Here is a 461,373-nt window from a genome sequence, read left to right as displayed (position 1 = left end):
CAAATCAATGCGAGCATGACTTTGAAAAACAGATCGGAGGAAGAGTCTTTAATAGTCGTATTCATTTATGAGATTCTCCCTTCTACCAAAGACTGGTTTCACTAGTTTTTTTAGCAACTCTATTGACGATAAGAAGAATGGTGAAATTGATCATCGTATTAAATAACCCAATTGCAGTGGAATAACTGATTTGATTTGACATGATCCCGATTTTATATACATAGGTCTCCAGTACTTCAGAGACAGGTATGTTCATTGAATTTTGCATTAAAAAGATCTTTTCAAATCCTACTCCTAATAAACTCCCTGCATTTAAAATTAATAAAATGATAATAGTCGGGAGCAGGTGTGGGATATCAATATTTCTAATTTGTTGCATCCGACTTGCCCCATCAATCTTCGCAGCTTCATATAGCTGAGGACTAACACCTGCTAGTGCCGCAATATAGATGATGCTATTCCATCCCGCATGCTGCCATACGTCCGAAAGCACATAGATCGAGCGGAAATACTCCGGTTTCCCCATAAAATTGATAGGCTCTAGTCCAAATAAGCTAAATACATTACCGACAAGTCCAGATGATGGAGATAAGAAAATCATAATCATCCCTACGACAACAATGACCGAAATAAAGTGCGGCATATACGCTACCGTCTGGATAAATTTCTTTCTGCCCGCATGTCTAATTTGATTAAATACTAACGCGATCATGATAGGAATCGGAAACCCTACAATTAATGAATAAAAGCTAATCAGAAACGTATTCCTCATTAAATCCCAAAATTGATGAGAGTTGATAAACCTTTGGAAATACTCTAACCCTACAAAGGTGCCACCCGTGATTCCTTTAGATGGATCAAATTCGCGGAAGGCTAATTGCAACCCATACATGGGAACATAATTAAACAAGAGAATAATCAGAAAAGCCGGTAGGACCATTAGATAAAGTTGATAATATAATTTAATATGGCTAACTAACCTAGGAATAAAACTCTGTTTTTCTAAGGTCAAGCTCTTCTTATTGTTAATCGGTCGTTCTAACAAAAAGTATCCACTCCCTTCTATAAAAGACAGTTAATCCAAAAACCTTATTAAAAACCCCCCATCATCAAAATTATGATTACCTAGTTTGCAAACCGAGGCCACTGAAAAACGGTCTACTCGTTAAAATAGGGTTACATTACATCCATTAGAAACTAAAACCTACTTTTTCAGTGGCCTCCACAAAACAGGTCGTGGTGATGAGTAGAATATTATCTTTCAACCTCATTTATGTAAACGCTCACATTTTTAAAAACCATTCATTTATTGAATTATCAAATATTGAATAGTGTTCAAAAATTGAATATAGTGTCTGCAGTTCGACAAGTGCCTATCACCTGTCGAAGAAATCACTCGAATAACGTTGAAAAAGCATCTTCGCAACAAGGATGCTTTTTTGTTTATGTTTCAAGTACAGACATCTTGCTTTAATTTCCACTCAAACCAGTTCACTTCCCCATACCTCCAAATAGATTATCCCTTCTTGCATTTCCTTTCTTTTTCTCATTTGACGGAAGGAAAATAAATATTCTATGATCCTTTTATTCATTATAAAAGTGGGGAAATTTGATGTTCAAAAAAATAATCACCTTTTTACTTATTGCCTATGTTGCCTTTTTAGGAATGGTTATCTTTCCTAATTTCTATGCCTTTTTATTTTCACCAGCTTTTCTTATCATCCTTCAGTTCATTCAATTTATAATCATCATTATTATTCTTGTTAAAATAAATGAAATAATGAAGAAGTTGAAATAGAATGAGTTGCTTGGTTCTGTCCAATTAAAAAAGCATCCGCCAGGGATGCTTTTTTTAATTATAAGACGCGTCGTTCGACAGATGCCTGTCATCTGTCGAATTAAATCATCCAATCCAAATACTCTTCCTGTTTTTCCATCCTAATCCCTTTAGCTTTCAACAGTTGTTCTAATGGCAAGTGATTCCGCTGTTCTTTGTATTTCTGATCCCAATGTACCGTATTGACTGTATCACGGATCGAACCTTTCATACTGGCAAACAACGTGACAATCCCTTTACTCCGGTAAAAATTAATCATTTCCTCTAACGTATCCACCGAAACCGTATCAACATCATTAACTCCTGACATATCGATGATTAACCACTTCGCCTTTTTCCTTGTTTTGAGGACCTCTTTTACTTTTTCTTCTACAAAAGAGATATTGGCAAAATGGAGGTTGGCATCAATTCTGAGAATAACAGCTTCATCTGATGTGATAGCTTCTCGGTAGCGCTTAATATTTCGAAACGTTTTCTCCCTTTTAACATAGCCTAATTCGACAATCGCTGGTTTCGAACTGCGATTTAATAACAACACTAACGTAAAAATCGCCCCAATTAAAATGCCCCATTGAATGCCGACAAATAATGTCACGAGAAAGGTTGTGACCCAAATCCAGCCTTCAAACGGCTTCACCTGGAAAAGATGCTTCATCTCTTTGAAGTCAATTAATTTATAAACGGCAACTAATATAATCGAAGCTAACACAGCGTTCGGTAAATAATAAAAGAAGGAGGTAAAAAATAATAATGTCACCATAACCAAAACACCCGTTATAACGGAGGCCATTTGAGTGGCTCCGCCTGATTGGTGATTGACAGCCGTTCTCGAAAAACTACCATTGACCGGAAATGATTGAAAGAAAGCCCCAATCATATTAGACAAACCTAAAGCTTTTAATTCTTTATTTGGATGAATTTTGTATTTTTCTTTTTTCGCAATCGCTTTTCCAATCGCTAAAGATTCCATAAAACCAAGCAAAGCAATCGTCACGGCCATTGGGAAAAGAAGTTTGACTGCCTCCAACGTGAATTCAGGCACAACAAGTTGCGGGAAGCCTTGAGGAACATCCTCTATTATTTGCACACCACTTTTATCTAATTGAAAGAAAAAAACGAGCAATGTCGACAAAGCGACGACCATTAATGCTCCAGGTAGCTTCGGAGCTTTTTGTTTTAAGATAAGTAAAAAAAGGATACTAATCATTCCAATGAACAACGTCACAAAATTAAGCTTGAGTATCTTTTCAAAAATTTCGATAAGAATAGAATGAACTTGCAAATGATTTCCAACTTGAATTCCTAACAGATGATTCATCTGGCTTAATCCAATGACAATCGCGGCGGCAGAAGTATAGCCATTCATCACCGAATGAGGAATAAATTTGACGATAAAGCCGAGTTTACTAATACCGAGCAAAAACTGGACAACCCCGACCATAACAGCCAGCAATAAAACAAGTGAAATATATTGCCCCGAACCCGGTTCCGCCAAAGTCGAGACACCTGAAAAAACAAGCAACGATGTAATCGCTACGGGACCAACAGATAAATGTTTGGAAGAAGAAAATAAAGCATATATAAATAACGGAACTGTCGCGGCATACAACCCCATAACTGGCGGAAGCCCCGCTAGCATCGCATAAGCTAGCCCTTGAGGAATGAGCATTACAAACAACGTGAGGCCCGCGAGCAAATCTCTCCTAAATAACTTTTGATGATAGAAGGTGTTTAAACTCTCCATTTTATCTTTAAACACTAGACACCCCTCCCCCTCCAATTTTATAGGAGAGACAGGTACCTGTCACCTCTTGAAATTGGTATTTGGAAGTCCGATAAATTATGATGTTCTTTTTTACTATTTACATGTAAAAAGATTAAATCCTAAAAAAGGTTTGTATGTGGCACCCAGCACCTTGAGTGCTTCCCTATGCCAGTTTGAATCGCCTCGATCTCTTTATCACGGATGTACTGTTTGATTTTCTTTTATAACAGACTTTCCAATAGGATATCATAGATTTCAAATCCTTTAGAAATTCTCTCGATATGAGCAGTACCCTTTGATTGTTTTGAAAAATGGAATGTCGTGTTTCCCTATTTTGTTTTCTTACTATGTAAATAATAGGTTATGACTGTATGATCAAAGTAGGTGTTTATATAAGATTCATATTCCTTTGGGCAGAAGTTTGCCACCGACTTCATTCAGGTAGTTAGGTCGCCCTTACTACCTTTACTTTCGCTCTGTTACTACTGACTTTGACCCTAGATCCTTCATCTATGCCAAGTACAAAAACAACAAGGCTTCGACAAATATATGCCAAAGCCTTGTAAATTAATATATACATTAGAAGAAAATTTTAGAAGATCTCCCACTCGTCGGTCAAACACCCTTACATTTTGTTGAAATTTTATTGTTCACTATAACCTAATCTACTTCATTATAAACATTACACTTTAGAACCCTCCCCCCTTGAACTCGAAATATATAAGTATTTGGATTGTATATTAGTTTATGTGAGTAGAGAGGGCACAAATTTCTTTACCACTTACGAATGAGAATATCTGGTCGTAAAATAAAACTATCGTCTACGTTGATTTCAATTTCTGGAAAATCACCTGTTCGCGTTAATATTTCATTTTCATTCGCAGTCACCAAAATTGTATCCTCTGATTTCACTCCGCTTATAGACGGGTTCCATGCGAAAGCCTGATCAGCCTCTACTATTTGCTTTGTTTGGGTATCGGCACGATACTCTCTTGGCAAATAGCCTGTTAGTCCCCCTTGATGGTGCAATCTCCATTCATTGTCATAGCCGTGCTCTTTATATTTTTCACAAAGGCCCTTAAATAACTCAGCAACCCTACGTTCTGGACGCGTTTCTTGAATAATTGTTGCATCTATTTTCGTAACTGCCCGATGTCTTTGAAGAACATCCGCAGATGCTTTTCCGAAATGGACTAACCTTGTGGCAGAAGCAATTAAACCTTTTCTACGTCCCCCAACTACAACCATCGCATATTGATCCACTATATTGTTTGTAGGCAATGGGTGTCGGTACTGAAAAATACGATGATCAGCAGCAATTAAATTCGTAACTGGTTCTATATTCTTTTGAATACAACGAAAAGATAAGTCAGCTGCCACTTCTAGCTCGCTGTCTCCTCTTTTTAGGTTATAACAAGTTTGTTCAAGTGCAACAGCCACATCTTTGCCTAGTTGCCTATATGAATTTTTCTCAGTTTCAGTAAGTGGATACCTTAAGTGAGATAAGTCTGAAAGCACATCTTCTTCATATATGAGCTTCTTGTTAGCCGGAATATATAAATTGATAATTCGTTCTATTTGATTTGATTCAAACCAGTTAAATTCATGTACTTCACAAGGAATATCAACGAGCTCTTCCTGTAAAAGTCGTTTTTTTTCTATATTATCCGTCCACACTATAAATTGGTCATTGCTAATCAGAAATTGTGCACAAGCCCTCTGTGATGCGATTCCAATGTACCCTCTACCTCCAGTCAGCCATGAGAAACTTGCCTGACTAGAAAGAAGTACAGCATCACAACTCTTTTTTTTCAACCACGCTCGAATTCTTTTTAACTTCCCTTGCAAATCATCATTAGCCAATCTTCACACTCCCCGATTACAATATAAGCGTTCGTCACATCCAACAACATTATCCTCTAGGAATGGGTTCCTTTTATGTTTATTTCAGCTACAACTGTACATGGTGCGCTATCTATACCTTCAATTAAAAGTGGCAACGCAACAACCCGGTTCAACGTATTATTATTTAATCCTTCAAAGTTTAAATCTTCTATAATAAATAAAAACCTCGATTGAAACTCGCCTAGTAAATATTGATGCGCCAAAGCTCCCTCTTTTCGGTGTGGATAAGATGATAAAGAAATCCAATCCAAAGCTACAGCTTTTAAATTTACGAAGTGTTCAACCAAATATTTACATGCATCTGATGTGATTCCTGGTCCATTTTCAGAATATCCCTTTGGATCCTCCCTTCTAAACTGTGAAAATCCAGTCCGAATCATTAACAAGTCTGCTTGTTCAATTTCTTTCTCGTATTTCATTAAGTCAGTTGTATGGATTAATTCACCGTACGTTTTCTCAATATCTATTAATAAAGGGGCATCATAAAAAAACATATTAATATCAGTCTCATATAATCTAGGTCCATTATCGACAAAATGGTTAGAGCCGTCCATATGTGAACCAAAATGGTTAAAAAATTCAATAATATACTGATTAGTGGTATCTCCATTTGCAATTTGCGTAAAGGGAGATACCTTCATTTTGGGATTATTTGGCCACCCTGGGTCATTACTATTCATTGGGTAAGAAATTAATTTTCTCATCATTTTCTCCTATCCAAATATTCTATCGCTTCACAGATTGCACTATTAAACATTAAATTCAATAATATTCCCATCCCTATCAGTCACATATACTTGATGCCAACCTGTCTTACTATTAGGTACTTCTTCATAATCTATTGAAGCTTCACGTAATTTTCTTGTCATTTCCTTCATATCGGTCACTCGAACAGCAAAATGACCATCACTTTTATCGATTTCTGTCGTTCTTCTAAGTGTTTTACCCTCATATTCTATTAAATGAAGTTGAGTAGAACCTATTTGGTACCAAGCACCATTAGATTTTAACTTTGGACGTCTACATTCCTTAAATTCTAGAATGTCAGTATAAAAAGTTCTAGCCCTATCCAGGTCAGTTACACTTAGTGAGACATGATGAATTCCTTCGTACATAGGTGATTACTCCCTTCTGTGACTTTAACCATACCTCTTACTTTTTTTCCAAAACAGCTACCATATTATTTAAATTATCTAAACTAATTTGTAGACTATCCATGGGCTCCCCCGAACATTGATCTTGTTCTACGACTAACCACTCGACCCCCGACCTATCGCACCACTTTAATATCGGTTCAAAATCAATCGATCCCGATCCAACCTCAGCAAACGTTTGTTCAGCATCATCAGTCATATCCTTTAAGTGAATAATCGGCATGCGATTCGCGTATTTTTGAATAAATGTCAGGGGATCTTTCCCTGCTTTTTTTAACCAATAGACGTCTAATTCAGCTAGTATCTGATTCGTTTCACTTGGTTCTATTAAGTATTCAAGTGCATTCTTTCCATATATTTCTGTTTCAAACTCAAATGCATGGTTATGATAACTTACTCTATAGCCTTTTGGTGCTAATTTATTGGCCGCCTCAGTTAGGGTCTCTTTTACGACCTTATAGCCTTTTTCATTTCTCCATTCTTCCGTCAAATATGGACAAATAAGATCTTTTGTATTAAATAACTCCATTTCTTTTACGATATTATCGAGATCATTTTGAATACGCTCGATCGAAAAATGCATACCAGCGGTCTTTATACCTAGCTCATTTGTAAGTTCGGCAATTTCTTCAGCTTTATAGCCTTCTGGAATGGTCATTTGCACAGCTGACCAGCCCATCTTCTTTAAATCTTTCAAAACACTCGGAAAGTCTTCTTTAATTTCGTTACGCAGTGTATACAATTGAACAGCAAATTTTTCTCTCATAGATAATCATCCCTTTACTAGATTTTGTAAATATGTTTTAACGGATTATTTCGATGCTGAAATCACAATGCCACGAATAAAATACTTTTGACAGAAGAAAAAAAGTAATAGAGGTGGTATGACGGCCACTAAAGAAGCTGCCATTAAAAGATGCCATGGAGTTTGACCAAACGCAGCAGTAAAGTTAGCCAGCCCTAAAGAAAGAGGATACTTACTTTGACTGTTTATATAAATAAGTGGCCCCATCAGGTCATTCCATCTGTACATAAATTCTAATATAGCTGCTGTTGCCATAGCAGGAACTGATAGAGGAAGGATAATTTTGAAATAAAGGGTAAAATACCCTCCTCCATCAATCTTTAAGGCTTCATCTAGTTCACGAGGAATTCCCATATAAAACTGACGAAGCAAGAAGATTAAAAAAGCACTACCAGCAAATGATGGAACAACAAGTGGCAAGTACGAATCCACCCAACCTAATTGGTTAAAGATCAGGTATTGTGGAATCATTACTACTTGAGGAGGAATCATCATTGTACTTAACACAATGGCAAACAGCACTGTTTTCCCACGCGCTCTTAATCTTGCAAAGGCAAAGGCAACTAAAGAAGAAGTAAAAACCGTTGCAAATACAGTGACTACCGTGTACCAACTCGTATTCCATAAATATCTAAGAAATGGAGCATCACGGAAAATCTGAACAAAGTTCTCCCACTGCAGTGGCCAAGGAATCCAAACGTTAGGAATGCTATGGACTTGACCGATTGATTTCAATGAAGTAGAAAGCATCCAAATAAAAGGGAATGCAAAAATAATTAGACAAATGATTAATAAACAATAAGAAAACACTTTTTCAGCGGGACTAAGTTCATCCGTTTTGAGTGGTTTTTGAAACCATTTCTTCGGAAGTAATTTTCTCACAACCCTCTCCTCCTTACTTTATCGTTTACTGTCGTATTCATAATGTACTGTTCTTCTTGAAATCCACAGGGCAAGCATAGTAAATACAAATATTATGAAGAATAATATCCACGCTTGGGCAGAGGCATAACCCATCCTAAATTGTGCAAATGCTGTTTCAAATAAGTAAAGAACGTAGAAGTAAGAGCCCCACTCAGGTCCACCTTGTGTAATCACATAAGCTTCTGTGAAGATTTGAAAAGTGTTAATAATCGCAATGATTGTATTAAACAATATAACTGGTGAAATCAAAGGAATCGTAATCTTTATAAACCGTGTGATTTTACCCGCACCATCAATAGCAGCAGACTCATACAACTCTTTCGGTAAACTTTGTAAACTAGCTAAAAAGATTACCATCGTCGACCCTAGCATTGTTAACCTCATTAACATAAAAGAGGGGACTACCCAAGTTGAACTGTTAAACCAACCCGGACCTGATATTCCGAATATTTGATAAATGGTTGCGTTAATTACTCCAAAATCTGGGTTCAATAACCATGCCCATAAGAAAGCGATGGATACCCCCGATATGATCGTCGGTGCATAAAAAAAGGTTCGAAAAAAAGCTTGACCTTTTACCTTTATATTTAAAAGTACCGCCAATAATAGACTAACAATGATTGTGAACGGAACAGCTAGAAGGACATAATAACCAGTTACTTTTAACGACTGATAAAAAAGATTATCTTGAAATAGCCTTGAATAATTTTGAAACCCGATCCATTCAGGAGAAGTTATGACATTATATGATGTAAAACTAATAAATAAAGATGCTACCATTGGGCCCCCAATAAAACATATGAAGCCAATAACCCAAGGGGAAAGAAACAACCAGAAAGCCAGCTGTTCTTTACTGCGCTCTGAGCCCATCTTCCTTTTTTTCGGTTTCTTAGTTTTAAGACTTTGCACAGCTGCTTCATTAATCTCACGTTGCACTCCCACTTTTTATTCACCCCTTTTTCCGTTCTTTTTTATAAGATATATTCATTCAAACGGTGTTTGAATGAATATATCTATTTCAACATTGAGTCTTTAACATTTTTTAATACTTTGAAACTTACCTAGTAAGGCAATCCTCACCGTTAGCAGCGCTTTATAAGCAAGATCCTTTACGTATGATCAGAACTTACTTTATAATGACTTTGGAGGCATTGACTAATCTAGTGCCCTTAGATTTTGCTCAATTGTCTCTAACCCTTTGTCAATTTCAATATTCCCACTATATATTGAATCCATTGTTTGATTTATCGTATTTAAGATGACAGAAAACCCCTCTATCAAATGATTATCTGTCGGTCGGCCATACCTTACTGATCCTTCATATGCTTCACTTAACTCTTCTTTTGAAATCTCAGCAAGACTGGTTGTCGCATCATACCATACATCAGCTATATCTAGATTGGCAGGGTACGACATCGCAATTTCAGCGTAACGTTTGCCTCCATACTCTGGATTCGTTAAATACTTAATCAATTCCCAAGACTCTTCAGGGTGCTTAGAGTCTTTACTAATCGTCCACGGATCAGCATAGACCGGAATTTCTCTTGTTCCATCAGGTCCAAATGGAATCGCAGCAACTCCCCACCTGAAATCAGCCTCAATATAGTTCCTAAATCCCCAACCACCTCCAATATTCATCGCAACTCTTCCCGTCATAAATGGATTTCCAATTTGTGAAACCGCATCTAATTGAGATGGATTAGGAGATACTTTATGCTCATAAATTAAATCATAAATGGCCTGTATTGATTTCTTGTTATTAGGATCTGATAAGATCTTTAACTCATCGATTTTTCCCGTTTCATAAGATTCTTCCGAAAAGAAATCTCCACCAAAAACCCACGCTGAGCGAGTAGGCGGCTGTTCATTAATGACGCCAAATACTTGATTATTTGGATCTCCAATATCCTTTGTAAGTTGTTTTGCCTTCTCTACCATCGCATCCCAATCCCATGATGTATCATCCCAATCAATAGGTGGATATTCGACTCCTGCTTCATCAAAAAGATCCTTGTTGTAAAATAGCAATGATGTTGTATTCGACATAGGTATTCCATAAGTGCCACCATCAACATTATAAATATCTGCAATATTTTCCGGAATTCCTTCTAACACTTTCGGATCTCTCTCTAAAAATTCGGTTAAATCTAATAGTGCATCCATGTTGTTATAAGTGGCAAATCCAGAGTTAGACCAGTTTGGAGACCACACATCAGGTACATTACGCGACGCGATCATTGTCGTTAAGCGTTGGTCAATTTCATCTTGGGGAACTAATTGCAAATTGACCTTAATATGTGGATTTTCCGCTTCAAACCCTTCAACCATTTCGTCGTACCACTTGGAAACAGCCGGATCACTCCGAACGAGCCAAGTGAGTTCAATTTCCGATGAGTTAGCTGCATCTGAATTACAAGCAGCTAAAAGAAAGGTCATCGACAACAATAAAACTACAATCAATAGGAACCCCTTTTTAAACGCTTTCATTATTTACCCTCCTAAAATTAAATGGAATGACAATAGTTCAAGATTTGTTTCCCTTCTCACTACAGCTGAATCACCCCCTTATTCAATCTACCTTTATCTAAGAGGTCATTTCATTAGTTTCATAGAGATCATGGAGACCAAAATGGTTAAATTCATCTAGCTTCACAATCATTTCGTTTTTAGCTGAGTAACTAGCAGCTAATACAACTTTTAAAGTATGAAGACCATCCTCCACTGTCGTTAGTATTTTTCCTTTATTCCCTGATTGAACAGCTTCATGAAAATTCTTATCAATATTTTGGACTTTATCTTGTGAATAGAACATCTCTTCTTTTCCAGGGGTTTTGACCATCAATTTTCCTCTCGTAATATGAATTCTTAATAACCTATTTTTTTGAATAATATCCAAAAAGGGTTCTTCTTCAAGCTCTTGATACAACCCATAAGTAGAATAGAAGTTTGCTACTGTATGGTTTTTGAACTTAGCCGTGATACTATAACCGTCCCAATTTTCTATTTCTCCAATTGTTACTTTTTGAGTAAAAGCAGCATATAAATGATCAAATTCACCTGAGAAATAACTACTTAAATTAATTAAATGTATGCTTTGATCGAATACCTGCCCTCCTCCCATATGCCGATAATGAAGCCATTTTCTTAATGGGACAGTCCAATACCATCTGCCTGTGATTAAGGTGATCGGTTCATCACCTACTATTTCTTTTGCCATCTTCACGATATCCATATGCTTCCATTGAAATCCGACCGAACATATAATACCAGCCTCATTAACAATGCGAGCAATCTCTTCGCCTTCTTCTACACTCGAAGCTAATGGCTTCTCAATATACAAATTAATTTTCTTTTCAGCAATTATCTTCACTTGTTGAACACGGTCTTTTACTGGTGTACAAAGATATATTGCATCTAACTTTTCTTTTTCAATCATTTCCTTGTAATCTGTATAAGCAATAGCCCCTGTCAAACGCACTAACTCATCGGTATTTTGTTCTATTTCATCGCAAACAGCTATTATCGATGCACCTTCAATTTGCTTTAACTGATTTACATGATGTAAACCCATTCTTCCAGTTCCTATAATTCCATATCTGACCCCCATGCCAGCACCCCCCGTATTTTTTCTCCGAATATCCTTCCACTTACCCATAGGTTCAAAACGTTTATAGCTTTCCAAACAATGAAGAAATCAGAATCGTTGATACTATTGCTTAACGGGTTCGATTGATTGCACATGACCGAATACCAATGGCTTTATCTCGGATGGCGCTGACCAATGAATACTGTTTTTTATCACTTTCAAAATATCTTGGTTATAATAGGTAGGATAAGTTTCATGTCCAGGTCTAAAGTAAAAGACTTTCCCTTTACCACGTGTGTATGTGCAACCGCTTCTAAATACTTCTCCACCCGTAAACCAACTAATAAAAATCAGCTCATCTGGTTCAGGAATGTCAAAATATTCTCCATACATTTCCTCATTTTCTAATTCAATATAATTGCCAATTCCCTCTACAATCGGGTGATTGGGTTTAACCACCCATAGTCGTTCTTTGTCCCCTTCTTCTCGCCATTTCAACCGACAATCTGACCCCATTAATTTTTTGAAAATTTTAGAGTTGTGACCAGAATGCAAAACAATTAATCCCATTCCATCGAGAACTCGACGGTGTACTTTTTCAACAACTGCATCATCTACCTCGTGATGATGCATATGCCCCCACCAAAGCAGAACATCGGTATCACGGAGAACTTCATCAGTTAAGCCATGATCGGGTTGCTCTAAAGTCGCCGTTTTTACGTCAAGCCCTTCACCAAGTAAATAATTCCCAATTGCATTGTGAATCCCGTCCGGATAAACTTTTCTAACCTCATCGAACTTCTTTTCATGAACATATTCATTCCAGATCGTTACTCTAACCATTTTCTTTGCACTCCTTTTTTAATCGTCCTAAATTAAAGTTTAATTTCACAGCCTTTTTCAGCAGATTCATAAATAGCAGACAAAATTTTAATCATGTGTACCCCATCCTCTGGTGTATATAAAGGTTGAGTACGTTTTTGAACACAATCAACAAAATGATGAATATTTTCCGTATGTCCTCCCCCTGTACCTGAGTCCAATCGCGGATAAATGTCACAATCCTGTCCCTCAATCACAGTAAACAGTTTTAACGTTGAATTAGAGAAGTCAATCCCCGCTTTTGTGCCCCTTAACTCGAGGAAGTTCTTTTGCTCTTCTACATGTGAAGCCCAACTAAATTCAATTTGTAGCGTCGCGCCATTATCAAAGCGGATAAATCCAGTTGCTAAATCTTCTACGTCAAAGCTCGTATTGTTAAAATCTTTATTAGTTGCAAACTTATTGTACGTTGCTCCAACAACAGAAACAGGTCTTGGATTCCCCATTAACCAAATGGCCAAGTCGATAAAATGAACACCTAAATCGATAAGTGGACCTCCTCCTGATAGTGCTTTTGTTGTAAAGCCTGCCTTCTGTGGAATTCCCCTTCTCCTTACCCATCCACATCTACCTGTATAGATTTCTCCCGCATTTCCATTCTCAATATACTGTTTCAAAAATTGAGAAACAGGTCTAAAACGATTGTTACGGAAGGTCATGAGTACTTTTTCACTCTCTTGTGCAGCTGCAACCATCTTATCCGCTTCCTCTGGATTTATAGCATCCGGCTTTTCTACCAGTACATGTTTCCCTGCCTGAAGGGCCAAAATAGCGATCTCCGAATGAAAGACATTAGGTGTACAAATATCAACGATATCAATCTCATCATTTTTTAGTAGTTCTTTGTAATCGTCATACACTAGATCGACACCTAATTGTTCGGACAAACTTTGAGCTTGCTCTTTATTGGGGTCACAAACCGCATAAAATTCAACATCTTCATTTTCCTCCCACGCTTGTAGATGGGCATGCTTGAAAATGCCACCAGCTCCGATAATCCCCAATTTCAAACGTCTATTCACTTTAACCCTCTCCTCTTTTTACTGTTTTTTTCTAATAAATCTGATATTTTAACCCAAGTTCCTTCTTTAGTTGACCGTTCTACAGCTTCCAATACAGCCTGGTTTTTTACACCATCTTCAAAATTTGGTTTTGGGTTCGCACCATCAGCTATCCCACATAGTAAATCATGAACCAAATTAATGAAGGTATGTTCATATCCGATAATGTGACCTGCTGGCCAATAGTTTTTAGCATATGGGTGCATTGCATCCGTACAGTTGATCGTTCTAAAACCTTTCAACCCAGCTGGATCGTCATTCAAGTAGATTTGAAGATTATTCATATTTTCTAAGTCCCAACGTATGGAACCCTTTTCTCCATTAATTTCAAAACGATTGCCATTTTTATTCCCAGAAGCCATTCTACTTGTTTCAAAGACACCTACTGCTCCATTTTCAAATCTTGCTAAAAATGCCGTCATATCATCAACATCAACGATTCCCATTTGTTTCTCTGAAGGGGATGTACCTTCAAGTGGGCGTTCTTCAATAAACGTTTCCATCATCCCTGTTACTTGCGAGAATTCCCCTACTAGAAAACGCGATAAATCGATAATATGGCTCCCTATGTCCCCGAGAGCTCCAGATCCAGAAACAGCTTTATTTAACCGCCATCTAAATTCTCGATTTGGATCTATTAAACTTTCATTTAAATATGTGGCGCGGATATGGCGTATTTTCCCTAACTTCCCATTTGTAATAAGTTCTTTAGCATACTGTACTGCTGGAGCAAAACGATAGTTATGCATGATCATGTTAACCTTGCCCGCTTTGTCCGCAGCCTCTTTCATTCGAATTGCCTCTTCTAGATTCAGAGCCAATGGCTTTTCACAAATGACGTGTTTGCCCGCCTCAAGTGCAGCAATGGCCATTTCAGCATGAGTGTTATTAGGAGAGGCAATATCAATTAGATCAATCTCATCATCCTCAATTAAACGTCTCCAGTCTGTCTGAAACGCTGACCAACCTAATTCTCTAGCAGCTACCTTCACATCCTCTTCTCGTCTTCCTGAGATAGTATGTAATATCGGATGAGCATTCAGCTTAAAGAAAAATGGAGCTTGACGATAAGCGTTACTATGAGCCTTCCCCATAAATTTATACCCTATCATTCCAATTGAAATTGTCTTACGTTTATTCATTGCTTACCGCCTCCTCTTTTTCCTTTGCTTTAGGAAGTAAGAAGTCAAAATCACAGCCTTCCTCTGCTTGTAGAACATGTTGCTGGTACAAGCGTGTATAGCCTCTTTCTGATATTGTTATTGGCTTCCACATCTTTTTTCGTTGCTCCAAGATATCGTCGGTAACATGCAAGTGAAGTCCCCTTGTTGAAACATCTATTTCGATTACGTCGCCAGTTTGGACCAAAGCTATCGGACCACATACTCCTGCCTCAGGTGCCACATGTAGAATGATTGTCCCAAATGCCGTTCCACTCATTCGAGCATCAGATATTCTAACCATATCCCTTACACCTTGCTCTAAAAGTTTTTTGGGAATTGGAAGCATACCAGCTTCTGGCATACCTGGTGCGGCTATCGGACCGGCATTTTGTAATACAAGAATATCTTCTTTGTTGACCTCTAAATCGGGAGCGTTGATTCTTTCTTCCATATCTTGAATGGAAGTAAAAACAATCGCTCTTCCTTTATGTTTTAATAAATGAGGTGAAGCCGCTTTCGTTTTTATGACTGCTCCATTCGGGGCTAAGTTTCCTGTCAGAACAGCAATTCCCCCATCATCGTGAAGCGGCTCATGAAGAGGTCGGATGATATCACGATAGGCTTCAGGAACGTTAGCATCTTTTATTTCCTCTCCTAGCGTTCTTCCTGTTACGGTCCTTTCTTCTAAATGAAGCAAAGGTGAAAGTTCTCTAAGAAGAGCTGATGCTCCACCTGCCCGATAAAAATCCTCCATCTGATACGCCCCTGATGGCCTAAGATTGCCTAATAGTGGCGTTGTTTTACTGATTTCATCGAATAAAGCAAGAGGTAATTTAATTCCAAGGCGTCCAGCTACTGCAATTAAATGAATCACTGCATTCGTTGACCCTCCCACGGCCATTAGCAATCTGATAGCGTTTACAAAACTATTTTTAGTCATAATATCTGATGGCTTTAACCCAAGTTTTACTGTTTCTACAATTTGTTTGCCTGTCTCTAGAGCAAGTTGCAACCTTTTATTATGGGTCGCTGGAATAGCTGCCGCTCCAGGTAACATCATCCCCAAGGCCTCTGTGCAGACAGCCATCGTACTCGCACTTCCCATGACCATACAATGTCCGGCAGTAGGAGCTAAAGCCTCATTGATCTCCATTAATTTCGGTTCATCTATTTTTCCCGCTCGAAATTCTTGCCAGTAAAATCTGCAATCAGAACAAGCACCTAAAGTCTTGCCCTCATACTCTCCATTCATCATTGGACCACCCGTCAAAAAAATTGATGGGATATTAGCACTTGCAGCCCCCATTAATTGTGCGGGAGTTACTTTGTCACAACCACCAAGCAAAACAACACCATCCATCGGTTGAGCACGTATCATTTCTTCCGTATCTATTGAAGCTAAATTTCGGTAAAGCATTGAGGTTGGACTAATATTTATTTCGCCTAACGAAATCGTCGGAAACTCTAACGGGGTCCCACCCGCCATAATAACTCCTCGCTTCACCGCTTCTACGATTGGTTTTAAATGAGAATGGCAACGGTTAATTTCACTATACGTATTACAGATTCCAATAATCGGTTTATCAAAATCACTTTCACTGTAACCCAAATGTCTATTAAAAGCGGACCGGAGAAATTTACTAAACCCTTTATCTCCATAAGATGTATACGATTTACTCATGAACTCAACTCCTTCTTCACTACAAATAGTCACCATTCTTTTGACACATATTTTATGAGACATTTTAGGCTAGTCATTGGGGTTAATGATCGCCTTTATTATTGACGGATCTCGATTTTCAATTTGTAGGAGAGCTTCTTCAAACTGATAAAGAGTATAATGATGAGTCACAATTTTATTAACAGGTATTCTCCCTCCTTCAACCAAAGGAATAACCTTCTCCCATACATTAGGACAACCAACTGAACCATAAACTTCTACATCTTTTCGGATAATAGAATTCATATCTATGTTAGCTTTTTCACTTAATATCCCCAGTAAACAGACTCTCGCACCAGGTGCCGTGAATTCAAATAGATCTTCTACTGCATTGACACTGCCGGAAGCCTCAATAATTACATCAAACAAATCTCCATTTGTAATTTCATTAGCTCTTTTACTGTAATCCTCAGTAGAGATATTAATGGTATCCGTTGCGCCAAGTTCTTTCCCGATTTCCAGTCGATTGCTTTGTAAATCCACAAGGACAACCGTAGAAGCTCCAAACACTTTGGCAATTGCTACTGTTAGTAAACCGATTGGACCTGCACCTACGACTAGCACTTTATCTCCTGGTGTTAAACCGACTTTTTCAATCCCTCGATAGACAATCGCAGAGGGTTCTATTAAGCAAGCATCATCAAAGGAAAGCGTTGGAGGAATTTTATGCAAAGACGTCACTGGAACACAGATGTATTGAGCTGCTGCACCATTTTTGCCGAAAACTCCACACTCTACTCTACTAGGACAAATATTGTAATTTCCTTTTTTACAATGCTTACACACCCCACACGGAACCGTTACTTCACCAACAACCCTATCTCCTACCTCGAACGTTTTCACCTCAGCTCCTACACTTACAACTTCCCCTGACCATTCATGGCCTGGGATAATTGGGAATCGGATTCTATGATTTTGCATCCCTTGGTATACATGTAAATCAGTTGCACATACACCCACACTATAAACTTTGATGACTGCTTCATTCGGCCTGCATACCGGAACTGGTGTTGCGCTTATTCTAAGAACTCGTTCTTTGTCTATCATGACCGCTTCCATCATTTGCGACATCCCCATCTTCCTTTCAGCATTAATAAGATAACTTTTTAAAGTTTATATTCATGTGTATAAAACAAACGTTGGATGATTTCGCAGGCAGCACCAACGGCAGCTGCATCTTGCCCCCAAAAACTAGGGATTATTTCCACTTTTGTTGAAGAATAAAAGAAGCAACGTTCTTGTAAGTTACGTTGAATAGGATTTAATAACCATCTTTCCCCTTGTGACATTGCTCCTCGAATAATAATGGCTTCTGTATCAAATGTATTGACCACATTTGAGAGCCCGACTCCTAAATATTCTCCTACTTGTGTTAATGCAGAGATCGCTTCCTTGTCATTTTGATTAGCCATTTCAATAATTTCCTCAACCGTAGGGGCATCCACCAACCCCTTCTTTTCCATATAATCTTGAATGAGCGCCCTTGGTGAAGCGTATAGCTCCCAACACCCTCTGTTTCCACAATTGCACAAAGGTCCTACCATATTTATTGTCATATGCCCCATTTCTCCGGCAAAGCCATTACGTCCTCGAAAAACCTCACCATTAACGAAAATTCCTGTCCCAATCCCATGTGCACTCAGACTTAATAAAATTAATTGGTCTCTTCCTTTTCCAGAACCAAAATAATACTCACCAATAGCCGACGCATTACAATCATTGTCAACAATTGTCCGAATACCCGAGTAACTTTCAACAAGATGTTTTAATGGAATATTGTGAAGGCCTGCATTTGGTGCTGATACCAACGTCCCAGTTTCGTAATTGACGATCCCTGCAACACTAATCCCGATCCCAACGACACCTAATGAACATTCTGGGACTAAACCTTTCATCTCATCGATTACATCATATAAACTTTTCATGACTTCTTTTTCATTTGTTGACGTCGGAATCTTTCTTTTTGCTATTACTTCTGCACTTAGATTAATGACGACAGCCTTTATAAACCCAACATTCACCTCAATACCAATTACATAACCAGAGCTATCATTAAAATTTAAGAGGATAGGTTTTCGTCCTACACTTGATCGACCTGCTCCAATTTCAACCACATAATCTTTTTCTAATAATTCATCCACTAAACTAGAAACTGTTGCTTTATTTAATTTGCTAAGTTTAGCGATCTCCACTCTAGATATTGGTCCCTTCTCTCTTATTGTGTTAATCACGATTGAAAGATTTATTCTTTTTATTAACTCAGAATCACCTGTAACTGATTGTTGCAACACTTGTCTCATGCTTCCATATCCCCTTGCTTTTATATACTGCAGATATTGTTCCCTAGATATTCTTATGAATCCATTAGTTTAACAGAACAACTTATTAAGTTTATCAATTAAACTAATGGAACAAAAAAACACAATTTTCCACTCCAATATTTTTTGTGTTAAAGCCATTATTACATGATTATTTTGTAGAGGTCAATAAAAAAACTGTATTTTTCGCAATTTTTATTAAATTCTAATTTTTATAGACAACTTTTAGTCCATTTGTTAACATATGCATAATACCACTATTAGTTTAACTGATAAACAAATAGTGGTGCTTTTAAAAAACTCAATCGAAGAAAGGTGTTTTTACTATGAAAGAAAACATTGTCAGAAAACGACTTTCTCAAGGGATGCCCAGTATCGGAACATGGCTTTCTATTCCAAGTCCCTTTTCATCAGAAGTAATGGCACAGATTGGACTCGATTGGTTAGTGATTGATATGGAACATAATCCAATGTCAATTGAGACTGCGGCACTTATGACGTCCTCTATGTTTCATTCAAACACAGTACCACTCGTTAGAATCCCATGGAATTCAGGTGAAAATATTAAACGTGTGCTAGACATGGGGGCATGGGGCATCGTCGTACCCATGGTTAAAAATCGGCAAGAAGCCGAGCAAATCGTCCAAGAAGCTAGATACTACCCTAAAGGCGGACGAAGCATTGGCGGACGTAGACACGCAATGGGATTTCAAACGAGTGAGTCGAACTATTTTTCAACGGCTAACGATGAAATCTTACTTGTTGTTCAAATTGAACATATCGAATCAGTGAATAATATCGATGACATTTTAAGTGTCCCTGGAATTGATGCATGTTTTATTGGACCGAATGACTTAATGTCATCAATGGGGCTTACTCCTCAACTTGAGAGTGATATTCCTGAAGTGGTAGAAGCCATTAACAGAGTCAAAGAAGCGGCCAAACGTCACGGAGTGCCCTCGGGTATCCATGTTGGAAGTGCCGATTCCGCTAACAAACGGATTAATGAGGGGTTTCAGTTTATCGCAATCGGTAGTGAAATTAGTTTTATGGTAACAAATGCATTGAGTGAAATTGCCAAACTAGACGCATCTGCTTTACAGCAAAACCATTCACCAAAAGAAGTAAGATACTAAATTGGAGGTAAATAAAATGCCGTCAAAAGTCCTTATTACACCGGACATGTTTCATAAAGATGGAGAAATATTGCTCAAAGAAGCAGGATATGACGTCCAGTACACCTCACCTACACGAACGATCACCATTGATGAGCTACGTACTTCTATCATGGATGCTGATGCCTATATAGCTGGTTCAAATAGAGTAGATGCCGACACAATTGACTTAGCAAAAAGACTAAGACTAATCGCACGATTCGGTGTTGGCTATGATTCGATTGATTGGAAATACTCCTTAGACAACAAAATTCCTGTCACCATTACACCGGGTACAAATGAACAATCGGTTGCCGATATGGTCTTTGCTCTATTATTAGGCATTTCTCGAAAAATCCCGTACTTCGACCGTTCCATAAGGGAAGCTAATTGGACGCCACAAGTGCTCGGACATGAAATTTGGTCAAAAACAATTGGCATTATCGGTACTGGTCGAATCGGCAAAGCTGTCGCAAAAAGAGCAAAGGGCTTTGATATGACTACCCTTGCCTTTGATGCCTACCCAGACTCCGCATGGGCAAATGAGCTCGGAGTTCAGTATGTTGACTTAGAACAGTTACTATCACAATCTGATTATCTTTCACTTCATCTCCCTCTGACTAAGCAAACACATCGATTAGTAAATAACACATTCTTACAGCAAATGAAGTCTAGTGCCTTTTTGATTAATACAGCAAGAGGTCAATTGGTAGATGAAGAAGCGTTACATCACGCTCTTTTGAATCGAACGATCGCCGGTGCTGCTCTAGATGTCTTCACAAAAGAACCACTCGCTAAAAATCATCAGTTATTAGAGGTTGATAATTGTCTATTAACCTGCCATATATCTTCGCATACAGAGGAAGCCATGAGAAGAATGAGTGTGCTATGTGCGGAGGAAATCATTCGTACAGGCAAAGGACAACAACCAAAGCACCCTATCCCAGAGTGGAACAATTAAAAGAACAATACATTTATCATCGTTTACTAAATTTATATAAAAGGTGGTTTTCACATGAAAGGACAACTCTATATTGATGGAAGTTGGATGGATTCAAGCAATCATACCTATTTCACCTCAACAAACCCCGCCACGGGTGAACTCCTCGGGGAAGTCGCTGATGGTACACAGGAAGATGCAAAAAAAGCAATCGCCGCCGCCCATAAGGCGTTTCCAAAATGGGCGAAAAAAACAGCATTGGAGCGTGCTGACCTATTAATGAAATGCTATGACTTGATCAATCAACAAACTGACCAGTTAGCTGAAATTTTAACAAAAGAACAAGGTAAGCCCTTACATGAAGCGAAAGGAGAAATCGATTATGCCAATAGTTTCTTCCGATGGTTTGCTGAAGAGGCTCGCCGGATTTATGGGGAGACAATCCCTTCTAATAGTGAAGATAAACGATTAATGGTCATTAAACAACCTGTTGGAGTAGTTGCTGCGATTTCAACTTGGAACTTCCCATTAGGTATGATCGCCCGTAAGATTGCTCCAGCGCTAGCAGCTGGATGTACGGTCGTTGTGAAACCAGCAAAAAATACACCCTTAAATGCCGTTGCCCTCTTTCAGATTTTAGAGAAGGTAGGCTTCCCCCCAGGAGTAGTTAATCTAGTAAGCACATCAACATCAAAAGAGGTAGGGGAGGAATTTTTAACAAATCGCAAAGTGAGAAAATTAACATTCACCGGTTCCACCGAAGTAGGAAAATATTTAATTAAGCGATCAGCCGATCAAGTGAAAAAAGTTTCAATGGAATTAGGAGGCCATGCTCCTTTTATTGTGTTTGCTGATGCAAACTTAGAACAAGCAGCCGAAGATATCATCGCCAGTAAATTCCGTAACGCTGGTCAAACATGCATTTGCGCTAACCGCATCTACGTAGAGCGCTCAATTCAAGAACGTTTCGAGCAACTATTTTTAGAAAATGTCAGGAAATTGAAGGTAGGTAACGGTTTAGATAGCGAGACAACAATCGGCCCATTAATTGATGAAAAAGCTTTAATTAAGGCGAAGCAACATGTAGATGATGCTATATCAAAAGGAGCAAAACTATTGATCGGTGGAAAACAAGCCGCAGGTAATGGCTCTTTCCTCGAGCCCACTGTCCTCTCGAATGTGTCAGAAGAAATGATTATCTGCAGCGAAGAGACTTTTGCTCCAGTAGCACCCATTATCGCTTTTGACACGGAAGAAGAAGTCATTGAAAAAGCAAATAACGTACCTTATGGGCTAGCTTCTTATTTCTATACGAATGATTTAAGTAGAGCTTATCGAGTATCCGAAAAATTAGATTATGGCATTATCGGACTAAATGATCCTCTTCCATCTGTCGCTCAAGCACCATTTGGCGGTGTGAAAGAATCAGGTTTAGGACGTGAAGGTGGAAAAGAAGGCATACAAGATTTCCTAGATACGAAATACATTTCAATGAAACTCAATATGTAAGTTCTTATAATTGTCGTGAAAGGAAGAAAGCCAAAATGAAACCAAAGATATTACTGACAAGATTAATACCAGACAGTGCTCTCCGTGCTTTACAAGAAGAATGTGAAGTAATTGTCTGGAACCATGAGGAGAAACCCGTTTCCAAGGATTTTTTAGAGGAGAATATTAAAGATGTTGACGGATTGTATTGCCTTTTAACCGATCAAATTGATAAAAATCTGCTTTCTAAAGCTGCAAAGTTAAAAATCATTAGCACGATGGCCGTAGGATATAACCATATTGATGTAGAGGAAGCAACAGCCCGAGGAATTTGGGTGACAAATACACCAGAAGTATTAACCGAAACAACTGCTGATTTAACATTTGCATTATTACTAGCCACTGCTAGACGCTTAGTGGAAGGCTCTACCTATTTGCGAGAAGGAAAGTGGGACACATGGTCTCCGATGTTATTAGCTGGTCGAGATGTCTTTGGTTCAACTCTAGGAGTCATTGGGATGGGGCGGATTGGGGAATCGGTCGTCCGCCGTGCAAAAGGGTTTGAGATGAATATCCTCTATCATAATCGTTCACGAAAACATGAGATAGAGGAAAAATATAACGTTGAGTACACAAGTTTAAATGAATTATTAAAAAGGTCTGATTTTATTGTCATCATGACCCCATATACAAACGAAACTGCCAATCTAATTTCTATGGAGCAATTGAAGAGAATGAAAAAAACGTCGATTCTTATTAATACCGCTAGAGGAGGTATTGTAAACGAGCATGATTTATACGAAGCACTAAAACAAGAAATCATTTGGGCTGCTGGATTAGATACCTTTGAACAAGAGCCAATGCCAACCGACCACCCTCTTTTAACATTACCTAATGTAGTAACACTTCCTCACATTGGAAGCGCAACCATTGAAACGAGGACTAAAATGGCTCATTTAGCAGCTGACAACCTACTACACGGATTACAGGGAAGGAAGCCCCCCTGCCTTATTAATCCCGAAGCATTAATAAAAAACTAGCAGAAAAACTGGCTTTAGCGATAGAAATGGATAATTAGAAAGCCAAATAGATTTCGCAATATTTTCACTAACCGAGTTTAAGATATAGAAAGTCATATACCGTTTTGCCAAACCTCTCTCCTCATGACACAGGTTTGGCTTCTTCTTTTCACAATCAATATAGCCGTCACCTTCTTTTAAACTAGAAAAGTGTCCTCATTCTTTGATTGCATTGAACTTGCATGCCTTGCACAAAAAGCACACTACGTTATTTTGAATATACGCTTCTTCTGAGAGACACTGTCACTCCTCGAAATTTGTCAAAAAAGAGGCCAGGACAAAAACCACCTCTGAAATGAAAAAGTTGGTGAATTTTTACTCACTATTTTTATTGAAAAGAGAATGGATATTCATGTGTAGAGCTTTATTCACCGCTCCCGAAAATCACACTCCGCTAGGATACAGGGTAACCTCCGCTTTATTTTCGGGTGGTGACAGCCCCCAACCAACCGAATTAGGATTCCTGTGCACTCTTGTATTCTTCTTGAACGAACCTTTTTCGCTCTCTTCTTTGCTGTTTAAGTAAATAAAGTCCAACAGGTATGGTGAACACGACGAGTACTGTATTGACTATAAAAGCGAGCGATAATGATTCGGTAAAGGCGGCTAAATTAGTCAGGCCATTCGCTTCATAAAAAAGAATTAAGGAAGCAACGGCAACAGTCATGATTGAAATAATAAAAGCACTACTACTTTGTCTCAACCAATTAATACTAGCTGAGGCATGACCAACAAGATGCTTTTCGGTACTTGCCATTCCCTTGTTCGTTAAAACAATTAAGGCTAATGATATGCCAATGTTTCGAAAGACCATCCACATTAGAACCGTCACATAACTACTTGTTACAGTTAAAAAGCTAAGGCCAACCGAACTCGCTAATAATAAAGCAATTCCCAAAAAGAAAAGAACACTGACACGGTCATCACGATAAATTTTTCCAGCAATAATGGTGGTCATTCCCATCGCCAAGGCTGAAGGCATGAGAGTTAATCCCGCCTCTAAGGAAGATTGATTTAAAACATCCTGCAAATATACGGGCATAAAAAAGGTCCCAATATATAAATTAGCTAACAAAACACAAGAAGTTACAGTTGTAATCGAGAACATCTTAGAATGAAACACTTTCAAATTCAATAAAGGCTGTTTTTTTCGAAAACTAATTTTTATAAAGATGGATAGTAACATAATCCCGAACAATAAAATGATGAGAGCTTGGAATGGCCAATTGATTAAATTCACCGAATATAAGATAAATCCACTACCTCCAAAAATCGTCAAAAACTCAGTCCAACTGAAATTCCCCTCTTTTATCGCTTTTTCACTCTTAGGGATATAAAGAAAAATAAAGACCATCGTGATGACACCTATTGGCACATTTAATAAAAAGATGCTTTTCCACCCAAAATGGCTCGCTAAAAAGCCAGCTAAAGTCGGACCAATAGCTGGTCCAAAAATAGCCCCAACACTCCAAAAACTTAAAGCCAGTGGCCGTTTTTTCTTTTCCACTAATATATAAATTAACGTCATACTCGCTGGGACAATTAACCCACAAGCAAACCCTTGGAAGACTCGAAATGTATTTAACGATTCAATCGACCAAGCTAATGTACATAGTACGGATGTGAACATAAAAAGACAAAGACTTATTTGATATAACTTGCGGTAAGTCAATCGATCACCTAACCAGCCAGATAGTGGTGATATGACGCCACTCGCTAATAAAAACCCACTCATCACCCACTGAACTTGACTTAAATCAGCTTGAAAATAAATTGTAAATTCTGGGACAACAATATTAATCGAAGACATACTCGACACAGCTAAAAAATTCCCTAACATTAAGGTAATCACAATCGTCATAAAGGGTTGCTTTGAGGGAACCGTCATTATGAAAAGACCCCTTTCTATTCATAAAGCCATGACTAGCAACTAGTCACGGCTCAAATCAAAACAAACAAATTTGCTTATTCCTTTACATCCCATTCATGAACATTGACAAAAGCTCCAACATCTGTAGGTTGGCCAACTAGAACACGGTCAGAAACAGCTTGTAAACGGGTATCATAGTATAAAACAATCGAAGGTAGTTCTTCATGAATAATCTCTTGTACCTCATTATAAATAACTTTACGTTTATCAGGATCTACCTCTGCAACTCCTTCTTCTAACAGTTCATCTACTTTTGGATTCGAGTAAAAGCTAGTATTAGAAGCTCCACTTGTATGATAGAAAGATGTTGTATCAGGATCTAACCCAAACGGGTAACCTAATACAAATAAATCATATTCACCAGAGCGTGATTTAGCAATGGCTGTTGCGATATCAAATTTCTCTATTTCTACTTTCATCCCAATTTCTTGAAGGTTTTGAACGACAATATCAGCCATTTGTTCGCGAGTTGCATTTCCAGAAGGAACCACAAAGTTGATCGTTTGAGAAGAATCCCAATCCGCTTCTTCTAACAAGGCCTTTGCCTTTTCTGGGTCGTATTCATAATTGATTATTCCTTCATAAAAATAAGGGCTCTCACTTGAATAAACCATATCGTTAATCTCACCATTACCCTTTAATAAGCTGTCGACAATCATCTGGCGATTAATCCCCTGAATAATGGCTTGGCGAACTCTTACATCTGGAATCGTCTCGTGATTAAAACCAAAGATTTGATAACTTAATGGTGGTCCAAAGGTGGTATTCACATTACTCAAATTTTCGACCCGCTCATAGTCAGAGCTAGCAATGGTACCAATCCCAGGAAAGTTCATATCCACTTCACCATTTTGAAGTTGAGCAACGATATTAGCTGCTGGCATGATCTTGAAGAAGAGCTTATCTAACTTTGGTTCTCCTAAAAAGGAATCAGGATTCGCCTCTAACTCGACGTATTGATTAGACGCATGCTCAACAAATTTAAACGGTCCATTTGTGACTTCAGGCTTTTGCATGGCTGGATGCTGAGCTAATTCTGCCGGAGGAACATCCCCAAAGATATGTTTAGGAATCGTTTTAAATTGAGTGGCGAGTTGTTGATTAAATAAATTTAAATCGACTGGAGCTTTCGTTTTAAAGGCAACTGTATGGTCATCAATCAACTTAACACCATCAATCTCTTCAATAGGAGCTTCTAAATTTCCAGCTTGATCATACCCACTTAGTAAAGTGATACCAGCAAAAATGGAGCCCGTTTCCTCCGTTCCGACCATTTCTGCTGTAAAGAGGACATCCTCTGCCGTTACAGGCTCTCCATCTGTCCAGACAGCCTCCTGATTTAGGTGGACATAAAATGTTTGATTATCCTCTGTTTCTATCGAACTAGCCAACGTTGGAACATACTCTAGATCAGAGTTTAGTTGCATCAATGGTGAATATAATATGGAACTAATATACCAAGCTGTTTCATCACCACGTATAATCGGATTAAAGGCTCCAGGTGGATTGGTAATTCCAATCGTGATATGTTTTCCACTTCCCGTATCTAAGGCATCAGCCCCTTCATCACCTGTACCTGTTTCCACATTCCCACCACCACTACATCCAATCAGAATAACCATTAAGAGAAAAAATACACCGATGCTTCCAAAAAAACGCTTCATATAATATAGCCTCCATCCACCATTTATTTTAAACTTTTCGGATCAAACGCATCGCGTAATCCATCTCCAACAAAATTGACAGCTAAAACAGTCAGTACAATCATCACACCAGCAGGAATCCATAACCAAGGTTGTGAGGTTAGAACGGTCAAGGATTGAGCTTCGGTTAACATATTACCCCAGCTAGCATTTGGTGGTTGTACCCCTAATCCTAAAAAGCTTAAGGAGGCTTCCATAATAATCGCAGCGGCAATTCCAAAAGTAGCATGAACTAATATAGGAGCCATTGCATTAGGAAGGATATGCTTAAATAAAATGCGGGGCATATTAAACCCTAACGCAACACTCGCTTTGACATAGTCGTATTGTTTTAACGATAAGACACTTCCTCTCACAAGTCGAGCAACACTTGTCCATCCTAATAGACCAAGAATTAAAATGAGATTGCTTAAACTAGGACCAACCATACTCACAATGACAAGGATTAACATTAAATGTGGGAATGACATAAAGACATCTGTACAACGCATAATGAATGTATCGACCCATCCACCAACATAGCCTGATATGAGACCTAATATGGTACCAATAATAACACTAATAAGAATAGAGCCAACCCCAACTAATAAAGAGACCCTCGCCGCATAAATTAATCGACTTAACACATCACGTCCAATTTGGTCCGTTCCTAATAAATATTGCAGAGATGGACTTTCGGCAAAAGCACCTGTGACCGCATTTGGATTATAAGGTGCAAGCCAAGGGGCAAAAAGAGCAACAATGGTTAATAAGATTAATCCGACTGCACCTGTAACGGCTAGTTTATGCTTCATAAACCGCCTTAACACCATCTGAAAATAGCTTTCTTCTTTTTCACTCGATAACTTCTCAGCTTTTAATGGATAGGAGACCGTATGATTTGTTTGTAATTGTGGGGAACCCATTTTACTCCTCCCTTCTATTGATATTTAATCCTTGGATCGACAATGGAATACATGATATCCGTTAGTAGATTTGCGACTACGACAATAACAGCAGCAATTAAGTTTAATCCCATTAAGGTCGTATAATCCCTTGACATTATGGAGCCGATCGTCAATTGACCAATTCCAGGCCAAGAGAAAATTTGCTCTGTAACGACGGCACCCGCAAACAATAATGGAATTTCCAAACCGACGACTGTAATAACTGGAATAAGAGCATTTCGTAAGGCATGTTTATTAATGACAATCGTCTCTTTTAACCCTTTCGCTCGAGCTGTTCTTAAATAATCTTGACCTAATGTTTCAATGACACTTGAACGAACATATCGAATCTTTTTACCAGCTATTCCAGTTGCCAACACAATCACTGGTAAAACATAATGAAACATCGTATCAAAGAAACCTCCATTGCCTCCAAGCGTCCCCATCCCCCCTGTAGGTAACCAGCCTAATTGAATAGAGAAGATGTAGATTAAGCCAAGCCCGAGAAAGAAATTTGGGACCGAAATCCCTAGAAAAGAGCCACCTGTCGCTAAATAGTCTAAAATCGAATACTGTTTAACCGCACTAATAATCCCAAGAGGAATCGCAACAAGTAAACCAACAAGTAAGGCTAAAAACATTAAAAGCAATGTAGGACCTAGTCTTTCCATAATCACTTCTGTCACAGGTTGATACGTTGTCAGTGAAAATCCTAAATTTCCTTGTAATAAATTTAAAAGCCAGTTCCAGTACTGAATATATAAAGGATCATTTAAGCCTAATGCTTCTTTTTGGGCATGCAACGCTTCAGGGCTTAAGTTAGGATCCACCATCATATCAACCGGATTACCAGGTGCTAGATTAATAATGATAAAGTTCAAGATCGTCACTCCTAATAAAATAGGAATCGCGATTAAGAGCCTACGCATAATATAGCTCAACATCGTCTTCACTCCTTTCTATTCAATCATTTTCTAAAGCAAAACAGGCCGCTTGATGCTCTACCCCTTTTAAACTAGGTTTCCCTTCACGACATGTGACAGTAGCTATTGGACAACGAGTGTGAAAACGACAACCAGAAGGGGGATTAGCAGGGCTTGGCACATCCCCTTGAATGAATATTCTATCTTTATTTCGTAAGTGTGGATTAGGAATTGGATATGAACTTAATAATGCTTTTGTATAAGGATGCTTCGGATTTCGAATCACCTCATCCGTTTTGCCAATTTCCACGATTTCGCCTAGATACATCACAGCAATTCGATCGCTAATATAACGAACAGCCCCTAAGCCATGAGCAATAAATAAATACGTTAACCCTAATTCCTTTTGCAAATCTTTTAATAAATTTAGAATCTGAGCCTGTATTGATACATCTAGAGCTGAAACAGGTTCATCACACACGATAAATTTAGGGTTTAGAGATAATGCACGTGCGATACCAATTCTCTGTCTTTGTCCACCTGAAAATTCATGTGCGTATCTATTTTTTGCTTGTGTCGGCAATCCGACCATTTCCAACAATTCATTCACTCGCTGACTGACTTTTTCCTTTTCTACTATACGGTGTACAAGAAGGGGTTCTGCGAGAATATCTTGCACTCTTTTTTTAGGATTCAAGGAGGAATAGGGATCCTGAAAGATGATTTGGAAGTCTTGTCTCGTTTCTCGCAATTCTTTATTTGATTGTGCTAATAGATTATGATTTTCAAATAGAATTTCACCTTCATTGGGCTGTTCAAGCCGGATAAGAGAGCGTCCCAACGTTGACTTTCCACAACCAGATTCTCCTACTAAACCTAATGTTTCTCCTTCAAAAATATTGAAGCTCACATTATCAACAGCCTTCACATAACCAACCGTCTTAGAAAATATCCCCTTATTAATAGGATAATAGGTTTTTAAATTGTTGATTTGTACTAGCGGCTTTATTTCCGATTTCACCATTACAGTCATTAGGGCATCCTCCTTACGATTGAACAGCTTCCTTCTCCATTTCGTTTTGTTTCTTTGCATAAGTTAACCAACATCTTGCCATATGATTATCACTGACATTAAATAAGTCGGGCTTTTCTGAGATACACTTCTCATGAACATATGGACAACGTTCTTGGAAACGACAACCACTTGGCATCGCTTGAAGAGTTGGTACGGTTCCTGGAATAGAAGCCAACCTTTCCTCATGCTCAGCATCCATATGAGGAACTGAAGCGAGTAACCCTTGTGTATAAGGATGCTCGGGGTGATCAAACAACGTATACACATCGGTTTCCTCAATGACCTGACCAGCATACATAACGACGACACGATCGGCCATCTCCGCGATGACACCTAAATCATGAGTAATAAGCATGACCGATGCTCCTGTATCCTGGCCAAGGGTACGAATCAATTCCAATATTTGTGCTTGAATCGTCACATCTAAAGCCGTTGTTGGTTCATCTGCAATTAAAAGCGTAGGTTCGCAAACTAAAGCCATCGCAATCATGACTCTTTGCCGCATTCCACCTGATAGAGCATGAGGGTATTCATTCATCATTTCTTCCGCTCGTGGAATGCCGACTTTTATCAAAATTTCTACCGCTTTTTCTTTGGCGACTTTTTTTGAAACCTTAAAATGAAGAGAAATGGCTTCACAAAGCTGATTACCAATCGTAAATACCGGATTTAAAGACGTCATTGGCTCTTGAAAGATCATTGAAATGTCATTGCCGCGAATCTTTCTCATTTCATATTCAGTTAAAGTGAGCAATTCTTTTTCTTTAAAGGTAATATTTCCGTTGGAGATCCTCCCCTTTTGACCTAATAGGCGCATGATTGCTAAAGAGGTGACACTTTTTCCACAACCTGATTCACCGACAACGCCTAAGACCTCTCCCTTTTTAATTTGGAAAGAGACACGATCTAATGCCTTCACATCTCCATCATCACCGGAGAAGCTAACGTCTATCTCATTTAATTGTAAAATCACTTCATCTTTAGCCATTTCTCATTCCTCCTTACTTCGTTGAAATTAATTTCTTTTCTTTCGCATAGTCAGGCAAACCAATACCATCAGGAATCGGACAAATATAGACTTTATCTTTTAATTCTTCGTGATGGGCAACTTTGGCTGCCGCAATGACATCCGGCTCTTGATATAACCTTGCAGCAGTTAAAGCCATGACTTTCCCCGCTTGAAGCATTCCTTTATGAGCTACGGATGTTCTTCCTTGGCTAACGACCTGCCACGTGTGTAAAGTCGTATCCATTGCCAGACACGCCGTTGTACATTGAGCCGTTGGAACTGTCCAACTTACATCACCTACATCGCTTGAACCGTGCATGTATCCCGCGTCATATTCATAAGGTAAAAGATCTTCAAATAAATCAAAAGAACTTACCTTTTCTTCTGGTGATAACGTCGAACGAATTTGTTTGGCAAAGGCCCTTTCCTCTTCTGTATAACTTGGTGTTCCTAATTCCTGAAAGCATTTATGCATTAACTCTTCTAACGGTTTGTTCGGAATGAGATCAGAGGTACCTGAGTCGATATACCTTTCTACACTAGTTTCTGTCATCATTGCTGCCCCTTCAGCAATCTTGGTGACTCGATCGACCATATCATGAACGATGCCAATATTCGGTCCTCGTAAAACGTATTGGACTTGGGCCTCATGTTGAACGACATTCGGTGAATTACCCCCAGCATTCGTAATAGCGTAATGTAATCTCGTATCATCAATTAGATGCTCCCTTAAATAATTAGCCCCAATATTCATTAGTTCAACAGCATCTAAGGCACTCCGACCTAAATGAGGGCTTGCCCCTGCATGGGAAGCTCTGCCTTTAAACGTGTAATAAATTCGATTAGTCGCAATCATTCTTCTTGAAATAATGCTATTTACTGTAGCAGGGTGCCAACTAATCGCTAAATCGACGTCTTTAAACAATCCTGCATTCACCATATGAACCTTTCCAGCTCCTCCTTCTTCTGCTGGACAGCCATAATAACGAATCGTTCCGGAAATTCCTTCTTCTTGTAACCATTTCTTAATCGCCAATACGGATGTGACACCAGCTGTCCCTAGAAGATTATGTCCACAGCCATGGCCATTCCCTCCTTTTTCAACTGGCTTATAATAAGCAAGTCCTGGCTCCTGACTTAAATAAAATAACGCATCGTATTCACCTAAGATAGCGATAACGGGCGATCCTTGACCATATTCAGCAACAAATGCGGTCGGTATATCTCCAGCCCCTCTTGTCACTCGAAAATGATTTTTTTCAAGTGTTGAAGCTAATAACTCAGCTGATTTATATTCCAAATAATTCGTTTCCGCATAATCCCAAATTTGATCACTAATCTCTGTATATAAATCCTTATTCTCTTCAATGAACTGCTCGATTTTTTTAGCTAATTCCACTATTATTCCTCCTTAATTTTTCAGTAATATTTTAGGCAAAGCCATTTCTTTTGGGATTGGACTAATATATGGGTTATGTTCTCGTCTCTCTTGGTGCTCTTGCTTCGCTTTTTCTAACGTATCAGTATCTAGAAAGAGCTTCACTGCTGTTAAAGCCATCACTTTCCCCGCATGAAGCATTCCTTTATGACCAATGGATGTTGCTCCTTGACTGACGACTTGCCACGTATGAAAAGGAGTCCCATTCGCAAAGCAGACCGTCGTACATTGGACAGTTGGTACGACCCAGCTGACATCGCCAACATCGGTTGAACCATGAGACTTCATAAAATTATGTTGATAAGGAACGAGAAAAGAATTTAAAGGCTCTTGTTTTGCTTCTTCGGTTGTTAATGGAAACGTTTCGCGAATGTTTGAAGCAAAAACTTTCTCTTCTTCTGTAAAGGTAGGTGGTCCTAATTCAGTAAAAGCCGCACTCATCGTTTGCTCTAAGGTCTCATTTAAAAATAAGTCAGATGAACCCGCATCAAAGGAATGCGTCACTTCAGTCCCCGTCATTAGGGCCGCACCATCCGCTATATCTTTGACTCTGTCAAAAATACCTTGAACGGACTTCATATTCGGACCTCTTAATTTATAAAGAACCTGCGCTTCATGTTGGACGACATTCGCTGAGTCACCTCCAGTATTCGTTATCGCATAATGAATACGTGTATCTTGTTCTAAATGCTCTCTTAAAAAATTCGCTCCTGCATTCATTAAACTAACAGCATCTAAAGCACTTCTTCCTAAATGAGGAGTTGCCCCTGCATGGGAGGCTCTGCCTTTAAACGTAAAATAATGTTGGGTCGTTGCGAGCATTTGTCCCGACATAATGGCATTAATTGTTGCTGGGTGCCATGTAATAGCAGCATCTACATCCGCAAATAAACCGGCTTTCACCATAAATCCTTTCCCTCCACCGCCTTCTTCTGCCGGACAGCCAAAGAATTTAATCGTACCGGAAAAACTTCCAGTCAGAATCTCTTCTTTCACTGCAATGGCTGCGGCTAAAGCTGCCGTCCCAAGGAGATTGTGGCCACATCCATGTCCCTTTCCACCTTCTTCAATTGGTTCAGGCGATGTGATTCCTTTCTTTTGACTCAAATAAAAGAGTGCATCATATTCTCCTAAAATGCCTATCGTTGGTGAGCCCGTACCATATGTTGCGACGATTGCGGTTGGGATTCCCCCTGCCCCTTCCGTAACCGTAAACCCTTCCTTTCTTAAAACTTCAGCCAATAATTTTGCTGACTGATACTCCTCATATTTTGTTTCCGCAAAAGACCAAATCGCATCACTCACTTCAATCAATTGACTTCTTTTCTCTTCAATGGTCCCGCTTATCTTCTCTGACCAACTCATTTTTTAACCTCCTTCTGTTATAAGGTAAGAATCTTAATCTCAATTTACCCGATGAAAATCACATCGCACAGGGGTGAAAATTCGCTAAGAAGTATCAATTATTCTGAAAAGAACTCATTTTTTTGGAAAAGGTATCAATTGTCCTGAAAATAAGTTAGAATTATCAGATAATTAATGACAGGTTATCTTACTAGTTCTATCATTTTTCGAAAAAGATACTTAGAAGGAGTGATAGCGATGTTCCAATTATTAATTGCAGACGATGAATATGACATCCGAATGGGTTTAAGTACGTATTTCCCATGGGAGAATATTGGATTTGAAGTGGCAGGGGCCGCAGCAAATGGAAAAGAAGCCTTGAGTATTTTATCCGAAAAGAAAGTGGATGTTCTTCTTTGTGATATTCGAATGCCCGAGATTTCTGGACTTGATCTCGCCAAAGAACTTCGAAAAAATAAACCAGAGTTGATTATCATTTTTCTAAGTGGCTATAAAGAATTCGAATATGCACAAAAAGCGATGGAATACGGGGTAAGAAGGTTTTTATTAAAACCAACGAAACAAGCAGAGCTTCTTGAAACCTTCAAAGAGGTAAAAAAAGATTTAGATAAAAACAATCAATTTGCGATAATCGAGTCCCTTCTCCCTGAAGATTTATTGCCATATATTAAACAAACACCAAATAAAACGATTCAACTTATTAATGAGTATGTTCATCAGTCCTTTGGAGAAGCGTCCCTTGATGCTGCTGCTGAGCAAGCAGGAATGAGCGCTACGTATCTCAGTACATTTTTCAAAGAAAAAACAGGCATCAACTTCTCTGACTACCTGACCCATATTCGGATGAAAAAGGCCTTAGAGCTTTTACAAGATCCTACATTTAAAATGTATGAAATTAGCCATCTCGTCGGATACAGTAATCCTAAAAATTTCACCCGTAAATTCAATCAATATTTTGGAAAATCTCCTCGAGAAATAAAGGAACTATTATAAATGGAAAGAGAGCTTGAAAAGCTATACAGACAGTTCTTTCTGCGTAATTTAAGCGTTTATTTAATTCCTATGATCATTCCCATTCTCATCCTTGGCTCTGTTTCCTACTTAATCATCCAAAATATTATTGTAACGGGTATTGAAGATCAAAACCGACGAGCCATTGAACAAACAAAGACGAATTTAGATATGATTACTCAAGAGCTAGATACCCTAAGCCTGACCGTTGTCGCCAGTGCCTTTCAATTTACGCAACTTCAGGAAATTTTAAATAATCCCTACCCCAATCAAGCAGAGTTAGTTGAACTTGCTCATTTAAAAAACTTCATTGATTCTCCTAGTATTGGCAAAGAATATATTGATTCGATTTATATTTATGCCCCCAATTCACTCGATCAATTTCTATCGACTGAGCAAGGTGGGATATCAAATCCGAATAATCATGCGGATAATCAGTGGGTGAAATACTTAGGGGAGCTAGAGAAGATGGAGGTCGACAGTTGGACAGAAAAAAGAACGATTTTCAAAACCGGCATTGCCTATAAGCAATATCAAAAAAATGTTCTCAGCTTTTTTCAGAAGGTTCCAATCGGTTCAGATGATACCGGCTTACTTATTTTAAATGTCGATGAAGCTTTTATTTCAAACCAATTAAAAAAATTTACAATGCACCCTGATCAGCAGGTTTTTTTATTAAATGAAAGAGACGAAATTTTAGCAAGCAATCGAGTCAATCTAGAATCGATTTATCCGCTTTTATCGCAAATCGATTTTCAAGTAAACGGTTCCGCCCTGATTGAAAGTGCGAATGGAAACATGATTAGTACGACTCTATCCTCAGAGCAAAGCCAATTAAAATTTGTCTCTTTGATTCCAGAGAAATCTCTCTATCGTTTACCAAATCAATTATTAACCTTAATTATTACTACTTTACTTATATCATTCGTGATAGGAGTATTTTATGCCCTTTATCATACAAGACAAGCTGGCACGCATTTACGGACCATTATTGATTTATTAAATCATGCCAAAACCCATACGCAAATCCCGCTTCATACGAGACAAAAAAATAATAATTTATATTCTTATATTACAGAAAAGGTATTAAAAAATTTTATTAAACATGATTATTTACAAATGCAAATTTCAAATCATGAATACAAAAATCAAGCGGCTCAATTTAACGCCTTACAATCTCAGCTAAATCCTCATTTTCTGTATAATACACTTGAAACGATTAATTGGCGGGCCACAGCTTTAACTGGTGGGCATAACTCTTTGAACGAAATGGTCGAATTATTATCAGATGTTTTGAGATACTCATTAGATGAACCAGGAAATCTCGTTTCCATAAAAAAAGAGAGAAGATATACAGAAAGTTATATTCGGATTCAACAAATTCGTTATCAAGATAAATTTGAAGTGGAATGGTCGATTGACGAGGCTGCCCACCAATATTTAATCCCGAAAATGATTCTTCAACCACTTATTGAAAACAGTCTGTCCCACGGCTTTAAAGAAGGACACGAACAAGGGCAAATTAAAATTAAAATCCATGTCCGCTCCTCCCTTCTCCTCTTAGATATCATCGATAACGGGATTGGAATGAGTCAAGAACGACTAAACACAGTTCGCCAACAACTCGTGACGGAATCTACTGTCGGTCGTCATATCGGCCTTTCCAACACACATAAAAGATTACAGATCATCTATGGAGTCGAGCATGGACTAGAAGTCGATAGTAAACAAAATTGGGGGACAAGAATAAGAATTCGGATTCCGATTTAGACAGGTGCCTGCTTTTCGACAAGATCCTGTCACCGCTCGATTTATGAGGATGCTTTTCGTAAAGTCGCTTTTTTCGACAAGCGACAGACACCTGTAGAAATTTCACGGCTTTGATTAGCTGACTTTTGGCTTCATTGCGGCTCTTTGATTCCCTTTACGGCTTTTATTTGATGACTTCGGGATTCATTGCGGCTCTTTGATTCCCTTTGCGGCTTTTATTCATGGGCTTTGGGACTCTTTGCGGCTCTTTGATTCCCTTTGCAGCTTTTATATGATGGCTTCAGGACTCATTGCGGCTCTTTGATTCCCTTTGCGGCTTTTATTCATGGGCTTTGGGACTCATTGCGGCTCTTTGATTCCCTTTACGGCTTTTATTTGATGGCTTCGGGATTCATTGCGGCTCTTTGATTCCCTTTGCAGCTTTTATATGATGGCTTCAGGACTCATTGCGGCTCTTTGATTCCCTTTGTGGCTTTGATTCGATGGCTTCAGGACTCTTTGCGGCTCTTTGATTCCCTTTGCAGCTTTTATATGATGGCTTCAGGACTCATTGCGGCTCTTAGTTCGACAGGCACTGTCACTTCCCGATTTATGTCGAATTATTGAATGAACATTTTTCGCTCTTTTCTTTGCTGTTTAAGTAAATAAAACCTACAGGTATAGTGAATACGACGAGAATAGTATTGACTAAAAGCGAGCGATAATGATTTGGTAAAGGCGGCTAAATGAGCGACAGGTGCCTGTCACCTCCCGAGTATATTTGGTTATGGTAATTAGAAGCCAATTTTCGACAAGTGACAGACACCACATCCTATTCCAAAATTATATCCATCTTCGCTATAATGCTTTCAATCACCGAATCTATCTCTGCATATCCATAGTAACGAACATAAAAGACAGCTTTTCCTTTAGAAGCAAACACTTCTTTAAATTCCTTTTCCTCAAGGACAATCAAACGATCAAGGTTTGGATGCGTTGATTCAACAAAATCATCATCACTATATTTATAGTTATACCTTTTAATTAAATCAGCGATTAAATTATCTGCCAAAGCGGGTACACTTAACCGATAAACCTTTGTATGAATACTAGGGGAATATTCACCACTTCCGTCCGCCCACATTTGTCCGGGAACAACACCGTTTTCATCTGATTCATATTGGATCGGTGCTAGCGGACTCCAATTATACGTATACCGATTTTCCCAATCAACATCGTCACTCATATAAGATTCTCCCCGAATCAAGGCAGGATTCTGCTCTACATCTGCTAATCTCACAATCGGTAAATCAAGACTCGCTTCTGGTAATGTTGCCGTTTCTCCTTTTACAAGCTGCATAAACGGAAGAGTAGCACTCAATCCAGCAACGATGATAAAAAGAACAGTGATCATCGAATTTAATCGGTAGCGCTTCTTCCAAGGAGCATGATGATCAATCGGTTTTCCTTCGATCAGATGTTTTCGCAAAGCACGAATAGATAGGGCTGCTTGAAGGGAAATATAAGCTAAATATCCAATAACAAAGGTTAAAATCGTTTGTTGAATCGCAATCCCCTCGACCAATGCGAAGGTAGGTGTACCACCGCGGAACCATATGCTGGATACCATCCCAATCATTAAGATTACGCCAACAGCCACTAACCAAGCATTAAGAGCTAATTTCATGTCCAGTTCTCTTAATGTAAAAGATTGCTCGGCAGGGTCTGTATGTAATTCCGGTGCGTCAAGCTCAATAGGAGATGAATACACTCGGAAATGTGAATAGCTCGTCACATACTCCCATCCACTATCCGCATACATCTCGAGCTGTTCTGCAGTCATTTTACTTTTTAGAGATACATCTACCCGATACCTTATTTTTTTCGGCTCACCTTTAACAAAATGAACAAAAATGAACCCGAACTTTTTCAAATGGAATCCTTTTGCCGCCATGTCTTGAAACCAGCTTTCATGCTCACCGATTCTCCAATAATCACTCGGACGAATTTTTCTAACGATCTTATTCATCGTTATCACCTATTTCTAAAATCATTCCATCTTGGATCAAGGATTTTAAGCGACTATACTCCGCTCTTAATGCCTGTTCTCCTTCTGATGTAATGTGATAGGTCTTTCTTCTGCCGTCATCTTCTGCTAATGAAATAAGGTTGTCTTTTTGCATACGTGAAAGTACCCCATAAAGTGTTCCAGGCCCCATCTTTACTCGGCCGTTCGAAACCTCAGTAATCGCATGCATAAGCTGATACCCATGATTCGGGTGCATTAACGCTAGTAAAACATAATACATAGCTTCGGTCATTGGTCCCCCATTATAGGCCATTTCGGACATTCCTTCTTTCGCTCTTAAATTATTATGTGTCGCGATATATCGTTATGCATAATATTACTTTGTAAAACACCTTTTGTAAATATTATTTTAATACTTGTCCCTTTTCCCCTCCTCCCTTTCAAAATTTCACTATGAGATTAATAGGACAAATTACTCACATCATATGCTGTTCTAAGGGGGGCAGTCATGACAATAAGAATTGAGAACATACACCTTTCAAAAATAAAAACTATCAATCATCCGCATATTTCCAAGGAATATATTAAACGAATGCAAAAAACTTTTACAGAGTTGAGCGAATATGATCTACTTCTAGCTGTTGAAAAAGAGCAAAAAGGAGACTTATTCCTCCTTGTAGGTGGGGTTGACCGGCATTTCTTCATGAAGCATTACACAGATATGACCGAAGCTCCCTGCATAATTGAAGAACGCAGCCGTAGTGTCGGTAAACGTCACTTAAAATTGTTACGACGACTTTTCAATCGTGGCGATATTGGAAAGGAGAATAAACAAACTTTATTAGAGCTATTACAAGAAGCGAATGTACGAATAACAGAAATTGTAAAAATAACAGGATTCACTGCTAGCAAGATTCGAAATGAGTATAAGATCCACGAAAACGTAGATTCAAATTTAATTACTCAGTATACCTCAATAAAAGCTGCCAATTGGATTAGTCATTTAAATTTAGAAAAGGAAGTAGAGGTATTTCTATTTGAACGAGCTGGACTACCATCTGGAAACCGATACCGCCTTACCTATGAAAGTATGAAACTCATTAATCTATATTTTAAAGCAGATCGAGAGCGATTCGACTACTTAACTAAAAGCGAACAAAAGAAGGTGCTTAATCAAGCAATTAATTTTAAAGGGCTAGTTGTTAGTGGGTTAAAAACCATTGTAGATGATATGTATAAGGAGTATTAAATTTTCTTACCCTACTTCTATTAGGAAATCTTCATCTTTTTAAGGTTTCACAACTAATTAGTCGCATCCTCTCTCCTGATGGGGAATATCGCCATTTCTTTATCCTTCCTACCTATATCACCCACAACAACATGAAGAGTGGCGATTCCATTTTTAAGTTTCACCAAAAAGGGAGTAACCACCCAACAGCTTAGGTAATTACGGTCATAAGACTATGCATATTAACCTCTTTACTCATAAAATTATAAACTTTTATATCGTTCTTAAAAATCTAGCAAACTTCAGGATAAAACAGGCACCACCCTCAATAACTCGTTTCAATTTCTTCTATTATTTTTCTATCAGAAGAAAAGCCTAGAACAGTAGCATCCAAAAGTTCTTCTCCATCCGTGATCAAAAACCAAAATCTTTTATTATTATTATAATTGATAACTGTGGGTTGATGTTCTTTTCCAAACTTCGTAATAACTTGTAATTCCTCTATTTTAGGGTCTGTTATTTGCCCTCTAAGTAAATCTGTATAATTTGATAGATGATCACTTAAATCTAAATGCCCCCAATTTAAGTTAGTATCATCTAACACGTACAAACTACCTCCCAGAACCATTTCCCATCCTAAAAATTTTTTCTCTAAGAGGACATTTCCAAACGATAATTCTTCACCATGACCCCATTCATAAAATGCGAGGGCTTTATTTTCTTCGAGCCATTCAATATGAGCTACCTCTAACATAGGATGCTCTAATCCCATAACAACCATTTGAATTTCTTCCATCTCGTCTTTTGGAACACCACTATAAAAATAAAGAGCCATGACAATGAAACCAATAGTAAATAAAAGCAATCCTTTTTTCACCAAGTTAATCCCCTTTTCGACAAGTAGACGCCAAGCCCTTGCCACTACTCCCTAACGATTTCTTTTAATTCACCTTATAATATTTTTTACATAAGAGAAGGTGATGGTTCTCATGAATGCCAATTAAATCGATACTTTGAATGAAATTGGGGTTATTTGCAAGTGGATCTGGGAAACGGATGTGACCAGCTATATCATCATCAACCTTAGATACAATGTATTCTAAGTTTTTGGTTTCTTTATCCATTAGAAACATGAGATCTTGAAAAGCAACTCTACTTTTTATGTCTTTTGGTGGTATTAAAATAGAGGGGGCTTTCATTGGTTTTTTATGCTTCTTTTTATATTCGGTTTAGACATCTGAACTACTCGTTAAATAAGGTTTATGTTTTTTTACTGCTGCGATTTTTTGTGACATAGGTAACAATGGATTACCTTCTATGGTTCTTAGGGTTTTTTATCGAAAGAAAATTCCTCTCAACAGTTTGGGTGACAGCCACCATAACTCAAAACAAATCATAAAAAGATTCCTTCCCCAGGTGCTGTACATATTTTTGAACTAATTCTTCTAAGTTTGTTGCTTCAGCTAGAAAAATCCAGTCATCCACACTACCACTATAACAGAATCTCTCTACCTCGAATCGTCGCTCTTCCTCGTCCGTTAAAATAAATCGTAATGATGTATCATACTGTTTATGCTTTTCAAGGAGGTGATTGGGCATCGCTCCAGCTACCAATGGTTGATGAGCTATATAAACATAAATAGTCTTCTTTTTAATGTCTAACTTAAAGTCGTCTATACCCGAGTGCTTCTCTATTCCCGTTTGAATCACCTTGAGCTCTTGCTCATGGATGTATGGTTTCGATTTCTTCCGTAAATACACTTTTCCATTAGGTTCTTCATAGATTTCAAATTCCTTAGGAACTTCAGCGATAGGAGCAGCATCCGTTGATTGTTTTGAAAAATAGAAGGTGGTGTTTCCCTTTTTTGTTTTCTTACTATATAAATAATAGGTTTCTCCTCTGAAGTTCTGATAAGATACCATCGATTTTCCACCTACCTCCTTTTTCGACAAGTGACTGTCACTTGTCGATTTATACCGAAAAACATCCTCGCTGTGAGAATGCTTTTCGTTGTTCTTGGTTTTAGTACTCATTTACGTTCGACATATTCTAACAATTTCCGAGTCGTGACACGCACCAGCTTCACGTTACCAAAGGTTTTAGTTTATTTAATACTTCCTGTACTACTTCATTAGGAGCTTCATCTACCACACGTACATTCCTTTTTCTTGACATAAGATCGAGACTTTTTACGTGATGAACGAGGACAACACCTTGGACTTTATGTTCATCATCACTTTCTGGTAATAATACTTCAAAGATATTCCCTTTTTTCTTGGACGTAATCGGACAAACAATTGTAAATGGCGTTTTTTGATTAAAAAGCTCCGGCGAGATAACTAGTGCCGGTCTGTATCCCTTTTGTTCATAACCGCTAGCCGGATCAAAATCTAACATAATAATATCGCCACGCTTAAAAGCCATTAAATAAGTTCCTCACCTTCAATACCAAAGTCGACTTCTTTATGCTCGGTCGAAGCATCATATTTATCCATTAGTTCTTCAAGTGTCCATTCTTTTGATTTCATTTTTTCAATAATTAAGGCATTATTTTCTATACGCATTTCTACTTCTTCACCATTTTCTATAGCGAGAATCTTTTTGAAGGTGGCTGGAATACGAACACCACTAGAGTTCCCCCATGCTTGAACAGTTGTTTTCATTTTCAAAACCTCCTGTCTCTTCCTTTGCTCCATTTTATCAACTCTCCCTTTTAATGTATATACAAAAGTATATCCATTATAGAAGCGAAGTATGCTTATCTAGTGCCTAACTGAAATAATGTGGTTGCTATATACCTTTCAGGAATAACCTCATTACTATTGTAATTCAAACTTCGAATAGTGGCTGGCACCATCCTCCTCCGTTTTCACCATATATTAGTTCCTCCTCACTTTCATCTGTTCCTTTGAAAAGTGGCTCCTTCTTAATGCCATCGCTTTCCAAAGGCTTTCATCTGATATGGATTCTTCTCCAACTAAATCAGAAAGCGTTCTCGCAAGGCGAATCATTTTTATTTGGACACGATTGCTCCATTGCTGCTTTGATGATATCTGAGTGAGCATTTTTTGCTGACTGCTTGGTAGCGGGCTTGTTTCCATGAGCTGTTTAAACGGAACTCGGGCATTCGTGACCTCTGCTTGATAACGAACATATTGTCTTTCTCTTGCTTGCTCTACCCTTTTTTGAATTTCCACAGAGGATTCTCTCGCTTCTTGAGTTTGTTCTAAATCAACCGGATGCAATGAAAGCAAAATATCAATCCGGTCATAAATTGGTCCGGACACACGGTTGTGGTACGCTCTAATTTGCTTTGCTGTACAAGAACAATAGTGCGTGTTAGAACCTAGATAACCACAAGGACAAGGGTTCATCGCACCGATGAGGAGAAAAGAGGAGGGATAAGTCACCGTAGAATGAGCACGGCTAATCGTAACTTTTCCCGTCTCAAGAGGCTGTCGCAGCATATCTAGCGTTTTTTTCGTAAACTCTCCCATCTCATCCAAAAACAATATTCCATGATGTGCTAAGGAAATTTCACCTGGTTTTGGGTTCTGTCCTCCACCGATGATGGCGACTGAGGAAGCGGAATGATGAGGGTGACGATAAGGAGGCAGCTGAGAGGATTTCAGTTTCTCTTTGGCAAGCTGATACAAACTAATCTTTTCTAATTGGGCTTGTTTTGATAATCGAGGAAAAATAGAGGGGAACGCTTCAGCAAGCATGCTCTTGCCACAGCCTGGAGGACCGCTTATCAACATATTATGCCCACCCGCGGCTGCAACCTCGAGTGCTTGCTTTGCTTTTTCCTGACCGATAATATCGGAAAAGTCTCTTTCAAACTCGACAGGCGATGTCGATTCTTCTAACGAGACTGATTGAGTAGATATAGGTATAGAAACTTGTCCACTAAGATGGAGCAGCACATCGTTTATATGTTGCACAATGAAACATTCAATCCCTTCTAACATTTCAATCGGAATCAGGGGATCATAAGGGAGGAACACACTTTTAAATCCCAATGATTTCGCCGCAATCACAGCTGGCAGCATCCCTTCTACTTTTACAACGGAGCCATCTAAAGACAGAGTTCCTATAAAAGCTGTTTCTTGTGGAATTTCATTCTGAATTTGTTTCTTCTCCTTTAGAACGGCAATGGCCATTGCGAGATCGAACAAAGGTCCGTTCTTCTTTTGCTCAGAAGGCGATAAATTAACGACAATTTTCTCAGTGCTTACATTACACTCAAGCGTTCGGATAGCCGATAACACTCGCTCCTTCGACTCCTTCACCGAGGCATCTGGCAACCCGACAATCACCATCGACTCTGTTCCTCTAAACACCTGGACTTCAACTTGCACACGGTACCCTTCCAAGCCTTTTAAACCAATGCTAAAGACATTAGCTGTCACATAGACGTCCTCCTTTTGTTTGTAGATTGAAGTGGTTCATAGGAAAGAAATAAGCAATGAAAAATGGGAGCTTTCTTAAATAAGGGAATAAAGCGAATGGCGGATAAATGGGGTATTTGTTCTATTCGATAAAGGGATTGGAATTCCTTTGAGTTTTAGAAAAATTTAGGGCTAGCAATCTTCAGGGAGTTACTTGCCACTCGAATGCTAGCCATGCGTAACTCGACAAGGTGATTGAGCCCTTTACGAATGGTTGATGGTGCTAGGTCCGGTTGCTTGTTCAATTTGATGAACTGTCGTAATAGGACAAGTAAAAAGAGCTCTCCAAATCTTATGATGTGATGGTTGCTCTAGGCTTTTAATGCCTTCTTGATACAAGGCTTCAGCTCGATCTAGCTTTTCATATTGTTGTTTGGCCATTCTTATCGCTGTATCTAAAAAGAATAGAATATAGTTCTAATATATGTTTATTAATCTAGTTTAACGGTTATTAACAGTAAATGTAATATAATAACTAGGAAGAAAAAATATGAAAAAGACATTATCTTTGTTTCTCGTATTTGTACTGCTGTTCCCAGCAATATCCTTTGCAAACCAAAATGACGGTGTTGACGTTTACACTGAAGTAGAAGAGTTGTGAGTGTCCCTATGAGTCCTAATGAGAGTTATTGGAGACCTCTAGGAACTGCATGGGATGGTGCTAATCCAAACCCTTAATTTAAATAGTTATCCTTAACTGAAAAAGGTGATAATATTATATGAACTTAACACTACTAATTCTAACTTTAGTTCTTATTCTGATTTCTAATTTTGTCGTTATCTCTATTTTAAAAGAAAGAGTGGATAAAAATATTACTAACTTTCTTAGTGTAATGATGGTATTACCAGGAATTCCTCTTTTTTGGTTAATGACAAATATCACTAATTTATCCTCAGATAATTTTTTTGCTTTATATTTCCCATGGTTTATTACCATTTTTTTAATTGTAATATTTATATTTAGGTTAATCAATTTGATTAAGAATGTTAAATTTTAGATTTTCATCGGTGTCTGTTACCGCCCAAAAGCGATGACACACCTGTAGAAGAGATAACTCAAATTAAATATAAAGAAATAAAGTCCCTCTATCACAAGCGGGGCTTTGTTTATATTTGATCGAGAACAAGGAAACAGGGATGACATTCTCGAAAAAATGACGTCAAGATCCACATCTCCATGACTAATTGATTATATTATAAAAGTCCTCTTCTATTATGTGATTCGTCTCTATTTGCTTTCTCAACATTGATGAATAAGCAGGAACAACTTAATATAATCAAAGAGGGTTTTATAAATTCTCAAAAAGTACTATTGGCGATTGGGGATGAAATATATGCACGTCCACGTAAGAGTAACATCGGTACATTTGCGGAATATATCTCCGTTCATGAAGACGATTTCGCCTTAAAGCCTAAAAATTTGAGCTTTGAGGAAGCCGCATCGATTCCACTTGTTGGGTTAACGACCTATCAAGAACGCTGTTCCGTATCAGGATGAATCAACCAATATTTTCTCTCTCGTTCCTGAAACTTGTTTGTTTTCATCAACCTTCCAACTTGATACATCCATTAAGCACATTATGACACCCTTTTTAGGTTTCTTTACTTTAATTATAAATTAACAATATACAGCTGTCGCCAATAGTGTTCCATTTGTATTAGTAATTTTTCGACAAATGCCTGTGTCACCTGTCTGTTTATAGCATTATTGGCAGGCGTTGATTCGCTGACTTGGGGACTCATTGGGGGCCTGTGATTGCCTTTCGTGCTTTTATTCGCAGGCTTCGGGACTCATTGACTCTCTTTGATTCCCTTTGCGGCCTTTATTCGCTGGCTTCGGGACTCATTGACGCCCTTTGATTCCCTTTGCGGCCTTTATTCGCTGGCTTCGGGACTCATTGACACCCTTTGATTCCCTTTGCGGCCTTTATTCGCTGGCTTCGGGACTCATTGACTCTCTTTGATTCCCTTTGCGGCCTTTATTCGCTGGCTTCGGGACTCATTGACACCCTTTGATTCCCTTTGCGGCCTTTATTCGCTGGCTTCGGGACTCATTGACTCTCTTTGATTCCCTTTCACGCTTTTTTTGATGGCTTCGGGACTCATTGACTCTCTTTGATTCCCTTTGCGGCCTTTATTCGCTGGCTTCGGGACTCATTGACTCTCTTTGATTCCCTTTCACGCTTTTTTTGATGGCTTCGGGACTCATTGACTCTCTTTGATTCCCTTTGCGGCCTTTATTCGCTGGCTTCGGGACTCATTGACTCTCTTTGATTCCCTTTCACGCTTTTTTTGATGGCTTCGGGACTCATTGACACCCTTTGATTCCCTTTGCGGCCTTTATTCGCTGGCTTCGGGACTCATTGACACCCTTTGATTCCCTTTCACGCTTTATTCGATGGCTTCGGGACTCATTGACTCTCTTTGATTCCCTTTGCGGCCTTTATTCGCAGGCTTCGGGACTCATTGACTCTCTTTGATTCCCTTTGCGGCCTTTATTCGCTGGCTTCGGGACTCATTGACTCTCTTTGATTCCCTTTCACGCTTTTTTTGATGGCTTCGGGACTCATTGACTCTCTTTGATTCCCTTTCACGCTTTTTTTGATGGCTTCGGGACTCATTGACACCCTTTGATTCCCTTTGCGGCCTTTATTCGCTGGCTTCGGGACTCATTGACTCTCTTTGATTCCCTTTCACTTTAATTCAGGACCTCTAGTGGCATCATTGCTTCTCTTTGATTCCCTTCCCCATGAATTCCTCGCCTCTAACGGAATCATTGCCTCTCTTTGTGCTTCCCTCCCTGCAAAACATGTCGAAATTGGAAGTGCTAGAACCGTCCACACGCTTCAAAAAAGCATCCTCACGCTGAGGATGCTTTTCTTTGAGCGAACTATACCAACCGTGCCTTCACCGCAACTCGTTGTTCTCCTGATAGTGTACATGTAATTAATGTCATTTCTGGGTAATCATTATTGTCTAGCACTTCTACTTGGTTGGCCTCAATAATCGTGATGCTTTCGACGATATACGTATATGTCTTATCATTTGTGTGAAGAAGGAGCTCTTCTCCTACTTTCACTTCTGGTAATTGCCTAAAATGTCGGTCACCACGATAGCCTCGATGGCCTGCAATCGTAAAGTTATCTGTTTCCGGATTTTGGTTCGGTTTGATTTGGGTAAGGCTTAAGGCTAAATTCTCCTCATTTGTCTCTGGTAAAACATATTGCTTTAAATCAATCGAGGGAATTTCAAGTTCCATAATCCCTTCCAACTCTTCTACCGACCAACTAGATTCTGTCAGTTGATCTAAATCTGCCCCATCTCCTGTTTGCACAATCGCAAGGGCACTTTCTAAATGATCAAGCTCCTTACTTTGCTTCCATTCAGAAAAGAAAGGGATGGCGACTAGCACCAGCCCTATAAGCATAAATGTTAAACCAATGAGTAAACGTCCTTTTTTCAAAAGCGCTCCCTCTTTCTATTCTTTCAATTTTACGAAACGTGCATTCCAAACAGTTAATGCTCCTAATAATAAGAAGAACATTCCGGCAAACAACATCATTCTAAAATAATGCTCACCAGTCTGCGGTAATTGTCCAGATGGTGTATCACTTGTAACTGGTTTAGAACTACCTAAATTCGGTTTCGATTCTTTATCAGAATCTCCGCCAGGAACTCCCGGTTCTTCTGGAATTAATTGATTGTAAATAACTAATTCAATTGCTTCAACTTGACCACGTTCAACGACAACGAAGTGAGGGGTTTCGTCTAGCTCATACCCTGTTGGAGCTTCTGTTTCAATGATGACATAGTCACCTGGAGACACATTCGCAAAAGTAAGAATTCCTTCTTCATTTGTCACGCCTGAGTCTACAACTTTTCCTGACTCGTCACGTAATTCAAATGTTGCTCCTTCTAAAGTAGTCTTTTCACTTTCTTTATCGACTTTCACAATCTCAATTTGACCTTTTTCTAACTCATTTGTTGCCGTAACGACAAGCTGCTCTGCTTGGCTTCGATCGATTTCAAATAAAATCGGGGTTGCATCTAAGACAAAATGAGCCGGTGCTTTAATCTCGACAAATTGATAAACACCCGGCGCAAGTCCATCAACTTCTAAAACACCTTCTTCATTTGTTACAAGCCCTGTTTCAACATCATTTCCACTTTCATCTAGAAGCACAAATTCCGCTCCTTCAAGTCGCTCCGATTGATCGTCCCCATTTAGTTTCACTAATTGGACCGCTCCAGTAATTAACGTATTCTCAACGGTTACAACTAATGCTTCTTCTTGGCTTCGCTCAATTTCAAACTCAATCGCTTCTTCCAATAACTGATAATCGGTTGGGGCTTCGATTTCGATAAATTGATAGTTGCCTGGTTTTAGATTTTCTACGACAATTCGACCGTTTCCATCTGTAACCAAGCTTTCTTCAATGATATCGCCTGCTTCATCAAGAAGCTGGAAGACCGCTCCTTCTAAAAGAATCGTTTCATCGACACTATCCGTTTTTTCTAAAACAACCACTCCTGGAATCAGCTTGTTTGTCATCGTAATGATCGCTGCTTCTTCCTGACTCCGTTCCACGATTACCTTTTGTGGGGTTGCATCCAATTGATAATGTTCTGGTGCTTTTGTTTCGATAAAGTAATACGTTTCGGGTGCTAAGTCTTGCACAATGATGCGACCATCTTCATCTGTGACTAGATTTTCGGCGATGATTGTTCCGTCCTCTGCCTCAAGCTTAAATTCCGCTCCGATAAGACGGACATTTTCATTATCTTCATCCACTTTTTTAATAACAACAGAGCCAGGGATTAACGTATTTTCCTTCGTTAAGACAGGAATCACGGTTTGCCCTTTTTCAATTGTAAAAATGACGGGAGTTTCATCTAGTACATAATGTTCAGGGGCTTTTGTTTCCACTAATTGATAATCGCCTGGTGGTAATTGATCAATTTCAATGAACCCTTCCTCATCTGTGACTAGACCTTCAAGAATTAATTCTCCAAATTCATCTAATAAGTTAAATTCTGCTCCAGCCAATGTAATACGGTTATCAACATTATCTACTTTTATTAGCTGAACAGATCCTGGTGTTAATGTGTTCTCTTTTTCAATCAAAACAAACGCTTCTTGACTACGTTCAATCGTGACATTGATTGGCGTTGAGTCTAGAATATATCCAAATGGGGCTTCTACCTCAACAAGCTGGTAGTCACCTGGTAAAACATTCGTAAAGACGACTTTTCCTTCTTCATCAGTTACTAAACTTTCGACAACCGTTCCCTCTAACGTTCTTAGCTCAAACGTTGCTCCTCTCAATACGAGCGAGGTATCGACATCATCCACTTTCAGCAACTCGACTCCACCACGAATTAATTCATTGGTCGCTGTAATGACAAGTGTTTCTGTTTGGCTTCGTTCAATTTCAAAAGGAATTGGGGTCGCATCCAAGACGAAATCCGCTGGTGCTTTTGTTTCCACAAATTGATACATACCTGGTGGTAAGTCTTGAACAACGATTTTTCCTTCTTCATTCGTTGTTAAACCAGATTCAATCACCGTTCCATCAAGAAGCTGAAGCTCAAATTCTGCTCCTTCTAATTTTTCCGAAGAATCATGGAGATTTACTTTTTGTAATTCGACCGCTCCTGGAATTAATGTATTCTCAACGGAAATCACCAATGCTTCTTCTTGGCTTCGTACAATTTCAAATTCAATCGCTTCTTCCAATAACTGATAATCGGTTGGGGCTTCGATTTCGACAAATTGATAGTTGCCTGGTTTTAGATTTTCAACGACAATGCGGCCGTTTTCATCTGTCACTAGGTGCTCTTCAATGACAGCACCTGCTTCATCGAGAAGCTGGAATACCGCCCCTTCTAACAGAATCGTTCCATCGACACTATCGACTTTTTCTAAGACAACCGCTCCTAGAACTAACGCATTTGTCATCGTAATGCTTGCAGCTGTTTCCTGGCTTCGTTCCACGATTACCTCTTGCGGGGTTGCATCCAATTGGTAATGTTCTGGTGCTTTTGTTTCAATAAAATAATACGTTCCTGGTGCTAAGTCTTGAACAATGATTCGACCGTTCTCATCTGTGACAAGACCTTCTTCTACCGTATTATTTTCCGCATCAACTAATTTAAACTCCGCTCCTTCTAAAGCAACTTCCTCCTGGTCCTCATCAACTTTAACGAGAGAAACCGCTCCTGGAATTAGCGTATTTGTGACAATGACTTCCTCTGTCACGAGTTGACTACGAACAATCTCAAACTCGTATTTTACATCAGGATTATTTAAATAATGCTCAGGTGCACTTGTTTCGACAAAATAATAGTGACCTGGTTTTAAGTTTTCGACTTCAATTTTTCCTTCTGCATTCGTTGTTAACCCTTCTTCACTCAAGACATCTTCACTTGAATATAGGTCAAAAACAGCTCCTTCTAATGGTGTCTGATCGCTGTCATCCTGTTTGACTAGTTCAACAGAACCTGTCTTCAAAGCATTCGTCATTTCTTCATACGCTTGTATTGTACTTGTGTCACTTTTTTCAATCGTAAATTCGATTGGGGTTGGATCCAGTTCATAATCTTGTGGTGCTTGTGTTTCAACTAATTTGTAAGAGCCAGGGGCAAGGTTTTCAACGACTAACACACCTGCTTCATTTGTTGCTAGACCCTCTCTCACAATCTCATCGTCTGCTGTTAAAAGGGTAAAAATCGCTCCTTCTAAACGGATGGACGAATCATCTTCATCCACTTTTGTTAATTGAACTCCACCTGTAACAAGCTTATTTTCTTTATCCCCTAGAGAAATCGTCGCATCATTACCTGGTTCAATTTCAAAGTTAATCGGCGTTGGATCTAATTGATAGAATTCTAATGCCTTTGTTTCTATTAATTGATAAGAGCCCGGTCGTAAATCATTTAATTCAACAAGCCCCTCTTCATTTGATAAAATATTTTCACGCACAATCTCATTTGTATCACGATCTCTTAATTCAAATTCAACACCTTCAAGTGGTGAATTGTCAGCTGAATCGATTTTCAATAACTGAGCGTGACCTTTAATAATCGTATTATTTTTTTCAACGATTGTGATTTCCGTTTGCAATTCTTCAATTTCAAAATAAATCGGTGTAGAATCTAGTAGATAATGCTCCGGTGCTTTCGTTTCAATAAAACGATACTCACCCGCCTCAAGATCTTCTACTAGTAATCGACCATCTTCCTCTACTACTAAATCCGTCTCGACTACTTCCCAATCGTTTCCTACTTTTCTTTCTAAAGTAAAGACAGCTCCACTTAATGTCTCTCTTGTTTCTCCATCATATTTTGTTAATTCTACGTGACGGAGGATTTTTTTATTCTCTATCGTAACCGTTGAAGCCCCGTCTACAGTTACTGTTTGCGTATCTTGAATTCCCACAACGTATCCTTCAGGAGCCTGATCTTCTTTTAATAAATAATCATCAAAAAGAAGATTTTCAAAAACGACTTTCCCATCTTCCCCTGTCACAAGGCTGCGAATCGCAATTTGGCCGTCACTATCATATAGAGTGAAACGAGCTCCTTCTAATGGTTCACCCGTGTCATGGTCAACTTTTGTCACTTCTAAGCTGCCTCGCTCACCCGTTCCTGTTCCGCCGCCGCTAGTGAAACGAACAACAACTGTTGCATTGTCATTCGTACCCTCGCTAATTTCCTCATCACCTGTGAACGTAGCGTTATTTTGAATGGTTGCTCCATCTACATCATTAATATACGATTGATACTCTAAAATATAAGGTCGCTCAATCGGGTCTTCTAAGAAAATCAATTCAAACGTTTGTGAGCCATCTTCGTTTGTTTCAATGAATAACTCATAATCTTCCCCTTCAACGAGAAGGTCGGCTTTACTTGGCTGGCCATTCGTAGAAACTGTTGTCGAATAGAGTTCAAACGAATCTTCAAGCAAAATTTGATTGGCTTGTTGTTCATCTTTCACTTTCGCATTCGATACAGTCGATTGACCAAAGTTAATGTTAATTCTCCAATCAATCACTCTACCATTTTGTTGACCGGATTTATTAACATACTGACCACCATGATTGACATTTACGTGTGCATCTAAATCAATTGGATCCCTACCTACACTTTCTAAAGTCGCCTTATTATCGTAACGATTTACAATTAACTCGCCTTCTAAGCTTGTTTTAAATTCGATTAAATAAGGCTTATCTGTTTCATAAGGGAATTCGACAATAAACCCCTCTTCATTGTCGGAATTTTCCGTCATTTGTAGATGGAACTGATCTTCGGGCAATTCCTCCCCTTTTACCATATGATTACTCGACTGAATAATCGCTTCATAGACACGAATCGACTCCGGTATTAAATTCTGATCGCCCTGAATATAATCCGTCACCGTCATGTTTTCAAGGGTTTTCAGGTCATAGTTCACACCGATTGTCCAAGTGATTTCCTTTGTCACGGCATTATACGATCCGCCTTTAAAACCATTGTTTTGTGTATACTGATCAGGGTAAAATTCAGACGCCGCTTCTTTCTTTTGTGTGTCTCCATTGGCATCATTCCAAGATAATGTCACCCCATTCTTAAATGGAGCTGCTACTAAATCATCATAGTCAAATTCCGTTACATATGTTAGGACATGTGGATCTGTAATCATATTCGTAAAATTAATCTCAAACCCATTCCCATCTGCTGCAGGAATTAATTGATAATCAGCTGGCTGTGACAACACTACACCCGTTTTTGTGTTGGTAATTGTTAAAGTCTCTTCTAGGAAATGTAACCCTTTATTCGGGAAGGTATCAACCACTTTGACTTCACGCATTTCATGTGAATCTTTATTGAATTCAATCGTCCAACGCACGGTCTTATTGGCATAATTAACCTCTGAATGCCATTTGTTGAGGATTTGTTGTTGAACATTTCGTCCGGCATTTGCTGTATCTGTTGCAGATTCTACCTTGTTATTAACTACTCCATTTTCATAAACACGTTCATTTGCTTTTGTTTGATACGTAATTTTATAAGCTGAATCGATCGCCTCATCAAATTGTAATTCAAATCCATTTCGGGTAGCATCTGACACTTCGGTTACTTGGTAATAGTTAACCTCTTCCCAACCACTTTCTTGCCCATTCTCATTAATTGTCACTCTCTCTACTTTAATCGAATCAATGATTAAATCATGAGTATTTGTAAAATAATCGGTTAGTTTCGCATCTTCTTGTGAAATGACTTTCTCGTTGTAGTTATACTTAATTTCCCATGTAATCGTTTGATTGATCGGGTCATAATGACTGCTTCTTTTCTCCAGTGGCTCCCCACGACCTGTTGTGACTGTTGCCCCTGCTGAGATGTCTTCCTTGTTAGCACCCGTTATCGTCGCTTCATTATAATACTGTGTCTGTTCATCATCTGTAATTTCTGTCGTAAACTCGACTCGGTAAGCTTCATTGATATTACCAAATGAAATTTCAAACGGATCCTCTTGCACGCTGTAATCATCTGGTGATACTTCCTCCCCTTGAATCACCGTTCCATCTAGTTGAACATCAAGCTTATATACCTTGATCGAGTCCGGCTTCAATTGTTGATTCGCTTGAATGGGATCTTTTAAAACCGCTTGTTCAATGAGTTCTCGGTTTTTGTTAAAATCAACTGTCCATGTAATTTCTGTCGCATTATAGCTCCGATCAACGATTCCACGTTTTTCAATCGCTTCATTAAAATCGGTTTCAAAAACAACCGGAATCTTCGCTACGTCTTCATCTTTAATATTAAAAATAATCTCTTGTTCCACACTACCTTGATGCTCTTCTCTCATTTCCGTTTCAAACCATAGCGTTCCTGTGATGTTAGATAGTTGCTCAATTTGTTCATTAAACGTTACCGTAACCGTTCCATCCATTTCTAAAACAAAGGAACCAACCGTTTCACTGCCAAAATCAAGCGTACCTTCTACATCATTATATACTTCAAATAATTGAGGTAATGAAAAGGTAAAGGTTGAACCGGCTCCATACCCGTGTCCATTTGGCAAAGCCCAGTCCATATAAATGTTAGCAATATCACCTAATTCCGGACGATTGTCTGGATTATCAATTCCATGAATAAGCTCTCCATCTTCATCCTTTAAAACAACATTTGTAATAATATTAATCGGAATTTCTACGGCTTCAGCAAGAACTTCGATTAAACCGGAATCCGTTGCCACAGATTCTCTCTCTTCTTCTACGGCTTCAGAACTGTCTTCTCCTTCTACAAATTCATCGGATTCGACAGCTTCTTCCTCTACCATCTCTTCTTCAACAGTCTCTTCAGCTTCCTCTTCCACTACTTCTTCTTCCACTAATGCCTCTTCAAAAGTAAGGGGAATCACTTGCTCTCCTTGTTCATGGACAAATACCAAATCAAGTTGATCCACTTCCTCCACTGCCTCTTCATTCCAATTTGCTACTAGTCGCAATTGACCTGTTTGTTCAGAAACGGTTTCTTCCATCTCATTAGGGACTAGCTCAATTTGATTCCCTTCTACATGGTATGTACCAATTTCTTCTCCCCCTTCTAATAACAGGGCTTGCTCACTAACACCTTCTACAACTAACTCCCCTGGCAAACCAACGACAACCGTCCCTTTTGACTCGGTCCATCTAAAGTTGAGTTCCAGGATAAATGACTCTTCTTTATTGATGTTTTCATTGTTAGCTAGATTTTCATTATTCTCTGCTAACAATTGCACAGATGTCTCGACTAAAGGATCATTTGTTTCAGCCGTTGCTGTTGCCGCACCAAAGCTAACAAAAGAAGGCTGCAAAACAAATAAAAGAATCATAAAGCAAATAAAGCTCCTCTTGATCAATCTAATTCCCCCTCCTTAAAGAATGGCAAAAAAAAGCACATCTTCTCCTCTAAATAAATAGTAGGATTTGATGTGTTTTCTCGATGCATTATTCAGTATATTTCATTTAATCGGAGTTGAGAAGTTCGATTCTAAAAAATTACCTACTTTTCTTCCTTTTTATGAAAAATGAACATTTTTTACCATGTCATTAGATTTAGATCGGTGCACTGTCCCCCCTCGAAATATGCCGAAAAAGCATCCTCGCTGTGAGGATGCTTTTTCGTGTGTTTATCATTTTAATACTTATTAACAGTCTACAAATTTTTCGGGTGGTAACAGACACCAGATTCTCACATCAACTATTCCAAATCGTTAATTGCTCTTCATGTTTATCGTTGCTTTTCTGCTTATTTTCCTTCTCAAAATGTTGCTCTAACATGGATAAAAAAGTTTGTTCAATTGTTTTCCTATCTAGCTCATTTTTCTCAGCTAATGTAATCAACGCTTTAATTTTCTCTTCAAAATGAACTTTCTGAAGTGGAAAATTATGATTATTTATATAAAAGTCCTTAATGGAAGAAAAAGGCTTAGCATGACCTTCTTCTAATAATCTTAAGACTCCTTCACTTTTACCAAGCACAAAAATCGGTGACCAACGATTTTTAATATTTTCTTGAACACCTTCCCATGTGCCACTTGATTTTGCTCCAGATATCTTTGAAGAAGCGACAAGCACCGCATTAGATGGAGCATGAATAAACTTATTTCTTTGCATCGCATAAGCACCTGAGAAAGGAGCTTCAAGCCTTTGGGTCGACATTATTAATAATTGATTATTCATAATGTATGAACGAATTTCCCGTTTCTTAACCCATCTAGCCAAACCATCAGCAGGAAATATAATCGCTTTACCACCTTGCTTTAAAGCGGTCTCTACTGCAACTGTATCTACTCCTTTAGCTCCTCCTGAAATGATTGCCATGCCTTTTGGGACAGTCTCTTCTACAATAACAGCGGTTTGACTTAATTCCTCATCCGTTGCATTTCTTGCCCCTACAACTCCTAATAATGGCTGAGAAAGAATATTGGGATCTCCAGCGAAATAGAAAAAAGCAGGGAGATAATGTTGCGTTAACTTTTTAATTTTAGCTGGCATTTCCGTTCTAAACATGATTCCATAACCTTTATGGGTCATTTCCTCTAATTCAAGGGTTGAAATGCCAAGCTTTTTCCTCGCATCAATCTTCCTCGCAATTCTTGGTTTCTGTTGTTCAGAAGCATAAGTGAGAATACTTAACAATTCACTTGGAGTTAACTTCAATAACTCTTTTGGTTGAAGGTTATGATTGGCCAAAGATTTCACAACAGCATTCCATTCTAAAATGGTTAATGGGGTTGTTCCCGTTCGATACAGTTGTGCACAAAATAAATAAATGGCAATTTCATTATCATTATATGTCATATAATCCTCCCTTCTTTAATCACTTCCACTCGTATCAGCTAACGCGAATGGGATTACTCTTATGTTACTATATAACTCGCCAAGAAGTTCCGACGCAACTGTAAAAGTCCATTTTGAATCAACAAAATCATCGACCAATAAGAGCTGTCTATTATCTAGGTTCACTTTACTTTCGATATATAAGTAATCTCTTATTGCTTGTTCTTGTAATTGACTATTAAGGAACGACTTTTGTTCAGGTTCATTTTCATACTTTTTAAATATGTTTTCATAAGTACATTTTAATGCATCGGCTACCTTGTTTGCAAAGTCTGGGACGAGGTTCCGTCTTCGATTTGAGGGAATTGGTATAACAACTAGGTCAGATAAATCTACGTTTCTTTCTTGCAGGAATGGTTTTAATTTGAACACCGATGCTTGAACAAGTTCATTAGAAAAGCTACCCACCTTATATTTTTCCTCGCTCGCTTTCTGCCCTAAATATTCGTGGTAAGAACTAAGTGCCAATCCCTCTTCATGTGTAAATGTTAGTAGTTTATATGTAAGCTCCGATCTTTTTCTAGGAGTGATGTGAATATAATTTTTTGAAAAGAAAGAAGAAGCACTATTCAAATTCTGTTCAGTAATCGTGTCGATCGTTAAACCCCATTTATCTCCCCTACAAATACTGCAATTCCCACATTTTTCTGAACCTGGGCTATCTAATGCTTTTATTAAAAATTGCATTAAACACTCTTCTGTTTTTTGATACTCAAGCATTTGTTGATATTCTTGTTCTTTCATTACGATGACTTCCACATAATATTGTTGTTGTGATTGATATTTTTTTACTGTTCGAGAATAATTACTCCTCGAATCTTTTTCGATGAATCCGTCGAGTAACAGTTGCGTTAAAATTTGGTTCAGTGTATTTGATTTTATATTGATACTCTTTTCAAAAGTAGATTTTTTTACTACATCATGACTCTCTAAAAAATTTAATACTTCCAACACATGCTTTTCTTTCGGAAAGGAATTCCTCATAAAAAATTGATTAATTCGATTTTCTTCTTCCCCTCCATAAAGAAGAACACACACGGCCTGTTTTATTGCACGTCCCGCTCGCCCTACTTGCTGGTAATATTCTATGACAGACTTTGGAGTGTAATAATGAATGACGAAACCGATATCTTCTTTGTCATATCCCATTCCTAATGCTATTGTGGAAACTAACACTTTCACTTCATTATTTGCTAATTTCTTTTCAAGTTCAATTTGTCTTTCGTGAGGCAATTGTGCGTGATAGGCTTCTGCATTTATTCCATTATGTTGTAACCATAAAGCGACTCTTTTACATTCATTAATAGTCGTTGCATAAATAATTCCAGATCCATTGAGCTTATTAACATTATTCAAAATCCAAGCATATTTTTCTTCAGCCGTTTGTAAATGCAATTTATGTAAGTATAAACTCTCACGTTGTAAATTCCCTCTAACAACTTCACAATCTCCAAGCTGATTGGAAATATCCGTAATAACACGTTCATTAGCGGTCGCTGTTGTTGCTAACACAGCAATATTTCCAGGTAAAATTTGTAATAATTGTTTTATTCGCTGATAATCGGGTCGAAAGTCATGTCCCCAGTCTGAGATACAATGAGCTTCATCCACTACAAATAAACCAACTTCTAGTTGTGAAAGTAATTGAACAAAATTTTTATTTTTTAACTGTTCTGGTGTAATAAATAATACATCACACTCTCCCTTATTACAGCGACTAATTACACGTTTTTTATCTTCAACTGTTTTATTTATTTGACTATTTATACAATCAGCTACAACCCCATATTGATGTGTACTATCCATTTGGTTTCTAGTTAATGATAAAAGAGGACTGATGATCAAAGTCACCCCTTCTCCCCTTTGACGTAAAATTCTTGTCGCCAAAAAATAGACTAAACTTTTCCCCCATCCCGTTTTTTGAACAACAAGAACTCTATTTTTTTGAAGAACTAAGTTTATGGCATGTTCCTGTCCAACACGAAAATTAGCATTTGAGCCAAATACCTCACAGAGATTTTGAATTATCATTTTCCATCATTCCTTTTTTCATGTTTTTTCTACACATGATAACCACTTAGCATAGTTCTTCAATATTTTTCTAAATCCTGCACACAATAAAAAAAGAACTAAAACTAAAGATACATTCAAAACACTTAGGTTGGAGTCTATCACTCCTCGACATATATCAAAAAAGCATCCTCATAGCGAGAATGCTTTTCATTGTTTAAGATTTTAATAGTTAACTATAGTCAGGTTTTTCAAGTGGTGACTAGCACCATTAACTGATATACTCTAATAGAAATTTAAGGAGGTAACAAATGAAACGAATACTTGTAACCCTTTTATTATCTTTCTTTATCTTCCATATTACTGGATGTAGCAACGATGCTCCCCCCAAAAGTGATGACACACCTGCAGAAGAGATAAATCAAATTAAATATGAAGAAATAAGCTTGCCCTATACAGAAGACTTTATTAACAAAGAGTTCAAACTAAACCCTGTTAATCTTTTAATCAATTATATCACTTTCTTAGAAGTTGATATCCATGAAAGCGAAGTTAACGAATTTGGTCAAACTATAGTTGATACCATTTTGGTAGATGTAACCCTTACTACGGAAAATAAAGATATTCATTTTAGTAATGATTACTTTCGAGTTGAAACCAGCACAGGCGAAATAATTGATTCTCCTCATGATACCTTAAGTAATCATATTTCCATGGATAATTTCCATAACCTTACTGCTCAAGAGGAGCAACGCGTGACCTTACTCTTTCCACTAGAATCTGATATTACTACTATTGAATGGTTTAATGTTTATATAACTTCTCCAAAAGACAAGGAAACGAATGAACCACATGATACCTCCATAAAATTGCACATTAAAGTTGAATAACTCTCATAAAGTCCCTCTATTCGTTAGTGGGGCTTTCTTTATATTTGCTCGCGAACAGGGATAACTTTCTTAAAAAAAAAATTAATTATATTGTAAAAGTCCTCTTCTATTATGTGATTCGTCTCGATTTGCTTTCTCAATATTGCACCGAATACAGCAATCGTATATTGTTGTATTCATCAATATCGTTCATCAACTTAAACAGTTAGACTAATCTTTTCGACAAGTCACTGTCACCTGTCGAATAATTGGAGGTATTAATAAAATGAATAAACAGGATCAGTTAGATAGGATCAAAGAGGATTTTATAAATTCACAAAAGGTACTATTGGCGATTGGTGATGAAACACGTCAATCGATCTTGTTAGTGTTAATGGGAACGGATTGTCAATCAGGATTACGGGTTGGGGAAATCACTGAACAAACACACCTTTCTCGGCCTGCTGTATCCCACCATCTCAAGATTTTGCGAGAGGCTGGTATTATTTTAATGCGTAAAGAAGGGACAAAAAATTTTTATTCTATTAATGTACGGACAAAATTAGGGTTATTAAAAACGCTTGTGCTGGATATTGAAACTTTGATGACGAACTTTTACGAAAATGAAGAAATATAAACAAACATTATTAGGAGGAATTAATATGAGAGCAATGGTTATTGATCGATATGGGAAAGTCCCCGTGCGGATGGCAGAAATGCCCACACCTGAAATGAAGGAATATGAGGTGCTCGCAGAAATTCATGCAGCTAGCATTAATCCTGTTGATTTTAAGATACGTGATGGGAAAGTGAAATTGTTAGTTAATTATAAAATGCCTCTTATCTTAGGAAATGACTTTTCCGGTGTTGTGGTCAAGGTTGGAGCGAAAGTGACTCGTTTTAAAGTGGGTGATGAAATATATGCACGCCCACGTAAGAGTAATATCGGCACTTTTGCCGAATATATCTCCGTTCATGAAGACGACATCGCCTTAAAACCTAAAAATTTGAGCTTTGAGGAAGCCGCATCAATCCCCCTTGTTGGGTTAACGACCTATCAAGCCTTACATGACATAATGCACTTACAAAAAGGACAAAAGATTTTAATTCATGCTGGATCTGGTGGTGTCGGAACCTTTGCGATTCAACTAGCTAAATTAATGGGTGCCACGGTGGCAACAACGGCCAGTGAAGCTGGTGAGAATTTAGTAAAATCCCTCGGTGCAGATGAAATGATTAATTACAAAACAGAGAAATTTGAGGAGATCCTAAAAAATTATGATGCCGTATTCGATACACTTGGAGGCCAAATACTCGAAAAATCATTCGATGTCGTAAAAGACGGTGGAAAAATTGTCTCCGTTTCGGGACTACCGAATGCTCGTTTTGGCAAAGAATACGGTTCCGGATTTTTTAAAACGATGTTGTTTTCACTAGCCAGTCATAAACTTACGGCCCTTGAAAAAAAGCATAATGTTCAATATACGTTCTTGTTTATGAAGCCAAGCGGAGAGCAATTACGTACTATAGCAACCTATATTGAGTCTGGTAAAATCAAACCTATCATTGATAGAGTTTTACCATTTGAAGAAGCTCAAAAAGCGATGGAATATGCGGAGTCTGGAAGGGCGAAAGGGAAAATCATTTTGAAAGTTAGATAGTGAATTCGACAGGTGCCACCCGATTTATGTCGAAAAAGCATCCTCGCTGTGAGGATGCTTTTTCGTTTGTTTCTAGTAAATTAACATCCGACAGCGCATCTGCCACATCTCTTTAAAAGAACAACATACCTATTGAAATTGGAATAACAGCCCAGAAGAGAATAATAATACAAAAGCCCATTATATCTCGAACTTTTAAACCAGCAATTGCTAATAAGGGCAGAGCCCAAAACGGTTGTATAACTGTTGTCCATGCATCACCCCAAGCAACAGCCATTGCTATTTTTGCAGGTTCTACGCCTAATTCTACAGCTGTTTGAATAACGATTGGCCCCTGAATTGCCCACTGACCTCCCCCGGATGGAACGAATACATTAATAAGACCAGCACTTAAGAATGTGAATAATGGAAATGTAAAATCAGTAGATATAGAGATAAACCATACAGCGAGTTTATCAGAGAGGCCGGAGCCAACAATCATAGCCATAATTCCAGCATAAAAAGGAAACTGTATAATGATCCCACCAGCATTTTTAGTTGCATCGCTCAAAACAGACAGATATCTTCTTGGTGTTTTGTGTAAAAGAATACCTAGAAATAAGAAGGAAAAATTCACTATGTTTATATTTAAATCAAGTCCATTTTGAAAGAAATAATAAATAACAAATACTAAACCTACGCCCCCAATTAACAAAGGAAGGAGCTTACTATTTTCAATCCATTCGGAAGGTGTTCTTTCTAAAACAGAAGTCGTAGCCGCTTCTTCATTATGGTTATGAAAACTTTTTAATATAGTGGGGTCAATTGTATGGTTGATATCGGTAGATTTCAGGATTAAATAATTTACAATTGGTAAAGTGATAACTAAGCAGAGCATAATGAAAATATTATAAGGTGATAACAGAGTTTCGCTAATTGGGATAACACCCATTTGTTCTTCTAAGAAATGTCCTGGAGTGGCAATCGTAAGAGGAATCGATCCAGATAAGCCACCATGCCAAACAAGAATTCCACTATAAGCAGAGGCGATTAGTATTCGATAATCTACTTTCGGCACTACTTTCACCACGTGCTGAGCAATCAATCCTCCAATGACTAAACCAAATCCATAATTAATCATACATGCAAACATAGCAACAAGAGTTACAAGTATAATAGCTTGTCCGGGCGTGTGTGCAAATAATGCTAAACGAGTTAATACACTTTTGATTATCGGTGTATTAGCCAAGATATACCCTGTTATTACAATAAGTGCCATCTGCATCGTGAAAGCTAATAAATTCCAGAAACCATCCCCCCAATAAACCATAATATCTACTGGAGTCGATTCTGTTAGTGTTACACTAAGAACAAAAACGAATATAGTAAAAATAAAAGCAATCACTAGTGAATCTGGCAGGTAGCGTTGAATCGTTCAATCAAAGAAACGGATTATTGCAGAAAACATAATTAAAACCCCTCTCATTTGATTATCATTTGTCGTCATTTCGTAAACTTCTAGAACTTAACTTGTTAACGTTTTCAAAAAATATTAGTATTTCGATCTTTCATTCATATAAATATTTCTTTAATATCAACTTCGCCACCAACATGACAAATGGTTGCTCTACTAACCTTTTAATGATTAGCCAAAAGATAGGTTAGTAGAGGTATATACAATTAGCTTATTGTTTGATTCCAAACGACTAATTTTAACTCTGTCATCTCTTCAAGTGTATATTTTATCCCTTCTCTCACATTCCCACTTTCTTTAATACCGCCATATGGCATTTGATCGACCCGATAAGTAGGGATATCATTAATCATGACTCCGCCAACCTCAAGTTGTTTAGAAGAACGAAAAGCTGTATGAATATCATTTGTGAAAATTCCTGCTTGCAATCCAAATCTTGAATTGTTAATAAATTCAATACCTTCATCTACTGATTTAATCGGTTGAACAATCACAACTGGTGCAAACACTTCTTGACATGACACTTTAGAACTTTCATCTACATCAACTAAAATGGTCGGTAACAAAATGTTATTGACCACTTCGCCTCCGGTAATTACTCTAGCTCCTTCCTTAATAGCTTCATCTATCCAGCCTTTTGCTCTTTCTGTTTCCCCTTTAGAAATCAATGTTGAAAGATCCGTTCCTACATTTAAAGGATCACCTAATACTAAATTCTCTGCTTCACTTTTAAATTTCTCCATAAATTCATTTAGCAGATTCTCCATAATATAAATTCTTTGAAGAGATATACACACTTGACCTTGATTAGAAAACGCACCAGTCACACATCTTGGTACAATTTGCTCTAAATCAACATTTTCGTCGATTATGAGGCCCGCATTTGATCCTAATTCCAAGGCGACTTTTTTTAAGCCAGCCTTCTTGCGGATCCCAATACCTACTTCTGGGCTTCCTGTAAAAGTAATCATTTTAACCTTGTCGTTATTAACTAATCGCTCTCCGACTCTTTTTCCACTTCCTGTTATTAGATTAAATGCACCCTTTGGAACTCCAGCTTCCTCTAACATTTCTGCTAGTATATAAGCTGATAACGGCGTTTGAGAGGCTGGTTTTAACACAATTGTATTTCCAGCTGCAATCGCTGGACCCACTTTATGAGCAACCAAATTCATCGGAAAATTAAATGGCGTAATCGCAGCTACTACACCTATTGGCTCTTTTACTGTATACCCTAGTCGATTTTCTCCATTTTTTGCTGCATCTAAAGGGACCATTTCTCCGTGTAATCTTTTCGCTTCTTCTGCAGAAAATTGATAGGTTTCAATCGTTCTTTCTACTTCATCTAATGAGAACTTTAACGGTTTGGCGGATTCTAATGAAATAAGTTTTGCTACTTCCAGTTTATTTTCCACTAGTAACCGGACTAAATTATTTAATATTTCTGATTTTTCATGAGATGTAAGTCCTTCCATTACTTCCTTTGTATTATAAGCTGCATCTATAGCAGCATCTACTTGTGCTTCAGACGCTTGAGGAACCTCTGCAATTTTCTCTCCTGAATATGGAGAAAATAAATCAGCATATTCTTCTGACTCTATCCACTCACCATTAATGTATAGTTTCTTTTTCATTTATTTCATCTCCTATAACCTAATTCATTTATGATTTGTAGGCCTTCACTTCTTCTTTTTCTTCTTTTTGAACAATTTGACCATTAAATGAAGCTTTATAAATTGTATAAATGTCCTCTTCTAATAAAGGAATTGGACTTCGAGCTAATAAACGTTGTTGCTTCAATGCCTCACTCGTTAAACGATCGAGCCCCTCCTCAGGAATATTAAAATCTTTTAATGTAGAAGGAATGTTGACATCTCTCACTAATTTCCTTAATTCCTCCACACATTTATACGATGCTTCACCTATTGTTAGGTTAACAGAGCTAAAACCAAGTGCATCGTAAATTTCTTTCATCTCTTTTTCACAACTCTCACGAATATAACCCATAACATAAGGGAGTAATACTGCATTCGAGTCCCCATGTGCTATATGATACTGACCACCAATAGGATAGGCTAATGCATGTACACCAGCTACACCTGCATTAAAAAAGGCAAGACCAGCTAAGTAGCTTCCATAACTCATATCGATCCGCGCTTGCTTGTTTTCTCCATTTGAAACTGCCTTTCGGATAGACTGACCAATCAAACGAATCGCTTGTAGAGCTAATGCGTCCGTGACCACATTTCTATTCTTTGATACATAGGCTTCAATCGCATGTGTTAATGCATCAATACCCGTTGACGCTGTAATATTAGGTGGTAATGAGGTCGTTAAAGCTGGATCAATAATGGCAACGTCTGCTAACAAATAATCATGAGTTACGACATCTTTAGTTGACTCAAGCGATAAAACAGAAATATTTGTCACCTCTGAACCAGTTCCAGAGGTGGTTGGAATTAAGATAGTCGGAATTCCTTTTTTGGAAATTTTCTTTGTCCCCGTTAAATTTAGATAATCTTCTACATTCCCTTCATGAGAAACTAGCACTCCTGCAAGTTTTGTTAAATCAAGGGCACTTCCTCCTCCAACTCCAATAACCATTTCAAACTGATTGTTACGAGTATACTTCACTAATTTTTCTCCAATCGCTAAAGGAGGTTCAGGAAGCGTATCTATATAAATATCAATTAAATAACCTGCTTCTTTTAAAGGTTCTGCAACTTGATTTGTTAAGCCAATTTTATTTAAGAACGGATCTGTTACAATAAGTATTTTCTTCACATCAAAACGCTCTACTTCACCCAATAGATGAGTCAAAGCCCCCCACCCTGTATAACTAATTGGTGCAAATGTGATCTTTTCAGACATTTCCTTCACCTCTCCATTCAAATATAAACACATTCTCCATTTGATTAACTTTCAATTTTATTGGTAATCTGAGTATTTCAATATGATGGTTGTTTAGATACTTGTTGGTGTATTCATAACTGTCTTAGAAAAACCTTCATATTCTTTTTCAGCAATCTTATTACATATTTCTCGATAGTTCTTAAGTCCACCAAGATAAATTAAGAAGTTTCTTGGTTTTCCTACCACATTTGAACCGGTGTACCATGAATCGGTTTGGACATAGAGTGTCTTTGATGCAACGTCTGCACAGTGTGAACTCCATCCTTCTTCTGCTTCTTTCTTTGCTTCCAATAAGTCAATTTCATTACGACGTGCATATTGAAGTGCACCTGAAATCCATTCTACATGTTGTTGAATCGATACAAGCATATTAGTCAGTACAGAAGGACTTTCCGGACCAGTTATCATAAACATATTAGGAAATTCGGCATTGGCAATACCAAGATAGGTTTGAACCTTTTCACCGTTTTTCCACTTCTGTTTTAGAGAAATTCCGTCTCTACCTCGAATGTCCATTTTAAATAAAGCACCTGTCATCGCATCGTAACCAGTGGCAAAAATAATACTATCTAGCTCATATTCTTGCTTTTCTGTTTGAATGCCTTTTGGAGTAATTTCAATGATGGGTTTACTTTTCACATCGACTAATTCTACATTTTCCTTGTTGTAAGTTTCATAATAGCCAGAATCTTTGATCGGTCTTTTTGTAGCGTAATAATATTGCGGAAGTAACGTTTCAGCGACCCCTTGTTCATCTATAATTCCTTTAATTTTTGAGTGGATAAACTCAACTGCCGTTCTATTTGAATGAGGATTTGTCGTAAAATCCTTATACGAAAATTGAAAATCCACGCCCCCTTTTTCCCATGCTTCTTCAAAGACTCTATCTCGATTTTCTGGTGTATCTTCAATAGCAGAAGGCAATCCCTCTTTTACAATAAAACCGGCTGGAGAATCAATTAGAGCCTGCTTTATTTCTCTAAAGTTACTTTTTGTTTTTTGAATAAACTCCGCACTATACGGATAATTATTTGCTGGAACACTGTATTGTGGTGTTCTTTGGAAAACAGTAAGCTTTTTAACTTCATCTGCAATGGTTGGAATGATTTGAACACCAGTTGAACCAGTTCCAATTACACCGACCCGCTTCCCAGTAAAATCAACTTCTTCATGTGGCCAATTCCCTGTATGATACCACTCTCCTCCAAAGCTATCTAAACCTTCAAAAGTAGGAATATTAGAAGTAGAGAGACAACCAACTCCCGTTATAAAATACTTAGCTGATATGATTTCTCCATCATTTGTATAGATCATCCATCGATTCAACTCTTCATCATAATGTGCTTTTGTCACTCGAGTATTTAGTTGAATATCCGAACGTAATTGGAATTTATCTGCAACATAGTTTAAATAACTTAATAGCTCTTCTTGCTCAGGGTAACGAGAAGACCAGGTCCATTCTTTATAAAGCTCTTCTGAAAATGTATAGCAGTAATGAATACTCTCTGTATCACAACGAGCACCTGGATAACGATTCCAATACCAAACTCCTCCCACACCGTCACCAGCTTCATATACACGAGTCGTAAAGCCAGCTTCTCTTAATCGATAAAGCATATATAATCCAGAAAAACCAGCACCTACAACGACAGCGTCTAACTGTTTCACTTTATCCATTTCTTAGTCCTCCAATTAAAATTGATTTTTTATATTTTCTAATAGAAATTGCTTGATATGAGTCACCGTATTTTTAATTCGTTCTTGAAAAATCACCATATTTGTAAAGTAAGCATGTATTAAACCTCTTTCACTAATCACCCTTACCTTAACCCCAGCCTTGTTTAATCGTTCTGCATACATAAAACCATCGTCACGAAGAACATCATTTTCTACTAAAATAATCAAAGTAGGTGGAAGATTCGATAGAGCATCCGCCAGTAAAGGGGACACAAATCTATTGGTTTTATCAGACTCATTTTTAATATAATGTTCGCTATACCAAATCATTTTCTCTCTATCCAGTCCAAACCCGTATTGGTATTTTAAATAGGAAGTGCTATCAAAAGTCATATTCGTTACGGGGTAAAGAAGAATTTGAGAAAGAATCTTAGGACCTTTCCTTTCTTTAGATAACATCGATACAGCATTCGCCAGATTCCCTCCAGCACTATCTCCGCCAACTATTATTTTGAATGCGTCACCATTTATTGAGTTTGCGTTTTTATCGACCCATTTCAGTGCTTCATAAGAATCTTGTAAAGGAATAGGAAATTTATGTTCAGGTGCCAACCTATAATCCACTGAAATTACTATACATCCAGTCTGATTTGCTAGCATCCTACAACTTAAATCAACCATTTCAATATCCCCTACAACCCAACCACCCCCGTGGTAATAAAGAAAAAGTGGAAAAGGACCGTCACCAAGAGGTGTATATATTCTCAACTTCATCTTTGAACTTTCACCGACTGGAATTTGAGTATCTTCAATCTTATTTAAAGGCACCTCTTCTACTTCAACCGCTAAAGATAAAACAGCAGGTGGAGCTTGTGTAAACATTTCTCTCGCTACCTTTGGGTCTATTGGTTGAAATGCTGATGATTGGTTTAATAATGCTAAATATTTCTTTGCCATCGGATCTAAGGTGCTCAAAAAATACCCTCCTTTCTCATTTTGATGATTTATAATTAAATTAATTGCAAGAAGTGTGCCAACTTGAAATTAGCGTACTTAATAACTTTTAATGTATGACAAAAAAAGTAGCGATGAAATTTATCATCACTACTTTTTTATAATATCTACTTGTTTATTGAAGATAACGCTTTCAGAGACAGATGAAAAAAATCATCTGTCTCTGATGATATTAATCATCACTTAGCTTAATACCTAACCTTTTTGCCTTTTTTACAACGGTTGATTGATTGATTTTTAATGCCGCAGCAACTTTTCTAGTACTACCATGCTTTTTTAAGGCTCTCTCAATCGTTAGTTTCTCCACCTTTTGTACAATTTCTTTAAGACTACTCCCTACTTCCAAATCCTTCACATTTATTGGATTAATATTCAATGATTTTCTAATAAAGTCATTATCAACAATTGTATTTGTCTCCGAAATAATAACCAGCCTTTCAATAATGTTTTGCAGTTCTCTAACATTTCCTGGCCAGGAATATTGATTTAACAATTCAATCCCTTCATAATCGACAACGACATGTTTATTATACTTTTTATTATAAGTATCTAAAAAATAATTACTTAACACTTCAATATCCCCCTCTCGTTCCCTTAGAGAGGGAATATAAATCGGAAACACATTTAATCGATAATATAAATCTTCTCTGAATTCACCTTTTTTTACACGTTCGTATAAATCACGGTTTGTCGCAGCCAAAATTCTTACATCTAATTTAATCGGTTTATTACCACCTACACGCGTTACTTCTTTTTCTTGAATAACTCTTAATAATTTTGATTGTAATTCTATCGGCATTTCTCCAATTTCATCCAACAAAAGAGTTCCCTTATCTGCTAATTCAAACATACCAATCTTCCCTTTTGTCCCTGCACCAGTAAATGAGCCCTTTTCATAACCAAAAAGCTCAGATTCTAATAAATTTGCAGGAATAGCTGCACAGTTCACCTTAATAAAAGGTCTCCCGTTTCGTTCACTATGCGAATATATTTCATTAGCAACAACTTCCTTTCCTGTTCCCGTTTCACCTGTTATAAGGACCGTTACATCAAGGTCCGCTACTTTTTGAATCATTGTACGTACACTAGATAATTTATAACTCTCTCCCAGAAAATTTGTTTCAAAATTCAGTTTTCTCAAATGTTCAATTTCCTGTTTATTTTTTATTTTATCTTTTTCAACAGCCAACATGCGTTCCTTTGTCATAGCCAATTCATTTTGCATTCTCAACAAATCCGTCATCTCTCTAACAATAACAACAACACTTCTAAGGTTACCTTCCTCATCCAATACAGGGTTCCCAGTCGTTAATACATTCACACCATTATGTATAGTAGCCATTGCGTTGACTTGTTTCTTTTCTTTAATCACTTCTGGTGTAACAGCATTTGTAAAATATCCAGAATTCATAAGATCGCTTACATATTTATCCTTAAAAATACTAGCATCAATTCCTGTAATTCTACTATAAGCTGTATTTGTATATAGAGTCTTTCCCTCACTATCTGAGATATAAATGCCATCATAAATTTGGTCCACAATATATCTAAAATCAAAATAAACCAATTCATCTATTTGTTTATACATCTCTTGTAACTCATTTATTAAACTACTATTATCAGCATTAGCTGAACTAAGTCCCATGTCAGCTATTAATTTTTCTAAACGCTCTAAAATAATCTTCCCTTCACTTTGCTTCATTCATGCACCCCACCATCTTAGCTTTTTTGTATAAATTAATTATAATCAAATCTTTATACGTATGTAAGCTACGCTTTTAAAATCTATCATAGCTAAGAGGGAACAAAAATGTTAATTAAAAAATGCTGTTTTTACAAATCATTCCCCTCTGTGAAAACTACTCTTTATAAAAAAACATTATGAATTCAACTTCAGTTAGAGATTAATTATTTTTGCTCCAACCTACCCACATTTTAAATAATCTAAAAATTCTAACTTTTATGTTGACGAATGTCATTATTTTTATTATCCTTAACTTAACAAAAAATGATAATTGATTATCAATTATTAAAATTGTTTATTCTCCTTATCCAAACTAGAGAAACTACATAGCTAAAGGTGGTAAATATATGAGTGCAGAGAGAACATTAGAGATATTAGAGTTATTTACAATTAATCAAAGAGAATTATCGGTGCCACAAATGGCAGAATTACTTGATAAGCCGACAAGTTCAGTATATCGGCACCTTCGAGTTTTAAAAGAAAAGGGTTTTGTTACTGAACAAAGTAATGGATTTTATCGGTTGGGCTATCGATTTTTAGAATTAGCTACAATTGTTAAATCTTATAGCTCAATCTCAGAAATTTCTTTACCCTATATGCGGGAACTAACTCGAGAAACAGGTGAAACATCCATTTTAACGGTCAGATCCGACTTAAATGTGGTCAGTCTCGAAGTTGTTTCATCTCATGAACCAGTAAATGTATCTTCTGAGCAAGGAAAAATTATTCCTCTCTACGGCGGGGCTTCTTCAAAACCATTATTGGCTTACGCTGATGAATCTGTATTAGATGAATTATTCGACAAGGATATCGTTCAAAAGCATACGGATAAAACGATTACGAATAAAGGAGAGCTGAAGCGAGAACTTGCAGATATTAGAGAAAATGGGTACTCAACATCAGACGAAGAATTAGATATTGGTGTTTATGCCATTGGAGTTCCCATTCAAGATGCAAATAACTACACAGTAGCTACATTAAGTATTGCAGGCCCGAGAGAGCGCATGCTCCAAAAGAACCAAACAGAATTAATCAATAAATTATTAGATAGCGTTAAACAAATTCAAAAATACTTATAAAGAAGGAGCTCAAACAATGGAACCTTTTGATTTAGTCATAAAAGGAAATGTTGTCTTAGAAGATAGGATGGAACATTCTTATATCGGAGTTCAATCAGGAAAGATCAAAAAAATCTCCCCTATACATCTTCCTTTACATGGAAAAAGAGAAATTGACTATGGCAACCACTACGTATTTCCGGGAGCCATTGATGTTCATGTCCACTGTTTTAGTAACCCAAAAGAAGGTTTTATCAAAACAAGTGCTTCAGCAGCTGTTGGTGGAGTGACAACCTTCTTAGATATGCCATATGATTTACCGAATCCAATAAATAACGTAAAAGAGTTTAATCGAAAAGTAGAACTCCTCGAAAAAGAAGCAATCGTCGATATTGGTTTATGGGGAACGATTTCGAAATGGAATGGCTCCGATGAAATTGTTAATTTAGCAAAAGCTGGTGCCATGTCATTTAAGATGTCAACATTTGAAACCGATCCGTACAGATTTCCAAAAATACCTGATTACGAGATATTAAAAGCTATGAAAAAATTAAATGAAGTCGACTTAGTTGTCGCTTTCCATTCAGAGAATGATGAGATCATTAAGCAACTTATTCAAGAATACCAAGAAAGTAATAAGGTATATCCAAAAGCTCATACCGAGACTAGACCTCCTGTTACCGAAACAAGTAGTGTCCTTCAACTAATGGAATTTGCCTATTGGACAAATGCCAAACTTCATATCGCTCATGTTAGTCACCCAAGAACAATCGATCTGATTCAACAATTTAGAGAGCAAGGTGTTCAAGTTACCTGCGAAACTTGTTACCCTTATTTACTACTTGATATTGACGATTTAGAACAACAAGGCCCTAAGGCTAAAATGAACCCACCTCTTAGAGAAACAGAAGATGTAAATCGTATGTGGCAACACCTTCAAGCAGGAAAAATCGACTTAATTTCATCTGATCATGCCCCTTGGGAAAAAGAAAAGAAAGTAATTGGAAACGAGAATATTTTCCGTTCAGCTTCTGGTCTTTCCGGATTAGAAATTATTGTCCCTCTCATGTATGACAGTATAGTCTCTGAAGGAAAGCTTAGTCCTGTTCAATTTGCAAAAGTCATGGCTCAACACCCCGCAGAAGTTTTCAGCATTCCTAATAAAGGGAAAATTTCAGAAGGGTATGATGCAGACTTTTTCGTAATAAACCCAAATGAATATTGGGAAGTTGATGAAACTAAGTTCCAATCCAACTCAAAGATGACACCTTTTCATGGAAAAAAACTTAAAGGTAAAATCGTAGAAACAATAGTTCGAGGGACAACAGTTTATGATGGAAATAAGGTTGTCGTGAATCCAGGATTCGGAAACTTCATTAAAGGCTCAGCAGCCCAACAAGCACCACACCTACACACCTACTAAGACTAACCTCACTAGAAACTGTATAAACACAGTACCTGAAACACTTTTTCATATAAATACGAATTTTAACGTCCATTCTAAAGCTACCAATATCTCATATTTTCTTTTTCCAAAAATCTCCTCATCATTATTATACAAGGAGGATTCAGATGCCAAAATCGCTCACCGACATGTTAAGAAATGTTCTAGATTACGATGATTTCACTTCAAACACAATAGAACGTACTAAATGGGTTATTCTCGATTCTTTAGCAGCAGTCTTACAAAGTGTGTCAAGTGAGTCACCTATAATCAACTTTATAAAAGATGTAAGCAAAGAGACACCTAGCACTGAAAGTTGTATCCCTATCTTAGGAACCAATACTTTTACAACCAAAATAAATAGTGCCATTATCCACGGTACAGCGATGGTTAGTAATGAATTAGACGAAGGAAATCAATTTGCTAAAGGTCACCCCGCCGCACATATTCTACCTGCTGCCTACTTAAGCGCTATCGTCAATCGTTCGTCCGGTGAAGATTTTATTAAAGCTTTTATATTAGGCTATGAAACAAGTTCTAGATTAGCATATGCAACTAATATGAAAGATTACATGCATCCACATGGAACATGGGGCAATGTTGGAGGGGCCGTGGCTGCAAGTATACTAGCTAATAAAAGCAAGGAAGATATCATTGAAACCGCACTGCTTGCAGCTACACTACCAATCGCAACAACTTGGCAAGCTGCTGAAAAAGGGGTCTCTGCAAGAAATTTATATACTGGAATAGGCTCATACTTAGCCTATGAAGCTCTAGATTTACAGTCTTATGGATTTCGTAGTTCTTTATCTGTAGTTGAAGATTTATGGAGTCATATTATGTCTAATGGATTTCAACATTCAAGACTATTCGACGAACTATTAACACCACCTTTAATAGAAAAGAACTACTTTAAGTTATATCCATCCTGCCGCTTTACGCACTCAGCACTTGATGCCCTTCAGGCCATTTTACAAGAGTCTGATCTAGAACCAACCGACATAGAAAAAATTGAAGTCTATACGTATAGCCTAGCAAGTCGGTGCAAAACACAACAACCTAAGACCCCACTTGAAGCTAAATTTTCAATACCTTTTATGCTAGCGACCATGTTAAAAGGAATAGATTTATACCAAATAAATAATGAATCGGTGTTATTCGATCCATCCCTCTTGGTGCTAGCTTCAAAAATTTGTGTTTATGAGGATAAAAATCTAACGAGCCTGCTGCCTGAGCAAAGGCCTGCACGAGTGGTAATTAACTTGCATAATGGAAAGGAGCATAGTGCTACTGTCTTTTCAGCCATAGGTGAACACGACCAACCTTTTAATGAAAATGAATTATTGGAAAAGTACAACAAAATGCTCAACCCTTTTTATAGTAAACAACAAATTAGTCAACTCGTTACTTTCACATTTGCCTTAGAAACGTATGCTGACTTTAATTATTGGTTGAAGGACCTTACAAGTGGATTAGGAGGGAAATAACTAAATATGAAAGTGAATATTGAAAGAATTAAAGAAAACTTACTAGAAATGAGTGAGGTAGCAAATGCCGAAAATAACGGATATACTCGCTTAGCCTTTTCAAAGGAAGAAAAAGCTGCCCTAGAATGGTTAAAAGGAAAACTAGACGACTTAGAAGTCTCTGTAAGCGAGGATGCAGTTGGCAATGTTTTTGGTAGGATAGGCGCTCTCAATCAGCCAGCTATTGCGTTCGGTTCTCATTTGGATACTGTTCGTGAGGGAGGGCTTTATGATGGAGCCATTGGCGTTATTGTTGGTTTAGAATGTTTGCAAGTATTAAAAGAACACGGATACCCTCTTGATATTCCTTTAGAATTAATTTGTTTTGTTGGAGAAGAAGCAAACCCACTTGGTGGTACTTTTGGTAGTCGTGCAATAGCTGGATTAATAGATGAAGAACAATTGCCAAAATCATTCACCTCCTTCCCTTTTACACGAGAAGACGTATTTAAAGTAAAAGTGCCAAAAGAAGCGTATCGTCATTTTCTAGAATTGCATATAGAACAAGGAAGTGTTTTAGAAGAAAATCAAAATCAGATTGGCATAGTCCATTCAATCGCAGGAATTAAAAGGCTAAATATTCATATCAAAGGAAAAGCGAGTCATTCAGGAACTACTCCAATGAATCTACGAGAGGATGCATTGGTGAGGGCATCTTCATTAATTTTACAAGTGAATAAACTTGCCAGAGAGAGTACGGATGATATTGTAGCTACCATTGGAAAAGTAACTGTTCTTCCCAATTCAGAAAATGTCGTCCCTGGAGAGGTCCAACTCACTCTTGAAATGCGTGGGAGCAACATAAGAGAAATTGAAAACTTTGAAACTAATATTAGGAATTGGATTAGCGACAATTGTATAGCCCATATTTATAATGGAGTTCAAAAAAAACCTCAAACCTTATCTAAAGAGGTCCAACAGTCAATTGAAAAGAGTTGTACGAGACAGAATCTATCCTATCAGTCGATCATAAGTGGTGCCAACCATGATGCCAACTCTATGACAAATATATCGGACGTAGGAATGATTTTTATTCCAAGTAAAGACGGTTTAAGCCATCACCCAGAGGAATTTTCAAGTTGGGAAGATATTGAAGCAGGTGCAAATACCATGCTTTACACCTTATTAGACCTTTCAAAACTAGATTAATCGAGACCGAAAACTCATACGAATAATTTACAGAATTTTCAAAAATAAAAGGAGTGATTTATAACATGTCAATCAAACACAAATTATTCTCTTTGATAGCAGGTATATCGGCTCTAGCCTTAGTCGGATGTGGAAGCACAGAAACAAATAGTCATGAAGCAAACGGAAACTCAGTTCAAGCAGAAGATAGCAGTCTACAACGTATTCAAGACAGCGGAAAGATCGTTATTGGTACAACAGGAAACTACCGGCCCTACACTTACATGGATGAGAGTAACCAACTTGTCGGTTATGACATTGAATGGGGGCACCTTATTGCAGAAGGATTAGGGGTTGAGCCTGAATTTGTTACTGGACAGTTTTCAGGGTTGCTACCAGGCTTAACAGCTGATCGCTTTGATATTATTCTTTCTGGAGTAAACATTACAGATGAACGAAAAGAATCGATTGATTTTTCTATTCCCTATTCAATGGATGGAGCTGTAGCTGTTATCAAAAAGGGTACTAATGCTGTAGCAGATATAACAGAAATTGACGACAAGGTAGTTGGTGTTAATGCCGGTTCTGCTTTTGATGCAGCTGTTAGGGAAATCGGAGGTTATAAAGAACTAAGGGAGTACCCAGGAGCAGCTGAGAGTTTCGCTGATTTAATTGCGGAACGCCTCGATGTAGTTGCAATTGGAATGGTATCTGCTGGTGAATATATGACAAATTCTTCAAGCGGTGAACATATTGAAATCGTCGGTGAGCCATTTGATATTAAGAATGTTGGAGTTGCCTTAAAAAAGAACAGCCCTGAATTACAGGAAGCAATTAACGAAATCATTGAAGAAAATAAAGAAAATGGCACTTATGATCAATTGACAGAGGAATACTTCGGTATAACCTTCGATAACTAAAAAACGAACATTACCATTAGGGAGGGTTACGCTTGAATACAGACATTATTGTAAATGGGTTTCCATTTCTATTGGAAGGTGCAATTGTCACCTTCCAAATTACAATCTTAGCTTTGATAATTGGAACAATATGGGGTTTTATTCTTTGTTTATTAAGGATGTCCCATAATCCCCTCTTTAAAGGATTTGCCTTTATATATATTTGGATTTTCCGTGGTGTCCCTTTACTCATTCTTTTGTTTTTATTTTATTATGCCACACCATTCGGCATCACCCTTACAGCATTCCAAGCTGCACTAGCTGCGATGGCTTTAAATGTGGGAGCATATAAAGCAGAATATATCCGTTCCGGCATGTATGCGGTAAAAAAAGGACAAATTGAGAGTGCTGAAGCCATTGGTTTAACACCATTTCAAGTTATGTTTAGAATTCGCCTCCCACAAGTTGTGCGAATTATTATTCCACCTTACATTAGTAACTCTACAAGTTTATTAAAACAATCAGCACAAGTATCTGTCATTACTGTACCAGACTTGATGCTCAATGCTCAAAATTTATATGCGAGTACCTATTCACCATTAGAAACATTAGGAGTAGCTGCAGTCCTCTATTTAGTCCTAACTAGTATACTAATGCTATTACAAACATTCGCTGAGAAAAAATTAAACATTGCCGCTACAAGTAAATAATACGAACGGAGGATATGCAGGTGTCCAAAATATTAGAATTAAAAAACATACAAAAAAAATTTGGCGAGCAAATTGTACTCAACGACGTTAACCTTAGTATTAACAAAGGAGAAGTTGTCTCTATTATTGGCCCAAGTGGTTCAGGAAAAAGCACATTATTACGTTGTATCAATTTTTTAGAAGTTCCTACTAAAGGAAAAGTAATACTAGATGGTCTTAAGGTAGAATATAAAACAAATCGCGTTGGAGAATTAACTGTGTTATCAAGAAGACAATTAAGTAAACATCGCAGTAAAGTGGGAATGGTCTTTCAGCATTTCAATTTATGGACACATAAAACAGTTCTAGAAAATATCATCGAAGGACCAATCGTTGTAAAAAAACAACCTAAACAAGTGGCAATTAAAAAGGCAGAAGAATTATTAAAACGAGTCGGGTTATATGAAAAAAAAGACCAGCATCCAAGCGATCTTTCAGGTGGACAACAACAGAGAGTTGCGATTGCAAGATCTCTCGCAATGGAACCAAGTGTAATGTTGTTTGATGAAGCTACCTCTGCCCTAGACCCCGAGTTAGTAGGCGATGTTCTGAAATTAATGGCTGAACTTGCTGAGGGAGGAATGACGATGATCATTGTCACTCATGAAATGCATTTTGCTGAGCGGGTTTCTGATCGTGTCATATTTATGGAATCTGGAAATATTGTCATAGAGGGAAGCCCTAAGCAAATCTTTCATAATAGAGAAAATCCACGTTTAGCTAGCTTCTTAAGTAATAGCAAATAAATATCATAAAAAAGAAAATAGGGCATGCAATGGGATAGTGGAGGGATACATTTGATTAATGGTGAACGACTTTGGAATACAATCATAACTTTAGGAGAAATAGGAATAGATAATCAAGGTGGGAATAGTCGTACATCGTTATCCCCTGCTGATTTACAAGCTAGAACATACATTATAGAACTAATGAAAGATGCAGGACTGTTGGTACGAGTCGATCCTATTGGGAATATTATAGGAAAGCTCGAGGGAAGAAAAACAGACACCTTAATGACAGGCTCTCATATAGATACGGTTACACAAGGTGGAAGGTTTGATGGGGCACTTGGCGTATTAGCTGGTATAGAAGCCTTACGCTCCTTAAAAGAAAACTCAGTAAAGTTAGATTATTCAATCGAAGTCATTTCTTTTTTAGATGAAGAAGGTACTCGTTTTGGAACAGGGTTTATCGGTAGCAACGCAATGGTTGGTACCCTGTCACCTGACTTTTTAAATTTAACTGATCAGAATGGAATGACTTATCAGGAAGCATTAATAAAAGCAGGTATTAATCCAGAAAATCACCAGAAAGCCAGCAGAAGGTTTGAAAATATACTCGGCTTTATTGAGGTTCATATCGAACAAGGAAAAGTACTAGAAATGCAAAACCTCCCACTTGGAATAGTTAATGGAATTCAAGGTGGTGTATGGGTTGAAGTAACTTTAACATCTGAATCTGACCATGCAGGTGCTACTCCTATGCATATTCGCAAAGATCCTTCTATTGCATTGGCACAGATCATATTAGAAACAGAACAAATCGCTCTTAAATATGGTGGTGTTGCGACGATTGGAAAAGTGCATTTTCATCCAAACGAGAGTAACATTATCCCAGGAAAAATATTTTTCACTATCGACTTTCGGCATATCAAAAAAAACTTAAGAGATAACATGAAACAAGCCATTATAAAAGCTATTCATTGTGTTTCTGAGAAAAAAGGGATATCTGTAAATATTGATATATCTGAAGAAGAAGAACCCGCTCAATGCTCTAAGAAAATTGTTAATATATTGAAAGAAACATGTATAGACTTAAACTTATCACATTTTATGATGAATTGCGGGGCAGGACATGATGCCATGATCTTATCCAAAAGGACTGATATAGGCCTTCTCTTAGTTCGCTCGAAAGCTGGTATCAGCCATAACCCCGAGGAGTGGAGTAGTAAAGAGGATTGCATCATCGCAACACAAGTATTATATGAAGCATTGCAGAGGTTTTAAAGGTCGGTGCCTGTGCCTGTCACTGCCCTAAAATTGTTAAAAAAAGAGCATCCTCGCTGTGAGGATGCTTTTCTCTGTTCATGATAATAGTACTTATTAACAATCGACATATTATAACAATCTTCGGGTGGTGATAGGCACCAAATCACCTTTGGCTTCTGGCTCCCTTCAGAACATCATAATATTCATTTATTCCATCGACAATTGAATACGAAGGGACGAAATTTAGTACTTCTTTTGCTTTCGTACAGTCAAGTGGAGAAATTTCATCATACCCAAAACCACCTGGACCTAAATCAAAGACAGTATCAGGAAATAGCTTTTCCATTACAGTTATTATTTCTCTTGTACTCGTTAAGTTCCCAGTCCCAATATTCAACGTTAAACCATTTGCATTTTCATTTTTTATCGTTAATCCAATAGCATTAACGACATCCTTAACATAAATATATTCTATCTTTTGATCAATTCCTGTATCTTCAATTACATTTTCATTCTTTAAAGCTTTTTCAAGAATGTACTTAATTGGCTCATGAAATACCCGACCTTGCCCATATACAAATGGAACCCTTAATGATGTTGTATTTATCCCATATTTTTCATTATAAACTTTCGCTAAATATTCACCTGTTACTTTAGTTACTCCATATATAGAGGTTGGGCTAGGGACATTCTTTTCACTTAGATTAGTTGTTTTGCTATTTCCATAAACAGCCGCTGAGCTTAAATATACAATTTGGTTTACTTGAAAAAGCCTTCCTGCCTCAAACACATTTGAAGTTCCAAGTATATTAGTATTTATAATCTTATTAGGAGAATTTTCAGAGCTTTTTGGATGTGACACCCCACCCCCATGAATAATTTTATCAATTTTATATTTTTTTAGAACTGATGCTAAGAGAGGAAAATCATCAACATTTCCTTGCTCAAAAACAAAGTTAGGGAATTTAGCTAATTCCTTTTCAGTCGGGTTAATATCAAAACCAATAACACGTATGTTTCTTTGTAGTAAAAATTCTACTAAATGGTGGCCAATTAAACCATTACTACCAGTTACTAAAATATTCAAATTTTCCCCCACCTTTTTAAGTCCACCTACTAAATTTGTTTCGATATAGGTATTCCCCTCGACCGCTCTTACCAACAACCTCTTTATTTCTAACAATAATTTCCCCTCTGGACAAAACATAATCGATATTACCCTGTACCTCCATCCCTTCGTATATACTATATTCTGTACCCTGTTTCTGTGATTCTTTCGTGATGACACTAGTTTTATTGGGGTCAAAAATTACTATGTCCCCATCACTCCCAATATTGAGACTACCTTTCTTTGGATACAAGCCAAAAATCTTAGCGGGATTTTGGCTTGTTATCTCAACAAGCTTAGGGAAAGTAATCTTCCTTTTATAAACTCCATGATGATAAAGTAGTAGAAGCGTACTTTCTATACCTGGTAAGCCATTAGATGCCTTAGTAAAGTTATTTACACCGTTCTCTTTACCGTTTACATATGGATGTGATGCATGGTCGGAACCTATTGTAGAAATAGCTCCAAGCTTAATTTTATTCCACAATACTTCTTGATCTTTTTTTGTTCTCAATGGTGGAGAACAAATATATTTAACTGCCTCTCTGTTTTCTTTTTTCAAATACTCCTCATCCAGCACTAAATATTGAGGACAGGTTTCTCCAAAGGCATTGACCCCTCTTTCCTTTGCTCTAATAAATTCTATCAATGCCTCTTCACAAGAAATATGAACAATATAAGTTGGGGCTTCCGTAATTTCAGCAATTCGTAAGGCTCTTGCTGTCGCCTCTGCTTCCATCGAAGGAGGTCTAGTATACGCGTGATAAATTGGTTTAGTATTATTTTTATTTAATGCCTCTTCAATAAGGCGATCTATTACCCTACCATTTTCAGCATGGATATTGGTTACTACCCCCGCTTCTTTCGCCGCTTTCATTAGAAGATACAATTCATCATCATTTACCATGTTTTCTTTATATGCCATAAACAACTTAATTGATGTTACCCCTTCATCTGGTAATCTAGATATTTGCTCTAATACATCTGGATTACACTTATTGATGATTGAGTGAAAGCCATAATCTATTAAAGAATTTTTAGCTTTTTCCCTCCACTCCTTCAAATCTTCTATAAATGTTTGTGAATTATCCGGATCAGTAAAGTTTATGATAGTCGTTACTCCCCCAGATGCTGCTGTTTTAGTTCCAGTATTAAAATCATCTAGTGTTCCTTCAATTGCAAGATGTGTATGCGGGTCAATTAAACCAGGAAGTACATATTTATTCATTGCATCAATGACCGTATCTTCATTTCCACCCAAAATCTCATTAGATATCATACTTATTTTTCCATTATCTATTTTTAAGTCTGCTTGAAAGATTTCAGATGCCGTAACTAGTATCCCATTTTGTATAATTGTAGCCACCATTCTCCCCCCAGTGTTTAATTATTAATATAATGAATGGCCGTATTCATCAATAAATCTGCTCCTAACTTAATATCTTCTGCTGTTGCAATTTCATTAGGATTATGACTTCCATTTTCAGACCTAACAAAAATCATAGCCATATCAGTAATTTCTGCCATTAGTTGTGCATCATGTCCTCCACCACTTGGCATTTCAATAGTATTAAGACTAAGAGCGTCACTTTTCTTTCTCATAGTTTCCAATATATGAGATGCGGATTTTGCCGGTTTTGCTTTTAATTTACTAGTCATTTTATACTTTAAATTTCTACGTTCGCTGATTGTTTTAACTTTCTTTTCGAGTTCAGAGAGAATAGCTTCCCTACTATCCAAATCTGTATCACGAATATCAATAATAGTGGATACTTTACCCGGAATAATATTTACCTGGCTTGGTTCAACATCCATTGTAGCTGCTGTTCCTACAGCATTCCCTCCATATCTATTAACAATTTCCTCTACTGCTAAAGCCGTTTCACTAGCACCTAATAAAGCATCATAACGTAAATCCATTGGAGTAGCACCCACATGATTGGATTCACCTTCAAATATTACTTCTGTTAAAGACAAACCGGTAATAGCCGTTACAATACCGACCGGTGTATTCTCTTGGAGCAGTATAGGTCCTTGCTCAACATGCATTTCTAAATAGACCTCAAAGTCTTCCTTACTTCTTATTGCCATTTCAATATTGTCTGGGTCTAACCCAAAGTTTTTCAGCACTTCATACCTAGTAGCCCCACTACTATCAGTTACTTTAAGATCTTCTGTTGTTAATTTGCCAGTCATCGCTCTACTACCAAATACTCCACCAGATTGAAATCTTGAACCTTCTTCTTCACAGAAAGCTATTACCTCTATAGGACGCTTATTAGGGATACCTTCTTCTTTTAAATGTTGGACAACTTCAATTCCTACAATTACACCAACGGTACCATCATACTTTCCTCCGTTTCCAACAGAGTCAACATGGGAACCTAATGCAACAGCCTTTAAACTAGGAACCACTCCTTCTTTCCTACCAATTAAATTTCCAGCTTGATCCAATCGAACCGTCATTCCTGCTTCTTGCATCCACTCACTAATTAAGTCTAGACCCTGTCTATATTCTTTAGTTAAGGCAATTCTACTAACTCCACCATCGTTTGTTTTTCCAATTTGAGCTAACAATTCTATTCTTCGTTCTAATCTTTCACTACTAATCACGATGCAGGCCTCCATTTGTTCTAATCTTTTTGACTACCCTAATTTAAATGGCTTTATCACTCGTATCCTCCGTTTCAGAACCAACCATATTTGATCGCTTTGACCACATTAAAATAAGATAAGTAACCGCAGCTACTCCAACGCCAATAAACCAGTTGTAATTATATAAATAGCTAATGGCTGGAATTATTAATCCACTATACGCAGCTAAGGCACCAACCCCAAACGCTATTAAACCATTTTTATTCCACCCACCATAGATTCCATCATGTCTGAATAAGCTTCCAAGGTCATAGTTCATTTTACGAATAATAAAGAAATCTATTAACATGACCCCTAAAACAGGACCCATGGTAGCTCCGATTCCTCCTAATACAACATCTAGTGAACCACCTTCTTCGTACCAAAGCCATGGTGCAGAAAAGGCACCGATAATTAAAGCAATCGCTCCTGATTTACGAAAATTTAATTTGGATGGCGCTAAATTAGTTAAGTCATATCCAACTGCAACTCCATTAGTTGCCACGTTAACTGATAATGTTGATATTAAAATAGAAACAGCACCAACTATTACAATAAAAGGATTATCAAACTGAGCTAAAACATAAATTGGATTTGTAACAGGAACATCAAATGCATACATAGTTCCCGCAGTCGTTAATAGAGCCATTAATGAAAACAAGATAAACATTGTTGGCATTCCAATTCCTTGCCCTATCAGTTGATCCTTTTGAGACCTTGAAAATCTAGTTAGATCCGAAATATTTAAAATAAGAGTCGCTACTGTGCCTAATAAAGCTGTCATTCCAAGTACAAAGGTTGGCCAAAAATCACCATTAGAAATGGTAGAAGGTATCGAAACTAAATTCCCAAACCCACCAGCTACATTTGCAGCCCAAATCACTAATCCTACTGCAATGACCATAATTACCGGTCCTGCCCATGATTCAAATTTTCTAACACGTTCCATTCCGTGGGTAATCACATAAGCATGTAATGTGAACGTAATAACAAATGCGATAAATTCATTTAATCCAAGTCCTAAAATATTTATATCCCCTAGGCTATCCCATGCTGAAAAGGATGATGCTAAAATTACATTTACTGCGATACTCCCAATATACATGTGCACTCCAAACCAAAATATCCCTAGACAAGCTCGAATAAATACTGGTATTTGAGCACCTTTAGTTCCAAAGCTAGAACGGATTAAGACCGGAAAAGGTACACCATACTTCGAACCAGAATAGCTATTAAATGCAATGGCAATAAACGCAATTAAATAAGCACAAGATACACAAGCAAATGCTTGCCAAAAACTCATCCCCGCTACCATTAGATTGGCTGCAACTTCCCACGCAACAATATTGTGTACGATCCCCATCCAAATCGCTGCATAGGCCCACCAAGTCCAATTTTTCTTTTTACCGCTTAATGGAGCAAGATCAGAGTTATATAAATTTACATCTGGCTCTTTACCGTTAACCAAAACCTTCTCATTTTCCATCGCTATCCCCCCAATATAAAATCTAAATATTCAGAAAAAATATGACAAAAAAATTAAAGCATTACATCTCCACAATTCGGACCAAGTGTTTGTCCTGTAAAAAGGTTACCATCTGGTTCAGACGCTAGAAAAACCGCAGTAGGAGCCACTTCTTCCACTTTACCAAATCGAGGAATAACCAATTCCTTCTTCTTATTTTCTTTCCATGTTTGACTTACTTCGTTCATTAGTTGAGTTTCTATAGGTCCTGGAGCTATACAATTTGCCGTTATCCCATATTCCCCAAGCTCTAATGCCACTGACTTAGTAAACCCAATCACCCCAGCTTTAGCAGCAGCATAATGGCTATGTTCAACACTGCCTTTTTGAGCAACTTGTGAGGATATGTTAATGATTCTTCCAAATCTACTTTCTATCATATATGGAACCGTTAATCGCGTTGTCAGAAAAGTACTTGTTAAATTAACTTCTATCATTCTTTTCCAGGTTGATAAATCCATTTCATGAACAAGGGTAGGGGTAGAAATCCCTGCACTATTGACCAAAATATCAATTTTCCCATACTTTTCTATTGTCTTTAAAATCAATAAATCCGCTGTTTCCTCTTTAGAAATGTCCCCTTCCGTTATGCTCACTTTATCTCCATACCGAGTCATTTCCTCTTGAAACTCTTTCTTTTCCTCAGTATTTCTAGCTAAGTAGTTTAATGATACATTAGCCCCTTCTTGAAGAAATGCTGTTGCTATAGTAAACCCTATACCTCCACCAGGTCCTGCACCAGTTATAACAGCCACTTTATTTTCTAATTTCAACCCTACCCCTCCTTTAAATTTTCATATTACAATTCAGCAATCGCATCGATTTCTAAAGGTATCCCTTTTAAATCACAGCCAATTGTAGTTCTTACTGGTAAGTTCTCAGTAAAAAATTCTTGGTAGACTTTGTCATAGGTCTCAAAATCATCTAAATTAGTTAAATATGCATTAACTTTAACAACATCCTCTAAGTTAGCACCTCCTGCTTCCAAAACATTCTTGATATTCGTTAGCGCTAACCTCACCTGCCCTTCTACAGTCGAAGGAATATCCCCTGTTTTTGGATCTACTGGTGTTTGTCCTGCTACATATACGGTATTATTTACTTTAATTCCTTGTGAAAAATGTCCACCTGGTTTTGGTGCAAAATTTGTACTAATAATTTCTTTCACAAAAATCACCCTTCTTCCTTCTAGTATCTTTTAAATAGTAAGGCTTACTTAGCTTTATATCCCTTGTTCACTACGCACTACATCAAGATGATTATAAAGTGTGTACTTTGATATACTAAAGTATTCGCAAATTTTATCACCTGATTTTTGAATTAAAAAAGCTCCCTTTTCATCAAGGTACTTTATCCCTTTCATCTTATCTTCTTTACTCATATGTGCTACTGGTTTACCTACATGGTTTTGAGCTTCTTGTATTAAGACTGCTAAGACATCATTTACATTATTAACGAATACTTCTTTTACATCCGTGTTTATCTTATTTAAATCTGTAAATTCTTTAATAGCTCTTTCTGCCATCATGAGACCTGTAATATCGAAATTAATACAGATACATCCTATAGGCTTTCCACTGCTATTTCGGATGTACATTGTAGTCGATCTTAACATTCTTCCGTCTTTCGTCTTTGTTAGATAATTGTGCTTATCCCCTTCTCGATCAGTTCCTCTCAAGACTTCTAAACCTAAATTAGTTCCTGTATCCCCAACTTTCCTCCCAGTTATTTGGCCATTCTCAATTAAAACTATTAACCCACTTCCATATTTCTCATGCTGCGTTAAATCTAAAAGTACTACCTCACAGTGATCTCCGAACTGTTTAGCAATACCTTTTACCATTGAAGTAAGAAATTCAATTTCATCATTAATATGTTCCAATTTAATAGGCTCCTATCTATAATGTAATTACAAATTTATAATAATTAATTTTTTTTAGTTTGTCAATATTTTTTTTAGTTTGTTTTTTGATTTTTTCGATTGTTCTAACTTTTATCAGGTCAAATAAAATCAATTAGGTATAGAAGCCATTCTATATATTTTTGATTCATTATGTAGGCCCATCACTTTTTAAATTTTTCATACCTATCCATACTTCATACCTGGATTTCATGATAATATTCCCATATAAGGGAGGTAATATTAATGACAAAAATTAAACTATTTTCAGTCGTACCTGATTCAACAAAAGAAGAGATTTTTAATCCAACATCAAATTTAATAGGACAAGCGTTTAAAGGCATAGCCCACAAAGTCTTAGATCCTCTTGTTAGATATAACATTGTTAAAGATGAAGAGATGAAACAATTTGCACAAAAAATAAAAGATAAAACTGATAAAGTACCTCTAGAAAACAGAGACTCTTCCAAACTAGGATTAACCTATAAAGCTGTAGAGGACTCCACTTATCAATTGAATTCTGAGATACTAAGAGATATGTTTTCAAACTTAATTGCGTCTACAGTCGATAGTAGAAAAAACTCTATAATTCTCCCTTCATTTTCTTCTATTCTGAAAGATCTATCGCCTAATGACGCATATTTATTTAAAAATCTATTTCGTGAAAATGTAGTGCCCATTGTAACGATAAGAATTGAAAGTAATAAAAATGGTTCTGGTGTAGATTTAGTAAGAAACGTAATCTTAATGATGGATGAGCATTACCAAGATCAAACTTCATTAGATACTTTACTAAGATTCGGTTTAATTGAACTCAATCCGGAGAAAAACCTAGTAGCAAAACAATATGTTGAGCGATACCAATTATTTAAAGAGTCAAAACTTTATAAAGAAGCTGAAGCATATGTACCACATAAAACAGATACTGATTTAGTTTTAGATTCAATTAGGCTCTTAGAAGGTAATCTTAAAATTACTTCATTAGGAAAAGAATTAGGTAGCATTGTTATCACTAATTAGTACTAACTAAATTTTTAAAAACCAGTTTCTTTTTTTACTTCTAGTTGACTGTGTCACTCCCTGAAAATCGAGTAGGAGGCGCGTCACCGCGCCGACCTCTCACACCACCGTACGTACGGATCCGTATACGGCGGTTCAACCTTTTGAGTATTTCTTCTCGTAAAGTTGGACCATATCCTTTAGTCCCCACTTGTTGAGTCTATTTACAGTTAAAGCTTGGTGGAGAGTTTCACTACGCGATATGCGCCAGTATCCCTTTCGGGAATTGGCTGTTTTCATGGCATCCTCATGACCGATACCATACTGGCGTAACTTCTTATATCTAGTTCTGACTCTTTTCCACCTCTTCCATATGAGCTGTCTTATTCTGTGGTTTAACCACTGGTTCGTCTTTTCGATGAACGTCTTCATCCGAGATATTCCATAGTAGTTAATCCACCCAATTGTGGTTTTATTAATTTCCGTTATAATTTCGTGAAATGTACCTGGACGTTTACGGGAAGTAAGTTTCTTCAGTTTCGTTGTCAATCGTTGTTTAGCCGACTTGCTAGGTCGGCACCCTACTTTCCCATTAGATTCTGTAAATGAAACCCTAAGAAAGTTGCGGTTGTCGCTCCGCTTACTTTTTACGTAAATGACAAAATCATCTGCGTATCGAATAAAGCGGTGGCCTCTCTTTTCTAACTCTCTGTCTAATTTGTTTAGATAGACATTCGCTAGTAAGGGGGATAGCGGACCGCCTTGCGGTGCCCCTTCTGTAGTTTCTATATAGATATCTTTATCCAGAATTCCCGAGCGAAGAAATTTCCATATGAGCCTTAATAGGATTTTATCTGATATAAATTCCTCTAAATAGGCATGAACTCTTTGGTGATGTATCGTATCAAAATAGCTTTTTAAATCACAATCTACCACAACTCGATATCCTTCTTCGTAAAACTGCGAAGCGAGTTCCATTGCTTGATGGGCATTTCTCTTCTTACGGAAACCAAAACTATTTGGAGAGAAATGGGGGTCGATTATAGGTTCAATCACTTGTAAAATCGCCTGTTGAACGACCCTATCTAACACACATGGAATACCCAAGTACCGTTTCGATCCGTCGGGTTTAGGAATGCCAACCCTCTTTACTGGTTGGGGGTGGTAGGTTCCTTCCTTTAGTTTTCTTCGAAGCTCTTTATAGTATTTGTCCATATGTGCTTGTAATTGGTATACAGTGATTCCATCGACACCTGGTGCTCCTTTGTTCTTTCTTACTTTCTCATAGGCTATCCATAGATTCTTATGGTCAATTACCTTATCCATAAGATGAATACCACCTTGTTCTGTCATATCCATGTCGGCATCCCTACGCACTCCTATGTACCCTTTCGTTTCCAACTTATCTCTCCATAGGTAGTCATCTATTCGGTCTTTACCACGATGTTTTCTGCGTTTAGGCGGGAATTGCCTACACCTCCTTGTTTCCCAAGATTGAAGATTGTTCAGCCCTTCGTTTCTGTTAAGAAACTACTATGGCTTCTGCTGACTTCTCATGATTCATTTCCCTATCTCTAGGTTCATTGTTCCCTTAGGAAACCTTCATGAGATCTCCCCGAGTAAGAGTGATACCTTTCCTCCCATGTAGCCGCTGCATTTACCGTAAGAGATTCGGGTAGTATTGGACTTCGTTTTGTATAGCAAACTTATCCGTCTCCAATCGGCCTTTTATGCAGTTTCTGTTCGTCGGCTCAGGATTTTGCCTCCAGCTTCCTTCAGATTCTGGGTCACCCCAGACACCCTTGCCTTAAGCTAACAGTTCCTACTACCAAGCCTGTAGCGGACTTTCACCACCTATCTATCACTCATGCCGGGCACACTATATGTCGAAAAGCATCCTCACTGCGAGGATGCTTTTCGTTTGTTCATGATGGTAGCAACTATAACAGTCGACATATTACAACAATTTTCGAGTGGTGACGGTGCCCCTATTAATGAGCTCTTTTTCTTCTAAGGAAGAAAAGCATTGCTCCTGCCATTGAAAGTATAAAGCCAACTAACAGAAAGTTAAAGATTGATGTAGCTGTCTTTGGCAATAAACTATCGTTAACTTCGTCCTTTTCTGAGGCATTATTGTCATGAGCTTTTATTACATTTTGCTCAACAATGGTTTTTGTCTTCAGATTTTCTATCGCTAACTGTAATTCGGCTAATGCTTTGTCAATTTCCTCTTGGCTTGCCTTTTCTGAGGCTAATACCTGTCCCGCTTTGCTTAACGCTGCTTCTAATGCTTCCCAACTTGATGCGCTGTATTTTTCTGCCTCTAGCTCTTTTGCTTCTTTTATTGCTTTTTCTAATTTCGTTTTATCTACGGTCCCTTCTTCTTTTACTTCTAGATTTTCAATTGCTAACTGTAATTCAGCTAACGCTTTGTCAATTTCCTCTTGGCTTGCCTTTTCTGAGGCTAATACCTGTTCGGCTTTGCTCAACGCTGCTTCTAATGCTTCCCAACTTGATGTGCTGTATTTTTCTGCCTCTAGCTCTTTTGCTTCTTTTACTGCTTCTTCTAATTTCGTTTTATCTACGGTCCCTTCTTCTTTTACTTCTAGATTTTCTATCGCTAACTGTAATTCGGCTAATGCTTTGTCAATTTCCTCTTGGCTTGCCTTTTCTGAGGCTAATACCTGTTCGGCTTTGCTCAACGCTGCTTCTAATGCTGCCCAACTTGATGCGCTGTATTTTTCTGCCTCTAGCTCTTTTGCTTCTTTTACTGCTTTTTCTAATTGCGTTTTATCTACGGTCCCTTCTTCTTTTACTTCTAGATTTTCTATCGCTAACTGTAATTCGGCTAATGCTTTGTCAATTTCCTCTTGGCTTGCCTTTTCTGAGGCTAATACCTGTTCGGCTTTGCTCAACGCTGCTTCTAATGCTTCCCAACTTGATGTGCTGTATTTTTCTGCCTCTAGCTCTTTTGCTTCTTTTACTGCTTCTTCTAATTTCGTTTTATCTACGGTCCCTTCTTCTTTTACTTCTAGATTTTCTATCGCTAACTGTAATTCGGCTAATGCTTTGTCAATTTCCTCTTGACTTGCCTTTTCTGAGGCTAGTACCTGTTCGGCTCTGGTTAATGCTTCCTCTAATGCTTCCCAACTTGATGCGCTGTATTTTTCTGCCTCTAGCTCTTTTGCTTCCTTTACTGCTTCTTCTAATTTCGTTTTATCTACTGTCCCTTCTTCATCTGAAATGATAAAACTTATCGTATAAGTTCTTGTATCTTTTTCATCTTCTGAAGTTACTTTAATATATGCTTCTCCTGGAAGCGACGATGGGAGACTGATCTCATAATTGGCAAACAGATCAGAAGTTGTTACCGAGATATTCAAGACCTCTGATTCGTCTGCATCGAGTATTACTTCATATGATAAATCATCTGAGTGAAACCCTTCCAACTCATTTCCATTTACTGAAATGCTTTTAAGTGTAGCATCACTTCCTAACACCGGAATAGAACTAATGCCCATAACTTCCATTTCCACTATGGCGATACACGCATCATGCATAGCTGTAAGCATTGCCCTGATTTTAGATGTTTCTAACTCCGTAAATTTAAGAGTTGCTTCAGTGTTTTCCATTACATCTAAATGTGTATCAGGGATTTCAATCCAATCACTTCCATCCCAATATTCAAGATATAACGATTCTGGTGGTCTAGTTCCAGTCTCATCATCATAGAAAGTAAATTTCACCTCAGAAATAATTTCTTCCTTGCCAAAGTCTATTTCTACCCAATCATTCTCTCTCCATTCATTTGGATCCCAATTGGTCCAACGATCCGAAGAGTAGTCTCCATCATTAACATAATTTACATTGTCCCAATTTCCTGTAAATGACGCACTTGCTTTTGGATATTCAGAACCCGTATTAAGTGCTAGATTAGCAATCTCTCGTTCTGCTACTTTGACATAAGCAATTGCTTCTAAATTTGTCCCCTCGGCTAAACCTGAGACAGAAAATTCACCTATCTCTTTATAAAGAGACGGATCTATGTTATCCCATTTTACAGGTAACATTACTTTAACACCTATATTCAGCTCAGCTGCAACCTCTTCGGGAAGTTCTGGGTGTATACCCGCTACTGTTTTCACCTTTTCATCGACAATATTTGCAACTTCACTTACGTAAATTGTTGCTTTAGCTTTCACAGAAGTACCATCAACACTACCTTCCACAACAAATTGATTCTCCGTTTCATATTGTTCGGCATCAATTTCTTCCCAATCTACGGCTTTATCAACGGTTTTTCCATTACTATAACTTACTGTTACTTCATCCGGTAAAGTTGGTGCAATACCTGGAGTTGTCCAAATATTTTGATTTTCTATGCTAGTGATACCAGCTTCAGATATTCCCCATACTTGGTTACTACCTGCATTCGGCCTCCAAAGACCAACCGAAGCTCCTTCCTCCTTCGATTGTCCGCCAACTTCTAGTAAATCTTTACTTCCTTCATTAATAAAAGTAAATTCACCAGATCCATTGGTCGAAATAATCCATCGTTGAGTAGGTAAGTTTTCATCTTCACCTAATACAGCTGTTCCCCCAACATTTGTAAGTACTTCTTTATTTTCAGCACTTATTATCTTGTATTTTTCCGTGTTCGTATAGCCATCAGTGACCTTTTCAATGAACCATTCTTGGTTGACATTATTGTGATCATCTGAGTATTGAACGACCGATGCTTTTTCATTCTCATCCTTATCAAGGACTAAGCCACTATTTTTGTTAACAATCTTATATTCAACATCGGATTTTAGGAAACTAGCATTCTCGTTAACCCCTGACACATCAGAGATAACAAAAGTTGTCACTGATTTTGCCTCAACGGTTGTCGACAGTTTTCCATCTGAAACGGTAACATCTTCTTTTTGAATAAGGTTATCTTCTGATGAAGTTACATAAGGAGTTGCCGTTGCAGAATTACTAATCGTTTCAAATCCTGACAGATCAAAGTCAATCGTTTGCTCATCATTAGCATGGTTAGTATATACGACCACCACTTTTTTGTTTTCTTGATCAATTGCTGCTAGTGTATTCTGATCATCTGAGTTAATAAATTGTTGTCCTGGGCGAATAAATTTCGTATAATTGCCCATCGTGTAATACTTTTTATTTTTATGCCATTCTAGTGTACTAAAATCATCTGGATCAAAATCTACATGAATTAGACCCCAGTTCATATTCTCATAATCAGCATTCATATTTACTTGGTCTTCGATTGCTTGCCAGAGTACCCAGGCTTTCGGCTCAAGATTAGTAATGTCTGTCATAATATGGTTTGATAATGCAAGACCTGGTTCAATATTATCAAAATCTTGAGGCATACCGCTTGGACCTAAGTCCACTTCAGACATCCACAAACGTTTCTCTTCGCCCTTAGCAATATCCCTTATGGCGGTATGTTCTGCAGGCCAATATGTATGAACATTCATTTGTCCTACATTAGCTTTAGTCGCTTCATCGTATTTTTCCCAGTTTTCTCTAAATCGCTGTGGATGCGTTTCGTCCATTGCTGAAATGACTGTATCTAAATTCAACTCCTCCAATTGTTTACCGACCTCGTTAATGATTCTAGCTTGAGATTCAGGTGTCCAGTTAGAGCCTTCCTGCCTTCCCTTTGCTCCCCAATAACCCGTATTCGGTTCATTCACAGGAGAAAGTGTCTGAATATCTATCCCTAAATCATTTTGTAAATATTCTACTACTCTAGTTAAATAGATGGCGAAATTTTCATATTGATCCGTTCGAAGGTTATCCTGCCAAGAATCAAAGTGTCCAGAAGTATACCCACTATTGGTCATAAAATAAGGAGGTGAGTTTGAAAACGCCTCAAAAAGATTCACTCCTCTATTTTTGGCAGCTTTTAACCACCATTGTTGGTTCTTGTCTTTGTTCCAATCCCAATGTTGTGTGTTTTCTGAATCCCACCAATTATCCACTTCTTCCCAATCAGGGCTTGCGTTATCTGGAGGGCCAAATTCATCTGGACGATCCCAATAGCCTGGAACAGCACCTCCAAGACGCATATATGGTTCAGTTTCAGGCGCATCTTGCCCGCCTATATTATATCGAGCGATATTGAAATCCAAACCATCTTCACCAAATAAAGCATCTGCCAATTCCATTTTAATGTCATCTGGCCAACCGCCTGTTACGTTAGCAAACCAGACTAATGCCGTTCCCCACCCATCAAATGGTTCATGTTGATAGCTTGGATCTAATTTTACTACCTTATCAACTTCACTAGAATTATCTGCAATGCTCTGAGAAAATGCGGTTATAGGCATAAGAAGCCCAAATAAAAGAAGAGCAATGAACCCTAAGGTTATCGTTTTTTTCATCTTATTTCTGATTCGGCTTTTCATTTTAATATCCTTTCCTCCTTTTAATTTTCACCATATTCTTTAGGGAATTTCGACATTATCTTTTTATAGAGAAGTAATCACCTCCTAAAGTCTCTCCTTGGACCATTGGGAGTTTATCTTCAAAATTTGTAGACTTCTTCATGCCGCAACGAGTATTAAAATTAAAGACAAAAACTTTTTTCATTTAAATCCCTCCAACTTTACTAAAGTCACACACAAGAAAGTCCGTATATTCAGTAAATCCCCACATTAGTCCCTTTTATTGGAATTGGAGAAGATTATCGCCTGACCTAGCCATTATAAAGGACTTCTTACTTGCACAATATAAATGATCGAAAATTCAGATTATTTTAAACGAACAAATCCGTTCATCGACCGCTACACTTGCACTCCTAATTATCTGTTTTAAAATCAGAATCCAAAGAACTACACTTGTTTACGCTTTCAATATAAACACTTCAAAATGACATTATCACCTCGCTTTCTAAAGTAATAGACTCATAACCTACTTGCTTTGATATCATTTTAAATCCAACTTAATTAACTTAATTAATTTAATTAATTAATTAATTACCTAATATGTTAATCTCAACTATTTTAAATGTCAAGTGTTCCTGGGGAAGCGGGGGGACGGTTCGTATTCCGACAATCTTTAGGTAGTGACAGGTACCGCTACTAAATGATAAAATGTTATTAATCGATAACAAAAAGTGTTATCCTTGAATAAAATATCATATGACTGAGAACACTAATCTTAATAATGGATGTGGTTTTATTGGAGGCATTCAACGGAGCTACACAGGCCCAAGTTGAAGACATTTTAAAGAAGATTGTTGATTGTATTCATCGGGGAAATGACCATTTTATCCTATTAGTACAAAGAGATAAAAACGAAGCTACTTTGTTGGAATTAGGATTTAGACCCGCAGATGTAAGGCGAATTGTTGAAGAAGAACTAACTTATGAAGATTATTACAGAGGCCCCAATCCAAATGGGAGCAGCAATGTGCCTCCACGATTGAGAAATAGTGATATGTGGGAATTTGGAAAGGTCGTTACTGGAAATGAAACGATGGAAGTTTATATGAAGTTCAGTTTTATTGAAGACAATGATGGCCCTTTTACCTGTTGTGTTTCTTTTCATAAACCAGATCGTACAATCACATACCCCCTCCTAACATCATGAGGGGGGGTATGAAAAACAGGAGGAAAAAAATATGACGTTACAATTAAAATTCTGTGTTCATTGTTTTGAACGAACTCCGGTTGAACATAAATTTGTTACAGATAAAGTTGAATTGCATGGCGAAACTATCACATATAAAGCTGAACGTTATGAGTGTACAAAATGTGGAAAGTACACAGATAACGATGAATTAACAGATCGAAACTATAATACGATTTATCGTAAATATCAGGAAAAGAAAGAGATGTTAAAAGCAGAAGATTTTCGTTATGTTCGTAACGAACTTTATCAGGTTAGTACGCGCGTAATGGCTAAATTAATTGGATGGAGCCCTGCTACTATCTCTCGGTATGAAAATGGAAGTTTACAGACGAAGAAACATGATACTCATTTTAAAACATATTTAGATCCACGCGCGATGAAACGAGCATTTGATAATTATCGTGATGAACTTGAAGAGAAGCCTAGAAGAGCACTTGAAGAAAGGTTATCTTTTTTATTAGATACAGTAAAATCGAGTGAGTTATTAAAGGGGTTAGATGACAGGCTTACTTTGTTAAATATAAAAGGTATAGATGATAGATGGCACATGACTTCTACAGAAACAGTAGAGAAGTTTTTTATTATAAAAGGGCAAGAATTTAATAAGGAGGCTGAAGACGATTTAAGAGTTTCCCCTTTAAAACTTCAGAAATTAATGTATTTTGCTCAGGGATGGAGCCACGCTTTCACTGGACACGATTTATTTGAAGATAATTTCCAGGCATGGCAACATGGTCCCGTCATTCCTGATTTGTATCATCGATATAAGTCGTATGGTTCGAAGAGAATTGATAAAGATTTTAGTATATCGATTCATGATTTAGACTTAACATCTGATCAGTTGAGTATATTGCATTGGATATGGGATAAATATAGTAAATTTGAAGCGAAATTTTTAGAGGACTTAACACATATGGAGTATCCTTGGCGAAAAACGCGCGCAGATTTGCCTGATGATGCGAGTTGCGATTGGGTAATTAAAAAAGACGATATTCATCATTTTTTTGATTCAATGTATCGAACATTAATATTGCTACAGAGAAATTAGTTTATGTGTCGCTCCACGAAATATGTCGAAAAGCATCCTCACTGCGAGGAAGCTTTTCGTTATTTATCAGGAGGTGACGGGACCGGGACCTATCCCTTACCTCGTCAGCACGTATATTCAACGACTTGGTTTCTTTAAGGTCAGATTCAATATCTTTTCTTTCTATCCAATTATATCTGTTAATATGCTTGAGTACATTCCACCAATCAGGAAGTGCGAGAACCGTCCCCGCTCTTCCCAAACATTATCGTTGTGCAGCAGATAACTTTGATTCGTTAATTATTTTTCTTCATCCAAAAACCGATTAATCGAAAACGGAGATAGATCGATGTCATTCTCACCTGACATAATTAAATGACTTAGGGCTTGTCCAACTGCACTACTGAATTTGAATCCGTGTCCGGAGAAGCCTGCTGCTATTGCAACATTGGAATATTTCGGATGTAAATCTATGATAAATTTTTCATCTGGGGTAAGAGTGTACATACATGTTTTTCCGTATTTCAATTGATCAATCTCAGGGATATGTTGTTTCAAAAATTGGACCAAATCCCCTTTATCCTCTGAGGCTTCACCAAATTCTTTCATTGAAATATCTGGATTTATCTTCTCTCCGCCATCATGACGACCTACTTTGATCCCTGCCCCATCAATACTCGGAAAACCGTAATAGATTCCTTGAGATGTCTCAAATGTAAAAGCAGGAAAGCTCTGATGATTATAGATTTTTTCATTCGCATCAAACCAAGCAAACGTCTTTCTTACTGGTGTAAGCGGAAGATCTAAATCGAGCATAGCTAGTAGATTCCTAGACCCTGCTCCTGCAGAAACGACTAACGATTCCGAATAAAAGGTCTGTTCGTCCGTCTTGATTGTCACACGATCGCTTTCAACAGACATGTCTCTTACTTTACTATTTGTAAGGATAGTAGCACCGTGTAATTCGGCAAGCTCTTGATAGGCTTTAATACTTTCCTCACATTTTAAGACACCTGATGTCGGTTCAAAGCAACCAACAAAATCGTTAGGTAACGAAATTCCAGACCACCGACGCTGAACTTCACTTGAATCCATAACCTCCAGTGGTAACGAATACTTGTTAGCACTCGTGATAATATTTTGGATAAAATCGGATTGTTCATTTCCACCCCCTAACACTCCTGTTTGAATCAATAATTTCTTTTCACTAGCCCTTTCTAAATCTCTCCATAATTCCTGAGCTTTTAGAATAAGGGGTACATATTCCTCCCCCTCCGCATAAGCATATCGAATAATTCTTGTCTCCCCATGATGGCTCCCTTTGTTATGTGGTGGGTTAAAGGAGTCTAGTAATAAAGTTTTCTTTCCACTCTTAGATAAATAATAACCTGCTGCCATGCCCATTGAACCAGCACCAATGATGATTACATCATAGTTCATATTCTTAAACCTCCATAAATATTCTAATTATTCAAGTTTTCATAAATGATAATAGGCATTATAACATTTTGATGCTTAAAAGTATGGTTTTCTATCATTGATCACCAGATGATTTACGGTGGTAAACAGTCTATCATTCGGTGGTAAAAACTATGTCAGAGGTTTTACATTTCATTGGCCGTAATGAGATGAGTACGGCAACTTGATTTTACGACCATTGCCAAGTCATTTACCACTAAACGGAAATCCATTTACCATCCTTCGCCAAAAGGTTTACTAACAAATCACAAAAACCCTCCTAATTAACTGTTTAACTCATCTGTTGTGTCTTCAAGTGACAGACACATATCACAAATACACCTCATAGGACCTAAAAATAAATCCATTTCAACATCCATTAAATGTAATTATATGAATTATCGTTCATTCCTCATTCTTTTTCATTGGCTGATGATAGTTTTAAAAAGGAGATATTCTCATTGAAAAACTATGAAACGCCTGAAGAAGAAGATGCGAAAAAGATGAAACTATTAAAAGAGCAGCTCAACAAAGAAGTCGGAAACATCATTCGAGCACTTCGAAAAGTAGACGATATCAGCCAAGATGAACTAGCTTATCAACTTAAAATCTCCGAACGCTACTTGGTTAAAATTGAAAATGGGGATGCGACGATGAATTTCCAAACATACTTACTAATTCGTAACTACTTTGGCAAAGAAAGCTTCGAAAAGGAAATGAGCCATATCGATCAAGAACTAGTTAAATTAATCAAACAACAAAATGAAGACCTCTAGCTAAAGCCTAATCCACGACATTACCCTCGAATCACTTCCATTCCAATACTAAAGGAGCTTTGCCAATGTCCAAAACACTTTTCCCTACTTACGAACCAACAAACGAAACGCTCTACATCCGTCCCTCCTTCGCCATCGATCATGAAGCCTACGTCAAAGAGATAAACCAAATCTATAAAGTCAAACAACCCCCAAACCAAATCATCCATACGGCTTGCTTAGACGGAGGGGCCTCCTATGATGGCAGAAAAAGTGCCGTCATCCACAACACCGGAATCCAGAGTAAAATTCCAATTCCGATTAACCCAAGTCAAAATCTATACGCCTTTCCTACCCACTCACCACAATCAATCGATAACATCTGGATCTTCTTTCATAATGTCTACATATACAAAAAACACCCAACTGATTCAACTCAATCGATTATACAGTTTGTTAACCGAGAAACTTTAACCGCCCCTATTTCATTTGCCACTTTAGAAAGACAAATGCACCGAACAGCCTATTGTGTCTTTCGGTTTGGGAATGGTAACTTCTATGCTTATAGAGAGAACAGAAGCGATAATTAAATGTTTGTTTAAGAGAATAGCGAGGTAAATAAACTAATTATTCAGACTTCAAATCTTAATAAAACGCCTCTTTATAAAAGAGAAACATCCTTCTTTCTACTTTGTATAGAGGTTGTTATAGTTTTTTTGTTGCAATTCCTTCCGACGTGTATTAATAAAGTCGAGGAATGTACGCTCAATCTTATCCAAGTCTTCTAACTTTGCGTCTTGCCTAATATAACGAAGGGCTTTTTTGAGTGATTTTGGATATTCATCAAACTTTTTATCTTTAGAGGGATTCTCCACATTGCCTTCTTTACACATAAATTTTTAACCTTTCCACAATCGCCTCTATCACTTCTGATACTTGAAGATTTTCGTTTGCTTCCGCTCTTGAATTGATATCAATAAGTAGTTTTAGCAGTTCTTGCTGAGTGAGCTTTTCTGAAATAATCATGGGAAACCTCCTATTATATGATTTAGGCGTTCTTGTTCTATCTTTTACACTCGTATACTTTCCACTCTCTCTGACAAAACTATTAATAACGAAAGGAAGTGTATGTAAATGAGAGTGGTTCTATTATTAAGTTGGATGCTCTTTATATTAGCCTTATCACTTACTAATAATTTCAAAGAACTCATTCATCATGGAGAGATTTACTTTTCATTCACAATTAATCCTTATTTCACCAGTTTCTTTACAATCTATCAAATGAATAGTTCAACGCTGATTGCACAAAAGGTTGGGCTTTTTTTCTTTTTTATAATTTTAACAGCTATTCTCGTCTTATGCTTAAAAAGCTTCAAAATGAGTTGGTTCATTGGATTCAGTTATGGATTAGCTACTGAAGTCATTCAACCATTTTTCTTCAGAAGTGGACGTATACTGGATGTCCTGATTAACTGGTCTGGTGTGTTGGTTTGTCTTTTTATCCTTTTAGTAATCAATCAGTTCCTAATCACACTTTATCCTATCTGGTCTTCAAAAGTTACCGAAGAAGTGTAAAAAAATTAGGTATATTGCGAATATATAATCGCAAATCCTCCCATTAACGCAAAAAAATACTGCACCTCTACTAAAGTTCCTAATAGAGGCACAGTTTCTTTTTCCTTACTCACATAAGCAACTACCACTAGAAGCGTCCAATCACATGAACATCTCTTGCGCTATCTATTCATTCATTAAACTTGTACATTTTCTAGATTCAAAGATTTCGAACCTTTCACACCTTGTTCGCGTCCAATTGAGTGATACTCAACTCCAGCTTCTTTCATGTCTTCAATACTATAAATATTTCTGCCATCATAGACTAAAGGAGTTCTCATCATCTTCTGATAAGCTTCAGGTTTCACTGCTTTTACTTCTCCCCACTCAGTAAAGATAAAGCATACATTTGCATCTTCTAAAGCTTCTTCTACATTTGTTACATAAGTGATATGGCCTTTTGCATTCTGTCCTTCTGGATACACTTTAGCGAAATTCTCTGCACCAACAGGATCAAAAGCATAAATATTTGCCCCTTGTTCCAATAACAATGGAATATTCACAAGCGAAGCCGCTTCTCTTAAATCGTCTGTTCCAGGCTTAAATGTCAACCCTAACACAGCAACCTTAAGACCGCTAAACGTAATTAATCGATTTCTAGCTTTTTTATACAACATGGTCTTTTGTTCTTCGTTCACATCAATAGCCGCTTTAACTGTCTTCAACTCATAGCCGTTTTGTCTTGCTAAATTCTCCAACGCTTTTGTATCTTTAGGGAAGCATGAACCGCCATAACCAATCCCAGCATTTAAAAACTTGCTGCCAATACGTTCGTCAAAACTCATCCCTTTGGCTACATCTTGAATATCGGCACCAACTAATTCACAAAGATTAGCAATGTCATTCATATAAGAGATTTTTAATGCTAGGAAATCATTTGAGGCATACTTAATCATTTCAGCTGACCTTCTATTAACCGAAACAATAGGTAAGTGAAATGGCTCATATAAACACTTAAGAAGACCTTCTGCCCATTTGCTCTCCGTTCCAATAACGACCCTTTCCGCATAAAGTGTATCGTGCACCGCTGAGCCTTGTGCTAAAAACTCCGGATTTGAAGCCACTTCTATTTTTACATCATTAACTAAGAAATCTTGAATAAATTGCTCAACTTTGTCGTTTGTACCAACTGGAACAGTCGATTTTACAACAACTAGACAATCCTTCTCAACGGACTCAGCAATTTGTCTTGCGACGGTTGCGATATATGAAAGATTCGCAGAACCATCTGCCTGTTCTGGCGTACCAACACCAATAAAGATCGCATCTGCATCCTTATAAGCAGATCGGTAGTCCGTTGTATAATCAATTCTCCCAGCTGCAAAATTTTTCTGCATTAACTCTTGTAAATTCGCTTCATATATTGGGGAAACCCCAGACTTCATTAGATTAACCTTATCTTCATCAATATCTACACAAGTGACTTGATGACCAACTTCCGCAAAGCATACACCTGCTACTAAACCAACATAACCTGTTCCTGCCACTGCTATTTTGTACATTCATTTCCCCTACCTTTATTCTTTATTTTATATCCATAAAATTAACACCTTACTAATTTATTTTCTTGCATTTCATAGAAAAAATCCCTACTATTACAGCATTACTTATACCATTAATAAAAGAGTCCTAAGTTCTGATCTTAGGACTCTTTTATATTTAACTTTTACACAATAAGTCTTTTAACTAAGACTTATTTATTGTTGGTAATAGTCTTTATACCACTTCACAAAATGTCCCAATCCCACTTCAATAGGTGTAGATGGATTAAATCCAACATCTCGTTTCAAATCATCAATATCAGCAAACGTAGCCTTTACATCTCCGGCTTGCATTGGTAAGAATTCTATATTCGCCTTCTTGTCTAACAATCGCTCTAATGTAGTAATAAAGTCCATTAATTTAACAGGCTCATTGTTCCCAATATTGTAAATCTTATATGGTGCATAACTTGTACTTGGATCAGGATTCATACGATCAAAGTCTTCATTAGGTTGAGGAGCTTTATCTAGTAAACGAACGATACCCTCGACAATATCATCAATATAAGTAAAATCACGCATCATCTCACCATTATTAAAGACCTTAATCGTTTTACCCTCTAAGATATTCTTTGTAAATGAGAAATAAGCCATATCAGGTCTCCCCCAAGGTCCATAAACCGTAAAGAAGCGAAGCCCAGTGGTAGGTATGCCATATAAATCACTATAAGAATGTGCTAAGAGCTCATTTGCTTTTTTTGTAGCTGCATATAAGCTGACTGGATGGTTGACACCGTCTGTCGTAGCAAATGGCATCTTTTGATTTGCACCGTATACTGAGCTTGAAGAAGCATAGATTAAATGCTCGATGTTATTGTGACGACATGCCTCAAGAATATTGGTAAACCCAACTAAGTTTGAGTCAATATATGCATGTGGGTTTTCTAGGCTATAGCGTACACCTGCTTGAGCTGCTAGATTGATTACATGGGTAAAGCCATGTTTTGCAAATAAGGATTGAATTTGTTTACGATCAGCTAAATCCATTTGAACAAAAGAAAAATTACGATATGAACCTAATTCTTTTAATCGGTCTTCTTTTAATTTTTGATCGTAATAATCATTTAAGTTATCTATTCCGACTACTTCATATCCTTCGTTTAGTAAGCGTTTTGTAACGTGCATGCCGACAAATCCAGCTACACCTGTGACTAGTATATTCATTGATTCACCTCTATATAATTATGTGTTAAATAGTACAGGCTCGGAAATAGATACGAAAGTTTATTAATCGTCAAAATTCTGATAGTGACAGGCACCACTCCCAATTAGCGATCACACGCTCACTTCTTTGCGTTATAAATCAGGTGAACCTAATCAAAATAAACATTTGCATGTTTCTCTGTACGATCTCGAACATTGTTGAGCTGAAAAAAATCTTTAAGATAATCTTTTATTCACTCAAATACGTTTCTTTACTTATAGATTTCTTTCCTTACTCTCGAACTAGCACTGTGGATCGTCATAATTCCTTTGTAACTTTGACCATATACAACTTTTGACATAGAGAATCTTGAGTTAACTATCAATCCGTGGATCCTTTCAGACACATATTCTTTAATGTCCCATACTTCCTTCGGATTGTATAATATTCATTGTGAAAACCCTCCTCCAGTCTGAAAGTTTGTTTGGCCACTTACTCTTTCGTCTTTTAGAGGTATACTATTTTTTATATTTTGAAAAGCTTATAAGACACAGATTTAAAATTATGAAACTAACTCATTTAATAATTCTAATTCAGTTTTCTTTTTTAATTTTTAATATTCCATAAAAATTATCTAATAATTGTTCTGCAACTCTATCCCAAGTATATTTTTCCTTTATTAATCTTTTAGCACGAGTTCCATATGATGCTACATTTTCTTTTGAATTTATTATTTCAGTTAAAACCTGAGCAATATTATCTGAGTCAAAACTCGTTCCCCAACCAACTTTCTTTTCTACCACTTCATCCAAAATATTTGTACCTGGAGTGACTAAACAAGGGATACCATATGACATTGCTTCCAACACTGACATGGGATGCCCTTCAAACCTTGATGTATGAACAAAAATATCTGCGTCCTGTAAAATCAGCTCTTTATCACTTCCTACAACTGGTCCATGAACATTTATTATTTCTGTTAGACTGTTCAACTCAATTAACCGCTCAAGCTCTTTCTTGCTGTTATTAATATCTGGTCCGTACAAATTGACTTTTACATTCATAAGTTTTAATTGTTTTTTTATTTTACTACATCCCTCAATTAACAGATCCAAACCCTTATGATAAATATCTAGCCTGCCAATAAAAACAAAATTCATTTCATTCTTACTTTCTTTTTTCGACTTTGTATCAGATAAAACCTTAGCTTCAACAAGTTCCGTACCATTACCTACTACAAAAGTCTCAGTCCTCCATTTACTTACATCCTTTGATTCTGCTTCATTTAAACAGTGAATTGCAACTGCATTTTTCACCATACGATTAAAAAATAAAAAATTCCCTATTTTTTTCTTTACCTTTTTTTGACTTTGTGCTCCTATGGTCATCCCACCTCTTGGTGTAATTACATAAGGTATACCTCTTTTATTAGCTTCTTTAGCTAAGCTAAAATGTATAGGTATATAAGTACTTTGAAATATAATTATATCCGGCTTCGAAAATGGCAGCGGCAATTGACAAAGCTTTTTTAATTTACCATTGTCATTTCTGATATAGAAAACAGGAAATGGCATATCTTTTTTATAAGGCCCTTTATTTGATGTAGTCAATAAGGCTACCTTTATCCCACGATTATGTAACGCTCTAACCGTATTAGGTATAGATACCGTTAATCCAGAGATTTTTTCATCTGTAATAGGAGCTACGTACAATATTGTTGGAGTCTTCATATTAACCATCCTTTATTAAAATTACATCATATACCTAATTACCATAGAATATAAAAATTAAATAACCTATATAATTAACCTTATAAACCTTTATCTATAGTGTTTAATTTACTTGCTTTATTTAACTCATTATTAAATCCATAATATAACAATAAAATAGACCAAAAGAAAAAATACCTAAAATCATAAAAACCACCTGAGAACATTTGGACTATAACCATATATAATGGTAAACCAGATAAAATCAATAGTTTTGTATTTCTTAATTTTAAAATAAGGTATAGCGAATAGAACATTATAATTAAAAAGAAGATTAATCCAAGAACTCCAATTTCAATCATCAATTCTAAAACTAAATTATGAGGATAAGATCTTCCCCAATCAACTGCAAACCCATTTAAACCATAACCCATAATAGGCTTTTCTTTTATCATATTTATTGAATGTTCATAGAGTGAATCTCTTCCTGCAGTGTGTATACCTTTATCGCCTCTATTGAACATTAAATTAATTACTCTGGATTGAAATACTCTTTGTAAAGGTTCATAGAGACTCCAAATAAAGAAAGACCCTAAAATCAAATAAAAAGATAGTTTATATCTAACGCGAAATAAACTTTCAAGTGAGATCTTTTGTGAAAATAATTTAATTATACACAGTAGACTTAAAGTCAAGCCTGCTCCAATTAATCCTCCTCTTGAACCTACAAATACTATTCCAATTATGAATAATACACCCAAAATAAAATATACTATCTTTCTACTAATAGAAAAGCGATATATAGAGCAGCATGCTGAAAAAAATAAAATTCTTGTCGTAACATTATGACCACCTAAAAGAAAACGTCCTCTAGAGTCCCCGCTAAGTATAGAAATATAGACAGGCAATAAATAAAAAAGACCTAAAATAATTATAAAACCCGTCAAAAGTTTAAAAAAATCATCACTTTTGTAATTTGATATTACAAAGGTTAAACCTATTAATAAAACACTTAGGAAAATAATATCCACAAACTTTTCAATAGAGACTACTAAATTATCACTAAAAAAAATGGATATAGATAATATAAAGATTAAAAGTTTTGTTATCAATAAAAACATAATAAGTAGTTTATTATCTCTAACCTTGTGCGAAATTCCATAATTATGAACTATAAATAGTGAGAAAATAAACATTAAAGCAAATAAATATTTGATTTCAATATCAAAATCAATCCCTACTATCCTGCCTATAGAAAACGCACCCGAAAAAAATGAAAAAAATAACATTACAAGAATGAATTTCGATTTTGACATAAGTTCCATATCCTTTTTACTTGTAGTTCATTTCAATATCATGTCACTAATACTATATAATAAAAATCATTTAATTTATAGCATAGGTTCAATGATAAATTGAATCCAAGAAGTTAAATAATATTTCCTTATTTCTTTTAGATTTTTGGATTATATTATTAGGTATGATTTGTGTATTCACTTTTTTAAAGCTATAATAACTAAGCTTTTCATAAACAAATCCTTCTCTTAGATCATCTAGCTGTATACACCTATCACTAGCATTTATTTGCTTATAAAACCTTGGCGTTTTAGAATGTGCCGCAATAGAAATTGCATGTTTATTTAGTGCTGATGAGACAATTCCAACATGAAGCTTAGTGGTAAGAACTAAATCTAACTGACCTATAAGTGCAGTGAAAGTCCAATGATCCTTATAAGGCACTAACACAGCTCTTGATATTCTCTCACTTAATTCTAAAGTTACATCTGAATATTTTCCCTTCCAATCACATATTAAAAATATAGATACATTTAAATTCTCATTACTGAATTTTGTAATTTCATCTATAATTACTTTCCTTACTTCTTTATTATCAAAATTCCCTAAATGAATACCTACTTTAATTTGTCCTTCACTACTTTTAACTATTTCTTCAGCTTCTTTACTCGCACTTGCAGGTATATCATCTTTTGATAATTGATTAACAATATCACTCGTTTCTATAAGAGAGGCTTTATCCACATTATTATCAATTAAAAACTTTTTAGACTCTTCATCCCTTACAGCCACAAATTTAGCTTTCCTTACAGTTTTTACTATGCTATTACGTGTTAAAGGGTTCGATATTGGACCGGCTCCAACACCAATAATGGCATAAGGTTTATTATTTTTTGTCAGTTTTTTCCTCGGTAAAGAATACCTTTGGATATTTCTTAATCCCCACAGATATTTCTTTTGGGGAGGTTCACCAAAGTAACCTCCACCACCAAATATAAATGCATCTGCTTCATTCAAATATTTTTCTCCGTACCTTTCAGCTCCAATGTCTTTAGCAATATAACTTTGAGCATATGGTAAAAGCACCTCTATTTTCTCATCATATTCTTTTATCCACTTTCTCATTATGTCCATTAATAAAATATCACCATAATTGTGATGATAGTAAGATCCATGTAATGCTATCAACTTATTTTTTTCCATTTCATCTTCCCCCTACATAAACTTTCAATATTTTTCAACAACCAATTTTCTGTTTCCCCCAAAACTATACCCTTATAAAACTTAAATAAAATAGCTAGCACCACTATTGAACTAACCAAATTTAATAAAAAGATAAATAATGGATCAAAATCGAAAATTAATTCAATTATTAGATACAAAAAAAGAATAATAAAACTAATTAAAGCTCCTGTCTTATGAACTTTAATAAAAGAACTCCAATCTGCACCAATAAGTTTCAAACTTAGTTGTGCCATTAAAACATAATTAATTATTAATGCAATAACTATACCTACAGCAATCCCTTCTAATCCCCAATAGTGGCCAATAAAACATCCTAAAAATATAGAACAAGCATATACAAACTGTCTCCAGGCTCTTTTGTAAACTGCTCCTAACGCTCTTGTCAATGATTCACTCATTTTATAACTTGTTCTAAAAATCATACCAGAGCTTAATATCAGAAAAGCACTTGTTGCCGATATCCAGTTCTCACCAATAGTAATTAATATAAATTCTTCTGCATATATCATACAAGTTATACTTAAAGGTAATACTAACGTCGCAGTTAAACCGACACCTCTTAAATAAATTTGTTTTAACCTTGTTAAATCAGATTGTATTCGAGACATTGCCGAAAATAAAACCTTGTCTAGGACTTGACCAATTACATTTGCAGGCATAACCATAAGTTGATATATTCTACCATAGAGACCTAGTACAGTGGGCCCTAACAATCTGCCTATCACTATATTATCTCCTTGCGTAGCAGCATAATTAAAAACTCTTGCTAGAGTAAAGCCGCCTCCAAAATACATTAACTCCTTTACTGACTTTATATTAAATAAAGGAACAATATTATGTCTAACAACTGTCATTGTCATAATAGTGGCTAATAAAGTTTGTGATAATTGAGCTATTACTAAAGCCCATATCCCATAGTCTAGTAATGCGAAAAAAATTGCCATAAATCCATAGCCAATGGTATATGAAAATGTTTCGATTAGTGCTAAAGATTTAAATTTAAGATCTCTTTGTAAAAGTCCAGTAGCAACAATACTAAAGCTTTGAATAAAAAAGCTTATTGATAAAACCTTCAACACAATCTCTAATTGACTCATTTTAAAAAATATAGATATACCACTTGATAAACAATATATTAGGACACTAAATATAATGCCCATCGCAATAGAAAGTGTAAAACCAGTTCTAATTAGATTCTTATTAATTTTTGGTCTTTGTACAATTGCTTGACCTACTCCTAAAGTAGTAAAAATCACAGAAAAAGAAATTACTACCATCGAAGCTGTTATTACCCCAAATTCTTCAGGTGTAATTAATCTAGCTAACACAACTAATGTTAAGAACTTAGTGATATTCTGAACTAGCGTTCCTACAAAAGACCAACCAAACCCGTTTATAATTTTTCGTTTCAACATCCCTAAAATGCCCCAATCTAAAGGTTTAAACTTCAATATAAACTAAATAAACAAGTTTTGTAATTATCTAAAATTGCAATTATATATAATAGGAGCAATACAAAATCCTTTTTATTAATTATCTAGTACTCTCTGCCTTCTCCCAAAATGGTTTCGCTTTTCCAGTTATTATATTATAGACTCCTACCCATTGTGCAAAGACTGTAACACAATAGTAATAGACTAATGTTAAATACTTATTATTTGATTTTGTGAAAAATTTCAACAATGCTAATAAATAAAAAAGAAATTGACAAAAAAACATGATTGAGTAGAATAAATAATCAATTGCAAGTAATAAACTTGTTACAAAAATAGTTATATGTGATATCCACAATAGATATCTACACGTCCTGTGACCAAAATAAAAATAAGAATACCATCTATATTTAAAAATGTTTAATATTCTTATATCTGGAATTATATATTTAAGTATAATTCTATTCATCCTTACTTTCCTACCAAATTCATCCTCAACTATTTCACCTGCTTTTTCATAAGCCACTGCATCATGATTACATATTGCTCTTTTTCCATTCAATGTATAATGGGTAGGCATTGCACTATCATGACATAATATAGGATCAAAATCATAGTAATCGTTAGTTCTGCATGCATATAATGCACCATTTCCCGCAGTTATAGATTGCATTCTTCCTTCTATTTCACGGATAGCAAGGTCACTATCCCAGTAATTCGCTTCGGCGTTACTTACATCACTAGAATTCTGATTAATAATTGATAATCTTCCTGTCACATAAGCTATGTCATCAGAAGTAAATACTGCCATAAGTTCCTTTATAGAAGCTTTATCCAATATGGAATTTGCATCAGTCATAACAAGATACTCCGTTACAACCGTTTTTTGTGCTTCGTTTTGTGCATTGGTCTTTCCTTTTCTCTCCTTAACCTCATAAAGCCTTAAATTTTGATCTTTATGTTCTTCTATGAACTGTCGTACAATCTCATTAGTTCTATCTGTACTATTATCAGAAGCGATCAAAAACTCTATTTTGTCCTTCGGATATCTTAACTCAATAATGTTATTAAGTTTTTCCAATATGACCTTTTCTTCATTGTGAGCAACTACCATTACTGTAACTGTAGGTTGATGAGAATAATCCTTTTTTATTCTTCTATTCTTATATACCTTTCCAATGAACTTTAATGAAATTGGGTAACCAATCATAGCCCATATTATAATAAACCCACTTAAATAAAATAGAAATTTTAAGATTAAGTCCATGAGATTTCTCCCTTAATATACGATTTATTTTATTTTTCTAACAGGAACCCCAACATAAGTTCCCGTTTCAGATATATCCTTAACCACTACCGCACCAGCACCAACCTTACAACATTTAGCAATAGAAATATTATTACTTACCACACTACCAATACCTAACCACGAACCTTGTCCAACTGTAACCGTCCCGGCCAAGTGAACACCAGGAGAAATGTGCACAAATTCCTCGATCAAATTGTCATGATCTATGGTAGCACCAGTATTAATTATGCACCCTTTACCAATCGTAGTGTAGCTATTTATTACCACTCCAGCCATGATTACTGTTCCTATTGCTAACTTAACAGAATTCCCAATTATTGCCTTTGGGTGGATTAACGTAGGAATACTCGCACCTTTCGCTTCTAATTTATTTTGAATTGCTTTACGGATATCATTATTTCCAACTGCAATAAAAATATCGTGATCACTTAAATAATGAGAAACTTCACTAGATTTCCCAACAACTTTTAACCCCATACTGTTAGATATACTTTTATCATCATCTAAAAAAGCAATCTTATCCCATTTGTTCATACGTAAAGCAATATCAGCCACTACTTTACCATGACCACTCGCACCAATAATTAAAAGTTTTTTTTTCAACATTTTAACTTTCCTCTTTCGTTCCTTTAAAAGGTTCCATTGTTGTAGCCGTCTCAGAATTAATTCCTTCTCTTAGAAATACTTTTTTAAGAGTTAAAAATATAATTTTCAAATCTCCTAAAAAGGTTAGATGGTTAACATATTCTACATCTAATCTAAATTTATTCTCCCAACTGATAGCATTCCTACCATTTACCTGTGCTAACCCTGATAAACCTGGTCTAACCTCATGACGACGTTTTTGTTCATTATTATATAAAGGTAGATACTGAACTAATAAAGGCCTTGGTCCAATAATTGACATATCACCTCTTAAAATATTAAATAGTTCGGGTAACTCGTCTAGCGAAGTTGAACGTAAGAATTTACCGAATTTTGTTAATCTAACACTATCAGGAAGAGGCTCACCGTATTTATCTTTTGCATCTGTCATTGTTCTAAATTTATACATCTTAAAAACCTTTTCGTTCATTCCCGGTCTTTTCTGTTTAAATAAAACTGGGCTACCTAACTTAATTTTCACTAAAATAGCCACCACCATTAGAATTGGGCTCAAAAGCAAAATAGTTAATAATGCTAATGTGAAATCCATCGGACGCTTTACAATATTTCTATAAATACCATTATTTGAACGTTCCATTATACACTCCATAATTCCTTTATAATTTTTACAACTCTCTCTATATCCTCATCTGTCATCTTCGTATCAGACGGTAAACAAACTCCATTCTCAAACAACTTCTCTGCCACATCCGTACCAACAAAATCATACTTCTCAAAAAACGGTTGTTTATGCATCGGCTTCCAAACCGGCCTCGACTCGATATTCTCAGCTTCCATAGCTTCAAAAACATCAATTGGCCTAACCTTCCCACTCAATGTCATCGAACTTAACCAATAGTTCGGGTAATCCCATTCATTACTAGGCATGAACTGAACACCCTCAAGACCACCTAACTCTCTTATATAAAACTCATAAATATATCTCTTTTTCTCAACCCTCTGCTCCAAAACCTTAAGCTGACCTCTCCCAATACCAGCCACCACATTACTCATACGGTAATTAAACCCTAGTTCACTGTGCTGGTAATGTCTTGCTTGGTCTCTAGATTGAGTTGCCCAAAATCTTGCTTTCGCCATTTTCTCTTCATTATTAGAAACAAGCATCCCACCACCAGAAGTAGTAATAATTTTGTTTCCATTAAAAGAGAAGATGCCGTAATCGCCGAATGTTCCCGTATGTTTACCTTTATAGTAAGTTCCAAGAGACTCAGCAGCATCTTCTATTAATACAACATTATGTTTCTTACACAACTCTACAATTCTATCCATATCTGCAGACAAGCCATAAAGATGTACAACGATAATCGCCTTCACTTCAGGATACTTTTGAAAGGCTTCTTCTAATGCTTTTGGACACATATTCCATGTTTCATAATCACTGTCTATAAAAACCGGAATGGCATTTTGATAAATTATCGGATTAGCGGTTGCTGAAAACGTAAGTGTTGGACAGAAGACGATATCTCCTTCGCCAACTTCTGCCGCTCTTAACGCTAAGTGGATAGCTGCTGTTCCAGAAGATAGAGCAGCTGCTGCTTTTGAACCGACCTTTGCAGCCAATTCATTTTCAAATTCATTTACATTTTCACCAAGAGGAGCAATCCAATTCGTATCAAATGCTTCTTTTACATATTGCATTTCGTAACCTTCATCACTCATATGAGGTGAAGAGAGAAATATCCGTTCTGTCATAAAACAATACTTCCTTCCATTATTAAGTTCATCATTTGATATGTTAGTTTGTTAGCACTTAGTTGGAAAATTAGCTCCAATTAACTATTAACCTACTAACTTATAAAAGAAGTGAGCGCTAACAATCGTTTAAGTTTAAGCCTCGTCCGACTGTTAGCATCACAGTTTATTTTATTATTTAGTTGTTGTAGTTAACTCCCTCAACTCTCCTACCCTAAAATTCGCAATATCCAATAACTCTTGTCTTAATAATTCCCGATCACTATCCATAAAACGCCCGACTAAATCATACGTCACATTAATATTAACCGGCGGTGTCTTCCCACGATAAATCATTGGATACACTTGTTCTTTATGAACCTCATCTTCACTAAGTAACTCCTCAAACATCTTTTCACCAGGGCGCATGCCTGTGAATTTAATTGGAATTTCCTCTTCTGTATATCCCGATAATTTGATTAAGTTCTTCGCTAAATCGACAATCTTAACGGGCTCTCCCATATCAAGTACAAACACTTCCCCACCTTGTGCAAGTGAACCAGCCTGTAGGACAAGTCGAGATGCTTCAGGAATCGTCATAAAATAACGAACCATATCTGGATGGGTCACTGTTACAGGACCACCGTTTTTAATTTGCTCTTTAAATAGTGGGATTACACTTCCACGACTGCCGAGCACATTCCCGAAGCGTACCGCCACAAATCGTGTATCACTAATCATGTCCATATGTTGAACAATCATTTCCGCAATTCGTTTCGTCGCTCCCATTACACTCGTTGGATTAACTGCTTTATCAGTTGAAACCATCACAAATGTATTAACATTCGCTGCACTCGAAGCTTCGGCTACATTTTTTGTTCCAATTACATTGTTTTTGACCGCTTCTTCTGGGTTTCTTTCCATTAAAGGTACATGCTTATGAGCAGCGGCATGGAAAACTACATGTGGTTTTCTTTGTTGCATAATCGCAAAGATTTTTTCTCTGTCTTGAACATCAGCAATTTCGGTGTCGATGTTTAAATCAGGAAGATTTCTTCTTAATTCCATTTCAATGGAATAAATGCTATTTTCACCATGCCCTAAAAGTACGAGCTCTTTTGGTGAAAAGCGCGAAAGCTGTCGACAAATTTCGGAGCCAATCGAACCACCTGCACCAGTTACGAGAATGGTTTTATCGGTTATATAATCCGCGATACCATCAATATCTAACTTCACAGGGTCACGCCCGAGTAAATCCTCAACTTCGACATCTTTGAATTGATTGACTGAGACATTTCCGAGCATTAAATCTTCTATTTTCGGAAGGATTTGTGTTTTCGCTTCTGTTTTGGAGCACTCTTGGAAAATCTGATGTAATTCCTGTCTATTTAATGAAGGAATCGCGATGACAATATGCTCGATTTTATATTCGTCAGCTAACCTTGTGATATCTTGAACATTCCCAAGCACTGGGACATCCAAAATCTCTAAATGCATTTTATTGATATCATCATCAATAAAACCAACCGGATCAAGCTCAGGTTTATCATTATGCTTGAGCTGTCTGACGATCATTGTTCCTGCGTTTCCAGCTCCAATGATTAATGTTCGTTTCCCTTTAAATTTCGGCTTTATATATGTATCCCTATATAGCCTCCAAGCAAATCTTGATCCACCAATCAAAATAATATGCATCATCCATGTGATAAATAAGGTTCTGAGGAATAATTCTCCAAAGAAAGTAACCTGTGTAAAGGCACTTAAAATCACTGAACAAGTGACCGCATAAAAGATACTCGTTAACTCATTCACACTCGCATACTGCCAAGCCCGTTTGTATAATTTAAATAAGGACGCAAACAAATGATGCCCTGCTAATAAAATAATCGAACTTGTTAATAATATTGGGGATAATAGATTACCTCCAGGACTTAATAAAAAGAAACTCACAAATATTGAAGTCAATACAATCAAGGAGTCTATTAAAATTAAATATAACAGTCTTTTTTTATAAGACATTTTTAAACATATCCCCTTTCACTCATTTAGTCACTCATGTTAACTACAAAAAAGAGGGAATTAAAGCTTCATTCCCTCTTCTAGTTTTACGTATTGTTTCATCGCTGCTAATAAATCTTCTTTTAGTTCTGGGCGCTGCATCGCAAATTCTAAAGTTGTCATTACAAAACCGAGCTTTTCCCCAACATCATAACGACGACCTTCAAAATCATAAGCTGATATCCCTTGGTCTTCATTTAATCTTTGTAGAGCATCCGTCAACTGAATTTCTCCACCAGCACCGGTTTCTTGGTTTTCAAGATAGGAAAAGATATCTGGAGTTAAAAGATAACGTCCCATAATCGCTAAATTAGAAGGAGCTGTTCCTTGTTGCGGTTTCTCTACTAAATTACCGACTTGATAAGTACGTCCATTTTGCGAAAGTGGTGCGACAATCCCATAACGATGAGTCTCCTCATTAGGTACGGTTTGAACACCAATTACAGATGAACCCGTTTCTTCATATACATTCATGAGTTGTTTTGTGCACGGTGTATCTGCTTGCACGATATCATCACCTAAAAGAACCGCAAATGGCTCGTCGCCGATAAATTTACGGGCGCACCAAACGGCATGTCCTAATCCTTTTGGTTCTTTTTGACGGATATAATGAATGTCAACTTTGGATGTTTCGATTACTTTATCAAGCAATTCCATTTTTTCTTTTTCACGAAGGTTTTGTTCCAATTCAAAAGCGTGATCAAAATGGTCTTCAATCGCTCGTTTCCCTTTACCCGTTACAATAATAATATCTTCAATACCTGCTTCGACGGCTTCTTCAATTATGTACTGAATCGTTGGTTTATCAACAATTGGTAACATTTCTTTCGGCATTGCTTTTGTTGCTGGGAGGAATCTTGTTCCAAGTCCCGCTGCTGGTATAATCGCTTTTTTCACTTTCTTTATCAATTGGATCACTTCCCTCATCAATTTTTCTATTTAACTAGTCTATTAGATTAAACACTTAAGAAGGCGTTCTAGTTGTTTTAGAACTTCCTTATTAAATGTTTAATCAAAATAAAAAAAGGGCATTTAACCCCTCCTCACACTATACCTTTGGCAACAGTTCTTGCGCCTAAGGTAATGAAAGCATTACCCACAGCATAGTCGAGTATCTCCGTCGATAAAGGATAGGAGACATTACCTTCTAACATTTGAATCGCTTAAAAAATTCCTAATATTTTCTTACGACGTATTGGTTGTGGTTCATCGCTGATTATCGCTTTGTTATCAAGAATTCGCTCGGCATTCTGTTGGAACATCTCGACATAGTCTTGTCCGAACTCTTTTTCTACTTGTTCGTAAGCCTCTCTTAACCGGAATGGTCGATTATGCGTATTATGAGCATCTGAGGCGATGATATGGGTTAGATTAGATTCGACTAATTGTGCTGTGAATTTTTTTATATTTTTTCCGTTATGTCCAGTTAAGCTTGAAGCTGTAATTTGCGTATAAATGCCGCTTTTAACAAAGTCATAAAGGAGTTCCGGATTTTGTATGAGTTCACTATTTCGCTCAGGGTGAACGATGACGGGTTGATAGCCACCCGTTAACATTTGATAAAACAAGGAGGTTGCATATCTTGGCACATGATTGGATGGAAATTCGATAAAGGCATATGTATCTAATCCAGCCATTGTTAGGGCTTCTTTTTGCTCTAATTCAGACACTAAATCGCCATGGATTCTTAGTTCATGTCCTTCATAAATTTTTAATGGGAGATTACGGCTTTTTAACTCCTCATTTAACCTTTGCACCGCCTCACGAACGATTGGTGCTTCATTTTTGCGAAAGGAGGGATGAGCATAGTGCGGTGTTGCAACGATTGCTGTAATCCCTTCTTTTATCGCAATATTCGACATTTTCAGACTTTCCTCAACAGAACCAGAACCGTCATCAAGCCCAGGTAATATATGACAATGCAAATCAATCATATCTCCAGCCCCTAACCATTGCTTCGTATTCTCTAACAGAAATTCAATCTAAAGTCCTGTATAATAGTAAGTAACTTAAACTTTAACATAAATATACCTATTCTACCATTACTTTTACATAGTATTTCACTGGTAAAAATTCATTGATTGGACCGAATGATAAAAAAGTCCTATCAAGTATTATAAAAGGGAATCCCCTAAAAGTATACATTTTTCTATAAATTTACTTATAAATCCTGACAGTTTCTTTTGGATTTAGTGATATTTGTATAACTTACTACAGAATAACAGGAATTTCTACAACGTAACTGACATTTAATACTTTATTAATCAAATCACAACTTTTGACATAATTCGTACTATTTTCAGATAATTTTGTAAGCGTTTTTCTCTAACCTAAACTCCTACTACTTAAGACTAATTAAAAAAACCCCTCTCAATCTTTATTGAGAAGAGGCTGTTTCGTTTGTTTCTAATTCTAAATGAATACGTAGTTCTTGACTAACTCTGTTAATTTCTTCATCTGGAACTTGCAAGTAGTAAATGCCATCAATATGCGTTCCGTTTCCTGTTATCTCCATTTGCTCGATATTATGGCGAGCTTCTTTATAATTTGATTGAATCGTCCATATTCCATCTAAATCTAAATCGGTTCGCACCGATTCCCCAACAGCACCGAGAATTTGACCGGCTTTTGTAATCGAGGAGAATTGGGCTCCTTCTTGAATCACTGCTTCAACTACTTGGCGTTGCCTATCATTACGACCAAAGTCTCCACGTGGATCTTGTTTCCTCATTCTTGAATAAGCGAGCGCTTCATCACCGTTTAAGAAAATTTCACCTTCTTGAAAGTTAAAACCACTTGAACTAAAAGCAAAGTCATTCTCGACCGTTACCCCGCCAATTGCATCGACTAAGCCTTTAAATCCTTCCATATTAATACTCGCATAATGATCGATAGGAATATTTAATAAATTCTCAACTGTATTGATCGTCATTTGGACACCACCAAATGCATAGGCATGATTGATTTTATCTTGAAAACCACGGCCGATAATTTCGGTTCGTGTATCACGAGGGATACTTAACATTTTCACCGATTTTTCCTTCGGGTTCACGGTCATGACAATAATCGTATCCGAGCGACCAGAATGATTATCACCACGCGAATCAACACCCGCTATTAAAAACGACATCGGATCTTGTTCTTCCATATTCACTTCTTTTTCTCGTTTATCGGAAACATCTCTCTCAAGTGGCTCATGCATGCGATCGACCGTATTCGTCACAGAGTTATACAAATAAAATCCATAACCGACAACACCTAGAAACATGATACCTAATACAATGCCTGCAATTGTAAAGAACTTTTTCATCGATTGATTTCTCCTTATTCCTTCTATTATTTATTTTTTATTTTATATATCGTCCATTTCTATCTTTATTATTATAGATGATTCAGTCACTTAACAGCAAATCGATTTTTTTCTTTCCCTCCTGACAAATTGTGATATAATTCTAGAAGATTATACACCTTACAACTTTTGGGAAGGAGTTTTATTTAGTTTATGGAAGAAACAATTAGCTTACAAGATATATTTTCTACCTTAAAAAGGAGGATCAAACTCCTTCTTATTTTGCCAATTATCGCTCTAGTTATAAGCGGGGTAGTCAGTTATTTCGTTCTAACTCCGATTTATAGTACGTCTACGGAAATATTAGTCAATCAAACGAGCAATGAAGCATATACACATAATGATATTCGGACAAACTTAGAATTAATTAATACGTATAGCGATATTATTAAAAGCCCTGTTATCTTAGACGATGTCATTGCCGAATTAGGATTGAACCAATCAGCAGGCAGCTTAAAAAGCCTCATCTCTGTCTCAAGTCAAAATAATTCCCAAGTCGTAACGTTAACTGTTCAACATGAGAACCCAGCGACAGCTGTTAATATTGCGAATACAACAGCACTTGTCTTCCAAGATAAAATCGTGCCCTTAATGAATGTCGATAATGTCAACATTTTGTCACCCGCTGTTTTGAGTGAATCCCCTTCACCCATTAAACCGAATCCGACTTTAAATATGGCGATTGCTTTTGTAGTCGGTCTTATGGCTGCTGTTGGACTAGCTTTCTTATTAGAGTATTTAGACCCAACGATTAAATCAGAAGATGAATTAGAGCGTTTGCTAGAATTACCTCTCCTTGGGGTTGTACCGAATATGGACGCTGAATTACAAAAGAGCAAAAAATAACAAGGAGGGATAAAATTGGCTAGATTAGAATCCAAAAAGAGTAGCGGAAAAAAGCGTGGCCTCATCGCACACGAAAGAAAAAAATCACCTATATCTGAACAATATCGGACAATTCGAACGAACATTGAGTTTTCTTCGATTGACAAAGAATTAAAAACGATTCTCGTTACATCAGCAGGTCCTGGTGAAGGAAAATCAACAACCGCAGCAAACCTTGCCATCGTTCATGCCCAGAACGGACATAAAGTCTTAATTGTTGATGCCGACCTACGTAAACCAACCGTACACCATACGTTTGGCGTCTTAAATACAAGAGGATTAACGAGTTTATTAACGAAAAAATCCGAGTTTGCGGCTTGTATCCAAGAGAGCGAAATAGAAGGTTTATCGATTTTACCAAGTGGTCCCATCCCTCCGAACCCAGCTGAGTTATTAAATTCAAAAATGATGGATTTACTCTTAGGTTCATTAAAGGAGAAGTTCGACACGATTATTCTCGACACACCACCAGTGATGGCGGTCACAGATGCCCAAGTTTTATCGAATAAAGCAGACGGCACGATTTTAGTCGTTTCAAACGGAAAAACCGACCGAGCACAAGCGGTTAAAACGAAGGAATTATTATCACAGTCGAAATCAAAACTGCTCGGCGTTGTCTTTAATAATAAAGAATTGAAACAAGGGAATTATTATTACTACTACGGGCAATAACAAAAAAGAAGCTGTTCACAATGAACAACTCCAGCTTATCGACAAAGTCTTATTTTACGAGACAGTTGATAAGCTTTTTTTATTGGAGGGGGTAGCTAAAAACCACTGAAAAACGAGTTGCATTAGTTAGCTTACTCCGCGAGCTGCATACCCTACGCGTTCCGCGGGTGAACCGGGAGCCTCCTCGCTCACCGCTGCGGGGTCTCCCGTGTTTCACTTTTCCCGCAGGAGTCTCCGGGTATTCCGCTCGCTCCGTTTTGGATTAGGAAAAAAACAGTTTATATTCATGAGGACCATCTACATCTACTCTGAAAATTAATTTCTAATAGAAAACTGGTGTTGTCCATTAACTAGAGTAAGCCACGAAAGAACTCTCTAATTCCAAGTGAAGCAAACACAAAAAAACATCGATTAGAATTTCAAAAAGGCTCTGAAGGGAACCATTCCTCAGAGCCTTTGTGTCTATATTGTTAGAGAGACCGTCCGATATGAACAACCTCTCGCTTTGTATAGCATTACTCGCCTAAGCCAAATCAGTTAGCTTCCTCTTCCTCTACGTCAGACTCCTCTTCGCTTGTTTCGTTTTCGTTTTGAGCGGTTGGATTTTCTGATGTTTTTTGCTCTATATTGTCACTCTTTTCGTCCACGTTCGGATCAGTTTCTAAAGTAGTTTCGTCACCACTCACTTCTGAGTCCAATTTCTCAGCTGCGTTCTCGTCTGTCTCATCAGAGTTTTCAACGGCTTTATTCGTATCGTTACTTTCACTCTTCTTGACAGCACCGCTATTTGAATGGGACTCAGCTTCAACTTCTTCACTCTCTACATTGCTTTCATTTAGTTCCTCAGATTCATCCTCATTGCTCACTTCGGTTTCTTCCTCTTTATTCGGATCACCTGTTCCCTGCCCATCACTTTCAATCACAACGGCCTCATCTTCACCATAAAGGACAAGTAAATCACTTTGACTAAGCGGTGACTTTACCCAATCTTGGATGATCGAATCAACCGTAAACAATGGGATCGAATAACTAATGCTGTCACGGTGTTTATCCATAGCTGAATTAATACCGACAATTTTCCCTGAATTTAAAGAGATGAGCGGACCGCCACTACTACCAGGCTTCGTTCTTGCCGATGATTCATACAGATCTAAATAATAGAAGCTCCCAATTGAAAAGTTCAGACCGATTTCAGTAATCTTCCCACTCGTCATCGTAAAGCCAGCCCCTTTTGGCGTTCCGAGCGTGATCACTTCATCACCAACCGTGATTGAGTTCCCTTTTTCAAGTGGAGCGGGGTTTTGACCAACTAAATCATTCACGAGTAAAACAGCGACATCGGTTTCGTTAGAATATCCGATGACTTCAGCAACATGCGTCACACCACTTTGCGTTTCGACATTGACGAATAAATCGCCTTTGACGACATGGGCATTCGTAATGACAATGCCTTGATCGTTATAAAGAAAAGCAGAACCTTGATGAGTACTAGAATAAACCGTAAACACTTGGTTTTTTAGTTGCTGGAAAAGCTCATTTCGACGCTTTTCATTCGTTTCCTTATCAGAATCCGGTTCAGGTTCGTCTTCATCTACCTCATCTGTAGATTCTTTCTCTTCCTTCTCCACTTCATCTTCTTTAGATTCTTCCTCTTTTTCCTCAACTTCGCTTTCTTCTGGTTCACGAGTTTTTTCTTCTTTCTCTTCGTTTACCTTTTGCTCGGAATCAACTTCGACCACGACCAAGTCTTCTTCGTCTTTCTTTTCTTCAACTTGTTCAGATGGTTCCTCTTTTTCCTCAACTGGTTCGACGATAATTATCTCTTCGGGCTCTTCATTTTGTTCAAGGAAAGCCGGTCTCTGATTGTCCTTATCTTGTTGGTCAATAATCGCTGTCGCATGATCACCAACTTGTTTTGCTAACGAATTGGCACTTGTATAATATGTACTTGCTCCGATGCCAACTCCAAAGAAAAGAACAGCGGCAAATAAAATGAAGATTACTTTATTTTGTTTGATTTTCGAAAAAAGAGAAGGATTTTTGCTATCGACTTCATTCATACGATCGCTCATTGTACATCCTCCTTCTAATCTTGTATTAGAATCATTCAACATAATGACGGCAATCAATTAATCTGCCAAAAAGGCATTCTATTAAATAGTATACCCACATTATAACAAGAGCTATCATTTTATAGGTAGAAAATTGAAATAAATTGTAAAAAAATATAAGGAAAGATATAAATTTCGAGGGAGGAATAGAAGAACTTTTCATTTCCATAAAAAAATGAACGTTAACCGTGCATTCACAAAGTTAATTTCTATTCCTATAATATTAGACGTTAAATAAGCGGATTAGGTTTCAGGTTAAGCGCAACTTTTCACTCTCATCATAAAAAATACCTAGTTAAAGCCGAGTGAATGGAACATATGTAGAGTTTAGGGCGAAAAAAACCTTAAAAAAACAAAAAAAAAGCGAAGACAGAGCTCCACTCGAGTTAACCATTCTTTTATTAACCAATCTTCCGACGACGGCGCTTGCCTATTTTTATGTAAAGACCACCATCATCCGAGCGAAAAAAACGAATACGAAAAAGGGCTAACGGAGTCCAAATCGTCTTCATTTGATACATTGGCAATAGAAGCACCCCCCATAGGTCAGTTCTATATACCAAACAATATTACCATAATTATTGGAAGATTAATAGGTATTATTAATATGGATTAGGTCTTTTTCGACACATATAAACCCAAATTATAAAAAATGAACTATAAAAGAACCTTTATAAAGAATGATCATTGTCGAATAAACGGAGATAATGTCACTTGTTAACGATTTTTTTGAGAATCTTGTCTAAAACTATTTGTGAATTCCTCTTCCCTTCATACGAAAATAAAATCGTTTTTATCCCCTTACAAACAAGCCTCATTTCCTACTAGTTAGGCTTATACCCACTAATAAATCACCCCAAATAGATCAAACGACTCTGGAAATAATAGGATCAAAAGTCCCTTCCAAAAGAGGTTTAAAGCGTATACAAAAGGGGTATAGCTCGTTTTTTAATCTGAATTGTATGATAATTAGTAATTCATAGGTCTTTTAAAGGTTATATTGTGTAAAATTAACTAGGTACTTTGATCCTTTAATATTACAGTTATGTTACAAAGATAGAATAATGTCGTTAATTAAAGTAAAATATTCATATAATTGTAGTCTATAAGTCGTAATAAATAGAAAAATATAAAAACATTAATAGAAATAGAATTTGAACTATGAAAATAGTATGTATTTTTCAAATAATTCAAACATGAGAGTAGGAGGATTTTAAGGATGGTAAAAGCTAGACAATCAACGATGAAGAAAGTAGTCATGACCTCTACGGTCGCAACAGGACTTGCCCTTGCAACTCCAATGGTGGCCGAAGCAGCGTTAGGAGATCAAACACTCCGTTTCGGAATGAACCATCCAGATGTAGTCGAGTTACAGGATGTTTTAGCGAATAAAGGGTTCTTTACATACGACAAATCCACTGGTTATTTTGGAACAATCACAATTGATGCCGTGAAGGATTTCCAACGTGCACATAATCTTACAGCTGACGGGATTGCTGGACCGAAGACGTTTGCTGCATTAGGAAAAGCCCCATCCTCTAATGGACAAACGAATACAGCTCCACCGGCTAATAATAACTCGAACAATACGGCAACAACAGCACCAGCACAAGTTGCATCAAGTAGCACTTTACGTAATGGTAGCCGTGGTTCTGCCGTGACGACATTACAACAACAGTTAGCCTCACTCGGTTACTACAAAATCAAAGTTGATGGTATTTATGGAAATGGCACAAGACAAGCAGTCCTTAACTTCCAAAGAGATCATAAATTATTAGTTGATGGCATTGCAGGTCCACAAACATTACAAGCATTAGCGAATAAAGCCGGCGGACAAGCACCACCACAAAATTCAAATTCCGGTTCTAACGAAAAACCGAAAGAAGAAACTGCAACACCAGCTCCAGCTCCTAGTGCACCAAGTGGCATTTATCGAGTTGGAAGCAGCGGGAATGCCGTGACAGAATTACAAGCACAATTACGTTCTGTTGGTGTATTCAACCAAAACCCAACCGGCTATTTCGGAAAAGACACAGAAGCATCAGTCCGCGCCTTCCAAAGAACTCATAATTTAACAGTTGACGGAATTGCCGGTCCGCAAACATTAGCGAAATTAAAAGAAGTGTCGACGAACCAAGGCGGTCAACAGCAAACAGGTAATGGCAATTCAGGCAACAGTGGTGGCTCAAGCACAACATCACCAGCAGCTTTTGTTACAAACTTAATTGCCGAAGCTTCTTTACATATCGGAGTCCCTTATGTATGGGGCGGTACGGCGACATCAGGATTTGATTGTAGCGGATACATTCAATACGTCTTTAAACAGCAAGGCGTTAATTTAACAAGAACAGTCGCAACACAATGGAATGCAGGAACTTCCGTTTCTCAACCAAGTGTTGGAGATGTCGTTTTCTTTGAAACCTACACAAGCGGACCATCCCATAACGGAATTTACATTGGAAATAACCAATTCATTCACAGTGGTTCTTCCACAGGTGTAACCATTACGAGCATGGACAACCCTTATTGGAAAGCTAGGTACCTTGGAGCTAAGCGCCTCCACTAGAATAGTAGAAAACTCGACTACAGTTATTGCTGTGGTCGAGTTTTTTTGGGTGGGAATAATTAGCGATGAGCGAAATCGCTACATGCCCTTAAGTTCGTGTGAATTGCCGTCTTTTTGGACACGGACACGCCCTTAAGGAGCTTCATACCTACAAGCAAGAGTGCTTATTCTCACAAAAATAAGAGAAGCAGGATCGACAAAAGTCATGTCAAATCACCGCACTGCACTTTTTAATCAAACGTTCAATTAACTGAATGAAAGCCACCTATTCTAAATAGAGGCATCTCATTCTCCGCTATGAAAAATCAATCCAAAGGAAACAGGCTTTATACAGTAGGACTGATTTCAAAATCAACATTTGCTCGTTTCGTCAGTCTCCACAAACTATCTACAGCAACAGAGAGAACTTCCTCATCGTAATCGAACAAAGGATGATGGTGTTTTTCTACTAGGTTTCCTCCATACAACATATAAGTAGCCGAGCCCCCATTTTCTTGAACGCGCTCCATCATAAACGTAGCATCCTCAGATCCTGTAATCGGTTCATAATGGTCTGTTACCGTACCGACTCGTTCACTATCTGCAAGCACTACCTCAGCAAACGGTTGCCACTCTTTATTCGAGGCAGCCGATATCCCTTCACCCACGATATCAATTGTACAATCTACCTCCTGTGCGCTAGCCGTATGCTCTAGGATCCGCTTCGCCTTTTCTGCTACATAAGCATTGATTTCATTCGTTTCTCCACGCGTTTCCAACTGTAACTTTGCGTAATCTGCGACAATGTTTCTCCCGCTACCTGCTGTAAACGTTCCAACATTTACACGAGTGGCTCCTCTAGAGTGCGGTGGAATGGCATGGAGTTGAACAGTCGCCTGTGCGGCTGCTAACAATGCATTTCTCCCCTCTTCAGGGTTCCCACCAGCATGAGCAGACCTGCCAGAAAAGACGACATCCAATTTTGTTGTTGCAAGAGCAGATGTTATCCCAGGTACAAGCGTGCCTAGAGGTTGGTTCATAATATGACCTGTCATAAAGAGATCCACATGATCAAGCCACCCTTTCTCAACAATAGACTTCGCACCTCTCACGCCTTCTTCTGCCGGCTGGAAAATAAGGGTAAAAGAACCCGTCAATTCATCCTTGTATCGATCGATTAAATAAGCTAATCCAAGACCTATAGCCGTGTGACCATCATGCCCACACGCGTGCATCTGCCCCTCATACATCGAGCGAAATTTTTCTCTCGTCGGCAAATGCTCCTCGCGTTCACTTTCCCGAATTGGCAAAGCATCAATGTCAAATCGATAAGCAAGATGTTTCCCTGCTTTCCCAGTATCAAAGGTCGCAATAACACCTGTCCGATTTCCAGCTATTCTCTCAAGGAGATCCGAATCGGTTCCAGCTTCTTTTGCCCTCTTCATATGAAGGGTATCAATCTCTTCTTCTGGAACACCCATCTTTTTCGTCTCATCACTCACATCATCACCAATAAATAACGTAAAACTAAGCGGTTTTAAAACGCGATAAATATAAGCGGTCGTTTGATATTCACACCATCCAAGCTCAGGGATTTGATGCAAATCCCTACGCCATTCTTTCAGTTTCTTGGTTAATTCAGCCATCCTTTTAACCTCCTCACTTTATAAATCCATTCCAATACTCGGTCCAATTGGAAGTCCGATTAAATTCCAAATAAGGAAAAAGACAATCCATATCCCTAAAATAAAGAACGTATAAGGAAGCATCGTCGACATTAACGTCCCTAATCCGGCTCGGTTATCATAACGCCTCATGAAACCGAGAATCACGATCATATAAGGATTCATCGGTGTAATAAGAGTCGTTGCAGAATCCCCAATTCGGTAGGCAAGTTGTGTAAAAGCCGGATGATAATCAAGCAGCATAAATAACGGAACGAAAACAGGAGCCATCAACGCCCATTGCGCTGATCCGCTCGCTATAAATAAATTCAAAATGGCAACCACTATAATAAATCCAATAAAAAGACCTAACCCTGTAACCTCTACCTGTTGGAGGTAACCAGAGACGGATACAGCTAGATAAATACCTATGTTCGTCCAATTAAAATAAGCAATAAATTGAGCCATCGCAAATACAAGAACGATGTAAGCAGCCATGTCTCTCATCGCTTCAGCCATATAAATCGGAATATCCGCTGTTTTTTTAATCGTTCCCGCTGTAACCCCGTAAGCCACTGATACAATAATAAACATAAGTAAAATAATCGGAATGATATTGCTCAAAAAAGGTGACGGAACAATTGTCCCTCCTTCACCACGAAGGAGTCCATTCGTCGGAACGACAAGTAGTGCAATAACCCCAGCATAAAGGATAAAACTAATCACTGCATTACGTAATGCTTTTAATTCTTGTTTTGTCGGGTAAGCAATTTTCTCGTTCATCATTCCTTTATCGGCAAAAGAAGGATCAAATGTCCCAAGGCGTTTCTCAGTAATTTTCTCTGTCACAAACACAACAACAATTACGACCATGATAACCGAAGCGGACATGAAAAACCAATTATCGACTGGCGTTACTACAAATTCTGGATCTATGACCCTCGCTGCTTCTGTTGTAAGCCCCGCTAATAGTGCATCTGTTCCAGCGATCATAATATTGGCAGTGAATCCACCAACTACACCCGCATACGCTGCTGCTAGCCCTGCAAGTGGGTGACGACCTATCGCATGGAATACCATAGCGGCTAAAGGAGGAATTATAATAACAGCTGCATCAGAAGCGATATTCCCAAGAACACCAGCTAACACGACCGCATAAACAACTAAAGACTTAGGTGCCTTTAAAATCACGGCCTTCATAAATGTATCAAAAAATCCAACTTTTTGGGCTAGTCCAATCCCAAGCATCATCACAATCACAAGCCCAAAAGGAGCAAAGCCCGTAAAGTTGGTTAATAGGGAAGAAAGGATATAGAGCAAACCCTCTTGTGAGAATAAACTCTGCACATTAACATCCTCTCCCGTCCCTGGATGTGTTACAGATAACCCAAGGGCATTTAACCCCCAAGATATAAAAATGATAAAAAATGATAAATAAACAAAGAGCATAAATGGATGCGGCATTTTATTTCCGATTCTTTCAATCACATCTAACATCTTTGTAAAAAATGAACGTTTTTGAGCAGTTTCTGCCATCACGTATCCTCCTCATTGTCTTTAATATGTCTTTAAATAGGTAAAATTACCACCATTTGTAGCGAAGACTTTTCTAGTTACTATTTACTGATTAATTTTAGTCGGCTGAACTCCAGCAGGAATAGGAGACTGATACACTTCTCCACTTAGCCTTTCACGCCACTCTTCCTTTGCTTCATCAACTAACTCCGGATTTTGCAAAAGCCTCAAGCCAGTCGCAGCCATTAACAGTCCAGCCTGCATCATCCCTTTTACGGCCACGCTATTTAACCCTTGTGAAACCATTTGCCAAGTATGGAAAGCTGTCCCCGCCGTGTAACACGTCGTAAAACACTGGACCGTCGGCGCAATCCAACTAACATCTCCTACGTCCGTTGAGCCAGCAAGTCGAGTTTCTTTCCTAGAGGTCGGAATGCGATCATCGATTAACGCCTTTTGACTAATGCTTTCGATCAATTTTCGATTTGGTCGATCAAGCAATGCCTGAATTTCATGAATCGTTTGTTTTCGTTCATCCTCAGTAAGCGTTTCTTGAATTTGAGCTGCAAATTGTTGCTCTTCTTCCGTGTAGGTTGGTGTACCAATCACATCAAGCTCTTCACTCATCACATCCTCTAGTACATTGTTTCTCACAAAGTTTGAGCAAGCTTTATCAAACCTCACCGACCACTCCGTTCCAGTCATCAACGCAGCCCCTTCGGCTATTTTCTTCACTCGTTCATAAATTTCCTTCACTTCATCTATCTTTGGTGCACGCATTAAATAAAGCACTTCAGCCTCTGGTTGTACAACATTTGGAGAGATTCCCCCTGTATTGGTAATCGCGTAATGCACACGCGCTTCATCCCGCAGATGTTCCCGTAAATAATTCACCCCAACATTCATCAACTCAACTGCATCAAGCCCACTTCTGCCAAGGTGAGGTGCCGATGCCGCATGAGAAGCTTTTCCTTTAAATGTAAATGACGCTTGAATGTTAGCGAGCGTTTCCATTGTCCACACGGCATTATAGGTACCAGGATGCCATGTAATTGCACTATCTATATCTGCAAAAACCCCTTCCTTAGCCATAAACGTTTTACCAGAACCACCTTCTTCTCCTGGGCACCCATAAAAACGAACCGTCCCCCCTAGACCATGGTCTTTCATATACGCCTTGAGGGCAAGAGCCGCCGCAAGAGAAGCCGTCCCAAGAAGATGGTGACCACAACCATGACCAGTCCCACCAGCCACGATTGGCTTCTCCTCTGTAATACCCGCCTGCTGACTCAAATCCGAAAGTGCATCAAATTCTCCTAAAAATGAAATAACTGGCTTTTCACTGCCAAAACTTGCAACGAAGGCCGTTTCAATCCCTGCTATCCCTTTCTCAACAGCAAAACCCTCTCGTTCGAGTATTCCACTCAACAGTTTCGAAGATTCTGTCTCTTCAAAGCGAAGTTCTGCATATCCCCATATTCGCTCTGCGGCCTGTTCGAATAATTCTTGATTTTCCTGAAAGAAATCAGCTAAATATTCTTGCTGTTTCATAAAAACGAATCCCTCCATTATTTAAAGATATATTAAGGACATATTTTTTTCTAACTTTATTACATGCTGAGCGAAAATACAACATTTTTCTTAAGATTAGAAATATTATCTATTTTTCGAGTGTGAATAATATGAAAATTCATCTTATCCTATTCTAGAAAACGATAAAATCACCGCTATACACAAAGGCTTATTAACCAACAATTATGCTATTGTTATCTTTGAGATTCTGGTAAACTAATACAAAGATAGATTAAATGGAGGAAGAAAGATAATGAAGATTGGAATCCTTACAGCGATACATACGAAACCTTATATTGAAAAAGCGCTGTTAGATCTCGACACAAATGCAACCTTTCATTATTACACCTATAACAAACTCAATGAATCGAAAGAGCTTTACCTGACCAATCAACATCAAGTTGATGGATGGGTATTCGGAGGTCATATTCCACAACTTTATTTACAAAGAACCGTCGAAACACTAACTCAACCGACTGTTCATGTAGATTTAACAGAAGTTGATTTCTATAAAGAGTTGCTTTCTTGTTCACTCAAGCCCAACTTTGACATGAGTCGCACAGTTATTGACTTTTTAAGTGGCTTCAACAACTATATGTCGCTACGATCAGTCGTGCCAGAAAATCAATTTCCCATTTATTACAGTGATGCAATTTTCGATAGTCTGCTTGACAACTTTTATGAAACGTTAATCGATTTCCATATAAAAGCACACCAAAATGGAGCCAATTTATCGATCACCAGAATGAGCAATGTTGTGGACACTTTAAGAGCTCTCGGGATCCCAACGATTTTCTTTGGTCCATCCAAAAGCTCCATTCATGAACAAGTATTAGATTTAATTCAACAACTTGAAACACAAAACTTAATGGATAAACAAATTGCCATTGGCCACTTAACTTTTAAAGCTCACAGCCATCAAGCAAAATTTGAGATCGCAAAACTGACACTTCATCATGCTCTTCTTTCCTACACAGAGAAAGAAGGGGAAGCGATCCTGATCCATGATAACCAGACCAATTTTGAACTTATTACATCTTATGGAGATCTGGAACGAATTACGAATCAATTTCAAATTTGCGCTTTGTCTTCTTATTTACAACAGCAAGCTCCTACGATTTCTTTTCAGCTTGGTTGGGGGGCAGGTAAAACGCTTCACGAAGCCAGAACCAATGCAGAAACAGCCAATCGGCAACAAAAGCAGCAAGGGAGTCCTTATGTCTTAACGGAACATGAATTGATTGGACCGCTAGACAAGCACGAGGAAGTCCAGCACATTCCACTTTCACTCCAAGGTTTGGAAGCGTGGAGTGAAAAAACAGGGGTTTCCATTTTGCATTTACAAAAAATCTCGACTATTCCAGCAAAAACAAAAAGGCATGAACTTACTTCCGATGATCTCTCCCTTCATCTCGGCATCACAACGCGAAGTGCCAATCGTATATTAAAAAAACTAGAAGCCGGTGCCGCCGTTAAAGTGGCATCTAACAAGCAAGAAAAACTTAGAGGGCGACCACGAAAAGTGTATCATTTAACTTTTATCTAGCGAAAAGAACCTTGCCTCTTTAAAATAGGGCAAGGTTCTTTGGCGCTAAATGATGAAGGAAATAGGCTATTTTTTCTCTACAATGACATTGCCGTTATCTGTTTCGATCTTGATTAAATGCACACATCGCCATTTGTCGATTGACCAATGACATCAATGCGACCGTTATCTACCTTTACATCAATTGTCGCATTTGTTGGTTCTTTTTCTGTCTTAATATGAATTCGACCATTATTTGTTTCCAATTCACGAGGTTGATAATGGTTCTACTTAATTTCTGAAATACGATTTGTTAAATAAGACACTTTTTGAACACACTCTAGTAATAAAAAAGCTGAATTTTTGAAATTACGGTGCGGATTACTGGTAATTAGTAAGGTAAATCTCATTTTGCCGTAATTACAGTGCGAATTCAGGCGGATATGTAATGAAAATCTGTGCTGTGGCAAATTACGGTGTGTATTACTAGTCTCATATTGTCGAAATTTCGGTGCGAATAAAAACTATACGTAATGAAGCTCACAAATTGCCAATATTCCATTACGAATAACAGAAAATGTCTAACAAACGCCACAAAAAAGACCACTTCAGCTTGGATTATATATTGTCTGGTCACGGTTGTTTGGAGAGGTGGAGCGAATTGGGGAATTTCTGATGTGACTTGCGTGGGCGGAGCTTATTTTTTTATGGTTCTCCCCTTTTCATTAGGAAAGTCAATGTTTTTTGTAAAAGGGAAGATTGTGTCCAATCAGACTAATAAAAACTTGTATAACATAACATTCTTCGACTAAAATTCGCGATGTTTCTTATTTTGTAGATTGATTTTCTAGCAAGCGAAATGAAAATTAGTCACATTCCCTTGTCATTTGAAGAAATAAATGATTTCATCCTGTCATAAATCAAAATTATTTCCCGAAAAATAGTGTTATTTCACCGATTATATTCCCGACCTATTCGACATATAACGATTTTCAGTGGAGGGGCTAATCACTATGGATATGAACCTTTCTCCACATAAAATAAAGACCCTACATTTCGCAGGGTCTTTATCAAACTATCTATTATTCTACATCTTCAGTTTCAGTCTCGTCTTCAAAGCCTTCGCCAAATTCGCCTTCTTCACCTAGGTCATCATCACCTAAGCCACCCTCTTCAAAGTCGTCCTCTCCAAATCCATCTTCTTCGATACCATCTTCACCTAGGCCATCTTCTTCTACGCCGCCTTCTACACCATCATCTTCTAATGCTGGATCTTCAACTGAAGGATCTTCCATCCCCGGATCGTTGATTGGATCTTCTGTTCCATCTCCACAAGCTGCTAAAAGACCTAAAGACACTACCGCTGCTGCTGATGTTAATAAATATTTTTTCATTTTATTTACCTCCAATAGTAAGTGAAACTAATTTTTAAGATTGACTAACCTAATAATTGTTGCCTCTCTGTTAGCCTGACTGTATCTTAACAAGGATAATTCTCAGCGTCTATGAGTTGCGTATTTTTTTGGCAATGTAATACCAACTCCACATCTTGTCACAAACTCTCACATAAAAACTTGAAAGAAGTTATAGAATTGAGAGGTTTAAACTATGGCCTTATTGGGTTCAAGGCAGTAATTGTCGTTAATTGATATAAAACAAAAAAACGAGAAACCCAAGGTCAACACCTGGGAATTCTCGTTTCTATTACATCACTTACTTAAGTTTAACTGAACGGAAAAACGTGTTAAAACACTTTGCTTATGTATAGAACAAGAAAATGAGTTTATTTTAACGCAAACGTCATCTCTGCTTCTGCAGCAACTTCCCCATCTACTGTAGCAACGCCTTTAGCTTTTGCAACTGGCCCCTTCATTCTCGTGATTTCTACTTCCAAACGAAGCTGATCACCAGGTCGCACTGGGCTTTTAAATCGGCAATTTTCAATTTTAGCAAATAATCCAAGCTTTCCTTGGTTCTCTTCTTTTTGAAGCATCGCAACCGCACATGTTTGAGCTAGTGCTTCCACAATTAAAACACCAGGCATCACAGGATATTCAGGAAAATGTCCGTTAAAAAATTCCTCATTTGCTGTTACATTTTTAATTCCAACCGCACTTTTACCCACTTCACACTCAATCACTTTATCAATAAGTAAAAATGGATAGCGGTGTGGGATAATTGATTTAATTTCATCAATTCCAATCATGTTCTTCATCCTTCCCTTTTTCTTTTTTAATATTATATCATATATTTGGAACGGGGGAATTTGTGGGGAGGTAAGTGAGGATTGGAAGTTTGGCGGAGGATTTATAGGGGCGGCGGTTTTGATTTCCTTACTGGATTTTATTCGCTGGCTTGGGCTTCATTGATGGCCTTTGATTCCCTTTGTGGCTTTTATTTACTGGCTTTGGGATTCATTGCGGCTCTTTGATTCCTTTTGTGGCTTTTATTCAGTGGCTTTGGGCTTCATTGACGGCCTTTGATTCCCTTTGTGGCTCTTGTTCAGTGGCTTTCGGCTTCATTGATGGCCTTTGATTCCCTTACTGGATTTTATTCGCTCGCTTTCGGCTTCATTGACGGCCTTTGATTCCCTTTGTGGCTTTTGGCAACTCGCTTTTGGACTCATTGAGGCTCTTTGATTCCTTTTGCGGCTTTTATTCAGTGGCTTTGGGCTTCATTGATGGCCTTTGATTCCCTTTGTGGCTCTTGGCAACTCGCTTTTGGACTCATTGAGGCTCTTTGATTCCTTTTGTGGCTCTTATTCAGTGGCTTTGGGCTTCATTGATGGCCTTTGATTCCCTTTGTGGCTTTTGGCAACTCGCTTTTGGACTCATTGAGGCTCTTTGATTCCTTTTGTGGCTCTTATTCAGTGGCTTTCGACTTCATTGACCTCCTTTGATTCCCTTTGACGCTTTTATTCGCTCGCTTTGGGCTTCATTGATGGCCTTTGATTCCCTTTGCAGCTCTTATTCAATCGCTTTCGACTTCATTGACCTCCTATGATTCCTTTTGCGGCTTTTATTCAACGGCTTTCAGATTCATTGACGCTCTTTGATTCCCTTTCCGGCTCTTGGCAACTAGCTTTCGGATTCATTGACGCTCTTTGATTCCCTTTCCGGCTTTTGGCAACTCGCTTTCGGCTTCATTCACGCTCTTTGATTCCCTTTGACCCTTTTATTCATCGGCTTTCGGCTTCATTGCCCCCTCCCCTCCTCTCCACAGCAAAAAACCGCGTGGCTTCTATTGGCTACGTGGTTCTCATTTATTATTATACAGCTATCAAATGCGAAATTTTAACTACTATCGCACTATTGAGCTTGGTTCACTCGTTTGCTTTTATTCGTTTCCTCTGATTAGGTCTAGGATATGGTACCATGTTTCGGGTTTGAGGGCGTCGGTTGGTTCTTGACCGCCGATTGTACCGTAACCGAACATTAAGCCGAGTATTAAGCAGCCTCCGATAAGGGCAAGCACGATAGGTATCCTTAGCCAAATCGGGATTAGACGAATTCTTCCCTTTTTGACTTTCGGACGGCCAAAACGCGTCTCTCTCGCTTGTTTCTCATCATTTGTTGATTCTGCTTTTGCCGCTGGAGTCCCTTCCGTTAGCTCTTCTTGTTTGGAATCAACTTGTTCGATTGATTCTTCCTTTGAAGTTGTGTCGGTTTCCATCGGTTTATGGTCTTTTTCACTCATTGGCTTCTCCTCGATAACTAATCAGATTCTAAATGGACTATCCTCGAATGCCGTTCACTAAACCAGCCATTTGGTCTGCCATTGAAATGGCTGTGGAATTAAATTGGTAATGTCTTTGAGCAATCATTAAGTCGCTCATTTCCTTTGCCATATCCACATTAGAGCCTTCTAGTGCCTTTTGCATAAGGGCGATTTCATTTGCGTTTACATCTTCAATTACATCTGCTTCAGCATAACCTAATGTTGCCAAATCGGCAAGTTCAAATTGATTTTCACCAACCGGCACTAGTACTTGAGCATTATGGACTTGACGAATCCCGAGGTTCGCCACTTCTTCGACACTCCCGTCTGCTAATGTAACAAGTAATTGTCCATTATTATGCAATTGAAAGGAAGCAAAATCTTCAGGAATGATGATTCGCTCTCCTTGATTATCAAGTAAAAAATCACCGCTCGCGCTCACCAAAGTTAGCTGTTCCGGATTTGCGGCATTTGCTGTTAAATAGAAATTCCCCGCCCGCGTTAAACGTTCAACTGTCCCATCAGCCGCTTCCACTCGGAAAAAGTGATTCGGTTTAGTTAAAGCAAAGTCGAGCTCACGATCCGTCGTTTGAATTGCCCCTTGCTCTAGTCGTAACGCCGTTTGTCCAATTTTTGCTCCTGCTCCAATTGTTAAACCCATCGGCGTCAAACGACCCACCTCAAGATTTCCTCGAGACTGGTTTGTCAGCTGTTGAGATAATAAATCATGAAAGCTTGCTTCAGAACGTTTAAAGCCAACTGTTTGGCTGTTTGTTAGATTATGAGAAATCGTATCTAGCTGACTTTGAATTTGGCCCATCGTCACACTAGCCGTTATCATCGATCGATTCATTTTCCACCCCACCTTTTTTAGAAAAGATAAATGCTTTTAATTTAGTTAAAAATTATCCGAGCCTTCCTATTTCGTTTACAGCTTTTTGTAAGCTTTGATCATACGCTTGTAACACACGCTGATTTGCTTCAAAAGCTCGGTAAGCACTCATCATTTCTGCCATGGTTTGAGTAGGATCGACATTTGATTTTTCCACAAAACCTTGTTGAATTTGATATGTGATGCCATCAACCCCAATTGCTTGTGGAAAGTCAGCTGCCTCTTCACCTGAAAAGTTAAGTAAACCGTTTCCTTCCCGAGTCAAGTCGAGCGGATTTTCGACGTAGACGATACCAAGTTGTCCGATAATATCTCCCTCATTTGAAAGAATGACTCCGTTCTCATTCACCGAAAAAGAAGTGTTTCCAACATCAAGGGCTTGTCCCTCTGTACCGAGAACACGGTGCCCACTAGATGTCGTCAACATTCCTTCACCATCAACTGTAAATTGCCCGTTTCTTGTATAACGAAGCGCACCATCATCACCTGTTACCGAAAAAAATAACCCACCTTGTGTGCCATTTTCCCCTTCAGGTAGCACCCCTTGTAACAGAGCAAGGTCAGTTGTGTTTCCGGTTTGATTTAAGTCACCTTGTTTAAAATTAGGAATATGCTCTTGTACATAAACGCCAGTGGCTAATTCACCGATCACTTTATTTTGATTAATCGGACCCGAGCTTGTATTCATCGCTGCTAGCATCATGGATGGAAACGCTCGGATCGTCGCTTGATCGGCTTTATATCCTGGTGTTTGTACATTTGCCAGATTATTCGTTAACATTTCTTGGCGCTGTTGTTGGGCAAGCATTCCAGCCGCTGCCCCGTACATTCCTCTTAGCATCGTCTACCTCCGTTTATCCTACTATTTAAAAGTCATTGTTACTTATATCGGTAGAAATGCGGATTATATTTGCACTTTTTTACTGGACATTTTATCTAGGTTTTCTAAAATTAAGCCCGTTCCTTTTGCCACACAATGCATTGGCTCTTCTGCTACAAGTACAGGTACTTTTAACTGGTCAGCAAGAAGCAAGTCAATTCCGTGTAATAATGCTCCACCACCAGTTAAAATAACGCCACGATCGATAATATCTGCTGATAGCTCTGGAGGAGTTTGCTCTAGAACTTGTTTGGAAGCTTGTACAATATAAGAAACAGATTCTTGTAAGGCCTCTTGAATTTCCTCTGAATTCACCGTAATCGTTCTCGGAAGTCCACTAACCATGTCACGTCCGCGAATATCGATTTCTTCATTACGTGCACCAGGAAATACTGTCGCTACTTCTTTTTTAATATTTTCAGCGGTTCTTTCACCGATTAATAACTTATATGTTTTCTTCACATAGTTCAAGATGTCTAAGTCAAAGCGATCGCCAGCTACTTTAATAGAAGAGGCGGTGACGATATCACCCATGGAAAGAACAGCAACATCCGTTGTTCCACCGCCTATATCTACAACCATATTACCGCTTGGTTGGAAAATATCCATGCCTGCACCGATTGCGGCTACTTTTGGTTCTTCTTCTAGGTAGACATTTTTTCCACCGCTTTTTTCTGCTGCTTCACGAATGGCCTTTTGCTCAACGGATGTAATGTTTGTTGGGCAACAAATCAGAATTCTTGGTTTAGAGAAAATACTTTTCATATTAATTTTGCTTAAAAAGTGCTTTAGCATTGATTCTGTTAATTCAAAGTTGGCAATCACTCCGTCTCTCATTGGACGAACAGCAACAATATTTCCTGGTGTACGGCCGACCATACGGAATGCTTCTTCTCCTACAGCAAGTACGCGCTTGGTGTTTGTTTCGACTGCTACAACTGATGGTTCATTTAATACAATTCCATTTCCTTTTACATAAATAAGTACATTGGCGGTTCCTAAATCAATCCCAATATCTCGACCAAACATGATTCTTTTTCCTCCCTGTTTTCCGAACATCGTATTTGAAATAAATACGAATTACCTAGTAATAAATTTTATCATAAAAGGCTTGGGCAGGGATAGCTTTTTCAAGAATTATTGTCTAGTTTTGACGACTTTTTCCTGTGAATCGTTTTGCGTTTTCTTATATTTAACTTTTGTCGCCTCACCACCTCTTAAATGGCGAATAGACTTGTGGTACTCAAGGATTTCCTTCACTTCGTTTGCTAAGTCAGGATTGATTTCTGGCAAACGCTCCGTCAAATCCTTGTGTACGGTACTTTTCGAGACCCCGAATTCTTTGGCTATCGTTCGAACCGTTTTTCGTGACTCGACTATATACCTGCCAATCTTGATAGTACGCTCTTTGATGTAATCGTGCACACGACTCGCCTCCCTAAATCTGTGTTAGTGATTGGTACAGTTTATTAAGCAGGCTAAAGAGATATACCACATTCTTCACAGGACAAGGTCTGTTTTTCATAATTTGCGTGATTTTTTTGCTTTAGGAGGTTGCTGGTAGTGAAGCCACATAGAAAACAGTTTGCTCTTTTAAATATGGTTACATTAATTAGCTTACTCCGCGGCTGAATCGGAGTCTCTGTTTACGGCTCTTATTTGTATTTGCTGGGTTTGGGATTTATTGCGGCTCTTTGATTTCTTTTCTGGCTTTTATTCGATGGCTTTGGGATTCATTGGGGCTCTTTAATTCCCTTTGCTGCTTTGATTTGATGGCTTCGGGATTCATTGCGGCTCTTTGATTCCCTTTGACGCTTTTATTTGCTGGCTTTGGGATTCATTGACGCTCTTTGATTCCCTTTCCGGCTTCTATTCGCTGGCTTTGGGATTCATTGCGGCTCTTTGATTCCCTTTCTGGCTTTGATTCGATGGCTTTCGGATTCATTGGGGCTCTTTGATTCCCTTTCTGGCTTTTATTCGCTGGCTTCGGGTTTCATTGACTCTCTTTGATTCCCTTTAACACTTTTATTCGCTGGCTTCGAGATTCATTGGCTCTCTTTGATTCCCTTTCCGGCTTTTATTCGCTGGCTTCGGGATTCATTGACTCTCTTTGATTCCCTTTAACACTTTTATTCGCTGGCTTCGGGCTTCATTGGCTCTCTTTGATTCCCTTTGACACTTCGATTCGATGGCTTCCGGCTTCATAGACGTCCTTTGATTCGCTGGCTTTGGGAAAACTAATGGTCTTTGGTTTTTCTAATAGAAAGCTGATGTTGATATTTTTTCAGTAGCCTCTCAACTACCACAAAACCCATTAAGAATAACGATTTCCACTCTTTCTAAAAATAAAAATATATTTCTTTGTTAGATAATCGCTCAAAACCACTAAACAAGCTTATTTTTTCACGGTAAAATAGTCTTACTTTTCAGATTAATAAATTGGTAAATTCATACTAAAGGAGGTGAAAATTTGATATAAAAGGAAAGGAAGGAATCGAAGCACTTGATTATTATGAGAAGTTTAAACAGTCGATTACCCAATTTATCTGAAAAGAATCGTCATCATTATCTTAGTATAAAAAAAGGTCATGAAGGCGAGCAACAATTTGACAAATGGAAGGCAAGGTGACTCCCAGATGATTGGCTTTATTTACATGATATTTCTTTAGAAGTAGGTCAGAGGTATTTTCAAAATGATTCTATTATTATCACTCCGTACTGTATTTACCTTTTTGAAGTGAAAAATTATAAAGGTGAATTCACAATCAATAATAATCGTTGGTACTCGTCGTCTAATGAAGAAATTAAAAGTCCAATTGCCCACCTTCAACGAAACGAATGCCTCATACGTCAATTTTTACAAAAACATCGATTAACTCCTCAGATACAATCATTTGTTGTTTTTATCCACCCAGAAACCTATTTATTTCAAGTCCCCCGAGATACACCAATCATCATTCATCCACAATTAACTCAACTGAAGAGCATACTTTTGAATGAAGAAAGAAAACAATTAAATATCACTCCTCAGAAACTTACCAAACATTACTTATAGAATCATTTAAGTAAAAAACCCTTATAGTCGTGTGCCTGAATATCAATTGCAACGGCTTAAAAAAGGTATCTTATGTAAAACATGCCATTCATTGAAGACGGTTTTAGTGAATAATTGTCAGGAAAAAGACGGGTCGCGATGCTGTATTAAGAAGTATTCTGGAATATCGAGAACTTTTTCCGAAGCTGAAAATTACAGACCTTCCGAACGAAAAAGCTGTACGCTATGGTAAAAGTAGCGTAGCCATATTTGCTAAATGCACTGGATATGGAGTGGTGATGGCACACCGCAATCTTGAAGGTTGGTCAAAACAGAAATGGACTGAGAACGTTTAGCCATTCAAGAATCCCACAGGCGATAGCCTGCTTGCCCATTTATGGATGGGAGTGTCAAATGAACATTATCATTTAATTCAGTTTGGATAGGTGCCTATTAGATGCCCAAAGGTCACACGAACTAATAGTTACACTTTTGATAAACCCCCTTCGTTATCTATGGCCTCCCTCACAATATTTTAAGAGTATAACACTTCCTCTTAACTTATTGCCTTCATGATCTCAATTAGGTGGGAGCCCTCCTCCTCCTTTTGATTGAGCCTTTCTTGTCTTACTACTCTTAGCCAAAGAGGGGCATGCTCTTTGGTTAAGCCTCTCTGTCAGACATGCTGTTGCGACTCTATTAAAACGTAGAAAGATGACGATTAGACATTCGTTTCCCGTTCAGCTATAACCTATTTTAATGTCTAAAACCTTCCATGCGCTCTCACCGTTATCATTATCTACCGACCCCATATTTATTATATAAATATAAAAAACCGCCCCGACATAATGATCGGAACGGCTTTGGTTGATATTATAAACTTTTTCCATAGGTTAACTTGGTTTAAGCCTTTTGATGGTCTCTAACAGCCACTTGAACTTAGCTGTTATGAAGATACGGGTCCTACTTAAATTTAAATGACCTTCCATCCTTGACTTCAATCCAGTGGTATCAAAACCACATTCATGCCGTGAACTTGCTTTTAACTCTGATGTTTTTTTGTTTCAAAATTACATAAGTAGAGTTACGTTTCCAATAGACTCAACGGCTTCTTCACCATCAGCTTCTTCGCCATCAGTGTCTTCTGCACCGTCTTCTTCTTTATCACTGTCTTCGTCTTCTTTGTCGGCAGGATCTTCTGTGTCATTTGGTGTATTTTCTGTTGGTTGTTCTGAACCTTCTGCAGGCTCTTCTTCTTTTCCATCCTTATCATCAGCTTCTTTTCCGTCCTCATCTGATTGGACTACTTCAAAGATTGCATCGATTGGTTGTTGGAAAAGCTCTGTTGGATTGACTTGGACACCATCATATCTAAGCTCAAAGTGAACGTGTACGCCTGCATCCTTATTGTATTCATTTCTTCCAGCTTGTCCTAAGATATCACCTTGATTAACTGTATCACCAACAGTGACGTCTAAATTTGCTAAACTATGGTAGTACGTCACAAGGCCATCCTTATGATTTAATTCAACGACATAACCAAAAATAGGTTGTTTTTCAGCTTTAATTACGGTTCCTGTTAAGGCTGCTGTTACATCAAATGAATCTTCTGCACCAGGCATTGCATAATCCAATCCGAAGTTTTGGTGGAATGAACTATTATAGCTTACTAGTGCGGCTTGCTTTTCTTCTGATGTTCCATTGTGGTCATAAAAGAATCCTACTAGCTCAACTTCTGACTCATCTGCTGGCATCTTTAACACTTCGTTTGATACAGCGGCTTCAACAGCTTCTTCATCATAGACAAAACTAGGGTCGTTAATTTCTACTTCTCCATCTGGATTAGTAGATTCCTCTTGACCATTTAGAATAAAGACTGCACTTAGAATACCGGCTGCTACAACTAGATAAAGAGCAGGAGCGACCCAACGTTTACGCATTAGACGCTTTACTTGTACACTTAATGTTTTTTCTTCTGAAGAACGTTTATTTTCGTCTTCTCTCATTGTTTCATCACCTCAGCAATCAGTCTGATCAGATTAAGAGGTTTGTATACATCTTTCAAAAAATTTTTTCGATTATTTTTCGACAAAAGGAAGATTTTTATGCATTTTTAATAAAAAAAGGCCTTCAAGCCCGCTACAAAAAGGATTTACTCAGGCCCATAAAGAATAATAAATGGATAACTTTTATAAAAAGGAGCGGTGCATATGAGGAAAATACTCGCTCAAGTAATGGTCAGTCTAGATGGCTATATAGAAGATTCTAAGAATAAGATAGATTGGCATGTGGTCGATTCGGAATATCATTCATACAGTCTAGAGCTTTTAAAATCAGCTGATTATCTTGTCTTCGGTCGGAAAACATATGAACATATGGCTGCCTTTTGGCCAACACCCATGACAGAAAATCTATTCCCAGAAACGGCAAAACAAATGAACGAGACACAAAAGATAGTCATCTCTTCCACATTAAAGGAGGCCAATTGGAAATCTACTGAACTGATTAATCAAGATGTCGCCTCTTATTTTCAAGAGCTAAAGAAAGAATCAAACAACAAAAATATCGTCATTTTATCCAGTTCCGTTCTTTCTGATTATCTATTAAAACAAAAGCTGATTGATGAATTTCATATTATCGTCAATCCTGTTTTACTCGGAGGAGGCACACCCTATTTTAAAAAATCTACTGCTAAATTACGTTTAGTGGAAACCCACTCGTTTTTATCAGGAAATGTGCGGCTTCGTTATGCACCTATTTACAAATAAATAGTAGGCACCGATATTTTCCTGTCGCTCTTACCCTTCTTCAGCTGTAAAAAAAGCTCCACCGTCAGAGTTAACTAACGGTGAAGCTGCTGCTCTTTTTATTATGAATTTTTCGCGACGTATTGTTCTACAAAAGGTTTTGTCGATTGAATCGTGACATCCTTATAATAGTAATGGACGATTTCTTCATATGTTTTTCCTTCTAGCGCCATTCCATTAGCACCATATTGACTCATGCCAACGCCATGACCCCAGCCACGTGTTTGAATAATAATTTCATCGCCTTGCCTTTGCCATTGGAAATCAGATGAATCCAGTCCTAATTCATCGCGAATGACTCGACCACTAATCTCTTTTCCATTAATTTGAGCCTTCGCAACTCGACCTCCATCAGTTCTCGAAACAATCGTGCCAACGGTTCCATCCGCTGGTAAACTCACTTTTAATTTGCTTTCAAATTCCGTAGCATTCATTGTTTTTACTCCACTAAACCTTGGTGATTCTTGGTCCCATGGACTCGTTACACTTTTTAAATATGGCGTTTCATTTCCCCAATAATCCTCTGAATTTTCAGTGTATCCATTACTTGTGGAAAAAAATTGGGCATCAATTGGTTGGTCATCATACGTTAAAATCTCTCCCTTTGTTGCTAAGACTGCTTCTCGTACTTTTGCATAGTTCTGTTCAAAATCGGCTCCCCATTTTTCTTTTAGCTGTTCGTTATCTTGATATACTTGATGGTTCGTCGTGTCCGTCACCACTGCCCCTTCAGGAAAGTCAAAGTGCTCCTCATTCATCATATACTGAAGGACATAGGTTCTCGCTGCCAATGACTGAGCTTTTAATGCCTCGACTTCAAAGGACGCATGCATTTCTGAGCCAACCACTCCAATGACGTACTCTTCAAGCGGAATTTGTTCAACGGTTGTCGTCTGATTTCGATAAACAGCTACGGTGACATCATCTTCTGTTCGATATTCTTCGTTTGACTCTGTTGAGGGAGCTGGATTTGCTGCTACTTCTGTTGATTGAACTTGTTCACTGGTTGACGATGACCCTAGTAAAACAAGCATCGTCGGAATAAATAAGACTACAGTACATAGAATAATCCCCGTTATCAATAACCGTCTCATATCTAAACTCCTTCATTAAGTATCTCTCTACATGTACTATATGATGCTCTCTCAAAAGATAGAACATGATTTACTAGAGTTAAAAGATCACTTTTTAGAACAAAAAAATAAAGATAAAAAGTGTAAATTTGCAGAAAAAATACGAATTAAGTCGATAGCTTGACTCATACACAGCCTATCCAAGACAAGCCGAAAATAAAAGTGAAATTTTGATTGATTTTAGAGCTGGAAAGGCAATCATAAGAGAGCAATGATGTCAAAAGCAATTCAATCAGGGCCGCTATGGCAATCATTGACCCTCTATGATGTCATATGCACTCGATTCAGGGCGGCTACGGCAATCATTCAGCCCCTATGATTCCAATTGCATTCGATTCAGAGACGCTTTGGCAATCATTGAGCCCCTATGATGTCATATGCACTTGATTCAGAGTCGCTTTGGCAATCATTCAGCCCCTATGATTCCAATTGCATTCGATTCAGAGACGCTTTGGCAATCATTGACCTTCTATGATGTCATATGCGCTTGATTCAGAGCGGCTACGGCAATCATTGACCTTCTATGATGTCATATGCACTCGATTCAGAGACGCTTTGGCAATCAGTGAGCCCCTATGATGTCATATGCACTTGATTCAGAGTCGCTTTGGCAATCATTGACCTTCTATGATGTCATATGCACTCGATTCAGAGACGCTTTGGCAATCATTGACCTTCTATGATGTCATATGCATTCGATTCAGGGCGGCTATGGCAATCATTGATCCCCTATGATTCCTAATGCACTCGAATCAAGGCCGCTATGGCAATCATTGACCTTCTATGATTCCTAATGCATTCGATTCAGAGACGCTATGGCAATCAGTGACCTTCTATGATTCCTAATGCACTCGATTCAGAGACGCTTTGGCAATCAGTGACCTTCTATGATTCCTAATGCACTTGATTCAGAGACGCTATGGCAATCATTGAGCCCCTATGGCTTCAGTTACTCCTCTTGCTTATAACTTTATCCCCTAACCAAAAAAACACGATAGGAATCACCTTATCGTGTTTTAAATAAATGCTTATTTAATTTTTTTCACTTAGGTTAGACTAAGTTTGTTTTGGCTTCAACGGCCGTATTGGTTTCTGGTGTTGTTGTTTCGGCTTCGTCGTTGTAGCGTTCGACATTGGCTCCTAAGCCTTGAAGTTTGCCTGTTAAGTCGACATATCCGCGGTCGATGTGTTTTAGTTCTGTGACGCGTGTAACTCCGTCTGCAACGAGTCCAGCGATAACTAAAGCAGCACCGGCACGTAAGTCTGTTGCGGCAACTTCTGCTCCTTGTAAAGAGTTTGGCCCTGTGATGATCGCCGCACGGCCTTCGATTTTGATGTTGCCGTTCATACGACGGAATTCTTCTACGTGCATGAAGCGATTTTCAAAAACCGTTTCTGTGATCACGCCTGTTCCTTCCGCTTTTAAAAATAAAGCCATCATTTGTGCTTGCATATCTGTTGGGAAACCTGGATGTGGCATTGTTTTTAAGTCCACAGCCTTTAATTTTTCAGGCCCGATGATACGAAGTCCTGTTGGTTCCTCAATGATTTGAACATCCATTTCTTGCATTTTTGCAATAAGTGGACGTAAATGCTCGCTTACGGCTCCTTCGACAAGAACATTTCCACCAGTAATCGCAGCTGCCACCATAAATGTTCCAGCTTCAATACGGTCAGGGATCACTGTGTGCTTGGCACCATCTAAAGAATCAACACCTTCAATGCGGATGACACCTGTTCCTGCACCACGTACTTTAGCTCCCATCGAATTTAAATAGTTCGCTAAACAAACGATTTCTGGCTCTTCTGCAGCATTTTCTAGAATTGTTGTTCCTTCTGCTAAGGCAGCGGCCATCATAATGTTTTCAGTTGCTCCCACACTTGGGAAGTCTAAATAAATTTTTGTACCTTGAAGACGGCCGTCAATGCGAGCTTCGATAAAGCCGTTTCCAATTTCAACGACTGCTCCCATCGCTTCGAACCCTTTTAAATGTTGATCAATTGGTCTTGATCCAATCGCACAGCCACCTGGTAAAGCGATACGAGCTTTTCCAACGCGAGCTAAAAGTGGACCCATTACTAAGAATGAAGCACGCATTTTTCGAACGTATTCAAAAGGTGCCTCTGTCTTTAATGTTTTTTCGGCATTTACTTTAAAAATGCCATCCGTGTAATCAACGTCAATGTTTAAATTACGTAAAACCTCTTGCATTGTGTATACATCAGCCAATGAAGGCACATCATAAATATGGCTCGTGCCGCGGCCAGCTAAAATCGATGCAGCAATCACAGGTAACACAGCGTTTTTGGCACCAGATACTTTTACTGTACCATTTAGCTTGTTGCCACCGTGGACAATAATTTTTTCCAACGTATTCCCCTCCGCGTCTAGAAATTATGGTCTCTTCTATATTATCAATATTCAGTCGTAATAATAGGCGTTCCTATTGTCACAGTCGTCCTAGAGCCCAATCCTTGTTCTTGTCTAATCGCGAGCTGAAGATTCATCTCCTCACCGTTGGTTAAAATGGCTTGTTCCCAGTCCTCTAAATAGGCAGAAAAAGAAACAAATGATTCTTCTTCTAATGCTTCAACCTGTTTAGCATCAAGGGATTCAAGCAATTCCGTCGCAAAGTGAGACAAGCTCTGATGATTATCAAGATACGATTGGTCCTCTGAAGTTTTAAGTTGTGTATAAATTGCAGATTGATCAAGTGAGAAAGAATCAATTCTTTTGTTAACTAACGGTTCCAGCTGTTGTGATGCGAGAGTGTGTAGAGAGGAGCCCTGAAGTTTATATGTGTGCGATAGACGATACTGCCCATTTTCTGGATATGCAAAGACGGTTAAAGATTCTTGAACATCCATTTCTGGGTTTTGATTCGTAAGGGTTGCTTTCCATTCTTGTGCAGAATCGTCAACATCCGTTACTTGCCAATCATCTAAATCACTGCTCATCATATGTACATGTTGTCTGAATGATTCTTGATTTGTAATCAAACCTTGCTCTTCCCTTGCTAAGATTTGCCACTCATGAATGTCCCATTTTTTGTCTTCAGCTAAAGATACAAGTTCATTAGCTGCTGCCACAAATGAATGACCCCCTAAAGAATTCGCAAAAAAATGTACGATAACGAGCCCGAACACAATTATAACTAAAAAGAAACTTTTCCCCAATTTCATGTATAATTCCCCTCTCGTAAAAACTCTTTACTAACATTTTTACCAGAGAAAAGGTGAGCATACATGGAAGTTGTAGTCACTTTTCGACATGTTCAGTTGCTATAGCGAGTTACCATAGGTAGCGTAACATTTGAGATGAGTTTAAGTAATCCAGGAAAAAATTTGTTAATAAATGGGCGAGGGCAAACGTTAATAACACTTGTAATACCTTTGCTCTTGTCCCTTTTGGGTCTCGAAGAAAGACATCAAATCGAACGGCCTGCAATGCCCACCATGTTAATGCCAGGAAAAAGACATTCACCATGATATGTATGAGTGCCAGTTGTCCAAAATCATCAAACATGGATTATAACTCCTTTTCTACTTATTCATCCAAAAATCGACAAAATGCAACCAGTCGATTACTCAATAAATGTTTCCATTAACTAAAAACAATCCAATTCTCATCATATCTTATCTTGAAAAAAAAATCTACAGAGTAAATATGGAATTATATAGTTGTACAGACCTATTTTTTTAGGAAGTTGTGACAAAAATGAAAACATTTCATCTTAGCAACATTTTTAGGAGCATTTCACTTATAATCTGTACCCGCAAATATTCATCTTTAATCATCTAATTAAAAATCCACCTAATTATAAGACGTTCAATATCAAAAAAAGTTTCGTTTTTTATTAAAAATTTTTGTTTTGCTGTTTCAAAGCTGGGTATTGGTAAAGAACAAATCGGTTGCTGAAAATGGAGTTTTAGTGTTAGGTTGGGTGAGGCAATTTCTTGAGGGCTCTTGATTTCCTTTGTGGCTTTGATTTGCTGGCTTTGGGCTTCATTGACGAGCTTTGATTCCCTTTGCGGCTCTGATTTGCTGGCTTCGGGCTTCATTGACGGCCTTTGATTCCCTTTGTGGCTCTGGTTTGCTGGCTTCGGGCTTCATTGCGGCTCTTTGATTCCCTTTGCGGCTCTGATTTGCTGGCTTCGGGCTTCATTGACGGCCTTTGATTCCCTTTGTGGCTTTTATTTGCTGGCTTTGGGCTTCATTGGCGGTCTTTGATTCCCTTGCGGCTTTGATTCGATTGCTTTCGGCTTCATTGGCAGCCTTTGATTCCTTTTGCTCTCTGATTCACTGGCTTTGGGATTCATTGCGGCTCTTTGATTCCCTTTGCGGCTCTTATTTGCTGGCTTCGGGCTTCATTGACGGCCTTTGATTCCCTTTGTGGCTCTGGTTTGCTGGCTTTTGGATTCATTGGCGGTCTTTGATTCCCTTTGTGACTTTGATTTGCTGGCTTTTGGATTCATTGCGGCTCTTTGATTCCCTTGCGGCTCTGATTCAATCGCTTCGGGCTTCATTGACATCCTTTGATTCCCTTTGCGGCTCTGATTCAATCGCTTCGGGATTCATTGACGGCCTTTGATTCCCTTTGTGGCTTTTATTTGCTGGCTTCGGGCTTCATTGGCGGCCTTTGATTCCCTTTGCGGCTCTGATTCAATCGCTTCGGGCTTCATTGGCGGCCTTTGATTCCCTTTGTGGCTCTGATTCAATCGCTTCGGGCTTCATTGGCGGCCTTTGATTCCCTTTGTGGCTTTTATTTGCTGGCTTCGGGCTTCATTGACGGCTTTTGATTCCCTTTGCGGCTCTGATTCACTTGCTTTGGGATTCATTGCGGCTCTTTGATTCCCTTTGCGGCTCTTATTCAATCACTTCTGACATCATTGACGACCTATGATTCCCTTCCTGGCTTTTATTCAACTGCTTCGGGCTTCATTAGAGGCGTTTCGACAAATGACAGGCACCTGTCGAACAACGCTCACATACGAAAAAAAGAGAATAGGATGTCTTGGCATCCTACTCCCTTTTTGATTTGATTATTTACCTGATACATCCAAGCGGTTCATGGCACGTTTTAAGGCAAGTTGAGCGCGTTTTGAATCGGTTTGTTCTTGTCTAACCTCTTCTAGACGCTTCTCTGCACGTTCCTTCGCTTGTGTTGCACGGTCTACATCGATATCTGAAGGCAATTCCGCAGCCTCTGCTAAAATCGTTACTTGGTCAGGACGAACTTCGACGAAGCCACCACTTACTGCAACTTTTTCAACAGTTGAGCCGTTTTTTAAGCGTACTGCTCCGATTGTTAATGGAGCAACTAATGGGATATGTTTAGGTAAAATACCGAGCTCGCCGTCAACCGTACGAACACTTACCATATCGACATCGCCATCATACACTTTGCCATCAGGAGTTACGACATTCACATTAATAGTTGGCATGTAAAAACCCTCCTTAATAGCAATACGGGTTTTGAAATTTGTCTCCTCAAAAATTTATGAGGAGAGCTAGCGGGGACTAGCCACCACTAGCTTATTAATCAACGGATATTAAGCCATTTCCTTTGCTTTTTCCACAACTTCTTCAATACGTCCAACTAGACGGAACGCATCTTCTGGAAGGTTATCGTACTTACCTTCAAGAATTTCTTTGAAGCCTTTAACCGTTTCTTTAACCGGTACATAAGATCCTTTTTGGCCAGTAAATTGCTCAGCCACGTGGAAGTTTTGCGATAAGAAGAATTGAATACGACGTGCACGGGCAACGATTTGTTTCTCTTCTTCTGAAAGCTCATCCATACCAAGGATTGCGATAATATCTTGAAGCTCATTGTACTTTTGTAGTGTTTGCTGTACTTGACGAGCAATTGCATAATGCTCTTCTCCGACAACTTCTGGAGAAAGGGCACGAGATGTAGAAGCTAATGGATCCACGGCTGGGTAAATACCCATCTCAGATAACTTACGCTCTAAGTTTGTTGTTGCATCTAAGTGAGCGAAAGTTGTTGCTGGAGCCGGATCCGTATAGTCATCGGCTGGTACATAAATCGCTTGGATTGATGTAACAGAACCGACTTTAGTAGATGTGATACGCTCTTGTAATTGACCCATTTCCGTTGCAAGTGTTGGTTGGTAACCAACGGCAGATGGCATACGACCAAGTAGGGCCGAAACCTCTGAACCAGCTTGTGTAAAGCGGAAGATGTTATCGATGAATAAAAGAACGTCTTGTCCATCTTTATCACGGAAATGCTCAGCCATTGTTAAGCCAGAAAGGGCAACACGCATACGCGCACCAGGTGGCTCGTTCATTTGACCGAATACCATTGCCGTTTTCTTAATAACGCCTGAATCTGTCATTTCATGGAAAAGGTCATTTCCTTCACGAGTACGCTCTCCTACACCGGCGAATACAGAGATACCACCGTGCTCTTGAGCGATGTTGTTAATAAGTTCTTGGATAAGAACGGTTTTACCTACTCCCGCTCCTCCAAATAGTCCGATTTTACCACCTTTGATATAAGGAGCTAGTAAGTCTACAACTTTAATTCCTGTCTCAAGGATTTCTTTACCTGTAGAAAGCTCATCAAACTTAGGTGCTTCACGGTGAATTGGAGCACGCGTAGCATCAGCTGGAATTGGGTCTGCTAAGTCGATTGCTTCACCTAATACGTTAAATACGCGACCTAATGTCACGTCTCCAACTGGCACAGTAATCGCGTCGCCTGTATCAACCGCTTCTGTTCCACGAACAAGTCCGTCTGTAGAAGACATCGCAACTGTACGAACAGTGTCGTCACCTAGGTGCAAGGCTACTTCTAATGTTACATTAACATCAACTGCATTTATGCTCGCGCCACGTTGTTCAACGCGTAATGCATTATTGAGTTCAGGTAACTGTCCACTGTTAAACTTTACGTCAACAACTGGACCCATTACTTGAGTAATGCGACCTGTATTCATTTATTTCCCTCCTATTGGCTATCAACTACTTTGATAAACACTTATAAAGTAGTCTATTGACCGTATCATCAATTGATTTGCGTTCCGATATTATTCTAATGCAGCTGCTCCGCCGACGATTTCCGTAATCTCTTGCGTAATCGCTGCTTGTCTTAAACGGTTATATGTTAATGTCAACTCATCAATTAAGCTTGAAGCGTTATCCGTTGCCGCACTCATTGCTGTCATACGAGCACCGAATTCACTAGCTTTGGCATCAAGTAATGCACCGTAAATTAAGCTTTCCGCATATTGTGGAAGAAGCACTTCTAAAATAGCTGCCTCAGATGGCTCATACACGTATTCACTACTTGCACCTTTAGCTCCATCTGTCCCGATATCCGATAATGGTAAAAGCTTTTTCTCCGTTACATCTTGTTTGATTGGATTGACAAAGTGGTTGTACCATACATATAACTCATCAAAAATGCCGTCTGCAAACATTTCAACTGTTGTACGAGCCACATTTTTAATATCATTAAATTCAGGTTGATCGGGTAGACCGGTTAACTCCTGAACGATTGGAAGATTACGTTTTTTAAACAAGTCACGACCGATACGACCTAAGACAATGATTGCATACTCATCTGGTGATGTGTGACGCTCTTCAATTGTTTTAAGCAAATCACGAACGAGGTTACTATTATAACCACCCGCAAGACCTGTATCAGAAGTCATTACGACATAACCAGTCTTCTTAACGGGGCGAGTTTGAAGCATTGGGTGTGATACTTCTGTATTAGAAGCAGCAATACCAGATACAATCTCGTGAATTTTATCCGTATAAGGTTGGAAGGCTTGTGCTTTATTTTGAGCACGGTTTAGCTTTGCAGCTGAAACCATTTGCATCGCCTTCGTAATTTGTTTTGTCTTTTGAGTAGACGTCTTGCGTGCTTTTATATCACGTAATGAAGCCACTTGTTTCACCACCTTTTTTGCAAAACTATTCCATCCATTTCACAATGAATGCCGAACAATTTATATAGAAGTTAGGTCCCGATCACTCGGGAACCTTAAACTTCAATTATTTACTTACAGTGAAGCCTTTTTTGAATTCATTGATCGCTGCCACTAAGTCAGCATCCTCAGGTAATCCACCTGTTGTACGGATGTGATCAAATAATTCTTTTTTGTTATGGTCGATGAAAGTGAACAACTCTGATTCAAAGCGTAAAACATCAGCCACTGGGATATCATCCAAGAAACCTTTTGTTAAGGCATAAAGAATCACAACTTGTTTTTCAACTGAAAGTGGCTTGTGTAAGTCTTGTTTTAAAATCTCAACTGTACGTTGACCACGATTTAATTTTGCTTGTGTCGCTTTATCAAGGTCTGAACCAAATTGAGAGAACGCTTCTAGTTCACGGTAAGCAGCTAAGTCAAGACGTAGTGTACCGGCAACCTTCTTCATCGCTTTAATTTGGGCAGAACCCCCAACACGTGATACCGATAAACCGGCATTAACGGCTGGACGTACACCTGAGTAGAATAAATCAGATTGTAAGAAAATTTGTCCATCAGTGATGGAAATAACGTTTGTTGGAATGTAAGCAGATACGTCACCAGCTTGTGTTTCAATGAAAGGTAAAGCTGTGATCGAACCACCACCTAAATCATCGTTTAATTTCGCTGCACGCTCAAGTAAACGTGAATGTAAGTAGAATACATCCCCTGGGAACGCCTCACGACCTGGAGGACGACGAAGTAATAATGAAAGCTCACGATAAGCAGATGCTTGTTTAGTTAAATCATCATAGATAACTAAAACATGCTTTCCGTTATACATGAACTCCTCACCCATTGTTACCCCTGCATACGGTGCTAAGAATAACATTGGAGCTGGATCTGATGCACTCGCTGATACAACGATTGTGTAATCTAGAGCACCTTTTTGACGAAGTGTCTCTACAACACCTGCAACTGTTGATTCTTTTTGACCAATAGCGACATAAATACAAATCATATTTTGGTCGGCTTGGTTTAAGATTGTATCAATTGCAATCGCTGTTTTACCCGTTTGACGGTCCCCGATGATTAACTCACGTTGACCACGGCCAATTGGTACCATTGCATCAATAGACTTAATTCCTGTTTGTAATGGTTCGTGAACGGATTTACGAGCCATTACACCAGGTGCTTGTGCTTCGATTGGACGTGTTTTTGTCGTATTTACTGGACCTAAACCATCGATAGGTTGTCCTAGTGAGTTTACGACACGACCTAATAATTCTTCCCCTACTGGCACTTCCATGATACGACCTGTACGTTTTACTTCGTCACCTTCACGAATGCCACGGTAAGGTCCTAAAATGATAATCCCGATATTGTTTTCCTCAAGGTTCTGAGCCATTCCCATTACACCAGTTGAGAATTCGAGTAATTCACCCGCCATAACATTCTCAAGGCCATGAGCAAGTGCGATACCGTCACCGACACGGATAACTGTACCTACATCTTGTACTTGAACATCAGATTCAAAATTCTCAATCTGCTGTTTAATTAGAGAGCTAATTTCCTCTGGTTTGATGCTCATATCATTCACCCCTATCTTCTACTAACGTGTTCCCGTAACCAATTGACGCTCTAAGCGATCAAGTTGAGACTTAACGCTTCCATCAAAAATACGGTCACCAATACGAATTTTCAAACCGCCTAAAAGGTCGGCGTTTACTACATTATTAATTAATAGCTGAGATTTTCCGACTTTCATCGCAAACACTTGAGCTATTTGAGTTTTTTCTTCTTCAGTTAGTGCTTTTGCTGAAAACACAGTGGCTTCAGCAATATTTTGTGCTTCATAAGATAAAGCGACAAACTTCTCAATCATTGGCACAAGAATATCGGTACGCTTTCGATCCACTAAGATTTGCAACGTCGTAACGACTGCATCACTTAATGTACCTTGAAAGCTTGATTGAATAAACGTGCGCTTTTGCTCTTTTGTAAATTTCGGATTTTCAAGGAATTTTGAGAAAGAAGGAGTTGATTGAACAACGCCCTTGATTGCTTGAAGCTCTTCAATTGCTTGATTGAGGATTCCTTTTTCGCGTGCAACTTGAAAAAGGGCATTTGCATAACGATTGGCTACGGCAACGTTACTCATAGCTTACCGCCTACCTCTTTAATGTACTCTTGTACAAGTTTGTCTTGTTCTTCTGTATTAAGTTCTTTTTCAATCACTTTAGTAGCAATGAGAACAGATAGACTTGCGACTTGTTCACGAAGTTCGCTAACCGCATGCTCTTTTTCGCGTTGAATTTCTGCAAGAGCTGCATCTTTAATTCTTTCTGCGTTAACACGAGCTTGCTCTAAGATCTCTTGACCTTGTTGCTCACTTAGTTTTTTCGCATTTTGTACGATTTCATGTGCTTCCGTACGAGCTTCTTCTAAAGCAATACGTTGATCTTTAATATATGCTTCAGCCTCTTTGCTTCTCGCTTCAGCGTTCTCAATTTGGTCATTAACCATTTGCTCACGCTTTTCCATAATGCCAAGTAAAGGCTTAAGTGCGAATTTGCTTAAAAGGGCTAATAATACAAGAAATGCAATTAATTGATAAGCAATAGAGCCCCATGGTATTTCAAAACCCATTTCGTTCACTCCTTTCATGGATGTGAGAATTTCTCAGTAAAACCTTTTATATTCAAGCTTTTTTATCAAGTTACATAATGAATCATTTAAGTTGTTAAACCTTACACAAGCAATGGCGCAGCCTCGTTGTGGATGCTGTCGCCATTTTTATGTGCAAAAGGTGGTCGCATTCCTGCGACAAAATCGTATTAAGCGTTACCTAAGATTAGGAAGCCCATAACGATCGCGATGATTGGTACGGCTTCTGCAAGAGGTACCCCAATGAACATAAGTGTTTGTAATGTACCTTTAAGTTCTGGTTGACGAGTTACTCCCTCGATAGTTGATTTTACAATGATAGCTACGGCGATTGCTCCTCCGACAGCTGCTAAACCTGCAACAATTGCTGCTCCTAATAAACCCATGATAAAATTTCCTCCCTATGATGAAATCATTTTTATTATTTTTTTGCTCAATAGAGCGTTATTACCTAAATTAATGTGCCTCAACTTTGTGAGCCATATAAACCATTGCGAGCATTGCAAAGATAAATGCTTGCAGCGAACCAATGAACATACCAAAGGCTTGCCAAACGATTAATGGTAGGAATGCACCAAATGCCCCAAGGAAACCTGATGTCCCTAAACCAACTAATAGTATCATTAACATTTCCTTGGCATATACGTTACCAAATAAACGCATTCCAAGTGTTAAAGTGTTGGCAAATTCCTCAATAATTTTAAATGGAAGCAAGAACCATACTGGTCGAACATAGTCTTTTAAATATTCTCCCATTCCACGGATTTTAATCCCATAGTAATGTGTGAGGAGAATGACTAATGCTGCCATTGATATAGTAACAGCCGGGTCAGAGGTTGGTGATTTCCACCAAACTTCATGTGTAGCTTCATTATATATTTCAAATGGAAGACCCAACATATTTGCTACAAACACATAAAATAGTAATGTAAAAGCTAAGGCGATAAATTGTCCACCGACTTTCCATCCCATGTTCGCCTTAATAATCCCACGAACAAAATCGACAACCCATTCTAAGAAGTTTTGCATTCCAGATGGTTTCATGGACAATTTTCTCGTTCCGATAAAACAGATTAAGAAAACGATCACACACGCTATAGTCGTCATAAGAACGGAAGACATATTAAAATCAAGACCCATATAGGTTCTTATTGGGGACACATGTGCCATAATTGCCATATTTTATTTCACCTCTTTCTGCCACTTTGAGTTATAGTATCCACAAATATAATGACATAAACCAGGGAAATCCCTGCAATGACCGAAATTAAGTTCACTTCATCAGGAAATTGCATTGCAACAAACAGTGCAAGAATGACAAGTGAGATGCGTATAGCATAGCTAAACCCAGCAAAGAGCACTGGAATCATCGAATGCTTTTGTAAGTTGCTTGCGATACGACCAATGAGAGAAGTTTTCTGGTAGATCGTCAAAAGATTAAGATAACTAACCAAAAAACCAAGAGTTAAACCGAGGAATACATCGGGATAAGGTGTTACAAAAAAACAAATAATTGTTACCACCAAGGCAATTAGAAAAATAATCGTATATTGTTTCATTTTGTTGCCAATGGAAGTCATAATTATTCATCTTCTCCTAAGTAAGGTTGAATCGTTTTAAACACAGCATAAAACGCAACACCTAGCCAAGTAAATATAGAGACAATCAAAAAGAGCGGAGTAGTATCAAAGCGTTCATCTAACCACAAACCACTATAAACACCTGCTAATGTACAAACGACAATATATGACGAGATAACAGAAACAAGCGCCATCGCTCGATAAGGACTCTTTTCAGGTTTCGACATAAAAGTCTCCTTCCCATCCTCTAAATGGCATGTCCAATATCAAAAAAATCGCTGGATATGTAACCCTTATCATCTTCATATCCTTTGTAATCGTACAATAGGGAAAACCAAGTGTCAATTGGTTTTCCCATGAAAAAATTGGAGAAATGTCATCTATTTTGATTGTTCACATTTCCGACAAACAATAATAGACAAAATCCGGTCTATTCCTATTTATTATTTCTATTATTTTCTATTAATATAAGTCGAATTTCTGTTAGTTATGCGATTTATGCCGAATCCATACACCCGGCAACGTTTCCTTCGCTTTCCTGATGAAAATGTGAACAAAATTTGACAGATGCAGGTGGGCGGCATTCATCCTCTCTTTTTACACATCATCCTCGGTCACTCAAAAATCAATTGACTAAACTAATCGACGGGCGTCCTTGCCATGATGACAAACACGCCCGTCTGCTAATTTTTTTCTCTTAATCCACGTCCGCTCCTTGACTTTTTGGTGGGATTTCGGCTCCGATTGTGATCCATGCCTCTAACGTGTCTTCGCGACCTTCTTGTTTGGCATAGACAAGGGCTTTGTAAACTCCATCCTCTAATCCAATATCATGAATCTCACCACCGACCATGCCGCGACCTAAGTCGTATTGGACATCAAGATACGTAATAAATTGGAAGGTATCTGGGTTATAGACGGCAATTCCGACTTCCTCTGCTCCACCCGGCAAATACAATTCATAACGATAACTTTCTTCTTTGTCCCCATGCCCAAAATGGAATGACATTAATCTAGGGTAATCTGGCTCTTCAATAAAAAATACAAATGGAACCGCAACTTTTTCCTTGCCACCTTCTATAAAAATGTCTCCGTGATGAAGACCTTCTGCTAAAACACTCGGCATTAGATCGATCGATAAATCAATATCCTTCTTTTCACCAGGGGCAATCGTTACCGCATAGGGCACTTTCCATTGCACGCCATCTGGCACATCAAAGGGTGGAACCACATGATAAGTTCTTGTCACATCGTCTTGATTATCAATCGTAAATGAAATCGTGCGCGTTTCTCTTAAATCATCCTTTGACCACTTTCCAAAAGTCATCGCCCCCGGATACACAAGTGTTTTCGCTGAAACAGCCTTGTCGACTTGAATTCTCCCGGCTCCCTGTTCATGAGGAAAATAAGGAGCGTTTTCATTGTTGTAAAGCTTTTTTGACGTATTCATTAAGGCTGCTTTCACCTGCTCCGGTGTCCAATCAGGATGAGCTTCTAGAATGAGGGCCGCTGCTCCAGCTACGTGCGGAGAGGACATGCTCGTTCCATTTAAACTAAGATATCCTTTTGGGATTGTACTATTAATCGAAACCCCTGGTGCAACTAAATCAGGTTTTACTTCCCATGAATGTGTCACCGGACCGCGCGAACTAAAAGGAGCAATAAAATCCTGCTCTTTGCGATAGATTGTTCGAATGTTCAGATCCTTTTTATTCTTTTTCATTTTTTGTAAGAGCCATTCGCCATCCTCTTTTGAGACGCTGACAGCTGGTAACTTTACTCCACCTTCAATCGCACCGACAAAGCTACCTGAAAAATTGTTGTAAATAATGACGGCTTCTGCTCCGGCATTGTAAGCGGCGATTACTTTTTCATTAAACGGGACAAGACCTCGCTTAATAATGGCGATTTTCCCTCTCGCTTCGATTTCTTCAAATTCTTCTTTTGTTCCATACCCAGCATCTATTACTGAGAAGTCTCGTTTCAAATTCCAAGGTAATGTCCCACCCATAGGAAGCAATGTTAGCTCTTTATCTTCACCAAAAATCGTAACATACGGTGTCTGAATAGGTGGTGCGGATGCCCCAACTGAAATGGCTTTTGAAGATGTTCCAGGTGAACCGACTGTCCACATTTTCGGACCGCTGTTTCCATTTGATGTTACGGCAACGACTCCGACCTCAACCGCTTTATCAAGGGCAATACTCGTCGGCCAATCTGGTCCGTTTACCGTATTTCCTAACGAAAGATTAATAATATCGACCCCGTCATCGACCGCTTTTTCAATCGCTTCTATCACCTGTTCGGTTGTGCCTTGGCCTCCCGGACCTAATGCCCGATAAACATAAAGCTCTGCTTCAGGGGCAACACCTTTTAACGTTCCATTTGCCGCAATAATTCCAGCTACATGCGTGCCGTGTAAAGTTGGAATCCCTTGACTCGCTATCGTTTCCATCGGATCTTCATCATCGTCAACGACATCATAGCCTCCTTGATAATTGACCTGCAAATCGGGATGACGATAATCGATTCCTGTATCAATTACGGCTACCTTAACCCCTTTTCCAGTTAATTGAGTACCATTTCGACTCATCAAATCCTTCGTCCGACCTGCCCCAATAAACGGAACACTACTCTCTATATTCGCTTCAAAATAAGCTAAGCGATCAATCCGTTCAATATCTTCCATTTTTTCGAGCTTTGTCAGCTCCCGTTTAGGAAGTTCCATTGTGAAGCCATTATAAAGTCGCGTAAAAATTTTTCGTATTGTCGCTTCCGGTACTTCCGCTTTTATTTGTTCGATTAACTCATTCATATCCCCCTTTGCCGTCACAATCACAATCTCTTTTCGATCCAAATCCTCTTCATCATCAGAAAAAGTTGGCCGTTCTAGCTCTTTTGGACTTTGAGTTGAACTGACTTTGATATCGACTTGTGGTATATCGACTAAACTTGTGATGCGCTCTATGATAGCTCCAGTTGCTAGGTTTGATTTTGTGGTTTCATGAGCGGTTGCTGCTGAATGATTGGCTTTACCAGAAACTTCTGTTAGAGCTCCAGTCTGTTGACTCTGAACCACAGCCTCATGTGCATATGTATGCCCTTGAGAACACAACGGCATTATAACCATCAACATAAATAAACAAATTGCTACTACCCTTTTCAAAAAAATCATCCCTTCTCCCGCACATTCTGTTAATTACATTATTGACAGAATGAGATTCTTTTTAGTATGGAATGGAATGCATAGAATCATGTATGGGAAAATGTTGGTTAGAAGCGAATGACGATTGAATGGCGGTGCGGTTGTGACTGTAGTCGTGACTGTAGTCGAATGATTCCCTTTGGAGCTTGGGTTCGGTGGCTTCGGGGTTCATTGGCTGGCTTTGATTCCCTTTGCGGCTCGGGTTCGATGGCTTTGGGATTCATTGACACTCTTTGATTCCCTTTGCGGCTTGGGTTCGGTGGCTTTTGGATTCATTGACGGCCTTTGATTCCCTTTGCGGCTTTTATTTGATAGCTTTTGGATTCATTGACGGCCTTTGATTCCCTTTGCGGCTTTTTTTCGATGGCTTTGGGGTTCATTGACGGCCTTTGATTCCCTTTGCGGCTTTTATTTCATAGCTTCGGGCTTCACTGGCTCCCTTTGATTCCCTTTGCGGCTTGGATTCGGTGGCTTTGGGATTCATTGACGGCCTTTGATTCCCTTTGTGGCTTGGATTCGGTGGCTTTGGGGTTCATTGACGGCCTTTGATTCCCTTAGAAGCTTGGGTTCGGTGGCTTTGGGATTCATTGACGGCCTTTGATTCCCTTAGAAGCTTGGGTTCGATGGCTTTTGGATTCATTGACGGCCTTTGATTCCCTTTGCGGCTTTTATTCGATGGCTCTCGGCTTCATTGACGTCCTATGATTCCCTTTGCGGCTTTTTTTCGATGGCTTTGGGTTCATTGACTCGCTTTGATTCCCTTTACCGCTCTTATTCACTCACTTTCGACTTCAATACACAGTCACATGATTTTTCACCTCTTATTTTCCCTAACAACAAAAATTAATTTACAAACTATTCAGTTTTTTATAAAATGAAGCTAATAATATTTTGGAGGTGTTTAGTTGATTATTAAACATAGGAAAAAGCCAAAGGAATTACTGATACTAGAGTCACTAGTTAATCGCACTAAAGATATACCTAAAAAATATTACTTAAGATATTCAAACTTAAAAAAAGGTTTTGAGGGAGAGCTGAAGTTTGACCAATGGTTCGATCAAGACTCTTCAGAAAATTGGATACAGTTAAATGACTTATTGTTCGAAGTAAATCACTCTACTTTCCAAATCGACTCATTAATTATTACCTCAGATCAACTCTTCCTTTTTGAAGTCAAAAATTTTGAAGGAGATTTTAAAATCGAATCTAATCGGTGGTTCACGTTAAGTGGAAAGGAAATCCAAAACCCCTTAATACAACTTCAAAAATGTGAGACACTTCTACGACAACTCCTCCAGCAACATAATATACATTTAAATATTAGTTCCTACTTAGTATTTATCAATCCAGAGTTCCACTTATTTAACACTCCAACTCATGCTCCCTTTATTTTTGCTAGCCAATTAAATAGATTTATGAAAAACTTTCAGCAACAACACACCCAAAAAGTAGCATCCAACTCTTCGATCATCCAAAAACTCCTAGCCTTACATTCAGAAAACAGACGCCAATATCGAGAGCTTGAATATCATTACGACGATTTAAATAAAGGGATTTTATGCAAGAAATGCCACTCATTAAACACACAAATCAAAGGCCGAACCCTCTCCTGTTTTGATTGCCACTTTAAAGAACCTAACGACCCTGCCATTCAACGTACGATCATCGAATACCAATTACTCTTTCCAGATAAACCGTTATTCACTAATACTTTATTAGACTGGTGCAAATGTATTCGTTCAAGAAAAACGCTCCTTCGCTTATTGAAAATGGATTATAAACTTACCGGTCATGGGAAATCCTCTAAATTTATTTTAAACCCCCTCAAATAAGTGACGAACAAAAAAAGCCATCGAGCTTCCACCCAACGACTTTTTCATTTATTATTTTGTTCCAAACAAACGGTCACCAGCGTCACCTAGACCTGGTACGATGTAGCCGTGATCATTTAGTTTTTCATCTAATGCAGCTAAATAAATATCTACATCTGGATGTTCTTTTTGTGTCGCCGCTACACCTTCTGGAGCTGCAACTAAACACATTAATTTGATTTGTTTAGCGCCACGCTTTTTCAAGCTGTTAATCGCTTCAATCGCGGAACCGCCTGTTGCAAGCATTGGGTCGATTACAATGAACTCACGCTCTTCAACATCAGTTGGTAATTTCACGTAGTACTCGACTGGCATTAATGTTTCAGGATCACGATATAAACCAACATGTCCAACTTTTGCTGCTGGAATCATGCGTAAAATTCCGTCCGTCATACCAAGACCTGCACGAAGAATCGGTACTAAACCTAACTTTTTCCCTGCAATTTTTTTTGCATTCGCTGTCGAAACAGGTGTTTCAACGGTTACATCTTGTAGTGGTAAATCACGAGTAATTTCAAAAGCCATAAGTCCTGCCACTTCGTCTACAAGCTCACGGAATTCCTTTGTCCCTGTTTCTTTATCACGGATATACGTTAATTTATGTTGAATAAGCGGGTGGTCGAACACATATACTTTACTCATTTTATTTACTCCTTTTTTCTTCGTCTACTTACGAAGCTCATTCGGCAAATCTCCTTGAAGAATTTTACCGAAAAAACACGTCCGATACAAGTCTCTATGTCAGATTTGGCCGATTTTTTTTGTGAGCGTTTTGTTAATTGCATCATTGAAGGGCTTAAACGTTGAATTAAAATAGAATTCGGAATTATTTTGTTTTGGTGGAAGTGGTTTAATCATCGTCATTTTTCGGAGTGATTATCCGCTAGCTTCCGGCTTCATTGACGGCCTTTGATTCCCTTTCTGGCTTTTATTCGCTAGCTTCCGGCTTCATTGACTCCCTTTGATTCCCTTTGTGACTTTTATTCGCTGGCTTCCGGCTTCATTGGCGGTCTTTGATTCCCTCTCCGGCTTTTATTCGCTGGCTTCCGGCTTCATTGACGGCCTTTGATTCCCTTTGTGACTTTTATTCGCTTGCTTCCGGCTTCATTGACGGTCTTTGATTCCCTTTTCGGCTTTTATTCGCTAGCTTCCGGCTTCATTGACGGCCTTTGATTCCCTTTCTGGCTTTTATTCGCTAGCTTCCGGCTTCATTGACGGCCTTTGATTCCCTTTGCGGCTTTTATTCGCTAGCTTCCGGCTTCATTGACTCCCTTTGATTCCCTTTTCGGCTTTTATCCGCTAGCTTCCGGCTTCATTGACCTCCTTTGATTCCCTTTCTGGCTTTTATTCGCTTGCTTCCGGCTTCATTGACGGCCTTTGATTCCCTTTGTGACTTTCATTCGCTAGCTTCCGGCTTCTTTGGCGGCCTTTGCTTCCCTCTCCGGCTTTTATTCGCTCGCTTCGTCCTTCATTGACGGCCTTTGATTCCCTCTCCGGCTTTTATTCGCTGGCTTCCGGCTTCATTGACTCCCTTTGATTCCCTTTCTGGCTTTTATTCGCTCGCTTCAGACTTCATTGACTCCCTTTGATTCCCTTTCCAGCTCTTCTCCAACGGCTTCCGGCTTCTTTGGCTCCCTTTTCGACACGTGCCTGTCATTTATCGAAGTTTGTCGAAACTACTGTCTTCACAGCTTTCGACTTCCCCTCTAGAGCCTGCACTCATGCCGGTCACACAACGAAAAACCAGACAAGTTAGCTCGCCTGGCCTTTCATTTCATATTTATAATCAGTACTCTCGTTTTTATAAACTTGGGTACATTGGGAATTTAGCTGTTAGTGTTGCGACACGTGTACGAACTTCTTCTAGTGCTTCTTCGTTTTCTGTGTTCTTTAATGTAAGAGCGATTAGTTCGCCGATTTCGTCCATTGCTTCTTCATCAAGGCCACGAGATGTAACGGCTGCTGTTCCGATACGAATTCCGCTTGTGACAAATGGGCTTTGTGGATCGAATGGAATTGTGTTTTTGTTTGTCGTAATTCCGACACTATCAAGAGCATGCTCGGCTACTTTTCCTGTCAACCCTAATGATTGAAGGTCTAGTAATAAAAGGTGATTATCTGTTCCGCCTGAAACAAGGTTAATGCCTTCGCTTTGAAGTTTTTCACCTAGACGCTTGGCGTTGGTAATAATTTGACCTGCGTATGTTTTGAACTCGTCCGTTAAGACTTCGCCAAATGAAACGGCTTTAGCAGAAATAACGTGCATTAATGGTCCACCTTGGATTCCAGGGAAGATTGATTTGTCAATTTTCTTGCCGAACTCCTCTAGACAAAGAATCATTCCGCCGCGTGGTCCGCGTAATGTTTTATGAGTTGTCGTTGTGACAAAATGAGCGTGTGGTACTGGATTTTGGTGAAGACCTGCTGCCACTAGACCAGCGATGTGAGCCATATCGACCATTAAGTATGCTCCGACTTCATCAGCGATTTCGCGGAATTTAGCAAAATCAATTGCACGTGGGAATGCACTTGCCCCAGCTACAATTAACTTTGGTTTATGTTCTAACGCCAATTCACGGACAACGTCATAATTAATTAAATGTGTTTCTTTATCAACGCCGTACTCGACAAAGTTGTACTGAACACCGCTGAAGTTAACTGGACTTCCGTGAGTTAAATGTCCACCATGAGAAAGGTTCATTCCAAGTACGGTATCGCCTTGCTCTAGGATTGTAAAATAAACCGCCATATTCGCTTGGGCACCAGAGTGTGGTTGAACATTTACATATTCAGCCCCAAAAATTTCTTTTGCACGATCGCGAGCAATATCCTCAACAATATCAACATATTCACAACCGCCATAATAACGACGACCAGGATAGCCCTCTGCATATTTATTTGTTAAAACAGACCCCTGCGCTTCCATAATCGCTTCACTAACAAAGTTCTCTGATGCGATTAATTCAATTTTGTCTCTTTGTCGACCTAGCTCTAATTCAATTGCTTCAAATACTTTTTGATCTTGCTTTTTTAAATTTTCCATACTCTTTCCCCTTTCGCTCCCATATGATTCGGATTTGTGACATCATTCTAGTTATTTCGATTTCATTTTATCATAAAATCTAGTATTTTTCCGTATTATTTCTGCTTTTAGATCAAAAATCATTCAGTTTCTACAGTCTGTTCGTAAACGGCCCTTATTCCCCCAATTAACTTAGGTCTTGTGACTGCCATCGTTAAATGGGCGGCACCGATTGATTTCACTTCACTTCGAACTGGAACCGCAACTTTTTTCAAATGCATCCCAATAAAAGTATCGCCAATATCTATCCCTGCATCCGCTTGTACCTCTTCCACTAAAACAGGATCCTTCATTTGACTGAATGCATACGTCGCCATCGCTCCACCCGCTTTTCGAATCGGAATCGCTGATACAGATTCATAAAACTTCCGCTCCGCTACTTCACGTTCTACCACTAATGCTCGGTTTAAATGCTCGCAACATTGAAAAGCTAGAGCGACTTTTTCAGCTTGAAGCACATCAAAAATAGCCTCCGCCACATCATTTGAACCGCTTGTCCCAATGGTTGCCCCGATGACTTCACTAGTCGAACAGCCGATCACCAATATCGAATATTCCGTTAATGGTTTCGCTTTTTTCAAATCCGTTAGTGCCTTTTTTAACGAATCCTTCAATTGTTCGATGTTTAGCTCCATACCAATCACTCCTTATGCAAAATTTGAGAAGGGTTCTACCTCTTTATGTAAGGTTCTTTAAAATTAAAAAGGCTGATCGCATGTAATTATTTAAGCTGCAATAAAAATACACTACGCTTTCCGCAAAAGAACAGCTGAGCATCCCACTGAAAAATCGGTCTATTTGTTAAGATGTGGATAAGTCAGTTAGCATACTCCAAGAGCTGCATTCACTACGCGTTCGGCGGGTGAGTCGGTAGCCTTATTCACGCTTCATAATCTGAAATTTTCCCTACTCGATTGGCATGTCTACCGCCTTGAAATTCCGTTTCTAACCAAATTTTTGCGATGTCGCGGGCAAGACCGGCACCAATGACACGTTCTCCCATGGAAAGCATATTTGTATCATTATGCTCACGAGTCGCTCTGGCACTAAATGTATCATGAACGAGGGCACAACGAATTCCTTTCACTTTGTTGGCCGCAATCGACATGCCAATCCCTGTTCCACAAATTAAAATGCCACGCTCAAATTCTCCAGCTGCTACTTTTTTAGCCACTGGTAACGCATAGTCAGGATAATCAACTGATGTTTCACAATCACAGCCAAAATCCTCATATTCATAACCTAGCTCTTCTAAAAGTGAAACAATTTCCTTTTTAATATTCATACCACCGTGATCGGATGCAATCGCGATTTTCATTGTTTTTACCCTCCAACATGTGTTTTTTTTCATGGTTAATAATCAAAAAGAACCAATAAAATTAGTTTCACCTAACTTTAATGATTCTTTCCTATAGTTTCTAATTATATTGTAAACTTTTCTATCGTCGCCTTCAATCTCTTTGCCTGTTCTGAAAGGTTTTGAGCACTATTATTAATCCCCGTTAAGGCGTTTGCTTGGTGCTCTGTCATCGAACTTACTTCTGTAGAACCTGCTGAAGTTTCTTCTGCAATAGCCGCAACCTCTTGAGATTCAGCATTTGTCTTCTTAATCGATTCCATTTGTTCATCGATCATAATCGTAATTTCTTCAATGACTTTTTCCACCTCTTGAACAGATTGCTCAACTTCCATGATGGATTTTGTCGTTTCTTTTCCTTTTTGGGATTGGTCATTAGCCCTTTTTACTTGACTGCTTATTTTTTCTACAACATTTTTTACTTCAAATTGAATATTATGTACAAGCTTTGTAATTCCTTGAACGGCTTGTGCACTTTCATCAGCCAATTTTCGTACCTCATCGGCAACAACAGCAAAGCCACGTCCATGCTCACCCGCTCTTGCTGCTTCAATCGAGGCATTCAAGGCAAGTAGATTCGTTTGCTCGGCAATGTCACCGACTAATGAAATGATTTCCCCAACTTCTTTTGCCTGCTTTTCTAAAATCCCAACACCTTTTAAAGAATCTTGATTGTCACTGGCTAGCTGAGTAATTCCATCCACAAGCTCACTAATGACCTCTAAACTATTTGAAAGAGAGCCAACCATTTTTTTCGATGACTTTTGCGAATTGCTAGCCAACCCTTGGACTTGCTCAGCAATCGTTGTAATATGTTCAATTGATGAAACGGTATTTTGAATAGCGTAAGCAGAGTTTTCCGCTCCTTGCGAAATTTCATCCATCGTATGACCAATTTGTTCGCCTCTCGTTGCTGCCACTTCTGCTGAACTCGTTAATTCTTTCACGTTTTCATTTGTCTTTTCAAAATTATCTTCAATATCTTTTACCATTAATCGTAAACTTGTTAACATTTCATTATAAGCAAGACCTAACGCCCGTACCTCATCATCTGATTTCGATACTTTAACATCTTGGGAGAGATCTCCAGATGCTGCAAGTCTCGCTCCTTTTTCGACCTCACCAATCGGCTTTGTAATATAACCAGCGGCAAAATAAGCTAAGACTGAACTCCAAAACACCCCACTAATTAATGTAAAAGCAAATACCCCTTTTTCTGTCCAGCCTAACAAGTCTATTAAATAAGTATTTAAAACAAAAATAAAAATGGCGCTAAACCCAAACGTGATAACCGCTAATAAACTTGCCCCAATGACAAGCTTTCTCCGTAAACTCCCGCGATATTTCGTCTTGTTTTCCATAAACTCATCCCCACCCTTTCGACAATGGCCCATAGCCTACCTAACCTTTTATGTGTAATTCCTGATTGCACAAAATTTATGTTAATTTTTTTAATAACTTCTGGAGCAAATGCTCTAATTGCTGGGCTGTTTGTTCATACACTTCGACAGGGCCACCAAATGGATCCGAAATCTCTCCCTCTTCTTCTACAAAGGAAGTCAAAGAATACGTTTTTATTGCATGTTCCAGGTACTGACTAACCAATTGTTGACGGTGGCTTTCAGTCATCGTTAACACAACGTCGGCCCAGTCTAATAAGTCCAATGTAACCGCTTGTGAAAGATGTTCGTCAGCCGTCAAATTCCGATTTTCCAAAACCTCCGTTGTCCCGGCTGAAGCTGGACTGCCAGGAAATGCATAGATTCCAGCAGATTGAACCTCAAAACGTGAGCCTGCCTTATCCTTTAATAAAACTTCTGCAAGTGGACTACGACAAGTATTACCTGTACAAATAAATAAAATTTGTTTTTTACTCATACTCGTGACACCTTCCTTTATATAGGTCAAACGACGCAATCATCCGATTCGTTTTTATAGGTAGTCTGCCCTACTCATCTCTTCTTCATAATCTTATCATATAAATGTCAGAATAACAGTGAGGATCAAAGTAAAGTTTGACATATTTATGCTGATTTATGCAGCTGAATAAGGGAATGACTGTCGGCCGGTGAGGGAGTTTCATTACACGAAAAAGCTGTACGCTATGGTAAAAGCAACTTCATACCGAATGTGATTAAAATACAGCCTCCTAGAAAAACCCCATATGCCCCAACGAAGTTTTGTAACCGTGCCCCTAAGATTAAACCAATCCACGAAAGAACCATACTGAATACCCCTATAATCGTGACCGTTAAAATTGTTTTAGCTCCTAACATTCCAAAACTAAGGCCTGCAGAAAAACTATCGATGCTTACACTCAATGCAAATACAAATAACCCCCACCCAACTGGTCTAATATACGGCTCCTCTTCCGATTTAAAACAGGAATAGACCATCTGCAAGCCAATGATCAATAATAATGCACCGCCAATATATATTGTGATGACTCCTAAAAACGACGACATCCAAATGCCCGTTGCCATCCCGATCAATGGCATGATGACATGAAAAATCCCAATAACTAGTCCAATTATAAAAATCCGTTTCATTCTGAGTCCGAGCATCCCCATCCCTAAGGCAACGGAGAATGCGTCCATCCCAAGGGCTCCAGCCATAAGTATAATCGTAACAAGCTCATTCATCCACACCGCTCCTTGTCCATCCTCATGTTGATATGTATGCATGTCTTACTTCGATTAGAAGAAGAAGTATGGAAATTGGCTAGAGTGAATGGGGGCTTGGGGCAGGCCAATGAAAGTCGGTCTACTCGTTAATATAGTTACATTAGTTTGCCTACTCCGCGAGCTGCATGCCCTACGCGTTCCGTGGATGAGTCGGGAGTCTCCGGGCATTTCGTTCGCTCCGTTTTGATCATCAAAAATGATTTGGGCCAACTATTAGCCAATATTTTGGATGAGGTTACTTTTCCTTTAGTGATAGTTGTCTCAAATGAGAATGGTGGGCGACGTCGCAACGGGGCTGGTTTTATGGCCTAAAACCTAAAGGTAGCTCTTCGGCCGCTATGATGATGACTTTCTCCTCCAAAGTCTGAACGTAACTAACAATCCGGCTCTCCTGCTTATGACTTATCGACCCACCCCTAAATCTGATTGGATTTTTCATCACTTTCTTTCCTATAACTAGGAGCCTTAATTTACCCAGCAAAAAAACACCCGACTTCTCTTAAAAGTAAGGTGCTTGAGTGCCTATGAATTAGTTTTTTACGAATTCAATATTCTTCGTTAGAGGTATCTTCCCGAGGCGGCTTTTTCGAGGCGGTTCATGATCGCCATTCCGATGCCTTCTTCTGGGAAGACTTCGGCGAAGATGATCTCGGCTTTTTCTTTGTCAAACTGACGTAAGCTATCATAGAGATGGGTGGCGACTGTGGGTAAGTTTTCGCGACTGCCACTGCTAACGATCACATCTGCCGTATACCTTTGCACATTTTCTTCGGTTGTCAAAACCCCGACTCGTTTTCCTTTTGCCTGCCATTTATCAACATGCTTTTGAATATCTGTGCTCGCTCGAACTAGATAAACCTCTCCATTCGGCGAGTAATGAGTATACTTCATCCCCGGAGAGCGCGGAGCTTCTTCCGCTTTTTTTAAGGCAGGATCGACTGCGATTGGCCCAATAACTTCTTCAATTTGTTCCTTTGTTACACCACCAGGACGGTATAAAATTGGTTGTTCTGTGGAAACATCTAATACCGTCGACTCCAAACCGACGCCTGTCGAACCCCCGTCGACAACACCTGCAATTCGGTTGTTTAAATCAAGCATGACATGAGCTGCTGTTGTCGGACTCGGTCTCCCCGAAAGATTGGCACTTGGGGCTGCTAGCGGTAAGTCACTCGTTACAAGTAGAGCCGCCGCGACTGGATGATCAGGCATTCGAACCGCAATCGTGTCCAATCCAGCTGTCACATTGCACGCAATCTTTCCTTTTTGTTTAAAAATTAAGGTAAGTGGACCTGGCCAAAAAGCAGCGATTAGTTGCTCCGCTTTTTCAGAAATCCCCTCAATAAAGGGCAGCATTTGCTCGCGATTGGCGATATGGACAATGAGTGGGTTGTCACTCGGTCTCCCTTTGGCTGCAAAGATTTTCGCAATTGCCGTTTCATCATAGGCGTTTGCTCCTAAGCCATACACCGTTTCAGTCGGAAACGCGATCACTTCTCCCTTTTTTAAAATTTGGGCAGCTTCTTTTATCGCTCGATTATTTATTAAGTTTTCCTCTAATTTATCCACAGTCCATTGTCTTGTTTGTTGATTATTCATTTCTAACCTCTCCTATCATCATTATTGTTAACCTAGATAGGAAAATTGTCAAATGTCGACAAAATAAAAGAACTTTACTCAGTAAATGTTACATTATGTTGAATCGCCTCAATCGTTTATAATTTTTAGATAACCACAATATCCACAGAAAACGAAAAAAGTTACCCACAGTTGTGTATAACCTGTAGATAACTTTTAGATATTAGCTTACTTCGCTTTTTAAATCGTACGACCAAACAGCGACATTTTGCCCAATGGTCCGTTGATAATGAGGTAAAGAACTTATATCAATTGGTACTTCTTCTTTGTCAATTTGTCTAAACCCGAGCTGCCAAAACAGAGGTGTTTTTCCTTTTGTACAAGCATAAATTCTTTCAATTTTTCTTTCCTTTGCATACGCGAGGACGATGTCCATAAATTCAATACTCATTTCGGCCGTCCACGTTGGTGAATCTAAAATAAAGGAACGAATTAATCCATTTTTTTTACCTTTTTCAATCCCCGCAATCCCTATAATCACCTTATCATCATTCTCGACAACTAGGAACTTCGTGACTTGTTCATCTATAGCTGTATCCTGTGCCCCCGCTCTTGCCATCAATCGTTGAATTTTTAATAAATCATGCTTTTCTGCTTTTCGAACGACTAAACTCAAGTCCATTCCCCTCCTTTTTCTTACCGTAAATCTACTATATATCTATGACACGCTCGTACAAAATATGAATATAACCAGATATTTATAGCAATCTTTTTTATAATCGATAGATTCCTAAAGATTTTGTGGCGAAATAATTGAGCTCGTTTTAATATGTGGATATGTGTGTGGATAGACAAAGGTTTGGTTCATTGAATGTGCCCGAAAACAAACGCATCTAAAAAAACGCTCCTGAAATCATCAGGACCGTTCTCTTTTTTACTTATATAATCAACCCGTTGACAACGTACGTTCGACAACGGTTACTTCTACTTGGCGAATTCTTCTTTCCTCTGCCTCTGTCACTTTAAGAAGCAAATTTTCATAGGGATATTCTTCCCCTACATTTGGAACTCTTGTGAATACTTCGGTCAACCAACCACCAATCGTATTTTGGCTCGTTTCTGGGATTCCAACTTGTAAAAAGTTAGCAAACTCATCGACGGAATAATCGCCAAAGAAGATATAGTTACTCGCATCAAGTTGCTTAACCATCCGAATGCTTTCATCGTGTTCATCCCAAATTTCACCGACGATTTCTTCTAGCAAATCTTCTAATGTAATTAATCCAGAAGTACCACCAAATTCATCAATGACAATCGCCATATGAACTTTTTGTTTCTGTAATTCCGGTAATAAAGTAGACACCTTCATTGATTGAACGACAAATAATGGATTTCTGAGTAACGTACGAATCTTTACCTGATGTTCCCCTTGTTGAATCAAAGCCGTTAAAAAGTCTCGCTCTGATAAAATCCCAATAATATTATCAATTGAGCCCTCATATACTGGAATTCGGGAGTAACGTTCCTCAAAGAAAATATCCTTTATTTCATGGATTGGTTGATTAATTTCAATCGCAACCATGTCAGGTCGAGGCCTTAAAATCTCACTCACAACAATATCATTAAAATCGAGGGAACGGTTCACAAGCTCTTTTTCACGCTTGTCAATCACTCCTTCTTCTTCACTGATATCAATGATCGCTTTAATTTCCTCTTCCGTTACAGATGGACTAACTTCCTTAACCTTCATAAACTTGGAAAACCCTTTTTGAATTTTCATAAAAACCCAAGTGACAGGTGTTAGAACCATCATAAACAGATGCAATAAAAAAGAAAACTTCATAGCTAAAGTTTCTGCATATTGTTTGGCAATCGTTTTTGGAATCACACCTGCAAATAATAAAACAAGAATCGTCACAGCAAATGCACTAATAAAAACTCCTGTACCTTGGTCATAAATTTGAATGGCTATTTGTGCTGCGATAGCCGCAGCGGCGATGTTGACTAAGTTAAATCCTATAAAGCTAGTTGAAAGTGCCTTTTCAATATGATCAGCTATATAGACCGCTCTTTTTGCTCCTAGTCTCCCTTCTTCCTCGTACTGCTTTAATCGAATTCGGTTCGCATTGGCATAAGCCGTCTCCACAAACGAAAAGAAAGTAGACAACACTAACAGCAGACTAAAAATCAAAATCATACTTAACGGGACATCGTCCAAAAAAAATCACTCTCCATTTCTTAAATTACCTTATATTATATATGAAGGTTCTGAAAAATGTACAGTGTTTTTCTCCCCATATCCAATATAAGGAAGTCAGTCCATTTCAGGACCACATTTCACATGCGACAAATCAATGGTTACGATTAATTATGCAGACAAATAAAAAAACATGCATGATTTTTACAAAAATCCGCATGTTTTTCTTTTTATCCAAATAGACGGTCAAACAAGTTGCCAAAGAAATCAAAGATAAAAAAGGAGATTTTCACGTCATCGATGTCCTCTGGCTCTTCTTCCTCTTCTACTTCACTTGTCTCAGTACTTGCTACTTCATCCGTTAGTTCCTGCTCAACCGCTTCCCCATTTTCAAAATCTAAAAAGCATAAAGGCGGAAATAGCACGCACCACCAATTTTCTCCATTGCCTTCCCCTAATGTAATCAAGACCGCATTATACCAACCGGCTGGATAAACGATATTCCCATAAATTTTCGTCGGAAATTGCACTTCATCAAACTCGACTGTGTAATCTTGATTTAACCTAAGCTTCTGTAACTCTTCCTCTACAATGCTTTCAATCTCTGATAAATTATCTTTAATCAGCTGTCCAGCCTCGTCTAAGTCATCTATTCCAACAACCCATTCGGTAATTTGCTCATTCACTTTATCACGAATCGAACGCTTTACCATTTGGTCTTGAATCCCATCACTATTCGCTAAGATCCGAAGACGAATCGCTTCCTCTTCATTAATTTCTTGATGAAAATCAGCTACCGCCTGTGAGTGCTGGAACTCCCAGCTTACAATTAATACAAAAAAAGAGAATAATAGATAAATAATAACATTTGGTTTCATAATAGATTCGCACCGCCCCTTCACCAAACAGTCTAGTCAGATTACTAGATTCCTAAACTAGGATCTTTTCGACAAGTTTTTAGGTGATGGGGGGTGCGGGGGTGAGCTCTCTTGGACAATTGTGGAGAGGTTGGGGTGCTTTTTGTCCTTTAAACTGGGGTTATTGGACACTTGGACACTTCGGCTCCCTTTTTTGTCCTTTAAACTCTCGTTATTGGACACTTTCCAGCTTCGGCTCCCTTTTTTGTCCTTTAAACTCTTGTTATTGGACTTTCAGCCTCTTCGGCTCCCTCTTTTGTCCTTTAAACTCTTGTTATTGGACACTTGCCAGCTTCAGGCTCCCTCTTTTGTCCTTTAAACTCTTGTTATTGGACTTTCAGCCTCTTCGGCTCCCTCTTTTGTCCTTTAAAACCCTCTTCCTTTGTCACATTCCAGCTCACTCTCTTTTTTTCCCATAAGCCCAGATTATTAATCAACCCTCGACACAGGTAGTGTTTTTAATTAAACGTTTATTTAATCAACTACTTTTACTCAAAAAGCTCTGGATAAGCTTCTTTTGCTAATAATTCTACTGCTTCGCCAATTCTTGGGCCTGGTCGTGACAGGATATCACCATCAACGAGGAAGACTTGGTCATTTTGAATCGCTGAGATTACATCCCATCCATCACGGGCTTTAATTTCAGCAATCGGGTCGTCAACATAATGAACGGTTGTAAAAATAGCTTCTGGATTACGGCTGACAACTTCTTCTTCACTTAATTTAATCCAACCCTCTTGGTCACCAAAAACATTTATAACACTAGCTTTGTTCATAATTTCTTGTTGAAAAGTGGCGTCCCCTGTTGTATAAATTTCTGGAGCAGGGCTGATTTCAAAATAAATTTGCTTCTCATCTTCTAAGTTTTGAAGATTTTCCTCAACCGCAGCAACTTGGGCTTGGATTTCCGCATTCAGTTGCTCACCCTTTTCACTTACACCCATGATAGCCGCAATTTGTTCGATGTCACCATAGACATCTTCAAAAGAGGTAGCTGATTCAATTACAAAAATAGGAATTCCTGCATCAATAAGTGGCTCAATCATTTCTCTTTGTCCAATTGTATACGCAATAATGACATCTGGATTCAAAGCAATAATCGCCTCGGCATCAATATTCATCGAATCAGATACACGTTGAATTTCAAGGGCTTCTTCAGGATAATTATCAAAATCTGTCGCCCCAACGACCTTATCTCCTACTCCTAAAGCGAATAAAATTTCTGTATTACTTGGTTGCAACGAGACAACTGTCTCAGGAGCTTGCTCAAAGGTGATTTCTGTCCCCTCATCATCTGTCACCGTATAAGAACTCTCGGCATCGTCACCAATTCCTTGAGCTCCGTCTCCTGGCTCATTTGTGTCTGTTTGACACGCTGTTAAAAATAAAATTGTAATAAAAATGCTTAACCACTTTGTCCATTGTTTTGTATTCATTTTTTCTCCTCCTCGTTTTTCGGTTTTCTCATTGGATAGGACTTGCTTTGAAATGGAACCTCCTGGACTTCCTCAAGGTGATTAACAAAAACCGCCATCACAAAAAAGACATTCGCGAGCAAATGAGTGTAGTCAAATAAAAGCTTCGGTACATCTCTCTCTAAACTAACTTTATGTAGAGCTCGGACTGATTTTTTCGCTTCGCTTCGGCACACATGAAGAGCACATGCCACATCGGAGCCTTGTGGCAATAAAAATTGCGTTATTTGCTCCTGAACAACCTCCAAATAAAAGTCGTAAATGTCACTTAACCGAGCTAAATCTTGCTCTTCAATCGCCAGTTTCCCTCTGACTGAACCATTCAGATGATAAGCCATCGGCAAAAGTTCCATTAAGTGATCATACACCGTTATCAACTTTGAATTCTTTTTTACTAAACTCGCCGCTTGTCCTATTCGGGTCGTCATCGAATCGGTTCTGATTTCAAAATCAACGGTTGAGGCCGATTCACGCATATACGGATAACATAAATACCTCATATCTTTTTTCACATCATCACCTCGTTCCTTGGACGATTCCTTATGAATGTTCTGTGGTTTGCTCTTTTAATGGAAGTCGGCTTTTTTAAAAGGGATTAAAAAGGACATGTTGCCTATAGGAGAGTCGTTTGACGCGGATTCATCATCTATATGAGCTCATATGGGAAGGCCGGTTTGTTTAACAATATAAAACCATAAAAAAACGCCCGAAAAAATCGGACGGTATCCCTAATATCCATATAATAAATAGACTGATAGAAACATAACCGTACAATCCTCTTAATTTCCGAAGAGCAAATACGTTCAAGATTAGGCAGGTATCCTGGCTTATGCTTCCTTTTACTCTAAGAACCTTCCCATCACTCTTTCGTGGACAGTGGTCATCTCTTATTTCATCAGCATTTACAGTTGCGGAAACAGCTTCGGTATCGCACCGAATTCCCTTTTCACTCTAAATGAGCACCTAAACTCTACAACATATATTCATTTAAACGTAGTGTATCATATTTTGGTAAATATTTTGATAAAATTTCCTGAGTGTTTATCAAAAAGAGCGAAAAAGCTTGCTCAAAAGACGCAAAATTCTGTAAAATATAATAGATACTTTATTAAAAGGAGGCAGAAATGATTGAAAAAACTCGACAAAAACCAATTGAATTATCAATTTGGCATAGTTTAAAAGCACGAGGTCAGCTTTTAACAGAAGAAGACGCTCAGCATATTCTCCATTTAGAAAAAGGATTGAAAGGTGAACGCCAATTTGACGAATGGACTGCCGATTTACCCGAAGATTGGATTCAACTCCATGACCTCCTCCTCGAGAAAAACAAAACCATATTCCAGTTGGATTCCCTTATCATTACACCAAGCTCCGTCCTTTTATTTGAGGTAAAAAACTACGAAGGTGCCTTTATTTATGAAGAAAACCGGTTTTATACCCAATCCAAGCTCGAAATAAAAAACCCCCTAGAGCAACTAAATCGGAGTGAATCCCTACTCAGACAGCTTTTTCAGGAATATCATTTACAACCGCCACCGATTACTTCCTATGTGATTTTCATCAATCCTGAATTTCATTTATTTCAAGCTGATCCACATAACCCTCATTTTATCTTTCCACCTTTAATGACCCGATTTAAAAAGAAATTATTACAGCAACCATACAGAAAAATGAAAGCTTCTCACAAAAAGTTAGCTGAATTTTTATTAACTTCTCATCTCAAGCAAAGCCCTCATTCTCGAATCCCCGTCTATGAATATTCCCAATTGAACAAAGGCATTTTTTGTAGCAAGTGCAATAGTTTGGAGACTTATTTCAGTGGCCATTATTTATTATGTAGAAACTGCCATTATAGCGAAAAATTTTACGAAGCTGCTAATCGGAGCATCAAGGAATTTCGCTTATTATTTCCAAAAAGAAAATTAACCACAAGTGCCATTAGCGAATGGTGTAAATTAGATAGCCAAAAGCGACGCACTCTTCAAAGACTGCTAACGAAAAAATACAAACTTATCGGTGGTCGGAAAAGCTCCTACTATGTAGACAAGTAAATGGTGACAGTCATTAAACAGGGTAAGCAAATTTGGATAAAACTTTGAACCGCCATAAATGCTAATGGGACAATTAAGGCGGTTTCTTTTTTATTTTGTCCTATAACCCTCTTTTATTGGACATTCGCTACGTTCCACCTCTCCTTTTTGTCCTATAACCCTCTTTTATTGGACATTCGTTACACTCCACCTCTCCTTTTTGTCCTATAACCCTCTTTTATTGGACATTCGTTACGCTCCACCTCTCCTTTTTGTCCTTTCAACCAGCTATACACCACAAAAAAACAGCACCAACTCCTAGTCGGCACTGCTTTCCACATTCATTTAATTTAAATCGCCATAACAAAGGACGATTCGGTCTTTTCCGTTAATGTCGTTCAACCTTTCCACTGTCGCGTGTCGGAAAGCTTCCCGCAGCATGCTTGCTACTTCCCTTGTTTGACCGGCACCGACTTCGAATGCAATGAGGCCTCGATCATTCATAACTAATGGTAGCTCTCGCACAAGGCGTCGATATAAATCGTAGCCGTCTTCGCCCCCAAATAAGGCGAGGTGTGGCTCGTGTTCTCTCACATTAGCAGCAAGGGTCGCCTTTTCACCAATCGGTATGTATGGAGGATTAGAGACGATGATATCAAATTTGCACTCGCTCTTTATCGGGGTTTGCAGCAAATCACTTATCTCAAAATTCACTTGTGCCCCTAAATGAACAGCGTTTTCTTTTGCTACTTGTAACGCGGCTTCTGACAAATCAACGGCCGCGACATTCAATTGGGCGTCTTCCAATGCCAACGAAATCGCAATTGCCCCACTACCAGTTCCAACATCAAGCACGGAGACAGCACGGCTCTCCCTAAATAGTTCTTGTTTTTTTTGCAAAACAGCGACGACTAGCTCTTCCGTTTCTGGCCTTGGGATGAGTACATTACGATTCACTTTAAACGGACGGCCATAAAATTCTTCATAACCGATCAGGTGCTGAACCGGCATGCCCTCGCTATATTTTTTAACATCGGCACAAAATATCGCGAACACCTCAGGCTCGACCTCATCATGCATCATCATAAACATTTGTGAACGCGATATTTGAAGATGGTGACGTAATAACCATTCAATCGCCGGCTTTTCCCACTCAGCCTTTTGTGCCTCTAAAAAAGAAGAAGCCCAATTGAGGGCTCCATTCACAGTCATTTGTTTCATCTTAGTCTTCCGCTCGTCTCATTTGCTCGGCCTGCTCTTCTACAATTAAAGCATCGATGATTTCATCAATCTTCCCTTGTAAAATTTGGTCAAGCTTTTGCAATGTTAAGCCGATGCGGTGGTCGGTTACACGACTTTGTGGGAAATTGTACGTGCGGATACGCTCTGAACGATCTCCTGTACCGACAGCTGATTTTCTTGTTTCATCGTATTCAGCTTGAACTTCTCGTTGGATTTTATCATAAACACGGGCACGAAGAACTTTCATCGCTTTTTCCTTGTTTTTGATTTGTGATTTCTCATCCTGACAAGAAACAACTGTTGCAGTCGGTAAATGCGTTAAACGAACAGCAGACATTGTCGTGTTAACACTTTGCCCACCTGGTCCACTTGATGCAAATGTATCGACACGAATATCTTTATCGTGGATTTCTACTTCCACTTCCTCTGCTTCAGGTAAAACTGCGACCGTTGCTGTAGAAGTGTGAATTCGTCCGCCCGATTCCGTTTGTGGAACACGTTGAACACGATGAGCTCCATTTTCATACTTTAATTTAGAATAAGCTCCAGCCCCGTTGACCATAAAGATAATCTCTTTATAACCGCCGAGCTCTGTTGAAGTAGCCTCAATTACTTCCGTACGCCAGCCTTGTGCTTCTGCAAAGCGAGAGTACATTTTGTAAAGGTCACCAGCAAAAAGTTGAGCTTCATCTCCACCAGCCGCTCCACGAATTTCGACGATTACGTTTTTATCATCATTCGGGTCCTTTGGTAATAAAAGAATTCTTAAGCTCTCTTCTAATTCTTTTTGGCGTGGGTTTAATTCATTAATTTCTTCCTTTACCATTTCGTACATTTCATTATCAAGCTTCTCTTCAAGCATTTGTTTCGCGTCTTTTAATTGCTCTGCCACTTCTTTATACTCGCGATAAACTTGAACGGTTTCTTCTATATTTGATTGCTCTTTAGAATATTCTCTTAATTTTTTTGAATCACTAATGACATCAGGATCACTTAACAACTCATTTAACCGATTATAGCGGTCTTCTACTGATTGCAAACGTTCTAACACGTCTCTTCACCTCATTAAAATTTCCAGTCCATAACAGTCTAATTATAGTATATCGTTCTAGCTAGGTCAATGCGATTCGATTTACGCGATTGCTTTGATTTTTGGAGCTTTTATGTGACTGGATTTCGGGTTAATTGAGGGGCTTCGATTCGATGGCTTTGGGATTCATTGACGGTCTTTGATTCCCTTTGCAGCTTCGATTCGATGGCTTCGGGACTCATTGACGGCCTTTGATTCCCTTTCTGGCTTTGATTCATGTGCTTTGGGATTCATTGCGGCTCTTTGATTCCCTTTGCAGCTTCGATTCGATGGCTTCGGGACTCATTGACGGTCTTTGATTCCCTTTGCAGCTTTGATTCATGTGCTTTGGGATTCATTGACGGCCTTTGATTCCCTTTGTGGCTTCGATTCGATGGCTTTGGGATTCATTGCGGCTCTTTGATTCCCTTTCTGGCTTTGATTCGATGGCTTCGGGATTCATTGACAGCCTTTGATTCCCTTTGCAGCTTTGATTCATGTGCTTCGGGATTCATTGACGGCCTTTGATTCCCTTTGCGGCTTTTATTCATGTGCTTCGGGATTCATTGCGGCTCTTTGATTCTCTTTGCGGCTTTTAGCAACTGGCTTTTGGATTCATTGACGGCCTTTGATTCCCTTTGAGACTTTTATTCAATAGCTTTCAGCCTCATTCCCGCCCTTTAATTCCTTTTCCCACTTTCTAACAACCCTCTTCCGGCTTCATTCTCAATTCAAGTTCGCTTTTACCCTATTCATTCAAACATTTTGACATAAAAATGCCCCACAAATGATTAATAAATCACTTTTGTGGGGAAAAGAACCAAATTTAAATTTAACGACCCTTTCATTCAAACTAAACTTCCAATCAACTTAAATCGTCAATTCGATCTTCTAGTCCTTCGATGAGTTCATCTTTTTCATCATCGTCTAAGTCATCATCTTTTTTAACTAAATCGATTTCTTTTTCGAGGATACGAATTTGCAGACCTTTATCTTCACGTTCTAGGGCTATTTCACGAGCTTTGTCTAAATCGTCCTGCCGCAAATAACTGTTTCCGGCCAATTGTTTGGCTCGTGCATGTTCATTTAACTCTTCTTCATAAATAGCGATAATTTGCTCGTCGTCGCCATTTAATCTGGCTTGTTCTATCCGTACGGTTGCATTCTCAGACTCCAAAGATTGTAAGGCTTCATTAGCTTCATCATTGTTTAATTGATACAAGCCGGTAACCGCTCCATCTTCAAATTGAGGAGCTAAGGCAAAGGCCTTCAACAAACTTTCCACCGTATTATGCTCCCTATATAACTGGGCTAACACTTCCATATCTTCGCTCGTTGAATCTGGGAGGGCTTCAAAAGCAGTAATAGCGGCTTCAACGTCATCATTTGTTAGAGCTTGATAAGCAGCCAGTTGCTGTTCCTTTGATGCTAGTTCGCCTTCGAGCTCTTCATTTGCCGTGCGTAATTCGGTATTTGTCTCTTCATTATTAGCCATTTCAGTAGATAGTGCGTTTGCAGTTGGTCTCACAGATGAAAAATAAAGAATCGTTCCACCAACAATCAGTCCAATTACTAATACACCAACCATCATAAAAATTGTCGAACGATTAAGTGCGGCCATAAAAGAAGATGCCGCCTGTGTACTCTTTGTTTCTAGAGTTTCATCCTTAATTGGTGGTGACGGATATCCTTGAGGTGTGCCTTGGAACCCTTGGTTGGCTTGGTTTGGTGCATGATTATAAGATGGAAATGGACTTTGATTCGGATTTGTTTTTGGCGGCTGATGAAAACTTCCCCCTTGATCGATTCCTTCATTTGGTCCTAAAAGCGGTGGCTCTTGCTTGTTTACTTGCTTAAGCTTTGCACTTTGCTTCGCTTTTCGAGTTGCCGCTTTCTTTTCGGATGATGGGCCACTCGTTTCCGGCACGACTTTGTTGGAACTCTGCCCTAGCCCAGCTCCACTCTTTTTTTGATGCTGCTTTTCGGTGCCCTTCTTCCCTTTCTTAGCTGCAGAACTACCTGATTTTTCCTTAATAGGTGGTACGGCTGGCTCTGGATACTCCCCTTTTAACACTTGAACTAATTGATCGAGCGACTTTGCTTGAATCAAGTCATCGACAAGTGGAGAAGCGGTTGTTCCTTTTACAAAACCTTTTTCGACAAGCTGATGGAAATCAACTCCTGAAAATAAGGAAACAATTAAACATTTTAAATGGTATAGAAAGGTTTTCCGTTCCAAATTTTCAGGTGGAAGAACCGAACGAATCCCTCGATGTAACAATTTCACCTTCCCATCTTGACGGAAAAAAACATTGTTTGGCTCAATTGAAGTCGTAAATTGAGTTCCCTCGATTTGTTGAATATCGAGTAGGGCCAACGCTAACTTTTGCTTTTCCTTTTGATTAATTTGTAAAAAATCTACAAACGGAAAATATCCCGGTGACTTTTTATATGTAAGACGGATTTTCTCTTCGTCCATTTCATATTCGATAAGTGGGAAAAATAGAGAGTTTGGTTTTTTTAACTCATCAAGCTGTTCGATCTCTTGCACATTTGTCCCGTGTTTATTTAATTCAACTAAAAATGAATCTTCTAATAAAACGATCGTTCCATTGGAAAATTGTATTTCTTTCGCCAATGCTCTCCCCTCCTTTTCTGATTAAAAAGCGAAGCCTGTTCGTTCAGAAGCGAGAAAAAATTAGGGGCGACTACTGAAGACGCTCTTTGTCTTCATTAGACGAACCGATTTTTCTCGAGCTTCTAACAGGCGTAGCTAGACTGATTAAAAAGCGAAGCCTGTTCGTTCAGAAGCGAGAATATTAAGGATCAACGCTAAGTTCGCGCCATCCTGCCGCAACGCCTTGTACCCACGTCCTGTGGGCAAGAACAGCTGATGAAGACGCTTTTTGTCTTCACTCAGATGGGCGATTTTTCTCGAGCTTCTAACGGACGTAGCTAGATTGATTAAACTAAGGCCTCTGAAAACGTCATGTCAGTTAGTAGGTTTGCATGAATTTCTCTTACTCCGCCAGCTCCATACCCTACGCGTTCCGCGGGTGAACCGGGAGTCTCCGGGTATTACGCTGGCTCCGTTTTGGTCAAAGAAAAAACAACTGAAAAACAACTAAAATATCTTCTTTGGACTCGTTTTCTACTTTCTATAGCTAGTTATGTCTAGTCGCTTCCGTTTATTCGATTATTAAAAAATGGCTCTCATTAAACCAGATAAAATAAAATCTGCTGTTAATGCTAAAATGACTGCTACTCCTGCAAAGACGATTAAAAGTCCATAAATCGGGTCAATGCCTTTTGACATCTGCTGACGGTAATAAAAGAAAGTAAGAGCAACTACCGCGACAAGTAAGCTTAATAGAAGAACAACGATTAATGACGTTAAGACATTCAATCCAATCGCGGATGAAAGGAAATAAGCGGCGGCAATATAGACCGGGATGCTTAACCACGTTCCGTATTGACTGACGATGTCATGAAATTTTAAGTCAATCTTGTAGACAAACTTTAACACTGCAAAAAGAAGGGCCGCCGTCGCAACAAGAATCACAGCGATAGAAAAGAACGCTTGAAAAAACAGTTCAAAAAAGTCGCCTGCACTCAAAAAACCTCTCGCTAAACTTGAAAATTGAAAATAAGATGCTAAGGCAAAAAATAACGAAATGAGAGCAAAGTTAATGTACCCGAAAATGAAATTGCTTTTCTCATATTTAATCGCGGTTTCTGTCGGTGCTTTCAGTTGCTTTGTAATAAATTGAAAATAATCCGATGCGGTCTTTTTCGCTTGTTCGACCTTTTCATTTTGGCCCTTATTGGCCTCAGTCGTTCCCCCACTTGTTGGAGCTTGAGTCGGATGAACAGCTTCTATCGCTGCAGCCGTTTCTTTTTTAGTCGGTTCTGTCTCCACTTTTGCCGCCGAATCACTGATTAGACTCTCTCCAACCTTTTCGCCACAATGAATACAAAACTTATCGGCATTTGTTAACTCTTTTCCACACGCTTGACAATTCATATTAATCACCTCTCCTAATTATAATTGGTCAAAATATATATAAAGGCACACTGCAATGAGACTTAAAATCGATACAGAGTATTTTGTGATAAGCCACCAATTCAGTTGAGGATGCCAAGAAGACTTACGCAATTGAGCAATCCCTTGCTGTAAATACTCCTTCACCTCAATAATTGATTGCGGACGGTTATCTGGTTCCAGCTGTACTAAAGCCTCCAAGCATGTTCTTGTCGCTTTTGTTAAACCTGTGCGAAAGTGCTGGATCGGCTTTTGGGTAATATAGACAAACTTCCCGCCACTTAACAGATAATACATTAAGGCACCGAGTGTAAATAAATCGGTTCTCGTATCGGATTGTTGCTTTTCAAATTGCTCAGGAGCGGCAAAGCCAACCGTCCCAATTTGTAATGTGTCTTTTAACTTGCTTTCATCGAACTTTCGGGCAATCCCAAAGTCAATCAGTTTCACTTGCCCATTTGTTGTAATCATAATATTACCTGGCTTCAAATCACGGTAAATAATGGCTGGTTGTTGACTGTGTAAATAATCAAGAATTTCGGCTAAAGCTAAGCTAATGTTCAAAACCTCTTCTTCTGAAAATGGCTCGTCTTGATTTTCATACACTTCAAGCAATGACCTGCCATCGACATATTCCTGGACGAGGAAAAAGTAACGTTCGTCTTCAGAAGCAAAAAAGTCTGCAATTTGAGGAAGGCCTGGATGGTTAAGCTCACTAAGCAGTTTTGCTTCAGAAAATAGGCGACGTGAAATTTTCTGTTTCATATCCGCTACTTTTACAGCCCATAATTGATTATGATCGTGGCTGTCTTCTGCTAAATAAACGGCTGACATTCCACCTGCTCCAATTTGACGAATGATTTCATAACGTCCCTTTAAGACATCACCGGCTTGGAAATGAATATCATGTTTCGCCATTTTACTGTGTTCCTCGCTTAGTCCGACTGAATAAGGATTGTAAAAAACTCTTCTGTTCTGATTCTGTCACTTGATCTTTGGCAAATATATTACGTACTAATAAAACGGTAATGTTATCTCTTGTGCCAGAAAAATTAGCGAGCTTCACTAAATAATCAGCGATAAGCTGCAAATCGGTGTATTCTTTCTCTAACCCTTGTAAGGTCGTTATGATTTCCTCATCGGAGAACATCGAATAAAACCCGTCACTACAAAGTAAAAATAAATCGCTAGAATGATAGAATCCAACTTGCTCAAAAGGGTCAACATGTTCTTCAATTCCGAGGCATTGGGTGAGCATGTTTCGTTTGCGATGGTTTCTCGCTTGCTCTCTTGTTAACTTGCCCTTTTTAACTTGCTGCTCGACCCAGGAATGATCTTCGGTTAACAGAGCCATTTCAATTTCGACTTCTAATTCCTCAGTCAGCTGCTTCGCTAAGCTGATATCGTGTTGCTGCTGTTGATGAATAAAACGCTGAAATCCTTGGCTCCCCTTAATTTGATAAATACGACTATCACCAACATGATAGAGCTGATAATGTCCACCATACATGACAATTAATGACAAGGTCGTTCCAAGCTTAGAGCCAATTTGTAAAAGCTCTTGATTCATTTGCACAAAAAGCTTCTCAAATTCACTAGACAAATGCTGTTGTAAGTTTTTTTTCTTCAATAATTTTGGGACACGTTTTAGCCACCAACTATCTAATTTTTTGACGACTAGTTTGCTCGCTTCAGCCCCGTCTTGATACCCACCCATGCCATCTGCAATTGCCAATACTCCAAATTCTTGGCCTTTTGGATCAAACGTCATTCGTAAAAAATAATTATCTTCATTTCGCTCTTTTACTGGTCCTGTATGTGTAGCAAGACCGATTTGCCAATTTTCATTAAAAGTCATAAAGGCTTACTCCCATTTAAAGGTATAATCAACTTTTCCGACTGAGATGATATCATCAACTTGGAGAGCATAGATTTTGTATGGCACAAGTGCTTCCCCATTTAATTTTGTACCATTTTTTGATCCTAAGTCTTTCACACCAAAGCTATCTTCAATGCGAACGAATTCAACATGGACACGCGAAACCCCAACGCTATCTTCTACATAGATGACCGCTGAGTCATTTCGTCCAATCGTAAAATGAGACTGATTGAGTTCAATTTGTTCAAGTTCTCCATCACGTTCGACCTCTAAATGAGGATTCGTTATTTCAAACCCAACTTCCTCATCAAAATCATCGTCGCCTAATAGAACCGTATCATCACTTTCTGATAATAAACCTGTATCCATCATTAACGAATGATCTTCTTCCATAAAAGCAACCGGCTCAGGTTTTGGCTTTCGTTTTGACTTTGGTGCCGCTAAACTTAATTCCTCATTAAAAGATGGCATCACTTGAGGTTTCGTTGCGACCGCTGTGGCTGTGGCCGTTGCCGTCGGTTGAACTTGTGTCGCGGCTGGTTGTTGATAGCCTTGTGATTGCGGGCTCACTCCTTGGTTAAAGGAAACATAATTTGACGGTGAACCATTTACATTTGCATATCCATTACTATTTACCCCTTGAGGCACTTGTTGATAATAACCATTGATTGGCTGATTCTGTTCATTTGAGGCAGCCACTTCTGCTCTCGTTTGACCTTTTTTCTTCGTTTTGTTTTCTTTAGATACGCCTGTTTTAAAGAAGAAAATAAAGTAAACGGCCGCAGCCAACAACAAGACACTTAAAGTAACGGCTGTATAAAATATCCCTTGTGACGGAACCATTTCAAATAGTTTCCAAACTAACGCGATGGCCAAAGCCGCTCCAACCCCGATATAGAGCTTAATTCGTTGGGTTAATGGCTCACCTTGTGGCTTCTGTTCCTTATTTTTAGGTTTTTTCTTCTTTTCTTTTACGTTCGTTTTATTTGATTTGGCCGGGTCCTGTCTAAACGGATCAAATGGTTCATTTTGCTCCTGACCTTGCTCATAAGTTGAACTATTTTCATGCCCCTGTGGAGACGGTTGTGGCTGATTAAATGAACCGTTAGCTTGAGCCGGATGGGGTTGCTGCGGATTCATCGATTGGTAACCTTGATAAGGATTAGGTCTTAATTGTTGAAGCTCCAATAATAATTCCTTCAAACCAGCTAAATTAAAAGAAGGATTCTCAATATATTGGTTAATCGTATTTAGCTCACTCCCTTGTAAACTATCGACTTTCTTTGCAAGAGAACCTAATAATTCCTTTAAGTCTTCCATTGTCGTCGTTTGTTTTTCTAAACTTTCCACCGGTACATAGGTTAAATACAATTGCTGCGACGTTTTGCCGAGATAAATAAACTCTTCCTTTAATATGTACTGATGTTCATTCAGCATATAGAGTTTACTTTGCTCAAGCGTCGTCAGGATGTTCATAAACAACTGATAAAACTCGTGTGAGGATAATGGATGTTGGGTTAAATAAACGTTTAATTGACGTTTCGACGTAATGTCATAATAGAGCTTTAAGTGAAAATCAATTTCCTCTACAGATAATGGTAGAAGGTTCGGAATTTGGTTCGATTGCATCATCCGTAGCTGTAGATGAATGATGTTCTCCTCGGTTAGCTCTTGTTGATTCTTTTTTGTAAAAAGTAAATATTGTCCATTTTTCTCGTGGTAATCATAACTCAAACCAAAGATTGTCTTGCTTTCTCCCATGGTTTTTCCTCCTATCTCATTTTCCAATTAAAACTTTCCTAAATAATAATAAGCAGTGACAACAGCAGGTACGACGGCATACATAAATGGAAAACGAGTCGCCTTTGTTGCTTTAAATGTTTCTAGATGTGATAAATCCTTTGACGTCAAGCTACTTATCATCGCAAACAAACCTGTCACTAAACGTCGTAAAAAAGTTCTTGTAAAGACTAACAAGACGATGGCAATTAATCCGGCATAAATAATCGAGTACATCATGACATTGAGTACATTGACAACCCCAATTAATGCTCCGATTCCGGCAAAGAGTTTCACATCTCCTGCCCCTAAGGCTTTAAATACGTATAAAAGTAAGAAAATAAGACCAGCAACAAGTAAGCCTAAAACAGAAAAAATGAGACCATCAATTCCATTCACGATTAAATGGAACACAAGACCAACCGCCATCGCCCCCGCCGTAAGCCAGTTCGGCAGCTTCTGATAACGAACATCCATATATAAAGCAACTAACAAATAAAGAAATAAAAGATAATCATAAATCTCCAAATACAAACACATACACCTCCTTAAAGCAGCTGGTTTTATGATCCGGTCCAGATTTTTTCGTATGCACTTTGTTCGAGTGTGATGGTGCGATTGACGAAGGGGGCAATGATTGGGACTTCGTAGGTGGCGGTTATGCCGAAGTAGCCTTTTAAACCATAACCGGACACGTCCAGATCAACATTTGTTACGTTCACCCTACTAGGATCAAATAAACCGTCCGAGTTTGCTCTACCAAAATTCGTTTCTACAAACGGCTGAGTAGCACCGACTGCTGCGTCTCCAAAGACATCCATAATTTCAATCCCAAAGACACCTAGTACTTCCTGCACTAAATTTTCGACGGAAGTTAAGCTAAATTCTTCTTCTGTAAAATTTTTAATCCAATTATCTGCTGCATTAGCACCACCCTCTACAATTAAAGCGGCTGGATAGGCATGTGTTGCTACGATTTGAGTCGTCTCACTTACGGCTTGTTTTAATGCCATATCTGCCACAGATATTCGAATCATCATGGCTAAAAAGACCGTAAAAAGTAAAAATACCGGCATCACCATCGCAGCCTCGAGCGTTAAGCTTCCATCCTCTCTTCGCATAAACCTTTTTAACATTCTTGTTCCCACCTCCTCATTCCACCGCTTTAAATAAAAGGAATTCAATGAAGGCAAACAAAACAGAGAGATATTTCTATTTGCCCTTCTTTTATCCATTTAAAACCAAATTAATCCACATTTTTTCAAAATCAGACTATAGCCCACGGTTTTTAACTAAGATACATGACGTTTTAATAAATAATGTTACTAAGGTTTTACAAAAGTCATATGGATTGTCATAACTTTACTTATTTTCTAACTGAGTGATTATTGCCACTCATCTTTATCAATTGTGATAACCGCCTCTGTTTTAATACCTCCCGCAGCTAGTAAGCCTGGTTTGATCACTAAATGATGTTGTTCATAATCATAGGTAGGGTATAGAATGGCTCCTGACGTTTCTTCTCCTGGCTTCAATATGCCCGTAATTGGTTCAACATCAAGCCCATCCTCAGGTTTTATGGCATAGCCTCCACGGCCACCTGACTCCACATCGTCTGTTAATTCAAAAGCACCAACCATATCTTTTGCATCATAATCTGTGTCCCCAATATTTTTGACCGTAAAATCACCAATAGCAAAATAATCAAAGTTAGCTGAACCACGAACCTCAAATTCTTCTATTCTTGTTAATGAATTTAAGGTAATTTCAAATGAACCAATCGTACTGTCAATTTGCACGGGTTCTCCCATTCTGATATTAATCTGTTCTCCCGTCCCCTCTTGTTCTGCTCCATCTACAAAATCACTAGATTGTGAAGTATTACCCGAGGATTCTTCTGCTTCTGAATTACACGCGACTAGTGCTCCAAAAGCTAATACACTAATGCCTACTGCCTTGATCATCTTGTTCATACTCCTTGCCCTCCAATCTCTTATCACTCTATTTCAGTTAAACCCTCCCACTTGTCTGCTTAACTCAAATAGGATGGAGAAAAGTCTTATTTATAATTAGACCTTTCTCATTTACAAAATGTATTACTCCATTTCTTCCTCTGTAAATGTCCAGACAACCTCGTTATAAACACCATCTGCTGCTATTAAGCCAGGCTTGATACGAATAAATTGTTCCCCATTTTGTTTCGTAGCAAAAAGTGCTTGCCCTTTGATTTCTTCTCCAGGTTCTAAATCACCAGAAATTGCATCAATGCTAGGAAAATCCTTAGAAAAATCACCTGATCCGGAACCTTCTAACCTTGCTGTTTGATCTAAAACTCCTATCGGGTTGTATGCATCTAAAACTTCATCACCTATATTTTTTACAGTTAAATCAACTACAATAATGTAGTCGAACATAGAGGTCTCTCCATCGACTTCTTCTTCTCTTTTAACTGAATGAATCGTAATTTCATAGGCCCCTTGATTACTTGAGATTTGAGCGGTATCTCCAATTCCTAAATCTAACTGGTCATTAAAGTCTTGGTCTGAGGACATTCCTCCACCTGAAGCCTCTGAATCAGTTTCGTTATCTTCTTCATTTTCACCCTCATCTACCAGTTCGTTAGAAGTCCCCTCATCCGTTGTCTCTTCTCTTGTATCTGTTCCTTCATCACTGTTACAAGCCGCTAATAAACTTCCCGCTAAAAATATGACTCCTACTGCTGTCATCATTTTCTTCATAATAGCCTCCTACATTTAATATCTCTTTTACTTACTCTTTTGCTTCACTTGTCTCAAATGTCCAAATCGCATTATTCTTGACTCCACCTGCAGCCATTAATCCACTGTTGACTCTAATGTATTGTTCTTCCCGATCTCTAATTACAAAAAGCGCCTGACCACTAACTGTTTCACCTGGTTGAAGTTCTCCTTCCAATCCATCAACGCTATCGAATTGTGATGAATAGTCTGGTGCACCAGACCCATCTAAGTTACTTGTTATTTCAAGAACTCCTATAGTGTTATCTGGTGCTAAAACTGTTTCTCCAATATTTGTTACGGTAATGTCTGCAATAATCCATGCATCAAATAATGAGCCTTCACCATCAATTTGTTCTTCTGTATATTCAACTGAGTCAATGGAGATTTCAAACTCTCCTATCGTGCTTGCAATTTGTGCTGTATCCCCGATTTGAAGATCAGCTTGGTCTTCATACTCACCTGTAGAAGCAATCCTATTCGAATCACTAGTCTCTGAATCTTCTTTACTTAAAGAATCCTCTTGTTCATCTCCTGACGTTTCACTTCCAGGATTATCATTATCAATTGACCCATTTTCAGCTTCTACTGAACCCTCATCTGAATTACAAGCTACTAATAAACTCCCCGCTAGTATTGTAATTCCGATTGCTGTCATCATTTTTTTCATAGACATTTCCTCCACTCTTTAACTCGCTCACTCTATTTCAATTAAACACTCCCACTGCTTAACTCAAATAGGGTGGAGAAAGGTCATTCAGGACCTTTCTCATTACCGATTACTCCATCTCATCCTCTGTAAATGTCCAAACGGTATCGTTATGAACAGCATCTGAAGCTATTAAACCACCATTTATTTTTAAATACTGCTCTCCTTCACCCTGTACATCAAATACTAGCTTTCCACTTATTTCTTCTCCTGGTTCTAGGTCACCTGTTAGTTTATCTATTGAATCAAGATTGTTTGTAATATCACTTTGTCCAGAACCATCTGGAACATTGGTTATTCTATATGAGCCAGCTATATCTTCAGCATTATATGTTTTATCACCAATATTTTTTAATGTAACATCAACTACAAGGTAAAAATCTAATGGAGAACTTTTTCCATCTAGTTCTACCTCTTTACTGATAGAATCTACTGTCATTTCAAAAGCACCTAGTGTACTTGATACTTGGCCTGTATCGCCTATCGATAAATCCAATTGATCTTCAAATTCCTCACTAGAAACTGGACCTTCCGACTCTCCTGAATCACCATCATTATTTTCCTCAACCTCATCATCAATCCCATTATTTGTGGTCGAGTCATTTTCGCTACTATCACCATCAGCGACATCATTTACCCTTTCATCGCTGCCTGTATCTTCCGGTGCACCTGCTCCATCATCATTATTACAAGCAACTAACAAACTCCCTGCTAATAATGTGATTCCTACTGCTGTCATCATTTTTTTCATGATACTTCCTCCATTGCCTGTTTAATAAGAATAATAAATCTCTTTTTCTATAATAAATTCCCTATCCTTTACTTCTCCACTCAGAATACCTGCATTACTCAATAAAGATGTTACGCCAGGTAAAAACCAAAGTTGTAGCGAAGAAGAAGCATTGCCCTCAATATAAGTTGGTAGCTGAGTTAAATCAGAGCCAGATTGTTGCTCAATTCTTGCCATTGTTCGAGAGATTTTGTTTCCTTCAGGATGAATAAATAAGAACAATCTTAAGTGATCCCTATAGGACATATAGAAACTGGTGCCTTCAAAAAATTCAATCCTATTCCCCGATTTTAGTTCATTTAAATTTTCAATAGTTTTACCGATTGCATACGCAATCGCCGCTATCCACATAAACTTTCCAAATGCTCTTACTTCGTTTTGTGTAAATGCCTCGACTAAATTAACGGCAAACCTGAAGGCGAATATTTCGGTCATGGCTAATGCGAAATTATCGGCGGAATTTGCTTGGCCGTATAAGATGAATTCAATTTCATTTTGATCAATACTGTAATCTTGTTTGGAGAAGTCATGCGATTTGAATTTAGTCATGATGTATTCGTTGACATATAGCTCATCTCTCGCATTTAGTAGAATATTCCCCATATTTTTAAACAGCATATCAATTAAGTTAAAGGTAGAGTCTGATAAATCGTCTGTATTGTCTCGATCAATTGGAATTTCACTATCAGCAGCCTCGATATATTTAGATAGAATCTCTAATAGTTCACCATAACCTTCATTTGAATCGGCAATCCCATTTAAAAATTCATCTAAATCTTCATTCGCATCTTCTAAATTTTCTTCTGCCTCATCTTCTTTGTCTTCCACTTCTTCAGATGATTTTTCATCGGTGCTTTTCATTTCTTCAATGCCATCTTTTAAATGGTTGTAGGCCGAAACGACATTACTATTTCCGGTTGTATGGGCTGTGCCGATTTGATTAACTCCATTTTGAAACCAACTTTTTTGATTCCTTATTAAACCATTGTCAATCATCGAGCCAATGCCATTAATTTTAGAGCGCATCGCATCGGTGTCCTGAATCGCTCCATCATCAACTGCTTCTTTACCATCTTCGATATACTCAAGCAATTGTTCAAAAAAGGAATCTTCAAAAACGAGTTTATCTAACTCTCCTCTTGCCTCCTCAATACCACCTTCAGCACCGCTGTAACCACTGCTATTATCCGTATCACTCATATTGCCAGCATCAACCGCGTCAGAAAAATCAACTTCTTCATCAACGCTTGCTAATTCATCGGCAACATTTTGATTATTTACTCTCGCTTCTTCAATGAGCGTTTTGGCTTCGTCTAACAATTCACCAACTCTAATCACTTTATTGTAAATATCATCAGCAAGGGTCTCTGCGTTCTCAATAAAGCTATCCGCATCTTCACTATTTTCCTCACGTTCTTCTATCTCATCATCAGATAAGTCTTCTTCACTTTCATTTTCTTCCGAGCGTATTTCATTGTATCGATCATAATGTCTTAAAATATCATTGAGGTTGTTCACATCTGGGAAGCTTGAGCTACCTGGGTTTTTCACTTTCCCCTCTAACTCCTCCATAATATCTTTGGCTGCTTTTAATTTTTCTAATGCTTCATCTAATTTTTCCTCACGCTCTTCCAAGTCTTTTCGAATTTTCTTATGAACTTTGCTTAGCTTTGAAGCTTCTTCCATCGCACTTGAGATACCGAGTATGCCTTCAATCAATGCCTGCCCAACTTCAATTGGGGCTGAGTATTTCATTTCTTCAAGAACTTGATGTTTAAAAATTTCCGAATGGGCCAGCATTCGCCCTTCATCAACGACGACATTCACTTCTCCTGATACTGGTTGTGGAGTAGAGAAGTGAAAAATATCGCCACTGCTTCCATCGACCGCTAAATGGTTTTCAAATACTTTTTGAAAGATTTCATTGGCTTCTTCCTGACCACCATCAGCCCCGAATAAACCGTAGCTTTTAACTCCTTGGTCAAAGTTGGCCATTACCGAGCGGGCTGCAGCTCTTGCCGCTTGTTCTGTTTCCCTTTCAGCGACCATAATCCTCATATAATCAATTAGTACCGCGTTAAAAAGAAACAGGAGTAGAGTGATCATGATGGCGTAAATCGAAACGGCCCCATGTTCATCAAAAACGAGCTTATGGTACGCTTTTTTTAACCATTTTTTCATTCCTCTACTCCTTCCTGATTTTCATCAATAATTTCATCACTAATTCTTATTGCTTCCTATTTTTTCAATATAAGAGCCAAACTCTCCAATTTTCCCGTAGAAATAGACGGCAAAATCAACATTTCTGATCCATTCCACTGGTTCTGTAATTGGCCTTTGGGACTGAGCTTTAATTTCTGTCACTCCAAAAAGGTCAGTCACATAACTTGGGAATGATAAAGGTTGCTCAACGGTGACGACAATCGCATTAAAACCAAAAAATTGCGATTTCATCTCCACCGTCACATTCCCTAAAGCAGCATCCTGTAGTTCGGGACGCAATTTTGCTGCTGCTCGGTTCGTGCCCACTGACGGTATGTTAAGAAAATCGAGAAAGCTTGCTTCGGCTGTTCTCCAATACAATCCATCCCCACCATCAAAGGTAGTATACGTACTGAATTCACCTGTTTTTGGATCCATCTGACTATTCGTCCACGAGGAGGCCACTTGGTCGGCAATTTTATTCGCTTGATATTGCACGACCGATTTTTGGTAAATAAATAGACTAAAAAAAATTAAGCACATCGTGATGATGAGAATAATAGGGAATAACATCGATGCTTCAATCGTAAAGACCCCTGACTGATCGTTTTTAAACCTTTTTAAACGTTTGAGAATCAGCTCAGCCATGTGTCAAACAACCTTTCTTAATTAGTAAAGTTATCAATTTGATCATCACCAAATTCTAGTAAACCATCAATCCACTCCATAATTTGATTTCTAAACAACAACGCAATGACAACAATAACGGCAATAATGAGCATGATTTCTAATGTTTGTAAGCCTTCCTCGTCGTTCCAAAAGTTTGTGAAAAAAGTTTTCATTGTTTCCATATGTGATTCCTCCTGTTTTTTGGGTGATTGAATTTATTTACAAAATGGTTATTGCTGGATAGCCAACAATAATCATTACTGCAACGAAAATTAACATAAGTGGGAAGACGAGCTTAGATGACGCTTCTTCTCCTTTTGTGCGGGAGATGTTTTTTCTTTTCTCCCATAAGTCATGTGATAGTTCACGTAACGATAAGATTAAATCCTGACCGCCTTTGCGATAATTAAGTAGAACAGTGGTTGTAAAAATCGATACGTCTTGCATCGCACATTTTTTACTAAAGTCATTCATGACATCGGCAAATGGTTCATTACTTGTCAATTTGTTCACGACAACTCGTAGTTCTTCATATAATGGAGAATCATCGTTTCCATTTAACTCGACGCAACGGATAAGTGCTTGTTGGACCGTTTCACCGGCATTGACAAGTAAAATGATTTTATTAACGACCTCTGGAAGCTCGATTAAAATCTTTTGCTTTCTTATTTTTTCTTTATTCGAAAGCTGGTTCACTAAAAGGGCAGGAATTAAGATGGCAAAAAAGAGTCCCGCTCCAAACATAAAGTGGTCGCCTTCTGATAAGAGCCCAAGCAGTCCAGCAGTGAGCAAACAAAGGAGAACAACCGAAACGAGTTGGGTCATAAACATTCTTGTATGCTTATACGCCTCACGCGTTCCATAAAGGCTAATCATTTTTCCTTGAATCGACGACACTTGCGTATGCATCCGCTCTAGTAATCTAGTCTTATAGATGAGATGCAACGATATTGGTGCCATAAATTTTAATGGATATTGATCGCCAAATTCCTCAATGACTTCATCATATTGATTACGTGAGAGCACCGATAAGACAAAATAAATGACGACGATAATTCCAACGAGTATTCCATAAATGATCATGTCTATGCTCACACCTCAATTTTCATAATTCGTTGACTGAGCCAGTACGAGAATAGCAACAAGCCTAAACAAATCGTCATAATAATCGGTCCAAGATTTTCCCACTGATACAGCGGGTCCATATACTCGCCCGATGAGTATCGCAAAAAGGCAACTAAGGCGATCGGCATCACCGATAAAATTCTTGATTCGAATTTTTTCTGAGCCATCATGACCTGGACTTCTTGTTGAATATCGACCTTTTCACTAATGACATCCGATGTTCGCCGAATGACTTCAACCAAGTTCCCACCTGTTCGTTTACACGTAATAAAAACATCGGCAAAATTTAAAATATCCTCTGAATCAGAACGGTTCGCCAAATCCTGAATCGCTCGCTCAATCGTTTCCCCATTTTCAATACGGCGATTAATAATTTCAAATTCGCGGATGATATGCGTGTTAGGGTCTGGGTAAAGCAGCCTTAAGTCACCGACCACTTCACGAAAGCTATTTTCAATCGACCTCCCTGCAGCAAGTGATGAAGATAAGGAGGCAATTGCCTCTTTAAACTGGAGATTCAGCTTTTCTTTCCGATTAATTTGTAATGTTTTTCTACGCATTTTTGGAAAGAAGAAGGCAAGAGAGCCGATGATCGCAACCGCAATCCAACTTTCATAAAATAAATAACCAAGTAATCCTAAAACGGTAAAGGCAACAAAGAAATAATAGAGCCATTCTTTTTTTGATAAATGGTATTTTGAATAATCAATCAAATGACCTTCTACTTGTTTTGGTGTTTTTCGTTTATTGGCTTCCTCTCGAATTTCTCTAGCTCGTTTCGCAAAGCTGCTCTCCGCTTTTAATTCCTTGCCGTCAAATCCGTCTTTCTCTCGTTTTTTCCGCTTGCGGACGGCATTAATATAAACGACAACTAATCCGACTAAAAATAATATCAGAAATAGATCAAACATTTCTTCATCTCACCTCCATTCTTACGAAACGACGATTCCGGCTTGGCGCAATTTCGAATCAGAATGAAGCTTATTCCCTGTTGGCTTTAATGTTCCGATAATCTTGCCTTCTTCGTCTTCTCCCTCTTCTACAAATTCAAAAAGAGGATTTAATTGAATGTCACCATTTTCAATTCCAACTAATTCGGAAATGGAGACGACCTTACGTGAATGATCGCGTAGCCTTGATAAATGAACCATAATATCAATCGCTGAATTAATTTGCTGACGAATGACTTGAACAGGTAAACTCGCTCCGCTTAAGACCATCGTCTCTAAACGGCTTAACATATCATTTGTTGAGTTGGCGTGACCGGTTGATAATGAACCATCATGTCCGGTATTCATCGCCTGTAGCATATCAAGAGCCTCGGCTCCACGAACCTCTCCAACAATTACACGGTTCGGACGCATTCGGAGGGAAGCACGGATTAAATCTCGGATATTAATTTCGCCTCGCCCTTCTGTATTGGCATTTCTTGTTTCCAAACTAACAAGGTTCGGGACTTGCTTAATTTGTAACTCAGCGGAATCCTCGATCGTGATGATTCGCTCGTCTTTTGGAATAAAATTAGATAAGACATTTAGGAAAGTCGTTTTACCTGAACCTGTTCCTCCCCCAATAAAAATGTTGTATTTAGCTCGGACAAGTTTCTCTAAAAAATCAGCGACCTCATTAGAAAGAGCACCTTTTTCAATTAAGTCCTCAATCATTAATGGCTTTTCAGGGAACTTCCGAATCGTGATAACTGGCCCTTTTAAAGCAATCGGTGGCAGTACCACATTGACACGAGAACCATCTTGAAGCCTTGCATCGACAATTGGCGAAGATTCATTCACGACTCGGTCGACTTTTGAGACAATCGCCTGAATGATATCCTCAAGTTTTTGTTTGCTCTCAAACTTCATATCAACCTGACTAACTTCCCCATTGCGCTCGATAAAAATCTCTTCATGGTTGTTGACCATAATTTCGGTAATCGATTTATCATCAATTAACGGCTGCAGGACGTCATAACCACGAAAAGAATGGTAAATACGCTCAACAATCCATTTCATCTCGGCTGACTTTAAGCGATGCTCCTCGGCATAATCAAATACCGCCGCCTCGATGTAATCAACCAACTCATCATTTGGAATCGAATGCATGAGATCCAATGATTCACGCAACTTGGTAACGAGTTCTTTAATCACTTTATCTTCAACCAATCGAGACACCATCCCGTTCTTGCTCAATTAATCCTTTAGTAATCGTGATCAGCTCTTGATTGTAATGAGGATCATAGAAAATTTGCTGTGTATCGGCTATTTGTGACCAAGATGGGACATTCGGTAAATACCCTCGCACAGGGAGATTATACGTTTGAAAGGATGATTGCAATTGCCCATTAAAACGATTCATGATAATCGTCGTTTGCTCTTCAATCCCATTTCCAGGACCAAACAAATCCTCAAAGTGTTCAAACAGCACTTTCGTTTTGTGAAAGCTTTGTAAATCATTGTTCATCATCCAAATGATTTGGTCAGCACTTTCGATTGCCGCTTTTGTTAATGACGTAATCGAGCTATCTAAGTCAATTACGATGTAATCATACTGTTCGGTTTCAACTAAAGCCTTAATCAGTACTTTTGTTTCATCTTCTGTTATTTCTTGTAATTCAATTGGACTAGGGAGTAAATCAAAATAGTCGACCTTTGTATGTTGATCGTACTTTTTTAATTTTTCGATCTTCGCCAGCAATTCATTTGGTTTTGCTTTTAGGTAATAAAAAATTTGTAAAGATGGTTTATCCTCACTCGATGAAAAATAAAGGCTTGTTGAATTGAGCAATTCTAAATTCAAATAAAAGACATTTTTATTCGTTAAAGCCAGCTGTCGACTCACATTGACGGCAAAAGTTGTTTTCCCAGAACCACCTACTGGAGAATAAACCGCTAATACCTTTGTTTTAATAGAACCTGAACCTGTTTTGGTTGGTGATTGATGCTGTTCGTAATAGAGGGATAAAATATCTGAGATGACTTGATTTAAAGGTTGGTATTTAAAAACACGTGCCTCTTCGTCATTTACCTGCTTTTTGTCCTCCACTAACGAAACAAGTAAACCATCAAAATGGAAAGAGTCAAACTGGCTACGGATCTGTTCATTAACCACGAGTAAGTCAACATGGGCACCACTGTTTAAATATTTAAGAACACTGTCGTTTGAAGAAAAGAACTTCACATCAAAATTGGACTTCATATTCGATGAAATGACATATTCTCCAAAAGAAGATAAATAGATGGAATCTTGATCTGCCACTACAAGCTTTAATTTCTTCATTATGAATCACCTGCTTCATTTACTTTTATATTTGATTTGTCCTGTACCAAAAGACATGCTTGTTTTTTTCATTTGTCATTTTATACAAATCTTATAATCTAAATGGTATTGTACTAAATTCACCATCAAAATTGCGTAAAAACCCCAAAAACAGGGTATTTCTCCTATTCTTACAACCGCTAGCTCTCCTTCGCCCTTCTTTCAAATTCATCATTTACTCAATTGCCTCAACCATTGGTACGACAACCCGGAAACCGCTTCGACACATATTAATTCATACATATAAGAGAACATATAAATACACATTTTCACATTTTTAACTTTTAAAAATATAGTAACTTCTGGGACATTTACCCTAATTTCGTCATATAAATCCATACAATAAATGGTTGTTTACCGCATCATTTTTTTAAAGACACTTAAAAAGAATGATTAAATTGGAAGTTATTTCAATAATAAGACCGAAATTTTTTCACTATGAACATACAGAACGACATAATTTGACAGATATCTACACGCCCTCCTCTCCCCTTTCTCCATCTTTAACAGCCTCCATCGTGCTTTTTGTCTAGAGTCGTTTCCTCATTTAACTTTTTAATTGAAAATTCTAAAAAAACACTCTAGACTTTTTTTGAAGATTACTAGTCTTTATGGTATGATTCATTGTGCGTTTAACAAAAACATTCCATTAACTTAAATATGCCTATGCAGTATTTACCCCTATTTCAAAAAATCAATCCATTTTTTTTGATATTTTTTGAAGTTTGTTTTCATTATTAGGATTCAATTCCTTTTTCAATAGATAAACGCTTTAGAATGGAGGAAGATCATTGAAATGTAAAAAATGTCAAACACCTTTAAAAGAAGGTGCTGCCTTTTGTCCTGAGTGCGGAGCAAAGGTCGAACAGAATGAGACGAGTAAAGAAATGGAACAGAAACAATCTGAGGAAAAAAAGCCATTTTGGACAATGAAAGTGATTACAATTGTCACAATTCTTGTATTACTATTGGCGACGGCGATAACCTTTTATATTCTAGGTTCCCAATCGATTGACCCTGAGCAAACGGTCGCTGATTTTCAAAATGCGGTTCTGAACGAAGATGATGAGTTAGTTGCCCAATTATTAGATCCAACGATATCTGATTGGAATTATTCACGAGCCGATGCCGATGCCTTAATTAAATACTTAAATAAAAATGAAAATGACCGTGAATATTTGTTTGAAGCATTAGAAACCCAAGCCGCTGCTTTTGCGAATGGCGATCGGAATACCGCTCTCTCAGCCTCACTCCTTAACAATGGGCAAGGCTCATTAGGAATGACTCAAGAAGGGAAAAAGTGGTTCATTTTTGATGATTATCGAATTAAAATCAGCCCACTTTATTTAACCATTTATGTCAATGAAGATGAGGCCACCTTAACCATTAATGGTCGTGAACAAATAGCTTCGACAACCGCTGATGAAGAAATTCCCTTCGGACCCGTAAGTCCAGGGACCTATGAAATGGAAGCGATTATCGAAGGTCGTTACGTCGATGCCATAGAAACCGAGACTTTAGACCTTTTTCAAGTGGGAAGCTTCGAACAAACCGTTAACATTGATTTTGACATTGCCAATGTAAAAGTAACGACAAACTATGATGACACTGCCGTCTATATTAACGGACAAGAAACGGATTATGTCGCAGGAACAACCGAAACAGACATCGGAAGGCTGCCACTTGATGGAACAGCAAAATTAACCTTTGAACGAACATTCCCGTGGATTACGATGACATCAGATGAAGTTGATGTGGATGATGAATTTATTAACTACAACGAATTTGTCGCCATGCCTGATGAAGAAATGGAAAAAGTCATGGAGATGCTCAATGAAAATTGGGAGCAAATGCTCGAATCGTTAGTAGATGGCAATGTCGATCAAATGGCCTTTGCCTCTGAAGACTACAAGGATAGAACTCAAGGTGAATATGAAAAGATCGCCACTTCAAGAAACAATTATGAATACACTTTTTTAACAGCAAAATACATTAAAGAAACACTCGAACAACCTGAATTTAACCCACAATCAGACCGTTATGAATTAACCGTTCGAGTCGAATACGCCTACGAAGAACCAGATGCTAAAACATATGCGATTTTACGAGAAGGCCAAATTAATCGAACCGGTTATGAAATGCTTGTTTTTTACGATGAAGAAGCCGAACAATGGTTAGTTGAAAATTATAGTGTCGGTCATTTCTTCATTCAAAGTTCAACCCATACCATTGAATTTGAATTTAATGAAAGTTCCTCTTCAAGTGAGGAAGAAGAAGAAGAAGAGGAAGCGAGCACGGATGCTGAGTCTGAGGAAAATGAAGACGAGGCCGAAGAAGAATAAAGGCATTATTATATGTTAGAAAAGATGAGAGCCTTAATTGGCTCTCATCTTTTTTGTTATTGTAGGATGGAGATTCGTCAAGTGCCTGACTTGTCAAAAAGGAAGGCCCCTATGAAGCTCGAAACCGTTGAATTAGAGGCACAAAGGCAATCATTGAGCTCCTTTGATTCCTAATGACATCCCATCTGGGCCGCTATCGCATTCATTGAGTGCCTATGATTCCTAATGACATTCAATCTGAGCCACTATGGCATTCATTGGGCTTCATTGATTCCAAAAGACATCCCATCTGAGCCTCTATGGCATTCATTGGGCTTCAATGATTCCTAATGACATCCCATCTGAGCCACTATGGCATTCATTGGGCTTCAATGATTCCTAATGACATCCCATCTGAGCCGCTATCGCATTCATTGAGTGCCTATGATTCCTAATGACATTCAATCTGAGCCTCTATGGCATTCATTGAGCTCCTTTGATTCCTAATGACATCCCATCTGAGCCACTACGGCAATCATCGGGCCCTTATGATTCCTAATGACATCGAATCAGGGCCGCTATGGCATTCATTGAGCTCCTTTGATTCCTAATGACATCGAATCAGGGCCGCCATGGCATTCATTGAGCTCCTTTGATTCCTAATGACATCCCATCTGAGCCTCTATGGCATTCATTGAGCTTCAATGATTCCTAATGACATCCCATCTGAGCCTCTACGGCATTCATTGAGCTCCTTTGATTCCAAAAGACATCGAATCTGAGCCACTACGGCATTCATTGGACATCAATTCGACAAGCGCCTGTCACTTTTCGAATTGAACTTGTCAACCTGCCGAAACTGTATTCGCTCTCCAATCTTAACTGCCTGGCTTTTCATTACTCATCCGCTGCTATTCGCTCCTTACCTAATAACTCCGCCACTTTTTAATCCCAATCTTCTCTTTTCCGCAATCGGGCCGGCTGTTTTCACCAAACAACATACAAAAAAACACCTAGTCCTTCATTGGACTAAGTGTCTTTCTCGTTAACATGATATTGGTAACGTGGCATTTGGCGTCTTAAGGCTGATTTTAATTCTTTGATTTGTTTATCTTTTTCATCACCATTTAGACTTTGTGGGATATCAACATGTACATAGACATGGCTTCCGACAATAAAGGCAAGACCTGGAGTAAATTCTGTATGGTTTTCGATGATTTCTATTATTTCCTCTTTATCATCACCTAAAGTCCGCTGTGATTGGGTCGAACTTTGGTAACTTAAACCTATTTGTCCATAAGGTGCTTGTTTGTTCATTCTGCTATATTTCATCGGCCCGGGCCCAAATAATGTATGAGTAATATCTTGAACTGTGACTGTTTTTTCTTCCGCTCCTGTTGATTGCACCTGTGGAGATTGTGGGTTCGTACAGCCAACGAGTCCGAATATGACGCCTAAAATGAGTATCGATAATATGTGCCTTTTCACTTTATTGCACCTCCAATGGTAAACACTAACGTGTACTATTAGAGTGCCCGATTCCCAAAAGAGCTTTCATGTCAAAAATGACCAACCTTGATTTCTTACCTCAGCCAAACAATATTCCCAGCTGCTCCTTAAATGAATCAGCTAATGAACATCAATACTGCTCTTGCTCTACATATAGCATAGCTGAGTTCGGCTTGTTTGGTACGTCGTGGCAATGGCGGCAGCGTGGCTCATAAGCTTCTGATGCTCCAACGAGAACGACTGGGTCATGATAAGAAGCCGGATTACCATTTAATAAACGCTGCGTTCGGCTTGCTGGAGATCCACAAGAAGCACAAACAGCTTGAAGCTTTGTCACTTCTTCAGCTAAAGCTAATAGTGGTTGAATCGGTCCAAATGGTTCCCCTCGAAAATCTTGATCCAAACCAGCACAGATGACACGAATGCCTTGATTGGCTAACTGCTGACAAACTTGAATGATTTGCTCGTCAAAAAATTGAATTTCATCAATCGCGACGACTTTTACATCGGCTTCGATCTCATGTAAAATGTCGATTGATTTTGAAATAGGCATGGCAATCACTCTTGTTCCATTATGTGAAACAACTTCATCATCACTGTATCGATTATCAATTTTTGGTTTAAAAACTTGGACTTTCATTTTACCGAAAGTTACTAAACGGACACGACGGATTAATTCCTCGGATTTCCCCGAAAACATACTGCCACAAATAACCTCGATCCAACCTTCTCGCTTTAACATGTTAAACTCCCACCTTACCGTACATTCTATTTACTGCTTGTCCTTCTATTATGAACAGAACCACTTAGACATCCTCTAAATGGAACGTATGTATATGAGTTCATTCTCAATTAAATGTGTGATTGAGCTTAAAATATCAACCTTAAAAGTGAAAAAAACAGGCAAGGAATTAACGCTTGCCTGTTCTTCTTAAAATTACTTAAGGTTATATCTTTTCTTAAAGCGGTCAACACGGCCACCAACATCAGTAAGTTTTTGCTTACCAGTGTAGAATGGGTGTGAATCTGCACTAATCTCAACCTTTAATAATGGGTATGTGTTTCCATCTTCCCATTCGATTGTTTCTGCAGATCCTTTTGTAGAACCACTTAGAAATTTGAAACCTGTGCTTGTATCCATGAATACTACTTTTTGGTAGTTAGGATGAATGCCTTGTTTCATATCTTTCATCTCCTTTTGCCCTGAATCTCTTCGAAACAGAGTTAATCACACATGACGAAATTATATCAATGTGACACGCTTTTTGCAACATAGTTTCGTCGAAAAAAACCAAATGACCAAGATTATTTTTTCAAGCTGATTAAATCCGAATCAAAAATACCGCTATATATAAGGTTTGATGAGCTATTAGTCGTATCAGGATAAATTAAATTTCCACTATTTTCTACGACTTTGACCGCTCATATCCTTTTCCATTTCGTCAAAAAATTCTTCATTCGTTTTTGTATCACGTAAACGACGGATAAATTTATCAACAAAATCAGGAGTATCATTCATTGTTTTGCGAATAGCCCATAGCTTATCAAGCTGATCTTTTGGCATAAGCATTTCTTCTTTTCTTGTGCTGGAACGACGAATATCGATCGCTGGGAAAATACGACGCTCCGCAATTTTGCGGTCAAGATGTAATTCCATATTTCCTGTTCCTTTAAATTCCTCAAAAATCACATCATCCATCCGTGAACCTGTTTCTACTAAAGCGGTTGCTAAAATCGTTAAGCTCCCACCTTCTTCAATGTTTCTTGCAGCCCCAAAAAATCGTTTAGGACGATGGAACGCTGCTGGGTCAATCCCGCCTGATAATGTTCTTCCACTCGGTGGAATAACTAAATTATAGGCTCTTGCTAAACGTGTAATACTATCCATTAAGATGACGACATCTTTACGGTGTTCGACTAAACGCATCGCACGCTCTAAGACAAGCTCTGCCACTTTAATATGATTTTCTGGCACTTCATCAAACGTTGAACTCACAACTTCTGCTTTTACTGAGCGTTCAATGTCCGTTACTTCCTCTGGACGCTCATCAATGAGAAGAACGATCAACTCAACATCAGGATGATTATCAGCAATACTATTCGCCACTTCCTTCATTAAAGAAGTTTTCCCTGCTTTTGGAGGAGCGACGATTAAACCACGTTGTCCAAATCCAACTGGAGAAATCATGTCAATAATCCGAGAAGATACCCGACCTGGCTTTGATTCAAGATTGACTTTCTTCTCTGGATAAAGGGCCGTCAGTGCAGGAAAATGTGGGCGCTCTTTAGACGTTTCTGGAGCTTCGCCATTTACAGCTTCTACATGGAGCAATCCATGATAGCGTTCATTTTCTTTTGGTGGACGAACCTTCCCAGATACTTTATCACCATTTCTCAAATCAAAACGGCGGATTTGTGATGCAGAAATATAAATGTCTTCTGAACTCGGACGATAATTAATCGGTCTTAAGAACCCAAACCCTTCCGATTGAATAATCTCTAAAACACCTTCCATAAACATTAGGCCGTCTTGTTCTGCTTGTCCTTTTAAAATGGAAAAAATTAATTCTTTTTTTGTTAATTTACTGTAATACGAAACCTTAAATTCTCTAGCAAGCTCATAGAGTTCTTTCAGTTTCATACTTTCTAATTCTGTGATATGGACTCCCATAGTTACACCACGTTTCTATAATAATAAAGATACAAAAATGATCAGAAAAAAATAAATAATAATAAATATATCTTATGTTTTTCTAAAGGAAATTGGTTGATTATACTTGAGTAATAACCCTTCAGTAGTAATGGAGGTTTTTGAGAAGATTATTTGGGTGAGATTCGTCTTCTATTTATTCAAAAAACAATCTCGCTCTTTTGCGAAGGTCTGCCGTTGTATTTGGTTTGTTGCTCGTCCTAATATCGATAACATTATCTTATTTTAACCATACTTAAGCAAAATATTCAATATATCTTTTGTGGTAATTTCGCGAACAACGCTCACTTTGTTTTAAAAAAGACCGACAAAGTACTAATAGACTTTGTCGATCTTCTCACACGACCGGTTCTCTAATCCTCTTAACGAATCACTAGATCTGGTTTCTTTTTCATACTATGAGTACCATCAATAAAACGAACGGTTCCTGATTTCGCTCGCATAACTAAAGAGGATGTTGTTGCAGAACTCCCTTTGTACATAACACCTTTTAGAAGTTCCCCATCTGTTACACCTGTAGCAGCAAAAATACAATCGTCGCCACGGACAAGATCATTTAATTGAAGGACACGGTTGACATCTTCAATGCCCATCTTTTTACATCTTGTTAGTTCTTCATCCGTTTGTGGCAATAAACGTCCTTGGAAGTCCCCTCCCAAACATTTTAAAGCAACAGCAGCAATAACGCCCTCTGGTGCACCGCCAGAACCTAACATAATGTCCACACCCGTATCATCAAAAGCTGTATTAATGGCCGCTGCCACATCGCCGTCAGATAAAAGTTTGATTCGCGCACCGGCATCCCGAACCTCTTGAATAATCTTTGCATGACGCTCACGATTTAGAATCGTCACGACTAAATCTTGAATATCTTTATTTTTAGCTTCAGCCACCGCTTTAAGGTTGTCAATAACAGGAGCATCCAGACTGACCTTTCCAACAGACTCAGGTCCGACTGCAATCTTTTCCATATACATATCTGGTGCATGCAAAAGGTTCCCGTGATCAGCCACGGCAAGAACCGCTAAAGCATTCCACTGGCCAGCTGCTACGATGTTCGTTCCTTCTAACGGATCAACAGCTACGTCCACACGTGGGCCATAGCCATTTCCTAATTTTTCACCGATATAAAGCATCGGAGCCTCGTCCATTTCCCCTTCACCGATGACGACTGTTCCTTTCATTGGAATCGTATCAAACACATCACGCATCGCCTCTGTGGCGGCTCCGTCTGCAGATTCTTTCTCGCCACGTCCCATCCACCTTGCTGACGCTAAAGCAGCTGCTTCTGTTACTCGAACTAGTTCCATCGAAAGGCTTCTTTCCATTGTTGTTTCTCCCCTTTTTCTTTATTATTTAATATTGATGGCCTTCTCATAGTTAGTATTTCTAATTAAACCCTAGTTTTTTACTTGATCCAATTCTTCACTTGTCATCTTTTCGCGCCAAATTTTAGCTCCAAGGCCTAAAAGTTTCGCTTCTAAATCTTCATATCCACGGTCAACATGCTCTAAACCTGTTAATTCGGTAATTCCATCTGCCATTAAACCAGCGACAACTAAAGCCGCCCCTGCTCGGAGGTCGCTTGCTTTCACCTTCGCACCTTGAAGCTCTGTTCTACCATTTATAATCGCAGAACGTCCCTCTACCTTGACATTTGCACCCATTCTTCGCAATTCATCAATATGTTTAAAACGGGCATTATAAATCGTATCTGTAACAAGGCTTGTCCCCGCGGCTTGTGTTAAAAGACTTGTAAACGGCTGTTGCAGATCAGTTGGAAATCCTGGATAAACAAGCGTCTTGATGTCGACACCTACTTTATCGCCAATCCCGGAAATTTCGACTTGATCATCACGAACATCAACACTTACATTCATTTCTCTTAATTTCGCAATTAAAGATTCGACATGATAAGGAATAATATTATCTACAATCACACGTTGCCCCATTGCTGCCGCTAAAATCATATAAGTTCCTGCTTCAATTCGATCTGGGATAATAGAATGACGGCAGCCTTTTAAAGAATCCACACCATCGATACGAATGACATTTGTTCCGGCTCCTTTAATTCTTGCCCCCATATTTGTTAACAATGTCGCAACATCGATAATCTCGGGCTCTTTTGCTGCATTTTCAATAATCGTTTGCCCTTTAGCTCGAACCGCTGCAAGCATAATATTAATCGTCGCACCGACACTGACAACATCTAAATAGATTTTGGCTCCAATAAGCTCATCGGCACGCAAATAAATCGCACCTTGTTCATTGGTCACTTTTGCCCCAAGTGCTTCAAAACCTTTTATATGCTGATCAATTGGTCTTGGTCCTAAATTACAACCACCCGGTAAACCAATAACAGCCTTTTTAAACTTACCGAGCATTGCCCCCATTAAGTAATAAGAGGCTCGAAGTTTTTTAACTCGCCCATTTGGTAAAGGCATCGCAAACATTTTTTCTGGGTTAATCTTAATTTCACGCTCCGACAATTCCACTTCTCCACCAATTTCTCGCAACAATTCTGCTAGGAGATCAACGTCTGAAATCGCTGGAACGTTATCAATTGTCACAGTCGAATCGGCTAAAATCGCGGCTGGAATTAACGCTACCGCACTATTTTTTGCCCCACTTATTTGAACGGTTCCTTCTAACGGAAGGCCACCTTGAATCATCAATTTATCCATAATCGCATCCCTTCTATGCCTGCTAACGGAATATGTACGACATTCTTTTCATACTTATTTCCATTATAACCATTTGCATGAAAAAGTAACGAATGACATATGTCTTCTTTTATTTTTTTCATAAAATAAGCTTATCATGTTTTTGAGAAGTGAGGATGTAAAATTTTATGAGTCCTTCGTCATCTTTTTTAATAAAACAAAGCAAACTAATTAAAGTGTGAGTCAAAATTTGTTTTTGTTTTGTCTGAGGTGAAATGTAGGAAAAGAGGCTGGGACAAAAGAGTTTTTCCTACTAAGAAATCCGAACTTAATAATAGTTTAGCCTAAAGCACTGCGGGGCTCCCGTACTTCACTTCTCCCGCAGGAGTCTACGTATATTCCCCTCTGCTAAGGTTGTATCATGTTCGCATTCTCGGTTAATCACTTTAGTTTTGTCCTAGCCTCTTCAGTTACTTGATATATATAGAAAAGTCGACAAAGATGTATGACACGCTTTGTCGACAACCTCATTATGCTTGAATTGGATTCGGGCTGCTATTAAAAGCCATTATGACCTTCGGAGGTATTATTCTCTTATTTATTCCAATCTGCTAAAAACTTCTCAATCCCTTGATCTGTTAATGGATGTTTCGTTAATTGCTTAATAACGTTAAATGGAATAGTTGCAATATGAGCACCTTTAATAGCTGCTTCTGTCACATGAACAGGGTGTCTAACAGAGGCGGCAATGATTTCAGTATCAATTCCGTGCACATTAAAAATGCTTGAGATTTGCTCAATTAAAGTAAGACCATCTGCTCCAATATCATCTAAACGTCCTAAAAAAGGTGACACATAAGTAGCTCCAGCTCTAGCAGCTATTAATGCTTGAACCGCAGAGAATACAAGTGTTACATTTGTTTTAATACCTAATTCAGAAAAAGCATGAACCGCCTTAAGTCCTTCAACAGTCATTGGAACTTTAACAGTTACATTAGGAGCAATCGCGGCAAGTTCTTTTCCTTCCTCAATCATTCCTTCTGCATCTAGTGCGATAACTTCAGCACTAACAGAACCCGGAACAAGGGACGTGATTTCACGAATTCGATCATGAAAATTAACCCCTTCTTCTTTTGCTACTAATGAAGGGTTTGTTGTAACACCCGCCAAAATACCTAATGCATTTGCTTCTTTAATTTCTTCTAAATTCGCTGTATCAATAAAAAATTTCACTTCTCTTCACCTCTACCCATTTTATTTAAGCGTTTTCTTTCAGTCTCTAATTATCTAGAAAAACCAATAACCTTATTGCGTTGTCTTTTTACTTTAAAAGATTTAAAAAAGGGAAGGAAAAAGCTCACCTATATAGGCACCCTTTCCCTTCTCCACTTCAAAAATATTTACGCACGATTAGAAGAACCGAATTCTTGCATTTTACCTTTAACCGTTTCTTTAATCGCTTCACGTGCTGGCCCTAAATATTTACGTGGATCATATACATCTGTGTCTGCAGCTAGAACTTCACGAACTGCTTTAGCTGAAGAAATTTGACTTTCTGTGTTCACGTTAATTTTTGCATGACCAAACTCAATTGCTTTTTTAATATCTGCAGTAGGGATACCTGTACCACCGTGTAATACTAGTGGAATACCTACTAAAGAATCAATTTCTTTCATATGATCAAAGCCTAGATTTGGCTCACCTTTATAAGGACCGTGTACAGAACCTAAAGCTGGAGCAAAACAATCAACTCCTGTTGCTTCTACTAATTCTTTACACTCTGCAGGAATCGCATAAGCTGCTTCTGCATCATCTACAATTAAGTCATCCTCTTGTCCGCCAATACGTCCAAGTTCTGCTTCTACAGAAACACCTACAGAGTGAGCAATTTCAACTACTCGTTTTGTAATCGCAATGTTTTCTGCTAGCGGATGATGAGAACCGTCAATCATGACAGATGTGAATCCAGCGTGAATCGCTTGAACACATTTCTCTAAGCTTGAGCCATGGTCAAGGTGAATCGCTACTGGAACCGTAACTTTGTACTCTTCCATTAACGCTTTAACCATAGTTACAACGGTTTTAAATCCACCCATATAACGTGCAGCACCTTCAGAAACCCCAAGAATAACCGGTGACTTTTCTTCCTCTGCTGCTTGTAAAATCGCTTGTGTAAATTCTAGGTTGTTCAGGTTAAACTGACCTACCGCATAACCTTCCGCCTTTGCTTTGTTAAGCATTTCTGTCATTGAAACTAAAGGCATCTTAATTCCTCCTTCAAATTGTGCATTTCTAATATGCTCGTCCTACCTTGCAATCGAGTTTGCCTTATTTAACAAGTTACCCGAATCCAGGGGCAAATATCCATTCAAACGAATATATGTATATCAAGCTTTTTAAATAAGGTTTTCATTTTTTTCTGGTAAGGTTGAACGTGTTCATTATAGCATATATCTATTCATAAAAAACGGGAATACTCTTGATAATTCAACACTTTTTTCATTTTTCAAAAGAAAGCGTTTACTATTTTTTTATTTCCTAACCTCTTTCATTTCCTTACTTGAAAAGAGTTTTTTTAATGACATTCCGGACGTCATCAATATCAAATGGCTTTGAAAAATGGGCAACGGCCCCTGCATCCAAAGCTTGATTAATAAGATTTAATTCTCCATAAGCCGTCATCATAATAACCTCAATATGGGCATGCGTTTCTTTAATTCGTTTTAAAATCTCAATTCCATCCATCCCCGGAATTTTCATATCTAATAAAACGAGATCAGGGTTTTCATCGTTCACATACTTTAAAGCTTGTACCCCATTTGGTGCTTGAAACACTTGATAGCCATCTTTTTTTAATATTTCACTTAAAAGGACACGAATTCCATACTGATCATCGACAATTAAGATTTTTTTCTCGGCACTCATTTTCGATCCTCCCTTTCTTCTTTTCCAAATGAAAAGTTTTTTAAATTTTTCCGCACAAACTTATTTTTCCAGACTCTCTTATATTCGATCCAAAAATGAAGAATCCTCCTTTTTTACGTAACAAAGATAACAAAAGTTTTTAAGTCTTTGACAATAAAAATGTAACATATTGAAACAGCTAGACAAGAAGATTTTTTCATTTTTACTGAATTTAAGCTATAATTCAATAGCAAAATCAATTGAATTACAGAAAGTGAGTGACTATAGATGATCCAAATCTTCACAACACAAATTCAAGGGTTAATGAAGCAAATAAAAGATAAACAAGAAGAAGCCATTGAGGATGGAGCCCGCTTATTAGCACAAGCTCGAGTTGGCAGTAGCTCGATTTATGTCCACGGAATAAAAGAAATGGGTGTCATTGAACATGAAGCATTATTTGGTGTAGACCACCTCTCTCATATCAAACCATTGCTATGTGATGATGAGAAAATCGTTTCACTTGACGTTAACGACCGTGTCCTATTAGCAAGCCGTTACACGAACGAGCCAGAAGCCCTCAAAATAGCCAAAAAGTTAAAAGAAGAAGGCATTCCCTTTGTCACCATAAGTACGTTAGAAGAGAAAGATGCAACTAGTGAAGGCCTCGACACATTAGCTGATGTTTTTATTCATTTAAATGTAAAAAAACCTGTCGTTCCTTTGGATGATGGCACGCGTACAGGTTACCCAGCCTCTCTCATTGCCTTATATACCTACTTTTGTTTAGCGTTAACTTTAAAAGAGATTTTGAGTGAAGTAGAGGAAGAAATTTAAAGCGAATAAATGCTGAAGCTTATATAAGTTTTTATGTTATAGGGGTTTTGGCTTGATTCAACTGCTTTTGATTCCCTTTGTGGCTCTGATTCTATCGCTTCGGGCTTCATTGTCGGGCTTTGATTCCCTTTGCGGCTCTGATTCGATCGCTTCGGGCTTCATTGACGCTCTTTGATTCCCTTTGCGGCTCTGATTCGATCGCTTCGGGCTTCATTGACGCTCTTTGATTCCCTTTGTGGCTCTGATTCTATCGCTTCGGGCTTCATTGCGGCTCTTTGATTCCCTTTACGGCTCTGATTCGATGGCTTCGGGTTTCATTGTCGGGCTTTGATTCCCTTTGCGGCTCTGATTCGATGGCTTCGGGTTTCATTGTCGGGCTTTGATTCCCTTTACGGCTCTGATTCGATGGCTTTCGGCTTCATTGCGGGCCTTTGATTCCCTTTGTGGCTCTTATTCGATGGCTTCGGGTTTCATTGTCGGGCTTTGATTCCCTTTACGGCTCTGATTCGATGGCTTCGGGCTTCATTGTCGGGCTTTGATTCCCTTTACTCCTCTGATTCAATAGCTTCGGGCTTCATTGACGCTCTTTGATTCCCTTTGCTCCTCTGATTCGATGGCTTCGGGTTTCATTGTCGTGCTTTGATTCCCTTTGCCGCTTTTATTCAATGGCTTCGGGCTTCATTGCGGCTCTTTGATTCCCTTTGCGGCTCTGATTCGATGGCTTCGGGCTTCATTGCGGCTCTTTGATTCCCTTTGCGACTCTGATTCAATAGCTTCAGGCTTCATTGACGCTCTTTGATTCCCTTTGCTCCTCTGATTCAATAGCTTCGGGCTTCATTGACGCTCTTTGATTCCCTTTGTGGCTCTGATTCGATCGCTTCGGGTTTCATTGACGCTCTTTGATTCCCTTTACTCCTCTGATTCATTCGCTTTCGGCTTCAATGAGCAAAACAAAAAGTCCCTCCTTTCCGCTCAACAAGCAAAAAGAAGGAACTTTTATTATGATTTATTATTTATTAATCGACGCGCCAATGAAATCACGGAATAGTGGTTGTGGGCGTGTTGGTCTTGAGACGAACTCTGGGTGGAATTGTGAAGCGATAAAATAAGGGTGATCACTAACTTCAACAATTTCCACTAGTCTTCCATCAGGACTTGTCCCTGAGAAAATAAAACCAGCTTTCTCCATTTGTTCACGGTATTCATTATTAAATTCATAACGGTGACGGTGACGCTCATAGACCACTTGCTCGTCATATGCTTTATTAGCAACAGAACCATTAACTAATTTACATGGGTATAAGCCGAGACGAAGCGTGCCTCCCATATCTTCCACATCTTTTTGTTCTGGTAATAAGTCAATGATTGGATATGGTGTTTCTGGGTTTAATTCAGCCGAGTTTGCTCCTTTTAATCCAAGTACATTACGAGCGAATTCAACCGATGCTAATTGCATACCTAGACAAATCCCTAAGAAAGGAACCTTTTGTTCACGAGCATAACGAATCGCTGAAATTTTACCTTCAATACCTCGGTCTCCAAAACCACCAGGCACAAGAATCCCATCTGCTTCTTTTAATAAATCAGCCACATTTTCATCTGTAACTTGTTCCGCATCGACCCAATCAATTTCAATATCGGCATCAAAAGCATAACCAGCATGACGAAGTGCTTCTGCTACGGAAAGATACGCATCTTGTAGGGCAACATATTTACCAACAAGGGCAATACGAACTTTTTTAGATAAGTTTTGCACCTTCTCAACAAGGCCCGTCCATTCCGTCATATCTGCTTCTTGGCAGTTCAGTTTTAAGTGATTACATACGATGTCATCTAAGTGCTGTGCTTGAAGATCAAGGGGCACTTGGTAAAGGGTATCTGCATCTCTCGCTTCAATAACTGCATTTTTATCGATGTCACAGAATAACGCAATTTTTTCCTTCATATCTTGAGGAACTGGTTTTTCAGTACGAACGACAATAACATTTGGCTGAATACCTAAACTTCTTAATTCTTTCACACTGTGTTGAGTAGGTTTTGATTTCATTTCGCCAGCTGCTTTTAAGTAAGGAATTAATGTACAATGCACATACATGACATTGTCCGACCCAACATCGCTTTTAATTTGGCGAATCGCTTCTAAGAAAGGTAAACTTTCGATATCTCCAACGGTTCCGCCAATCTCTGTAATCACTACATCTGCACTTGTTTCGCGACCAGCACGGTAAACACGTTCTTTAATTTCATTCGTTACGTGCGGAATAACTTGAACCGTTCCTCCAAGATAATCTCCACGACGCTCCTTTTTTAAAACAGTTGAATAAATTCTACCTGTTGTCACATTGCTATTTTGACTTAGATTAATATCAATAAAGCGCTCATAGTGACCTAAATCTAAATCTGTTTCCGCTCCATCATCTGTTACAAACACTTCACCATGCTGATATGGGCTCATTGTTCCTGGGTCCACATTAATATACGGATCAAATTTTTGAATCGTTACTTTCACACCACGATTTTTTAATAAACGTCCTAAAGATGCAGCAGTAATTCCTTTACCTAATGAAGATACAACCCCACCCGTTACAAATATATACTTAGCTGTCATACTATCGACTCCTTCTTACTTAAAATAAATAACTGTTTTCCACTACTTTCCCCAAGATCGATGAGGGATTTACGAAATTAATAAAAAATAACCTTTATCTACTCAATTTTTCCATATATGTGAAAATAAAAAAACAAAAGTGACACGTATCCCATAAATTGGGGGCGCACACTTTTGTTTATATATCTAAAACAACTATTACTTTTTCTAAAGCCCAAAAATGATTCTACCTAGAACCGAAAAAGAAGTCAAGTGAATCGGATGATAAAATTATTCCTCTTCTTCCGTTTCTTCCTCATCGTCCGCTTCGGCAAAGTCATCTAAATCTGAATCTTGCTCTTTAAAGCTAGCTTCTTCCTCTTCGTCATCTTCATCTTCTTCTTGAGAAAGCTCATCCAACTCATCTTCTAAGTCTTCAAACTCATCTTCCTCAAAATCCTCATCAAGAAGATCGTCATCTTCATCTAGAGCTAATGCTTTTGCCTTCTTCTTCGGTTTAGCAACAGAAGAAGTAATTTCCTCTTCTACTTGCTCCAGAGGATACCAGCTTCTTAAACCCCAACGGTTATCGCCAAGTGTTAAGAAACGGCCATCAATATTTAGGTCTGTATATAAGAAGCTCATACGTTCCTTTACTTCTGCTTTCGACATTCCTTTTAAAGACGCCACTTCATTGAGTAACTCATAATATTCATAAGCTGCATTTTTCTCGTGCATTAATAAATAAGCTAGCTCGACCATAGCGTACTCCGCAAGATCTTCTTTTCTCATATCCGCGATTTTCAATAAGGACACTTCCTTTCCTACCTTCAATCTATCTTCTTATTCCTGAATATCTAAAATCATACTTCCCATTATAAACATATTTCCACGAATTATGCTAGATTGATGAGGAAAAAACTAGAGCAATTTAAGCCGTGCCTATAAACGACTGAATCTCTCGGCTAGTAGTGAGTTTATTTACCCCTTACCTTTTAAAAGAAGGTCGGTTTGCCAGTCAATATATTGCTCTAACGTATATTGTTTTCGCAAAGCCCATCTTCTAAATGTCCACATTTGACCTTGTACTAAAATATTATGAGCAAGCAGATTCACTTCATCCCCTTTAACACTTAATTCATTAGCCTCGACACACTCACGAATGATTTCTTCTAAAATCCCAGCCATTTCTTTTTCTTTTTGGAGCACATATTGAAGCGATTCTTTAGGTAAGGCCTTCACTTCTTGATACATGACGAGAACTTCATCTGACATATCATCGACAATTTGAAAATAAGAATAAATCGCCAATTTAAGACGCTCTAATGCCGAACCCTCTTTACTTAATTGCTTTTTCAAACGCTTTGATACTTCAAGATAAATGTCGTCACACACAAGATAAAGGATATCTTCCTTTGCTCCAATATACTCGTACAAAGTTCCAATGCTAAAACCCGCTTCTTTAGCAATTTCCCTTGTTGTTGTACGGTGGAAGCCTTTGTCAATAAAAAGACGGACAGCTCCTTTGACCATTTGAGCACGACGAACTTTAATTAATTGTGGATCCTTTACCATTGAAGGGACCTTTTTATTACTTAACATCGTACAACCCACACCCCATCCTTATGATTATTTCCTTCATCATACTAAAAAAGAGTAAATTTTCAAACTTTTAATAGGAAGTGACAATGAATAGACAAAATTTACGCGTTTCCTTCAAGCTTTCTTTATAGATTATATCGTCACACTTATTTCATGAAATAACTTTTTAAGGGCATACTAATCGTTATTGGGTAAAGAAACTAATTCATTTATCAAGCCCTCAAATGACCTTTATTTTATAATGACAAGGAGTCGGAGAATGTATGGGGTATGCACTTATAATAATTGCTTTTATATTAATCTTATTAGGTCTAGTCTGGTTGGATTTCCGTCTTGGTAGGAAGTCTTTAATCATAAACGAAGAACCAATAGAACTCGTCATACGCGAAAGCCGCATGCAACTCTTAACAACAGGGGATCAGTTTGTTGAATGTTTAACCCAAGATCTTTTTCATGCCAAAAAACACATTCATATGCTTTTTTATATCTTTCGTGACGACCATATCGGTCAAAAGATGATTGATCTATTAGAATTAAAAGCGAAACAAGGAGTAAAAGTACGATTAATGGTCGATATGTTTGGTTGTAAAATTTCTTTTCGTAATAAAAGAAAATTAAAAAAAGCGGGGGTCAAACTTCATCTCACCCCTCCGCTTACTTTTCCTTATTTTTTCTTTAAGTTAAATCAACGGAACCATCGGAAAATCGTCATTTGTGATAGTAATATTGCTTATTTTGGTGGTTACAATATTGGGGACGAATATTTAGGTCGCGATCCGAAATTTGGACGATGGCGTGACCTCCATATCCGCATGCAAGGTAGCGGTGTTCAGGATTTACAAAAAAGCTTTTTAAATGATTGGGAAGATGTTTGCCATAAAAGCTTTGAGGACGCCTCCTTTTACCCAGTCCTCCAACCTGGGACACAAAAGCTCATCATGTTTCCGACAAATGGTCTTTTTTTAGAAGAACAGCACCTGAAGCATATCGAAGCTGCTAAACATTCCATTACGATTGCCACTGCCTATTTTATCCCAAGTGAAAGGTTAATGAAGGCATTAATCCAAGCAACGAAGCGTGGGGTGCAGATTAAGATTATCCTCCCTAAAAAAAGCGATCATCCACTTGTACGTGAAGCCGCTTTCCCTTTTTTTGATTCGTTGCTGCGTTCAGGCGTGCAGATTTACCAATATTATCGTGGCTTTTTTCACACAAAAGCGATTTTGTTTGATAATGATTCCGCTTATCTTGGAACCGCAAACTTTGATAAACGTAGCATTTTTATAAACTTAGAACAAAATAGTTATATCTATGACAAAGATTTTATTAAACTAATGGCAGCTGAAATTGATTATGATATTTCGATATCGCATCAACTAACGATAGAAGAGTATCAAAATCGTGGAATTTATTTTCGCCTGAAAGAAAAGGTCGCAAGTGCGGTCTCTGACTTCTTGTAGATATAGGGGGCATTGGGCGGGTTTTTGATTAACTTTCTGGCTTTTATTCGATGGCTTTTGGCTTCATTGACTGCTTTTGATTCCCTTTGCGGCTTTTATTCGATGGCTTTTGGCTTCATTGCGGTTCTTTGATTCCCTTTGCGGCTTTTGATTCGATGGCTTTTGGCTTCATTGACTGCTTTTGATTCCCTTTGCGGCTTTTATTCGATGGCTTTTGACTTCATTGATGGCCTTTGATTCCCTTTCCCGCTTTTATTCGATGGCTTTTGGCTTCATTGACTGCTTTTGATTCCCTTTGCGGCTCTCATTCGATGGCTTTTGGCTTCATTGACGGCCTTTGATTCCCTTTGCGGCTCTCATTCGATCGCTTCCGGCTTCATCGGTGCTCTTTGATTCCCTTTGCGGCTTTGATTCGAGCGCTTTCGGCTTCTTTGGCGGCCTTTGATTCCCTTTACGGCTTTTTTTCGGTGGCTTCGGGACTCATTGACGGCCTTTGATTCCTTTTACGGCTTTTTTTCGGTGGCTTCGGGACTCATTGATGGCCTTTGATTCCCTTTGCGGCTTTGATTCGAGCACTTCCGGCTTCATTCGCGGCCTTTGATTCCTTTTACGGCTTTTTTTCGGTGGCTTCGGGACTCATTGACGGCCTTTGATTCCCTTTGCGGCTTTGATTCGAGCACTTCCGACTTCATTCGCGGCCTTTGATTCCTTTTGCGGCTTTGATTCGAGCACTTCCGGCTTCATTCGCGGCCTTTGATTCCCTTTGTGACTTTGATTCGAGCGCTTTCGGCTTCATTCGCGGCCTTTGATTCCCTTTGCGGCTTTGATTCGAGCGCTTTCGGCTTCATTGATGGCCTTTGATTCCTTTTACGGCTTTTTTTCGGTGGCTTCGGGACTCATTGATGGCCTTTGATTCCCTTTGCGACTTTGATTCGATGGCTTTTGGCTTCATTGGCGGCCTTTGATTCCTTTTACGGCTTTTTTCGCTGGCTTCCGGTTTCATTGGTGGCCTTTGATTCCTTTTACGGCTTTTTTTCGGTGCTTCGGGACTCATTGACGGCCTTTGATTCCTTTTACGACTTTTTTTCGGTGGCTTCGGGACTCATTGATGGCCTTTGATTCCCTTTGCGGCTTTGATTCGAGCGCTTCCGGTTTCATTCGCGGCCTTTGATTCCCTTTGCAGCTTTGATTCGAGCACTTTTGGCTTCATCGGTACTCTTTGATTCCCTTTGCGGCTTTGATTCCATCGCTTCCGACTTCATTCACGACCTCTGACTTCTGTGTGATCTATTTTTCCCGATCCAAAAACACCTCCAAGTAGTCATTAGATTATCCCTAAACTGACTTCACTTAAAGGTGCTTTCATTCGACTTATCACATGAGGGGAATCCCACTTGTTTGCAGTCCATTTGTTATCCCCAAAGATAAGTAAACCCTTGATAGCCTAAATAAATACCAACAATTCCAATGATCCCCGAAAAGACTGGTGGTGCTGGGATCGGGAGTTTTAAAAAAGCGAATAGTAAACCAACAATCAATCCAGCCAACAAGGCGAGCATGACTTCTTGCATAAGGACACTCCTTCTTTCTAAAAACATTGTCCTTACTACTATTTGTCTTTTTGAATGACTTATTCACTTAGACTGAATGGTTAAGCTAAAAATACTTCAACAATAAACCAAACAATCATAATAAATTGCACCAACCCTTTGGCAACCGTACTGCTCAAAAAAGCAATTAATGATGCTATGGCCACCTTAAATGCATGTCCTGGCTGCTGAATACTAATTAGTTCTGTCACAAAAACAAGAATAAATGGGACAAAAATGATTCCAAATGGAGGCATGATAAAAGAACCGACAATGACTCCGATCGCCGCCATTCTTTCTCCCCATTTGGAGCCACCGTATCGTTTAACAAAGTATTGGCTCGCAATAATATCAGCAAGAATAAGAAACAATGTAAAAATGACCATCCCGGACCAAAACCAGACCGACAAATCACTAAATGCCCCAATCCCAAAGCCATAAACAAGAAACCCGACCCAAATAACGAGCACAGAAGGAACTAGCGGAAAAATAAGTCCAATAAAACTTAAGAAAAAGCAGATGGCGACCACTATCCACCATAACATCTCGAGCATCAAACCTAACCTCCTTTTTTAATAGCCAAAAACCCCTCTCTAATTTTTTAGAGAGGGAGTAAAACAATCAAGACGATTACATTTTTTCAGGTGCTTTTACTCCTACTAATGATAGAGCGTTTTTAATCGTGATTTGTGTTGCTCTCATTAGGGCTAGGCGCGCTTTTGTTTTCGCTTCATTCGTCTCATCAAAAACTCGTTCAGCGTTATAAAAGCTGTGTAAAGTAGCTGCTAATTCATGGACATAATTTGTAATACGGTGTGGAATTTGTTTTTTCGCAGCTTCTACTACAATCGCTGGGAAATCACCAATCACTTTCAATAATTCAAATTCCTTTTCTGTACTGATTGGAGATAAGTCAATATTTTCATCAAAAGTTAATCCCTTTTCTTCTCCTTGGCGAAGCATCGTACAAACGCGAGCATGTGCGTATTGAACGTAATAGACAGGGTTTTCATTTGAATTAGATACCGCTAAGTCCATATCGAAATCTAAGTGTGAGTCAGCGCTACGCATCGCAAAGAAATAACGGGTCGCATCAATTCCGACCTCTTCCATTAAATCTCGAAGCGTGACAGCTTTCCCAGTCCGCTTGCTCATTTTCACTTTTTCTCCACCTTGATACAAACTAACCATTTGAATGATTTCGACATCTAATTGGTCAGCCTCATAACCTAGCGCTTGAATCGCCGCACGCATACGTGGAATATATCCATGGTGATCCGCTCCCCACACATTAATTAATTTATCAAAACCACGATTCATTTTATCTTGATGGTAAGCAATATCTGGAGTTAAGTATGTGTAACTTCCATCATTTTTAATTAAAACACGGTCCTTATCGTCGCCATATGTTGTTGATCGGAACCATGTTGCCCCATCTTCTTCAAATGTCTCCTCTTTTTCCTTCAACACGTGTAATGTCTCTTCCACTTTTTTCGTCTCGTATAAAGAAGTTTCAGAGAACCAATTATCAAACTCGACACGGAATTCTTTTAAATCGATTTTAATTTTTTCTAATTCTTTTTTAAGTCCGTATTGACGGAAAAAGCTTAAACGTTCTTCTTCTGGAAGTTTTGTTAACTCATCGCCCTTTTCTTCTGCAAGTTGACGTCCAAAATCAATAATATCTTGACCGTGGTACCCATCCTCAGGCATGTCTTTTTCTAACCCCAATGCTTGATAATAACGAGCTTCTAAAGAAAAAGTTAAGTTATTAATCTGATTCCCTGCATCATTAATATAATATTCGCGTTCTACATCAAAACCAGCTTTCGCTAAAATATGGCTTAAAGAATCACCAACGGCCGCTCCACGTGCATGGCCTAAATGAAGCGTTCCGGTTGGATTAGCGGAAACAAACTCAACTTGGATACGCTTATTTCCACCAAAGTCAGACTCTCCATAAGCGTCTTTACTCGTTAAGACCGTTTTCACGACGTCACGTAAATAAGAATTGTCCATAAAGAAATTAATAAATCCAGGACCTGCAATTTCGATTTTTTCAATCATCGCCTCTTCTTGATTTAAACTAGCGGTTAGCTCTTCGGCAATTTGACGGGGTGCTTTTTTCGCAACGCGTGCTAACTGCATCGCCATATTTGTTGCATAATCACCATGAGCTTTATCCTTTGGCGTTTCAAGAACCACTTCTGGCATCGTTTCATCTGTTGCGAGATTGGCCGCTTTAACGGCCGAAATAATCTCTTGTTTTAATTTTTCTTTCATTTGTTCTACACTGTTCATTTTGATTTGTCCTCCTCAAGTGTTAAGCGAACTTCATGTGTTCCTGTATCTTGTCCTTGCATTAAAAAGTGATAACGTAAATGAATTTTGCCGCGTTTTTTCCCATTTGGCCAAGCCACGACGACTTTTTCCGTTTTCGCGGTTGTTTCCCATGAAATTTCAGAAGTCACATAACGACCAACTGTTGTTTCTCCCGCGATAAAAGCTTGTCTCATCAAAATAGAGCCTTGGCGAATCAGCATCAGTTCATGACCGTTCCACTTCATCGTCGTTTGAACGGTTTGATCCTCGCCGAACTTTTCCTCAAATCGCAAATACTCCGACTGCCCTTTTTTAAACAAGTCTCCTCTAGTTGTAAATTCATACGCTTCTTTATGTTCGCCTTGTTGAATCAAGGTTTTAAAAACCATTTTGATCGATTTTTTCACTATCTTCTCCATTGTTCGCACATCCTTCTCACTAAACAGTTTAGCGAGTTTGTACAAGGCTTGCAAGATTTCTCTCGTCTGCTTCTTCTACTGTTCACATTTCCTTTTCATCATCGACAAAAAATCAGATTAATATGATGGACTCTAAAAAAACGTTGTTTGACGTGTCAAAGCAATGACAAAAGAAAAAGTTGAAGGTGTCGGATACTATGTATGTTTAATCAAGTTAAAATTATTCGCATCTTAATTTGGTCAACTTGGCTTTTTCATTACTTATTAACCTTTTTTCGCAACCTAATCTCGTCAAGTCCGCTTTTTCATTACCTATCACCTTTTATTCGCACCTTAATCCAGCCGTCATGACTTTTTCATTACTAATCTCCGCGTCTGTGCTGTCTTTTAGCTTTTCTGACCTAAAAAAGGTGAGTGAAATATCGTCACTCACCTTCCTTTTATTCGGAAATTTTATTTAACAAAACCAAGGAGCATTTCACGAATCATTTTGCTTGCGGTAATTTGTGTTTGTTCAGATGGGTCGTAGTTTGGAGCTACTTCCACTAAATCGGAACCGACAACATTTACATCAGATTTGGCAATGGCCATAATTGCTTCTAATAATTCCTTAGAGGTGATGCCTCCTGCTTCCGCTGTCCCTGTACCAGGAGCATGGGCTGGATCTAATACATCAATATCAATCGTGACATAAACCGGACGGCCAGCAAGTGTTGGTAAAACTTTTTTCAATGGCTCGACAACTTCAAATTTAAACATATTCATGCCAGACTCTTTGGCAAACTGAAATTCCTCACGCATGCCAGAGCGAATTCCGAATGAATAGACATTTTCCGCTCCAATTAAAGAACAAGCTTTACGAATCGGTGTCGAGTGAGACAACGGTTCTCCTTCGTATTCTTCACGTAAATCTGCATGGGCATCAAAATGGAGAATCGCAACATCCGGATGTTTTTTGTGAATCGCTTTAAAAATCGGCCAAGATAATAAATGCTCTCCACCTAAACCAAGTGGATATTTGCCATCAGCTAAAAGTTTATCAACAAATTCCTCCACCATATCAAGGCTGCGGGCTGCGTTTCCAAACGGAAGTGGAATGTCACCCGCGTCAAAATAGTTCACATCTTCTAAATGCTTGTCCATATAAGGGCTATATTCCTCAAGGCCTAAAGACGCTTCCCGAATTTTCGCCGGTCCAAAACGAGAGCCTGGGCGAAAAGAGACCGTCCAATCCATCGGCATACCGTAGATGACCGCATCACTTTCCTCATACGTAGCACGGCTCATTATAAATACTTTTCCAGAGTAAGATTCATCAAAACGCATATGAAGCCCCTCCTATTTCAATAAATCAGCAACAAATTTTGGCAAAGCAAACGCCGCTTGATGAAGCTCTTTAGTATAATATTTCGTCTCAATCTCATGGAATCTTTCCTCAGAGACTTGTAGGGGATCATGCTTTTTCGAACCGATCGTAAACGTCCAAAGACCACTTGGGTATGTTGGAATATTCGCTGTATACAGGTTTGTAATTGGGAAAATTTCTTTAACATCGTTATATACTTGTTTGATTAAATGTTGATGGAACCATGGATTGTCTGTTTGAGCAACAAAAATACCATCTTCTTTTAGAGCTTTCGCAATTCCTACATAGAAACCTTTCTCAAAAAGTTTTACTGCAGGCCCAACTGGCTCTGTCGAATCAACCATAATGACATCATAGGCATTTTCTGCTTCCGCAATGTGCATAAATCCGTCACCTACTTGTACATCCACACGGCTATCGTCTAAAGCTCCCGCAATAGATGGTAAGTATTTTTTCGAATACTCGATTACTTTCCCATCGATTTCAACGAGAGTTGCTTTCTCAACAGATGGGTGCTTTAACACTTCGCGAATGACGCCACCATCTCCACCGCCAACAACAAGAACATGTTTAGGGTTTGGGTGTGTAAATAAAGGAACGTGAGCGACCATCTCATGGTAAACGAACTCATCCTTCTCCGTTGTCATGACCATCCCATCAAGGACTAGCATATTTCCAAACTCTTCCGTTTCGACTACATCTAATTGTTGAAAGTCGGTTTTCTCTGTATGTAGAGTACGTTTAATTTTTGCTGTAATCCCAAAGTTTTCTGTTTGTTTTTCTGTGAACCATAACTCCATTATCAATCACCTCTATATTTATTTTCTTCTTTATTGTTTTAAATAAACGTTTAATTAAACCGTTTTTTCTTCCAGTGACAAATAAAGCTGCCGCAAAATAATGGGGCAACAAGTGAAAGTATATAACAAAAGCGTAAAAAAGCAAACGAAATCTTCTTAATAAATGTCCTGTCATGTTTAAAATAATCGACTTCTACCAATCCTATTAAAAAGTCTAGCTTTTGCTGATCCATCCTTTGAAAAGTGGAGCGGTTCATCATCAAAGTTTCATATCTTTTTTTCAAGCTTTTAAATTAATGCCCAATAGAAACCGTACAAAAAACAACGATAAAAGAGGTGACAAAACATGCAAGTAGTGATAAATCGTAAACGTAGGCGGAGAAAAAGCTTCCTTCGCAGGAGTTTTCGTCTTTTCTTAGTGATGCTTCTACTTGTATCTGGTAGTGCTGTCGCTTTGCTTTCTTATACTAGAATGCTCGGTCCGCCTAATCTTGAAGTTTCACAAACAACGATCATTTATGGAGATAACGGCGAAATTATCGGTGAAAGCCATAGTGGCCAAAATCGCTTTCCAGTCGAACTTGATTCTATTTCTCCTTATGTGATTGATGCAACGATATCAGTGGAGGATCGCCGCTTTTATGAACACTTAGGCTTTGATCCGAAACGAATTGGTGGAGCCATTGTCGCCAATTTAAAATCTGGGGCCAAGTCCCAAGGAGCGAGTACGATTACGCAACAATATGCCCGAAATCTCTATTTAACTCACGAGAAAACATGGACACGTAAATGGAATGAACTTCTTTATTCCCTGCAGCTTGAAATGAACTTAGAAAAGGATGAGATTTTAGAAGGATATTTAAATACGGTCTATTATGGACATGGAGCTTATGGAGTTCAAGCAGCAGCTGAGCTTTATTTTGACAAGCCAGCAAGTGAGCTAAACTTAGCCGAGGCTAGTATGGTTGCAGGAATCCCAAAAGGACCGACCTATTACTCCCCTATTTTAAATGAGGAGCTTGCCAAAAACCGACAATGGGTTGTGTTGCAGTCAATGGTCGCCAACGGAGCCATTACAGAAACAGAAGCTGAAGAAGCATTTGAAGTTGAGCTTGTCCCGACAAATACAAGACGAGAAATCGGAGAGAAAGTCGGACCCTTTTTCCATGATATCGTCGAGAAGCAATTAATCGAAGAAAATATATTGAAGCCAGAAGAATGGCAAGCTGGTGGTTATAAAGTGTTTACAACGCTCGATCCACATATGCAAGAAATCGCGGAGAAACATATTGCCAATGAGTTAACCGACCCCGATTTGCAAATTGGATTTGTAGCAATGGATCCTAAATCAGGGGATGTTAAGGCTCTTGTTGGCGGTCGAGAATACGGGGGGAAAGGCTTTGACCGAGCAGTTGAAGCGAAAAGACAACCTGGTTCCACTTTAAAGCCCCTCCTTTATTACGCCGCTTTGGAAAATGGGTATACAGCGACAACGACCCTTAAAAGTGAAAAAACCGCCTTTCTGTTTCCAGGTGGCGATTCAGAAAAGGAAGAAGACTACTATTGGCCCAATAACTTCAACGGAAATTTTGCCGATGATTATATTACTTTAATTCAAGCACTCGCTTATTCCGATAATATTTATGCCGTTAAAACCCATTATTCATTAGGATTTCATAAGTTAGCGGAAATTGCTCAAAAAATTGGCATGAAGTCCACGATTAGTACGACCAACCCATCAGCACCACTCGGAACATCAGAAGTGACTTTACTTGATTTAACGACTGGGTATAGTGCTTTTGCTAATGGCGGTCATACGGTAGAGCCACGTTTTATTAAGCGTGTCGAAACGATGAGCGGAAAAGTCATTCACGAAAACCCTGTTTATCAAGAAGAGGCACTCGATGAAAATCTCACGTTTATTTTGACGGATATGATGACAGCCATGTTTGATCGTCGTCTTAATGATTATACGTCCGTCACTGGTGGTTCTGTCGCTCCTTTATTAGACCGCCCTGTTGCAGGTAAATCGGGGTCAACCGAATTCGATAGTTGGATGATTGGATATACACCGCAAATCGTCACAGGGGTATGGTCAGGCTTTGACCGCGACACAAGAATTGATACACGAAATGCTCAAGTTCCGAAACAAGTTTTTGCCAAATTTATGAATGAAGCGTTAAAAGATGAACTCATTTTACCTTTCCATCAACCCGATGGAGTTGTTGCCGTGGATATTGACCCGAAAACAGGCTATCTCGCCTCAGATTCCTGCCCAGGGCCTGCTAGAGTTGCTTATTTTATTCCGGGAACAGAACCACAGGAAACATGCCCTAAGGATGTTGAAGATTTAGAAGAAGCGATTGAAGAAGATTCTACAGCAGAACGAGGATTTTTAAAACGCTTTATGGATTGGATCCATTAAACACAACTTCCCCGACCAAACGCACTTGGACGAAGGTTTATAAGCTTATATAAAAAAATGAAGGCGTAAGGAGAGTTCCTTACGCCTTCGTGTCCTAGTATAACGTGATATTATACGATCCAAGTGTACCCCCTCTACCGAAAAAGCTCAAGTAGGGGAAGCAATTTTCAAAAAGCGTTCATAATTAACGAAAATAACCACTTGACAGATAGGATTTATCTTCTTTATTTCAATAAACTCTCTTTCAACTCATCTGTTGAATGATTCCACATATCCTCATTGTGATTTTTCAAAAAGTCCGCTAATAAATGACGCGATTTTTCATCCATTTGATCAACAATGATTTTTCCCTTTAAAGACTTATCCATATTGTTAACATGTTCCGGTAAACTCTTATAACCGCGGCGAATTTCTGTATCGACAGTCATTTCACAACCTGTTACCCCACCATAATACGGTTTTTTATCCTTAAATAAAATCGTCACCCAAACTAACCAATATAACTTCCCGTTTGGCACTTTATCCTTCTCTTTTAAAAACTTAATTCTTCTTTCAACTTGTGACCTGGCATGAAGCGCACCCATATCAATAAAAACGTCATCGTCTGTTGGGCTTACAAAAATAGGCGTGACATTATCTAAATTTAATGTCCCGGCTCCATAACCACCATGACCATCTAAGGAATCATTACTTAAAATATTAAAAGCCGCTTTTTTCTTTTTTAAATTATCGTTATTTAATAAATCCATCATTCTCAACCTCTCTATAAAGAATTTCGAATTCGCTTCTTTTCTAACAGTTTATCACAGTCTATTTATGTATACACGTCAAGCGTTATTTAAGTACTTTTTACCGCAATTCGCAATGAGTATATTAGCGTAATATATAGTTATACGGAGAATAGTTAATTATATAGAAGTTAATCAACCCCAATCACAAATAATCATTAATTTTGAAATAATATATAGTATTTTGATAATAAATCAGATATAATCAATCCAGATTTAAACAATTAAGGGGGAAATAAGTTGAAATACGTATCCATTCTTTTGACATTGATTGTGTCTTTATTTCTTGTGTTTCCTGTACATACGGATGCAAAAGTAAACCAAAGTGAATTAAACGATTTTTTAAAAGACATTGGCTGGACCGAACAAGAGCTAACTGAATACCTTTCGGAACATTGGCATACTGATTTAAGTGAATTTGACTCTGTCGAAGAATTAATCATGTGGTTAAGTCCTGTGTTAGATGAAGAGCTAACCTTTTCCATTCTTGATGAATTTTTTATGGAAGAAGACGAGCTTCAAACTTTATTATCTTCCCATAATCGAACCATCGATGAGTTTAAGTTTTATGATGACCTTTATTTTTTTATGACGGACCATGTCGTGTTTGATGAAGTACATTTAGAACGATACTTAGCAACACTCGAATGGACAAGCTCACAATTAAAGTCTTATTTACGTACTCATTACGGAATGAAATATTCAGATTTTCAAAATGTTCATGAGATTCACCTCACCTTAGGACCTGTCTTAACAGAGGAGAACCTTGCTGAATTGTTAAGTTTTTATCGCTGGACCGAAGCGGAATTAGAGGAACAATTGTTGGAGGATGGATTATCTTTAAACGACTTTAAATTCTACGAAAATCTCGAAAACTATCTTTATGATTATACAACCATTGATGAAGCTGAACTTGAGGTTTATTTAGAAAAAATCGGCTGGACTAAGGAAGAGCTTGAAGCTTACTTAGAAGAGCAATATGGGATGAGTTTAGATGACCTTGCTTTTGTGGACGAACTTGACTGGTTGCTCGGAGAACCTCTTAATGAAGAAAATCTAAGCTTCTTATTAGAAGAATACGAACTAACGAAGAAAGAGCTCCTCTCTTTATTAGCTGAATTCGGTTTAACGTTAGATGATTTTAAGTTTTATAACGAATTAGATTGGTTTTTATTCGAATATTTCTACTATAACGACTGGCTTATTTCAGATTTATTTGATGAAGAAACGTTAGAGCTCTTTGCTTTAATCGGCTTAGAGGATTATGAACTCGAGCAATTATTTTACCATATTATTTACAAAATGGAAGAAAATCCAGACCTCTTTATGAAGTTACTTGAGTTAGACGAGTATTTAAATAGTTTAGGAGAATTCCATTCAGCTGATGATCTTTCCATCGTACAATTAACCGAGTTTGCATTAAAACTAAAAGGATTTCTCGATGCTTTTGAATTAAATATAGACTTCTTCCTTGTTGAAGACGGAAAGGAAACCCCTCTTTCTTATCAAAACTTACTAAAGCTAACATCATTAAAAAATCAAGATTTGCTTATTAAAATATTTGATTTTGATGGTTATTTACTAGCTGATCTCTTTATGAATGACGAGTTAATCAATAGCGAGCTCTTCCAAAAGCTATTGGCTGGTTTAATTGATGGACCTGAGGATAACCCAAAGCCTGAGCTCCCTGAAAAACCAGAAAAAGATTCAGATGAGACGAAAAAGCCCGCTCCCCCTACATCCGGTTCAACAAGTGATGATAACACTTCTAGCCCTGATAAGGAAAAGGAGAAGAAGGATTCGACTCCTCTAGCGAAAAAGCCGTCTGATAATGAGAAACAAACATTACCAAACACGGCTACTAATTCGTTTAATTATTTATTAATTGGAGCGATTTTCGTTTTGATTGGACTAACGGTCTTTATGACCCGTAAATTCCGCGCTGTCAAACCGTAAAGAGCGTTTCTTCCCTAAGACAACTAGGAACATTTCTTGGTATACTAAAAGAAACAACCAGCCACCGAACTATATTTAGCTCATGAACAATACAAGTTCACGTGGAAAAAGGTTTGTCATTTGGAAAAGGAGGAGAATAAAAATGCCAATCGTTACCGTTCAAATGCTTGAAGGTCGTACAGACGAACAAAAGCAAGTGTTAGTTGAAAAAGTAACAGCCGCTGTTTCAGAGTCCATTGGAGCTCCAGCAGAAAGAGTTTCCATCGTTATTGAGGAAATGAAGAAGACGAACTTTGCTGTAGCAGGCAAACGAGCAAGTGAACTTTAAGCCAAAACCCTTTGTCTCTATGATTTGAAATTGAATAAAATGAGTTAAAGCAGTCTGTAAGGTTATTGGTGAGCCTTACGGACTTTTTTTCTAGGGAAAGGCTACGATCTGCTCTCTTATTCGTACCTTAATTTCAACTGCTCGGCTTTTTCATTACCTATTCCCGATTATTCGCACCTTAATCGTCATCTACACAAAATTTCATTACCTATCTCAATTCTACTCACTCCTAAACCACCTAATCCACGTCCTCACAACCTACATCCATCATCAAATTCAGTCTATATTCAATGCCCCGTTCTCTTCTTCCTCAACCAACGGCTTCACTTCGCGGAAAAATAATGGCAATTCCTCAAGCGGCTTGCGGAAGGTTAATAAAATTTGATCAACGCCTATAGCTTCTAGCTCTTTTATTTTTTCGGCAACGGTTAAATAGCTGCCAATTAAACCGGTGCGGAAGCCTTCGTTATTGGCGACAAAATCACTGATATTCTTGGCGTTTTTCCACATTCCTTTTGTTTCCGTCCTTGCTTTGACTTGAGCAATTGCTCGATCATCGGCATGTGCGACAATGTACTCGTGTTCTTTTATCGCTTCTTCATCCGTATCACGGGCAATCACAAAGGCGTTTACAGCAAATTGCAGCTTTCTTCCGTACTTCTTTGCCTCTGCACTCACTTTTTGCATTTGCTCCTTTAATTCTTCAGCTGGAGCTCCATTCATAAAATAAACATCCGAAAGTTTAGCCGCCATTTCTTGAGAATCTTTCGAATTACCCCCTTGATAAATGCTCGGATACGGCTTTTGAATGGGTTTTGGGGTTAAGACCGCTTCTTTTAATTGATAAAAATCACCCTCATATGAAAATGACTCCTCTGTCCATAACCCTTTCAACACCTCTAAATATTCAGTTGAACGCTTATAGCGATCTTCATGTTTAATCCATTCAATCCCAAACATTTCTTGCTCTTCTTTAAACCAACCACTCACTAAGTTAATGTGAAATCGCCCATTCGAAATAATATCAATGGTAGTGCCTATTTTAGCCAAGGTCGCCGGATGAAGAAAGCCTGGCAAAACAGCTGCGATGAAGCGAATTTTTTTTGTTTCATGTGCTATAGCACTTATTAATGTTAATGGGTCTAGTTGACCACTATCGGTCGCACTACCTCCAATCGCCCCAACATATCGTGTCGCAAAAAGAACAGAATCGACACCGTATTGTTCTGCCAATTGCACGAGTTTCCGATTATAAGCTACACTTCCCTCTTTCGTTTGTTCGACGTTGGCCCGCAGGAAACCGCCAGATAAATTCGCTCCCCAGATGACATATTTCATTTTAACCTCTCTCTTCTTTGGCCCATTCAGAATTGGGCTGGCTAAAAAGGGGCAATACTTCATCGCCAAATCTCTTTGCTTCTTCTAAATGAGGAAATCCAGATAAAATAAAATGAGTGACCCCGATATTGGCATGGTCTTGGATCGCTTCTTTTACTTGCTCGGCTGTCCCCACAAGTGCGGTACCCGCTCCTTTTCTGATTTTGCCGATGCCGGACCAGCCGTACTTTCCAAATTTTTCATTTTTTTGAGTCATTTCATTCATTCTTTTTTGGGCAACAGAATCGGTCGTTTCATAATAATGATTGATCTTTTTTTGTTTATTCGTCTCTATTTTGCTTATGATTCGCTTAGCTGCTTGCCAAGCTTCTTCTTCTGTTTCGCGGACGACAACATGGATGCGGATTCCATATTGAAGCTCTCTTCCTAAAATAGAAGCTTTCTGTTTAACTTCGTCTATTTGTTGCTTAATTTGTTCGACTGGCTCTCCCCATTGCAAATAAACATCGGCATACTTAGCAGCAATAGCTTTTGCCGCTTCTGAAGCCCCACCAAAATAAATCGGAACATGTCGGTCTTGATGATTTTTTGGAATTAAATGTCCTTCTTTTATTTGAAAAAATCCACCCTCATGGTCAAATGTATCTTCTTGCCACGCTTTTTGAATCACTTCTAAAAATTCGCCTGTCCGCACGTAGCGTTTATCATGCTCCAAAAAGTCGCCATCTTGACCAAGCTCCTTTAAAGAGCCTCCTGTGACGATGTTAACTAATAGTCGCCCATTTGAGAACTTATCAAAGGTTGACGCCATTTTTGCTGCGACTGTCGGTGAAACAAATCCAGGTCGAAAAGCGACGAGTGGCTTAATTTTTTCCGTATGATGAATAATGGCTGAACCAACAAGCCATGAATCCAAATAAGGCGTTCCAGTTGGTATTAAAATCCCTTCAAAACCAGCCTTTTCCGCTGCTTGAGCTACTTGTGTGATATAGGATAATGTCGGTTTTCGTTCTGGTTCTTTTAAGCCTAAAAACTCCCCATCACCATTCGTCGGTACAAACCAATGAAAATGTAAACTCATTTCTTTTCTCCTCCTAATTGGATCGCATCATAAGCAAAATCAATCAACTTTTGTTTGTTTTCAGACATTTTATATTGAGCCGCAAATGTTCGAACAGGGTCTCCTGAATAAAATCGTTCATATAATTCGTGTCTAGCAGCAAGCGGACTACCAATGAGATCCCATGCAAGTTTGATTAATTTTGTTCTCTCTTTAGCAGTCGTAGTACTACCTCGAAAAGGTTCCTGCAATAATTCAGCTATTGCTCCGTCAAACTCAGCCAAAGTTGATGGCGTTTGCAATAAGCCTCCAGCTCCAATTTGTTGCAAGATTTCTAGAGCTCTTGGATAATACTTCGTGCCTAAATTTCGAGCCGTCGCAAGGAATTCCTTATTTGGTAGCAAAATTCCTTTATATAATTGTGATTTCGTTTCAGAGGCAACAAGTAACGCTTTAATCGTCTCTACTTGAATCAATAATTCGGCAAGCTTTTCTTTCACATGTAGAAACTGTGTCGCACCTGCTGTTTCCGCTAATTCATTCCCAATCGCGGCTACACTTTCTAACTTGCTAATTAAACGAACGACGGTTTGGTGCTGACTTAATAAAGCAGAGGCTATATCATTTCGTAGCTCCCAAGAAAAATCAGCATCCTCACAAACTAACACTCTCTCCCACGGTATAAAAACATTATCAAAAATTAAGACGGCATCCATTTCATCAAAACGGGCACTTAAAGGATGATCATCGAGACGTTTATCCGCAAATGATTCCCTGCAAATAATATGCAAACCTTTCGCGGTTACCGGAACAAAAAAGACATTCGCATATTCCCTTTCGTGTTCTGGAATTTTGTGATACGAATTAATTAAAATTTCATCCACATATGGAGCTGCGGTCGCAATCATTTTGGCTCCCTTTACAAAAATGCCTTCGTGATTCTTTTTTACAATATGCAATAGATTCGACTGTGTATTGGCGTTTTTTTCAAAACGATCCTTTTGCGGATCATGACCCGCAACCGTTGATAACCAATCATTGTCACGTGATTGTTTGTAATAACGAGCAATCTTCCCTGCAAAACCAGGATGTTTTTTTTCATAAGCGAAACGATTCGCATACCAGCCCGTAATTAACGACCGCGTATATTCCGATAGTCGACTCATCACTCCAAATGTTTCATCGGCCCAATATTGATAGGCTTTTCTTTTTAGTGCTAAATCCTCTGAATCTTTAGGAACTAAAAAAGATAAATGGGCTGCTTCTCCAGTTTCCGTTTGATACGTAAGGATTTCTTTTGTCTGTGGATTCGTTTGTTTTTCTAATAAAGTTACAATCGTCTGTACCGTTCCTTTAAAATCGGGATGCTCGCTTAAATCATCGACAAGCTCTCCGTTTAGCCATACATTACGCGGCTTTTTTACTCTTTCAATATAAGAATGTTTACTCATCAATTAATCCTCCTTTTCGGCAATTTCATTCCAAAAATAGGCGAGCTTCTGTTTGAATGGTCCTTTTTCATACGTATCGTATAAGAGAGCAAATGTACGAATCGGATCGCCTGTATAAAAGCGTTCATATAAGTCATGCCTTGAACCGAGAGTACTACCGATTAATTCCCATCCTAATTGAAATAAGGCCGTTTTCGTTTCAGCATCAACTTTTGCCCCGCGGTAGTATTTTTCAAATAAAGGATAAAGCTCATCATTTGGTTTAATCGTTGCAGACGGTAGCTGAATAAAACCACCTGCCCCTATTTCCTTTAATACTTCAATCGCTCGCGGATAATATTTGGTTCCAAGGTTTCTCGCTACTTGCAACGAAACGGACTCTGGCATATAGACACCTTTTTCATTAAGCGCTCCTTCTGTTTCTGAACGAATCAACAGCGCTTCAATACTTGCGACTTGTATATACAGCTCTCCTAACTTTTCTTGGACATGAAGGAAATGCTCGGCCCCAATCGATTGGGCTATAGCTGTTGCCACACCTGTGACAAATTGCAGCTTCGTTAATAAACGAACGACAGTCTGGTGATGGGCAAGGCGATTGAGCTGCTGATGTTTCTGGGCTTGAAAAGCACCTTCTACCGAACCTCGAATCAAAACCCGCTCCCAAGGAATACACACATCATCAAAAATGAGGACAGAATCCATTTCATCAAACTGGGCACTTAGTCTATGTTTTTCTTGGTCCAAGGACGAAAAAGATTCACGGCAAACCATTTGTAAACCAGGTAAATTCAATGGAATGATAAACATATTGGCATAATCGGATTTTTCCTCAGGTAGCTTTTGGTGAGGCATCACTAGGACATCATGGGCATAAGGGGCCGCAGTGGCAATCATTTTGGCCCCACGGACAATCACCCCTTTTTCGGTTTCACCAATTACTCGTAACAATCCGTCTTCGCCTAATGCTTCTGAAGACTTTGAACGATCGATTTGCGGGTCTAATATCGCGGTTGTGACAATTCTCCGTTCATCTCTTGCTTGCTCGTAAAAGCTCGTGATTTTCTCTTCAAAAGTAGGGTCATATTCAGTAAATTCTTTTCGGTCAATAAAATACCCCGTTATTAAACTGTTGGCATAATCTGATAATCGGCTCATGACTCCAAACGTCTTTTGTGACCAATGGGCAAAAGCATTCCGCCGTTCTAATAAATCTTCATAACTACTTGGAATCAAAAAGGCTTTATGCACATACTCATTCGTTTTTGGACTTTTAAATCCAAGAAATTTTTGCTCATTCGGTTTATCCAACATTTCAGTCAACTTAGCAATTGTAGTCAACACACCTTTAAAATCTTGATGCTCTGTTATATCCGGAATGCGTTCGCCATTTAACCAAACATTCCGTCCATCTTTTAATGACTTTAAATAACGATTTTTCTCCTTTACATCCAACCCTAACCCCTCCTAATAAACAGAAAGGCCCTTGATAAGTAAAGAAATACATTACTTGAATCAAGGGCTCTCGGTCGTCCGATAAGCTATTTAATTTTCGAAACATCTGACACAGAAAATAATTTAAGAACATCTTAATCTGATAATTCCGAACGGTCAAGTATGAATTTATTTTAGTATATGTACCAATGATGACTGCGGTGACTATTATGGTCATAGTTAAACTAATGCTATGAAAGACTAATTTACTAAGGGAACGGGACTCTTTTGTTGCTTACATTACCGAAGACTATGCCCTCTCACTAAGTGTAAAAACGTCATTCTTTTTCGTCAAAGATCGTTTCCAAACCGATGTAATGATATTTACCGTCTTACTTTTAATTATTCTCGTACAGAGCGTACAGTTTTTGGGCAACACCATTTCAGCGAAGCTTGATAAGCGTTAAAAGCTGAAATCGAGAAAAAGCCAATTCCCGATGCTCAAACAGGAATTGGCTTTTATCTTTAATTCTATTCAGCAAACTTTTCTACTTAATTTAACATTGTTTTCTTAAGCTGCTCGATATATTCAAACCCAGCTTCAATATCGGCTTCGCTATAATTTTGTTTCCTTTTTAAAGTAAAGACTTTCTCTTTTACTTCTTCAACTGATAAATCGGCAAAGTACAGCAGCGTTGAGACGAGCTCTAAAAATCGTGAGCTTTGTTCATTTAAAGATGTAAATAATGGCTGGCAATCTGGCCATTCTAATCGATTTAAAGCTAAAAAACTTTCACCTTGCTCTGATAAAGAGTAACGATATTGCTGGTAATGACCTTTATCTTCCATGATTTCGTGGACAAATCCGAGGTTGCTCAATTCTTCCATTCGTAACGAGAGCTCCTCTGAATAGGGCCCAAACATATGGAATTTGTATCTCTCAGAAAAAGGGATGTCCATTTTTTTGGCAATATAAATGATTTTCTGAAGTTTTTTTCGACCGACAACCTCTCCTGTTTGCGAAAAAAACTTCAGAACCTTCGCATGATCATCTAACAAAAAATTAACCTCCTTAACTATAAAGCGGAGCCTGTTCGCTCAGAAGCGAGAAAAAATTAGGGGCGGCTTTTGAAGACGCTCTTTGTCTTCATAAAGACGAACCGATTTTTCTCGAGCTTCTAACAGGCGCAGCTAGATTGATTAAAAAGCGAAGTCCGTTTGCTCAGAAGCGAGAAAAAATACAGGGTTGACTAAAAAGTCGATTTTTGACTTTATAGGCAGACCGATTTTTCTCGAGCTTCTAACGGACGCAGCTACATTTGAATGTTTAATATTTCTAAAATCTCTTTTTTCGTTTCTGTATGTTCCTTCATGTTCATTAGAAGGTCAAGTGGGTAATATAATTTATGGTCTGTTCTCTTTTTACCCGAAATTGCTTCAACTACATCCGATTCTCGTGAAAGTTCACGGATTTTTCCGTTTGGCATAACTAAATGAATCGGCAGACGTTCCCCTTCTTCACCTGGTCGGTAAAAATCATACGGCAAATCAGAGGATGAATCGACAACAAGATAGTACTCTGGGTCGATACCAGCTTGTTGAAACAGCTGCTGCAATTTCGGCCAATCATTCATCCATTGATTTGGATTAAACTCAACATATTTAAACAGTTTTCTATTTAAAAATCTTACACAAAGGTCGCTTAAAATGCGATCATCCTCATCCTGCCATACTTCAAAATAATAGAGGGTTATCGCCTCATCTAACCGTAAATAATCCTCTAAGCTCACTTTTTCATGAAAAAAAGAATAAAAATGATTCGGCTTCTGTTTAAACGAATATCCACGTTTATAAAGGTCCTTCACCCGTTTAAAAATTTTATTAATAATAACTTCCGCACTTCTAGATACAGGGTGAAAATAAACTTGCCAATACATTTGATAGCGACTCATAATATAATCCTCAACCGCATGCATTCCACTTTGTTTAATGACGACTTGATCTTCCATCGGACGCATCACTCGTAAAATTCGTTCCATGTCAAAATGTCCATAACTAACACCCGTATAATAAGCATCTCGTAATAAATAGTCCATCCGATCGGCATCGATCTGACTGGAAATAATACTCGTCACCAATTTGTTTTGATACGTTTTTTCAATCACTTCACTGACAGCTTGCGGAAAAGAATCGTCCACTTTTCTTAACGTACGATTAACCTCGGAATCTCCTAAAATAATCCGACGTGTCCACTCCTCATGATCGGTACCAAATATTTTTTCAAAGGCATGCGAAAATGGCCCATGCCCAATGTCATGTAATAAAGCAGCGGCTAGTGTTAACAGACGTTCCTTTTCATCCCAATGCGGGCGTCCTTCAAACACATCAAGAATGCGACGCGTTATTTCATAAACACCTAAAGAATGATTAAATCGTGTATGTTCGGCTCCATGAAACGTAATATAGGTAGTTCCTAGCTGCTTAACCCTCCGTAATCGTTGAAATTCTCTCGTTCCGATTAATTCCCAGATTAGCTCGTCCCTAACATGAATATAACGGTGGACGGGATCTTTAAACACTTTCTCTTCATCTAATTTTTTGTAATAAGCGTCTGTCACAATTGTCCCCTCCTTTTTTAGCAAATTCTTTTTTCTTTGCAATACATAGTTAATTGTCGATTTATATCCAATTTTATTATAAAGGAAGGCTCAAAAAATGTCGTTATTCACTTGCCTTTAAGCGCTCGGCCATCCATTTATCAGAAGGTAAAAAGAAAGTTAAACAGCCAACGATCGGTAAAGTTACAGCTAATAAAATCGTATTATATAAACCGATAACATCGGCCAACATTCCAAAAATGACAGCTCCAATCGCCCCCATTCCGAAGGCTAAGCCGACAATAAGTCCTGACACGACCCCAATTTTCCCTGGGATCAGTTCCTGTCCGTAAACAACGGAAACGGAAAAGCTTGATAAAATAATAAATCCGATAATCCCGATTAATGGATAAGCCAACACTGGTCCGACATGAGGTAAAAGTAAAGCAAATGGGGCTGAACCGAGCATAGAGAGCATTAAAATATTCCGCTTTCCAAATCGATCGGCAAGGGGCCCACCAGCAAAAGTTCCGATCGCACCTGCCGCAAGAAAAATAAATAAATAAACTTGGGCTTGGGAAATCGTCATCCCATACTCATTAATCGCAAAAAATTGATAATAATTAGCTAAACCCGCATGGAACCATGAACGAATAAAAATGAGAAATAATAAAAGACCAAAACCGACTAAAATTTTCCGTCGATACTTTGTTGGAATCGCCGGTCCAACTTTTTTATGTTTTTGTTTCTGTTTTATTAATTGAATTTGTTTTTGGTACCATTTCGCTATATAAAGTAAAAGAATTATCGCCAAACCAGCAACAAGTGTAAACCAAATCGAACCAAACTGGCCAAGCGGTACAAGAATAAGTAATGTAATCAATGGAGCTAACGCTTGTCCAGCATTCCCCCCCACCTGGTAAATAGATTGGGCTAGACCCTTTTTATTACCTGCTGCCATATGAGCCACTCTTGACCCTTCCGGATGAAAGGTAGCTGATCCTATTCCGATAAAAGTTACTGCTATGACAACCATTATAAATCCAGGTGCAAATGCTAATAGGACGACCCCAATAAAAGTAAAACACAACCCTATCGGCAGTGCATAAGGGGAAGGTTTTTTGTCTGTATATAAACCAACTACAGGCTGAATAACCGATGCAGTCATATTTAAAGCAAAGGCAATGATTCCAATTTGAGTGTATGATAAGCCCATTGCCGCTTCCAAAATCGGAAACATCGCTGGGACAAGAGCTTGAATGGAATCATTTAATAAATGAACAAAACCGATAATAAATAAAATATTGTACATGGTTTTCGGTTGTTTGTTTTCTTGACTATGTTCAATATGTGCACGCTGTTTCGCTTCCATTATCTCGTCTCCTTTTCTCCACATCCCCTATTATAACTTACTTCCATTTCCAGAGAGAGAGCCTTTTTTTAGAACTTTTCTCTAAAAGAAGGAGATGTCTTCTATTTTTTATATGCCTTTATACCGGCATTTGATTAGCGATCCCGTTTACATTATTAAAACTGAAAATTAATTCCGTTGTAAAGCCGTTATGATACGGAGCCTATTATTCGTACTGTAATTTTGCTTACTCCTGATTTTCATTACTTATCCGCTGTTTTTCGTACCCTAATTCTGCTCACTCCAATTTTTCATTACTTATCCGTGGCTTTTCGTATCCTATTTCATTAGCACTTCCCTCAATACAAAAAGACCGCCCAAAAGATCGAATAATCTTTGAGACAGTCCCTTTTCATTTGTCTTTACTTTTCTGTAACCACTTCAGGCGTTGGATAAAAATCTTCGGCTTTTTCGAGCTTTTTATAAGGAGTCATCGTTTTTTCAACGTAAATAGCATGCCAAATCATAAAGCATAAAACCACCCAGAGCTTTCGGCTGTTATCTTTTTTACCTGCCGCATGATCATCTAATAAAGCAATGATTTTATCTTTATAAAGTAAATCATCGGTTTGACTTTGGTGAATCGTTTCTTTCGCCCAATCATACCATTCATTACGTAACCAAACGCGGATAGGTACTGGAAACCCTAATTTCTTGCGGTCAAGTACAGATGCCGGCACCCATTCCGAAATCGCTTGACGAAGAATATACTTGGTCGTCTTTTGGTCTAACTTATACTTTGTTGGAATTTGACTTGCCACTTCTAGCACTTCATTATCTAAAAACGGTACACGCAACTCAAGAGAATGAGCCATCGTCATTCGATCAGCTTTGGTTAAAATATCACCAGGTAACCAAGTGTGCAAATCGATAAATTGCATCTTAGTTGCTGTATCATAACTTTGAGCCCTCTCATAATAAGGAGCGACGATGTTTTTAAAATGGTTACCATTCTGATATGCGGTCAAAATTTTTGACTTTTCTTCTTCATTAAAGATTTTGGCATTTCCAATATAACGTTCCGCTAAAGGTGTCGTTCCGCGAAGTAAATAACTTTTCCCTTTGACTCCCTCAGGTAAAACAAGCGCAACAGAATTTAACATTTTTGTAATCGGACTAGGTAAATAATCAAATCCTTTTAAGGCTAATGATTCGCGGTAAATATTATATCCACCAAATAATTCATCTGCCCCTTCACCTGATAAGACCACTTTTACGTGCTTACTTGCTTCTTTTGCAACAAAATATAATGGAATCGCCGCTGGATCCGCAACCGGCTCGTCCATATGCCAAATAATATTAGGTAATTCTCGTAAAAACTCTTCCGCTGTAATATACTTATGAATATTTTCGACTTCAAGCTGACGTGCCGACTCTTTTGCTACTTCAATCTCACTATAACCATGTTGTTCAAAACCGACTGTAAATGTTTTGAGGTTTTCGTTATGGCGTTTCGCTAAAGCGACCGTTGTCGTTGAATCAATCCCACCAGATAAAAAAGCACCAACAGGCACATCACTACGCATATGCTTGGCAACAGAATCTTCTAATACTTTTTGGATATTTGTAATATGATCGTTAAGTGACAAGGAGCTATTTTTAAAACCAATCTCATAATAAGGCTTGATTTCCATTCCCTTGTTCTCTTTTTTCACAAAATAATGACCTGGTTTCAACTTCTGTACTTCTTCAAAAACCGTTGCTGGTTCAGGGACAAATTGAAAGCTCATATAATTTTGTAAAGACGTTTTATTTACTTGTAATGGTTGGACACAATGATGAATGCTCTTTAATTCGGAAGCAAACAAAACAGTTGAATCAGATTCATAATAATAAAATGGCTTAATCCCAAAACGATCTCGTGCCCCAATTATTTCCTGCTTCTCTTTATCCCAAATGACAAACCCAAACATCCCTCTTAATTGTTGAATTGCAGCTACGCCTTTTTGGGCATATAACGCAACGATTACTTCTGTATCTGAATGTGTTTGGAATGAATATCCGTCTTTAATTAAACGATCTCTTAATTCTATATAATTGTATATTTCTCCATTAAATATAATATGGTAGCGGCCATCTTGATAAGCGAGAGGTTGACTGCCGTGCTCTAAATCAATAATGCTTAACCTTTTAAAACCTAAACGAACATTTTTGTCTTCATAAATCCCTGTTGAATCGGGTCCACGATGATTGATCTGTTCTAGAGCTAACTCAAACTGCTCTCGCTCGATTAATTTGTTTTGTAAACTTATTTCTCCTAAAAAGCCACACATAACTTCACCTACTAATTTCATTGTTTTATGAGATACATTTCTACTTCTTCCTTATTCTAGTTTCCAAATTAATAGATAGCAACTAAAATTATAAGGAAACTAATCTTCTCTCATAAAATTAGACGTACCATTTAGCATTTAGGATTCTCAAAAGAAAACAATGATAAACTAAATTTTTAAAATTGATGTGTTCCAAATAAGGATTTATTTAAATGATGGGTGGTATCCTTTATTCTGCTTGCTTAGTTCGTTTAAAAATATTTAATAATTTTATTCAAACAAAAAAGCTACCCCAAAAAGTATTAATCACCTTTTAGGGAAGCTCAAAGATTTGTGTATGAATTTTTTATTTGGGAAACGTTAAGGAATTTAGGAGTGTTTCGCTTCTAACTTTTCCTTTTCAATTCGCTCTTGTTCAAATCTATCGACGATAACGGCACATGTTGCGTCACCTGTAACGTTAACAGCCGTACGCATCATATCAAGAATACGGTCAACTGCAAGAACTAAAGTAATCCCTTCAACTGGAAGACCAACTGAAGTTAAGACCATGGCTAGCATAATCATTCCAACACCTGGTACTCCTGCTGTTCCGATACTTGCTAATGTTGCTGTTAAAATGATTATTATTAAATCTGTAAATGATAAAGATACAGCAAAAACTTGAGATATAAAGACGGTCGCAACAGCTTGCATAATCGCTGTTCCATCCATATTAATTGTTGCTCCTAATGGAACTATAAACGACGTGACCGGTTTAGATACTTTCAAATCCTCTTCAACGACTTTCATCGACGTTGGTAAGGTCGCATTACTACTCGAAGTACTAAAAGCAACTGTCATAACAGGAACGAAAGCTTTAAAGAATTCAATCGGATTTCTTTTACCAATCAGCCAAATGCCCCCACCATACGTAATCACTGTGTGCAAAATAAGGGCGATAATAATGGTTAACATATAAGCAATCATGGACTGAATTACACTTAGTCCTAGCTTTCCAATAGCGGACGCAATTAAACCAAAAGCACCATATGGAGCTAGTTTCATCGCTAATCCTACAAGGAACATCATAATTTCATTCCCTTGTTCAACAAGCTTAACGATCCCTTTTGTTTTCTCCCCTAAACGAGCTAAAGCAAATCCGACTAAAATAGCAAAAGCGATAATTTGAAGCATTTCACCAGTTGCCATGGCTTGTATTGGATTTTGCGGAATAATGTTTAACAATGTATCCATAACAGGAGGGGCTTCTTGCGCTTCATAATCTTCTTCTAAATTCCCCATTAAACCTGGTTCCCCTGGTTGAATTAAATAAGCCAGTGAAATCGCCAGTGATAAGGCAATAACGGATGTCACCATGAAAAACAAAAGGGTTTTTCCCCCAATTCGACCAAGTGCTTTCGGATCACCGAGCCCTGCCGCCCCTAAAATGAGCGAAAAGAATACTAGTGGAACAACAACCATCATGATTAAATTTAAGAATATTTGACCAAGTGGTGTTAGTAAATATGTATCGACTGGATCAAATAAATTTGGTGCAAATAAGTTAAACCCTAAACCAACAACTACCCCGACTACGAGGGCTATTAATATTTTCTTTGTCAAGCTCATAAAATTTCTCCTCTCTCGCTCTGAACACCTCGTTCATGATTTACAAATTCTAACTACTTTTTACCCATCCTTACTAACGTTCAAACTGTAAATTATCAGATAAATATAAATTTTTAAGAAATTGAGTAAAATAATGGAATACAATACCAGAATAAGAGCTATCTGCAAAGGGACTCCACTTAATCACTTATTAAATGCGAGCTTTTCACATATAATATCTCCAACTTCACAAAAGTATAAGCATTATAATTTCCCTAGTTTTTGACAGACTTTCTGGATTACTTGTTCTTCATCTGGTGCAGCTACCGGACGGTTGTTAACAAATACAAATGATTTCTTACGGCCTGGTCCACAATAGGATTGACAGCGAATATCAATCTTCGCCTCTGAATCGACTTCTTTCAAGCGAGGAACTAACGTCTTAATATTCGTTGCTTGGCATTCATCGCAAATTCGAAACTCGTTTGCCATGGTGATTCTACCTTTCTTTTTAAGCTTAAGAAAATAAACGGCAAGTTCGATTCTAACATAAATGACCACAAATGAAAACATCTATACTTGAACACTGATCTCATTATGTTCATGCTATAATACAGGGGAAGAAATAAGACTTTATATTTTTTACAATAGTTTATTTTGTTAGGGAGTATATACATAACATGGACCAATCTAATCATTTTTTTAAGCAAACTTGGCGCTTTATCGATCATTCGACTCTCGGCTTAACCTTCTCAGCACTGGATTCCTTCGCTTACGATGATTCAATTTGCACATCAATTGGCAATAACGAATCACCCGCAACTATTCGGACTTGGGTTCATGCCAGCACGGTTGTTTTAGGTACACAGGATAGTCGCTTACCGACGATTGCCGATGGAATCCATTACTTAACTTCAAATCAATATAGCAGCATCGTTCGAAATTCAGGCGGGTTAGCAGTTGTTCTCGATGAAGAAGTACTTAACCTCTCATTAATTATAAAAGAAGAAAAAGGGTTATCGATTAATATGGGCTATGATCTAATGTTGGAACTCATTCAAAAAATGTTTCCAGAGTCAAGTATCATTGCCGGAGAGGTCGTTGGTTCTTATTGTCCTGGTAGCTACGATTTAAGTATAGACGGGAAAAAGTTCGCCGGAATTTCACAACGACGTATTCGAAATGGTGTCGCCGTCCAAATTTATTTATGTGTGCGTGGAAGTGGCTCCAAAAGAGCAGAATTGATACGTGAATTTTATGAGCGAGCTGTTCAAGGAAAAGAAGCCAACTTTGACTACCCTCATGTTGTTCCAGAAACAATGGCGTCCTTAGCTGAGTTGACAGGCAAAGACTTATCAATCCAAGATGTCACATTACGTTGCCTCAAAGCCATGCAACAATTAAATGCTAAGCTTGAGATGGGGTCATTAACTGAATTAGAGAAAGAGCTTTTTATCAAAAATGTAGCGCGTGTTTATGCTCGAAATGAAAAATGTTTGTCTTAAAAAGGTGACAAACGAGGCTCCCTCAAAGGTTCTTAATAGGACTTGGGGTGGCCTTTTTGTATGCCAACATTTACACCGTAATTAGATAATTAGCGCTCGAATTTCATCATCAATTCCCATTTATTCGTACCCTAATTCGGTCAACCCACAAATTTCATTACCAATTAAATAAAACATCTGTTATCAACAAAAAAAGACCACTCAAATGGTCGAATGACCTTTTGAGATAGTCCCTAAAATCTTGCCCTTATTTCGTTACTTTTAGTGTGATGGCTTGCATCGCAGTAATTAATGATAATTTATAGACATCTTGAACATTACATCCACGTGATAAATCATTCACTGGTTTGTTTAGACCTTGCAAAATAGGTCCAATTGCATCATAACCACCTAGACGTTGAGCAATTTTGTAGCCTAAATTACCTGACTCTAAGCTTGGGAAAATAAAGACATTAGCTTGTCCTTGTAGCGGTGAATCTGGTGCTTTTTTTCTAGCTACGGCCGGTACAAATGCGGCATCAAATTGGAACTCACCATCGATGACTAAGTCTGGACGTGTTGCTTGAGCTAATTTAGTCGCTTCGGAAACTTTTTGTGTTTCCATTGATGAGGCAGAACCCTTTGTAGAGAAGCTAAGCATCGCTACTTTTGGATCGATATTAAATACTTTCGCTGTCTCAGCCGTTGCAATCGCAATTTCTGCTAATTCTTCGCTATTTGGAGCAATATTAATCGCACAATCTCCAAATACAAATTTTTGGTCCTCTTTAACCATAATGAAGACACCAGATGTTCTTTTAATTCCAGGTTGTGTTTTAATAATTTGCAACGCTGGGCGAACGGTATCTCCTGTTGAATGAGCCGCACCACTTACTAATCCATCAGCTAAACCCATATGAATCAACATGGTTCCGAAGTAGTTTACATCCTTTAACTTCTTAAGGGCAGATTCTTCTGTTTCTTTCCCTTTACGACGCTCAACAAATGAAGCAACCATTTCGTCCATCTTGTCATATGTGTACGGATCTAATTGAGTGATTCCAGTTAAGTCCAATTGAAGTTCAGCTGCTTTTGCTTCGACTTCTTCCTTTTTTCCGATTAAGATTGGTTTAACAACTTTATCTTGCTCTAATAAAACGGCCGCTTCCATCACACGCTCATCTGTCGCTTCTGGAAGAACAATCGTTGGTTGATGTTCTTTCACTTGCTCTTTAATTGTTTTAAATAGGTCGCTCATGACCAAACCTCCTATACATTCATATACGACTGTATATGATCCTATTTACAGCATAACTTGCTTTATTTAAAAATGAAACAGTCTAGCCCCATCTTGCCTTAAAGTAAAAATTTTTCAAAAATAGAAAGCGTTTTATTTATCTGAGTTCGCTAATTTTCCGTCAAATTAGACTTTTTCTCTTGTTTAGATTGAGTTAAATCATTTCATTTCATTCTTTCTCTCACCTCCATTTTACCTTTAAAATATGGTAATCACGTCGTTAGTTTTAAACATTTTGTGAAATAATGAACAATATTAAGATCTACACACTCTCTCGTTTTATTCTATTCCACACTTTGTGGTATGATACAAATGAAAATGTTCAATATTTTTATGTGATTAAATCTAGCTACATCCGCTAAAATCGCTTTCTCAGCAAAGGATGTAGCCTATATTAAAAGGAGTGTTACATAATTATGATAGAAGCAGCAAAAACACTTGATGGTTGGTATTGTTTACATGATTTCCGGACGATCAATTGGCCTGCCTGGAAAACATTAAACACCGAAGAACAACAACAAATCATTCGTGAATTTGAAGAGACGATTTCCAAGTGGGAAGATGTTGAAGCGAATGGAGCCGGTAGCCACGCACTCTACTCAATCCTCGGTCAAAAGGCAGATATTATGCTTGTCTTATTACGACCAACAATGAAAGAGTTAAATGAAATTGAACGTACTTTTAACAAAACACGTTTAGCTGAATTTACGATTCCAACCTACTCTTATGTGTCTGTTGTTGAATTAAGTAATTATATGGCTGGAGATAGTGATGAAGATCCTTATCAAAATCCACATGTTCGTTCTAGACTATACCCGCAATTACCGAAAACGGAACATGTATGCTTCTACCCAATGGACAAGCGTCGTGAATATGATGCAAACTGGTATTTACTACCGATGGACGAGCGTCGTGAACTAATGAGAAGCCATGGCTTAATCGGTCGAAGCTATGCTGGAAAAGTAAAACAAATGATCACAGGCTCTGTCGGTTTTGACGATTGGGAGTGGGGCGTTACCCTATTCGCTGAAGATGTTCTTCAATTCAAAAAGCTCATTTATGAAATGCGTTTTGATGAAGTTTCAGCCCGTTATGCCGAATTCGGTTCCTTTTATGTGGGGAATATTTTACCCAAAGAAGGGTTACAACAATATTTCTATCACGCGTAAAGCAATCTCTCTCTAGGAAAGCCCAGTTCTACAAGCTCTGTGGAACTGGGCTTTTATCTATAGATCATTCTTATCTTTCATCATTTCTCCCCTTTTTTCTTGTCCATTCTTGTCCAACAAACAAGCCTCGTCATTTTTTTTGTAAAAGCTACCTGAAATTAATCATAGTTGGTCACCTTTAGACATATAGTGAAGTAACTTGCTTGTGGTTGGTGAGCGTCAACCACTTTTTTGAAATGGAAAGACCTCATCTATCATAAATAACATTAATATTTGGGAGGTGATAAATAGTGGCTGTTATTAAAGCTTCATCTAGTGATATTGACATGCTTGCAAGGCTGATGCGTGCGGAAGCAGAAGGAGAAGGAGAACTCGGAATGCTTAATGCTGGAAACGTAATGGTGAATCGGGTCCGTGCAAATTGTATGGATTTTGAAAACATCCGTTCCATTCCTGATATGACCTTCCAATCTCCAGGCGGATTTGAAGCTGTTCAAAAAAGTTATTTTTATCAACAGGCGAGGGATCGGGATCGGAGGCTTGCAAAAAGAATGATCGGAGGCGAAAGAGTCCACCCAGGCGAGTTTGCCCTTTGGTTCTTTCGGCCAGATGGCCCATGCCCTGCCCAGTGGTGGGGTCAATGGAATTCCGGCAGATTTAAAGCCCATTGTTTTTATACGCCTCTTCCATCAGACTGTGAAGAAGTTTTCAACACTTTTTAAACTAACATAGAGCAGATTAGCATGATGATTTTTATTAAAAGGAGCGATGACTGTGTATCAACAACAGTGGCCAGGAACGTATTCTCAGGCAACGGAAGGTTATAGTTATAGCCCACAGCAAGTTCAAACACAGCAGCAACCTCAGCCGCAACCAGCTCAAAATCAAGTTTTTTCATCCGCCAATTATCAAGTTCCAGGATTTGCTATGCAACAGCAAGCTGGGGCTCAGCCTAGCATGTTACCACTTGAACAGTCGTTTATTGAAAACATCCTTCGTCTGAATCGAGGAAAAACGGCATCCTTTTATATGACATACGAAAACAATAGTGAATGGAATGCCAAAATTTTTAGAGGCAGAATTGAAGAAGCCGGACGTGATCACATCGTCGTAAGTAATCCCGAAAGCGGTGAATATTATTTGCTACTCATGGTTACACTCGACTATGTCACATTTGATGAACCAATCGAGTACGCCTACCCTTACGGAGCAGCAGGAGGCCCAGCATTATCCCAATATAGTCCAAGATGAAGAAATAACTTAAAATAAATCAGCCCTTGAGCAATTTGGTTCAGGGGTTGTTTTATTTGGGGATTCGCTTTAAATTGCTGGCTTTTGGTTTCATTGAAGGGCTTTGATTCCCTTTCCGCATCTAAATTGCTGGCTTCTGGTTTCATTGAAGGGCTTTGATTCCCTTCCGCATCTAAATTGTTGGCTTTTGGTTTCATTGAAGGGCTTTGATTCCCTTTCCGCATCTAAATTGCTGGCTTTTGGTTTCATTGGAGCTCTTTGATTCCCTTCCGCATCTAAATTGTTGGCTTTTGGTTTCATTGAAGGGCTTTGATTCCCTTTCCGTATCTAAATTGTTGGCTTTTGGTTTCATTGGAGGGCTTTGATTCCCTTTCTACATCTAAATTGCTGGCTTCTGGTTTCATTGGAGGGCTTTGATTCCCTTTGTAACTTTAAATTGCTGGCTTCTGGTTTCATTGGAGGGCTTTGATTCCCTTTCGCATCTAAATGGCCGGCTTTTGGTTTCATTGAAGGGCTATGATTCCCTTTGTGACTTTAAATTGCCGGCTTACGCATTCATTTACGCTCTTTGATTCCCTTTCGCATCTAAATTGCTGGCTTCTGGATTCATTGAAGGGCTTTGATTCCCTTTGTGACTTTAAATTGCCGGCTTACGCATTCATTTACGCTCTTTGATTCCCTTTCGCATCTAAATTGCTGACTTACCATATTTTCGCGGCTCACGCTTTTTCATTACCTATTCCTCTTTATTCGCACCAAAACTGCGACTTCCCACTTTTTCATTATCTATTACCAATTCACACCTCCTCCATCTCTCTACTTCTCCCTGATCAAAAAAAGAGGAGCAGCCAAAATGCTGCTCGTCCCCAATTTCTTAGATATTTTTCACCACTGCCACTCCGACTAGAATCCAGCCTAATATAAAAGCTAATCCTCCAAGAGGTGTAATGGCTCCAAGCTTTGTAATACCTGTAAGCGCCATCGCATATAAACTACCTGAAAATAAAATAATCCCCACTAAAAAACTCCAGCCTGCTACCGTTAATAATTGATTTGAAGCAAACTTTAACGCTAAAAGACCAACAAGTAAAACGCCTATCCCGTGAATCATATGGTACTGAACACCTGTTTGATAATTTTTTAGCATCCGTTCTGAAATTTTCCCTTCTAAACCGTGAGCACCAAAAGCTCCTATCGCTACTACTAGTGCCATAAGAATGCTTCCCACTAACAAGAACACTTTAGCCATTTTTTCTTTAACTCCTTAAGAGATATTTTTTTCTATCATAAAAGGTTCAGGAAAGAAAATCCACTTTTGTTTCTTATATAATAAAGTTAATTCCAAAAATGAGGAGGTTTTATGTATGTCTGAGGTCGTTATTCGTCCCTATACTCTCGAAGACTTTCCCGCTTTATTAGATGTTCAAAAGGAAGCTTTCCCACCACCTTTTCCAGAGGATTTATGGTGGAACAAAGAGCAAATTAAAGCACATATTGACACTTTTCCAGAAGGATTTTTACTAGCAGAAATCGACGGTGTTGTTGTCGGATCAGCTACCTCTCTACTTAAAAAGTTTGATGGCAAACCACACACTTGGGAAGAAGTCGCAGATGGTGGCTATATCCGATCGAGCCATCATGCAGACGGCGATAGCCTATACGGCATTGATGTTTGTGTTCGACCAAGCTATCGGGGAAAAGGGGTTGCACGTGCTCTTTATCAAGCCCGAAAAGAAACGGTTCAACAATTAGGGTTAAAACGATTTCTGGCTGGCTGCCGTATCCCTAATTATCATGAATACGCTAAGGAAATGGACGTCAAAACATATGTAGACAAAGTGAAAAAAGGAGATATCGAGGATTTGGTCCTAACCTTTATGCTCAAACAAGGGCTACGACCATTACAAATCCTCCCCAATTATTTGGATGATGAGGAGTCATGTCATTATGGTGTGCTTGTGGAATGGCAACCTTCTTTCCTATAAAAAAACCGACCGAACAACATGTTAGTTTACTTGGCCAGCTGCATACCCCCTCACTTTCTGCGAGTATGCAGCTAGAGAAAAAGGTCTTAAAAATCTAATAAATTATCCTCTTTAGGTTTTGTTTCATTTCCTTCGTTATAAGAAGGTGTAACCGTTGGATACGGCTGAACGACTTGATGATAGGTTGGCAGTGGTGTTTCAACTGGTCGCTTCAAAGACAGATTCACTTCTGTCGTCTTACCGTCTGTTCCTTTAAAAAGTTGACAATAGGCTTCAATAGAAGAGACCGCCTCTTTCATTTGTTCGGTATTTTCGTTCATATGTGCTTGCTCTAAACGTCGCACTTGTTCTTTCATATGGTCAATGACTGATTTAGTCGAGATATTCATTTTACCTTCCTCCTTACCCAAACATCTTACCACAGGTTAGCTCCTAACGAAATTTCACGTTTTTATCTGATAAATTTTTCGTCAAAAAAAGACCAAAAAGAATATCTATTTAAGATTCTCCTTTTTGGTCTTTTCCTTCATCATTTTTAGTAGCTAAAATCGCTTTTATACCGGCAATATTAACACCCTGTTCAATATATTTTTTGATTTGATGAAAATCGTCCACATCTTTTAACGAAAACATCCGTTGGTTTCCATCATTTCTTTTTGGTTTAACCAACCCCTGTTCTTCGTAATAGCGAATTTGCCTGGCCGATAAATTCGTTATTTCCATCACAACACGGATTGGGAAACATGCTTGATCACGTGGGACGTCCTGTGTCATGCTACCCCTCCTATCTCGTTCACAAGCGAAAATTCTTGTTATTTAGCGTTATTTCCCTTAGCTAAATACATATACACATCACGTAAAGAATAAAAACCTAATCGCTCTGCTAAAAAAAGATTTTCTCTCCATAATTTTGCCGTCATGATCGCATCTTCTAATGCATGGTGTCGATTGGCAACTGGAATACAATAATACTCACAACACTGATCAAGGGTTATGAGGTTTTCATATGGTGCTACAACCTTTGTTAAAAATGAGGTGTCTACAAGTCGATGGGCAAAAGTCGTTCGAAGGGTTTGCCAAGTAGCATGAGACATGAATTTTTTCTCATGACTGGCATGATGGGCAACTAAGGTTGTTCCCCCAGTAAACTTATAAAATTGAGTCAGTACATCAATTAATGGTGGTGATTGCTGTAATTCTTCATTCGTCAACCCCGTTAACTTTAGCACGTCAGCAGAAACAGCTTTTTTAGTATGAACCGTCGAATAAAAAGTTTCCTCCTCTAAAATATTTGTCCCTTTCATTCTAATCGCACCAATTGATAAAATACTGTCCCCACGATCTGGATTAAAGCCGCTTGTTTCTAAATCGAATATAATAAAGGGTAAATCTTTAAATGGTTTATCAAGAACGTCTTCTTGTTTTAGCTCTCTTTGGATTTGGCGTAAATGAGACATTCGTTCTGCTGCCGATTGTTGTTGAGACGATGTATACACGCTCGGACTCAGTTTTGATGAAAGTTGCTTCATCATCTGAATCATATGGTTCATCATGATTGCCTAGCCCTCCTCCAAAAGAGTCCTAATTTTCCCATAAATTTTATGTCCTCGACGAATCCACTTTTTTAAATCTTTCTTTTCCTTGTAAGATAAGTGCTCTAAGTTTAGATAATGAATAGAACTATAACTCTTGATACCTTTTTGCCACTTTAATTGATGATTTAATAATTGATAAAAATCAGCTTCAAATTCTTTCACTTCTTTATAAAAAGGGGAAAGCTTTTGAAATCTCTCTAGGGTCGAAGCTGCTTGGATTTCTTCTTTTAAAGCTAACAACCTTAAACCATTAACATACGGAAACGAAGCAATTTGTTTTAAATCTAATTTTCCTTGATTTTTTCCCTTTGTCTCTACAAGGAATTGGCCGAAAAACCCGATCCCCTTTTTTACTCGACCAGTATTATCAATAAAACGTTGCACCAAATTGGGATTGTGGTCCATTTCTCGAAAAATGACTTCTTTTAAATCCTGTAATAGTACTTCCTCACCAATAAATGTGGTCGCATCACAAAGAGTAAGGGTGTGGCGGATATTTTCCCACTTATCATCCTGCATCCAATGCAACAGCTGCGCTTGCCAATCATCTGATGATTTACACCACCGCTTATAAGAGGACATCACTTTTCCATCACACATCTGATAACCGACTTTCTCTAAAGCGGTCACTATTTCTTGACCTAATCCCAAAAAGTACTGCTCATGCTCGTCGTTTCTTCCACCAGCATAAACAATACCATGATCTTGATCACTCCAATAAAGCTGTTCACCTCTTCCACCACTACCTAAAAGAAAGAAAGCAAAGTGAGTAGGAGGAGACCCCGACTCACTTTCCACTTTCTCTAGGACTAACTTAACAGCTTCACTCATGATTTGCTGATGAGCTTCTAAAACCATCTCAACTGTTGGCTCAACGGAGTTCATCATGTCGAGACGATTTTGATAAATTGCTTCTAGCTTATCAAGGTAAGAGCCCTCATTTAAGTCAGCTAATCGTCCGCTTTTGCCGGACATCATTATGCTCCTTTTGTACCTTCTTTTCCAGGCATATTTTCTGGATAACCATAGCTTCCATGCTCACTCATATCAAGACCAAGAATTTCTTCTTCTTCAGATACGCGAAGGCTTCCACCTACAACCGCTTTGATGATTGTTAATAAAAGGTAAGAAGCTACGAATGCGAACAACCCACAAACGACAACGGATAAAACTTGAACCCCTAATTGACCAAAGCCACCGCCGTAGAATAGACCAGCTGAACCACCGTTTAATGCAGCAAGTTCTGGTGTAGCAAAGAAACCAGTCGAAATCGTTCCCCAAATACCAGCAATACCGTGAACAGAGATAGCAAAGATAGGGTCATCAATTCTGGCACGATCAAGAGCTTTCATACTAAAGACAACGATAAGCCCTCCAATAATTCCGATAATGACAGCTGCCCAAGGTGCAACGAATGCACAAGAGGCGGTGATAGCCACAAGACCAGCCAATGCACCATTTAACATCGTTGGAATATCCGACTTTCCATTTAAAGCCCAAATCATAAACAGAGCAGCGACCGCACCAGCTGCTGCAGCGAGTTGCGTGTTAAGAGCGACAAATCCGAAGAATCCATCTTCAAGAGCGACCGTACTACCTGCGTTAAATCCGAACCAACCGACCCAAAGAATTAAAACCCCAAGAGCTGTGTACACTTGGTTATGTCCTGCAATTTCATTCATAGAACCATCTTTGTTGTATTTTCCTAAACGAGGTTTTAAGATGATTGTTGCGGCTAAGGCTGCCATTGCACCTGTTAAGTGAACAACCGTTGAACCAGCAAAATCTTGTTTACCCATCGTTGCAATCCAACCAGCATCATTCCAAACCCAGTGAGAGACAATCGGGTAAACGAATAAAGAGAATAAGACTGCGAAAAGAATATAAACAGATAATTTCGCACGCTCAGCAAATCCTCCAAAAGCAATCGTTAAAGCAATCGCTGCGAACATCACTTGGAAATAAAAATCAACGGAAGGAGAAAGTCCTCCTTCTGGAGCAGATGCATCTCCGTAGAAGAATTGAGATGAACCAAAGAATCCACCTACACTATCACCATACGCGATGGCCCAACCAGCTGCCCAGTAGACAAGTGTGGCGATACCAACCGTAAAGATTGTTTTCCCCGCAATATGTCCCGCATTTTTCATTCTTGTTGAACCTGCTTCTAAAAGAATAAATCCACCTTGCATTAATAATACTAAGATACCAGCAATTACGACCCAGAGATTATCGACTAAAACCATTTCCATTTGCTTATTACCCCCTTGTGAGAATTAAAATAATTATTGCGTGAATAAAGTTAACATCGTTTGTTAAGCCTTATTATACGTTCTAAATTTTCTGAATCTAGTGTTATGTTAGATAACTTAACACCCTTTTTCATTGGCATTTTTATTGAAAACGCTTTATTTATAGTGCTTTTACAGTACTCTTGTTGAATGACCTTTCTTTCCTCCCACAAAAAAGTCCAACACAAATGGACAAAACGCCTTATCGTTGTTAGATATGCTAACAAGTCGAATTAGTCATTTACTTATAGATGAAAACGTCCTCACAATAACTGTCAATAGATTTTAGACATCTCTAGTCACCTTTTTTATGATTAAAGAATAAACTTAATACTCTTTTGACTATAGGTGGTGGTTGGACACTTCAACTTCACTTCCATGTTCTAACTCGAGAATTCGTTTTCACCTCTAAAATGTAATCCCTTCTCATCCAGTGCTTTACAAGCTTCTGACTATCTATCGCTATATACAACACAAAAAAAGAACCTTCGAGCAAGACAAATGAAGTCTCACTGAAAGGTTCCTCTACTTATTTTCTTTATTCAATTTCCCAATCAATCGGTTCCATCCCATTCTCCTTTAAATACTCATTAATTCTAGAGAAAGGTCTACTCCCGAAAAAGCCTCTATTCGCTGAAAAAGGACTTGGGTGAGGAGAAATAAATACGGCATGCCCCTTATTGGTTATAAGGCTTTTTTTCGATTCTGCATGCTTCCCCCATAAAAGAAAGACAACTGGCTTCTCACGTTCGTTTAATTGTTGCATAATCCGATCTGTGAATACCTCCCAACCTTTCCCTTTATGTGAAGCTGGTTGACCTTCTTCCACAGTTAAGACCGTATTCATCAATAAGACTCCTTGTTTCGCCCATGATTCTAACAAACCATGTTCAGGTGGTTGTATATTCAAATCAACTTGTAACTCTTTGAAAATATTCCTTAAAGACGGAGGTAGCTTGACCCCTTTTTGCACCGAAAAACTTAATCCGTGTGCTTGTCTTGGTCCATGATACGGATCCTGACCTAAAATCACGACCTTCACCTCATCAAAATCAGTCAGATCAAAAGCCCGAAATAAGTTTTCCTTAGCAGGATAAATCATTTTATGCTTATACTCTTTATCTATATATGATAATAAATCTTGAAAGTACCTTTTTTGACTTTCTTCTTCAAAGATGGCCTTCCACCCATTATCCACAAGCATGACTTTCACTCCCAATCAAAAGAACCTCTCCTTAGAATATCATATGGGCAATCAAAACAATGATCGGTAATGTAATAAGCGTTCTTAATAAGAAAATAGCGACTAAATCCAAAAAGCGTACGGGAATTTTTGACCCTAATAAAAGTCCACCAATTTCAGACATATAAATTAATTGGGTAACTGATACACAAGCAATAATAAAACGTGTCATATCACTTTCAATTCCCACTCCTAATAATGCTGGTAAGAACATATCCGCAAATCCAACGACCATCGTCTGCCCTGCCGCCTGCGCTTCCGGAACTTGCATCCAAGAAAGAACATATTCAAACGGTGTCCCTAGAATAGAAAATAACGGCGTGTATTCCGCAATAACTAACGAGACAGTTCCAATAACAACAACAACAGGAATAACAACTAGCCACATATCCAAAACATTTTTAATTCCTGATAAAACAAATCCTTTAAAACCTTGCCCTTGATATGCTTTTGATAAAGCGACATTTAGAGCTCCTTTAAAGTCCACTCTTTCATACCCTGAATCAAGTGATGGTTTTTCTCCATTTATAAATGTATCTGATTTTCTTGATAATGGTGGAATTCTTGGCATAATCAGTGCCGCTGCAAAGCCTGAGATTATAAGTACCATATAAAACTCAAAAAACATATGACCAAGATTTAAGTATTGTAAGATAACAATACTAAAAGTAATCGAAACAACGGAAAAAGTCGTCCCAATAACAGCCGCTTCACGTTTTGTATAAAATCCTTTTTCATATTGTTGATTTGTAATCAGAACTCCGACAGTCCCATCACCTACCCATGAAGCCATACAATCAATGGCTGAACGTCCTGGTAACTTGAATAAAGGGCGCATCACCCGGTTCATCCAACCTCCAACAAATTCAAGCAAACCATAATCCATTAATAATGGTAGAAATAACCCTGCAAATAAAAAGACTGTAAACAAAATAGGGATTAACTCAAAAATCAAGGTGCCCCCTGTCTCTTCTGACCAAATAAAAGCTGGACCAATTTCCCATAAAGTCATCCCAACAAGGACGACTCCAATCAATCGAATTAATAAAGATAATGGCGACACAACAAAAACCGTTCGGATCATCTGAGGATACGTATAATTGTCCTTCATTAATGTCAAAATGAAAGACAGTATAAAACCCAATGCTAAAATACTAAAAACTAACATTGGCAATGATCCTTCTAATAACTCCTGTAACAAACCAGCTAAATAAGCGACTGGAATGGTAAAATTTTCACCTAATGTAATTGGTGTAATAAATAAAAAGATCCCAATAATTGAGGGGATGATAAATTTTATAAATGCCACTTTTCGTTCAGAACCTCTTAATTGTTGAGGTTGATTATCCATTCATTCTTCCTCCCTAAAAATACCCGTTATTAACTTTATTTTCTGTATAATTATACTCACATATTAATAAACACAATGTTTCTATCCTATCTTATCTTTTAAAATTTCGCAATCAAACTTAATGATTTTTTTATTCCCTTTTATTGTTAACCAATACCTCTTAATAGCCTAAACTTTTGGTATCCTTTATACTAACAAGGAATACATCGATAAGAGGAGGTACAACAATGAATGAAAAAATATACATTATCCATGAAAATGACGAATGGACAAAACCTTTATGCGATGCCTTAGAAGAATTAAATCAACCATATGAACTTTGGCATCTAGACGCGGGACAATTTGATTTAACAAAAGAACCTCCAACAGGTATCTTTTATAATCGAATGAGTGCTTCATCCCATACTCGTTCACATCGTTATGCACCTGAATATACGAGCGCTGTGCTTGCCTGGTTAGAAGCCCACGATCGCAAAGTCTATAACTCCAGCCGTGCTTTACAATTAGAGCTTAGTAAAGTAGCCCAATATTTGTCACTAGAAGCCTTTGGGATCCAAACCCCAAAAACACTTGCTGCAACTGGAGCTGAGCATATCATTCAAGCGGCAAAGAATAGTGGTTTATCTCGTTTTATCACTAAACATAACCGCGCTGGAAAAGGTTTAGGTGTTCAATTATTCCAAAACATAACAGAGCTTGAAGCTTATGTAAAAAGTTCAACATTTGAACCTTCTATAGATGGAGTCACTTTAATTCAGCAATACATCGAATCACCAAGCTCATCTATATTAAGATATGAGTTTGTTAATGGAAAGTTTATGTATGTAGTCAAAGTCGATACTTCCGACGGTTTTGAATTATGTCCTGCTGATAGTTGCCAAATCGGCGACCAATTTTGTCCGACTACACAGAAACCGACTTCTAAATTTGAAATTGTCGACGAGGGCAATCCAGAACTCATTGAAAAATATACATCTTTTTTAAAAGCAAACGGAATTCAAATGGCGGGGATTGAATGTATTCAAAACAAAGACGGATCGTGGTATACATATGATGTCAATACAAATACGAACTATAACCCAGATGCCGAAGCAAAAGCTGGCCTTTACGGAATGAAAGAAATTGCTAAAACGTTAACTGAGGCTCTTTCTTCTATTAAATAAACGTTTAATTAAACGTAAACCATACATCAGTTAGCCACATTTTTCTTTTTAAACCATTTTCCTTACTCATCCGATATTATGGTTCCTTTTTGTATAAACTAATCGTTGTTGTAAGATTTATTTATTGTCTCTACGGTTCATTTTAGTATAATAGATTAAAGCAAGCTTGATAAGGAGTGAAAATCAACATGACAATGTCAAAAGCATTAACTATTGCTGGTTCAGATACGAGCGGTGGAGCAGGATTACAAGCCGATATCAAAACATTTCAGGAACTTGGCGTATACGGCATGAACGCCCTTACCGTTATCGTCGCTCAAGACCCAGCCCGTAATTGGTTTCACGAGGTGATTCCACAATCAGTTGAAACATTAGAAAAACAAATTGAAACAGTTTTAGCCGGAATCGGTGTCAACGCTGTTAAAACAGGAATGCTTGGCTCAATCGATATTATAAATCTCGTCGCCAAAAAAGTGGATGAATATAAAATTAATCAACTTGTTGTTGACCCTGTCATGGTTTGTAAAGGAGCCGACGAAGCATTAAACCCGGAAACAGATGCATGTTTACGTGATGTATTAATTCCAAGAGCATTTGTTGTCACACCCAATCTATTCGAAGCTTCTCAATTAAGCGGTGTTGGCCCAGTCGACTCTGTTGAAAAAATGAAAGAAGCCGCTGAAAAAATACATCAACTTGGAGCGAAACACGTTATCGTTAAAGGCGGAAGTAAATTAGGTCTTAACGAAGCTGTCGATATTTGGTATGATGGTTCAACATTCCACGAATTAAAATCTGAATTAATTGAAACGACCTTTACACACGGTGCCGGTTGCACATACTCTGCTGCGATTGCTGCTGAATTAGCAAAAGGCCGTAGCGTTGAAGAGGCCATATACACAGCAAAAGACTTTATTACAGCCGCGATTCGTCACTCTTTCCGACTAAATGAATATGTCGGCCCGACAAATCACGCTGCTTATAAACACACACTTGTTTAACCAGATTTCAGAACACGTATGACCGAATCATGCGTGTTTTGTCTTTTTTTTATATTAATCCAGCTACGCCTGTTAGAAGCTCGAGAAAAATCGCCCATCTGAATGAAGACAAAAAGCGTCTTCATCAGCTGTTCTTGCCCACAGGATGTGGGTACAAGGCGTTGCGGCAGGATGGCGCGAACTTAGCGTTGTTCCTTAATAATCTCGCTTCTGACCAAACAGACTTCGCTTTTTTTTATTAATCCAGCTACGCCTGTTAGAAGCTCGAGAAAAATCGCCCATCTGAATGAAGACAAAAAGCGTCTTCATCAGCTGTTCTTATTTTTTCTCGCTTCTGACCAAACAGGCTTCGCTTTTTATTTAATCTAGCTGCGTCCGTTAGAAGCTCGAGAAAAATCGGTCGTCTTTATGAAGACAAAGAGCGCCTTCAAAAGCCGCCCTGTATTTTTTCTCGCTTCTGGGCAAACGGACTTCGCTTTTTATTTAATCTAGCTGCGTCCGTTAGAAGCTCGAGAAAAATCGGTCGTCTTTATGAAGACAAAGAGCGCCTTCAAAAGCCGCCCTGTATTTTTTCTCGCTTCTGGGCAAACGGACTTCGCTTTTTATTTAATCTAGCTGCGTCCGTTAGAAGCTCGAGAAAAATCGGTCGTCTTTATGAAGACAAAGAGCGCCTTCAAAAGCCGCCCTGTATTTTTTCTCGCTTCTGGGCAAACGGACTTCGCTTTTTAAGGGGGATTGTTGTCCAATGACTGAAGAACAAAATCAACACCGATTAGGCGTCATGGCTGGTTTAGGGGCCTATTTATTATGGGGGATATTCCCTATTTATTGGAAATTCATTGACCATATCGATCCGTTGGTCGTTTTAGCCCATCGAGTCGTCTGGTCCCTCATTTTTGTTTTACTCATTATCATCGTCAGTAATCAATTTAAACGTACAAATAAAGAGATAAAAGCCGTATTTACCGACTGGAGATCCGGGCTCGGTATTACATTAGCCTCCTTATTAATCTCTATAAATTGGTATGTTTTTATTTGGGCTGTCGCCAATGAATATGTGCTTCAAGCAAGCTTAGGTTATTACATAAACCCTTTGCTTAATGTTTTACTTGCCTTTTTATTTTTAAAAGAACGATTTAACCGTAAACAAATTACCGCTTTTTTGTTAGCTTTTATTGGAGTGCTTTGTATGACGTTCGATTACGGTTCTTTCCCATGGGTATCACTCATTTTGGCCACTTCATTCGGTCTTTACGGATTAATAAAAAAGCTCGTAAAAGTCTCTTCTTTAGTTGGATTATTTATTGAGACATTAATTGTCAGTCCTATCGCGATTATCTTTTTAGTCCAAACACCGATTGGTCCAGCCTTACAACTAACCGACAGTACAACATGGTTATTAATTGGTGGTGGAGTCGCAACGGCGATCCCATTATTGCTTTTTGCAACAGGAGCTAAACGGATTAGTTTATCTTTAATCGGTTTCTTACAGTATATCGCTCCAACCATTATGTTTATTTTAGGTGTGTTTGTTTATAAAGAGCCTTTTAACTTGGTACAGCTACTAGCTTTTGGTTTTATTTGGTCTGGTTTGATCGTTTTTACAAGTGCAAGCCGAAAACGAGAAATCGCTCACAAAGTTGCTTCATGATAGGAAAAAGAGCCCTGTACGAAGGTATTCCTTCACACGGGGCTCTAGCTTTATAAAAAGATTAGAATTTTGATTGGTAGGCGTCAACTTCCCAGCCTGTTACAGCGATACGGAAGTCATCCCACTCACTACGTTTTAGGGCTACATACTCAGAGAATGCATGCTCACCAAAAGTTTTTAAACCAATTTCACCTGTTTCAAAACGATCAATTGCACTTTCAAGGCTTGTAGGTAAATTTTCAATACCACGAGCTTTGATTTCATCTAATGACATGTTGAAAATATCTGCGTCAACAGAAGGTGGTGCTGTTAATTCACGCTCTACCCCATCAAGGCCAGCAGCAGCTACAACTGCAAATGCTAAGTACGGATTTGCCGCTGGATCTGGACAACGAATTTCAACACGAGTCCCCGCCCCACGAGTAGCCGGAATACGGATTAATGCTGAACGGTTTGAAGCTGACCAAGCAATGTAACAAGGAGCTTCATAACCAGGCACTAAACGCTTGTATGAGTTTACAAGTGGGTTTGTTACCGCTACAAAATCTTTAACATTGTCAATGAGACCAGCGATAAATTGGTAAGCTGTCTCAGATAAACCTAATTGATTTGTTTCATCATAGAAGGCATTTTCTTGTTTCTCTTCATCAAATAATGAGATGTTTGTATGCATTCCACTTCCATTTGCACCAGCAAGTGGTTTTGGCATAAATGTCGCATGTAAACCAAATTGTTTGGCTACTGTTTTTACAACCCATTTATATGTTGTCGCTGCATCAGCGGAAGCTAACGCATCTGCGTATTTAAAGTTAATTTCGTGCTGCCCAACCGCCACTTCATGGTGAGAAGCTTCGATGGTAAAGCCCATCATTTTCAATGCTTTATAGATTGCAAGACGAACTTTTTCCCCTTCATCTTTTGGAGAGGGTTCAAAATACCCACCAACATCTTGTGTACGTATTGTTGGTTGACCATACTCGTCTGTTTCAAATAAGAAAAATTCCAACTCAGGACCAACACTAATGGAATAACCTTTATCTTTAGCTCGTTTTACTGTCTTCTTTAAAACGTTACGAGGGTCCCCTTCAAAGTCATCCCCTGCTGGCGTTGTTACACTACATAGGAAACGAGCTTCTGAATAACCGTCCTCTTCCGTCCAAGGTAACACAGCAAAAGTCGATAAATCCGGATTTAAATATAAATCAGATTGGTTAATTGGTGTAAAACCAGTAATAGAAGAACCATCAAACATCACTTTTCCATCAACAGCTTGCTCTAATTGTTCTGCTGTGATTGTCACATGCTTAAGCGTTCCCTCAATATCAACAAACTGCATATGAAGTAATTCTACACTTTTCTTTTCGATCGTTTCTTTAATTTCTTGAATTAAACTCTCTCTCGCTGGCGTATTTACCGTCATCCCCACACACTTCCTTTTCATGTAAACTTTTATTACATCCTTTTATTAATTACTACTTTATGACGTTTAAGTCCATTCCGCAATTGATATGTGAGATAATCTAACATACAAATATTTAGATAATTTTTGATATTTAGCTTATTTAATATACCAGTAAAGTACACTCAACCGAACGCAGAACTGAGCTAAGCGTGATCGATCTTTATCTTTATTTATCTAGGTTTTTTTGACCAATCTTGTTCTTGTCTTCTCTAACGATTAAAGGATAGATTGGGGCCTTTTATATGTATACGCTTCCGTTTATACTCATTAACTCTTGTAAATCGCGTCAGAAAACTTTACCAGAATGATAATATTTTTTAGCAAAAAAGAAGGTCATTTTTCGTGATTTCAGTTTTTTTTAAAATTTTGACCGAGGGATGGTGGAGTTACTCTCCCTTTTTCTCACATCTTCCACGGCCATAGTACTTTCGACGGCATTGCTCAGCTCTTTTCTCACATCGTCGCCAGCCAAATGAAAAATCCCCTCAAAACACGGCACCATACACAAAAAAGCCCGATGAGAGGCGTTCACTTCTCATCGAGCTTTATCTCGAAGGTTTCCACTAGTTAGCATAAACCTTCTCTAATATATTAAATTTACGCTTGCTTAGAACGACGTTGCTGTGAACTCGCACTTCTTTGTCCACCACTTGCACTGCGTTGGCCACCGCCACTGCGGCTACCACTTCTACGGTTACGATCACGATCACCGTCTTTACGGTTATAACTGCGACGGTTATCACTACGGCCACCGCCACCACCACCGCTACGGCGGTAAGGTCTACCTCCACCGTCAGAACGGCGTTTTTTCGAGCGTAATGGTGCCTCACCTGTTAATTTTACATCTGTTGTATCTGGTTCTTTTGTCAATAATTTCAATGCAGCCGCTAAAGCTGTTGTTGCATCTGTTTCTTGTAATAAGTCTTTTGCAATGGCACGATAAAAGTTCGTGTCTTCTTGATCTAATTTTTCACGAAGTTGTGCTAACACAAGCTTTTGTTGACCTTCCATTGCTTCTTCAAACGTCGGCATTGGTTGTTTCGTCATTTTTTTCTTAGAGGTTTTCTCAATCGCAATCACATGCTCTTTCTCAGATGGCGTTGCAAATGTAATAGCCATACCCGATTTCCCAGCACGACCAGTACGTCCAATACGGTGAACATAGCTTTCAGGGTCTTGTGGTAAATCAAAGTTATAAACATGTGTCACACCACTAATGTCTAATCCACGAGCAGCGACATCCGTTGCGACTAAAATTTCAATTAAACCATTTTTGAACTTACGTAACACGCTGTCACGCTTCGCTTGGTTTAAGTCACCGTGAATTCCTTCTGCACGATAGCCACGTTTAATTAAAGCTTCAGATAACTCATCTACACGACGTTTTGTACGTCCGAACACAATAGCAAGCTCAGGCGTATGAATATCCACTAGACGGCAAAGAGCATCGAATTTTTGTTTTTCATGCAATTCAATATAGAATTGTTCGATATTCTCCATTGTTACTTCTTTTGCTTTAACAGCAATCGTTTGTGGCTCTGTCATAAATTGCTGAGCGAGCTTTTCGATACGTTTTGGCATTGTCGCTGAGAATAATAATGTTTGACGTTCGTTAGGAATTTCTTTTAGAATCGTTTCGATATCTTCAATGAAACCCATGTTTAACATTTCATCTGCTTCATCCAAAATAACCGTTTCTACTTGGTTTAATCTAATCGTTTTGCGATTCATATGATCCATTAAACGACCTGGAGTAGCTACAACGACGTGTGGTTTCCGTTTTAAATCACGGATCTGTTTTCTCATATCTTGACCGCCATATACAACAACCGTACGGACACCTTTGTATTTCCCGAATTTCACTAATGATTCCGATACTTGGTTCGCTAACTCACGAGTTGGTGCCAAAATAAGCCCTTGAACGTGATCGTTTTCCACATTGATCTTTTCAATTAACGGCACTCCAAAAGCACCTGTTTTCCCCGTACCTGTTTGTGCTTGACCAATAACATCTTTACCTGCTAATGTCGTTGGAATGGTTGCGTTTTGAATAGGTGTTGCTTCTGCAAACCCCATCTCCTCTAACGCTCTTACTACTTGATGATTCAAATTAAATTCATGAAATGTTGGCAAATTAAATATCTCCTTTTATTTCTTATATTTTTACGCCTTTATGTTTTTGCGACACATAAAGTTAGGAGCGTTCTTTAGCCATGATTGTTCGTACAATCTTAAAGCTCTTCATCTATATAGGGCAGTATTTAAGTTACTGGCCTTATCCCAAAGGGTTTTTAGCTACTTTATCTTTTTGTTAAGAATACTCCACATTTAAAGGTTTTCCCTATAAGTTAGAATGACTTTACGTAGCCCCACTTAAGACCATTTTTTGTCTAAGCGAGCACTTATATTCTCTTTCTTTCCTAGCTAATTCCGTTAACCGTTGGAAATATTGCTATAAAAGCAAAGAAAAACCACATCCCACAACGATCTGGAACATGGTCGTCATCCTGATACCAATGTGTCACCCAATCAAAAGGGTGCGCAAATTTATTACCGTCATTCATCTTACCATGCCCATCTAAAAAATGCAATGAACCCTTTCATCTTTTTGCTACATTATTCCAACCAAAAACTTTAGGATAATCTATAAAGACGAGCCTCATAAGGTTTTAATACATGGACATTTTTTGAATCGCTATAATTTGCCAAAAGCAATTCATTTTGATCCGCTTTTAATAGTTCCGTTTCAAATGGAGCTTCCTTCTCAAATAAATTTACTAAAATAAGAAATGTTTCCCCTTCCCATGTTCTTGTATAAGCATAAATTTGCTCATGCGTAGGGAGCACTAACTCGTATTCCCCATAAACAAGTCCGAGGTGCCTTTTACGAAGTTCGATCATTTTTTTATAATAGTTGAGAACCGAATTGTCCTCTTTTTCTTGAGCTTTCACATTAATTTTTTTGTGATTTGGATTCACACCGAACCATGATGACTCTGAAATGGTAAACCCAGCTTGATGCCCATCAGACCATTGCATCGGGGTTCTTGAGTTATCGCGACCTTGTTCCCAAATAACTTTCATAATCTCTTCATGTGCAGTCCCTTTTTCTCGTTCAATGCGATACAAGTTTAACATCCCAACATCATTGTAATCTTCAATATGAGGGAACTGTACATTTGTCATCCCAATTTCTTGACCTTGATAAATAAAAGGGGTTCCTTGCATAAAGAAAAATAAAGTTCCTAACGCTTTGGCACTTTCTAACCAGTACTCATCGTCATTCCCCCACGTTGAAACACTGCGTGGTTGGTCATGGTTTTCTAAAAATAATGCATTCCAGCCGTGACCGTTCAATCCATTTTGCCATTTCGTTAATGTTTTCTTTAATGAAAGGATATCTATTGTATCGTCTCCCGTTTCCTTGCGCCACAACCCTAAATGTTCAAATTGAAAAATCATATCGAAGGCACCTTTTTCCTCACCAACCCACATATCGGATTGGTCTACGGATACACCATTCGCTTCTCCAACAGTCATTATGTCATACTTATCAAAGGTTTCTTTTTTTAATTCTTGTAAAAACTCATGAATTCCTTCACGGTTCATATGACCTTCATAGGAAGGCACATAATCAAGCTTTTTAGGGTTTGGCAAATCAGGGAATCCCTTGATTTTTTTTATATGTGATATGGCGTCTACTCTAAAACCATCAATCCCCTTATCCATCCACCAATTCATCATCTTATAAAGAGCCGCTCTGATATCGGCATTCTCCCAATTTAAATCCGGTTGTTTACGGGAAAAAATATGCATATAATACTGTTCGGTCTTTTTATCATATTCCCATGCAGACCCATTAAAAATCGATTCCCAGTTGTTTGGCTCAGAACCATTCTTAGCTGGATCCGCCCAAATATACCAATCCCTTTTTTCATTAACTTTAGAAGACTTTGATTCAATAAACCAAGGATGTTCGTCAGATGTATGATTAATGACGAGATCAATAATTAATTTCATTCCTCGATTATGCACTTCTTTTAAAAGAGCATCAAAATCAGCCATTTCTCCAAATTCATCCATAATATCTTGATAATCACTTATATCATATCCATTATCATCATTTGGTGATTTGTACATAGGACAAATCCAAATGACGTCAATCCCTAAATCCTTTATATAATCCAGCTTTTCAATAATCCCTTGTAAATCACCTATTCCATCACCATTCGAATCATTGAAACTTCGCGGGTAAATTTGATAAGCAACGGCTTCTTTCCACCATTTTTTCATCATATTAAACACTCCTAAATTAGACTTATACATCGAACTATTTTATTAAATAAAACCGTTTACATTTCCATCGGACAGAAAAGACAAACGTTTGCACTTTGAGACTAATTTTATTATAAAAGAAGTTTTATAAAGTTACAAGACCATCCCCTTAAATATTAATTGGTTTTTACCTGACCGGATACTTATCCTTACTTAAAATTGTTCCCAGCTTTTATTCATTATATAATGAACTTTTTACATCCATATAACTTTCTCATTTATTTTCCTGCAAACGTTTGTCCAAAAAGCCCCAAGTTCCCCTCTATTCCTCATAACCTCTGTTCACATCTTAATTCTGAATTCTAGAGTATTAATTACTTATCCCCACTATCCACATCCTTACTCACCCCCAATCTCACTTAGTGAGACGTCATGAGTCATTTTTGTTTATAACTCAACTTTCGCAGCGTATGATTGACCCTTAATCGTTGATAGGGATTGACTTTAGGGCGATACAATACTCAAATTGACTTTACATGAACGGTTCAATCGTTGACAGTCTGAACACATCTCTTAATAGGCTGTTGAAGGAATCTGTTCACTAAAATTAAGCGCTTCGGCTGTCGCTACCAAAACCATACTCCGCGTCCTGCGGGAACCTGGCGAGCCTCCTCGGCAAGCCTTGCGGGGTCTCGCTCCACGGTTTATTCCCGCGGGAGTCTCCGTATGGTTTTGTCCACTAAGTGTAGGGGAGTGCTTGATGATAGGGCCATTCTCAATCAGCTATTTTTAACGCAGAAGGACCTTCTTCTTCACTTTGTTGGTTATGGAACTAAATAGGTAGTTTCCACCTATTTTTTCCTAAGTCTGTAGTCATCAAAAGACAGGATAAACAAGCTCGATCATCTAGCTAATGTACAGAGCATCAACACAGATATGTTTACAACTGTAACGGAATGAGTCATGGAAGGAGAAAAAATCATTCTCAAGCTCATGTACGTTGAAGTCATGACTGTTTTTTTATTCAATGAGAAAACCCAACCTAGATTCGATTCCATGATCTAGCGGACAAACAGACACGGAGACTCCCGCAGGAATAAACCGTCCAATGAGACCCCGCAAGCGTGCTGAGGAGGCTCATGAGGTTCCTGCAGGACGCGGAGTGTCTGTTTGGGAGCGACCGCCGAAGAAGAGCATTGTCTATTTTTTCTTAATGCACAGTTTATCCGTTTTGTGTGATAGTGCGTTCTCGCTTTTCAAACGTGTCAAGGGCATTTGTTTAAGAGCTTCCCTTTCGCTCTGCCAACTAGTTGAACGGATTTTCTCGATGCGAAAGTTGCGTTTATAAAAAAAGACTTCTTAAAAGGCTAAGTAACCTTTTAAGATAGTCCTGTTAATAATTCATAATCAACACTTCTTGAATTTTCCCCCGTTTTGAACCGACTGAATTGATATTCCTTGTCGCTCCAACAATTTCTGTCCGGTAGCCTGAATAGATGTCTTTAATAAAGTCAGTAGCTGAGTTACTTAATAACACATAACAGCCTCGATTGTCTAATTCAATATAAAGGTCCCTTAAGCGTAATTGTTCTTCTTTTCCAAAGCCTTGTAGTGCATAATTCGTAAAAGATGATGTGGTACTAACAGGATCATACGGAGGATCAAAATAAACAAAGTCACCTTGTTTGGCTTGATTGACCACTTCTTGAAAATCCTGATTAAAAATTCCAACATCCGCTTGGTTCAAAAAGTGATGAACCGAACGAATAACATCTTCATTGATGAAATTAGGATTTTTGTACTTTCCATACGGAACATTAAATTGCCCTTTTTGATTCACACGATACAATCCATTAAAACAAGTTTTATTTAAATAAATTAACCTAGAAGCCTTCTGGATAGCTGATAATTGTTGATAGTTATCGGCGTCACGATCAAGATTTCTTAGTTCATAAAAATAGTCAGAGGAATTATTATGCTTTCTTAAGTCTATTAACAACTCTTCTACATGATCACGAATCACCTTATATGTATTCACTAATTCCTTATTAACATCATTAATAATGGCTTTTTCTGGCTGTAAATGAAAAAGCACCGCTCCCGCCCCAATGAACGGTTCAAAATAGGTATGATAAGAACTTGGAATATACTTGGAAATTTCAGGTATCAACTGCCTTTTCCCACCAGCCCATTTTAAAAAAGGTTGTGCCTGTACCATTGACTTACCCAACTTTCTTTCTCTTAATTCGAACATCTCTTATGCTAACTTGAAACAACGACAAAGGCAATGATTGTAAAGGAATAATAAACTTTCGTAATATAAAAGGAATCTTCAGTGGCTAATCCGAATTTATAGTAAGGAAGAGAGCCATTTATTATCATTTTTATATAAAAACAATAAGGGGGAGTAACATGTCCGATTCATTTCGTTATAGAAAAATATTTGTTATTGGTAGTGGATTTTTTGCGTTAACGCTCGTTTGGACTTTCTACAATGCTTTTATGCCGATTATTTTAGCTGAGCACATTGAAAAACAAAGTATCATTGGATTTATTATGGGGTTAGATAATTTATTAGCAATTCTACTGATCCCACTAATTGGCTCTTGGTCCGACCGGGTTCAAACTCGATTCGGTAACCGCCTCCCCTTTTTAATCGTCGGGATGCCACTGGCTGCTCTCTTTTTTATTCTCTTGCCTTTTGTCGCTGATACTTTATGGATTTTAATCTCAATCGACATTTTATTTCTACTAGCCATGACGTTGTACCGGGCCCCTGTCATCTCCTTAATGCCCGATCATACTCCTCCTAAAAAGCGTTCTTTTGCGAACGGAATCATTAACTTATTAGGCGGAATTGGTGCGATTATTGCCTTATTCGGTTTGTCTCAATTATTTGATATCAATCCCATTTACCCGTTTACAATAGCTAGTATTATCCTCATGGCTTCTTTTTTCTTTTTATTTTTTGTTGTCGACCGAAAGCCTGCTTATAGTAGTAACACTTTAGATGACCAGGAAGAAACCATTGCAACTCGCTCGCTTCGTAAACGATTTATTATGCTTTTTGAAAAGAAAAACCGTTCTTCCCTTTTTATCTTACTCGCGATTTTTATTTATTTTATTGGTTATGCCTCAGTTGAAGCCTTGTTTACTTTATATGCTCGACAAACACTAGGTTTTAGTCCAGGACTTGCTGGGACAACGCTTGGGTTCTTCAGCCTGTCGTTTGTTCTTTTTGCTCTTCCAGCTGGGTGGATTGGGCAAAAGTTTGGCAAAATCAAAACGATGATGATTGGTCTTTCAATTTTACCACTTATCTTTTTAACCATTCCTTTTTATACAGAGCCACTGCCCTTACAAATAACTTTATTTGCGGCAGGTTGTGCTTGGGCACTCGTTAATGTTCAAGCTTATCCTTTAGTCGCCGATTTAGGAGGGCTAACGAGTATTGGTTTATTTACAGGTTTTTATTATTTATTTTCCATGTCGGCTAATATTATCGGCCCCTTTTTCTTAGGAAGCATGGTCGATTTGTTCGGGGGACCGACTCTCTTTTACGTCAGCTCCTTCACATTTGTTCTCGCCCTTTTTGTTTTACATTTAGGAAAAAAACAATTAGCTCTTAAAAATGAAAAAGCAGCTTAACGCGGGAAAGTATTTGGTCAAGTACATGATTTTCCTCTGATTGGACATCGTATGGGTAAACAGACAAGTAATGGAGGAAACCAATGACTCAGAATACTAATCAATTACCCGAACACCCCGAATCATATTGGCGCTCTTCAACTGAATTACCTAGTTTCCCAACACTAGAGGAGGATTTAGTTGTAGATGTGGCCATTGTAGGCGGTGGAATTACCGGGATTACGACTGCCTATCTCCTAACAGAGGCTGGATTAAAAGTAGCACTTATTGAAGCAGGAAAACTATTAAATGGGACTACAGGTCATACCACTGCTAAAATCACCTCTCAGCATGACTTAATTTATAATGAACTTTTGCATCATCTCGGTCAAGAAAAAGCCAAACAATATTATGATGTCAATGAAGAAGCCATCGCCTTTATCAAAAAAACAATTGAGGATCATTCAATCTCATGTGATTTTACAGAACAGGATGCCTACCTTTACGCAACGACCAATCGTGGAGAAGGAAACCTGGAAAAGGAGTTTGAAGCGTATCAAAAGATCGGTATCCATGGTCAATTTGTCGATAAAATCCCTTTAAATATCGAGACAAAGGCAGCCCTAAAAATTGGCAAACAAGCTCAATTTCACCCATTAGAATATGTATCACATTTTATTAAGTATGTGGCAGAGAATGGAGGGAAATTATTTGAAAATACCGTAGCTGTTGACATTGAACAGGATAGCAAAACGACTGTTATGACAAAAAACAAGCACCGAGTTTACGCTGATAAAGTTGTCGTCGCCACTCATTTTCCATTTTTTGATGGTGGGGGCTTGTATTTTTCAAAGTTGCACGCAGAACGTTCTTACGTTATTGCTGGGTTTATTGATGAAGCTTTTCCTGAAGGCATGTATTTAAGTGCCGATGAACCAAAACGGTCTTTACGATATACAAAAATGAATGATAAACAATTGATCCTTTTAGGTGGGGAAAAACATAAAGCGGGTCAAGGTATGGATACCCTTTATCACTATGAAGCTCTCCTAGACTTTGGAAAAGATATCTTCGGTGGGTTTGATACACAATTTCGCTGGTCAGCTCAAGATTTAATTACACTTGATAAACTTCCTTACATCGGACACCTTACAAAAAACAAGCCGTCTGTTTTTATTGCGACAGGATATCGAAAATGGGGAATGACAAATGGAACTGCTGCCGCCCAAATCATCGCTAAACAAATTACCGAACAATACCATCCAGCCGAATTATTGTTTACACCTTCGAGATTTATCGCGGATCCGAGCATCAAACATTTCCTCTCTGAAAACATTGATGTGGCCAAACATCTCATCCAAGGGAAAATTGAAAATGACTTTAAAAAGATCGATGAATTAGGAAAAGATGAAGGTGCCGTTGTTGAAGTAAAAGGCCAACGAACGGGAGCGTACAAGGATCATGACGGACAACTTCATTTAGTTGATACAACCTGTACCCATATGGGCTGTGAGTTGAACTGGAATCACGGGGATCGAACATGGGATTGCCCATGTCACGGCTCGAGATTTTCATATCGCGGCGATGTAATGGAAGGTCCAGCAAAACAACCTTTAAAACAAGTAGAACGTTCTTAATTAAATTAAATCGGTTAATGTGTGGGGCGTTTGCCGGTATGGGTGTCCATTAACCAAAACGGAGCCAGTGCAATACCTGGAGACTCCTGCGGGAGAAGTGAAACACGGGAGACCCCTCATTAAGCTTTGCGTGGGAGCTCCCGGTTCACCCGCGGAACGCGTAAGGTATGAGGCGGAGTATAGCTAACTAATGGAACCCTACCCTTCACTTTCGGCGGGCTTCTTCCCGTAGGAGTTTCGCCAACCAACACAAGCCAAGGAATTTAACCGACATTTTTTCAAAATAGCCAACTTACTCACAATAATGTGGATAAGCTGTGGATATCACAATAGTTACCCACAGACAAATGTGAATAAAAGAAAAAAACCTTGATAATTAATTAAATAAACCTTTTTATAAGATTTGATTTATCCACAGTTTTTCTCCATATACTTCGGATAACTGAAAGAGGCTGGGGCAAAACCACTAAAAAAAGAGTTAGATGACTAGAAATGACGGTCATCTAACTTTTTTAATGGAAATTACTTATTTTATATTACAAAAAGAATAAGAAGATTTATCCTCTATCTTAGTGGGCGAGTCATGCGGAGACTCTCTCCCGTGGGATCTAGTGGCAGATCCGAAATCCACTAGTGAAACTAGTTAGTTCGGCACCACCCCACAGGACACGGAGGCCACTGAAAAAATTTCATTCTCACCTTTAACTAGGAAGAATCTCAAACCATTAGTTGATTCATTAGATGATCCATTATGGCTTTAGCTGGTTTTTGTTTGACCAAAACGGAGCCAGCGGAATACCCGGAGACTCCTGCGGGAGAAGTGAACTACGGGAGACCCCGCAGCGACTTGTCGTGAGGAGGCTCCCGGTTCACCCGCGGAACGCGTAGGGTATTCCGCTGGCGGAGTAAACCAAATCATCCAATCCTATTCGAACTAACACGACTTTTTCAGTGGCCTCCAGGACGCGGAGCATGATTTTCGGGAACGGTGAGTAGAACGCTTTTCAGATCAGAACAGAGTTTTGTCCCAGCCTCTTTCCTACGTTTAGTCAAGGGGTTTCTGATCCATGTAGGTTAAGGTAATTAATTTCTGCAGGGCCCGGAGGGCCCTGCAGAAATTAAAAAGCACTTGCTGATCAACTGAATAAAATTAGACTTTTTGTTGGGTAATCTAACGTAGGAGGATACTACTTATTTTATTTTCTAGTACGACTACGTATGATTAGGCATAAGAAATAAACCTCAAGTCTAGTTCATTTAAAATGAGGTTCATGTGATATAATACTTTTATTGGTCCGTTGAGACCGCGTGCGAGTAATCGTACTTTGTATCATTTCTAACCATGGAATGAATACACTTTATAAGCTTGTTCATACAAGCGACAATGGCAACCTTGTCCTTCTTGGGGGTAGGTTGCTTTTTTAATTTGTAATAGTAATCGACAATGTGATTGGGAGCTGCCTTTTGTTGGCGAATCATGTTTCGGATAATTATATATAAAATCTTTCTCCCTTTGGGATTTCCGCGTTTATTGATATGGTCCTGTCCATGATATTTACCTGATTGATATCTTCGAATATCAATTCCAACAAAGGCATTCACTTGTTTATGGGTGGAGAAGCGGGATACATCACCTAGTTCCCCCATGAGCAGGGCAGCACTTATCTCACCGATACCAGGAAAGCTGATGAGCCGTTCGAATTCAGGAAGGGTTTTAGCTTCTGCAATCATCGCTCGGGACGCGTGTTCTTTTTCTTCTAATAGGTGAAGTAGCTGACGTGCATAGTACTGTACTTTTTGAGTTTGAACACTGTTGGACGGCACAGCTGGATACGATGATTGTGCGTACTCCATAATGGTTATGGCTTTTTGTTTCGCTCGTTCCTGTGATATTTTTTTCTTCGTGTGATTCACTAAAAGATCCTTAATCTTTGTAATACTGGAACCTAAAACAAGATCAGGGTGAGGGAACAGTTCAATCAGTGTTAACGCGTATGGGGTGAGTCTATTTGAGAAGAACTGTTCAAGCTCTGGAAAACTCATATGCAGGGCATTGTGTAAGTACATACGCATACGTTTAATTTGTTCCTCTATTTCTTGATAAAAGCGAGAGAAATCACGCAGATTTTGATAGACATCCGATGGATGGATCTTTTCTTCTCTTCTGTGATGGGTGTGAGATTGAGCTAACATATGTGCATCGTGCTTGTCCGTCTTCCAACTTCTGAGTGTATTTTGTTCGAGTTGCTTTTTAGCTGCCAAGGGGTTTAAGAGACAATAAGGCAGTGCATTCTTTTGGCAAAATGTTTCAACCGGCTTTGAGTAAATACCTGTGGATTCGAAAACCACTGTCACCTTCCCAGGGAGGCTTTGAATTTGATGGAGCAGCTGTTGAAACCCTTTAAGATTATGGGCAATCTCTTGTTCATAAATGCATGTTTGATTTTGATAGATGACGACATAACTTCTCCCCATTGAAACATCTAAAGCAGTTACAAATTCCATGTTTTCTCCTCTTTTCATACGAAAGTTGAAAGTTCTTCACTTATTCATTCCGATTCCCATTTCCTATACACGAGCTCAATGGCCCCAACATACTTAAAACTGATTCAGTAATGAAAGTGAAGAAGCTCGGTTTGATTTCCGGATTCTGAATCCCTGAGGCTTTGGTCGAGCTTTCTTTCACCTCTCACTATACTCCTAAAAGAAAAATAGTGGGTAAAATCATCCGTCGATGATCTTACCCACTAATCTTAGTATGTTTCTTTTTAATCTTTATCTAATTTTAACTTGGCAAGGGCATCAGCTAGTGCCGAATTGGAAAAGTCGTCCTCTTTATTTTGTGTTTTCATGTATTGAGAGACTTCTTTTTTCGAAACCTTTTGATGTTGTGTCGCCTTTTTACGTTTCTCAAACGCCGATTTTTTCTCACGATGACCACAAACACATGCAAATACTTGTCCTTCCCCTTCTCCACGTAGTTCAAGTTTCTTTTTACATTTTGGACAACGGGCATTGGTCACCATAGCCAGTCGTTTTTTATATCCACATTCACGATCTTGGCAAACGCGCATTTTACCTTTTTTACCGTTCACCTCAAGCAATAACTTTCCACATTCTGGACATTTACTACCCGTCAGATTATCATGTTTGAATTTTTGTTCACTGTTTTTAATTTCTTTGACAATGCTTGAAGCATATTCCTTCATTTCGGTAATAAACGTTCTTTGATCAAGTTCCCCTTTTGTAATCGCATCTAGTTTTTTCTCCCATTCAGCTGTTAATGCAGGCGATTTTAGTCCTGAAGGAACAAGGTCTAAGAGCTGTTTCCCTTTTGAGGTTAATGATAGATCTTGGCCTCTTTTTTCCATTAAAAATGTCTGAAAAAGCTTTTCGATAATGTCCGCTCTTGTGGCAACCGTTCCTATCCCACCAGCTTTTCCTAATGTTTCGACTAAATCTGGATCTTTATTTTCAAGAAAAGATGCCGGTTTTTCCATAGCCGATAAGAGCGTTGCCTCCGTAAATCTTGCGGGAGGTTTTGTTAGCTCTTGCTTTTTGTCGAACTTCGCTACCGTTAATAAATCACCTGTTTGAATCGAAGGAATAGTCGTTTCGTTCTTGGTTGAAGAATCGGCATAAATCGTCTTCCACCCTAACTCAAGTTCCTTTTGCCCACTCGCTTTAAAGCTTTGGTTATTCGCCTTTGCGATAATCGTCGTTTGCTCAAATTCATAGACCGGAAATAACACGGCTAAAAATCTCCGTACGATTAAATCATAAATTTTTCTTTCCTTATCTGAAAGCGAGGCTGGTGCGACTTGTTCAGTTGGAATAATCGCATGGTGATCTGTCACGAGCTTATCATTTACGGTATGAGGCTGGATTATTAAATTCCCGCGGCGGATTTGGGCAACATGCTTACGATAAGGCTGGACATCAACGGCTTTAACTCGTTCAGACAACGTATCAACTAAATCACTTGAAAGCACATTGGAATCTGTCCGCGGATAAGTGACCGCTTTATGCTGTTCGTACAGGCGTTGCAATGTACTTAACGTCTCTTTTGGAGAGTAGCCAAAACGTTTATTTGCCTCTCTTTGTAACTCGGTTAGATCATAGAGTTTTGGCGCTGGTGTTTTTTTCTTCGTTTTTTTGACATCGCTCACTTGTAGCTTTTGACGATCAATTGATTTTATAATTTCTTTTGCCTGCTCGTCTGAAAAAATTCGTTGCTCTCCTGATCGTTCATCATACCAATGCAACTTCAATTGTTCCTTTGTTTCTGCTTGCAGGAGCCAATAGGGTTTTGGTTTAAACTGACGAATATCCTCTTCTCTTTTAGCAATCATCGCCAGTGTCGGAGTCTGCACTCTGCCACAAGAAAGCTGGGCATTAAATTTTGTCGTTAATGCACGTGTTCCGTTCATCCCTACATACCAATCAGCTTCAGCCCGGGCAACTGCCGAGGCATATAATCCTTCATAATTTTTTCCGCTCTTTAACTTGTTAAAGCCATCTTTAATCGCTTTATCTGTAACCGATGAAATCCATAAACGTTTGATTGGTTTTTGTACAGCCGCTTTTTCTAAAATCCAACGAGCAACAAGCTCTCCTTCACGGCCAGCATCTGTCGCGATAATAACCTCATCAACGTCGTTTCTTCTTAATTGTGTTTTAACGATTTGATATTGTTTTTGAGTTTGTTTGATCACAATTAAATTAAGCTTCTTCGGCAACAAAGGAAGGTCTTCTAACTTCCACGTTTGATAGGATTCCCCATAACTTTCTGGAGCAGCTAATGTGACTAAATGTCCTAAAGCCCAGGTCACTATATAATTTTTCCCTTCAAAAAAACCATTTCTCTTTTCTGTACATTGTAAAACTCTCGCTAAATCACGACCAACAGATGGCTTTTCCGCCAATACGACTTTTTTTCCCATAGATTTATTAAAATCTCCTTTATATGAGCGCTGCTTTTTTAGGAACGAAAGCTGAACGAGCTTCATTCCCTTACCCCTCTAGCTCCTGCCTACTAACTGGTCGCTTTTAAACCAACGGCTGCTGCTAAAATGAGGGCAATAAAAAAGATACGCCATTTATCTTTAGGCTCATTATAAAATAAGATTCCCACAAGCGCACCACCAGAAGCTCCAATTCCTGTCCAAATGGCATAAGCGGTTCCCATCGGCAACACTTCCATTGCCAAAGATAAAAAGAGAAAACTAAGACCAAATGTAGCAATAAGAAAGAACATTGCGAGCCACTTTTTTGTATGGTGCCATTGGTTGATCATAGCAACTCCAACCATTTCAAAAATACCTGCTAATACTAAATAAATCCATTCCATCTTAAACTTCACCTACTTCTTTGTCTTCTTCTTTATCAAAAGTTCTCATTTTCAAACCTAATACACCTACAAGTAATAAAACAATAAGCATGACAACCGACCAACGAAAAGGCTCTCCAAATACAGCCATATCAAAAATAACCGTCCCTGCTGTCCCTAATCCAACAAAAACAGCATAGGCCGTTCCCACCGGCAAACGACTTCCTGAACGAATGAGTAAAGAAAAACTAATCATAATCGCCAAAATCGTGGCTCCCCACTCAAGTATATTTGTGGAATACTTTAACCCAATTACCCAACCGACTTCAAAACACGCGGCAACCATTAATAATATCCATTCTTTATTCATTTTGACCCCACTCCTCTTTTATGATTATTGACTGTTTCTATTTTGAACATGCACTAAAAAAACCCGAGAGATTGCTGTCATTGACAGCATCTCCCGGGCTTTTATCCCTCCGTGTCACACCTTTTTATAAAGATGTGTGTCTTGTCTTGGACCAGACCAAACGAACCGATTTGCGGAACCCTACAAGACCATTTTGGCTATTGCGCTTATTATTTCAAACTGAATGACCTCTGTCAAGTTCCATTGAAATCACTGATAAGCACTTGTTTTTAAGATGAGCCAACTTATACTCCAAGCTGCATGCCCGCTGCAATCTCAGGTGAGTCGGGAACATCCTCGCGACAGACAAAGTCGGAGGTTACTAAAAAACGGGCAGTTCGTTAAAATGTCGTTACATTAGTTAGCATACTCCGCTGGTGGGTCCGAAGTCTCCAGGGCATTGTGCTAGCTCCGTTTTGGTTCATGAAAAATAACTGAAGCCATCATTGATAGATCACTAATTTAAAAATGTCATAAACTCTCCATTAGGTTCCTATTTCAAGAGTATGCTAGAATGTTAGGCATGACCAATCTAGCTACGTCCGTTAGAACCTCGAGAAAATCGCTCTGCCTATAAAGTCAAAAAGCGACTTTTTAGGCAGCCCTGTATTTTTTCTCACTTCTACCCAAACGGACTCCGCTTTTTATTTAATCTAGCTGCGCCTGTTAGAAGCTCGAGAAAAATCGGTCTGCCTATAAAGTCAAAAAGCGACTTTTTAGTCAGCCCTGTATTTTTTCTCGCTTCTGAGCGAACAGGCTCCGCTTTTTATTTAATCTAGCTGCGTCCGTTAGAACTTCGAGAAAAGCCTAGCAAAATGTTTTCTACTAGGTTGAAACGGATTGTTTTTAGTTAACCAAAACGGAGTCAGCGGAATGCCCGGAGACTCCTGCGGGATTAGTGAAGGACGGGAGACCCCGCAGCGAAGCGAGGAGGCTCCCGACTCACCCGCGGAACGCGTAGGGCATGCAGCTGACGCAGTAAACCAACTGCTCTTTTCTCGCTTCTGCCCAAACGGACTCCGCTTTTTATTTAAGGAGGGTTTTATATGAATATGTCGACTCGTACTTTCCGCGTCATTAGTTATTTAGAAGGCATTTCTTTAATTCTTTTATTATTTTTAGCGATGCCACTAAAGTATTTATTTGATTTACCAAGTTTTGTTACTGTTATCGGTATGGCCCACGGATGGCTATTTATCATTTATATTATCACTGTTATTGTGATGATGTTTATTGCTCGTTGGTCATTCGCAAAAGGTGGACTAGCTATGCTTGCTTCCATCATTCCATTTGGTCCATTTATTTTTGATAGAAAATTACTACATTCTAAACAACCCGTTTCATAAAATTTAGTCGTCTGTCTACTTAGACAAACGACCTTTTTTTATTCATCACTCCTTTAATTTATCTTAAAATTCAATTAAATCACTAAAAAATTAGCTTGATTAGTGATAAACTTATACTATTATTTTCTCAACGTTAAGGTAAAGGTGGTTTCTATGAAAAAATGGGTTTCAAATGAACAGAAAAGAGGTTTCTTACAATGGTTTATCAAAAATAATCAATTAAAAAACAAAGAAGCTAAGCTGATTCTTGATCAATTCATAAGAAATCATCATCTTCTTGATCAATTAAAATTTACTGATTCAATTAATAAAAATAAAAAAACAATGATCATATCATCGTATCAATCAGATGAACCAGGTTTTATGTATTATAACAAGAAAACAAAAACAGACAATTTATCAAGTTTACTAGACGATTTGGTTACAAATCCAACGGAATCGTTTTACCTAATCTTAAACTTTAACGGCAAGTCCTTAAATCATCGTTACTTACAACTTCTCGAAAATGAGAAAAGTGATAACTTCCAACGTTTCAAACGCTTCAAAAAATATGAAGAAGAAACCAATCAAGTGATCGAACAACTCATAAAAAACAAAGACAAAGAAGCCTTAATGAAAGCAATTGATGAAGCATTAGATAACCGTGACAAAGTTTTATTTAATAAACTTGTTGAAAAGCTACAGGAGTTATAATGGCTCGTTTCTATAGGGTATTCCTTGTGTATCCTATAAAAGCCTAGTTTGAAAAATTCTATATAATGAACTTTTCTAATTGATTTCTTATTTTCCCTTAAATATCGACATATACAACCATCAGATAAAATGACTATTCTTATACTTTTAAAACCGCTTATATACTTCATTTCTCTACTTATATTCACCCTTTATTTTTCCACTTTTGTTCTTTATAATGAACAAAAGCAACCTGACATCATCAGAAAACAAGTTTCAAGTTTCCGTTTTAATTACTGATAATTCAGAATAAGTTGAAGGGATGTTGAAGAGTGAGTCATAAGAAGGTTGATTTAGAGTGGGTGCAACTAATGAAAACAGCTAAACAATTAGGTCTGTCCATTGAAGACATACAACGTTTTTTTAAGACTTCGAAAAAAAAGAAAAACATGTATTAGTTCTCTTTACAGAACAGTTCAGACACTGATATAATCATTAAGATATTACTCATAAATATAGAGAGGTACGAACTATGATAGGTGATCAAGTAAAAAAATATAGGCTAGAAAAAGGTTATTCTTTAACCGAATTAGCTGATAAAGCTGGTGTAGCTAAATCATACTTGAGTTCGATTGAGCGAAACATTCAATCAAACCCATCCATTCAATTTCTTGAAAAAGTGGCTGCTATGTTGAATGTGTCTGTTGAAGATTTACTTTATGACGAAAAAAGTCAACCAGAAAAAGAAACTGATTTAGATCCGAATTGGATTGAGTTAGTTCAAGACGCAATGAATTCTGGAATTAGTAAAGAACAGTTCCGTGAGTATTTAGATTTTATCAAATGGAAAAATAAACAAGACAATGGTTAAAGAGCCAAAAAATGAACTGATGTCACTTATTCAGCTCATTTTTTATGTTCTTCTTTTCTAAATCTGCCCCTTGTATTTCATGCCCTTTAATGATTTCAATTAATTCGACATACTCTATTTCAAGCACCTTAGCAATCTTTATAAGAACAGCAATACTTGGGTTCTTTTGAACACCCCTTTCAATATAACTTATATATGACTTGGATACCCCTGATGCAATCGATAAACGTTCCAATGTCATTCCTTTACTTTTTCTTAAACTTCTAATATTATTTACAACCATTCAAATTTTCCCCTTTATTATAAAATTCATTTACAACTAATGTGTCCATCTCATACTTCTTCAATTGACTTTGCTTTAATTTAATCTCATGTAAATGGAGGTTCTCATGTTTAGAAAGGGAAATATAATATAATTGATAATAAAGAAGGGACGAGTCCAACCGTTGTCTTTTTTCACAAATAATGCCGAATAATTCTAGTTCTTTTTTAAAAATCTCTGTTTTAATTTTATAAATGACCCCTTTTATGAGTGGTAACTCTAACGAACTATAAAATTCAATTGCCTCATTTGTTAATTCAACCACATTGACTTCAGAACACTTTTTGTTAAGTAGCTTACGGTTTAATTCATAAATATACAAATCTGCCTTTATTCCTTTATCGAATTGAATAGTTTGATTCATACCTTCACTCCTTACCTTTAGCATACGCACCCTTTTAATTCTTTATTAAGAACGATCGGACCAAAAAAAAAAATTCCTACCTTTCTAGATTCACTTATATAAAACTCTATATCTTTTTAGTTCTTTAAAAAGAACGAAAAGACGAAAAAAATTAGCTCCTTTTATTAAAAGAACTTCAAAACTACGATTGAATTAATTTTAGTTCTTTATTAAGAATTTGTCAATATCTTCTTCCTAGATTTATGTAAACAAAAAAGCGTAAAATAGGTTTGGATGATTTGGCTTACTACGTCAGTGCATACCCTGTGCGTTCCGGGGGTGAACCGGGAGCCTCCGAAGCTGCTAGTCTCTGTGGGGTCTCCCGTGTTTCACTTTTCCCGCAGGAGTCTCTGGGCATTCCGTTTTTAGATCATAAAAAACAGTTTGAGCCTATGAACGACTGTTTACATAGAAACCTAATAGCCTTTGATTAATTTAGCTCCCTTTAAGATAAATAATGTTTTAAAAAGGAAATAGCTCGTCCTCTTTCTTTAATTCCAATTTTGCTATAAATATCACTAATATAGTTTTTCGTTGTTCCTTCACTTATAAAAAGTAATTGGGCAATCGTTTTATTCGAATGACCTTCTGATAAAAGCTGAGCTACATCTTTTTCTCTGTTTGAAAATTTAATTCCCGACTCTTGTTTAGGCTCATTCTGTTCCTTTATATTTGAGACATTCGAATAATTATGTAATAACGATTTGGCAAAGATATGAGGGATTATTAATTCCCCTTTCGTAACATTTCTAATAGCTTGAACGAGCATATCATTGGTCATATTTTTTAGCAATAAACCATCACAATGAGAAATAACTTCGCTAATTATATCGTCTTCTTCCTCTTTATTCGTTAAAATCAATATTTTTCCCTTTTGTACACTTTGTTTTAGTTCTTTTAAAAGGTTATGCTCGCTTAACTTAATCATTTGAATATCAATGACAATAAGTTCTGGCTGCTTTTCTTTGGCAATCATTAAAGCCTCTTCTTCACTTTTTACTGCAGCCACAACTCTCATATCTTCATTCATTTCAATAATAGACCGGAGCCCTTCCCTCATTAAGGTTTGAGAATCAATCAATAAAATTTCTAATGGTTTTTTCAAAACTTCCATCCCCCCTACTTCCCAATCCTGGCACCACTTAAAATCAGTTATTTTTTATTTTCTTATTTTGTACTAATCTCGGAAAAAACGAATATAATTCTTTAGACACATTAATTGTATATTAATAGAGAGAAAAAGGAATTATACTATGTTTAATTTACTATATAATGTAAGACAATTCAAATTAAATTGCCATTTTATAGATCTTAAGACTCATGTCTATTCGCGGACAAAACACACTTTCATCGTATTTAACTTTTAAAATTTCCCTATTTTCCACTCATTCATTTTCATTTTGTAGGTATTTTATCATTATAAAGTTCGGTATTTTCTTACTATTATTAATATTCAAATTAAGATACTCTTCATGAATATGTGACTAAACATATGACTGTAGTAACTATCCATTTTTTTCAATATAGTTAAAATTAAACTATACCACTCACCATAGTGCTCTATTAACTATTCAATTTTAAAGTTTATTTTTTGTGCATAGATAAAAGCTTTTAATGAAGTTAATTTCTGAGGGGGAGTTACGAGCATGGAAAGGGAACCAATTGATCTTGACTGGGTCTCACTAATAAAAGAGGCCAAACAACTTGGGTTATCAATCGAAGAAATCAAAACTTTCTTATCAAATTCAGAAGTGTATACGAGCAAACAACAACCAGACACTAAACTATCCAAAATTATTTAATTACTACTCAAACTCATCCTTTTTCCAATGATGATTGATTAATACATCTACTTTTCATCAAAAGAAAGCTACTCAAAAGACCGGCTGACCTTTTGAGTAGCTCTTAATTGAGAAGGATATAAAGCGAATTCTTCTTTTTATACTTCTATTCTTTCCATGTTATTTACCCTAATCTCAATCGAAGTTCCAATACCAGCTGTTGATGCAACAACCATTTCCCCCTCAAGTTTCCTTACCCTTTCCCTCATTGAATGTAAGCCAAAACCGAATTCTACTTGTTCCGCCCCTTTTCCATTATCTACTATTTTTAAATAAAGTTGTTTTCCAGTTTGTTGGAGTAGAACATACAATCTTGTGCAATTACCATGTTTAAGCCCATTGGTAAAAGCTTCTTTTAGAGCGAGAACTATCATTTTTTTCATTTCGACTGAGGGAATAGGTTCGTTAATATCTATTTGTGAGTCAATGATTACTCCCGTACTTAACTCTGTCTCTTGAATAATTTTATTTATTTCATTTGCAAAATCGATTTCTTCTTCTGTATCAAATTGATTTAAAAGTTTAACGGACCGCCTAATTTCATTTAGCCCTTTTCGAATTAATTGTTGTGATAGCTCTAATTTTTCGATCGACAGTTTTTCATTTTTGTGATAAAGACGTCGACTAGCTTCGGCTTGAACGATAGCTGTTGTTAACGTATGACCAACAACGTCATGAATGTCTCGGGCAATTCGGTTTCGCTCCTCTAGAACCGATTTTGTTGCCAAAGTTTGAGCCATTTCTTTTTGTGTTTTCTCCAAATAATAAGTTCGACTTTTCACTTTTTCTTCTAATGATTCATTTAATACTTGCATTTCTTTATAGAGGTGGGCATTCTCAATCGAAATAGCCGCTTGATTCATTAAAAGGCTTAAGACCGATATATCTTGTTTTGTAAAAGCATGTGTCGATAAATTGTTTTCTAAATAGAGAACTCCCATTAATTTCTTATGGTGAGTAATTGGACTAATTAACACGGACTTCGGTTTTTGTTCTTCAATATATTTGTCGTTATTAAATCGGGTATCTTTTGTTAAATTTTCAAAGATTATAGCCTTTCGTAGCTTAACTACATAATCAATTAGGGTTGTCGGGACTTTCCCATATGAATAGACAGGAATAGATTGTACAACTTCAATTGTCGTGATATCCTGCTTCATTTCCCCTCTTACTTCAATATATAATTGGTTGTCTTTTGATAGAATTAAGACACCCGTTACTGCTCCTGCATATTCTAAAACAATTTTCATCAGCTGTTGCAAGACCTTTTCTAAAACAATTTCTTGTGATAGAACTTGAGAGGCCTTCATTAAACTAATCGTATCTATGGAGCCTACCATAAAGCTGTTCTCTGTTATCGTTTCCGGCTTTTTAATATGAAAAGACTGCCTATTTAATTCGACAACGAATTCAGCTCCCCAGAATTGAAAATTGTTATTCGCTTGTTGCAAATACTTATGTCCTAATGCTTGTTTGCCTTTCTCTAGATAGATCATACTCAACACTTGTTTGATTAAAGCTTCTTGATGAATACAGTTTTGTTCTTTTGTTAATTTTGCAGACTGTTTAAAAGAGTGGATCGCTTTTTCATGTGATTGTTTCAATAAATGATAACAGCCTTCAATGATGAAATAACGGCTAGCAAAATTAGCTGCATTTTGTTTTTTCCACTTTTTTATTTTTTTTAAATAAGAACGAATAGTCGCAACATACGCTTTCCTTTCCGCTTTAGTCAATTCCTCAGATAAACAAATAGAAAGACTATGATAAACCCAGTATTCACATTGAGCTGATCCTAATACACTATTTCGATCTACAAATAGGAATTGACTTTCTTTGACTTCCTTTAAACAATTCTCATATTCTTTCGTAACCGTCCAATAAAAGGTCATTAGTAAAGAGAAATAGGAAAGTGTTGTTTCTCTAGATTTAAACTGCATTTTTAATCGTTTATAAACAGCCTCTATTTCTTTGCGTCGTTCTCTTGCCACTTGAAGATCAGCTAATGTCTCCATAATCTTTTCAACCAGGTCAAAATATTCAATAAATTCTTCTAACCTTAAAAGCTGAGCTTTATGACGAAAATCCTCGACATATTTTAATAATGTCTGCACAGGTAATCCGATCATTAAAAGAGTATTAAAAGACAGGATTAAACATCCACCTGCAACGACTAGATTCCCTGCCTTTTTATTCATCTCAAAACTACTTTGTAAACTTGCAATCTTATTTTGAAGTGGTTCATCCCAGTGCTGAATAAAACCTGAAAAAATAAAGTGTGTGACTCCTTTTGTAAACGAGTCTGCCTTATGCCCCACTCGTTCGTTCGCCCATTTTGATACTTTGTAAGCCTCTGAAAAATCATTCAACCCCTCACTTAAAACCATCGCATATTGAGAGAGAATTAACGATGAATTAGCATGATTAAAACTTGGATACTGGCTCTTCATCAGCTTTAATATATGCAATGCATACAACTCACGTTTATATCCATATACAGCAATCCCCATTGCTTCAAGCATGGAGAAAGTCATTTTTTCACGCTCACTATATTCAGTTGGAAGTTCTTCTTTCTGTTTCTCGATTCGTCTCATCTTTAAACGTACCGTAACAAGCTCTTTTAGAACATGAAAGCCAATCATTTTTTTAGGGAATGAATAACCTAAGAGAGATAATCCTTCTAGTGCCAAGTTAATCACTTTTTCTGGATCTACTAAATGATTAGTCATTTTAATTTCTATAGTCAGAACATCAATCTTTTCTTTTATGCTTGTCGCTTTTTCATAAAGCTCTTTTGTGAGGTCCTGTGCTTTAGTATTTTGAGCTACGGCATATAGACACCTTGCTTTACCGAGAAGTAATTGAAAAGATAAATGTGAAGACTCATCTCCTTCTAACCACTTTAATCCGTAAGCAAAGTAAGCATTAGCTGAATAATGGGCATCTGATTCCATATACCGCACACCTAAAATAAGATTGTACTCAGCCATTTCTTTTTTTGTCTTTTCAGATAAAGATAAACTAAAACATTTATTAAAATGATCAATAATAGTAGAGTGCACTTGTCGCTGTGTACGATTATTAAGTAACGTTTGCCCGATACGAAAGTGATTTTGCGCTTTTATATGAGCAGACAAATGATCGTAGAAAGTTTGCCATGTATCTTCTTCCACAAATCTTATCACTTGATAAAAATCAAACTCCATCTCTACCATTTTTATAATTCCAGCCGCTTGTAATTGTTGAATACTATAATCAATAATCGATTTTGGGATAGAAAGAGCCTCGTATAATATATCGCTCTTAAATTGATAACCTATACATGCACAATAATTTAAAATGTCCTCTACTTGAGTGGACAGTCTACTAAGTTTCTTATAAATAAACTTATCGTTTCCTTTCCTTTTGATCGGTTCAATAATAGGATTGACAAAAGTCCAATGTCCACTAAGCTGATTAAAAACAAATTGCTCCTTTTTATATAAATTTTTTATTGTTTGTTGAAGAAAGAGCTGATTCCCTTTTGTTGCTTCAAAAAGCTCATTTACAACTTCAGTGCTCATTTTTTCTTCTAAATGAAAGGATTGACCAATCCAAGGTTCAATTTGTTTTTTTGAAAAAGAGCTTAAATTCACGATTAAATCAACTGTACGATTCATAAATAGACCTTGACGAACATCTTCTTTTACTACCGTTTCAGTGTTGTGATCGGTTTGATAAGCATAAATAAATAAAATATTAGCCTGATGATAAAATGATTGTTCATCCTTAAATAGCTGATAGGAGGCTTGATCCATCCACTGGATATCATCAATTGAAAAGACAACTGGCTTCCCTTGCCCAGCTAAGCAAGTTAAAAGCGAATGAACAGCTTGTTTGAACGTTATTCTTGATTCTGTTTCTTCCGTAATCTTTATACGCTGCTCGGTCTCATCGACAATTAAATAGATATCTGAGAAAATTCTTCCTATCGTATGTAAGGAATCGCCTAATTCCTCGATAAAAATACGAGTCCATTTGTTAACCTCTTCTGTACCAGATGCTAAAATTCCGTCAACAAAACGAGCAAATCCATTTATTAAACCATGATATGGCTGATGGGCATTTCTCTTTTCGTAAACGCCTTGAATGAAGTAAGCTTCTTTTATAAACGGCTGAAAAGCTCTTTCAAGCAAAGCTGTCTTTCCGGTTCCAGACTCTCCTTCAATTAAGACGACCTCTGTTTCCCCATCTTTTACTCTCCTAAAGCAATTTTGTAATCTAATCACTTTCTCTTCATATCCATAAAGATGATTTGAAAAGATTAAATTAGTCGGTTGATCTTCACTCCCTAAAATAAAGGGTTGATTGTTTAGTAAAATAGCTTGTTCCTTTTCTAACCTTTCACAATCTCGTATTAATCCAAATGCACTTTGATAACGATTATCGGGATTCTTTTCTAAAAGCTTCATCACCATCATCGAGAATACTTTTGGAACTTCTTTGTTCAATTCATGTGGTGGCAATGGCTTTTTGCTAATATGGGCATGAATCCATTCCATGTCATCCTCTGTAATAAAAGGTAATCTCCCTGTCAACCATTGGTATAATAGGATACCTAATGAGTAAAAGTCACTCCTTGTATCAACTAGTCGCCCAACTCTCCCTGTCTGCTCAGGTGATAAATACGGAGCCATCCTTTTTATAATCGGTTGTATGGACTGTTCTACAACCAAAGTTGATTCTTTTATTGAGAAGCAAAAATTTGTAAAAATCATTTTTTTTGACTGTGGGAATATCATGATGGAGGAAGGTGTAATTGACTGATAAACATACCGGTGCTGGTGTAACTGAGCGAGAATCCCCGCTATTTCTTTCGTGATGGTTAAAAAATCAATATTAAGTAATAACCCTCTTTTTATGTAGAAATCTAGCGGAATCGCTCGAACATCTGGTGCCATTAAGTAAGGTTTTCTTCTAGCCGATTTTTCATAGTATAGTTTAAAATTTAATGTCGACTCATCGGGTAATAACTTACTAATGTAAACCGTTTGTTCTAACATCTCTTGCTGGGCTTTTGAAGTTTGATATAGGGTAGACATTTTAATTAAAACCGAGTGACTTGTCTGTTCATCTACCGCTCGATAAATCATAAAATCTTCTTCATGTACAAGCGTTTCAATAAAATGATAACCCTCAATCATATCTAAACGCCCTTTCTATTATTTAAAATTAATAAGACATAAATTGATTTAAATAAACAATGGCTTGAGCACGATCATTAATCTCAATTTTGCTATACACTTCACTGATATAATTCTTTACGGTTCCTTCACTAATAAATAAAGATTCCGCTATTTTTTTATTACTAAAACCTTGAACGAGCAATTCAATTACTTCTTTTTCTCTTTTCGAAAATCGAATTCCTTTAATATTAATAGAATCTTGTTTAAAAACTCTTGGTTTTTCAGGTTCATGACAGGCGATTCTCTTTGCTAATTTTTTAGCAATTAAATTTGGCAAAATAATTTCCCCTTGATAAGCATTTCTAATGGAACTAATCAACTGATCATAATTCATGTCTTTTAACAAAAAACCTTCTGACCCATTAAGTAATCCGGAAATAATATATTCATCATTTGCAAACGTTGTCAAAATTAATATTTTCACATCCTTTAATTTTGACTTAATCTCTTTTAAACTATCAATCCCATTCATAATTGGCATTTGAATATCCATTAAAATTAAATCTGGTTGGGATTGCTCGGCTTTTATGATGGCTTCTTCCCCATTTTCAGCTGTTGCAACTACCTCCATGTCTTCTTCAAGTTCAATTATCGTTTTAAGCCCTTCTCTCATTAATGTTTGATCATCAACGATCATAATGTTAATTCGTTTCATATCACTACTCCATTCACTAAAAAAATTCAGAAAAAAAATCTTAAGAGAACTTAAGAAACTAATTCAGTCTAAACTGTTTACCTAACTAATTTTTAGAATGTTCACAATGAAAGAATTATCATATTAGTAAATTAAATGTACTACATGTTAAGTAAGTAATCAATTTGAAATAGGCATTTTTTAGTAATTACTTATAGTACCGAAAAAAACTCAGCTAATAGAAAATATTCATCTATTGCTGAGTTTATCCATTTATTTATTTAATTGGTTGCCTAATTTCTCTAAATAAGTGGAAATCGTCCGCAATCCTTTATCGAAGTTTTCTAAATGAAAATGTTCATTTGGAGCATGGAAATTTTCCGATGGTAATCCAAATCCCATAAGCACAATCGGTACTTGGAAAATACGGTCAAACGTTTCAACAACGGGAATGGAACCACCCATTCTAGTAAAGGTAACAGGTACCGAATATACCTCTTCATAAGCTTTTGCCGCAATTTGGAATGCTTGATGATCAACTGGTGCTGCAAAAGGTTTTCCTGCATCAAAACGTTTCGTTGTGACCGTCACTCCTTTTGGGGTATTAGCTGCAATATGCTTCTCAATTAAGGTCGTAATTTCATCTGGGTCTTGGGTTGGTACTAAGCGACATGTAATTTTGGCATGAGCTTCTGATGGAATCACTGTCTTAACTCCTTCTCCTTGAAACCCTCCGTAAATCCCATTGATTTCAAGGGTTGGACGAACCCACGTTTGCTCAATCATAGAATATCCCTTTTCTCCGAATAACTCTGGAACTTCGAGCTCTTTTTGTAAATTCACTTCATCAAAATTCAACTCTGCCATTGCGGCACGCTCATCCTTATTTAACTCTTCTACTTTGTCATAAAACCCAGCAACAGTCACACGTCCTTCTTGATCTCTCATCGAGTCAAGAATTTGGACAAGAGCATGAATCGAATTTTGGACTCCACCACCATACAATCCAGAATGTAAGTCTCCTTTCGCCCCTTTTACATCGATTTGTAAGGAACTTAACCCTCTTAAACCAGAGCAAATAGCTGGACGACCTTTTTCAAGCATTGGGGTATCAGAAATAATAAGAACATCCGAAGCTAATAACTCACGATGCTCTTCCACAAATGGATCAAGATGCACACTTCCGATCTCCTCTTCCCCTTCAATTAAGAACTTAACATTTACTGGTAGCTCACCATTCACTTTCAATAATGCCTCAATCGCTTTGACATGCATAAACGTTTGACCTTTGTCGTCACTAGCACCACGAGCATAAATTTTTTCGTCTCGAATATGGGCTTCAAATGGTGGCGTCTCCCATAATTCAACCGGATCAACAGGTTGTACATCATAATGACCGTAAATTAAAACAGTCGGTTTTCCTGGTGCATGTAACCAATCGCCATACACAACCGGATGCCCCCCGGTTTCCATTAAACTTACATTCTCCACACCTGCTTCTTTTAAAGAGTTTGCCATCCACTCTGCCGCATGACGAACATCCTCTTTATGTTCAGATAACGCACTAATAGAAGGAATTCCCAAAAATTTTCCTAGTTCACTTAAATGCTCCTCCCTATTTTGTTGAAAATATGTTTTCACTGCTTCATTCATATGGATCATCCCTTTTTGAATAGTCTTTTGTTCATTTTACCATAATGGCGTATTATCTTTAGTGATTACGCTTACAAAAATGATTTGACAAGTGACTAGCACTTGTCGAAACTGCTTTTGGCTTCATTGGGGGGCTTTGATTCCTTTTGTGGCTCTTATTCGATCGCTTTTGGCTTCATTGGGGGGTTTTGATCCCCTTTGCGGCTCTTTTTCGATCGCTTTTGGCTTCATTGATGCTCTTTGATTCCCTTTGTGGCTCTTATTCGATCGCTTTTGGAATCATTGATGCTCTTTGATTCCCTTTATGGCTCTTTTTCGATCGCTTTTGGAATCATTGATGCTCTTTGATCCCCTTTGCGGCTCTTATTCGATCGCTTTTGGCTTCATTGATGCTCTTTGATTCCCTTTGCGGCTCTTATTCAATGGCTTTTGGAATCATTGATGCTCTTTGATTCCCTTTGCGGCTCTTATTCAATGTCTTTTGGAATCATTGATGCTCTTTGATTCCCTTTGTGGCTCTTTTTCGATCGCTTTTGGAATCATTGATGCTCTTTGATTCCCTTTGTGGCTCTTTTTCGATCGCTTTTGGAATCATTGATGCTCTTTGATTCCCTTTGCGGCTCTTTTTCGATCGCTTTTGGAATCATTGATGCTCTTTGATTCCCTTTGCGGCTTTGATTCAATCGCTTTTAACTTCATTGGAGCCCATGATCTCAACATCCACTCTTTCCTCACCACAAAAAGGCAACTAGCTTCCACACAAATCCATGTGAAGCAAGTTCCCCTTTTAAATGTGTGCTTATTAGGTTCTTAAGCAGCTAATGAAACTAAAAAACGTCAACTATTAAATCAGGTTATCTTCAATCACCCCTTCATCACTGAAAATGTTTATTCACTCCCTGTTAAATATAGATTCGTATGATCAATCATTTCTTCAACCGTACTACCAGAAATTGATGGATGTTCTGCTTCGGCAAATGGGACGACTTGATAATCATATTCTTGACGAAGGACAAGCGTTGGCTCGATATGATAATGGCTAAGTTCAAACGTTGTCTCTTCTCCAAATGTTGTCTTTGTCACTTCAACGGAGGCGAGTCCGCCAATATCTGTATAATCGAATTCTTGACCACTATAAAAGTTTCCTAATGAATAAAAGACAATTGTTTCATGTCCGTCCTCTTGCTCAATTTTATCGATCGGTTGCAGTACATGGGGGTGATGGCCAAAGATAAGATCGACTCCCATTTCTGATAATTCATTGGCTAAACGGCGTTGTTCATCATTAGGCTCTTGGGCATACTCATCTCCCCAATGCATATGCACAATTAAAATATCGACCTTTTCACGTAGGGCTTTAACATCTTGTTCGATTCTTTCTTCATCAATTAAAGCAACAACATCTTCATGACCTTCCGGAACTGGGATTCCATTCGTTCCGTACGTGTAAGCTAACACACCGATTTCAATTCCCTCTACATCGACGATTCGATCAGTTTCTCGATCTTCTGTATCTCGATACTTGCCAACATAGTCGATACCAATCTCGTCATAATAATCTATCGCTAACTCAATCGCTCTGACGCCACGATCTAACGTATGATTATTCGCCCCTATTAACATATCCACTCCATAAAATTGGAGTTCGCGCACAATTTCCTGTGGGCTATTAAAGGCTGGGTAAGTGGACAATCCGATCTCTATCCCACCTGGAATCGATTCTTGGTTCGCCATTAAAAAATCAGGTTTTGCCAACAATGGTGCGACATTTTCCAACATTGGATTAAAGTCATATCCGCCTTCCACTTCGGCTCTTTCATAAGCCCGTTCATGTAATAAGATGTCACCAATAGCTCCAATCACAATCGTCTTTTCTTCCTTTTGGATGCTTTCTTCCTCCTCATCCATTTCGATGATGCTTGATTCGGTTTGCTCATTAGAAGGAACCGTCACTCGTTCATCTTCACTCAAACTAATCGTTTCTTGACATCCTAAAAGAAGGACAGAAATGAGAGAAAGTAAAAAGACTATTTTTTTCCGCATTTAGAACACACCTTCCGATTCTTTTCATACTCCATTATTCGACTTCTTTATTCAAAATCCCTGTTGTTTAGATAATTTTGTAAAAGAATCCCGAGCTATCGACACTCTCAGAGGCTTAGCTGATCCTATAAAAAAACTCCTATGCATGCTTAAAAACACACAAAATAAAAAAACTCTATTGCCTTAATAGAGTTTTCTTTATTATGCTTTTTTCCCTTTTTATCTTTAGCTCATACCGTTTCACTTATAAAATTTTTGTGCCATTCTCCACCTGATGTTCTGGTTTTAATAAAACGACGTCCCCTTCATTAGGAACAGCACCTAAGACTAATACTTCCGATTTAAATCCGGCGATTCGACGTGGTGGAAAATTTACAATCGCAATAACCTGTTGACCAACTATTTGCTCAGCTTTATATCGTTTTGTAATTTGAGCACTTGAAGATTTAACCCCTAATTCATCGCCAAAGTTAATTTTCAATTTAATTGCGGGGATTTTCGCCTCGTCAAAAAAATCGGCTTCTACTATCGTTCCAGTTCGTATATCAAGCTCTAAAAAGTCTTCAATCGTTGCCATTTGTGCCCCTCCTTTTTTTTAAGTGTACTGAAAGGAAGGACACATGTTCAAGTACTTGTCATTAATCTATTGTTATTCTCTACTTTTTAACAATCGGCATCCAGATTTCCGTCCGATAATCATCGGCCGCAGCATCGCCAGCGGGGTAAACTTCCAACTCTGGTTTGTTTGCAAGTTCGTATCCAGTTGCCGGCAGCCACTCAGAGAAAATTCTCCCTGTTACTTCCGGAACCGCTTTAGCTGCTGGTCCGACCGCCTCAAAGACTGCCCAAGTAGCAGCTGGAATCGTTTCCTTCACATAACCATTAGGCACCTTTTTTCCTTCACGTATTTCAACAGCTATCATATAATCAAATGCTTTTTGCTCTTCATCAAAGTTTTAAACAAACCCCTAAATAACCCAACTCAGTACGAACTTTTTCTAACTCTTCACTAAATCCATCCGAATTAAATTCATTCCAAAACAACGGAATTTTTTGGTGGTTTTCTCCATTTTCGGTGCCCATTCGAATGCTCTTTCCTACAACCTCCATCTTACCTTTTTCTAAAATTTGATAATTCATATCAATCGCTCCTTTAATTTGAAGTTGAAAGGAAATTTTCGGATAAGCGGACAACTTAATCCCATTTTTTCTCACCTGACTTGGGGAAACACCATGTAGCTTTCGAAAGGCTCTCGTAAAAGCTTCAGGCGAGTCATAACGATACTTTATCGCGACATCAATCACCTTTTCTTTAGAAGAGAGTAGTTCTTGTGCCGCTAATGTTAATCTTCTCCTCCGAATATATTCGGCAACCGTTACCCCTGTGAGCATATAAAACATTCGTTGATAATGAAACTTTGTAAAATGAGTGATTTTCGCCACTTCTTCTATTTCAATTTTCTCCTGAAGTCGACTTTCTATATACTCAATACTGTTTGAAAAATTGGTGAAAGCTTCCAAAATATCCTCCCCTTCGCTTTTCATCTTAAACGATTCACTTGTTTCATATCCTGACTGTATGTGCTCTCTCTTATCAGTTTCATTCTCTCTTCAATCATAATTGAATAAAAACTCATATACTATCCCACTTATAGATAAATTGTCGCATTAATTAGAAAAAAATTCATATATTGTTCTTGACACTAAGAATGATATTCATTATCATTTAATCTAAAGCTGATATTGATATTCATTATCATTTAAAAATTCATAAGGAGGAGTTTCTCTGGTTAAGAAATCTATTTTTCTTTTTTTGCTTGCCTGTTTATACCTTACAGGCTGCTCCTCTGCCCCCGATCATAATGTTCATTCAAATCCAGACACCTCTTCAGAGTCTGGGTTTACGATTACCGATTTTGCTAATCAATCTCATTCATTTAATGAAGTACCCGAACGAATCGCGGCTTTAAGTAATGGTGAGATGGATATTATTTATGCACTTGGAGCAGAGTTAGTGGGACGACCAAACTCAAGTGGTCCCCCATCAATAGAAGAAGCAACGGAAGTAACTCAGGTCGGTTCAACACATGAAGTAGATCTCGAAAAAATTACTTATGTTCAACCTGATGTCGTCCTTGGTCATTCGCAAATGAATTTAAAAGACGTTCCAACGATTGAAAGTCTTGGAGCTAAAATGGTACTGACGCAAGCTCAATCAATTGAAGACATTAAGCAGCAAATACATTTATTTGGTGACATGTTACAAAAAGAGGAGCAAGCTGAGCAATTAATTACAAGTATGGAAGAGCATATTTCAAACTTATCTGACACACTTCCAGAACAAAAGACACGCGTTCTCCTAATTTACGGGGCACCGGGTACGTATATGGCCGCTTTGCCGAATTCTTTAAGCGGAAATTTACTTGAAGTAGCTGGTGGTGAAAATATAGCCAGTGATTTTCAACAATTAGAGGCTTATCCACAATATGCTCAATTAAATACAGAAAGAATTATTGAAGCTGATCCCGAATACATTCTTTTGATGAGTCACGGAAATTCTGATGAAGTGAAAGCAGGCTTTTTAAAAGAAATGGAACAAAATGCAGCATGGAATAATTTAGATGCTGTAACAGAAGGAAGAATTGATGTTTTGCCTTCAGATTTATTCGGATCAAATCCTGGCACTAGGGTCACAGAGGCCTTGGATATTCTTGTTGAAATATTTCGTTCGATAGAAAGCGATGAATCACCATGAAAAACCGTTCACGAAGACGGAAGGGCTTAGTTATCTTTGCCCCGGTTCTTCTAATAATCGTCTCTTTATTTGGATTAACCTATGGTTCTGTCTCGGTACCGTTTACCGAAATATGGCGTGTCCTTACTAGTAATGAGCCATCTATTTACCAAACGATCTTAGTCGATTTACGCCTTCCTAGAATTCTGATTGGGCTGTTAGTTGGGGCTTGTTTAGCCGTTGCTGGTTGTATATTACAAGGTGTGATGAGAAACCCACTTGCTGACCCTGGAATTATCGGGGTTACGGCTGGTGGTGGGTTAATGGCTAGTTTGACAATGCTCGTTTTTCCACACTTAAGTTATATGTTGCCTATATCAGCCTTTGCTGGAGCTTTTGTCACAGCGATGATTATTTACTTTCTCGCTTGGGATAAAGGAGCATCCCCTCTTAAAATCATTTTAGCAGGGGTCGCCATTAACGCCCTTGTAGGAGCTGTTCAAAATGGAATGATGGTTATTTTTAGTGACCGTATTCAATCAGTCATTCCTTGGCTTGCAGGTGGGTTGAATGGGCGGAGCTGGTATCACCTTGAGTTTATGGCACCATACGCGATTGTTGGACTCCTGTTGTCTCTTCTAGCAGTCAAACCAGCTAATCTCTTATTATTAGGAGATGATTCTGCTAAACTATTAGGCCAAAAAGTAGAATTACAACGGTTTTTACTTATCACGTTAGCCGCTTTTTTAGCAGGAGCTGCCGTAAGTGTCGCTGGACTAATTGGCTTTGTTGGGCTCGTTGTTCCTCATGCAATTAGGCTGTTAATCGGCGAAGATTATCGTTATCTTTTACCATTATCCGCTGTTTACGGAGCGATTTTAGTTGTGTTAGCTGATACGATTGCACGCTCTTGGTTTGACCCAATTGAATTACCTGTTGGTGTGTTGCTGGCAGCTTTAGGAGCACCATTCTTTCTTTATCTATTAAAGAAAAGGGGGTTAATGTAATGGAAAAAGCAATTTGTGCAAAACAAATGAACGTACATATTGGCTCCTTTACTTTAAATAATATTAATGTTGAGATTCCTAAAGGAAAAATGACCGCCATTGTTGGTCCAAACGGATCAGGTAAATCAACTTTTCTTAAAGTCATCTCCCGATTAGTCAAACCAGAATTTGGTGAAGTAATGATTGAGCAAAAGGAACTAGATGCATATAAAGCAAGAGAGTTTGCCCAAACCTTAGCAATGATGCCTCAATCAAAACAAACATTACCTAATTTAACGGTCAAAGAACTGATCCAATATGGTCGCTCCCCTTATAAACGTTTTTTTGAACATCAAGCAAATATAGAAGATCAAGAGATTGTTGAATGGGCGATGGCGATAACTGGTACAGCCAAACACAAAGAGCGGTTCTTTCACACTCTTTCGGGAGGTGAACAACAAAAGGTCCGAATTGCGTTAGCTCTCGCCCAGAAAACGAATATTCTTTTACTTGATGAACCTACAACGTTTTTGGACATTACTCATCAATTAGAAGTAATGGAATTGCTTGAAGAAGTTAATGTCAACCATGGGATGACGATTGTGATGGTTTTACATGAATTACAACAGGCTGCAGCCTATTGCCACCATTTAATAGCGATGCAAAAAGGAAGGGTCGTCTCCACTGGCCCACCTATAGAGATGTTAACGCCTTTATTTTTAAAGGAAATTTATCAAATAGAAGCCAAGATTATTTATGAGGATAACTACCCTCTCATTGTCCCTTTAAAAGGGCAATATAATCTTTCTCAGCAAAAACAAGCACTGTAGCTACTTGATTTTTAAAAATAAATATATCCTTTAGGAGGAATGTAAAAATGGTTATTGTAACTAACAAATCAAAAATTACAAAAGGTAATGGTGACAAGTTAATTGAACGTTTTAAGAAAGTTGGGCAAGTTGAATTTATGGAAGGTTTTCTCGGTTTAGAAGTTTTATTTACACAAAATACTCGTGATTATGATGAAGTATCCGTTGTAACTCGTTGGAATTCAAAAGACGATTTCAAAAACTGGACGAAAAGTGATGCTTTTAAAGCCTCACATACAAAGAGAGAAATTCCAGATTATATTATCGAAAATAACATCGACTTTTATGATGTTAAAGTGGTAAGAAACCCATTAACTTCAGACGATACTGATTTAGAAGCTGCACAATAAAAATAAGAATCATATCCTTACTAGGACTGTCTCAAAAGGTCGAATGACCTTTTGAGTAGTCTTTTTTTGTGTGATGGAGATCGTGGTAGTTTAATTGGTAATGAAATTAGAGAAGTGACTGAGTTTCGATGCTTATAACATAGGATTAGTAATGGAACCAGGCCCGCTCCACAGCTTCACCTTCCTAACCATATAACCATATAAAAAAGACGATTTCAAAGGGGCTATTCCCCTCCTAAACCGTCTTCCTTCTACCACCCGCTATTAACTTCTTGGTATAAGCTTGCCGTGCACGACTAAACGTCCTTCATGTCGGTCTAACTGATAATCACAGGTTGAGAGTGTAATGATTTGATCGCCTGCTTCAATATCAAATGAGGGTTGAATAACAGACCTTGCTTGGATTTCATTAAGAAATTCTTGATAATGCTCTTCGTCTCGAAAGTCTGTCTCAATATAATAAAAGTCAGTTGTGGTCACATAAGCGGAAAAAACTTCAACCTCATAACTTTCATATAAAGTATCATAGGCAAATACTCGGTTACCATCGTAAAAATCTTGCTCTAAATAATTATTTAAAGCAGCAAACATTGAACCATCCTTCATACGATGTCCATATAAAATAGTGTTTTTATCCTCGACATCAGCATCAACCTGGTTGCGGTAATCCATAAAAATAGAGCCCGCTCTCGTTTCTTCTAATAAATAATTCCTATATAAATAATAATCATTGTCTTGGGCTTGTAAAACAGGATAATCAATTTTAGTATCATTAATCGTAATCCAAGCGACAATGTCATCATTTAATTCCAATAATGGTTCAAAAGAGGAGCGTTTTTTGCTAGAATCTTCCCAAACCTCCGCACTTGGCGTATACACATCTTGAATATCGGCAAGCACCCTTTGATTTTGGTAATAGTCTAAACCGATAGACAATAATTGATAGCAGGAAAAAAGAAATACACCTAAACAAACTAGCGTTACCATTCTATTGAGGAAACGCCTCTTTTTCTTTTGAGTCTTCTCCAACACACTCACCTACTTAAATACCGATTGGGACAATATATAATCCACTTTCCTCATCATTTTTTACATCAGCATTTACACCATAAATGTCTTTTACACTCTTTGAATTAATGATTTCGGCTGGTCGGCCTTCCATCATCTTTCCTCCATCTTTTAAAACAATTAAATGGTCACTATAACGAATTGCTTGATTTAAGTCATGTAACACCATCACGATGGTCATACCGTGTTCTTTATTCAAACGTTTGATTAATTCTAAAATTTCCATTTGATGATACATGTCTAAATAAGTAGTCGGTTCATCTAAAAATAAACTCGGTGTTTTTTGAGCAAGAGACATCGCAATCCAAACCCGTTGCCTTTCTCCACCTGAAAGTTGATTTAATGTCCTTTTTCTTTTTGAATCAAGGTTTGTACATGTAATCGCCCAATCAATCGCCTCTTCATCCTCTATACGATGAGACTGAAACATTCGTTTATGTGGAACTCTCCCAAACCCTATTAATTTCTCGACCGTCATATCAAGTGGTGCTTCATTTTGCTGATGAACAACCGCTAATTTACGAGCAAACTCACGAGCGGAATACGTTTGGAGCTCCTTTCCATCCAAAAGAATATTTCCATCTACCGGATTTAAATGACGAGACATTATATTAATGAGCGTGGACTTTCCAGAGCCGTTTGGTCCGATAATCGTCGTAATCTTTCCTTTCTCTACTTTGGTGCTTATCTTGTTAATTTGCAGCTTTTCTTTTACATAAGCAAATGTGACATCATTAATTTCCATTGAGTTTATCACTCCTTCTAAGTAAAAAGATTAGAAAAGGTCCCCCTATAATTGACATAATAATCGAGGCCGGAATTTCATTCGGAGCAATAATCGTTCTTCCTAATGTATCTGCTAAAAGTAGCAATAAAGCTCCAGCTAACGCGGTAAATGGTAAGAGCACTTTATGATCTGATCCGACCAATTGTCTTGAGATATGTGGGATAAGTAAACCAATAAAAGCAATTAAACCCGCAACAGCTGTTGAAACCGCCGCTAATAATACCGCCACACTTGAAACAATTAACCGTGAACTCAAAACTGATACCCCTAAATTTCTAGTAGTCTTATCTTGTAGGACAAGCAGATTACAAACAGCAAACAGGCATAGCGCCAAAATTAAACCGATCGAACCAAACGTTACCATAATCTCGACATCACGCCATGTTTTCATCGCAAGTGTAGAAGTAGTTGTTGGACTAATACTCGTTACCGTATAGCTCCCACGGTAATTAAACGTATCACTTAACCCGCTAAAGACAGCGTTAATGGCAACCCCTACTAAAATCAACCGAATCGGACTTAGTCCCGATTTCCAAGATAAGCTATAGACGAGAAAACAAGCAATCGCTCCACCGATAAAAGCAAATAATGGCGACCAAAAATATAAAGTTGGAAAAAAGCTAACCGCTAAAATTGAAACAAAGCCAGCACCAGAAGAAATACCAATGATCCCGGCATCAGCTAATGGATTTCTCATAACAGCTTGCAAAAGGGCTCCAGAGACGGCTAAGGCTGCCCCAGCAAATATGGCAATGATAATTCTTGGCAAACGTAAATCACGTATGACCGCAACCTCATCGTTTGTACCAGACAGCAATCCCGAAATGAGTTCCCCTAAGCTCACTTGGATACTTCCTGTCAAGGCTGAGTAAACGGTCACAACAAGTAATAATAAACTTACAATTGAAAAGCTCAGCACTTTCTTTTTCATTTTTTCGACCCTTCTATCTGTTTGAGTTCTTATTCATAAAGCATTTCAACTAATTGCTCCATTGCCTCGACAACCGCTAAATTACCTGTTGTTGGGAACAGTTCCTCTTCCAAATCAAATACTCTTCCATTCTGAACTGCACTAAAATGTTTCCAAATATCATCGGTAGCAAATTTTTCATCAAACATCTGAACGACCTCATCTGGCATACCATGAGCCGCTCTTAGAATAATATCTGGATTCGCTTGCTGTAAATATTCTGTATTAGAAGCTAAATACTCAACAGACTCTCCTTGAACGATATTTTCACCACCAGCCCGTTTTACGAGATCACCAATATAGGAATGCTCCGTTGCTACTAAATAACTGCCTGGAACTCCAAGCAAAATTAAAACAGAAGGGGCTTCTTTATCCTTCACTTTGCTTTCAACAGCTTCTAATTGAGCTTCAATGGTCGAAACTAGCTCATCTGCTTGTTCTTTCCGATCAAACTTTTCTCCAATTAGCGATATTTCTAGAAGCATACTTTCCAAACTTTGAAAATCTAAAAAGGTCGCCTCTAAGTTGACTCTTTTAAATACCTCTTCTAAATCAGTCTGTAAAGTCGTAACGGAATACACTTCTGTTGGTGTAAGGGACTTTACAAGCTCCATATCAGGACTCATCGGATTTCCAACTTGCTGAACATTTTCATATCGTTTTGGCAACGTTTTATAACTCGTTGGAATACCGACTAAATCGATTTCCAATTCCGCAAAAATCTCCGTAGCTGCTACGGTTGTCGAAACAACTTTATGCTCTTGCTCCATGTCTTCAACCACTTGTTCATTCTCTGTTTCCAAAACTTCATTAGAACAGGCAAAAAGAACGAAGGAAAGCAACGCCATCCAAATCATGAATATCAAACTCTGCTTAAATCTCATCGACTTCACCTTTTTCTACTAAATTTAACGCTTATCTGTTCAATTTCGAAAAGTAAGGAAGTCTTGAACCTCAATAAATGAAGTTCAAGACTATTACCAATTCGTACTTTATAAAGTTCCTAATCTATACTTTCTTACTAACCAAAAGGCTGATGAAATAAGGGTTACTACAAGTAAAGCAATCATGAGATAGCTTGTTGTATCCGCTGTTTTGGCGTTTTCTGTTTGATTACTTGTTTGAGTAGGGTTTTTTTCTTCATCATTACGATCATAATTTAAACCATTTTCCTCTTCGGACTCTTGGTTCCCACCATTACCTTCATTTGTTCCACCATTTGTATCATCATCTGAATCAACTTCTGCTTCCTCTGGTACAAAATCTGCTCCAACGGCTTTAACGCTCGCAACATCAAAAGCAAACTGAACTTCATATTTTCCATCGTAGAAAATTGGCTCTTCAAAATAAACTTCCGTATAAGCATTTAGAATTTGAGTTAAGTCTGCTACTTCAAAACGAACGGCTCTTGTATCAGCGTCCTTATTCTCTGAAACAACCTCTGCATCCACGTATGAGCCATCTACTTCAGTTTGGAACACTTTAATCCAATCACTATTTTTTAGAGTCATCGTAATAAAGTTTTGTTCATTTTCAACCGTTAATAAAGCTGGTTTTAACGTATATTCATCCATAACCGAAATATCTGTCGTATCTTTTTTATAGACAGAGAAATCGATAGAATAAGTACCGTCCTCTAATTCTTCCCCATCTTCATTACCTGGGTTTGGAGTAGGCCCCGGGTTTGGATTTGGATTTGGATTCGGATTCGGATTTGGGTTTGGATTTGGATTCGGGTTTGGTTCTGGTGTAACGACCGGATTCCCCTCTTCATCTACAAGACTTTCTCTATCAAATTTGAATTGTACTTCATAACTACTGTTATAATTTAGTTCTGGAATAACTACCGTCGTATAGGCATTTAACTTCTCATCGAGATCGACTAGATTAAAACGAACCGTTCGAGTATCTTGATCTAGATCTTCTTCTACGACCTCACTATCTACTAAAACTCCATCTTGTTCCGTTTGGAAAACCGTAATCCAATCACTATTCTTTAAAGTTAAATCTACGAATTGATTTCCACCTTCTACCGTTAGAGTAGCAGGTTTTACAGTATATTGATCCATAATCGAAATCTCATCGGTTCCGTCTTTTAATACAGAAAAATCAATTTGATAATTTCCATCTGCTAATAGTTCTGGCTCTTCTGGAGTAGGTACAATTGGCTCTTCGATTTCTTCTAAACTCTCTAAGTCAAACGCTAAACGAAACTTCTGAGTGTTTTCATAAATCGCACCACTACCTAAAACTACTCTCATATCAACTTCTGCCGCAACAGGATTGTTTAGTTGATCTAACTCAAATTTTTCAACTCGAACTTGGTTAGGCTCTCCTTCTACAAGCTGTCCGCTTTTAAATTCGCCATCATATTCAAGACGTAAATCCGTAATCTGTCCTTGCTCATCTAAAACCTCTAATAAAGCATAGATTTTATTGTTTTCAACGATTAAAGTAGTTGGATTCGCAATATATCAATCCATTGTAGAGGGACGGTCCTCTGTTGCATGTAAGGCAGAAAACGCCACAGCATACGTACCATCTTCTAAATCTGGTGTCTCTACTTCTTCCCCAGGTTCTTCTGTTCCTTCTTCAGGAGTTTCCACTTCTTCTCCTGGTTCTTCTGTTCCTTCTTCAGGAGTTTCTACTTCTTCTCCTGGTTCTTCTGTTCCTTCTTCTGGAATTTCTACTTCTTCTCCTGGCTCTTCTGTTTCTTCTTCAGGAGTCTCTACTTCCTCCGGTTGTTCAACATTGATTTCTTTAAGACTAGCTGAATCAAATTGAATTTGAACAGTATATTTATTGTCGTAATCGAAGTTAGGCATACCCGGAAGACCTTTTATCACCACATGTGTATACGCATCTAAACTTTGATTTAAATCTTCAATCGGAAAACGAACAATTCTTGTATCATTGTCTAGATCTTCTGATACAACTGTAGCATCAACTAACTGTCCACTTTGGTCCGTTTGGAATAGTTTAATCCAATCGCTATTTAATAATGTTAGGTGAACAAATAGCCCTCCATCTTCTACAAATAAAGAAGCTGTGTTATTGACATAACCATCCATAACCGATGTCTCAGTTGTACCATCCTTATAGACGACAAGGTCAATCTCGTATTCTCCATTTAATAGTTGCTCATTCGTACCCGTTTCGGCAAAAGCGGTTGATAGAGTACTAGAAAAGACAATTAAAAAGACTGAAAAAAGAATCATTAATTTCTTCAACTGCTGTTTCAAATGAAGCTACCCCCTTTTTATATTTTTTGTGCTTTAAAATTTCGCATTAATACAAACCCTGTTAATACAATTAAAATGATAAAAATCACGATTTGTGTAGTATCGCTTGTTTGAGGATTAGAAACGTTTTCTGAAGTGACATTGTTTGCACTTGATGATGATTGCGACCCACTCGCCACCTCTTCTGTTTCTGACTCACTATTGCTAGAATTTGTGTTTGTGTTTGTGTTGTTACTCTGAGGAACACTTAAAGCTTGTATACTATTTTGCTCAAAAGAAAAACGAATAGTATAACCATGATCATAATTGATATCTTTCACTACTACATGGATGTTAGCAGCTAACGGGTTAGATAAATCATTTACTGGAAATTGAACTGTACGTTTATCATTACTTTGATCAGTACTTAAAACTTTTACGTCCTGATTATGGACTTTAAATTCCGTTACCCACGAACTATGGTTAATCGTCATCTGAACGACCATCTTGCCATCCTCAACGATTATTTTAGCTGGTTTTTCCCAGTAGTCATTGGCAATCGATGCGGAATCATTGTCCGAATGGAGCACCGTATAGGAAATTGAATATTCACCATCAGCTAAATCAGTTGCAGCATTTGTTGTCATTGGCATGATTGTTGTCGCAACTAAAGCGATTAGTAATAAAAAAGAATAAAAACTTTTAACTTTCACTACCTTTCCCTCCCGATTAATTAATATTGATTATTATTCTCAATTAAAAATAGACAAAAAAATAAGCACTTACTCCTGAATTTGATTATCATTCTCAATTGATCGATAAAAAAAATGAATTCACCTAAGCAACCTTACTTACTCATAGCCCCTCCTCTCACTATGATTAAGCCTTTCCCTTTTATCTTACTTAGAATGATAATCATTGTCAATTGAAAAATAGGATATTTGTTCCTTTTCTATTTACAGTGACGTAGCAGTGCAAATAAACCATGATGAAATAAATTAAATTGAATAAAAAAAGACTCTCAAAAGCTATTAATAACTCAACTTTCGCATCGAGAAAATCCGTTCAACTAGTTGGTAGAGCGAAAGGGAAGCTCTTAAACAAATGCCTTTGACATGTTTGAAAAGCGAGAACGTACTATCACACCAAACTGATAAACTACGCAGTAAGAAAAAAAATATGCCCTCCGGCGGTCGCTCCCAAACAGACATGGTTTTGGTCGCGACAGCCGAAGCGCTTCATTTTAGTGAACAGATTCCTTCAACAGCCTACGAAGAGATGTGTTCAGACTGTCAACGATTGAACCGTTCATGTAAAGTCAATTTGAGTCTTGTATCGCCCTAAAGTCAAACTCTATCAACGGTTAAGAGTCAATCATATTGTGCGAAAGTTGAGTTAATAACTTTTGGGACACGCCTTTAGTTTCCATCTGGAATCACTTCGACTGAGCTACCATCTGAACGAATGTAAATATGTCCATCCTTTTCAGTCACATAGACCTCAATCCCTTGTCCAACTAGCCTTTTATATACTTTTTTCCACTTAGATGTATTAGAGCTTATTATCGCATATTTTGGGTTAGCCGTTTCAATAAAATCTTTAGATGAAGAGGTTCGGTGCCCATGATGAGGAATATGAAGGACATCGGCTTGTAAATTTACACCATATTCTTTAACCAATTTAGCTTCAGTCGGTTTATAAATATCGCTTGCTAAAAGAAAGGTATTATTTTGATACGTTACTTTTAAAACAAGAGCTAATTGATTTATCTGTTTCGTTGACCATTTTTTCTTATTCGGTATCTCTCCTGGGTTCAGCACTTCAATTTCGACCTGAGAACCAAGATTGAATTTATCTCCCTTTTTTAAATAATCGACATGAATTTGTCTTTTCGCTAAAAGTTGGTGGAATGCTTGATTCACTTTTGAAGCAACAGGAATTTCTGGCATATAAAAATGGTCAATTCCTCGACTGCTAATCAGTGAAAAGAAGCCCCCTATATGATCATGATGGGGATGAGTAGCAACGGCATAATCTAATGACTCGACACCTAGCCTACCTAATAACTCATTTAATTGATCACCCATGTTTACATTACCTGAGTCTATCAAGAGTGTTTTCCCTTCCGGACTTTTTATCAGGATGGAATCACCGGATTTTTCCTTATCCTTTAAATTGAAATAACGAACCGTCAAAAACTCATTATCGGCATCTGCTTGAAAAAACGCCCCCACATCATCTTCTGCACTCGCCTCTGGAACAATAGTCCCTTCATCTCCTTGTGTCGAGACGATAAAACCTACGAGTAAAATCGAAGCAAAAACACAAAGTTTTAGCAGATGAGTTCTTGTTACTGACTCCATTTCATCCCTCCCAACAGTTATTATTATTTTTATTATTTGAAGCGTTTAATAATTTATTCATATGACTCTTTATCCTATATACAAAAAAGAGCCTAAATCACCATCATTTATTGATTAGATTTAGGCTCCTTTTATTTAGTTTGGCCGTTTCAAGGTAAATGAATTATCAACTTCCATGTAGTCGTTACCCGCTAATCTACCTACTGCCTTTAACAATTCCTGACTCACTCTTCCTTTTTCATAAATGTTCTCATCAATATGGAACTGAACAATTTTTCCAATAAAAAAGTCGACACCAGGTTCTCCGTTACTTTTATTTAACGGTAAATAGGTTTCTAATTCACATTCAAACCGAACTTTTGCTTCCGCAATACCAGGCACACTAATTTTATCGCTTTTAATCGGGGTTAATCCGAACTTTTTGACCTCGCTTTGATTACGTGGTAATCCTTCTGCTGTTAAATTTACTTTTTCAACATTATCACTGTCCACAATATGAACAACAAATTGCTTTTTCATTAAAATATGTTCCGCTGTATCCTTTCGTTCCCCTGCTTTTCTCCCGACTGAAATCGAGATCCTTGGAGGGTCAGATGAGACAACATTAAAATAACTGAACGGTGCGGCGTTTAATGTACCATCACCAGCTTCAGTCGTAACAAACGCAATTGGTCGTGGAATGATACTGCCAATTAAAAACTTATACTTTTCTCGTTCAGACAGTGAGTTTGGATCGATTGATAACATAAGCTCGCTCCTTTTTTGTTTAATCTATCTCCCTCACATCAAAAGGAAGGAGTTCACGTTCAATTTTAGCACGATGTGGTTCATATTGGACCGGCAACATCAATTGCGCTCCCATCGTTTCTTGTGATTCATCATGAGCAAACCCTGGAGGATCTGTTGCAATTTCAAATAAAATTTCGCCATGCTCGCGAAAATAAATGGCATTAAAATAGTTCCTGTCTTGTACAGGAGTAACACCATATCCATTGCTCCGAACATAGTCCTGCCATTCTAATTGGTCCGCGTCATCATGAGCACGCCAGGCAATATGATGAACCGTTCCAACACCCATTTGCCCTCGACCGACAGCCGTTATGTTCAAATCAATTATATTCCCGATCTCACCAATCGACTTAAACCTCATCCATCCTCCCTCTTCCCCGACTTTTTCTAATCCCATCACTTCCGTTAACAAATTTGCCGTTTCATGTGGGCGAGCAGATAATAACGTAGCCCCACCAAAACCTTTTATCGCAACGTCTAGGCTCACTTCTCCAAATGGCCATTTACTTGCATTTCCAGATCCTCTCTCAACTAGTTCTAGTCTTAAACCATGAGGGTCAGAAAACTGTAAATAAGATTCACCAAAACGGACTTTTTTCTTAACAGGGATATCAAATTTTTCTAATCGTTTTTCCCAAAATGAGAGGGCATCTGTTGGTACAACAAATTGTGTGACGCCGACTTGGCCACCCCCAACCTCACCCTGATAAGCACCAACCCAGTTAAAAAAGGTCATAATTGTACCAGGATGACCATCCTCATTGCCAAAATAAAGATGATATGTTCCAGGATCATCAAAGTTTACTGTCTTTTTTACTAATCTAAGTCCTAATACCCCCGCATAAAAATCGACATTTTCCTGTGGATCCCCTACGATCGCTGTAATATGATGAATCCCCTTTGTTTTTTTCAATTTAAAAACTCCTTTCTCATTCGCTCATCTTATAAATAGTATGCTCTAATCATTTATGCTTAAATGTCTTCATTAAACTTATCTTAAATTCGAGATATTAATCAAAAAAGAAAGGAATATTACATTCCTTATTCTTTTATAATTCCTCTGCATGATGACCGACTTTTTTCAGTTGCTCAATCAACATTCCTTTTTGCTCGTCATCTATAATCGAAAATAACTCTTGAATCGCTTGCTGATTTTTCGGGAAAACCTCTTCCATAAATTCTTTCCCTTTTTTGGTAATAACCGCATAAGTGACACGACGATCCTTTTCAGAGAACCTTCTTTTAATATAGTCCTTTTGTTCGAGCTTATCGACTACGTATGTGATCGATCCACTAGAAAGAAGGACTTTTTTTCCAATTTGTTGAATAGGTTGCTCACCCTTATGGTATAATAATTCCAAAACAGCAAATTCCGTTTTATTAATTCCATAAGTTTTGATTTCTTTTTCGTTACAATCAGCAACTGCTCGGCTCGCTCTTAATAAAACGATAAAAAGCTTTAATGCTAAGTCTTGTTCTTGTTTTTGATGGCTCATGTGCGTCACCTTTCATTATCTCTAAAAAAAATATCTTAAAATCGAGATAATTATATACCGCTACTCTATTCACTGTCAACCATTTATCAAATGGCTTTTATTTTATAGAAACAGGTGGGAATTATGAAAAAATCGCTCCTACTTCTTACTCTTATATACAGTATTATAATCCATGGTTTTATAGCGCCTTCTCCAGCAACAACCTTTATGAATGTGGATGTTGCTTATAGTGAAACTCTCTGGTTGCCGTCACAAGACACGACTAGTTCAAACGATTCCAGCTCTGAGCTGAAATGGAAACCCCTTTCATCTGCTACGCTCAGCGGATCAGGTCAAGTTGCGTCAATTCATGACCAATTTATTGATTCCTACATAGCACAGTTAATCTTAAATGATTTATTAATGACGATAAAGCTCCAAAGTACACAATTTCCTTTCTTATGAAGAGCATAATTTCATAAGAAAGGAGAAGACTCATGGCCAAAACAAAAAAGAATCTCGATATTAGTGATGCCCTTTTTGGTTTACTATTCGGGTTAATTTTAATGATTGTTGTCTTTTTATTTGCTCACCATGTCCTCGGATTAGAATATTTTCCTGCATAATTATAGAAGGGCTGTCCAAAAGGTGATGAAATTGACCTTTGAGGGTCAGCCCCTTTATCTTTTTATAAAGTGAAAAGTCCGTCCCATCTCACCTTCTGAGGTTATCAAAAATGCTCATAACCTCTATCTTCCTATGATTATTCAAAGATTACACATACGAGACGCATTTATATTTAAATAATTCATAACTTTCACTTTCATTTTCGTATCCAAGAGGTAAAATGAAAGGTGGAACACTTAACGCATCATTTCATAAGAGGATCAACTAAATAAAAGAAATTCAAGTAACATTTATATATCCAAAAATAATCTAGCTACGTCCGTTAGAAGCTCGAGAAAAATCGCCCATCTGAGTGAAAACAAAAAGCGTCTTCATCACCTGTTCTTGCCCACAGGACGTGGGTACAAGGCGTTGCGGCAGGATGGTGCGAACTTAGCGTTGTTCCTTGACTTTCTCGCTTCTGAACAAACGGACTTCGCTTTTTATAAAAGGAGGGTTAAAATGTATATAGCCAATTCAAACAGATATGAGAAGATGATTTATAATCGTGTCGGGAAAAGTGGATTAAAACTTCCTGCAATTTCACTAGGACTATGGCATAATTTTGGAGGAGTTGATGTCTATGAAAATAGTCGACAAATGGTTCGTGCCGCGTTTGATTTAGGCATTACTCACTTTGATTTAGCCAATAATTATGGGCCACCACCTGGTAGTGCAGAAGAGAATTTTGGACAAATTTTAAAACAAGACTTTCAATCATATCGTGATGAAATGATTATCTCTTCAAAGGCAGGCTACTATATGTGGGCAGGCCCTTATGGAGATGGTGGTTCCAAAAAGTATCTAGTCGCAAGTCTTGAGCAAAGTTTAAAGCGAATGAACCTTGATTATGTCGATATTTTTTACTCACATCGTCCAGATGAAGAAACACCTATAGAGGAAACAGTAGAAGCACTCGATTTGATTGTTAGACAAGGAAAAGCATTGTATATAGGGATTTCCAATTACTCTGCGGAACAAACGCTTGAGATGACAAAGCTGTTTAAACAATTAAGGACACCTTTTATCATCCATCAGCCTTCTTATAATATATTTAATCGCTGGATTGAAGATGGACTAAAGGATGTGCTTGTTGATCAAGGCTTAGGGGCGATTGCATTTAGTCCGTTAGCACAAGGTTTATTAACGGATCGCTACTTAAATGGCATTCCTAATGACTCTAGAGCAAGTCGTTCAACAAGCCCATTTTTACAAAAAGAAAATGTCAATGCCACCATTCAGAAGGTACAAAAATTAAATGAACTAGCCAAACGACGCGGCCAATCTTTAGCAGAAATGGCAGTTTCATGGATATTACGAGATGGTATTGTAACAAGTGTGTTAGTTGGAGCAAGCAAAGTGAGTCAAATCGAGGCAAATGTGCGCGCACTTGATAACTTATCATTTAACCAGAAAGAACTTACAGAAATTGAGAACATCGTCAATAATCATTCTTAGACAATTCACTCTAGTGTACACTCAATCACAAGAAGAAGCATGTTTTTAATAAACACATTCTTATACGAGAGGCACCTCTTCTGAAGGAGGCGCCTCTCTTTTATGATTAGTAAAGGAAAAAATCATTCAAGCCTTAATGGCCTGAATGATCCATTTCTTCCTCATCTTCTGTTGCTTCTTCGTGTTCGGCCTCAAATATCTCTGCCAATTCTTCATCCGTAAAATCACCGACGATAACCTCTTGTTGTGGCATGACATGCATATTGCGAGCCGTGACATGAGCTTGTACATAATAAATGTCTTTCTCTAAGAAACGATATTCCATTTTATACATCCCGTTTTCGCTATGAGTACCTTCGATCATCTCACTCGCTTCTTTGCTACCTAAAGTCCACACTTCAAACACAACTTCATCCGCATCCTCAACAACTTGTTCCCCTTGTGTCACTTCTGCGGTGATGACAGTCGCTTCGTTTACGGCTATATCCTCTTCTAAAAATATCTCAACATCAAGCATCGTTAATGTATCTGGTTCATTTACCTGATCCTGTCCATCCTGATTACACGCACTTAAAATCACAACCAACGTTAAAAATAGTAAAACTTGTCTTACCTTCATTCTCATTACAAATTCTCCTTTCATCCTTACCCACTCTATCTATTTGCTTTTTTAATATAGCTCATAAATGTGAAACCTAAGTGAAGTATGACTATTTAATTCTCTTCACTAATTTAGCATAAGTAATCAAAAAATGACATTTGAGCGTAAGAAATTTAAGGAGACGAGGATGTGAATTAGCTCCCAACAGGTTGCTTTTGCAAGTTTAGAAAGAACGGGTTTAAATTAAAAGGCGATTCGTAATGGGAATCTTGATTCCGCTCAATTACAGTGCGTATTAACCTTTATTCGTAATGAAAATCTTAGTTTCGCTCATTTACAGTGCGTATTAACCTTTATTCGTAATGAAAATCTTAGTTTCGCTCATTTACGGTGCGAAACAACTATAATTCCTAAGCAAAATCGCGAATCCTCTCCATTACATTTTTAGAGCCACCTCTTCATCCTTTACAAAAGCTGCATGAGCTCAGTGTTTACTTTCTCTAAATTTTGCAGAAGCTTCGTTGTGCTATAGTAATCAATTTTAGCATGATAAATATTTGCATAATCCATTTGCTCTTTGTAAGATAAGGCTTCAAAATCATCAATACTGTTATTAGTGTAGCTCTGATAATCTTGAAAGACAGATTCCTGTAATACTTCTAAGTTGTAACTTAATTCATTAACCGAATGCTGTAGCTGTTTATAGGTGCTTGGATCATTTCCCTGATATTGAAATTGTTCATTGCTACTCCTTAATTGTTGTTTAATTTTTTCTAATAACATATTTTGAGATTCATTCACTTCCATATGATTCAATATTTGATCACAAGCATTTAGTAGCTCCTGAATACGTTCAGTTGATTGATACATGATCGACACCTCATTATCAGATAGTTTTTCCTATTATTTGTCTTATTGGAAAAACTATACGACAATTACATATCCCTATCTTCCCTATTCGCCAGCACAAACTAGACATGATATGATTAGAACAAAAAGTTTTCCGATCATAACATTTACTGATTATCATTTACTTAGCAAAGGAGCACATCTTATGAATAAAACTGATTTAATCAAACGTTTAATTAACTATGCAAAAATCGATACCCAATCTAATGAAGAAAATGAAGCCTGTCCATCGACAGCTGGACAATTAGAATTAGCCCAGCTATTAGTAGAGGAATTAAAAGAGATCGGCATGTCTGATGTGACCATCGATGAGAATGGCTATGTGATGGCGACCCTACCTGCCAACACGGACAAGGAAGTTCCAACGATTGGATTTTTAGCCCATATTGATACGGCTACAGACTTTACCGGCAAAAACGTCAATCCACAAGTTATTGATAAATATGATGGGAATCCGATCATTTTAAATGAAGAGAAAAAAGTGATTTTATCACCGAGGGATTTCCCACAAATGAGTAACTACATAGGACATACTTTAGTGACGACCGATGGCACCACTCTACTCGGAGCTGATGATAAAGCGGGAATTGCTGAAATTATGACAGCAATGGATTATTTAATAAAACACCCTGAAATCAAACATGGACGTATTCGTGTTGCTTTTACACCTGATGAAGAGATCGGTCGTGGACCGCATAAATTTGATGTAAAAGCTTTTGATGCTGATTATGCTTACACTTTAGACGGTGGACCTTTAGGGGAGTTACAATATGAAAGTTTTAATGCTGCCGGGGCGAAAATTACCATTAAAGGTTCAAACATTCATCCTGGTACTGCAAAAGGAAAAATGGTCAATTCTACTAAGATTGCGATGGAATTACAGCGCCGCCTTCCTGCTGCCCAAGCTCCTGAATTTACGGAAGGATATGAAGGTTTTTATCATCTCTTATCTTTAGAAGGAGATGTTGAAGAAACAAAAATGTACTATATTATTCGCGATTTTGATCGTGCTGAATTTGAGAACAAAAAAGTACAACTCCATTCAATCGTACGTGATATGAATGCAATATATGAAGAAGACCGTGTATTTATGGAGATGAATGATCAGTATTACAATATGAAGGAAAAAATCGAGCCGGTAAAAGAAATCGTCGATATTGCCTCTACCGCTATGAAAAATGTAAACATCGAACCAATTATCCAACCAATCCGTGGTGGTACTGATGGTTCACAAATTTCTTATATGGGATTGCCTACTCCTAACCTCTTTACGGGCGGGGAAAATTACCATGGTAAATTTGAATTTATTTCTGCCGACAATATGGTCAAAGCAACCGAAGTGATCGTTGAAATTGTTCAGCTTTTTGAATCAAAGGAATAAAAACAACATGAGACTGCTATCGGTGTGAATATCCTAAACCATAGTAGTCTCCTTCTTATACTTCCCACCCAAATAAACTTATTATTCTGAACTAATCTAGTTTATGATGATTATAAGGAAAAAGGAGGTCGCCTTGAAAGTCAAATCAACATTCGCGAGTCATCCGAGGTATTCTCTTATGACATTTATTTTATTTTGGTGTGGTTTAATCATTCTCTCAAGCATGTATATTACGATACCATTATTATCGATGTTTTCTAGTTTATTTTCGATCCCGTTGAAACAAGCAGCTTGGCTTGGTAGTGCCTTTGCTTTTTGTTATGCACTCGGTTGTTTAATTTATGGACCATTTTCCGACCGATTTGGGCGTAAAATTTTTCTCGTTGTGAGCCTTTCCCTCTTAGCACTCGTTACCTTTATAACCGGGTTTGTTGACCATTTCTATACATTGGTTGCCTTAAGGGCGTTACAAGGACTCATTGCCGCGGCCTTTGCCCCCATTTCACTCGTATATGCAGGTGAGATGTTCCCACGCGAAAAAAGAGTGATGGTTATCGGTTATATTAGTTTAGGTTTTTTTATGGCTGCCATTATAGGCCAAGTTTTTAGCGGTCTCATCGACCAGCTCTTTAACTGGAACACCCTCTTCTTTATCCTTGGCATCCTATATTTCTTAACAACTCTTATGGTCATCCGATTTTTACCTCAAGAGCCACCACCAGAACAAAAGGAAAACATTTTACTCAAATTCAAAAAGATGTTTGCCCTTTTAAAAAAGAAACAACTTCTTTTAGCCTTTCCGATCACGTTTATGGTGCTCTTTTCTTTAGTTGGACTTTATACTATTCTTGGCCATTATGTATCTGATATTTATGGACTTAATACCGATGATATCTTAATGATAAGAGGAATAGGAATTGTTGGGATGCTCATCTCTCCTTTTGCTGGGCAACTAGCGAAGCGCTTTGGGATGCTTACTGTTTTAAGAACGGGTTTGATATGTGCCATTGTTGGTATTGTGTGCGTCGGTTTTAGTCCAAGTTTGTCCTTTATGGTATTAATGACCATCTTATTTGTTTTTGGTCTATCATTGGTGAATCCTATTAACATTTCTTTAATCAGCGAATTATCTGGTGCCGCACGAGGAGGGGCCTTATCCTTTAATGCCTTTATTTTATTTCTCGGAGCTAGTTCTGCCCCCTTTGTAGCTATTCGTATTTTAGAAGTTGGTCAGTATCAGATCGCTTTTCTGTTGTTAGCTCTATTATTAAGTTTAAGTCTTCTCTCTTCCTTGTTTATCCAAAATAAGGAACAAGAGTCTAGCCTTTCAGAGATGAAAATAGACGCATAGTTGCCGGTAAATATATAAAAAGCTGTGTCCATAAAGTCATTTTGTTGACCTTATGGGCACAGCCCCTTCTTCCCTTACCCTAATTCTCCCTATTCCTTGGTCGCTGTTCAGACTCTAAATGATAGGTACCCGAGGAAAGTTGCTTTCTTTCTTCATGATCCAACTTTTTCATTTCTAATTCCAACTCTAATTCTCTGACTTCAAGTCTTCTCTCTTTTAATTCATAATCCTTCTTAACCGAATAAGCGCCAATACCCATCGCAGGGAGCACTACCATTGCAATCACTAAAATCACGCCAAAGCTCATTGTTAAACCACCTTTAATTTTTGTTCTAATTCGTATCACCTAAATAAATTTTATTTCCTTCATTATGTATCAAATATTGAATCATTTGATAAGGATAAAACCTGTGCTGGTGTAATTCGTTTAAATTCACCCATACGACAGCGACTTGATGTTCATCTGGATTTTGAGGACGACACTCTTCTACCGGTGACGTCAACTGACAAGAAAAATAATACTCAACTTGATGAAGGTCATAATCAAATTCAGCATGTTGATGATTTTTTCCAATATATTCTCTTATATGAGCAATTTCATTAATCGTAACCTTTTGTCCAATCTCCTCTAAACATTCTCTTTGTAATGCTTGATGAAAAGTTTCCCCATGCTCCTGCCCGCCCCCAGGACACATATAAAAGAAGCCTTCCCGATCCTCATTTTTAGTTAATAAAATGTGATTGTTTTGAATGATTAGAGCCTTAATAGAATTTCGAACGGCCAACCGGAATCACCTCTTCATTTATATTCGCTTTATCCTCAATAATCCCTTTATATCGCGTTAAAAAAGAGCAACTACTAAACTTGTAGCTGCTCCTTAACTTTACTTTATCTTCCATTAGATTTCAATGAAACATTTCCTACTTCTGTCGTTAGTTCAACTAAAGGAGCTGTCTCATCATTTACATTAACAGACGCGGGAAGATCAACAGACTGTCCTCCTAGCTGACTACGCAGTTCATGCCTTAACGCTGCTGGGGTCTCAATTAATGTGACTTGAACATCGCCAACAGAAGAATGAGCTTTAATATTCGCCACTAGTTCAGCAACCTTAAGATCAATCACCCCAACCTCACTTCTTGCTGTAATTTCACCTTTCACTTCGTCTGCTTGTATCAGTCCGACCGATGCATATAATTCAAAATTCTCTGCTGTTACCCCAAACACTCTTATACTCCCAACATTATTACTTACTTTAAGTTTTGAAAGCTCTTTTTCCGGTATTTGAATGGTCAAATTGCCGTAGTCAGGAAAAACCGAAAAAAGTTTAACTGTCGGTTTTTTTACTAATTCAATAAAAAGATTTGATTGCGATTGCTGAACAACTAGCTCATAATTATCTAAAAGCTTTTGCTCTGTTTCTCCTTCTAATGAGACGATGATCTCATCGCCCTCATAGGTTCTTAATTGAACATCGCCTACACTTGTGACCACTTCAATCGATTCCACTGAGTTCGCTTCCACTTGTTTTGTTACATCTAATGTAGCAAGATTAAAAGGAGAGTGACCATATTGGTACAGAACGACATTGCCGATAATCGATAGCCCAATGAGAAACAACGCAATTCCGACTATTTTTTTGATAGGTAAATTCCAATTCAACTTTATGACCCCCTAATCACTTTTAAGTTAAATGATAAATAGCGAAGGGTTCCCTTATAAATAAGACGAAGAGTATAGTAGGCACCAACTAGTGCCAACAACCCGACCCCTACCAACCCAAGCATATAAAAGGTTTCTTTTAAAAAGGTTAAGGTAAATCCACTTTCAATTAATAATAAAACCGGTGAAAATACAAGAACCGCTCCCACTGTAAGGAGGACAAACGGTACCGTTAAAACCAGCACATATGGAACAAGCACTATGATTAAATTAAAGAACCCTAACCCTAAGGTAGCAACCACAGCCCTCGAAACATTTTTAAAGGATGGATTTTCTTTGGCACTCGAAACTCTCAGATTGTACATAATCTCTTTAGCTACTTTTTTCGGCGACCCTAGCCCCTTAATAATATCTTCTTCACTCCGACCTTTTTCACGACCAATATAAAAATGCTCTTCATAATCAACAAGAATCTCTTCTCGTTCTTTTTCTGGTACACTTATTAATTCCTGTTCAAGCCGCTCCATATAACGCTCTTGTAGCATTACATTCCCTCCCCATCTATCATCGATTGTACTCCTTTTGAGAAATGACTCCATTCCTCAACCAATTCATTTTTATAAAACCTTCCACTCTCTGTTAAACAATAATATTTTCGTGGCGGACCTTCCTTTGATTCACGTAAATAAGTAGAAAAATAGCCATCCTTTGTTAATCTTCTTAACAAGGGATATATCGTCCCCTCTGAAATCTCAATCTGTTTGGAGATTTCCTCCACTAACTCATACCCATACCTATCCTTCTGAGCTGTTAAGACGAGGACACATAATTCCAAAACACCTTTTTTAAATTGAATATTCACCGTACAACACCTCTTTAACAGGTACTATATATTACAAGGTACCTTATAAACCTTAATTTATCATGATTTTTTATGAAGAGCAAGTAATTTTTGGAAAATAGACTCCATTTATGGATTGTGTTGTTGTTAAACTGTCTTTTGATTTTGACTATTTGGACAAAAGTCTGAAGCTGGAGGTCATCCTTTTGACTTTCACTCCCCAAAAAAGACTGCTCAAAGTTTCATTCAGCTTTGAGTCAGTCCCTTCTCCTTAATTCTTTTCATTCACATTACATCGGTTCCAACACGAGCGAAGATACACCCGTCAATCGAACCACTTGACCTTCTTCAAGCGTTATCTTAGGGTTCGTTTCGTTAAAACCTGAGCCAATTAGTTCGTATAAACGAGGTTCTTCATTTAATTCCCATACTTCAAAGTATCCGAGTCCACCATATTCTGTCACTTGATATGTACCTGGAGCAACATCAAGACCTACTTTCCAAATTCCTGCCGACAACTCATTGGTTACTTCGGTTTCAACGGGGTAAATATACACCCAAGTTAATCCACCGTCAGCCTCAATTGTAAACGTTTCTTTTAAGTCAATGGTTATCGCCCCCACCCCATAACGACTTCCGAGAATATTATGATAGATCAACTCACCATCTTGATCACGTATATAGACATTTCCCGAATACTCCGGATGCAGTTGATATCTGCCCTCAGGTAATGAGTGGAGCTGACCCACCTCTCTTGATGGCCTAATGACGAACTCTTCTAATGCTTCTTCATTACTGCGGTCGATTTCATCAAAAATATGGGAGCTAATACCTACTACCATCTGCTCCTTCTCCTCACCCACCAATTCATAATTATTTTGAAATGCCTTTATTTTCTCCGAATCACTTAGTTGAGATTGCATACATCCACCGCTCACGATAAGAGCTACTACCATTAGAAGAGGCAACAAACTCCTTCTCTTAATCATTTTCAAGATAGTACCTTTCATAGAACTCCATTGTTCCTAATGGGCCCACCTCTAGTTGCTGATCAGATAGTTCAAGAAAATGTTCGAGCCATTTCGTTTGTTCCTTCATGTTCAATCCTTTTAAAGGAAAACATAATAAGTGATTGGCGATGTATAAATGTTCCTCAGGTAACTCATGTTTTTGTTTTAAAAAATGATATTGCTGCCTATCCATTTCGACCTTAATAAACGAATCCTGATCTTCTTCATATATTTGTTCGTGGACAAAGGTACCATTTTTTAAATACCAGACACGATCTGCATATAGATCTAAGTTTTCTAACAAATGGGAGGCAACAAAAATCAATTTATTTTCTTGTTTCATTTCGCTCAGTTTTTTTGAGATTAAAGCGACATTTGTAATATCTAAACCATTCATGACTTCATCCATAATCATTACAGATGTATCCGCTGCGACCATCATCGCAAAGCAAAGTCGCTGTCTCATCCCTAAAGAATAGGTACGAACCTTCCTTTTCACATAATGCCCCATATTCAAATATTCGATCACTTCGGGGATTTGCTTTCTTGACCCCTTCCACATATCCGCAAATAAGCGCAAATGTTCAAGTCCAGTTAAATCTTCAAATAAATCTTTTTGTTCTGGGAAAGTAGACATATGTTTATGAATATATACTTCCGATTGCTCTGATTCATATTTATGTTTACTATCAAAAATGACTTCCCCTTTAACAGGTCGTAAATAATTTGACATTACATTAAACAATGTCGTTTTCCCAGTGCCATTCGGGGCAACGAGACCTATAATCTCTCCCTGGTTGGCTGTAAAAGACAAATTATCAATTACTTTTCTCTCTCCAAAAGCGACGGTTACATTTTTAAACTCAAGCATAATCAATGCCTCATTTCTAACTTAAGATTGTGAGCTTGGCTCTTTTCTTTTAAATTTCTCTAAATAATTCTTTTTATTGATTCCGTAAATAACGGAGATAATGATTAACGTTGCAACGAATATCGCAATCAATGCATACGTATAATCGATTTGACTAAAAGAATATTGTACAGTTGAATTTCCAAGTAAGATCGCATGAATATCAATTAACTTGATCGTATGTAACCAAGATACATGTAAGCCAACTGAGCTAAGGATATCAGGGATAAAAAATACTCCAAGCCCAAACATAATCGTGGCATACGCATTTTTAAAAACAATATTAAGTAAAACCGTTAAATACAATAGAAAAAACGTGACAAGCAGGAGCCCTATCATGACTAATAAATAAAATTGTAAGGTTGATATCGCGATAAATTCGCCCCCTTGATAAATAACAACTGGAGCAGCAAAGTCACCAGGGCTCGATTGCCAAGCGGCAAATAACCCTCCAAGCCCAAACCCGACCAATAGAAAGAGAGCGATACAAATGAAAGAAACCATTACTTTGGAATGTACCTTACTTATAAACGAGATAGGAACTCCTTTTAAAACGCTCTTATGTCTTCCTTCAAAGGTAAGTATTTCACTGGCAAACATTAAAATAAATAGTAAAAATACAAATCCACTAATCGTTTCTAGTGCGTTCACTAAATACTGACTAGCGGTTACCGCATCCATTTGAAACTCTAAATGATGTTCATCAATATACGTTAAAAAAGCTTCTTCTTTAAGGATTTCATTTACAGGAATAATCATATTAGGTGGTAATCCTAAATTGCCTAATTCATGAACACGGAGACGTAATTGTGATAATTCTAGACCATTTTCCAAATATCCGTCTCTATCTTTATCTCGCAAATACCACACTTGAAAGTTTACGAGACTGGATTGTTCCCTTAAATTCAAGCCAATTTCATATTCGATATCTGATACCCCATCTAGAGATTGCATTTGGTTAAATATAGAGTTATACATATTAGGCTCTTGACGCTTTTCTTCATACACTGTTATTGGCCTTGAAGAACTATAAAGGAAAAAAAAGAGGATAAAAAACAAAATTAACAAAAGACCTAGACACTGATTTTTTTTGTTGTGCCTTTGTAAATTCAATTCAAATCTTGAATACTTCCAATACATATATTTGGTTATCCTTTCTAGCTATGACCTTACTGATAGAAGCGACGTTTATTTACATATTTCGCGGTAAGAAAAAGAAGCATTTCCACAATAAGAATAGTTATGAGCAAAACAACGATACCTCTTGAGTAAGTAATCGTTTCAAGATTGATTAAAAAACTTTTTTCGCCCGTAATCGCTTTCCCAAAGTCAAAATAAGTTTGCGGAAAGAAGCTTACTTCATACCCAAATAACTCCCTCGTAGTCCGACTAAAATAAAAATTCTCAGAAAACAATAGTAAACTACTAATCACTAATACAACCCACTGATTTTTCAAAAGTAAATTCAACCAAACGTTCAACCGAATCAATAAGAACACACAAATTGGAATAAAACTCATCGTTTTAAGCAAAAATGTCGCAATTGTCATCGTATCGTAATCTTGTAAAGTAAAGGTTTGTTGCAGTGGCATAATCGGTAGTTCTATTGCTAAAGACCCCCACCCATACTGAATGAAAATAAAGAAAGCTCCCAAAACAAATAATACGGATATAACCATTAATGTATAGAAAAAAGCGATAGCTGATTTTAAGTTAAGAAGACGATACCATGGAATTGGCAACCCTTGTATAATCGTTTTATTGTGCTTATCACGAATAAGTAAATCACTACTAAAAAAAATAGCCGTAAATAGGAGAATGAAAGGTAAGTATCCAAGCAATAAGTTTGATAGAGCTTGAAAAGTTGTTTTCTCCTCAATTAACGCAGGCGTCACTTCCTTACCACTAGCTAATAAACTTTCATGTTTTAATAAAGTTTGGTAATAAGCATGCTTTCGATCCTTGATAGGAAAAGGGGAATCAAAAAAACGAGGATCTTCTACTAGAAAGTTAGATTGATTCGAACTTATATATAAGGTTTGTAAATGAAGAAATCGATAATAGTCTCCTTCCTCTAAAGCCGTTAACATTTTTGTATGTATATCAATATAAAATTGATCGATGGCATAAACCGGTGCCATTGTATAACGAATATAACCGGTCGATCCTCTTCTTTCCCTGTCTTCTTGCATCGCCATCTTTTCCCCAATCGTATATTCAACTTGTACACGATCAAAATGACTATCCGTTTGATTATTTGGTAATAGAATAAAACAGTAGACCAGCAGAGCAATCACTAAAAAAAGTAAAAACAATAAGTTTTTTTTACTTTTTAGCATTAGATTGAACTCATGCTTCATAAAGGCAACCTTCATTATTTTCTCCTTTTCCGTCATAAAGTTTCAATAATTGAGTTAATTTGATAAATTTTGGAATGATTTTTTACTATACTACAAAAATCTAAATTAGTAAAATATTCTTTCTATTCAATGAAATAGTGTGGTAATATTTTACTATACATAACTGCTAGGGGGATTTTAGTGAAAAGATATAGTAATAGAGTAGCGAAGTTTTTATTTATTATTGGGGTTTTAATAGTACTTTCTGGAGCGTTATTGATTGGTTTGCTTATCTATGGCGAATTCAGTAGTGCAAATGAATACCATTATTATTCTAGTGATTCGGAAAAATGGAGAATGATTTTGACTAGTGTTCTTTATCCATTAAATACTATCGGCTTTTCTGGTTTTTTTCTTATTGCTGCAGCTGAGTTAATCCAAGTTCTACATAATAAAAATAATACACCAGTTCTTACATATACGGACCATCCCCTTGTAGATAAAACAGAGGATGGCGAGGCAATTACGGAAAAAGAAGAACCGCTACATCAGTTAAAGGCAGCGGAACAATTTAAAGTTCATCATTTCTTTGATCAACTCGGTTTAAAAGTGGATGATATTATTGTTCCACCTTATGAAGGCTACTGCATTGTCCTCATTAATGACGATGAACAACTAATTGAAATTGGTGAATTCCAGCCCAAGATTTTAAAATTTCACGATTACCCTGAGATAATGGAATGGTATAAAAATAAAGAGGACTAAGCTATTAGATTGGAGGTAGCGATGAATCCAATTATACATTTGGTCGTAAAATGGCTTTTTTATGGAGGAATCATCTTATTTATTGTTAACCTTATCGCATTTGTATGTTTAATTTATCTAGAAATCATTCAACCACTTAATACCTATTATTATGTTGATTTTAGTGATTTTCTAAGTACTCTCATTACGAGGTTGAATTATTTTTTTATGTTCCCTCATAATAACTTGCCTTTGTCTGGTCTTTACCTAATTACCCTCTCAGAAGTAATTAAAATTCTCTTAAGAAATTCAAACCGTACTTTTATAAACAGCAAACAAAAAGCTGCCTCCTAATATGACAAAATCGGAGGCTATTAAAAAGCGGTCTACACAGTAAAAATAGTTACATTAGTTAGCATACACCAACTCACTGCATGCCCTACGCATTCCGCGGGTGAGTCGGGAGCCTCCGGGCATTCCGCTCGCTCCGCTTTGGTCAAAGAAAAACCAGTTGAAACCATAATGACCATCTAATGAATCATCAAATTGCTTGAGAGTCTTCCCTGTTTAGGTTGAGCATGAGACTTTTTCAATTACTCTTTAGTTTAGGATGGCAGCTCTTTTTCATAACATAACGGTTGCTACTTTATTAATCTGTTTCTTAACTGCTCAACATTTTCACAAATCGCAGTTGGATTTTGTTTTTGTAATTCCTGGTATGATCCATAGCCATAAAGAACACCGATCGATTGAATACCTACTTCGTTTGCTCCAATTAGATCATGTTTCCGATCGCCGACCATCACAAATTCTGATTTCTTTTTCATAGGGTACTTTTGTAAAATAAAATCAATAATTTCGGCTTTTGCTGAACGTCCTCCATCGAGATGACTCCCCACAACTAAATCAAAATAACGATCGAGTTTAAAATAAGTAAGGATTTTTTCAGCGAAAACAGTTGGTTTGGACGTCGCTAATATGACTTGATGATTCCTTTCCTTTAATGTCTGTAACAACTCCATAACACCTGGATATAATTCGTTTTCATAAAGACCTTTCTCTATAAACCTCTCTCGATAAAACTCGATGGCTTGCTCGGTTTGTTCTGAATTTAAAGAGTAAATTTCCGGAAAAGATTGCTTTAATGGTGGACCGATAAAACTTTCAAGCTCATCTAAATCGGTTACTTCAATATCAAATTTTCGTAAAGCATATTGAACTGATTTTGTTATCCCTACTTTCGGATCCGTCAATGTACCATCTAAATCAAATAGAATAACATTTACCTCATTCATTTCCCGTCTCCTCTATTTAAAAAACAAAATATATATATAAAGAAAAATAGCAATCAAAAGTATATATGTAACTATTCGTTGCAATCGTTCTTCTTTAGCTTGGATGATTATATCAACAATAATGATCGTAATAATTATCAGGAAAGCTACGAAATAAAGCTCTAATAATATAAAGATATAAGTTAAAAAAGTTATAGGATAATAGCAAGCCTCATACTTTCCACACTCCTTTTGGTTAGAACAAAAGAGTTTTTACTTATGAGAAATCTGAACGTTATGGTCGTCTAGCCTCTAGCATTTGCTCCTGAAATATACTCGCGTTCGGCGAGTGAACAGGGAGCCTTCTCATGACAAAGTCGCTGTAGGATTTCCCATGTTTCACTAATGAAGGCAAGTATGGTTACATTAGTTAGCATACTCCGCGTGCTGCATGCCCACAGCAATAGCGGGTGAATCGGGAGCCTCCGGGCATTCCGCTCGCTTCGGTCAAAGAAAACCATTTGAAGCCATAATTAACCCATAATCAAATTGTTTGAGATTCTTCCCTGTTTAGGTTGAGCATGAGACTTTTTCAGTAGGCTCTTCAGTAGTATGATTTCTTGCCTATTCAGTATTAAAAATCTATATTTTACACTTACATTAAAACAAGCCAACTAAACCATTTCATTCCTTTCCTTCCATTAAACCAACCCTTACTCATTTCAATACTAACGTCTCTCCGTTTTATTTTTTCACCCTATTCCGTTTAGGCACATATCCTATAAACGGATAAAAAAATCTTAAAGAGGTGACAGGACAGTATGACAAAGTATATGGATTATACGTCTCCATCAGCACAATTCTTTTTTGATGTAAATACAAATAATCTTATGAGAAAAAATAATGAAAATTTCATAAATGTACTCGGTATACAACAATTAAATACGCTTGATAATGTCTCACTACTCGATATTTACCTTAGCAATTCCAATGTAGTTGAACCACATTACCATCAAAATGCAGCCGAGTTAGTGTATTGTATTTCTGGCTCAGCGGTTGTATCCATTTTAAATCCTTTTACAAAGGAATTATTAAATTTCCCGATTACTCCTGGTCAAGTCTCGAATGTACCGCAGGGCTGGTGGCATTATGAAGTCGCTACTTCTGACAATACGCACCTCCTTGCCATTTTTAATGCTCCACAGCCTGAGGTTGTTCTTGGTTCAGATATTCTCCACTTCACTCCTGATCAAATTATGGCTCATACGTATTGTATAGATGAAGAGCAATGGAAGGCCGCTACTGATTCTATCGAGCCGAACTTATTCATTGGACCATCTGCTAATTGTGAACGAAATCCATCACAAACAGCACATCAATCAAACCGCTCGAACCATTCCAATCAATATGCCAATACTTATTATCCACAGAACGCAACTCCAAACCATTATTATCAACCACAATTTCATCCACAAAAAAGACGTTATTAACAAATATATATCCTTCATTTCGGCGGATTCCTTTAATCCGCCTTACTCTCTTTTCCCTATAGCAAATCCAGCAAAATAGAAACCACCAAACGGTTCTAATATTTGTTCAACAAAGGAAATGATTCCGGTTATATCATTTTGCAGGATCACAATATCTAAATCTGATGTTTTGGTTGCCTCTCCTCTCACGGTACTACCAGCTAACAAGGCAAACTCACAATGTGGAAAACTCGATTCAATTATCTTTTTTGCCGCATCAACTGGGGATAGTTTGTGAATATCGTCCATCAGGGTCACATCCTTTTTTAGTTATCCACCTGCTAGTTGGGGAAATGTGAATAAGAGCGAAAGAGATGCTTGAATATAGCCCTCAAACCAGCGACGACCGTTAGGGATAAATTTGATTTATTTTAAAATTCTCAACATCGTATTAGCCCCTCTTTGAAACTCATATTCTACTTCTTCCATCACTACATCACAACCTAATCCACGAATATGACTAATTACAATATCAAGATGTTCATAACGTTTCCCATATAAATCGACAAGCGGAAAAATACGAACTTCCTTATTCGTCACACGAATCATTTCATTAATCGCCTCTAAATGAAAAGTTACGTCTAATCGGTCTCCATACATAAATAGAAAATGTGCGGATAAAAGCAGATCATATTCACCATCTGCAAACGGCAAATTAGGAATTGTCGCCGTAATATAGTTATCATTACATTGTGTATAGTCTGCCAGAAATGTCTGTAGAGCTGTTAAACGATGCTCTTTTAAATGAGGTATATTTTCAAAAAATTCCCATTGATACTTCGTTTTCGTCATGTGCATATTATCGATAACATGTTCAATATCTAGCACACCTTTTCTTCTGATTTGTTCCGGTGAAAATCGATATGCTTGGTCAATGGCGGTCACATTTAACCCCTTTTTAGCCGCAACGGCCGCAAAAGAGCACGCCCCAGCCGGGCAATCAAGAATCCGTTTGCCGATAAGCGCTTCCTCTGATAAGGCAAACATTTTTATATACTCCTCATACGATCGTCCAATAAAAACAATTCGCTCTAAATCTAATGCTATACTCTGCTCAACTTGACTCATCTACACTCACCTCAATTAATAAATTGATCCTACTATATCACAAAACAAGAAAAAATGAGCAAAAAGCAGAATTATTTTCTGAATGTTCAATTTTAATCAGACTTAATTTCATCACCACTTATAAGTCTCATGATTAAAATACATTCATCTAACCTATAGGTCCCATTAAAATGTAAGCACTTACTAACAGCTTTTCCACAGGACATTTATTACCCACCCCTTCTGACTTTTTAAACAAAAAAAATAGAGAAAAGCCTATTTTAATGCTCATCTCAAACATATTTTTATAATCATTTCTTATTTCAAATTTAACTATTTTGAAAATACTCATTATTTTATCCACAGATGTGGACAATATATATCGACCTTTTAAACTTGTTTATACACACTTCAAACAAAATCGATTTACTAGAAATAGCCACCGTTTATTTGTTCACAGCACCCGTTGGTTCTAATGCTACTTCTCCGTTTTCAAAATTAGCATTAAAGCTGACCTCATCGGCTTTTGGCAGTTTTCTTAGTGTCGGTTGGATTAAAAAGTATAAGCTAATAAATAACATGGATAGTCCAGCTAAAACGATGGGATAAATGACATTTATATTTCCAAGTGCTCCTCCAATTAATCCGCCAAGTGGCATAGCCAGGCCAGCAAAGCTTGTGACTACAGTAATAATACGGCCAACCAATGCTCTTTTTACCTTTTGTTGAATGATAGAGAATAAAATAATATTTGTAATTGTGATACATATAAAAGTAATTGGCATTAACATAAGGCTGATCCAAAACGGGACATAAGCAACACCAATAATAGCTATTCCAGCAACTAAAAATCCGACAATATGCAATTTACCAAATGAGAAGTTTTTAAATTTAGGTGTTATGATGGCACCAATTAAACTCCCTACTGTAATCGCTGATAATAAATAACCATAATATTCATCACTGCCACCATGAAAGAGTGCAAAAGCTGGTAATACAGCCATAGCCCCTCCGAAAAAGAAATTTATCATGATCGCTGGTCCAAGTATCTTTTTGAAAATATCTGAACCACGAATAAATTGAATTCCTTCATTTAAATCTTTTTTATATGTTTTCCATGCTGATGTCGATGATTTTTCATATCCAGATGAATCCTGGACTTGAAAACGGAAGAAACAATAAAGAATACCTGTGATGAAGTGACAAATCGCGGTAATAAAAACAGCCTCTGCATTGCCAACAAACGCAATTAAGATACCGGCTACAGCTAAAAAAACAACGTCTAGTCCTTCACGAAGTGTTTGCATTAAGGAATTTGCTTTGACGATATTTTTTTCCCCCACAAAAGTAGGGATTAAGGTTGTTTCAATTGGATACGTGAATTGTGAGATTAAAGCTGTGAAGAACATAATGGCAATGACATAAAAGACATGAAGAAGATCTAAGGAGTAAAGAAGTGGTATCGACATGAGTAGAATAGATTTTAGAAATTCAGCACTGATAAGCCCTTTTTTAAATGAAACATAGTTGGCTAGTGGAGCAATCAGAAAGCCGATAATATTCGGAATGCTAATCACAAAAAAAGTGACCCCTGAATAAAAGACATTCCCTGTTAAATGGAGCACAAGGAGCATCGCTGCTACGGAGTATATCCCACTGCCAAGCCCTTTGACAAATGCTCCTGAAAATAAAATATTAAAATTTCGATTAAATAATTTCATTCCATTTCCTCTCCTTTTGTTTGTTTAATATCAAGGTTTAAATGGTAGCTCTTACGTTTTTCGGTCGTTTTAGTTACTGATTTTTTTAAGTACTTTAATAATAAATGGCTATACTCATTTTTAAATTCTTCCAGTTCTTTTTCTGTAAAATCATGAACCGAATGATAACTTTCATGTTCCTCTACCTCCTCAGTTCCCTTTTCGGTTTTATTTTCTAAAACAAAATGTGTTGCTTTGGCTCGGTAATACTTTTCATTAATACCTTTTTTCTCTCTTACCTCTGTAAGCTCCAAAATATCATTTTGATAAAGTTGTTGAATGTGATAATGAATATTGCCTGGTGACATTTCTAACGCTTCTGCCACTTGTTTCGATGTCATCGGCTCCTCTGCTAATAAGTAGACGATTTTTACCCTTAACGGATTTGAGAGCAGTTTTTGTTGCTTAAGATTTATATTCATTCGTTTAAATTCCATTTTTCCAACCTCCAAGTCTATATTTTCTGACTTTTATTAATCTAATATCATTATATGATCTAAATTTATAGATCGCAACTATATTTTTAAAATAATCTAAAAAATTAGATCGTAAAATAAAGTTAAATTAAGAAACAAATCATCTAGCCCTAGTTTAACTTTGTTAAAATAAGGTGAGGTTAATAAAGACATTACGTTCTGTACTTTAAATCAATTGAACGGATGAGGAATAATCCCTGAAAGTTAGTTATTGATAAACATAATACAGAGGAGAATCTAGTTGAAATGAATAAAGTAATCGTTTTAAGTGGCACGGGTCTAGTCGCCTTATTTTTACTAATGAATTCGGAACATTCTTTGCCCTTTTGGCCAGATAAACAGATAAATTACCTTTTTGAAAGCTCCAAAGAACTAGAAGATAATTTATATAGTGAACAGTTTTATTTGCTGCGGTTAGACGATGAAAAAGTGATTTATCAAAAACGACATCAGCAAGAAATCTCGGTTGCTTCACTAACCAAAATGATGACAACATTAGTGGCGATAGAACAGCTTGAGCAAAAAGAGGAGTCAGTCAAAATTGACGCGGATATCTTTCCAATTTTAAATGAAAAGAACCTTGTTTTAGCTGGATTCCTTCCTAATGAAGAGGTTAAAGCGATTGATTTGCTTTATGGCACCTTACTGCCTTCAGGAGCTGAAGCTTCCGTTGCCTTAGCTAATCATATAGCGGGGTCAGAAATGAACTTTGTTGAGTTGATGAACCAAAAGGCTAATGAGCTTCATATGAACGATACCACATTTGCTAACGTAACAGGCCTTGATCAAGAAAACCATTACTCCACCGTGTATGATATGGCTCTTTTATTAAAAGAAGCCTTAAAAAACCCGACATTTAAAGAAATTTTTACAAGTGAGCGTTACACAACAGGAAGTACAAATCTTCGTTCAGAGGGCATTACGTTTAACAGTACAATGTTTCAAATGATGGAAGGTGAACCGATGATGCCTAATGTCAACATTTTAGGGGGAAAAACAGGGTATACAAGACAAGCTGGTCTTTGTTTAGCGAGTTATGCAATCGTTGATGGGGTGGAATATATTTTAGTCACAGCAGGCGCCGATGGCTCTAGCCAAACCGCTCCCTTCCATACAATCGATGCTCTTTATATTTATAAAAATGTGTTAGCTACTAAATAAACAGAAGTCCACCGACCTAGCCGGTTAGTTTAGCACCTTGCGATTGACGCGGAACATGATTTTCGGGGGCGGTGAGTAGACTGCCATTCGTAGCCATCCACTAAAATTCCGATAAATAGAACGAAAGCCAGTGACGTTTTAAACGAGTAAAATGTCACTGGCTCTTCCTACCAGAGGAGGGGTTTGTCCCAAACTCTTTCTATTCCTTATATTGCAGCTGTACGATCTTTCGCTTTCCTATTTGCACAACCATTCCATCTTCTACTTTGACAGTATGATAAAAATCGCTGACCTTTTCAGAATTGATTTTGACACCTCCATTTGTTATCATTTTTCTCGCTTCACTTTTAGAGGGCATTAATTTCAAGTCGACAAGCAAGTCCAAAATCGCGACCTCACCAGCCCCCTTCCATTCAACAGAAGGAATCTGCTCAGGCAAAACCCCTTTCTGAAAAACGGTAATAAAATGCTGTTCAGCGACTTCAGCAAGTTCTTCACTATGGTACATCCGCACAATGCTACGGGCTAATTTCATCTTGGCATCTCTTGGATGCAGTTCCCCTGATGCTAAGTCCCTTTTTATAGCTTCATTTTGCTCTATTGTGTAATCAGAAATTAACTCAAAATATTTGACCATTAAGGAATCAGGAATCGACATCGCCTTTCCATACATGTCCTTAGGTTTTTCATCAATGCCAATGTAATTGTTTTTCGACTTTGACATTTTCTCCAAGCCGTCTAACCCTTCTAATAAAGGCATTAAAATCGCAATTTGTTTCTCTTTTCCAAATCTCTCTTGGAAATGACGCCCCATTAAGACGTTAAAATGTTGATCAGTACCCCCTAGCTCAATGTCACTTTCTAAAACAACAGAATCATAACCTTGCATAAGTGGGTAGAAAAATTCGTGTAATGAAATAGGTTTACCTAAAGCAATCCGTTCTTCAAAATCATCTCGCTCCATTAATCTCGCAACCGTTATTTTTCCAGCGAGTTGAATAACTTCTTCAAAGCTTAATTTAGATAACCACTCTGAGTTATAATGAAGCTCCACTTTATCCATATCAATGACTTTTCCAAACTGCTCAAAGTACGTTTTAGCATTTAATTTTACTTGTTCATCGGTTAATTGTTTTCTCGCAACAGACTTCCCAGTCGGGTCACCGATTTTTCCAGTAAAATCACCAATTAATAATTGAATCGTATGTCCATTATCTTGAAATTGCTTCAGTTTTTTTAACACAACGGTATGACCTAAATGGACATCTGGTGCTGATGGATTAAGTCCAAGCTTTACCTTTAAAGGCCGATTTTCTAAAATAGAATTTACTATCTTTTTCTCTAACTCTTCAGACGGAATGATATCATGTGTTCCTTCTTGATAAATGGCCAACTGCCTTTTTACTTCATGTTGTTGTTCCATTGTTAATTTAGCCACTGTCGTTTCCATCTAATTGCCTCCCCTTTTATTTAAAAGTTTTGCTCCTTAATCACTTTTCGCAGTAAGTTTGAAAGCTGTTTTTGTTCTTCTTTGTCTAAACCAGAAACGATTTCCACTTCTTTCTGATGAAAATGCGGATATAACTCCTCCATGACCATTTTTCCTTTTTCTGTTATCAAAACATTCGTTAACCTTCTGTCATGTGGATCTGATTTGCGATAACAAAGTTCTTTACGCTCTAATGTATTGGTCACATTACTAACCGTTGCTTTAGTAACTCCCGCTAATTCCGCTAGCCTTTTTGTTTCAACCGAATCATGTATCCATAAATCATATAAGAGCGAAAAGGAAGTCCATGATAATTTATACGGAGCAAGTACCTCTTTCTCCATTTTGTTACGTAGCCCTTGAGCCGCCCGGTAGGTCATTGTTACTGCCGAGATGGCCTCCATATTTAAAGAGCTTATCGATAATTTGGACACTCGATTTAATGTATCAACCTCTTCTTCAAGTAAGTGACCTTCTTTATTAAAAGTATAAATAATATTACTCCCTCTCTAATTTTCAAAACCATTAGCTATGAAACGATATTAGCAAATTAGTCGAATGAATGCAAGTCGAGGTGCTAAATAGAATATTTTGGATAGTTTTTCGAAGTGAGTAGAGCGTTGAAAATCTGCACTTAGAGACTGCGAGGCAGACACCACCTTTGACTATTCCATTAGACATTCTCTATATCAAAAAAAAGACTACTAATATTGCTCCTAGTAGTCTCCTTCTGATAAAAACAGCAATTCCTCTTTATATATTTTCCTGCTTTAAGGCATCAATGATATTCTCTTTTTTCACCTTAGACATTGAGTATAACATCGCAGCTCCGACGATCATAAAGACAGCAAATACGACGATAACGATATTCATCCAAGGAAGTTCAAAAGCATAAGAGAATGTATTTTGATTCGTATAATAAATATAATACATAATCGCAACACTGATTGGCAGTCCATATAAGGTTGACTTCAACCCATAGAAAATACTTTCAAAATAGATCATTTTATTAAAGGATTTTGGCGTCATTCCGATTGATTTTAGCATCGCAAACTCTCTTTTTCGTAAAGCGATACTTGTTGAAATCGTGTTAAATATATTGGCAATAGAAATCAAAGTGATTAATGTAATAAACCCGTAAATAAAAATGGATAATATTTTCATGATGTTTTCATCTGTTTGACGACTTAAAAATGAGTTATGAATACTCATACTTGCCGTATCATCCATTGAGTCAAGTTGCTCCTGTGTTGCGACTGGATCGTCTGTTTGTAAGAAAAGACCATAACCTGGCTCTCCTTCTTCTTTACTCGCTATTATCTCTTCAAAAACGACTGGAGACACAATCATCGTTAAATTGCCTAGCCAAGAATTAAAATAACCTATCGGCAATTGGCTTGTTAAGTTGGCGATTTCGATCGAACCGACCTCTTGATTAACATAATCATTTCCTTCTTCATCAAAGATCATTTCTGATAAGGTAAGGATGTCACCAATTTCTGCATTAATTCCTGTTGCTTCAACATATTTCCCTTGCTCACTATCCTCATACTGAATGTTATCAATTAATATTGCCCTACGTTCATTCGGATCATTTAATTGCTCTATGTTTCCACCAACTAATGCTGCATATTGATCAAATATAGCTTGTTCCATCGTAACGAGTTCAATATAATATTGATATTTTCCCTCTTCCATCATGTCTGGATATTCTTCCACTAGCTTTAGGATTTCAGACGGTAAATATTGTTCCTCCACCCATAAGTGAAAATTACTTGTCCGATTTAAACTGTAGTCGGTCACATTCTCCAATAAGCTTATTTGCTCCATTAAACGATCCATCTCACCATTATAATTACTGGAGTATATGCTAATATCAAAGTTATTTCCACTTTGGGACATATCTAATGATTTTGTTAAACTCAAGGTAAAATAAGACACACTCAAAAATAAGACAATGCTGATCATTAAAGAAAAGACGGTAACTTGATACCTCTTTTTGTTCCTCTTTAAGTTCTTTAAAGCAATTTCTGCTTCCATTCCAAAGATTTTGCGAACGATTGGTAAAGTTTTAACCGCACGTTTTGTTAGTTTGACATCCTTTGTTTGTCGAATCGCATCAATAGCTGAAATTTTCGAAGCTCGTTTGGCTGGAATATAAGTAGAAATAAAAATTGTTAAAGCTGAAATTAATACCGCAATAAGGACAGACCATGGCGATACGACTAGATATAATTCATTATCGTAACCAATGTTGCTTAATATTGAGTTAATGATCATTAATGTTACCCAAATCCCTGTAACTCCAGCGAGAACTCCAATTGGTATACTAATTCCACCTATAATTAACCCTTCAAAATAAACCGAATTCCTCTTTTGTCGCTTAGTTGCCCCAACACTTGAAAGCATACCTAAATATCGTGATCGCTCTGATACCGAAATGGCAAAAGCGTTAAAAATAAGGGCGACAGAACCTACCATAATAATTACGATAATAATTGAAAGAAGACCATAAAGAGTTGTTTGCATATTATCATTTGCTGTAAAGCCATGATACCTCAAGAGATCATGATTGTAATAAACGGTCTCGATCCCGTTTGCTTTTGCAAAAGCATCAGCATCATCAAAGAGAGCCCTTTTTACTTTATCTAAAGTCACAAACCCAAAAACATCTGAGCTTTTGGCAACTGTTTCTTGGTCAAGAAAGGAAATAATGGAATAGCCCGCCGACCAAAAATAATCCCAAAATGGACTTTCCACAACTCCGACAACAGTGTAAGTTTCATTTTCTACATTAATTAACGTTTCTTGCGTTTCATCATTCGTTACAAATAATGAACCATTATCGCCTCGGTTCAAGTAAAAATCTTCACTGTCAGAAAATCGTTGCCCCACTTCTAGTTGAAGCTCGTCACCAATCTCGAACTGGACACGGGCATTTTTAGCGATTTCTTCTGAGATGACTACTTCATTGCTTTTTTCAGGAAGACGGCCACTTACTAAATTAATTTGCATTTGCTCAAAGCCATCTTCGTTCATTTGCTGTACATATAAATAAGGTTTGCTTCTATTAGCGCTCCCTTCCAAAAACGCATACCCGCGCTCATGCAAAAGAGAGAGGTAATCTGTGTTTACCTCATTTTGAACTGCCTCAACTTGCTCTTCATTCAACCCGCCATACATTACATGCCAATCTCCATGCATTTCAATCGAATCACGTTGGAGCATGTTCATAAAGGACGTACCTAATGTGGCGACCGCCATCACCATTGCTACTGAGATAATCGTACCAATTAATGTAATCAGTGTCCGCTTTTTGTTTTCTTTTAAATGTCTGACGGTCACTTTGTTGACGATGTTCATGGACGAATCACCTCGTCCTTAGCGATTTGTCCGTCTTCAATCGAGATAACCCGATCAGCTTGTAAAGCAATTCGGTCATCATGGGTAATCACAATCAGTGTTTGGTTATACGTTTTATTAAACATCTTTAATAAATCGATAATTTCCTTACTATTTTTACTATCTAGATTCCCAGTTGGCTCATCGGCAAGCATAATCGCTGGATTACTGACGAGAGCACGCCCGATCGAGACACGCTGCTGTTGTCCTCCTGAAAGCTGATTTGGGAGATGGTTCAGCCTTCCTTCTAGCCCTAATCTGTGAACAGTATCCATAAAATGCTTCTGATCGACTTTATATGAGTCTAATAAAAGTGGAAGGGTCATATTTTCTTCAACCGTTAAAATAGGTAACAAATTATAAAACTGATAAATCAAGCCGATTTGTCGTCTTCTAAAAATCGCTAAATTTGTTTCATTTAATTCATACATATCAGTGTTATCTACTAAAACCTTTCCACTGGTTGGGCGGTCTACTCCTCCAAGTAAGTGTAGGAGCGTCGATTTCCCTGAACCTGATGGACCGATAATGGCCACGAATTCACCTTTTTTAACTGTAAAAGAAACATTATTTAATGCTGTAACCGCAGTTTCTCCTTTGCCGTACACTTTAGACAGATTTTCTATTTTTAAAATATCCATATTGAATCCTCCATTTGTTGTTATGATACGTTTAGTATATCTGCCTAAAATGACTGTGAGGTGACTACCAAAGTGACAGTTTAGTCACTTTCAGTATTTCTATATTAGTCAAACATTAGTGTCTTTAATATGAGTATTTGGTCTACTCCGTGAGCTGCATGCCCTACGCGTTCCGCGGGTGAACCGGGCATTCCGCTCGCTCCGCTTTGGATTATGAAACAACAGTTTGAACCCATGTGCGACTATCTACTCGGATAACTAATTTCTAAGATAAGGTGATGTTGAGCTCCATACTTTATGCTTTCTCCTGTAGACTTCTCGTCCATTGCCAATCATTGTACAGTGCCATCAGTACGTTTAAATAATCTGCTTGTAAAATTTAATAAAGAAGCTTGTGCCTTTTCCTTGTTCACTGTGGACTTCTATGTCTCCTTTTTGACTCGTTATAATGCTATGAGCCATTGCTAAGCCGATGCCAACACTACCCTCTACAGCATTTTTACCTTTATAAAAACGTTTGAAAATATAAGGTAAATCGCTCGACACAATTCCGACTCCGTTATCCTTAATCACAAGCTCTGTAAATAAACTGTTTTCGAGATACTCAATTTCAATTTTTCCGCCAATAGGAGTATGTTCCACGGCATTTTTAATTAAGTTGATAAGTGCTTCCTTTGTCCAATTATAATCACCGCTAAATGTGGCTCCTTCTTGCCCCTTTACTTCAATTAAAATCTCTTTTAGCTCAATTGGAATGAGCATTGGTTTGAGTGCTTCGTTCATTAGTTTATGTAAATTAATGGTTTCCTTTTTAAACAGAATCGTTCCAGCATCGATCTTAGAGAGCTTTAATAAAGAAGAGACGAGCCAATCCATTCGCTCAAGCTGCATTTGGATATTTTGCGTAAACTCTTTTCTTTTTACAGGGTCAAGCTGTGGATTACTTAGCAAATCAGACATTACGGTCATAGATGTCAGAGGTGTTTTGATTTGATGCGATATATCAGAAATCGCATCTGTTAATTTCTGTTTGTCCTTTTCCAATCCAGAACTGTATTCTGACAACCGTAATGTCACTTTATAAATATCATTTTTTAAGATACTCAGTTCTCCTTCTTGATTGTCTCTAACATCAAGGGAGTAATGCCCCGCATTAATTTTCCGTAAATAACCGGTTAACTTTTTAATTTCACGGTAACGCCAATGGGTGAATACGAAATAACTACCTATAAAAAGAATCGCTAAAATGGTTACAATAATGGCCGCCTCGACCGAGAAAAAGTACACAAAAAGAACGGTAATTGCCGCCATGATCACCTGAACTATTAATAAAATTCGAACCTCTTTGTTTCGAAACATTCTACACCCCAACCTTATAGCCTAAGCCGCGTACAGTCTGAATAATCTTCGGCTTTTGTGGATCATCTTCTAACTTTTCCCTTAGCCTCTTTATATAAACGGTAAGTGTATTGTCATTGACAAAATCTCCGGCCACATCCCATATTTGCTCAAGCAACTGAGTTCTTGAAAGAACTTGACCACGATGATTGGCAAAAATCATAATCAGCCGATACTCCAACGCCGTCAGTAAAATTTCTTCCTCTTTTTTATAAATCTTGCCTTCTAAAAGATGGACCTGCACATCCTGAAGCTTTATTATATTTTGAGGCTTCTGCTCATTTGTTGCTGACTTTTCATACCGCCTCAAAACCGATTTAATCCGAGAAAGGAGCTCTCTTATCCGAAAAGGCTTCGTGATATAATCATCCGCTCCCATATCTAAACCCATTACGACATTCACTTCATCATCCACAACCGTTAAAAAAATAACCGGTACATCGCCATTTTTTTTCACTTGCTGACAAAGCTCATAACCCGACCCATCAGGTAAAGACAAATCAAATAAGCATAAAGAAATTCCCTTTAATTTTGAGGCGATCACTTCTTTAGCTGATTGAACATCGTGACATAGAATCGTCTCATAGCCTTCCTGCTGCAACGAATATTCAAGCCCCAATGCGATCGTTTTATCATCTTCTACGAGTAAGATTTTCATTAAACTTTCCTCCGAATGCATTCATTATGATTCCTTTTCTACCTTTGTTATATCATTTTATAAACATTGATGCATTAGCCCTCTTACACATTTTGGAATTACGAGCTGTTTCATAACTTATTCTTAAATAACCTTTTGCCAAATTCGACGAATAATCTATTTCTCATTAGATCATTAAAAACCAACCATTCTATCAAAAAATATGGTTGGTTTTTATGTTTTTACTTTTGAAAGCTCCCTCACCTAAGTGCTCCTTTTTGCAAAAATAACTTCCGCCTATAGACACTTAACATTAGCCCAATAATAACACTATAAAAAACCTTCTCCGCTCCTCCATAACTTAAAATAGGAAAGTTAACACCTGTGTACGGTAATAGCCCAAAGATCATCAACGTGTTATACAGAAATGGGAAAAATATAATAACGATCCCTCCCACTAATAATAATCGCCCTGGTTCATACTGTAATTGAATAAAGAGCCAAAAAAAGCGAATGACAATAGCCATAAATATAAGCATTAATAATCCAGTTAAAAGCCAGCCTCCATAATAAATAACAATTGCTAAGGCCGTAATTGTATGTATATCTGGGATTGTTGTTATCCAGCTCATGTCCTTTTGTCCAAACCAGGAGGAGGCAACAATAATATCTGTCAACCGTTCATAAATCCAACTGGAACCGCCCGAATCCATTCTTAATACGGCATAAATACGATCATAATGGTGTGGGCGCATAAACAATAATAATAAAATCACGAAAGCTCCACTAATGACTGCATTGACCCACAAAAAATGACTTTTCAATTCCCTATTTAGCGATGAAAAAATAATAAGCATAAACGAAACAACTAAATGTAAAAGCGTTAAAAATGGTCCAAGATCATTACCAAGCAAAAAAACAGGAGACCAGATGCTCATAAAGAGTGGCCAAGTTTTTTTGAATGATGTTATTCTTGCAAAAGCTAAAAATCCAACTAACCCAATGAACAGAAAGAAAATAAACCACTGATGCGGAATTCGTAATCCAAATAAATAAAGCTTTTCCAAACCATATACATTATAAATAAAAGGCATATTAAACAAAGAACCGACAAGAAATAAAAGGATATAAGCTGCCGCTAAAGCTAAAAACCATTTCCAGCGTATAATCAAGTGACGAAAATCAAAAAACATCAGTCCCATTATACAAATAAAACTTAACAAAACCGAAAATAGCTGTGTTTCAACTCGCATCGCCTGTATGTCGACAAGCAAAAAAGGAACAAAGCTTAATAAAAACAAGCCCCCTACTAAAGCGAGCATCCACCAATCAATCAATGGTCGGTGTAATTTGTTCATTTTCCTCCCTAGTTGGACAGGGTCACCCATTCGCGATATCGCATTGACTTCCGCTTCTTCATCTGAATATCCAGCTCTCATATTAGCTTTTTTACTTTGCTGAAGATGCGAGTATAGTTCCTTTTGAACAAGGTGTTTGCCTTCTTTTGATTTCATTTGCTCAGTCACTCTTGTTAAAAAAGCATCAAAGGATTTTGTGGTCATGTCCACCTCTCCTGCCCACTCAGTTTTTCCTTATGTTCCTTTTCCATTTTCCGCAAATACTTCTTCCCTTTTTTACTGATGAGGTAATACTTGTCTTCCTCTAACCATTCACCATTTAAAAGTTCATCCTGTTCAAATTGATGCAAAAGCTGATACAGTTCCCCTTCATGGTTTTCAAAATACTTTTCACCAATTTGCTCCATTTTGATTAAAAGTTCATACCCTGTCAAAGCCTGATGACTTAGTATTGACAAAACCTCTCTTTTTAACTGCTCTGTCGTAACACTTGAACGCTGAAGATTAGCCAATACTTTGTTTTGTAGCTCTGGTGAGAAAGACATCTTTTTAAAAACTGAATTATCCATTGTTTTTTTTAACTTTTTCAATTGGTCATCCATTACAAGTCCTCCTCATTCCACTTGATCCTTAATTTTCGTCTCGCTTGATAGAGTCTTGTTTTCACTGTTCCTTCCTTTACTTTTAACAACTCTGAAATCTCTCCAACTGAACATTCTTGATAATAAAAAAGATAAATGACTTCACGGTATTTAAGTGGCAAACTAAAGACTTTGCACACAAGCTCTTCCTCTTCTGCTTTTTCAACTGTTCGAATTTCGGGAGTTTTCTCCACTGTATGTGAAAGAAAAAAGTCCTCTGCTTCGGTTCGAACTTTTCGAAAATGCCAGCTTTTTAAATAGTCCTTACTTTGATTAATCGCAATTCGATAAAGCCACGTTCTTAAAGAGGAGCGTTGCTCAAACTGGTCAATTCGCTCGTACACTTTTATAAAAATATCTTGTGTCAAATCCTCAGCAACTTCTTTATTTTTCACATAGGAATAAATAAGTCGGAGCAATTCATCGCCATATGTATTCATAATTTCTATTAATATCTCTTCTTTATCTATCACACGCTCTTGTTTTTGTTCATAAGCAAAAGCCATACTTCTCCCCCTTTCTTCATTTGACGAATCATCCTTTCAGTTGGTTTTATTTTTCCCTATGAATTTGGAATGGGTAGGTTTAAAAGTCTGAACATATGCCCACGACTGTCTCATACTATATCAAAAAATACTGCCCTTTACCCAACCAAAAAACGAGCACAAAACCCTCCTGATATGAAAAGCCGGTGACATTTTACAACGAGTAAAATGTCACCGGCTTTCATTATATGTATTAAGCGGATTGGCTGGCGATGAATAGCGTTCTACTCACCGCTACCGAAAATCATACTCCGCACCAGTCGCCAACCTAAACTTAATGAACTTTCTCTTTACTTTTTTGAATCGGAGGTTTTATTTCTTTTGGGATTCCAGCAACATATTGTCTCCCATTTGAACTTCTCATAAATTCATCCTTTGCTTTCTCAAGTACACTTTCTTTATTATTCAACAAATCATACGCTGTCAATGACATGATTTGAGCTGCTAAATGCATTCCTTTATAACCTATCGTTGACCCAAATGATGAAGTTGCCTGCCAAGAATGAAGTTGAACACCTACAGGAGCACAAGTTGTACTAACCATGCCAGTTGGTGTAATCCAACTTACATCTCCCACATCTGTTGAACCACCAACTGATTGTCCATTTAATTCCCGATTGTATTGAACGTTTGTTGGGAGTAGCTCATTAACCGTACTTCCAAACAAACCAGTTGCCTTTTCAACTGATTGATCAATCGAACTCACTAACTGTTTTGCAAATGCTTGTTCATCTGCAGTAAATACTAAATCTGTATATTTTTCCATATTGTCATACATTAACTCATTTAAATGTTGATTAGGACGAGTTTCATATGCAAATGCTAAAATCTCTGATTCTACATTTGTTTCCGTCATCATCGCTGCACCTTCTGCGATTTTCTCCACTCTCCTGAGTAATTGATCAACTTTATCTTTGCTAGCTCCTCTTAAATAGTACCATACACTTGCCTCATCAGGAACAACATTCGGTGCCAGTCCACCATTTGTAATGATGTAATGAATACGAGAACCATCTGGAACATGTTCACGCAAATAGTTGGCTCCTGTATTCATAAGTTCTACACCATCCAGAGCACTTCTCCCTGCATGAGGTGCTGAGGCCGCATGGGCAGTAATACCTTTAAAATGAAATTTAACAGAAACTACTGCTTGCATACTCATATTTATAATTGTATTGGAGTTACCAGGATGCCATGTTAAAGCACAATCTAAATCATGAAAGACGCCTTCTCTAGCCATAAAAGTTTTTCCAGAGAGAACTTCTTCTGCCGGGCAACCATAATAACGGATTGTTCCACTAAGCCCCTCCTCCTTCATAACTTTCTTTAAAGCTACAACAGCTTCTACACCCGCTGTTCCTAGTAGATTATGCCCACAACCATGTCCAGGACCATCAGAAATAATTGCCTCTTTAACAGTACTTACGTGTTGAGAAAGTCCTGGCAATGCATCATATTCACCCAATATCCCGATGATCGGTTTACCCCCGCCGTATTCAGCAACAAACGCTGTACTTATGCCAGCAATATTTGATTGAATTGTAAACCCCTCTTCTTCTAATTTAGACATTTGTAAACTAGAAGCATACTCTTCTTCATATGCTACTTGAGGGTGATTCCAGATTTTTTTCGCCATATCCGTAAACTCTGACTGATTACTGTTAATAACTTGTACAATTTTTTGTTTACCCAACCTAATCATCCCTTATAAATTTATTCTGCAGATTCAAAGCTATCAAAAACATGGTCAAATTGGTTCGTTGTTAAACTTAAACAACCATAATCCAATGATAATGCTTGAAGCTTATGATGTGAATTTTTATTTACCCTTATTCTACCTCTTTTTGTCTTTTTAATTTCTCCATAAACATACAAACAATCACTGTTCCAAATATACATAAAAACGTCTGCAAAGGGCGTGGTACTGGACCTAAATTGACAAACAACCCAAATGCAATTGCAACGACTCCCCACAAAGGTCTTTGAACCGCCAGTTTTGCAATAGCTCCTCCAAATATAGCAGGAAGCACATATTGAAATGAACCAATGACAGATTCAGGCAAATGAGATATTAATAAAGAGCCTCCTAATATAGTAAATATCAAGATAATGATATTTACTAGCGAAGCAGTAGCAATAGCGAGTGAGGCTGTAATCTCTCCTTTTTTTGTGCCAGGTTCTGCCCCAACTACAGCTTGAGCAATTGAGGCACTCGGGAGGCACATATTTCCGATATTTCCAGTTAGAAATGCAAGATAAGTACCGGACGCACCGAGCACTGGATAATAACTTATCGGCTCAATGACCCATACTAGCGCAACAATTGAGGCATACGCAGCAAATCCTGATATAATGACCATCCAACTCGGGTGAAAGCCAAGAACAAATGAAAGATACAGGGGGACCATTAACGTCAAAATGATTACTGCCCAGATACACAAGCGTCCCCAAAAATGTGCTTTATCTTGAAAAGCATCAAAGTCCATCGCTCCTACTACTTTTTTACCTTCGCTTAGACCAATATTTCTTGCTTTATTTGGTAATGACATTCAACATTCCCCCACCTTTCCTTTATGAAACAATGTAACCTACTGTTAACCCCACAATGATAACCAATCCAAGAGACCATTCTTTCAACCAGTTCATTTTAAATCGCTCGGCCATCCACATGATGACCGGCATACAGATAAATGCAACGACTAATACGATTGATTCTGCTAAACCCTTTACCATTTCACTTGCCCCAAGATAACTAAAGGCTCCTAGCATCGCTGCGGTTGAGATCCATCTTAAAGTATTTACATTCTTAGCTTTAGCAATCGTTTTATCTTGTATTTTCCCTAGTGACTTTGTAAATAATACTGTGAACAACAACCAACCCATTCCACCTAGACACATAACCCAAACAGCTGCTGTAAAAGCCTGTGCAGTATAAGTGGAAGACCCTAGCTCACTTCCAGCAGCTTGAGATCCAAGACTGGCAGCGACTGTTTCAATTGGAGCAGAACCGACGATAGCAATACGCATTAGCGTAACAGGGTCGCCGATTAATGTCAGTAAGGAAATTGCTACAACCACTATTGCTAAGGATGGTCCTAATGAGCTAATCGCTCCCGTTCTTATAACCGCTTTAACCTCTTGAGAACTCATCCCGACAGATGCACTTGTTTTTGAAGCAAGCCTTATAAATAAAAGCGCCTGACATATAACAAAACCCGCTACCAATGAAGCAAAGACCCAAAGGGGCCAACTATTTGCAATCTGCATGACTTGTTCCATCATTCATCCCTCTTTCTTGATTTAAATTTTAAAATATGATCCTCCTTATTGAAATAAATTTTTAAATATTACCACTTTTCAGATTATAAATTTGACTATACAATTAGGGAAATGATAATTCAATGTGTAATCATACACATTATATATAACCAATGTATACATTCATACATTTAGGTATCGAGGTGAGGATTAGATGAATGAAGTAGATTACTATCAATTATTTTTAAAACGGAAATTAAAAGGCATACCATTTCAAGTTTGGGGATACGATCACTACCATAAAGAAAAGAGCTTACTATACAGAACTGGGAATAAAGAACCTTTTTCACCAAAGTTTGACGATTCTGAAAAGGAAACAAAGTCCTTTCAAGTAAAAAAACAAAGTGATTTAAATTTAAATTACTTTTATTACCCAGACGGAAATCAAGTTTGCGTCTGTATCTTTTCACCCATTACGGTTCTTACTGATGAGGAAGTAGAGTATTTATATCATTTTATTTCTCTTTCACTAAGCAAAGAAATTATCCAAGCAAAAAATACTGAATTACATAATGTGGTCGACAGTATTCTTTCGATAACTTCTAGCTTAGACCTTGAGGATGTACTAGAAAAGATCATTAGTAATGCTCTTAAAGTAATTCCTGCATCCGATGCAGGCTACTTACTTTTATACGATCCATCCACTCAGCTACTCATTCCAAAAGCCCCTGTAGGATTTAATGAAAACATTTTTCATTTTAAAGTAAAGGTCGGAGAATCTATTACCGGGAAGGTATTCGAGGATGGAGAAGGAAGGATCTTTAATTCAAAAGAAGGACTTTATAATGAAATGTATCGTAATAATATTTCAAAGGAAAATTATTATTACATTACTTCTGCCGCACGTCCAACAGAAGCAGCTATGTGCGTACCGATATCAATAGATGATAAAAGAATTGGGGTTATGACTATTCTTCAGTGGAATAAAAAGAAAGAATTAGTCGAACATGACCTAAAGTTACTACAAGGCTTTGCTGCTCAAGCTGCAATCGCCATTCAAAATGCACAATTTTATTCACAAGCTAATAGAAGATTAAAAGAAATTACGGAACTAAATAACCAACTAAAAGGAAAGAACATCCAACTTCAAAAACGATATGAGGTGCATGCAGCTTTAACCAATATATCTCTTCAAAATAAAGGAATTGAAACGATTGTGTATGAATTTAATCACATGGTTGATCCGACAGTTTCATTTTTAAACGCACTTGATAACAACTACTATTCTAATACTACAGTTCTAGCACCGTTAAGTATTTACGAAATGAAAGAAATCTTCTCAAGGAGACGTCAACCACTGCATATAAAAATTATAGAAAAATCAATAAAAACTTACTATTTATATCCTATTTATAACGGTCATTTATTTCTCGGTTGCCTCATTACAAATGTAAGAAAGTCGATTTCAAAAACAGATCAAATGACACTTGAACAAGGTAGTTCAATATTAGCTCTCGAATTACTAAAGAAACAAACCGTCACAGAAATCTATTATAAAAAAACTCATGAACAATTTGAAGGTTTACTTAAGTATCAAGATACTGAACAGATGCAAAAGCGAGCAAAAGATATCGGGTTAAACCCTTCCTCCTATTGGTTGATAACCATTTTTGAGATACCACATTATTCTGATATACAGTTGCTTGAAATTGAAGTCCATCAGCTCATATCAAAAGTCAAAAATGCGTTGCCTACTAGTGTGAGATTAATATATGGTTTTCACAATAAAATTGTTGTCCTTATTTCAGATTTAACGCGCAATAACCTTTACCCTATTCCCCCAAAAATTCAGCAACTTAAGGTCGATTGGTTAAACAATGATAATCATCCTTTTCGCGGTGGAATTAGTACTGTTTATAGCGGATTAGAAAATATCAAAAAATGTTATGAAGAAGCCAATAAAACACTTTCTTATTTAGCTAACCGAAATAAAAATGACATTATTCGTTATGAAGATATTGGGCTGAATAAATTATTTTTAAATCAATCAACGAATGAAATTGAACAATTTATTAACGAGGTTTTTTCTCCTCTTTGGTCAAATACTGATCGTAGTAAAGATTTAGAAAAGACACTTCTCATTTACATTAAATCTAACCGTTCGGCTACTAAAACAGCAGAACAACTTCATATTCATATTAATACACTCTATCAACGCTTAAAAAAAATTGAAGATTTACTTGAAATAGAATTAAATAAAAATGAGGACACTCTAAAAATCCAGCTAGCATGCCACCTCAGAGAAACCTATCAACATTCCATTATGTAGTCGACTAAAAAACTAAACGATTCATTCTTTGCGTATCCTTCTAATGAGGGTTAATGAGTTGTTAGTTCCCTATCCTAATATGAAAAGAAGTGGATGAACCCCAATAAAAAAACGAGCCCGATGTCATCATCGAACTCGTTTTTTATTTAAGAGCGGTTAGGTCCCGCCCTCTATCATGCTGTTCATTCTATTTTTAAAATAGTCTTTTTCCTAACTTTTGTAAACAACTTTTTAGCTTGTAGTTGATGTATCGGCTGGCCTTATCCATTTTGATACTAAACCATGCTTTGGTGAAAAAATAAAGCTAACTAGAAAGACTAGGCCTGTTGCAAAGGCCATTGATCCCGAAATCGATGTATCAATCCAAGCTGCGATATAGTATCCAACAATTGCTGAAATAACGCCGAAGCTCGCACTTAATATAAGCATCACCGCCAGTTTATCCGTCCAGAGGTATGCAGCTGCTGCAGGTGTTATCAGCATCGCGACGACCATAATGGCTCCAACCGCATCAAAGGAAGCGACCGTTGTAATCGACACAAGGCTCATAAACAAATAATGCATAAAGACAACTGGAATTCCTAGACTTGCGGCAAGGGCCGGATCAAAGGAAGTAATCTTCCATTCTTTATAAAAAGCAATGATAAAAATAAGAACGACCACTAACACTAAGGCGAGCATCGCGGTCGTCGTCGGAATCTCACCAACAATTGGATAGACGGTCGTTTCAAATGGAACAAAAGTGATCTCCCCCATGAGGGCATGTTTCACATCCAAATGAGCATTTCCAACAGCTGTTGATATTAAGATGACTCCAATGGCAAACAAGGTCGTAAAAACGATTCCCATCGAGGCATGCAGCTCAATATCAAGGGAATGCAGCCACTGTACAAGAAACGCCGTTAATACCCCTGCAATTACCGCACCTATTAACATATGTGGACCGCTTAGCTCTCTTGTCATTAAAAAAGCAACGACAATCCCTAATAAGACCGTATGACTAATCGCATCTGACATCATCGCCATCTTTCTCAGGATTAAAAAGACTCCAATCAAACCACAGGATAGCCCAACTAAGGCAGCCGTTAAGATAATCCAAGCTGTATATGTCATCTTATTGGACGCCTCCTTCTTTTAAGTCTGTTTGTTCGACTCGTTTTTGATGTGCCTTAAATTGAAGATGATTAATGAGTAGTCCTTTTTCTTTCCCAAAAATAAGTGAAATAATAAAAAGGGCTGCCGCTACCACGACAATAAAAGGACCTGTAGGCCAGCCGCGCCCTAAAGCACTAATGGCCGTCCCAACCACTCCTGAAACTCCGCCTATAAAAGCCGACAAAATCAACATCCATTTAAATGAATGTGTCCAATATCTCGCACTAACAGAAGGAATAATTAATAGAGCGGCAATTAAAATGACACCAACGGCTTGAATACCGACCACGATTGTCGTCACAAGCACAGCTGTATATAAAGTATTCATTCCTTTTAATGAAAGTCCAAGCCCTTGGGCAAAACCTGCATCAAAAAGAAATAACTTCCATTCTTTAAAAAGAATCACAATGACTAATAAAACGATAATAGCTAAAATTAACATCGTATATACATCTGACCGTACCATCACAGCTGCCTGACCAAAAATAAAACTATCTAAACCACTTTGATTTCCACCTGGCATCCGAGTAACTATCGTAAGCAGCATAATTCCTAGACCGAAAAAAACAGAGAGAATCATCCCCATCGCGGTATCTTCTTTAACCCTCGTAGATGATTGAATCCATTGAATAAATAGAGCTCCCATTAAAGCACTTGCCGCTGCACCTAAAATTAAGATAAATAGATTTTTTTCTCCAAGTAACATAAAGGCAATGACAACACCAGGCAAAGCTGCATGGGCAAGAGCATCACTCATAAGGCTTTGCTTTTTCCAATAGGCAAGCGTTCCGACAGCTCCTGCAGCAATCCCTAAAATCATCGTGCTAAATAAAACCCATTGGGTGTTACTACTTAACAGAATGGACCACATTAGAACTCGCTCCCATCCATTGCATGTTGCCACCATATGTCTTCCCGATCATTTCTGGAGTGAAAATTTCATTTGTTCTTCCATGCTCCACAACCGTTCGATTAAGAAAAAGCACATGATCAAAATAATTAGGTACGGTTTGCAAGTCATGATGGACGACCATGACCGTTTTTCCCATTGCTTTTAACTCCTGCAACGTCGTCATAATTGCCCTTTCTGTTGCTGCATCAACCCCAGCTAGTGGTTCATCCATAAAATAAAGATCGGCTTCTTGGACAAGGGCTCTTGCTAAAAAGACACGTTGCTGTTGTCCACCTGATAGTTGACTGATTTGTCTATTCGCATAATCAGCCATACCCATTTTTTCTAATGCTGCATAAGCTTTTTCCTTATGTGAACGAGCTGGAATTTTCAACCAACCGATTTGTCCATATAGCCCCATCGTCACAACATCCAAAGCATCGGTCGGAAAATCCCAATCGACCGATCCGCGTTGTGGCACATATCCAATTCGTTTTTTAGCCTTTTTAAAAGACTGACCAAAAAATTGAACCTCTCCTTTTAAAAGAGGATGTAGTTGTAGCATCGTCTTAATAAGGGTCGACTTACCGGCACCGTTTGGACCAACGATACCAGTAAGTGTCCCTGAATGTACCTGAAAACTTACATCATGTAACACTGTATTTTTTTGATAAGATGCTGCCAAGTTATTCACTTGGATAACAGCCTTCTCCATGTTACTCAGCTCCTCCTGCTAACGCCTGATAAATCGTCTCGACATTATGGCGATACATCCCTAAATACGTTCCTTCATCTGTACCTGCTTCACCCATCGCGTCAGAGAAAAGCTCTCCTCCAATTTCGACGTCAATCCCTTCACTTGCCGCACCTTCGATTACTGATTCAATCATTCTCGTCGGTACACTCGATTCAACAAAAATCGCCGGAACTTGATATTCGCTTATTAACTCAATTGTATCACGAATGTCGGAAACACCAATTTCATCTTCTGTACTTAACCCTTGTAAACCAACCACTTCTAAATTGAACTTTTCTCCAAAATATCCAAATGCATCATGAGCCGTTACTAAATAGCGTTGATTCTCTGGAATTTCCGCTAATTTTTCTGCTGCTTCTGCTTGTAAAGCATCTAATTCAGCAAAGTAGTCTTGTTTATTTGCCTCAAAATCATCTGCAAACTCAGGTGCATAATCTTTTAACTCTTCAACCGCTGATGCTAGTGCCTGTTTCCATAAATCAATATCAAACCAAATATGTGGGTCGATCACTCCTACTTCTTCCTCTAAAAGGTCAGACTCAGAAAGCACATCACCAACTGCTAAAACTGGTTTTGATTGACCAATTTGATTAAAAATCTTCACCATATTCACTTCTAAATCTAAACCATTATAAAAGATAAGATCAGCTTGCTCTAATGTTGCAATATCCCCTTGTGTTGCATTATATAAATGTGGGTCAACAGATGGTCCCATCAAACTTTTTACTTCAATATGCTCGCCACCAATAACTGATAAGGGCTCCGCGATTTGAGCGATCGTTGTCATAACTTGAATTTTCTCATCCCCATCTGAATCACCCGCTACCCCCTCTTGATTGCATGCAACCAACACCATCATAACCACCATACTCATCAACAAAACAATTAGTTTCTTTTTCAATTTATTCTCCTCCATTTTCTTTTAGTATGTACAAAATACATTTATCTATTTTTTTATACATAATTTTGACCAAGCTCACAATCTTAACCACACTTAAAACTTGTTCACTTAACTAAAAAAGTTTCCCTTGGGCAAATATTAAACCGATTTAGCCCTACTGTCAACTAAAAAATCTTAGTTTCATCAAAAATCTAATTCTTCAAACTAAAACAACAGTTACCCATTTTTATGCTAGTAGCCACTTACAGGTTCGAGGAATTCTCTAAAATGTAAGTACGAATTAGTGTTAAAACAACAAAAAAGAGGATGCCTTTTAAGACAGCCTCCTGATTGGCACTATGATTAAATTTTAATCCTCATATCCTTAATCATACGACGGATAACCACAGCCGATACGATTATTAAGAACAAATTAATTGCTACCGCTACTCCTACAGAAGTGGTCAAATTAAGCCATTCTAGCCATGGAATCGTGCCCGCCTCACCCCAAACTTCACTGTGAACGATCACCACGATAAAAGAGAGTAAGATACTTAACAGACCAGCGAAGATACCATAACGATAAAATCCAACCCCGATAAACCAACCTAACAAAAAGTACAAAACAAGTTCCAGTGGTGCTTTTAGAAATAATGCCATGAACCCTGTACTCATATTTGAAAAGAAAAACCATTCCACAATAGAAAAAATTGTGATGATAACAGTCAATATTAAACTTAATACAACAACAGCACCCATTGTCCCTTTAAAATAATCATTACGCGTCATGCCATTGGATACATAATACTTGATAAAAGTCCACAGAGATAATAACCCACAAATTAAAAAGAAAATTTTCCCTGAGTTTATCATGCCATGAAAGAACGTCCATTCAATTTCCCTAATATTCCAATCAAGATTGAAGAAATCAGGAATAAATAAAACAGCTAAGTACGAAATAGCATAAATACCGACAAACCACATCATCCAAGAACCCATCGTTCGAAGTTGATCTAGACCTAGCTGAAAGGCTTTTGTTGTTTTCATTCTCCTTCCTCCTTTGTTAAATGAATAAATAACTCCTGCAACGTAATCGGACCAAGCTCTAATTGTTTGGCTCTCGCCTCCGTTTTTTCTTCTTCTGTCAATTCACTATAAATCATCACTTTTTTTGTCCCGCCAAGTACTTGTTCTTTTAAGATTTGTTTCCCTTTCACAAAAGAATCGACGGTCTCCTTCGCCCCTGTGATGGAAGTTCCTTTGTTTCTTAAAACTTCTGCCTCCTCATGTAAGAGCAATTCTCCATTATCAATGATCAATACTTCTTCAAACATGGACTCCATTTCTGAAATGAGATGAGTCGAGAGAATAATCGTTCTTGGATGCTCCATATAATCATTAAGCACTTCTTCATAAAAAATCTCCCGAGCTGGTGCATCCATCCCTAAGTATGCTTCGTCAAAAATCGTTATCGGAGAACGGCTCGCCAAACCAATGACAACATGTAAGGCTGATTGTTTCCCCCTAGAAAGTTCATAAACCGTCTGTTCGGTTGGGATTTTGAACCTTTTGATTAAATGCTCTGCATACTCATGATCAAAGTGCGGGCGGAATTTCGAATGATCTTTAAGCCACTTTTTCACTTTTGTCGAAGCATGTGAATCATCAAATTTTTCATCGCGAATAAAAACCAAATTTTCAAGATAACGACCGTTTTCGAAAATCTCCTCACCATTTATCGTCAATTGACCACTCGTCACTTTAGCGAATGTCGCAATTAACGATAGTAACGAGGTTTTCCCCGCTCCATTGCGTCCTAATAAACCATAAATTTTCTGACCACTTAGCTCAAATGATACATTTTTTACTGCTTCAACCTTCTTATATTTAAACGAAACATTCTCAGCTTTTAATGTATAAGTCATTATTCATCCCTCCCCATTGAATCAATCATTTTTTTTATTTCCTCTGCTGTAATCCCGAGCTGCTTAGCTTCTTGTAACATTCTCCAAACAAATTCATCTCGAAACGCTTGTTTTCGATTTTCTCTTAACCTTTGATAAGCTCCTTCTGCCACAAACATGCCAACACCCCTTTTCTTATATAAAATTCCGGAATCGACTAGTTGATTAAACCCTTTGAGAACGGTCGCAGGGTTAATTTTATAATGAGCAACAAGCTGATTGGTTGATGGCACTTGCTCTCCCTCTTTTAACTGTCCATTCACTATTTCATCTTCAATCATTTCTTTAATTTGTTGAAAAATCGGTCGATTATCATCTAATGAAGAACGCATGAGCTCCTCCTTCTTAAAATAAATTTATGGTTGGTTATTCAGTTAGTTACTTATGTAGTTAACTATATATCCATTTAAATGTTCTGTCAACAAAAAACAAAGCCCATTTTTTGAGCTTTGTTTTTTGTTTCTTTATTATCTCGTTTATTTTTGAAAAAATATCAGCTTGTTATAAGCGGGGTCACCTATCGTCACTTCTTTTCCCGTAGGTCCATCCTCCATACCAGGCCTTGCATATCGATAGTTTTTTTTACTGATTTCCTCATACCAACCTTGAAGATCCTTTAGACCTACTCGAATCAAACATCCTGGTGCTCCATCACCAAAATGTTCAGATAAATGAAGGACGACATCCTCTAGAGAGACTTGCATATAAATAGGCAACGATTCTTCATACTGATGTTCCCAATCTTGTCTCATCCCTATATAATTCAAGTAAAAATCTTTTGTTTTCTCCAAATCATACATTCTTAAAACTGGAATCACACTCAACCCTTACACCTCCCCTATCATTAAATTCACCCAATCTGACTTAAATCCTTTTAAATAGTGGCATGTTAGAAAATGATCATTTAATTCGCACCGTAATTCCTCACAGCTCGGATTTTCATTACCTATTCTCGTTTATTCGAACCCTAATTTAAGCAAATCAGCTTTTTCATTACTTATCATCTGTTTTTCGTACCCTAATTCCCCACAGATCAGATTTTCATTACCTATTCTTGTTTTTTCGTACCATAATCTCCTCCAACTCAAATTCTCATTACTTATCACTGGCTAATCACCCTCTAACTTGCTCATATTCTAATTTTCGCTACCAATATCAAGTACAAAAAAAGACCACCACAATGGCCAAATGACCTTTTGAGGCAGTCTCACTACTTTTATTGTTCCGGTTTATTATTTGAATCTACGTCATGGTCAAGATTATCTCTTTTAGCTGGATTATCACCTGGCTGTTCAGATGTGTTCCATTCTTCACTTCTGTCCGTTTTAGTCATCAGATCCTGCTGCTTTACATGGGATTGACTTTTTCCTATTTTTGTTCGTTTTTCTTTTTTCTCATTCTTCCGGAGCTGACGATCTTTTCGATCTTGTTCTTTTCTCCACTTTTTCCATTCTCTCGCTTCTTTTCTTTCCGCAGCTTCTTCTCTTAGCCGCTCTTGAGCAAGCGATTTAAATAAGGCAATCACCATTAGTACCATAATGATCGAAAATGGAAAAGCGACTAATATCATCGTGTTTTGAATCCCTTGTAACCCTCCACTGTATAAGAGAACAGCAGCTGTGGTAGACATTAAAATTCCCCATACAAGCTTGATCCTTTTACCTGGGTTTAGTGAACCTGCCGTTGATTGACTCGCTAGTACAAAAGTGGCCGAGTCCGCTGAAGTAATAAAAAACACAGCAATTACAAAAATGGTTAAATAGGACATGATTGTGCCAAGTGGCATCGTTTCAAGAACACCAAAAAGCACTTCTTCATCTGGTAAATGAGAAATAATTGTGCCTGAACTTTCGACCGCAATCGCTGTACCTCCGATAAATGAGAACCAAATAAAGCCCATCACAGAAGGCACTAATAGCACTGCGACCACAAATTCTCTTAACGTACGACCTTTGGAAACACGAGCAATAAAGGTTCCAACAAATGGAGACCAAGCCATCCACCACGCCCAATAGAAAATAGTCCAAGCATTAATCCATTCCCTCTTATCTTCACTCATTGGGGCAATATTAAAACTCATCTGTGGTAAGTTTTGAATATAATTCCCAATGGTCGTTGTTAACATATTGAATGAAAACATTGTTGCTCCAAATATCATAAAGAACAAAAAGACGACTCCGACAAGCGACATATTGACCGTGCTGAGGATTTTAATTCCTTTATCAATTCCCGTCATCGAAGAAAGAATAAAAATGACGGTCACAACGACAATAATCGCTAATTGTAAGGCAAAAGTATTAGGTAAACCCGTTAGTAGGGAAATCCCACCATTCATTTGCAAAGCACCAAATCCTAATGTCGTCGCGATCCCGGATAGGGTTGCGACAATGGCTACAACATCGATCGTTTTCCCTAATTTCCCATCCATATTCCATAATGGTGAAAGGGTGGCACTAATTAAACCGGTTTTGTCTTTTCTAAAATTAAAATACGCTAAACATATCGCAATAATCGCGTAAATGGCCCAACCATGTAATCCCCAATGAAAGAACGTATAAAGCAAAGCATCCATTGCGGCTTGTTCCGATCCTTCCGGTGCATTTGGCGAACTAATAGCAAAATGAGCAATTGGTTCCGCCGCTCCAAAAAAGAGCAGTCCTACTCCAAGACCTGCACTAAATAAAAAGGCAATCCAGACCGGAAACGAATATTCAGGACGGTCATCATCCTTCCCTAACCGTACCTTACCATATGGCGATACGATAAAAATGAGACAGACAATTAAAAAGAGCGTTACGACGATTAAATAATACCAACCAAATGTATTCGATATAAAAGTTTGAGCTTGCGCTGTTACAGATTCAAGAACGTTAGGGGCAAAAATTCCTGTTAAAATAAGGACACTAAGAATACCTAACGTCCAATAAAAAACCGATCCGACTTTATTTGTGACCGCTTCATCATTTTCCGTCGAATCATTAAGATCATTGTTTTCCATATACTTCAACTCCTTTTTTGTACGCTTTTACAGATAGGTTTACCAGATTCACATCGAATCATGAATACAGTCATTAGGAATAGCAACTTAGCCAAATTGGGTAGGTTATATTAAGAACAGAAAATCATCTGTTATATACGAGGGGGGTTGTTTTTAAAGCAAAAGGATTCATTTTATATGTAATTCCTCATTAGAGCGTGGAAGCGTATATACTCAATCTTTCGGTAAAAGCAATAATTCAGCCAATCCTTATGTAATAAAGGGACTATTATAACATTGCCCTGATCGTTATATAACCCATTTTGACATAAATTAAACATTTCAACATAAAAAAACATACTTTCTGTCCATTCAACAAAAAAAGTATGTTTTGCTCGTAAACCTGGCTTACTCCGCTTTGGTCAAAGAAAAATCAGTTGAAGCCATAATTGATCATCTATTAAGTCGATAAAAAATAGTAAGCGACAGAAAACATAGCGACCATTAATACATTATTAAGCGTCAGTAAGTAAACCTTATTATCTTTGTTGTTTTTCCATTCCATCAAAGAACGAAAACCAAAAAAGAGGGTGTAAAGAAGAAATAGAAACATGATCGGACTTTGCCAAACAAAAATACTCATAAAAGCGATGACTATAATAATGCTCTCTCCAAATCGTTGCCCTTTTGTTTTTCCGAACAAATAAAAGCCTTCTTTTTCAATTTTATATTTTTTCCTTAACCAACCGAAAGACACGAAGGCGTATATAAATAATAAAACAATGATGACAAGAAAACCTTCTATGCCCTGTATTCCATTCATGACGATTCCTCTTTTCTTTATCAAAAGTTTATTTCTTTACTCGATACTCCATTAACCAACAGTCACGATACTCTCCTTCATGTAATTCTTGTTTAGGCAGACGCCTTACAATTTCAAAACCACATTTTTTATAACAAGCAATAGCCCTCTCGTTATCAATCCGAGGATCCATAATAATAACCTCAGCCTCTTTTTCTTCTATTAAATACTCTAGCATCGTTTGAATCAACTTAGTTCCAATTCCTTTGTTCCAGTAAGTGGGCTCACCTATAAACTGGTCCAAACCATATACCATCATATCAGATTGATAATCTTTTATCACACTCGTTTCGGTGTTAACAGGATAGAACTGTAAATAGCCGATCCTTTTTCGATCAAATTCAATAATTGATTTCACTTCTCCTGGACCATCCCCATAAAAGTCCTTTTCAATTTTCTCCCTATCATAATCACTATCCCGGCCTTCATAAAACGGCAAAACACGATCATCTGTTAACCACTTTAATAATAAATGCCGATCTTGTTTTTCTAAAACACGTAATTTTAGTCGACCTTTCGTCAAAAAATAATTCATTCTTCCACCTTACCCTTTTTCTACTTTTATTAATATGGAGACTATATATTTTTAACGAGTATAATAAACTTCGCACTGCTTTACATCCTGCTCCTCTGTCCTATAATCTTCGACACTTTTTGATTTCATTTTCCCTATTATCATCATTATTTTTTTATAAAGTAGCAAACACCACCTTCTGTTATACTTAGAAAATAAATACAAACCGTTTCGGAGGTTAAAATGAATAAAAGTATTATTTGGGCCCTTTTACTTTCACAAGTTCTTTTCTTTAGTTTGATACCTATTTGGCTAGAACTTACTAACCACCTTCATTCTCTTGTCATTATCGTCGTTTGGGTTTGTTTAACTGGATTCACCTTTATCACGACTAGTATCTTCACAAACACATTGTTTACTTTTCCTAAATCCCTTATCGATACCTTAATATTCTCTTATTCATTCGGACTCATCATCCTGCTTTTCTTTCGCCCTGGTGTGACTTCCTATAGTGGCATCAATTTTATTCCCTTTGAAACAGTGACGCTTTTTTTATTTGGTAACGTCCCTTTTTTAATCGCCTTTTATAATGTCAGTGCTAATGTTGGTTTGTTTATTCCATTTGGACTTTACTATCGCTACATCCGCAAAAAGCCAAAAGTGATCGAGTTATTTGTTATGACTCTATTAACTATCTCTGCAATTGAACTCCTTCAATACACTACACAAAGAGGAATCATGGATATTGATGACCTGATTTTAAATACGACTGGAGTTTTATTAGGCTATAATGCCCAACCGATTTTAGCAAAGGTCATTAAAATAACACGCCCATCATAACCGACATTTATTATCTTAAAATAACGGGTTCTCATAAGTGCATTTATAATTACCTTTCAAATTCTTATACTACACCTGTCTCCACCCCTTCATAAAACACTAAAAATGGCAGCTATGTCATTTAGTGTCGAAAAATTATTTTTATAAAATAGTAAAAAACTAATTGATTATTTTTTTCTGATTTATTAGAATTTACTTATAATTTGAAAAGGTGGTGTGAGATGGACAATTTAGCAAAAGTCTCTAAGGATCCAAAACCGAATTATAATTATCAAAAAATGGCAAAAAGCACAGAGTTTAAAGGACTCATAAAGGCGAAGAAACGATTTTTAATACCAACCGTTCTGTTTTTTCTCGTTTTTTATTTTACTCTACCAATCTTAACATCTTTTACAACCGTGCTTGAAAGTCCGGCTATCGGTGCAATTACATGGACTTGGGTGTATGCCTTTGCACAGTTTATTATGACGTGGGTTTTATGTATGTTATATGTCCGAAAAGCGACCAAATACGATGAAACCGCGGAAGAAATTGTTGCCAAACATACAAAACAAGGGGACCAACCACTATGAGTTATATCGGATTATCATTATTCGTTGCCATTGTAGCCGGCACGCTTGTTATTACATATTGGGCAGCTAAACGGACTAATACAGCTAGTGAATTTTATACAGCTGGTGGTGGGTTAACTGGGTGGCAAAATGGTCTAGCCATTGCTGGTGACTACTTATCAGCGGCCTCTTTTTTAGGAATTGCTGGTGCAATCGCCTTGTTTGGTTTTGATGGTTTCTTTTTTTCAATTGGATATTTAGTTGCCTATCTTGTTGTTCTTTATATTGTAGCAGAGCCTTTAAGAAACCTCGGAAAATATACGATTGCCGATATGATTACCGCTCGTTTTAATCAAAAGAAGGTACGAGGAGTAGCCGCTCTAAGTACCATTACAATCGTTATTTTCTATATGATCGCCCAACTAGTTGGGGCTGGTGCACTTATCCAGTTATTGCTAGGAATTGATTACTGGATCGCCGTTTTGCTTGTGGGAACGATGATGACCGTCTACGTGCTTTTTGGAGGAATGACCGCGACAAGCTGGGTACAAATCATTAAAGCTGTTTTATTAATGCTTGGTACCGTCATCATTTCGGTCCTTGTCTTATGGAAGTTTAACTTTAATATTCTTACGATGTTTGAAGAAATGAAAGGGATTACACCAGCTGGAGAAGGCTTCCTCAATGCTGGAGTTCGTTATACAAACGGAATTGATACGATTTCCATGATGGCCGCTCTCGTACTTGGGACAGCTGGTCTCCCACATATTTTAATGCGTTTCTTTACCGTTAAAGATGCCAAAACAGCACGTAGCTCAGTCGTTACAGCTACTTGGGTTGTAGGGATTTTCTATATTCTCACGATCTTTCTTGGTTTTGGTGCGGCAGCCTTTGTCGGTTCCGAAAAAATTATCGCGGCTAATCCTGCTGGGAATATGGCAGCACCATTACTAGCCGAAGCATTAGGTGGAGACCTCTTAATGTCCTTCGTTGCGGCCGTTGCCTTTGCCACGATTTTGGCCGTTGTAGCAGGCCTTGTATTATCAGGTGCATCAGCGTTTGCCCACGATGTGTATGGACAAATTATTAAAAAAGGAAAAGCGACAGAAAAGCAACAAATGTTGGCGGCCCGATATGCTTCTGTTGCCGTATCTGCGTTATCGATTGTACTTGCGTTATTTGCTCAAACGATGAATGTAGCCTTCCTCGTTTCATTAGCCTTTTGTGTAGCAGCAAGCGCAAACCTTCCTGTTATCATATACACAATTTATTGGAAGAGATTTAATACAGCTGGTGCCGTTACTGGGATGCTATCTGGTTTAATCACCGCCTTAGTACTTGTTGCCTTAAGTCCGAACGTCATTAACCCAGTTGCTGGGCCTGGTATGTTTGTTGGCGACCCGATCTTCCCATTAACTAACCCGGCGATTCTTTCAATACCAGCCGGTTTCCTCGGTGCTTACGTCGGGGCTACCCTTTCAAATAAACGAGATGAGAAGAAGTATGCAGAGGTGTTAGTAAAAGCAAATACTGGTATCAAATAAAACCCTCACGCTAAATCTAGAAGCTTTTGAGCGCTCGTTTATTGCTCAAAAGCTTTTTAAATATGAGGATTAAGGCGAAACAACCTAAGGTAACTTGCTATTTTGATCCGACGTTGAACAACCTATCATTTCAATGTAGAACGATTTTTAGTATAGTAAAAAGGTCTAACACGAAAGGGGTTATCATTACATTATGGATTCATTACCAAACTGTCCGAAATGCCATTCCGAATATACATATGAAGATGGGCTCATGCTCGTTTGTCCAGAATGTGCACATGAATGGTCAACAGATGAAAGCAACGTTGATGTCCAAAAAGTGATCACAGATTCAAATGGAAACCCGTTAACAGACGGAGATACGGTTTCTGTTATTAAAGACTTAAAGGTGAAAGGAACCTCTTCCGTTATAAAAATCGGAACAAAAGTTAAAAACATTCGTCTCGTTGAAGGCGATCACGACATCGACTGTAAAATTGATGGTTTCGGAGCGATGAAATTGAAATCAGAATTTGTTAAAAAGATATAACTAATCTCCTAAAGGTCGGCAAATGGTTTTTGCGATAGCTCGCCTATTAGTTTATCGAAAGAAATTTGAGTACAAGCCGCTCATGCAAATATTAATAGGAATGGGGGGTTTTTGAAAATTCTACTTAAACCTCCCTTTGCTTTAAGTGAACATGCTAAACCATTATAATCGTTTTTCAGCACACTGTTTCAATGCCTTCATTTGTTTCTCTAAACCTTTTTTCATAAATATACGAAAAAGGGTACTTAATATCTTTCCTGAAACAGTCTTAGCTGTTACTTCTTCTGCAATATAAAGAAGACTGGAATTAGGACTAATCTCTTGAAGGTTATATGAAACATTGATTAAGAAAGAAGGATGATTCATTTGAATACTTATTCGTTCATTTTTATTGTATTCAGTAACTTGTCCTTCATACTCTTGAATACGGTTTCCTTCTCTTAACCTTTGCTTAAACTTAACACCCACCGGATTATTAATATCAAACTTCGTTAAATACTCAGTTCCTTCTAATCCTGTCATCCATTCTTTTTGTTTCTCATTATCTTCTAAGTAAGAGAAGACAATCTCAATAGGGGCTTGAATCTCCGTTTGACTTGTTATTAACAATATTTTATACCTCCAATTATCAGTAGTGGTCATTATAATTTCTTAACTTTTATTGGAACATATATTTCGGTCTAGTTTAATTGATAATTTGGAATGACTAATATTGTTCTAATGTTAATATCATAACTCAATTACGAAAACCCTTACACCTATTTAGCGTAATTAACCTATTCCCGAACATACATACACATAGTCTGGTTCTCCTTTTGGTTGAGTCATTCTTTTCACTTCAACAAAAGCAAAGTATGTCCTCAGTTTTTGCACAAAAGCAGCAGATTCCGTCGCACTCCAAAATGATAAAACTCCTTTCTTACTTAAAATCCTCATTAATTGCTCGATACCCCGGTCTGAATAAAGGTCGTTATTTTGTTCAGCAACTATCCAGTCTGGTCCATTATCGATGTCTAAACAAATGACATCATATTTGACCACTGTTTCCTGCACATATTTTAATAAATCAGCGTGAATGATATTTGTTCTCGGATCGTCGATTGCTCTTGAATTAAAACCACCCAAATGATGATCATTCCACTCAATTATCACTTGCTCAATTTCCACGACATCGATTTGTTTAACACGTTGATCCGCTAGTGCTTCCAGTAACGAAAACCCAACACCTAACCCACCGATTAACACCCGATTAGGCTCTGCCACAGAATCTAAAGCCGCTTTCACTAGTAGTCGCTCTGAATCACCATTATATGTAGCCATTAAAAAGGTTCCATTGTATATAATTTCAAATTGCTCATCTCTTTTTTGTAATTGAATCTCCCCTCGGTCTGTTGAACAACGCTCAATGACTTCTGGCAAGCTCCTCATTTCTCCATCACCCTTTCATTCATATAACTTTCCGATTCCTACATTAGAATATATTTAGATCATATCAAAAATTCAGATCATTTAGAAACTTTATGCTTTCACAATAAAAAACAGAAAAAAAGCCTTCAATACGGCTTTTTTTGGGAAACTTGCTTGCTTATGACTTTCCTGACTAAACTTTGAACCTACCATTTCCATTTTTAAAAAAAGATATAATTCATCAGTGGTGGGAAAAAAGCGACAAAGGCTATGGCAATCAGTGCACATCTACCATGATATTTTGCTAAAGAAATTACTAATAAAAAGGTTGCTAGAAGAAGGAGTGCTGTTGAAATAAAAGTGAGAAACAGTGCATCAAGCCCCATTTGATTAAAGACCACGATTTGTTCAAACATAATTTCTCCAAAAGATTTTGGTCCGGTTATCGGCAAATTGATCACAATCAGAAGTAAAAATAAACAAATGGATAAAACAAAGGAACGAAACCTAGTAATCATAAACGGGTCCCTCCTATTTTTAAGAAATACTAAAATGGGTAAAAACCTATTATTTATCATATGTTCGCTTTCAATGTTCGTGAATAGGCAGTTTAATCCTCTTATTTTTCTAATAATTAGTTCCCTATTGACTTTTTTGCTGATTATGCTATTCTTTTCTTAAGTAAAAGAACGGATAGACACAGTAACTGACGACAAAAGTGGAGACAACCACAAGGGAGCTGTGTTTTATAGAGTCGGGTCGTCTGGGCAGAGGTAAGGGAAGTTTTTTTCCTTATCTCTTTTTTATTTCATTTGGGAGGGTTTAACCATGGAAAAATTAATTTTAGATGGCCATTTAGTTTCAAAGGAAATTCGTGAGGACTTACAAAAACGTGTATCTGTATTAAAAGAAAAAGGAATAACCCCAAGCCTTGCAACGATCTTAGTCGGAGATAATCCCTCTTCAGAAACATACGTTAAAATGAAAGGCAATGCTTGTGAAAAAATTGGAATGAAGTCGATCCGCATTCATTTACCTGAAGAAACGACGACTGAACAACTTTTAACAACCATTCAACAATTAAATGAAGATACAACTATCCATGGCATTTTACTGCAGCATCCTGTTCCAGCTCAGATCGACGAAAGAAAAGCTTTTGAAACCATTGCGATTGAAAAGGATGTCGATGGCGTAACGAGTGCCGGCTATGGTCAGACCGCTTTAGGATTTGGAAAATACCCATCGTGTACACCTGCAGCGATTATGGAAATCATTCATCACTACCAATTACCAGTAGCCGGAAAACATGCTGTCGTTGTTGGTAGAAGCCCGATTTTAGGGAAACCTGTCTCTGCCCTTTTATTAAATGAAGACGCAACGGTCACAACATGTCATTCTCGTACGACGAACTTAGAAGCCATTTTACAACAAGCGGACATTGTCGTTGCCGCCGTCGGGAAGCCAAACTTTATTAAAGGGGAATGGTTAAAAGAAGGTACTGTCGTGCTTGATGCAGGCTATAATAAAGGGAATGTCGGCGATGTTGATTATGATTCCTGCTATAAAAAGGCAAGTGCGATTACACCAGTTCCAGGTGGAGTCGGACCTGTTACCATTACGATGCTCCTCAAACAAACCATTATATCAGCTGAAGAAACAGCCTTGAAAAATCAAATCGCCTAATAAAGAAAACAAGCCCGCATAATCGTGGGCTTGTTTTTCTTTATCTGCTTTCCGACAGAAGACTCTTTCCTCAATCGTTGCGAGTGGCGCAGTCCAACGATAGGTGGATAAGTGGGGGTAGTTCAAACTTGCTCTTGAATCGTATCTTCTCTTTTTTCTTCGTTCATAAAGAAAATAAAATAAACACCTAGCAGCATAAAAATGAGACTTAATATATAAGGGACAAACCCGTGCATTTCATATAATGTCTGAAATAACCTCTCTGAGGATATCGTCGTTCCCCGACCCGGTATATACATGGCAATCGCAAGGTGAATGAGACCAAAAAGCAAGGCTCCTGCAATTAAAAAGACGCCACCAATTCGATCAAAACGTTTCATACCTCTCACACCCCTCTAAAACATCGTTCCACTGTAAATTCGTAGTTGATTTTCTCTTTATAATAACATAAAATTCAAACTATTCTAACTGAAATTACTTGTAATATATTGAGATTTTGCAGAAAGAGGGATAACGATGATCATTAGAGAAGTCACAACAACAGACGCAGAAGCCTTTTTACAGCTATCCAAACAAATTGACCAATCTGGGAGTATGTTATATGAGCCTGGAGAAAAAACGACAACAGTTGATGAGCAGAGAAAGATGATTGCACGAATTTCTTCACAGTTTAATTCGACTTTGCTAGTAGCTGAACAAGATAGAACATTAGCTGGCTTTATTATGGCCGCTGGAGGAGCTACTAGACGGAATCAACATTCTGCTTATTTAGTACTTGGCGTAGATGAAAAGTTCCACGGCCAAGGCATCGCCTCACAATTGATGGACGAGCTTCTCCAATGGGCAAAACAGATTGGGTTAACCCGCCTGGAGCTGACCGTTATTAAACATAATACAAGAGCATTTTCCCTTTATCAAAAGAAAGGTTTTGTATTAGAAGGAGAAAAAGTCCACTCGCTTATGATCGATGGTGAACCTGTTAATGAATATTATTTGTATAAACTCTTAACACCAGAGGAGTGAGTTTCACTTCTTTGGTGTTTTTTGATGCGCTGATTAGATGGTTCAGAATATAATTCATAAGTGCTTGTAAATGTAGTATTGATAGTCTAGGCGGATATGACGCGATTTGTATGATTCTTGCTTGGTTTCGTGTCGTTACTCACGGGATACGACTCGCTTTGTGTGATTCTTGCTTGGTCTCGCGTCGTTACTCATGGGATACGACTCGCTTTGTGTAATTCTTGCTTGGTCTCGCGTCGTTACTCACGGGATACGACTCGCTTTGTGTAATTCTTGCTTGGTTTCGCGTCGTTACTCACGGGATACGACTTGCTTTGTGTAATTCTTGCTTGGTTTCGTGTCGTTACTCACGGGATACGACTTGCTTTGTGTGATTCTTACTTGGTTTCGCGTCGTTACTCACGGGATACGACTTGCTTTGTGTGATTCTTGCTTGGTCTCGCGTCGTTACTCACGGGATACGACTTGCTTTGTGTGATTCTTACTTGGTTTCGCGTCGTTACTCACGGGATACGACTTGCTTTGTGTGATTCTTGCTTGGTCTCGCGTCGTTACTCACGGGATACGACTTGCTTTGTGTAATTCTTACTTGGTTTCGTGTCGTTACTCACGAGATACGACTCGCTTTATGTAATTCTAGCTCTGCTTCGCGTCTCTATTCTCGCCATACGACTTGCTTTGTGTGATTCTTGCTTGGTTTCGCGTCGTTACTCAAGTTTGAGGTGTTAAGTAACATTCCCTGTATAGATGTTTGTATACTCTATACATTTTGTACTCTACTTCTAAAATTGTAGGGTTTTCAATGCTAATAACTAGTTTTTCGTATCCTAATTTTAAATTAGCGAACTTTTCATCACCAATCCCCTCCACCTCATACATCTCCTCGCTCAAACACAAAAAAGCCCCCACACAAGTCGATATACAACTTGCTGGGAGCCCCACAATACTATTTTTTGAAATTACGCCCACCACATATCCGTAGGGCTTTCTTCAATAATGATAGAATTTAAATTCTTAACGGCTCTAGCAAAACCTTCTTCAATCGACATGAGCGGATCTTCATGCTCGATGCTGACGACGTAATCGTAACCGAATGTGCGTAGGGCACTAATCATGTCCGACCACTCTTGGATACTATGGCCACAACCGACTGAACGGAATGTCCAAGCTCTCGTTTGTACCTCACCATATGGTTGCATATCCACGAGTCCATACATATTAACATTTTCTTGATCAATATACGTATCTTTGGCATGGAAGTGGTGGATTGCTCCAGCCTTCCCTAGAATCTTGATCGCAGCGACCGGATCAATTCCTTGCCACCATAAATGACTTGGATCAAGGTTAGCTCCAATGGCATCACATGTTTCTTCTCTCAGCTTCAGCATCGTATGAGGAGTGTGAACTAAAAAACCACCGTGTAGCTCTAGGCCAATTTTAACATTATGGTCTTTTGCATATTGACCCCACTTTTTCCAATATGGGATTAACTTTTCTTCCCATTGCCATTTCAACACATCACCATACTCATTCGGCCACGGGGTTACTGGCCAGTTAGGGTGTTTCGCTCCTTCATGATCTCCTGCTGTTCCTGAGAAGCAATTGACAACAGGTACATCCATTAAACTCGCTAATTGAATCGATTTTACAAGAGCTTCATGCGACTTGTCTGCAAAATTCTTATCTGGTGAAATCGGGTTTCCATGACAGCTGAAAGCACTTATTTCAAGGCCACGTGACTGCACTTTCTCCAGGTATTCTTGACGTAACTCCGCACTCTCTAATAGAGCATCAATGTCACAATGGGCATTCCCTGGATATCCACCTGTACCAATTTCAACAGCCTTTACTCCTGCATCACGAACATAGTCTAACATTTGGTCTAAGTTTTTTTCTGAAAATAAGACAGTAAATACGCCTAACTTCATAATGCTAACCTCCTTATTTATAAAGCGAAGTCCGTTTGGGCAGAAGTGAGAATATCAAGGATCAACGCTAAGTTCGCACCATCCTGCCGCAACGCCTTGTACCCACGTCCTGTGGGCACAGGATAGACTAGAAAGTCGCTTTTTGACTTTATAGGCTGTCCGATTTTTCTCGAACTTCTAACGGACGTAGCTAGATTGATTATAAATTCACCATTTCACTCGTTTCACTACTATGGTAAATCGCATCGATAATTTTTGAAACTTGCATCGCTTCTTCAGGTTTAACGATTAGCTCACTTAACCCTAGGCAGCTTTCCACAAAATTAGTGACTTGTGTTAATCCCGGGTCGTCATCTCCTGGAATCCAATTTGCTTGGCTGTTTAATAACATTCCGTGCTTCGCTTGGTTCAGCTCAAATGGGAAAAGATCAATTCCTCCCGTTTCGCCGGAAATACTAACTCCCTCTGAGTCTTCTTTGATATTAGCCGACCATGATGTTTCAAATAACATCGTTGCGCCATTATCAAATTTAATATAAGCCGTAACATGGTCATCGACATTAAAGGTTTCATGGTTAAATGCTCCCCATTCATTTACTTGGTTTGGCATTTTACTTAATCCATTATACGATTGACCGATAACTTGAACGGGTTTCGGGTTCCCTAATAACCATAATGATAAATCGAGGAAATGACAGCCCCAATCAATTAAACTGCCTCCACCTTGAAGGTCTTTGTTTGTAAAAACACCCCAACCAGGCACTTTCCTTCTTCTCATTGCATGGACTCTTGCCACAATCGGTTGGCCAATTTCATTTTCTAAAATCACACGTTTTGCCGCTAATGCATCTTTTGTGAAACGGTAATGAAATCCGATTGATAACATTTTCCCCGCACGTTTAGATGCTTCGATCATTGACTCGCATTCCGCTGCATTGATTGCCATCGGCTTTTCACACAGCACATGGACACCAGCTTCAAGAGCAGCAATCGTAATTTCAGCATGGAATTTATTTGGTGTACAGATCGTAACAGCATCAACCTCTTGGAAAAGCTCATGGTAATCTGTATACACTTTTTTAATTCCAAATTGTTTAGCGACTTCTTCTGCTGCCTTCATATTCAAATCACAGACAGCTTCAATTGTGACCAAATCCGCTATTTTTTGATAAGCAGGAATATGTCTATCGCGAGCAATACCACCCGTTCCGATTATTCCCATTTTTAGTTTTGCCATAGTTGTTCACCACTTATATTTTTGTAATTTGTTTCGTTTCACTTGAAGCAAGGGCCGCCAAAACAACTTGAAGTGATTTCATTCCTTCTTCACCTGGGATCGCTGGCTCAATATCCTCAGTGATTGAACGAATAAAATGGTTTACGACACCTGAGCTTGATTGTCCACCAGATTCGTTTGTTTGGATTCCGCCCAACTCATATTTAACGACTTCACCATTTTTATATTGAACGATGACAGAATTCACTGGATCATCTTCTAGTCGAACAATCGCTTTTTCAGCATAAATAATCGTTGAGTTATCCTCTTTGGAAACATAAGACCAGCTTGCGGCTAACGTACCAACAATACCACTTTCTGTTTTTAATACACAAACGGCGGTATCATCCACGTCAGCTCCTTCCTTTGCACTCGTTTCAACAAATGCTCCGACTTCAACAAATTCTTCGCCAAGGATGAAACGTAATAAATCAGTTTTATGGACACCAAGGTCACCCATCGCTCCAATAAAAGCCTGTTCTTTTTTGAAAAACCAGCTATCCTTCCCATCAACACTCCATCCCTCTGGGCCACCATGACCAAAGGCACTACGGAAGCTATAAATCTTCCCTAATTCTCCACTCTCAATTAATTGTCTTGCTTTTTGATGAGATGGAACAAAGCGTTGATTATGAGCGATCATTAATTTCTTTCCACTCACCTTTGCTGCCGCTATCATTTGTTCAGCCTCTTCTTTTGATGTCGCCATCGGCTTCTCACAAAGAACATGTTTGCCGGCTTTTAATGCAGCAATCGAGATCGGAGCATGTAAATAGTTGGGTGTACACACACTGACCGCATCAATCTCAGAATTAGTAAGTAACTGCTCATAATCGTAATAAGCTTCAACACCTAATGTTTCCGCTGTTTCTTTCGCTCTTTCTTCAACAATGTCACAAACAGCGACGATTTCCACTTGCTCATGGTTCACATACTCTGGCAAATGACGATGTTTCGAAATACTTCCACACCCAATAATAGCAACTTTAATTTTACTCATTTTTCTGCCTCCTTCTCTACTCTGCACTTTTTGGCTTAATTTCTTCTAACGGCTTTGCATTTCCATAGACAGGATAGGCATGATTTATTGGCGCCGCCCATTTTACCCCGTTTTTAATGACGCGCTGAATTTCTGCGTTGTGATAAGTTGGGTATGTTTCATGTCCTGGTCGGAAATAAAAGATCTTTCCGTTTCCACGGCTATATGTGCAACCACTTCTAAACACTTCGCCACCTTCAAACCAGCTTAAAAAGATCAACTCATCAGGAGCTGGAATGTCAAAATGCTCCCCATACATTTCTTCTTTTTCAAGCTCAATATACTGACCTAAACCATCAACAATCGGATGACTTGGATTCACAACCCAAATTCTTTCCTTATCATCTGCTTCACGCCATTTCAAATCACAAGATGTCCCCATTAATGTTTTGAAAATTTTCGAGAAATGTCCAGAATGAAGAACGATTAGACCCATTCCTTCTAAAACACGTTTTTTAACCTTTTCCACAATCTCATCTTGTACCTCATCATGAGCCATATGTCCCCACCAAATCAGAACATCCGTCTCCTTTAAAACCTCATCTGTTAAACCATGTTCTGGTTCATCTAATGTAGCTGTCTTAACACTAAAGTCCTCACTCAAAAATTGAGCAATCGCTCCGTGAATGCCTTCAGGGTAAATCTCTTTTACGACTTCATTATTTTGTTCATGTCTAAATTCATTCCATACTGTTACATTTAACATCCTAATCTCTCCTAAACATGCGTCTGCTTTGATTTTTTAAATCCCTCTGTATCTGGAAACCACTGAATAATATGAGTGGTTTTATCGGTAACCTGAACTACTCCGCCAGCAGCATACCCTACGCGTTCCGCGGGTGAACGGGGAGCCTCCACACTCTTGTATAAAAATTCCTAACGAGCTGCAACCTTTTTTAAATAATTGATACTTATTTCAATACTTTCGAGCGGGCTTATACGGCTTGCATCTTGTTCCACAACCCACCATTGTACGTCATTTTCAGTACCCATTTTTAAAACTTCTTCTAAATCAACACCACCGGTGCCTAGTTCAGCAAAAAACCTTTCATCATCTAAAGTCATATCCTTCAGGTGAACTAGCGGGGTACGTCCTTTATAATCTTTTAACCATTCACTAGGGGTTTCATTCGCCTTTGTTAACCAATAAATATCAAACTCAGCACTTACATTTGTCTCATCTAAAATGGCCTTAAGCACTTTACGCCCATCCTCCAAATGCTCGAGCTCAAAATCATGATTATGGTAACAGAGCGTGAGCCCCTCTTTTTCACATTGTTCAGCTGTTTCATTTAAAAAGGAAATAAGCTCATGATAAGCTTTGTCGTTACGACGCTCTGGCAAAATATACGGTACGACGATGTATTTACTCCCTAATATTTTTTGCTCTTTAATTACTTGAGCTAGCTCTTGCTCCAGTCTTTCAATTGGAACATGACTTGATGAGACCTTAAGATTGAGCTCATCGAGAATGCCTTTTACTTCTTCCACTTCTAAACCAGCATATCCTGCTAATTCCACGCCATTATATCCTAATTGTGCGACCTTCTCTAATGTCCCTTTAAAATCTAGCTCAAGCTCATTTCGCAATGTATACAATTGTATTGCTATAGGAATACTCATCACTAAACCGCCTCATTTCCACTAAAATATAAATCGCTTACATTATAAATGAACACTTTATAAACTTATGATTCTATCATAAATGATCTAGAATCATTCAAAAATAGATTATATAATTGAAACATGCACTATTTTGCTATTAATTATAAAATGATAAAAAGGAGCACGCCTTTATGGACGATATATTTATTCGTTTTTGCGGCTTTTCTTACCATACAAAAGGCTACCATTCTCAAGATACCGAACCGTTAACAAGATATCTTTTTCGTTTACAAACAGAAGGGACAAGTGAAATTGTTTTTAATAATGAAAGAATAGCCATTAAGAAAGGTGATTTGCTTTTAGCAAAACCAGGTGATACATATGAGCTAAAAATTGAAGAAAATCAACGAAGTGGTGACTATCATGTATCAATTGAAGGAGCATGGGTTGACGATTGGTGGAGCCGCTCCAAAAAACCTTCCATTTCAAATATTTATTTAGATGATCGAATTCTCGGTTTATGGCGGCATCTGACATTAGAGAAGAGACGCCCTTTATCAGAAGAAAATAATGAACTTGCTCTCCATTTAATACAAGCTCTCTGTTTAACACTCGAGCGTTCCTTAAATGAAACCGCGGCTGACATTAACCGGCCTTATGCTGTCACAAGAATGCTCCGTTATATCGAGGAGCATGCAACGCTCGGCTTAAAGGTCGACGATGTCGCTGAACATACAGGTTTAAGTGTTTCACGAGCTGTCCATTTATTTAAACAAACGATCGGTAAGACGATGATTGAGTACGCCCAGGACATCCGACTTTCGGCTGCGATTGACCAAATGAAGTATACAACGATGACATTAGAAAACATCGCTGAAAAGTGTGGTTTTAGCTCCTATGCCTATTTTCATAGAGTCTTTAAAAAGAAGTACGGTATGGCACCTGGGATATATAGGGAGAGATGATAAACCATTAAAAAACCTGAACATAGGAAACTTCCTTTGTTCAGGTTTAATCAACGTTTTTATTGTACTTTTAAATGTAAATCTCCTGCTTTTATCCAGCCGATCCCTTTAAGAACTCGGTAAATAACTATTGTGATAACAGCAGGGAGCAAAATCCCGATTCCAACATAAACAAAAAATGGGTTCACTCCTTGGTTAGCCAAAATATTTAATGGAGCAATGAAGGAATTTAATCCTAAACCGGCCACTTCATACGGAGCCTCTAGATTAAAAAGTAACGTTGCAATCGGTGCACAAATGATCGCAGAAATAAAAGGTGGAATCAGAACTCTTGGATTTTTTACGACATTTGGAAACTGCACTTTAGGTGTTAACAATCCTTGAGCAAGATTCGCCCCAAGTTCATTTTGTCGATAAGACATCACCGTAAAACCAACAAATTGCACGGTACAGCCAATTAGAGCAGCAGCACTCGAAACAGGATCAAGCTGTAAAGATATCGCAATCGCCGCTGACGAAGCTGGCGACATTAAAAACATACTCCAGACAAGCGATATAACGATGGGACCAAGTAATGGCGAACCTTGCACCGATGAGGCGATAAACGCACTGACCAGTTCTATTAATGGAGTTGTCACTAAAGCCAGAAAGTAACCAGCAAGCCCTCCCGCAACAATTCCACTAAGAGGAATAGCCAGCATATCTAGTTGTGTTTTTCCCGCGATTCGCTTCCCGACCCAAATGGCGATTAATGCTGCTAGAACAGCGCTTAAAGGTTGTCCTGTTACTAGGATAGCACCAGCCTCAGTAAATTGAAGTGCATTCGCTCCTATCGTACTAGCAGCCATGGCACTAAAAATAACGAGAGTGTTGCCCCCAAGCTGATAAGCAATTCCAGCTCCAAAGGCCGGTGCTAGCATGAGCTGTGCCGTTTTCCCAATTGTGACTAGTGCCGAGAGCCCTGTAAAGATCCCAATAGATTCAATTAATAACCCAATCCCTAATGTAACCAAAACAGCATTGGCCAATCCAGCGGACGCTTTATACATTCGATCAACAATATATTCCTTCGTACTCTGCTTCATCGTACCTGCACCTCTTATGTCATTTCTAGTTGTCATAAAAAAAATTCTTCTATTTAGTGAAATAAAATAATTCAACTATGACTTTTACACTATCCCACTTTAAATAAATGAAGTAAAAAACCTAATAAAAAAAGGCCTTTCGCCTTCATTTTTATAATCAATTCATTTAAATTCCTATTATAATATAATTATTTTCTGAAAATGTCAACTATTTAATCAGCTTCTTTTTAATAGTTTATAAATGAAAGCGATAACTTATTTAATCCATTTCACGTGATAATGAGACTATAGCAAAACTAAGATGTTTAACCGAGAATACAAAGCAGAGGAAATATAGGTAGACTTCTGCCGGATAATCTACTGAAAACTGTCTACTCGTTAAATATGGTTACATTAGTTAGCTTACTCCACTCGCTGCATGCCCTACGCGTTCCGCGGGTAAGTCGGGAGCCTCCTGATATGAACGAAACTGTCAAGGGCCCTCCTCATAACCAAGGTTTTATCCGTTTTTGGCCAATCTTAACTAGAGAAGCGGTATTTGCTTCTTAAAAATGGATGGCTTGGAGCCTTTTAGGCTTTCAATGTCCTTTCTTTAGCCTAACTACTCCACTTCAACTCTTAGGAGGTCTGTCAAGCGGGTTCCTTGACTGGCCTTCTAAGTAGTTGAGACACTTAAGGTTAGCTAAAGATAATCGTCTTTTATTCCCTCCTAAAAGTCGGATCTTTGTGAAGAAAAGGACACGGCACGAAGGCAAAAACGTTAACGACGATTTTCATCCTGATATCCGTGGGTTTTCACATAGTATCTTTCCGTATAAAGGCCATTCCACTAACTCGCGGCGTGCGTTCTCCCTAAAACGGGATAGCACAGAGGAGGCACGTGGATTTTCCTTCCCGGTGTTACTCTTTGCCTTCGAGCCCTATCCTTCTTATCTAGTTGATATTGATTTCTCTATTTTGTTGATTTCTTATACTTTGTTTAGTTGGCTTTGAGCGGCGGTGCTAGGCACATGTCGGCTAACAGCCCAAATAAATCCTGCTAACTCTCTTGCCACCGCTGTTATGACTTTCCCACTTTCTTTTCCACGCGATAATAAACGATAGTAGCGCTGGTTCAGTCGATTCTGTGCTTTCCACGATAGAGCTTGTATGGACGGATCAAGCTTCTCCAACCTCTTTTTCAAACGACCTTTTACCGCTGGTTGGTAACGATAACTCCAGGCCGATTCTACTAATAAGCGACGGACATGACGATTTCCCGTTTTGGTAATCTTCCCTTGGTACCTTCTATCTCCGCTTGAAGATTCACTCGGTACTAAACCGACATAGGACATGAATTGCCTTGGGGTGGCAAAGCGTTCAAAAGATCCTATTTCTGCCACGAGACTCGCAGCCGTGATTAAAGCAACCCCTCTGAGAGATTGTAACGTTTGAATAGCTGATGCATGAACGCCTTCTTCTGCTTCTTGTTCGATTCCTTCCTCATATCGTTTCAATCTTTGTTCCAACTCTTTTAACTGATGGTAATACTCTTGAAAAACGAGATTTAAGTTTGGGTGCTCAAATGTCAAAGCATCTAACCAAGCGTAATACTTCTTCGTCCACTTTTTCACCCCTTCAGGTGGACGCTTTTCATTACGCAAGAGAAACTTTGTTAAGCGATGTTTGGAACGTAATTCATCTTCTTTGGCATCTTCACGTGCTCGAACTAAATCACGTAACGCTTCATCTTCAGGCGTCGGAATGTAGATGTTCGTTAGTTCTCCCGCACGATAAAGTTGGGCGAGCCTTAAAGAATCCCTTTTGTCCGTTTTGACTCGGTCTCCTGCTTTTTGGGGGATCAAGGAGGGAGCGATCACCTCACAATAGACCCCTAAAGATACACATAAGCGATACAGCCCATATCCAGTCGGTCCCGCTTCGTAACAAAAACGGAGCGTGTCGACCTCTCCTAATTTTTTGATAAGCTTTTTAATCGCCTCTGGTGTATGCGGAATCATCCCCATATAACGAGGGGCATCCCGACCTTCTTCCGCCACCGCTACCGCAATTTTTTCTTTTGATACGTCTAAACCAACGTATTTTATGGTATCCTTCATAATAACTAGCTCCTTTCGTAATGTAGCTCTGATTTGGTTTGGTTAATTCTTCTGTTAATCATTCTAACCAAATTAACCTACGCTGTTACGAGTAAGGGGCTAGTTTCGTTCATGATAACTCGCTAATCGCGCAGGAGTCTTTGGGCATTCCGCTTTAGTCAAAAAAACCATCTGAAGCCATAATTGAGCATCTTATAAATAGCTTAGTGGTTTGAGATTCTTCCCCAGCAAGGGACTTTTCAGTTACCTCACGCTGCCGGTGGAAAAGTGAGTCTATTTCCGGAGCGAAGGCTATAGGCTAAACGACCATTAAGTTCGGATTTCTCATTAGTAAAGACTCTTTTGTCCCAGCCTCGCTCATGAGAATGACAAGCGATTGCTAGTAGCTCCCTTTTGCTTGCTCACTTTTATGTTCAATTTTCCCTTTGGATTCCTGCACAACGATAACTGCCAAAAGTACAAAGCCCATCCCAAGATATTGCCAAATATTAAGCTTTTCAGAGAATAATAGGAAACTCATAACCGCTGCCACGACAGGTTCTACCGTCGCTATGATCGATGCACGACTCGACTCAACATGCTGCAAACCTTTTGTATAGAAAATAAAAGCAAGCATCGTCGAGAAGAAACCAAGTCCGAGTACAAGTAGCCATACTTTTAATGAAGTGAACTGCGCCGCCATCGTCCATATACGGCTAAATGGGATAATCGCTGCAGCTGCAAACACAAACGTGTAAAAAGTAACCGTCAATGGTGAATATTTCTGCAAAGCATACTTGCCAAAAATACTATACAACGCATAAAAGAGTCCTGAACCTAGCCCTAACATAAATCCAATTAACGAAATCGTTCCATCCATATTCGGCAAGACACCAATAACAAAAGCACAACCGATTAACGTCATAAACAAGGCCAGTGTTTTCCTTGCAGTCAACGCCTCTTTAAAAAGAAGACGAGAAAAGATCGTCACAAATGCTGGGGCCGTGTATAACAAAATCGTTGCAACTGAGATCGACGTCTCTTGCATCGCATAAAATAAACATAAGTTAAAAAAAACGATACTAATAACGCCCGTCCCAATAAAATAATGACTATCTTTTATGTTCATTTTAAGAGCAGGACGATTCTTTTTAAATAAGGATAAATAAATAAGCAAAAAAATCATCGCCGTCCCAGCACGTAGAGCGACTACTTGAATAGGTGTAAAACCTAACTCATATAAATAGTTCACAAAAATACCAATCATTCCCCAAAAGGCTGCCCCCAAGGCAATTGATAAATAGGCTAATCGTTTATCCATACCTCTCACTCCCACCTACACACACACTTGATGAAATTGTAGCAGAAGCCGACTGCTAGAGGAAGCGAATCATTCCAATAATTATTTACTCAACTTTCGCATCGAGAAAATCCGTTCAACTAGTTGGCAGAGCGAAAGGGAAGCTCTTAAACAAATGCCCTTGACACGTTTAAAAAGCGAGAATGTACTATCACACAAAACGGATAAACTGTGCAGTAAGAATAAAATAATAGGCCCTCCGGCGGTCGCTCCCAAACAGACACTCCGCGTCCTTGCCGAGAACCTCATGAGCCTCCTCAGCGTTTCACGCTTGCGGGGTCTCATTGGACGGTTTATTCCTGCGGGAGTCTCCGTGTCTGTTTGTCCGCTAGATACTGGAATCGAATCTAGGTTCGGTTTTCTCATTGAATAAAAAAACAGTCATGACTTCAAAGTACATTAGCTTGAGAATGACTTTTCTCCTTCCATGACTAATTCCGTTACAGTTGTAAACAAATCAGTGTGGATACTCTGTACGTTAGTTAGATGATCGAGCTGGTTTCGATTTAAATCATGTCTTTTCATTACGGCAGACTTAGGAAAAAAAATTGGTGGCAACTCCCTATTTAGTTCCATAACCAACAAAGGGAAGAAGAAGGTCCTTCTGCGTTAGAAATAGCTGATTGAGAATGGCCCTATCATCAAGCATCTCCACTACACTTAGCGGACAAAACCATACGGAGACTCCCGCAGGAATAAACCGAGGTTGCTGAAAAACTGGTTGTTTTTGAAAATTGATGTTTTTTTGTGGGTCAAAAATGTCTCCCTACCACCCGAACGTCGCTTAGAAGCCAATCTGAGGGCTCGTTTTTTTCTCGAAATAATTTATTTTTAAAAAGTTGGACTTTTTCAGCAACCTCGAATAAACCGTGGAGCGAGACCCCACAGGTGTACCGAGGAGGCTCGCCAGGTTCTCGGCAAGGACGCGGAGTATGGTTTTGGTAGCGGCATTCCGTTAAATTTGGGATGCTGCTCACTTTTTTGTATCCTTTCATAAAGGCCGCAGCTGACTTTTTATCTAATATGTATTCAAGACCTATAAAATCAAATTCCTTTGGAGCAATGATATATGCCTCTGTATCAACTATTCCGGTTATTTTCTGTCTATCTATTAAAAATTGGGACGGAGCCGACAGAGTTACTGAACAGTTTTTCTACAACAAATTCACTCCCCACATAGGAGTTACGGAATGGCTTCCTGTTCAACTAACGGCACAGTTTAGTAGTACAGGACAAATTAAATTTAATGTGATGAATGACAAAAAAGGGGCTGTCCCAAAAGTCATGAAAATGACCTTTGAGGGTTCAGCCCCTTTTTGAATATTATAAAGTGAGAGGGAAGACACCGCTCCCGAGATGGGTGGCACGCTTTCCGCAGGCGGGCGCTGAACTAACTGTCTACGCCAGTGGATTTCAGCCTGCCCTTTCCTCCTGCAGGAGTCGGCCACCCATCTCGTCCGCTACATTTCATTTTCTAGCAAAAAAAAGCACAAAAAAATCGCTCTTTCCTTTAGAATGGACTTACCACAGCACAAACCAAAGAGGAGCGATTTTTATGTGTAACCAAAAGGCTACTTTCCAAGATTATAACATGAACCAACTCTATCTTCCTATGGATTATTCTGATTTAATTCCTGAAAATCATATGGTTCATGTGGTGAACGATATGGTGAATGGATTAAAGGATGAAATCTTCTTCGAAGCGTATCAAGGAGGTGGGCGTCCTGCCTATCACCCTAAAATGATGACGAAGATTGTCCTATTTGGCTACACCCAAAAATGGTTTTCCTGTCGAGAGATCGCCAGAGCCCTAACGGAGAACCTTCCAATGATGTGGTTAGCTGCGGGGCAAACGCCAGATTTTCGAACGATCAATCGCTTTCGCTCTGAACGTTTAAAGCCTTTGATGGATCGTTTATTTACAGAGTTAACCAAACTATTAATCAAAGAAGGCTATATCGATGGTCAGCACTATTTCTTAGATGGAACCAAAATCGAAGCCAACGCGAATAAATATTCATTCGTTTGGAAAAAGAGTGTTCAAGGCTACGAAGAAAAACTTCAAGCTAAAGTAGAAGATCTATTAGAGGAGATCCACGAACAAATCCAAATCGATACGTCAGTGCTCCGAAAAGAAGATCCTCTTTTTCAAAAACAACGGCTTTCAAGCGAGGCTCTTGAGAGTGTCATTCAAGCACTAGAAGAAGAACTCCAACAAAAAGAATCGAAGTTCGAAGAAATCCAAGATGTAGAGAAGCAAAAAGAGACGAAACAAGAAATACGCTCTCTTAAGAAAGCACATAAAAAAGCCCAGACCGATTATCTTCCACGTCTGCAGAAATATGAAAAGTCCTTTCAGTTATTGGGGCACCGAAATAGTTACTCCAAAATAGATACCGATGCGACCTTTATGCGGATGAAGGACGATCATATGAACAACGGGCAATTGAAGGCGGGGTACAATTGGCAAATCGGGACTCAAAACCAATTTATTCTTTTTTACAGTCTTCACTCGAACCCAACGGATACACGCTGTTTAGTCCCACATGTTGAGGCCTTGAAACAAAGTGGTTTACCCTGGCCGAAACTTCTTGTGGCCGATGCCGGTTATGGAAGTGAGTCGAATTATGTGGCGATGGAAGATGAACCTTTTGAAACGCTCATTCCTTATAACACCTTTCGTCAGGAACAAAAACGTTCGTATTCCAAGAAGATATTTCATCCACACAACTGGAACTATGAAGAAGTCGATGATTTTTATTGGTGTCCGAACCACCGAAAAGTCCTGTTTAAGCGATACAGTCAACGTACGGACCGATATGGCTACATAAGAGACTTCAAGATTTATGAATGTGAATCATGTGAAGGTTGCCCATTTAAATCGGATTGTACAAAAGCCAAAGCCAACCGGCAGGTTCATTACAACCCGGTTTATGAAGAATTACGAGTGAAGCAAAACCGAAAACTAAATAGGGAAGAAGGCCGAGCACTTTACCAAAAAAGAAAAATCGAGGTGGAAAGTGTATTTGGTCATGTCAAACAGAACCTGGGCTTTCGACGATTACACTTACGAGGTAAAGAAAAAGTTCATGTGGAGCTCGGGCTTATCGCCCTCGCTCACAATATTAGGAAGCGAGCGACGATCAGTCGTCGCTCGAAAACCAAACTCTATCCATATTGTCCTAAAAAAAGAATCGAGAAGCTGAAACTTCTCGATTCTTTTTTTATTTAAGGGCTTTTAGGACAGCCCCTTTTTCGAACGAGATTATTGTTTCTTTACTTCGGTGTTATAAAAATCATATAGCTTATCTATAGATGAATTTGACAAAAGAGGAATTGCTCTTTCAATCATTTTTCGCTCCCAATCAAACCAACGCATTTTCATTAATTTATTAATTTCTGGATCAGTGAATCTTTTTTTTATTTCTTTTGCAGGATTCCCACCAACAATTGTGTATGGTGGAACATCTTTTGAGACAACAGAGCCTGCCGCAATGATTGCACCTTCACCGATTGTAACACCTGGCATTATCATAGCGTTCATACCAATCCAAGCATCACTTTTTATGACTGTATCACCTTTTGGTTCATATGATTGTTCTAGTTGCTCAACAAATGGATAAACTGTAACCCATTCAGAGTGGTGGTTATGGTTGCCACCCATTAAAATGACTACCCCACTAGCAACACAAACATAATTTCCAATAATTAACTTATCGATATGCCAACCATATTGTTCAATAGGATTGAAAAGCTTCTGAGATTTAAAATCTCCCCATAAATACCTTACACAACCATCTTCAAAGTTTAGACTCTCATAATAACCTGAATAATAGGAATACTCACCCACTTCAATAAGTGGATTTGTCACTATATCTTTTAAATACTTAACTTCAGACCAATGATTAAATAACGATTGATTCATAACTATACCTCGCTTCTAAGTATTGTAGATTTTACGTTTTACTTAGAAGCTTAATCCCACAGCGACATTTTTAAACTTTTTCAAACGACGAATCATTATCTTCAGCCTTTCTTTTATAAGTAAACAAAGCTTAACTCAATAAATTCTGGTAGTCAAATTGTGAAAGAATTTACCTAAACTACCGGTGTGCTTTAGTTGGGTAGCTAGCAAGGTGTATTCATCTCATGCGAGGTGCTCTTTTTTATACACAAGGTGTCATAACTTAAGGGTATTGGCCGCTCTTGGGTCGAAACCAAATAAAACCTTTGAAAATCATTATCAGGCTTAATAAGCATATTGGAACTACGGACAACCACTTCTCCTCCTTCTAGTTGAACGAGCCACACATCACTCGCATGGTCCTCATAGTTAGGATGCAGTGACTGCACAGATATAATCTTTTCTTTCAATTAGTTCTGCTTTTGTTAATTGTAAATCAACTTCCACCTGTCCACGATCAATTAAATCCTTTGTAAAAGTATTGTCAAAGGTATTTAGGTTATTTTTAGCACCATAGCCGTATTTCAACCTAAATTCAAAGTCTTCTGGCATTTCTTTAGGCAAAGTCATTTCTGAGCAACCGATTAGCAGCAAGAGAAAAATATTGATGAGAAAGAAATGATTGCTTTTCACATAACTCCCCTTTTCTTTTTAATATAACGTCACTCATACATCCAAGGTTGCTTTTATGATAAGAATCTTTATAAAAGTTGGGACTATTCAGTTACAGCTGGAAGCCACCGAAAAACCGTCTACTCGTTAAAATAGGGTTCCATTAAGCTATACTCCGCCATCTCCATACCCTACGCGTTCCGGGTGTGAACCGGGAGAGGTAATGGTGTCATACTGTTTTTCGGCGTCGGTACCGTGAGATTCTACAACGACTTCCATCCAAAGTTCGGCTGACATGTTATATATACGATTTCAACTGAGTATCGACGGCCATTTCCACGTTAGAAAACAGCCTAAAGAAAAAAATCGCCTACAGGAGCATTTCCTGTAAACGATTTTCTACACGCTGTATCATCCTAACCGAATTACAACTGCTTTTTTAGCTTTTTACGAAAATAAAAAAGGAGCTGTATGTGACCGACTTTCTTTTGCCACGTCTTCTGGTGTTCCAGTTACAATAACTTGTCCACCATCTTTTCCACCTTCTGGCCCCATATCAATGACCCAATCTGCCCCCGTAATTAAATCGGCATTGTGCTCAACGATTACAACTGTGTGTCCAGCATCAACTAACTTATTTAATAATACATAAAGTTTCTGCACATCAATCGGATGGAGCCCTGTTGATGGTTCATCTAATAAATACAACGTATGACCAGAAGAAGGATTGCTTAATTCTTTGGCAAGCTTTAACCTTTGTCCTTCTCCCCCTGATAGAGTCGTCACAGACTGACCCCATTGTAAATACCCGAGTCCTACTTCCTCTAAGAGAGTTAAGAGTCCAACCATCTTTTTCTGACTTTTAAATAAAGAAAGGCTTTCTTCAATACTTAACTCTAAAATATCGGAAATCGAATAACCTTCATATTGAATCGCGAGTACCTTATCTTTAAAACGTTTTCCCTGACAATCGGGACAAGTGACTTTTAAATGAGAAAGGAAATGCATATCCACTTCGACCTCACCTAATCCTTCACAACGATCACATCTTCCACCAGGCGTATTAAAAGAAAAATGTTTAGCGGTTAATCCAGCTTCTTTCGCTTCTGGTAATGCAGCAAATGTTTTTCTTAACAATGTATACAAATCAATATAAGTCGAAACACTAGACCGCTGCATTCTTGATAATGGTGATTGGTCAACTGTGATCATTTTATTAATATGTTCCAGTCCTGAAATCTCCTTGCAACCAGTAACCTTTTTATTAACTCCTTCTGTTTGTCCTAATAAATCAAAGACAAGCGTTGATTTACCTGAGCCCGACACACCAGATACCGCAATCAGGCAACCGAGTGGGAAAGATGTCGTCACCTTTTTTAAATTATGTTTCGTTGCTTCATGAATGATAATCGATTCCACAATGCCTTGTCGACGTTTCGTAGGGTACGTTTTTTCTTGCTTCAAATAACGACCTGTTATCGAGGCGTCCTGCTGCATCAGCTCGTCCATCGTCCCTTGACCGACAACCTCTCCACCGAAACGCCCAGCTCCTGGTCCGATATCAATTAAATGATCCGCTGCTTGAATGACTCGTTCATCATGTTCAATTAATAATACTGTATTGCCAAGATCACGTAGTTCTTTCATAACATGAATCAGACCATCCGTATCTTTAGGGTGTAAACCTGATGTTGGCTCATCCAGTAAATAAAGAACACCTGTTAATCCTGATCCTAAAATAGAAGCAAGCCTTAACCTTTGCGATTCTCCACCCGATAATGTAATCGACTGACGATCGAGCGATAAATAACCGAGCCCAACATTAAGCACTCTTTTAATTTTAATAAGTAAGTCATGAAGAATCGTCTCTAATAAAGAATCTCCCTCATTTTGATACGTTTGTTGGACTGTCTCGAGCCAATGATATAAATCTTCTAATGAACAAACCGAAAGTTGTGGCAACGTCTTATCGATGACGGTGACGTTACGACTTTCTTCTTTTAATCGTTCCCCGTGACAATCTCGACATGGTTGTGAGACGAAGAAAACCGCTTCGCCAATTTGCCCATCCTTCTCTTTATACCTTTGCCACATTGACGTTAAAACACCACGAAAGCGTCCTTTTCCAACCGTTTTTGGAAGCGGCTTGTCGGGATAATGACGAGAAAACTGTTCACTTTCAACTCCATGTAGGACCAAATCCCATTCCACTTCATTATATTCTTTTAAAGGCTTTGTTAAATCAAAATTCAATTGATAATGTTTGCTCGCCATTTCGAGTATTTGCGAGTAGTGTTCATTCATGACGTCATACCAAAACGTCACAGCCCCTTCCCGAATGCTCTTTTCTTTATCAAAAACTGCTTCAATATCAATATCGACAACACTTCCGAGACCACTACAAGTTGGACAAGCTCCGGCAGGTGTATTAAAGGAAAAATCCGCTTTTGTTAATGGCTGGTGTGGGTGCTGGCAATTCGGACAATAAATAATCGCCTCTTCCCCTCCAGAAGCAACTGCTGGAATCGTATGTTGACATATGAGACATTGTCTTGCTCCCTTTTTTTCAAAAATAACCCTTAAATACGTATACATATCCGTAACCGTCCCAACCGTTGAACGAGGATTCCGGTTTGTAATATGTTGACCAACAGAAATAGATGGGGATAACCCAACAATCGAATCAACATTTGGTTTTGGCAATGATTCTGATGACGTCCCACTGGACTCCATATACTGGCGTTGACATTCACGTTGTAAAATATCCATTGCCAATGTCGATTTCCCCGATCCCGAAGGACCTGTGACGACCACTAGTTTATGCTTTGGAATATCTAAACTAATGTTCTTTAAATTGTTTTCTCTTGCTCCGTTAATCCGAATGAAATCTTTCATTTAATACCCTCCCAAAAATTGATTTTCAATGCCTATTAAGACACCTCTAAAAAGCGTTACTATTTTACTTTACAACACTGATGCAAGTGCTAATCTTTTATAAGATTTATACTGTAATTATTTGTTTTTAAATCAAAAACCTTAACATGGTACTTTAATCTTTTTCTAAAAGAATTGCTCACCTGTGAATAACTTTGGTAAGATTAGTGGACATAATCATTATAGGATGGGATTAAATGAAGAAATTTAAACCGATTGAGATTGCAAGAGAGTTGAATATTAGCACAAGTGCCCTCCGTCATTATGAAGCTTGGGGCCTTGTCCCTGCACCCGATAGAGCGGAAAACGGTTACCGACTATATACGAGTGTCCATCTCGCCTACTTCAAATGTATTCGCATCATGTTTTTTGGATTTGGCACCTCAATCACATCGTCTGTGTTGAAACATATTCAAAAAGGTCATGTGGATGAAGCTTTTTGGATTCTAAATCAAGAACAAGCGAATCTCCATAAGGAACGTGAAGCAGCTAATCAAACGTTAGCTTTAGTCGAAAACTTACAATTACCCGTTATGGAGAATAAGAAAAAGAAGAAGAACCTTACCATTGGGGAAGCTGCTGAATTTACTGGTGTTACCACATCAGCAATTCGCCATTGGGAAAAGGAAGGTTTGCTCCACCCAAAACGAAACCCGGAAAATGGCTACCGCCTGTTTAGTGGATTAGATTTACGAAAAATTCTTCTCATCCGCTCTCTTCATCACTCTGTTTACTTTTTAAAAAATATGAAGGAAATTATTGATGCAATGGACCATCAGAACTTAGCTCAAGTGAAAAAGGTCACACGAGAAGCCGTTCAAACCATTGACTCAATAAACCGCCAACAATTTCTCGGCATTCACTCATTAGTCGAGCTTTGTCAGGAGCTGGAGTTGATATAATGATTCACTTTAATGGAGTTGATAGGTAAATTACGATGAATTCGACAAGTGACAAGGCACTTGTCGAATAATATTATTATTGGCAAGCTTTTATTCAACGGTTTTCGGCTTCATTGAGGCTCTTTGATTCCCTTTACGGCTCTTTTTCAATCGCTTTGGGATTCATTGACGGGCTTTGATTCCCTTTGCGGCTCTTTTTCAATGGCTTTGGGATTCATTGACGGGCTTTGATTCCCTTTGTGGCTCTTTTTCAATGGCTTCTGGCTTCATTGACTCCCTTTGATTCCCTTTGTGGCTCTTTTTCAATGGCTTCTGGCTTCATTGACTCCCTTTGATTCCCTTTGTGGCTCTTTTTCAATGGCTTCTGGCTTCATTGACAGGCTTTGATTCCCTTTGCGGCTCTTTTTCCAATGGCTTCCGGCTTCATTGACTCCCTTTGATTCCCTTTGTGGCTCTTTTCGCACCGTAATTCCAGCAACACCTCTTTTTCATTACCAATCCTCTCCGTTATTCACTACATTTTCGCTTCAAACAGAGCTAAGTCTTTTCATTTAGTTTCACTCGAACAATTAGTATATAATTGGAAAGTGATTAAGTCGTAAAGGGGTGTTAACCATCGAAAAGAAAGTGATTTTTTTAGATGTAGATGGAACGATATTAATGGAGAATGGAACGGTTCCTGAATCAACCGTTGCCGCCTGTCAGCAAGCTCGAAAAAATGGTCATCTCGTTTTTTTATGTACCGGTCGCTCGAAAGTGGCTCTATATCCAAACATTATGGACATTGGATTTGACGGAATTATCGGTGGTGCTGGTGTATTTGCGGAAATTAATGGAGAGGGTCTTTTTCAAAAAACTTTAACTGTTGCTGAAGTAAGGGAGCTCGTCGACGTCTTTAATGAAAAAGGCATTGAATTTATGATGGAAACGAATGAAAGGATGTATGGTAATCCATCATTAAAGGAGCACTATTTAAAGATTATTGAAACTGATCTGAAAAGTGGAGAGTGCAACAATATTAACGAGCACCCTCTTCAACACTTAATTGAAATTACAAGTTTTGACGAAAATAATTTATACCGTGATGACATTAACAAAATTTGTTTTATGGAGCACAAGGAAATTCCTTATCAATACATAGCCGATACATTTGGCGATAAATTAACCGTCGTACCGACAAGCTTTGCAAAGTTCGGAGCGGAGGGTGGCGAAATTTCGGGCTTAGGGATTCATAAAGCAGCAGGTATCCAAACTGTACTCGAACACCTCGGACTATCCAAAGAACAGACGATAGCGATTGGCGATGGGATTAACGACCTTGAAATGCTGCAATTTTGTCAAATCGGGATTGCCATGGGTAATGCCAAAGAAGAGCTCAAGGATGTCGCTGATGAGGTCACAGCTAGGATTGAGGATGATGGAGTGTATCAAAGCTTTAAAAAACACGGGTTAATCTAATCATCAAAGGACGACCAAAAAAAGGAGGACTTAACATGAACCAAAAATATCAACCATTATTCGACCGGTACACTTTGCCTAATGGCATAGAGCTAAAAAACCGCTTAGCGTTAGCACCAATGACCCATTATTCTTCTAATGACGATGGAACGATGTCTGATGCTGAGTTAATTTATATAAAAGAACGTTCTAAAGATTTTGGACTCATCATCACGGCGTGTGCCAACGTCACAGAAAATGGAAAAGCATTTGTTGGTCAGCCTGGTATTTTTTCTGATGAGCTTTTACCTAGTTTAAAAAAGTGGGCCAAAACGATTCAAGATGAAGGAGCGAAAGCAGTTGTACAAATTCATCATGGTGGACGTCAATGCCCTACAAAACTTGTCCCTAATGGCGATGTTGTTTCCGCTTCTGATTATTTTGAAGAGGACAAACAAATCGCACGTGCCTTAACAAATGAAGAAATTGAAGACATTATTGTCGGTTTTGGAGAAGCTACTAGAAGAGCGATTGAAGCTGGCTTTGATGGAGTGGAAATTCACGGTGCCAATACGTATTTAATCCAACAATTTTATTCACCTTATACAAATCACCGTGCTGATAAATGGGGTGGATCGCGTGAAAAGAGAATGGCGTTTCCATTAGCTGTCGTCGATGCTTGTCAAAAGGCAATCGAAACATTTGCGACAAAACCATTTATTCTTGGCTATCGCTTTTCTCCGGAAGAACCTTCTACACCTGGGTTAACGATGGCAGATACGTTTCAACTCGTCGACACATTAGCCGATAAAGGGCTCGATTATTTACATATTTCACTTGCCGATGTGCAATCAACGCCCCATCGTGACGCTGATCCTAATAGAACACGAATTGAGCTAATCAACGAATTAATTAATGGACGTGTCCCATTTATGGCTGTCGGACAAATCAATACACCTGATGAAGCCCTAGCTGTCAGAAATCAAGGGATTCCCCTTTTAGCTTTAGGTCGTGAGCTTTTAATAGAGCCAAGATGGGCAGATAAAATCCAAAACGGTTATGAAAATGAGATCGAATATGCCCTCCACATAAATGAAAAAGATAAATATCTTCTTCCTGAAAACCTTTGGAATATCATTATTAACCGCGAAGGCTGGGTGCCATTGAAGCGGTAGTAATTTAGAAAACGCATGCTTGTCCTTTCTATATAAGGTCAGTATGTGTTTTCCTTTTCTTTCAAAGAATATAGTGAAGAACCCAACTCTAAGGATGACAAGTAGCGGAACATCCCTCTTTTTGCTTGAGCTCTCCTCTCCTAAAAACAACGAAATTAAAAAACTTCTACATTTGCTTCTTGTTCAACCACCTCACGAAGGCGGTTCATTTCTTCATCCATCATAAATTTAGCTAGGCGACCAATCACTGAATAGAGCATGTGGTAATAACGATTGCTCGCAATCATGGACGCTTCAAGCACTATGTTAGTATTTGGCCCAATGCGTTCTAATGTATATTTAGAAATGCTTACTCCTTCTTTTGTCGTCGCATGCATCTCGATGGAATAAGGAGGATCATATGCGGTTACCACTGTCTCAGCCTCGACAACCTTCTTTCCAACCTTTTGTACTGTCGTAAATTTGGTTCCAATTTTATAATTGTATTTATCAGCTTCCTGTTCATATCTATTTTCGACAATCAAAGAACTCCACAAAGCGACTTTGTCATCATTAATCATAAAATCAAATACTAATTCTAACGGAGCTTCCATTTCTTTTTCTAAACGATATACTTTTATTTCTTTCATTCTAACTATCCTCACTTCAACAAAATTTACAATCATAAAATCTATTATAATTCAGAAGCCTTATTTAAGGTATAATTTTCTAATAAATCCATTTTTTCTGAATCACATATTTACAACGACTCCAACCGATGCTATACTCTTATTCATTTCAGCTATTGTCACTTTTATTTTGCCAAATGTTGAAGTGAACATAGAAAAGGCTGAAGTCGAGAAATTTAATTTAGAAACCATTCGTAATGATTGGAAAACCGTCATATCCTTTAGTAAACAAAAAAATAAAGTCATGTTTATTTACTTTATCTTTACTTTATTTATTGTTTTACAAACCGCTATCGATTCCTTAGAAGTGGCCTTTGCCCAAGGAGAAATTGGTCTGAACGATGGACAATATGGGGTTCTCGTCAGTATTGCCGGTGTTGGTCTTTTAATTGGTGCACTTTTAAACTCTCTTTTCACTAAAAGACTCACGGTTCGCTTTTTAATTGGAATCAGCCCTATTTTTGTTTCGAGTGGTTATTTGATTTTTTCTTTCTCAACAACCTTTTTGGGGGCATGTGTTGGCGTTTGTTTATTAGGCTTTGCAAGTGCTTTTGCTAATACGGGCTTCATTACTTTTTATCAAGCCAATATTCCCGTCGATATGCTCGGTCGTATTGCGAGTTTATACCGTTTTTTAGAAGCCTTGCTCATTTTAACTTTAACGGTCGTTTTTGCTTTTGGGGCTGAGTTCATTTCCACTCGACACACAGTCATCTCTGGTTCATTGATTACTCTGCTTCTAATGGTCTTACTAGCCAATTTTGTCTACAGTCGTAAGCAAAATCAAGTCATATGGGGTTCTTAATGTTCGATTTTCAAGCCCTACTTTTTGAAAAGAATTTTGCTTTTCAAAGAGGAATTCCCTGATCAAACTCGAATTAAAAGAGACTATCTTTAGAACCATTAATCTAGCTGTGCCTGTTAGAAACTCGAGAAAAATTCGTTCGTCTTTATGAAGTCAAAGAGCGACTTCAACAGCCGCCCAGTGCCCACAGGACGTGGGTACAAGGCGTTGCGGCAGGATGGCACGACTTTAGCGTTGCTCCTTATTTTTTCTCGCTTCTGACCAAACGGACTTCGCTTTTTATTAAATCTAGCTACGTCCGTTAGAAGCTCGAGAAAAATCGCCCATCTGAGTGAAGACAAAAAGCGTCTTCATCACCTGTTCTTATTTTTTCTCGCTTCTGACCAAACGGACTTCGCTTTTTATTAAAGGAGGAGAATTTATGTTAACAGCTACTTTTGGATATTTAAGCTTATCTGCTTTTATGGTCGCCTTGCTTAGTAAGGAACGTGCGGATCGCATCTTAGCCATTACAGTTGTCTGTATTGCCCTCCCGATATTTCTAGCTTTATTTTTCTTTTTTACTCAATACACCCATTAAATAAACTGATTATTCAGATAATAAAAGAGCCGTATATTATGTTGAAAAATTCTCTAAAAATTGTCATAGGTGCAGGGCCCTATCAAAATAATCCCGGCTGGCTCCACACTCAAGAGGAACATCTAAGCCTAACAAACCCTAGGAACTGGAAACACAATTTGAAAAAGGGACACTTCACGCTATTTTAGCTGAGCATGTGTGGGAGCACCTCACTTATGAAGACGGAATCGCAGCGGCTAAACTTTGTTATCTCTATTTAAGAAAGGGTGGCTATGTTCGTTGCAGTGTCCCTGATGGTTTTTTCCAAGATAAAAAATACCAGCACACGATACAAGTTGGTGGACCAGGGCCAAAGGAACATCCTGCTTTCGACCATAAAATTGTCTATAATTGCAAATTATTATCGGAAGTTTTTATACAAGCGGGCTTTAAGGTAAACCTCTTGGAGTATTTTAATGAGGAAGGACAGTTTCATGAGAGCAAATGGTCTGGAAACGATGGTGTCATTTTTCGCTCCAAAAAATTTGATCCTAGAAACAAAGGAGAACGACTTGTCTTCCCTTCATTGATTATCGATGCCATTAAACGCTAACGCTATAAACCCTCACTTAGATTATAAAATCCACATGCCCACAGAAATCGTGGTGAGTCGGGAGCCTGTTCAGGACAACACCTGCGGGTCTCCCGTTTTTCACTGTATGTCGCTAATATTTCTGCACTAATTTGTTAGGTTGGTCAAAGCTAAATCAAACTGTGTCAAAATCGTTGAAAGCTGCATAACGATAATAAGAGTGAATGAGCCATTGATCATACCTCTCTTAGTGCTTTGTTGTCTTTACCTTGAAAGGGAGAGACATAAGTGAGAAACAGAATCCCACCTATCATAGAACAAATGGAATATTGCAGAACTAATGGTCCAAGTTCAATCAAACGCTCACCCCCAAATTAAGATCGTAAAAAAACAAACCCTACTTGAATGGACGTTCCTATTACGAGAATCCCTACTGTAGTCATTGAAAACGGACAGATACTTGAAAAAAATATGCGGAAAGCAAGATATAATCTAACGCAAACCTCAAAAAGCATTGTAAAAGAAGAGCATTTAAAGTTAGAGAAAAACCAAATTGAATTATTACAAAAAAGCTGGATGCTCTACCTAAATAGTTTAAAATACCATATTCGCAAGCTTTTTTAGGATGACTTCATGAATAATAAAAACCCTAAACTTTATATTCTGAGAAATATAAGTAGGTAACACTGTTTTATTCTAAATTGCTTGATGAATCCGCCTTTAATTCTTGATAAACTAGCCCCCATTCTTCCATCGACTTAATAATCGGTTTCAGCGTGTCTCCAAGTTCAGTAATTGAATACTCAACTCTTGGTGGGACTTCAGCGAATACTTTACGAGCTATAATTCCGTCATTCTCCATTGAGCGGAGATTTTGCGTAAGAACTTTTTGACTTACATTGGTTAAACCTTCTTTAATTTCACCAAAGCGTTTCGTACCACTTAACAATTCACGGATGATTAAGACTTTCCATTTATTATTTAATAAACTTAATGTAGTCTCTACAGGACAAGTTGGTAGTTCTTCTTTTGGAATCACAGTACCCTCCGTTCGTTACTAGTAGGTAACTATATAACTTGTAAGTGCCTACTTTACGTTTTTTAGTAAACAGTATAACATGAAATGAAAATGACTAAGGGAGGAACTGTATGTATTCTCATTACGATCTTAAACGTATTCCAGACGGAGCCAAACCTGTATCTGTAAGTGTTAATCCAGCAGATATTGGCAATAAAAAAGCATTGCGAGTTACATTAACAGAAAAAGTAACTAATGGAGAGCCTAAGGTTGATTTTGTAGATATGCCCACTTTTTTGAAAATACCTGAAAATTTCACAAACGGAATTATAACAGTAGATCTATATAGCAGGCTCCTAAATAATGCTCCAGAATACGCTCGTGGTTTTGCTGGTATAGCTTATCGTATTAATGACAATCATTCGTTTGAATCCGTATATCTTCGTCCCTTGAATGGATTAAAAGCCAAACCAGAACCCCCTCGCGACTCTAGAGCCGTTCAATATTTTTCTTATCCTTATTGGCAATATGATCGATTGAGGACTGAACACCCAGGTCAATTTGAAACAGGAGCCAATATCGGCTCTTCAGAATGGATAAATTTAAAGCTTGTTGTCAACGGTACTATATTAAAGGTTTTTATAAACGGCGTTGAAAATTTAACATTAGCCGAAACTAAAGCAGATGTTTCCACTGGGGATATTGGTCTTTTCGTAGATATTGGAACCGAAGCATTCTTTTCAAACCTCCATATAAAGCATCAGTAACACATAATTAAACAAATTATTTTAGTTAATGCATCCCCATTGAAGAATAAAAATATAATAGTAAATAAGACTGCTAAAAAAGTAGTCTTATTTCTCTTATGTAAATTTAATTGTAGAATATACATAAGCTTACTGTTCATCCATTAGACGAGAGGGGCTTTAAATATGATAAACTTACGCTCTCCCTTTATATCTAACCCTTGTAAACTCATTCATTCCCTCACAATCTAGCATTTTTCACTTAGTTTTTAAACTTCCAATACTTGTTGCAATAAAATATTGAGCTCCATAATAGGTTGTCATAATCCAAACATGGGAATATGGAATTGATTCAACAAATAGATTCCAAGCGAGCACACTATCGGAAATAATAAATAAAAGACTTCCAATCGTTGCATAAACGTTTCTTGTCCAAACGGCACTAATTCCCATTGCTCCAATGACTAAAATATAAAACACCACAGGAACGACCATCCCCACTTCACCCGAATTCAAAATGGCCGAAAGAAGAAAATAACCCATTGCGCCCATATACAAAATAAACGGTATGATAATTAGCTTATTTTTCATTTCTCCTGAACTCACTTTTAAAAAAGCTGACAAATAGAAGAGATGACCGATTAAAAAGACGACTAACCCACCAATAAAGGAGAATATGATCACACCATCTGCTATCATACAAACGCTTAACCCAACTAGTATCGCTAAATGTTTGCCTGTTTTTTTATAATAAAAAAGAGCATAGACAATAATCAGAAGCATTGGCAATAATTTAAAGAAGACCGTCGCTAATGAACTGGTTGCTACAAAGAAAAAAATATAATAACTACCCATTAATAAAATCAGCAACGATATAAACGCTTTCATAAATCCTCCCCCTTTGATTACTCATTTTCCAGTTTAAAGGCCGCTCAATTTGTTTATTAAGAAAATTTTAACATTTATATAACTAAAATAACTAGTAAAAATTTTTACCGATAAGCTTCCTTACTTAAAAGAAATAAAAAACGACAAGAGTTTTATTTACCTTCTTGTCGTTTTTGCTAGTAAAGGGTCTTTTGAGACGCCTTTCTTATTTATCATTTTTTGTTTTTAGTTATCTAAGTGTCTCTCATTGTTTTTCTGTGGTGATAAAATTTTATTTTCAACTTTTTCATAAACATGTAAAAGCTTTTCAACGATTTGTGAATTAGGCACCCAACAATACATTACCACAGCAAAGAACGTAGCAATGAAAGCACCAACAATGATGTCAAATGGGTAATGGACGCCAACCGCAATTCGTGAAACTCCTACTAATAGAGCGAGTATGAGCCACAGCACATTCTTTTTATTAAATAACCAGAAGGCTACACAAAACGCAAAAAATAAAATCGTATGATCACTTGGAAATGAGTTATCAATATCCTTAAAAACAAGTTGATTAACTTCGACCAATTCGTAAAAAGGTTGGTAATTATGATAGAGAAGACCAACTAAATTCCCTGTAATCCAGGCTAAAATAAAAGCAAATCCGCCTGCTAAAACCATATGCCTCTGTGTCTCTGTTCGTTTAAACCAAAAAAATAAAACCATTAAGGCTAAGAAAACGACAGTATATTCGGCAATCCAAATAAAGGGTGTATTTAAAAAAGGATAATCAAATCCGAGATCGTTAACGGCACGAAACCAATTTTCATTTAATTCTCTCATGTCATATTCTCCAATGCTATTTATTAACCAAAAATTGAACTAGATTAGAAACTTCATTTTAACATAGGCTTTACATAGAATTAACAAAAACTTTACTTTTTGATATTTTCCCAAATAAAAAGCCATCTCAAAAGTAAAAAAATAACCATCAAAATCATTCTAGAATGATTTTGATGGGTTATTCCCTTTTTCGTATGGAGTTTTTTTCAAAACGGCGACGGTCTGCCACCTAAAACCAAGAATAATTTTCCCTTTTTGTGTAAATGGACCATTATTTATTGTCTATACGTCCAAGTTGTCTGTTTAAAGCTTCCCCTTAATCTGTGTCAAATGATGGGCGTCATGTTTCACGAAGATTTTGGTAAAACTTTCGGCTGAAAAAGCTCTCTTTCCTGTCCCGATTGTAAAACGTATCTCTTTGTCTACTTCTGATAGGGCTGCTACTAGCTGTTTTCTAGTTTGCACAAACATATGTATAATTTCAAAAGCTGACTTTCCCTCTACCGATTGAAGCGTTTTTTCATTAAATGGATCATGCTCTGGAAAAGCAGGTAAGTTGTTTTGAGCCGTCATTTTTGGCACCATAATTTCTAAATTATACTTATCCCAGCCGTATAAATGGGCGATGATTTCACTAATGGACCACTTTCCAGCTTCTACAGGTTCTGTTAGCTTATTTTCTTCTACACTATTTAGTGGATCCATTTCATCGAGCATTAGTTCAAATTGGGTTATTATCTTATTCATTATACCCTCCGTTTAGTTGTCGTTATATTCATTATATATAAACATCGCGACAAAAACAAGAACATACATTCTTATTTTACCTCTATTTCTTTAATGATTCGAGCAGGATTACCACCAACAACGACATTAGCAGGAACCTCTTTTGTAACGACTGCACTTGAAACGTTCACCACATTATCACCGATCGTTACACCTGAATTAATTACGGCTTGTCCTCCGCTCCATACTTTATTTCCAATTGTTACTGGGGCTCCATATTCCCTACCAGAAACCCTTTCAAAAGGATCGAGTGGGTGTGTAGCTGTATAAATATGAACACCAGGTGCTAGCATACAATCGGCACCTTCATCTGAGGCTAAATAAAGTTCACCTGCAAGCATTTTTTCCTATTCTATTTTCACTCATTACCCCCTTTCGCATTTAGATGACAAGCCTCCAACTTATTCATTTACTGGTTACCGTTTAATCATCGGTAAGGTTTTTCGTCATAATCGGCATTTGGCTAAATCCTAAATCATTATAAAGCGGCTTTGCTGCTGTACTTGACCATAACCTTACCCTGCCACAACCCTGTTCTTTTAACCAGGCATTAACCTCATCTACTAAAAGACGAGCAAGTCCATGTTTGCGGTGTCCCCGTTCCGTGTAAACGCTAACAATCCAACCAATTAATGTTTGCTGAGCAGCGAGTGGATATAAATATTCTTCTCTTAATAAACCGCCTGCACACGCTACAAGATGACCTTCTGAATTTACAGCAACCCGAAACATTAATTCGCCTTTTGAAGCCCGGTCTTCAAAAAGCTCTTTTACCTTTTGTACTCTTTCCTGATTCGGGATAGGAATTTGATCGATTTCACTCATTTCGCACGTCATCTTATACCAAAATTCACTTATTTGCTCAAGCTCTTGTTCAGTTGCCTGCCTTGTCTCGTACATTAAAATCCCCTTCTATCTTTTTTATCTACCTACTCTCTTTATTATATCTGAAATATCTGAACCTATCATTTAAATCAACTCAAAAAAGAGCTTAGACATTCTTACTTTATCTAAGCCCTACTATGAAAAAATTTAAATTCGTTTATTCCTTTCATTATCATCTTCTAGTTCTAAGTGTTTGACTGTTATATCGATGTTTAGTGCGTGATCAATTAAAGCAATTTCGTCCATCAAATAGGTTAGTAAACTTTCATTCTCTGTGATTTGTGCCTTCATCCGTTCTAACATGAGCTTATCCCTTACAAGAAGAAATATCTCCTCATGATGTAACATCATCAACTCTCCTTATTAATCGGCTTACTATAAATAAGTATCCCCGCTAATGAAGGAGGACAAACTTCAAATTACATAATTCACCAAAATTTTTGAGCTTTTCTCAGCAGGAACTTTTTATTCATTATTACAAACACTAGAGATATCCACCTTAAACGTCTCCATTTTATTTTTTTAAGCTAGCTTCGATATCACATAAAAATACCGATCTTGATTAACCTAAATATGAGGTGAACCACTTGCAAAAAATTATCATTATCATTTTATTATTTATACTGTTTGCTCCAACTGCTCTTGCAAAACAGAATGATGACAATCTTAAAGTCGCTTTTATTCGTGAGCAAACCATTTGGATAAAAACAAATAAAACTGAGGAGAAAATCGTTTCTTCTATCGGCCAAAATTCGTATTCACCACAATGGTCTTATGATGGAAAAAAACTTCTTTATTTAAAAGAATCCGGTTCGTTATCTGCTTTCAATACTCCAATTTACCAATTATGGGTTTATGACCTTGAATCAAAAAAGCACCAAATCATTAGTGAGGATGCCCAAAATCCAAAATGGTCCCCTACAGAAAATCTAATCGCTTTTCAAACTGGTGGCGTGTTAAATATCTCAGACTTAACAAACTTTTTTAATATAACATTAGGCGTCTCCGAATTTGAATGGCAGCCTGATGGAGAAGGATTTATTTTATCCTCAGCTGCCTCCTTACTTCCAACGGGCTGGACTCATGCCAATTTATATACCGTTTCAATTGCAGAAGGCTATCAAACTGGTTTGCTTATGGAGCAAGTAAAGCTCCTTTATTCACTTCCTAATCAAGTAACAAATGGGCATATAACGGTACCGTCTATATCAGCTTCTACATTCTCTTATTCCCCTGATGGACGTTGGATTTCCTTTATCATCACGCCAACAGCCTCACTCTCGATGGACAGTAACATGCTCGCTGTCATTTCTAATGATGGTCAAAATTTCGAAACAGTTGATGAAGTTATTTTGAACTTGGAGGAGCCAAAATGGGCCAGACAGAAAAACTTACTTGGTTACATTGCCGGCGGTGGAAGAATTGTATTCGGATTTAAAAATAAAGACTTAAAAATAAAAGAACTACCAGCCTTTTCTATTGAGTTAACTCCAGAAAATCATGTGGACCTTGGATTTAGTTGGATTAATGATCATTCTTTAATCACGGTAAGAGCACATGAAAGTGACTGGAGCAATGAGCCAACTAAACGACCACCGACACATCTTATGTACATTCCTTTAAATGGCGATGAGCAAAAAGTGATAACAAAGCCTCCTAAAGGAAAAAGTGATCGAAACCCTGAATATCTTCCACTTATAAATAAACTTAGTTGGCTACGTGTGGATGATTTTGCGACGAGTGGAGACGGCGATCTGTGGCTAAGTGAACTTGATGGTACAAATGCGAAGGTATGGATTAATGATGTAAAACAGTATACGATTTTTCTTCAATAGTAAAAAACTCCTTCCCTTCAGCTATCCGGAAGGAGCTCTTTCTTTGAACTATTTTTATGAAGGTCGCCACCATGATTGGACCGTGTTAACAGCTGTTTGATAGTCGTACCCTTGACCAAGTAAATAACCGATCGATACGGCTTCTGTTAAAGCATGTTCATATCCCACCATTGGAACTCCGTCAATTCCATAGTGTATAGCTGGTAGAGCCGCTGCTAAGGTTCGCTGGGCTTGATACGTATTTTGATAATGATTAGGTGAAAACCAATGGGCTTGTTGAGGAAGTGAGGCGGGGGTTATCGGTTTCTGTTCTAGCCTTCGATTATGCACGTTCATCCACCCTCTTTATAAATAATAGTATCCTTATTATTATGAAGAAAGTGAAAAGGTCAGAATATGTTTTTACTACGGTTTGGTACATAAGGAAAACTCAACACTTATTATAAACCTGCTTGTTTAATCTTTTGGGGCATAAAAAATAGCCATTCCTTCGTAAAGAATCGCCACTCGCAAAATTCCATTTTATGTAAATTTATTTTTGCTATTTGTATACTCACTAGCCTAGCAAAATTTCAAATATAAGTCTATATTTTTTTTGCAAAATCCTAGAAAATATAGAAGAGGTTATTTAATCCAGCTACGTCCGTTAGAAGCTCGAGAAAAATCGCCCATCTGAATGAAGACATAGAGCGTCTTCATCAGCTGTTCTTATTTTTTCTCGCTTCTGACCAAACGGACTTCGCTTTTTATCAATCCAGCTACGTCCGTTAGAAGCTCGAGAAAAATCGCCCATCTGAGTGAAGACATAGAGCGTCTTCATCAGCTGTTCTTATTTTTTCTCGCTTCTGACCAAACGGACTTCGCTTTTTATCAATCCAGCTGCGTCCGTTAGAAGCTCGAGAAAAATCGCCCATCTGAGTGAAGACATAGAGCGTCTTCATCAGCTGTTCTTATTTTTTCTCGCTTCTGACCAAACGGACTTCGCTTTTTATTTAAGGGAGGGTAATTATATGTCTAAACTGGAAGAAATAAAGGTATTAGAAGAAAATCTAGCTATCTTAACGAGGCAATACAAACAACTGCAGGAAATTCCACCGTATACAGGTGAGGACTTTAACTTGCAAGTATTGGAAGCAAGTCGACAACGACAAAAAGCAGCCCTAGAAATCGCTTTAAAAGAACCCTATTTTGGCCGACTTGATTTTGAAGACTTTGATGAAGGACAAGTTGGACAACATTATATCGGCAAAACCGGAATCACGGATGAAGAAACAGGAAATATATTGATCGTTGATTGGCGAGCTCCAGTCGCTAGTTTATTTTATGCCTTTTCAGGGAGCGAGGATGATGTTTATTACGAGTCTCCAGATGGCCTTGTCGACGGGGAAATTCATTTAAAGAGAAACCTCATCATCCGTGAAAATAACGTACAACGAGTCGTTGATAGTTATGTACGTGGACAACAGGAAACAAGCGGAGGTGATGAGTTTCTCCTTTATAAATTAGGCGAACAAAAGGATAATCGTTTACGAGATATCGTCGCCACGATTCAAGGCGAACAAAATAAAATTATTCGCCACCCAAGAAGCGAAGTCGTGATCATTCAAGGAGTAGCTGGGAGTGGAAAGACGACCGTCGCTTTACACAGATTAGCCTATTTACTTTATGAATATCGGGAACAAATCCGTGCAGAGAGAATGATTATTTTTGCCCCTAACTCTGTTTTCCTAGATTATATTTCACAAGTCTTACCTGAATTAGGAGTAGGTGATATTCAACAAACCACCTTCTCTACTTGGGCACTCACTACCATTGATGATCCTAAGCTGAAGCTCATTCCAATACACGAGCGAAGGCGACTATACTTTGAGACAAGGACAAATGAACAAATTGATAATGATTGGAATAAACGGACTCACTCATTTAAAGAGAAAGTGGATAAAGAACTGGTAAAGCTAGAAGTTGAGTGGCTCCCAACCGAAGATTTTGAACCGTGGCCAGGTGTTATCTTTCGCAACAAACAGCTTTTACGTTGGATAAATGAGGATTTTAAAGAGGCAGTAGCCGTAACAAAATTTGAACGTACAAAGGCTCGGATAAAGCGTTGGATTGAAATTGAAGTGAAACGGTTTGATGATCAAAAAGAACAACAACAAGCCAAAAAGAAAGCGAATGAACAACTGCGCTCCTATTTGAGAAAATGGAAAAACGAAAAACCTTATGATCTATACATTCGAATCTTAAAGAATTTAGGCAAATCTGAACTAGCACCTAAACGTGATCAGCTGGAACTTGAAGATTTAGCCCCCCTGCTTCATATTCAACAAAAATGGTCTGGAATTGATAAAGAGAAACGGTTTGATCATGTCGTCATTGACGAAGCCCAAGATTTTTCACCTTATCAGTTAGCCGTATTAAAAGAACGAACACGTGGACAGTCATTCACCATCTTAGGTGACTTATCACAAGGAATCCATAGCAATGAAGGAATAGAAGAGTGGCAATCATTTATTGATTTATTCGGAGAGACTAAAACCGCTTATTTTGAAATGGATAAAAGTTATCGCTCTACGTATGAGATCATCGAGTTTTCCAATATTATTTTAAGTCATTTAGAAAACAGACCGACTTATGCAAAGCCTGTTTTTCGAAGCGGGGATGATGTTAATCTTCAAGCGGTCAATAAAGAGGAAGAAGTCCAATCAATTGTGAGTTGGGTAAATACGATGCAATCAAAAGGTATGAATACGGTGGCCATTATAACGAGGACAGAAAAAGAAACAAATTCTTATTATGACCAATTAAAGGAACAAATTCCCGACCTTACCGTTGTATCCTCTCAAGACCAATCTTATCAAGGAGGACTCTCCATTTTACCAGTTTATGTTTCAAAAGGATTGGAATTTGATGCCGTCCTTGTCATTGGAGCAGATGAACAAAATTATCCAAAGGAGCCTTTAGCCACTAAACTGTTGTATGTCGCTTGTACACGGGCCTTGCATCAACTAGAAATCATGTACAGTGGTACGCTTTCAAGACTATTGCAAAAATAAGAGAGTATCAGAGCAATTATAAGAGAGAAAATCCCCTTCGGCCTTTAATGGTATGGGGATTTTTATTTTGGCTGGGGTTGCTTGGGCGGTTTCTCACACCATCCCCCGCCAACAACATTTTAACAGCCTTCCCCCTCTTTTTTCTGACTTTTCGAACTTCATTTACACAATTGACAAAAGTTATTAGCATTCCTTATAGTAAGGAGGGAACTAACTACTAAAATGGAGGTACAAATGGAGGACGTTTACAAGGAACTACAAAAGCTTGGCTTTTCTAAATATGAATGCAAAGCGTATATCGGTCTTTTAAGGAATTCTCCTGTTACAGGTTATGAGATTAGCAAACGTTCTGGCGTTCCTCGCTCCATGATTTATGAAGTAGTTGGCAAGCTAGTCGATAAGGGAGCTGTTTATACCGTTCCGTCAGACCCTGTTACATACGCACCTTTACCTGCTAAAGAATTATTAAGTCGATTACGTCAGAACTTTGATGAATCATTTAATTTTTTAGAAAAACAGCTTGAATCGTTAGAAACCGAACAAGAGGTTGATGTTATTAGACGAATCAGCACTGATGAGCATGTACTAGCTGAAATGTTAGACATGGTTTCAAAGGCAAAGGATGAGTTATGGCTTTCATTGTGGAGCCCACAAGTATCACCGATATTAGAAGAAGTAAAAAATAGAATTGATGAGGGTCTTGAAGTTTATTCCCTTATTTTTGGAGCTCCTGATACAGAATTAGGGGTTACGACACATCATGATTATATGGAACCAGAAATTGCTGAGGAACGTGTCAGTGGTCATTTGACGATTGTTGCACGGGATCAGGAAGAAGTTTTAATTGCAAACTTTGCTCCTGATACAAGTGCTTGGGCGATTAAATCTACCGATCCAGCTTTAATACTCGTCGCTTTAGAGTATATTCGTCACGATATGATGTACTCACGACTCACTCAAGCGGTTGGACCAGAAAAGGCCGCGTCGTTATGGAAAGATAATAAAGATTTATACCATGTTGTTACTGGTAAACGGTTCATGTAAGAATGAACCGTCTTTTCTTACCAAAAACAGTAGACGTTATTGAACTAACTACTTTAATACACTAAAGGATGTTGTAGTACAGAAGATTTTCAAAAAAGCTCCTAATAAAAGGGAGCCATACATAGTAAAGGAGACTCTGATCGTATGGGAATTGCCAATGTTCACGTGAAAGATGCCATTAGTAAACAGACAGAAATGAACGCCTTACAAGGTGCAAAAGCTAGTATCCCTACAGTCATGGGTTATACGAGTGTTGGTATTGCTGCCGGATTAGTTGGCGTCGCTTCTAATTTAAGTCCACTGGAAATCACTCTCCTGGCTACCTTTATGTATGGTGGGGCCTCCCAATTTATTATCTATGGACTTATAGCTGCTGCAACACCTCTTTCCATGATTATTTTTACAACCTTTATCGTAAACTTGAGACATTTTCTCTTATGTCTTTCGCTTGCCCCACATTTTAAAGAGTTTTCTTTAAAGAAAAATATCCTTATCGGTGCTTTTATAACCGATGAAACATTTGGGGTGGCTTCAAATAAAAGGGCAAGAGGGTTTCAAATTAGCCCTAGTTGGATGTATGGCCTCAACTTCAGTGCTTATGCCACATGGGTTTTAGCTTGTTTGACCGGTTCCTTGTTAGCAAAGTGGATTTCAAACCCAGAAGCATTGGGACTTGATTTTGCCTTAACGGCTATGTTTGTTGCCTTGCTTATTTTACAATTACAAAGCGTCACAACTAGCAAGTTAAAACACCATTTATCGCTTGTTATTTATATGATTATCGCGATGCTACTACTCATGACGATAATGCCCTCCCACTTAGCACTTGTGGTCGCTACAGTTGTAGTCGCAACAATTGGGGTGGTGACAGATAAATGACATTAACGACTACGATGATTATCTTGATTATTGGCTGTGCTCTCGTGACCATTATACCGAGAATACTCCCTTTTATATTTGTTAAAAAGCTACAGCTACCCGATGTCGTTTTAAAATGGCTATCCTTTATCCCCGTTTGTATTTTAACGGCCCTTGTTGTGCAAAGTGTTGTCAATGTAGATACAGATGGATTTGTCATTGATCAATCGGTAATCCTCGTCCTCATCCCAACGATTGCCGTCGCCATTTTAACGAAAAGCTTATCGATTACCGTTATAACAGGTGTCGGCTTTATGGCCGTTGTCCGTCTGTTTTTTAGCTAAAAAGGAGATAAGGAGCTAAATGCCCTTTATCTCCTTTTTATTATCCTCCGCGAACAGCATACCCGCAGCAATCGCGGGTAAATCGGAAGCCTGTTCGTTTAATCTTTAAATTTCACAAGAGTCATCTGTGCACATACCTGCTTGATTATTGTTTCCTTTTTCACCTTTAAGAACTTGAAGTTGTGGTTTTTCCTCTTCTTGCACCTTTTCTAAAACCTCTAAAAAAGAAGCTGGTTCTTGGGCACCTGAAACAGCATATTTACGGTTAAAGACAAAAAAAGGAACGCCTTGTACTCCAATTTGAGAACCTTCTTGCTGTTCAGAAGCGACCACATCTTTATACTTATCTCCAACTAAAAAGGATGATACCTTATCTTTATCTAAGCCAACTTCAACAGCCAATTGAGCTAAGCTTTCATGATCACTCACATCAACGCCTTCAGTAAAATACGCTTTTAAAAGACGGTCCATCATCTGCTTCATTTTCCCTTCTTCTTTAGCTAAATGACTTAAGCGATGAGCATCTAATGTATTTGTCGGTTTAATCTTATCCATATGAAACGTTAAACCAACATCACTTGCTCTTTCGGCCACTTGTTGATTCATCGTACGTGCTTTCTCAACAGACATTCCGTATTTTTTAGCAAGGAGCTCATCCATTTTTTGATTCGAGCCCTTTTGAGCGGTTGGATTTAGTTGAAAACTTTTAAATTCTAGTTCCACACTTTCCTTCCCTGAAAACTGTTCTAACGCTTGCTCAAATTTTTTCTCACCAATATAACAAAACGGGCAGGCAATATCCGACCACACTTCTACCTTCATTTTTACACTTCCCTTACTATCAGTTTACTTTTTTAAACTTACTTACATTATGTAGGTTTCAGTTTTTAAAAGCAATTTTGTTGCTCATTTGACGGTTTGCCCATTATGGAATATTTATAACTCAACTTTCGCAGCGTATGATTGACCCTTAACCGTTGATAGAGATTGATTTTAGGGCGATACCATACTCAAATTGACTTTACATGGACGGTTCAATCGTTGACAGTCTGAACACATCTCTTCGTAGGCTGTTGAAGGAATCTGTTCACTAAAATGAAGCGCTTCGGTTGTCGCTCCCAAACAGACACCAGACATGGGAGTGATTTATGCTCTACTTGTTTCATGCCCTCCGGCGTTCGCTCCCAAACAGACACTCCGCGTCCTGCAGGAACCTCATGAGCCTCCTCAGCACGCTTGCGGGGTCTCATTGGACGGTTTATTCCTGCGGGAGTCTCCGTGTCTGTTTGTCCGCTAGATCATGGAATCGAATCTAGGTTCAGTTTTCTCATTAGAACAAAAAAACAGTCATGACTTCAACGTACATTAGCTTGAGAATGATTTTTCTCCTTTCATGACTCATTCCGTTCCAGTTGTAAACAAATCAGTGTTGATGCTCTGTACGTTAGCTAGATGATCGAGCTTGTTTCGATTGGAATCCTGTCTTTTCATGACGGCAGACTTAGGAAAAAAATAGCTGGCAACGACCTCTTTAGTTCCATAACCAACAAAGGGAAGAAGAAGGTCCTTCTGCGTTAGAAATAGCTGATTGAGAATGGCCCTATCATCAAGCATCTCCACGACACTTAGCGGACAAAACCATACGGAGACTCCCGCAGGAATAAACCGGAGCGAGACCCCGCAAGGCTTGCCGAGGAGGCTCGCCAGGTTCTCGGCAAGGACGCGGAGTATGGTTTTGGGAGCGACCGCCAGAGGGCCTATTATTTTTTTCTTACTGCACAGTTTATCCGTTTGGTGTGATAGTACGTTCTCGCTTTTCAAATGTGTCAAGGGCATTTGTTTAAGAGCTTCCCTTTCGCTCTGCCAACTAGTTGAACGGATTTTCTCGATGCGAAAGTTTAGTTTATTACTAATATTTCAAAAATTATGTATACTATTGGTAAACATTTTGACCATATTCAACAGGAGGGACAATCTTGACATTTACCATTAGAGAAGCGACGCTAGAAGATGTTAACGAGATAGCAAAAGTACATGTTTCAAGTTGGCATAGTACGTACACAGGAATGACTGATGAGCAGTTTGCCAATATTTTAACGTATGAATCGTCACATACTCGCTTCGTTGAAAAATTGGAAGAAGATAATGTATTTATTTATGTCGCTGAGCATAGCAAGCACGGCATTGTTGGTTTTGTTACGACCGGACCACAGCGCTACGAGGTCGAAGGCTATCCAGGTGAAGTTTACGCTATCTATTTATTAGAAGAATTTCAAGGAACCGGTGTCGGTAAAAAACTGTTCATCAGAGCGGTTCAACAGCTAGAGGTTCTCGGCTTTCCTTCCTTTACCGTGTTGTTAATGAAAGAAAATACCCCTGCAAAACGTTTTTATGACCATTTAGGCGGTAAAGAAATTAAACAAAGCACATTTGAAATTAATGAAGTCGTCTATGAAGATATTTTTTATGGATGGGATAATATCCATTCCTTTTTAGAAACTGTTAAATAGCCAAAACTTAGATCTTGCGAGTCGTTTCACTAATTAAGCATCTCTTTTTATTAGTTTGTTGATAGTATAAACCATTTAATAAAGGGGTTATTATGAAAACGGAAAAAGGGGCTCAACGATTACTTTCCTCTGTTAAAAACGCAATGAAAATTTTACAGTTATATAAAGGGCGACAAAAGGAACTCAGTGTAACAGAAATCGCTAATCATTTGAGCCTTGCCAAAAGTTCAGCCCATGTCCTAATCCAAAGCTTAGTAACCGATGGCTTTCTTTCTCAAAATCCACGAACAAAAAAGTATCGTTTAGGATTATCGCTTTTATCTTTAGGAGGAGTCATCTCAAGCCATAAGGAGCTTTATAAAGAAGCCGAACCAACCGTCAAAAAATTAGTACAAACGCTTGGAGAAACAGCTCAAATCTGTTTGTTAGAAAACAACGAAATCGTTTATTTATTCCGGACAGAATGTGCTAACCCGGTTCGCTTATTAACTCAGATCGGCCGTAACAACCCTGCCCATTGCACCAGCGAAGGTTTGGCGATTTTAGCCTATCAGGATGAAAAAACAATTGGACAGTTATTAGAAAATAGTCTCCATGCGTATACACCTTATACGCTCACCAACCCTCGTCAACTTCGACAAGAATTATTGAAAATCGTTCAAGATGGTTATGTCATTGCCGAAGAAACATACTTTGAAGGATTTGTCGGTATCGCCGCACCGATTTTTAACCATGAGGAAACAGTAGTCTCGTCCCTCTCAGTGATTGGCTCGACAAAACGAATAACAAAACAAGACTATCCACAGTTTATTAACAAAATTAAAGGCTCAGCCAATCAAATCTCGAAATTATTAGGCTATTATCATTAAAAAGGGAGAAAATACATTTACCTGTGTGCTGACTCTCTTTTTTTATACTTGGCTTCTTTCGTCGGAATGATAGCCACTGGTCTTTTAGAAAACTGTTTTATACTTTGATTTTGCCTTTCTTCTTTTTATTAAACGAGTTAACTCTATACTTGCTTGAATCACCTTTTCAACTACTTCTTTATGTTTCAACTGTACTTGCCCGAGCCTACTGACTGGACCAGCAACTGTGATGGCCGCTATTACTTCGTTTTTCTCATTAAAAATAGGAGCACTAATAGAAATGACCCCTTCCATATATTCCTCATTGGAAACAGCATAACCTTGCTCTCTTATTTGTTCGATTCGTAATGTTAGGTGGTGGATATTTGTAATTGTTTTGGTCGTATATGTATGGAGCCTAAGTTGTAACCAATTAATCTGAGACTTTTCCTGTAAATAGGCAAGGAACACTTGTCCTGAACTTGTACAATGCAATGGATTTCTAGCTCCTAGATAAGTGTCATCTAAAAATTCGGCTTCTGCCTCTATCCTTTTTAAATAAATCACCTCATCACTCTCCAAAATGCTTAAATATGCGTTTTCACCGGTTTTTTCAGTTAGTGTATTAAGGACCGGCGTCGCATCATGAATAATATTCATTTGATTATTAACGGTATTGGTTAGGGCTAAGATTGTTGAACCTAAACTATATTTATTTGTCGTTGGATTTTTATAAACAAATCCCTCACTTGCTAGTGTTTTTAAAATACGATGAATCGTGCTTTTAGCCAAGTTCATCTTCTCGGCGAGCTCAGTTACCCCCATTTCAGGATTATCCATTGAGAAGCTTTTTAAAATCATCAGTGCATTATGAACAGAACTCCTTTTTTCAACCATTACTCCCCTCCTATTTAAGCCACATTCTCAATATATCATATTTTTAATTTTATAAATATTTAAGTCGTGTTCAATATAAAGGAACAAATTAGTGTTCTAAACTCATTCTGTTAACTATGATAAATCTATCAAATCGTGAGGAGGACTTCATTTGACATTAAATAACGTAAAACGTGAAACATTAGTCATCGGTGCAGGTCCAGTTGGTTTAACCGCTGCCCTTGCTTTAAAGAAAGCAGGTCTAGATGTTGCAATTTTAGAAGGAGAGCCAATGGATAGACAACGACCAGGAAGTCGTGCGATCTACTTTCATAAAGCTACTCTTGCATTAATAGAAGAAATCTCTCCTGGCCTTGGCTATAAACTGGCTGAAAATGGCGTCGTTTGGCCAGTTAAAAGGACCCTTTTTAGAGGTAAAGAAGTGTATGTTCGAAACTACGGACCTCCAAAAAAGGATGGTCTCCCTCCTTTTACAAGTCTTCCGCAAGTAAAAGCTGAAAAGTATTTATATGAGGCTTGTAAAAAAGCGGGTATTGAGTTTTTTTATGATCAAAAAGTTTCAGAGCTTATAACGAGTGAAAGTCGTATTGAATTGAAAACGGAAGCAGGTGATGTTTGGACGTCCAATTACCTCATTGCTGCTGATGGTGCACGTTCAGCAGTTCGTGAAGCGATCGGAATCAAGTTAGAAGGACCACGTACAAAAGATACATTCCTTGTCGTAGACTTGCTTGAAGATGAGAAAAAACCATTACCGTTAGAACGCATTTTTCATTATCAACATCCTGCTATGGGTGGGCGAAATGTCATGTATGTTCCATTTAAAGGCGGCTGGCGTGTCGACCTTCAATTGCTTGAAGAGGATGATCCAAATGCCTTTAGTGGTGTGAACGGCGTAAAAAAGTGGCTTCCGAAAGTTATGGATCCTAAATACGCGGAAAGAATTACTTGGGTATCCACTTACACATTCCATCAAGCCGTGGCTAACTCTTATACAGATAAAAACAAACGTGTCCTTTTAGCTGGTGAAGCCGCTCACCTCTTTGCCCCATTCGGTGCACGTGGTTTAAATTCCGGAGTTCCAGATGCCATTATTGCTGCAAGAGGCATTCATAAAGCTTTAAAAGCTAACACATTAGCGGACGCCCAAAATGCAATCCAGGCTGCAGCTGACGAACGACGTACAGCTGGTTTATATAACCAGCAAGGCTCTAACACGGCTCTTCATCATATTCAAGGAACCTCTCGATTTATGAATAGCAAACGGGAAGTCGCCGCCGATCTTTCTACCACTCTCATACCTATTGGACGTTGGTTAGATGAGGGCCCTTATGGACCAAGATCTGGACCACCTCAATTAACAACCAAATATTAAAAGGAAAGGAGCATTACCTATGTCAGAATTACAACTATCAAAACAAGACTCTTATTTTGACACCGTTTCCGATTATCAATGGTTCAAAAACATTGAGTACACATATAAAAAGGAAGTGGAGGCTTTAACAAACATTTTTACGAAATCATTTAAGCTTCCGGCCAGGAATATTGTTTCGTTATCGACAAAAGGTTATACAAACACTTATTCAGAAACAATCGAAGTTACTTCCCTTTATTCACTTTTATTAAATAACTATGAAACGATGAAAGAAGAGGCGAAAAAAAAGGGAGTGGAAAAAAACATTGAAAAGGTAGCTAATCTAGTAACAGACAGTGTCTTTCATCCGGCCTTCGATATCGCCTATAACACACTCAGTGACGAACATGACAATGATGAATCCATTAAAAATGCGATAAAATTAACCGTTTTAATCTCTGTTGTAACCTTAACTGAAGAAACTCTTGAAAGAGGGACGAATCGCTTCGCCCCCCTTATGGAAATATTAAAAGCTGGCCATCTTCCAGTAAACTTTGATAGCGAAAATCTCTATATTCTTTAAAGGGAGGATTTAAAATACGCATCCTAAAGTTCAAATGTAGGAAAACCAAAATGGCAACCTTTAAGGAAGGCTACGACTTTAGCAGGTACGAATATATTCTTTCGTGCCTTCTAAAGCGACAGCCTTTACCTTATGCAGCAAACTTATTATGACGATTATTCTAAATGAGTCAAAGTCAACGGTTTAGTGGACAGACGTTACAATATTTATTGGGTTCTAAACTTTTCTCTACTTTGTGAAACAGACAACATGTTTTTCGCGTCTTTACTTCTCCAAATTCATCACTTAAATAAGGAGCTATTGGGTTCTCATTCAGACCAAATAATTTCCCACTAGACTGTTTAAGAAAATCAAAATCTTCGCTTAACGTGTTTAGGACGCAAGTATCTTGCTCTTTTTCTATCATTTTACGGAATATGGAGTTCATTCGTACACTGACATTTTCCCATAATATTTTTAGTGGGAGTCTAGAGACTTCGTGCAAATTCAAAATTAATGGACTTAAATTTTCTTTAAAGAGCTTAACAAGAAACTCCTCTCTCAACTTTTCTCTATTGTTCATCTCAGTAGACACTAATCGGATCTGATTTTTATTCAACTCTAACTTACGATCTTTTGTATACAAACAAGCTTCATACGGCCAATAAATACAACTATTATAGTTCATAAAAGCCGTGAGCGAAGCGTTTAATAACAAAGAAGAATATCGTTTTGAGAACATTGATGCAGCCACTGAGACAGAAGGAGCTCCAAGCTCTTCTTTTTCACCTTCTAGAAAAACTTTGCATTGCTGTTGATCAAATAATGTAGAGATGAAAACACCATCGCTCATATTCGCATGAATCGTGATACTATTCTTTTGCAAATCTTCTTCTAGTTTATCCATTATCTCTTTTGTATTAATCGAACTCATACGTGTAAAACTTCCCTTTCCCTCTTTCGCTCCCGAACGACTTTTCTCCCTTTACCATGAGGGATACATAGCGGTGTACCGAAGATTGGGTCTTGTATAATATCACAATTCATTTGGAAAACGTCTTTGACCATCTGTTCAGTAACAACTTCCTCAGGTTTACCTTGAACATAAATGCCTTTGTTACGCACAGCTACAATATGGTGGGCATATCGACAGGCAAGGTTTAAATCATGTAGAACCATAACAATTGTCCGCTTTTCTTTCTCGTTTAATTCGAATAATAAATCAAGGATATCTACTTGGTGTGTCATATCTAAATAGGTTGTCGGTTCGTCTAAAAGAATGGTATTTGTTTTTTGGGCTAAAGTCATCGCTATCCACGCTCTTTGTCTTTGACCACCTGATAAAGAATCGACTGGCTTATTCTTAAACTCGCTCATTCCCGTTGCCTTTAGTGCCTCAACCACAATGTCTTCATCATCTTTGGACCATTGTTTCCGCCAACTTTGGTAAGGATATCTGCCTTGTTTAGCAAGTTGTTGTACCGTTAACCCTTCAGGAGCAATCGGTCCCTGTGGTAAGATCGCCATTCTTTTGGCAATTTCTTTTGTAGGTAAGGACTTAATTAGGTCGCCATTTAAGACAATATCTCCCGACTTTGGTTTCATCAGTCTTGCTAATGAGCGTAATAATGTTGATTTCCCACAACCATTCGCACCTACAAGAACCGTAATTTCACCATTAGGTATCGTTAAATTCAAATCCTCAATAATATTTCTTTCACCATAGTTTAATGTTAATGATTGAGCTTCTAACATCAGACTTACCTCCTCCTACTGGTTTCGGTTTCTATAAAGTAAATAGATAAAAAATGGAGCTCCGATACTTGCCGTAAAGACCCCTGCTGGAATATCTAAAGGTAAAAAGGCAGTCCTTCCCACAATATCTGCTAGCATAACTAAGATTCCACCAAGCATAGCAGCAATCGGTACAAGTGCCGCGAAAGAACGTCCGATTAACATCCGAGCGATATGTGGAGCGATTAACCCTACAAAACCAATTCCTCCAGCAAACGCAACAGCGGTCCCAGCTAATATTACGCTGATAATGATTAATAAAACACGATACAATTGAACGTTTACTCCAATGCTAACCGCTACATCATCACCTAGTTCCTTCGCATTAATGACTCGAGCTAACATAAAAGTAATCGGAATAAATAACAGAAACCAAGGCAACATCGAGGTAATATCAGTCCAGCTTGCTCCATACAAACTACCCGTAATCCATAAATACGATTTAGTCGTAATAGCCGTATCACTTAATACAATCATCATTGTCACAATCGCATTCATTATCGCTGAGATTCCGATCCCCATTAACACAAGTCGAATCGGAGTAACACCTTTGCTCCAAGAAAGAACGTAGATTAAAAATGAAACGAAACCGGCTCCAATAATTGCTGACAACGGTAACCATTGAATGCTAATTGTCCCCATAAAATAGACAATAAACACAATCGCACCGACTGATGCACCACTTGTAATCCCGATAATATCAGGGGACGCAAGGGGATTACGAATGATCCCTTGTAAAATTAAACCAGATACAGCGAGCGACGCACCAACCATAAAAGCAAGTATCGTTCTAGGGAGCCTCCATGTATTTAAGATAAAGTCATATTCAGGAATACCACTTCCTAATAAATGCTTGATCACATCAAACGGATTTATAAAGCTACTACCGAGCGATAGACTAATAATAAAAAGAAGCAGTGTAAAAATAAATAGAATGCTAAATGTGATAATCGTTTTCTTCGTTATTTGAAAAGATATTTGTTCATTTTTGCTTCTAAATTGATATGGATCAATCATCTTTGGTTAACCCCTTTCGTGCGATGTAAACAAAGAACGGGGCCCCTATAAAGGCGGTCATTACACCAATAGGCACTTCTTGTGGCATGATAAGAAAACGAGCGACTACATCGGCAAACAGTAATAATGATGCACCAACTAGTGCACTGTAAGGGATAACCCAGCGATAATCAGGTCCGACTAAACCTTTTACAATATGTGGAACGACTAAACCAACAAACCCAATCGCTCCTGCAACCGCAACCGAACTGCCAGCAAGAATGATCACCAAAACGCCCATGACTACTTTCAAAAACACGGTTCTTTGACCAAGCCCTTTGGCAACATCTTCTCCAGTCAATAAAACATTGATCGATCTACCTAAAAAGAAAGCGAACAAAGTTGCACCGAATACATAAGGTAATACGGGTAAAAGCATCTCTAAATTTCTTCCAGAGACAGAACCAGCCATCCAAAATAAAATGCTCTGAATCGACTGTTCATCAATGACTAGTAGCCCTTGTGTAAAGGAAGCAAATAAAGCCGTGATTGCAGCACCAGCAAGGATAATTTTGATAGGGCTTAAACCATCGCGACCAACACTTCCTAAAAAGAAAACAAGGACACCGGCAATACCAGCCCCTAAAAAGGCAATCCACATATAACTCGTTAATGAATTGACAGAAAACATCGTAATTGATAAAACAATAAAAAACAAACCACCCGCATTAATCCCTAAAAGGTCAGGGGAAGCAAGGGGGTTCCTTGTTAAAGCTTGCATAAGTGCTCCCGCAATTGCCAAGCTAGAACCAATAACGGTTGCAATGAGAGCCCTGGTTAATCTTGAAGTCGTCACAATAATATGTTCAGTTGAATTAGGATCATACTGAGTAAAGGCTTCCAAAGTAGTGAGAAAACTAATATTCGTTTGACCAAGTGAAATACTTAAAATAAAGGCCGTACATAATAACAAGAAACAAACGACAAGCCCTATTATTTTATAAGATGTTCGATACAGTATGTTTCCCATATTACTCCTGCTTTCTTACTTAACATAGAAGGATAGGAGAATGATTCTCCTATCCTTATGGATTATTTCTCTAGTTCTAATCTCTCATAAACATCATCAAGCATCAAGTTTGCAGCCACAATACCTCCACCCATGTTCCAAATGATTTCATCCACGATGTACGTTTGCTCCGCTTGCACAGCATCTAAATTCTGCCATAATGGATGAGATGTCCATTCTTCATAGGTATTCTTAACAGCTTCATCTTCTTCCATAAATGTATAAAACACATCTGCATTCATTTCTGGAATACTTTCTTTATCCATTAATCTTAAAATTTCTTCATTAGAATCCTCTAAATTTTTTGGCCCTTTGAATCCTAACTCCGTTAATATTGAACCAGCAAAACCTTCTACATAAATTCGTGCGTGATCAGCTCTAAAATTTAAAACCGCTACATGCATAGGCCACTCTTCTATATGTTCTTCAGCCTTTGTTTGAAAATCTACTACTCGATTATCCCAATCAGACAAAAGCTCATTCGCTAAATCTTCTTTATTCAAGGCCTTACCCATTAATTCTGTTGTCTCTTTAAAATCATTTAAAGATTCATCAGCAACAGTTGGTGCAATTTCTGACAACTGCTCAAAAATCTCTTCATGACGTACTCTTGAAGCAATAATCAGATCAGGATTTAGTTTCGCAATCTCCTCTAAATTCGGTTGCGTTTCTTGTCCAACGATTTGAACATCTCCTAAATCATCTTTTAAATAATTATAAACCGGTTGCTCTAACCATGATTCAACAGCACCGACCGGAATAACTCCCATTGCTACAGCTGTATCGGTAGCTCCTTGATATAATGTCACAATTCTTTCAGGTGTTCCTTGAATTTCTGTTTCTCCAAGAGCATTTGTTACAACTCGAACCTCACCGTCTGTTTCTACTTGTCCTTCATCCTCTACAATCGGCTCTTCTGTGCTATCCTCTTCTGCCTGATTGCCACAACCGACTAATATTGCCCCAATAAGAAATAAAGACATTAAAAATAAAATAACTGATTTTTTCGACATATGTATATCTCCCTCTTCTTTTATATCGATAATGAGAATCATTATCATACTCAATTGAAGTATAAAAGATATTCTAATTCAGATCAATACAAATTTGTAAATTATTATTTTATTCATTCAAACTGACATTATTTTAAGCGAAAGAATTCTCCGACTCCAAGTGACCCAAACACAAATTTAGCGTATCTAATGCTAAAAATGCCTGTGAGTAACAATTCCTCACAGGCATTTTGTCTACGGTCTTCCCAATTAAATTCTAAAAATAGAATCCTTACTTCCATCACTATTTTGACTTTACTTCAGCTGATTCTAATACTTGCGTGATGTTCTCCTTCAGTTCTTTACACTGCTGGGGCAATGTTTTAGCGAGCAGGTTATTTATCATACCTTCCATCATCCCCTTACCGACCATTTGGAGATTAAACTCTATATCGGTCGTTTGCTCATCAACGACAGCCGCTTTAAACGAACCAGAGCCAACAATTCCCTCCTTCTTTGCTTTCAATGTAAAAGCAAGTTCTGTCGGTTCTGTAAATTCTGTTTTGGTAACTGTGAATTCAACATCTCTTTTAAACATACCTGCCTCAACTTTTAAAGTCCAAAGAGAAACTTCTTCATTAACCTCTTGATAATCGACATAACCAGGCATATTGACTGCCCAGTTGTTCATCTCCTTCACAAATCCCCAAACGTCTTGAATATGGCGTTGTACTCGTCCTATTTCCTGTGCAGTTGTCATAAGTTTATATCCCCCTCAACAAAAATGAATATTCCGACAATATACCCTATATGATAACCCTTACATTAGAAATTTTCTACTATTTTTATTTATAAATTACTCAACTTTCGCATCGAGAAAATCCGTTCAACTAATTGGCAGAGCGAAAGGGAAGCTCTTAAACAAATCAGTGTGGATGCTCTGTACGTTAGCTAGATGATCGAGCTTGTTTCGATTGGAATCCTATCTTTTCATGACTGCAGACTTAGGAAAAAATAGGTGGCAACGACCTATTTAGTTCCATAACCAACAAAGGGAAGAAGAAGGTCCTTCCGCGTTAGAAATAGCTGATTGAGAATGGCCCTATCATCAAGCATCTCCACGACACTTAGCGGACAAAACCATACGGAGACTCCCGCAGGAATAAACCGAGCTTACTGAAAAAGTCTTATTCTCACCTTTACCGGGGAAGAATCTCAAATAATTAGGTGATTCATTAGATGATCTATTATGGCTCAGCTGGTTTTTCTTTGACCAAAACGGAGCCAGCGGAATACCCGGAGACTCCTGCGGGAGAAGTGAAACACGGGAGACCCCGCAGCGATGAGTGAGGAGGCTCCCGGTTCACCCGCGGAACGCGTAGGGTATGCAGCTGGCGGAGTAAGCCAAATCATCCAACCCTATTGTAACTAACAGAACTTTTTCAGTGGCCTCGAATAAACCGAGGAGGCTCGCCAGGTTCTCGGCAAGGACGCGGAGTATGGTTTTGGTAGCGACCGCCGGAGGGCCTCATTTTAGTGAACAGTTTCCTTCAACAGCCTACGAAGAGATGTGTTCAGACTGTCAACGATTGAACCGTCCATGTAAAGTCAATTTGAGTATTGTATCGCCCTAAAGTCAATCTCTATCAACGGTTAAGGGTCCATTATACGCTGCGAAAGTTAAGTAAATTAGAACCACTTAAGAGAGTCATTCCGCACTCCTCGTTATGCTCACTCCCTTTTTATAAATACGCTCAATAAGAAAAAGCCTGTTATCAACTTCCCTAAAAGAAGTTAACAACAAGCTTTCATCTTAACTACTAGACCGCTTTAAAAGATTTTGCTCTAAACAGAATAAAGAAGGTAATACATAATCCGATAAGTCCAAAACTTAATAGGACACTTTGAACAGGTATTCCGACTGAGACAAGCCCTGTAACAATGCCATAAGATATCGGATCAAATCCATTCATAGCCAAGAAAATAAGACTCATCACACGTCCCATAATGCGATTATCCGTTTGTTCCTGAGCTACTGTAAAAAAGGGAACATAGACAAATACCATGGAGAAACCGATAAAAAAGATCAAGAAGGTCAACCACCCAAAGTGGCCAGTTAAACTAAAGACAACAAATAAAAGTAAGGCTGCTAGCAACCCATATATCGTCGTTGCCCCTCGCCTTGTTTTTATCGTATAAATACTTAATAAAAAGCTTCCAAGCAGCATACCTGTCCCCAAACTCGCTTCCATAAAACTCAAATTAAGCGGAGAGCCATCATATATATCGACTAATAACGGTACGGCAATATGCAAAGCTCCGAACACAAAGAAATTAAGTATGATAAGAACGAATATACCGACTAATAGGAAATTTGACCTTCTTACATACAGAACTCCTTCTTTTAAATCCTTCCAAGGGCTTTGTTTTACTCGCTCTTCAACTGCCTCTTCTCGAATAAATGGTGGAAACACAAGGACGGCTGAAATAAACACTAAAATCATCGCCACAAAAAAACTACCGGCAATTGAAAAAAACTCCATCATCAGACCAGCTAAGATCGGACCAATGACAAATGAAATTTGATCGGCTCCTTGAAAGATCGCCGTAGCCTTTTGCAAATACTCTTTAGGAACAATTTTCGGAATAAGTGATGAGCTCGTTGGTCCAAAGAAGGCATCTAAAACGCCAAACAAACCGGCAATGATTAAAAGCATATAAAATTCAAGTTGATTTTGAGCAACCAGAATAAATAAAAGCAATAAAAGAATTGCCTGGATAAAATTTGTGATAAACATAATTGTCGTTTTTTTATACTTATCAGCAACAATTCCTCCAAATACCATCGTCAATAACCTTGGAATCGTAGCGGTCATTAATATAATTCCTACTGCACTTGGTGAGCCAATCTCGCTAATGGCATACCAGGACACCGTCGTTAAAAACATACTAAATCCAACAACAGCAAAAATACCTGCCGTTAAAAGTAGCACAAAAATACGACTTTTCATTAATCGATACGTTTTTTGTTCATTCATAAAAATCACCTCTCATTTATAGACTGACCCGTCAGTCTATTGTATACTATAAAGTAAGAGAAGAAATCATGTCAACTATTTTATTTGAAAGGATGGTCTTATCGTGAAAGAAAAAATATTAGAAGTTGCTAAAGAGCTTTTTATTCAAAGAGGATATAATGCAACCTCAATGGGAGATATTGTGAAGCTTTCTAATAGTAGTAAAGGAACACTCTATTATCATTTCACCAATAAAGAAGCCTTATTCCTTGAGGTTCTTAATTTAGAAGAGGGAAAATGGTTTGCCAAATGGCATGTGGAAGAGAAAAAGTGTCAAACTAATTTAGAGAAATTTTATAAATTTGCTGAATTTACCGCCACTGTTGATGTCCACTATCCACTCCGAATGGCGATAGCTGAATTTTATTCCATGCAGCACGAGTCAGAGCTCATCAATGAAAAAATTAATGAATTAGACCAACGTTACATCCTCTATTATCGGAATATGTTTGAAGCCGGAAATGAGACAAACGAGTGGAATATAGAGGATTTGGATACTTTAAGTGAGCTCGCCGCGGCCACTTTTGGAGGATTAGATATTTTCACCCAACATCTTGACCTAAAAAAACGGGCAAAGATGTTCGATAGGTTTGCCAACTTATTTTTAAAAGGGGCATCATAAATACAGCTTTAAAATCAGTGAGTCTTAATAATGAATCAAAAAAAGACCAGTGTGCTTATAAGCAAGTGACACTGGTCCTTCTAACTGAAAATCACCTTAAATAGCGGACGAACTACCTCAAATGAGTTTCCACGTGTAAAAGGTTAGAAAATTTATTTCGCTTCCTTCTCTCCACCATCAAAAATTACGAGTAATAAAAAGAGGATAAAGGCAAAAACGAGGGCAATTCCACCACCAATATAAAAACCAAGAGTAAACCCTTGTGGAAGGTTAAATGGATTTAATGTGTACAACCACATACCTGAGGTTAAGCCAATTGAACCGATAATCGCCATAATCGTTTGCCAATTCGCTAGGTTTTTCCTTTTTGGTTGATAGACTTTGTAATAAATACTCCAAGAAAATAAAGTAAGCCAGCCTACTAATGAGACGTGAGCATGGATTGGTCTAAACGCATAGGATCCCGCACCCGACATATGGGCACCGAGGAACACCCCAATAATTCCAAAAATAGCCGAGAGTACTAATAAAATTTTTGCATGATTCATCAATTTGTTGCCTCCTTCTTTTATCGAAACGCTTTAATACGTAAAAGTAGCTAGATTCCGAAAAAATGACAAGACTAGCTAATTTTTGTCCCTCTTCATTCTTCTTACTAAGTAATACTTTATAGAAGGAATATGAACGGAAGATGAATAAAACGTTACAACTTTTTAAATTCCAGCCGCTTCTTTCAAACAATAGGCAGCATAACAGTAATACTTGTCCCTTTCCCTTTTTCAGAGCGTACCGTTAATTCACCATTATGTAAATCAACCACCTTTTTAACAATCGCTAATCCTAAACCGGCCCCTTCAATTTCCATCGTCCTTGAAGGATCAGCCCGATAAAAACGCTCAAACATTCTTTCTTTCTCTAGTTCAGTTAACCCCATCCCGCTATCTTCAATAGTGACCAAAACACGATGTTCTGCCGCTATCAAATCAATGCGAATGTCTCCACCTTGATGGTTGTACTTAATCGCATTACTCATTAAATTATCCCAAACACTCATACACATCGCCCGATCACCTGTGAATTCAATCTCTGATAGATGATATTGAAGCAAAATCTCCTTCTCAGACAACTTCCATTGATATCCTTTTAAAACCAATTTGATTTGCTCTGATAAGGAAAAAGTTTCTTTATGACGCGGTTGCTCCATTTGATTTAACGATGATAATACGAGCAACTGACTTGTCAAACTTGATAACCTTTCCGTCTCAGAACGAATAACTTGCAGGTGCTGACTCATTTCTTCTGTCGATAGTGATTCATCTTCCACTAAAGAAGTATAACCTTTTATATTCGAAAGAGGAGATTGAATATCATGTGAAATGGAGGAGATAAACTCATTTCTCATGCCCTCCGCTTCAGCTAATTGTTTGGCCATATCTTGAAAACTTGTAGCGAGCTCGCCAATTTCATCCTGCCTTTTAAAATCGAGCTTCACGTCAAAATCACCCTCTTGCACCGTTTTGGTGGCATGATTTAACTTTGAAAGCGGTCTAATTAAATAGTGAGCTAATGTCATTTCCAAAATCAAACTAAAAACGATCGTAAAACCTAATAGCCACGCAAATAAATAATGCATTTCACTAAAATGGAGTTTAATATCTGGTCTTAAAAATAAAGCGTATTGCTCCCCTTCATGTTCAACAGGCACCCCAATACTATTCCTTAATTCATTCGCAAAAAAGCCAGTTACAAATGTTTCACTCGGAAAATGAGCAATTCCATGAAAAGTTTCTCCATTTAAAACACGCCTTATGTTTGCTTCCTCCATCGTTTCGTCACGAAAGTCTTGTCCAAATTGCCAAGACTCCCCATCACTATTAAATAAACGCAGCTGATAACCAGTCGTGGCCAAAAAAGCTAGTGATTGTTGTAATTGATTTTGTTCGCTAACATAATCGGCCACTTCTAAAGCAATTTTTGTATATTTCTGATCATTTTGTTCCTTTAAAAAGTGTTGATAATAAACATTTGAAAGAAAAAAGGCCAACAATCCACTAATAAGCATAATGACCAATGTAAAAACAACAAAGGAGGAATATAGCGATCTCATCCTTCCTTCACCTCAAGGGAATACCCAACCCCACGGATCGTTTTTAAAGTTATTTTGTCAGTCATTTTCGTAAAACGCTCACGTAACCTCTTAATATGTACATCAATCGTCCGTTCATTTCCACTAAAATCGTGACCCCATACTTTTTCGATCAGCTGATCTCGTGTTAAAACTCGGTTTTTATTGGAAGCTAGAACATATAAAAGTTCAAATTCTTTCAATGGTAACATAAAAGTTTGACCGTGAACCTCTACCTCATAGCTTACCTTATTGATTTTAACCGGACCCGTTTGAATAATGAGTTCTGATTCCTGCTGACTACGTCTAAGCAAGGCTTTTATTCTAAATAAGAGCTCCTTTAATTCAAATGGCTTTACCAAATAATCATCTATCCCTAAAGCAAAACCTTTTTCTTTATCATGAAGTTGGCTTTTCGCCGTTAGCATAATGACTGGAATGTTTTGAGTATGTCGTAACTGTTTGACTAATTCATACCCATCCATTATGGGCATCATCACATCTATAATGACTAATTGGTATGTTTTCTGTTCTAAAAGATGTAAGGCAACTTCACCGTTTTCAGCCTGTCCTGTACGGTAGCCGTTCTCTTCAAGGTATTGGCTCACCATTTGGCGTAAATGCTTATCATCATCAACGATTAAAATCGATTGCATATAGTCACGTCCTTTCTATACTAGTTGTTATTGTAGCTGAAATTTTAATGAATAGACAGAGTGCGGCGTTTGATTTGGGTTTTGAGCTCTTATGATTGCCGAAGATAACAATTCAGACCCGCTAAGGGAATCATTGGCCCCCTATGATTCCCTTTGACATCATTTCAGACATGCTAAGGCAATCATTCGGCTCCTATGATTCCCCCTCACTCCCTTTCAAACTTGCTAAGGCAATCATTCGGCTCCTATGATTCCCCCTCACTCCCTTTCAAACTTGCTAAGGCAATCATTCAGCTCCTTTGATTCCCTTTCACTCCCTTTCAAACTTGCTAAGGCAATCATTCGGCTCCTATGATTCCCTTTGACTCGCTTTCACTCCTGCTAAGGCAATCATCCAGCTCCTATGATTCCCTTTGACATCTTTTCAGACATGCTAAGGCAATCATTCGGCTCCTATGATTCCAATTCACTCCCACTAACTCATTCATTCAGCTTCCTGAAGGCGATCCCGTACTGAAAAACCCCCTCTAAACAATCTTAGAGGGGGCAAAATCTATTTTATTTATGCTAATTAAACAGCTGCAACTTTGCTTAATGCATCTTGTACAGTTACTAATTCGTAACCTAGGTCACGTGCTACGGCTGGGTATGTTACATCACCGTTTGCTACGTTAACACCTAAAGCTAATGCTGGGTTTTCAGCAACCGCTTTTTCAACGCCTTTATTAGCAATTTGTAAAGCGTAAGGAATTGTTACGTTTGTTAATCCTAATGTTGATGTACGTGGAACAGCTCCTGGCATGTTCGCAACTGCATAGTGAACAACACCGTGCTTTTCATATGTTGGGTTATCGTGAGTTGTAATACGATCAACGGTTTCGAAAATACCACCTTGGTCGATAGCAACGTCAACAACAACAGAACCAGCAGACATTGATTGAATCATTTCTTCTGTTACTAATTTAGGGGCTTTTGCTCCTGGAATTAATACTGCACCAATAACTAAATCAGATTCTTTGACAGCATCTGCAATGTTCATTGGGTTAGACATTAATGTTTTAATGCTGTTACCGAAAAGGTCATCTAATTGACGAAGACGATCCGCACTTAAGTCGATCATTGTTACATCTGCACCAAGACCTACGGCGATTTTCGCTGCGTTTGTACCTACTACACCGCCACCGATAACTGTTACTTTACCACGTTTTACTCCTGGGATTCCAGAAAGTAAGATTCCTTTTCCGCCTTCTGGTTTCTCAAGGAATTGAGCACCAATTTGAGCAGACATACGGCCAGCAACTTCACTCATTGGTGTTAATAATGGCAATGTACGGTTCACTTCAACTGTTTCATAAGCAATCGCAATTACGCCACTTTCAACTAAAGCTTTTGCTAGTTCTGGCTCAGCTGCAAGGTGTAAGTAAGTGAATAAAATAAGACCTTTACGGAAATATCCGTATTCAGAACTTAATGGCTCTTTAACTTTCATAATCATTTCAGATTTTGCCCAAACATCTTTTGCTTCTGGAATGATTGTTGCACCAGCTTCTAAATAAACAGCATCTTCAAAACCGCTTCCAAGTCCAGCGTTTTGTTCAACTAGTACTTCGTGACCAGCGTTTTTAAGTGATACAACACCAGCTGGAGTCATTGCTACACGGTTTTCATTGTTTTTAATCTCTTTTGGAATTCCAATAATCATATATGTCATCCTCCTAAAAAGGGTTTATTAATGTTACCCCCTCAGTATAGGGTGATGATGTAAAAAAAGCATTGTGTGAGATATTAAAAATGTAAGCGTTTATTTGTGAAATTTCACAAACGGAAAATGGAACCCTTATTTTTGTTGAAGCATTTTTAAATCTAAATAAAGACCATGTTTTTGAACCGAGTCCTTTAATGAAACTTGGGTAATCTCTTGGATCCTTTTCAACCGATAATTAAGGGTATTAACATGGCAATGCAGCTCTTTTGCCGCCTCATTGACATTGCTATCCTTATCCAAGGTCACTTCTAATGACTCTAATAAATTGGTTTTATTTTCTGAATCATACTGTTTTAATCGTTCAATAATCGGATTAATAGGAATACGTTGAATCGCCTTTTGTTTTTTTAACAAATCGATGTACTTGAAAATTCCAAGCTCATGATAAAATTCAGCCTGCCCTAGTTCTTCCTCGTAAACTTGCTTTAATTGGACAACCTTTAATGCTTCTTCATAACTACTTTTGACAAATTGATAATCATCATAAGCATATCCACAGCCTGAAATGACATCACTGATTGCAAATCGTTCCTTCACCTGAGTCTTGAATGTATGAATAAACTCTTTCACATCCTTTAAATCTTCGTGACTAGAAGGAGAAATTAAAATAATAAGTTGATTTTCATCAAAGGTTTGAATAAGCAAATTAATCTTCTGCGTTGTTTTGGCGACATAAATAAGCTTTTTGGTTAAATCTTGATTCATTTCTGTAAAGGAAAAAACGAGTATAGTGAGAGGGTTGTTTGAATGAAAACCAATTTTCGTTAATTGGTCTTTAATCAGTCGATGATCACTTGCATCACCTGTAATCATTTGCCACAAAAGCTCTTGATGATTTTTTTCCTTCTTTTTCTTTTGAATATTAAGCTGAAGTAGTTGGCTCTTCGCTTTGCTTGCCGCTATCTTTAAATCAGATAAATCTTCTTTTGTTAACGATCGTCCTACCTCTAGTACCCAAATATAACCTAAAACTTCCTTATCTTTTCTAATCGATACAGCCACACGATTGCCAAGACCAATATCGTTAATTTGTGGAATAACTAGAGGTTCATCACTTTGATTTAACTTAGGGATGACGCCCTCCTTCCAAAATTTATTAATCACTCTTTCAGGAACTCTTCGTCCTATAATTGTCGAAATTCTTGCTTCATCTGTTCGGTCATCGTGGGAACTATACGCAAGCAGTTGATGGTTTGAATCCTCTAATGTAACTGGACATTTTAAACGTTCACTAATCACATCCACAAAGTCTTCTAATGAATCAAAAGGCCGGTTAAAAGGATGATGTTTATACTCACTCAATATCGAATTCTCCTTCTCATATGGAAAATTTTTGAATTATTATTTAAAAATGTAAGCCAAAATAATTTTATTCTGACAATTAAATTATAAACGAAACACATGTTACCCTAATATAGCACAGTTGAAAAAACAGAAAACAGAATTAAAGATTCAAGGAGTGAGTATTGCATGAACATTTTAGATATACTGGATTCGATAAATGCAGTATTATGGGGTCCTCCGAGTTTGATTTTATTATTCGGAACTGGTCTATTTTTAACTTTCCTCTTAAAAGGAATTCAATTCAGCCGATTAAAATATGCGTTTAAATTAGCTTTTTCTAAAGAAGGAAATAATTCCGACTCTGGGGATGGAGACATTAGTAATTTCAAAGCCCTAATGACAACGCTTGCAGCAACGATCGGAATTGGTAATATTGCCGGAGTTGCAACCGCTGTCACACTTGGGGGGCCAGGTGCGATTTTCTGGATGTGGGTCGTTGGTTTACTTGGAATGGCGACGAAATATGCCGAAGCCTTGCTTGCGATGAAGTATCGTGTCAAAAATAGTAATGGCGAATATTCTAGTGGACCGATGTATTATATTGAAAAAGGTCTTGGACCAAAATTTAAATGGCTTGCGATTGCCTTTGCTTTATTTGGGGCCTTTGCTGCTCTTGGTATTGGGAATAGTGTTCAGTCCAATTCGGTAGCCGATGTCGCGAGTAGTAGTTTCGGGGTTCCACATTGGCTAACAGGTGTCATTTTAATTATCTTTGTATCGTATCTCATTTACGGTGGTATTCAACGTATTAGTACCGTATCAGGTATATTTATTCCGATTATGGCGATCTTCTATATGCTCGGAGCTATTTTAATTATTGTTCTTAACTACAACTTAATCATTCCTTCCTTCCAATTAATTTTCCATCATGCCTTTAATCCTGTTGCAGCAACAGGTGGATTTGCTGGAATCATTGTTGCTGAAGCGATTCGAAATGGTGTAGCTCGTGGTATATTCTCGAACGAAGCTGGTCTTGGTACCGCTGCTTTAATTGCAGGTAGTGCCAAAGCCGACCACCCTGTGAAACAAGCACTTGTAGCAATGACAGGGACATTTATCGTAACAATTGTTGTGTGTACATTAACAGGTTTGACTTTAATCATTACAGGATTTTGGGATCAAACAGGTGGTCTAATATCTGGTGTTATACACGATCCTTCGCTTGAAGCAGGTGCTTTAACAGCAGCAGCTTTCGGTTCTGCCTTAGGGGTGGTTGGAGAATACATCGTCGCCCTCTCGATTATTTTGTTTGGTTCAACAACGATTGTTGGTTGGTATGTTTATGGGGAAAAATGTATCGAGTATTTAACGGGTCCAAAAGGGATTGCACCGTATCGAATTATCTATATTGCGGCGTGTGGACTTGGTACTATCGTCAGCCTACAAACCGTTTGGGCTTTTGCTGATATGGCCAATGCCTTAATGATGATTCCGAACTTAATTGCTCTTCTTTTATTATGGAAAGTCATTAGAGCGGAAACGAACGACTTCTTTGATAACCATTATAAATCAGCGAAATCATAAGAGAACAACTTAAATAAATATTATTGACTGTGTCAAATAATCTTCACTCCTCTATCGCAAAAATACTCAAAAGCGAAAGAGGGGTGATTTTTTGTGATTAAATACCACCACTCTTTATCTAAACTCCCTCCTCCACACATATAAGTTTTTAATATTCAATCACTTTTTATGACCGTTAAAACAGCATTTGCCCCTAAATTCAGATAGCACTTTCCTCAGAGTTAAATCGATTTCCCTTAAAAAGACACGATAAATATTCTCGACTGTTTCGCATAATCTTCAGTTCTCTTTCGCAAAATAGGACAAACAGCGTCAGAGGAGTGATTTTTTTGTTATTAGAGTTGTTAAACCGGATTAATTCGGTCTTATGGGGTCCACCCAGTTTAATTTTGTTATTTGGTACAGGTATATTTTTAACCTTTATATTAAGGGGAATCCAATTTCGTCATCTCATCTACGCCTTTAAGCTCGCTTTTAGTAAAGAAGGAAATAACGAAAATTCTGGTGAAGGTGATGTAAGTAATTTTAAAACCTTAATGACCACATTATCAGCAACGATCGGGATCGGTAATATTGCCGGCGTAGCGACTGGTGTTACACTTGGTGGTCCTGGTGCGATTTTTTGGATGTGGATCGTCGGTCTACTTGGAATGGCAACCAAATATGCGGAAGCCTTACTTGCCATGAAATACCGAATTAAAAACAGTAACGGGGAGTTTTCCAGTGGACCGATGTACTATATCGAAAAAGGGATTGGCCCAAAATGGAAATGGTTAGCAATAGCCTTTGCCTTATTTGGGGCTTTCGCCGCCTTAGGGATTGGAAATAGCGTTCAATCAAACTCAGTAGCGGATGTCGCTAATAATAGCTTCAATGTTCCAAACTGGGTTACAGGGATTATCCTAATTATTTTTGTTAGTGTGATCATTTATGGAGGAATTCAAAGGATTAGTGCTGTCTCAAGTTTTTTTGTTCCTCTGATGGCCGTTTTTTATATGTTAGGAGCTCTTTTAATTTTGATTTTAAACTACGACCAAATTATTCCGTCATTTGGATTAATTTTTCATTATGCCTTTAACCCAGTTGCCGCAACAGGTGGTTTTATTGGGATAACCGTTGGACAAGCGATTCAAAATGGAGTCGCTCGTGGTATTTTCTCAAATGAAGCAGGTCTTGGTACCGCTGCTCTGATTGCTGGTGTTGCCAAAGCCGATCACCCTGTGAAACAAGCATTAGTAGCGATGACCGGTACATTTATCGTTACCATAGTTGTATGTACACTTACTGGATTAACTTTAATTTTAACAGGCTTTTGGGATGCATCTGGAGGATTAGTTTCTGGGGTAACCCACGACCCAACGTTGGAAGCAGGTGCCTTAACTAGTGCCGCCTTTGGCTCAGTACTTGGCATTATTGGAGAATACATCGTATCGCTCTCGATTATTTTATTTGGAGCAACTACAATTGTCGGTTGGTACGTGTACGGTGAGAAATGCTTTGAATACCTCGTAGGAACGCGTGGTATTGCCGCTTATCGAATTATTTACATTGCCGCTTGTGGGATCGGAGCCATCGCTAACCTTGGAACCGTCTGGGCCTTTGCTGATATGGCCAACGCCTTAATGATGATCCCTAACTTAATCGGTCTCCTCCTCTTATGGAAAGTCATTCGCTCTGAAACGATTGATTTTTTTACAAACCACTTTAAATTAGCAGAAAAATAACGCTCAAAAAGCAAGGGATGAATCATTAGCCCTTGCTTTTTATCATTTATAAACCATCAAAAAGCGATTTAATTATGTACGAAGCTTATGTTCCAATTCCAACTTTTTTCATTCTCCTCTTGAAAACCCTTCCTTTTTGACCACATAGGTAATCGCTGTCGTTTTCATTAAAACCTTTGCCTCTCCTCTCATAATCGGATACTCTAATTTTTTTGTTAAGACCTTTTCCTTCTTCCAGTCCGAAAAGATCGAATCTAGCTTTTGAATCATGGCTTTAGTCGTTAAATTAACCTCTAATAATGGAGGGAGTACTTGTTCAAAAAAATGCGCTTCTTCCGTCATTTCTGTATTGATGACTAGACAAACATACCCGTCCTCTTTGACTCCTTTTTCTATCGATGCCAGAATAGAATCAAGTACATATTCTGATTCAACATGCTCCAATGCAGAAACAGCTACAACCAAATCAAAGGATTCTTTTGGAATAGGAAACATCGCAATATCCTGTTCGTAAAATTCAAGTACATCCTCCACCTGATATTGAAGACTATTTTCTTTCAGTTTTTCTATAGCTGTTCGTAATAAATCTACACAGACCACTTTCCCGTGTTTCTTCTGGATCGCTTTTGCCATAGCAATGCTATTCCGACCTACCCCACAGCCTAAATCTAACATTTTTACAGAAGCCCTTTGTTCAAAATAAGGAAGGAGCTGAAGAACCGATTGGACAGGTTTTGCTAACCATGTGCCTGCCTCATATAAATTAGCCTCTTTATAAAAAGTATCATGATACCTCTTTTCCTCTGCCCTAATATACTCAATGTTTTTCACTAGCGATAACCTCTTTTATAAAAATTTTAATTTGTAAACCATATCGCAAACAGGAAAAAAAGAACCATAAGTTTAACAATAATAACGCACGAAACACAAAAGTAAAAAAGGGCACTAACCACTTGATTATGTAAAACATTTCTCATCTATTTCACCACTTCCTATAAAAAGAAGAAAAGCGGCCACAGTTTAGCCTACATAAACCGCTTTTTTATGACTCTTATTCATTCAATTCTTTGACTGACTCAAAAATCGTTTATACCCAGCCAACGCCACTGCCATCCCAATTATCGTATAAATAAAGATCAACAGAAAAGTAATGCCTAAGCTCACAGAACTAGGTCCAACCGTAACCGCTGAGATCAACGACTGATGCGTCCAATATTGTGGAAGAAACTTTCCTATCGTTTGAACTGCTTCTGGTAGTATTTCAAAAGGCATCCAAAGGCCACCCAGAATCGCTGCTGCAAATGCAATAATTTGTGTAATCACTAAACCGGTGTTTTCTGTTTTTGAAAATACAGAAATCCCAATTCCCCAAGAAGTCACCATAAAAGCGAGACAAAGAGCAATCAAGAAATATAGAAATGGCTGTTCAATCGTTAAGTCGTATATAAAAATACCTATAAGAGATAAGACAACAACTTGCAAAAAGACGATGACCACAAAAGGAAGCAACTTCCCTAAAAAGTAACCGGGTACTGATAACGGTGTACTTGCAAGCCTTGCTACTAAGCCCTTTTCACGATCTTTCACAAAACTAATCACAATTGAAATAATGATAAAAATCGGGAAAAATACACTAAACCCAGTAATAATTTGGTTCACAACCTGTTCTCGGTCTGGTGCATTATTACCAAAGATAAACATGAATCCGACGATAAAAATAAACGGTAAAATCAACGTCCAAAAGACCAATGACTTATCTTGGAATTGCTTTTTAGCCTCCATTTGTGCGACTGCCCACATAAAACCCTCTCCTTATGCCGATTTATCTCTTAATTCTGTCCCAGTTAATGAAAAAAAGACATCCTCTAACCTTGGCTGCATTAATGATAGTTGATTTGGTTCTACACCTTCGACCTCACATTTTTTAGCCAATAAGGCAAGCTTCTTTAACGGTTTATCCGTCTTTATCACAAACCCACCATCTTTTTGAAAGACCTCTTCTTTATCAAGGAAATCATCAGGCAGTTCTCCTTTTATAAAAACTCCTGAGCCAGCATAACGACTTAATAATTCGTCAATACTTCCTTGCTCCACAACCTTACCTCTATCAATAAAAGCTACATAATCACAAAGACCTTCTACTTCCTCCATATAATGACTTGCGTAGATGATCGTCTTCCCTTCTTGCTTTAGCTTTCTAATCAGCTCAAAAATATGACGACGTGACTGCGGATCGACTCCAACTGTCGGTTCATCCATAATGACGATTTCTGGGGAATGAAGCAAAGCACACCCAATATTTAACCGCCTCTTCATTCCTCCCGAATAGGTCGTCACCTTCGATTTAGCCCTTTCCGATAAGCCAATATCTTCAAAGATAAGCTGCTGACGTTCTTGCAATTCCTTCCCTTTTAAACCATAAACCTGTCCAAAAAAGTTCATATTCGCTTGAGCCGATACGGTCTCTTCTAAACAAATATCTTGCGGTACATAACCAAGTGAAGGCTCTCCCTTATTATAAAGACTAACCTTTCCATCAAATTCTTTAAGTACACCCGCTAAAATTTTCATCAAAGTCGATTTCCCTGCTCCATTCGGTCCTACTAACCCAAAACAAATCCCCGTTGGAATCGTTAAATCGACCTTCTCTAAAGCGACTGTTTTGTCATATGTTTTACTAAGCCCACTAATTTCGATCATTCTTTCACACCTCTTTATGATTGATTTTGTGAAGTTCATGATGATCCTTTTCTTTGTCCAAAATCACCAATTTGATGATTAAGAGCAAATCTTTCAATTTCCAACTCCATTCCTTGAGGCAAAAAACGTATCAGACGCCAGGTAAAGCCACTTTCCCTTGTAATGAACACACTCTTATTGACACCACTATCTTTTATATGAATCATTTTTATTTTTTCTGGGGTTACTGCTGCATGATAAACTTTCAAATGATAAAGTCTAATTGTCAAAGCGATGGTCTCTTTATTGATGTTTACTTCAAAACGTAAACACAAAAGGCTTAAACAGAGTAAACTAAGAAACCCATATAACCAAACAAACGCAATATGTGTACTTGGCATTTCGATATAATAAATTTGTAAAGTAAACATTATAAGGGAGATCAGTAAGAACACATACCCTGGAAAAGTTCGATAATGGGCTTTATAAACCACAATCTTTCACCTCATATTCATTTAATATCAAAACCCACTCACCGTTTCCCCACGTACAGGATCTTTCTCCCCTTCTAACCGAATGCGCAGCGAGCTTGCTTCAAGCCAATTTTCGCTATCTGCCACATGATAATGGATATGCGGTTCACTCGAATTCCCAGAATTTCCGACTAATCCTAATCGTTCGCCTGCCTCTACTTCATCTCCAACAGCGACCACAATACTACCCTGTTTAATATGGGCAAGAACACTATATTCATCATTCTCATGTTTTATCACAACATGATTTCCAAGCGGCATTTCAGTATTCATCTCCGTATTTGGCACATTATCATGTACACGATTCTCGACCGAGACGACCTTCCCGCTTAACGGAGCAACAACCTCTTTACCAAATATAAAGTAATCCTCATTTTCTATGCCTTCCCCTTCAAAGGATTGATCGCCTTCCACTTGGATTAAATCATATGCATAACGCTGCACATCCAACGCATAATGATAATTTTGCAGTTCATTCAGCCCTCCCCAAAACACGTACATCTCCTCATTGATTGGCATTTCGTATATGTTTTCTGTGTAATTTTCATCATCATCAATGCCAATTGTAATAGGGGTTAATTGAATACCCTCTATTGTCATATCGTCGCCATAATAAACACGTATCCCTTTATCTCCTTCTTCGCTCACCCATAAGTATTCGTCCATACCCTGAGTAGCTAACTGGGATAGTTGTTCATAAGACGCTACTCCTTCATTAAAGCTAGCCCCAAGCTCCAAAAATTGTTCTAACGTAACCGCCAACTGAAACGCTTCATTCGTTTGGTAATAAATCGATTCAAACTTCCCATCTAAAAACTGTTCGCCAAAAAGCTCTGGTTCTATCACTTCCAAACTCTCACCTTCTTCCACCTTCTCATTGCTACAACTAATCAACATTATGAAACAAATAAGAATCCATTTACTTTTAACAATTAATTTCAACGTTTATCACCTTCACTCATTTCTTCTTACTCAGATACGTATTTCCAATAGAATAGTTTCGAATATTTAAAATTATCTATTGTTATTACTTCGTTTATTCCAAACCAAATCCTTCCATTATTTTTCAAATAAAAAACTCCCTTTTAAACAGGAGGGAAGTTTTCAGCATCTAACAAATCATTCATGAAAATGATACAAGCCTCGTATAGTTATAAAAGGATAGCATACCGTCAACAAAACATAATGATAAAAGGAGCTTAATCAATGGAGAATTGGATTATATCTGTCATGGAACAGTTAGGATATATCGGTATTATGGTTTTAATCGCTTTAGAAAATCTATTTCCACCGATACCGTCTGAAGTTATTTTAACTTTTGGTGGGTTTATGACGACACAATCAGATATGACATTAATCGCTGTGATTTTCTTTGCGACCATTGGCTCAACACTTGGCGCGGTTATTCTTTATTCGATTGGCTCTTTGTTAGGCTTAAAAAAAATGGAAGAGCTTGTGGAAAAGTACGGTCACATTATTCGCCTCACGAAAATCGACCTCTATCGTTCTTATGATTGGTTTGACCGATATGGGCCATGGACCGTTTTTCTCTGTCGTCTTCTGCCTTTAATTAGAAGTTTAATTTCTATCCCCGCTGGTATGGCGAAAATGAACCTTAGCTTGTTTATTTTGTTATCAGCACTAGGTTCACTTATTTGGAACACGATAATTATTAATATTGGAGCCCAAGTTGGAGAGTCTTGGGATTCTGTTCTCGTATATATGAACGCATACTCCAAGATTGTCTACATCATTATCGCTTCACTAATTGCCTTTTCTCTTATTCTTTTTATCCGAAGAAGGTTTTTCACGAGATGATTTAATCACTCTTTAATTTATACAGCAGAGGCGTCTCAAAAGCTCTTCCATATGCTTTTGAGAGCCCTTTTTGTAATGATTAACTTTATTGATACGACCCGTTTGATTAGTCCCTTGACTTTCGGTTTCGGTCTTCGATTATTCGTATTCTTATTTTTAAAACTGACCAATTTCATTACCTATTCTCGGTTATTCGCACCCTATTTTTGAAATCTGACTAGTTTCATTACCTATCCTCAGCTATTCGTACTCTAATTTTAAAATCAAACTAGTTTCATTACCAATCCACCCTTATTCGCACCCTCATTTCTCAATCTTGCTAGGTTCATTACCAATTAACCTTTATTCACTCCCCACCTCCCTCCAGATACAATCTCACCGCCTAAAAAACAGCTTCCCGCAAAGCTTCACCTAATTATTACCATATAAATATATGAAAGCGATTAAATAATTGATTGAAATACAGTTTAGTAGAAGCTATAATAAAAAACGTGTTGTATAACTGATCATCCGATCACATGATGATCAGTCGGATGAGTGAAAGGGGATTATTTACATATGGGTTCTGGTTTATTAGCATTACTTGCTGTAATTCCAATAATTACTGTCTTTTTCTTTTTAGTTATTTTACGTTGGCCCGCTAAACATGCTATGCCTATAGCGTTTGTTGTAACCGGCATCATTGCATTCTTTGTTTGGGAAACACCATTCAATGTGATTGCAGCTGCCAGTATGAAAGGGCTATCAACAGCGATCGAAGTCTTATTTATCGTTTTTGGTTCTGTATTATTATTAAACACACTTAAGCAAAGCGGTGCGATTAATACGATTCGTCAAGGGTTTATTGATATTTCACCTGACCGCCGGATTCAAGCGGTTATTATTTGCTGGTTATTCGGTTCATTTTTAGAAGGAGCTGCTGGCTGGGGTGCACCTGCAGCAATCGTTGCTCCATTACTTGTGGCCATCGGGTTCCCTGCTCTTGCTGCTGTAATGGTTGCACTTATTTTACAATCGACTCCTGTCTCTTATGGTGCGGTTGGAACACCAATCTTATCTGGTGTCCAAAGTGGTTTAGCAGGTGCTGAAAATGTTGCAGCAGAAGTCGCTTCATTAGGTATGACGATGGACGAATATGCTCGTATGATTGGTGGTCAAGTCGCCATTATCCACGGAATTATCGGAATATTAATTCCACTCTTTATGGTGACAATGTTAACTTTCTTTTTTGGAGAAAAACGTAATTTGAGAGCTGGATTTGAGGTCCTCCCATTTACACTATTTGCTGGTATCTCCTTTACGATCCCATCAATGCTTGTAGCCAATTTACTTGGACCTGAGTTTCCGTCTCTTTTAGGTGGATTAATCGGTCTTGCTATTGTCATTCCATTAGCGAAAAAAGGATTTTTAATGCCTAAATCAACTTGGAATTTCAAGAAAGAATCTGAGTGGGATCCAGAATGGACGGGTTCGTTAAAAGCTGAACCATTGACAGCCCCAACTGTAAGTGGCTTTAAAGCATGGCTCCCATATATTGTCATGGCTATTATCCTAGTGGTAACCCGCATTAATGTCTTACCATTTGGGAATTGGTTAAAAACATTAGAAATTTCCTTTACAAATGTATTCGATTCAGAAATATCATTTGCGAGTACACCATTATTCTTACCAGGATTTATTATGGTGGTCACCTCATTATTTGCCTACATTCTATATAGTATGAACAAAAATTCTTACGGCCGAGCTTTTAAAGAATCGAGTGGGATGATTGCTAAAGCAGCGCCTGCACTATTGTTTGCTGTTCCTATGGTACAAGTATTCATTAATTCAGGAGCAGGAACTGAATTAGCCAGTATGCCGATTGTTCTGGCTGAATATGTTTCCAATTTAGCAGGTGGCATGTGGCCATTATTTGCCCCTGTTGTAGGAGCGTTAGGTGCATTCGTAGCGGGGAGTAATACGGTTTCAAATATGATGTTCTCTCTATTCCAATTTAGTACAGCAGATAACATCGGTTTAAACCCTGCCTTTATTGTTGCCTTACAAGCAGTCGGTGGTGCAGCAGGTAACTTAATCTGTGTTCACAACGTTGTATCGGCTTCAGCAACTGCCGGTATTGTCGGTAAAGAAGGATTGTTAATTAGAAGATTGTTAATTCCACTTGCTTATTATTTAGCATTTGCCGGTGCAATCGGATATGTTTACTTTTACGGAGTTGGGTTTAACATCGGAACGATTATTATTGTCGGGATTATTGCCCTCTTAATTTTCTTAGCGGTTAAAAATCGTAAAAAATCAAATTAACCATAAAACAGCCATGCTAACGTGGCTGTTTTTTTATTTCCGCAAATAAAGTTGACCTAACGAGACATTCTCTCAGCTTGACTCAATCTTTTCAGTTAAAGTCTGAACCTACACCGGTGCTCTGCTCCATTGCTTCTGAATTTTCCACCCTAATTCTCCTCCTTAACCATGAAATCAAAAAAACGCCTCAAAGACCAATGCCTTCTTTGAGACGTTCCATTATTTATAGACTATCTATCTGTTTAACTTTAAGCCCTCTTATCCTATTTTCCCATCCAACCAGGCTTACCAAAACCTTTAAATTTCTCATCAATAATTGTTTCAAACTCTTCAGATTCAATCACTTCTTTAATATCTTGAACAAATTGAGCATCCGCATCCGATGTGTTAACCGCAACGACATTCCGGAATTGCTCAGGCATATCTTCTAGGATTAATGCTGCTGTTAAATCAAAATCCGCTGCTAAGGCAAAGTTTCCAGGTACAGCTGCTGCATCTTCATTTTCAACTAGGCGGGCTAATTGACCAGCTTCAACTTCTGGTAACTTGAGATTTTTTGGATTCGCTGTAATATCTTTAACCGATACACGTAATGGGTCGACATCGCCATTCACTTCAATCAATCCTGCATCCGCTAAGACACCTAATGTACGAGCTAAGTTCGTTGGATCGTTGGCAATCGCAATCGTGCTTCCATCTTCAATGTCTTCAAGTGAGTCGAATTTATTTGAATATAGACCCATTGGTGCAGTTGGTACAGCAATTAAATTAGTTAACTCTAAATTATTTTCTTCTGCAAATGACTCTAAATACACCGTATGTTGAAATAAATTCGCATCTAAGTCGCCATTAGCAAGAGCATTATTGGGTTGGACATAATCCGTAAACTCACGATTTTCAACTTCATATCCTTTTTCCTCTAATAATGGTTTAATCGCTTCATTTACCATGTCACTATATGGACCTGTTGTTGCCCCAAACATGATTTTTGTTTTTTCACTGTCTCCACTTTCTGTATCTCCTGTAGTTGCTTCAGAGCTTCCACAAGCCACTAAAAAAGCCATACTCCCTATAATCAATGCTGATTTTAAATAATTTTTTAACATCATTTTCTTCCCCTTCTCCACTCTATTTTTTATATTTAACGCTTGTCTACTGATTTTGCGATAAAATCCCCAAAGTATTGAATTGCTTGAACTAAAACAATTAAAATAATAACGGTCGCAAACATGATTGTATCTTCATAACGGAAATAGCCATATCGAATCGCAAAGTCACCAATTCCCCCACCGCCAACGGTTCCCGCCATGGCTGAGTATCCAATCAAACTAATCGCCGTAATCGTTAATCCACTAATCAAACCTGGTTTGGCTTCTGGCAAAATAATTTCTTTAATAATCAACCATGGTGAAGCACCTACCGCAACAGCCGCTTCAATGACTCCTTTATCAATCTCACGTACAGACGCCTCCACAATCCGAGCGTAAAAAGGAATCGCGGCAACAGATAGGGAAACAGACGCAGCAAGTGGTCCAATCGTCGTTCCAACAATCATTCCAGTCACAGGCATTAAGAATACGATTAAAATTAAAAACGGTACCGAACGAACGAGGTTAATGATAATTCCCGAAGCCACCTTCACAAAACGATTTTCTAAAAAGAGACCTTTATCGGTTACGTATAATAAAATTCCAAAAGGCAATCCAACAATTAAACCGACTGAAAGTGAAATACCAACCATAATCATCGTTTCAAGAAAGGCTTGATTAATCTCTGGTAATAATTCAATGATTCGATTAACGTCTAGCATCTTGAATCACCTCCACAAAAACGTGCTCTTCTAAATAAGCAATCGCTTTTTTGACTTCCTCTTCTTCCCCTACTAGTTCGAAAATAAAAATTCCGAGCGGTGCTTCACCGATGTATTCGACCTTTCCGTGTAAAATATTGCCTCGAACAGAGAACGCTTGAAGCATGTCCGATACGACAGCATCACTGGCAATCCCTCCACGGAACTGCAAGCGTAAAATCGTACCTTCACATTCAGAAAGAAGCTTTTGTGGCAATTCGAAATCAAGGACCGTTTGAATAAATTTTTTCGTTAACTCATTTTGAGGTTCAGCAAAAACGTCATATGTTTGACCTTCTTCCACAATTTCTCCGTCCTGCATGACGGCACAGCGATGGCAAATTTCTTTAACGACTTCCATCTCATGTGTAATTAACACGATAGTAATGCCAAACTCACGGTTAATTCGTTTTAATAAAGCTAAAATTGACTTTGTTGTTGTCGGGTCGAGGGCAGATGTCGCTTCATCACATAATAAGACTTTTGGATTGTTGGCAAGTGCCCTGGCAATACTGACACGTTGGCGCTGTCCCCCACTTAACTGAGCCGGATATTCATTCGCTTTATCAGCTAATCCCACAAGGTCTAATAGTTCCGTGACACGTTCCTTTCTTTTATGCACACTTTTCACTCCAGCAGCCTTTAACGCAAAAGCGACATTATCAAAAACAGTCTTCGAAGCCACTAGATAAAACCCTTGAAAGATCATCCCAATCGATTGTCTCGCTTCTCTTAATTCCTTGCTTGAAAGACTTAACAAATCCACATTATCAATATATATATGTCCAGATGTAGGACGTTCTAATATATTTAAGCAGCGAATCAATGTACTTTTCCCAGCACCACTATAACCAACGATTCCAAAAATTTCTCCTTTTTTTATATCAAGCGAAACTTCCTTCAATCCGATAACTTCTTTTGTTTTTGTTTTAAAAACTTTATTTAAATTCTCAACTTTAATCATCTTCAACCTCTCCCATACATAACAAAACCTTACCAATACAAAAAACCACTTCCATTCAGAAAGAGGCTGATTTAACACTAAATCTTTATCTTCCAGAATGCACCCATTCTGCAGGAGGTAGCACCACTCCACTTGGAAGGTTGCTGTGACTTCACTAGGCCTGTTCCTTCAGTCACTCTTGATAAAATCTATTTGATTTAAATAATAGAATAATCGGAATAAAATCATTTGTCAATCAAATTTTATTATTTCGGTAAAGCGTTAATGAGTGAATCCAAAAACTTTCTTAAAAAAGAGCTTGTTTGGAAATTGACGATTCCATCGATAGGTGTCATAATTATCCGAATATAAAAATAAGATGCCCATTTATAGCAAAAGGAGTTCAAAATGGAGACAATCCAAGTACAGGGTGCCCCTAACTTTTATCAATGTCATCAAGGTGTATTACATAGCTTACCAGAAAAAATAAAGAAACATGGTGCAACAAAAGCTCTTATCTTGCATGGGGAAAAATCATGGAACGCCGCTAAATCCTTTCTCCCTTTGTGGCCTATTTCTGTTACTCACCTTTCCCATCGTAAAAAATGTACACACGAGGAAACAAAACGTATTTCTGCAGTGATCTCTGAAGAAAAAATCGATTTAATCATTGCGGTCGGTGGTGGGACTTGTTGTGACTTAGCCAAAGCGGCCGGACATACTACGAATACAGACGTCATTTTAATACCCACACTCGCATCCAACTGTGCAGCTTGGACACCCTTAAGTGTTTTTTATGATCAGTCTGGAAATTTTGTTGAATATAAAGTTTTTCCAAAATCAACCTATATGGTTTTAGTTGAGCCAGCCATTATTTTGAATTCACCAAAGGACTATTTAAGAGCTGGCATTGGCGATACACTAGCCAAATGGTATGAGGCAGACGTTTTAATTCGACCTCTTTCCGAAAAAACGATTCCCATTCAAATTGCTCATCATGCTGCAAAACTTTGTAAAGAACAACTCATACTGGACGGTGCAGCCGCTCTTTTGGCACAAGAAAATAACCAGTTATCAGATGCTTTTATTCGTGTCGCTGAGACGATTATTTTAGCAGGAGGAATGGTTGGGAGCTACGCCGATCAGTACGGTCGTATTGCTGCGGCTCATTCGATTCATAACGGCTTAACCAAAGTAACCGAAACCGCATCAGTCCTACATGGTGATAAAGTAGCCTATGGCATTCTCGTCCAACTTGTATTAGAAAAACGGTTCGTTGAAATCATTAAATTATTGCCTTTTTATAAAAGTTTATCCTTGCCCATCTCTTTAAAAGAACTAAACATCCAAGAAGAACGACTTGAAGAAGCAACTCAAATCACCGCAACGGCTTCCACTCAAGCTGATGAATCGATTCATTTAATCGGTGAAATCAATCCAAGTGACGTAGCTAAGGCGATGAAAGAACTTGAACAATGTGTCAGTCAATATTCCTCCATATAGTCAAAATAGACAACGAACAAAAAAGCCTTGAATCCTAACATTCAAAGGCTCTTTTCTGATTTGGTAAAAAGAAGAGAAACGACTATCGCACTTACCCCTGCGGTTAACTTTCCAATAATCATTGCAGAAACCATTTCTTGATTCATACCGGCTACAAACCCTAGATGTCCACCAAAAACAAAAGCACCACTTACAGCAAAGGCAATATTGACCACTTTGCCACGCTCATTCATATCTTTAAGCAATGCAAACATCGGAATAATGTGGGCAAGAGAGGCAATCACCCCTGCTGTCGACTGTTCGTTTAATTTCACCAGCGAACCCGCTTTATTTAACGGTCTTGATAAAACCTTTGTCATGACCGCAACAAAAGGAAAGGCACCCGCTAAAACGATGGCGATTAATCCCACTGTTTGAACACCGTCAGCTAATGGTGCTAACCCTGGAATCAAAATAAAGCCGGTTAATGTTTCAATCGCAATCGCAACAAGACCAAAAATGGCGAAACATGTAATGAACGTTCCAAATATTTGGAATAGCTTAATCATTTGTTTCATAAAAAAGATGAGCCCACTCATAATAATGACCGAAAACAAAATAGGAATAATTAAATTCCGTAAGATAAGTTCCATGTCAAAACCGGCCACAAGTCCACCGACCAAACAGCCGATTGGAATCGTACAAAGGCCAATTAAAATACCTTTTGCAAAATAAGGGTGATCGTTTTTTTCGATTAAACCTAGAGCAACTGGAATCGTAAAAGCAACAGTTGGACCAAACATCGTACCGAGCATTACCCAAGCAAACAGCGCGGCCTCTTCTGATTGGGCCATCTCTTCCGCCAACGCATATCCACCCATATCTAGAGCCAAGATCGTATTCGCAAAAGTGGCTGGATCGGCTCCAACTATTAAATAGAGCGGGCTTATGATCGGAATCAAAATACCCGCTATAACAGGAGCTAATGAAACAATACCTACGATAACGAGGGCAAGTGGCCCCATTGCCATAATACCTTCCTTGAATTTTCCCCCTAAGCCAAGTCGATTGCCAATACAGTAATCAACAGCCCCTAAAACAAGAAAAATGGCTAAAATACTGATGATGACTTCATTAATGCTCATTTTATGTTTCCTCTCTCGTTCCTACTATATATAAATGAAAAAGGCTACGCATCGTTAGCCCTTAATCATTTGTTTCATATAAAATCATTCCGGTCTGTGCGGTATCATAATTTCCTAATGATGTAATTTCATCTTTAAAGCTCTGTTTTTTCATTATCGCCTTTACACGACTAATCAGTTCTTTATTTTCAGGTGTTTTTAATAAAACTAAATCGTATCTCTCTATAATGAGTGGAATAAAATCTAAATCAACCATTTTTGCGACTTTTTCGATACCAACCCCAACATCTGCCCTCCCTGCCGCAATTGCTGAAGCTACTCCTAAGTGACTCGATTCGACTTGTTGATAACCATTGACTAGACTTGGCGAGATATCATTTAACCTTAGCTGTTCTTCCAATAAAATTCTCGCACCTGAGCCAATTTCGCGATTGATAAAACGTAACTTCTGATTCTTTAAATCAAGCCAACCTTTGACCGAAAAAGGATTTCCCTTTTGTACCATTAACCCAGCTTTTCGCGATAAAAGGTTCAAAATGATATACGAATGACCGATTAAGACCTTGCGCACATATGGAAGATTATACTCGCCGCTATCCCCATCAAACATATGGAGACTGACGATGTCACAATCCCTTTTATACATATTCATTAACCCATTTAAACTACCTTCATTTGAACGTAAGGCCGTAAGATCTCCGTTTGTCTCCAACTGCTTACCGAGTATATCCAATACGACATCTTGACCACTAATTAAAATCTTCCTCTTAGCTGATTTCCCTTGATGGGCATACTCTTGCGTAGTTATAGGCATACTTTCGATGTTTCTTGGTGCTTTCTTTCCATTTATAAAAAGTTGCAAATCCTTTGATTGAATTCGCATTTGTCTACCAACTTTAAAAGAGGGTAATTTGCCTTTTTTAATTAAATCATAAACCGTTAGTTTCGAAACTTTTAATAAACCGGCCACTTCCTCAACTGTATATGAGATTTCTTGCTCCATCATTATCCCTCCTCATTCTATTGTAATCTTAAATAGGGGACGAGAAAACATTTGATTAAAATATATCTAGCTTTTCATAATTATATCTAGTTATAATAAGTTATAAATAAATATAATTAGTGATAAATCTAATTCATTTTTAGGAGGACATTATGAAAAAGTTTTTATCTATACCCTTGTTTTTATTACTTTCTTTTGTTTTATTTGCATGCTCAAATACAACTGAAGAAGTAGAAAAACCGACTGTCGAGCTAACGATATCAGCTGCGGCAAGCTTAAATGATGCTTTAAATGAGGTTCAAGAAATCTTTGAAGAAGAATATTCGCACATTGATCTCTTATTTAACTTCGGAAGCTCTGGTACGTTACAACAACAAATTCAACAAGGGGCACCTGCCGACCTTTTCTTTTCAGCAGCAGAGGATAAATTCGATGAATTAGTCGATGAAGGCTTAATTGATGAAGAAAATGGAATTGATTTAGTAGGAAATGAGATTGTTCTAGTCACTCCAAGTGAATTCCCTAATGATATTCAGACTTTTACCGACTTAGAAACAGCCGATACGATTTCAATTGGAACACCAGAATCGGTTCCGGCTGGACAATACGCTAAGGAAATGCTTGAAAATATCGACGTTTGGAATAGTATAGAAGAGAAGGTTGTCTATGCAAAGGACGTGAGACAAGTGTTAACATATGTTGAAACAGGTAATGTCGAAGCTGGGATTGTTTATCATACAGATGCTCTTATTTCAGATAAAGTCAATATCTTGGAAAAGGCAGAGGAAGGCACACATGCACCAATTATTTATCCTGTAGGCGTATTAAATAACAGCGCAAACCTAGAGGAAGCGTTGATTTTTTATGAATATTTACAATCAGAGAAAGCACTCGAAATCCTCGAAAGCTACGGATTTTCAAACTTAGTCCAATAAAATGACTGATTTTTGGACTCCAGTCAAGCTTTCACTAGGTGTTGCTTCTTTATCATTACTTATTGTGTTAATTTTAGGAATTACAGCGGCTAAGTTTATGGCTAATCGCACGTTTAAAGGAAAATCGGTCATCGATACCCTACTCTTATTGCCACTCGTATTACCTCCATCAGTCGTCGGATTTTTACTAATTGTCATCTTTGGTAGACATTCCTTTATCGGACAGATCGTTCAATTTATTACGGGACAACCGATCATTTTTACCGTGACAGCGGCTGTTATAGCAGCTACAGTTGTGGCGTTTCCACTTATGTACCAAGCCACACTCGCTGGCTTTGAAACGATCAATAAGGATATTGAAAATGCAGCCCGTGTTGATGGAGCTGGTGAACTAAAAGTCTTTAGTCTTATCACAATGCCTCTCGCTTCTAAAGCAATCATTTCTGGAGGCATTTTAAGCTTTGCAAGAGCCCTCGGGGAGTTTGGAGCAACACTCATGTTTGCCGGAAACCTCCCTGGACGGACACAAACGATTCCAACCGCCATTTATATGGCGATGGACAGCGGTAATATGACCTTAGCGTGGCAGTGGGTCATCGTCATCCTCTTGATTTCGTTTGGCATGTTGATGGTCGTTAATTTTTTGAAGAGGAAATATTAAATAATAGAAATACGTCGTTTAGGATATACGAGACTAGATGGCGTTTTTTTATTGTTTTTAAACGGCACTGTGGGCGAATAATAAGGAAAAGAAATCTAATTCTTGTCGTACGATGATTGGAAATGTTCTTATTACAGTATCCGAACGACATTGCAGAGAACAACTAATTGGGTAGATTAAACATGTAAAAATTATTACTCAACTTTCGCATCGAGAAAATCCGTTCAACTAGTTGACAGAGCGAAAGGGAAACTCTTAAACAAATGCCCTTGACACGTTTGAAAAGCGAGAACGTACTATCACACAAAACGGATAAACTGTGCAGTAAAAAAAAATATGCCCTCCGGCGGTCGCTACCAAAACCATACTCCGCGTCCTGCAGGAACCTGGCGAGCCTCCTCGGTACACCTGTGGGGTCTCGCTCCACGGTTTATTCCTGCGGGAGTCTCCGTATGGGTTTGTCCGCTAAGTGTCGTGGAGATGCTTGATGATATGGCCATTCTCAATCAGCTATTTCTAACGCAGAAGAACCTTCCTCTTAACTTTGTTGGTTATGGAACTAAATAGGGAGTTGCACCTATTTTTTCCTAAGTCTGCCGTCATGAAAAGACAGGATTCCAATCGAAACAAGCTCGATCATCTAGCTAACGTACAGAGCATCAACACTGATTTGTTTACAACTGGAACGGATTTAGTCATGGAAAGAGAAAAATCATTCTCAAGCTAATGTACGTTGAAGTCATGACTGTTTTTTTATTCAATGAGAAAACCGAACCTAGATTCGATTCCAGTATCTAGCGGACAAACAGACACGGAGACTCCCGCAGGAATAAACCGTCCAATGAGACCCCGCAAGCGTGAAACGCTGAGGAGGCTCATGAGGTTCCTGCAGGACGCGGAGTGTCTGTTTGGGAGCGACCGCCGGAGGGCCCAATTTTAGTGAACAGATTCCTTCAACAGCTACGAAGAGATGTGTTCAGACTGTCAACGATTGAATCGTCCATGTAAAGTCAATTTGAGTATTGTATCACCCTAAAGTCAATCCCTATCAACGTTTAAGAGTCAATCATACTCTGCGAAAGTTGAGTTATTACTAATTGAAAAATCAGTAAATAATGATATAATTTAACTATCATACATAGAAAGTGAGTGATTATATATGACAGTCTGCTCTTATTATCACACGAATGAATTAACTAAAGGGGAGAATTCAAAATAATATTGTGATTCTTCCATAATCGATTGGAGGAATAAAATGTTTAGTCATTATGGTCCACTTTGTACGGAGCTATACAATTTAACAAAGCCTGTTGGACACTCGATCTCAGGTGACATTGAGTTTTATTTTGAGAGACTGAGTGGAACGAAAGGACGGATTCTTGAAGCTGCTGTCGGTTCTGGTCGATTTTATATTCCTATGCTTGAGCAAGGTTTTTTAATCGAGGGCATCGATAACTCTCCAGATATGCTGAGCTCCTGCCAGAAGCAGTGTGAGGAAAGAGACCTTTCCCCTACATTATTTAAAGGTGATTTAAGTGACTTCGCTTTACCCAATAACTATGAGGTGATTGTCGTTCCCTCAGGATCTTTCTGTCTAATTGAAGATTACCAGGATTCTGTGAACGCTTTGGGTTGTTTTTACGACCATTTACAACCGGGCGGACGATTAATTATCGATTTGCTCTTGTTAGATGGGTGGAATCCGCTCGAAAATGAGGTCAAAACTTTCCCTATTTCTAATGATGAAGGGATACTGTTAGAGTCGCGTGCTAAAGAGATTGATTGGGTTAACCAATATCATGTGACATATTTAAAGTATGAAAAGTGGCTCAAAGGAAATTTAGTAGCTTCCGAATTACAAAGGTTTGCTGTGAGATGGTATGGCGTAAAAGAGTTTGAATTGCTTTTACAAAGAATAGGCTTTACGAACATTACGTACTCAGCTGATTATCATTTTAAGAAAGAAGCGACTACCTCAAGTTCTATCGTTACATTTGAAGCGATACGCTAATAGGATAGTTGCTGTAACTAAAAATAGGTCAAAATGAAAACAATAGTTATGAAACCTCAAGAGAATTTGCGACGTCTCACTTAAATAAAAAGCAAAACTCTTGGGGGCTAAAAATAATATGAAAAAAATGATGTTACTCGTTCTATCAATGGCCTTTATATTTGGACCTTTATTCGGTTGTCAATCAAACGAAAACAATAAATTAGCAGCTAATGAAATAGTGAAAGTTAGTCTCTCTACGTCAAATGGCTTCGGTCATGTCAATTCAGACTTTTTGGCTGAATTTAACGATGTCGAGACGATTGAGCTTTTCGCAAAAATCTTTTCAAATGCGGTTAAAGAGCCTGGCATCGTCAATATGGCAAAATCAGAGTTTGATGTGGAAGTTCTTTATACAAATGGGGATAAACAAGGGTACCATTTATGGGTAGGAGAACCTGGGCAACTCAGCTCCTTAATGGACATTACAGATACTCACACGATTTATACGATTTCAGAGGAAATGAGTCGGAAGTTAATGGAGTTCATAGAAGAATTAATTTAATGGGAACTTAACAAAACGGTCTTAGCTCTTTTTTTGAGAATAAGACCGTTTTTTATTTCTTATAACCGGTTATTTCCCCTCACCAAGCTTAGCCATATTGGCATGAATCGCTTGCATGACCGCTGAGCGGAATCCACTCTCCTCAAGAGCCGCTACCGACTGAATCGTCGTGCCTCCTGGTGAACAAACATCATCTTTAAGTTTAGCTGGATGCTCGCCTGTTTCTAAAACCATCTTCGCTGATCCAAGTACAGCTTGGGCCGCGATTGTATAAGCTTTTTCTCTTGGCATTCCATATAGAACAGCGGCATCTGCCAAAGCTTCTATGTACATATAAATAAAGGCTGGCGATGAGCCGCCAACTGCACTCGCCGTATCCATCAACGTTTCATTAATCACTTCTGCCTTTCCAAAACTTTCACATAAAGTAATGATAGCTTGCTTATCTTCCTCTGTCATTAATGCATTAAAACTCAGTGCTGTTAGTCCTTCTCCAACAAGCACAGGTGTATTTGGCATTGCTTTTGCCATTTTGACTTGCCGCTCAAATCGCTCTTCATTTGCAGCAATCGATTGTCCGCCTGCAATTAGGACAATAATCTGCTCCTCTTGAATATCCTCTTTTATTTCATCAATGACTGATGCATATTGATCAGGAGTGATTGAAAGAATGATAATGTCACACTTTTTAGCCACTTCAACATTCGACTCGGCGATTTGTATACCGTATGTTTCATGAAGTTCTACTAATTTTGTAATGGTCCGATTCGATGCAAATATATTAGCGGGATTAATGATTTTTGATTCAACTAGTCCACCAATCATTGCCTTAGCCATATTGCCACTGCCGATAAAACCAACTTTCTTATTCATAATAGCACCCCTTCTTTAATTCACTAAGCGAGTTCATTGTAATATAGGAAACATAGGAACTCAAATGCTACGTTTATTGGGGACGGGATGTGTTCGGTGTTAAGTCGCTGAAAAAGTCCTGTTAGTTAGAAATAGGTTTGGAGCATTTAGCTTACTCCAGCAGAGGCCATAACTGATCATTTAATGAAGCTCCTAATAGTTTGAGTTTCTTCCCCTTTATGGGTGAGAATGAGACTTTTTCCATGATGGAATTTTTCAGGTGATTCATCCAACAAAAGAATGAAATCCACTTTTTCAGTAGCCTTATTCATTTTTGGTGCCGTCACTTCGTCCAAATCCAAAATACATCATCCCAATGCATGTGTTGTTAAGCACCAAAAAGCCGTCTCAAAAGGTCTAATACCTTTGAGACGACTTCTATTTGAACTATTTAAGCTTTTACTTTTTCTTTTTTAATCTGCTTACTGCGCAGCTGACCACAGGCTGCATCGATATCAGTACCGTGCTCCAAACGAACTCCACAGTTGATGCCTTTTTTCTTTAATGTATCAAAGAAAATGCGGATGTCGTCGTTGTCACTACGTTGATATTGACCGTGCTCATCAACCGGATTGTAAGGAATTAAGTTCACATAAGTTAACTTTCGACGTGAAGTTCCGATTAGATTAGCTAGCTCTAAAGCATGCTCTTTCTGATCGTTAACTCCTTTTAATAAAATATATTCAAACGTAATCCGACGATTTGATTTTTCTAAATAATAATCGACCGAATCCATTAACTTCTCAATTGGGAAAGCTCTGTTCACTTTCATAATTTGCGTTCTTAGCTCGTTATTTGGAGCGTGTAAAGAAATCGCTAAGTTTACTTGTAATTTCAAATCAGCAAATTCATAAATTTTTGGTACGATTCCACTTGTCGAAACGGTAATATGACGAGCACCAATTGCCAATCCTTTTTGATCCTTCACAATTTCAAGGAAATCAACCATGTTTGTAAAGTTATCAAATGGTTCACCAATACCCATGACCACGATATGACTCACACGCTCATCATTATTACGTGTATCCAAGTGTAGTTGAACTTTCATAATCTGTTCCACAATTTCGCCACTTGTTAGGTCACGGCTTTTTCTTAACAAACCACTCGCACAGAAGCTGCAACCGATATTACATCCGACCTGTGTCGTAACACAAACCGATAATCCATACTTATGCTTCATTAATACCGTTTCAATCAAATTGCCATCTGCAAGCTTTAATAAAAACTTAATCGTGCCATCTTTTGATTCTTGCTGCAGATGAACGTTCATCGTTTCAAACGCAAAATTTTCTTCCAATAGCGCTAAACAATCTTTATTAACATTTGTCATTTCTGAAAAATCCGTTACACGTTTGCGGTAGAGCCAATCCCACACTTGCTGTGCTCTAAATTTCTTATGTCCACGTTCTAGTAACCACTCTGTTAACTGTTCAATCGTTAACCCATAAATGGACTGTTTTACCATGATATTACCCTCCGATACCACCTCAAAATGGACCTCATTCTAATTATAGGCTCGCCAATCTTTTGCCCTTTCAAACTTAGAATTCAAAGGATTTACTTTTCTACATTTCGATAATGGTCAAATTTTTTGATCACAAAAGCCCCAACTACTGTTTTAACCAGAGCAAGTTGGTGTCAATTGAGAAATTGGCATGATTATATAAAAACAAGACATCTGTGATATTTTGCTCTTTTACTACCTCATACATATTATCACGATAATAGCGTAAGTCAACCATATGAATTTCTTCAAAATGACTTGCAAGCAATGGAGCGATAACATGAGCATACGAATCCTTTATTAAAAGGAGCTTTCTCCCATTATTTACATCCGATTTTATTTTTACATATCGATGCTGACCATTTAGAAAAAGACCATACTGATCTCGTTTTTTTAAGTAATCCCATTCATAAAAGGAATGTTCTATTAAACCTGAGTCAGGATAATGAATTTGATAGCGTGGACCATCGATTAATTGAAAAATTTCAATTTTATCTGCTTGAATCCAACCGAGAGGAGCTTTTGTATCATATGTTCCATAAAATTGAGAAGAAACTTCCTCTATTTTGTAATCATGAATATCATGTGGTGTCAAATTCATTTCCTCGGCAATTTTTTGATAAGCATAAAAGGCCCCTCTCATCGTCCAATGATGATCGGTACGAAAATAAATCGATTCGTCTTTATGTTTCGCTAAGACCTCAAAACCATTAATGACATTCATTTCTCCTTCCAAATAAGCTTCAACATCCCTTTGTGCCGTTACCTGTGAATCATTGATAACAAAGCTTGGCAACAACTCTGGATACATTTCAATGGAAGTAGGGGCTAGAAATACATACGATTGTATCCCTTCTGCCTTTTGGGCGAAATAAGACAAATACTCAAGGTTTTTTTGAAATTGTTCAGAAGAATGAGCATACGCTTCCAATAAATACTGATTAGCCCCAAAATAAATTCCTTTGCTTTCTTTTTTATTTGTCCAGTACTCTACATTTGCCTGTGTGATCATCCACAAATCCTTCCAAATAAACTGATCCGTTACATATGTTTCGATCTCACTCGTAAATTGACCATCCACTAACCGAGTATAGGAAAATGACGGCTTTTGTGCTAAATAACGATTTTCTAATTCAGAAAAATGGCGACTTTCACTAAAAAGATTCCAAAGTAACAAACCCGATATAAACAATACGAATAAAGCAATTCGAACCCTTTCCATCTTCCACCTCCTTAAAATCGGAAATAAAGGAACGGATTAAACGATTCACTCACTAAATAAGCCGTTGATAAAAACAAAAGAAAAAATAAATAAAAAAGCGAAGCCGCTTCAATTAACCACTTTACCGACTGACGACTTTTAAAACGGCTCATTTTTTCTGAAATAAAGGTCCAAGTTGGGAGCGACGCTAATACCATAATGACCAATAAAACAAAGTGACGATAAAACTCATATATAAAGGCTTGATTCACAATGGAGTTTCCTAATAAACCAAACATTGCCTGTAAATAAAGAAAACCAAGTGAAAAGTCCTCAAATACGAACAACACCCACCCTATTAATATGAAAAAAATAAAGTAAAAATGCTGCAACGATTTTGGGGCTTTTTCTAAAATCTTTAACCATCCTGCTTTTTCTATTGCAATAAATACACCAAAATACAGTCCCCACAAAGCATAATTCCAACTCGCTCCATGCCAAATTCCGGTTAAACCCCAGACAATAAATAAATTACGATAGAGCCTCCATTTTCCGTTTTGACTACCTCCAAGTGGGATGTAGACGTAATCTCGAAACCAGGCACCAAGTGTCATATGCCATCTACGCCAAAATTCAGAAATGCTCCTAGCAACATACGGGTAATGAAAGTTTTTCGGGAAATCAAAGCCAAACATTTTCCCAAGACCTATCGCCATATCGGAATAACCACTAAAATCAAAATAAATTTAAAAAGCGAAGGCGATGATCCCAAGCCATGCTAATAAAATCGATAGCTCTGAAGGGTCCTGTGCCGCCACCTCACTCCAAAGTAAACCAATATTGTTAGCAAGTAATACCTTTTTGGCGAGCCCAATGATAAACAATTGAACTCCTTCCGAAAATTGAGTTGCTTGAAACTTTCTCTCAGTCAACTGTAAAGCAATCATTTTATAACGGACAATCGGCCCTGCAATGAGTTGTGGAAATAAACAAACATATAATGCAAGAGTGAGAGGGTTTCTTTGAGCAGAAACACGACCTCTATAGACATCAATCGTATAGGACATCGTCCGAAAAGTATAAAACGATAAACCTATAGGTAAAGGAAGTTCAAGCAAGGCGATTTGTATGCCAAATAGACCGTTGACTGTCTCGATTAAAAAGTCCCCATATTTAAAAAAGGATAAAATCAGAACATTAATCATAATAGAAGAAATTAGTCCGAACTTAGCCTTCTTCTTATTATTATCTCGGTATCGTTCAATCCAAAGCCCATGCCAGTAATCAACAAAAGCAGAAAAAAGCATTAAGAAAATATAAATCGGTTCACCCCAAGCGTAAAAAATTAAGCTTACGACTAATAAAATGGCATTTTTCCCTTTTCGTGGGCACAAATAATAGAGTGCCAATGCGATAGGAAGAAAATAAAACAAAAAGGTTAAGCTACTAAAAACCATTGGATCACCCCATACTATTCCCGTGTATGTACAGTCTCCTGCACAATAAAACAATCCCCTTTAAAACAGAAAAAGGCACATGCAGTATGCACCTTTTCTCCCCTTTTTTATAAATGTTCCTCGAAGATCGCTTCTAATTTTTCTGCATCATCATATGTGACATAAAGAATAAACAAACCTTCTACTTTGATAATATTATTTTTCACCTTTTCGTATTGGTCTGGTAAATAAGACTCCCAGATTCGATGTTGATTTTCGAGTTCTCGCTCTAAACCTTCCTGTAAAGCGGCAACTTCTGTTTCATCTGCTGCCTCTAATAAAATAATTTGATCCGAATTCACATTCATTGCCGCTTGGAGCACGTAACCATTCGCTAATTGAGAAGCATCGATGTTCATATTTTCAAGTAACATTTCTACAAGCGGGTCCTCTGTTGCCATTTCATCCGTTAAGTTAGTCTCCATATACATTTGCAGTTGACCATCTACATAAACACCTTCCCCTAAACCAGCCTCCTGTAAATCCTCGGCAATCTGGTCTTTAATGCTTGAAAAGATATCTTCTAATGAGGCTTCTCCCGACTGGTTGTCTCCTCCATCATTATCTCCACTGTTACAACCAATTAAAGTAAAAACAAGTAGAGCCATTGTTAATAAGCGTAAAAAATTTTTCATGATGTCCTCCCTTTGCTCACTTTCATTCATTTATATAACTATTTAACGCCTACAAAATGAAGCGGGTTTCAAAAAATGAGCTTATTTTTTTGTCCTTTTCAAACCATCGCTATACTTCCTCAAGTGCCTAGCGATTCTCCCGACTTGCAGCAAAAAAAGAAACGGAGGACAACTGTTCTTTAGAATAAATTTTGCTCATCTAGCTTATTCCGCCAGCTGCATACCCTACACGTTCCGAGGGTGAGTCGGGAGAATCCTCACCGCACGTTCAAGAACCACCATGAACGATTGTTTTAAATTTGACCTTGTCGGTAATAGGTTAAGGGTAACGTTAAAAAGGAGGTTCTAAATGTCAGCAGAAGTCATTGGTTTTAGTTTTATCATTCTTGGTATTTTACTACTGATCGGTAAATGGATTCGAATATCTACCCCTTTTTTACAAACTGTTTTTATCCCAAGTTCTGTATTAGCTGGATTAATAGGATTGTTATTAGGTCCTGAAGTTCTGGGATTATTAAATATCGACTATTTGGAAGAAGGAGGGCTTTTTCCAGAAGAGATGTTAACAGTCTGGGAGGCCTTACCTGAGTTATTAATTAGTGTCATCTTTGCCTCATTATTTATCGGTAGCACGATTCCATCGCTTAAAAGAATGTGGGAAATATCCGGTCCTCAAATTACCTTTTCTCATTTTCTTTCTTGGGGGCAATATGTGATCGGTGCAGCTCTTGCCCTTTTTATTTTAGTTCCGATTTTTGATATGAACCCTGCTGCAGGAGCTTTATTGGAAATAAGCTTTGTCGGTGGACATGGTACTGCGGCTGGACTTTCAGGTACGTTTTCTGCGGTTGATTTTGAGGAAGGTCGAGATCTTGCTGTTGGTTTAGCCACAGTTGGTGTCCTTTCAGGTGTTTTTATTGGGATGATTTTGATTAATTGGGCTGCTCGAAAAGGAAAAACAGAAATTCTAAAAAGTCCTGAAGATATTTCAGAAGAGCAAAAGAAAGGTTTATTGAAAAAGGAAGAACAAAGTGAGGCCCCTGCCGGTCAAAAAACGACTAGATCAGAAGTCATCGAGACGTTCACTGTTCACTTTGCTTATATCGGTATCGCGATCGCAATCGGATACTTGCTGCTAGAGGGGTTTATCTTAGTTGAAGAAGCTTTATGGTCAGATTCCATTGAACTATTTGTCAACATGCCGTTATTTCCACTAGCGATGGTTGGAGCAGTCATTGTTCAGGTCACTTTAGATAAAGTGACAAAACGTCCCATTTTAGATCGAGGTTTAATTAATCGCATTCAAGGATTTGCCCTTGATTTATTAATCGTTTCTGCCATCGCTACTTTATCACTGACAGTGCTTGGTGATTATCTCCTTCCGTTTATCCTGATGTCAATTGTCGCTATCACTTGGACGGTTTTATGTTTTCTATTTGTCGCACCAAAAATAATGCCTGATTACTGGTTCGAACGAAGCATTGGTGATCTTGGACAAGGTCTTGGTTTGAGCGCAGCCGGATTACTTCTTATTAATCTTGCTGATCCTGAAAATAAATCACCTGCCAAGGAAGGCTTTAGTTATAAACAACTTCTCCTCGATATTTTTGTTGGAGGTGGAATTGTGACAGCCGCATCCATTCCGTTAATTATCGCCATAGGCCCTGAGCTATTTCTAACCATTGCTTTTGTTATCATGCTTGGCTGGCTGTTGCTTGGATTACTCTATTTTGGTAAAAAGAAAACGAAAGGTTAGAGCTCATCAATTATGTAAAAAGGTCAAGTTATCTCGCCCAATAGTTTATTTTCACTTTTGCTCGGGAAGAGAGTGTTTAAGTAATTTCAATCACTCAAGCTCAAATATTTTTTCTTAACTTAATCTGAAGGAGGAAAAACATGAAAAGCAAACGAGATCAAAAGGATGAACAGTTAGAATCCTATCGAGTGCGAGATAGCGGTCAACATATGACTACGAATCAAGGGTTAAAAGTTTCTGAAGATGAATTCTCGCTAAAGGCTGGTGAACGTGGACCCACTCTCATGGAAGATTTTCACTTCCGAGAAAAGATGACCCACTTTGATCATGAACGAATTCCAGAAAGAATCGTTCATGCCCGTGGCTTTAGTGCCCATGGTGAGTTTGAAGTCTATGAATCTATGAAACGTTATACAAAGGCTAAATTCTTACAAGATCCTCATACAAAAACCCCTGTATTTGTACGTTTTTCTACAGTTGCGGGCTCAAAAGGTTCAGGTGAACTCGCTCGTGATGCCAGAGGGTTTGCGACCAAATTTTATACAGAGGAAGGCAACTATGATTTAGTCGGAAATAACATCCCCGTCTTTTTTATCCAAGACGCGATGAAGTTTCCCGATTTGATTCATGCGGTTAAACCTGAACCCCATAATGAAATCCCACAAGCCGCCTCTGCTCACGATACGTTTTGGGACTTTGTCGCAAACAACCAAGAAACAGCCCATATGGTGATGTGGACAATGTCCGACCGAGCGATACCGAGAAGCTATCGAATGATGGAAGGTTTTGGTGTTCACACATTTCGTTTAATCAATGAAGAAGGACAAGCTCACTTTGTTAAATTTCATTGGAAGCCTATACTAGGTGTTCACTCGGTTGTATGGGATGAAGCCCAGAAAATAAACGGAAAAGATCCGGATTTTCACCGAGCTGATTTGTATCAAGCCATTGAGGAGGGAGACTACCCTGAATATGAATTAGGAGTACAAATCATTAGCGAAAAAGACGAGTTTATTTTTGATTTTGATATTTTAGACCCGACCAAACTTTGGCCAGAAGAAGACGTGCCCGTTAAAATCATTGGAAAAATGACGCTAAACCGTAATGTCGATAATGTGTTTGCTGAATCAGAACAAGTAGCTTTCCACCCTGGTCATGTTGTATCTGGTATTGATTTCACCAATGATCCGCTGTTACAAGGGAGGTTATTTTCTTACACAGATACTCAATTAATTCGATTAGGGGGACCAAACTTTCATGAATTACCGATTAACCGTCCTATCTGTCCATTTGCTAATAATCAACGGGATGGTTACGGCAGGCAGACGATAAATGTTGGCCAAGTGAGTTATCATAAAAATTCCCTTGCCGATAATACCCCTGCGCCAGCTGCACCTAAAGACGGTGGCTATGCTCATTACGAAGAAAAAGTAGATGGGCAGAAAGTACGGAAGAGGAGTGAGAGCTTCAAAGATCACTTTTCCCAAGCAACCCTTTTTTGGAATAGCATGAGTGCACCTGAGAAAAATCATATCATTGAAGCCTTTAGCTTTGAGCTAGGAAAATTAACAAACAAAGATATCCAACAACAAGTTCTCGATATGTTTGCACATGTTAATTTAAGTATGGTTCAAAAAATTGCTGCTAATATTGGAATCACACCTCCTTCAAAAGGTGGATCCAACTATACAAAATCTTCAGCGGCTCTCAGTCAAAAAAATACCATTAAAAAAGCTCATTCACGAAAAGTCGCCATTCTTTTAGGGCAACAGTTTAATGGCAAAGAAGTCCAAGAGATTAAAGAAAAATTAAAAGAACAAGGTGTAACAGGAGAAATTATCGCCGAATCATTAGGAGTATTTAAAGGCGATGACAATGAGGAATTAGAAGCCGAACACTCTTTCTTAACGACTGATTCTGTTTTATTTGATGCCGTATATGTAGCCAGTAGTAGTGCCGAAAATCGCTCATTCCATTTGAAAGCCACTTACTTTATTAAGGAGGCATTTACCCACTTTAAACCAATCGGAGCTACGGCATTAGGAAAGACTTTACTTGAAGACTTAAACATAAAAAATTCCGATGGAGTGATTATCCAAAACGAAGTAGAACCTTTCATCTCAGAATTTACAAAGGCACTTGCCCAGCATCGCTTTTGGGAGCGTGACGTGGGTTAATGGAGAAGTTTTGACTCTATTAAATGCTCATAACTACACATAAAAAGAAGCTGTCCCAGGGGGTTCAGCTTCTTTTTCTCTCTGATGAAGAACTGTAAGTAGAGGCACCAATCACTGGTTTTTCGAACAATAATGGACGCATTTTGTGGTTTTCATTACCTATTCTCTTTTATTCGTACCCTAATTTCCGCATCTCTAGGCTTTCATTACCTATTCCATCTTATTCGCACCCTAATCTCCGCATCACATGATTTTCATTACCTATTCCACCTTACTCGCACCCTAACCCTCTCATCACATGATTTTCATTACCTATTCCACCTTACTCGCACCCTAACCCTCGCATCAAGTGACTTTCATTACGTATTCTCTTTTTTCACCAAAAAAAATAACCTCACGCCGTTTTGACACGAGGTTATTATTAATTAGAGGCCATTTGAGACGTCCCTATCATTCTAAGTCTCTCTTAAACACCTGAATACGCCATAAATCCACCATCAACAGGAACGGTAATACCCGTAACAAAACCAGAACTTTCCTTATCAGCAAGCCAAAGCAATGTACCCAGCAAATCTTCTGGAACACCGAATCGACCTTGAGGAGTGTGGGTAATAATTTTATTCGCACGCTCTGTTAAGCTGCCGTCTTCATTCGTAAGTAGGTGACGATTTTGTTCCGTTAAGAAAAATCCTGGTGCGATCGCGTTCACTCGAATTCCAGCCTCAGCAAAATGAACCGCCAACCATTGTGTAAAGTTATCAATCCCTGCTTTAGCAGCACTATATGCAGGAACTTTGGTCATTGGCGAAGGGGCACTCATGGAAGAAAGGTTAATAACAGCAGCCCCTTTTTGATTAAGCATTTGTTTGGCAAAGATTTGTGTTGGGATAACCGTCCCGAGAAGATTAAGTTTAAAAACGGAATCAAAACCGGCAATCGTTAAATCAAAAAAACTTTTAATCTCACTATTTTCAAGGTCTCCAACACTATATGTTTCCGTCTGTGTAATAGCGTCTGTGTGATTACCACCCGCACCATTTATCAACAGGTTACACGGTCCAAGCTCTTTAAGGACCACTTCACTTGCAGCCAACACACTTTCTTCTTTTAAAACGTCGCAAGAAATAGAAATCGCGGTTCCCCCTACTGATTCGATTTCTGCAGCCACTTCTTGCCCTTTCTCCTTATTACGGTTTAAGATCGCTATTTTCATACCCTGGTGAGCAAGCTCCTTAGCCATTGCCTGACAAAGTACACCACTTCCCCCTGTAACAACAGCAACCTTACCAGCAAGAGATTTATGAATCGGAAGCATTGTCATCTCCCCCTTTTTTCACTAATTCATAAGCGTCCCAAAGCCCCCATAAATGCATAATCCCAAGGGCACGATCATATAACCCATAACCAGGTCGGCATTCCTCATTCCAGATATGACGCCCATGATCGGGACGTACATAACCTGTAAAGTCATTCTCATGATAGGCCTTTACAACATCAGCAATATCGACTGAGCCATCTTGCGTACGGTGAGATGTTTCAATGAAATCTCCATTTTCATACACTTTTACATTACGAATGTGGGCAAATGGGATTCGGTCAGAAAAACGACGAATAATACGAGCAATATTATTCTTTGGATTAGCACCAAGCGAACCACTGCACAACGTAATACCATGTGATGGACTATCCGATATAGATAAGAATTTCTCAACTGCTGCTTCACTCGTAATGATTCTTGGCAAGTTAAACACAGACCAAGGTGGATCATCCGGATGAATCGCTAGTTTAATATCATGCTGTTCTGCAACTGGAAGCACTTGTTCTAAGAAGTATTGCAAGTTTGCCCAAAGGTCATCCTCACTCACATTTTTATAGGCTGTAAAAGAGTGCTCAATATCTTTTAGTCGTTCTGGTTCCCAACCTGGCATTGTATATTGGGAGGGATTATTCGTTGTTTGTTTGATAAGCTCTTGCGGATCCATTGAATCTACTTTTGCCTTTTCATAAAATAAAGCTGTTGATCCATCTTCCATCTCTTTGAATAAATCTGTACGTGTCCAATCGAAAATGGGCATAAAATTATAGCAAATCACTTTTGCTCCAACTTCAGCGACATTACGAATACTTGCTTTGTAGTTTTCAATGTACTGATCGCGTGTCGGTAAGCCTAGTTTAATGTCTTCATGAACATTAATGCTTTCGACTACATCAAGATGAAATCCGTAGGCATCAGCCTTTTCCTTTAAAGCAAGAATCTCATCAAGTGGCCATACTTCTCCGGCAACACGATCATGCAGTGCCCAGACTAAGCCTTCTACTCCTGGAATTTGCTTAATCTGTTCTAATGTAACTGAGTCGTTGTTCTCTCCATACCACCTAAATGTCATACGCATAGCTATTCACGTCCTTTTTTAATTTAAAAAGTTAAAACGATTTTTCTTACTTCTTCAGGATGCTTTTCTAATAACTCAATCGCTTCTTTTATTTCTGTATAAGCGAATTGATGGGAAATCACAGCACTCGGATCTATTCTTTTATGATTCACTTGCTCAATCACACCTGGAAATTGATTTGTCTGTAACCTTGAACCGACCACCGTTAATTCCTTCTTTGTCAAAGCAAGAGATGGAATGTTTGATGGGCTTTCATTAAACCCTAAAGTCACAACAGTCCCAGCTGTTGAAGCAAGAGTCACAGCCTGCTCAAACGTTGCAGCGGTCCCTACCGCATCAATCACAACATTGATCAATTCCCCATTTGTCTTTTCCGTAATTACTTTTTCAACATCCTCTTGACCAGGATGAATAAGATAATCGGCTCCAATTGATTTAGCATAGTCGAGGCGGTTATCGTTAAAGTCCGAAATAAAAACAGTCGCTCCTTTTTGTTTCGCCATGATAAGACATGCGATTCCAGTTGGACCTGCACCCATAATAAAAACGGTATCACTAGATTGAACATTCCCACGAAACATTGCCTGTGCCCCAATTGTCATTGGTTCAGCAAGGGCTGCTGCTTCAAACGAAACATACTCTTCGACTTTATGCCACTTCTTTTCCTTCGCTACTATCCACTCTCTCATTCCCCCATCACGATGCACACCAAATACTTCAAGGCTTGTACAAACATTTGGACGACCTTTCCGACAAGCATAACAAGTTCCACAATAAGAAATCGGTTCAAGAGCGACTCGATCTCCAGGCTGCAAATGGGACACCGCTGACCCTACTTCTTCCACTATTCCCGCTACTTCATGACCAATCACTCTTGGGTAAGTCGTAAAAGGATTACTTCCATGATAAATATGCATATCTGACCCACAAATTCCTACTGCTTTCACCTTTACAAGAACATCATCATCCTCTTTAATATTCTGCTTTTCCATTTCGACAATATTCAATATTTTGGGTTCTATTACTTGAATGGCCCGCATTTACACTCACTCCTTATTCAAATAAACTTGGCAGATATAACGACAAAGCCGGGATATAAGCTACTAAAATTAGAACAAGCAATGCGACGCCCAAAAATGGAACTAGCTCCTTGACTGTTTTCCCAATTGGAACTTTAGCAAAGCTTGAAGCAACGAATAGGCATACACCTACTGGTGGCGTTGACAATCCAATCATAAGTGTAAGTACCATCACAACTCCAAAATGGACTGGATCCATCCCAGCACTTGTGGCAACAGGTAGAAGAACAGGGAATAAGATGACTAATGCCGCAATCGTCTCCATAAACATACCTACAACTAACAGAAGAATAATGAGTAGAAAGATAATAAAAATTGGATTATCTGTAATGGACAATATGCCGTCTGCAATCAGTAATGGGACACCTTCACGAACAAGGATCCAACCAAACAAATTTGCAAACCCAACAAGCAATAAGATCGATGCCGTTGAACTAATCGTATTAACAAGTAAAGAAGGAATTTCCCTTGGATTAAGTTCACGGTAAACAAAACCGCCAACAATAAGTGCATAAATCACACAAACAACGGCTGCTTCTGTTGGAGTGAAATAGCCACCAAGAATTCCCCAAAGAATAATCACAACCATGAGGAGTGCCCAAAATGCTCCGAAAAAAGATTTTGTCACAGTAGAAATGGGTTGACGTTCCCCTTTAGGATAATTTCGTTTAACCGAGATCACATATGTAATGATCAGAAAGCCAATGGCAAGCAATATCCCCGGAATCGCACCAGCTAAAAATAAATCACCGATTGAAACGCTTGCAAGTGTTCCGATAATGATCATCGGTAAAGAAGGCGGAAGCATCGGTCCAACTGTTGAAGAAATGGAAGTAACTGCAGCTGAGAAACCGGAACCATACCCTTCTTTTTTCATCGCTGGGATCATAACAGAACCAATGCTCGCCGTATCAGATAATGCCGTCCCGGAAATACCAGCAAAACCAAGGGAAGAAGTTACATTCGTTAAGGCTAAACCTCCTCGAATATGACCAACGCACGCTTTAGCGAAGTCAATAATTCGTGTTGTTATTCCACCAGCGTTCATTAAATTTCCAGCAAGAATAAATGCTGGAATAGCTAGAAGTACAAAAGAATTAATACCCGCAAACATTGCCTGCGGAATAATAGTCATTGGAATCCCTGCTACAATTAAATACAAAAGCGAAGCAAGCCCTAAACTAAAAGCAATCGGTATTCCAATCAAAATAAACAATAAAAATGAACCTACTAGTAATAAAGACATCACAGCTCTTCACCTTCTAACTTCACGTTTTTAAAACGGTCAATTATATAAATAATGGAATAAACCATGATAAGTACAGCAAGGATAGGAACTGCAACATATACATAGCTCATTTGCATACCAAGAGTTGGCGAAATAAAATCAAGTCCAAGCTTATAGAAGTTAAGTCCTTCTATAAATAGCACAATTCCAAACAGAAAAATGATTGATGAAATGAAGATTTCATAATTACGTCTACCTTTTTCAGGGAGTAGCATAATCAACATATCAACACGAATAAACTCATTTTTACGAATCGCAAGTGGTGCAGCAACCGTTATGGAATAGACAAATAAATAACGAGAAAGCTCTTCTGTCCAAATCGGATTATAAGGTAAATACCGACAAATAATTTGAAGAACTACTACTAACAAAAGTGAGGTAAATATAATGATAGTTATATAGGATAGCCATTTATCAAGTATAGTAGCTACTTTCATTCCTTTTCCTCCTCACTTTCTTCCCCATCTGCAACGATTTCTAGGTAAAGTTCATATTGCTCTTCCCCAAGACTTTTCTCTAATGCTGGGAGCATCGCTTCACGGAAAGCTTCTTGATCAACATCTTCATTGAATTCCATCCCTCTTGATTGTAGACGTTCATTTACTTTTTCAGCGTCACTTTCAAGAAGCTCACGAGCAAATAATTCAGCCTCTTCTGCTGCCTCCAACACCGCCTGTCTCTGACTTTCTGGTAATGCGGCTAACTGTTCATTGCCGACAACAACATAAATCCATGAGCGAACATGTTCGGTTACATTTAAGTAATTCTGAACCTCATAAAATCCATTGCTGTCAATGAGATCATTTGGATTTTCCTGGCCATCAATTACACCTTGCTGCAGTCCTGTAAATACTTCATTTAAGCTAATCACTTGAGGGTTTGCACCGGCCGCTGCCCATGTATCTAGGAATAATGGTACATTAGGCACCCGCATACTGAACCCTCGGAGATCCTCTGGTGTCGAAATTGGATAATTAGACGTTACATTTCGCGGTGCTCGCTCCATGTAAAAAAGAGGAGTCAGGCCAACATCATCGATGATATCTTGCTTAATCTTTTTCCCTATTTCACCTTCAATCACGCGACGCATATGATGCTCATCTTGAAATGCATATGGAACCGCTAACAAAATAGCGTTAGGTGTCCACACTTCAAGTGTTTCACCGGTAATCGTTAAATCTGTTGCTCCAAACTTAATCGAATTAATACTATCAACTTCATTTCCTAACTGGCTATTCGGATAGATATCAATAATGACTTGATCATCCGTCTTTTCAGCGACAAGTCTAGCAAACTCCTCTGCAGCTTGATGCCATAAATGACTACTATCAGAAATATGCGTCATTTTCCAATAGGTAACATTGTCGTCTTCTCCATCAGAATACGTAGACTGTGAACAACCAACAAGCAATAAAGCACTGATTAATGCAAATATTCCAATTACTCTTTTCATTACTTCCTCCTCACTCCCCCATGAATACGATTTCATAAAGCTTATCAACTAGGAGTTCTAGTTGAAGTATTCTGGATGCTTTTGTTTTATTTCATATTGATCAAAAGAAACGAGTCTCAAATGTTCACGCATTATTTTCTCAGCACTTTCTTGGTCCTTTTCTTTTATAGCTGTAAACAATTGACGATGATGTTCAGTTAAAACATCCCAATTGTAGCGTGAGTTAATACTAAGCTTAAGAATTCGATTCAAATGGATATTCATTTTTTGAATCGCTCCCCAAACGCGAAGCTTGTCTGTTCCTTCCGAAATTAGCCTATGAAAGTCTTGATCAAGCTGAAAATGAGCTTCCTCATCTTTTGCTTTTCTCACCATTTCTTGCTGTGAAAGATTCATTTCCATTTTCTCAATAGCACCATTTGTGATCTTTTCACACGCTAGCCGGATCATAGCCACTTCAAGATGCTCACGCATAAAACGAGCATTTTCGGCATGTTCTATATCAATCAAAGTTACAAACGAGCCTTTCTGCGGCAAAATTTGTAAGAGCTCATCTTCAGACAATTTTAGAAACGCTTCACGGACTGGTGTTCGACTTACCTCTAATTCATCTGCTATTTCCTTTTCAGAAATAGATGAACCTGGTGCTAAATCTAGTGTCATAATTCTTTCTCTAATAATCTCATAGACAAAATCCCTTGTAGAATAGCGGTTTCCTCGTTGCATCATTAATTTATTCACAGGTGCTCACCTCCTTGTAAATTCATACTACCACACTTGTATGGTAGTGTGGTAGTATGAATTTAAATAAAATGTAAATGCTATCATTTTTCGTTGAAGGAGGGTTTATTAATGACGAATCATTTAATTAATGATAAAGATTTAGCTGAACTAGTTATCAAGCTCTTTGTGAGTAATGGCGTAAACAAAGAAGAGGCCGAAATCGTTACAGATGTCCTTATCCATGCGAATTTACGAGGGGTCGACTCTCATGGTGTACTCCGTGTGGAACATTATATTAAGCGGATTCAAGAAGGAGGATTAAATGTCCAGTCCAAACCTAACTTAACTGTAACGAGTCCCTCTACCGCTATCTATGATGGGGATAATGGATTTGGACACGTCATATCTAAGAAAGCAATGGAGCAAGCTATTGAAATGGCTGAGACAACAGGAATTGGTGTTGTGGCTGTCCGCAACAGCAGCCATTGTGGAGCCCTCTCCTATTTTGTCAATCAAGCGACAGAGGCAGGATTAATTGGGGTAGCAATGGCTCAAACCGATAAAATTGTCGTCCCATTTGGAGGAGCAGAATCATTTTTTGGGACAAATCCAATCGCTTTCGGATTCCCCGCTAAAAAAGAACGATCCGTCATTCTTGATCTAGCTACGAGTAATGTCGCTCTTGGAAAAATTCTAAACGCACGGGAATACGGTACAGACATTCCGTTAGGATGGGGTGTAGATACCAATGGCATAGAGACAACCGATCCAAATTCTGTTGCTTATCTATCACCATTTGGTGGTCCAAAAGGTTATGGGCTAGCGTTTGTCGTCGAAGCCTTTTCTGCCCTCCTGACAGGGGCTGCTTTTGGCCCTCATGTCTCCAAAATGTATGATGAGTATCAAAAGTATCGGGAACTTGGGCAATTTTATATGGTGATAAACCCAGCCAAGTTTGTAATAGCTGATGTCTTTTTAGCAAGAATGGATCAAATGATTCAAGAACTACGTGCTGTTAAACCAGCCGATGGTTTTGAGCGGGTCATGGTTCCAGGAGAACCTGAAGCAACTACTGAAGAAAGTAGAAAAAAAGAAAGAATTCCTTTACCAGAAAGCGTTTGGCAGTATTTAAATGCGGGCATAACCTCTTAGACTAAAAGTCTTTTCTCAAAATGGGTACTTAGAAGAATAATAGTTGCTACCGTTTATAATGTTCTTAAAAAAAGTGGTTCTGTTCAAAAAGGAGGATAAAACATGAAAGCTGAAGTCGTAACATTTGGTGAAACGATGGTTTTATTTGAAGCAAAAGAAGCGGGAAAACTAAGTTATGTAAACGAATTCACTAAACGTATTGGTGGAGCCGAATCCAATCTTGCCATTGCTGTTCAAAAATTAGGACATAAAGCCTTGTGGATGAGCAAAGTAAGTAACGATGAACTCGGTACCTTTGTCGTGAAATCGATTCGGTCTGAAGGTGTCAATACAGATTATGTCACGAATACAAGTGAGGCTCCTACAGGATTGTATATAAAAGAAAAAGTTCGACCAGAAGAAACGAATGTGTATTATTATCGAAAAGGATCGGCTGCAAGTCAGTTTTCCGTTAATGACTTAGCAATCGGACAAATTAAATATGCTAAAATCCTTCATCTAACAGGGATTACACCTCTATTGAGTGACAGTTGCGAGGAGGCTGTAAAAAAAGCCATTCAAGTGGCTAAAGAGAACAATATTTTTATCTCCTTCGATCCCAATTTAAGACATACACTCATCAAACAATATGGTGAAGAAAAAGCTAGAACATTGCTGCAAGAGTTAACAGAAAAAGCCGATTTAGTTATGCCAGGCTTAGACGAAGCTATTTGGATGTATCAATTAGAGGATGAAGAAGAAATCGCTCGCCATATTTTGAGCCGTGGTCCGAAACAAGTCGTCATAAAAAACGGAGCTGAGTATTCTTTTTTTGCCGAAAAGAATGGCGATAGTGGTCGTATCCCTAGCTACGGGGTCCATCGAGTCGTCGATCCAATTGGAGCAGGAGATGGTTTTGCCGCTGGTGTCTTAAGCGGTCTTCTTGAAGGGAAACCTTTAAAACAAGCTGTCCAAATGGGCGCCGCCGTAGGAGCATTAGTAGTATGTTCATTAGGGGATGTGGAAGGAATGCCAAGCAGAGAAGAATTAGATGCTTTTATTAATCAAAAAAATAAGCCTACATCAGGAGGGGTTTTCCGATGAGTCGATTAGAAACACTACTATCATCTGGAGTTGTGGCAGTCATGCGTAAGCTGCCAGTGGAACATGTGGAAGAAATTGCCCAAGCATTAGTTGCAGGTGGTATTACAGGATTAGAAATTACCGTTGATTCAGATGATGCATTTAGAACGATTACCAAATTACGAGCGAAATTCGGTGAAGAGGTGGTAGTCGGAGCGGGTACCGTACTTGATGCTGAGACCGCTGTGAAAGCGATTGACTCTGGAGCTGAATTTGTCTTTGCACCAACACTCAGTGAAGCCACCATTCGAGCAACGAAACGATATGGCAAGATTATGATTCCAGGTATTTTTACGCCAACAGAAGCATTACAAGCCATTGAATGGGGTGCTGATGTCGTAAAAGTTTTCCCTGCGGATGTAGTCGGGGCAAACTTTATTAAAGCCGTCACAGGTCCACTTAACCATATCAAAATGATGCCAACTGGTGGAGTTAACTTAGATACGATTAAAACGTTCATAAAAGCCGGAGCCGTAGCGGTAGGGGCAGGTGGTTCCTTATTTCCAAAGAACTTAATTGAAACACAAGATTGGATTGGACTTCAACATCATGCCGCACAATATGTAAATAAGGTGAAGGAAGTTAGATAGAAGGCTATCACACGCCTTCTTCTTTTTATTGTAAAATCATCTAAATTCCAACACCGTTACATGGCATAATTATTTTCCAAAAATCACGTGATGTATCAAAACAAAAGATTAGCATTCCGTTTCAGCCTTTTCATTGATTGTTAATCTCTTCACTTCATTCCATTCGTCTCTTAGCCAATTGTCTCTTCCACAATAACAGACCATCCTTTTCCTTTATAGGCGTTGTAACCCTCTGTCAGGCTATAAGCATAGATACAATTATTTTCAATCGTATACCCACGTGTTTCTTTTCCGGATAAAATATGTTGTACGGCTTGTAAATGAGTCAATTTCTTTTCTAAAATTTCCTCTTTGTTTTTTGAGGCAATAATGTAACCTTCCGAATTAATAACCGCAATTTGGCTCTTTTGGTCAAGTTTCACTCGCTCAATAATATCAAAAATAAAATCCCAATTAAAACGGGTAGAAAAAACCCCAATCGCTTCCCCATCCTCATTCCGAACCGGACAAGAGTAAGCAATCGTATGGCCACCAATGGACGGTGAATAATAGAGATCAGATACATAAACATCGTCACTCTCGATTGTTTTCTCAAACCATTCACGCCCAGTCATATTTTGTCCAACTAACGATTCATCCTTTGCTGTAGCTACAACATTTCCCTTTAAATCAAGAACCAACAACTCGAAATAAACTTCATAAATCGTATAAATATTCTCCATTAAAGCTCGAGCTACTCGTTGTGTCTCCTCACTTCGGTGCGTAAGGCTTCTCATAATCGCATCAAATGTCGCCCATGCTTGAACGTCACAATTGCGTTCAAATAAATTACGATCAATCTTATCAATCGTATCAAAAGCGACATCCACTGTTCGCACAGCTATAATTTCATTAGCTTTTTGCTGGACCCTTTGAATTAACTCTTCACTTTCATTACTCGCATTTAAACTATCTTCGGCGAATTTCTTTATTTCCGTTGCCACAACCGCGAATCCACGCCCTGCAGCCCCTGCACGAGCAGCTTCAATCCCTGAATTCAAAGCTAAAATATTCGATTTAATCGAAATATCCTTAATTTTTTTCATCGTATCCTGCATATTCTTATTATCTTCCTTTAATTCGTTCATGAGCTTGGATACATTTAAGTTATTTACAAGTACCTTCTCCACTCAAACCAACTCCTTTAAATAAAACAAAATCAAACATATAGACCTATGACAAAACAACCATGATTTAACAGTGATTATATCACAACTACTAGTTAGAATGTTCTGAACATATAAATTTTTATAAGGAACCCTAAGTTTGAAGGTTCTTGCTACCGATTGCTTCTGACTTTTCGGTGTTAAGTCTGAATCTAGGCACCACTCACTCTCCCTCTTTTCTCTATGCCACCCCTCACACTCAAAAAAAAGAACAACTCAATGAGCCGTTCTTTTTCCTTCTTATAAATTATCAAAGAAAAGTCTCACAACATCTGCACCGCCGACAAACGTTCCGAGTGCACTCCCAATGTTGGCTAATACAACAATTAATAGGATTCTTGTGACGTTATTCCGCCAAAAACCTTTCGCTGAATGGACGTCCTTTGATAAATTCTCAAAATCTCTAACGCTCGGTCGTTTAAAGTAGGCTTGAACTAGTCCAGCTACTAAACCAGCAGATAAAAATGGATTAAGTGAGCTAAAGGGTGCGACGACAAAGGCTGAGACAATGGCTAATGGATGACCTAATGCCACTGCTGCTCCAATGGCTGCAAAAGAACCATTCCATAAAATCCAGCTCATTGTTTGCTGCATCCCTGCTTCAGGATTAGAAAAGAAGGTAAAAGCAATAATACCAATAATCAATATCGGGATCATCCAGCCAACGACTTTTGGCCATTTCGCTTTTGGTGGTCGTTCATTCAACTTCTTTAAATTATGGTTATTATGTATTTCCTGAGTAATCCCCGGTACGTGAGCGGCTCCAAGTACAGCCACGACCTTATCACCTGGTGCTTTCTTTATATGTTCTGCTAAATATTGATCACGCTCATCAATTAAAGGCTTTTTTAAGCGTGGAAAGGATTCTGTTAAGTCTTTTAGCATAGCATTCAGCATATCTTGTGACTTCATCTTTTCCATCTCTTCTTCTGTGAGCGTCTCTTTACTAAAAATCGACCCAGTAATTTGATACATTAAATCAGCCTTGCCTTTAAAACCAATTTGATGCCAGATTCGAGCAAAGGTCGTTTGAATATTACGGTCAGCTAAAACGAGCTCTGCCCCTGTTTCTTTTGCCGACTCAATCCCTTGAATCATTTCTTGACCAGGCTTAACACCAAACTGAGCGGCCATTCTATTTTGGAAAGAGGAAATCGCTAAATTCATTAACAGTAACGTCGCTTTTTTCTCTTTAATCACTTTGAAAATATCCATGTCTTTCCATTTGTTACCGTCCATAATTGATTGATAACGCTGCTCATCTAATTCAATACAAACGGAATCCGGTCGTTCCGTTTCAATTACTTCCTTTACTTGTTCAGCACTTTGTTTTGATACATGGGCGGTCCCAATTAAAATAATTTCTTTCCCGTCCACATGTAGCCGCGTAATATTCTCTTCGGACATCAGTTCTCCTGCCTTTTCGAGTATTTTTTTCTATTATACATCTTTTCAACCCCGTTGTATCTTCCAGAACAGAAGATCAATGCCTACACGAAAGAAAAACATCTTTTTACATACAAAATAAGACTCAATTAGAAAAATTATTGTGAAAATCCTTCTACACATCGATTCATTCTTATAATTGAATCTTAAAAAGCGAATTCATTCGTTTAAGAAAGGGAGCAATAATAAAAAAGGATGACATGACGAAGCAAAAATTTGAGGAATAGAAGAGAAAACTCTAATAGCTCCCATACCAGAAATAAACAAATCTGCAGAGTATATCAATAAATTGGGTTATGGAGAAAAAATCGACATTATCTTTATAATAAATTTTTCACTAAAAATAAAAGTAGAATCCCACTTGTAAAGGTAATTTCAGAAGGGATCCCTAGCTATATTACAATAAACTAAACAAAAGTCGATAATTCTATTTATTGTGACCAAAATAGGCCTACGCAAAGGGTTAGATCATGACTTGTAATGCTGCTCCTATTAACCCTGAATCGTTTCCTAGTTCAGCTTTCTTAATTTTAACTTTTTCAATTAGTCGTCTTAGCCCTTTTGTTTGTAACTCTTGTTCAAGTCGTTGTATAATCCACTCGCCGTCACTCATCACTCCGCCCCCCATTATGACTACTTCAGGGTTAAAAGTATGAATTAAATTAATGATGCCGTATGCAAGGGCGGTAATCATTGATTCAATGACCTGCACCGCGTATCGATCACCTTGATGGTAAAACTCTATTACCGCTTCACTATTTAGGATAGTTTTAGCCTCGTACTTTTCCAAAAGCTGCTCCTCTTTTAATAATTGCTTCATTTGTTTCTCAATCCAAGTCCCCGATGCGTATGTTTCTAGGCAGCCTCTCAACCCACAATTACAAAGAGCACCGTTCATATTAATCGA

At 38.1% G+C, this 461,373-nt stretch carries 406 protein-coding genes, 8 pseudogenes and 4 riboswitches (2 of these 418 running past the window's edge); of the genes and pseudogenes, 108 read left to right on the top strand and 306 right to left on the bottom strand.

All coding sequences use genetic code 11. The features are described 5' to 3' along the window. Together AA0017_RS22350 and AA0017_RS22345 are read right to left on the bottom strand one after the other, a co-directional pair. Window positions 1-65, bottom strand: partial view of a carbohydrate ABC transporter permease gene (locus AA0017_RS22350; protein ID WP_413378176.1) — the beginning only. It extends 838 nt beyond the left edge of the window; 65 of the gene's 903 nt are visible here — the first part of the coding sequence; its start codon is at window positions 63-65; its stop codon lies beyond the left edge, outside the window. A gap of 17 nt (window positions 66-82) precedes the next feature. Next, on the bottom strand, window positions 83-940 hold the full coding sequence (locus AA0017_RS22345) for an ABC transporter permease (RefSeq protein ID WP_413382780.1): 858 nt from the start codon (window positions 938-940) through the stop codon (window positions 83-85). A 672-nt stretch (window positions 941-1,612) separates the two neighbouring features. Between AA0017_RS22345 and AA0017_RS22340 the strand changes: the two genes are divergently transcribed. Beyond that, the gene (locus tag AA0017_RS22340) at window positions 1,613-1,798 is read left to right on the top strand and encodes a hypothetical protein (RefSeq protein WP_413378174.1); all 186 of its coding nucleotides are present in this window, start codon (window positions 1,613-1,615) and stop codon (window positions 1,796-1,798) included. A 100-nt stretch (window positions 1,799-1,898) separates the two neighbouring features. Here AA0017_RS22340 and AA0017_RS22335 read toward each other — a convergent pair whose 3' ends face one another. The 15 genes from AA0017_RS22335 to AA0017_RS22265 all read right to left on the bottom strand — a co-directional run bounded on the left by AA0017_RS22335 (window position 1,899) and on the right by AA0017_RS22265 (window position 19,102). Then, a complete protein-coding gene (locus tag AA0017_RS22335) occupies window positions 1,899-3,596 on the bottom strand; it encodes a SulP family inorganic anion transporter (RefSeq protein ID WP_413378172.1) in 1,698 nt (565 codons plus the stop codon). Window positions 3,597-4,376: 780 nt separating this feature from the next. Further along, entirely contained in the window at window positions 4,377-5,465 is a 1,089-nt protein-coding gene (locus AA0017_RS22330) for a M24 family metallopeptidase (protein WP_413378170.1), read from the bottom strand. Between the two features lie 56 nt (window positions 5,466-5,521). Continuing rightward, window positions 5,522-6,211 (bottom strand): cyclase family protein, encoded by a 690-nt coding sequence (locus AA0017_RS22325; protein ID WP_413378168.1) that lies wholly within the window; start codon window positions 6,209-6,211, stop codon window positions 5,522-5,524. A 45-nt stretch (window positions 6,212-6,256) separates the two neighbouring features. After that, the gene (locus AA0017_RS22320) at window positions 6,257-6,622 is read right to left on the bottom strand and encodes a VOC family protein (RefSeq protein WP_413378166.1); all 366 of its coding nucleotides are present in this window, start codon (window positions 6,620-6,622) and stop codon (window positions 6,257-6,259) included. Between the two features lie 37 nt (window positions 6,623-6,659). Further along, window positions 6,660-7,427: a sugar phosphate isomerase/epimerase family protein gene (locus AA0017_RS22315; protein ID WP_413378164.1), complete on the bottom strand. Its 768-nt coding sequence runs from the start codon at window positions 7,425-7,427 to the stop codon at window positions 6,660-6,662. A 45-nt stretch (window positions 7,428-7,472) separates the two neighbouring features. Further along, window positions 7,473-8,348: a carbohydrate ABC transporter permease gene (locus tag AA0017_RS22310; RefSeq protein ID WP_413378162.1), complete on the bottom strand. Its 876-nt coding sequence runs from the start codon at window positions 8,346-8,348 to the stop codon at window positions 7,473-7,475. A gap of 18 nt (window positions 8,349-8,366) precedes the next feature. Next, complete coding sequence (locus AA0017_RS22305; protein WP_413378159.1) at window positions 8,367-9,332, bottom strand: carbohydrate ABC transporter permease; 966 nt, start codon at window positions 9,330-9,332, stop codon at window positions 8,367-8,369. Window positions 9,333-9,545: 213 nt separating this feature from the next. Then, on the bottom strand, window positions 9,546-10,877 hold the full coding sequence (locus AA0017_RS22300; RefSeq protein ID WP_413378157.1) for an ABC transporter substrate-binding protein: 1,332 nt from the start codon (window positions 10,875-10,877) through the stop codon (window positions 9,546-9,548). Between the two features lie 97 nt (window positions 10,878-10,974). Further along, window positions 10,975-11,997 (bottom strand): Gfo/Idh/MocA family protein, encoded by a 1,023-nt coding sequence (locus AA0017_RS22295; RefSeq protein ID WP_413378155.1) that lies wholly within the window; start codon window positions 11,995-11,997, stop codon window positions 10,975-10,977. A 102-nt stretch (window positions 11,998-12,099) separates the two neighbouring features. Next, complete coding sequence (locus AA0017_RS22290) at window positions 12,100-12,819, bottom strand: ThuA domain-containing protein (protein ID WP_413378153.1); 720 nt, start codon at window positions 12,817-12,819, stop codon at window positions 12,100-12,102. Window positions 12,820-12,851: 32 nt separating this feature from the next. Further along, window positions 12,852-13,880 (bottom strand): Gfo/Idh/MocA family protein, encoded by a 1,029-nt coding sequence (locus tag AA0017_RS22285; RefSeq protein WP_413378151.1) that lies wholly within the window; start codon window positions 13,878-13,880, stop codon window positions 12,852-12,854. Further along, on the bottom strand, window positions 13,877-15,061 hold the full coding sequence (locus tag AA0017_RS22280) for a Gfo/Idh/MocA family protein (protein ID WP_413378149.1): 1,185 nt from the start codon (window positions 15,059-15,061) through the stop codon (window positions 13,877-13,879). Before AA0017_RS22280 ends, AA0017_RS22285 begins: the two co-directional genes overlap by 4 nt. Next, complete coding sequence (locus tag AA0017_RS22275) at window positions 15,054-16,763, bottom strand: IlvD/Edd family dehydratase (protein WP_413378147.1); 1,710 nt, start codon at window positions 16,761-16,763, stop codon at window positions 15,054-15,056. Before AA0017_RS22275 ends, AA0017_RS22280 begins: the two co-directional genes overlap by 8 nt. 69 nt (window positions 16,764-16,832) lie before the next feature. Continuing rightward, window positions 16,833-17,873 carry a zinc-dependent alcohol dehydrogenase gene (locus tag AA0017_RS22270; protein WP_413378145.1) on the bottom strand — a complete coding sequence of 347 codons (1,041 nt, stop codon included), beginning with the start codon at window positions 17,871-17,873 and terminating at the stop codon, window positions 16,833-16,835. A gap of 35 nt (window positions 17,874-17,908) precedes the next feature. Next, window positions 17,909-19,102 (bottom strand): ROK family transcriptional regulator, encoded by a 1,194-nt coding sequence (locus AA0017_RS22265; RefSeq protein ID WP_413378143.1) that lies wholly within the window; start codon window positions 19,100-19,102, stop codon window positions 17,909-17,911. 344 nt (window positions 19,103-19,446) lie between these two features. On the opposite strand from AA0017_RS22265, the gene AA0017_RS22260 reads away from it, so the two are divergent. From AA0017_RS22260 to AA0017_RS22245, 4 genes are read left to right on the top strand one after another with little or no spacing between them, the layout of a single operon-like run. Then, a complete protein-coding gene (locus AA0017_RS22260) occupies window positions 19,447-20,256 on the top strand; it encodes an HpcH/HpaI aldolase family protein (protein WP_413378141.1) in 810 nt (269 codons plus the stop codon). A 16-nt stretch (window positions 20,257-20,272) separates the two neighbouring features. Next, window positions 20,273-21,235: a phosphoglycerate dehydrogenase gene (locus AA0017_RS22255; RefSeq protein WP_413378139.1), complete on the top strand. Its 963-nt coding sequence runs from the start codon at window positions 20,273-20,275 to the stop codon at window positions 21,233-21,235. A gap of 54 nt (window positions 21,236-21,289) precedes the next feature. Then, on the top strand, window positions 21,290-22,723 hold the full coding sequence (locus tag AA0017_RS22250) for an NAD-dependent succinate-semialdehyde dehydrogenase (RefSeq protein WP_413378137.1): 1,434 nt from the start codon (window positions 21,290-21,292) through the stop codon (window positions 22,721-22,723). A gap of 35 nt (window positions 22,724-22,758) precedes the next feature. After that, window positions 22,759-23,742 carry a 2-hydroxyacid dehydrogenase gene (locus tag AA0017_RS22245; RefSeq protein WP_413378135.1) on the top strand — a complete coding sequence of 328 codons (984 nt, stop codon included), beginning with the start codon at window positions 22,759-22,761 and terminating at the stop codon, window positions 23,740-23,742. 493 nt (window positions 23,743-24,235) lie between these two features. Here AA0017_RS22245 and AA0017_RS22240 read toward each other — a convergent pair whose 3' ends face one another. The 8 genes from AA0017_RS22240 to AA0017_RS22205 all read right to left on the bottom strand — a co-directional run bounded on the left by AA0017_RS22240 (window position 24,236) and on the right by AA0017_RS22205 (window position 34,150). Then, the gene (locus AA0017_RS22240; RefSeq protein ID WP_413378133.1) at window positions 24,236-25,669 is read right to left on the bottom strand and encodes a DHA2 family efflux MFS transporter permease subunit; all 1,434 of its coding nucleotides are present in this window, start codon (window positions 25,667-25,669) and stop codon (window positions 24,236-24,238) included. A gap of 77 nt (window positions 25,670-25,746) precedes the next feature. Next, entirely contained in the window at window positions 25,747-27,375 is a 1,629-nt protein-coding gene (locus AA0017_RS22235; protein ID WP_413378131.1) for an ABC transporter substrate-binding protein, read from the bottom strand. A 23-nt stretch (window positions 27,376-27,398) separates the two neighbouring features. Further along, window positions 27,399-28,319: an oligopeptide ABC transporter permease gene (opp4C, locus tag AA0017_RS22230; protein ID WP_413378129.1), complete on the bottom strand. Its 921-nt coding sequence runs from the start codon at window positions 28,317-28,319 to the stop codon at window positions 27,399-27,401. A gap of 14 nt (window positions 28,320-28,333) precedes the next feature. Further along, entirely contained in the window at window positions 28,334-29,284 is a 951-nt protein-coding gene (locus AA0017_RS22225) for an ABC transporter permease (RefSeq protein WP_413378127.1), read from the bottom strand. 19 nt (window positions 29,285-29,303) lie between these two features. After that, window positions 29,304-30,296, bottom strand: a complete 993-nt coding sequence (locus tag AA0017_RS22220; protein WP_413378125.1) for an ABC transporter ATP-binding protein — start codon at window positions 30,294-30,296, stop codon at window positions 29,304-29,306. A 13-nt stretch (window positions 30,297-30,309) separates the two neighbouring features. Next, window positions 30,310-31,326: an ABC transporter ATP-binding protein gene (locus tag AA0017_RS22215; protein ID WP_413378123.1), complete on the bottom strand. Its 1,017-nt coding sequence runs from the start codon at window positions 31,324-31,326 to the stop codon at window positions 30,310-30,312. A gap of 13 nt (window positions 31,327-31,339) precedes the next feature. Beyond that, window positions 31,340-32,746, bottom strand: a complete 1,407-nt coding sequence (locus AA0017_RS22210; protein ID WP_413378121.1) for a M20 family metallopeptidase — start codon at window positions 32,744-32,746, stop codon at window positions 31,340-31,342. A 12-nt stretch (window positions 32,747-32,758) separates the two neighbouring features. Beyond that, a complete protein-coding gene (locus tag AA0017_RS22205) occupies window positions 32,759-34,150 on the bottom strand; it encodes a M20 family metallopeptidase (RefSeq protein WP_413378119.1) in 1,392 nt (463 codons plus the stop codon). Window positions 34,151-34,387: 237 nt separating this feature from the next. Here AA0017_RS22205 and AA0017_RS22200 point away from each other — a divergent pair, with 237 nt between their 5' ends. After that, window positions 34,388-35,143 carry a response regulator transcription factor gene (locus AA0017_RS22200; RefSeq protein ID WP_413378117.1) on the top strand — a complete coding sequence of 252 codons (756 nt, stop codon included), beginning with the start codon at window positions 34,388-34,390 and terminating at the stop codon, window positions 35,141-35,143. Beyond that, window positions 35,144-36,931, top strand: a complete 1,788-nt coding sequence (locus AA0017_RS22195; RefSeq protein ID WP_413378115.1) for a cache domain-containing sensor histidine kinase — start codon at window positions 35,144-35,146, stop codon at window positions 36,929-36,931. A gap of 811 nt (window positions 36,932-37,742) precedes the next feature. On the opposite strand, the gene AA0017_RS22190 is transcribed toward AA0017_RS22195, so the two are convergent. Further along, the gene (locus AA0017_RS22190; protein WP_413378113.1) at window positions 37,743-38,939 is read right to left on the bottom strand and encodes a DUF2812 domain-containing protein; all 1,197 of its coding nucleotides are present in this window, start codon (window positions 38,937-38,939) and stop codon (window positions 37,743-37,745) included. Then, window positions 38,932-39,252 carry a PadR family transcriptional regulator gene (locus tag AA0017_RS22185; protein WP_413378111.1) on the bottom strand — a complete coding sequence of 107 codons (321 nt, stop codon included), beginning with the start codon at window positions 39,250-39,252 and terminating at the stop codon, window positions 38,932-38,934. The genes AA0017_RS22190 and AA0017_RS22185 overlap by 8 nt, the downstream gene beginning before the upstream one ends. A gap of 195 nt (window positions 39,253-39,447) precedes the next feature. Between AA0017_RS22185 and AA0017_RS22180 the strand changes: the two genes are divergently transcribed. Beyond that, on the top strand, window positions 39,448-40,188 hold the full coding sequence (locus AA0017_RS22180; protein ID WP_413378109.1) for a hypothetical protein: 741 nt from the start codon (window positions 39,448-39,450) through the stop codon (window positions 40,186-40,188). A gap of 304 nt (window positions 40,189-40,492) precedes the next feature. On the opposite strand, the gene AA0017_RS22175 is transcribed toward AA0017_RS22180, so the two are convergent. From AA0017_RS22175 to AA0017_RS22150, 6 genes are all read right to left on the bottom strand, one after another. Further along, window positions 40,493-41,044 carry a hypothetical protein gene (locus AA0017_RS22175; RefSeq protein ID WP_413378107.1) on the bottom strand — a complete coding sequence of 184 codons (552 nt, stop codon included), beginning with the start codon at window positions 41,042-41,044 and terminating at the stop codon, window positions 40,493-40,495. A 506-nt stretch (window positions 41,045-41,550) separates the two neighbouring features. Beyond that, window positions 41,551-42,090 carry a hypothetical protein gene (locus AA0017_RS22170; RefSeq protein ID WP_413378105.1) on the bottom strand — a complete coding sequence of 180 codons (540 nt, stop codon included), beginning with the start codon at window positions 42,088-42,090 and terminating at the stop codon, window positions 41,551-41,553. Window positions 42,091-42,250: 160 nt separating this feature from the next. After that, window positions 42,251-42,592 (bottom strand): type II toxin-antitoxin system PemK/MazF family toxin, encoded by a 342-nt coding sequence (locus tag AA0017_RS22165; protein ID WP_413378103.1) that lies wholly within the window; start codon window positions 42,590-42,592, stop codon window positions 42,251-42,253. After that, window positions 42,592-42,831: an AbrB/MazE/SpoVT family DNA-binding domain-containing protein gene (locus AA0017_RS22160; RefSeq protein WP_413378101.1), complete on the bottom strand. Its 240-nt coding sequence runs from the start codon at window positions 42,829-42,831 to the stop codon at window positions 42,592-42,594. Before AA0017_RS22160 ends, AA0017_RS22165 begins: the two co-directional genes overlap by 1 nt. A gap of 216 nt (window positions 42,832-43,047) precedes the next feature. Next, window positions 43,048-44,580 (bottom strand): YifB family Mg chelatase-like AAA ATPase, encoded by a 1,533-nt coding sequence (locus tag AA0017_RS22155; protein WP_413378099.1) that lies wholly within the window; start codon window positions 44,578-44,580, stop codon window positions 43,048-43,050. A gap of 243 nt (window positions 44,581-44,823) precedes the next feature. After that, window positions 44,824-45,000, bottom strand: a complete 177-nt coding sequence (locus AA0017_RS22150; RefSeq protein ID WP_413378097.1) for a hypothetical protein — start codon at window positions 44,998-45,000, stop codon at window positions 44,824-44,826. Window positions 45,001-45,937: 937 nt separating this feature from the next. Between AA0017_RS22150 and AA0017_RS22145 the strand changes: the two are divergent. Beyond that, window positions 45,938-46,093, top strand: a pseudogene (locus AA0017_RS22145) (NADP-dependent oxidoreductase); the annotation flags it as partial. A 1,416-nt stretch (window positions 46,094-47,509) separates the two neighbouring features. Here AA0017_RS22145 and AA0017_RS22140 read toward each other — a convergent pair. The 4 genes from AA0017_RS22140 to AA0017_RS22125 all read right to left on the bottom strand — a co-directional run bounded on the left by AA0017_RS22140 (window position 47,510) and on the right by AA0017_RS22125 (window position 59,015). Then, the gene (locus AA0017_RS22140) at window positions 47,510-48,082 is read right to left on the bottom strand and encodes a class D sortase (protein WP_413378095.1); all 573 of its coding nucleotides are present in this window, start codon (window positions 48,080-48,082) and stop codon (window positions 47,510-47,512) included. 15 nt (window positions 48,083-48,097) lie between these two features. Beyond that, complete coding sequence (locus AA0017_RS22135; RefSeq protein ID WP_413378093.1) at window positions 48,098-55,501, bottom strand: SpaA isopeptide-forming pilin-related protein; 7,404 nt, start codon at window positions 55,499-55,501, stop codon at window positions 48,098-48,100. 337 nt (window positions 55,502-55,838) lie between these two features. After that, entirely contained in the window at window positions 55,839-56,945 is a 1,107-nt protein-coding gene (locus AA0017_RS22130; protein WP_413378091.1) for a DNA-processing protein DprA, read from the bottom strand. A gap of 15 nt (window positions 56,946-56,960) precedes the next feature. Next, a complete protein-coding gene (locus AA0017_RS22125; protein ID WP_413378089.1) occupies window positions 56,961-59,015 on the bottom strand; it encodes a RecQ family ATP-dependent DNA helicase in 2,055 nt (684 codons plus the stop codon). Between the two features lie 290 nt (window positions 59,016-59,305). Here AA0017_RS22125 and AA0017_RS22120 point away from each other — a divergent pair, with 290 nt between their 5' ends. The 3 genes from AA0017_RS22120 to AA0017_RS22110 all read left to right on the top strand — a co-directional run bounded on the left by AA0017_RS22120 (window position 59,306) and on the right by AA0017_RS22110 (window position 61,524). Next, window positions 59,306-59,884, top strand: coding sequence for a hypothetical protein (locus AA0017_RS22120; protein ID WP_413378088.1), 579 nt, complete (start codon window positions 59,306-59,308; stop codon window positions 59,882-59,884). Window positions 59,885-60,140: 256 nt separating this feature from the next. Then, window positions 60,141-60,500 carry an ArsR/SmtB family transcription factor gene (locus AA0017_RS22115; protein ID WP_413382777.1) on the top strand — a complete coding sequence of 120 codons (360 nt, stop codon included), beginning with the start codon at window positions 60,141-60,143 and terminating at the stop codon, window positions 60,498-60,500. A 25-nt stretch (window positions 60,501-60,525) separates the two neighbouring features. Beyond that, entirely contained in the window at window positions 60,526-61,524 is a 999-nt protein-coding gene (locus tag AA0017_RS22110) for an NADP-dependent oxidoreductase (protein ID WP_413378086.1), read from the top strand. A 112-nt stretch (window positions 61,525-61,636) separates the two neighbouring features. On the opposite strand, the gene AA0017_RS22105 is transcribed toward AA0017_RS22110, so the two are convergent. The 6 genes from AA0017_RS22105 to AA0017_RS22080 all read right to left on the bottom strand — a co-directional run bounded on the left by AA0017_RS22105 (window position 61,637) and on the right by AA0017_RS22080 (window position 70,283). Further along, the gene (locus AA0017_RS22105) at window positions 61,637-62,908 is read right to left on the bottom strand and encodes a short-chain fatty acid transporter (protein WP_413378084.1); all 1,272 of its coding nucleotides are present in this window, start codon (window positions 62,906-62,908) and stop codon (window positions 61,637-61,639) included. 275 nt (window positions 62,909-63,183) lie between these two features. Then, entirely contained in the window at window positions 63,184-64,611 is a 1,428-nt protein-coding gene (locus tag AA0017_RS22100) for an aldehyde dehydrogenase family protein (RefSeq protein ID WP_413378082.1), read from the bottom strand. A 28-nt stretch (window positions 64,612-64,639) separates the two neighbouring features. After that, on the bottom strand, window positions 64,640-65,848 hold the full coding sequence (locus AA0017_RS22095) for an iron-containing alcohol dehydrogenase (RefSeq protein WP_413378080.1): 1,209 nt from the start codon (window positions 65,846-65,848) through the stop codon (window positions 64,640-64,642). A gap of 93 nt (window positions 65,849-65,941) precedes the next feature. After that, window positions 65,942-67,567 (bottom strand): flavin-containing monooxygenase, encoded by a 1,626-nt coding sequence (locus AA0017_RS22090; protein WP_413378078.1) that lies wholly within the window; start codon window positions 67,565-67,567, stop codon window positions 65,942-65,944. Between the two features lie 15 nt (window positions 67,568-67,582). Then, window positions 67,583-68,542 carry an alpha/beta hydrolase gene (locus AA0017_RS22085; RefSeq protein ID WP_413378076.1) on the bottom strand — a complete coding sequence of 320 codons (960 nt, stop codon included), beginning with the start codon at window positions 68,540-68,542 and terminating at the stop codon, window positions 67,583-67,585. A gap of 211 nt (window positions 68,543-68,753) precedes the next feature. Then, window positions 68,754-70,283: a sigma-54 interaction domain-containing protein gene (locus AA0017_RS22080; RefSeq protein ID WP_413378074.1), complete on the bottom strand. Its 1,530-nt coding sequence runs from the start codon at window positions 70,281-70,283 to the stop codon at window positions 68,754-68,756. A gap of 389 nt (window positions 70,284-70,672) precedes the next feature. Here AA0017_RS22080 and AA0017_RS22075 point away from each other — a divergent pair, with 389 nt between their 5' ends. From AA0017_RS22075 to AA0017_RS22040, 8 genes are all read left to right on the top strand, one after another. Further along, window positions 70,673-71,404 carry an IclR family transcriptional regulator gene (locus AA0017_RS22075; RefSeq protein ID WP_413378072.1) on the top strand — a complete coding sequence of 244 codons (732 nt, stop codon included), beginning with the start codon at window positions 70,673-70,675 and terminating at the stop codon, window positions 71,402-71,404. A gap of 16 nt (window positions 71,405-71,420) precedes the next feature. Further along, on the top strand, window positions 71,421-72,806 hold the full coding sequence (locus AA0017_RS22070; protein ID WP_413378070.1) for a dihydroorotase: 1,386 nt from the start codon (window positions 71,421-71,423) through the stop codon (window positions 72,804-72,806). 149 nt (window positions 72,807-72,955) lie between these two features. Beyond that, window positions 72,956-74,314 carry an MmgE/PrpD family protein gene (locus AA0017_RS22065; protein WP_413378068.1) on the top strand — a complete coding sequence of 453 codons (1,359 nt, stop codon included), beginning with the start codon at window positions 72,956-72,958 and terminating at the stop codon, window positions 74,312-74,314. A 6-nt stretch (window positions 74,315-74,320) separates the two neighbouring features. After that, window positions 74,321-75,502: a M20 family metallo-hydrolase gene (locus AA0017_RS22060; RefSeq protein ID WP_413378066.1), complete on the top strand. Its 1,182-nt coding sequence runs from the start codon at window positions 74,321-74,323 to the stop codon at window positions 75,500-75,502. A gap of 65 nt (window positions 75,503-75,567) precedes the next feature. Continuing rightward, a complete protein-coding gene (locus AA0017_RS22055) occupies window positions 75,568-76,401 on the top strand; it encodes a substrate-binding periplasmic protein (RefSeq protein ID WP_413378064.1) in 834 nt (277 codons plus the stop codon). Between the two features lie 32 nt (window positions 76,402-76,433). Beyond that, window positions 76,434-77,090 (top strand): amino acid ABC transporter permease, encoded by a 657-nt coding sequence (locus AA0017_RS22050; protein ID WP_413378062.1) that lies wholly within the window; start codon window positions 76,434-76,436, stop codon window positions 77,088-77,090. A 29-nt stretch (window positions 77,091-77,119) separates the two neighbouring features. Then, window positions 77,120-77,875, top strand: a complete 756-nt coding sequence (locus AA0017_RS22045; RefSeq protein ID WP_413382774.1) for an amino acid ABC transporter ATP-binding protein — start codon at window positions 77,120-77,122, stop codon at window positions 77,873-77,875. Window positions 77,876-77,926: 51 nt separating this feature from the next. Beyond that, entirely contained in the window at window positions 77,927-79,135 is a 1,209-nt protein-coding gene (locus tag AA0017_RS22040) for a Zn-dependent hydrolase (protein ID WP_413378060.1), read from the top strand. A 145-nt stretch (window positions 79,136-79,280) separates the two neighbouring features. On the opposite strand, the gene AA0017_RS22035 is transcribed toward AA0017_RS22040, so the two are convergent. The 7 genes from AA0017_RS22035 to AA0017_RS22005 are packed head-to-tail and all read right to left on the bottom strand — an operon-like array spanning window position 79,281 to window position 86,266. Then, window positions 79,281-80,204 carry an NAD-dependent epimerase/dehydratase family protein gene (locus tag AA0017_RS22035; protein ID WP_413378058.1) on the bottom strand — a complete coding sequence of 308 codons (924 nt, stop codon included), beginning with the start codon at window positions 80,202-80,204 and terminating at the stop codon, window positions 79,281-79,283. A 16-nt stretch (window positions 80,205-80,220) separates the two neighbouring features. Next, complete coding sequence (gene hydA, locus AA0017_RS22030) at window positions 80,221-81,591, bottom strand: dihydropyrimidinase (protein ID WP_413378056.1); 1,371 nt, start codon at window positions 81,589-81,591, stop codon at window positions 80,221-80,223. 17 nt (window positions 81,592-81,608) lie between these two features. After that, window positions 81,609-82,853: a M20 family metallo-hydrolase gene (locus AA0017_RS22025; protein ID WP_413378054.1), complete on the bottom strand. Its 1,245-nt coding sequence runs from the start codon at window positions 82,851-82,853 to the stop codon at window positions 81,609-81,611. 28 nt (window positions 82,854-82,881) lie between these two features. Beyond that, a complete protein-coding gene (locus AA0017_RS22020) occupies window positions 82,882-84,345 on the bottom strand; it encodes an NCS1 family nucleobase:cation symporter-1 (RefSeq protein WP_413378053.1) in 1,464 nt (487 codons plus the stop codon). A 53-nt stretch (window positions 84,346-84,398) separates the two neighbouring features. Beyond that, the gene (locus tag AA0017_RS22015; protein WP_413378051.1) at window positions 84,399-85,157 is read right to left on the bottom strand and encodes an SDR family NAD(P)-dependent oxidoreductase; all 759 of its coding nucleotides are present in this window, start codon (window positions 85,155-85,157) and stop codon (window positions 84,399-84,401) included. A gap of 26 nt (window positions 85,158-85,183) precedes the next feature. Continuing rightward, window positions 85,184-85,552: a RidA family protein gene (locus AA0017_RS22010; protein WP_413378049.1), complete on the bottom strand. Its 369-nt coding sequence runs from the start codon at window positions 85,550-85,552 to the stop codon at window positions 85,184-85,186. 54 nt (window positions 85,553-85,606) lie between these two features. After that, the gene (locus AA0017_RS22005) at window positions 85,607-86,266 is read right to left on the bottom strand and encodes a transcriptional regulator (protein WP_413378047.1); all 660 of its coding nucleotides are present in this window, start codon (window positions 86,264-86,266) and stop codon (window positions 85,607-85,609) included. A 264-nt stretch (window positions 86,267-86,530) separates the two neighbouring features. Here AA0017_RS22005 and AA0017_RS22000 point away from each other — a divergent pair, with 264 nt between their 5' ends. Then, the gene (locus AA0017_RS22000) at window positions 86,531-87,304 is read left to right on the top strand and encodes a DUF4393 domain-containing protein (protein ID WP_413378046.1); all 774 of its coding nucleotides are present in this window, start codon (window positions 86,531-86,533) and stop codon (window positions 87,302-87,304) included. A gap of 135 nt (window positions 87,305-87,439) precedes the next feature. Here AA0017_RS22000 and ltrA read toward each other — a convergent pair whose 3' ends face one another. From ltrA to AA0017_RS21985, 3 genes are all read right to left on the bottom strand, one after another. Beyond that, window positions 87,440-88,642 carry a group II intron reverse transcriptase/maturase gene (gene ltrA / locus AA0017_RS21995; RefSeq protein ID WP_413378044.1) on the bottom strand — a complete coding sequence of 401 codons (1,203 nt, stop codon included), beginning with the start codon at window positions 88,640-88,642 and terminating at the stop codon, window positions 87,440-87,442. A 632-nt stretch (window positions 88,643-89,274) separates the two neighbouring features. Further along, entirely contained in the window at window positions 89,275-93,705 is a 4,431-nt protein-coding gene (locus AA0017_RS21990; RefSeq protein WP_413378042.1) for a glycoside hydrolase, read from the bottom strand. 55 nt (window positions 93,706-93,760) lie between these two features. Next, complete coding sequence (locus AA0017_RS21985; RefSeq protein WP_413378040.1) at window positions 93,761-93,889, bottom strand: hypothetical protein; 129 nt, start codon at window positions 93,887-93,889, stop codon at window positions 93,761-93,763. A 582-nt stretch (window positions 93,890-94,471) separates the two neighbouring features. Here AA0017_RS21985 and AA0017_RS21980 point away from each other — a divergent pair. Both AA0017_RS21980 and AA0017_RS21975 read left to right on the top strand, forming a co-directional pair. Next, complete coding sequence (locus tag AA0017_RS21980) at window positions 94,472-94,891, top strand: hypothetical protein (RefSeq protein WP_413382771.1); 420 nt, start codon at window positions 94,472-94,474, stop codon at window positions 94,889-94,891. Between the two features lie 31 nt (window positions 94,892-94,922). Beyond that, a complete protein-coding gene (locus AA0017_RS21975; RefSeq protein WP_413378038.1) occupies window positions 94,923-95,981 on the top strand; it encodes a type II toxin-antitoxin system antitoxin SocA domain-containing protein in 1,059 nt (352 codons plus the stop codon). Between the two features lie 279 nt (window positions 95,982-96,260). Here the strand turns inward: AA0017_RS21975 and solA are convergent, their stop codons facing one another. After that, a complete protein-coding gene (solA, locus tag AA0017_RS21970) occupies window positions 96,261-97,400 on the bottom strand; it encodes an N-methyl-L-tryptophan oxidase (protein ID WP_413378036.1) in 1,140 nt (379 codons plus the stop codon). Window positions 97,401-97,879: 479 nt separating this feature from the next. Between solA and AA0017_RS21965 the strand changes: the two genes are divergently transcribed. Beyond that, entirely contained in the window at window positions 97,880-98,194 is a 315-nt protein-coding gene (locus tag AA0017_RS21965; RefSeq protein WP_413378034.1) for a helix-turn-helix domain-containing protein, read from the top strand. 65 nt (window positions 98,195-98,259) lie between these two features. Next, complete coding sequence (locus AA0017_RS21960) at window positions 98,260-98,763, top strand: competence protein ComK (protein WP_413378032.1); 504 nt, start codon at window positions 98,260-98,262, stop codon at window positions 98,761-98,763. Between the two features lie 96 nt (window positions 98,764-98,859). Here the strand turns inward: AA0017_RS21960 and AA0017_RS21955 are convergent, their stop codons facing one another. Both AA0017_RS21955 and AA0017_RS21950 read right to left on the bottom strand, forming a co-directional pair. Beyond that, window positions 98,860-99,066 carry a hypothetical protein gene (locus AA0017_RS21955; RefSeq protein WP_413378030.1) on the bottom strand — a complete coding sequence of 69 codons (207 nt, stop codon included), beginning with the start codon at window positions 99,064-99,066 and terminating at the stop codon, window positions 98,860-98,862. Next, the gene (locus AA0017_RS21950; protein ID WP_413378028.1) at window positions 99,059-99,199 is read right to left on the bottom strand and encodes a hypothetical protein; all 141 of its coding nucleotides are present in this window, start codon (window positions 99,197-99,199) and stop codon (window positions 99,059-99,061) included. Before AA0017_RS21950 ends, AA0017_RS21955 begins: the two co-directional genes overlap by 8 nt. A gap of 108 nt (window positions 99,200-99,307) precedes the next feature. Between AA0017_RS21950 and AA0017_RS21945 the strand changes: the two genes are divergently transcribed. Continuing rightward, window positions 99,308-99,748 carry a VanZ family protein gene (locus tag AA0017_RS21945; RefSeq protein ID WP_413378026.1) on the top strand — a complete coding sequence of 147 codons (441 nt, stop codon included), beginning with the start codon at window positions 99,308-99,310 and terminating at the stop codon, window positions 99,746-99,748. A gap of 176 nt (window positions 99,749-99,924) precedes the next feature. On the opposite strand, the gene AA0017_RS21940 is transcribed toward AA0017_RS21945, so the two are convergent. The 14 genes from AA0017_RS21940 to AA0017_RS21875 all read right to left on the bottom strand — a co-directional run bounded on the left by AA0017_RS21940 (window position 99,925) and on the right by AA0017_RS21875 (window position 117,169). Then, entirely contained in the window at window positions 99,925-101,289 is a 1,365-nt protein-coding gene (locus AA0017_RS21940; RefSeq protein WP_413378024.1) for a UDP-glucose dehydrogenase family protein, read from the bottom strand. A 195-nt stretch (window positions 101,290-101,484) separates the two neighbouring features. Then, a complete protein-coding gene (locus AA0017_RS21935) occupies window positions 101,485-102,492 on the bottom strand; it encodes an NAD-dependent epimerase (protein WP_413378022.1) in 1,008 nt (335 codons plus the stop codon). Window positions 102,493-103,065: 573 nt separating this feature from the next. Continuing rightward, window positions 103,066-104,202 (bottom strand): glycosyltransferase, encoded by a 1,137-nt coding sequence (locus tag AA0017_RS21930; RefSeq protein WP_413378021.1) that lies wholly within the window; start codon window positions 104,200-104,202, stop codon window positions 103,066-103,068. Window positions 104,203-104,282: 80 nt separating this feature from the next. After that, on the bottom strand, window positions 104,283-105,497 hold the full coding sequence (locus tag AA0017_RS21925; protein WP_413378019.1) for an O-antigen ligase family protein: 1,215 nt from the start codon (window positions 105,495-105,497) through the stop codon (window positions 104,283-104,285). 88 nt (window positions 105,498-105,585) lie between these two features. After that, window positions 105,586-106,680 carry a polysaccharide pyruvyl transferase family protein gene (locus AA0017_RS21920; protein ID WP_413378017.1) on the bottom strand — a complete coding sequence of 365 codons (1,095 nt, stop codon included), beginning with the start codon at window positions 106,678-106,680 and terminating at the stop codon, window positions 105,586-105,588. Then, window positions 106,662-108,137: a lipopolysaccharide biosynthesis protein gene (locus AA0017_RS21915; RefSeq protein WP_413378015.1), complete on the bottom strand. Its 1,476-nt coding sequence runs from the start codon at window positions 108,135-108,137 to the stop codon at window positions 106,662-106,664. The genes AA0017_RS21920 and AA0017_RS21915 overlap by 19 nt, the downstream gene beginning before the upstream one ends. A 118-nt stretch (window positions 108,138-108,255) precedes the next feature. Continuing rightward, window positions 108,256-109,422, bottom strand: coding sequence for a glycosyltransferase family 2 protein (locus AA0017_RS21910; RefSeq protein WP_413378013.1), 1,167 nt, complete (start codon window positions 109,420-109,422; stop codon window positions 108,256-108,258). A gap of 24 nt (window positions 109,423-109,446) precedes the next feature. Continuing rightward, window positions 109,447-110,067, bottom strand: coding sequence for an acetyltransferase (locus tag AA0017_RS21905; protein ID WP_413382768.1), 621 nt, complete (start codon window positions 110,065-110,067; stop codon window positions 109,447-109,449). A gap of 4 nt (window positions 110,068-110,071) precedes the next feature. Then, on the bottom strand, window positions 110,072-110,707 hold the full coding sequence (locus AA0017_RS21900; protein WP_413378011.1) for a sugar transferase: 636 nt from the start codon (window positions 110,705-110,707) through the stop codon (window positions 110,072-110,074). Next, the gene (locus AA0017_RS21895) at window positions 110,707-111,822 is read right to left on the bottom strand and encodes a DegT/DnrJ/EryC1/StrS family aminotransferase (protein ID WP_413378009.1); all 1,116 of its coding nucleotides are present in this window, start codon (window positions 111,820-111,822) and stop codon (window positions 110,707-110,709) included. Before AA0017_RS21895 ends, AA0017_RS21900 begins: the two co-directional genes overlap by 1 nt. A 174-nt stretch (window positions 111,823-111,996) precedes the next feature. Then, window positions 111,997-113,820, bottom strand: coding sequence for a polysaccharide biosynthesis protein (locus AA0017_RS21890; protein WP_413378007.1), 1,824 nt, complete (start codon window positions 113,818-113,820; stop codon window positions 111,997-111,999). A gap of 60 nt (window positions 113,821-113,880) precedes the next feature. Further along, the gene (gene galU, locus AA0017_RS21885; RefSeq protein ID WP_413382765.1) at window positions 113,881-114,765 is read right to left on the bottom strand and encodes a UTP--glucose-1-phosphate uridylyltransferase GalU; all 885 of its coding nucleotides are present in this window, start codon (window positions 114,763-114,765) and stop codon (window positions 113,881-113,883) included. A gap of 257 nt (window positions 114,766-115,022) precedes the next feature. Continuing rightward, window positions 115,023-115,793: a tyrosine-protein phosphatase gene (locus tag AA0017_RS21880; RefSeq protein WP_413378005.1), complete on the bottom strand. Its 771-nt coding sequence runs from the start codon at window positions 115,791-115,793 to the stop codon at window positions 115,023-115,025. Between the two features lie 443 nt (window positions 115,794-116,236). Further along, complete coding sequence (locus tag AA0017_RS21875; RefSeq protein WP_413378003.1) at window positions 116,237-117,169, bottom strand: LCP family protein; 933 nt, start codon at window positions 117,167-117,169, stop codon at window positions 116,237-116,239. Between the two features lie 192 nt (window positions 117,170-117,361). Between AA0017_RS21875 and AA0017_RS21870 the strand changes: the two genes are divergently transcribed. Further along, the gene (locus AA0017_RS21870) at window positions 117,362-118,054 is read left to right on the top strand and encodes a YveK family protein (protein ID WP_413378001.1); all 693 of its coding nucleotides are present in this window, start codon (window positions 117,362-117,364) and stop codon (window positions 118,052-118,054) included. 15 nt (window positions 118,055-118,069) lie between these two features. Beyond that, on the top strand, window positions 118,070-118,765 hold the full coding sequence (locus AA0017_RS21865; protein WP_413378000.1) for a CpsD/CapB family tyrosine-protein kinase: 696 nt from the start codon (window positions 118,070-118,072) through the stop codon (window positions 118,763-118,765). Window positions 118,766-119,298: 533 nt separating this feature from the next. Here AA0017_RS21865 and AA0017_RS21860 read toward each other — a convergent pair. Both AA0017_RS21860 and AA0017_RS21855 read right to left on the bottom strand, forming a co-directional pair. Continuing rightward, the gene (locus AA0017_RS21860; RefSeq protein ID WP_413377998.1) at window positions 119,299-120,837 is read right to left on the bottom strand and encodes a S1C family serine protease; all 1,539 of its coding nucleotides are present in this window, start codon (window positions 120,835-120,837) and stop codon (window positions 119,299-119,301) included. 440 nt (window positions 120,838-121,277) lie between these two features. Further along, window positions 121,278-121,403, bottom strand: coding sequence for a hypothetical protein (locus AA0017_RS21855; protein WP_413382802.1), 126 nt, complete (start codon window positions 121,401-121,403; stop codon window positions 121,278-121,280). Between the two features lie 692 nt (window positions 121,404-122,095). Between AA0017_RS21855 and AA0017_RS21850 the strand changes: the two genes are divergently transcribed. Next, window positions 122,096-123,442 (top strand): peptidoglycan-binding protein, encoded by a 1,347-nt coding sequence (locus AA0017_RS21850; RefSeq protein WP_413377996.1) that lies wholly within the window; start codon window positions 122,096-122,098, stop codon window positions 123,440-123,442. Between the two features lie 326 nt (window positions 123,443-123,768). Here the strand turns inward: AA0017_RS21850 and AA0017_RS21845 are convergent, their stop codons facing one another. The 3 genes from AA0017_RS21845 to AA0017_RS21835 all read right to left on the bottom strand — a co-directional run bounded on the left by AA0017_RS21845 (window position 123,769) and on the right by AA0017_RS21835 (window position 128,151). Further along, a complete protein-coding gene (locus AA0017_RS21845; RefSeq protein WP_413377994.1) occupies window positions 123,769-125,067 on the bottom strand; it encodes an amidohydrolase in 1,299 nt (432 codons plus the stop codon). An 18-nt stretch (window positions 125,068-125,085) separates the two neighbouring features. Beyond that, complete coding sequence (locus AA0017_RS21840) at window positions 125,086-126,621, bottom strand: AbgT family transporter (protein ID WP_413377992.1); 1,536 nt, start codon at window positions 126,619-126,621, stop codon at window positions 125,086-125,088. A gap of 84 nt (window positions 126,622-126,705) precedes the next feature. Further along, complete coding sequence (locus tag AA0017_RS21835) at window positions 126,706-128,151, bottom strand: amidohydrolase (protein ID WP_413377990.1); 1,446 nt, start codon at window positions 128,149-128,151, stop codon at window positions 126,706-126,708. A gap of 274 nt (window positions 128,152-128,425) precedes the next feature. Here AA0017_RS21835 and AA0017_RS21830 point away from each other — a divergent pair, with 274 nt between their 5' ends. Next, entirely contained in the window at window positions 128,426-129,718 is a 1,293-nt protein-coding gene (locus tag AA0017_RS21830; protein ID WP_413377988.1) for a hypothetical protein, read from the top strand. 113 nt (window positions 129,719-129,831) lie between these two features. Here the strand turns inward: AA0017_RS21830 and AA0017_RS21825 are convergent, their stop codons facing one another. From AA0017_RS21825 to spoIIID, 8 genes are all read right to left on the bottom strand, one after another. Then, window positions 129,832-129,963 (bottom strand): hypothetical protein, encoded by a 132-nt coding sequence (locus tag AA0017_RS21825; protein WP_413377986.1) that lies wholly within the window; start codon window positions 129,961-129,963, stop codon window positions 129,832-129,834. Window positions 129,964-130,779: 816 nt separating this feature from the next. After that, the gene (locus tag AA0017_RS21820) at window positions 130,780-131,091 is read right to left on the bottom strand and encodes a hypothetical protein (protein ID WP_413377984.1); all 312 of its coding nucleotides are present in this window, start codon (window positions 131,089-131,091) and stop codon (window positions 130,780-130,782) included. A gap of 389 nt (window positions 131,092-131,480) precedes the next feature. After that, window positions 131,481-131,903 carry a 3-hydroxyacyl-ACP dehydratase FabZ gene (fabZ, locus tag AA0017_RS21815; protein WP_413377982.1) on the bottom strand — a complete coding sequence of 141 codons (423 nt, stop codon included), beginning with the start codon at window positions 131,901-131,903 and terminating at the stop codon, window positions 131,481-131,483. A 1,130-nt stretch (window positions 131,904-133,033) separates the two neighbouring features. Further along, window positions 133,034-133,393, bottom strand: a complete 360-nt coding sequence (locus tag AA0017_RS21810; protein ID WP_413377981.1) for a DNA-directed RNA polymerase subunit beta — start codon at window positions 133,391-133,393, stop codon at window positions 133,034-133,036. Window positions 133,394-133,430: 37 nt separating this feature from the next. Then, complete coding sequence (locus AA0017_RS21805) at window positions 133,431-134,267, bottom strand: flagellar hook-basal body protein (protein WP_413377979.1); 837 nt, start codon at window positions 134,265-134,267, stop codon at window positions 133,431-133,433. A 52-nt stretch (window positions 134,268-134,319) separates the two neighbouring features. Next, complete coding sequence (locus AA0017_RS21800) at window positions 134,320-135,147, bottom strand: flagellar hook-basal body protein (RefSeq protein WP_413377977.1); 828 nt, start codon at window positions 135,145-135,147, stop codon at window positions 134,320-134,322. 63 nt (window positions 135,148-135,210) lie between these two features. Beyond that, on the bottom strand, window positions 135,211-136,215 hold the full coding sequence (locus AA0017_RS21795; RefSeq protein WP_413377975.1) for a rod shape-determining protein: 1,005 nt from the start codon (window positions 136,213-136,215) through the stop codon (window positions 135,211-135,213). A 108-nt stretch (window positions 136,216-136,323) separates the two neighbouring features. Further along, complete coding sequence (spoIIID, locus tag AA0017_RS21790; RefSeq protein ID WP_003320615.1) at window positions 136,324-136,611, bottom strand: sporulation transcriptional regulator SpoIIID; 288 nt, start codon at window positions 136,609-136,611, stop codon at window positions 136,324-136,326. 1,219 nt (window positions 136,612-137,830) lie between these two features. Between spoIIID and AA0017_RS21785 the strand changes: the two are divergent. After that, window positions 137,831-138,241: pseudogene (locus tag AA0017_RS21785) on the top strand (nuclease-related domain-containing protein); the annotation flags it as partial. Window positions 138,242-139,290: 1,049 nt separating this feature from the next. Here AA0017_RS21785 and AA0017_RS21780 read toward each other — a convergent pair. After that, window positions 139,291-140,226, bottom strand: coding sequence for a peptidoglycan DD-metalloendopeptidase family protein (locus tag AA0017_RS21780; protein ID WP_413377973.1), 936 nt, complete (start codon window positions 140,224-140,226; stop codon window positions 139,291-139,293). Between the two features lie 204 nt (window positions 140,227-140,430). On the opposite strand from AA0017_RS21780, the gene AA0017_RS21775 reads away from it, so the two are divergent. After that, window positions 140,431-140,988: a dihydrofolate reductase family protein gene (locus AA0017_RS21775; protein WP_413377971.1), complete on the top strand. Its 558-nt coding sequence runs from the start codon at window positions 140,431-140,433 to the stop codon at window positions 140,986-140,988. A gap of 101 nt (window positions 140,989-141,089) precedes the next feature. Here AA0017_RS21775 and spoIID read toward each other — a convergent pair whose 3' ends face one another. The 16 genes from spoIID to AA0017_RS21695 form a co-directional block, all read right to left on the bottom strand. Then, the gene (gene spoIID, locus AA0017_RS21770) at window positions 141,090-142,121 is read right to left on the bottom strand and encodes a stage II sporulation protein D (protein ID WP_413377969.1); all 1,032 of its coding nucleotides are present in this window, start codon (window positions 142,119-142,121) and stop codon (window positions 141,090-141,092) included. A gap of 1,090 nt (window positions 142,122-143,211) precedes the next feature. After that, the gene (gene murA, locus AA0017_RS21765) at window positions 143,212-144,531 is read right to left on the bottom strand and encodes a UDP-N-acetylglucosamine 1-carboxyvinyltransferase (RefSeq protein WP_413377967.1); all 1,320 of its coding nucleotides are present in this window, start codon (window positions 144,529-144,531) and stop codon (window positions 143,212-143,214) included. 44 nt (window positions 144,532-144,575) lie between these two features. Then, window positions 144,576-145,343 (bottom strand): YwmB family TATA-box binding protein, encoded by a 768-nt coding sequence (locus tag AA0017_RS21760; RefSeq protein WP_413377965.1) that lies wholly within the window; start codon window positions 145,341-145,343, stop codon window positions 144,576-144,578. Between the two features lie 109 nt (window positions 145,344-145,452). Further along, window positions 145,453-145,686 (bottom strand): DUF1146 family protein, encoded by a 234-nt coding sequence (locus AA0017_RS21755; RefSeq protein WP_413377964.1) that lies wholly within the window; start codon window positions 145,684-145,686, stop codon window positions 145,453-145,455. A gap of 842 nt (window positions 145,687-146,528) precedes the next feature. Continuing rightward, window positions 146,529-146,693 carry a hypothetical protein gene (locus AA0017_RS21750; protein ID WP_413377962.1) on the bottom strand — a complete coding sequence of 55 codons (165 nt, stop codon included), beginning with the start codon at window positions 146,691-146,693 and terminating at the stop codon, window positions 146,529-146,531. 510 nt (window positions 146,694-147,203) lie between these two features. Beyond that, window positions 147,204-147,605 (bottom strand): F0F1 ATP synthase subunit epsilon, encoded by a 402-nt coding sequence (locus tag AA0017_RS21745; RefSeq protein WP_413377960.1) that lies wholly within the window; start codon window positions 147,603-147,605, stop codon window positions 147,204-147,206. A gap of 108 nt (window positions 147,606-147,713) precedes the next feature. Further along, on the bottom strand, window positions 147,714-149,126 hold the full coding sequence (gene atpD, locus AA0017_RS21740) for a F0F1 ATP synthase subunit beta (RefSeq protein WP_413377958.1): 1,413 nt from the start codon (window positions 149,124-149,126) through the stop codon (window positions 147,714-147,716). 90 nt (window positions 149,127-149,216) lie between these two features. Beyond that, window positions 149,217-150,083 carry an ATP synthase F1 subunit gamma gene (gene atpG, locus AA0017_RS21735; protein ID WP_413377956.1) on the bottom strand — a complete coding sequence of 289 codons (867 nt, stop codon included), beginning with the start codon at window positions 150,081-150,083 and terminating at the stop codon, window positions 149,217-149,219. Window positions 150,084-150,189: 106 nt separating this feature from the next. Continuing rightward, on the bottom strand, window positions 150,190-151,698 hold the full coding sequence (gene atpA, locus AA0017_RS21730) for a F0F1 ATP synthase subunit alpha (protein ID WP_413377953.1): 1,509 nt from the start codon (window positions 151,696-151,698) through the stop codon (window positions 150,190-150,192). Between the two features lie 21 nt (window positions 151,699-151,719). Further along, window positions 151,720-152,268 (bottom strand): F0F1 ATP synthase subunit delta, encoded by a 549-nt coding sequence (locus AA0017_RS21725; RefSeq protein ID WP_413377951.1) that lies wholly within the window; start codon window positions 152,266-152,268, stop codon window positions 151,720-151,722. Next, complete coding sequence (gene atpF / locus AA0017_RS21720) at window positions 152,265-152,756, bottom strand: F0F1 ATP synthase subunit B (protein WP_413377949.1); 492 nt, start codon at window positions 152,754-152,756, stop codon at window positions 152,265-152,267. The genes AA0017_RS21725 and atpF overlap by 4 nt, the downstream gene beginning before the upstream one ends. A 188-nt stretch (window positions 152,757-152,944) precedes the next feature. Beyond that, window positions 152,945-153,160, bottom strand: coding sequence for a F0F1 ATP synthase subunit C (gene atpE / locus AA0017_RS21715; RefSeq protein ID WP_413377947.1), 216 nt, complete (start codon window positions 153,158-153,160; stop codon window positions 152,945-152,947). A 70-nt stretch (window positions 153,161-153,230) separates the two neighbouring features. After that, window positions 153,231-153,944 carry a F0F1 ATP synthase subunit A gene (atpB, locus tag AA0017_RS21710; RefSeq protein ID WP_413382762.1) on the bottom strand — a complete coding sequence of 238 codons (714 nt, stop codon included), beginning with the start codon at window positions 153,942-153,944 and terminating at the stop codon, window positions 153,231-153,233. A 17-nt stretch (window positions 153,945-153,961) separates the two neighbouring features. Then, window positions 153,962-154,354 (bottom strand): ATP synthase subunit I, encoded by a 393-nt coding sequence (locus AA0017_RS21705; protein ID WP_413377945.1) that lies wholly within the window; start codon window positions 154,352-154,354, stop codon window positions 153,962-153,964. A 2-nt stretch (window positions 154,355-154,356) separates the two neighbouring features. Beyond that, window positions 154,357-154,581 carry an AtpZ/AtpI family protein gene (locus AA0017_RS21700; RefSeq protein ID WP_413377943.1) on the bottom strand — a complete coding sequence of 75 codons (225 nt, stop codon included), beginning with the start codon at window positions 154,579-154,581 and terminating at the stop codon, window positions 154,357-154,359. Between the two features lie 470 nt (window positions 154,582-155,051). Next, window positions 155,052-157,529 (bottom strand): S8 family serine peptidase, encoded by a 2,478-nt coding sequence (locus AA0017_RS21695; RefSeq protein WP_413377941.1) that lies wholly within the window; start codon window positions 157,527-157,529, stop codon window positions 155,052-155,054. Window positions 157,530-158,464: 935 nt separating this feature from the next. Between AA0017_RS21695 and AA0017_RS21690 the strand changes: the two genes are divergently transcribed. Then, window positions 158,465-159,391, top strand: a complete 927-nt coding sequence (locus AA0017_RS21690; protein ID WP_413377939.1) for a nuclease-related domain-containing protein — start codon at window positions 158,465-158,467, stop codon at window positions 159,389-159,391. Between the two features lie 51 nt (window positions 159,392-159,442). On the opposite strand, the gene upp is transcribed toward AA0017_RS21690, so the two are convergent. The 13 genes from upp to AA0017_RS21625 form a co-directional block, all read right to left on the bottom strand. Beyond that, window positions 159,443-160,072, bottom strand: a complete 630-nt coding sequence (upp, locus tag AA0017_RS21685) for a uracil phosphoribosyltransferase (protein ID WP_003324578.1) — start codon at window positions 160,070-160,072, stop codon at window positions 159,443-159,445. Between the two features lie 1,159 nt (window positions 160,073-161,231). After that, window positions 161,232-162,473, bottom strand: coding sequence for a serine hydroxymethyltransferase (gene glyA / locus AA0017_RS21680; protein ID WP_413377937.1), 1,242 nt, complete (start codon window positions 162,471-162,473; stop codon window positions 161,232-161,234). 119 nt (window positions 162,474-162,592) lie between these two features. Further along, window positions 162,593-163,147 (bottom strand): TIGR01440 family protein, encoded by a 555-nt coding sequence (locus AA0017_RS21675; RefSeq protein WP_413377935.1) that lies wholly within the window; start codon window positions 163,145-163,147, stop codon window positions 162,593-162,595. Window positions 163,148-163,392: 245 nt separating this feature from the next. Continuing rightward, complete coding sequence (rpiB, locus tag AA0017_RS21670) at window positions 163,393-163,830, bottom strand: ribose 5-phosphate isomerase B (protein WP_413377933.1); 438 nt, start codon at window positions 163,828-163,830, stop codon at window positions 163,393-163,395. 104 nt (window positions 163,831-163,934) lie between these two features. Next, window positions 163,935-165,230 carry a methyl-accepting chemotaxis protein gene (locus AA0017_RS21665; RefSeq protein ID WP_413377931.1) on the bottom strand — a complete coding sequence of 432 codons (1,296 nt, stop codon included), beginning with the start codon at window positions 165,228-165,230 and terminating at the stop codon, window positions 163,935-163,937. Between the two features lie 76 nt (window positions 165,231-165,306). Then, window positions 165,307-165,747 (bottom strand): low molecular weight protein arginine phosphatase, encoded by a 441-nt coding sequence (locus tag AA0017_RS21660; protein WP_413377929.1) that lies wholly within the window; start codon window positions 165,745-165,747, stop codon window positions 165,307-165,309. A 224-nt stretch (window positions 165,748-165,971) separates the two neighbouring features. Continuing rightward, window positions 165,972-166,511 (bottom strand): manganese efflux pump MntP family protein, encoded by a 540-nt coding sequence (locus AA0017_RS21655; protein ID WP_413377927.1) that lies wholly within the window; start codon window positions 166,509-166,511, stop codon window positions 165,972-165,974. Window positions 166,512-167,111: 600 nt separating this feature from the next. Then, a complete protein-coding gene (locus AA0017_RS21650; protein ID WP_413377925.1) occupies window positions 167,112-168,152 on the bottom strand; it encodes an L-threonylcarbamoyladenylate synthase in 1,041 nt (346 codons plus the stop codon). Between the two features lie 202 nt (window positions 168,153-168,354). Next, the gene (locus AA0017_RS21645; RefSeq protein WP_413377923.1) at window positions 168,355-168,813 is read right to left on the bottom strand and encodes a GNAT family N-acetyltransferase; all 459 of its coding nucleotides are present in this window, start codon (window positions 168,811-168,813) and stop codon (window positions 168,355-168,357) included. A 264-nt stretch (window positions 168,814-169,077) separates the two neighbouring features. Continuing rightward, a complete protein-coding gene (locus AA0017_RS21640; RefSeq protein ID WP_413377921.1) occupies window positions 169,078-170,349 on the bottom strand; it encodes a hemolysin family protein in 1,272 nt (423 codons plus the stop codon). Between the two features lie 209 nt (window positions 170,350-170,558). Further along, window positions 170,559-171,206 carry a stage II sporulation protein R gene (gene spoIIR / locus AA0017_RS21635; RefSeq protein WP_413377919.1) on the bottom strand — a complete coding sequence of 216 codons (648 nt, stop codon included), beginning with the start codon at window positions 171,204-171,206 and terminating at the stop codon, window positions 170,559-170,561. Window positions 171,207-171,733: 527 nt separating this feature from the next. Further along, window positions 171,734-172,681 (bottom strand): ABC transporter substrate-binding protein, encoded by a 948-nt coding sequence (locus AA0017_RS21630; protein ID WP_413377917.1) that lies wholly within the window; start codon window positions 172,679-172,681, stop codon window positions 171,734-171,736. After that, a complete protein-coding gene (locus AA0017_RS21625; protein WP_413377915.1) occupies window positions 172,678-173,232 on the bottom strand; it encodes a hypothetical protein in 555 nt (184 codons plus the stop codon). Before AA0017_RS21625 ends, AA0017_RS21630 begins: the two co-directional genes overlap by 4 nt. Before the next feature lie 282 nt (window positions 173,233-173,514). Continuing rightward, a riboswitch (cobalamin riboswitch) is annotated at window positions 173,515-173,702 on the bottom strand. 142 nt (window positions 173,703-173,844) lie between these two features. On the opposite strand from AA0017_RS21625, the gene AA0017_RS21620 reads away from it, so the two are divergent. Then, on the top strand, window positions 173,845-174,771 hold the full coding sequence (locus AA0017_RS21620) for a nuclease-related domain-containing protein (protein ID WP_413377913.1): 927 nt from the start codon (window positions 173,845-173,847) through the stop codon (window positions 174,769-174,771). A 324-nt stretch (window positions 174,772-175,095) separates the two neighbouring features. On the opposite strand, the gene prmC is transcribed toward AA0017_RS21620, so the two are convergent. The 20 genes from prmC to AA0017_RS21520 all read right to left on the bottom strand — a co-directional run bounded on the left by prmC (window position 175,096) and on the right by AA0017_RS21520 (window position 196,285). Further along, window positions 175,096-175,971, bottom strand: coding sequence for a peptide chain release factor N(5)-glutamine methyltransferase (prmC, locus tag AA0017_RS21615; RefSeq protein ID WP_413377911.1), 876 nt, complete (start codon window positions 175,969-175,971; stop codon window positions 175,096-175,098). Window position 175,972: 1 nt separating this feature from the next. After that, on the bottom strand, window positions 175,973-177,043 hold the full coding sequence (gene prfA / locus AA0017_RS21610; protein WP_413377909.1) for a peptide chain release factor 1: 1,071 nt from the start codon (window positions 177,041-177,043) through the stop codon (window positions 175,973-175,975). Between the two features lie 883 nt (window positions 177,044-177,926). Continuing rightward, complete coding sequence (locus AA0017_RS21605; RefSeq protein WP_413377907.1) at window positions 177,927-179,699, bottom strand: type VII secretion protein EssB/YukC; 1,773 nt, start codon at window positions 179,697-179,699, stop codon at window positions 177,927-177,929. Between the two features lie 561 nt (window positions 179,700-180,260). Beyond that, window positions 180,261-181,085: a hypothetical protein gene (locus tag AA0017_RS21600; protein WP_413377905.1), complete on the bottom strand. Its 825-nt coding sequence runs from the start codon at window positions 181,083-181,085 to the stop codon at window positions 180,261-180,263. Between the two features lie 18 nt (window positions 181,086-181,103). Beyond that, window positions 181,104-182,021, bottom strand: a complete 918-nt coding sequence (locus tag AA0017_RS21595) for a serine/threonine protein kinase (protein ID WP_413377903.1) — start codon at window positions 182,019-182,021, stop codon at window positions 181,104-181,106. Window position 182,022: 1 nt separating this feature from the next. Next, window positions 182,023-182,961, bottom strand: coding sequence for a PP2C family protein-serine/threonine phosphatase (locus tag AA0017_RS21590; RefSeq protein ID WP_413377901.1), 939 nt, complete (start codon window positions 182,959-182,961; stop codon window positions 182,023-182,025). Between the two features lie 6 nt (window positions 182,962-182,967). Then, the gene (locus tag AA0017_RS21585; protein WP_413377899.1) at window positions 182,968-184,743 is read right to left on the bottom strand and encodes a DUF6382 domain-containing protein; all 1,776 of its coding nucleotides are present in this window, start codon (window positions 184,741-184,743) and stop codon (window positions 182,968-182,970) included. Between the two features lie 27 nt (window positions 184,744-184,770). Further along, complete coding sequence (locus AA0017_RS21580; RefSeq protein ID WP_413377897.1) at window positions 184,771-185,301, bottom strand: prepilin peptidase; 531 nt, start codon at window positions 185,299-185,301, stop codon at window positions 184,771-184,773. Window positions 185,302-185,324: 23 nt separating this feature from the next. Next, window positions 185,325-185,909, bottom strand: a complete 585-nt coding sequence (locus tag AA0017_RS21575) for a TadE/TadG family type IV pilus assembly protein (protein WP_413377895.1) — start codon at window positions 185,907-185,909, stop codon at window positions 185,325-185,327. A 237-nt stretch (window positions 185,910-186,146) separates the two neighbouring features. Further along, window positions 186,147-186,734 carry a hypothetical protein gene (locus AA0017_RS21570; RefSeq protein ID WP_413377893.1) on the bottom strand — a complete coding sequence of 196 codons (588 nt, stop codon included), beginning with the start codon at window positions 186,732-186,734 and terminating at the stop codon, window positions 186,147-186,149. Window positions 186,735-186,857: 123 nt separating this feature from the next. After that, window positions 186,858-187,499, bottom strand: coding sequence for a hypothetical protein (locus AA0017_RS21565; RefSeq protein WP_413377891.1), 642 nt, complete (start codon window positions 187,497-187,499; stop codon window positions 186,858-186,860). Window positions 187,500-187,530: 31 nt separating this feature from the next. Continuing rightward, window positions 187,531-188,187 carry a hypothetical protein gene (locus AA0017_RS21560; RefSeq protein WP_413377889.1) on the bottom strand — a complete coding sequence of 219 codons (657 nt, stop codon included), beginning with the start codon at window positions 188,185-188,187 and terminating at the stop codon, window positions 187,531-187,533. A 109-nt stretch (window positions 188,188-188,296) separates the two neighbouring features. Further along, a complete protein-coding gene (locus AA0017_RS21555) occupies window positions 188,297-188,977 on the bottom strand; it encodes a DUF4352 domain-containing protein (RefSeq protein WP_413377887.1) in 681 nt (226 codons plus the stop codon). 21 nt (window positions 188,978-188,998) lie between these two features. Then, on the bottom strand, window positions 188,999-191,197 hold the full coding sequence (locus AA0017_RS21550; RefSeq protein ID WP_413377886.1) for a DUF5702 domain-containing protein: 2,199 nt from the start codon (window positions 191,195-191,197) through the stop codon (window positions 188,999-189,001). A gap of 39 nt (window positions 191,198-191,236) precedes the next feature. Continuing rightward, window positions 191,237-191,866 (bottom strand): TadE/TadG family type IV pilus assembly protein, encoded by a 630-nt coding sequence (locus AA0017_RS21545; RefSeq protein WP_413377884.1) that lies wholly within the window; start codon window positions 191,864-191,866, stop codon window positions 191,237-191,239. Between the two features lie 17 nt (window positions 191,867-191,883). After that, complete coding sequence (locus AA0017_RS21540; protein ID WP_413377882.1) at window positions 191,884-192,069, bottom strand: Flp1 family type IVb pilin; 186 nt, start codon at window positions 192,067-192,069, stop codon at window positions 191,884-191,886. A gap of 37 nt (window positions 192,070-192,106) precedes the next feature. After that, window positions 192,107-192,970: a type II secretion system F family protein gene (locus AA0017_RS21535; RefSeq protein WP_413377880.1), complete on the bottom strand. Its 864-nt coding sequence runs from the start codon at window positions 192,968-192,970 to the stop codon at window positions 192,107-192,109. An 8-nt stretch (window positions 192,971-192,978) separates the two neighbouring features. Further along, window positions 192,979-193,923, bottom strand: coding sequence for a type II secretion system F family protein (locus AA0017_RS21530; protein ID WP_413377878.1), 945 nt, complete (start codon window positions 193,921-193,923; stop codon window positions 192,979-192,981). A 21-nt stretch (window positions 193,924-193,944) separates the two neighbouring features. Further along, entirely contained in the window at window positions 193,945-195,171 is a 1,227-nt protein-coding gene (locus AA0017_RS21525) for a CpaF family protein (RefSeq protein WP_413377876.1), read from the bottom strand. Then, window positions 195,164-196,285, bottom strand: coding sequence for an AAA family ATPase (locus AA0017_RS21520; RefSeq protein ID WP_413377874.1), 1,122 nt, complete (start codon window positions 196,283-196,285; stop codon window positions 195,164-195,166). Before AA0017_RS21520 ends, AA0017_RS21525 begins: the two co-directional genes overlap by 8 nt. Before the next feature lie 830 nt (window positions 196,286-197,115). On the opposite strand from AA0017_RS21520, the gene AA0017_RS21515 reads away from it, so the two are divergent. Beyond that, window positions 197,116-198,666, top strand: a complete 1,551-nt coding sequence (locus tag AA0017_RS21515) for a zinc ribbon domain-containing protein (RefSeq protein WP_413377872.1) — start codon at window positions 197,116-197,118, stop codon at window positions 198,664-198,666. Between the two features lie 1,008 nt (window positions 198,667-199,674). Here the strand turns inward: AA0017_RS21515 and AA0017_RS21510 are convergent. The 9 genes from AA0017_RS21510 to AA0017_RS21470 form a co-directional block, all read right to left on the bottom strand. Next, on the bottom strand, window positions 199,675-200,133 hold the full coding sequence (locus AA0017_RS21510; RefSeq protein ID WP_413377870.1) for a hypothetical protein: 459 nt from the start codon (window positions 200,131-200,133) through the stop codon (window positions 199,675-199,677). A gap of 151 nt (window positions 200,134-200,284) precedes the next feature. Further along, entirely contained in the window at window positions 200,285-200,896 is a 612-nt protein-coding gene (locus tag AA0017_RS21505; RefSeq protein ID WP_413377868.1) for a thymidine kinase, read from the bottom strand. 195 nt (window positions 200,897-201,091) lie between these two features. Next, window positions 201,092-201,337, bottom strand: a complete 246-nt coding sequence (locus tag AA0017_RS21500) for a type B 50S ribosomal protein L31 (RefSeq protein WP_413377866.1) — start codon at window positions 201,335-201,337, stop codon at window positions 201,092-201,094. A 216-nt stretch (window positions 201,338-201,553) separates the two neighbouring features. After that, window positions 201,554-202,825, bottom strand: coding sequence for a transcription termination factor Rho (gene rho, locus AA0017_RS21495; RefSeq protein WP_413377864.1), 1,272 nt, complete (start codon window positions 202,823-202,825; stop codon window positions 201,554-201,556). Window positions 202,826-203,226: 401 nt separating this feature from the next. After that, window positions 203,227-204,192, bottom strand: coding sequence for a class II fructose-bisphosphatase (gene glpX / locus AA0017_RS21490; protein ID WP_413377862.1), 966 nt, complete (start codon window positions 204,190-204,192; stop codon window positions 203,227-203,229). A gap of 72 nt (window positions 204,193-204,264) precedes the next feature. After that, on the bottom strand, window positions 204,265-205,548 hold the full coding sequence (locus AA0017_RS21485; protein WP_413377860.1) for a UDP-N-acetylglucosamine 1-carboxyvinyltransferase: 1,284 nt from the start codon (window positions 205,546-205,548) through the stop codon (window positions 204,265-204,267). Between the two features lie 573 nt (window positions 205,549-206,121). After that, entirely contained in the window at window positions 206,122-206,760 is a 639-nt protein-coding gene (gene fsa, locus AA0017_RS21480; protein WP_413377858.1) for a fructose-6-phosphate aldolase, read from the bottom strand. Window positions 206,761-206,927: 167 nt separating this feature from the next. Further along, window positions 206,928-207,791, bottom strand: a complete 864-nt coding sequence (locus tag AA0017_RS21475; RefSeq protein ID WP_413377856.1) for a class II fructose-bisphosphate aldolase — start codon at window positions 207,789-207,791, stop codon at window positions 206,928-206,930. Between the two features lie 292 nt (window positions 207,792-208,083). After that, a complete protein-coding gene (locus AA0017_RS21470) occupies window positions 208,084-208,452 on the bottom strand; it encodes a response regulator (protein ID WP_413377854.1) in 369 nt (122 codons plus the stop codon). 267 nt (window positions 208,453-208,719) lie between these two features. Here AA0017_RS21470 and AA0017_RS21465 point away from each other — a divergent pair, with 267 nt between their 5' ends. Beyond that, a complete protein-coding gene (locus AA0017_RS21465) occupies window positions 208,720-209,268 on the top strand; it encodes a DUF2529 family protein (protein ID WP_413377852.1) in 549 nt (182 codons plus the stop codon). A gap of 1,009 nt (window positions 209,269-210,277) precedes the next feature. Here the strand turns inward: AA0017_RS21465 and AA0017_RS21460 are convergent. From AA0017_RS21460 to AA0017_RS21450, 3 genes are all read right to left on the bottom strand, one after another. Beyond that, the gene (locus AA0017_RS21460) at window positions 210,278-211,876 is read right to left on the bottom strand and encodes a CTP synthase (RefSeq protein ID WP_413377850.1); all 1,599 of its coding nucleotides are present in this window, start codon (window positions 211,874-211,876) and stop codon (window positions 210,278-210,280) included. A 270-nt stretch (window positions 211,877-212,146) separates the two neighbouring features. Next, window positions 212,147-212,671: a DNA-directed RNA polymerase subunit delta gene (gene rpoE / locus AA0017_RS21455; RefSeq protein WP_413377848.1), complete on the bottom strand. Its 525-nt coding sequence runs from the start codon at window positions 212,669-212,671 to the stop codon at window positions 212,147-212,149. A gap of 165 nt (window positions 212,672-212,836) precedes the next feature. Further along, window positions 212,837-213,457: a TetR/AcrR family transcriptional regulator gene (locus tag AA0017_RS21450; protein ID WP_413377844.1), complete on the bottom strand. Its 621-nt coding sequence runs from the start codon at window positions 213,455-213,457 to the stop codon at window positions 212,837-212,839. A 263-nt stretch (window positions 213,458-213,720) separates the two neighbouring features. Between AA0017_RS21450 and cls the strand changes: the two genes are divergently transcribed. Then, complete coding sequence (gene cls / locus AA0017_RS21445) at window positions 213,721-214,917, top strand: cardiolipin synthase (RefSeq protein ID WP_413377838.1); 1,197 nt, start codon at window positions 213,721-213,723, stop codon at window positions 214,915-214,917. A 1,412-nt stretch (window positions 214,918-216,329) separates the two neighbouring features. Here the strand turns inward: cls and AA0017_RS21440 are convergent. From AA0017_RS21440 to speE, 6 genes are all read right to left on the bottom strand, one after another. After that, window positions 216,330-216,488 carry a XapX domain-containing protein gene (locus AA0017_RS21440; RefSeq protein WP_413377836.1) on the bottom strand — a complete coding sequence of 53 codons (159 nt, stop codon included), beginning with the start codon at window positions 216,486-216,488 and terminating at the stop codon, window positions 216,330-216,332. A gap of 80 nt (window positions 216,489-216,568) precedes the next feature. Further along, entirely contained in the window at window positions 216,569-217,060 is a 492-nt protein-coding gene (locus AA0017_RS21435) for a DUF456 domain-containing protein (RefSeq protein WP_413377834.1), read from the bottom strand. A 76-nt stretch (window positions 217,061-217,136) separates the two neighbouring features. Then, on the bottom strand, window positions 217,137-218,807 hold the full coding sequence (gene argS / locus AA0017_RS21430; protein ID WP_413377832.1) for an arginine--tRNA ligase: 1,671 nt from the start codon (window positions 218,805-218,807) through the stop codon (window positions 217,137-217,139). Next, window positions 218,804-219,247 (bottom strand): DUF1934 domain-containing protein, encoded by a 444-nt coding sequence (locus tag AA0017_RS21425; RefSeq protein ID WP_413377830.1) that lies wholly within the window; start codon window positions 219,245-219,247, stop codon window positions 218,804-218,806. The genes argS and AA0017_RS21425 overlap by 4 nt, the downstream gene beginning before the upstream one ends. A 453-nt stretch (window positions 219,248-219,700) precedes the next feature. Beyond that, entirely contained in the window at window positions 219,701-220,573 is an 873-nt protein-coding gene (speB, locus tag AA0017_RS21420) for an agmatinase (RefSeq protein ID WP_413377828.1), read from the bottom strand. 12 nt (window positions 220,574-220,585) lie between these two features. Further along, the gene (speE, locus tag AA0017_RS21415; RefSeq protein WP_413377826.1) at window positions 220,586-221,413 is read right to left on the bottom strand and encodes a polyamine aminopropyltransferase; all 828 of its coding nucleotides are present in this window, start codon (window positions 221,411-221,413) and stop codon (window positions 220,586-220,588) included. 346 nt (window positions 221,414-221,759) lie between these two features. Here speE and AA0017_RS21410 point away from each other — a divergent pair, with 346 nt between their 5' ends. After that, window positions 221,760-223,838, top strand: a complete 2,079-nt coding sequence (locus AA0017_RS21410; RefSeq protein WP_413377824.1) for a transglycosylase domain-containing protein — start codon at window positions 221,760-221,762, stop codon at window positions 223,836-223,838. 224 nt (window positions 223,839-224,062) lie between these two features. Here AA0017_RS21410 and AA0017_RS21405 read toward each other — a convergent pair whose 3' ends face one another. Beyond that, a complete protein-coding gene (locus tag AA0017_RS21405; RefSeq protein WP_413382759.1) occupies window positions 224,063-224,587 on the bottom strand; it encodes a YwhD family protein in 525 nt (174 codons plus the stop codon). Between the two features lie 279 nt (window positions 224,588-224,866). Here AA0017_RS21405 and AA0017_RS21400 point away from each other — a divergent pair, with 279 nt between their 5' ends. Continuing rightward, window positions 224,867-226,582 (top strand): processed acidic surface protein, encoded by a 1,716-nt coding sequence (locus AA0017_RS21400; protein WP_413377822.1) that lies wholly within the window; start codon window positions 224,867-224,869, stop codon window positions 226,580-226,582. Between the two features lie 82 nt (window positions 226,583-226,664). Next, a complete protein-coding gene (locus tag AA0017_RS21395; protein WP_413377820.1) occupies window positions 226,665-226,910 on the top strand; it encodes a 2-hydroxymuconate tautomerase in 246 nt (81 codons plus the stop codon). Window positions 226,911-227,186: 276 nt separating this feature from the next. On the opposite strand, the gene AA0017_RS21390 is transcribed toward AA0017_RS21395, so the two are convergent. Genes AA0017_RS21390 through AA0017_RS21375 form a run of 4 tightly spaced genes read right to left on the bottom strand, consistent with a single transcriptional unit; the run spans window position 227,187 to window position 232,214 of the window. Further along, entirely contained in the window at window positions 227,187-228,248 is a 1,062-nt protein-coding gene (locus tag AA0017_RS21390) for an LLM class flavin-dependent oxidoreductase (RefSeq protein WP_413377818.1), read from the bottom strand. A gap of 1 nt (window position 228,249) precedes the next feature. Then, the gene (locus AA0017_RS21385; RefSeq protein ID WP_413377816.1) at window positions 228,250-229,329 is read right to left on the bottom strand and encodes an LLM class flavin-dependent oxidoreductase; all 1,080 of its coding nucleotides are present in this window, start codon (window positions 229,327-229,329) and stop codon (window positions 228,250-228,252) included. Next, window positions 229,326-230,759, bottom strand: a complete 1,434-nt coding sequence (locus AA0017_RS21380) for a 4-hydroxyphenylacetate 3-hydroxylase family protein (RefSeq protein WP_413377814.1) — start codon at window positions 230,757-230,759, stop codon at window positions 229,326-229,328. Before AA0017_RS21380 ends, AA0017_RS21385 begins: the two co-directional genes overlap by 4 nt. Window positions 230,760-230,762: 3 nt before the next feature. Next, a complete protein-coding gene (locus tag AA0017_RS21375) occupies window positions 230,763-232,214 on the bottom strand; it encodes a 4-hydroxyphenylacetate 3-hydroxylase family protein (protein WP_413377812.1) in 1,452 nt (483 codons plus the stop codon). Window positions 232,215-232,552: 338 nt separating this feature from the next. On the opposite strand from AA0017_RS21375, the pseudogene AA0017_RS21370 reads away from it, so the two are divergent. Next, a pseudogene (locus AA0017_RS21370) lies at window positions 232,553-232,660 on the top strand (ABC transporter permease); the annotation flags it as partial. Window positions 232,661-232,745: 85 nt separating this feature from the next. Here the strand turns inward: AA0017_RS21370 and AA0017_RS21365 are convergent. The 6 genes from AA0017_RS21365 to AA0017_RS21340 form a co-directional block, all read right to left on the bottom strand. Then, entirely contained in the window at window positions 232,746-233,252 is a 507-nt protein-coding gene (locus AA0017_RS21365; RefSeq protein ID WP_413377810.1) for a YwgA family protein, read from the bottom strand. 254 nt (window positions 233,253-233,506) lie between these two features. Beyond that, window positions 233,507-234,811, bottom strand: a complete 1,305-nt coding sequence (locus AA0017_RS21360) for an HD domain-containing protein (RefSeq protein WP_413377808.1) — start codon at window positions 234,809-234,811, stop codon at window positions 233,507-233,509. Window positions 234,812-234,914: 103 nt separating this feature from the next. Next, window positions 234,915-236,162, bottom strand: a complete 1,248-nt coding sequence (locus AA0017_RS21355; RefSeq protein ID WP_413377806.1) for an MFS transporter — start codon at window positions 236,160-236,162, stop codon at window positions 234,915-234,917. Window positions 236,163-236,563: 401 nt separating this feature from the next. After that, window positions 236,564-238,474, bottom strand: coding sequence for an asparagine synthase (glutamine-hydrolyzing) (gene asnB / locus AA0017_RS21350; RefSeq protein ID WP_413377804.1), 1,911 nt, complete (start codon window positions 238,472-238,474; stop codon window positions 236,564-236,566). Between the two features lie 369 nt (window positions 238,475-238,843). Beyond that, on the bottom strand, window positions 238,844-240,085 hold the full coding sequence (locus tag AA0017_RS21345; protein ID WP_413377801.1) for a dicarboxylate/amino acid:cation symporter: 1,242 nt from the start codon (window positions 240,083-240,085) through the stop codon (window positions 238,844-238,846). Between the two features lie 243 nt (window positions 240,086-240,328). After that, a complete protein-coding gene (locus tag AA0017_RS21340) occupies window positions 240,329-240,556 on the bottom strand; it encodes a DUF1450 domain-containing protein (RefSeq protein ID WP_003321191.1) in 228 nt (75 codons plus the stop codon). Window positions 240,557-240,744: 188 nt separating this feature from the next. Between AA0017_RS21340 and AA0017_RS21335 the strand changes: the two genes are divergently transcribed. Further along, a complete protein-coding gene (locus tag AA0017_RS21335) occupies window positions 240,745-241,569 on the top strand; it encodes a biotin/lipoate A/B protein ligase family protein (protein ID WP_413377799.1) in 825 nt (274 codons plus the stop codon). 247 nt (window positions 241,570-241,816) lie between these two features. Here AA0017_RS21335 and pta read toward each other — a convergent pair whose 3' ends face one another. Continuing rightward, window positions 241,817-242,806 carry a phosphate acetyltransferase gene (pta, locus tag AA0017_RS21330; protein ID WP_413377797.1) on the bottom strand — a complete coding sequence of 330 codons (990 nt, stop codon included), beginning with the start codon at window positions 242,804-242,806 and terminating at the stop codon, window positions 241,817-241,819. A 455-nt stretch (window positions 242,807-243,261) separates the two neighbouring features. Between pta and hemQ the strand changes: the two genes are divergently transcribed. The 3 genes from hemQ to gerQ all read left to right on the top strand — a co-directional run bounded on the left by hemQ (window position 243,262) and on the right by gerQ (window position 245,265). Continuing rightward, window positions 243,262-244,014, top strand: a complete 753-nt coding sequence (gene hemQ / locus AA0017_RS21325) for a hydrogen peroxide-dependent heme synthase (RefSeq protein ID WP_413377795.1) — start codon at window positions 243,262-243,264, stop codon at window positions 244,012-244,014. Window positions 244,015-244,304: 290 nt separating this feature from the next. After that, a complete protein-coding gene (locus AA0017_RS21320) occupies window positions 244,305-244,736 on the top strand; it encodes a cell wall hydrolase (RefSeq protein ID WP_413377793.1) in 432 nt (143 codons plus the stop codon). Between the two features lie 46 nt (window positions 244,737-244,782). Next, window positions 244,783-245,265: a spore coat protein GerQ gene (gene gerQ, locus AA0017_RS21315; protein WP_413377791.1), complete on the top strand. Its 483-nt coding sequence runs from the start codon at window positions 244,783-244,785 to the stop codon at window positions 245,263-245,265. Here the strand turns inward: gerQ and AA0017_RS21310 are convergent. Both AA0017_RS21310 and AA0017_RS21305 read right to left on the bottom strand, forming a co-directional pair. After that, the gene (locus AA0017_RS21310) at window positions 245,217-245,462 is read right to left on the bottom strand and encodes a hypothetical protein (protein WP_413377789.1); all 246 of its coding nucleotides are present in this window, start codon (window positions 245,460-245,462) and stop codon (window positions 245,217-245,219) included. The genes gerQ and AA0017_RS21310 overlap by 49 nt on opposite strands. Window positions 245,463-246,139: 677 nt before the next feature. Beyond that, a complete protein-coding gene (locus tag AA0017_RS21305; RefSeq protein WP_413377787.1) occupies window positions 246,140-246,514 on the bottom strand; it encodes a DUF423 domain-containing protein in 375 nt (124 codons plus the stop codon). A gap of 115 nt (window positions 246,515-246,629) precedes the next feature. On the opposite strand from AA0017_RS21305, the gene AA0017_RS21300 reads away from it, so the two are divergent. Continuing rightward, the gene (locus AA0017_RS21300; RefSeq protein WP_413377786.1) at window positions 246,630-247,250 is read left to right on the top strand and encodes an N-acetyltransferase family protein; all 621 of its coding nucleotides are present in this window, start codon (window positions 246,630-246,632) and stop codon (window positions 247,248-247,250) included. Window positions 247,251-247,336: 86 nt separating this feature from the next. Here AA0017_RS21300 and AA0017_RS21295 read toward each other — a convergent pair whose 3' ends face one another. The 7 genes from AA0017_RS21295 to AA0017_RS21265 all read right to left on the bottom strand — a co-directional run bounded on the left by AA0017_RS21295 (window position 247,337) and on the right by AA0017_RS21265 (window position 253,730). Continuing rightward, entirely contained in the window at window positions 247,337-247,639 is a 303-nt protein-coding gene (locus AA0017_RS21295; RefSeq protein WP_413377784.1) for a YwdI family protein, read from the bottom strand. 109 nt (window positions 247,640-247,748) lie between these two features. Further along, window positions 247,749-248,024, bottom strand: a complete 276-nt coding sequence (locus tag AA0017_RS21290) for a MerR family transcriptional regulator (protein ID WP_413377782.1) — start codon at window positions 248,022-248,024, stop codon at window positions 247,749-247,751. A 38-nt stretch (window positions 248,025-248,062) separates the two neighbouring features. Continuing rightward, window positions 248,063-248,803 carry an exonuclease domain-containing protein gene (locus AA0017_RS21285; protein WP_413377780.1) on the bottom strand — a complete coding sequence of 247 codons (741 nt, stop codon included), beginning with the start codon at window positions 248,801-248,803 and terminating at the stop codon, window positions 248,063-248,065. Between the two features lie 6 nt (window positions 248,804-248,809). After that, entirely contained in the window at window positions 248,810-249,820 is a 1,011-nt protein-coding gene (locus AA0017_RS21280; RefSeq protein WP_413377778.1) for a DUF294 nucleotidyltransferase-like domain-containing protein, read from the bottom strand. 2 nt (window positions 249,821-249,822) lie between these two features. Further along, window positions 249,823-251,097 (bottom strand): ammonium transporter, encoded by a 1,275-nt coding sequence (locus tag AA0017_RS21275; protein ID WP_413377776.1) that lies wholly within the window; start codon window positions 251,095-251,097, stop codon window positions 249,823-249,825. A 577-nt stretch (window positions 251,098-251,674) separates the two neighbouring features. Beyond that, the gene (locus AA0017_RS21270; protein WP_413377774.1) at window positions 251,675-252,340 is read right to left on the bottom strand and encodes a uracil-DNA glycosylase; all 666 of its coding nucleotides are present in this window, start codon (window positions 252,338-252,340) and stop codon (window positions 251,675-251,677) included. A 31-nt stretch (window positions 252,341-252,371) separates the two neighbouring features. Next, on the bottom strand, window positions 252,372-253,730 hold the full coding sequence (locus AA0017_RS21265) for a YjiH family protein (protein ID WP_413377772.1): 1,359 nt from the start codon (window positions 253,728-253,730) through the stop codon (window positions 252,372-252,374). Between the two features lie 227 nt (window positions 253,731-253,957). Between AA0017_RS21265 and AA0017_RS21260 the strand changes: the two genes are divergently transcribed. The 3 genes from AA0017_RS21260 (at window position 253,958) to rarD (ending at window position 257,545) form a co-directional block, all read left to right on the top strand. Further along, a complete protein-coding gene (locus AA0017_RS21260) occupies window positions 253,958-254,893 on the top strand; it encodes an ATP-grasp domain-containing protein (protein ID WP_413377770.1) in 936 nt (311 codons plus the stop codon). 188 nt (window positions 254,894-255,081) lie between these two features. Beyond that, the gene (pdxK, locus tag AA0017_RS21255) at window positions 255,082-255,894 is read left to right on the top strand and encodes a pyridoxine/pyridoxal/pyridoxamine kinase (RefSeq protein ID WP_413377768.1); all 813 of its coding nucleotides are present in this window, start codon (window positions 255,082-255,084) and stop codon (window positions 255,892-255,894) included. A 745-nt stretch (window positions 255,895-256,639) separates the two neighbouring features. Further along, the gene (gene rarD, locus AA0017_RS21250; RefSeq protein ID WP_413377766.1) at window positions 256,640-257,545 is read left to right on the top strand and encodes an EamA family transporter RarD; all 906 of its coding nucleotides are present in this window, start codon (window positions 256,640-256,642) and stop codon (window positions 257,543-257,545) included. Between the two features lie 61 nt (window positions 257,546-257,606). Here rarD and glnA read toward each other — a convergent pair whose 3' ends face one another. The 4 genes from glnA to AA0017_RS21230 all read right to left on the bottom strand — a co-directional run bounded on the left by glnA (window position 257,607) and on the right by AA0017_RS21230 (window position 265,500). After that, window positions 257,607-258,965, bottom strand: a complete 1,359-nt coding sequence (gene glnA / locus AA0017_RS21245; RefSeq protein ID WP_413377764.1) for a type I glutamate--ammonia ligase — start codon at window positions 258,963-258,965, stop codon at window positions 257,607-257,609. A 639-nt stretch (window positions 258,966-259,604) separates the two neighbouring features. Then, window positions 259,605-261,140 (bottom strand): DEAD/DEAH box helicase, encoded by a 1,536-nt coding sequence (locus AA0017_RS21240; protein ID WP_413377762.1) that lies wholly within the window; start codon window positions 261,138-261,140, stop codon window positions 259,605-259,607. A gap of 501 nt (window positions 261,141-261,641) precedes the next feature. After that, entirely contained in the window at window positions 261,642-263,303 is a 1,662-nt protein-coding gene (locus AA0017_RS21235; RefSeq protein ID WP_413377760.1) for a glycoside hydrolase family 13 protein, read from the bottom strand. A gap of 1,372 nt (window positions 263,304-264,675) precedes the next feature. Then, entirely contained in the window at window positions 264,676-265,500 is an 825-nt protein-coding gene (locus AA0017_RS21230) for a DNA adenine methylase (protein WP_413382756.1), read from the bottom strand. A 194-nt stretch (window positions 265,501-265,694) separates the two neighbouring features. Here AA0017_RS21230 and AA0017_RS21225 point away from each other — a divergent pair, with 194 nt between their 5' ends. Next, entirely contained in the window at window positions 265,695-266,930 is a 1,236-nt protein-coding gene (locus AA0017_RS21225; protein ID WP_413377758.1) for an MFS transporter, read from the top strand. 83 nt (window positions 266,931-267,013) lie between these two features. Further along, window positions 267,014-268,546: an FAD-dependent oxidoreductase gene (locus AA0017_RS21220; RefSeq protein ID WP_413377756.1), complete on the top strand. Its 1,533-nt coding sequence runs from the start codon at window positions 267,014-267,016 to the stop codon at window positions 268,544-268,546. A gap of 1,287 nt (window positions 268,547-269,833) precedes the next feature. Here the strand turns inward: AA0017_RS21220 and AA0017_RS21215 are convergent. From AA0017_RS21215 to AA0017_RS21200, 4 genes are all read right to left on the bottom strand, one after another. Next, window positions 269,834-271,051, bottom strand: a complete 1,218-nt coding sequence (locus tag AA0017_RS21215; RefSeq protein ID WP_413376770.1) for an IS110 family transposase — start codon at window positions 271,049-271,051, stop codon at window positions 269,834-269,836. Between the two features lie 263 nt (window positions 271,052-271,314). Further along, window positions 271,315-273,489 carry a DNA topoisomerase III gene (locus AA0017_RS21210; protein WP_413377754.1) on the bottom strand — a complete coding sequence of 725 codons (2,175 nt, stop codon included), beginning with the start codon at window positions 273,487-273,489 and terminating at the stop codon, window positions 271,315-271,317. Between the two features lie 92 nt (window positions 273,490-273,581). Next, window positions 273,582-273,896, bottom strand: a complete 315-nt coding sequence (locus tag AA0017_RS21205) for a DMT family transporter (RefSeq protein WP_413377752.1) — start codon at window positions 273,894-273,896, stop codon at window positions 273,582-273,584. Between the two features lies 1 nt (window position 273,897). Further along, complete coding sequence (locus AA0017_RS21200; RefSeq protein ID WP_413377750.1) at window positions 273,898-274,245, bottom strand: DMT family transporter; 348 nt, start codon at window positions 274,243-274,245, stop codon at window positions 273,898-273,900. Window positions 274,246-274,333: 88 nt separating this feature from the next. Beyond that, a riboswitch (guanidine-I (ykkC/yxkD leader) is annotated at window positions 274,334-274,440 on the bottom strand. An 890-nt stretch (window positions 274,441-275,330) separates the two neighbouring features. On the opposite strand from AA0017_RS21200, the gene AA0017_RS21195 reads away from it, so the two are divergent. The 4 genes from AA0017_RS21195 (at window position 275,331) to AA0017_RS21180 (ending at window position 277,173) form a co-directional block, all read left to right on the top strand. After that, on the top strand, window positions 275,331-275,630 hold the full coding sequence (locus AA0017_RS21195; protein WP_413377748.1) for a DUF3817 domain-containing protein: 300 nt from the start codon (window positions 275,331-275,333) through the stop codon (window positions 275,628-275,630). Window positions 275,631-275,783: 153 nt separating this feature from the next. Continuing rightward, window positions 275,784-276,323, top strand: coding sequence for a YpiB family protein (locus tag AA0017_RS21190; RefSeq protein WP_413377746.1), 540 nt, complete (start codon window positions 275,784-275,786; stop codon window positions 276,321-276,323). A 311-nt stretch (window positions 276,324-276,634) separates the two neighbouring features. Further along, window positions 276,635-276,760 (top strand): anti-repressor SinI family protein, encoded by a 126-nt coding sequence (locus AA0017_RS21185; RefSeq protein ID WP_413377744.1) that lies wholly within the window; start codon window positions 276,635-276,637, stop codon window positions 276,758-276,760. A 74-nt stretch (window positions 276,761-276,834) separates the two neighbouring features. Beyond that, window positions 276,835-277,173 carry a helix-turn-helix domain-containing protein gene (locus AA0017_RS21180; RefSeq protein ID WP_413377742.1) on the top strand — a complete coding sequence of 113 codons (339 nt, stop codon included), beginning with the start codon at window positions 276,835-276,837 and terminating at the stop codon, window positions 277,171-277,173. Between the two features lie 22 nt (window positions 277,174-277,195). Here the strand turns inward: AA0017_RS21180 and AA0017_RS21175 are convergent, their stop codons facing one another. The 3 genes from AA0017_RS21175 to AA0017_RS21165 all read right to left on the bottom strand — a co-directional run bounded on the left by AA0017_RS21175 (window position 277,196) and on the right by AA0017_RS21165 (window position 279,003). Further along, window positions 277,196-277,456, bottom strand: coding sequence for a helix-turn-helix domain-containing protein (locus tag AA0017_RS21175; protein WP_413377740.1), 261 nt, complete (start codon window positions 277,454-277,456; stop codon window positions 277,196-277,198). Beyond that, window positions 277,443-277,859, bottom strand: coding sequence for a hypothetical protein (locus tag AA0017_RS21170; RefSeq protein ID WP_413377739.1), 417 nt, complete (start codon window positions 277,857-277,859; stop codon window positions 277,443-277,445). Before AA0017_RS21170 ends, AA0017_RS21175 begins: the two co-directional genes overlap by 14 nt. A gap of 484 nt (window positions 277,860-278,343) precedes the next feature. Further along, window positions 278,344-279,003, bottom strand: coding sequence for a response regulator (locus AA0017_RS21165; RefSeq protein WP_413377737.1), 660 nt, complete (start codon window positions 279,001-279,003; stop codon window positions 278,344-278,346). A gap of 541 nt (window positions 279,004-279,544) precedes the next feature. Here AA0017_RS21165 and AA0017_RS21160 point away from each other — a divergent pair. After that, on the top strand, window positions 279,545-279,700 hold the full coding sequence (locus AA0017_RS21160) for an anti-repressor SinI family protein (RefSeq protein WP_413377735.1): 156 nt from the start codon (window positions 279,545-279,547) through the stop codon (window positions 279,698-279,700). A 137-nt stretch (window positions 279,701-279,837) separates the two neighbouring features. Here the strand turns inward: AA0017_RS21160 and AA0017_RS21155 are convergent, their stop codons facing one another. The 8 genes from AA0017_RS21155 to AA0017_RS21120 all read right to left on the bottom strand — a co-directional run bounded on the left by AA0017_RS21155 (window position 279,838) and on the right by AA0017_RS21120 (window position 290,815). After that, window positions 279,838-284,922 (bottom strand): AAA family ATPase, encoded by a 5,085-nt coding sequence (locus AA0017_RS21155; RefSeq protein WP_413377733.1) that lies wholly within the window; start codon window positions 284,920-284,922, stop codon window positions 279,838-279,840. Between the two features lie 28 nt (window positions 284,923-284,950). Then, window positions 284,951-285,619, bottom strand: a complete 669-nt coding sequence (locus AA0017_RS21150) for a response regulator (RefSeq protein WP_413377731.1) — start codon at window positions 285,617-285,619, stop codon at window positions 284,951-284,953. Between the two features lie 252 nt (window positions 285,620-285,871). Then, window positions 285,872-287,251, bottom strand: a complete 1,380-nt coding sequence (locus AA0017_RS21145; protein WP_413377730.1) for a dipeptidase — start codon at window positions 287,249-287,251, stop codon at window positions 285,872-285,874. Window positions 287,252-287,842: 591 nt separating this feature from the next. Then, window positions 287,843-287,971 (bottom strand): hypothetical protein, encoded by a 129-nt coding sequence (locus tag AA0017_RS21140; RefSeq protein WP_413377728.1) that lies wholly within the window; start codon window positions 287,969-287,971, stop codon window positions 287,843-287,845. A 168-nt stretch (window positions 287,972-288,139) separates the two neighbouring features. Then, window positions 288,140-289,294, bottom strand: coding sequence for a CapA family protein (locus AA0017_RS21135; protein WP_413377726.1), 1,155 nt, complete (start codon window positions 289,292-289,294; stop codon window positions 288,140-288,142). Between the two features lie 244 nt (window positions 289,295-289,538). After that, window positions 289,539-289,871 carry a chaperone CsaA gene (csaA, locus tag AA0017_RS21130; protein WP_413377724.1) on the bottom strand — a complete coding sequence of 111 codons (333 nt, stop codon included), beginning with the start codon at window positions 289,869-289,871 and terminating at the stop codon, window positions 289,539-289,541. A 79-nt stretch (window positions 289,872-289,950) separates the two neighbouring features. After that, window positions 289,951-290,184, bottom strand: a complete 234-nt coding sequence (locus AA0017_RS21125) for a GyrI-like domain-containing protein (protein WP_413377722.1) — start codon at window positions 290,182-290,184, stop codon at window positions 289,951-289,953. 58 nt (window positions 290,185-290,242) lie between these two features. Next, window positions 290,243-290,815: an AraC family transcriptional regulator gene (locus tag AA0017_RS21120; protein ID WP_413377720.1), complete on the bottom strand. Its 573-nt coding sequence runs from the start codon at window positions 290,813-290,815 to the stop codon at window positions 290,243-290,245. Window positions 290,816-291,107: 292 nt separating this feature from the next. Here AA0017_RS21120 and AA0017_RS21115 point away from each other — a divergent pair, with 292 nt between their 5' ends. The 4 genes from AA0017_RS21115 to isdG are packed head-to-tail and all read left to right on the top strand — an operon-like array spanning window position 291,108 to window position 294,233. After that, window positions 291,108-292,049 carry an ABC transporter substrate-binding protein gene (locus tag AA0017_RS21115; RefSeq protein WP_413377718.1) on the top strand — a complete coding sequence of 314 codons (942 nt, stop codon included), beginning with the start codon at window positions 291,108-291,110 and terminating at the stop codon, window positions 292,047-292,049. Beyond that, window positions 292,046-293,035, top strand: a complete 990-nt coding sequence (locus AA0017_RS21110) for a FecCD family ABC transporter permease (RefSeq protein WP_413377716.1) — start codon at window positions 292,046-292,048, stop codon at window positions 293,033-293,035. The genes AA0017_RS21115 and AA0017_RS21110 overlap by 4 nt, the downstream gene beginning before the upstream one ends. Next, window positions 293,035-293,844 carry an ABC transporter ATP-binding protein gene (locus AA0017_RS21105; protein WP_413377714.1) on the top strand — a complete coding sequence of 270 codons (810 nt, stop codon included), beginning with the start codon at window positions 293,035-293,037 and terminating at the stop codon, window positions 293,842-293,844. The genes AA0017_RS21110 and AA0017_RS21105 overlap by 1 nt, the downstream gene beginning before the upstream one ends. A 47-nt stretch (window positions 293,845-293,891) precedes the next feature. Continuing rightward, on the top strand, window positions 293,892-294,233 hold the full coding sequence (isdG, locus tag AA0017_RS21100; RefSeq protein ID WP_413377712.1) for a heme oxygenase: 342 nt from the start codon (window positions 293,892-293,894) through the stop codon (window positions 294,231-294,233). A gap of 264 nt (window positions 294,234-294,497) precedes the next feature. On the opposite strand, the gene srtB is transcribed toward isdG, so the two are convergent. From srtB to AA0017_RS21045, 11 genes are all read right to left on the bottom strand, one after another. Beyond that, entirely contained in the window at window positions 294,498-295,265 is a 768-nt protein-coding gene (srtB, locus tag AA0017_RS21095; protein ID WP_413377710.1) for a class B sortase, read from the bottom strand. A 10-nt stretch (window positions 295,266-295,275) separates the two neighbouring features. Continuing rightward, entirely contained in the window at window positions 295,276-296,046 is a 771-nt protein-coding gene (locus AA0017_RS21090) for an ABC transporter ATP-binding protein (protein ID WP_413377708.1), read from the bottom strand. Beyond that, window positions 296,036-297,019, bottom strand: a complete 984-nt coding sequence (locus AA0017_RS21085) for a FecCD family ABC transporter permease (protein WP_413377706.1) — start codon at window positions 297,017-297,019, stop codon at window positions 296,036-296,038. The genes AA0017_RS21090 and AA0017_RS21085 overlap by 11 nt, the downstream gene beginning before the upstream one ends. A 29-nt stretch (window positions 297,020-297,048) precedes the next feature. Then, window positions 297,049-297,942 carry a heme ABC transporter substrate-binding protein IsdE gene (isdE, locus tag AA0017_RS21080; RefSeq protein WP_413377704.1) on the bottom strand — a complete coding sequence of 298 codons (894 nt, stop codon included), beginning with the start codon at window positions 297,940-297,942 and terminating at the stop codon, window positions 297,049-297,051. A gap of 108 nt (window positions 297,943-298,050) precedes the next feature. Next, window positions 298,051-299,529 (bottom strand): NEAT domain-containing protein, encoded by a 1,479-nt coding sequence (locus AA0017_RS21075; RefSeq protein ID WP_413382753.1) that lies wholly within the window; start codon window positions 299,527-299,529, stop codon window positions 298,051-298,053. A gap of 3 nt (window positions 299,530-299,532) precedes the next feature. Beyond that, on the bottom strand, window positions 299,533-300,300 hold the full coding sequence (locus AA0017_RS21070) for an NEAT domain-containing protein (RefSeq protein WP_413377702.1): 768 nt from the start codon (window positions 300,298-300,300) through the stop codon (window positions 299,533-299,535). 17 nt (window positions 300,301-300,317) lie between these two features. Then, the gene (gene isdC / locus AA0017_RS21065; RefSeq protein WP_413377700.1) at window positions 300,318-300,992 is read right to left on the bottom strand and encodes a heme uptake protein IsdC; all 675 of its coding nucleotides are present in this window, start codon (window positions 300,990-300,992) and stop codon (window positions 300,318-300,320) included. A 705-nt stretch (window positions 300,993-301,697) separates the two neighbouring features. Next, on the bottom strand, window positions 301,698-302,642 hold the full coding sequence (locus tag AA0017_RS21060) for a ComEC/Rec2 family competence protein (RefSeq protein WP_413377698.1): 945 nt from the start codon (window positions 302,640-302,642) through the stop codon (window positions 301,698-301,700). Window positions 302,643-302,777: 135 nt separating this feature from the next. Beyond that, the gene (locus tag AA0017_RS21055) at window positions 302,778-303,389 is read right to left on the bottom strand and encodes a flavin reductase family protein (protein ID WP_413377696.1); all 612 of its coding nucleotides are present in this window, start codon (window positions 303,387-303,389) and stop codon (window positions 302,778-302,780) included. Between the two features lie 19 nt (window positions 303,390-303,408). Next, the gene (locus AA0017_RS21050) at window positions 303,409-304,344 is read right to left on the bottom strand and encodes a ring-cleaving dioxygenase (RefSeq protein ID WP_413377694.1); all 936 of its coding nucleotides are present in this window, start codon (window positions 304,342-304,344) and stop codon (window positions 303,409-303,411) included. A 136-nt stretch (window positions 304,345-304,480) separates the two neighbouring features. Next, window positions 304,481-304,927, bottom strand: a complete 447-nt coding sequence (locus tag AA0017_RS21045) for a MarR family winged helix-turn-helix transcriptional regulator (protein ID WP_413377692.1) — start codon at window positions 304,925-304,927, stop codon at window positions 304,481-304,483. Window positions 304,928-305,403: 476 nt separating this feature from the next. On the opposite strand from AA0017_RS21045, the gene AA0017_RS21040 reads away from it, so the two are divergent. Together AA0017_RS21040 and mgrA are read left to right on the top strand one after the other, a co-directional pair. Beyond that, a complete protein-coding gene (locus AA0017_RS21040; protein WP_268746805.1) occupies window positions 305,404-305,532 on the top strand; it encodes a hypothetical protein in 129 nt (42 codons plus the stop codon). Between the two features lie 502 nt (window positions 305,533-306,034). Continuing rightward, complete coding sequence (gene mgrA, locus AA0017_RS21035; RefSeq protein ID WP_413377690.1) at window positions 306,035-307,030, top strand: L-glyceraldehyde 3-phosphate reductase; 996 nt, start codon at window positions 306,035-306,037, stop codon at window positions 307,028-307,030. A 133-nt stretch (window positions 307,031-307,163) separates the two neighbouring features. On the opposite strand, the gene AA0017_RS21030 is transcribed toward mgrA, so the two are convergent. Next, window positions 307,164-307,655 (bottom strand): FixH family protein, encoded by a 492-nt coding sequence (locus tag AA0017_RS21030; protein ID WP_413377688.1) that lies wholly within the window; start codon window positions 307,653-307,655, stop codon window positions 307,164-307,166. Between the two features lie 441 nt (window positions 307,656-308,096). Then, on the bottom strand, window positions 308,097-308,501 hold the full coding sequence (locus AA0017_RS21025) for a hypothetical protein (protein WP_413377686.1): 405 nt from the start codon (window positions 308,499-308,501) through the stop codon (window positions 308,097-308,099). A gap of 184 nt (window positions 308,502-308,685) precedes the next feature. Between AA0017_RS21025 and pepT the strand changes: the two genes are divergently transcribed. Then, on the top strand, window positions 308,686-309,921 hold the full coding sequence (gene pepT / locus AA0017_RS21020; RefSeq protein ID WP_413377684.1) for a peptidase T: 1,236 nt from the start codon (window positions 308,686-308,688) through the stop codon (window positions 309,919-309,921). A 133-nt stretch (window positions 309,922-310,054) separates the two neighbouring features. Beyond that, entirely contained in the window at window positions 310,055-311,272 is a 1,218-nt protein-coding gene (locus AA0017_RS21015; protein ID WP_413377682.1) for an MFS transporter, read from the top strand. A 79-nt stretch (window positions 311,273-311,351) separates the two neighbouring features. Here the strand turns inward: AA0017_RS21015 and AA0017_RS21010 are convergent, their stop codons facing one another. From AA0017_RS21010 to AA0017_RS20970, 9 genes are all read right to left on the bottom strand, one after another. Further along, on the bottom strand, window positions 311,352-311,579 hold the full coding sequence (locus AA0017_RS21010) for a hypothetical protein (protein ID WP_413377680.1): 228 nt from the start codon (window positions 311,577-311,579) through the stop codon (window positions 311,352-311,354). 25 nt (window positions 311,580-311,604) lie between these two features. Next, window positions 311,605-312,057, bottom strand: a complete 453-nt coding sequence (locus AA0017_RS21005) for an NUDIX domain-containing protein (protein ID WP_413377678.1) — start codon at window positions 312,055-312,057, stop codon at window positions 311,605-311,607. A 104-nt stretch (window positions 312,058-312,161) separates the two neighbouring features. Continuing rightward, window positions 312,162-312,935 (bottom strand): DUF4097 family beta strand repeat-containing protein, encoded by a 774-nt coding sequence (locus AA0017_RS21000; RefSeq protein WP_413377676.1) that lies wholly within the window; start codon window positions 312,933-312,935, stop codon window positions 312,162-312,164. A gap of 2 nt (window positions 312,936-312,937) precedes the next feature. After that, on the bottom strand, window positions 312,938-313,480 hold the full coding sequence (locus AA0017_RS20995; protein ID WP_413377674.1) for an HAAS signaling domain-containing protein: 543 nt from the start codon (window positions 313,478-313,480) through the stop codon (window positions 312,938-312,940). After that, a complete protein-coding gene (locus AA0017_RS20990; protein ID WP_413377672.1) occupies window positions 313,480-313,797 on the bottom strand; it encodes a PadR family transcriptional regulator in 318 nt (105 codons plus the stop codon). The genes AA0017_RS20995 and AA0017_RS20990 overlap by 1 nt, the downstream gene beginning before the upstream one ends. 269 nt (window positions 313,798-314,066) lie before the next feature. Further along, a complete protein-coding gene (locus AA0017_RS20985; protein WP_413377670.1) occupies window positions 314,067-314,618 on the bottom strand; it encodes a hypothetical protein in 552 nt (183 codons plus the stop codon). A gap of 139 nt (window positions 314,619-314,757) precedes the next feature. Next, window positions 314,758-315,657, bottom strand: a complete 900-nt coding sequence (locus AA0017_RS20980; RefSeq protein WP_413377667.1) for an ABC transporter ATP-binding protein — start codon at window positions 315,655-315,657, stop codon at window positions 314,758-314,760. 21 nt (window positions 315,658-315,678) lie between these two features. After that, entirely contained in the window at window positions 315,679-316,674 is a 996-nt protein-coding gene (locus AA0017_RS20975; protein WP_413377666.1) for a hypothetical protein, read from the bottom strand. Window positions 316,675-316,865: 191 nt separating this feature from the next. Then, entirely contained in the window at window positions 316,866-318,071 is a 1,206-nt protein-coding gene (locus tag AA0017_RS20970; protein WP_413377665.1) for a hypothetical protein, read from the bottom strand. 165 nt (window positions 318,072-318,236) lie between these two features. On the opposite strand from AA0017_RS20970, the gene AA0017_RS20965 reads away from it, so the two are divergent. Both AA0017_RS20965 and AA0017_RS20960 read left to right on the top strand, forming a co-directional pair. After that, window positions 318,237-318,800 carry a hypothetical protein gene (locus AA0017_RS20965; protein WP_413377664.1) on the top strand — a complete coding sequence of 188 codons (564 nt, stop codon included), beginning with the start codon at window positions 318,237-318,239 and terminating at the stop codon, window positions 318,798-318,800. Between the two features lie 21 nt (window positions 318,801-318,821). Then, entirely contained in the window at window positions 318,822-319,133 is a 312-nt protein-coding gene (locus AA0017_RS20960; protein ID WP_413377662.1) for a hypothetical protein, read from the top strand. 287 nt (window positions 319,134-319,420) lie between these two features. Here the strand turns inward: AA0017_RS20960 and AA0017_RS20955 are convergent, their stop codons facing one another. Further along, a complete protein-coding gene (locus AA0017_RS20955; RefSeq protein WP_413377660.1) occupies window positions 319,421-320,074 on the bottom strand; it encodes an HAD family hydrolase in 654 nt (217 codons plus the stop codon). An 800-nt stretch (window positions 320,075-320,874) separates the two neighbouring features. Here AA0017_RS20955 and AA0017_RS20950 point away from each other — a divergent pair. Continuing rightward, the gene (locus AA0017_RS20950) at window positions 320,875-321,543 is read left to right on the top strand and encodes a cupin domain-containing protein (protein WP_413377658.1); all 669 of its coding nucleotides are present in this window, start codon (window positions 320,875-320,877) and stop codon (window positions 321,541-321,543) included. 126 nt (window positions 321,544-321,669) lie between these two features. On the opposite strand, the pseudogene AA0017_RS20945 reads toward AA0017_RS20950, so the two are convergent. The 4 genes and pseudogenes from AA0017_RS20945 to AA0017_RS20930 form a co-directional block, all read right to left on the bottom strand. Further along, window positions 321,670-321,831: pseudogene (locus AA0017_RS20945) on the bottom strand (nucleotidyltransferase domain-containing protein); the annotation flags it as partial. Window positions 321,832-321,948: 117 nt separating this feature from the next. Continuing rightward, window positions 321,949-322,650: an SAM-dependent methyltransferase gene (locus AA0017_RS20940; protein ID WP_413377656.1), complete on the bottom strand. Its 702-nt coding sequence runs from the start codon at window positions 322,648-322,650 to the stop codon at window positions 321,949-321,951. Window positions 322,651-323,075: 425 nt separating this feature from the next. After that, entirely contained in the window at window positions 323,076-324,350 is a 1,275-nt protein-coding gene (locus AA0017_RS20935) for an MFS transporter (protein WP_413377654.1), read from the bottom strand. Then, window positions 324,347-324,826, bottom strand: coding sequence for an ArsR/SmtB family transcription factor (locus AA0017_RS20930; RefSeq protein ID WP_413377653.1), 480 nt, complete (start codon window positions 324,824-324,826; stop codon window positions 324,347-324,349). The genes AA0017_RS20935 and AA0017_RS20930 overlap by 4 nt, the downstream gene beginning before the upstream one ends. Window positions 324,827-325,111: 285 nt before the next feature. On the opposite strand from AA0017_RS20930, the gene AA0017_RS20925 reads away from it, so the two are divergent. Then, a complete protein-coding gene (locus tag AA0017_RS20925) occupies window positions 325,112-326,026 on the top strand; it encodes a D-alanyl-D-alanine carboxypeptidase family protein (protein ID WP_413377651.1) in 915 nt (304 codons plus the stop codon). A 199-nt stretch (window positions 326,027-326,225) separates the two neighbouring features. Here AA0017_RS20925 and tyrS read toward each other — a convergent pair whose 3' ends face one another. From tyrS to AA0017_RS20865, 12 genes are all read right to left on the bottom strand, one after another. Beyond that, window positions 326,226-327,476, bottom strand: a complete 1,251-nt coding sequence (gene tyrS, locus AA0017_RS20920) for a tyrosine--tRNA ligase (RefSeq protein ID WP_413377649.1) — start codon at window positions 327,474-327,476, stop codon at window positions 326,226-326,228. Window positions 327,477-327,496: 20 nt separating this feature from the next. Next, the gene (locus tag AA0017_RS20915; RefSeq protein WP_413377647.1) at window positions 327,497-327,949 is read right to left on the bottom strand and encodes a MarR family winged helix-turn-helix transcriptional regulator; all 453 of its coding nucleotides are present in this window, start codon (window positions 327,947-327,949) and stop codon (window positions 327,497-327,499) included. 319 nt (window positions 327,950-328,268) lie between these two features. Further along, window positions 328,269-330,878 carry an ABC transporter permease gene (locus AA0017_RS20910; protein WP_413377645.1) on the bottom strand — a complete coding sequence of 870 codons (2,610 nt, stop codon included), beginning with the start codon at window positions 330,876-330,878 and terminating at the stop codon, window positions 328,269-328,271. Continuing rightward, a complete protein-coding gene (locus AA0017_RS20905; protein ID WP_413377643.1) occupies window positions 330,875-331,558 on the bottom strand; it encodes an ABC transporter ATP-binding protein in 684 nt (227 codons plus the stop codon). Before AA0017_RS20905 ends, AA0017_RS20910 begins: the two co-directional genes overlap by 4 nt. A gap of 357 nt (window positions 331,559-331,915) precedes the next feature. Further along, a complete protein-coding gene (locus AA0017_RS20900) occupies window positions 331,916-332,917 on the bottom strand; it encodes a sensor histidine kinase (RefSeq protein WP_413377641.1) in 1,002 nt (333 codons plus the stop codon). 1 nt (window position 332,918) lies between these two features. Continuing rightward, on the bottom strand, window positions 332,919-333,614 hold the full coding sequence (locus tag AA0017_RS20895) for a response regulator transcription factor (protein ID WP_413377639.1): 696 nt from the start codon (window positions 333,612-333,614) through the stop codon (window positions 332,919-332,921). 239 nt (window positions 333,615-333,853) lie between these two features. Further along, window positions 333,854-335,155: a permease prefix domain 1-containing protein gene (locus AA0017_RS20890; protein ID WP_413377637.1), complete on the bottom strand. Its 1,302-nt coding sequence runs from the start codon at window positions 335,153-335,155 to the stop codon at window positions 333,854-333,856. Then, window positions 335,152-335,553: a PadR family transcriptional regulator gene (locus AA0017_RS20885; protein WP_413377636.1), complete on the bottom strand. Its 402-nt coding sequence runs from the start codon at window positions 335,551-335,553 to the stop codon at window positions 335,152-335,154. The genes AA0017_RS20890 and AA0017_RS20885 overlap by 4 nt, the downstream gene beginning before the upstream one ends. Next, window positions 335,553-336,098, bottom strand: a complete 546-nt coding sequence (locus AA0017_RS20880) for a sigma-70 family RNA polymerase sigma factor (RefSeq protein WP_413377634.1) — start codon at window positions 336,096-336,098, stop codon at window positions 335,553-335,555. The genes AA0017_RS20885 and AA0017_RS20880 overlap by 1 nt, the downstream gene beginning before the upstream one ends. A gap of 313 nt (window positions 336,099-336,411) precedes the next feature. Beyond that, a complete protein-coding gene (locus AA0017_RS20875) occupies window positions 336,412-337,830 on the bottom strand; it encodes an amidohydrolase (RefSeq protein WP_413377632.1) in 1,419 nt (472 codons plus the stop codon). 136 nt (window positions 337,831-337,966) lie between these two features. Beyond that, window positions 337,967-338,686 (bottom strand): small-conductance mechanosensitive channel, encoded by a 720-nt coding sequence (locus AA0017_RS20870; RefSeq protein ID WP_413377630.1) that lies wholly within the window; start codon window positions 338,684-338,686, stop codon window positions 337,967-337,969. 22 nt (window positions 338,687-338,708) lie between these two features. Next, complete coding sequence (locus AA0017_RS20865) at window positions 338,709-339,416, bottom strand: DUF5058 family protein (RefSeq protein WP_413377628.1); 708 nt, start codon at window positions 339,414-339,416, stop codon at window positions 338,709-338,711. 193 nt (window positions 339,417-339,609) lie between these two features. On the opposite strand from AA0017_RS20865, the gene AA0017_RS20860 reads away from it, so the two are divergent. Then, the gene (locus AA0017_RS20860) at window positions 339,610-341,724 is read left to right on the top strand and encodes a helix-turn-helix domain-containing protein (protein WP_413377626.1); all 2,115 of its coding nucleotides are present in this window, start codon (window positions 339,610-339,612) and stop codon (window positions 341,722-341,724) included. A gap of 231 nt (window positions 341,725-341,955) precedes the next feature. Here AA0017_RS20860 and AA0017_RS20855 read toward each other — a convergent pair whose 3' ends face one another. The 11 genes from AA0017_RS20855 to AA0017_RS20805 all read right to left on the bottom strand — a co-directional run bounded on the left by AA0017_RS20855 (window position 341,956) and on the right by AA0017_RS20805 (window position 351,746). After that, entirely contained in the window at window positions 341,956-342,837 is an 882-nt protein-coding gene (locus tag AA0017_RS20855; RefSeq protein ID WP_413377624.1) for a metal ABC transporter permease, read from the bottom strand. A 1-nt stretch (window position 342,838) separates the two neighbouring features. Further along, window positions 342,839-343,750 carry a metal ABC transporter permease gene (locus tag AA0017_RS20850; protein WP_413377623.1) on the bottom strand — a complete coding sequence of 304 codons (912 nt, stop codon included), beginning with the start codon at window positions 343,748-343,750 and terminating at the stop codon, window positions 342,839-342,841. Then, entirely contained in the window at window positions 343,728-344,486 is a 759-nt protein-coding gene (locus tag AA0017_RS20845; protein WP_413377621.1) for a metal ABC transporter ATP-binding protein, read from the bottom strand. Before AA0017_RS20845 ends, AA0017_RS20850 begins: the two co-directional genes overlap by 23 nt. Before the next feature lies 1 nt (window position 344,487). Further along, window positions 344,488-345,444, bottom strand: a complete 957-nt coding sequence (locus tag AA0017_RS20840; protein ID WP_413377619.1) for a metal ABC transporter solute-binding protein, Zn/Mn family — start codon at window positions 345,442-345,444, stop codon at window positions 344,488-344,490. Window positions 345,445-345,771: 327 nt separating this feature from the next. Further along, window positions 345,772-346,455, bottom strand: a complete 684-nt coding sequence (locus AA0017_RS20835) for a hypothetical protein (protein ID WP_413377617.1) — start codon at window positions 346,453-346,455, stop codon at window positions 345,772-345,774. After that, window positions 346,452-347,333 (bottom strand): ATP-binding cassette domain-containing protein, encoded by an 882-nt coding sequence (locus tag AA0017_RS20830; RefSeq protein ID WP_413377615.1) that lies wholly within the window; start codon window positions 347,331-347,333, stop codon window positions 346,452-346,454. Before AA0017_RS20830 ends, AA0017_RS20835 begins: the two co-directional genes overlap by 4 nt. Continuing rightward, window positions 347,333-347,704 carry a GntR family transcriptional regulator gene (locus tag AA0017_RS20825; protein ID WP_413377613.1) on the bottom strand — a complete coding sequence of 124 codons (372 nt, stop codon included), beginning with the start codon at window positions 347,702-347,704 and terminating at the stop codon, window positions 347,333-347,335. Before AA0017_RS20825 ends, AA0017_RS20830 begins: the two co-directional genes overlap by 1 nt. 144 nt (window positions 347,705-347,848) lie before the next feature. Continuing rightward, window positions 347,849-348,190: a glyoxalase superfamily protein gene (locus AA0017_RS20820; protein ID WP_413382750.1), complete on the bottom strand. Its 342-nt coding sequence runs from the start codon at window positions 348,188-348,190 to the stop codon at window positions 347,849-347,851. 398 nt (window positions 348,191-348,588) lie between these two features. Beyond that, window positions 348,589-350,370: a BCCT family transporter gene (locus AA0017_RS20815; protein ID WP_413377611.1), complete on the bottom strand. Its 1,782-nt coding sequence runs from the start codon at window positions 350,368-350,370 to the stop codon at window positions 348,589-348,591. A 439-nt stretch (window positions 350,371-350,809) separates the two neighbouring features. Next, window positions 350,810-351,172 (bottom strand): DUF4181 domain-containing protein, encoded by a 363-nt coding sequence (locus AA0017_RS20810; protein WP_413377609.1) that lies wholly within the window; start codon window positions 351,170-351,172, stop codon window positions 350,810-350,812. 28 nt (window positions 351,173-351,200) lie between these two features. Further along, window positions 351,201-351,746, bottom strand: coding sequence for a GNAT family N-acetyltransferase (locus AA0017_RS20805; RefSeq protein WP_413377606.1), 546 nt, complete (start codon window positions 351,744-351,746; stop codon window positions 351,201-351,203). A 222-nt stretch (window positions 351,747-351,968) separates the two neighbouring features. On the opposite strand from AA0017_RS20805, the gene AA0017_RS20800 reads away from it, so the two are divergent. The 4 genes from AA0017_RS20800 to AA0017_RS20785 all read left to right on the top strand — a co-directional run bounded on the left by AA0017_RS20800 (window position 351,969) and on the right by AA0017_RS20785 (window position 355,189). Further along, window positions 351,969-352,565, top strand: coding sequence for a VanZ family protein (locus AA0017_RS20800; protein ID WP_413377604.1), 597 nt, complete (start codon window positions 351,969-351,971; stop codon window positions 352,563-352,565). 221 nt (window positions 352,566-352,786) lie between these two features. Further along, on the top strand, window positions 352,787-353,137 hold the full coding sequence (locus AA0017_RS20795; protein WP_413377602.1) for a DUF485 domain-containing protein: 351 nt from the start codon (window positions 352,787-352,789) through the stop codon (window positions 353,135-353,137). Further along, window positions 353,134-354,660 (top strand): cation acetate symporter, encoded by a 1,527-nt coding sequence (locus AA0017_RS20790; protein WP_413377600.1) that lies wholly within the window; start codon window positions 353,134-353,136, stop codon window positions 354,658-354,660. Before AA0017_RS20795 ends, AA0017_RS20790 begins: the two co-directional genes overlap by 4 nt. 193 nt (window positions 354,661-354,853) lie before the next feature. Next, window positions 354,854-355,189, top strand: a complete 336-nt coding sequence (locus AA0017_RS20785) for a zinc ribbon domain-containing protein YjdM (RefSeq protein WP_413377598.1) — start codon at window positions 354,854-354,856, stop codon at window positions 355,187-355,189. 162 nt (window positions 355,190-355,351) lie between these two features. On the opposite strand, the gene AA0017_RS20780 is transcribed toward AA0017_RS20785, so the two are convergent. From AA0017_RS20780 to AA0017_RS20770, 3 genes are all read right to left on the bottom strand, one after another. Beyond that, on the bottom strand, window positions 355,352-355,798 hold the full coding sequence (locus tag AA0017_RS20780; RefSeq protein ID WP_413377596.1) for an SRPBCC family protein: 447 nt from the start codon (window positions 355,796-355,798) through the stop codon (window positions 355,352-355,354). 162 nt (window positions 355,799-355,960) lie between these two features. After that, on the bottom strand, window positions 355,961-356,617 hold the full coding sequence (locus AA0017_RS20775) for a spermine/spermidine synthase (RefSeq protein ID WP_413377594.1): 657 nt from the start codon (window positions 356,615-356,617) through the stop codon (window positions 355,961-355,963). Between the two features lie 200 nt (window positions 356,618-356,817). Continuing rightward, window positions 356,818-357,114, bottom strand: a complete 297-nt coding sequence (locus tag AA0017_RS20770) for a hypothetical protein (RefSeq protein ID WP_413377592.1) — start codon at window positions 357,112-357,114, stop codon at window positions 356,818-356,820. 174 nt (window positions 357,115-357,288) lie between these two features. After that, a riboswitch (ZMP/ZTP riboswitch) is annotated at window positions 357,289-357,372 on the top strand. Between the two features lie 52 nt (window positions 357,373-357,424). Between AA0017_RS20770 and AA0017_RS20765 the strand changes: the two genes are divergently transcribed. Next, the gene (locus tag AA0017_RS20765) at window positions 357,425-358,279 is read left to right on the top strand and encodes a bifunctional 5,10-methylenetetrahydrofolate dehydrogenase/5,10-methenyltetrahydrofolate cyclohydrolase (protein WP_413377590.1); all 855 of its coding nucleotides are present in this window, start codon (window positions 357,425-357,427) and stop codon (window positions 358,277-358,279) included. Window positions 358,280-358,401: 122 nt separating this feature from the next. Here AA0017_RS20765 and AA0017_RS20760 read toward each other — a convergent pair whose 3' ends face one another. Further along, window positions 358,402-358,659, bottom strand: a complete 258-nt coding sequence (locus tag AA0017_RS20760) for a hypothetical protein (RefSeq protein ID WP_413377588.1) — start codon at window positions 358,657-358,659, stop codon at window positions 358,402-358,404. Window positions 358,660-358,795: 136 nt separating this feature from the next. On the opposite strand from AA0017_RS20760, the gene AA0017_RS20755 reads away from it, so the two are divergent. After that, a complete protein-coding gene (locus tag AA0017_RS20755) occupies window positions 358,796-359,302 on the top strand; it encodes an N-acetyltransferase family protein (RefSeq protein ID WP_413377586.1) in 507 nt (168 codons plus the stop codon). Window positions 359,303-360,261: 959 nt separating this feature from the next. Here the strand turns inward: AA0017_RS20755 and AA0017_RS20750 are convergent. From AA0017_RS20750 to AA0017_RS20730, 5 genes are all read right to left on the bottom strand, one after another. Next, window positions 360,262-361,230 (bottom strand): sugar phosphate isomerase/epimerase family protein, encoded by a 969-nt coding sequence (locus AA0017_RS20750; RefSeq protein ID WP_413377584.1) that lies wholly within the window; start codon window positions 361,228-361,230, stop codon window positions 360,262-360,264. 199 nt (window positions 361,231-361,429) lie between these two features. Then, window positions 361,430-362,467: a Gfo/Idh/MocA family protein gene (locus AA0017_RS20745; RefSeq protein WP_413377582.1), complete on the bottom strand. Its 1,038-nt coding sequence runs from the start codon at window positions 362,465-362,467 to the stop codon at window positions 361,430-361,432. A 13-nt stretch (window positions 362,468-362,480) separates the two neighbouring features. Further along, window positions 362,481-363,506 (bottom strand): Gfo/Idh/MocA family protein, encoded by a 1,026-nt coding sequence (locus tag AA0017_RS20740; protein WP_413377580.1) that lies wholly within the window; start codon window positions 363,504-363,506, stop codon window positions 362,481-362,483. 16 nt (window positions 363,507-363,522) lie between these two features. Next, window positions 363,523-364,251 (bottom strand): ThuA domain-containing protein, encoded by a 729-nt coding sequence (locus tag AA0017_RS20735; protein WP_413377578.1) that lies wholly within the window; start codon window positions 364,249-364,251, stop codon window positions 363,523-363,525. A gap of 170 nt (window positions 364,252-364,421) precedes the next feature. Then, the gene (locus tag AA0017_RS20730; RefSeq protein ID WP_413377577.1) at window positions 364,422-365,171 is read right to left on the bottom strand and encodes a sugar phosphate isomerase/epimerase family protein; all 750 of its coding nucleotides are present in this window, start codon (window positions 365,169-365,171) and stop codon (window positions 364,422-364,424) included. 170 nt (window positions 365,172-365,341) lie between these two features. On the opposite strand from AA0017_RS20730, the gene AA0017_RS20725 reads away from it, so the two are divergent. Further along, complete coding sequence (locus AA0017_RS20725; protein WP_413377575.1) at window positions 365,342-366,115, top strand: AraC family transcriptional regulator; 774 nt, start codon at window positions 365,342-365,344, stop codon at window positions 366,113-366,115. Between the two features lie 59 nt (window positions 366,116-366,174). Here the strand turns inward: AA0017_RS20725 and AA0017_RS20720 are convergent, their stop codons facing one another. The 4 genes and pseudogenes from AA0017_RS20720 to AA0017_RS20705 form a co-directional block, all read right to left on the bottom strand. Next, a complete protein-coding gene (locus AA0017_RS20720) occupies window positions 366,175-367,200 on the bottom strand; it encodes a PTS transporter subunit IIC (protein ID WP_413382747.1) in 1,026 nt (341 codons plus the stop codon). Between the two features lie 968 nt (window positions 367,201-368,168). Then, window positions 368,169-369,299 (bottom strand): IS110 family transposase, encoded by a 1,131-nt coding sequence (locus tag AA0017_RS20715; protein ID WP_413374642.1) that lies wholly within the window; start codon window positions 369,297-369,299, stop codon window positions 368,169-368,171. A gap of 379 nt (window positions 369,300-369,678) precedes the next feature. Next, window positions 369,679-370,599 (bottom strand): DMT family transporter, encoded by a 921-nt coding sequence (locus AA0017_RS20710; RefSeq protein ID WP_413377573.1) that lies wholly within the window; start codon window positions 370,597-370,599, stop codon window positions 369,679-369,681. 983 nt (window positions 370,600-371,582) lie between these two features. Continuing rightward, window positions 371,583-371,765, bottom strand: a pseudogene (locus AA0017_RS20705) (nitrate reductase); the annotation flags it as partial. A 428-nt stretch (window positions 371,766-372,193) separates the two neighbouring features. On the opposite strand from AA0017_RS20705, the gene AA0017_RS20700 reads away from it, so the two are divergent. Beyond that, window positions 372,194-373,870, top strand: coding sequence for an IS1182 family transposase (locus AA0017_RS20700; protein WP_413377571.1), 1,677 nt, complete (start codon window positions 372,194-372,196; stop codon window positions 373,868-373,870). Window positions 373,871-373,903: 33 nt separating this feature from the next. Here AA0017_RS20700 and AA0017_RS20695 read toward each other — a convergent pair whose 3' ends face one another. The 3 genes from AA0017_RS20695 to uvrA form a co-directional block, all read right to left on the bottom strand. After that, entirely contained in the window at window positions 373,904-374,563 is a 660-nt protein-coding gene (locus AA0017_RS20695; protein WP_413377568.1) for a CatB-related O-acetyltransferase, read from the bottom strand. A 408-nt stretch (window positions 374,564-374,971) separates the two neighbouring features. Further along, complete coding sequence (locus AA0017_RS20690) at window positions 374,972-375,235, bottom strand: hypothetical protein (protein WP_413377567.1); 264 nt, start codon at window positions 375,233-375,235, stop codon at window positions 374,972-374,974. A gap of 426 nt (window positions 375,236-375,661) precedes the next feature. Further along, complete coding sequence (uvrA, locus tag AA0017_RS20685; protein WP_413377565.1) at window positions 375,662-378,109, bottom strand: excinuclease ABC subunit UvrA; 2,448 nt, start codon at window positions 378,107-378,109, stop codon at window positions 375,662-375,664. Between the two features lie 236 nt (window positions 378,110-378,345). Here uvrA and AA0017_RS20680 point away from each other — a divergent pair, with 236 nt between their 5' ends. The 3 genes from AA0017_RS20680 (at window position 378,346) to AA0017_RS20670 (ending at window position 381,662) form a co-directional block, all read left to right on the top strand. Next, on the top strand, window positions 378,346-379,050 hold the full coding sequence (locus AA0017_RS20680; protein ID WP_413377563.1) for a MerR family DNA-binding transcriptional regulator: 705 nt from the start codon (window positions 378,346-378,348) through the stop codon (window positions 379,048-379,050). 606 nt (window positions 379,051-379,656) lie between these two features. After that, window positions 379,657-380,508 carry an HAD family hydrolase gene (locus AA0017_RS20675; protein WP_413377561.1) on the top strand — a complete coding sequence of 284 codons (852 nt, stop codon included), beginning with the start codon at window positions 379,657-379,659 and terminating at the stop codon, window positions 380,506-380,508. A 35-nt stretch (window positions 380,509-380,543) separates the two neighbouring features. Further along, complete coding sequence (locus AA0017_RS20670) at window positions 380,544-381,662, top strand: NADH-dependent flavin oxidoreductase (RefSeq protein WP_413377559.1); 1,119 nt, start codon at window positions 380,544-380,546, stop codon at window positions 381,660-381,662. A gap of 155 nt (window positions 381,663-381,817) precedes the next feature. Here the strand turns inward: AA0017_RS20670 and AA0017_RS20665 are convergent, their stop codons facing one another. Further along, entirely contained in the window at window positions 381,818-382,291 is a 474-nt protein-coding gene (locus AA0017_RS20665) for an SRPBCC family protein (protein WP_413377557.1), read from the bottom strand. Here AA0017_RS20665 and AA0017_RS20660 point away from each other — a divergent pair. The 3 genes and pseudogenes from AA0017_RS20660 to AA0017_RS20650 all read left to right on the top strand — a co-directional run bounded on the left by AA0017_RS20660 (window position 382,206) and on the right by AA0017_RS20650 (window position 384,307). Next, the gene (locus AA0017_RS20660) at window positions 382,206-383,135 is read left to right on the top strand and encodes an MFS transporter (protein WP_413377555.1); all 930 of its coding nucleotides are present in this window, start codon (window positions 382,206-382,208) and stop codon (window positions 383,133-383,135) included. The two genes, AA0017_RS20665 and AA0017_RS20660, sit on opposite strands and share 86 nt — an antisense overlap. Window positions 383,136-383,556: 421 nt before the next feature. Then, window positions 383,557-383,715, top strand: coding sequence for a hypothetical protein (locus AA0017_RS20655; protein ID WP_413377553.1), 159 nt, complete (start codon window positions 383,557-383,559; stop codon window positions 383,713-383,715). Window positions 383,716-383,753: 38 nt separating this feature from the next. Beyond that, window positions 383,754-384,307, top strand: a pseudogene (locus AA0017_RS20650) (class I SAM-dependent methyltransferase). 670 nt (window positions 384,308-384,977) lie between these two features. Here AA0017_RS20650 and AA0017_RS20645 read toward each other — a convergent pair. After that, window positions 384,978-385,325: a winged helix-turn-helix transcriptional regulator gene (locus AA0017_RS20645; RefSeq protein WP_413377551.1), complete on the bottom strand. Its 348-nt coding sequence runs from the start codon at window positions 385,323-385,325 to the stop codon at window positions 384,978-384,980. Between the two features lie 110 nt (window positions 385,326-385,435). On the opposite strand from AA0017_RS20645, the gene AA0017_RS20640 reads away from it, so the two are divergent. Further along, window positions 385,436-386,071 (top strand): hypothetical protein, encoded by a 636-nt coding sequence (locus AA0017_RS20640; protein WP_413377550.1) that lies wholly within the window; start codon window positions 385,436-385,438, stop codon window positions 386,069-386,071. Window positions 386,072-386,308: 237 nt separating this feature from the next. On the opposite strand, the gene AA0017_RS20635 is transcribed toward AA0017_RS20640, so the two are convergent. The 6 genes and pseudogenes from AA0017_RS20635 to AA0017_RS20610 form a co-directional block, all read right to left on the bottom strand. Further along, complete coding sequence (locus AA0017_RS20635) at window positions 386,309-386,938, bottom strand: lysoplasmalogenase (protein WP_413377548.1); 630 nt, start codon at window positions 386,936-386,938, stop codon at window positions 386,309-386,311. 225 nt (window positions 386,939-387,163) lie between these two features. Then, a complete protein-coding gene (locus AA0017_RS20630; RefSeq protein WP_413377546.1) occupies window positions 387,164-387,763 on the bottom strand; it encodes an undecaprenyl-diphosphatase in 600 nt (199 codons plus the stop codon). Between the two features lie 303 nt (window positions 387,764-388,066). Next, entirely contained in the window at window positions 388,067-388,510 is a 444-nt protein-coding gene (locus AA0017_RS20625; RefSeq protein ID WP_413377544.1) for a DinB family protein, read from the bottom strand. A gap of 71 nt (window positions 388,511-388,581) precedes the next feature. Continuing rightward, window positions 388,582-388,854: pseudogene (locus tag AA0017_RS20620) on the bottom strand (acetyltransferase); the annotation flags it as partial. A gap of 118 nt (window positions 388,855-388,972) precedes the next feature. Further along, entirely contained in the window at window positions 388,973-389,449 is a 477-nt protein-coding gene (locus AA0017_RS20615) for a GNAT family N-acetyltransferase (protein WP_413377542.1), read from the bottom strand. 132 nt (window positions 389,450-389,581) lie between these two features. Beyond that, entirely contained in the window at window positions 389,582-389,782 is a 201-nt protein-coding gene (locus AA0017_RS20610; RefSeq protein WP_413377540.1) for a hypothetical protein, read from the bottom strand. Window positions 389,783-390,021: 239 nt separating this feature from the next. Here AA0017_RS20610 and AA0017_RS20605 point away from each other — a divergent pair, with 239 nt between their 5' ends. Next, complete coding sequence (locus AA0017_RS20605) at window positions 390,022-391,269, top strand: TolB family protein (protein ID WP_413377538.1); 1,248 nt, start codon at window positions 390,022-390,024, stop codon at window positions 391,267-391,269. Between the two features lie 54 nt (window positions 391,270-391,323). Here the strand turns inward: AA0017_RS20605 and AA0017_RS20600 are convergent, their stop codons facing one another. Beyond that, complete coding sequence (locus tag AA0017_RS20600; protein WP_413377536.1) at window positions 391,324-391,599, bottom strand: hypothetical protein; 276 nt, start codon at window positions 391,597-391,599, stop codon at window positions 391,324-391,326. Between the two features lie 680 nt (window positions 391,600-392,279). Here AA0017_RS20600 and AA0017_RS20595 point away from each other — a divergent pair. From AA0017_RS20595 to AA0017_RS20580, 4 genes are all read left to right on the top strand, one after another. Then, complete coding sequence (locus AA0017_RS20595; RefSeq protein ID WP_413377535.1) at window positions 392,280-394,322, top strand: HelD family protein; 2,043 nt, start codon at window positions 392,280-392,282, stop codon at window positions 394,320-394,322. A gap of 234 nt (window positions 394,323-394,556) precedes the next feature. After that, the gene (locus AA0017_RS20590; RefSeq protein WP_413377533.1) at window positions 394,557-395,366 is read left to right on the top strand and encodes a TrmB family transcriptional regulator; all 810 of its coding nucleotides are present in this window, start codon (window positions 394,557-394,559) and stop codon (window positions 395,364-395,366) included. 144 nt (window positions 395,367-395,510) lie between these two features. Continuing rightward, window positions 395,511-396,245, top strand: a complete 735-nt coding sequence (locus AA0017_RS20585; RefSeq protein WP_413377531.1) for an AzlC family ABC transporter permease — start codon at window positions 395,511-395,513, stop codon at window positions 396,243-396,245. Further along, window positions 396,242-396,568, top strand: coding sequence for an AzlD domain-containing protein (locus AA0017_RS20580; RefSeq protein ID WP_413377530.1), 327 nt, complete (start codon window positions 396,242-396,244; stop codon window positions 396,566-396,568). The genes AA0017_RS20585 and AA0017_RS20580 overlap by 4 nt, the downstream gene beginning before the upstream one ends. Window positions 396,569-396,673: 105 nt before the next feature. Here AA0017_RS20580 and AA0017_RS20575 read toward each other — a convergent pair whose 3' ends face one another. Together AA0017_RS20575 and AA0017_RS20570 are read right to left on the bottom strand one after the other, a co-directional pair. After that, the gene (locus tag AA0017_RS20575; RefSeq protein WP_413377528.1) at window positions 396,674-397,390 is read right to left on the bottom strand and encodes a DsbA family oxidoreductase; all 717 of its coding nucleotides are present in this window, start codon (window positions 397,388-397,390) and stop codon (window positions 396,674-396,676) included. 576 nt (window positions 397,391-397,966) lie between these two features. Beyond that, window positions 397,967-398,182 carry a hypothetical protein gene (locus tag AA0017_RS20570; protein WP_413377526.1) on the bottom strand — a complete coding sequence of 72 codons (216 nt, stop codon included), beginning with the start codon at window positions 398,180-398,182 and terminating at the stop codon, window positions 397,967-397,969. Between the two features lie 362 nt (window positions 398,183-398,544). Here AA0017_RS20570 and AA0017_RS20565 point away from each other — a divergent pair, with 362 nt between their 5' ends. Then, window positions 398,545-399,078 carry an N-acetyltransferase family protein gene (locus AA0017_RS20565; protein WP_413377524.1) on the top strand — a complete coding sequence of 178 codons (534 nt, stop codon included), beginning with the start codon at window positions 398,545-398,547 and terminating at the stop codon, window positions 399,076-399,078. Window positions 399,079-399,170: 92 nt separating this feature from the next. Continuing rightward, the gene (locus AA0017_RS20560; protein ID WP_413377523.1) at window positions 399,171-399,947 is read left to right on the top strand and encodes an IclR family transcriptional regulator; all 777 of its coding nucleotides are present in this window, start codon (window positions 399,171-399,173) and stop codon (window positions 399,945-399,947) included. 84 nt (window positions 399,948-400,031) lie between these two features. Here AA0017_RS20560 and AA0017_RS20555 read toward each other — a convergent pair whose 3' ends face one another. Next, entirely contained in the window at window positions 400,032-400,823 is a 792-nt protein-coding gene (locus tag AA0017_RS20555) for an IclR family transcriptional regulator (protein WP_413377521.1), read from the bottom strand. Between the two features lie 151 nt (window positions 400,824-400,974). Here AA0017_RS20555 and AA0017_RS20550 point away from each other — a divergent pair, with 151 nt between their 5' ends. After that, window positions 400,975-402,198, top strand: coding sequence for an FAD-dependent monooxygenase (locus AA0017_RS20550; protein ID WP_413377520.1), 1,224 nt, complete (start codon window positions 400,975-400,977; stop codon window positions 402,196-402,198). Between the two features lie 19 nt (window positions 402,199-402,217). Further along, a complete protein-coding gene (locus tag AA0017_RS20545; RefSeq protein WP_413377518.1) occupies window positions 402,218-402,760 on the top strand; it encodes a hypothetical protein in 543 nt (180 codons plus the stop codon). A 175-nt stretch (window positions 402,761-402,935) separates the two neighbouring features. Here AA0017_RS20545 and AA0017_RS20540 read toward each other — a convergent pair whose 3' ends face one another. The 7 genes from AA0017_RS20540 to AA0017_RS20510 all read right to left on the bottom strand — a co-directional run bounded on the left by AA0017_RS20540 (window position 402,936) and on the right by AA0017_RS20510 (window position 410,628). Continuing rightward, window positions 402,936-403,673: an IucA/IucC family C-terminal-domain containing protein gene (locus AA0017_RS20540; protein ID WP_413377516.1), complete on the bottom strand. Its 738-nt coding sequence runs from the start codon at window positions 403,671-403,673 to the stop codon at window positions 402,936-402,938. Beyond that, a complete protein-coding gene (locus tag AA0017_RS20535; protein ID WP_413377514.1) occupies window positions 403,670-404,494 on the bottom strand; it encodes an ABC transporter ATP-binding protein in 825 nt (274 codons plus the stop codon). The genes AA0017_RS20540 and AA0017_RS20535 overlap by 4 nt, the downstream gene beginning before the upstream one ends. 15 nt (window positions 404,495-404,509) lie before the next feature. Then, complete coding sequence (locus AA0017_RS20530) at window positions 404,510-405,550, bottom strand: FecCD family ABC transporter permease (protein ID WP_413377512.1); 1,041 nt, start codon at window positions 405,548-405,550, stop codon at window positions 404,510-404,512. Continuing rightward, the gene (locus tag AA0017_RS20525; RefSeq protein WP_413377510.1) at window positions 405,543-406,559 is read right to left on the bottom strand and encodes a FecCD family ABC transporter permease; all 1,017 of its coding nucleotides are present in this window, start codon (window positions 406,557-406,559) and stop codon (window positions 405,543-405,545) included. Before AA0017_RS20525 ends, AA0017_RS20530 begins: the two co-directional genes overlap by 8 nt. 62 nt (window positions 406,560-406,621) lie before the next feature. Continuing rightward, window positions 406,622-407,611 (bottom strand): ABC transporter substrate-binding protein, encoded by a 990-nt coding sequence (locus AA0017_RS20520; protein WP_413377508.1) that lies wholly within the window; start codon window positions 407,609-407,611, stop codon window positions 406,622-406,624. Between the two features lie 283 nt (window positions 407,612-407,894). Next, complete coding sequence (locus tag AA0017_RS20515) at window positions 407,895-408,350, bottom strand: SRPBCC domain-containing protein (RefSeq protein ID WP_413377507.1); 456 nt, start codon at window positions 408,348-408,350, stop codon at window positions 407,895-407,897. Window positions 408,351-409,410: 1,060 nt separating this feature from the next. Continuing rightward, window positions 409,411-410,628, bottom strand: coding sequence for an MFS transporter (locus AA0017_RS20510; RefSeq protein ID WP_413377505.1), 1,218 nt, complete (start codon window positions 410,626-410,628; stop codon window positions 409,411-409,413). Between the two features lie 103 nt (window positions 410,629-410,731). Between AA0017_RS20510 and AA0017_RS20505 the strand changes: the two genes are divergently transcribed. Further along, on the top strand, window positions 410,732-411,289 hold the full coding sequence (locus AA0017_RS20505; protein ID WP_413377503.1) for a TetR family transcriptional regulator C-terminal domain-containing protein: 558 nt from the start codon (window positions 410,732-410,734) through the stop codon (window positions 411,287-411,289). A 152-nt stretch (window positions 411,290-411,441) separates the two neighbouring features. Here the strand turns inward: AA0017_RS20505 and AA0017_RS20500 are convergent, their stop codons facing one another. The 5 genes from AA0017_RS20500 to AA0017_RS20480 all read right to left on the bottom strand — a co-directional run bounded on the left by AA0017_RS20500 (window position 411,442) and on the right by AA0017_RS20480 (window position 417,137). Next, window positions 411,442-411,837, bottom strand: coding sequence for a hypothetical protein (locus AA0017_RS20500; RefSeq protein ID WP_413377501.1), 396 nt, complete (start codon window positions 411,835-411,837; stop codon window positions 411,442-411,444). Between the two features lie 185 nt (window positions 411,838-412,022). Continuing rightward, window positions 412,023-413,396, bottom strand: a complete 1,374-nt coding sequence (locus tag AA0017_RS20495; RefSeq protein ID WP_413377499.1) for an ATP-binding protein — start codon at window positions 413,394-413,396, stop codon at window positions 412,023-412,025. Further along, on the bottom strand, window positions 413,393-414,070 hold the full coding sequence (locus AA0017_RS20490) for a response regulator transcription factor (protein ID WP_413377497.1): 678 nt from the start codon (window positions 414,068-414,070) through the stop codon (window positions 413,393-413,395). Before AA0017_RS20490 ends, AA0017_RS20495 begins: the two co-directional genes overlap by 4 nt. A gap of 571 nt (window positions 414,071-414,641) precedes the next feature. Further along, a complete protein-coding gene (gene ald, locus AA0017_RS20485; protein ID WP_413377495.1) occupies window positions 414,642-415,772 on the bottom strand; it encodes an alanine dehydrogenase in 1,131 nt (376 codons plus the stop codon). Window positions 415,773-415,907: 135 nt separating this feature from the next. Continuing rightward, window positions 415,908-417,137: a PucR family transcriptional regulator gene (locus AA0017_RS20480; protein ID WP_413377493.1), complete on the bottom strand. Its 1,230-nt coding sequence runs from the start codon at window positions 417,135-417,137 to the stop codon at window positions 415,908-415,910. A 168-nt stretch (window positions 417,138-417,305) separates the two neighbouring features. On the opposite strand from AA0017_RS20480, the gene AA0017_RS20475 reads away from it, so the two are divergent. Together AA0017_RS20475 and AA0017_RS20470 are read left to right on the top strand one after the other, a co-directional pair. Further along, on the top strand, window positions 417,306-418,703 hold the full coding sequence (locus AA0017_RS20475; RefSeq protein ID WP_413377492.1) for an alanine/glycine:cation symporter family protein: 1,398 nt from the start codon (window positions 417,306-417,308) through the stop codon (window positions 418,701-418,703). Between the two features lie 329 nt (window positions 418,704-419,032). Continuing rightward, complete coding sequence (locus AA0017_RS20470) at window positions 419,033-420,427, top strand: alanine/glycine:cation symporter family protein (protein WP_413377490.1); 1,395 nt, start codon at window positions 419,033-419,035, stop codon at window positions 420,425-420,427. A 108-nt stretch (window positions 420,428-420,535) separates the two neighbouring features. Here the strand turns inward: AA0017_RS20470 and AA0017_RS20465 are convergent, their stop codons facing one another. The 5 genes from AA0017_RS20465 to AA0017_RS20445 form a co-directional block, all read right to left on the bottom strand. Further along, window positions 420,536-421,258, bottom strand: coding sequence for a class I SAM-dependent methyltransferase (locus AA0017_RS20465; RefSeq protein ID WP_413377489.1), 723 nt, complete (start codon window positions 421,256-421,258; stop codon window positions 420,536-420,538). A gap of 228 nt (window positions 421,259-421,486) precedes the next feature. Further along, window positions 421,487-422,227 (bottom strand): ABC transporter permease, encoded by a 741-nt coding sequence (locus AA0017_RS20460; protein ID WP_413377487.1) that lies wholly within the window; start codon window positions 422,225-422,227, stop codon window positions 421,487-421,489. A 12-nt stretch (window positions 422,228-422,239) separates the two neighbouring features. Then, complete coding sequence (locus AA0017_RS20455) at window positions 422,240-423,127, bottom strand: ABC transporter ATP-binding protein (protein ID WP_413377485.1); 888 nt, start codon at window positions 423,125-423,127, stop codon at window positions 422,240-422,242. A 35-nt stretch (window positions 423,128-423,162) separates the two neighbouring features. Next, window positions 423,163-423,600, bottom strand: coding sequence for a hypothetical protein (locus tag AA0017_RS20450; protein WP_413377484.1), 438 nt, complete (start codon window positions 423,598-423,600; stop codon window positions 423,163-423,165). 27 nt (window positions 423,601-423,627) lie between these two features. Further along, on the bottom strand, window positions 423,628-424,581 hold the full coding sequence (locus tag AA0017_RS20445; protein WP_413377482.1) for a M23 family metallopeptidase: 954 nt from the start codon (window positions 424,579-424,581) through the stop codon (window positions 423,628-423,630). A 264-nt stretch (window positions 424,582-424,845) separates the two neighbouring features. Between AA0017_RS20445 and AA0017_RS20440 the strand changes: the two genes are divergently transcribed. Both AA0017_RS20440 and AA0017_RS20435 read left to right on the top strand, forming a co-directional pair. Further along, entirely contained in the window at window positions 424,846-425,457 is a 612-nt protein-coding gene (locus tag AA0017_RS20440; RefSeq protein WP_413377480.1) for a DedA family protein, read from the top strand. Between the two features lie 558 nt (window positions 425,458-426,015). Beyond that, complete coding sequence (locus tag AA0017_RS20435; protein ID WP_413377478.1) at window positions 426,016-427,761, top strand: L-lactate permease; 1,746 nt, start codon at window positions 426,016-426,018, stop codon at window positions 427,759-427,761. A 263-nt stretch (window positions 427,762-428,024) separates the two neighbouring features. On the opposite strand, the gene AA0017_RS20430 is transcribed toward AA0017_RS20435, so the two are convergent. Genes AA0017_RS20430 through AA0017_RS20420 form a run of 3 tightly spaced genes read right to left on the bottom strand, consistent with a single transcriptional unit; the run spans window position 428,025 to window position 430,574 of the window. Next, window positions 428,025-428,867 carry a MetQ/NlpA family ABC transporter substrate-binding protein gene (locus tag AA0017_RS20430; protein ID WP_413377476.1) on the bottom strand — a complete coding sequence of 281 codons (843 nt, stop codon included), beginning with the start codon at window positions 428,865-428,867 and terminating at the stop codon, window positions 428,025-428,027. Window positions 428,868-428,902: 35 nt separating this feature from the next. Beyond that, complete coding sequence (locus AA0017_RS20425) at window positions 428,903-429,571, bottom strand: methionine ABC transporter permease (RefSeq protein ID WP_413377474.1); 669 nt, start codon at window positions 429,569-429,571, stop codon at window positions 428,903-428,905. Further along, window positions 429,558-430,574, bottom strand: coding sequence for a methionine ABC transporter ATP-binding protein (locus AA0017_RS20420; RefSeq protein ID WP_413377472.1), 1,017 nt, complete (start codon window positions 430,572-430,574; stop codon window positions 429,558-429,560). The genes AA0017_RS20425 and AA0017_RS20420 overlap by 14 nt, the downstream gene beginning before the upstream one ends. 82 nt (window positions 430,575-430,656) lie before the next feature. After that, a riboswitch (SAM riboswitch) is annotated at window positions 430,657-430,762 on the bottom strand. 199 nt (window positions 430,763-430,961) lie between these two features. Here AA0017_RS20420 and AA0017_RS20415 point away from each other — a divergent pair. Continuing rightward, on the top strand, window positions 430,962-432,056 hold the full coding sequence (locus tag AA0017_RS20415; RefSeq protein ID WP_413377470.1) for an iron-containing alcohol dehydrogenase family protein: 1,095 nt from the start codon (window positions 430,962-430,964) through the stop codon (window positions 432,054-432,056). A 41-nt stretch (window positions 432,057-432,097) separates the two neighbouring features. Here the strand turns inward: AA0017_RS20415 and eutH are convergent, their stop codons facing one another. Both eutH and AA0017_RS20405 read right to left on the bottom strand, forming a co-directional pair. After that, window positions 432,098-433,180: an ethanolamine utilization protein EutH gene (gene eutH / locus AA0017_RS20410; protein ID WP_413377469.1), complete on the bottom strand. Its 1,083-nt coding sequence runs from the start codon at window positions 433,178-433,180 to the stop codon at window positions 432,098-432,100. Window positions 433,181-433,241: 61 nt separating this feature from the next. After that, window positions 433,242-434,183 carry a substrate-binding domain-containing protein gene (locus AA0017_RS20405; RefSeq protein ID WP_413377467.1) on the bottom strand — a complete coding sequence of 314 codons (942 nt, stop codon included), beginning with the start codon at window positions 434,181-434,183 and terminating at the stop codon, window positions 433,242-433,244. 152 nt (window positions 434,184-434,335) lie between these two features. On the opposite strand from AA0017_RS20405, the gene modA reads away from it, so the two are divergent. The 4 genes from modA (at window position 434,336) to AA0017_RS20385 (ending at window position 438,334) form a co-directional block, all read left to right on the top strand. Then, complete coding sequence (modA, locus tag AA0017_RS20400; RefSeq protein WP_413377465.1) at window positions 434,336-435,118, top strand: molybdate ABC transporter substrate-binding protein; 783 nt, start codon at window positions 434,336-434,338, stop codon at window positions 435,116-435,118. Between the two features lies 1 nt (window position 435,119). Next, window positions 435,120-435,779 carry a molybdate ABC transporter permease subunit gene (modB, locus tag AA0017_RS20395; protein WP_413377463.1) on the top strand — a complete coding sequence of 220 codons (660 nt, stop codon included), beginning with the start codon at window positions 435,120-435,122 and terminating at the stop codon, window positions 435,777-435,779. 1,255 nt (window positions 435,780-437,034) lie between these two features. Continuing rightward, on the top strand, window positions 437,035-437,790 hold the full coding sequence (locus tag AA0017_RS20390; RefSeq protein ID WP_413377461.1) for a class I SAM-dependent methyltransferase: 756 nt from the start codon (window positions 437,035-437,037) through the stop codon (window positions 437,788-437,790). A 118-nt stretch (window positions 437,791-437,908) separates the two neighbouring features. Beyond that, a complete protein-coding gene (locus AA0017_RS20385) occupies window positions 437,909-438,334 on the top strand; it encodes a hypothetical protein (RefSeq protein ID WP_413377459.1) in 426 nt (141 codons plus the stop codon). A 69-nt stretch (window positions 438,335-438,403) separates the two neighbouring features. Here AA0017_RS20385 and proC read toward each other — a convergent pair whose 3' ends face one another. From proC to AA0017_RS20360, 5 genes and pseudogenes are all read right to left on the bottom strand, one after another. Beyond that, a complete protein-coding gene (proC, locus tag AA0017_RS20380) occupies window positions 438,404-439,207 on the bottom strand; it encodes a pyrroline-5-carboxylate reductase (protein ID WP_413377457.1) in 804 nt (267 codons plus the stop codon). 430 nt (window positions 439,208-439,637) lie between these two features. Further along, window positions 439,638-440,711 carry a 23S rRNA (adenine(2503)-C(2))-methyltransferase RlmN gene (rlmN, locus tag AA0017_RS20375; RefSeq protein ID WP_413377456.1) on the bottom strand — a complete coding sequence of 358 codons (1,074 nt, stop codon included), beginning with the start codon at window positions 440,709-440,711 and terminating at the stop codon, window positions 439,638-439,640. 145 nt (window positions 440,712-440,856) lie between these two features. Beyond that, window positions 440,857-441,972, bottom strand: a complete 1,116-nt coding sequence (locus AA0017_RS20370; RefSeq protein WP_413377454.1) for a DHHW family protein — start codon at window positions 441,970-441,972, stop codon at window positions 440,857-440,859. Window positions 441,973-441,983: 11 nt separating this feature from the next. Next, a pseudogene (locus AA0017_RS20365) lies at window positions 441,984-443,408 on the bottom strand (MBOAT family O-acyltransferase). 107 nt (window positions 443,409-443,515) lie between these two features. Further along, window positions 443,516-444,082: a DUF4358 domain-containing protein gene (locus AA0017_RS20360; RefSeq protein ID WP_413377452.1), complete on the bottom strand. Its 567-nt coding sequence runs from the start codon at window positions 444,080-444,082 to the stop codon at window positions 443,516-443,518. Between the two features lie 349 nt (window positions 444,083-444,431). Between AA0017_RS20360 and AA0017_RS20355 the strand changes: the two genes are divergently transcribed. Both AA0017_RS20355 and AA0017_RS20350 read left to right on the top strand, forming a co-directional pair. Beyond that, on the top strand, window positions 444,432-445,838 hold the full coding sequence (locus AA0017_RS20355; protein WP_413377450.1) for a sodium/glutamate symporter: 1,407 nt from the start codon (window positions 444,432-444,434) through the stop codon (window positions 445,836-445,838). A gap of 140 nt (window positions 445,839-445,978) precedes the next feature. Continuing rightward, on the top strand, window positions 445,979-448,015 hold the full coding sequence (locus AA0017_RS20350; RefSeq protein WP_413377448.1) for a catalase: 2,037 nt from the start codon (window positions 445,979-445,981) through the stop codon (window positions 448,013-448,015). A 466-nt stretch (window positions 448,016-448,481) separates the two neighbouring features. Here AA0017_RS20350 and AA0017_RS20345 read toward each other — a convergent pair whose 3' ends face one another. From AA0017_RS20345 to AA0017_RS20315, 7 genes are read right to left on the bottom strand one after another with little or no spacing between them, the layout of a single operon-like run. Further along, on the bottom strand, window positions 448,482-449,330 hold the full coding sequence (locus tag AA0017_RS20345; RefSeq protein WP_413377446.1) for an SDR family oxidoreductase: 849 nt from the start codon (window positions 449,328-449,330) through the stop codon (window positions 448,482-448,484). Continuing rightward, window positions 449,314-450,408 carry a mannonate dehydratase gene (uxuA, locus tag AA0017_RS20340; protein WP_413377444.1) on the bottom strand — a complete coding sequence of 365 codons (1,095 nt, stop codon included), beginning with the start codon at window positions 450,406-450,408 and terminating at the stop codon, window positions 449,314-449,316. The genes AA0017_RS20345 and uxuA overlap by 17 nt, the downstream gene beginning before the upstream one ends. A gap of 23 nt (window positions 450,409-450,431) precedes the next feature. Next, complete coding sequence (locus AA0017_RS20335) at window positions 450,432-451,448, bottom strand: zinc-binding alcohol dehydrogenase family protein (protein WP_413377443.1); 1,017 nt, start codon at window positions 451,446-451,448, stop codon at window positions 450,432-450,434. A gap of 13 nt (window positions 451,449-451,461) precedes the next feature. Continuing rightward, the gene (locus AA0017_RS20330) at window positions 451,462-452,736 is read right to left on the bottom strand and encodes a TRAP transporter large permease (RefSeq protein ID WP_413377441.1); all 1,275 of its coding nucleotides are present in this window, start codon (window positions 452,734-452,736) and stop codon (window positions 451,462-451,464) included. Further along, the gene (locus AA0017_RS20325; protein WP_413377439.1) at window positions 452,733-453,212 is read right to left on the bottom strand and encodes a TRAP transporter small permease; all 480 of its coding nucleotides are present in this window, start codon (window positions 453,210-453,212) and stop codon (window positions 452,733-452,735) included. The genes AA0017_RS20330 and AA0017_RS20325 overlap by 4 nt, the downstream gene beginning before the upstream one ends. Next, on the bottom strand, window positions 453,209-454,228 hold the full coding sequence (locus AA0017_RS20320; protein ID WP_413377437.1) for a TRAP transporter substrate-binding protein: 1,020 nt from the start codon (window positions 454,226-454,228) through the stop codon (window positions 453,209-453,211). Before AA0017_RS20320 ends, AA0017_RS20325 begins: the two co-directional genes overlap by 4 nt. 57 nt (window positions 454,229-454,285) lie before the next feature. Continuing rightward, the gene (locus tag AA0017_RS20315; protein WP_413377435.1) at window positions 454,286-454,969 is read right to left on the bottom strand and encodes a GntR family transcriptional regulator; all 684 of its coding nucleotides are present in this window, start codon (window positions 454,967-454,969) and stop codon (window positions 454,286-454,288) included. Between the two features lie 111 nt (window positions 454,970-455,080). Here AA0017_RS20315 and allD point away from each other — a divergent pair, with 111 nt between their 5' ends. From allD to AA0017_RS20300, 3 genes are all read left to right on the top strand, one after another. Continuing rightward, complete coding sequence (allD, locus tag AA0017_RS20310; protein ID WP_413377433.1) at window positions 455,081-456,103, top strand: ureidoglycolate dehydrogenase; 1,023 nt, start codon at window positions 455,081-455,083, stop codon at window positions 456,101-456,103. 102 nt (window positions 456,104-456,205) lie between these two features. Further along, entirely contained in the window at window positions 456,206-457,186 is a 981-nt protein-coding gene (locus AA0017_RS20305; protein ID WP_413377431.1) for a sugar kinase, read from the top strand. Next, window positions 457,183-457,815: a bifunctional 4-hydroxy-2-oxoglutarate aldolase/2-dehydro-3-deoxy-phosphogluconate aldolase gene (locus AA0017_RS20300; protein ID WP_413377429.1), complete on the top strand. Its 633-nt coding sequence runs from the start codon at window positions 457,183-457,185 to the stop codon at window positions 457,813-457,815. Before AA0017_RS20305 ends, AA0017_RS20300 begins: the two co-directional genes overlap by 4 nt. A 170-nt stretch (window positions 457,816-457,985) precedes the next feature. On the opposite strand, the gene AA0017_RS20295 is transcribed toward AA0017_RS20300, so the two are convergent. The 3 genes from AA0017_RS20295 to AA0017_RS20285 all read right to left on the bottom strand — a co-directional run. Then, window positions 457,986-458,984, bottom strand: coding sequence for a methyl-accepting chemotaxis protein (locus tag AA0017_RS20295; RefSeq protein ID WP_413377427.1), 999 nt, complete (start codon window positions 458,982-458,984; stop codon window positions 457,986-457,988). A gap of 276 nt (window positions 458,985-459,260) precedes the next feature. Then, window positions 459,261-460,427, bottom strand: a complete 1,167-nt coding sequence (locus AA0017_RS20290; protein WP_413377425.1) for a TraB/GumN family protein — start codon at window positions 460,425-460,427, stop codon at window positions 459,261-459,263. Window positions 460,428-460,929: 502 nt separating this feature from the next. Next, on the bottom strand, window positions 460,930-461,373 hold the 3' portion of the coding sequence (locus AA0017_RS20285; protein ID WP_413377424.1) for an ROK family protein. Its footprint extends 498 nt past the window's final position; 444 of the gene's 942 nt are visible here — the last part of the coding sequence; its start codon lies beyond the right edge, outside the window; the stop codon is at window positions 460,930-460,932.

The sequence above is a fragment of the Alkalihalobacillus phoenicis genome (genome assembly GCF_047302405.1).
Lineage (GTDB): Bacteria > Bacillota > Bacilli > Bacillales > Bacillaceae_D > Alkalihalobacillus.
This window is presented reverse-complemented; position numbering and strand designations above follow the sequence as displayed.

Coding starts and splice junctions, on each gene's coding strand:
- AA0017_RS22345 (WP_413382780.1), bottom strand. CDS start 940: ATGGTCCTACCGGCTTTTCTGATTATTCTCTTGTTTAATTATGTTCCC.
- AA0017_RS22340 (WP_413378174.1), top strand. CDS start 1,613: ATGTTCAAAAAAATAATCACCTTTTTACTTATTGCCTATGTTGCCTTT.
- AA0017_RS22325 (WP_413378168.1), bottom strand. CDS start 6,211: ATGAGAAAATTAATTTCTTACCCAATGAATAGTAATGACCCAGGGTGG.
- AA0017_RS22320 (WP_413378166.1), bottom strand. CDS start 6,622: ATGTACGAAGGAATTCATCATGTCTCACTAAGTGTAACTGACCTGGAT.
- AA0017_RS22315 (WP_413378164.1), bottom strand. CDS start 7,427: ATGAGAGAAAAATTTGCTGTTCAATTGTATACACTGCGTAACGAAATT.
- AA0017_RS22300 (WP_413378157.1), bottom strand. CDS start 10,877: ATGAAAGCGTTTAAAAAGGGGTTCCTATTGATTGTAGTTTTATTGTTG.
- AA0017_RS22295 (WP_413378155.1), bottom strand. CDS start 11,997: ATGGGGGTCAGATATGGAATTATAGGAACTGGAAGAATGGGTTTACAT.
- AA0017_RS22290 (WP_413378153.1), bottom strand. CDS start 12,819: ATGGTTAGAGTAACGATCTGGAATGAATATGTTCATGAAAAGAAGTTC.
- AA0017_RS22280 (WP_413378149.1), bottom strand. CDS start 15,061: ATGAATAAACGTAAGACAATTTCAATTGGAATGATAGGGTATAAATTT.
- AA0017_RS22275 (WP_413378147.1), bottom strand. CDS start 16,763: ATGAGTAAATCGTATACATCTTATGGAGATAAAGGGTTTAGTAAATTT.
- AA0017_RS22270 (WP_413378145.1), bottom strand. CDS start 17,873: ATGTCGCAAATGATGGAAGCGGTCATGATAGACAAAGAACGAGTTCTT.
- AA0017_RS22265 (WP_413378143.1), bottom strand. CDS start 19,102: ATGAGACAAGTGTTGCAACAATCAGTTACAGGTGATTCTGAGTTAATA.
- AA0017_RS22260 (WP_413378141.1), top strand. CDS start 19,447: ATGAAAGAAAACATTGTCAGAAAACGACTTTCTCAAGGGATGCCCAGT.
- AA0017_RS22255 (WP_413378139.1), top strand. CDS start 20,273: ATGCCGTCAAAAGTCCTTATTACACCGGACATGTTTCATAAAGATGGA.
- AA0017_RS22250 (WP_413378137.1), top strand. CDS start 21,290: ATGAAAGGACAACTCTATATTGATGGAAGTTGGATGGATTCAAGCAAT.
- AA0017_RS22245 (WP_413378135.1), top strand. CDS start 22,759: ATGAAACCAAAGATATTACTGACAAGATTAATACCAGACAGTGCTCTC.
- AA0017_RS22240 (WP_413378133.1), bottom strand. CDS start 25,669: ATGACGGTTCCCTCAAAGCAACCCTTTATGACGATTGTGATTACCTTA.
- AA0017_RS22235 (WP_413378131.1), bottom strand. CDS start 27,375: ATGAAGCGTTTTTTTGGAAGCATCGGTGTATTTTTTCTCTTAATGGTT.
- opp4C (WP_413378129.1), bottom strand. CDS start 28,319: ATGGGTTCCCCACAATTACAAACAAATCATACGGTCTCCTATCCATTA.
- AA0017_RS22225 (WP_413378127.1), bottom strand. CDS start 29,284: ATGTTGAGCTATATTATGCGTAGGCTCTTAATCGCGATTCCTATTTTA.
- AA0017_RS22220 (WP_413378125.1), bottom strand. CDS start 30,296: ATGACTGTAATGGTGAAATCGGAAATAAAGCCGCTAGTACAAATCAAC.
- AA0017_RS22215 (WP_413378123.1), bottom strand. CDS start 31,326: ATGGCTAAAGATGAAGTGATTTTACAATTAAATGAGATAGACGTTAGC.
- AA0017_RS22205 (WP_413378119.1), bottom strand. CDS start 34,150: ATGAGTTGGTCAGAGAAGATAAGCGGGACCATTGAAGAGAAAAGAAGT.
- AA0017_RS22200 (WP_413378117.1), top strand. CDS start 34,388: ATGTTCCAATTATTAATTGCAGACGATGAATATGACATCCGAATGGGT.
- AA0017_RS22195 (WP_413378115.1), top strand. CDS start 35,144: ATGGAAAGAGAGCTTGAAAAGCTATACAGACAGTTCTTTCTGCGTAAT.
- AA0017_RS22190 (WP_413378113.1), bottom strand. CDS start 38,939: ATGAATAAGATCGTTAGAAAAATTCGTCCGAGTGATTATTGGAGAATC.
- AA0017_RS22185 (WP_413378111.1), bottom strand. CDS start 39,252: ATGGCCTATAATGGGGGACCAATGACCGAAGCTATGTATTATGTTTTA.
- AA0017_RS22180 (WP_413378109.1), top strand. CDS start 39,448: ATGACAATAAGAATTGAGAACATACACCTTTCAAAAATAAAAACTATC.
- AA0017_RS22170 (WP_413378105.1), bottom strand. CDS start 42,090: ATGGTATCTTATCAGAACTTCAGAGGAGAAACCTATTATTTATATAGT.
- AA0017_RS22165 (WP_413378103.1), bottom strand. CDS start 42,592: ATGGCTTTTAAGCGTGGCGATATTATTATGTTAGATTTTGATCCGGCT.
- AA0017_RS22160 (WP_413378101.1), bottom strand. CDS start 42,831: ATGAAAACAACTGTTCAAGCATGGGGGAACTCTAGTGGTGTTCGTATT.
- AA0017_RS22150 (WP_413378097.1), bottom strand. CDS start 45,000: ATGGCCAAACAACAATATGAAAAGCTAGATCGAGCTGAAGCCTTGTAT.
- AA0017_RS22130 (WP_413378091.1), bottom strand. CDS start 56,945: ATGACATATAATGATAATGAAATTGCCATTTATTTATTTTGTGCACAA.
- AA0017_RS22125 (WP_413378089.1), bottom strand. CDS start 59,015: ATGATAATTCAAAATCTCTGTGAGGTATTTGGCTCAAATGCTAATTTT.
- AA0017_RS22120 (WP_413378088.1), top strand. CDS start 59,306: ATGAAACGAATACTTGTAACCCTTTTATTATCTTTCTTTATCTTCCAT.
- AA0017_RS22110 (WP_413378086.1), top strand. CDS start 60,526: ATGAGAGCAATGGTTATTGATCGATATGGGAAAGTCCCCGTGCGGATG.
- AA0017_RS22100 (WP_413378082.1), bottom strand. CDS start 64,611: ATGAAAAAGAAACTATACATTAATGGTGAGTGGATAGAGTCAGAAGAA.
- AA0017_RS22095 (WP_413378080.1), bottom strand. CDS start 65,848: ATGTCTGAAAAGATCACATTTGCACCAATTAGTTATACAGGGTGGGGG.
- AA0017_RS22090 (WP_413378078.1), bottom strand. CDS start 67,567: ATGGATAAAGTGAAACAGTTAGACGCTGTCGTTGTAGGTGCTGGTTTT.
- AA0017_RS22080 (WP_413378074.1), bottom strand. CDS start 70,283: ATGAAGCAAAGTGAAGGGAAGATTATTTTAGAGCGTTTAGAAAAATTA.
- AA0017_RS22075 (WP_413378072.1), top strand. CDS start 70,673: ATGAGTGCAGAGAGAACATTAGAGATATTAGAGTTATTTACAATTAAT.
- AA0017_RS22070 (WP_413378070.1), top strand. CDS start 71,421: ATGGAACCTTTTGATTTAGTCATAAAAGGAAATGTTGTCTTAGAAGAT.
- AA0017_RS22065 (WP_413378068.1), top strand. CDS start 72,956: ATGCCAAAATCGCTCACCGACATGTTAAGAAATGTTCTAGATTACGAT.
- AA0017_RS22060 (WP_413378066.1), top strand. CDS start 74,321: ATGAAAGTGAATATTGAAAGAATTAAAGAAAACTTACTAGAAATGAGT.
- AA0017_RS22055 (WP_413378064.1), top strand. CDS start 75,568: ATGTCAATCAAACACAAATTATTCTCTTTGATAGCAGGTATATCGGCT.
- AA0017_RS22025 (WP_413378054.1), bottom strand. CDS start 82,853: ATGGAGGCCTGCATCGTGATTAGTAGTGAAAGATTAGAACGAAGAATA.
- AA0017_RS22020 (WP_413378053.1), bottom strand. CDS start 84,345: ATGGAAAATGAGAAGGTTTTGGTTAACGGTAAAGAGCCAGATGTAAAT.
- AA0017_RS22000 (WP_413378046.1), top strand. CDS start 86,531: ATGACAAAAATTAAACTATTTTCAGTCGTACCTGATTCAACAAAAGAA.
- ltrA (WP_413378044.1), bottom strand. CDS start 88,642: ATGGATATGACAGAACAAGGTGGTATTCATCTTATGGATAAGGTAATT.
- AA0017_RS21990 (WP_413378042.1), bottom strand. CDS start 93,705: ATGAAAAGCCGAATCAGAAATAAGATGAAAAAAACGATAACCTTAGGG.
- AA0017_RS21985 (WP_413378040.1), bottom strand. CDS start 93,889: ATGAAAAAAGTTTTTGTCTTTAATTTTAATACTCGTTGCGGCATGAAG.
- AA0017_RS21975 (WP_413378038.1), top strand. CDS start 94,923: ATGACGTTACAATTAAAATTCTGTGTTCATTGTTTTGAACGAACTCCG.
- solA (WP_413378036.1), bottom strand. CDS start 97,400: ATGAACTATGATGTAATCATCATTGGTGCTGGTTCAATGGGCATGGCA.
- AA0017_RS21960 (WP_413378032.1), top strand. CDS start 98,260: ATGTCCAAAACACTTTTCCCTACTTACGAACCAACAAACGAAACGCTC.
- AA0017_RS21955 (WP_413378030.1), bottom strand. CDS start 99,066: ATGTGTAAAGAAGGCAATGTGGAGAATCCCTCTAAAGATAAAAAGTTT.
- AA0017_RS21950 (WP_413378028.1), bottom strand. CDS start 99,199: ATGATTATTTCAGAAAAGCTCACTCAGCAAGAACTGCTAAAACTACTT.
- AA0017_RS21945 (WP_413378026.1), top strand. CDS start 99,308: ATGAGAGTGGTTCTATTATTAAGTTGGATGCTCTTTATATTAGCCTTA.
- AA0017_RS21940 (WP_413378024.1), bottom strand. CDS start 101,289: ATGTACAAAATAGCAGTGGCAGGAACAGGTTATGTTGGTTTAGTAGCA.
- AA0017_RS21935 (WP_413378022.1), bottom strand. CDS start 102,492: ATGAATATACTAGTCACAGGTGTAGCTGGATTTGTCGGCATGCACGTT.
- AA0017_RS21930 (WP_413378021.1), bottom strand. CDS start 104,202: ATGAAGACTCCAACAATATTGTACGTAGCTCCTATTACAGATGAAAAA.
- AA0017_RS21925 (WP_413378019.1), bottom strand. CDS start 105,497: ATGTCAAAATCGAAATTCATTCTTGTAATGTTATTTTTTTCATTTTTT.
- AA0017_RS21920 (WP_413378017.1), bottom strand. CDS start 106,680: ATGGAAAAAAATAAGTTGATAGCATTACATGGATCTTACTATCATCAC.
- AA0017_RS21915 (WP_413378015.1), bottom strand. CDS start 108,137: ATGTTGAAACGAAAAATTATAAACGGGTTTGGTTGGTCTTTTGTAGGA.
- AA0017_RS21910 (WP_413378013.1), bottom strand. CDS start 109,422: ATGGACTTAATCTTAAAATTTCTATTTTATTTAAGTGGGTTTATTATA.
- AA0017_RS21900 (WP_413378011.1), bottom strand. CDS start 110,707: ATGGAACGTTCAAATAATGGTATTTATAGAAATATTGTAAAGCGTCCG.
- AA0017_RS21895 (WP_413378009.1), bottom strand. CDS start 111,822: ATGACAGAACGGATATTTCTCTCTTCACCTCATATGAGTGATGAAGGT.
- AA0017_RS21890 (WP_413378007.1), bottom strand. CDS start 113,820: ATGTCTTATAAAAAAAGACTGTTATATTTAATTTTAATAGACTCCTTG.
- AA0017_RS21880 (WP_413378005.1), bottom strand. CDS start 115,793: ATGATTGATTTGCATTGTCATATATTACCTGGGCTTGATGACGGTTCT.
- AA0017_RS21875 (WP_413378003.1), bottom strand. CDS start 117,169: ATGAAAAAGTTCTTTACAATTGCAGGCATTGTATTAGGTATCATGTTT.
- AA0017_RS21870 (WP_413378001.1), top strand. CDS start 117,362: ATGGAAGAAACAATTAGCTTACAAGATATATTTTCTACCTTAAAAAGG.
- AA0017_RS21860 (WP_413377998.1), bottom strand. CDS start 120,837: ATGAGCGATCGTATGAATGAAGTCGATAGCAAAAATCCTTCTCTTTTT.
- AA0017_RS21850 (WP_413377996.1), top strand. CDS start 122,096: ATGGTAAAAGCTAGACAATCAACGATGAAGAAAGTAGTCATGACCTCT.
- AA0017_RS21845 (WP_413377994.1), bottom strand. CDS start 125,067: ATGGCTGAATTAACCAAGAAACTGAAAGAATGGCGTAGGGATTTGCAT.
- AA0017_RS21840 (WP_413377992.1), bottom strand. CDS start 126,621: ATGGCAGAAACTGCTCAAAAACGTTCATTTTTTACAAAGATGTTAGAT.
- AA0017_RS21835 (WP_413377990.1), bottom strand. CDS start 128,151: ATGAAACAGCAAGAATATTTAGCTGATTTCTTTCAGGAAAATCAAGAA.
- AA0017_RS21830 (WP_413377988.1), top strand. CDS start 128,426: ATGAAGATTGGAATCCTTACAGCGATACATACGAAACCTTATATTGAA.
- AA0017_RS21820 (WP_413377984.1), bottom strand. CDS start 131,091: ATGAAAAAATATTTATTAACATCAGCAGCAGCGGTAGTGTCTTTAGGT.
- fabZ (WP_413377982.1), bottom strand. CDS start 131,903: ATGATTGGAATTGATGAAATTAAATCAATTATCCCACACCGCTATCCA.
- AA0017_RS21810 (WP_413377981.1), bottom strand. CDS start 133,393: ATGAGTGAAAAAGACCATAAACCGATGGAAACCGACACAACTTCAAAG.
- AA0017_RS21805 (WP_413377979.1), bottom strand. CDS start 134,267: ATGAATCGATCGATGATAACGGCTAGTGTGACGATGGGCCAAATTCAA.
- AA0017_RS21800 (WP_413377977.1), bottom strand. CDS start 135,147: ATGCTAAGAGGAATGTACGGGGCAGCGGCTGGAATGCTTGCCCAACAA.
- AA0017_RS21795 (WP_413377975.1), bottom strand. CDS start 136,215: ATGTTTGGTCGAGATATTGGGATTGATTTAGGAACCGCCAATGTACTT.
- AA0017_RS21780 (WP_413377973.1), bottom strand. CDS start 140,226: ATGAGAGAAGACGAAAATAAACGTTCTTCAGAAGAAAAAACATTAAGT.
- AA0017_RS21775 (WP_413377971.1), top strand. CDS start 140,431: ATGAGGAAAATACTCGCTCAAGTAATGGTCAGTCTAGATGGCTATATA.
- spoIID (WP_413377969.1), bottom strand. CDS start 142,121: ATGAGACGGTTATTGATAACGGGGATTATTCTATGTACTGTAGTCTTA.
- AA0017_RS21760 (WP_413377965.1), bottom strand. CDS start 145,343: ATGAAATTGGGGAAAAGTTTCTTTTTAGTTATAATTGTGTTCGGGCTC.
- AA0017_RS21755 (WP_413377964.1), bottom strand. CDS start 145,686: ATGTTTGATGATTTTGGACAACTGGCACTCATACATATCATGGTGAAT.
- AA0017_RS21750 (WP_413377962.1), bottom strand. CDS start 146,693: ATGTCAATGAAGCCCGAAGCGATTGAATCAGAGCCGCAAGGGAATCAA.
- AA0017_RS21745 (WP_413377960.1), bottom strand. CDS start 147,605: ATGCCAACTATTAATGTGAATGTCGTAACTCCTGATGGCAAAGTGTAT.
- atpD (WP_413377958.1), bottom strand. CDS start 149,126: ATGAATACAGGTCGCATTACTCAAGTAATGGGTCCAGTTGTTGACGTA.
- atpA (WP_413377953.1), bottom strand. CDS start 151,698: ATGAGCATCAAACCAGAGGAAATTAGCTCTCTAATTAAACAGCAGATT.
- AA0017_RS21725 (WP_413377951.1), bottom strand. CDS start 152,268: ATGAGTAACGTTGCCGTAGCCAATCGTTATGCAAATGCCCTTTTTCAA.
- atpF (WP_413377949.1), bottom strand. CDS start 152,756: ATGGGTTTTGAAATACCATGGGGCTCTATTGCTTATCAATTAATTGCA.
- atpE (WP_413377947.1), bottom strand. CDS start 153,160: ATGGGTTTATTAGGAGCAGCAATTGTTGCAGGTTTAGCAGCTGTCGGA.
- atpB (WP_413382762.1), bottom strand. CDS start 153,944: ATGGCACATGTGTCCCCAATAAGAACCTATATGGGTCTTGATTTTAAT.
- AA0017_RS21705 (WP_413377945.1), bottom strand. CDS start 154,354: ATGACTTCCATTGGCAACAAAATGAAACAATATACGATTATTTTTCTA.
- AA0017_RS21700 (WP_413377943.1), bottom strand. CDS start 154,581: ATGTCGAAACCTGAAAAGAGTCCTTATCGAGCGATGGCGCTTGTTTCT.
- AA0017_RS21695 (WP_413377941.1), bottom strand. CDS start 157,529: ATGATTTTTTTGAAAAGGGTAGTAGCAATTTGTTTATTTATGTTGATG.
- upp (WP_003324578.1), bottom strand. CDS start 160,072: ATGAGTAAAGTATATGTGTTCGACCACCCGCTTATTCAACATAAATTA.
- glyA (WP_413377937.1), bottom strand. CDS start 162,473: ATGGAAAATTTAAAAAAGCAAGATCAAAAAGTATTTGAAGCAATTGAA.
- AA0017_RS21675 (WP_413377935.1), bottom strand. CDS start 163,147: ATGGAGCTAAACATCGAACAATTGAAGGATTCGTTAAAAAAGGCACTA.
- rpiB (WP_413377933.1), bottom strand. CDS start 163,830: ATGAAAATCGCGATTGCATCCGATCACGGTGGTATGAATATTAAAAAG.
- AA0017_RS21665 (WP_413377931.1), bottom strand. CDS start 165,230: ATGGAAAACAAGACGAAATATCGCGGGAGTTTACGGAGAAAGCTTGTC.
- AA0017_RS21660 (WP_413377929.1), bottom strand. CDS start 165,747: ATGAGTAAAAAACAAATTTTATTTATTTGTACAGGTAATACTTGTCGT.
- AA0017_RS21655 (WP_413377927.1), bottom strand. CDS start 166,511: ATGAATGAGCTTGTTACGATTATACTTATGGCTGGAGCCCTTGGGATG.
- AA0017_RS21650 (WP_413377925.1), bottom strand. CDS start 168,152: ATGAATAATCAACAAACAAGACAATGGACTGTGGATAAATTAGAGGAA.
- AA0017_RS21645 (WP_413377923.1), bottom strand. CDS start 168,813: ATGGACTTGAGTTTAGTCGTTCGAAAAGCAGAAAAGCATGATTTATTA.
- spoIIR (WP_413377919.1), bottom strand. CDS start 171,206: ATGAAACCAAATGTTATTATTTATCTATTATTCTCTTTTTTTGTATTA.
- AA0017_RS21630 (WP_413377917.1), bottom strand. CDS start 172,681: ATGAATACAAAACAATGGACAAAGTGGTTAAGCATTTTTATTACAATT.
- AA0017_RS21620 (WP_413377913.1), top strand. CDS start 173,845: ATGATTGAAAAAACTCGACAAAAACCAATTGAATTATCAATTTGGCAT.
- prmC (WP_413377911.1), bottom strand. CDS start 175,971: ATGAAACAAATGACTGTGAATGGAGCCCTCAATTGGGCTTCTTCTTTT.
- AA0017_RS21600 (WP_413377905.1), bottom strand. CDS start 181,085: ATGAATTGTCAAGCGTGTGGAAAAGAGTTAACAAATGCCGATAAGTTT.
- AA0017_RS21595 (WP_413377903.1), bottom strand. CDS start 182,021: ATGGCGAAACATGATATTCATTTCCAAGCCGGTGATGTCTTAAAGGGA.
- AA0017_RS21590 (WP_413377901.1), bottom strand. CDS start 182,961: ATGACTTTTAATGAAAATTGGCAAATCGGTCTTGCTACACATACAGGA.
- AA0017_RS21585 (WP_413377899.1), bottom strand. CDS start 184,743: ATGGGAGAAAGCAAGACAATCTTTGGTTTGAGTTATGATTACCACGAG.
- AA0017_RS21580 (WP_413377897.1), bottom strand. CDS start 185,301: ATGTGTTTGTATTTGGAGATTTATGATTATCTTTTATTTCTTTATTTG.
- AA0017_RS21570 (WP_413377893.1), bottom strand. CDS start 186,734: ATGAACAAGATGATCAAGGCAGTAGGCATTAGTGTATTAGCTTTTGGA.
- AA0017_RS21565 (WP_413377891.1), bottom strand. CDS start 187,499: ATGAAGAAAATGATGACAGCAGTAGGAGTCATATTTTTAGCGGGAAGT.
- AA0017_RS21560 (WP_413377889.1), bottom strand. CDS start 188,187: ATGAAAAAAATGATGACAGCAATCGGAATTACAATACTAGCGGGGAGT.
- AA0017_RS21555 (WP_413377887.1), bottom strand. CDS start 188,977: ATGAAAAAAATGATGACAGCAGTAGGAATCACATTATTAGCAGGGAGT.
- AA0017_RS21550 (WP_413377886.1), bottom strand. CDS start 191,197: ATGAAAAAATGGTTAAAAAAAGCGTACCATAAGCTCGTTTTTGATGAA.
- AA0017_RS21545 (WP_413377884.1), bottom strand. CDS start 191,866: ATGGCTGAGCTGATTCTCAAACGTTTAAAAAGGTTTAAAAACGATCAG.
- AA0017_RS21540 (WP_413377882.1), bottom strand. CDS start 192,069: ATGGAAACAATGAAAACTTTTTTCACAAACTTTTGGAACGACGAGGAA.
- AA0017_RS21535 (WP_413377880.1), bottom strand. CDS start 192,970: ATGATCATTTATGGAATACTCGTTGGAATTATCGTCGTCATTTATTTT.
- AA0017_RS21530 (WP_413377878.1), bottom strand. CDS start 193,923: ATGTTTGATCTATTTCTGATATTATTTTTAGTCGGATTAGTTGTCGTT.
- AA0017_RS21520 (WP_413377874.1), bottom strand. CDS start 196,285: ATGAAGAAATTAAAGCTTGTAGTGGCAGATCAAGATTCCATCTATTTA.
- AA0017_RS21505 (WP_413377868.1), bottom strand. CDS start 200,896: ATGTTAAAGCGAGAAGGTTGGATCGAGGTTATTTGTGGCAGTATGTTT.
- AA0017_RS21500 (WP_413377866.1), bottom strand. CDS start 201,337: ATGAAACAAGGCATTCATCCTAACTACCAAAAAGTAGTATTCATGGAT.
- rho (WP_413377864.1), bottom strand. CDS start 202,825: ATGGGAGTCCATATCACAGAATTAGAAAGTATGAAACTGAAAGAACTC.
- glpX (WP_413377862.1), bottom strand. CDS start 204,192: ATGGAAAGAAGCCTTTCGATGGAACTAGTTCGAGTAACAGAAGCAGCT.
- AA0017_RS21485 (WP_413377860.1), bottom strand. CDS start 205,548: ATGGATAAATTGATGATTCAAGGTGGCCTTCCGTTAGAAGGAACCGTT.
- AA0017_RS21475 (WP_413377856.1), bottom strand. CDS start 207,791: ATGCCTTTAGTTTCAATGACAGAAATGCTTAACAAAGCAAAGGCGGAA.
- AA0017_RS21470 (WP_413377854.1), bottom strand. CDS start 208,452: ATGAGTGCCGAGAAAAAAATCTTAATTGTCGATGATCAGTATGGAATT.
- AA0017_RS21465 (WP_413377852.1), top strand. CDS start 208,720: ATGATCCAAATCTTCACAACACAAATTCAAGGGTTAATGAAGCAAATA.
- AA0017_RS21460 (WP_413377850.1), bottom strand. CDS start 211,876: ATGACAGCTAAGTATATATTTGTAACGGGTGGGGTTGTATCTTCATTA.
- AA0017_RS21450 (WP_413377844.1), bottom strand. CDS start 213,457: ATGTTAAGTAATAAAAAGGTCCCTTCAATGGTAAAGGATCCACAATTA.
- cls (WP_413377838.1), top strand. CDS start 213,721: ATGGGGTATGCACTTATAATAATTGCTTTTATATTAATCTTATTAGGT.
- AA0017_RS21440 (WP_413377836.1), bottom strand. CDS start 216,488: ATGCAAGAAGTCATGCTCGCCTTGTTGGCTGGATTGATTGTTGGTTTA.
- AA0017_RS21435 (WP_413377834.1), bottom strand. CDS start 217,060: ATGCTCGAGATGTTATGGTGGATAGTGGTCGCCATCTGCTTTTTCTTA.
- argS (WP_413377832.1), bottom strand. CDS start 218,807: ATGAACAGTGTAGAACAAATGAAAGAAAAATTAAAACAAGAGATTATT.
- AA0017_RS21425 (WP_413377830.1), bottom strand. CDS start 219,247: ATGGAGAAGATAGTGAAAAAATCGATCAAAATGGTTTTTAAAACCTTG.
- speB (WP_413377828.1), bottom strand. CDS start 220,573: ATGCGTTTTGATGAATCTTACTCTGGAAAAGTATTTATAATGAGCCGT.
- speE (WP_413377826.1), bottom strand. CDS start 221,413: ATGGAGTTATGGTTCACAGAAAAACAAACAGAAAACTTTGGGATTACA.
- AA0017_RS21410 (WP_413377824.1), top strand. CDS start 221,760: ATGCAAGTAGTGATAAATCGTAAACGTAGGCGGAGAAAAAGCTTCCTT.
- AA0017_RS21405 (WP_413382759.1), bottom strand. CDS start 224,587: ATGGATTTATTAAATAACGATAATTTAAAAAAGAAAAAAGCGGCTTTT.
- AA0017_RS21395 (WP_413377820.1), top strand. CDS start 226,665: ATGAACAATACAAGTTCACGTGGAAAAAGGTTTGTCATTTGGAAAAGG.
- AA0017_RS21390 (WP_413377818.1), bottom strand. CDS start 228,248: ATGAAATATGTCATCTGGGGAGCGAATTTATCTGGCGGTTTCCTGCGG.
- AA0017_RS21385 (WP_413377816.1), bottom strand. CDS start 229,329: ATGAGTTTACATTTTCATTGGTTTGTACCGACGAATGGTGATGGGGAG.
- AA0017_RS21380 (WP_413377814.1), bottom strand. CDS start 230,759: ATGAGTAAACATTCTTATATTGAAAGAGTAAAAAAGCCGCGTAATGTA.
- AA0017_RS21355 (WP_413377806.1), bottom strand. CDS start 236,162: ATGGAAGCGAAACAGCGTGCACATATTGAACATAGTCAAGAAAACAAA.
- asnB (WP_413377804.1), bottom strand. CDS start 238,474: ATGTGTGGCTTTTTAGGAGAAATAAGTTTACAAAACAAATTAATCGAG.
- AA0017_RS21345 (WP_413377801.1), bottom strand. CDS start 240,085: ATGAGCTTGACAAAGAAAATATTAATAGCCCTCGTAGTCGGGGTAGTT.
- AA0017_RS21340 (WP_003321191.1), bottom strand. CDS start 240,556: ATGGCAAACGAGTTTCGAATTTGCGATGAATGCCAAGCAACGAATATT.
- AA0017_RS21335 (WP_413377799.1), top strand. CDS start 240,745: ATGGACCAATCTAATCATTTTTTTAAGCAAACTTGGCGCTTTATCGAT.
- pta (WP_413377797.1), bottom strand. CDS start 242,806: ATGAGCGACCTATTTAAAACAATTAAAGAGCAAGTGAAAGAACATCAA.
- hemQ (WP_413377795.1), top strand. CDS start 243,262: ATGATAGAAGCAGCAAAAACACTTGATGGTTGGTATTGTTTACATGAT.
- gerQ (WP_413377791.1), top strand. CDS start 244,783: ATGACTGTGTATCAACAACAGTGGCCAGGAACGTATTCTCAGGCAACG.
- AA0017_RS21310 (WP_413377789.1), bottom strand. CDS start 245,462: ATGAAACCAAAAGCCAACAATTTAGATGCGGAAGGGAATCAAAGCCCT.
- AA0017_RS21305 (WP_413377787.1), bottom strand. CDS start 246,514: ATGGCTAAAGTGTTCTTGTTAGTGGGAAGCATTCTTATGGCACTAGTA.
- AA0017_RS21300 (WP_413377786.1), top strand. CDS start 246,630: ATGTCTGAGGTCGTTATTCGTCCCTATACTCTCGAAGACTTTCCCGCT.
- AA0017_RS21295 (WP_413377784.1), bottom strand. CDS start 247,639: ATGAATATCTCGACTAAATCAGTCATTGACCATATGAAAGAACAAGTG.
- AA0017_RS21290 (WP_413377782.1), bottom strand. CDS start 248,024: ATGACACAGGACGTCCCACGTGATCAAGCATGTTTCCCAATCCGTGTT.
- AA0017_RS21285 (WP_413377780.1), bottom strand. CDS start 248,803: ATGATGAACCATATGATTCAGATGATGAAGCAACTTTCATCAAAACTG.
- AA0017_RS21280 (WP_413377778.1), bottom strand. CDS start 249,820: ATGTCCGGCAAAAGCGGACGATTAGCTGACTTAAATGAGGGCTCTTAC.
- AA0017_RS21275 (WP_413377776.1), bottom strand. CDS start 251,097: ATGGAAATGGTTTTAGTCGATAATCTCTGGGTCGTAATTGCTGGTATC.
- AA0017_RS21270 (WP_413377774.1), bottom strand. CDS start 252,340: ATGCTTGTGGATAATGGGTGGAAGGCCATCTTTGAAGAAGAAAGTCAA.
- AA0017_RS21265 (WP_413377772.1), bottom strand. CDS start 253,730: ATGGATAATCAACCTCAACAATTAAGAGGTTCTGAACGAAAAGTGGCA.
- AA0017_RS21260 (WP_413377770.1), top strand. CDS start 253,958: ATGAATGAAAAAATATACATTATCCATGAAAATGACGAATGGACAAAA.
- pdxK (WP_413377768.1), top strand. CDS start 255,082: ATGACAATGTCAAAAGCATTAACTATTGCTGGTTCAGATACGAGCGGT.
- rarD (WP_413377766.1), top strand. CDS start 256,640: ATGACTGAAGAACAAAATCAACACCGATTAGGCGTCATGGCTGGTTTA.
- glnA (WP_413377764.1), bottom strand. CDS start 258,965: ATGACGGTAAATACGCCAGCGAGAGAGAGTTTAATTCAAGAAATTAAA.
- AA0017_RS21235 (WP_413377760.1), bottom strand. CDS start 263,303: ATGATGAAAAAATGGTGGAAAGAAGCCGTTGCTTATCAAATTTACCCG.
- AA0017_RS21230 (WP_413382756.1), bottom strand. CDS start 265,500: ATGGTACAGGCACAACCTTTTTTAAAATGGGCTGGTGGGAAAAGGCAG.
- AA0017_RS21225 (WP_413377758.1), top strand. CDS start 265,695: ATGTCCGATTCATTTCGTTATAGAAAAATATTTGTTATTGGTAGTGGA.
- AA0017_RS21220 (WP_413377756.1), top strand. CDS start 267,014: ATGACTCAGAATACTAATCAATTACCCGAACACCCCGAATCATATTGG.
- AA0017_RS21215 (WP_413376770.1), bottom strand. CDS start 271,051: ATGGAATTTGTAACTGCTTTAGATGTTTCAATGGGGAGAAGTTATGTC.
- AA0017_RS21210 (WP_413377754.1), bottom strand. CDS start 273,489: ATGGGAAAAAAAGTCGTATTGGCGGAAAAGCCATCTGTTGGTCGTGAT.
- AA0017_RS21205 (WP_413377752.1), bottom strand. CDS start 273,896: ATGGAATGGATTTATTTAGTATTAGCAGGTATTTTTGAAATGGTTGGA.
- AA0017_RS21200 (WP_413377750.1), bottom strand. CDS start 274,245: ATGAATAAAGAATGGATATTATTAATGGTTGCCGCGTGTTTTGAAGTC.
- AA0017_RS21195 (WP_413377748.1), top strand. CDS start 275,331: ATGAATATGTCGACTCGTACTTTCCGCGTCATTAGTTATTTAGAAGGC.
- AA0017_RS21190 (WP_413377746.1), top strand. CDS start 275,784: ATGAAAAAATGGGTTTCAAATGAACAGAAAAGAGGTTTCTTACAATGG.
- AA0017_RS21180 (WP_413377742.1), top strand. CDS start 276,835: ATGATAGGTGATCAAGTAAAAAAATATAGGCTAGAAAAAGGTTATTCT.
- AA0017_RS21175 (WP_413377740.1), bottom strand. CDS start 277,456: ATGGTTGTAAATAATATTAGAAGTTTAAGAAAAAGTAAAGGAATGACA.
- AA0017_RS21170 (WP_413377739.1), bottom strand. CDS start 277,859: ATGAATCAAACTATTCAATTCGATAAAGGAATAAAGGCAGATTTGTAT.
- AA0017_RS21160 (WP_413377735.1), top strand. CDS start 279,545: ATGGAAAGGGAACCAATTGATCTTGACTGGGTCTCACTAATAAAAGAG.
- AA0017_RS21155 (WP_413377733.1), bottom strand. CDS start 284,922: ATGATTGAGGGTTATCATTTTATTGAAACGCTTGTACATGAAGAAGAT.
- AA0017_RS21150 (WP_413377731.1), bottom strand. CDS start 285,619: ATGAAACGAATTAACATTATGATCGTTGATGATCAAACATTAATGAGA.
- AA0017_RS21145 (WP_413377730.1), bottom strand. CDS start 287,251: ATGAATGAAGCAGTGAAAACATATTTTCAACAAAATAGGGAGGAGCAT.
- AA0017_RS21140 (WP_413377728.1), bottom strand. CDS start 287,971: ATGTTGAGATCATGGGCTCCAATGAAGTTAAAAGCGATTGAATCAAAG.
- AA0017_RS21135 (WP_413377726.1), bottom strand. CDS start 289,294: ATGCGGAAAAAAATAGTCTTTTTACTTTCTCTCATTTCTGTCCTTCTT.
- csaA (WP_413377724.1), bottom strand. CDS start 289,871: ATGGCAACGATTGAAGACTTTTTAGAGCTTGATATACGAACTGGAACG.
- AA0017_RS21110 (WP_413377716.1), top strand. CDS start 292,046: ATGAAAAACCGTTCACGAAGACGGAAGGGCTTAGTTATCTTTGCCCCG.
- AA0017_RS21105 (WP_413377714.1), top strand. CDS start 293,035: ATGGAAAAAGCAATTTGTGCAAAACAAATGAACGTACATATTGGCTCC.
- isdG (WP_413377712.1), top strand. CDS start 293,892: ATGGTTATTGTAACTAACAAATCAAAAATTACAAAAGGTAATGGTGAC.
- AA0017_RS21090 (WP_413377708.1), bottom strand. CDS start 296,046: ATGGAAATTAATGATGTCACATTTGCTTATGTAAAAGAAAAGCTGCAA.
- AA0017_RS21085 (WP_413377706.1), bottom strand. CDS start 297,019: ATGAAAAAGAAAGTGCTGAGCTTTTCAATTGTAAGTTTATTATTACTT.
- isdE (WP_413377704.1), bottom strand. CDS start 297,942: ATGAGATTTAAGCAGAGTTTGATATTCATGATTTGGATGGCGTTGCTT.
- AA0017_RS21060 (WP_413377698.1), bottom strand. CDS start 302,642: ATGGAGTCAGTAACAAGAACTCATCTGCTAAAACTTTGTGTTTTTGCT.
- AA0017_RS21055 (WP_413377696.1), bottom strand. CDS start 303,389: ATGTTATCAATCGATCCAAACTCACTGTCTGAACGAGAAAAGTATAAG.
- AA0017_RS21045 (WP_413377692.1), bottom strand. CDS start 304,927: ATGAGCCATCAAAAACAAGAACAAGACTTAGCATTAAAGCTTTTTATC.
- AA0017_RS21040 (WP_268746805.1), top strand. CDS start 305,404: ATGGCCAAAACAAAAAAGAATCTCGATATTAGTGATGCCCTTTTTGGT.
- mgrA (WP_413377690.1), top strand. CDS start 306,035: ATGTATATAGCCAATTCAAACAGATATGAGAAGATGATTTATAATCGT.
- AA0017_RS21030 (WP_413377688.1), bottom strand. CDS start 307,655: ATGAGAATGAAGGTAAGACAAGTTTTACTATTTTTAACGTTGGTTGTG.
- AA0017_RS21025 (WP_413377686.1), bottom strand. CDS start 308,501: ATGTATCAATCAACTGAACGTATTCAGGAGCTACTAAATGCTTGTGAT.
- pepT (WP_413377684.1), top strand. CDS start 308,686: ATGAATAAAACTGATTTAATCAAACGTTTAATTAACTATGCAAAAATC.
- AA0017_RS21010 (WP_413377680.1), bottom strand. CDS start 311,579: ATGAGCTTTGGCGTGATTTTAGTGATTGCAATGGTAGTGCTCCCTGCG.
- AA0017_RS20995 (WP_413377674.1), bottom strand. CDS start 313,480: ATGCTACAAGAGCGTTATATGGAGCGGCTTGAACAGGAATTAATAAGT.
- AA0017_RS20985 (WP_413377670.1), bottom strand. CDS start 314,618: ATGGTAGTAGGTATTAGCTCCCATATTTTTGATGAAATCGACCGCAGT.
- AA0017_RS20980 (WP_413377667.1), bottom strand. CDS start 315,657: ATGCTTGAGTTTAAAAATGTAACCGTCGCTTTTGGAGAGAGAAAAGTA.
- AA0017_RS20975 (WP_413377666.1), bottom strand. CDS start 316,674: ATGTATAACTCTATATTTAACCAAATGCAATCTCTAGATGGGGTATCA.
- AA0017_RS20970 (WP_413377665.1), bottom strand. CDS start 318,071: ATGAAGGTTGCCTTTATGAAGCATGAGTTCAATCTAATGCTAAAAAGT.
- AA0017_RS20960 (WP_413377662.1), top strand. CDS start 318,822: ATGAATCCAATTATACATTTGGTCGTAAAATGGCTTTTTTATGGAGGA.
- AA0017_RS20955 (WP_413377660.1), bottom strand. CDS start 320,074: ATGAATGAGGTAAATGTTATTCTATTTGATTTAGATGGTACATTGACG.
- AA0017_RS20950 (WP_413377658.1), top strand. CDS start 320,875: ATGACAAAGTATATGGATTATACGTCTCCATCAGCACAATTCTTTTTT.
- AA0017_RS20940 (WP_413377656.1), bottom strand. CDS start 322,650: ATGAGTCAAGTTGAGCAGAGTATAGCATTAGATTTAGAGCGAATTGTT.
- AA0017_RS20935 (WP_413377654.1), bottom strand. CDS start 324,350: ATGAAATTATTTAATCGAAATTTTAATATTTTATTTTCAGGAGCATTT.
- AA0017_RS20930 (WP_413377653.1), bottom strand. CDS start 324,826: ATGGAATTTAAACGAATGAATATAAATCTTAAGCAACAAAAACTGCTC.
- AA0017_RS20925 (WP_413377651.1), top strand. CDS start 325,112: ATGAATAAAGTAATCGTTTTAAGTGGCACGGGTCTAGTCGCCTTATTT.
- tyrS (WP_413377649.1), bottom strand. CDS start 327,476: ATGGAAACGACAGTGGCTAAATTAACAATGGAACAACAACATGAAGTA.
- AA0017_RS20910 (WP_413377645.1), bottom strand. CDS start 330,878: ATGAACATCGTCAACAAAGTGACCGTCAGACATTTAAAAGAAAACAAA.
- AA0017_RS20905 (WP_413377643.1), bottom strand. CDS start 331,558: ATGGATATTTTAAAAATAGAAAATCTGTCTAAAGTGTACGGCAAAGGA.
- AA0017_RS20900 (WP_413377641.1), bottom strand. CDS start 332,917: ATGTTTCGAAACAAAGAGGTTCGAATTTTATTAATAGTTCAGGTGATC.
- AA0017_RS20895 (WP_413377639.1), bottom strand. CDS start 333,614: ATGAAAATCTTACTCGTAGAAGATGATAAAACGATCGCATTGGGGCTT.
- AA0017_RS20890 (WP_413377637.1), bottom strand. CDS start 335,155: ATGACCACAAAATCCTTTGATGCTTTTTTAACAAGAGTGACTGAGCAA.
- AA0017_RS20885 (WP_413377636.1), bottom strand. CDS start 335,553: ATGGATGACCAATTGAAAAAGTTAAAAAAAACAATGGATAATTCAGTT.
- AA0017_RS20880 (WP_413377634.1), bottom strand. CDS start 336,098: ATGGCTTTTGCTTATGAACAAAAACAAGAGCGTGTGATAGATAAAGAA.
- AA0017_RS20870 (WP_413377630.1), bottom strand. CDS start 338,686: ATGTCATTACCAAATAAAGCAAGAAATATTGGTCTAAGCGAAGGTAAA.
- AA0017_RS20865 (WP_413377628.1), bottom strand. CDS start 339,416: ATGGAACAAGTCATGCAGATTGCAAATAGTTGGCCCCTTTGGGTCTTT.
- AA0017_RS20860 (WP_413377626.1), top strand. CDS start 339,610: ATGAATGAAGTAGATTACTATCAATTATTTTTAAAACGGAAATTAAAA.
- AA0017_RS20855 (WP_413377624.1), bottom strand. CDS start 342,837: ATGACATATACAGCTTGGATTATCTTAACGGCTGCCTTAGTTGGGCTA.
- AA0017_RS20850 (WP_413377623.1), bottom strand. CDS start 343,750: ATGTGGTCCATTCTGTTAAGTAGTAACACCCAATGGGTTTTATTTAGC.
- AA0017_RS20845 (WP_413377621.1), bottom strand. CDS start 344,486: ATGGAGAAGGCTGTTATCCAAGTGAATAACTTGGCAGCATCTTATCAA.
- AA0017_RS20840 (WP_413377619.1), bottom strand. CDS start 345,444: ATGGAGGAGAATAAATTGAAAAAGAAACTAATTGTTTTGTTGATGAGT.
- AA0017_RS20835 (WP_413377617.1), bottom strand. CDS start 346,455: ATGAAAACAACAAAAGCCTTTCAGCTAGGTCTAGATCAACTTCGAACG.
- AA0017_RS20830 (WP_413377615.1), bottom strand. CDS start 347,333: ATGACTTATACATTAAAAGCTGAGAATGTTTCGTTTAAATATAAGAAG.
- AA0017_RS20825 (WP_413377613.1), bottom strand. CDS start 347,704: ATGCGTTCTTCATTAGATGATAATCGACCGATTTTTCAACAAATTAAA.
- AA0017_RS20815 (WP_413377611.1), bottom strand. CDS start 350,370: ATGGAAAACAATGATCTTAATGATTCGACGGAAAATGATGAAGCGGTC.
- AA0017_RS20810 (WP_413377609.1), bottom strand. CDS start 351,172: ATGAATGGAATACAGGGCATAGAAGGTTTTCTTGTCATCATTGTTTTA.
- AA0017_RS20805 (WP_413377606.1), bottom strand. CDS start 351,746: ATGAATTATTTTTTGACGAAAGGTCGACTAAAATTACGTGTTTTAGAA.
- AA0017_RS20800 (WP_413377604.1), top strand. CDS start 351,969: ATGAATAAAAGTATTATTTGGGCCCTTTTACTTTCACAAGTTCTTTTC.
- AA0017_RS20795 (WP_413377602.1), top strand. CDS start 352,787: ATGGACAATTTAGCAAAAGTCTCTAAGGATCCAAAACCGAATTATAAT.
- AA0017_RS20790 (WP_413377600.1), top strand. CDS start 353,134: ATGAGTTATATCGGATTATCATTATTCGTTGCCATTGTAGCCGGCACG.
- AA0017_RS20785 (WP_413377598.1), top strand. CDS start 354,854: ATGGATTCATTACCAAACTGTCCGAAATGCCATTCCGAATATACATAT.
- AA0017_RS20775 (WP_413377594.1), bottom strand. CDS start 356,617: ATGAGGAGCTTGCCAGAAGTCATTGAGCGTTGTTCAACAGACCGAGGG.
- AA0017_RS20770 (WP_413377592.1), bottom strand. CDS start 357,114: ATGATTACTAGGTTTCGTTCCTTTGTTTTATCCATTTGTTTATTTTTA.
- AA0017_RS20765 (WP_413377590.1), top strand. CDS start 357,425: ATGGAAAAATTAATTTTAGATGGCCATTTAGTTTCAAAGGAAATTCGT.
- AA0017_RS20760 (WP_413377588.1), bottom strand. CDS start 358,659: ATGAAACGTTTTGATCGAATTGGTGGCGTCTTTTTAATTGCAGGAGCC.
- AA0017_RS20755 (WP_413377586.1), top strand. CDS start 358,796: ATGATCATTAGAGAAGTCACAACAACAGACGCAGAAGCCTTTTTACAG.
- AA0017_RS20750 (WP_413377584.1), bottom strand. CDS start 361,230: ATGAAGTTAGGCGTATTTACTGTCTTATTTTCAGAAAAAAACTTAGAC.
- AA0017_RS20745 (WP_413377582.1), bottom strand. CDS start 362,467: ATGGCAAAACTAAAAATGGGAATAATCGGAACGGGTGGTATTGCTCGC.
- AA0017_RS20740 (WP_413377580.1), bottom strand. CDS start 363,506: ATGAGTAAAATTAAAGTTGCTATTATTGGGTGTGGAAGTATTTCGAAA.
- AA0017_RS20735 (WP_413377578.1), bottom strand. CDS start 364,251: ATGTTAAATGTAACAGTATGGAATGAATTTAGACATGAACAAAATAAT.
- AA0017_RS20725 (WP_413377575.1), top strand. CDS start 365,342: ATGGACGATATATTTATTCGTTTTTGCGGCTTTTCTTACCATACAAAA.
- AA0017_RS20720 (WP_413382747.1), bottom strand. CDS start 367,200: ATGAAGCAGAGTACGAAGGAATATATTGTTGATCGAATGTATAAAGCG.
- AA0017_RS20715 (WP_413374642.1), bottom strand. CDS start 369,299: ATGAAGGATACCATAAAATACGTTGGTTTAGACGTATCAAAAGAAAAA.
- AA0017_RS20710 (WP_413377573.1), bottom strand. CDS start 370,599: ATGGATAAACGATTAGCCTATTTATCAATTGCCTTGGGGGCAGCCTTT.
- AA0017_RS20700 (WP_413377571.1), top strand. CDS start 372,194: ATGTGTAACCAAAAGGCTACTTTCCAAGATTATAACATGAACCAACTC.
- AA0017_RS20695 (WP_413377568.1), bottom strand. CDS start 374,563: ATGAATCAATCGTTATTTAATCATTGGTCTGAAGTTAAGTATTTAAAA.
- uvrA (WP_413377565.1), bottom strand. CDS start 378,109: ATGAAAGATTTCATTCGGATTAACGGAGCAAGAGAAAACAATTTAAAG.
- AA0017_RS20680 (WP_413377563.1), top strand. CDS start 378,346: ATGAAGAAATTTAAACCGATTGAGATTGCAAGAGAGTTGAATATTAGC.
- AA0017_RS20670 (WP_413377559.1), top strand. CDS start 380,544: ATGAACCAAAAATATCAACCATTATTCGACCGGTACACTTTGCCTAAT.
- AA0017_RS20665 (WP_413377557.1), bottom strand. CDS start 382,291: ATGAAAGAAATAAAAGTATATCGTTTAGAAAAAGAAATGGAAGCTCCG.
- AA0017_RS20655 (WP_413377553.1), top strand. CDS start 383,557: ATGTTAACAGCTACTTTTGGATATTTAAGCTTATCTGCTTTTATGGTC.
- AA0017_RS20640 (WP_413377550.1), top strand. CDS start 385,436: ATGTATTCTCATTACGATCTTAAACGTATTCCAGACGGAGCCAAACCT.
- AA0017_RS20635 (WP_413377548.1), bottom strand. CDS start 386,938: ATGAAAGCGTTTATATCGTTGCTGATTTTATTAATGGGTAGTTATTAT.
- AA0017_RS20630 (WP_413377546.1), bottom strand. CDS start 387,763: ATGAGAGAATTAAATGAAAATTGGTTTCGTGCCGTTAACGATCTCGGA.
- AA0017_RS20625 (WP_413377544.1), bottom strand. CDS start 388,510: ATGAATAAGATAATAACCCAATTTGAACTAATGCTCGATGAAATGGAT.
- AA0017_RS20615 (WP_413377542.1), bottom strand. CDS start 389,449: ATGTACGAGACAAGGCAGGCAACTGAACAAGAGCTTGAGCAAATAAGT.
- AA0017_RS20610 (WP_413377540.1), bottom strand. CDS start 389,782: ATGTTACATCATGAGGAGATATTTCTTCTTGTAAGGGATAAGCTCATG.
- AA0017_RS20595 (WP_413377535.1), top strand. CDS start 392,280: ATGTCTAAACTGGAAGAAATAAAGGTATTAGAAGAAAATCTAGCTATC.
- AA0017_RS20590 (WP_413377533.1), top strand. CDS start 394,557: ATGGAGGACGTTTACAAGGAACTACAAAAGCTTGGCTTTTCTAAATAT.
- AA0017_RS20585 (WP_413377531.1), top strand. CDS start 395,511: ATGGGAATTGCCAATGTTCACGTGAAAGATGCCATTAGTAAACAGACA.
- AA0017_RS20580 (WP_413377530.1), top strand. CDS start 396,242: ATGACATTAACGACTACGATGATTATCTTGATTATTGGCTGTGCTCTC.
- AA0017_RS20575 (WP_413377528.1), bottom strand. CDS start 397,390: ATGAAGGTAGAAGTGTGGTCGGATATTGCCTGCCCGTTTTGTTATATT.
- AA0017_RS20570 (WP_413377526.1), bottom strand. CDS start 398,182: ATGCTTGATGATAGGGCCATTCTCAATCAGCTATTTCTAACGCAGAAG.
- AA0017_RS20560 (WP_413377523.1), top strand. CDS start 399,171: ATGAAAACGGAAAAAGGGGCTCAACGATTACTTTCCTCTGTTAAAAAC.
- AA0017_RS20555 (WP_413377521.1), bottom strand. CDS start 400,823: ATGGTTGAAAAAAGGAGTTCTGTTCATAATGCACTGATGATTTTAAAA.
- AA0017_RS20545 (WP_413377518.1), top strand. CDS start 402,218: ATGTCAGAATTACAACTATCAAAACAAGACTCTTATTTTGACACCGTT.
- AA0017_RS20540 (WP_413377516.1), bottom strand. CDS start 403,673: ATGAGTTCGATTAATACAAAAGAGATAATGGATAAACTAGAAGAAGAT.
- AA0017_RS20535 (WP_413377514.1), bottom strand. CDS start 404,494: ATGTTAGAAGCTCAATCATTAACATTAAACTATGGTGAAAGAAATATT.
- AA0017_RS20530 (WP_413377512.1), bottom strand. CDS start 405,550: ATGATTGATCCATATCAATTTAGAAGCAAAAATGAACAAATATCTTTT.
- AA0017_RS20525 (WP_413377510.1), bottom strand. CDS start 406,559: ATGGGAAACATACTGTATCGAACATCTTATAAAATAATAGGGCTTGTC.
- AA0017_RS20520 (WP_413377508.1), bottom strand. CDS start 407,611: ATGTCGAAAAAATCAGTTATTTTATTTTTAATGTCTTTATTTCTTATT.
- AA0017_RS20515 (WP_413377507.1), bottom strand. CDS start 408,350: ATGACAACTGCACAGGAAATAGGACGAGTACAACGCCATATTCAAGAC.
- AA0017_RS20510 (WP_413377505.1), bottom strand. CDS start 410,628: ATGAATGAACAAAAAACGTATCGATTAATGAAAAGTCGTATTTTTGTG.
- AA0017_RS20500 (WP_413377501.1), bottom strand. CDS start 411,837: ATGAATCATGCAAAAATTTTATTAGTACTCTCGGCTATTTTTGGAATT.
- AA0017_RS20495 (WP_413377499.1), bottom strand. CDS start 413,396: ATGAGATCGCTATATTCCTCCTTTGTTGTTTTTACATTGGTCATTATG.
- AA0017_RS20490 (WP_413377497.1), bottom strand. CDS start 414,070: ATGCAATCGATTTTAATCGTTGATGATGATAAGCATTTACGCCAAATG.
- ald (WP_413377495.1), bottom strand. CDS start 415,772: ATGATTATTGGAATTCCAAAAGAGATTAAAAACAATGAAAACCGTGTA.
- AA0017_RS20475 (WP_413377492.1), top strand. CDS start 417,306: ATGAACATTTTAGATATACTGGATTCGATAAATGCAGTATTATGGGGT.
- AA0017_RS20460 (WP_413377487.1), bottom strand. CDS start 422,227: ATGTGGGCAGTCGCACAAATGGAGGCTAAAAAGCAATTCCAAGATAAG.
- AA0017_RS20455 (WP_413377485.1), bottom strand. CDS start 423,127: ATGATCGAAATTAGTGGGCTTAGTAAAACATATGACAAAACAGTCGCT.
- AA0017_RS20440 (WP_413377480.1), top strand. CDS start 424,846: ATGGAGAATTGGATTATATCTGTCATGGAACAGTTAGGATATATCGGT.
- AA0017_RS20435 (WP_413377478.1), top strand. CDS start 426,016: ATGGGTTCTGGTTTATTAGCATTACTTGCTGTAATTCCAATAATTACT.
- AA0017_RS20430 (WP_413377476.1), bottom strand. CDS start 428,867: ATGTTAAAAAATTATTTAAAATCAGCATTGATTATAGGGAGTATGGCT.
- AA0017_RS20425 (WP_413377474.1), bottom strand. CDS start 429,571: ATGCTAGACGTTAATCGAATCATTGAATTATTACCAGAGATTAATCAA.
- AA0017_RS20420 (WP_413377472.1), bottom strand. CDS start 430,574: ATGATTAAAGTTGAGAATTTAAATAAAGTTTTTAAAACAAAAACAAAA.
- AA0017_RS20415 (WP_413377470.1), top strand. CDS start 430,962: ATGGAGACAATCCAAGTACAGGGTGCCCCTAACTTTTATCAATGTCAT.
- eutH (WP_413377469.1), bottom strand. CDS start 433,180: ATGAGCATTAATGAAGTCATCATCAGTATTTTAGCCATTTTTCTTGTT.
- AA0017_RS20405 (WP_413377467.1), bottom strand. CDS start 434,183: ATGGAGCAAGAAATCTCATATACAGTTGAGGAAGTGGCCGGTTTATTA.
- modA (WP_413377465.1), top strand. CDS start 434,336: ATGAAAAAGTTTTTATCTATACCCTTGTTTTTATTACTTTCTTTTGTT.
- modB (WP_413377463.1), top strand. CDS start 435,120: ATGACTGATTTTTGGACTCCAGTCAAGCTTTCACTAGGTGTTGCTTCT.
- AA0017_RS20390 (WP_413377461.1), top strand. CDS start 437,035: ATGTTTAGTCATTATGGTCCACTTTGTACGGAGCTATACAATTTAACA.
- AA0017_RS20385 (WP_413377459.1), top strand. CDS start 437,909: ATGAAAAAAATGATGTTACTCGTTCTATCAATGGCCTTTATATTTGGA.
- proC (WP_413377457.1), bottom strand. CDS start 439,207: ATGAATAAGAAAGTTGGTTTTATCGGCAGTGGCAATATGGCTAAGGCA.
- rlmN (WP_413377456.1), bottom strand. CDS start 440,711: ATGGTAAAACAGTCCATTTATGGGTTAACGATTGAACAGTTAACAGAG.
- AA0017_RS20370 (WP_413377454.1), bottom strand. CDS start 441,972: ATGGAAAGGGTTCGAATTGCTTTATTCGTATTGTTTATATCGGGTTTG.
- AA0017_RS20360 (WP_413377452.1), bottom strand. CDS start 444,082: ATGAAAAATTTTTTACGCTTATTAACAATGGCTCTACTTGTTTTTACT.
- AA0017_RS20355 (WP_413377450.1), top strand. CDS start 444,432: ATGTCAGCAGAAGTCATTGGTTTTAGTTTTATCATTCTTGGTATTTTA.
- AA0017_RS20350 (WP_413377448.1), top strand. CDS start 445,979: ATGAAAAGCAAACGAGATCAAAAGGATGAACAGTTAGAATCCTATCGA.
- AA0017_RS20345 (WP_413377446.1), bottom strand. CDS start 449,330: ATGCTTCCGATTCATAAATCTCTTGCTGGTAAGGTTGCTGTTGTTACA.
- uxuA (WP_413377444.1), bottom strand. CDS start 450,408: ATGCGTATGACATTTAGGTGGTATGGAGAGAACAACGACTCAGTTACA.
- AA0017_RS20335 (WP_413377443.1), bottom strand. CDS start 451,448: ATGCGGGCCATTCAAGTAATAGAACCCAAAATATTGAATATTGTCGAA.
- AA0017_RS20325 (WP_413377439.1), bottom strand. CDS start 453,212: ATGAAAGTAGCTACTATACTTGATAAATGGCTATCCTATATAACTATC.
- AA0017_RS20320 (WP_413377437.1), bottom strand. CDS start 454,228: ATGAAAAGAGTAATTGGAATATTTGCATTAATCAGTGCTTTATTGCTT.
- allD (WP_413377433.1), top strand. CDS start 455,081: ATGACGAATCATTTAATTAATGATAAAGATTTAGCTGAACTAGTTATC.
- AA0017_RS20305 (WP_413377431.1), top strand. CDS start 456,206: ATGAAAGCTGAAGTCGTAACATTTGGTGAAACGATGGTTTTATTTGAA.
- AA0017_RS20300 (WP_413377429.1), top strand. CDS start 457,183: ATGAGTCGATTAGAAACACTACTATCATCTGGAGTTGTGGCAGTCATG.
- AA0017_RS20290 (WP_413377425.1), bottom strand. CDS start 460,427: ATGTCCGAAGAGAATATTACGCGGCTACATGTGGACGGGAAAGAAATT.